A 461,373-nucleotide genomic window follows, 5' to 3' on the forward strand; every position below is an offset into this window, starting at 1 on the left:
TGCGGGGCGGCTTTGTGCTTGTCGCCGTACGCTTTAATCTGCTCCAGTGTAACGGCCGGCAGGGTGACGGCTTTTTCTGCTCCGCCAAACCGGTAAACGATTTCATGAACTGCCGGAGCCCCGATAAACGTTGCATAATACCCCGAGAAAAAATGGTTCAGGTCTTCATATTTGCCATTAACGGTATTTCCATCCGCAAAGGTCATCTGAGGCAACAACTCCTGAATAATAGCGCCAGCGGTCCGCCCATTGATCCGGATGAGTTCGGCTCCCTCCGGTACGGTTTCGCGGGCGTAATTCCCCGTCACCCAGGCCCGATTTTCGCGGGCGTAAATCTTCAGCGGAAACAACTGGTCTGTGTGAAACGGATAGTGTTCGTCGCGCCCGGAAGGGATCCATTTAATGTGCCCGTCTTTCAGCGCCACCAGCAGCGGAACCATTGTGACGTAAAATTCCTGCTGCGTCATGGGACGGTCCAGCCGGGCTTCGGTAATGGCAAAGAGCGAATCAAACGTCGCCTTCGGTGTATAGCGATACATGGCCGGATGCACCTCGTTCAAGGCCGTCCGGAAACGGGCGAAGTCGGTTCGCAACTGCTCCGGCGACAGTGTTTGTGCGGTGGCCGCGGCCCCAAACCAGAGGAAGAAAGCAAACAATACTAGCGTAGTTCTCATGGCATTTGTTGTTCGGTTCGACAACGCAAAACTGCCTGAAAACGAACACTCTCTCAACAAAGCAGCCACTGAATTGTCCGGTTTTGCATCCGAAGCGTCGGTTTTTACTCCCCTAACCAGATCTTGAACTCGCCCGCTTTTTCGCGGCTGACGACGGTTTCTTCGTCGGAAACGGGTCGTAGCCCCACTTTCAATTTGCCGTTGAAGTACAGATTGACCTTATCAATGGACCGCAGTTCGGCAATCACCTGGCGATTGAGCCGGAAAAACCGCTGCGGATCAAGCATCGCCGACAACTCGTCCATCGAATAATCCACCATCCAATCGTGTCCATCCCGGGTTTTAAGGAACGAGAGCTTATTGCGCGTGAAAAAGTAGGCCACATCGTCTATACCGAGCGAAAACAACCGCTGGCCCTGCTTCACCAAAAACCGGTCGCGGTACAACGGAAGGGCGGGTACATCCGGACGCACCGGTGCCGGAGACGACACCGCCATTCTTTGCAACAGACTCGCCAGCGACGTTTTGAGACTCTCCGGTGATTCCAGCAGCGACTCTTTCAGGCGCTGTAGTTTGGCCAGCGCATTCCGCAGATCATCCTCCTTGACGGGTTTTAGCAAATAGTCAATGCTATTGACCCGGAACGCTTTGATGGCAAATTCGTCGTAAGCAGTCGTGAAAATAACCGGACTCGTCACCGCAATCCGGTTAAAAATTTCGAAACTCTGCCCATCGGCCAGCTCAATATCCAGCAGAATCAAATCCGGTTTGGCATGGGTCTGCAACCACTCCACGGTTTCGTCTACACTCACCGTCAGCCCCGCAATCTGGGCGGCTGGTTCTACATCCTGCACCATTCGCCGGAGTCGGCGGGCCGTGGCTTCTTCGTCTTCAACGATTAGAATAGTCATATTGGGTAACCTGAATCAAGGGAATCATTACTTGAAAGCAATCGTCGGTTTGCCGGATTTCAACCGCTGGCTGCTTCAGCAATTTATATTTAGCGATTATATTGGCCAGCCCCGTCTGGTTTGACGGAATCGTGTTTGGCTTCTTTCGCAACGAGTTGATAACAAACAGGTTGTTCGCGTTATCGGAATAAATTTGAATAAGCAAGGGGCGGTTGGGCAACGCAACATTGTGCTTGACGGCGTTCTCAACCAGCAGCTGCAGCGTTAGCGGAGGCAATAAAAAACCGTACAGTCGTTCGTCAACCGTTACGTCCAGCTCCACACTCCGCCCAAACCGCATTTGCAGCAAGTTGAAATACGCCCGAATAAAGTGCAATTCGTTGTCTAGCGTCGTTAGTGGCTGTTCGTTGGTTTGCAGGACGTATCGATACACCGACGCCAGCTCCTCGATAAACCGTTCGGCCAACTGCGTGTCTTCCGAAACCAGCGACGATAGCGTGCTCAGGCTGTTGAACAGGAAATGCGGATTAATCTGCGCTTTGAGCGAATCGAGCTGGCTCTGTAGATTCTCTTTTTTGAGTTGTTCAGCTTCGTAATAGGTAGTCCACCACTGGCGGTACAGATGCTGCCCTTCATAAATCGCGGCAATGGGCAGGGTAAACAGAAACGACACCAGCGTAGTCACCCAGTACGTACTTCCCGGCAATGGGTAGCCCCAGAATTGGGTAACGTCGTAGATATACGTTACTGTGACCCGCTGGATGATGGTGGCCAGCACAAACCAGCTCAATTCCATAAAAATCCGCTTTCGGGTCTGATTCAATCGTGGATAGTACCGACGAGCCAGCAGAATTCCCTGCCGGTTGACTTCCAGCAGCACCGTCCACTCGATCAGGCTGATCAGCAGGGCGCGAAACCAGCTAATATCTTCAGGACCATTGTCGGGCTGGTAGAAAACAAACGTGGCCACCACTGCCACGACTAGAATTCCAATAAGCCGTAACCAGTTGTCGTTCAGTTTTTCCATTGTTCAGTAAAGATGGGAGAAAACCGTTTGAACCAAAAGATGGGGGCTGCTGAAGTGTCGGGAAATAGCGCCTGAATGCCCAGAAAAAGGACTGGAGCGCGATGGCGTGAGAAAACTGAAAAAGAAGCAAACAAAAGCCCCCTCGTACGGAGGGGGCTTTTGAAAGACGGGTAGGTTCTTACTTCTTATAACTTGATGCCCATCTTTTTGGCGATATCCGCAAACATTTCCGGATCAATTTCATCGTCGCCGGGGGCGTTGAGCTGCGGTTCTTCTTCCAGGTCGGGCACCGGAAATCCTTCGGGGCTTCCGAAAACAACTTCCACTTCCTGCCCGTCATCCGGATGCGTTCCATTCCAGATCAATCCGGCTTTCTGGTAATCATCCTTGCTAAAGGTATATAATTTCAGGTGCAGCTTATTTTCCATAAACTTCTTCGCTTCCGGAAAGGCGTTGTTGCTCAGGTTCGGAATGGGGAGTAGTTTGGTCAATTCCACCCCCGTCAGCCGCTCGAGCGCCTTGGCGTAGGCCACCACGTGCAAACCGCCCCGCACCAGCAGGTATCCAATCATGGTTCGGGCCGTTGGATCGCTCACCATTTCGTAAACCCGCATTTTATTAGCCCGTGCTCCGCATTCCAGGAAGAAGTTGTGCAGCAGGTCCAGTTTCAGATTCCCGCTGTTAAATACATTTTGTCCCGTCCAAAAATGTCCCATCGAATCCATCGGCAACGCAGTCTGTCCACTGGCGATAAAATGGTGGGTGTTGCGGGCATTTGTGGCATCGGCCAGGGGAGTCGTCGTTGGGTCGATTCCGCGCTTGCTCGCCCCTGTCAACAACAGGTTGATGGTGTAAGTAACTACTTCAATATGGCCATACTCTTCGCCCGCAATGCTACTGATGACGTCGTAGAACGGACGGATTTTCTTCCGGCCTCTGAAGTTGAACGACTGGTAGGTGTAGTTCATCAGGGTCGACATTTCCCCGAATTTACCACCGAGTAACTCTTGTACAGCAGCCGCATCGTTCGGCGACGGATTGTTGGGAATAGGCAGCTCTATCGGCAGCCGGTCCATCTTTAAAATCATAAAGTGCGCTGATAAAAGTGAAACAGAAATCTTCTTTTATCATCAACACCCCAGGTAATATATGGTTGATACGGCAAAAAAACCACCAAAGGCCAAACTAGTAACGACCTGATTCAAAGCACTTTTGCCCGATCCCTTTAAAAAGTAGTTAGCCAACGGCCCGCTCCTGAAGCACCTCAACCACCCATCGTTTTTTCGGTTGCGTTTTCCCGGTATACACCACATAGCCCAGCAGCGCCCAGGCAATAGCCGAGTAAAAACCGCCCAACTGCATCGTCACGGAAGTCCGACCCAATACGGCCATTGTGGCCACACAAAACGGAAACCAGCCCCCCACCAACAACGGCATGAACCGTTGCCAGCCGGTTACCTGCCGCGCCAGCAACACCATTACGCCCACCGGAATCATCAGCAGATTGCTGATCGGCCAGAAGGAATCCAGTATAAAAAAGAAACTGGATTTTTCACCCGGACTCACAATCTGGTAGACATTCGAAACATTGGCGATTGTCAGCGTTCCCAAAACCGTCCACAGAATTGCTTTGCCAAACCGGCGTGACCCGGCGGCTTCCATCCGTTGCAGGCCAACCACCGACACCATCCAACCCAGCATATAAATCAGGCCCCAGAGCCCCGTGAACCAGGAGTTTTCCAGATGCTTGATCTGACTTTCCAGGTAAAAACCAATGTAGAGAAAGGGCGCGCCAAGCAGAGCACTGACCCCTAAAAAACGATTGTTCATGGTAGCGGTTCGTATTTGTTGTGATCCAGCAAAGATACGATCACGACCTGCGTCCAGTCAATCCATCACACTACAGTTCAGCTAGTTAAAAGCGCAATTCAACCATAAACCAACCACCACTCTGCCTTTTTCCCAGTGCTTCAAAGCGGGTATTCACCCCTTCTCAGGGCATTGACGAGATTATGCGCCCGGCGGGTTGGCTCCGGAATCCGATAACCGCCATTGCATCGCAGCGTGAGGTCGATAGCGGCTTGGAAATCAATCAAATGGCCGGGCGAAACGTAGACGGGGTTGACGCGATTTTTGGTCCGCAGGGCCGCGCCAATCGTTTCGCCATAGTGCTTCATCGGCGACCACGCTCCGCGCTCCGAAGCGGGTTCGTCGTACTTGCCGACCAAAACCGATTTGGCACAGCCGAACGTCGGACGGTTCAGAAACAGCCCGCCATGCGACGCAATACCAATCCGGCGGGGGTGCGCAATACCCTGCCCGTCGAACATCACCACGTCGGGCTCAGTTTTCAGCTTGGCCCAGGCTTCGAGCAGCGACGGGATTTCCCGGAACGACAGCAAACCGGGGATGTACGGAAACGTGGCCGAACTGACCACACCCGCTTCTTCAATGACCTGCATCGTCGCAAGCTCCAATACCACAATGCCGGCATAAACCGTCTCCTCAAATTTGTTAAACGATATATCACAGCCCGCAATCGTCTCGACCGGTTTGGTCAGCGGCTCGATTCGGACCTGGTGACGCAGTTGCTGTTGCAGCGCCACGGCTTCGGTGGGTGTGACGGTCCAGTCGTGGAGGGGTTGATAGGTTGCCATAACGGTTTTTTGTTGCAACTCCCTAACTCCAATTGCCCGACCGAAGTTTAAAACCGCCCAATTCTGCCGTCAAATCCGTTTTGCGACGTAATCGCCGTTCTGGTGCACTACCACTTGCGAGACCTTCCCAGTGGCGTCTTTGTCGAATGTGATTTGCGCATCGATTTCTTTCAGGAAAAACCGGGTTTCGCTCTCGGCAAATACCTCAAACCTGGGCTGGCCGGTAACCTGCAAAAAAAGCCTCCAGGATTCGAGCGTAATCGCCAGTTTGCGTTTAGGATACAGTTGATACAGACCAACGTACTGCGGTTTTGCACCACCCGTGACCAACGGTACAAATCCCCGACCGAACTGTACATTCCACCGGCTGCGTAGGCCACCGTCGAATCCACCGTCGGTACGGTCACCAGCACGGAGTCTTTCCAGTAGGTATAGCCCGTCGTTTTGCCATTATTTTTCAGATTGATAAAATCGAAGCCGGTTTTTGTTAACCTCAGTGGATGCAGAAACCGCTCCCGAACTACGGTTTGGAAGGGTTTCCCGGTTACTTTCTCCACAATCAATCCCAGCAGGTAATAACCAGAATTGGTGTAGTAGACGGCGGTGCCCGGACTGGCCGCCAGCGTTGGTTTTCGGCTGCGCCAGAATCAAAGAAAAAGGGGTGCAGGCCAACAGAAAAATGAATCCCGGCAATCGGTTCATTGTAATGTTATTTTTGGGGAACAAAACAGGCCTGAAAACACGCCAGCGTCTATTCAAATCCGGATTTGAGCGGTTTTATTTCCGGGTAAGCTCGGGTTCTTCCACTTCCACCCGGACGTAAAACCGCGTTTCATCTACCTCGAAATCATCAGTCGTCATGTTGGGCAACGTCATCGTCTGCCAGCTGTTCGTAGGCTCGATTCGTTCAAACTGATCGGGTTTTTGGGTGACCGAAACCGGCATCCGGAAATTCGGCACATCGGTTTTCCAGCGGTATTTCACCACCAGCGAAGTTTCCTTTTCGAACAGTTGAACTTCCAGCGTCGGAATGGTGGTGTAGTTCAGGTACTGATCGAAAAACGGGGTATAATCCGTGCCGGTTTTTTCGTTGATGTACCCAACCATGTCCTTCGTGGTGACGATTTGCAACCGAAACCGCTGCTGCATTTCCTTCAGCATATCCGCCCAAAGCCGGTCGTTGTTGAGCGCGTGCCGGAACGTGTACAGCACCAGCGCACCTTTGGCGTACATATCCCCAATTTCGTAGTGAATGTGGTTGACATCCGGAACGCCGACGATGGGTTCCTTGCCGATCACCTGCGACGCCAGCGAAGCGATATAGCCCAACTCACCGTCTTCCACCACCGAATCCAGGTAAAAGCCTTCGGAATACGTCGCAAAAGCTTCGTGAATCCACATATCGGCCATATCCCGGCAACTGACGTTGTTGCCCCACCATTCATGAGACACCTCGTGCCAGACCAGTTGCATGAGTGCCAGCGAATCCGTTACCGTCAGCGAATCGGCCGATTTGGTCGGAAACTTTCCGAACGATACGGCGCTCTGGTGTTCCATTGGGTAGAGTGATTCCATCAGCGTAAAGCCGTCGTGCGGAAACGGGTACGGGCCGTAGTGCTTCTCCAGAGTCGCCAGCATCGGCTTGACGCCGTCGAACACCCAGCGAAATTTTTCCTGGTTGTAGGGCATGCAGTAGTAATCCAGCGTCAGCGAATCCGGCCCGTAGGTTTCACGCCGGTGGGCGTATTTCCCGATGTTCAGCGTCACGTTGTAGTTGTTGATCGGGTAGCTCACGGCCCAGTCATAGCGCGTCCAGTTGTCGGGCAGGGCGGTTTTTTGCAGCAGTCGTCCGTTCGAAATGCACATCAGATTGCCGGGAACGGTGACGCTGATCCGCAGGCTGTCGGGTTCATCGGAAAGGTGATCTTTATTGGGCCACCACAGGCTGGCACCCGATCCCTGACAGACCACCTGCACCCACGGATGTCCGCTCTTATCCTTATCCCACAAAAAACCGCCCATCATCGGCACCTTCAGATTCGGCACCTGCGGTTTTCCGGCATACTCGATCTCCAGCTCGTGTTCACTGCCCGCCCTGAGTACCTCCGGAAATTCGACAAAAACCGCATTGAACTCCCGCGTGTACCGCAACGGTTTCCCGGCGTACGAGATCCGGTGAATGGTTAGGTTGGCGTACAGATCGATTTGCAGTTTATTCAACGGAGCCAGCACCCGGAACCGCATCCGGTTTTGGCCGCTAATGGCCTTGTTATCAATGTCTACTTTCAGGGCCAGATCGTAAAACGTCACATCGTAATTACTGCGTAAAGGAGTCAGTTTCCCCCGCAGGGTATCGGCGCGGGTAAAACCGTTCTGCCGATTACCAACGGATTTCAGGAGCCGGTTTGTTACCGAATCCGTTTGTACCGTAGCAATGAAATTCCCCGAAACGCCTTGCTGAAGGTTGTCATTCTCTCCAAAATCCGGATCGTTCCGGTTGCCAACGAGGTTGCTCATCGGGCTCGGATTTTCGGCGATGTTCCCTTCCGTAAACGGGGCTATTCCTTTAGGACCAACTTCCGTCACGCTCAAACTGCTGGTCACGATCCAGGGCCTGCTGATCAGCTTCCGCGACTTGCTATCAATCTGAAAATGATACTTCCGTTCGACATGGCTTACATGCCATCGGCCCGCTGCTCCGGCCTGACCGGGTAAGCTATACTTCACCACTTCTTTGAGGCCGGTAAACTTCAAATTTAGTTTATGGATTGCCGACGCCATTTTCTTTAGCAACCAGCCCCGGTTGTTTTCGGCATCAATGGTGGCCTGTGTTGCCTGGTATTCGATCTGAACAAACGCCATCGTCTGGGCGTCGATGTAGAGTTTGCCCACCCCAAATGCTTTCCGTTTCCGTTTACCCGGCTTAAAATCGATCACATACGTCAGGCGGTCGCCCTTGAGCGTACTCAGCGTAAAATCGTAATACTTGAAATTCCGTTCGTTGATGATATTCCGTTTGAAAGCCGGAAACCGGACAAAGTCGGTGTACAGAAGCAGGTTTCGGGCACCGTTGTTTATGTTGATTATGGGCGGTAGCTGGTGGGTGGCCCGGTCGTATTCCTTTTTTCGCCCTTTGATCAACTTCATGCCGTCTTTTAGCTCGGTCTGGTTATAAGCGGCTTTGTAAAGGGACAGGAGGGCTTCGCTGGACACAACGGGTTTATCACCAAACTCCTGATCTTCCCGGTAAAAGGCTGTTAGCTGCAAAGAAGTGGTGTCGTAATTGCGCGGGATAGCGGCCACGGCTTCCCGCAAGATATCTTCGGCGGTTTTTCGGCGAGCCTGAACCTGCACCTCATCGAGCATCACCGTGGCAGCCTTCAACCGAATCACCCAATTTGAACGGCTGGCGGGCGGTACGGGCTGCGTGGCCGACTGGTACCCTACGCTGGAAATGGTCAAACGATCGTTCGCGAAACTGGTCGGGATTTTGAGCAGAAAACCGCCCTCGACACTGGAGACGGCTCCGAGGCTCTGGCCCGCGACGGTAAGGGTAGCAAACGGCACCGGTTCGCCGGTATCCTGATTAATGACTTTTCCGGAAAGGGTCAGATAAGAAGTCTGGGCGCTGGCAAAACCGGCGAAAAAGGTGAGCAAAAGCCAAAAAAAGAGTTGCGCAAAGCGATTTGTTGTATACTGCATGGAGCGTGTTATTTGCTCCAAAACACACCCAAAACCGGCTTATAATCTGCTCAAATCCGGATTTGAGAGGAAATTTTGACAAAAAATCAGTTTCAGCGGGATGGCAGAATCAGGCAACCTGGCGGTTCAGGTATTCTTTCGGAGAAAAACCGGTCATTTGTTTGAACGTCCGCTGAAAGGTAGCCTGGGAGTTGAAACCACATTCGAACGCAATGCCGGTCAGGGTCAGATTCGAAAACGCCGGATCGTTCAGCCGTCGTTTGACTTCTTCGAGCCGGTATTCGTTCACGAAGGTATTGAAACTTTTTCCGAGGTGCTGGTTCAAAACCGCCGAAACCGTTTTGGCCGGTAGCTGCAAATGCCGCCCGACTTTCTCGACGCTCAACTCGGGATCCAGGTAAAGTTTATCCATTTCCATCGACCGGCGCAAACCGGCCGACATTTCCTGCACCAGTTCGTCCGGTAAAACCGAAGCGACGACCTTACGGACGGGCTCAGGTTCCGGCACAACCGCACTGCGCGAATGGAAATAACCGCCCAAACCAATCCAGTAAATCATGATCGCAATCGGAATGTAAAGCGGATACCAGCCAAATGCATCCAGCAACGCATTGCTCGTCGCCGGAATGATATACGGCACCAAATGCAGCAGCCAGATGATCTGAAAACTCACAAAAATCACCTGAATTTGCCGCAGCCAGCGCATAGTCCCGGGCCGTTTTGCCGCCAGCCCGGCGTTGTGGCTTCGAAACCGGCGCAACCAGTGGATGGTCACAATCACATAAGCCGTCACCGATAGCCAGCGTGGAATATCGGCGTACATATCGTAGACGTTCATTAGTTCGGCCACATTCCGGCCCTCCGACCGGTTGAAAACGCCCAGCAACAGGCCGAACAGGAAAGTCCAGGCCATGAGCCGACTGCCGAGGTCAATGATAACCGGCCAGAAATGTCTTTTCTCGCGTTTGCCCAGCCGAAAATCCGGTTCCAGCAATGAGCGCGTGTAGAAATAAACCAGCGGGCCGAACGGCATGACGATAATCAGCGGCACAAAATCCACCAACAGATTGATCCACCGATTCGCGATTGGAATCCCGACGGCCAGACTCGCCGATGCCAGCAAGCCCACCAAGGTGGCCAGCAGCCGGTTCGACAGGCGACTGCCTTTTCGGTTGAACCACAGCAGGAACGCCAGGATAAACCCCTGCGCCGTGCCGAGCAAAAGAATCAAATCCAGTGGTGGAATCGTCATACGGCAAATTACTGAAAAGATCGGCACCACTCAACGGGTGCGAAATCACTTTTCACAAAAACAAAACCCCGCCCTCTCTACGGAGAAGACGGGGTTGCCAGTGCGCAATCCGTTTCCGTTAGCGACGGCCATACACCGGACCGCGGTTGTAGCGGTTGGATTGTTGAAAAGCAATCCATTTTTGCAGTTGTTTTTTATTCAGTACATCCAGCATCTCCTGCTGTTTCTGAGCCTGCAAACGCTGGTACATCTGTGGGTTCCGACGTTGCATCGTTACCAGTTCCATGTTGTCGTAGCGGTCTTCGATGCGCTTCAACTCTCTCTCCTGTTTCCGCGACAGATCGACAATCGCGTTCAGTCGGTCGATTTTGATATCTTCTTTTCGGTCATCCAGGCGCGAACCGGGCTTCGAGTTGTTGAACGGTGCGTTCGGGCGGTTGGCATTCGGATTATAGGTACGTTGAGCCATTGAAACACCGGTGCTCAACAGGGTAGCAATTGCGAGGGCGAAGATTGACTTTTTCATGATTGTACGTTGTTTAGTTGTTCGTAACTGATGGTTAGAGGGCGATTTGGCCGCTGCGTTTAACCCTTCTTTTTTCCATTCGACCAGCGGACGGTTTTTACCGATCAGCCCGACGGTTTTACCGATCAATCCCCGAAAACCCGCAATCGCCCGTTCATTTCGTTCGGAAAAACGGCCATTCAGACCATCGGATAGCGTTTTTGTCCGGTACCGTTCCTTAAAAAGGTTTGGCGGCTGTGGCTGCGTCGCGTATATTGGTCCTGATTTTCAGCCCGTAACCACCCACACTACTTCTCTCCCACCTGCTATGGAAGCGTTTTTATTGCTCATCGTCATTATTCTGATCCTGATCGGATACCGTCGATTCAGCGATGTTAAGCAATTGGTTCAGCGGCAAAATGAGGAAATCAGCCAGCTGCGTACCGATTTAAAGGAGTTTCGGGAGCTTCTCAAGCCGGATTCCCCACCAACCACTACCCCTGGCCCCATTCTGCTGGACGAACGGGGAGCCGTTAGCGAAGAACCGGCTCCATCGGTGATTCCGCAACCCGAACCCAGGCCGATTCGTCCCGAAGCCATTCCAGCAAAACCACCCGTTTTCAATCCGGAAAGCACTCCTCCGCCCATTCCGCAACCCGTCGAAGAACCGTCTGAACCAGCGTTACCCCTGCCCCCGCCGGTGGTTAAAGAACCTCAGCCCTCTTTCTTTCAACGGTTTTTGCGCGACAACCCCGACCTGGAAAAATTCATCGGTGAAAACCTCATCAACAAAATTGGCATCGGTATTCTGGTGTTGGGCATCGGCTACTTCGTCAAGTATGCCATCGACCAGGATTGGATCAACGAGATAGGCCGTGTGCTGATCGGCATTCTGGCAGGTGGCGCCCTGATCGGAATTGCGCACCGGTTGCGGAATACGTTCAGCGCTTTTAGCTCCGTGCTGGTTGGGGGCGGTCTGGCCGTGTTGTATTTCACGATTGCCATTGCATTTCATGACTACGGCATCTTTACTCAGACCACCGCTTTTGCGCTGATGGTCGTCATTACCGGTTTTTCCGTTTTGCTGGCGATTTCCTACAACCGGGTCGAGCTGGCCGTTATCTCCCTGGTGGGTGGTTTTGCGACGCCTTTTATGGTTAGTACCGGCCCGGGCGACTACCGGATTCTGCTAACCTACATCCTACTGCTGGATGTGGGCATGCTGGTGCTGTCGTACTTTAAGAAATGGAACCTCGTTCACCTCGTCGCTTACGGTTTTACGGTTTTGTTGTTTACAGCCTGGCTGTCGGACGCCATTGCCACTCAAAAACTGCCCGCCCGGGGAGCATTGATTTTTGCCACGCTGTTTTACACCGTGTTCATGGCCATGAACCTGATCAACAACCTAAAGGAGAAGGCCCGTTTTTCGGCACTCGAAATTGGTTTACTACTGAGCAGCACGGCTTTTTTCTACGCAGCCGGTATGGTTATTCTGGGCCATAGCAACCAGCAGGCTTACCAGGGCCTTTTCACCATTGGGCTCGCCGTCATCAATTTTGGACTGGCTTCCTTCCTCTACCGCCGGAAAGCCGTCGACCGCACCCTCATCTACCTGCTGATCGGGCTGGTGATTACCTTCGTCAGTCTGGCCGTTCCGGTGCAACTGGACGGCAATTTTATCACCATGTTCTGGGCGCTTGAAGCGGTGCTGCTCCTGTGGCTGGCGCAGAAATCCGGACTACGGTTTGTGGCCGGAGCATCCGTTATCGTTCTGGCGCTGATGCTGATCAGTCTGGTGATGGACTGGACGGCTTTGTACGGCCCAACTACAACCGAGCCACTGCCCATTGTGTTCAACAAAGCGTTCATTACCGGTTTGCTGGCCATAGCGGGTTTGGCGGGCACGCGCTGGTTGTTGGCTTTCCAGCAGGAAGCCATTCCTTTTTGGGCGGGCCAGTTGCCGGTTTCCCTCTACCGTCCGCTGATCGGTTATGTTGCGCTGATCGTTACGTACCTGACGGGATTTATGGAACTGGACTATCAGCTCGCCCGACACCTGGGGTTTGGTCCCAATTACACCATTCTGACCGGGTGCTATAACCTGTTTTTTGTGGTCTGTCTTCTCTTCATCGGTCAACGCATCAACACCCGAAGTAGTCGCTGGCAAACCGTCGGCCTGGGCTTGATCGGACTAGTAGCGTACCTGTCGGCGTACAGCCCGGCCACGATGCAGTTACTGGATGATTACTTTCTGAGCAGCGAACCGAGTCTGCTGGGCTTTCCTTTTCACTACCTCAGCCTGCTGGCAGCCCTGCTGATTGTCGGGTTTATCGACCGCATCAAAAGCCAGCTCGAACCAATGCCTCCTTTTCTGCTGCGGCTCTGGCCCTGGTTTCTGGCCTATGTCATTGTGTATGTAGCCTCTTCGGAATTGTTCGCCCACGTCATTTACCTGCGTTTTTCGGGATCGCCAACCAGGCCGGTGGCCATCAATCACTACGATGAGGTCTTGATTCAGATCAATAAAGTTGGTTTGCCGATTCTCTGGGGCCTTTGCGCCTTTTTGTTCATGTGGGTGGGCCTGAACCGCAAAAACCGTCAGCTCCGGATTGTTTCCCTCAGCTTGTTTGCCCTGACTATTCTTAAGTTATTTCTGTACGATATTCAGGGCATCTCCGAAGGTGGCAAAATAGCGGCTTTTCTGTCGCTGGGTGTACTTTTGCTGGTGATATCGTTCATGTATCAGAAAATCCGGAAGCTCATTCTCACCGACGATGCCCATGCCACGCACGATCCGCTTTCTTAGCCTGATGTTGCTTCTGTTTAGAAACAACCTCCCCGGCCTGGCGCAGTCGTTCGCGTTTCGAGCCGAGCTTCCGGCAGTGCAGCAAGCGGGTTATTACCGGATCTTGCTACCACCTGCCGTTATTGGAAAGCTAAAGCAGGATCGGTCCGATATTCGGCTCTATAATGAAAAGCAGCAGGAGGTTCCGTATTTACTAACGCAGGAGCAGCCCGTGCAGACAGCTTCGTTTACCGAATACGAACTGATCAGTCGGCAAACCACCCCGGGCCGCACCACACTCGTGCTTCGAAACCCGGCGAAACAGCCGATCAATTCCCTCGGGCTGACTATCAAAAACACCAACCTTCGAAAAAAAGCCCGGCTAAGCGGGAGCAACAATCGCCGACAATGGTACGGGATTGAAGACGATTACGTGCTGCAACCCGTCACGAGTAATGCCTCGACCTCCGAAGTGCGAATTCTTGGCTTTCCGCTCAGCGATTATGAGTACTACAAACTGGATATCAACGATTCACTCAGTGCCCCCCTGAATATTCTCAAGGTCGGTTTTTACACCATCGCCACCGGAGCGGGCAGCTACTCGGAAATTCCCGGCAGCACGTTTTCGCAAAGCGACAGCTCAAACCATAAAAGTTACCTTCACCTCCGCTTTCCATCACGAGTTCGGCCCGACAGGCTCACGGTAACAGTCGCTGCGCCCACCCACTACCGGCGTCGGGTGGAGGTGGTTCAGCGCCGAACGGTGCCGTCCCAACGGCACCGCCCCAAACGCCCCTTCGAGAGCCTCAAATCCTTCGAACTCAACTCGAACGATAGTCTGCACACCGTTGAGCTCCCCCCGCTGCACACCGACGAACTGGTGTTAATTGTCCATAACCAGAATAACCTCCCACTTGTCATTAACACCCTGTCGGCCCAGCAATTGACAACGTATATGGTGGCCGAACTAAACCCGAAAGAATCTTATCACCTGGCGTTTTCCAATCCGGACACCCAGGCTCCGGGGTATGATCTCGTTTATTTCAAAGATAAGATCCCGGCTTCGCTACCCATTCTCTCCCTCAAAGAATCAATCCATACCGCCCAAGGCAATTCTTCATCCGCTTTTTTCCAAACCTCCTGGCTGATCTGGGCCGCTATAGGGTTGGTTATTGGTTTTTTAAGCTATTACTCGTACCGTATGGTCAAAGAAATGAAGAACTCGTAGTTTCACCGAACCTTCCTTTTTTAGCCCTCTCCTGCTGTTTTCTACGGTTTCCTTTCCGCAATCATTCCTTCACGCTGTTTCCCCATGTTCAGCTGCCCCCTTCTTTCTGCAAAGATAGGCCCTATTGCCTTAATTCAATATTAATGAATATTACTTGAAATGATGCTAGTGTTGGCGCTAAACCAGCCATCACCCAATGCAACGCATTATCTCAATTTAAAAGAAAATAAAACCCATAATTGTAAAATTACAAAAATAATTTTGAAAAAACCGTTAAACGTTGTAGCCTTGCATTAAATTACTCCTAAATCATAATTCAATATAATTGAATATTATGAAACCCTTAACGATTTACTACAAAAGGCTAAGTCTTCTGATGCTGATGAGTGTCTGGCCCGCTTTCCTATGGGCGCAGATCACTATTACGGGTAAAGTCGCTGAAGAAGATGGCCAGCCCATGCCCGGCGTGACGATTATTGAAAAAGGCAGCACGTCCGGAACAACCACGCAGCCGGACGGCAGCTACAGCCTTAGAGTCGCTTCGAACCAATCCGTTCTGGTGTTCTCATTTGTTGGCTACATCACGCAGGAAACTCCCGTTGGCACTAAATCGACGATCAACATGGTGCTTTTGCCCGACACCAAACAACTGGGCGAAATCGTCGTCGTCGGCTACGGAACGCAGCAAAAAAAGGACCTGACGGGTTCAGTAGCCTCCGTATCGGCCAAAGACGTCCAGCGGTTGCCGGTTCCTCGGCTAGACCAGGCCTTGCAGGGACAGGTCGCCGGTTTGCAGATTTCGACTACCTCGGGAGCACCCGGCGGTAATGCCAGTATTCTGGTGCGTGGAATTGGCTCGGTCTCTGGTGGCGTCGAACCCTTGATCGTGGTGGACGGTTTTCCCGGCGTTACAAGCCTGAACGCCATTAATTCCGGCGACATTGAATCCATTGAAGTGTTAAAAGATGCATCGGCAACGGCCATCTACGGGTCGCGCGGCTCGAACGGGGTAATCATCGTGACGACCAAGAAAGGAAAGGCGGGTATCAGTAGCCTCACATTCGACAGCTACGTCGGTTTTCAGGAACCTGCGAAGCTACTAAAGCTAATGAATGCCAAACAGTTTGCGCAGTACGCCATCGACGGCCGCAACAACGGCTGGCTCGATAACGGTGGTGCGAACGCCAAAATCACCGACCCCAACAGCGTGCGCCAGAACTCGTACCGGATTCCGGTTTCGTGGCAGGACCCCAACAACCTGGCGTATGATACCGACTGGCAGGACGTTATTTTCCGCACCGCACCCATCCAGAACTACCAGCTTTCGGCCACCGGCGGCTCGGAAAAAATGCGTTACGCAGTTTCGGGCGGCTACTTTGATCAGGAAGGCATTCTGATTTCATCGTCGTTCAAACGCTACACGGCCCGGCTGAACGTGGAAGGAAACATTTCGAAGCGGTTTACCATCGGAATGAACCTGGCTCCCACGTATTCCATGTCGAACGACATTCCTTCGACGGGGCATTACGGCGACCTCAACCTAATCAATTCAGCCTGGTCGATGCCGCCCACGATTCCAGTCTACAATCCCGATGGTACTTACGGCAATACCTTCGATCTGGTCAATGAAGGAGCGGTTACGGTTCAGAATCCGGTAAAAATTGCCAATGAACTGAAACGCAACAGCTCACAATTCTTTTTGCAGGGAAACGCCTTCGGAGAATACGAATTTCTGACAGGATTGAAACTGCGCGTCAGCGTCGGAACGATTTTAACCTACGGCAAATCCAGCTATTTCAAACCTTCTACCCTGGCTGCCAGCACACCCACCGCGCCCGCCGTTGCCAACAGCAGCCTCAGCGAAGGCATTAACTGGCTGAACGAGAACACCTTGAATTACCGCCGGAATTTCGGCAAACACTCCATTGATGCCCTGGTCGGTTTCACCTCCCAGAAAACTACGTCTACTTCCAATGGAAATAATGCCACCAATTTCCCGGACGATCTACTCGAAAACGTCAGCGGTGGCCAGATTACCGGTGGCAGCTACACCATCGGCGAATGGAGCCTGCTCTCGTACCTGGGCCGGGTCAATTATTCCTACAACGACCGCTATTTGCTGACCGCTACAATTCGTTCCGACGGTTCTTCGCGCTTCGGAGCGGCCAACCGTTGGGGAACGTTCCCTTCCTTTTCGCTGGGTTATCGGCTGTCAGAAGAAAATTTTATCAAGAATATTAAAGCCATTGACGACATAAAATTGCGGGTCAGCTACGGTTTTTCCGGCAACAACGACATTGGCAACTACCGCGCCATCGGCTTGCTCTCCGACATTTATTACGTGCTGGGCAACACCCAGGTTCCGGGCTTGTCGCAGGCCAGTTTTACTAACAACAACCTGGGCTGGGAAACCAGCAAGCAGTTTGATGTAGGCCTAGATTTTGCGCTGTTCAACAACCGGATTCAGTTCACGGGGGATTATTACAACCGCCGGAATACGGACATGCTGCTCAGCAAGGCCATTCCGTCAACAACCGGCTACACCTCGGCCTGGGTCAACGTGGGCGAACTCGAAAATCAGGGAATCGAACTGGCGCTGACGGGCCGCCCCATCACCGGCGCTGGTTTTCAGTGGACGACCAACTTCAACATCACCTTCAACAAGAACAAGGTCCTGAAACTAGGCTCGAACGACGAGCAGATTTTCTCCGACGGCGGACGCGGTAACACGAATCTCACGGTAGTTGGCCGCCCCATCGGCAGTTTCTACGGCCACGTTTTCGACGGCATTTTCCAGACTACCGAAGAAATTGCCAACCACGCGACCCAACCGGGCGCCAAACCGGGCGACATTCGCTACAGGGACGTAGACGGCAACGGAATCATCAACGATGCCGACCGGGACTTCATCGGCAACCCGCAGCCCAAGTTTTTCTACGGTTTTAACAACACGTTCTCCTACAAAAACTGGTCGCTGAACGTCTTGATGAACGGTACGCACGGCAATGACGTGTTCTGGGCGGGTGGCGTATTTGTCTACGGTTTTCACGGCGTTCAGAACAGTCTGGCCAGCATCGAAGAAAACCGTTGGCGGTCGGTCGATCAGCCCGGCGACGGTAAATCGCCCCGGGCAGTGCGGGGAGCCATTAACAACAACCTCCGCTACAGTTCCTTCTTTGTTTTCAAGGGCAACTACCTGCGCGTTCGGAACGTCACCCTGAACTATAATCTGCCACAAAATCTGATGGGAAAATTGCGGATGCAGGCCGCCCGCGTCTACCTCACCGGCACCAACCTGTTCACGTTCACGAAGTATCCGGGCTACGATCCGGAGATCAGTAACGCCGGCGACAACGTGCTGGCGGCCGGAATTGACTACGCGGGCTACCCCCCGGCCCGTACCATTACCGCTGGTGTAAGTATCACGTTCTGAAACGGATTTAGCCATGACTATCAAGAAATCACTATTCCTTTTAGGCCTGAGTCTGTTTTCGCTGAGCAGCTGTCAGGACGACTTTCTGGCCCTATCGCCCCAGACCGACCGCAACTCCCTCGACTTCTTTAAAACGGCGGCCGATTTTAACAACGCCATCGTTGGTGGTTACACAACCCTTCGGGCCTCGGGCCTGTACGGTTCGGCGCTGATTTGGATGGGCGAAGTTTCGGCGGACAATACCGATTACGGTGTCACCCGGCAGTCGGGAAATGTGGACAATTACCAGTTCATTGATCACACGTACACCTCGCTCAATAACATCGTTTACAGTGCCTGGCGGGATCATTACCTGGGCATCCGGCGCGTCAACGCCATCCTGACACGGATTGAGAGCGCATCTATTCCCGACAATGCGAAGGCGCAGTATACCGGCGAAGCCCAGTTTCTGCGGGCGCTGTTCTACTTTAATCTGGTGCGGCTTTTTGGCGATGTGCCGTTGCTGAAAGAAGAAATCACGGACCCCGAAGGAGCCAGCAACCTGACCCGCACACCCGCCGAGGAAGTTTACCAATTCATTATCAGCGACCTGCAAAGCGCCGAACAGAAACTCCCGGCCCAATACGCAACGGCGGACGTAGGTCGTGCCACGCAGGGAGCCGCCAAAGCGCTGCTGGGCAAGGTCTACCTGACTCGCAAGGAATGGGACAAAGCTGCCACGAAGCTAAAGGAAGTGATGGCTACGGGACGCTACCAGATCCTGCCCAAATACGGCGACGTATTCAGTTTTGCCACTCCAACCAATGCCGAAATTCTATTCAATGTCCAATACAAATCGGGCAATACCGGACAAGGAAGTAACTTCTGGGCCAGCTTCACGCCCTGGAGCATCGGAACCGCCGTTCTGGGGCCTAACGGTGGCAACGGTGGCGGTGTCAACCGGCCCCTGCCCGAGTTCATCAGCGCCTACGAGGCTGGCGATGAGCGCAAAACGTTTTCCATTCAAACGTCATATCTGGATACAAAAGGCCAGACGGTTAACGAGCCGTTTGTGATTAAATACAAGCAATATGGTGCTTTACCCAGTGACTCGGATGTAGATTTTCCGGTGCTGCGCTACGCGGATGTGCTGCTGATGTATGCCGAAGCGACCAACGAAGTCGGGTTTAATGCCGAAGCAGTGAGCTTACTGAACCAGATTCGGAAACGGGCCGGTTTAGGGGCCACCAAAGCCACCGACCAGAGCAGCTTACGACTGTCTATTGAGAACGAGCGCCGGTTTGAGTTTGCCTTCGAAAACCAGCGGTGGTTTGATCTGGTGCGGACCGGGCGCTACCTCCCCATCATGCGGGCCAAAGGATTCAGGATCAATGATTTCAATGTACTGTACATTATTCCGCAACGGGAAATCGACTTAAATTCGGCACTGACGCAGAATCCCGGCTACTGATCCCCAACGCCTGGATGCGGAGCATCGGTTTCCATACCCAGGCACAGCAGACGTAACCAGCGCGTTTTCGCGGCAACGATAATTAGAAATGGCATGAAAAAAATCACCGGAATACTTGGCTTTTTGACGGTCTGGCTGCTGACTAGCGCGGTTCAGCCCCTACCCAAACTGTACGTCATCGGCGACAGCATCTCCATGCATTACGGCCCGTTTCTGGAAAAATACGTGCAGGGTTTCTGGCAATACGACCGCAAAAGTGACGATGGCCAGGCGGCTAAAAACCTGGATGTTCCGGTGGGTGCCAACGGGGGTGATTCGCGCATGGTACTTGAATTTCTAAAGCTAAAAACCGCCGACAAAGCCTTTCAGCCGGATGTGTTACTGCTGAATTGTGGCTTGCACGACATTAAGCGGGTGCCCGAAACCAACGCCATTCAGGTCGATTCGGTCAGTTACCGAAAAAACCTGGAAGCCATTTATCAACTGCTGGTCAAACGAAACATTCGCCTGGTCTGGATGCGGACGACGGACGTGGACGACGAACGGCACAACACCCGCTCAAAAGCCTTCAAACGCTACGCCCGCGACCTGAATGCCTATAACGCCATTGCCGACGACATCATGCAAAAACACCGCGTTCCGGTGATCGACCTGTACACCTTCACCCGCAACCTGGGCAGTGACCATTTTATCGATCACGTTCATTACGACTCGTCAGCGCGGTCATTACAGGCGGCTTTCATCGCCGGTTTTTTACAATCAAACCGTTCTTCTATTCTTCCTAAACCATGAGATCGTTTTCAAAAACCGTACTGATTTTGGGACTTTCTGGCCTCAGTCTAAGTTCGTTCGGGCAAACCATGCTGGCCAGTCAGGGCATACTGACGCCCAAAGATTTCAAAGAGGTTGGTCAGATTCAACCCCGCATGACCAAAGAAATCAAATCCTCGACCTGGTCGATTGGGGGCGAAACCCTCGACCGCGATTATACGGATTATCAATCGTACAAAACCTACCTGGATGCGCTCGGCGCCCGGCGAATCCGGTTGCAGGGCGGCTGGGCCAAGTGCGAAAAAGTGAAAGGGCAATATGATTTTGCCTGGCTGGATGCCGTCATTCCCGATGCCTATTCGCGGGGTGTTGCGCCCTGGGTCGAACTCTCGTACGGCAATCCGATTTACCCCGGTGGTGGCGAACCCAAGCTGGCGGGCCGAATTCCCACCTCGGAAGAAGGCTTGGCTGGTTGGGATAACTGGGTCAAGGCGATGGTGAATCGCTACAAAAATCAGGTGACCGAGTGGGAAATCTGGAACGAACCGGACATCAACAAACAGAACACGGGCGAAGAAGTGGCGGTTTTCTACATCCGTACGGCCAAACTTGTGAAAGCCATCCAGCCCAACGCCCGACTGATTGCCCTTGGCATGGCGGGTGTCCCGGCCACCAATTTCATGAAGCCGTTTCTGGAACACCTGAAAAAGGAAAATGCCCTCGACCTGATCGACATTCTCACCTACCACGGCTACGCGCCCAACCCCGACACGTCCTATCCAAAAATCGAGGAGATGCGCCAGATGGTCTGGAGCTACAACCCCAAAATCACGTTCATGCAGGGTGAAAATGGGGCGCCATCCACCGCTAGTGCCGTGACGATTGGTGCTTTGCGGCAATACGACTGGACCGAACTTAGTCAGGCGAAATGGGATTTGCGCCGGATGCTCGGCGACCATGGACGCGGAATTGCCACCAACCTGTTCACGATCAGCGACATTCATTACGCGGCTGGCGATCACATGACGGGCGTCAACACCAAAGGTATCCTGAAAACCAACGCTGACAAAACCATTGAGCGTCCCAAAATGGCGTACAAAGCCGCCCAGCACGTTTTCACCACCTTCGACGATCAGCTCGAACTGCTGGATAAAGTAAAACCCCAAGTCGATCAGGAAACGGTTTCAGCCTTTCAGTATCGCCAGCGAAAAAACAGTGGCAGCCTCGTGACACTCTGGAGTGGCGAAGCTCGCCCGGCGGAAACGTACGACCCCAAACCAACGACGGTGACCGTCGAAGGAAAATTCAGCAAGCCGGTTTTGGTTGATCTGATTTCGGGAAAGGTGTTTGAGATTCCAAAAAGCCAGTGGAAAAAATCGGGTAACAGCCACACGTTCACGGCGGTGCCGGTGCCCGACTACCCGGTTTTGCTGGCCGACCAATCGGTTTTATCGCTCGTAAAATAAGAACAAGCCATGACAGAAACTAAAGGATATCAACGCATTAAACAAGCGGCATTACAGTTTGTGGATGCCATGAAAATTGGCGATAAACCCGGCGTGTACCGGAAAGAGCGGGGCGAAGGGGAAAGTTTTTACGGCTCCTATCATGCCGCTCACGTACTCGATTTATTTGGCGAATTACACAACCGCCCGGCGGCTGACCTCGACATCTGGGCCGAACAGTTCCAGCGTCGGCAAACCGAACAGGGGTATTTTTCGGGAAAACCAGCGGAATTTAGCCGCATCCGGGCGCTGGACGAAATGGAACCGGCCTGGCATTACACGCGGGGCAACATCTGGGCGTTGCGCGTCCTAAACCGCAAACCCGAACGCGAACTGCGGTTTCTGGAACCGCTCCTCGACGCCAACCGACTCTACCGCTGGGTGAAGCATTACGACTGGCGCAACTCCTGGGCGGCTGGTAATCAGGTACTGGCAGCGGCCACGGCCTTGTTTGCCCTCCGCGACTGGTTCGGCGCGTCGGAAGTGGATGCACTGATGGAAAAAGCGGTGTTCCCGGCGCTGGAAGAGTTGCAGGATGCCAAAACCGGCTACTGGGGCACGCAGCTCGGTGCCGATCCGGCCAACGGTTTATTCGGAACCATCCATGTTGTCCCGATCTATTTTGCGCTGGGCTGGCCGCTGCGGTTTCTGGAACAGTCCATTGATTCGACTTTAGCCTGTCAATTGCCCGACGGTTCGTTCTGGCCCGGTGGCTCCGATTGCCCGGATTTCGACGGAGCGTATCAACTCGCCAACCTCGCGGCCCTGACCGATTACCGCCGGGACGATGTCGAAGCGGCTTGTCGGCGGTACTTGGCCCACGCGCTTCAGCACGAAAGCGCGGACGGCGTCGGCTGGCTGCTGCACCGCCGGGATAGCCAACCCTCTGACTGGGTGCCGCGTCCGCACTGGATTTGGAACGAAAATGAAACGACAGCCTCCGCCGAACTCCGCGACGAGGACCCGACCCGCACGCACATCATGCTCGGATCGTGGTTTTATCCGCTCTCGATTGCCCTCGTTAGTCACCTCCTGGGCGATACCGGTTACGAAGGACCTTACCATTTCAACAGCCATTCGCTGCACGTCTGCAATGTGTTCAACGAACCGCTGACCAGCTATTAACTTATGGAAAACAACCGTCGAAATTTCCTCAAAACGTTGACCATTCTTCCGTTGACGGCTTCGATTTCTGTACCTGATTCGGAGACTAAAGCGGCTTTAATACCTCAAACTGAACCACTGAAAAAGATTGGTTCGGTAAAACTGAAAAAACCGTCGGAGATCAAAAGCTCACCTTTCGGCATCGGCTGCGAAACGCTCGACCGCGATTTGTGGAAACCTAAAGAAGTGTATCCGTGGGTCGATAATTTGCCCGTAAAATGGGGGCGTCTGCAAACGGGCTGGGCGCGGGTGGAACGCGAAAAAGGCAAATACGATTGGGCGTGGCTCGACGAAAGCGTTGACGGACTGGTCAGCCGGGGCGTGAAACCGTTTTTCAACGTCGGCTACGGCAACACCAATTATCAGGCTGGCGAAGTCGGCTATTACCCATCAGCGGCTGATCCTGTAGCGAATGCGGCCTGGCAAAAATTTGTCGTTGCCGTTGCCAAGCGGTATAAAGGTAAGGTGCAGCATTACGAAATCTGGAACGAACCCAACCTGTCCGGTTTCTGGAAACCGGATAAACCAGATCCTAAAAAATACGTGCAACTGGTGCGGGAAACGGCTCCGCTCATTCGGAAAAACGACCCCAAAGCCCTCATCGTCGGGGGCGTCGTGTCGCGGATGCCCGTCAACTACATTCGGGAGTTGTTCGAAGCGGGGCTGGCCGATCTGATCGACATTTTTTCCTTTCACCCCTACACCACGATTCCCGAAGCTTACACCGAACGCATGAAGGGACTTCGGCAACTGATCGACCGCTACAACCCTAAAATTCCGATCTGGCAGGGTGAAAACGGTTTTCCGTCGACCCCGAACAGCACCGGTTTCGTCGGCGAAGGCCCCTGGACCGAAACGATTCAGGCCAAAATCATGCTGCGCCGGTTACTGACCGATTGTTCACTCAACATCCCGATGACGCTCTGGTTCCTGATCGTCGATCTGCACGATTACCCGAAAGGAACCGGTAACACCAACTACAAAGGGATTTTGCGCCAGAAGCCCGAAATCAAACCAAAAATAGCGTACAAGGCGCTACAAAATCTGGGGAGTCTGGTTCATGGCGACGTTCGTTCGCGCGCGGTGGTTGTCCAGTCGATGCCAGGAAATGAACCCGCCACCGAAAAGGAATACCGGGCCTTTGGCGAAGGGGCTAAAAAGAGCCTGCAAAATGTCTGTACCGCCACGCTAAACACCGAAAACGGTCCCGTGTTGGCCTATTGGTCAGACCAGAAAGCCGCCGATAACCCGCCCGCCGATAGCGTTCATCTGTTTCTCTGGGACTGGGAAGGCAAGGGTTTTCAGCAACCCGTTCTGGTCGATCCGCTTTCGGGCGACATTCTTGAATTGGCCGATCAACAAAAGCTATTTGACAACGATAAATGGCGAATCAACGCCGAGGCCCAGATTTTCAAGGAGTTACCCTTGTCGGATTACCCGCTGCTGATCATGGAAAAAAGTAAGGTCATGGCCTAACCTGCCAACCTGATTATTCCTAAACCGCCTTTAAATCATGACTTATTTTTTCAAAACCGTCCTGCTTTGGCTGGTAATCACTACAACCGGTCTGGCCCAAAAACCGCCCGGGACGTGGGATGTTTTCCAAACGGGGGCCAAAGGCGACGGCAAAACGATGGATACCAAAGCCATCCAAACGGCCATCGACCGCTGCCATGCAGCCGGGGGCGGCAAGGTGTATTTGCACAACGGCACGTTTTTGTCCGGGACGATTTACCTCAAAAGCCACGTTACGCTCTACGTCGAAGCCGGGGCGGTTTTGCTCGGCAGCGCCAACGTCAACGATTTTCCCAGTACGGCCTCGAAATACCCCGCTTATCTGGGTGAACTGGTGACCGAAAAAATGTTCATCTACGCCGAAGATGCCCGGAATATTTCCATTGCCGGACGCGGCACCATCGACGGTCGGGGCGATGATTTTAACGGGCCGTACCTCTCCCCTTCCTTCAGTGGTCGGCCCCGGATTCTGCATTTTCGGAATTGCGAAGACGTGCAGATTCGGGGGGTAACGCTGCGCAATTCGGGGTCATGGGTGCAGTTTTACCAGTCCTGTAAAAACCTGGTGATCGACGGTATTACGGTGGACAGTCGCGAGAACAAAGACATCGAAAAGCCCCGGCACGCCGATGCCAAAGGCCGCAACACCGACGGCATGGACCTGGTCGATTGCCAGCTCGTGCGGGTTTCCAACTGCTTCATCAACAGTGGCGACGACGCCATTTGTCTGAAAAGTCTATCGCCAGACGAAGGCTGCCGTGACATTACCATCACCAACTGCATCGTTAGCTCCAACGCTTCGGGCATCAAGATCGGCACCGAAACGAGCGGTTTTTTCGAAGACATTACGGTTCAGAACTGCACGGTTTTCGACACGCGGGTCGATGCCATCAGCGTCATGACCGTTGACGGCGCGCGCATTGAGCGCATTAATATCTCTAATATTTCCGTCCGCAATATCAAGGGAGCCGCCATTTTTGTCCGACTCGGCGCGCGAAACCGGCCTTATCGCAAAAGCGCAAAAGTGGCCACCGGCATCCTGAAAGACGTCCTGATCGAAAATGTACAGGGAACGCGCATTGGCGGCTACGGCTGTTCGATTACCGGCATTCCCGGTTTTCCAGTCGAAAACATCACGCTCCGGCAAATCCGGCTCACGTTTGAAGGCAGTAACAAACCGTTGTTGAGCGACGATGCTAAAGCCATTCCCGGTGCAATCAAGCCCCCGGCGGTCAACGCAGAGGTTCTCGAAAAAGTCGAAGCCTACCCGCGCGGGGAGATGTTTGGTCGACTACCGGCCTACGGTTTTTACATCCGGCACGGCAAGAACATCACGCTGGACAATCTGTCGCTCGATTACGCGGACGAAGAAAACCGGGCAGCCATCGTCGCCGATGATGTCGATACGCTGGAAATCTTCGGTTTAAAAGCCAAAGCCAGCCCGGCTGTTCCCGAACGGGTGCAGCTGAAAAACGTGCGCAACTCTCCTAATCTTCCTAAACCCAACTAACCGTGCAAACCCTTCAATCACTTGACTACTGGGCCATTGCCATTTACATGCTGCTAATGGCGGGCATCGGGCTGTTCTTGGGCAAGTTTGTCAAAAACATCAGCGATTATTTTAAAGGTGGTAATGCCATTCCTTGGGTGTCGGGCGCGATCAGCAACTTCATGACCAAGTTCAGCACGTTCATTTTTGTAGCCTACGCTGGCATCGCCTACCAACACGGTTTTGTGGCCCTGACGCTGATCTGGAGTACGGTTTTACCCGCCCTGATCGGGGTGGCCATTTTCGCCAAACGCTGGCGTCGGGCCGGGGTCATGACCCCGCTCGAATACCTCGAAACCCGCTTCAACGCACCGGTTCGGCAGGTCTTTTCCTGGATGGGTGTTTTCTTCAAAATCCTGGACAACATGGTGCGGCTCTACGCACTCGGCCTGTTTGTCAAAGCCGCCACGTCGCTTTCGCTCGAAATGTCCATTCTGGTTTGCGGCATTATTGTGGCCTTGTACACCGTCGTTGGCGGATTGTGGGCCGTGGTGGTGACGGATGTGGTGCAGTTCATTATCCTGATTGTTGCCACCCTAATTCTGGTACCGCTGACCATTCAGGCCGCCGGAGGCATTCCCAAGATGATGGCAACCATTCCCGAGCATTTCACCTGGTTCAACGGCCCGAAAGGCATGCCGCTTTACCTGATGGTGTATTACCTCATGATTCTGGTCAAATACAGCGGCAACTGGACGTTCATCCAACGGTTTTATAGCGTCCGCGATGAACAGGCCAGCCAGAAACAGGGCATGCTGACGGCGGTTTTCTTTTTTCTGTTTCCAGTTATCTTCCTGTTTCCTTCTATTGCCGCCAAGGCGCTGATTCCTAACCTCGACAACCCGGAAATGGCCTACGTCAGTGTGTGTCTAAAACTCCTGCCGGAAGGCATCATGGGCCTCATGGTTGCGGCCATGTTTGCGGCCACCATGTCGGTGCTGAGTGGCGAATACAACGTCACGGCGGGCGTGCTCACCCGCGACATTTACCAGCGGCTGTTCAACCCCAAAGCGGGCGGTAAAGAAATGCTCTGGGTCGGTCGGCTGATGACGCTGGTGCTGGGCGGATTGATCACGGTCGGCGCGCTGTATGTCGGCGGTTTTGGGGGCGCGTTCGAAGCTAATAAACTCTTCACGGGTCTGTTTGCCATTCCGATGACGTTGCCGCTGGTGCTGGGCATTGTGCTCAAAAAACCGCAACCCTGGGGCGCGTTTGCGACGCTGATTGTCGGGATGGTTTTAGGACTGGTGCTGAATTCGATGCCGCAGGTTTCGTGGGAATGGGCCACGTTCATCGAGATCATTGCCTGCGTGCTGGTTTTCCTGCTTTCGGGCGTTACGTCCACCCAGACCGAAGCCTACCGCAACCGGGTCGAGGCCTTCTTCCGTCGCCTGAATACGCCACTGACCGAAGCCGAAAAGCCACTAGAAAATCCGGCGTTCATGCAAATTATGAACCGACTGTATGCCGTAGCGATGGTGGTTACTGGCGTCCTTTTCATCGCCATGAGCATTCCGTCGCTGGCCGAAACCAGCGGTAAAGTGGCTTTCGGGGCCGGTCTGCTCTGCCTGTTGCTTTCCGTCTGGATGTGGTACCGAACCCGGTCAGCAGGTACCCTCTCGATCCCGGAGCAACCCGTTTCACCCCAACCCGACAAGCTGGAAAACCGCAGTTATACGCAGACTTAAATAATATCGTCTAAGCAAACACAATTGATTATGAATTACTTAAAAGATAAAACCATCTTCATCACGGGCGCATCGGGCGGCATTGGCAAAGCCACGGCGCTGGTGTTGCTTGAGCAGGGCGCGAAGGTCTTTGACTTTAGCCGTACTAACCAACTAGCGGAAGAAATCCGTCACGAAAACCTGCGCTCGTTCCGGGGCGATGTGAGCCAGGAAGCCGATGTGCAGGCGGGTTTTGCGGCCTGTCTGGAGGCCTTCGGAACCGTCGACGTACTGATCAATAATGCCGGGATTGGTCTGCTCACCACCGATCTCTCCAGCACTGACCTCGATACGTACGAACAAATGATAACCATCAACATGCGGGGTGTTTTTCTGTGTAACCGCGAAGCCCTCAAAGTGATGAAATCCAACCAGCAAGGGCATATCGTGAGCGTCATTTCAATGGCTGGCTACCGCACCAACCCCAACGCCCCCGTGTATTGTGCTTCCAAATTCGGTGCCCGGGGATTGAGCAGCGGGCTGGCCGATCAGGTGTTGAAAGACGGCATCAAAGTAACCGACGTGAATCCCGGCCCGACCGACAGCAATTACTGGGGCGACCGAAAAGTAGCGCGGGAGAAGTTCCTGAAGGTAGAAGACGTGGCCAACGTGATTGCGTTCGTCCTCAACCAACCCGAGTACGTCGTCATTCGGGAAATCAATTTTGACAACATGAAATTCTTAGCAGGATGAATCAGATACACACCAACGGACACAGCCGGGCCAAACCGACTTCGCCCTTTCCCATTTCCGTCCACGAAATGCGGGAACGTTACCTAAAACTTTATACCGGCGCGGTCAATGACGTTTTGCGCTTCCGTTACGCGATGCAGGCCACGAGTTTACCGGCAAAGTTTGCCCCGCTCCGCGAAGAAATGAAGCTTGCCGGACTGGCCTTTACCATCAAAGGTGGCCCCGATATTACGACCGAAGGCGAGATGGAAACCCGGGCCGAAATGCTCGAAGCACTGCACGAAAACTCGGTGGTTGTCTGGGATTGCACCGGCGATACGGTTACCTCCCAGTGGGGCGAAGTCATGACGATGGCGGCCATGCGCATCGGCTGCCGGGGAGCCATTGTCAACGGCATCCGCGATACGCAAGCCATTCTGGAACAGCAGTTTCCGGTTTTTCACCAGTATAAATCCAACACCGGTATGCTGGGTCGTTTTCGGATGTACCATTACCAGAAGCAGATTCTGATGGGCGAAGTAGTGGTGAAACCGGGCGACTGGATTTTCGGGGATATCGACGGAGTTATTTCGGTTCCGCAGGCCATTGCCTACGATGTTTTGGTGGCCGCCGAAGAAATTGTGCACAAAGAGCTAGGAATCAAAGAAATGGTTGAAAGCGGCATGAGCCCGACCGAGGTAGTCCGCAACGGAGGGTATTTCTGATGGAAGCAGTTGGAACCGCGAAAATCTTTCTGACCGAAACCGAGCGGTTGACCATCCGCTCGAGCCAGGACCCCATCATCGGGCGTTTCCGAAAAGCGCTGACTTTGCGGGTTACGGAGCGTTTGTCGACACCGGGTTTACGCCCCGAAAACGCCACGCTGGGTCGGGCCACGATGGGCCGGGCCACGCTTGGCTGGTGGTATCCGGCGGCCGAATACCTGTCCGACGCGGCCATGCAATACGCCCTCTTGCCTACGGACGAACTCGGAAGCTGGCTGCGCAGTACGGTTTTGCACATCGCCCGTCTTCCCGTTAGCGACTGGGTTGGCCCCTGGTTTCGGGATCATTCCCAGCCTTTTACAGGGCATCTGGAAACCGCGCATGTCTGTTGGGGAGTCTCGGCGGTACTCGATCTGGCCGGAGCGGTTTTTACCGAAGCTGAATGGGACGAAGTGAGCGAGGCCTTGCACGACAAAGGCGTGGTGCTGTGTCGTCGCTGGTTGCGGAAAAACAATCACCTGGCCAACTGGCGCGGCATTGTCGCTTCGGGTGCCCTGGTGGCTTCTGCGGCACTAAATCGCGACGATTTATTGGATGAATTTACGCCCGAGGTTTCCCGAATGGCGCAGGCTTTCCAACCCGACGGTTCCTACGGCGAGTCGTTGCAGTACGGCAATTACCTCGCCAACGCCTTGATGCTGGCCTACGAATCCTTGATTCGGAACTACCCGGATTACGCTCACCAGTTGGACATCAGCGCCTACAGTCGGGGTATGAATTGGATGGCGCAAAGCATGTTATACCGGAAACCAATGGCCAGCTGGGGCGATGAACCCCGGGCACGGGCGATTAATTTTAATGATTCGGCGGCTTTATTTCGTCCGTCGGGCGATCTGCTGCTGCACGTAGCGGCCCGTTACGAAGATTCGGTTCAGGCGGGGTTGGCGCGCTGGATTTTCCAGGAATATTACGAACCATGCCCCACGCAGGGGCCGCACGATCTGGCCACGTTCGGGATGCGCAACGACTGGGGTTTCCTGACCTTGCCGCTGCTGACCCAAACGGTTTCGGCAGTAGCGCCACAACAGGCCCAACAACCACTTACGACAACATTCTCCAACGGAAATACCTTTGTACGGGACGCCTGGAACGGAAAATCGGTGCTGGCGATTCAGGGCGGCAACAACGATGGCTGCTACGCGCCGGGCCACTTGCAGGGCGATCTGAACAGCTTTATGCTGGTTCATAACCGCGAACGGTTGCTGGTGGATCCGGGACACAGTTGCTACCGGAATCTCATTCACGGGCTGGAATCATCGACCCAGACGCACAATACCTGCACTTTTCTGGTGGAACAGGATGCCCTGGGGTTGCAGGAGGATCTGTCGAAAATCAAACTGCTCGAACAGCGGAACGTCCTCGCCCGCCGGCTGATTCAAGCCGACGAAACCGTTGGTCCGCCGGTCGAGCGCGGGGGCCGAATACAAACCGTTCAGCGACTAAACAACGTCTCGCTGGTGGTGTCCGAAGTAGCCGCTTCGTACGGTCTTCCAATTCAGGAATTTACCCGCTGCTGGATTCAGGTGGGTGCGCACGTTACGTTCGTATTTGACCGCATTCGCGCGAGTGAACCGGTTCGGACGGTCTGGAACTGGCTGCTGAACCACCGGGATGGGCAATCTATCGTCCAAACCGACGGCAACAGCCTAACACTATACCGGCACCAAACCGGCCTGAAACTTTGGCAGGCTGGTTCGGCATCGCTGGGCGGTCCGGTTTACGCGTACGTCCACGATGCCTACCATCCCGAACCGGCGCAGTTGGGCGAAGGACAGCCCGGCAGCGGTTTGCTTTTCCGTCATACCGATCAGCAAAAATCCCTAGAAATCAACCGGCTACACGTCCTTGTGGCCGACGATCTGGACCGGATTGATACCTGGAATTTTCTGGCCGATGGTTCAACCTGGACTATTGGGACCGGAACCGAAGCGATCCAGCTTTCTGCCTCAGAAGGGAACGCCTTGGCTTTCACGCTGCAAGTCGCCGAAAATACATACAGTATAACCAACAATGACGCGGGTTTTGTCTTAAAACAAAACTCATGAAAACAGCCATCAAAATTTCGTTTTACGCCCTGATCATCGCCATTGGCCTAGCTTTCAAACAGGATGTTCCACCTCGTCTGCAACTGTTTTTGCTCATCGGGCAATCCAACATGGCCGGACGCGGTATTCCCGAAGCCGAAGACCAGCAGCCGAATTCACGCATCTGGATGCTGACCAAAGAACAGACCTGGGTTCCGGCCCGCGATCCGCTGCATTTTGATAAACCTAAGGTAGTCGGCGTAGGTCCCGGTTTCGGATTTGCCAAAAACCTGGCGGCTGCGTACCCGGAAATGAACATTGGTCTGGTTCCCTGCGCAGTAGGCGGTTCGGGCATTGATGTCTGGAAACCGGGCGCTTACTACGAACCAACCAAATCGTATCCGTACGACGATGCGTTGCGCCGGGCGAAAAAGGCGCTTGAAAATGGGCAGCTGGCGGGTTTTCTCTGGCATCAGGGCGAAGCTGATTCCAATCCGAGTAAGGCAGCCGTGTATGGTCAGAAGCTGGCCGAACTGGTACAGCGGCTTCGCACCGACCTGAATGCGCCGGATGCACCGTTTGTTGTTGGGACGCTGGGTGATTTTGTCGTCAAACGAAATCCGAATGCGAAACTCATTAACGAAGCGCTTCAGCAGGCAACGAAAACCATTCCGAATTCCTATTTCGTTCTTTCGGCTGGGCTGACGCACATCGGCGATTCCACCCACTTCGACGCGCCTTCGGCCCGGACGTTGGGGCAACGGTATGCCGATGTTTTTATCCAACAAAAACTTCTGAAACCCAAACCATGAATGAACTGCTTTTTCGGGGTATCGATCATCCCGCCGTAGCCGCCGACGATGTGGAAGGCCTCTCCGACTGGTATTGTCGGGTGCTGGGCTACCAGCGCTGGTTTCAACACCGGAACGCCGGACCGCGGAAGCCCGTCTGGATGCTCAAAGCGCCCGATGGAACCTTGCTCGAAGTGATGCCCAAAGACGAAACGCTCCGTCCCGAACGAACGACCTGGACGCCGGGCTGGTCGCACCTGGCCTTGCGGGTTACGGACATCGAACAGGCCATTGACTGGCTCGATAGCCAGAACGTTGTCTGGGGCGGCCCTCTCACGAACGCCATCGGTGGGGGCCGCGTCCGCAACTTTTTCGACCCCGAAGGCAACCTGCTTCAGATACTCGAACGCCCGTTGCCCGTCGCCTGACAAGCGCCCAGTCGATGTTCACTCACTCGCTCTTTCACCCTTTGCCTATTTAACTTATGAAAGCCGCTTATTATTCTGGAAATCAACATTTCGAAGTCAAAGAAACCGTTCCCGAACCGCTGCAATCGGGCATGGTACGATTGAAAGTAGCGTATTGTGGCGTCTGCGGAACCGACGTCCATATTTACCACGGAAAGATGGACCAACGCGTTCGGATACCGCAGGTGATCGGGCACGAAGTCTCCGGCGAAATCACCGAAATTGGACCAGCGGTAATAGGCTGGCAGATTGGTGACCGGGTAGCCGTTCGACCGCTGCAACCGGGCATCGACGATCCGTCTGACAACGGCCAGCGTCATATCGGTAAGAATCTGAAATTCATTGGCATTGATACGTCGGGCGGCATGCAAACCTACTGGAACGTTCCGGCCTACACCCTCCATCTACTACCGGAAGCCATGCCTATGCATCTAGGCGCGTTGATTGAACCGCTGGCGGTTGCTTGCCACGATGTTCGGCTAAGTCAGCTAAAAACCGGCGAGAATGCCGTCGTTATTGGCGGAGGTCCTATTGGCGTGCTGATTGCGTTGGTGGCCCGGCAAAAAGGGGCCAACGTACTGATCTCCGAACCCAACGCCAGTCGCCGGGAGTTATGCACCGCGTTAGGCATCCAATCTGTCAATCCGTTGGAAGCGGACGTAGTACTGGAAGTGGAACGGTTTACAAACGGGGCGATGGCCGACGTGGTCTTTGAAGTGTCGGGCGTAGCGGCTGGCGTTCAGATAATGACTCAACTGGCCCGGGCGCGGGGCCGGATCGTGATGGTGGCTATTCACAGCGAACCCAAATCCGTCGATCTGTTCCGCTTTTTTTGGCGCGAATTGCAACTCATCGGTACACGCGTGTACGAATCGGAAGATTTTGACGAAGCCATTCGACTGGCCGCTTCCGGCGTTCTCCCCCTCGATCAGCTCATCACGCAAATTGCCCCCCTAGACAACATTCAACAGGTTTTTGAAACTATCGACAACAATCCGGCGGGCATGAAATACCTGCTTCAGTGCGCGGAAATCTAACGACCGTTTTACCCTTTCCGACGATGAGAAAGTATGTTTTTGGGATCCTGACCCTGATCATCCCCAGTGCGGTTTTCAGCCAATCGTTCACGCTGGTGTCGCCGACGGCCCAGGCCAGCCTTGTCGTATCGGAGAAAGAGCCGGAATGCGTTCAACTGGCGGTGCAAGATCTGGTAACGGATGTGCAGAAAATAACGGGTAAAACGCTGACGGTTTCCCACAAATTAACGGACTGCTCCAACTGTGTTCTGATCGGTAGCCAGTCGGTGGCCGAATCGCAAAAATGGCTCCACCGCCTGCTCCCCGGCGCTGATACGTTACGCGGGAAATGGGAAAATTACCGCGTGCTGTCGTCCGGCAACTGGCTCTTTCTAACGGGCAGTGATGAACGCGGCACGATGTTCGCCATTTATGACTTTCTGGAGAAACAACTGGGCGTTGATCCATTTTATTTCTGGACCGACCGTGAGCCAGCCAAACAGCCGACGTTGCGTTGGGAAGCGGTTTCTATCCAGCAGCACACGCCTACCTTTCGGTACCGGGGCTGGTTCATTAATGATGAAGATTTGCTGACCGAGTGGGTGAATAGCGGGGCCGCCCGCAACATCGATTATCCGTACTATAAACAGGTCGTCGATCCATCAGTGATGCGCCATGTCGTCGAAGCGCTGGTGCGTTCGCGCTGCAACCTGATCATTCCGGCCAGCTTTCTGGACATCCGGCAACCCGCCGAAGCGGCTTTGGTCAAAGAGGCCGCGCGACGGGGCGTTTTTGTGTCCATGCACCACATCGAACCGATGGGCGTAAGCGCGTTTACGTTTTTCAATTACTGGAACGAACGGGGGAAAAAACCGTTGTTTTCGTTTTACAGCAGCCGGAAAGAACTGGAAGAAGTCTGGCGGGTGTACGCGCAGGAATGGGCCAAATACCCGAATGTGATCTGGCAAATCGGTCTGCGGGGCATCGGCGACCGCCCTATGTGGATGGCTGACCCCGGGATTCCGCAAACCGACGCGGATCGCGGTCGGCTGATTTCCGAAGCCATGCAAACCCAGATGAACATGATCCGGGCGGTGGATAAACGCAAAAGCATCCCGATCACCACTACGCTCTGGGCCGAAGGCTCGGTGCTGAACGCCAAGGGGTTTCTAAAAATTCCGGATGGCGTGGTTCAGGTTTTTGCCGACAACAGTCCGGGCTGGAAATGGCAGGCCGATTTTCGGGATACCCAGCGACAGCCCAATACCACCTACGGCATTTACTACCACCACCAGCTTTGGAGCGCCGGGCCGCACCTGGCCCAGGGCGTGCCACCCGCCCAAACCCACACCGTGATTCGGGAGGCCGTTCAGAAGGGGTTTACGGAATATGGCATTATGAACGTATCCAACATCCGGGAGTTTGTCCTGGGCACTGCCGCTACCGCCAACATGTGGTACAACTTCCCTTCTTTTGACCCCGATCATTTCCTGACGGACTGGTGCCAGCACCATTTTGGGAGCGCGGCTCCGGCGGCAGAGCGGGCCTACCGCTCTTATTTCGACTCATTTGCGATGCACGACGGACGTAAAGTTCCGTTTTTGCTCGATGGTCAAAGCCGTAGTTTTGGGAATGCGCTGTTGAATCAGCTCAAAAAACAGATTACCCAACCCGCCGATTATGCGGCTGATCTCCGCAAAACCGCCAAACCCACCGCCGAATCTGAGTGGGGGCAGACTTCATTGGGCGACGCGCACCCGAAGGAACCCGATACGACCCGCTTCCTCGAAAAAATCCGGTTACAACACTACAGTTTTCTGAAAGCCGGAGAACAGATTCAGCAAACCGCTGCAACTATGTCTGCCGATCAGCAAGCTTTCTTGCAAACCAACCTGCTGGTTTCGCAGCAATTCATGGCGGCCCTGACCGGCTGGCTCGAAGCGCTGGTGCTGGCAAAACAAGCTGAAAATAAAGGCAACCGGGCAGAGACAATTTATTACCTGAAGCAGGCCAGCCAGCAACTTTCGGGCGTTGATGCGGCTAAAAAACTCCTGCCCGCGAACGAAAAATGGCAGCATTGGTACCGGGGCGATCGAAAGATGAATCTGGATACGGTGAAAAAGCTGACCGCCGAGGTGTTGGCGTTGGCGGAAACAACTACGAAACCGTAGCCCGTCTTTAGGGTAAATCCACCATCCAGGTGCCGCTGTAGTCGATGGGCATGAATTTGTCGTAAAACTCCCTGAGGTTATCGGCGGGATTCATTTCCCTGAACTCATCCGGATAACAGGCTTTGGCTAGGGCCTGGATCGACGCAAAGCTGGTAATCACGGCAGTATTGTGGAACACGCCGTGCACCCGTTTGTTCTGAACGGCTTTTAGTTCGTTCCAGCCAGGACGTCTGGTGAAGTTTTCCAACCGCTTCTGCGCTTCTTTCGGACGGACGTAATGCCCCAGCCGCATGGATTCGGGCGTTCTCACCCAGTGCTGACCCGTAATGACAATTACATCAGGATCGGCTTTGAGCACATACGCTGGAGGAAGCGGTTCCTGCTGACCCGCCACACTATCGGCAATATTATTGACCCGGAGCTGGTGCATCACCCTTCCCCAGGACGTGTATTCTTTGGGACCACCGGCGCAGCCGTACGTAATCCCAAAAGTTTGCGGCCCCGCAGCTCCCTGTTCAAGGTAAACAGACGGTTCAGGCTTCGTCAGGGGTTGAATCGTAGCAAGAACTTCGTCAAGCTGCTCGTTCACGTACAGCACAATTTCTTCCGCTTTTTCCTCCTTTTCGAAGATTTGCCCCAGTAGTTTTATTCCTTGCTGCGAACCCGTCAGCGGATCGTTGGACCCGTCCAGGTAGATGATGGGCAACCCAGCCGCTTCCAGTTTGGCCACGTACGCATAGCCCCGATCCTTCATCAGTTTATCGGCAATAATCAGATCCGGGGCTAGTTTGACCACCTGTTCGACATTCAATGCATCGTTATAGGCGTTACCAGTTTCGGGCAACGTTTTGAGGGTTGGGTACCGGGCCGTAAATTTTTTGTACGCTTCCTGATCGTCGACTTTCAAATCCGGTCCCCAGGCGACGAGCTTTTCGGGCAGTTCGTCGCCCAGCAGCGGGGCCAGCTGGTAAATATCTCTGCCCCGCAAAAGTACAATCCGCTGGATGTCCTTTTTGATCGGAACCGTCCGGCCGGCCAGGTCCGTTACGGCAATCAATTCAGTGGTATCGGCCTCAGAATAATTGGTTTCGGACCGGGTACTGTAAAAATAAAATACGACGAACGAAAGAATACTGAATAGTAGTAAGGTTATAACCTGTTTTTTGGACATCTTCGAAATATGTTCTGACGAATCAGGCGAATTGGGTTATTGAGTGTCACTTTTAGTAACAATAATAACGACAGCTTGGTGAAAACAAAGACGAAAAGAACACAAAAAACGTTGCGCGCTCTTATTACTACTCCATCCTTTATCATGTTTCGACACCTCCTCTTATTCTTCCTGATTTCTCTGACCACCGCAGCCCATAGCCAGCTCATCAGCGACTCCGTTTTGATTGAAGGGCATTACCGGACCTTCCATTTTCTGAAACCGGGCCGGGCCAATGCATCGGTGGTGTTTAACTTACACGGGTCGGGCGGCAACGGCTTAGGATTTCGGAGAAACACCCAAAAACTGGAAGCCATTGCGCCCACCGAAAACATTCTGATGGTGTATCCGGATGGTTATAAAAAATTCTGGAACGAATGCCGAAAAACCGCGCAGTCGGCCTCTAACCTGGAAAATATCAATGACAACGCCTTTTTTGAGGCCATGATTACCTACTTCCATAAAAACTACCAAATCAACAGGCGGCAGGTTTTCGCCATTGGGATGTCGGGCGGAGGGCACATGGCTTACAAACTGGCGCTGACCATGCCGGAACAGATCCGCGCCATCACTGCGCTGGTTGCCAACCTGCCCGATACCAACAACCTCGATTGCCCCGAAAAGCGCGTTGCTGTTCCGGTTATGATTGTCAATGGCACCGACGACCGCACCAACCCGTACGAAGGTGGCGAGGTCCGGACCGGAACTGTCAGCCTGGGTTTGGTGCGGTCGACCGACCGAACGTTTCGGTACTGGGCCGATCTGGCAGGTTACAGACAAAAACCGGTGAAAACGTTGCTCCCCGACACGGACCCGGCAGATGGAAAAATCATTGAGCGCTACACGTACAAAGAAAAAGGGAAGCCAGAGGTAACTCTTCTCAAAGTGGTGGGTGGCAAACATGATTACCCCAACGACATTGATGTCAACGTGGAAGCATGGACCTTTTTTAAACGGCAGATTACTAACTAATGATCAACTCGTTAGCTGTTGACTGATCCGATCAGCCGCTTCCCGAACGGCTTTGACGATGACCACCGAGCGGCCGGGCGTGTAACGGCTTTCGGGCAGGAATACGCTCAGGCTGGCCACCACCCGGCCACCTTTCCAGAGCGGCACCGCAATACCGACAATGTGCTTGCGAGATAATGTAATGACCATTTCCTGCTGGCGAATGACTTCCAGTGCCGCCAAGAGCTGCTCTTTCGTTTCCACATCGGCCCAGACCTGCGGGCTTGGCAATCCTATCTGATTGAGCAGTTCCTCCAGTTCATTAGCGGGTAAAAATGCCATCAAAATGCGTCCGGTAGCAGTCGGGTAAATATCCGATTCGGTATGGCTCCTGACCTGCAAGTCCTGATCGCTGTTTACGATGTGGAGCAAAAACCGCTTATTATTCCGCAGGATACCGAGCAGCGACGTTTCGTTCAACTGCGCCGTGAGTTCTTCCATGCTTTCCCGGGCTGCCAGCACCAGGTGCTCGCTATAGGCCACATTGTTGGTCAACTGATAGGACATGGCGCCCAGCCGGTACCCTTTTCGGCGGCCCACATGATCTAAATATTTTTTATCGACCAAAGTCTTTACAATATTTGCGCACGTAGGCTGATTTAAACTAACAGCCGCTGCCAGCTCCGTTAAGGTGGTGGGTTCGTTTTCTTTCTTAGCCACATATTCTAATATTTCCAACGCGCGGACAACGACCTGAATCATGATTTTATGAGCGAATTAGGAGTTGGCAAGTTACTAATTATTCAACTATATTGAAGTTTCGTGAAAAACCAACCGCCCCATACGTCTTCCTCTTTTTCGCTTTCCTCCGTGCAGAAGCTAGCGGCCCGCGCCGGACTCGACTGGTTTTTGCTGGCCTTGCTGGGCATGATCGGTCTGGCGTATGTTTGGCCGGAACCCGGCACACTGGAAGGCCCTTTTTCGTTGTCGAATCTGGCCAACATTGGTGTTTCCATCATCTTTTTCTTCTACGGTTTACGGCTCAGCGGTGATAAACTGCGGGCCGGACTCAGCAACTGGAAACTCCACCTGACGGTACACTTTACCACGTTTGTGCTTTTTCCGCTGGTGATTCTGGCCGGGCTGCACCTGTTCGGGACCGACGAAAACCGCTTGCTGTGGCTGGGCGCTTTCTACGTAGCCGCTTTACCCTCCACGGTCTCGTCTTCGGTAGTGATGGTTTCCATCGCGGGCGGCAACATCCCGGCGGCTATTTTCAACGCCAGCATTTCAAGCCTGATCGGCGTGTTCATCACCCCGCTGTGGATGGGAATGTTCCTATCGACCGATTCAGCAAATTATGACCTGGGCAGCGTAATCGGAAAACTGGCGTTGCAGGTGATTGTGCCGGTTTTTCTGGGCATTCTGCTCAATCGCTGGCTCGGAGCCTGGGCCGACCGTTACAAGACGGCGTTGAGTACATTCGATAAACTTATCATTCTGGTTATTGTCTACACCTCGTTCTGCGAATCCTTCGAGCGCCGGATGTTTGAAAGCCTGACGGTGTCGGATTTACTGATTCTGGGGGCCTGCATGCTGGGTTTGTTCTTCCTGATCTACGGCTTAATCAATCTGGCAAGTCGGCTGCTGGGCTTCAACCGGGCCGACCGGATTACCGCGCTGTTTTGCGGTTCCAAAAAATCGCTGGTACAGGGTAGTGTCATGGTAACGGTTTTGTTTCCAGAGAATGTGGTCGGTATCGTACTGCTGCCCATTATGATGTACCACGCCCTCCAACTGATTGCCGCCAGCATTCTGGCCCAGAGTCTGGCGCGACAGAGCCTCACCGAAAGAACTGACCGTTAGCTTTTTGCGTTTGTTTGCGGCTATTCATGATCCCAACAACCCGCGCTCATTTTGCCAACCCGACGAGTTCTGATCCGAATCACCGGTCCGTTTCCGTTCAGTCTTTGATCGGCGAAACCAATGAGCCGGTTGATGGAGCTCCGGGTAAGCCTGCTGACGTTACTGACCAGCCCGGATACCCACGAGCGGACGTTGGCGGTGCAGCTATCAGGCAAGCTGGCCAAGAGCAATCCCGAACGTACGTTCTCGCCCTGACCGAAACCAAAGACGATCCGAAACACCAGGAAAAATAAGACGGGTACGCATCGGTTAAAGGGTATAATAACTGTAACCGGGCAGCTTTTCCGGGATGGTGTCAAACTGGGTCATCGTCTTGAGGTTGATTTCAATGTTTCGGGCCAGTGTAGTCATGGGTGTATCCGTCGGGCAATTTTCAAAAGGGTCCTGCAATTGAATAGCACTTTTTTCGATTAACAGGAAAGCGCTCGAAATCAGCACGACCAGCGGCACGTCCAGGTAATACAGATCCGCTTCGAAGCAAAATGGCATGATAGCCGCAAACATATAAATCAGGATCTGCGTGTTGAAGGTATACGTCCGGGGAAACGGCGTATTTTTGATGCGTTCGCAGCGTCCCATTGAATCCGTCAGGTTATTCAGAGTTGAACTAAGCTGCACCAATTGAAAATCCGTCAAATAGCCCTCCCGGTAAAGCTTCCCGATGGCCTGCCCATGTTCCAGCAGCAGCGCATTGGGTTTGTTGTCGAAAGAAAGAATGCGCAAAACCGCATCCGCTGGCAAAAACTCCTCCAGCCGCCGGGCCACTTCCTGCCCCCGCAGCGAATCACCTAACACAAAACACCAGGCACACTGCCGTCGAACAAACGAATGAAGCAAATCCTGTTGACTTGTCGTATCGGGTAAAAATGTTTGCAGTTGCCGGATTAAACTACGACTGTCATTCACAATAGCCCCCCAAATCGTCCGGGCTTCCCACCAGCGGTCGTAAGCCTGGCTGGTTCGGAAGGCCAAAAGCAGCGAAATACAAGTGCCCACCAAGGTCGGAATGGCGATGGGAATGGTCAGGTAACGCAAGTGGAAAAAAAATTTTGCCAGCACAACTATATTGGCAAACAGAAAGATTAAAAACGCTTCCCGGCGGATTCTACGGATCAGAAAAGTAAACGGAATGGGCTTATCAAGCAGCATACGGTTTGTGGTCAGTGAACTAGCGATGGCTATAATTCCAATGTCTATTAACTGAGGACCGCTTAACTTGTTATAGTTTTTTGCGATTGAAAGTCCATTCGGGTAGCCATAAGCAGCGAAAATGTTTCTACTTCACGGCGTTCAAAAACCGTTCATCCGCCTGAGCAACCATCTTCTTTTCCGCCCCCTTCCTTGCTTTGCAGACCAATATTCATGCTTCTAGCGTAATCCAACCCCCACTTTACCATCAACTCCAAAACGGGTAAGGTGGCCTGTCCCCAAGTGGTAAGGCTGTATTCAACACCGACAACGCTGGACGAATTTGCCCAGCACGAATTCGCTCCGGCCTATCAGGCGCAGTAACCTGCCTCAATCAAAAAAGGAGCGGGAAGCCAATTCCCGCTCCTTTTCCAGCATTTGTTTTGAACACAGCTGCTTTTGTTTTCAACGCGTCACGGTTACCCGTAAGAAGGTGGCCGGAATGGAAGTCATACTTTCGTCGGGACTTTGATTCTGGCTGGCAAACAACGCTTCCAGCTCCCGATGTAAATCAGCCGCCTTCCCGTTTTTTTCTGCGGCTTCAAACGCATTCATGGTAGGCCCGTAATAGTCTCTGAACCGGGCCAAAAAATCGACTGGTGAAAACGGTGCCCGAAATGTGAACGTATCCCGTTCAAAATCCATATTTTCGTCTGGTATGCCCGCCTGTCCAAAACGTTCCCGCACCTGGCTCTCCACACCCCACAACATGGGACTCACGAAGCCCTCCGGCGGTGGCGGTGTGTAAGCCGAACTGATCTTCAGAATCTGGGCCACCAGGGTGGGGTCACCCGGAATCCAGTTACCCATCACAATACGCCCACCCGGCTTGGTCACGCGCACCATCTCCCGGGCAACATCGAACGGTTTTGGCGCAAACATCGCCCCGAAGATACTGACCACCAGGTCGAATGAATGATCGTTCAGCTCGTTCAGATCGGTGGCATCGCCTTCCTGGAAAGTGCAGTTGGTCAGCCCTTCGCGCTGGGCACGTTTGTTACCGGCTTCAACCAGGTTACGAGCAATGTCCACGCCCAACACATGGGCTCCCATTTTGGCCGCCGGTATGGCGGTAGTGCCGTCGCCACACCCCAGGTCAAGGATGCTCATTCCTTTGGTAATGGCCAGTTTGTCGATTAACGCGGCCCCGCTTTCCCGCATCGTTTCGGCCAGGCGGGTGAAATCACCTTTTTCCCATAATGCTTTGTTTGGATTCATCATTTTGTTGTTTAAAAAGTTGGTAACTTCTCCGAAAAATCCCGTTAAAACAGCACAACTAACTTGGTGTCTCCATCCAAAACAACACCAAGACCATAGCTCGCCCAAGACCAAACTCACTGATTATTAACCAATCATCTATACCAAGATAATGGTGTTTGACAGTTAGCAATCGTTTTTTTGATTCAACGGAAAGGCAGGAAATAGGCCGACGATACCGCAGCCAGCCTTGGCGGCAAACCAACAAAGATGGGGTTTGCTGATGACCAAAAATGAAGCGCCTGGGTTTTGTAAACCCAGGCGCTTCATCAGGTGAGTGGCGCGAAAACCGCCTTAATGATCCGTGTCCATCAGATCCTCCCAGCGATACAGGTGAAAGACTTTTCCTTCCGACATGGCTACAAAGAGTCCTTTGGGAAACTTCGGTCCCAGCGGCAGGCTGGTTACCTCCGACCCATCGCTCGACTGGGCTGCCACCCGGACAGTTTTCAGCCGGGGATGGTGGTGCGGATCGTCGGCAGTTCCTTCCCGGGGAAAGAAATGAAACTGATTTGCCCCCTGGTCAGACACCAGAATGTAACCGGTTTTGGCACCGGTTTTGTAAATCGAAATGCCTTCATTGTCTTCTTTAAAACCGTCTTGGGCAAACAGAGCGAGTTCCCGGCCGCTGCTGTCCGGGTCGGCGTAATATTTCCGAACGCCGACCTGCTCATCGGAGTAATAGACGTAGCCGAGTTCGTTATCGACCGCAATGGACTCGATTTCTTTCTTTTTGCTGTACATCCCGAACTTCCGAACGACGGTTGCTTTCACTTGCCCGGAACCGTTATCTTCCAGTCGGTATTGCCACAAATAGCCATCCTTTGGCCCGTCTTTTCGGCCAACCACCGCAAAAATAGCGTGGTCAGACGGGCGGGTATACAGCGAAATTCCCATCGGAGCCCGCTGGGTTTCACCGGTAAAAACCGCGATGCCACCCCCATCGACCGGTTTCAAATCCGGCAAACGAAAAATTCGAATCTGGTTGGCTTCGCGCTCGGTGACTACGGCAATGTCCACCGGTTTTCCGCCCAACAACAGCCCGTAAGCGACATCGACGTTATTGGGTCGTTTGAGGTTGCGCACCACCTTGTCCGACTGAATTTTACCGTTTAAGTCGAACACGTACAACGCACCGTCGCGGTCTTTGTCGGTGCCGATAATCAGGCTTTGGCCCGGATCGGCGGGATTGATCCAGATCGCCGGATCATCCGTATCGTGCCGAACCGTATCGGTAATAACGACCGGCTGGATCACCGCAGAATCCTGAGCGGTTGCGGCTGTCTGGCCCGTTTCGCTCGATGAATGGCTCGAACAGGCCACCGACAGCAAACTCACGAATGCGTAAAGTGGGAGTTGTTTTCTCCGCATGGACTAGTGATTGATGAATGAATTGAAAACCGGCCCAAACCTTACAGGTTTAAGCTGGCCGATTCCTAGTTACGAGTAAGGTCAAATTTAATACCCAGGTTGTAACGCGGCCGGTAATACTCGGCCTGGGTGGTTCGGGAAGCCATGCCCTGATAATACCGCAACGGCTGGTTAGTCAGGTTGTTGGCTTCCGCAAAGATGCGCAGGTTTTTGCCAATCTTGTAGGCCGCATTGGCATCAAGGAAGAATTGTTTATCGTAGTAAATATCCTCGAAATCGTTGCCACCCAGCGCGTCCAGGTAAGCGGCTGCGTAGTTCCCCGAAAGGCGGGCCGAAAACCGTTTATCTTCCCACGACAGCGACGCATTGAACATGTGCGGGGCCGTTCCGGGCAACATTACGTTTTCGCGCTTTTCACCGTCGGCATTGTAAATTCCGTCGGCGAAGGATTTAGTGAACGTATAGTTGGTGTAAATTCCCAGCCCCCGCAAAAAACCGGGCAAAAAGTCTAACTGGCGCTGAAAAGCCACTTCCAGTCCAAACATGTTTACTTTCTCACCGTTACGCGACTGCATAAAATCCCAGTTTTCGCCCGGTGCAATTGGATTGGTAGCACCCGGAAAATCAGCCGCGAAATCGGCCGTCCGGTATTGCTGGTTGCGGTAGGTATAAATAAAGTTCGATAGGTTTTTGTAGAACACCCCACCTGAAATCAAACCGATCGACTCGAAGTAATTTTCGACCATCAAATCAAAGTTCCAGGAATAGGTTGCTTTCAATTCAGGATTCCCGGCCTGAATTTCGCGGTCGCCCGGCAGTGTGCTGATGTAGGGTGCCAGGGCATAATAGTTGGGCCGGGCCAGCGCCGTTGTAATGGCTGCCCGCAGAATCAGGTTATCGGTCGCGTTGTATTTGAACGACAGGTTGGGCAGCACGTTCAGGTAGCTATTCTGAACCGACCGCTGACCGGTCAGGTCTTCTTCGTCCTCCACCACGTTTCCGGTGTAGTTGATGTTCGTATTTTCCAGCCGAACGCCCGCAATCATCGACAGTTTGGCGCTCAAATCCTGGTCCCACCGCACGTATCCGGCCACGATGTTTTCTTTTGCGCGATAATTGACCGCCAGAAATTCGCTGGATACCGAACTGGCTTCAAACAAGGACGGATTGCTTAGGTTCAGACCACCCAGAAACTGCGGACTCGCAAACGGCCCCGGAACCAACCCTCCAGCCTGAAACTGCTGGCCGGACCAGTTCACCGACGGTATACTGCCCAGATTACCAACCGCATCGTTCACTGATTCGTATTCGTAAAAGATATTGTTCCGGTCCTTGGTTTTCAACCGCAGCCGTCCGCCAAAACGAAGCCGCCCTTTCCGATCCGGCAAAATAGACAACGGAACCCGGAAGTTGAGCTTGATACCCAGCTCGTCCTCGCTGGTGTAATCGTGGTTCTCCGTGATTTCATTCAGGCCAATGGCTCCCGCGTTCAGGCTGGTGGGCATAAACGACGGGAAACGCGTATCGCCGTTGTAACTCACCGGGTTATTATTCCGCCGGAACAGCATATACCGCTCGTTCGGACGGTCTTCACTGGCGGTCGAATAGCTGACGGCCCAGTCGACATCCAGTGAGGAGCCAAAGAGGTGATCGCCCCGCAACGAGTAGTTCTGCACGCGCTGGTCTTCCAGCCGGGTCGACTGGTTGCGGTTATTGTCGATACCGCCTTTGGTCTGACGGCCAATCCGACCGGTATACCCAACAATCTCATTGTTATCATTATAAGTGGGCGTAATGTTGTCGGTCCGTAGCCGGTACCGGTTTTCCCGATCATCGCGCCAGTTGTACATTACATTGGCCGTCAGAGTATGGCCCGGGGCGAGTTTGAAATCAAACGCGCCCGAAATGCTCCGGCGGATGCGCTGCACATCGTATTTCCTGACATCGTGTTCGTTGATGTACACATTGCCAAAATCATCACGGGTCCAGACCGCTTCCACGTCATCCGAACCATACCGATTGTTGTTATACGAACCGCTCAGCACCACGCCAATGGCATCGTTGGCAAACCGGTTGCCGTACACAAAACCGCCGGTATACAGCGCTTTCCCACGAATGGGGTTATAACCACCCGAAAGCGTTCCCGAAATGCGCTGCCCGTTGGGAGCTGCCCGCGTTACCAGGTTTACCGATCCGCCAATAGCGTCAGCATCCTGATCCGGTGTCAGAGTTTTGTTCACTTCGATGGTCTGAATCATGTCCGACGGAATCAGGTCCATCTGCACGCGTCGGTTGTCGCCCTCAGCCGACGGAATGCGGTCGCCGTTCAGCGTAACGGAGTTCAGTTCCGGGGCCAGTCCACGCACAATGATGTTGCGGGCCTCGCCCTGGTCGTTCTGCATCGTGATGCCAGGCACCCGTTTCAGCGCATCACCGATGTTGGCATCCGGAAACCGGCCGACCTGATCCGACGATATAATATTGGTAATATTCTGATTGTTGCGCTGCTGACTCAACGCCTTGGCCTGTCCGCGCATCCGGTCACCCAGCACCACCACTTCGTTCATCAGAATACCGCCTTCTTCCATCACGATCCGCAACGGGGTCGAAACCGCAGCCTCTACCCTGACCTCCTGGCGAAACGCCTGATAACCGATATAAGTTGCTTCCAGTTGATAGGTTCCGGCGGGAACGTTCAAAAATGCAAACTTGCCGTGAACGTCCGAAATGGTGTAGCGATTGCCGGGCATGAGTTTGAGCGTAGCACCGGGTAGAGACAGATTTTGAGTATCAATAATCGATCCGGTGACTACACCGCTCTGGGCGTAAACCTGCACCATCCAAAAAACCGCCAGAAAGGTCAATAGAATTTTTCTCATCACATCATCGTTAATCTGGATGCAAAATTCTACCGTAGGCCGGGCGGCTACAAAGATTGGGGATTATGAAATTATTACGTTAAAGACCGCGCACCTTACAATTTGTTGATGTTAAAAAACGGACACATTGCCGAAACACGATTCGTTTAGAACGGCATAAGGTATTCAAAAACCTGGCTGCTCTACATCTTTATGGCGCTAACCCAAACACCGCTTTTGGCATGTGGGTGATTCGGCACGCCAGATCGTCTTCGCCGGAAGCGACAATAAAGTGATCGCCAGCATCCACGATTCCGGTCGTAAACACCACGTCCGACAGGTATAAATAGTCGTTGAGCGGTTCGGTTAAGGCCGGGTTCGCTTCCAAAACCGGTATTTCATCCTCCAGTTTCAGAAGGATGGTAGGATCATGACGATCCAGCAAGGCCCAGAACGTACGGTACACGCCGACCAGTCCTTTCAGTTCAACCCCGTGATAAAGCAGAAGCCAGCCCTGATCCGTTAAAATAGGTTGCGTACCTCCCCCGATTTTCATGGTGGAAGCCGATCCTTTTCGGGCACGGATAGACGGTTTGTCGGACGGTTTCCAGTGTAATCCATCAGGCGATGAGGCCAGGTTAATGGACGGACCGGGAAAATGCTCCCCACCGGGTCGGGCGGCAAAATACAAATCCCCCAGCGGTCGGGTCAATGCGTAGAATTTCCCGTCAATTTTGCCTTCGAAGAACACCATATCCTTATTCTGGTGGTCCAGAATGATGCCCTGCAACGCATAATTCAGCCCATCGCTGGACGTATACAACGTGGTCGAATGGCGCTCCGAACTGACCGAACAGGTGGTCATGTAGTAGGTTTCCTCAATTCGGGTAATGCGGGCATCTTCGACCCCGTATTCCTGGTAGGTTTGCTGCGGGGCAATGCTTTTGTCGTAATGAATCGCCACCACTTGCGTCCCTTCAGGAGTTAATTCGACGGGCAACAACCAGGACAAAGAGGTCAACGCCATGACTTTGTACGGATAGCCCAGAAGCTGGAACTTGCGCGGATCGGCGGCATTAACGCTTGCCAGAGGATAAGCATCCAGCACATATCCCCGCCCGGCATCCCAGCGAATGGCGTGAATCTGTTCTCCCACGATAGGGCGCTGTAAGGCTTCGGCTACCCGGATCATCAGCAGCAAATTACCGTTTGGCAAGCGAGTCAGCCCGGGGTTGAAAGCACCCAATACATAGGTACTAGCCGACAGCGTTTGCCGCAAGGGAGACTTTGTCAGGTCAATGTCATTCGGGGTAAACACAAGCAGATCGGTTGGAAAAGCCATTGTGCTGCGCAGTTAAATTAATTGAAACACGGTTGAATCGGTCCGGAAACGGCATCCCTTCGCCACCGGTGCGTCAGATGCACCAAGCGCAACCGGCCCGGTTTACGACGGGTACGGTTTTTCCCTTCTTTGGTCTTTTCAACTCGTTGCGGGGCGGGGTTTGGCGTTTGGCTCTCCCGAAAGGCTATATTTTTGGCACAACGCCGGTAAATCCAGCTTATCCGACGGCGTCGTATCGGCACCCAGTACCCTTTCCATATACGTCAAGGCTGTTTTCGTATGAGCGGCTGAACCAGCGGCCACACAATCGGCCGGAATGCTCAAACCAAACTCCCGCATGTAAGCATCTTTTGCCGAAAACTGCACACACACATCGGTGCTTAAACCGGTCAGGATAAGGTATTCGGCTTTCAGATGATTCAGTAAGGTGTCCAGCGTGGTAGCGTAGAAAGCCGAATGTTTGGGTTTGAGGACAAAGTAATCCTCGGGGTCCGGTTTGAGCAACTCCACCAACGGTTTTCCCCGGACGCCATCGTGCAGACAGTGTTCAACAACATCGTGAAAATCCGATTGCCAGCGGCCAAAATTATCATTGATGTAAATGACCGGCACGCCCAACTGAACCACCTTTTTTTTGAGGGCCGCAATCTGTTGGGCGGCCTTCAAAGCCGGTTTAAAAAACTGTTGCCCCTGGGGAAACTCCAGGTCATTGATCATGTCGATAATGAGTAAAACGACCGGAAAAGTATCCGGAACGTTACCGTGCAAATCCTCACTTTTATTTTTCATAGATACCACAAAGAAGGACTATTCTCCGGTTTGTGCATGAGGGGCATCGACCGGCTTCGATTCGGGCGAGCCTTTCTGACGGAGAAAAATGGACAAAACAACGATAGACAGAACCGACAGAAACTCGCTCTGCCAATTTTGCAAGGACTGAAACCAGAACGCACTCGTACCCATAAACTCCCACAGCGTCAGCAGCTCGTGTTTACCTTTGAGGATTTGTTCGGTATTGTACTGCTTTACCCTACCAGCCGCGTGCAGAAAAAACGCGCCAAAAAACATTAGAAAGAAAGCGAGGCTCAAGGAGTTTTGGTAAACCTTAAGAACCCACCCTCCCCGGCGGACCGGCCAGGGCACCTTGGGACGGCTTGGCGACGGTTGGCGATCGACCTCCTGGGGTTGGTCGGGGTCTTTGGATTCGGAAGAACCTTTCTGGTAGAGAAAAACCGTAAAAAGCACGTACAAGCCCATTTGCAGGAATTCACTTTCCCAGTTTTCAAAAACCGCTTCCACGCAGTGCCCACTGCTCAAGTAAGCACGCAGCGATACGGGTTGTCGCCCGAAATCCTGGAGTTCATTGTTGAAGTCGTACCACCCCACCAGAATCTGACCGCTTAATGTCAGCAGTGTAATGAGGAGTAAAACCAGCGACAGCCCATTATTCCTCAGAACTTGCTTCATTGGAAACATACATTATCCATATCGAAGACAAAGTGGTTTATCAGGAAGCAGGTTGAGCCAGATAGCCGCACCCTGCTTCCTGATACTAGGGTTTATTCATTTTTTGCCGACTCGTTCACCGAGTTTTCGGCAATCTCCGTCAGGAGCACATCGGTTTTCTTTTCTTCGGCCAGCGTTTCTTCCAGCATTTTGGCCGCTTCTTTGTAGCCCAGCACCTGCGCCAGCGTCTTCAAGGTACCATACGAAGCAATCTCGTAGTGCTCCACTTTTTGGGCGGCTGAAATCAACCCCACATCCCGCGTCAGGCTCCCGTCTTCCGTGTCTTCAATGATTCCCTTCGCTTCCTCAATCAACCCTTCCATAGCATCGCATTTTTTGGCCGCGGCTTTTTCCCCTACGGCCTCGAAAACCTGCTCCAGCCGGGCCACGTGGTTTTCTGTTTCTGCGCGGTGCTGCTCAAAAGCCGTCTGAAGCTGATCGGACGTAGCCGACTTTTGCATTTTCGTCAATGCTTTGGCCAGGTGCTTTTCAGCCCAATAAATATCTTTTAACTCATCGACAAACAGTTCTTTCAATGCGCCTTCATCATTTCCTTTTTTCGACGTTGCCATGTTGCTAGAAGTTAAGTTTAAAATTGCCTGAACTACCGATGCCATTTAGCATAGCTCAACGGTAATTTGGCCTAAGAACACGTAAATGCACCGGTTGTTTACAAAAATTAGCAATATGGCACCCACCAATTGAACCCAGTTGGCCGAACGCGTTGCCTTCCGGTATTTTGTAGAAAAAGGCCACTTCTTGCCGGGCCTGGAAAACCGCTGGCTTGCGCAAAAGCTCCGTTTGACACACCACACTCCGCGACCACAACCAGCACGTCAACGTGGAACTAACTGGCTATGAAGACGCTGCAAAAGTTCTTCTACCGCAGCAGCCCGGCGGTTTGCTTTTGCTGTGGCCAGCTTGATTTGATTCATCTCCGGCTCAATTCATTTGTGTACGTGCTCTACTTCCGGGTGGCCAAGATGACGCGGAAACGAGCGATTCTTGGCCGATGGTCCATTCCCTTATTTTTCGAGTCCGTACGCCAACATCTGATTTTCGGGCGGGTAGTTAAGATAAAAACATAGCCGATGAATGTTACCTTAAAAGTCTGGCGACAGGCAAATAGCCATGCTCCCGGTAAGCTTGTGGAATACCACCTGACCGATTTGTCACCGGATATGTCCTTTCTGGAAATGTTTGATGTTCTGAACCAGAATCTACTCCTTCAGGGCCAGGATCCGGTTGTGTTCGACCACGATTGCCGGGAAGGGATCTGTGGCTCCTGCGCGATGTTTATCAACGGCCGGGCTCATGGCCCCCAAACGGGTGGAGCAACCTGTTTGCTGCATATGCGAAGTTTTGAAGACGGCAGTACCATTGTTGTCGAACCCTGGCGGGCTCGCGCCTTCCCCGTTATCAAGGATTTGGTGGTCGATCGCTCGGCTTTCGACCGAATCGTTCAGGCGGGCGGGTATATCTCGGTTAATACGGGCGCTGCTCCGGATGCCAATGAAATTCTGATTGCGCGCGAACGGCAGGAAGAATCCATGGATGCGGCAGCCTGCATTGCCTGCGGAGCGTGTGTAGCCGCCTGCAAAAATGCCTCGGCAATGCTCTTCACGGCGGCTCAGGTTTCCCGATTCGCGGTATTGCCCCAGGGTGATCCCGAGCGCCAAATGCGGGTCGAACGGATGGTCGCTCAGATGGACGCGGAAGGGTTTGGGGCCTGTTCCTTTATGGGGGCTTGCTCGGTAGAATGTCCGGCTTCGATTTCACTGGATCACATTACCCGGCTCAATCGGGAATACATAGGCGCTAAACTCACTTCCAAAAATGTATAAGCCGATTCGATGGGGTTGTGTAGCGCTGGCCAGTGTAGCCACGGTTTTATGGGCGGGTTGTGGGGGCCGCAACACCGACTCGCAGGTTGAGTCACCGGGTGGTGAGAAAACCGCTAAAACGGAAGTACTCGAAACGGGAGCGGATGTCCTGCAAAACAAGGCTCCGCTGAAAGCCATGAGCATGTATTTAGACGGTTTTCATTTTTACAATGGCGACCTGAAAGGGCAAATGGAAGCCCATCACTATTGCACTCAGCTAAACGAAGACCTTGTTCAGTGCCTGATATTCGACGGTAACGGTCCGGATGCCAAAGTAATGGGAATCGAGTACATCGTTTCGGAGCGCTTGTTTACGACCTTGCCCGCCGAGGAAAGAAAGCTCTGGCACAGCCACCATCATGAGGTAAAGTCGGGCACGCTGATTGCGCCCGGTTTGCCGTTAATCGCCGAGCATGAATTGATGGAGAAACTGGTTTCAACCTACGGAAAGACCTTTCATACCTGGCATACGGATCGTGACCTGAAACTGCCGCTGGGGCATCCGATGATCATGATGGGGTTTACCAAAGATGGCCAGTTAGCCGACAGCCTGCTGACACGCCGTGATGAACGGTTTAAGATTTCCACGCAGGAAAAGCGCCAGAACCGGGCCGATATTCCAACACCCAACGTTCAGCCCGGTGCCAATGCCTGGGAACAGGGCGAGATCCGACAACTGAAAGTTTCTTCCGAAAAGGAACCTTTGCCGGGCCATCATCACACCACCGACGGGTCACCATCCGGCCACTAGCAACACCCGTCGCAAACCGATAACGGCTATCGTTCGTAAGTACTTGGAAAGGTATCGTGCTAGCCAACGAATTCTTTACGCTTTAGAAAGAAACCCTTCTCTAAACATTAGCGCTCACAATGAGGTTATCAGACGGATTGGCTGCGCAAGAACGCGCAATGTGTTCCTTGACTAGGAAACCAGCATTTTTGGGGAGGTAGAAACGAGCGAATGGATAAATGATGACTGGTGGCGGAGCGATCACCTGCCAAGACCGCTTGTGCTTGGCTAAAAAAGGCAGACAAATTATGGATCTTTTTTTTCATCACTTTTAACGATACGCTGCTTCTCTACCTACGCTATGAACCATTCATTCCTGGTCTCGGCCAAGACCTACCTGGTGATTTATCAGTTTCGGAAACAATATCGGATGCTCTCCTGTAACTCCTACCAGGACGGGCTTGAAATGATCACCGACTTAGCGCTCCACGAAGCCGTTCGTCCAATCGGAATTTTCAGTAGTGCCAGCAGCCAACTCTTCTGGCACCCTTTTATTAATCAGGCTACGGAGCGGGCAAGGCACCAAGCTTCTCTGCTCCCGGTTCTGTTGTTGCCTCGTCAAGTGGCTGCTTAGCGTTGGAGAAGGCCTACGCGAAAAGGCATAGGCCAAACAAGGGACATGCAATCCAGCCTTCGCAGCGTTAGAGAAGCCACAGAAGCTTTTCAACTTTCTTGTTAGCCAATTAGCCAACAACCACTTCATTAGCCGTTGATAAAATGGCGCTCTAAAAAACCGATTAACCATGAATATGTCCTCTGAAGCACCTTTAACGTTATTAGCTGGGTATCTGGTTGCTCGTCGTGAATCCCTGTTGAATAACTGGCGAACAGTTTGCCAAAAAGATCCGGGTGCTAACACCGTTGCTAATTTGAGCCGCGAGGAGTTCAACAATAAAGCTCCCTTCATGCTCAATGTTTTACATGAGTGCTTTCAACAAAAACCGTTGTCGGGAGATATCAGGCTACTCGCTGCGGAGCATGGATTGCACCGTTGGCAAAAGGGGTACAGCCTATCGGAATTGCTGATCGAAATTCATCACATGAACACGATTTTACTGGATGAGCTCCGGCAATTCTGGCACCTTTATCCTACATCTGAAGTTGAACCCATTACGCTCTCGTATGAATACGTCTCCTGGTTTAGTGCGCAGAGCTATCAGGGCAGTGTAGAGCAATACACGGAACTACAGCGCCGGGAAGCGAGTAATCGCGTTGTTTACCTGGAACAGGCATTCGACGACCTCAATGAATTGACCCGTCAGCGGAGTGATTTACTGCGCACCACCTCGCACGATCTGCGCGGCAGCTTCGGCATTATTCAGGGTGCAGCTTCGTATCTGAATTTAATGGAAATCTCAGAGCCGGAACGCAAACAAACCCTCGAAATGCTGAACCGCAACCTGAAAACCGTACGGGATATGGTTATTCAGCTCATGGACCTATCCCGCCTGGAAGCCGGTCAGGAACCCGTGAATATTCAGTCATTCGATGCGGGGCAACTTTTGCATAAATTGGTCGAAAGCTATCAGCCACTGGCCGAAAAAGTAGGGCTTGTTTTGAAAGCCGATGGACCATCCGAATTGATCGTGGAAAGTGATCCCCTTCATCTCCAGCGAATTGTACAAAACCTGGTTCTGAATGCCTTGAAACACACTGATTCCGGCTGGGTTTCCATCTCCTGGACGGCCGAAAGCAATTACCGTTGGATTATCAGCGTTCAGGATTCGGGGCCCGGTTTGCCCCATCAGCAAGCGGGTGCATTCTCGCAGGTATTGTCACCAACACCCGAATCCAATGCCGCCTTTGGCATTCCAAATCCGGAAGCGGACGCCCAGGAAGAAGCCAACATCCAGGCCGACCTCTCATCCACTGGAGAAGGCATCGGTTTGTCAATTGTTAAGCGGTTATGCGAGCTTTTACGGGCCAGCCTCGAAATTGAGACCCAAACAGGAACAGGAACATTGTTTCGTATTCGTCTGGCGCTGCACTGGAAATCCTGACTCCTAATAAACTAGAAATAGCCGGACGTAGGGTGTAGTCCGGCTATTCAAGGAAACCTCTCATCTACCTCAGCCGGTTCATGAATGAAAAAGGGTTACCAACGTATGGTAACCCTCTTCATTGACGCCAATCACCTCAAAAATGGGACTGCACATCCACTAGTACCAGTGTAGTGGCTAGATGCGAAGCAGCAAGTTCACCTGCCTACTTCGCATCCAATGAAACCGGATCAGGGCATCATTTCTTTAATGAAAGGCCCGGCTATTGCGAGTACTTCTTCCTTCGTCAATGGTTCGTCGAAAGACTCTCGTACAATCAACTCAAGCGCCCCCGCATTACCGGGCGACAGGTAATCATCGACAAGCGGCATTAAATCAATACCAACCCGCTGATTGGTTTCGTTCTCGCCTTTGTAGATAGCCCCCGGCACGCCCCCCGTTTCCTGCTCCGAAGCCCAGACCCGCAACCCGCGGATCAGGCGTACCTCTCCGGCATGACGGGCTTCTACCGAGTGAATCTTTAAGGCGGCCAACAAAACCGCTTTATCATCTTTCAATTTGGGAGCCTGCCCTTTGTAGGCCCGAACGCCCAGGTCCTCAAAAGCTTGCGATAAGGTCAGGAATACGGCATAATTTGAGAATGGATTCGCAAACATGCCCTTCGCAGTAAAATCGAACTGCGGCATCGGTTTGGCTTTGTCGCCTAATTGAGCCTTCAGAAAGTCAACGTGCTGTTTTTCGTGTTCGCCAATTTTCATGAACACCTGTTTGTCGCTTTCCGGAATCAAACCCGAAGTCATCAGACCCATTCTATAAAATTCGGCTTCCAGATACTCAAGCGTCAACGCGAAATTCAGCACTTCAACCACATCGGCATCAGCGGCAAACGCCTTATTGACGGTAGTGGCGAAGAGGGCAGGCGTTGCCAATGCCGCAACGGAGGTGGTTTTTAGCAGTTTCCGGCGTGTAAATTTGAAGCGTTCGCTGGCATCAGCATCAACCTTTTCGATGTCAGAAAAAATATTAAATAAGTTCATACCGATCGGAATTACATTTTTGGGAGATTTGCCACACTTATTTTCTGTTTGATGAACCCCTGTGCTTTCATCACCACTTGCTCCGGCGTCAGATGCCAGTCGAGTCCGTTACCGTCGATCATTTCGTGGCCGAGGGCAAAATAGGTTTTTGGCCCTAGCATATGGCGAGCCAGGGTAGCGTGACGAGCCTCCACCGAGACCATTTTTCCCGCAATTTTCAGTACTTCTACATCATGAATCAGCGGCCCGGTCCCGTTAAAGGCAGCTACCCCAACACTTTCGAACTGCTGAGCGGCATCGAATACGGCATTGCGATCGTTGAAGTTAATTCTGCTAAAATCAAATTCCAGCATAGGGATGGCCTGCTCACCCAGCATCGCTTTGAAAAACTCCCGATGAACCACTTCGTGATCGTGCAGTTCTTCCAGTACTTTGCGGTCCAGTCCGCTCAACCCCGACGCTTTTTCAACCGCCGTCATGTAGAAAGCCACTTCAAGCTGGTCGAGTGTATAGGCCAGATTGGCAATTCCGATATCGCCCGACCCGAGATCAATCGAACCGTCGGGCAATACAGTGGCTCCTATCCGGGCACCGGAACGCCCCAACGCCTGCTCAGGAGCCAGGAGTTTATCTTGAGAACAGGATGCCAGTAAGGCCAGTGTGGAAGCTGAAGTCAATCCCAGGCTGCGCAAAAACATTCGCCGTTCGACGGAGGGAATTGCCGGAATAGTAGGCCCCGGCTTCTTGCTGGATGAAATGTTGAGTTCTTCCATTGAGTTTTACGTTTGAATGAAATGAAGGTACCTTCTACCGAAGGTCGATCAATTAACAGAGCCTCTTTCGTTTGGTTGAAGGCAATCAATGAAAGTCATCAAGAAGTGAGATAATGGCCCCTGCTGAAATCCCGGCGCGTGTAAAACGTCAACTAACAAGGGGAGCAAACCGGAATCATGTGACTCGCTAAACGCCGAAGGGAAGATGAGAGAAGAGAGCCCATCCAAAATGGGGACATCGCAAGGCGACGGTATCGAAAAAGAAAAAGACTAATCAGTTTTTTCTGAGCTTTCCGCCCTGAAACTGATTAGCCTTTGATGCATGAGCCTCCTACGGGATTCGAACGGCAGCGGCCGACCGTCTGCGACCTACGCATTACGAATGCGTCGCTTAGCAATAAGAGCCTCCTACGGGATTCGAACCTGCGACCTACGCATTACGAATGCGTCGCTCTACCAGCTGAGCTAAGGAGGCAAAATGATTTGTCATCATTTTTGTGGGTGCAAATTAACGGGTTCTTTACAAATCATGCAAGTAAACGCAGCAAAATTGCGTAAATTTGCGGCTATGATTTCTCTTACAAACCTGTCTTATTACCTCGGCAGCCGGGCTCTCTACGAAAATGCATCGATGCACATCAAGCCCGGTCAGAAAATTGGTCTTATTGGTCTCAACGGAACCGGAAAATCAACGCTGCTTCGCTTAATTATTGGCGAATACCAACTCGACGGTGGAGTCATCTCCAAAGCGGGCGACGTTACCATCGGTTTTCTGAATCAGGATTTGCTCTCGTACCAAACCGATGACTCCATTTTGTCGGTGGCCATGCAGGCTTTCGAGCGGCAGAACCACCTGCAAAAACGCATCGATACGCTTTTGCACGAAATGGAGGTCAACTACACCGATGCCCTGATCGATAAACTGGCCCGGGCACAGGATGAGTTTGCGGCCCTGGACGGTTATACCATCCAATCCAAAGCGGAAGAAATTCTGGAAGGGCTGGGCTTTACGACCGAGGATCTGCACAAACCGCTGCGGCAATTTTCCGGGGGCTGGCGGATGCGCGTTATGCTGGCCAAGTTGCTGCTGCAAAAACCGTCGCTGCTGATGCTTGATGAGCCGACCAACCACTTGGACTTACCGTCTATTCAGTGGGTGGAGAAATACATACAGAATTACGAAGGAGCCGTCATCGTGGTCTCGCACGACCGCGAATTCCTGGATAATGTGGTGGATAGCATCGTGGAGGTTTCCGGAGCCAAGCTGAACTACTACGGCGGTAATTACTCGTTTTACGTGGAAGAAAAAGCCCTGCGGAACGAGATACAGCAGGGAGCTTACGAAAATCAGCAGGCCAAAATCCGGCAGACCGAACGGTTTATCGAACGGTTTAAAGCCAAAGCCACCAAGGCCAAACAAGCGCAGAGCCGGGTCAAAATGCTGGAAAAAATGGAACTGGTTGACGCCGTCATTGACGAAAACGCCCGGGTCAACTTCCGGTTCAACTTCTCGACGCAACCAGGTCGGCACATCCTCCACCTCGATGACGTCAGCAAGTCGTACGCCGATAAAAAAATCCTGACCCATACGACCGCCCGGCTGGAGCGCGGTGATCACGTGGCCCTGATTGGCGCCAACGGAAAAGGGAAATCGACCCTGCTCCGGATCATTGCCGGTACAGAACCCACCACCCAAGGCGAACGGCGACTGGGCCATAATGTCTCGTTCAGTTTTTACGCCCAGCACCAGCTGGAATCGCTGAACGTGGAAGACAACATGCTGGAAGAACTCAAAACCGCCAACCCCACCAAAAGCGAAGCCGAACTCCGAACGGTTCTGGGTTGCTTCCTGTTCTCGGGCGACGATGTGTTCAAGAAAATCAAGGTGTTGTCCGGGGGTGAAAAATCGCGGGTTGCCCTGGCAAAAGTGTTGCTTTCGCAAGCCAACTTCCTGCTGCTCGATGAGCCGACCAACCACTTGGATATGCAGTCGGTCAACATCCTGATTCAGGCGCTGGAGCAGTACGAAGGCACCTACGTCATTGTATCTCATGATCGGTATTTCGTCTCGCAAATAGCCAACAAAATCTGGTACATCGAAGACGAACAGGTGAAAGAATACCCCGGCACGTACGACGAATACGAGTGGTGGATGGAAGAACGCAAATCGCAGGGCATCGATACCAAAGCAACGGCCACCCCAGCCGCTGTGAAAGCAAAACCGGCAGCCCCAAGCGCCAAGCCTTCAAACAACGACGACGAGCGCCGGGAACTGCAACGGGCCCTGAAAAAAGCCGCCCAGCAAGCCGACGAGTTTGAGCAGAAAATTGCGGGGCTGGAAAAACAGAAAAAGCAGCTGGAAACCGAACTGGCCACGCCCGAAGTTGTATCAGACAACAAAAAGCTCCAGGCCAAAACCGCCGATTACCAACGCCTGAAAACGCAACTCGATACCGTTCAGGAGCAGTGGGAAGAAGCCATGCTCGAAGCCGAGGAACTGGAGAAAAAACTGGCGTAACTTGTATTCTGCACCAGTCGAACGTTTTTCGCTTCTGCCTGACAGTACACACGTTCTGCACGGAAGGCCGCATAAAATGAAAACAGTCCTGAATAACGGTTTTTCAAAACCGCTGTTCAGGACGGTCTGGTACTTGTAACAACCGGAACCGCTGCCGGAAAAAGTTGCTGCACCGACTGCCGGATGTTTTTGCAGATCGTTTCCGCGGGCAGGTCGTTGGCATCGGTCCCAAACGGATCTTCAATTTCTTCGGCAATGACCTCAAGGCTGGCCAGCACGTAGAAAATAAATACAACAAAGGGCACGACGAGGTAATGCAGGTTAAAAACGTAGCCCAGCGGCAGCGTTATGCAGTAAATAATGATAAATTTTTTTAGAAAAGCGCTGTATGAAAACGGAATGGGCGTTTTATGAATCCGTTCGCAGGCTCCGCAAATATCCATAAAACTCAGTAGCTCGGGATTCAGAAACAGCAGATGCTCGGGCAGCAAAATGCCCCGACGCTGCAATTCGTACACTTTTCGGGTGATGGCCGCCGAAATCTGGGCGGGAATGTGTTCGTCGCGTCGCAGATCCGTTAGCCGAAACAACGCAGACTCCGTAAACTCTTTTTCGACGAAATGAGAACGCAGGTGATTCTTCATCGAAAAGGCAAAATTAGGAATCATCGCCCGAAAAAAATCCCGCTCTTCGGCATTGTTTTCTCCCAACAACGGGTCCAGCTTCAGCGCCAGATTGCGGCTGTTGTTCACGAGCGATCCCCACTGTCGACGGCCTTCCCACCAACGATCATAGGCTGTGTTGGTCCGGAAAACCAGCAACATCGAGATCACAAATCCCAGCAAGGAGTGCATCAGGGAAATGTTTTTCAGGTCCGAATTATCCCTCAGTTCGAGTACTTCAAGAATAACAAACGCAATGAGTGTTGAGTACGCGGCCATCAAAAGCATGAATGGCAATAATTTACGGACGGTATCGGCTTTGGGGAAGTTGATCAGAAATCGCAGCCATTCCTTGGGATTATAAACAACCATTAATTCGGGGTTTGTATCTTGCTTTTTCAAAGTGAATTGCTAATTTTTTGTATAACTCTGTCTGCAAAATTTCGTTCATACTCCAGATCATTTGCCTGTATGAAACTATACATTCCCTTTTTTCTACTAGTCAACAGCCTGGTGTTTTGCTCGGTAATGGCCCAAAGCCTGCCAACGGAAGATCGCGTTTTCGACAATACCATTCAAACCGTTTTGCTGTATCCGGTTCTTGGCAGCGATGCAGCCGACCCCGCCCAAACCCTCAATCCACCCATCATTGACCAGACCGTTGAAACCCCACTCCTGCTGGAATTCGACGACCTAACGGCCGATTACCGGCCCTTTCGGGCCAAATTTGTGCATTGCAACGCCGACTGGAAACAGTCCATTCTGAGCGACATTGAGTTTACGTACGAGTACAATGATTACCCGATTCAGGACTACCAGATTTCGCTCAATACCAAAATACCGTACTACCATTACCGATTCCCGGTGCCCAAGATGAAACTACCCGGCAATTACGTTTTGGTGGTTTACAACGAGCGCAATCCGCGGCAGATTTATTTCAGCCGACGGTTTGTTGCCTACGTCAACCGCGTGAACATCGCCCCAACGGTCCAGTTTGCCAATGACCCGCAGTTCCGGTTTACCGACCAACAGATTAACTTCGACATCAACTACCGGGGTTATCCGCTCATTTCGCCCCAGGACGAACTGAAAATTGTGATCCGGCAAAACTACCGCGACGACCGCGTTATAACGGGGCTGCGCCCGACCAACGTGCGCGTCTTTGATAATCTGCTGGAATACCGCCTATTTGATCTGAAAAACACCTTTCCGGGCGGCAACGAATACCGTTATTTTGATACCCGAACGGTTTTATCACGCGGCAACTACATCGAACGCGTGGTCCGGCGGGAGGATAAAAACACGGTTTTTGTGAATGCCGATGGGCCACGCAGCGTGGGCGCTTACGTGCAAACCGACGATTTCAACGGGCAATTCGTGATCGATCACCTGGAAACCCGCATCGGTTCCACCCAGGCCGATTACATCACAACGGTTTTTACACTGCGCATGGACGAGCTCCCCAATGCCGAACTGTACGTCAATAGCGCCTTCAATTTCTGGCGTCTGGACGATCGTAACCGCATGAGCTATGTCCCGGAACTGCGGGCCTACCAGGCCGAAATCCCGTTAAAACAGGGCGTCTACAATTACAACTACTCGGTGAAGGGCATACCGGCCCCGGTACCGCGCTCCGGCATGAACCTGACTGGCAACGAAACGCTGATCGAAGGCAATTATTCGGATACCGAGAACGATTACGAACTCTTTGTCTACCACCGTCCGCCGGCGTCGCGCGCCGATCAGTTGATTGGATACCGGCGGATTGGGTACAACAAACGGAAGTAATCAGGTCGGGAGGAAAGATAGGAGTCCGTTCGCCATTCTTGTCCCTGACCCAGATTGTATGGCGAACGTCACAGCGGCTGCGGGAAGCTATACCCCAACCCATCCAGGCTTCATGAAAGCGGTATTTTGTATGTTTGGGGATCAGCCAAAATTTTCCACTATGCCAGAGCCACTCCTGAACCACATCACCCAATTCGTAGCCCTGAAGGATGGTGAACAAGGGGCAATTTTAGCCCATTTCAAACCGGTGCACGTCAAAAAAAAAGAGAATCTTGTGGAAGCCGGTCAGCTTTGCCGCTCCCATTATTTTGTTGTCAAAGGATGCCTGCGGATGTTTTTTATCAATGAAAAAGGCGTTGAGCAAACCATCCAGTTTGCGATTGAAAACTGGTGGCTCACTGACTACATGGCCTTTCAAAAGCAGCAACGGACCGATTTTTTTATTCAGGCGGTTGAAAATACCGATGTTGTAGCCATTGATTTCCACGCGCAGGAACAGCTTATTGACCAATTTCCCCAATTGGACCGCTATTACCGGCTGGTTTACCAGAAAGCATACGCAGCGGCTCAATTACGAATCAAATACCTGTACGATTTCACGCGGGAGGAACTGTACCACCATTTCAACGACAAATACCCTGACTTTATTCAGCGTATCCCGCAATACCTGCTGGCGTCCTTTTTAGGTTTCACCCCAGAATACCTCAGCGAAATTCGCCGAAAAAATCGATCTTAAACCAGTTTAAGTTTTTTTGCTTTTCCGTTTTCGACCTTTGTTTCATCAACTTCTGCCAACAAAGTGTGAGAACTGCCCCCTTCTGTTGGTACAGAACAGTTTTTCAACTTAAAAATCAAACCCATGGAAAAGCGATTAAACATGCAAACCACCCAACCGCAAGCCTTTAAAGCAATGTATGCACTGGAGGGTTACCTACAGACTACGCAACTGAACAAAGTCCATAAAAACCTCATCAAAATCCGGGCTTCGCAATTGAACGGTTGCGCGTATTGCATCGATATGCACACCAAAGAAGCCCTGAAATTGGGTGAAACCGCCCAACGGATTTTTCTGCTGAATGCCTGGCGGGAAACCGAGCTGTTTACCGAAGAAGAAAAAGTGATTCTTGCGCTGGCGGAAGAAGTTACGCTGATTCACCAGCATGGCGTATCGGATTCGGTCTACGAGAAGGCCGAAAAATTAGTTGGCCGCGATTATCTCGCCCAACTGATTATGGCAACGGTCACGATCAATGCCTGGAATCGCATTGCCATCAGTAGCCAATTGCAGCCGGGTCAGTAAACGCGCTGTTTTCGCCTTCTGTTGGGCTACGGCGGTTTTCGGTTCGTTGCGCCGTAGCCCAATCGAATGGCGCTGAAGTGCGCGAATAGCTGGCCTGCTTTTTATTTCAACATTACCTTTGTGGCGATGAACACGGTTCGTCAACCAACCAGCGGCAGTTTTTATGGAAATTCTAGTAACGGTTGCGATTATTAGTTACATCATTTATCTGCGCTACTACGCGGATTTGCGGACTCCTTCCGAAAAAGAGCGAGATCAGTTGCAGGAAGGCATTCGGCTTTTCGATACGCACCAAATCGCGGAAGCGCTCACTTACTTTGACCTGCGAATCCAGGCCAAACCACAATCCAGTGTGGCTCGCCTGTACCGTGCCCGCTGCCTACGGGCGCAGAGAAAGATACCGGACGCACTGGAAGATGTAAAGACCGGGCTGGGCTACGACGATACCGTGGTAGATTTGCACCTTGAAATGGGCCAGATTCTATTCGAACAGCAAGCCTACGAAGGCGCTTTCACCGCATTTGACAAAGCGGTTTTTCACGCCCAGGGAAAGCAATCTGAACCGTTTCGCTGGCGGGGGTTAACGCTTCAGCAACTCAATCAACCCCAACAGGCTCAGCAGGATCAGGAACGCGCCCAAATCATCGCCCAGCAGCCAGCAACAACCGATGCTTCGCCCGAAACCGGTGCTTTTTTTGATCGGCGTCTGCTGGTCAATGCCATTTTCATCCTGATTAATAGCGCCGTACTCCTGTTTTCAATCAAAGCCACCAATGCCATCCACTGGCCCTATTTACTGGCCGCTATTTCGGCCGCAGCCATCGGTTTTGCCCAACCCCGGAAAGGCTGGCTGCTGGCCCTGCTCCAGACGTTTGCCCTGCTGATTGGCTACTACTTTTTGACAGAACGACCCGCAGCCGGTGGCGACCGGGAACTGGAACTCTTCTGCCTGTACGGATCAATTGGCCTGACGTTTCTGGGAAGTTTTGTGGGGGGAATCCTGAAACGAACGCTCGAAAAGTAAAAGCCAGCGCTGCCGGAGAGCCAACCGCGTGGCCATGTTCGCTACTCGCTTAGGGAAGTCCGTCTTTTTGACTTTCCTTGTGTTTTTCCAGAACATCTCCCATCAACCGGATCTCCTGCGCTAAATCCAGGTTATATTTCTTTGAAAGTGCCTTGCCCAAAGAACGGCGCAACAGCCCTATAGGACGGCTGTATTTTTCGTTTTCTTCGTTCATTTTAAGGGTCGTCGACAACATTTCGTCGTAATTCAGAAAGGTAAAGTGGGTTTCTTTTTCGGGAGACGGTTCCTGAAAGCGGTCGTGTATCATTTGCTCGTCAGCTTGCATCAGTTTGGCAAGGCTGTCAAATTCACTCCGATAACCAGGATCATTGTAGACCTCTTCCACCAATTGCTCATGCGCCCTCAGAATGGTCTGGACAACCTCACTTTGGGATAAATCCCAGAACCACCAATGCGCCAAATTGCCCTGCTCCAACGCATAGCGCCGTTTGTAAGCGGTTTTGAACAAATGCAATTGCAGGGTGTAGGCTTTGTCGAGTATTTCTTCGGGCAGGATAAAGACCCGGTTTATCCGCAACCGATCGGATCTCAAAAATACGACAGGCGCATCCGTTGATTCGAGTCCACTCGCGGCAATTGCCTGCTCAATATCAGCGTCCACAGCTTTAGCAAGATGAACCAGCGAAGTCAAGTCAAATAGGTCGCTCTTTTTTTGCTCATCATCGAGCCGACTGAATGAAGCCTGTAGATCCGACAACGGACGGACACCCTGCCCAAACTGGACAATTTTTATCTCGCCTTCCAGTGTCATTTTTAAAGGCATCTTCTGCGCGGCTTGTATTTTACGAATCAAATATAGACTTTTTCCCACAAAAACTATCGTATATCGGTAGAGATATCAACCGTCTACTGAAGCAACGGCCCGTTAAATTAAAAAGCCAGCTTGGAGAAAGCTGGCTTTTTAGCACGTTCCGTATATGAGACAATCCTGCGGGTTTGCTGCCTATTTTTTCTTTTTCTTCTTCCGGTTCTTTTCAAACTCTTCGGCCTCTTTCATCAGCGCTTTCAGATCGAACGAGGCATCCTGGCTATTGTCGACGGTTTCTTCGTAGGTTTCGGCATCAATCTGAACAACCTTGACCGGCTTCGTTAAATACTGCTCGATTTCGGCTAGAATCGGTTTTTCTTCCGGGCTGCAAAACGAAAATGCCTGTCCTTTCTGCGTGCCTCGCCCCGTCCGGCCCACACGGTGAACGTAGTTTTCGGGCTGCTCTGGCAGGTCGTAATTGATCACGTAATCCACGTTGGCAATGTCAATTCCCCGGGCGCTTACATCCGTTGCAATCAGCACCTTCAGCTCACCACTCCGGAACTGATTCAGCACTTGCAGCCGGTCGCGCTGTTCTTTGTCACCGTGGATGGTCTGGCTCGCAATCTGAACGCGCTCCAAAGCTTTCATGACTCGCTCAGCCCGCACCTTCGTTCGGACAAAAACGAGGATTTTGCTGTCGGCGTGTTCGCGAATCATTCGTTCCAGAAAAAACCGTTTGTCGTCCATGCCGACGAAAGCCACCGAATGATCGATGTTCTTGGCCACCGGATCTTTGGGCGAAACCTGGATTCGGATGGCATTATGCACCAGCGAGTACGCCAGCTTCTTGATTTTCTCGTTGATGGTAGCCGAAAAAAACAGCGTTTGCCGCTTGCGGGGCAAGAATTTCATCAGATCCTGAATGTCCTTGATGAATCCCAGGTCAAGCATGTGATCGGCTTCGTCCAGAATCAGCACCTCCACGCGTTGCAGCCGAATGTAGCCCTGACTCACCAGATCGAACATCCGGCCCGGCGTGGCAACCAGAATATCAATTCCGTTTTCCAGCCGCGCAATCTGCGGCCCCTGTTCAACGCCCCCGAAAACCGAAAACGCTTTCAGATTCGTGTATTTTGCAATTTTATCAAACACGCCCGTAATCTGAATTGCCAGCTCACGCGTTGGCACCATCACCAGACATTTGATTCCTTCTGCCCGGCGCGCCCGGTTCCGTTCATACAACATACTGACGACCGGGATGGCAAAAGCGGCCGTTTTTCCGGTGCCGGTTTGGGCAATCGCCAGTACATCTTCTCCCTTCAAAATGGGCGGAATCGACTTAAACTGGATGTCGGTAGGCTTTTTGAAGCCCAGCCCCTCCAGATTTCGCTTGATTTCGGGAGCAATCGGATAATCCTCAAATTTCATGATGGTAAGCGTTGGAGTCGCGGCTGACCGCGCTCAATGGTAGTGCGAATTAGGAAAATATTCCCGAAAAACCGTTCCTAAAAACAAAAAACCACCGCCGGTCGGCCCGGAAGTGGTTTCCACTTGATTCTTTTACGGCTTATTCGGTCGGCGTGTTCAGCACCACCATCCGGACCGGGTCAGCCACCGGTTTGGTCGCCAGATTCACCTGTTTCCGAATCGCGCCCTGGGCCGACTTAAATTCGAGTTCATACGCACCGTCAGCCAGGTTTTTCACGTCCAGTTTAGCCGCATATTTTAGCTCTTTTTTCGAAATCATATCCTGAAAAATGACCTCATTTTTGTTGTTGCGCAGCAAGACCACCACCGCTTCCGGGGCTGATTTTTCGACGGCCAGCCGAATGGTATTTTGCGTAGTCACGTACGCACTCACTTCAAACGGCAACGCTTTCGGTGCATTGGCATCGTTGGCAACGGGGACGCTCAACAGCGCGGTACAGATCAGGTTACTCAAAAGATTTAACATGGCTTTTTCGTTTAGTATTTGTTGTTGTTTGGTAATAATGCTGTTCAAAAGTGTTGTTTACGTATTCGTTTACGCTGAATCCAAATGCCGTGCCAACAAAATAACTTACTGATATTCAATACATGGCAAAATTTACTTCCGGTTTCACCTGTACGCTGTCGGACAGTTCTTGTTCGATGGCGGACAAAAAGGCATCCTCGGCCCTGAACGGTAGTTTCAACTTTACGCCAGAACCCGGGCAAGCGTTTAAAGACTACCTATCCGGAACTCGTTCGCTTTGGACATTACAAAGATGGGGGTCAAACCGGCTGGGAATCAATTTCGTACCGCCTGAAATCGCAGAAATCAAGGATGAAGTGAGGAGTCTGCTGTTTAAACCCGCTCGATCGTTTTTGGAATCAAAGACTTAGGACCACGCTTGTCGGAGAGAATACCGGACGTTTGGCATTCGCGCCACGATTCAGTAGTTTTGATTACTTCAACAAACGACTTCCTCGATGAAAATATCACTTACCCTGTTGGTATCAGCCATGTTGTTAACGGCTTTTGAATCGGCGAATGGACAATCCACCGCCCCCAATCCTTTTTTTAGCGCCTATAATACCCCGTTTGATGTACCGGCTTTTGAAAAAATCAAACCGGAGCATTTTGAACCCGCTTTTGAAGAAGGCATCAAACAGCAAGCCGCTGATATTGCGAAGATTACCGGCCAGACGCAGACTCCGACTTTTGCCAACACCATTGAGGCTCTCGAAGCCAGTGGTGAGCTGCTCAGCCGGGTCAGCACGGTATTTTTTAACCTGAACAGTGCCAATACCAGCGATGCGCTTCAGAAAATCGCCCAGAACATAGCCCCAAAGCTGGCCAAAAACGGCGACGACATTGCGCTGAACCCGGCCCTGTTCAAGCGCGTTAAAACCGTTTACGATCAGCGCGCCAAACTTAAATTGACCGGTGAACAACAACGTTTACTCGAAAAAACTTACAAAGGATTTGTGCGGGGCGGGGCCGCTCTGACCGCCGAGAAGCAGGAACGGCTGCGGAAAATCAACGAAGAACTTTCGGTGCTGACCCTGAAATTCGGGCAGAACCTGCTGGCTGAAAACAACGCCTACACCCTGGTCATTGATAAAAAAGAGGATCTGAGCGGTTTGCCCGCTTCACTGGTAAGCGCGGCTGCCGACGAAGCAAAGAAGCGGAATCAGCCGGGCAAGTGGCTTTTTACGTTGCAGAACCCGAGCATCATGCCGTTTTTGCACTACGCCGACAACCGGGCGCTCCGCGAACAGATTTTTAAAGCGTACCTCGAACGCGGTAACCACAACGATGCCCGCGACAACAAGAATCTGATGGCCAGCATGGTTCGGCTTCGTGCCGAAAAAGCGCAATTGCTCGGTTATGCCAACCACGCGGCTTTTGTACTGGAAGAAAGCATGGCCTCGACCCCGGCTAAAGTGACGGATTTACTCAATCAGCTCTGGTCGGCAGCCCTGCCCGTCACCAAGCAGGAAGCCGCCGAATTGCAGAGCCTGATGGATAAGGAAGGGAAAAACGAAAAACTGGAGAGCTGGGACTGGCGCTACTACGCCGAAAAGCTCCGCAAGGAAAAGTACGCGTTGAATGCCGAAGAACTGAAACCGTATTTCTCCCTCGACAACGTACGTGAGGGCATTTTCATGCTGACCAACCGGCTGTACGGGCTGCGGTTTGAACCCCGGAAAGACCTGCCGGCTTACCACGATGAAGTGGTTGGGTACGAAGTAAAAGAAGCCGATGGCCGACACGTGGGCATTTTGTACATGGATTTCCACCCGCGGGCCAGCAAACGGGGCGGAGCCTGGATGACGAGTTTCCGGCGGCAGGAAGTCAAGAAAGGCCAAAAAATCAGCCCGGTAGTGTCCATTGTCTGCAACTTCTCACGGCCTTCGGGCGATGCTCCTGCCCTGCTTAGCCTGGACGAAACCCGCACGTTCTTCCACGAATTCGGGCACGCGCTGCACGGTTTGTTGTCCAACGTCACCTACGGAAGTTTGTCGGGAACGGCGGTGCCGCGCGATTTTGTTGAACTGCCCTCCCAAATCATGGAAAACTGGTCGGAAGAAGCGCAGATGCTGAAGCTCTACGCGAAACATTACAAAACCGGCGAGGTAATCCCGGACGCGCTGATTGAAAAAATCAACAAAAGTAGCCTCTTCAACCAGGGCTTCGAAACCACTGAATACCTGGCTGCTTCGCTGCTCGACATGGATTACCACACGCTGAAACCCGACCAGACACCCTCCGATGTGCTGACCTTCGAGAAGCAATCGATGGATAAAATCGGGCTGATCGACCAGATTCCACCGCGCTACCGCAGCCCCTATTTCCAGCATATTTTTGCGGGTGGTTACTCGGCGGGCTACTACAGCTACATCTGGTCGGCGGTGCTCGATGCCGACGCCTTTGAAGTGTTCAAGCAGAAGGGGTTGTTCGATCCGAAATCGGCGCAATCGTTCCGCAAAAACGTACTGGAACGGGGCGGTACCGACGAACCAATGACCCTTTACAAAAAATTCCGCGGTGCCGAACCAGACATCAAACCGTTGCTCCGTCGCCGGGGCTTGCTGAAGGCGTTGTAAAAACCAACGGCTTTCTAATCGGAACCGCTTGGTCCCGATTAGAAAGCGCCAGCAACCGAAAACTGTAAACTAAACACCAAGAAATGACCAAACATCTCCTCTCCCTGCTTCTGACATCTTTCCTGATTGCCTGGACGATGGAGGAGGCACCCCAGGCCGTGATTGCGAACGGTTCTGTAAAGGCTACCTTGTATTTGCCCGATACGGCAACGGGGTATTACCGAGGAACCCGCTTCGACTGGTCGGGCGTCATTGCCAGCCTGGAATACAAGGGACATAGTTATTTCGGACAGTGGTTCCGGCAGTACGACCCGTATCTGCACGACGCCATTACGGGGCCGGTTGAAGCGTTTGATCCGCTGGGCTACGAACCGGCCAAACCCGGCGAGCTGTTTGTCAAAATTGGAGTAGGCAGTCTGCGCAAGATCGACGACGGACCGTACAAGTTTGTGGCCCCCTACCAACACGTTGACAAGGGCAAATGGACGGTGCAGAAAAAGGACGATCAGGTACGGTTTATGCACGTTCTGAAAGATGCCGCCGGTTATTCGTACAACTACGAAAAAACCGTTAAACTTACCAAAGGCAAACCTGAGCTGGTGTTGGAGCACCGGCTGAAAAATACCGGCCAAAAGACCATCGAAACGGCGGTTTACAACCACAATTTTCTAGTGATCGACCAACAGCCTTCCGGCCCGGATTTCCGGATGCAGTTTCCGTTTGCCATCAAACCAACCGACGATTTAAAAGACATTCTGGCGAGCACGAGTAAAGAACTGCGTTTTTTACGCCCACTCAACGACCGGGAGAGCATTTATACGCTGATCGAAGGGTACGGAAACAGCGCCAGTGATTACGATTTCAAGGTGGAGAACACCAAAACCGGCGCGGGCGTCCGGATTCGTGCGGATCGGCCGCTATCAAAACTGGCCTTCTGGTCAAACCCCAAAAACCTGTCGCCCGAACCGTTCATTGCCGTTAAGGTTGAACCGGGCAAAGAATTTACCTGGAAAATCATGTACGAGTTTTACACGTTGAACCGGTAAATCGTTTCGATTCCCCTCCTTTCAAAGGTCAGATCCGGAAACTACCGGATCTGACCTTTTTTACGACACCATTTTATTGCCGCAACAAAGCGATTTTTCCGTCCATTGTCGTAACCAATACCTGCCGGTTTTTCAGGGGCCAGACCCGGTTAAGCATCGCGTTCGAGAGTTTATGCGACCAAAGCAACTGGTGCTTTTGACGATCAATGGTGTACAAGACGCCCTCGTCGGTTGGCACGTAAATCAGGCCGTCGCGCTCGGTCAGCGGCCCCGGACTAATTTCGTACCCGTACCGGCAATTGGCAAACCAGGTTCCCCGACCGTCGGGCGAGTTCGTCGGGATGGCCCAGACCGAGTCCCGCATGCATTTGATGTAAATCAGCGACCGATCTTCCGATACGCCCATCGACTCAAACCCTTTGTGCTGACTGGTTTTCCATAAATTTTTACCCGTGCGCGGATCAATAGCCGTGACCGTGCGGTCGGGCGTCTGGATAAACAACCGGTTATGGACCAGCACCGGTACACAGGCTGCGGGCGAAAAGTTGCGGCTCTTTCCGTTGGTCCACCGCCAGATCGAATCACCCGTTTTTTTGTTCAGCGCGTAGAGCGACGAGCCCCACGAACCGAAATACACGTTCCGCTTATCCACCACTGGTACGGACTCCACAAAACCGTTCACTCCACCAAACGTCCACCGCAGGGAGCCGTCTTTCAGCGACAACGCCCGGAATTTCCCTTCCGAACTGCCAATAAAAACCGTATTCCGATCAATCAGCGGGGAAGCCACAATGGGTTTACCGGTTTCCTGTTTCCAGCGCAACCGACCGGCTTGTTTATCGAGGCAATAGATGGTGCCATCGGTAGACGCCACAACAACCCGGTTCTTTCGAATCATGGGCGTTGAATACACTTTTCCGCCCGTCGAAAACCGCCAGCGCACCCGGCCATCCTGCGTCGCCAGCGCCACGATTTCGCCCCGGGTGTTGGGGTAAATGCAAAAACCGTCGCTTTCGACGATACCCGCCCCCACGTCGCTGCTGTCCTGCTTCATCCAAACTGGCTGGACGTTTGCAAACTGCTCGTTCATCTGGTACGAAGGCCGGGGAAATGACTGACCCTTTTGCTGATCGAAATGATGGTTTTGCAACGCAACCGTTCGCCACACGGATTTCGTAACGGCTCCGGGCGTTCGTTCCGCAAATGTCATGGTGTCGTTCTCGATGGTCACGATGTTGTAGCCGCCAACGGTATCTTTAGCCCGCAGGTTGGAGCGGCCCATCGTCCCCGGAATGCCTTCAAAGTCTAGGGCGCGGTTGGCATGGCCGTGGCCGCAAAAAGCCGCCTGGACGTTTGTTTTCTTCAGTGTCTCAATCAGCAGGTACCAGTTTTCCAGCGATTCATCCAGCGGATAATGGTTCATAAAAATCACCGGCTGATCGGAGCCTTTCAGCTTCTCGACTTCGGCTTGCAGCCACAATACATCTTCCCGGGCGGCCAATCCCGGCGCCATTCGCATGTTGGGGCCGCTGCCACATCCGATAAACCGGTACTTTCCAACATTGAACGCAAACCGCTCCGCCCCGAACACCTTCCGGAAACTGTTGCAGCCGTTTTCCGACCATTTGGTGTCGTGGTTACCCGGAAAAACGTACCATTTCTTGTTCAAACCGTCCAGAATGCGTTTCGCCGTTGCAAACTCCTCGTCGGACCCAAAATCGGTAACGTCACCCGTAAAAACCGCAAAATCCAGATCAGATTGGGCATTGATGTCGTTTACGGTACGTTGCAGGTCTTCGATGGCCGTTGCGGGCGCCCCAACGTGGGTATCCGTTACAAAAGCAAATCGAATGATTTGGGCTTTGGCGGGCCGAAACATAACCAGGCTCAGGAGCAGAATGGGCAGATACTTCATACCGCAAAGTACAAACCACCGACCCAATTCGCCAGCCAAAACCGCAAATCAGTAAGTTAGTTATGGGAAGTAGCCCCCGATTTCCTATCTTTTGGTTTCAAAACAACTTTTCATGGATTGCCTGACTGCACTGAAAAACAATCCGATGTTTCAGTCCGTCCCGGAAGAGCAGTTGCGCTGGCTGGTTGAACGGTCTGACTGCTGCGATTACCCGGCGGAAACCATCCTGTATAAAATCGGCGACCGAACCGACCATTTTATGGTTCTGCTGGCGGGCCAGATTCGGTTTTACATTTACCAGCAGGGCCAGCAGCAGGAGGTCTGGTTTGCGGATGAGGGATCGCTGGAAGGGGTATTGCCATTCTCGCGCATGGTCGAATCGATTGCGTACTGGGAAACCGTAGGACCAACTACCGTGCTGCGGTTGCACCGCGATCATTTCCGCGAGATGATTCAGACGCAGTACGAACTGACCCAAACGCTAGTGCAGGTCATGACCACGCGGGTGCGGGAAACGACGCGACAACACCAGCAAAACGATAAAATGATGGCACTGGGCCGCATGTCGGCGGGGCTCGCGCACGAGCTGAACAACCCGGTGTCGGCGGTGGTCCGGAGTTCCGACACGCTGAAGGCCCACCTGCGCAATACGCCCGAACGGTTTAAAAACGTGATGGCCCTGCGCGTAACCAACGAGATGGTGGATCGGGTGAGTACGATGCTGTTTGCCAAAGTGAATGCCCCGTCGGATGGCAAACGGTTGTCGCTGCTGGAACGCAGCCGGCTGGAAGACGAACTGCTCGATTGGTTCGATGACAATCAGGTCTCCGACAGTGACGACCTGACCAGCTCGCTGATCGATTTTGGCTTTACCATCGACGACCTGGATACGTTGCTGGAAGGCGTTGCCCCGGACAACCGGGCCACGATTTTGAACTGGCTGGTCAACAACCTGGTAACCGAACGACTAGTGACCGACATTGAAGAAGCGTCCAAACGCATCGCGTCGCTGGTCAACGCCATCAAGTCGTATACGCACATGGACCGCGGAACGGGGCCGGAATGCATCGCCATTCGTGAAGGCATCAACAGCACGCTGGTGTTGCTGACGCATAAACTGAAAGAAAAAAACATTCAGGTTGAGATCACGATCCCGGACGATTTCCCAACGATCGAGGCATTTGCCAGCGAACTGAATCAGGTCTGGACAAATCTGATCGACAACGCCATCGACGCCATGAACAACGGCGGCCATTTGCAGATTACCGGCGAAGTGGACCATCCGTTTGTCTTGATGCGCATCATCGACGACGGATCAGGCATTCCGGCCAGCAACCTGGATCATATTTTCGATCCGTTTTTTACTACCAAAGCCATCGGCAAAGGTACTGGACTCGGGCTGGACATTGTGCAGGGAATCATTCGTCACCACAACGGACGGATTTACGTCAAATCGGAACCGGGCCGAACGGAATTTAAAGTGTGTTTACCTATTCAGGAAGGAGGAAAAGACGAAAAGACAAACCATACCGAGGATTGACGATGCTGCGGTTGACTCCTTTTCTTTCGATTTCTTTCTTAATCCAATACGATGAAACTACCCATCATTTTAGCCATTGACGACGACCGGGCGGTGTTGCAGGCCATCCAGCGGGATTTGCGCCCTCAATACCGCAAAAATTATAAGATTCTGGCCACGAACTCGGCCAACGAAGCGCTGGAAACGCTCGTTGAGCTGAAGAAACAGAACGAAGAAGTTGCCTTGTTTTTATCGGACCAGCGGATGCCCGAGATGCTGGGAGTTGATTTTCTGCTCCAGGCCCGAAAGCTATATCCAAATGCCAAAACCGTACTGCTGACCGCGTATTCGGACATCGAAGCCGCCATCCGGGCCATCAACGATGTGCAGCTGGATTATTACCTGAACAAACCGTGGGACCCGCCTACGGAAAAGTTGTATCCGGTGCTGGACGAACTACTGAATGACTGGCAATCGAGCTTCCGCCCCCATTTTGAAGGACTTACGCTGATTGGCTACCAGTTTTCGCCCCAGACTCACGACCTGAAAGACTTTCTGGCGGGCAACCTGTTTCCGTACCGCTGGCTGGATTTCGAAGCCAATCCGGAGGCTCGTGAACTCGCCGGGCTGCACCAGATTGACACCAAAGAACTGCCGGTTATCCTGCTGGAAGACGGAACGGTTTTGAAACAACCGTCGATGCAGGACGTGGGCACAAAGCTGGGCTTAAGCCCCAAAGCCGCCGAATCGCTGTACGATCTGGCCATCATTGGTGCCGGACCAGCCGGGCTGGCCGCAGCCGTTTATGCTGGTTCTGAAGGCCTGCGAACGATTCTGATAGACAAACGCGCCCCGGGTGGTCAGGCGGGGACGAGTTCACGCATTGAGAATTACCTCGGTTTTCCGAGCGGTTTGAGCGGTGCCGAACTAACCCGGCGCGCCATTACGCAGGCAACCCGCTTCGGGGTAGAATTTCTGGCTCCGCAGGAGGTAGTGGCCATCAAGCCGAAAGGACAGTACAAACACGTTGAGCTCAGCAACGGCAACGAGGTAGTAGCCCGGAGCATTCTGCTCAGTACGGGCGTTTCGTATCATCAGTTGGATTGTCCGGGGTTGGATCGGCTGGCGGGCGCGGGCGTGTACTATGGCGCGGCAACTACCGAAGCGTACGCGTTTAAAGATAAGCCGGTGTACATTGTGGGCGGAGGCAATTCAGCCGGTCAGGGTGCTATGTACCTTTCCCGGACGGCCGCTGAAGTTTACATCGTCATCCGGCGACCCGATTTGACGGCTACCATGTCGCAATACCTGATCGATCAGATTGAAAACACCCCGAATATTCACATCCTGCCGTGCACCAGCGTGGTGGAAGGACTGGGAGAAGCGCAACTGGAATGCCTGCTTCTGGAGGACCTTACCACCCAGGAGCGCCGGAAAGTACCCGCCAGTGCCCTGTTCATTTTCATCGGCACCAAACCGTACACCGACTGGATTGAGGTAAATATCATTAAAGACGGCAAAGGATTTATTGAAACGGGTCGCGATCTGGCAAAATACAAGGACTACAAAGAGTTCTGGAAATTGGAGCGCGACCCGTACCTACTCGAAACGTGCAGTGCCGGGATTTTTGCCGCGGGCGACGTACGCGCTGGTGCCATGAACCGCGTGGCTTCCGCCGTGGGCGAAGGGGCTATGGCGGTGAGCTTTGTTCATAAATATTTAGCCGAAACCTAGAAAACTCATGCTGAAGCGCAAAAGCTGTTCACACCTCAATGAGATCGAAACCGTCACACTCCCCAATCAACCGGCGGTGTGTGAAGAGTGCATCAAAACCGGAGACTCGTGGGTACACCTGCGTACCTGCCAGCTTTGCGGCAAGACGCACTGCTGCGACTCGTCGCCCAACCAACACGCTACCAAACACTTTCAACAAACCAATCATCCGGTCATTGCCTCCGCTGAGCCCGGCGAAGCCTGGCTGTGGTGTTACGTCGATGAGATGGTGACGCCGTATTCTGACTGACAACCAGCGGTTTTTATTTGGGAACCGGTATGGTTACATTCGTCGGGAGCGGCTGGCCAAACTGCGGCATGCCGTCGGCGGTCCAGGTAAATTTCTGCGCTCTGGGCGTACGGTGCCCTCCGCACCCCTGCCCGGGTTCAGAATTGGCGTGGTACAGAATCCAGTCTTCGGTGCCGTCGGGTGATTTGAAAAACGAATTATGACCGGCAGCGTGCGTGCCGTCCACATTTACGGCCTTAAAAACCGGCTGGTCATGCTTGGTCCAGTTTCGAGCGTCCATGATGTCTTTATCGCCATCGATGTACAACATTCCCAAGGCGTAACTATCTGTCCAGCAGCCGCTGGCGGAAAAGATCATAAACAGCCGATTGCCGTGTTGAAGCGGTTGCGGCCCCTCGTTGACCAACACAACCGGTTTGTCGTCCGGGCCGGGTCTCGGGATCTTTCCATCCACTTCCCAGGTGTAGGTGGGCGACGAAATCTTGACACGCGGGCCGGTTGCCGTCCACGGGTTTTCCATCCGGCAGAGGAAAATATCCTGCTGCCCGTTTTCGTCGCCTTCCCATCCCGACCAGACCAGGTACAGCTGCCCCCTGTGTTCAAAAACTGACCCATCAATAGTCCACTTATCACCGGGGGTTTTGATTTGTCCTTTCATTGTCCAGGATCCCTGAAGCGGATCTTTGGAGTCGTTTTCCAGCACCCATAACCGGTGATTACGGTTATGACCATCGTCGGCGGCAAAAATCAGGTACCATTTGTCCCGGATAAAATGCAGTTCGGGGGCCCAGATTTCTTTGGAATACATGCCCGTTGCGGGCGGAGTCCAAACCACTTTCTTCTCTGCGGTTTTAAGGTCGGCCAGCGACCGGGTTTTCCAGAGCGTCAGGTTCCGGCCGGTGGTATGCGTGTAATAGTAAAAACCGTCTTTATGAATACTCCACGGATCGGCCCCAGCGGGCAGCAGCGGATTGGATAATGTCTGTCCAAAGCTCGCTGTAGCCAGAAAAAAACAGACCGCAATTAGTAAATGTTTCATGGCCGGGCTCAGTATCCTTTCGATAATTCGATTTGATTCTCCAGCGGCTGACCGTTCCGAAACCGTTCCAGATTTTGCAGAAAAAGATCCATTTTACCCTGATCTTCAGTAGCTTGCCCTCCACCCGTATGCTGGGTCAGAATGACGTTAGACATGGTCCACAGGGGATTATCAGTGGGTAGCGGTTCTACTTCGGTAACATCCAGAACCGCGCCCGCCAGATGCCCCCGCTCCAGAGCCGCAATCAACGCTTTTTCATCCGTTGTAGTGCCCCGTCCAATATTGGCGTAAACGCTGCCCGGTTTCATGGCCTCAATCAGTTCCGCCGAAAAAAAGCCTTTGGCGCTCCCCGGCAGGCAATTGACCACCAGATCGGTTTGGGGCAGTTCAGCTTTCAACTCCTCCGGCGTGTGCAGCTCCGCATCCGGGTTGGTCCGGGCCAAAAACTTCACCTCGCATTGAAACCCGGTCAGCATTTGCCGAACCGCCTGGCCAATCGTGCCCGACCCCAGAATGACAACTTTCTTCTTCTTGAGCAAGCCCAATTTAAACCGCAATGGCACGCCCACCCACTTTTTCTGGGTCTGCAAAACCCCCAGCTCATGAATGTCCCGGTAAAAGGCCAAGATACCCGCCACGATGGTTTCGGCGCAGGGCCAGGCGAAGTAGTCGCCCATATTTGTTACCGGCGCGTTCAGCTGGATATGCTTAAAACCGTCAAACCCTGCCGAATCCAACTGCCACCATTTCAAATTATTACCTTCCGAAAACCAGGCTACGGGCGGATTGCCCAACACCAGATCGGCCCGGCGAAAAGCCGCCGGTTGCTCGTCTTCAGGGAGGTCTTTCTTGAAAATCACTTCGTAGTCGGCAGGCAAATGCTGGCGAAAATAGGCTTTATCGGACTCAGTCAATGGAGTGTTTACAAAAACAAGCATACCAGAGGATTTAGTAGAGATGGGCAAAAGTAACGATTCGGCCCTTTTTATTTCGACAAAATGACCTTCTGGTACCGAACCGGCTGGCCATCGCGCACTAGCTGAACCAGGTATACGCCTACCGGCAACGTTCCGAGATCAACCGTTGCTTCGGTATTAGCCCGCACCGCCAGCGAAGCGGTAACGGGTTGGCCCAGCAGGTTCAGCACCTGAACCGTACCGCTCGCGGACGTGCTGATCCGCAAAAACCGATCCGTTGGGCTCGGATAAACCCACGGCTTGCCCGTTTCGCCGTCTTCCGGCCCCGTCACGATTACTTTCTCTGATGTGTTCCGCAGGTAACGTACCCCGCCCGTACTGGTTCCAGCCAGGATTTCGGCCAACCCATCGCCGTCGAGGTCAGCAGCCGTCAGCGTCAGGTTGCCGCCGGGCGTTGCCTTGTCGGCAACCTGCGTTAATGCATTTATAACCAGCGTCGAATCCAACAAGACCATTTTATCGCCGGGTTGGTTCGGCAGCTGGTATAATTTCAGTATCCCATCGCGGGTGCCGGTTAGCAATTCCGGCAATTGATCCCCGTTAAAGTCGGCCACCACAATGGACGGACTGTTTGCCCCCACCACGGCACTGATCTGACCGTAATTTTGCTGCTGCAACGCGTAGCGGGGCGCTGTCGAAGTACCCGTATTGCGGTGATACTCGATCGACCCGGCCTGTTTGCCAACTAACAAATCGGATTTTCCATCGCGGTCCACATCAAACCAGGCCAGCATATCGTTGATTCCCAACCGATCCGGCGTCGGAATTTGCTGGACCTTTGTGGCATCGAGTTGAAAAGCCGCTCCCCGGGCCGCCTGGTTCAGGATGTACCGGATTTCCGGTGCCCGGTTGATCGAATTGCCGGTAAAAATCAAATCGAGGCTATTGTTGCCGTCCACATCGGCAACGGCCAGTTTCAGGTCCGTTACCTGAAATTGTTCGGAAAGTTTCAGGTAATCCGTAGTCCGCAGCTCAAAAACCGCTTGGGTTTTGGTACCGGTGTTTTCAAAATGTGCAATGCTCGCCCGATAACCGTTGGTGCCCCGCACACCCGCATTCCCGACCAGTAAATCCATATCGCCGTCGCCATCCAGGTCAACCAAAACCGGCGTTGCGTTCTCGCCGAAATCGATCATATCGTCCTGTAAAAAGCTTTTACTGACATATTGAAAATCGGGTTTTTGATTCGTTCCGGCATTGTGGTAAAGCCAGCTGGACGCCCGGTAGTCGATCAGATTGCCCTCATTACCGTACGTATTCGGCGAAGCAAGCAAATCCTTGACCCCATCAAAATCAACATCTTCGCTGTAAAGCGCCGGAAATATATCGAAGGATATCGGATTGGAAGCCGGAAAGCGACTAACAAAGCGGGTAAACCGCGTAGCCGCTCCGTTTCCGCCGGCATTGGGCAGCAGCGACACATTCGGGCAGGTGACGTGAGCCGTCAGCAGGTCTTTTTTACCATCACCGTCCACGTCGACCAGCAGCAGGGAGTTTCCGTTGTGTTTGACCCGGGCACCCGATTTATCCGGCTCGGTTTCAACAGTATTGCCGACATAATCGCAATCCAGTCCGAACAGGAACTCGTCACAGTTGTCGGCGCTCCGAAAGTACCCCCAGCAAAATCCAATGCGCTTAAAATCCAGCCCATTCGGATCATTTTTCCGCTCAACGCTCATATTCTGGTACAAATTGGCCGTTGTGCCATTGATGTCGTACGTCAGAATATCAATATCGCCATCGCCGTCGGCATCCAGAATGGCTGGCATATCCACCGAATTGATGTACAGATTCAGCGTCCCCGAAAGTCCTTCGTGATAGACCGGATCAGCAATGGTTTTCCACGACAGACGACCGTTGGAAGACGTGTTTTGCATAATTTTAAGGCCGCCATTGGCATGGGTAAAAAGGTCTTTTTTTCCGTCGTGATCGTAGTCGACCAGCAACATCCAGGTGCCGTGGGTAATGGCCGGAAATTGCTCTTCGTACTGCGGAGCGTACCGCCAATGGTATTGCCCATCCGGCTGTTTTTCAGCCAGAAAGGTTATAACCCGGCTCGTCTGGCGGTCGTAGACCACCAGATCCGGAATGGTATCGGTATCGAGGTGAATGGTTGAGTATTGTGCTCCGTTGATTCCGCCCGCCCACGGGTTCGCCAGCTCCTTGTTCGCCACTTTGACGGGGGGACCGGTGTCGTAGCGAAACGAGAAGCTTCCGGTTTGAGCCTGCCCCCGGTGAAGAATCAAGAAACAAAGTATGGTAAACAGCTTTTTCATGTAACTTTGGCGCATTAACCGTATGGCAGCAAGTGCCCAAAATGAGGAGGACGTACGGTTAATGCATAACGAATAGATTCACAACGTTGGTTTACTTCCTGCCGGAAAATGGTTATTTCCCTTCCTGAATTATACGACCGCTACCGCGAATGCGCGGGCGTCTCGACTGATACCCGCAAAATTACAGAAGGCTGTCTGTATGTCGCGCTCAAGGGCGATAAGTTCGATGGTAATTTATTTGCCAACGATGCGCTGGAAAAAGGAGCCCGCTACGCCATTGTAGACAATCCGGACCTGGCAACGGACAGCCGTTATCTGGTGGTCGACGACGGTTTGACGGCCTTGCAGGAATTGGCCCGCTACCACCGCAATCGGCTGAAAATCCCCATTATTGGCCTGACGGGTTCTAATGGAAAAACCACCACCAAAGAACTAATTCTCAACGTCTTATCAAAAAAACACCGCACCTACGCGACCCTCGGAAACCTCAACAACCACATTGGCGTTCCGCTGACACTGCTGGCCATTGACGAAAGCTACGAGATGGCAGTGGTAGAAATGGGCGCGAACCACCAGGGCGAAATCCGGCAGCTGTGCTCCATTGCCCAACCCACGCACGGTTTGATTACGAATGTGGGCAAGGCTCACCTTGAAGGGTTCGGCGGCATTGAAGGCGTCCGGAAGGGCAAGGGAGAACTGTTCGATTTCCTGGCCGAAACTGGCGGAACGGTTTTTGTCAATGCCCAGAGTGAGGTGTTGATGGCGATGCAACAAGAACACTTATTCCGCGAAGCGATTTTTTACCAACTGACCGATCAATACGAGATCATTGCCGACAACCCAGTCATCGTTTTTAAAGACGAAGCCGGGCAGGTTGTGACAACGCATCTGGCGGGTCAATACAATTTTGACAACATTGCAGCGGCCCTCAGCGTCGGTAAGTTTTTTGGGGTTCCGGCCGCAGATGCCAACGAAGCCGTGGCCGCTTACAACCCGACCAACAACCGCTCGCAGGTCGTTCGGAAAGGCACTAATATCCTGCTCATGGACGCCTATAATGCCAACCCCAGTTCAATGGCCGCGGCCCTCCGCAACTTCATGAAGCTGGAAGCGTCCCAAAAAGTGGTGATTCTGGGTGATATGTACGAACTCGGTGCCGAAAGCCCCGCCGAACATGCCGCCCTTGGCGAGTTGATTGCGGAGGGGAAGTTCGACACCGTTATTCTGGCCGGGCAGGATATGCGCTACGCCCTGGCGGCACTACCGAAAGCGTATTATTTCCCGGACAAATTTTCGCTGCACAACTGGATTATGGATCACCCGTTTGAAAACACGGCAATTCTCATCAAGGGCTCCCGCGGCATGGGTCTGGAGTCGGTTGTTCAGTTCCTATAGCCCTGCTCTATTCTATGCAGTTTATTCAGCCCTACACGACCCTATTCCGTATGAAATCGCTTTCCGTTGCGTTCTTCCTGGTGTTTGCCGTTCAGTTGGTCACTTTCGCCCAGCAACCCGTTCCATTTGAAAAAGAGATCGTCGCTTTTGAGCAGGAGGACCAAACGACGCCCCCGCCCAAAAATTCCATTCTGTTCACCGGCAGCTCCTCCATTAAGTTATGGGCAAGCCTCAAATCGGATTTTCCGAACAAAGTGGTGCTCAACCGTGGGTTTGGCGGTTCGAAACTTCCCGATGTCATTCATTTTGCCGACCGGGCCATCATTCCTTACAAACCAAAGCAGATCATTATTTACGTCGGCGAAAATGACGTAGCCAGTGGCAATGTAACGGCACAGGAAGTTCACGACCGCTTTGTGACGCTGTTCACGAAAATTCGCAAATCGTTGCCTAAAACCCCGATTGTGTTCATTTCGCTGAAACCCAGCCCGTCACGCCGGAAGTTCCTGCCGATTACCATCGAAGCCAATCGGCTGATTAAGGAATACCTGGCGAAACAATCCCGGGCCGAATACCTCGATATTTATACGCCGATGCTTGATGCCAATGGGCAGATCAAAGGCGAATTGTTCCGGGCCGACAGCCTGCATATGAACCCCAAGGGGTATGCAATCTGGACCGAAAAACTCAAACCGTTGTTAAAGTAACGGTTTTATAAAACACACGTTAATGATGACCCAACCGGTCAATAATTCATCGATCGAAGAAGTTTTTGAAGCGTTTCAATCGCTCCGCGTACTCATTATTGGCGACGTTATGCTCGACTCCTACGTCTGGGGGCGCGTCGACCGGATTTCGCCCGAAGCGCCCGTGCCAGTCGTTACCGTTCAACGGCGGGAGCTGCGATTGGGTGGAGCGGGCAATGTGATTCTGAACGTCCAGGCGATGGGTGCCGAAGCCATCATCTGCTCGGTGATCGGAACCGACGAGCCGGGCGACCGGCTGATTGGCCAGCTAACCGAACGCGGACTGAATTGCGACGGATTGATTCGCAGCAACACCCGGATTACGACCATCAAGGAGCGCATCATGGCGGGTTCTCAGCAAGTGGTGCGGGTGGATACCGAAACTGATAAATACATTACCGAAACCGAACGGAACCTCCTGATTGATAAAGCGAAACTGCTCATTCCGACCTGCCAGGTGGTTATTTTTCAGGACTACGATAAGGGCGTACTGAGTTCGGAAGCGATTACCGAGATTACGGCTTTTGCGAATGAACGGGGTGTTCCGACGGTGGTTGACCCTAAAAAACGGAATTTTCTGGCCTACCGTCACACCACACTTTTCAAACCCAACCTCAAAGAGTTGAAGGAAGGTTTAAAAATTGACTTCGATGTTTCGCGGGCTGACGAACTTCAGAATGCCATCGACCAATTAAAAACCCAGCTGAGCATTCAGGGTGCGCTAATCACGCTGTCCGAACGGGGAGTTTTCATCGATTTTCGGGGCGAAAAACACCGTTGCCCAGCCCACGTCCGGCAGATCTCGGATGTGTCAGGTGCGGGCGATACCGTCATCAGCGTAGCCGCCTGCTGCGTAGCGCTCGGTTTGCCGCCCCAGTTCATTGCCGGTTTATCGAATCTGGCGGGCGGTTTGGTGTGTGAATCCCTCGGGGTGGTTCCGATCGATAAAGTGCGACTGAAAGCGGAAGCCGTTGAGAAAAATTTACTATAAAAATGGAAGTTCAACAAGACAACTTTAGCATCTCCACCGATCCGGCACGGTTGCAACTCGATGTTATTCACGATTTTCTGACCAACCGGTCTTATTGGGCAACGGGCATCAGCCGGGAAACGCTGCAAAAACAGATCGAGAATTCCACCCTGAACTTTGGCCTGTACGACGACGAGAAGCAAATTGGATACGCCCAGGTACTGACCAATTTCACCTCCTTTGCTTACCTCGGCAATGTGTTCGTGCTGGAAGAATACCGCGGGCAGGGCCTGTCGAAGTGGCTCATGGCCACCGTCATGAACCACCCCGAACTGCAGGTAATCCGGCGCTGGCTACTGGCCACACGCGATGCCCACGGTCTCTACAAGCAATACGGTTTTACGGAGTTGGAGCAACCGGAAACCATGATGGAGAAATTCAACGACAACGCCATTCGCCAGTAAGCGAGCCGTTGATTATTCCGCCCGTTTCCGGATTTCCTTGATAAAATCGTCGGTGTAGGCTTTTCCCCGGTTGTTGTGGTGCCGCCAGACCACTTTGTAGTTGGCGATGACCGCAACCGGCTGTATTTCCTTGCTTTTGAGCCCTTCTTCCATAAACTGAATGGCTTCTTCCGGCGCATCAAAATACGCGATTTCTGCTTCCGTATGCCGGTTGAAAATAGCTTCTACTTTTTTGTCCGAACGGCTCATGCGGAGTATTCTTTAACGGTTTCGATAAAATACCGTACTTTTTGCGGGTCCGTGTCGGGGTAAACGCCGTGGCCCAGGTTAGCAATATACCGCTGCGTTCCGAAGGCTTGCAGCATCTTCTTCACCTCACTTTTGATCTGCTCATAATTAGCGTATAATACACAGGGGTCCAGGTTACCCTGCAACGTTTTATTCGGAATCAACTGCCGTGATTCAGCAGCGTCCATGTTCCAATCCAGCCCTACAACCGAGCAGTTCAGCTGACCAATCTCCTGCCGGGCAAAAAACGCACCCTTCGCAAAAACCGTCACCGGCACCCCCGTCTCTGCCGCAACCGCATCGCAAATCTGTTGGATGTACGGCAAGGAAAACGTTCGGTATTGATCGGGCGACAGGATACCGGCCCAGGAATCGAAAATCTGCACCAGATCGGCCCCAGCCCGCACCTGCGCTTTCAGGTATTGAATCGTGCTGTCCGTTATTCTCTGAAGCAATGTATGCGAAAATGCCGGATCGGCGTAGAGTAGCTTCTTGGCCACGGAAAAGGTTTTGGAACCTTTGCCTTCGGTCATGTAGCAGAAAATCGTGAACGGTGCCCCGGCAAAACCAATCAGTGGGACCCGGTTATTTAATTCTTTTTTTACGATCCGGATGGCTTCCAGTACGTACGCCAGATCACTTTCGGCATCGGCAACTTTGATGCGCTTCAGTTCCTGCGCATTCCGAACGGTTTGCGGAAAAACCGGTCCGCGCTGCTCAACCATTTCGTACGGCAACCCCATCGCTTCGGGCACCACCAGAATATCCGAAAAAATAATAGCGGCATCAACACCCAGAATATCAACAGGTTGAATAGTCACTTCGGCCGCCAGCTCCGGTGTAGTAGCCAACTTGATAAAACTACCGGCCTTTTCACGGACCGCCCGGTATTCAGCCAGAATCCGGCCCGCTTGCCGCATCAACCAAATCGGAACCCGTTCCACGTTTTCGCCACGGGCTGCCCGCAGCAACAGATCATTTTGTAAAGTCATGCTGCAAAGATAATAGGTCAGAACTCGGATTACACAGATTTAAGGATTAACTAAGATGGCTACCACAGTCATTATTTTTTGATTGATTTCTTCGAATGATGTGGTGCATACGCATTACCTCCTGTTAGTCTTTTAATCCGTATAATGTCAGCTCAGCAATTTTACCAAACAAACGTTTGGTAAAACCATGTTGGGTTGTTAGATTTGTGCCATGCCAATTCAGAAAGTTACACGGGATGAAATTCTGCAAAAAGCCATGCTGCTTTTCAAACGGCAGGGATACCACCGGACCACGATGGATGATCTGGCGCGGGCGTGTGGGTTGCTAAAAGGCAGTTTTTACCATTATTTCAGCAGCAAGGAAGTTCTGATGAAAGAAGTGCTCTGGTACGCCAATGATGTCAACCAGCAGCATGTTTTTTCGGTTGCCTTCAACGAAACCATGCCCCCAAAACAGCGACTGGAACAATTGCTGGATAGCCTGTTCAACGGAATCAGGCGGTCGGAAGGCGGCTGCCTGATGGGTAATACCGTGCTGGAAACGGCTTTGATAACGGAGGAATTCAAGGAACCGCTGCGTGTTCATTTCAACAACGCGACGGCTGCGCTGGCGCATATTTACCAGACTCACCATTCCAAACAAAAGGCGGAACAACTCGCCCAGCAGGCCGCGGCCGAAATCCAGGGGTCGCTGCTGCTGGTTAAGTTATTCGGCAATGAGCAATTGCTGACCGATTGCCGTAACCGGGCCGTCGAGCGATTGTAAGACTTATTTTATCTATACATAACGACGGCTCAAAACCGTCTTACCCCATGAAAAGAGTTGTCGTAACGGGATTGGGCGCTCTGACGCCAATTGGAAATACCGTAGAAGAATACTGGAACGGTCTTGTGCAGGGCCGCAGCGGTGCCGCGCTGATCACCAAATTCGAAACCACCCACTTTAAAACCAAGTTTGCCTGCGAAGTAAAAGGGTTCGATCCGCTCCAGTTTTTTGACAAAAAAGAAGCCCGCAAAATGGACGAATACAGCCAGTATGCGCTCGTGGTGGCCGACGAAGCCGTGAAGGATGCAGGCTTGGTGAGTGACCACGTTGATCCCAATCGCGTGGGCGTCATCTGGGCGTCAGGCATCGGCGGGATGTACAGTTTTCAGGAAGAAGTGATTGCCTACGGTGCCGGTGGCCGCAATCCGCGCTTCAATCCGTTCTTCATCACGAAGATGATTGCCAACATGGCTTCTGGCCTGATTTCGATCCGGTACGGTTTTCGGGGCGTCAATTTTGCACCCGTTTCGGCCTGTGCTTCGGCCACGCACGCGCTGATCGATGCGTTCAATTACATCCGGCTGGGCAAAGCCGAAGCCATTATCGCCGGCGGTTCCGAAGCCGTGGTGACGGAAGTAGCCGTGGGCGGTTTCAACGCCATGAAAGCCTTGTCGGAACGCAACGATGACCCGGCGAGCGCTTCCCGTCCGTTTGACGCCGACCGCGACGGTTTTGTGCTGGGTGAAGGTGCTGCCGCTATCGTACTGGAAGAATACGAACACGCCAAAGCCCGGGGGGCTAAAATTTACGCCGAATTGGTTGGTACAGGCGCAACGGCAGACGCCTACCACATGACGGCCACTCACCCCGAAGGCCTGGGCGCTACGCTAGCCATGACCGAAGCCCTGCGCGAAGCCAATTTGAAACCGGAGGAAGTAGACTACCTGAATGTTCACGCAACGTCTACCCCCATCGGCGACCTCAGTGAATCACAGGCCATTCAGAAGATTTTTGGCGAAAGCCCCGAACGACTGAACCTGAGTGCTACCAAGTCGATGACGGGCCATTTGCTCGGAGCTGCCGGAGCCATCGAAGCAGTGGCCGGGATTCTGGCGATCCAGCACAATACCATTCCGCCGACGATTAACCTGCAAAACCGCGACGAACGCATCAGCCCCAACCTGAATCTGACGCCGAATGTAGCCGTACACAAACCGGTCAATGTGGTCATGAGCAACACCTTCGGTTTTGGCGGACACAACGCGATTGTGGCGTTTCAGCGGGTGTAATCAATGAAATGATATGACCTGCCAGGTTTTGAAAACCTGGCAGGTCTATTTCCACATATCCTACTATTTCCTAATTTCGGTAAAATTTGGAAATACATAGGAAATGCCCGCACTCGACAAAGACCTCAAGAAGGAGATTTTAAAGTTACCGTCAAACGAAAAAGACAAGCTGCTTCTCCGGCTTGTGGCCAAAGATAAGAACCTGGTGGAGCGGCTGCATTTCGTGCTCATCGAGGGAGAAACCACAACCGAAGAACGGCGGCATGAACTGAAAGAGAAGATTGCCGCAACCGCTAATGGGCAATACAACCATCCCGACGGCTGGTTACTGAAAGCATTGCGTTCGCTGAGCTCAGCGATTACCCACCACGTCAAGATTACGAAAGATAAGTATGGGGAGGTGGAGCTGAATCTGTATGTCCTGACGGCCTTTTTCACTATGCAGCCGAGCCATTTTGCGTACCTGAATCACCATAACCAACACGTGTGCGCCTTTGTCGCCAAAAAAGCGGACTCGATTTTGAAGAAACTTCAGAAGATTGATCCTGACTACTACATCGAATTTGAAACCGATGTCAACCAGGCACTGGACTTTATTCACACCCACGGGCCGGGGCTTTACGCCCGGCAGCTCAGTTTAGCAAGGCAATGGAAACCGTAAGGCGCGCCCTTTTCGGCTGCTCACCCAAATCAACAGACCAACCAGCACAACGGGAAGGCTCAAGATTTGACCCATATTCAACAACATGGCTGCTTCGAAACCTTCCTGATTGGTTTTCAGAAATTCTACCAGAAACCGAAAACTGAAGAGCAAAACCAGAAACGGTCCGGTATTAAAACCGTCGGCCCGGTGGTGTCGTTTGTATTTCCACCCATAAAATGTAAGGCCGAACAGAAAGAGGTAAAAAAGCGCTTCGTACAGCTGGGTCGGATGCCGGGGAACAAGCGGCAGCAGGGCCGGATCGGTTTCGCGCACAAACACAAAACCCCAGGGCAGGGATGTCGGCTGACCGTAAATCTCGGAATTGAGCAGGTTGCCCAGCCGAATAAGCGCCCCGCTCAAAGCCCCCACCACGGCGATCCGATCCGTAATCCACAAGAAAGGCTGATCGCTCCGCTTGCGACTGTAGACATACAAAGCCACCAAAATCCCAATCGTTGCCCCGTGGCTGGCCAGTCCCCGGAAAGGCAGGCTGAACATCGAAACAGCCCAAGCACTGGGTGATGCCAACAGCAACTCCCACTCATAGAAGAGGTAATGCCCCAGCCGGGCTCCCAAAACCGTGGCCAGCACAACATACAACGTCAGGGTTTCCACCTCAGAAATCGGTTTCTGATCCTGACGATACAAGTAGATCATCAATTGCTGACCGATCAGAAAGCCCGCAGCAAAGAGTAAACCATACCATGTAATCGGCAACGTAAATCCGAAAATATCCAGCGTTGTAATTTGGGACGCTACATCCCAACGAATAAAAGCCAATCCGTGTGTATGCAAAAAAACCATTGATTAACAGCCGGATGTAATGCCAAGCAGTAGAAATCCCACACAAAAATTAAGAACCATATGCTGGTACGGTTTATACCAGGGCGTCCGCAGGGCAGTATTTTCAAGCAAACCAAACAGCTCGCCTTCGCTCCACTGCGCCTGCTCCCCTATCTTGTCTTTGTATGCGTTCCACAGCGGTTTCAGTTCGTCGTTCATAGCAGTTCTTTCTTGATTAGCTTTCCGAGCCGGACTTTAATCCGACCAATTTTGGTACTTACGTTGGTCCGGCTGAGACCCGTCAGAAGAGCCATTTCCTCGTAACTTCGCTCTTCCAGATACAGCACAATTAGCGCTTTATCGATATCAGAGAGCTGGTTGATGGCCCGGTACAATTCCTGCGTAGCCGCTTCCTGATCGTCTGTCGGCTCCTGAATTTGCAACAGTTGTTCCGAGAACGACTCATTTGGAGGGCGTGATTTTTCGGTGCGAATGCGGGCAAAAACCGTATTGAGGGCGACGCGATATAGCCAGGTACTGGCCTTCGACTGGTGTTTAAAGGAAGGGTACGATTTCCAGAGTTGCAGCACGATCTCCTGAAAAAGATCTTTCCGGTCTTCGGGTAGTGGATAATACAGACTGCAAAGGCTGTGCAGCAGCTTCTGGTGAAGCATGATCAGCTGGACAAATTCCTTTTGTAACGGTTCCCTGTTCACGGACGAAGACAACGAATGAATTCAAGGACATTAGTTGCGAACAGCCAAGAAAAGTCACAGTAACCAGACGTTTTTTTGTCGTTTTGCGGAAAATCTTATTTGAATCCTTCCAAACCTGACAAAATTCGTGCGACGGCTTCTTCGTCCGCGTTGATCTTCAGCTTTTTGTGCGGATTCGTAAAACCAGAAACAAGCTCAATCGACGATTTAGGAATGCCGAACTGCCGTGCCAGGTAATCGACCAGGTAGAGGTTGGCTTTTCCGTCCTGGGCCGGGGCTTTTATCTTGGCATTCAACTGACCCGCAGCATCGTACAGCAGCTTGTCAACCTTACTGCCAGGTTTGACTTTGATATGCAACACCATCGCTTACACCTTAATTGGGTACGTCAGCCCTACCTCGTCGCCGGGTTTGCCCCGAAAGCCCCAGTTATGGGCGGGGCTTTCCAGAATGCAGATTTCAATGTCATTGACCGACAAGCCAATCTGCTGACTAATACGCTCGAACAGCAGGTTGATCAGCTTTTTCTTCGTCTCAACGGTCCGTCCTTCAATCATCATCAATTCAATGATTACATAGTCTTCCGAACGACCTTCGGGCATGAAGAAATCGTCCGGCTCGAGGTAAAAAAACCGGTGGGCACGTTTGTTTGGTGGAAATTGCAGCGCTTCAACCACGCACGCTTGAATCACATCCGACAACTGGTTCCGAATCACCCGCAACGGCTCCTGAAGGCCGTAAATCTTGACCTGACTCATTTTGTGGACAAGAAAAGCTAGAAATTAGAGAAAGACGGGCTGTTTTTCGGACTTAGTATACAAAGGTGCCTACGTCGCTTTGGACAGTCACCCGCTTGCCTTCGAACGCTTCGACGTGCCCAATCACGCGGCCTTCGATCCCAAACTGGGCCGCAATATCGATAACTCGGTGAGCGTGCTCTTCGGCCAGGTATATCTCCAGCCGGTGCCCCATGTTAAACACTTTGTACATCTCCTGCCAGGTCGTCCCGCTTTCCTTCTGAATCAGCTCGAACAGGGGTGGAACCGGAAACATATTATCCTTGACAACATGCAGATTATCAATAAAATGCAACACCTTCGTCTGGGCACCTCCGCTGCAATGCACCATGCCATGCACCTGCGAACGCAACTCATCCAGCAGCACTTTGGCCACAGGCGCGTAGGTTCGGGTGGGCGAGAGAATCAACTGCCCAACGTTTAAACCCGTTCCTGCCACCGGCTCCGTCAACTGTCGGGAGCCGCTGTAAACCAGGCTACTATCCACGGCAGGATCGAAGCTTTCGGCGTATTTATCCGCCAGATAATGGGCCAGAACGTCATGCCGGGCGGAGGTCAACCCGTTGCTACCCATCCCGCCGTTGTATGTTTTCTCGTAGGTGGCCTGCCCAAACGATGCCAGCCCAACCACCACATCCCCGGCCTGAATCCGGTCGTTGCTCACCACGTCGGACCGGCGCATCCGGGCGATCACCGTGCTGTCGACAATGATCGTCCGGACCAGATCACCCACGTCGGCGGTTTCGCCCCCGGTGCTGGCAATGTCGACACCGTGCTGCCGCAGCATGTCCAGCACTTCCTCCGTTCCGTCGATGATTTCGGCAATCACCTCGCCCGGAATCAGGTTTTTGTTGCGTCCAATAGTCGACGACAGCAGCATTGGTCCCACTGAGCCCACACAAATCAGGTCATCGGTATTCATCACCACGGCATCCTGCGCTATACCCCGCCAAACCGACAGATCACCGGTTTCTTTCCAGTACAGGTACGCCAGCGACGACTTGGTTCCGGCGCCGTCAGCGTGCATGATGGTGCAATAATCCGGATCACCGGCCAGCGCGTCCGGCACTATTTTACAGAAAGCCTTGGGAAACAGCCCCTTGTCCAGCTTCGCAATGGCTTTGTGGACATCTTCTTTAGACGCCGAAACTCCCCGCTGCGCGTATCGATCAGTTGGTTGACTCATAGTTGTACTCCCAGCCACTTTTGTTGCCAGGTTATTTTATTTCAAAACTTCAACACTATTCAATTCGGGGCCTCCACCGTGGTTAGCCGATCCGGCCAGAATGTAAATGCTATTTTTGTAAACGACGGCCTGCGTACCGTGGCGGCCTTCTCGCAATTTAGGGCCCGAGGTCCAGCGGTTGGTTTTGGGGTCCAGTACTTCAGCTTCGCTATGCGATTTCAGCTGTTCGCTTTCTCCGCCAATGATCCACACTTTATTATCTTTCGTCACCGCCGTATTGCCAGCCCGCAGGGTTGGCAGGTTGCCCGACGAAGGGAGCGTTTCCCACGTACCGGTTTTGAAATCATACACGTCCACTTCCGGCAGGGTGGTATCAATCACATGACCGGTTTTGGCCGACGACCGGCGACCGCCCGCCAGGTACAGTTTATTGCCAACAACGGCCGCATTGATGTGATCGCGGGAACGGGGTGCATCGGCCAGTTGCTTCCAGGTATTGGTTTTCGGATCGTATTCGTCCAGACGCGAAACGTGCCCGTCGTAATGTCCATCAATGATTCCGCAAACCATGTAAATTTTGTCGTTATACACCACAACCCCCGCCGACCCGCGCAGTTGGGGCTTCGGAATCTCCGGCCCTTTGCGCCAGTTACCGGTTTTTGGGCTGTAAATATAAATATTCGGGATCGGGGTTTCGTGCGGAAAAGCTCCTTGAAAAGCCCCCATCACGTAGATTTCGCCCTTGTAGGTAACCGCCTGAAAATGATTCATCTCCACCGGTGGCGCTGGCAGTCGTTTCCACATCAGGGTTTTCAGATTCAGCGCATCCAGCGGTCGCGTGCCCCGGCCACCGATGGCGTAGAGGCTATCCCCAACCAGTGCGGCCGCGTTTTCGTGGCGTTTTTCACATTCGCCCTGGGTCGCAACCGTTTCCCACGCCTGAGCCATTCCCCACGAATGGCAGCAGAAAGTCAGAACCGAACAGATCAGTAGTTTCTTATTCATCATACGGTATACGGTTAAAAACTTCTGAAGGCAACTGAATCATTTTGGTAACAATTGTAGGTCAAATGTACGGCATCGGGCGTTATTGACAAGAAACCATTTTATTTTTGCCTATGATCTACGCAAAAATCAGTTTTATTTTTTGTCTTTTTTTATCACTCAACGGTATTTGTCAAACGGTTCCAACCGCCCCAGCGGATACGTCAAAAACCGTAACGCCCGCAGATTCAGCGGCTGCAACCGATTCGACCGCCCGCATTAAAAAAGAAGAAGAAGCCAAAGCCGCGCCCGTACCAGCCAGTGACCCATCGGGTTTACATTATAAGTTAACCGCCGACGGCACGATTACGGCCGGAAACGTAGACCGTGCGTTGATTCAGGTGGGGGGCGCGTTCGACTGGGCGGTGAGTAAACTTTTTCGGTTCGCCAGTAACCCCACGTTTGCGTACGGACGCCAAAATCAGCAACTCAATGAGCGGGAATTTACGGCGGACTTCCGAGCCAGTTACCTCCAGGAACGCCGGTTTTATTACCTCGCTTTCGGTGCTACCGAAATCAGCAACCTGCGCAAAATCCGAAACCGGCTCACTGGTGGAGCGGGAGTTGGTTACAAAATCCTCAGTCGAAAAAACGCTTTCCTGTCCGTCACCAACGTGCTGCTTTATGAGTATACGGATTTCATTACCAATACCGCCGAGGTGCCGGACATCAACGTGCTGCGGAATTCGACCCGCCTGTTCGGCGAATACCAGTGGGACGATGGGCGGTATTCGGTATCCCATACCACTTTTTTTCAACCGGCGCTCAACCAGCCCAACCTCCGCTGGAACGGCAATTTCTCCTTTCAGATGCGGCTGACGGCCCTGATCAGTGTGCGGACAATGATCCAGAACTCGTATGAAAGTGTGGTGGCTGTGGGACGAAAAAACAACGATCTTCGGTGGACAACCGGTGTCGTTCTGGAAGTGAAGTAATGTATTTTGCTGTTTTGAAAACAATTTACCTTTTTTAAGGTCTGTTAAAAAACACCATTGACCTGCCCCATGCTGACCGATCAATCGTACGCCGAATACATCAAACATAGCCAGGTTACGAATCGCCCGTTGCCGGCGGCTTCGCTTGAGTTCTTTTTACTCGACCGGGCCCAACAGCGACAGCATCGGCGTGAAGTGCAACAATTATCACAGCTGGCTACAGAATTTGGTTGGCGGCTCGTGCGCGATTACGAGAAGTCGCTGAATGACGGTTATACGCTCGTGGTGGCGAACCTGTCCCGGTCGATTTTGTGGGTAAGTCACCGTTTTTTTTCCATGACGGGCTATAAAGCGCAGGAGGTTATTGGGCAAACGCCCCTTTTTCTGCAAGGGCCCGCTACGGACCCGGCGCGTCTGCGGCAGCTCTCCGAAGAACTGAGTCAGGTCCGCAGCCAACACCGAACCAGCCCAATTCACCAACAGTTGATTAATTACCGGAAAGATGGCGCTACTTACCTTTGCGACATTGAAATTGATCCCATCTGGAATACACAGGATGAACTGACGCATTTTATTGCGCTGGAACGGGAAATCTGAAGCTCTAATTTTGGCCGGTGGCATTGTTTCGCAGCGTTAAGCAGAGACACTTAACGCTGCGAAGGAATTTTTACTTCTTCCACTCCCCATCGATCAGCCGGTAAATTCCCAGGGGGTTATCGGCTTTCAAGGCGTCGGGTAAGAGTTCATTCGGGAAGTTCTGGTAACAAACCGGACGCGCAAACCGCCGAATGGCATTCGTCCCTACAGACGTAGAACGGACGTCGGTCGTTGCCGGGAAAGGCCCACCGTGGGTCATGGCGTGGCTTACTTCCACCCCCGTCGGAAAACCGTTGATGAGCACGCGACCCACTTTTTGCTCCAGAATTTCGAGCAAATCAGCATATTCCAGCAGTTCTTCGGGGGTGCCGTAAACTGTGGCTGTCAAATGCCCTTCCAAGCCATTCGCCACTGCCAGCATTTCTTCTTTGGTATCAGCCGTCACCATCAGGCTACTTGGCCCAAACACCTCTTCGGTCAGCTCCGGATGTTCCAGCAATACATCGGCCGTTGTCGATAAGAGCGTCGGGTGGCCACACGCGTAGCTTTCAACCGACGAATCGGATTTGCTGGCAATCAAAACCCTCGAAACCGAGTTTAGTTTTTCAATACCGCTCGTATAGGCCTGGTAAATGCCTTTGGTCAGCATTGGCGTCGGTTTGGTCTGCGACATGGCCAGACGAGCCTGGCTGATGAACGCATCGCCCCCATCCGACTGTTTGACGATGGCCAGACCCGGATTGGTGCAAAATTGCCCAACCCCCAGCGTCACCGAATCGACATACGCTTTAGCCAGATCCAGCCCTTTCTGTTTCATAATGGCGGGCAGAAAAAACACGGGGTTGGTGCTGCCCATCTCGGCATAAACCGGAATCGGTTCCGGGCGACGAACGGCAGCATCGTAAATGGCTTTTCCGCCCCGGAATGAGCCCGTAAAACCAATGGCTTTGATCGCCGGATGTTCTACAATGGCCATGCCAACGGCTACGCCGGTACCCTGAACCATTTGAAAAACGCCTTCCGGCAGGTCGCTGGCTTCCACGGCCTTCCGAATGGCTTTGCCAACCAGATCCGAGGTGCCGGGGTGCGCCGGATGCGCCTTGACGACCACCGAACAACCAGCGGCCAGGGCCGAGGCCGTATCACCACCCGCAACCGAAAACGCCAGCGGGAAGTTGCTCGCCCCGAAAATACCGACGGGTCCCAGCGGAATTAGCATTTGTCGCAAATCAGGACGCGGCAACGGTTGCCGATCCGGCAGCGCTGGATCAATACGGGCATCAACCCAGGAGCCTTCGCGGAGGTATTGCGCAAAGAGCCGCAACTGGTTCGTTGTCCGCCCCCGTTCACCGGTCAGACGGGCCAGCGGCAGGGCGGTTTCCAGGTTGGCCCGTTCAAGCAATTCGTCGCCTAACGCCATGATTTCGTCGGCAATACGCTCCAGAAACAACGCTTTGGCTTCGCCGGAGAGCTTCCGATAAACGGGAAAGGCTTCGGCGGCCTTTCGGCAGGCCTGATCAACTTCTTCGGTGGTCGATTCTTCAAATACACCGGCCAGTTCTTCGCCGGAGGCTGGATTGATGGCTTTAAAACTCATGGTTCTAGTTTTGTACGGTATTTACTAACGTACCGATTCCTTCAATTGAAATATGTACTTCGTCACCGACAGTCAGCGTAAAATCATCGCCGGGTACAATACCAGTGCCGGTCATTAAATAACAGCCGTGCGGGAAAGTAGTTTCGCGAAACAGGAAAGAAACCAGTTCATCGTGCTTCCGTTTCATGCGATTGATGGAAATTCTTTCGTTGAACACCGCCTGCCCGTCGCGCCGGATTTCAAGCCGAATTTCGGTATCGGGCGAGATCGGTTCACCTGGTATATACAGGCACGGGCCGATGCCAGCCGCACCATCGTACGTTTTCGCCTGAGGAAGATACAGCGGGTTTTCGCCTTCGATACTCCGCGAACTCATGTCGTTACCGACGGTATAGCCCACTATTTTCCCGTTGGAGGTGATGAACAGCGTCAATTCCGGCTCCGGCACGTTCCAGGTCGAATCCTTCCGAATCCGGACAGCTCCGCCTGATCCCACGGCGCGGGCCGCCGTCGATTTAAAGAACAATTCGGGCCGTTCTGCATCGTAAACGCGTTCGTAGAAATCTCCGCCCCCGGCATCTTTTGATTCTTCCATGCGAGCATTGCGGCTCCGCAGGTATGTCACCCCCGACGCCCAGATTTCCTGCTGGCTAATGGGCGGCAACAACTGATTTTCCGTCCAGGTACGGTATTCATCGGAGGCCGCCGTTGATGGAACCTCTTGCTGGAGAAATGTAAATAGATCGTCCTGATTGACCAAATAATCCCAGTCATCGCTCGGAGCGCGGTGAAAACGGTTTTCGTGTTCAACAACGATGCCCTGGCGGGTACGGTATAGTTTCATAGGTATTGAGTTGAGGATGCTATAAAGACCGCAAAAATGGACATTTTTACGCAGGATTTTACCACTCTTTGCCTTGAAAATCGCGTAAAATCCGTTAAATTAGGAAGCTGTTGATCGCTGTCGAAATCCATACTGCCTTTTTATAGTACAGTTTCCGATCGCTTTCATACTAGCCGATTCAGATTTTTTACTGAAAAAATGCTTCATAAAACCCGGGGAATCGTTCTGAGTTATTTTCGTTACCGCGAAACGTCGATCATCGTTCGCGTTTACACCGAAGAGTTTGGACTGCAAAGTTATCTGGTCAACGGCGTGCGGTCGGCCAAAAGCAAAACCAACCGGATTGCTTTTTTCCAACCCTTAACCTTGCTGGACATGGTTGTTTATTATAAACCGGAAAAAGACCTGCACCGGCTTTCAGAAGTCAAAATCAATTACCCGTTTCAGCACATTCCGTTCGATATTGCCAAGTCCAGCATGGCGCTTTTTGTCAGCGAAATGTTGACCAAAACGTTGAAAGAAGAAGCCAGCAACCCCACTCTTTATCATTTTCTGGAGGAGAGTGTTCGGTACCTGGAGGAAGCGGGAACCGATTACGAAAACTTCCACATTGCGTTTTTACTGAAATTCGCTTCTTTTCTGGGCTTCGGTCCGGCCAACGCCCGTGAGTTTGAAGGACAGCTACAGGAGCAGAAATACCCTTTTCTGCCCGACGAACATACGGAAAAAGCCCTGAACAGCTTCCTGCGCCACCGGCTGGGTGCGCCCGTTAAAATTACTAGGCAGACGCGCGCCGAGCTCCTTGACGCGCTGGTAGCGTTTTACCAGATCCACATTGATAGCCTGGGAGAAATCAAGTCGCTGGCGGTGTTGCGGGAGGTGTTGAGCTAAGATGGCGATTCGCGAACCCGACTGCGAAATGCCAGGCTTAAATTTTCCGTTTCAGCTCAAAATGTTGTCCTAAATATACGCGCCGAACCTGCTCGTCATTCGCCAGATCTTCGGCGGTTCCCTGCTTCAGGATTTTTCCTTCGAACAGCAGATACGCCCGGTCGGTGATCGAGAGTGTTTCGTTTACATTGTGGTCCGTGATCAGAATACCGATGTTTTTGTGTTTGAGTTGGGCCACGATCCCCTGAATGTCTTCCACGGCAATCGGGTCAACCCCGGCAAACGGTTCGTCCAGCAAAATAAACTTCGGGTCAACGGCCAGACTGCGGGCGATCTCGGTCCGCCGACGTTCTCCCCCCGATAACACTTTACCCTTGTTTTTGCGAACGTGCGTCAGGCTAAATTCTTCAAGCAACTGCTCGACTTTCTCCTTCTGCTCCTGCCGCGACATGTCGGTCATTTCCAACACCGCCAGTACGTTTTCTTCCACCGTCAAATCCCGAAATACCGATGCTTCCTGAGCCAGATACCCGACGCCCAACCGAGCGCGCTTGTACATTGGCAAATCAGTAACATCCTGGTTATCAATATAAACCTTACCACTATTGGGCTTAATCAATCCCACCGCCATGTAAAAGGAAGTGGTTTTACCGGCTCCGTTGGGGCCCAGCAATCCGACAATCTCACCTTGTTCGACCTGGTAGGAAACGTGGTCGTTGACCAGCCGGGAACCGTATTTTTTAACTAAATTTTCCGTGCGAAGAATCATGTTGTTTTTGCCGTCGGCTTTCGGCCCGTGGAGCCCATCACACCCTCACCGACCGCTGCCTTTATGTCTTTCAAATGTAACTGCAACGATTTATTCCCGTTATAATTATTTTCTTCGATCTGGTAACAAATTGCAAATGGTTGATCACGCCGGAGAAAAAGAGCGTGGTGCGCCATATTGAAACCAATTGCCGTAAATCGTTGATACGATCCGGACTGTTGTACGGTTATTTTCAGGTGTTTTTCCTTCATGATGTACGGTTCGCCAACCAGGAATACCTCATTGGTCGAGAAAACCGGTGCCATGTTCTGCGGCCCGAACGGAGACATTTGCCGCAGCACGTTATAGAATTTCTGATCGATGGCATCCAGATCAAGCTCCATGTCGATTTCAATCATCGGAATGAGCTGTTCCTCCTGAATACGCCGGGCCACCACTTCTTCAAACTTTTGCTGAAAGGCCTTGATATTTTCCAGCCTCAGCGTCAAACCGGCGGCAAAGGTGTGTCCACCAAATTGCTCGAGCAAATCAGCGCATTCCTCAATGGCCTCGTACACATCGAAACCCGGTACTGACCGCGCCGATCCAGCCGCCCGGTTATGCGATTCGGTTAGGATGATGGTGGGGCGGTGGTATTTTTCAATGCACCGCGACGCCACAATTCCGATGACACCTTTGTGCCATGTATTGTTGAAAAGAACCGTACTCTTCGCGTTCAGCAACCATTCGTCACCCTGAATCATGGCCAGCGCCTGTTCAGTAATGCTGGTGTCATATTGCCGACGGCTGTTGTTGTGTTCGTTAATTTCAAACGCAAAGTCGGTGGCCTCTTCCTCCGTTTGAGCCAGTAGCAACTGCACAGCTGCTTTGGCGTGTTTGATCCGGCCCGCAGCATTGATGCGCGGCCCCAGCCCAAACACCACATTGGTAATGTCCAGAGCCGAACTGAAGCCCGCTATTTTGATGAGAGCCTGCACCCCAAAACCCGGTGACGAATTTATTTTTTTCAGGCCGTAATAGGCCAGCACCCGGTTTTCGCCCGTAATCGGGACAATATCCGAAGCAATACTGATTGCGAGTAAATCCAGGTAATTATACAATCGCTCCAGTGGAATGTCACGGAACAAACACAGCGCCTGTAACAGCTTGAAGCCAACTCCGCAGCCTGTCAAATCCTTGCAGGGATACCCACAATCCTGCCGCTTCGGGTCAAGAACGGCCACAGCGGGTGGGATTTCAGCGCCGGGCCGATGGTGATCACAGATGATAAATTCAATGCCTTTTTCCCAGGCTTCCTCAACGCGATCAATGGATTTGATTCCGCAGTCGAGACTAACGATGAGTGAAAAACCGTTCGCTGCCGCCCATTCAATGCCTTGGGCAGAAATACCGTACCCTTCTTTATACCGATCCGGAATGTAATAATCCAGGTTGGCATAAATCGTCTTCATAAAACCGTAAAACAAGGCTACCGAAGTAGTTCCGTCCACGTCATAATCACCATAAATCAGAATTTTTTCTCCTCTGACCATGGCCATTTGCAGCCGTTGCACGGCCTTTTCCATGTCTTTCATCAGAAAAGGATCGTGCAGGTGCTGAAGTTCAGGGCGAAAATAGGTTCGGGCCTGGTCAAAACTATATACCCCCCGTTGCACGAGCAGCATGGCCATGAACGGGTTTACTTTCAGATCACGGGTCAGGTTTTCAACAGCCAGTAACTCCTCAGGTGACTCCGGAATCGGCCGGTATATCCAGCGTTTCTCACTCATACTGCAAAATAAAAAAGAAAAAGATAGTACGAAAAAGAAAACCTGTAAGACCGGGCCAGTTGATCGTCCCAATCTTGCAGGTTTAGCTACAAATCGCCGAAAAAGCTTTATCGAACCACCACTTGAATGACATGTCGCAACGTGTGCTGGCCCACGCTGATCAGATAACATCCCGGCTGTAAAGGAATGGCCGGTCGGATCAGCCAGTCGTTATTGGTTTGCTCCGTCACTTGAAACGAAATGTTCTGCCCCGTCAGGGTCATCAACCGCAAACTGGCCGGAATTAGACCAGCCGCCTTCAGCCGAATCTCGCGGCCAGAACCCGGGTTTTCGTACACAATAACCTTCGATTCAGAGCGATTGACGGCAATTGTTTTGAAAAGCTGCGATGTCCCGTCCTGATCCACCTGCCGAAGCCGGTAATAACTGATCCCCGGATATGGCTCACCATCGACAAAGGTATATGCCTGTTTATCAGCAGTCTTGCCTACCGCATCAATGCGTCCAATGCGGGTAAATACCTCGGCATCCGGGCTGCGTTCAACCACAAAATAACTAGCTCCCAACTCCCAAACAGTTTCCCAATTGAGTCGGTTTCCACTGGACTCCGCCGTTCCGCGAAAATAAGCAAACTCAACTGGCAACGCACTGTTGTAGCTCACCGTAAAATCGTCGATGCGAAAGGAAGTGGAACAGGCCGAACCCGCCGGGGGCGTATACCGAAAGCGGAACAGCAAGCTGGTCTGGTTTTCGGCGGCTGCCGGTAAGGCAAATACAGAAAGCGCCCAATTGGTCGTGGCCACACTGGAAACATCGGACGAAATGTTTGTCCAGGTGGTTCCTCCGTCGGTACTAAACTCAAATCGAACGACCTGAGGACCAAACCCGTTGGTTTTTCGACGGCCAAATCCAACCATCAGATTGGTCCGTCCTGCGGTGCTGATAGCGGGCGAGGTTACGGTATGTTCCGTATTGCCTCCGCATTCGCCAAAAGACAGATTGTTACCACCCGATGCAGCAATGGGCGTTGCATACCCCGTGCTGGCCGATGTCGCATTGACGGCAAACGCCGTTGTATTGCTAACCGTCCAGCCATCCAATCCGGATGTGAAATTTTGTGAATAAATAGTCTGCGCCAGCGCCGACTGAAGCACTAGAAATAGCAGCGGAGTGAAACGAAGCACGCGTAAAAAATGGCCCATCCTGGAAGAGTTTTTAGGATAAATGATTGTACAAACACTTTATTTAACTACTAATCGAACGGTTTTCCGATCAAGCGTGTGGAGCAGGTAGATACCCGGCGATAACGGAACAACGGGCACCAGTATTACCTGACCTGCATCGGTTTCCCGGATTCGAAAATCAAGGGCACGCCCGTTTAAATCCGTTAACCGCAAAGACGCCGGTTTTCCGTCATTAAACTGTATATGGATAGTTCTACCATCGGAAGGATTCGGATAAACCAGCAGATCTGGAAGTTGCAGATCACGCCGAACGGCAATGACTTTTGAATGATTTTTGGAACCATCCTTATCCACCTGCTGCAATCGGTAGTAATTCGTCATGCGGTGCGCCCGGTCATCCACGAACGCATACGAGTGAGGGCGGGTTGCGTCGCCGACAGCCTTGATCCGCCCAATCGGGGTAAAGTTTTCAACATCCAGACTATGCTCAACCGTAAAGTAATCGGCATTACGTTCAAACGTTGTTTCCCAGGCCAACTGAATAACACTGCCAACGGGTTTAGCCCGGAAATAAGAAATTCCTACCGGCAAGACCACACCCGACCATTCCATATGCCCAATCGTAAAACCCTGCCCGTTTGGAATGGGGCCCGCTAAATGCCCATTACCAAATACAATAACGACGGTTTTCACCTGGGTTGGAAAGCGAACTTTATCAACATTTGATGCATCCGTTGATGTAGCCAAAATTTCGTTGCCATTGACACTGTACCCAACTCCCGGCGGGATGACCGGCATCACCGTATTGCCGAATTCATCCGTGGCCAGGATCGTTATCTTGTCCTGATAATTATGATCAGTATTAGGGAATATATTGTACTGAAGGGCATTCAATGAAAATTCTAGCCCCGTGACAGGATCACTAAAGGTGAAGCTATAGTGCTGCGTTTCGCTTGAGGTAGCAAATTTGATATTGGGTGTATACAAACCCGTTCCGGCCCGGCGGGGTGCCAGATTAGAGAATTTTCCAGGACCACTGACGCTAACATCTACATTCACGGCAGGCGTGCCTATTCCGGTATATGAATGGGACGTAGCCCCGTCTGGATACAAAGGAGCCGTTGTATTGAAATTCAGATCCTGGGCAACAGAAATCGTTACATTCAGCCCGAATAGCGCCCCGAAAAAAAGTAAAAAGCGGTTTTTCATGGTACAGGGGGATACAATATCTATTTACCTCCCCTGTAGACGTAAGATGTCGCTGAAAGTCATCCCTGGTTAAAAAAATAACCAGCTTATCAACATTGAGCACCAATAATTTACGTAAACTGTTTGGCCTCCTGCCAGTATACTTCCATTTCGTCCAGTGTCATATCTTTCAACTGGCGTCCCTGATTACGGGCTTGCTCTTCCAGGTACTGAAAACGCCTAATGAACTTTTTATTCGTGCGTTCCAGGGCCGTTTCGGGGTTGATATCGATAAAACGAGCGTAATTGACCAACGAGAACAACACATCCCCAAATTCCTTTTCGGCCCGTTCCGAGTCAATGACTGCATCGGTTTCCGCATTGAACTCGGCTTTAAATTCCTGCATTTCCTCCTCCACTTTCTCCCAAACCTGCTGTTTTTCTTCCCAGTCGAAACCGGCGCCCCGCGCTTTTTCCTGAATCCGCATAGCCTTTACCAATGCCGGCAACGACCCCGGAACCCCACCCAGTACCGACTTGTTGCCTTCTTTCAGTTTCAGCTGCTCCCAGTTCTGTTTCACTTTTTCTTCCGTATCCGCCACCACAGTTTGCCCGTCGGCATCGCCGTAAATATGCGGATGACGCGCAATCAGCTTGTCACAAACGCCATTGAGCACGTCGGCAATGTCGAAAGCGGACCCCAATTGGGGCTCCGAAGCAATTCGGGCGTAAAAAACCAGGTGCAGCATCACATCGCCCAATTCTTTGCGAATTTCGGCTAAGTCCTTTTCCAGAATGGCATCAGACAGCTCGTAGGTCTCTTCGATGGTCAGATGGCGCAGGCTGTCCATCGTCTGCCTGCGGTCCCAGGGGCATTGCTCGCGTAGTTCATCCATGATCGTCAGCAAACGGTCAAACGCCATTAATTGATCCTGCCGCCGGGCGGGCATTGTTTCCAGTCGTTGATTCAGGTTGGTATTCATCTGCTTTTTTTACAAAGGTACACCTTTCAGCATTGGCAAAAAGCATTGCACTGCGGTGACATTTACGCTATCTGCCCCAACTTACCAGCCAACGTAAATATTTTTGTTCGTTCGCTTGATCGGGACCGTTCTAGTACACTACTTTGTAAACCAAAGTTCTTTTATACCATGCTCAACAAGTTACGCGCCGTTTATCGCTCCGGAGAAGGTTTACGAATGTTGATTCTGTTGTCGATCATGAGCATAGCAATGGTTGTGGTTCGTCTGAATCCCTGGTTTTTCAAGATGCTGACCTGGAATTTATTCCTGGCCTGGATTCCCCTTATCGTTACTCTTTTCCTGCGTGAAGGGCTGGAAAACCGCCAGCTACCTCGCTGGGTATTATGGCCGGGTCTTGCCCTCTGGTTGTTGTTTCTGCCCAATTCGCCGTACATTATTACCGATTTATTTCATGTTCGGCACGTTGAGGAAGAAACCGTCTGGTTTGACACCATGATGATTTTTATGTGTGCCCTGACGGGGCTGCTGGCGGGGCTGTATTCACAATTGCTGGTTCACCGCATGCTGAATCACCGACTGGGTACCCTGAAGACCTGGGCCGTCATGATCGGTTGCCTTCTGCTGACCAGTTTTGGAATTTACCTGGGGCGGTTTATCCGGCTGAATAGCTGGGACTTGTTCACGAATCCATTGGATTTAGCCCAGATCATTCGTCAAAACCTCTTCAACCCGTTTGCATTGAAACTCACACTTTCGTATACTTTTGCGCTGGTGACGCTTTATGTGGGTTTTACGCAGTACGTTCAACGCCAGACGCATGAGTCGTTGGATTGATATTCAAAAAAATTTACGGAGTTTTCGGTATGCGATAGAGGGGATTTTTGCCCTGTTTCGATTCGAAAACAACGCAAAAATTCATTTACTGGCGGCCATTGCCGTTGTCATTGCCGGCTTTTGCTTTCGGCTGGACCGGATTGAATGGGCGCTGATCCTGACGCAGGTCGCCCTGGTGTGGGCCGCCGAAGCCTTCAACACCGCCATCGAGAAGCTGGCCGATGTTGTTTCGCCGGAACGACACCCGCAGATTAAGGCCGTAAAAGACCTGGCGGCTGGTGCCGTGCTGCTGGTGGTACTCCTGGCCGTCGTTGTTGGTAGCATTATTTTTGGTACTAAATTGATCGAAATGATATAAAGGGGAATGGATAAATGGAGAAAGGGCTGCCCACGGTCCCTCCTCCTTTTCTCCGCTCATCCATTCTATTTACATAAACGTATGTCCGAATCGCGCGAACATTTACAAACCCTGACAGAAATACGGAGCCTGATGGAACGCTCATCGAAGTTTTTGTCGTTGAGTGGACTATCGGGGATATCAGCGGGTGTTATAGCGCTTCTGGGCGCTGGGGCAGCTTACATTCGGCTGCAAAATAACAACCTGACGTTCATGAGCTACGAGCGCATGAGCCGACTCAACGGGCCAGACCGCCGGGATATGGTTGATTTTCTGATTCTCGACGGTGTGGTTGTGCTGGCAGCCGCTTTGTTGCTGGGAATCTTTTTCACCATACGCAAAGCGCGTCGACAGGGCTTGAGCGTCTGGAATACCATCTCAAAACGATTGTTGTGGGCCTTAACCGTTCCCCTGGTAACGGGCGGGATTTTTTGTCTGGCGCTGATTCGGTTTAACCTCATCTGGCTGACCTTCCCAACCACTCTCATTTTTTACGGTATGGCGCTCTACAGCGGTAGTAAATACACCGTTCGCGATGTGGAATACCTGGGATTATCCGAAATTCTGCTGGGCCTGCTGGCGCTGTTCTGGACGGGTTATTCGCTGCTGACGTGGGCTGTCGGCTTTGGGGTGCTACATATTGTGTACGGCACCGTCATGTATTTGAAGTATGAACGAGACGAATCGAAGCGCTGATGCGAGAATTCCTGATAGGATTTAATAAAGCGTTTGAAAGTAAGGCCCGGCTTGGCATCATGTCAGTTTTGATTGTGAACGAAACATTGAGTTTCAACTCCCTCAAAGAACTGTTAGAAATGACCGACGGGAACCTGGCGACGCACTTGCGGGCGCTGGAAGAGCAGAGCTATGTCTCTGTAAAGAAGCAATTTGTTGGCCGCAAACCCAATACGACCTATTCGGCCACCCCCCTCGGCCGACAGGCTTTTACCGACCACCTGAACGCTCTGGAAGACTTTATTCGCAATTCGGCCTAAGTAAAACCTGTAAGGTGATGAAGCCTTACAGGTTTTTTTATCGTCAAAACAGATTCTGAATTTCTACCCGGCGTTGAAAATGCTGTCCATCTTTGAACGGCAGGTTCACTACCACCTGGCCGTGATCCTGAACGGCTTCGATGTGTTCCGCATCCACAAAATCCGGAATATCAATAACCCGCAAAAACATCGGTACGGCCAGACTTTGTCCTTCCGCCGGATTTTTCTGCTGAAGTAATGTATATAAAACTAGCTTTTTGCCATCAATTAACACATTGAATGACTCAGGGCCAACGCCGGGAGCCGACAATTTGATAATCAGACGGTCAGATTCCTGTTCTGTCTCCATTCGAGTCATACTCGAACCGCCATATAAGGTGTTCAACAGATCGAATTGTCCACCCATTCCTTGCAGCGTATTTTCAATCGGTTTCATAATCGTACTTGTTGATTGTCTATTCTTCTAAACACAAATTGCGTACCTAAATAGTCTCAGCCGCTTTTGATGCCAGAATGGCCGATGAAAATCAGCGCACTACTAAAAAGCTGTCAATTGGGCAGCACTTTACTATATAACGCAAATAATCCGCATTTTTGGCCCCAATAACCGTAAATAATAATTTATGATATGGCTGGTTGCAGTTTTGCTGCTCTGTTTATTGGTGTGGTATTTTTTCCGCACTTCGAACGCCTTACCTGTGCTGATGTTCCACAAAGTTGATCCTGAACAGCACGATGCGCTGACCGTTTCGGTTGACCAATTAACGCAACAACTGACGTGGCTCAAAACCAACCACTACCAGACTATTACGCTGGAGCAGCTCACCGCAGCGGTTGCGTTCAAGCAGCCCCTGCCCGCCCGCTCGGTGCTGATTACGTTCGATGATGCGTACCTAAACAACCTGCTTTATGCCCACCCCGTTCTGGAACAGTTTGGTATGCGTGCGGTTCTTTTTGTCCCAACCGCTTTTGTGGGGCAGTGCAATGAATGGGACGGTTGCACGGACCCGCTGCTCACCACCGAACAGCTCCGGCAAATGCAACCTACGTTTGAGCTGGCTTTGCACTCACACCGCCATCTGAATTATAAAAAACTGTCGGCCACCGAAATCCAGACCGATCTAGAACAGAATATAGCCGCATTTGAAGCGCTGGATCTTCCTCATCACTTGGCGTTTGCGTATCCCTACGGAGGTCGTCCTAAAGATCCGGCAACCCGACAGGTCATGCAACAAGTAATGCAGCAACTCAAGATTCCGCTCGCTTTCCGGATCGGCAATCGGCTGAACCGCTTCCCGGTTTCAAACCGGTATGAACTGCAACGGCTGGATATTCGCGGAACCGATTCCATAAACGCCTTTATCCGTAAGGTGCGGTGGGGAAAACTACTGTAAACAAATGACTATTTTCATCGATACCGAACGGCTACGGGATTTAAACAGCGGTTTGGGACAATTCTGTCGGCAGCTGGGCCACGAACTAGTGCGACAAAAACCGTCTTCCGCTCAGCTCACCTTTCTGGTGCCCGAACACCAGCAGGGCATTTTTGGACCGGATGTGCAGTATAAAACCGCAACCTGGTGGCGTCAATGGTATCACCCAGGCTCCTACGACATCTGGCATTGCACCCATCAGGATTCCAAATTCTGGCCCATATCGAAACTGACCCGTACGGTTTTAACCATCCACGACCTCAATTTCCTGGAACGCCCCGACTACCCGGATGCCCGGAAACAGCGCAAGCTGGCGAGCCTGCAACGGAAGCTCAACCGATCGTCGGCCCTCGCTACGATCTCGGATTATACAGCTTCGGTGGTTCGCCAGCACCTGACGGTTCCGGCCATTCCGATGACGGTTATTTACAACGGCAATTCCCTCAATCAGGCCATCTCCGAACCGTTTCCCGTAGCCTCCCCCTTCTTTCTCTTTGTCGGTGTCATTCATCCCAAAAAGAATCTGCACACCCTGCTACCGCTGCTGGAAGCGTTTCCGGAATGGCACCTGGTGCTGGCCGGGCCCGACAGCCATCCATACGCTGCGCACTTGCGGCAACAGGCGGAGCAACTGGGCATTGCCGAACGTCTGGTCATGCCGGGCGTCATCTCCGAAGCGGCCAAAAGCTGGCTTTATCAGCATTGCGAAGCATTTTTGTTCCCGTCACTTTCCGAAGGATTTGGTTTACCCGTAGTAGAAGCAATGAGTTGTGGCAAGCCGGTTTTTCTGTCGCAATCGACGAGCCTGCCCGAGATCGGTGGTCGCGATACTTATTACTTCGAATCCGAAGACCCAGCCTCGATGGCCGAAACGGTTTTTGCGGGTTTGAACGATTTCCGGAGCAATCCCTTCCGGGCCAGCCGACTTCGACAGCAGGCCGCCCGCTTTAGCTGGGAACAGGCCGCCCGGCAATACTGGGCGCTGTACACGGATTTGCTAGCGCACCCAACGCCAGCAAACCGGTGACTTTGCAGCAAATACATGCCGAAAATCAACTTATACCACTAAAACCGCTGGACGCAGGAATGCAACTAAACGGTTATTTAGAATAAAAATTGTTATCCTCCAACATGATTTTTCCATTGGCTTGATAGCCGGATTTACTTTGGCTACCTTTGCGGCTTATTGAACCATTTGGAAGAGTATGCTTCGAACTCATACCTGCGGAGAGATTCGCATTGAACACGTCAATACCCAAGTTATTCTCTGCGGCTGGGTGCAGCGCATTCGCGACAAAGGCGGTCTGATCTGGATCGATTTACGCGACCGCTACGGCCTGACCCAGTTGCTGCTCGAAGAAGGCCAAACCGATCCGGCCGTCATTGAAATGGCTCGTTCGCTCGGTCGTGAGTTCGTCCTGAAAGCCACTGGCAATGTCATCGAGCGCAAATCCAAAAACCCCAACCTGCCCACGGGCGATATCGAAGTTCGGCTGGAACAGCTGGAAATACTGAATCCGGCCAAACTCCCCCCCTTCCTGATTGAAGACGAAACCGACGGGGGCGACGATCTGCGGATGAAATACCGTTACCTCGATCTGCGCCGGAACTCCGTCCGTAAAAACCTTGAGCTGCGGCACAAAATGGCCCAGCAGACGCGGATTTACATGGACGGGCAGGATTTTATCGAAGTTGAAACGCCGGTTCTGATCAAATCGACACCGGAAGGCGCCCGCGATTTTGTGGTGCCCAGCCGTATGAATCCCGGCGAATTTTACGCCCTGCCGCAATCGCCCCAAACCTTCAAGCAGTTGCTGATGGTTTCGGGTTTCGACCGGTACTACCAGATTGTAAAATGTTTCCGGGACGAAGACCTGCGCGCTGACCGCCAGCCGGAATTCACCCAGATCGACTGCGAGATGTCGTTCATCACCCAGGAAGACATTCTGCAAATGTTCGAGGGACTGGTTCGGCATTTATTCAAAACCGTTAAAGGCATTCATCTGGACGAAGTGCCCCGCATGGCTTATGCCGATGCGATGCGCCGGTACGGTTCCGACAAGCCGGACACGCGCTTTGGCATGGAATTCGTCGAGCTGAAAGGCGCTTTTGATACCATCGACCTGACATCAGGCAAAAATTTCGGGGTTTTTGACTCTGCGGAAATCGTTGTTGGCATCAACGCCAAAGGCTGCGCCGATTACACCCGCAAGCAGATTGATGAACTAACCGACTACGTCAAACGTCCGCAAATCGGTGCCAAAGGGCTGATTTACGTGCGGTACAATACCGACGGTACAATCAAATCGTCGGTTGATAAATTTTACCCGGAAGCAGATCTGAAGCAATGGGTAGCCCGGTTCCAGGCCGAACCCGGTGATTTGCTGCTCATTCTGTCTGGTGACACGGCCAAAGCCCGGAAGCAGCTGAATGAGTTGCGGCTGGAAATGGGTACCCGGCTGGGCCTGCGCGACCCGAACCAGTTTAGTGCGTTGTGGGTGCTGGACTTCCCGCTGCTCGAATGGGGCGAAGAAGAAAACCGCTGGTTTGCGATGCACCACCCGTTCACCTCGCCCAAACCGGAAGATATAGCCCTGCTGGAAACCAATCCTGGCGATGTGCGGGCCAATGCCTACGACATGGTGATCAACGGCACGGAAGTTGGCGGTGGTTCCATCCGGATTTTCCAACGGGAATTGCAGTCGAAAATGTTTGACCTTTTGGGCTTTACACCCGAAGAAGCCAAAGCACAGTTCGGCTTCCTGCTGGAGGCATTTGAGTTCGGTGCTCCTCCCCACGGGGGCATTGCCTTCGGTTTCGACCGCCTGTGTTCGATTTTCGGCGGAGCCGATTCCATCCGAGATTTCATTGCGTTCCCGAAAAACAATTCTGGCCGGGATGTCATGATTGACTCGCCATCAATCATCGCTCAGGCGCAACTGGAAGAATTGCAGATTGCAGTTGCGAAGAAATAAAGGATGCATTATAAATGATGAACGATGAATAGACTGCCGTAAAGCAATCAATCATCGTTCATCATTCTACTCAAAACAGCTTCTCATTCGGCGGTTTGACGCCTTTCATCCGAATATAAATTGTGGTCTGGCCGCGGTGGTGAGTCTGGTGTTCAAACGCTTTCGCCAAGAGCGTTTCGCGGGACATTTCCCGGGGGCCCATCTTCACGTTTTCCGCCAGCTGGGTATCATTCAAGCCCTTGATGGCATCCAACACAAAATCGTAGCTATCCATGACGGCTTTGGTGAGTCCGGCTTTGGTCTTGAACTCCTCCATCGTTTCCATCTTTTTCCCCTGCATCGGGTTGGTTTTTCCGGTTGCCCCCGCAGCAAAGTTGTAGTTGGCATTGGCCAGGTGCAGCATTTGTTCGGCAAAGCTCCGGATTTCGGACGTCGGTTTGTAGTTAACCCCATCGTCCGGCATAGCGTCCAGATACTCTTTTGTGTACTCTTTGGCGCGTTGCCAGTCCGCCGTCAGTTGATTGACAGTAGTCAATGTGGGAGCAAACCCGCTGAAAGTCACCCAAAGCAGCAGGGTCAGGATTGAACATCCAAGTTTCTGTTTCATGACGAAAAGCTAATTATTTGAGAACCAAAGTTAAACCAGCTAAGCAGGTTTGCAAGTCTTCGCACCGGATTTCTACTTACAGCTGTCATAAAATAAAAATTGCCTTCATCATGTAATTCGAATTGCTTTTTCGTTTAAAATGTAATGCAGTAACTCAACAACAAATCGATTATGCTTCGACCTGCCGAATACGCTCGTTACGAAAAACACCTAAATCTTCCAGAAATTGGCGTGGAAGGGCAACTGAAATTAAAACAGGCCCGTGTCCTTGTTGTGGGTGCAGGCGGATTAGGATGCCCGGTGTTGCTTTACCTGACAGCCGCCGGCGTGGGTACCATCGGGGTGATCGACCCGGACACCGTCGACATCAGCAACCTGCAACGCCAGGTTCTTTACACCACCGAACAAGTAGGTAAACCGAAAGCGACGGTGGCCGTAAATTCACTCAAAAAAATCAATCCGGAAATCAGCTTCAACGCGTATGCCTACGCGCTTGATCGGGCAAACGCCCGCACGCTGGTTGATGAATACGACCTGGTGATCGACTGCACTGACAACTTCACCGTTCGATACCTGGTCAACGACGTTTGTGTGATGCTGGAGAAACCGTTCATTTACGGGGCTATTCACCGTTTCGAAGGCCAGGTGGCCGTGTTGAACGCCCGGCTAAAAGCGTCAGAGCTACAACCTGAGGAGGTGCGTCGCGGCCCTACGTATCGCTGCCTGTTCCCAGAATTCCCGAACCAGATGGAGATTCCCAACTGCGCCGAAACGGGCGTTATTGGCGTCTTGCCGGGTGTTATCGGTACGTATCAGGCTACCGAAGCCATCAAACTCATTACCGGCACTGGTCACCTGTTGAACGAAGAATTATTGATGATTGACCTGCTGGCCATGTCGTTCCAGAAGATTCGGGTCCGTCGGCGACTCGACGCTGAAGCGGCTGCCCAAACCGGCTGGGAAGAAGGCCAGCGAACAGCGGCTAAAACCGAAGTCCGCCAGAGCATAACTGCCCTGGAACTCGCCGAACGGCTGGCCAGCGACGAAGATATTTTTCTGCTCGATGTTCGCGAGCGGCCCGAATACAACATCTGCCACCTCGACAATGCGGTACTGATTCCGGTTAATATCATTGCCAACAACATCAAGCGCATTCCAACCGACCGGCCAGTGGTGGTGTATTGTCACCACGGTATTCGCAGCCAGTATGTTGTTGATTACATTCAGAAAGAATTCGGGCTGACCAACCTCGTCAACCTTCAGGGCGGTATCAACAGTTGGGCGCGCGATGTAGAGCCGGAAATGGAAGTGTATTAATCGCCAATAACCTGAACCTGTGAGGTCTTCAAGGTCTTACAGGTTCAGGCTAGAGATTTCTTAATCACTTCGTCATAAACCGCCACGTTACTTTGCCAACCGTATCCGGTTTGCCTTTTTCAGCCGCCGATATCCGACCTTTCCACGTTCCGTTTTTTTGCCGCTCGACCTGGATCAATCGCCAGCTGAATTGCCCTTTTTCATAAGCAAAGGTTTCGCCATCATCGTCGTAAAGGCGGTACGCTGACGGTTTTTCGCCGTAATGACGAATTTCCAGGTCGACTTTCTGACCAGCCTTGGGTGCGTGGAGCATCGGCGGCATCATCGGAATAAGGCCCCCCTCTTTCACAAAAACCGGTATTTTGTCCAGCCCCGGCGTAATGGTGATCACCTCGCCCTCACCCACCAGCTGACCCGTGTAGAAATCGTACCATTTCCCTTTCGGCAGAATCACTTTCCGCGACGTCTGACCCGTAAACATGGGTGCTACCAGCAGGTAGTCGCCCGCCATGTACTGATCTTTAATTTCTTTCGTAATGGCCTGCTGATAAGGATTTTCGCCCAGATTCGTTACGGCAGTCTGTTTTTCAACCTTCTCCACAAAACCGTCTTCCAGATTTAGCGCGCGGAACGGTGGTGTACCTTCAAAATGGTATTTGGCAAATTCCGTGTACCAGTACGGCATCATCTGCATCCGCAATTGAGCTACGGCTTTCACCTGTTCGGCTACGTCGGGAAATGACCACGGTTTGGTGCCGTCGGCCCAGGCGTTGATCATTGCCATTGGGGAGAAACAAACTGACTGAAACCGGCGCAACCATTCTTCACTCGTTTTCGAAGCCCGGACTTCCGGCGTCCACAATACCCCCGCAAAACCGCTATTGATCAGCCCGGTAATAAAATCCTGGTGGCTGTAATTGTCGTTGTAAATGACGTACGGAAACGACGAGCCACCCGCGTTCGAGGCCCGTACCAGGCCGTAGGTTCGCGTGTTGCGGTTGTGAAAAAGATCCGTGCTTTGCTTCTGCACCAGCAATCCGTAGGTTTGGCGCATCTGCTCGGCGCTGATTCCGGACGGAAACGTGGCAACATCGGGCCATAACCACGAATCGTAACCATCCACTTCGTCGATCTTGTACCCGCTGACGCCGATGCCAACGTGCGCCTGGTCGAATTGTCGCCAGTACACCGCCTGCGCTTTCGGAATGGTCAGATCCGGCACCGCTCCCACCCAAACCGTGTGCGAGCCGCTGAACGGTTTTATCTGTGGAAAAATCGACGCGTCGGGCGAAACATAGGGATTCGTCCAGAGATTGATCCGAATATTTTTGGCCAGCATGTCTTTTACAAAACCAGCTGGATCAGGAAATCGGGTTTTGTCCCACTCAAACGTGCACGGATACGATTTGCTCTGCCAGCCAGGTTCCAGTCCGATGAAGTCGAGCGGATATTGCCGGGATTCAAACTGAGCGGCTTCTTTCCGAACGCTGTCGGCGGTATACAGCCGGTGCACTCGCTGCGTAAAACCGAGCCCCCAGCGGGGCGGCAGACAGCCCCCGCCGTTGAACAGGTTAAACCGCCGGACGGCTTCCATCGGTTTTGGACCGCCAAAGACATAAACCTCAACGCCTTCCGCCGGAACCAAAATCTCTACCGCATCGGAATAGGGACTTGCCGACCAGTTTTTATCGGTATTCCGATCCTGCGCTTTGGGGGCATTTTTGCTATCCAGCCGGGCTGCCGAACCAGCATAAACCGTTAGGTAGCGGGCCGAATTAACGAAAACGCCGTATCCGTTCGACGAAACATAAAACGGTGTTGGTGCATGGGTCCGGCCATTATCGCGGTTACCGTAATGATCCATATGCAGGTTCAGAATCCGGCCCCGCTGGTGAACCGTCTGAAAGTTCAGGCCAAAACCGTACAACTGCTCCCCACGTTCCAGCGGAAACCGTAGGTAGGTTTTGCCATCCACGACCTTCACGGAAATTTCTTCTTTTGGCAGTGGGAACGCCGTTTTGGGCAACTTACTCAGCGCGTCGGTATTGGGTTGCACACCAGCCGCTGTCAGTAGGTTGTAGGCTTCCGGTTTGCCAATAGCAAGTTTCCAGACACCGGGTACGGTTTCGATCCAGGCGGTTTGGGCGTTACTCCAAACAACGCCGAACCCGAAAAAAAGGCCGATAACCAGAACGGTTTTACAACAGATCATAAACGCAGCGGGAAAAGATTGCACCTGACAATTAAAAAGGCAATGGGTTGCTTTCTACTCACTTGTCCACGAAAAGCGGTTGTTTCCGGCCACCACCAAAAAGAACAGGCCACTTGACATCAATGTCAAATGACCTGTCTCCATCTACCAACTATTACTATTATTTACCAGGGTTTGGAGGTTCCCTGCACCAGCCACATTTTGGCATAGTGGTGATCCTTGCTTTGGCCAGTAGGAATAAAATTGGTGTTGCCCAACCGACTGACGGCCTCATTGTAATTTGCAATGTATTTGGGATCCAGGTTGGGCGTCGGGTACATGTACCGGATCGGTAGTGCTGCGCCGAACTGGGCCACCGAGCCGGTTTTGAGCGCGGGATAGCCCGTCCGTCGCCAGTCGAACCAGGACTGGACGCTGAACCAGGACGAGATCCATTTTTGCTCTAAAATCCGTTCCTGCTTGTTTCCAGCGCTGGCGTAGCTGACTCCCGGTTGCGCATAATACGTTTCGAAGTTGAAGGAGGAAGCTGCCAGCGCGCCTTCTTTGTCCATCGACGCCTGAACCGCTTTTTTGTAATGAGCTTCCGCATCGGTAGCACCGAATCCGCCCAGTAAGGCAGCTTCCGCCAGAATAAACTCAACCTCCGGGTAATTCATGAAATTCATGGCTACGTAGGGATCCGTATTTTTCCGGTACCGGTCGTGAATGAACGAAATGTAGGGATTCTGCTCATTGGGATAGACCGCCACATCATTTCCTTTATTGTAGACGATACCCTGCGTAATGGGCAGCCCCACCGGCAAACCAACGTAAAGGTTGGTATCGGCACTGGTGGACACGTTCGGTACATAAACCACGGAGTACGTTTCTCCGAACAAGTTTGTGTACGACTTGGTGGTGACCTGAGTCACGTTGGCATCCCATTTTCTCCGTACCGGATTGGCCCAGCGCTGCAATCGCGGATCTTTCAGCTGAATCAACTTGTCAACCAGCGGTTTGGCCGGTTTGGTCAGCCAGTTGAAGGTGGCCGATGCCAATGGCCCACCGGGCTGGGCGTTGTCCGAGTTGGTACCCAGAAACGCAATGGTTGCATCATCCGCCTTGCTGGTAAATGCTCCGGTGGCCGCTTCCTTGAACTCGGTTTCGAGATTGATGCCCAATGCCGCCATTTCCGCCTTTTTATCCGCCAGGCGAAGGGCATAACGCAGCCGCAGCGAATTGGCAAACTTTCTCCATTTGGTAGCGTCTCCCTTGTACATCACGTCAGATGTTGCATTTACCGCGTCTTTGGCCGTGAGGTTCTGGAGCAGCTCGTTCGCTTTTTTCAGGTCGGTGAGAATGCCTTTGTAGACCTCAGCCTGGCTATCGTATTTTGGAAAAAACGATCCATCGCTGGCTTTCAGCGCTTCGCTGTAAGGAATGTCGCCATACATATCGGTCAGCAAACCGAAGAGCATGGATTTCATAGTCAGCCCAATGCCCTGGAATAGTTTGTTGTCATCCCGTACGCCGTTGTCATGAATGATCTGCACGTTCCGCAGGATATCGTAGTAACCGGCCCAGCTCTCCTGCCCCCAGGCATACTGGTTCGTCTCGGCGGCTCCTTCGTTCGTTCCTGCCTGCATGTACTGCATGGCCGCTGCGATCTTGGAGCTGTTTTTACCCAGCCCAAAGACTAGCTTGCCGCTGTTGACCAGTGAATAAGTAAGGACGTAGTTGGAAGAGACATTTTCAGGACTGTTGGGATTCTTGTTGATCTCGGTCAGGTCCTCCTTACAAGCGGATAGCCATAGACACATCATCGCCAGGAAGGGAATTCGCAATACTTTTATCGTTTTCATATTCACTCCCAATTAAAAGTCCACATTCAATTTAGCCCCGAACGAACCCGTGAAAGGCAGGACGTTGTAATATTCCACTCCCTGCGACCAGCCTATGCCGTTTGGTCGGAAAGCCCGTTCAGGATCCAGTCCCTTGATGCCCGCTGCCGTCCACATGAAGAGGTTGTTGGCGACGAATCCAACCGATGCGTTCTGCAAATGCAGCCGGTTGACAAAGGCCTTGGGAAGGCGGTAGGTAATCGAAACCTCCCGCACTTTCACGTACGTGGCACTATACATATTCTTTTCGGCAAAGGGGCGATGGGAGTACCGGTAAGCACTGAAGGGATCCAGCCATTTACTGCCGGGACCGCCCAGGTTTTCGGTATAAACCGTATTGCCGTTGGCATCTTTGGTGGCCAAAACACCCGGGTTCAGGCTGGCGTCCTGCACCCGTCGGCCCGCTTCCACACTTCCTTCCGGCCAGGCAAATCCGTGGTATTCGGCATTGCGACCGCCTACCCAGCTACCCAGGTATTTTTCCGGATTTTCCTTGATCTGTTCGGACAGGCTCCGGTTTGGATCGTACGTTTCGCCGGTCAGGGTTTCTTCCAGTTGGCCATTGTTACCCAGGAACATCATCGTATTGGAGTAGAAAGATCCGCCAAGACGCCAGTCAACGTTGGCAAACAGCGTTATATTCTTGTACGTGATCGATGGCTGAACGCCCATCAGAAACTTGTGATTAAAGTTTCCGATCTTTTTCAGGTTGTTTACATCATTGTCGGTCTGGTAAAGTCCTCCGCTGGTTACAATCGGATAGCCGTAGTAGGGCGAATTGGTATCTTTGACTCGGAGAATCGGTGCTGCGTAAATATCACCTACCTGGCCTCCTTCGTAGGTCCGAACCTCAGCTCCGGAGTAGGAAGCAAAGGAGAAATACTTGATCCCGTCCGCCAGTCGGGTGATGTAGGTACGGTTTCGGGTCAGGGTGAAATTCATGTCCCAGGTAAAGTCCTCCGTTTTGATGGGCGTCGTGTAAAGTGCCAGTTCGAATCCTTTGCTTTCCACGAGTCCGGCGTTGATCTGCTTGGTATTCGCACCGGATTCAATGGGCGTTGCGATGGACAGTACCTGGTTTTTATTTCCTCGCTGATAGAAAGTTGCATCCAATCCCAGCCGGTTGTTCAGGAATTTCAGGTCAACACCGATCTCGCTCGAAGTGGCAATTTCAGGCTTCAGGTTCGGGTTGGTGAGCGTTCCACCCATATACATGCTTTTGGCGGCCCCCCAGTCGAGGGCAGTCTGGTAGATGCGACTGTACGCGTAAGGGGCTACGTCATTGCCCACCTGCGCATAGCCCGCCCGTATTTTGGCGAAGCTGACCCAACGCGGCATTTTGAACATTTCCGAAGCGATGGCGCTGAGCGAAGCAGAGGGATAGAAATAGGAATTGTTTCCTTTCGGCAGGGTGCTGGTCCAGTCGTTACGGGCGGTCAAATCGAGGTAAACCATGTCCTTAAACCCAATAGAAGCTGATCCATACACGCCGTACAGTTGCTTGCGGTTCAGCAGGCTGTTGTAGGCAACGGCTCCGGGTGCGCCATTGGAAATGTTGTAAACACCGGGCACCACCAAGGCGGTTGCCGACGTCGCCAGGCTCCGTCCGTATTGCTCCAGCCGGTTGAGACCGGCCAGGGCGTTCAGGCTCCAGGCTTCGCCCAGGTTTTTCTTATAATTCAGGATCAGGTCAAGGTTTGTTTCCTTGTTGTAATTATTGGAAATCTGATAGGCCCCATTCACAGCCTCGAAGTTGTTGTAGGCCTTTTTAGCTTCCAGAATCTCTTCGTACGAGTCGCGCGAGTACCGGCCAGTGAGCAGGAAGTCCTTCGTGATGTCGTAGTCGAGTTGGATCTTGCTCACAATCCGGTCGCGCTTGAAACCGGTGGGATTCTCGTATACCAGGTAGAAAGGGTTATTCTGTTTGTCCTTGTATTTCCGCTGGGCGATGCCTTCCTGGCCGGGAAGCCAGTAGTCGCGCAGGTCGTTGATATTTACCTGAGCACCGGTTTCGTAGACGCTCCGGACTACGTCATTGCGACTCTGGTCAATAATCGGCCGATTATTGGATCCCGATTCGGTGATATTCATATTCACCGAAGCCCGCAACTTGTCAGTCAAATTATAGGTAGTATTCAGAGCGAGTGTCAGGCGGGACAAATCCGTGTTCGGAATGATGCCGGTATTTTTCATATTCCCGAGCGACAGCCTGAAACTTCCTTTATCGTAGTTACCATTCACCGAAACGTTGTTCGTATTTGTGATGCCGGTCTGGAAAAAATCCTTGAAACGGTTGGGATAGGAAACCAGTGGCACTTTTTGTCCATTGCTGTTCCACAATACCCATTGTTCGCCTTTGTCGAGTGCGGCTCCCCAGCTTTCATTTTCCGGTTCCTCCAGGATGTGTGCCCCCGTCTTTCCCGACCCAAATTTGTTTTGAACCGCCACATAATCCAGTGGAACGTCAGCCACTACGGCGGTGTTCACCGACACCCCAATCCCCCTTTTACCACCCGCGCCGGACTTTGTTGTGATCAGCACAACCCCGTTACCGGCTCGCGAACCATACAGGGCTGCGGCACTGGGTCCTTTCAGGATGGATACGTTGGCAATGTCGTTGGGGTTAATGTCGGAAATGGGGTTACCCATGTCAGCGCCCCCAAACCCGTTGGAGAGTTTATTGGCAACGGGTACGCCGTCAATGACAAACAGCGGCTGGTTGTCGCCATTGAGTGAGTTGGCACCGCGGATAATCATGCTCACCGAAGACCCAACGCCCCCGCCCATCTGCGAAATCTGCACCCCGGCCACCTTGCCCGACAAGGCATTGAGTACGTTATTCTGGGGTGTTTCCGTCAGCGCCTTGCTATCAACCTGCCCCACCGAATAACCCAGCGACCGCTTTTCGCGTTTGATCCCCAGGGCCGTTACTACGGCTTCTTTCAGCGTGGCTACGCTCTCAATGAGGCTAATGTCTATCTTCCTTTTTGTACCGACGGGAGTTTCCTGGGTATTGAAGCCGATGTACGAAAAAACCAGCGTGGGGTCGCTGCCGTTGATATCGACGGAATAGTTCCCCTCGCCGTCGGTAGTCGTCCCAACCTGGGTTCCTTTCAGGACGACGTTCACACCGGGCAGGGGCGTGCCATCGGTGGCCGACGTAACCCGACCGGTGACGACGGGTCGGGCTGATCGTTGCGCCCAGACCGGCCCGTTCCAGATACCGAGTAGTCCGACCCAGACCAGCGCACATCGCACAAGCAACCTACTGGTAAAGTTTGTTTTCATAAAAGTTAAGGGTTAGAATTTAGGCAATCTCAATCCAGGCTAACACATTGTTTAGCAGGATGATACTAGCACTTCGAGCCAATTAAAAGCTACGGTATTAGAAAAACCGTAAGATTGACCGAGTCAGAAATTTCTCTTTGATTGATTTGGGCCACTCCACGAACTCATTCGCCGGATGTTCGGCGGGTGTGCCGACGCAGACTTGCCGGAGCAGTTGCTTTTTAGTAGCGGTTTTCAGATAAGCCAGGCATTGGTTCCGCAACTGCTTGAACAGGTGGGCTTCAAATTTTTGTCGGGTACGCAAATCGAGACTGCTTTCCCGCATTTCGCCAAGAATAGCATCAACCATCTTTTCGGCTGCCACTTCGTTTTTAATCAAAGAGTTACAAAACGTAAACGCCACAGCTCGGTAATCAACCGGACTAGCGGCAATCACTTGATCATTTGGAGTCGCTCGACAGAGGATTTGCTCATTCGTCGAAATCATTGGTACGGAAAGCTACTGGTTATATGAAAGAATTTGCTTACTCTATACACTGTAGCATCTGGGAAACCCGCAGATTGCATAATAAGATAGTATAATACCTCCCTTCAACAAATACAAACCCATTCTATACGACCAGGAAGTATATACTACTGATTAATAGGCAAATACTGAGTATTACCTAAGCACTTTATAATTATTAGATGATTAATTGTAAAGAATAACATTTACTCTATGCAATTATATCACAATATTATAACAATAAACGCCTACTTCTTTGTACGTTTATAGCAATTCACTATACGAATTTACCACAATCAACCAGGCGGTTTTTGCCCACGACTTTTTTAGAACAGTTCCCAAGCTGTCTACTTGCCAAATACAGAATACACCGGCTAATTATTCTTATGCGCAGTTGATCAGCCTTTTGCCGAATTACGCGGTAGAGAGCCTGCGGGCTTGTAGCCACATACCTTGACTAGTCGATTTGAATTTCGTAAGTTTGCTGTATGCAAAAAGCCGAAACGCTCGAAGAGTTTTACCAGAAGAAATTCAACTGGATGCCCGACAACCTGCAACGGGACATGGGCCACTTCAACGTGTTTCGGCTGGAAGATTGCATCGATCCCAGGAAAGAACCCATCACCTACAGCCGTCGGGATTATTACAAAATCACCCTGATTCGCGGTCGAAACGTTTACCATTACGCGGATAAAAGCCTGGAAGTCAACGGCACAGCCCTGATCTTCTTCAATCCCCAGGTTCCGTACAACTGGGAGTCACTTTCCGGCGCTCCTAACGGTTTCTTCTGCATTTTTAAGGAAGCGTTTTTTACGGAAAAAATGCGGGGGAGCCTGAACGAACTGCCCATGTTTGCGCCCGGCGGTAAACCGGCTTACATCCTCGACCCGGCACAGGATGAACGAGTGAGCCAGTTGTTTCAGAAAATGATCGACGAAATCAGCTCCGACTATCCGTATAAATATGATTTACTCCGCAATTATGTGACGGAGACGGTTCACTTTGCGCTGAAAACCCAACCCACCGAAACACTCTACCAGCATACCGACGCCAAAACCCGCATCACGGCCATTTTCGCCGAACTACTCGAGCGGCAATTTCCCATCGAATCACCAACGCAACGGTTTAAACTTCGGTCTGCCCGCGACTTTGCCGAGCAACTTTCGGTGCACGTCAACCACCTAAACCGTTCGATTCGCGAAACCACCGGCAAAACGACCACCGATCACATCGCCGAGCGGTTAGCCAGCGAAGCCCGGGCGTTGCTGAAACATACCGACTGGAACATTGCCGAAATCAGCTACGCGCTCGGCTTCGAAGAACCGGCTCATTTCAACAATTTTTTCAAGAAGCATACGCACCTGACTCCTTCCGCTTTTCGAATGGTTTGAATTTTGCAAGTATCGGTTTGAAAGCCGCAATAGTGTTCAGGCCCGGTCTATCTAATTTTGTTTCATCAAAACAAGCAAAATTATGGACACTCAAAAAGTATGGTTTGTTACCGGAGCCTCCAAGGGCCTGGGCCTTTCACTAGTCAAACAGTTGTTGAATGGTGGTTATAAAGTAGCAGCAACCTCACGCAATGCGGAGGAGCTAAGCCGAGCAGTTGGCTCAGCAGATGGTTTTCTGCCACTGGCGGTTGATTTGAAAACCGAAGCCAGCGTGGCCGACGCAATTGCCAAAACCGTCGCTTATTTCGGGCAGCTTGATGTGGTTGTGAACAATGCTGGTTACGGCTTACTCGGCAGTCTGGAAGAGTTAACCGACGAGGAAGCCCGCGAAAATTTTGATGTCAATGTGTTTGGCTCGCTGAACGTTATTCGTCAGGCCCTGCCCCACCTGCGGCAACAACACTCCGGACACATTTTCAACCTCTCGTCAATCGGTGGCTTTAACGGTTCTTTTCCCGGCTTTGGCATCTACTGCGCCACCAAGTTCGCGGTTGAAGGATTCTCCGAATCGTTGGCCACCGAATTGAAGTCTTTCGGCATACACGTAACAATTGTTGAACCGGGTTATTTCCGCACGGAGTTTCTCACCGCCGATTCGCTGGGCGTTTCAAAGAACCAGCTCGACGCCTACCAATCCGTTCGGGATTCGCAACAGGCGCATCAGAACCAGATCAACGGAAATCAGCCCGGTGATCCCGAAAAAGCCGTTGCGGCCCTGATCCGTGTTGCATCCGAGGCCAATCCGCCCCTGCATTTGTTTCTCGGGCAGGATGCCTATGATCTTGCGTATCAAAAAATTGAAGCCGTTCGGAATGATCTGGAGAGCTGGAAGGAACTGACGGTTTCCACCGGCTTTTAAAAACCACTGTTTTATACTCAATGTCCCAGCTACGGTTTTATAAAGCCGTAGCTTCTTTTTTCATTCAATCGACCCTTCAGCTGAATAATCACAATCGTGATTTTAAATTAACCAAAATCCACAGAACAAATTCCTGATTTTCAACCAACTACGCAGGAAGACAGACTCAGCATAAGCCGATTTATTCGTGGGATCGGAAAACGTAACACGTACAGAAAAGATCTCGACCGTGAAGCCAACAAAGTGAAGAGGTATTTAAAAGAAAAAACCAGCTAGAATAAGCTGGTTTTTTGAGACATACTCAACGTTATGAAAAATTTAAATCTGTACTTCTTAGTGGTGACGCCAATATCGGGATAATAAGTATTTTCCAGGTTAAAACTACCTTTCGTTTCAGCGAAAATATATTAAAAAAAGATGAAATTGTTTTCTTCCCTGAAAAAACTACAGGATTTCATCAAAAATACGTATCATTCCGTTTGTTTCTGGTTTTATATAGGCTGCTTTTCTGGCCAGAAAAGCTTTTGCTTCTCGGTTAAAAAGTATATAGCTTCGTATCAAATGCCCCGGATAGCCCAGCTTGTGTTCTACCCAAACCCCGCACGATTATGCGCAGTCTCTTCACACTTATTTTTTTCATACTCATTCACGCCAGTTTCGCCCAGGACCTTGTCAGCAACCGCCAGCAGGAAATCGTTTTCAGATCGGTGAATGTCATTCCGATGGATCAGGAACGAGTTCTTGAAAACCAAACCGTTGTGGTTAAAAATGGTAAAATTACCGCACTCGGACCCGACGGAAAAGTGAAATACGCCAAGAATGCCCGGGTGGTCGACGCAAAAGGAAAATACCTGACTCCCGGCTGGGCCGAAATTCACGCTCACGTTCCGCCCATTGATGATCTCGAACCCATGAAAGAAGTGCTGATGCTTTATCTGGCAAACGGCATTACCACGATCCGCGGAATGTTGGGACACCCCAAACACCTGGAGCTGCGTAGCAAAATCAACAGCGGTGAAATTCTCGGGCCGCATTTCTACGCGTCAGGGCCTTCTTTCAGCGGACAAACCGTTAAATCGGCCGACCAGGGCGCCAACATGGTGCGTGAACAAAAAGCCGCGGGTTACGACTTCCTGAAACTCCACCCCGGTTTGACAAAGGAGACTTTTCCGGCCATTGCCAAAACGGCCAAAGAGGTCGGCATACCGTTCGTTGGGCACGTCTCTTTCAACGTCGGTGCCTGGATGGCCATTGACGCCGGTTATTCCTCGATCGACCACCTGGACAGCTTCATGGAAGCCATCACACCGGGCTCCGATACGCTGGTGGAGCAGGAAACGGGCCTGTTTGGCGCCTGGATTGGCTACCGGGCGGACCCGGCGCGGATTCCAAAACTGGTGAACGGTTTGCGTGAAAAGAACATCCGGGTCGTTCCTACGGAAGCGCTGGCCGAACGCTGGCTGTCTCCGCTCCCGGCAGACGAGTTTGTGAAAGCGCCCGAAATGAAATACATGAGAGCGGAGGATGTTCGCAACTGGACCAACACCAAGAATAATTACAACAACAATCCCAATTTTTCGAAGGAGAAAGCCGAAAAATACATCCAGATGCGCCGGAAAATCCTGTACGAATGCCAGAAAAACGGAGTAGATATCCTGTTGGGTTCGGATGCACCCCAGGTTTTCAACGTTCCCGGCTTCTCGATCCACCACGAAATGCGCTACCTCGTCGGGGCCGGGTTGACGCCCTACGAAACCCTGCGGACCGGAACCGTCAATGTGGCTTCGTATTTCAAAAAACCGGATTCCGGCACCATCAAAACCGGCAATGTTTCGGATTTGGTTCTGCTGAATGGCAATCCATTGAAAGATATCAACCAAACCCAGAACATCGAGGGCGTCATGATCGGCACAAACTGGCTATCAAAAGCTTATATTCAGAAAGAGCTAAAAAAACTCGAAAAACAATAAACCATTCCGTTTCTCCAGACCGGCGTTGGTCCACTACAGTTTAGAGGAACAGACGAAGCCCGCTCGGGCTTCGTCTGTTCCTGTCTTTTCGGGAAATCCCCTTTTTTCTTCGCAGCGAAGCAACCGCTAACTCCTATTTTGCAAGAATGTTACCAATATTGCTATTTTTTAAACTTATCTTCGCATTACGAATGTAAAGCTTCGAATCCACCTGACGGGGTGTTTGCAACGGACGGCCTCCACCAACCGATTCGCACCGATTACTTCCCGACTATGCAATCGCCAGCTTACCACGCCAATTTGTAGAGAAGTTATAGTACGCTTTTATCGAATCTCTGTAAACTACCTACGATTTTAACATGCTAAAAAAAGGCCTGGTGGTAATCTGGCTTCTGGTATTGCTTTCGGCTATTGGAGCGTTGTTCTGGTATACAGACTGGATTTATCAATTGCCGACGCCCATCCCGGACAAGTACAAACCTGTGAGCAACGGCACGGTCATTCCGGTGCACCAATTTGTTAAATCAGGGCCGCAAAAACCCGTTTTTCTCCATTTTTACAATCCCGATTGTCCCTGTTCCCGTTTTAACAAACCACATTTTAAGTCTCTGGTCCGGCAGTATGGCCACCGCGTCAACTTTGTGGTGGTGGTGATGAGCTACAAGACCTATTCGGTGCAGGCAATTCGGGAAAAGCTCGATCTGGACCTACCGATTGTGTTCGACCAATCCATTGCCCGGCACTGCGGGGTATATTCCACCCCACAGGCTGCGATTTTAGATACGCAACAGCGGCTGTTTTACCGCGGCAATTACAACCGGAGCCGCTATTGTACGGACGAGAAGACGAATTACGCCCAACTTGCCCTCGCCGGATTGCTACAAAACAATACCCAAATAACCTTCGATCAGCTAGCCGTACAAGCCTACGGCTGCACGCTACCCTACTGCAAGACCGATTTATAACCATCTCCTGTCAAACCCCATCATGGATCATCCGTCCTCCGTGTCCAGTAATCTTACCCGTACCCTTCTTTTCAGCGTCCAGGAACGCTCAGACCGTTTAATGAATTATTTTCTGGGCGGCTATTTCTTGATCGGTCTCATCTTTGCTACTTTTTATGACACCTGGCTGATCGCCTTAGGCGTAGGCGGACTTTCGCTGCTGGCGTATTACTCCGTCAAGCTGCTCCTGCCCTCCTCCAACCTGTACCAGTACGTCCTGAGCACCGTGCTCGGTATTTTCATGGCCCAGTACATCTACCAAATGCACGGGTTGTTCGAAATGCACTTTTTTGCCTTTATCGGCAGCGCGTTGTTGATTACGTACCAGCGGTGGACCTTACAAATCCCGATGCTGGCCGTGGTGCTGATTCACCACGCGGTTTTTGGGTACCTGCAAAACAGCGGTTTTCGGGAGATTTACTTTACCCGGCTCGACTACTTTGATCTGCAAACATTTGTGATCCATATTCTGCTGGCGGCCGTCATTTTTTTTATCTGTGGACTGTGGGCGTACATGCTACAGAAATACAACGAGTTGCAGCTCAATCAGGCTATGGAAATGGCCGAATTACAGAAAGAAGCGCAGCTTTCGCTGGAGCGCAAACGGAATGAAGAAGTTCAGAAAAAAACCAATGAGCAATTGCGGGCTTCCAACCAGGAACTGGAAAAAGCCCGGTCTGAGGCCGAGCAAGCCAATCAGGCCAAGAGTATTTTTCTGGCCACCATGAGCCACGAAATCCGTACGCCCATGAACGGCGTCATCGGGATGACGGCGCTATTGCAGGAAACCGCTTTGACCGAAGAACAGCGGATGTTTACCGAAACCATTGCCAGTTGCGGTGATACTCTGATCAACGTCATCAATGATATTCTCGACTTTTCAAAAATTGAATCGGGCAACCTTGAACTCGAACACGAAGATTTTAATCTGCGCCAGTGTATCGAAGATGTACTGGATATTTTTGGCACCAGAGCCACCAAAATCGGAATTGATCTGATCTATGATATTGACGAAAACGTACCGGTACAAATTGTGGGCGACCACCTGCGTTTACGGCAGATTCTGACCAACCTGATTGGCAATGCCATGAAGTTTACGGAGCGTGGTGAAGTTTGTGTTTTTGTCCATGCCGACCCAATGGACAGCGGAAACAAATGGCAGCTCCGGTTCGATGTGAAGGATACGGGCATTGGCATTCCCGCCGAAAAACAAAGCCGCCTGTTCAAAGCCTTTTCGCAAGTCGACTCCTCCACCACCCGCAAATACGGCGGAACCGGACTGGGGCTGGCCATTTCGCAGAAACTCGTTCGGCTCATGGGCGGAGAAATCAGCGTACAGAGTAAACTCGGCCACGGTTCTACGTTTTCGTTTACCATCAGCACCTACCGGGGGCAAAAAGTTCTTCCGCCCTATACGCATCACAGCATGACCGAACTGGAAGGGAAGCGTATTCTGGTGGTAGACGACAACGCGACCAACCTGGCCATTCTGGAACGCCAATTTGAATCCTGGAAGTTGAAGCCCGTGCTGGCCACCAGTGGCGAAAAAGCGCTGGAAATTCTCTCGGGCTCCTTGCCTTTCGATCTGGTCATTACGGATATGCAAATGCCGGGCATGGACGGTATTATGCTGGCCGAACAGATGCGAGAACGCGCGCCCAAAATTCCAATCCTTTTGCTCAGTTCCATTGGTGAGGAGCTGAAAAGCGATCAACGCCAGCTTTTCGTCTCGGTGCTGACGAAGCCGATCCGGCAACATGTGTTGAGCAAGCACGTACAGGAAGCGCTGCAGCGGCAACAACCGGTACAGCAGGCCCCGGTGGCCCAGAAAAAAATGTCGACAGAATTTTCGGCCAGTTACCCATTTGTGCTCCTGGTCGCCGAAGATAACACGATCAACCAGCACGTTATCATGCACATTCTGCAAAAACTGGGGTACCAGCCCGACCTGGTCAGCAACGGTCAGGAAGCGCTGGAAGCCGCGATGCAAAAAGAATATGAACTGATTCTGATGGATATGCAGATGCCGGTAATGGATGGTCTGGAAGCCACCCAGCTGATCCGACAATCCGTGGTCAAACAACCTGTCATTGTGGCACTGACCGCCAACACACTGGAAGGCAACGAACAGGCTTGCCTGGATGCGGGTATGGATGATTTTCTGGGCAAACCGATCAAACTGGAGGAACTAATGATCAAGTTTGAGAAATGGCACCGGCAACCCGTAGCGGTGAAGTCGTAACGTTTCCGGGTCCACCATCCGCCGATCCGCCCCTATGCCCCAAAACATCCCCGGGCTTTTGGGGTTAAAACACTATGAACGATTGGCAGGAAAACATCATCACGGATCGGGCCCGGATCGCGGACTTACTCGACCAGACTCAAACAATTGCCGTATTGGGCATCAAAACGGAAGCGCAGGCGTATCAGCCTGCTTTTTACGTCCCCAGCTACCTGGCTTCGGCGGGGTTCACGGTTATTCCGGTACCGGTTTACTACCCGGATGTGACCCAAATTCTGAACCAACCCGTGTACCGAAAACTAGCGGACATTCCCGAAGATGTGGACCTCGTCAACGTTTTTCGGCGTTCGGAGGATATTCCGGCGCATGTAGACGACATCCTGGCGAAAAAACCGAAAGCCGTCTGGTTTCAGTCCGGTATCCGGAACGATGAAGTAGCCCGGCAACTGGCGCAAGCGGGCATCCTGGTGGTGCAAAGCCGTTGTCTGATGGTTGATCACCGATCTCTAGCGTACGACTGACCGCTCTTCAGAGCTGTCTTTCAGGAAGTTTCGTCCAGTCCGGTCTCCGGTTTTTGGGAGATTGGAACGGTTTTTCCGCGCGAAAACGAAATCAGGGCACCCGTAAGTACCAGGCCCGTCATGACCAGATACGTATAATGCATGCCCAACAATTGGGCCGGTGTGGATTCCGGGGATAGGCCGTGTGCCAGCGCGTACCGGTTTCGGGTGCTGTACCAGACCGCAGCCGCCAGGGCAATTCCCACCACAAATCCCAGGTTGCGCATGAACGCAATGACACTGCTGGCAATGCCGCGTTGTGCCCAGGGAGCCGCGTTCAGGGCACTGCTGCTGTTGGGTGATTGAAACAGCCCAAATCCCATACTTACCAGAGCGCTTCGCCAGATAACCGACCGCCAGTCCCAGTCGGCGTCCAGAAAAGAGAACGCAAAATAACCGCTGGCCGTAATAAGCAATCCGATGCTGGACAACCACCGCGTACTGATCCGGCTGGCCAGATAACCGCCCAACGGAGCAACCAGGCTGAGTGTCAACGGTCCCGCCAACAGCACCAATCCGGCGCGTTCGGGGCTTAGCTGAAGCAATTGTTGCAGGAAAAAGGGAATGATGAACAAATTGCCACCCGAAGCCACAAAACCGCAAAAAGCCGCCAGAATAGCCGAACTATAGGGCCAGATTCGGAACAGACTGAGTTGCAGCATCGGTTCGCTGACCCGCGTTTCCCAGAGCAGAAAAAGCAGCACCAGAATACCGCCTACAACCAGCAACGCAATAACCAGCGAATTATCCCAGCCATACTGCGGCTCCGACCCAAAATCCAGCCCCGTCAACAAGGCAATGACACCCAGCAGAAACAGCGTGGCACCCAATAGGTCAAACCGTTGATTGGTCATTTTCGGGCTTTCGGGCAAAATAGCCCAGGCCCGCCAGATAGCCAGCGCCCCAATGGGCACATTAACAAAGAAAATGCTCGCCCACCCGAACTGTCCTAGCAAAAAACCGCCCAAAACGGGGCCGGCGCTGGAACCGGCGGCAACCACCGACCCCATCAGGCCAAGCGCCTGTCCGCGTTCCTGCGGAGCAAAGGTATCGCCGATAATGGCCGGACCCACGGCGTAAATCATGGAAGCTCCCAGCCCCTGCACCACCCGAAAAGCCACCAGTGACCATAGGCTCCAGGCCAACCCGCAAAGCAGGGACCCCAGCACAAAGACACAAAATCCGGTAATGTAAAGCTGCCGACGCCCCACCCAATCCGATAACTTACCCATAATGAGCAGTGTGCTGGTGGTTGTCAGCAGGTAACACAACACAATCCACTCTACCCCATCGCCAGCATTGAGTTCGCGCCGGATGGTGGGCAGGGCAATATTGACGATGCTGCTATCGAGGGTCGACATGAATGTTCCGAACATGAGCGTTCCCAGAATCATCCATTTGTTGGGGGCAGACGACGTTGTAGCGGCAGTGGGTGAAGACACAATTGAGCAGTTTATCCAAAAAGATAACCGACTCGGCAGCCCGTTGTTCAAGGATTTTGTAAGAGGCCCAACTGGTCTTTTCCGTCGACCCTCCAGCCACTTTGGTACTGGGATCGTTAAGCAGATCAACCCCCGGGCACGCACTGTACTATACCCTGTTAGTCAACGAAATACAACCCTGTTGATGCAGTCAGCCGTAACTTGGTGTCAAGTTACGGCTGACTGCAAAGGTATACTCATTTTAAATTTATCATTAGGGAAGATTGGTTGTAGCCTGCGAAGCAGCCCAACCCTCCGTTGATGTTACTTGGCATTAAAACCGGCTCGGCAAATGGATTGCTTTCTGATTTTTTCTGCAACTCCAGGGCCTGATGATACTTGTAATAGGCTTCATCCACATTCAGCAATGTGGCTCTTACCGATGCTTTTTCGTACAGGCTAAAAAAAGTAGCTTTTTCGGCTACAACCTGATTAACCTTGCTTTGGCTCAGGTAACCACGGCACGATTCCAGCACGCTTCCGTCTTTCGACTGATCGGAAAGCAAGGTACTGATCTGTCCCAGGGCTTCAAACAACACCGGCTGGTTTTCAGAGGTCAGCTTTGGATTTGCATCGGTTTTGCACGTTGGGCATGATTTCGCGTACACAAACAAACCGTTAGTCTGGTAATAATTGGCGGTTTTGGGGGAATCCTGCCAGAAATAGCGAACGAAATATTGTTTTTGATGGCTGGCATCTTCGGCAGAATCCAGCCGCACTTTTTGCAGACGGGCCGACTGAGGAACCGTGCAAACACTCGAAGCTTGTAAGCCCTCCGGGGTTTTGACACTTAATTGATACGTTTCTCCGGCCCGGATCACAAACTTCTTCGCATCAATCTGGTAATAATCATTTTTGCCGTTGTACGTGAGCTGAACCGATTGTCCGCCGGTCGACAACGTTACGCTTGCATTCTTAACGACTCCGTAGTTGGACGTGTAATTCGCATCGGCAATAGGGCGCGTCATACCAACCCGTACTGCAACAATGGTGTCCTGGGGAGAGATGAAACCAAGAAGAACGAGTTTCTTATCAACCCGGGTGAGGCTTTCCGGCTCAATTTCCTGACGCATGTCCTGGCAGGCGGTGGCTAATAAACAAATCAGTACAAATAAGGCATAAATCGGTTTCATGATAGTTTTAAGAGAGAAGGTGACAGAGATGCACTTTATGGTATTAAACTTGTATCAAACTACTTTTGAAATCATTCCCAAAAACGGCTAGCGTATAAGAACTAACCTGGTTAACTCGCTATTTTCCGGCACTGAAATTTCATAAGTAATTTTACTTATACAAAATAAGCAATTAAGACACATTTTCTCTGCAAAGCGGCTGCACTTTTAATCCGGAAATAATAGTTCTCCTATAGAAAATGGGTTGGCATTTTTTACACAAACTCCTTTCTATCAACATATTACATCAAAATAAACTGAATGGCGATATATGTAACCGTAAGAATACTTTTAATTTCATTTTAATTAAAACAGTAAATCATGTATAATTAATTACCTATTTTCATACACGCAAAAACTCATATTATTATAAGTAATTAACGAACATTAAAACGGCTTAAAAAGCTGTAAATCATCAGGAAGAAACTTAAATTCAAATTGGATTTAAAACAGACTCAATTTTATATGGAATTACCATAGTAGTTGACATTTCGGTTAGCAGGAATAAAACCGGAGGTGAGTCCAGAACTCAAAAGACGGTTGAGGTCAAAATGCAGAAGCCCCGTTTACACCTTCGGGTAATTGTGCGGAGGAAGGCGTTACGTCTGGAGCGTAGAAGTTATCGGAAAGCGTTTTGTACTTTTTCGGCAACGCAGCAAAGGAAAAGTAGCCGATAATAGAAAAACCGTAACTTAGGAAGTGAATTAATGCACACTGAAAACAAAAAAGCCGTGTCACCACGGCTTTTACACTTCACAACATTACCTTAAACAAAGAAACTCCTTATAGTAACCCGCTGGTAATCAAAACTTGAAGGTGTAACTGATCGAAGGAACCACGGGAAACAGCGAATACCGGTACAAGACGGTTTTTGACGGCTTGTTTTCGACAGCTACCTTGCTTTCCAGCGAGTAATAGAACGGATTCCGGCGACTGTAAGCATTGTACACGCTTAACTCCCAAATACTTTCGCGTGATTTCTTTCGGGTGTGAAATTGCAGGCTAAGATCCATCCGATGGTACGGTTCGGCCCGGAAGCTATTCTTGTCCCCATAATCTTTCACATTCTGCGTACCCGTAAAGGGGCTACCCGTATGCTCGGGATTGTTGACGCTGACCGCATAGCGGGACGAGGGCACCGTTAATGCCTGCCCCGTGCCGTATACCCACGTGCCGGAAAGGGTTAAACGTTTGCTCAATTCGTAAACCCCCACCACAGAGAAGTCGTGCCGACGGTCGTAGCGGGGGAAGAACGGACGGCCCCCGTTCAGATCGGCAAACTGCCACTGTGTCCACGACAGCGTATACCCCAGCCAACCCGTCAACCGTCCCGCTTTTTTCTGGAGCATCACCTCTCCGCCGTACGACCATCCTTTCCCAGCCGTTACATTATCTTCCCAGCGCGCCTTTTCGTCGGTCAGCAGGAAGCTCGCTCCTTCGCGGTAGCTGATGTTGTTTTTCATGGTTTTGTGATAGCCTTCTACCGTCAGCGTGAGATCCGAAGCAAAATCTTTCACCAATCCCAGGGCAAATTGCTCCGATTGTTGCGGTTTCACCCGGTCAGTTGTCGGAACCCACAGATCGGTCGGCAAGCCCACGCCCGTGCTCGATAGCATGTGTACGTACTGGTTCATCTGGGCATAAGCACCTTTAATCGTCCAGTCGGCGGGCAGCTTGTACCCTACCGACAACCGGGGTTCGGGCCGAACATACTGCGCATCTTTGTGCCAGAAATGGCTCACCCTCAGCCCGGCGTTGACCCGCCAGCGATCCGTTGGCTGCCAGACATCCTCGGCATAAACACCCGATTCGATGACATTGATGGGCTGGTTGGTTTTTCCGGAAATGTTCGTCTCCACGGAGGACGTCACAACGGCGCTGGGCGTAAACCGGTGCGGAGTTACCTGGAAGCCGAAACGCAGTTGATGCCTGCTACCAGCCGCTACATCGAGGTCATGTTTTAACGAAATATCGCGGATATTCGATTGGTAGTTCAATTGAAAAACGTTAGGCTGAGCTGACGCATTCTGAGCAACGCTAGCCTCTTCATTCGAAACCCGCATCCGGTACTGGCTAACGATCAGAGCAGTATGAGCCGACACGGTGTTCGAGAACTGGTGACTCCAGCGCAAGGTCCCGGTGGTGTTGCCCCAACCCATGCTGGCATTCAGCGCCCGGTTTCCGGACACACGCTGCGCTTCAAACTGGTCGGAACCCGTATAGCCACTCAGGTACAACTGATCATTGGCTCCCAGATCGAAGGAAAGTTTGGCGTTGTAATCCCCAAAGCCCGAACGGGAAGGAAGACCAGACTCCGGGCTGGCGGGAATCAATCTCGTCAATGCACCCAGGTAACACTGGCGGGCCGACACCAGAAACGACGCTTTCCCTTTTTTCAGGGGCCCTTCCAGCGTGAAACGGGAGGCAATAAGACCCACGCTGCCCGTTCCATGGATTCCTTCTTTATCTCCTTCTTTCATGCCCATTTCGATAACCGACGACAAGCGCCCGCCGTAACGAGCCGGAAACCCGCCTTTGGTCAGCTCCACATGCTGAAGGGCATCGCCGTTAAAGACCGAGAAAAAACCGAGCAGGTGACTGGGGTTATACACAACGGCTTCGTCGACGGTAATCAGGTTCTGATCCGGCCCACCGCCCCGAACATACACACCGGCATTTCCTTCCGATCCTTTCTGTACACCCGGCATTAGCTGAATTACTTTCAGCACGTCTTTCTCACCCATCAGAGCGGGAATTTTATTGAGCTGGCTCATCGATACCGCAATCCGGCTCAGCTGGGCAACGTCACTTTCTTTGGGTTGTCCCGTGTGGCTTTTCACCGACACTTCCGTCAGGGTTTGCCCCGGCATCAGCTCAATGTTTACGGCCTGTTGGGTATGTGGAAAAATAGTCCGGGACACGGTTTCGTACCCCACAAATGAAAACGTGACGACGAGGCTGTCTTTTACTGGTAGTGCTATTTTATACGATCCATCGGCGTTGGTCGAGGTGCCTTTCTGTAGAGCAGGTGCAAAAACGTTAACGCCTGGCAGGGCGGTACGGCTCCCCATTTCCCGTACCGAACCCGCCAAATTAACAATGGACTGGGCTGATACCGGAAGGGTCAATAATGCTAAAAAAAGACTACTTAAAGTAATGATTGCTTTCATGGGACAGAGCGGATAAGATGCCATTTTTCTTACTTATCACAAAGTAAATAACACCTTTATCCGACTACCGAAAACACACCATCTTTTAATTTAAAATTAATTACCGTTTAATAAAAAAACACCATAAAATACTATAAATCAGATCATTAAAACACGATAATTTGATTGTACACAACCTAAAAATACATCTATTTAATCTATTTTTAATTCGAATTACAGCCCTGAAAATAGACAACAATCCACCCATCTTTATCCTTCTTTTTTTCAACCTTACTAACTGCTCACATCACTTTTCTGCTTTTTAAATAATCAGCCGGTACACTAACATAATAACCATCTCACGACCATCGACCGGAGGCTATTTTTGTAAAAACGACATGACGAATAGCATCCATGAAAACTAGATTTCTTTGTTTGGCAATCTTGCTCCTGGCAGGCTGCTCCAAAGATCCTGCTTCGCCCGACGGGGGCGCAAACACCACCTGGGGCCAACAACCTGCCCTGCCAGTGATTAACGGTTCCGAAACCTTTACGCTGGGTGCCAACGACGGCTATGTGAACGTCATGGGAAATACCGTTCCCCGTATGCCCAACTTTCCGGCCCTGAAAGCCAAGCCGGGGGTGGTGCGGGGCTACGTGGCTGATTTAAACGGAAAACCGTTGTCGGGAGCCGCCCTTGGCATCCGATCTACAGCCACGGGCGGTTTCTATTCCGGCGCATCCGATGAAACCGACGCCAATGGCTATTACGAGATTACCATTCCCTGGGGGGCCGCCGAATTCTATGCCGCTGGCTATACCATCGACTACGGCGAAGGGCGCGCCGTGATGAGTCTGGCCTCCGCCGATGGCAAACTAGGTAACTTTCCGTCGGCCGACGGTCTGGTGAAGAACTTCGTCCTGCTGTCGTACGGCGTTTTCAGCAAAGATATCTTGAGCCAGAAACCCCACGACCAATCCAATTATGCGGGCGGAGTGGTATCTATTTCGTACCACGTAAGTGATCCCGAAGACTATTACATTCCCCCGCATTATATTCCCAAAGATGCCGAAATCGAGGTGACGCTCACGCCCGACGGTCCGGGCTTATACGGTGAAAACAAGACGTTTATCATCCGCAAAAAAGTGCAGCTTTACGAATACGGTTTTCAGATTCTGAATATTCCTGTTGGCCGTTACACCATTCGCGCGAAAATTTCGGGCGGAAAAGAACTCCGAATGGAAGCCATTGGCAGGTATGCAACCATTTATCCGTATTTTGGACTCAAACCCGCAACCGCTACCGGCACGGCAAAAATACTCTTCACGCCAGATATTGATTCCGAAAACCGAACGACCCTTCCCAACCGCAGCAACTGGGGCTCGCTTCAGGTGCAGGTGGAAGTGCCCGAATAAAAGCAAGGTGTTAGCAAGCTCCTGGATCATCTTTCTTCGATCTGGGAGCTTTTTCGGGCGTTCACGGCCTTTCCAGCGGTTTTATTTTTTGAATCGGTCGGGACGCCAGTAGGGTTCCGGTGCTGCAAGGAACTCGACGGGAACCTCCCGGACAAATTCCTTGAGCCATTCACTGCAATATTTCATCCCCGCCTGTTCAGACATCAGGTGCCCCACAATGATCAGGGCTTTTTTCTGGCCCGACGTAATGGCGTCCTGCACGTATTCCACCAGCTCCCATTCGTGCGTTTCGCCCACAACCAGCACATCCGCCTGGGCCAGAAACGGAACACCCGGCATCAGACTCACATTGCCCCAACTCGTCATTACCTTCCGAACCGGCAGCTGCGGATCACCAATGACCCGCATCGTTTCTACTTTCAGTTTGGATGCCATCCCCTGCGCAAACTGGGCCAGCGTCATTTCCGGAAACATAAACAGCCGCGGATTTTGCGGATCATTGTACTTCGCCCAACCCAGCTCCCGAATCATCCCCGTCGCTATACCGTCTGGCCGACGCCCGTGCCAGTGATCGTGGAAGTGAAAAACCGCCATGTTCTTCTGCTGAAGAAAATCGCGTTTGAGCTGATAAAGCGGGTCCTGCGCCACCGGGTCCGTGCGGTCCTGGTGAGAGTAATACGTGGGTTCGTGCGTGATAACCATGTTCAGGCCCTTAGCAGCCGCCCGCTGAAGTACCTCAAGGGTAGCCATCATGGTCACGGCGATACCCTTCACCGGCGTTTCCAACGTTCCCGCAATCAGGTTATCGACAGTCTGCTCGCGCCAGGGAATTCCCACCTGCGTCTTAATCCGGTCTATCACCTGACCCGCCGTAATGGTTGGAGCATTGGGCGACCGAATTGCGCTGACTGCCGTCAGGCCCAGCGAGGCCATCAAAAACGAACGGCGTGATGATTGGTATACACTCATGGATTCCCCGCTGGTTAAACATTGGTACAATATAGGAAGAAGGAGTCGCTTGACTCCTTCTGTCCATCAATGCAAAACAAATACACCACGCTGCTTCAGCTAAACCGACCAGCGTCGCGCCTTGTGTCCGTAAAATGCGTAATACATCAGGTATACATAACACGGAAAGAGCACCCAATAAGCGGGTTTTACACCGTAAGAATCCGCAAAATAACCGTAAAATAGCGGCAAGATGGCATTTCCGCACAGCCCCATGATCAGGATGGCCGCGCCCAGTTTAGTGAACCGCCCCAAACCGTCCAGCGCCAGCGGCCAGATACCCGCCCAGACCAGCGAATTAGCCAACCCCAGCAGCACCACAAACCAGATCGACCGATCGGCATAGTGGCCCAGCAAGGTGACCGGGCCGCTGGTGAAAAGAATGAGTAACGTCAAAACCGTACCCAAAACCGTACAGAAGCGGAAAGCCGTTACCTGACTGATGGTTCTGGGAATTAACACAATTCCCAGAATATACCCGCAGATTGTGGCCGTCAGGGTGTAGGCCGGAAACGTTTTGGCTTCCAGCAAATCAATACCCATCGAGTTGGCGTACCCGATCACCGTATCAACAGCAATAACCTGACTGCCAACGTGCAGAAAAATAGCCACCGCGCCCAGAATCAGGTGAGGGAACTGGAAAATGGAAGTTTTTCCGGAGTTGGCGGCCGCCACTGCCGCCGATTCCTGCTCCGTGTCGATTTCTGGTAACGGCGAAAACCGTACCATCAACCCCAGCCCGATGAGCACCACGCCCATCACCGAATAAGGCATGATCACCCGCCGGATCAGCGCATCCAGTGCCGCACTTTTCTCGGCGGGCGACATAGTGGGCAGTTGCGCAAACAGATCGGTATCCGTGGCCCGCAAAATCACGGCTGCAAACAGAATAGGCGCCAGCACCCCCGCCCCTTTGTTGCAGATTCCCATGATGCTGATTCGCTGGGCGGCCCGTTCCTGCGGCCCCAGAATGGTAATAAACGGGTTGGCTGCCGTTTGCAACACCGCCAGCCCGACACCGATCATGAACAGCCCCAACAGAAAAATTTCGTACGTCCGGGTCATGGCGGCTGGCACGAAAATGAACGCCCCCAGCGCCATCGCCCAAAAGCCTACCATCATTCCCTTTTTAAAACCGGTCGTTTTCAGCAGATACGACGACGGTACGGACATGACGAAATAGGAAATGTAGAAGGCAAAGGTGACCAGATACGACTGAAAATTGGTGAGTTCGCAGGCAATTTTGAAATATGGAATCAAAATGGCGTTGACCCAGGTAACAAATCCGAAAATAAAAAATAACAGCCCGATAATCAGGATCGAAATTAGCGTATCCCGTTTGCTTAACGTGCTTACTTCAACTGCCGCCACAGATGCTTTCATCAGAAAAAAGGATAAAGGAGTAAAGGAATAGTGAATCAGAGCGGTTTTTAAACCTTGGGTTCCCAACCAGATTGGTAATCCCGCGACCAGTACTTCTTCATCACTCCCTTGTTTTTGATGTGTCCGTTGCTCGGGTCGATGTTCAGTGTCTCGCCCGACCGGAGGGCAATATTTCCTAACTGACACAGTAGGGTGCTCTGGTGACCGCCCTTGATGTCGGCCGTCAACGCCGTGCCTTTCCGGATGCCATCGAAAAAGTTCTGGATATGAATCGCATCCAGCGCCTGCGACGGATTCATGCGGTCGCGCGGATCGATCACAAAGTCATTTTTGGCTTCTTTGACCAGCTTGTTCTGCAAATCGTAAACTTTGTACGTGTTGCCGCTTTCGATGGTAACCGAACCGGTATCGCCGTAAAAAACCACGCCCACGCTGTTGTCTTCGATGGTACGACCGTTGCAGCTACGACCTTCCCAGACCATGCTGGTATTATTATCAAACTCCAGCGTAATCACCTGGGTATCCGGCGTTTCCCAATCATCTTTATAGCGATAGCGCCCACCGGCCGACGAAACCCGCGTCGGATATTCAACCCCCAGTCCCCAGCGCATCAGGTCGACCATGTGCGTGCCGTTGTTGAGGGCCTCGCCCGTTCCCCAATGCCAGAACCAGTGCCAGTTGTAATGCAGGAGGTTATCTTTGAACGGTCGGCGCGGGGCTGGTCCCTGCCACAGATCGTAATTCAGCCACGATGGCACGGAGGCTTCTTTGCCAGTTCCGATGGAGGCCCGGTTGTTGGTATACCAGCCTTTGGCAAAATACGGGCGACCGATAATGCCGCCCTGAACCTCTTTGATGGCTTTGGCCACGTTGGGCCACGACCGGCGCTGGTTGCCCATCTGCACCACACGTTTGTACTTTTCCGTTGCCGCAATCAGCAACTCACCTTCGCGGGGGTTGTGGCTACACGGTTTTTCCACGTAAACGTGCTTCCCGGCCTGACAGGCCAGAATAGCCGCCGGAGCGTGCCAGTGGTCCGGAGCGGCCACCACCAGAGCCTCCAGGTCTTTGTCTTCGAGTGCTTTGCGGAAATCGGGAGCGGCTTTCGGACGGCTTTTCTGCAAATCCGCTACGGTAGCAATGCACTTATCGGAAGCCCGGGAGTCGACATCGGAGATATAGATGACCTCGCAATTTTTCTGAAGGGCAAAATTGCTCGCCAAGGCCAGCCCCCGTGAATTTACACCCATCACGCCCACCTTGATGCGCTCGTTCGCGCCCCGAATACTGGCGTAGCTTTTGGGACTAAAACCCGGCAAAATACCCCCCAACGATAAAGTCGCGGTACCGGCCACCGTTTTCTTGATAAACTCCCGACGGGATTTACTCGAACTATTCATAATACGTAGGGTTAATTGATTCGTTATTTCACTTGTTTACGCTACTATTTTTCGGAGCCACCGCCCGTTCGCTCGCTGGTCTGGAACCTGTCGCCAGCCTGTTCAGTTGTTTACAGAAAGCCGTACCGTATTCCCCGCCCGTCAGTATCTTTCAATGCGTTTTTTTCAGTTCCAGTCCGGCGCTGACAACTAGCTGAAACAGAAGAAAAAGGAGCGTTGAAAGGAATCTGTAAGGTCATCCTAATCCCAAGAAATTTTCTACGATTATATGTTAAATCCGTCAGATTAGGGCTAAAAAGGTCGTATTATTGTAAGAATACCCAATTTTTGCTTATCTGTACTTCTGTTTAGGCAGAAAGTCGATAAAAATACATTTTTTCCAATTATGGCTCATCTACCACACCTGATCATCGATCTTGCCATTATTTTGGGAGCCGCAGCCATTACGACGCTTCTTTTCAAATGGCTCAAGCAACCGCTCGTGCTGGGGTACATCCTGGCGGGCGTTCTGGTTGGCCCCAAGTTTTCGCTATTTCCTACCATCTCCGACCCGGCCACCATCCGGATCTGGGCCGACATTGGTGTTATTGTGTTGCTGTTCAGCCTGGGGCTGGAATTTAATATCAAAAAACTGGTCAAGATCGGCGGCACCGCTTCGATGACGGGCGTGTTCGAGATTTCGGCCATGATTCTGCTCGGCTATCTAACGGGTATGTGTCTGGGCTGGTCAACGATGGACAGCATTTTTCTGGGCGGTATTGTGGCCATTTCATCCACAACCATCATCATTCGGGCGTTTGAAGAACTGGGCGTCAAAACCCAGCAATTTGCCGGTATCGTATTTGGCATTCTGGTCATCGAAGACATTGTTGCGGTGTTGCTGCTTGTTCTGCTCTCTACCCTGGCCGTCAGTAAGCAGTTTTTCAGTCCCGATATGCTGGTGGCCATCATGCGGCTCGCGTTCTTTCTGGTGATCTGGTTTATCGCCGGGATTTTTCTGGTACCTTCTTTTTTGCGCAGCAGCCGGAAGTTCATCACCGACGAAACCCTGCTGATTATCTCGCTGGCGATGTGCCTGCTCATGGTCGTTATTGCCACCAACGTTGGATTCTCCCCAGCGCTCGGCGCTTTCATCATGGGTTCCATTCTGGCCGGAACCACTTATGCCGAACGCATTGAGCACCTGCTGACGTCCATCAAAGACCTGTTTGGGGCCGTCTTTTTCGTTTCGGTCGGGATGCTGATTGATCCCACGCTGCTGGTTCAATACGCGGGTCCGATTGCGCTGATTACGGTAGTGGTCATTGTTGGTAAGTCCGTTAATGTCACGCTCGGAGCCCTGGTGGTAGGCCAGCCGCTGAAACAATCGCTCCAAACCGGCATGAGTTTAGCCCAGATTGGTGAATTCTCATTCATCATTGCCACCCTGGGCCTGAACCTGAAGGTAACCAGCGGTTTTCTGTATCCAATCGCCGTTGCGGTATCCGCCCTGACGGCTTTTACGACGCCCTACATGATCCGGGCATCCGGTCCGCTCTACAACTGGATCGAAAAGCGGCTTAGCCCCCGCACCAAGCTGTTTCTGAGCAGTTACAGCTCCGGCGCGCAAACCATCGGCAGCGTGAGCGACTGGTACTTATTGCTGCGCGAACACCTGCAAATTATCATTGTCAATACCGTTGTGATTCTCGGTATCATCCTGTTTAGCTCGCGCTGGCTTCTGCCTATGGTTTCGGCTGAACTGATCGATATTCCCTGGGCCGAACCCCTGGCCGGTTTCCTATCGTTCGTTCTGATAACGCCCTTTTTGTGGGCACTTATGCTGAAACGTATCAACCAACCCGTTTACACCCGGCTCTGGACCGAACGGCGTTCGTACCGGGGGCCGCTCGTAACGCTGGCCGTAACCCGCGCCATCATTGGTATTGGGCTGGTTTTGCTGCTGCTGGATCAGTTCTTCCCCGTGAGTATTATCCTGTTTTTTCTGGTCGTAGCAGCCGGGATCTGGCTGGTGTTTGGCAAACGGCTTCCCCTGATTTATGACCTGATCGAAAACCGGTTTTTGCTCAACCTGAACGCCCGACAGATTCAGCAGGAGACCCGAATGGGCCGCAACCTGTTGCCCTGGGATGCCCACCTTTCTTATTTCGAAGTAACCGCCGAATCGCCGGGCGTGGGTGCCACGCTCTCGGAGCTGGCCCTGCGGGAAAAATACGGCGTCAACGTAATTTCCATCGCCCGGGGCAGCATGACCATGCTGGTGCCGGGCCGCAACGAGCGGTTATTTCCCGGCGACAAAATTGCCGTGATCGGCACTGATCAGCAGTTGGAACAGTTTAACACGGTCATTGAACCGGCTCCGGCCAGCAAGGCACCGGTAACCCCCGCCCAGGAAATTTCGCTCCAGAAAATTGCCGTCGATGATTATTTCCCGTTCATCGGCCAGAGCATCCGCAACTCCGGCATCCGCGAAAAAACCCAGGGACTCATCGTGGGAATTGAACGAAAAGGCACCCGCATTTTAAATCCGGATTCAACGACCTTTTTCCAGGCTGGCGATGTTATCTGGCTGGCCGGGAATACCAAGCTGATCAAAGAATTTCAGCGCGAAAACCGCTTGCGGGGCGTTCAGTAGAAAAGCCCCTTTTCGCCCCGGCTAAAAACCGTACCCCAACGGACCGATCTTTTTTAGCCTATGAAATTACTTTACAGCTATTTGCGCCATTTCTGGCCTCTGCTCATTCTGGCCCTGCTGTTGGCAGCTATTAACCAGATTTTCTCGATGCTCGACCCGTATATCTTCCGGAAGATTATCGACCAATATGTCGTTAAACCGGGTTCGGCCATTCAGAAGCTGGATTTTATGAGCTTCCTGAGCGACGGTGCCGGGCTGCTGATTTTACAGGCGCTGGGCGTTGCGATGGTGAGCCGCATTGCCAAAAACTTCCAGGATTATTACGTCAACGTCATCACCCAACGACTGGGTGCCCGGCTTTATTCCGACGGTTTGCGCCATTCACTGGATCTACCGTATCAGGTCTTTGAAGACCAACGGTCGGGCGAAACCCTGGGCAAGCTCCAGAAAGTACGGACGGATGTAGAGAAGCTTATCCAATCGTTTGTCAATGTGTTGTTTACCTCCGTCGTCGGTATTGTGTTTGTCATGTGGTATGCCAGCACGGTTTACTGGCCCATCGCGCCCGTTTATTTCCTCACAATTCCGCTGCTCGGTTTCGTCAGCTCGCTGCTGAGTAAAAAAATCAAAGTTGTCCAGAAGAAAATCGTAACCGAAACCACCGCCCTGGCCGGTTCGACCACCGAAAGCCTGCGCAACATCGAACTGGTCAAAAGCCTCGGCCTGGCCCAGCAGGAAACCCAACGGCTCAATACCACCACCGACAAAATCCTGCAACTGGAACTCAAGAAAGTTCGCTACGTGCGCTCGCTTTCGTTCGTCCAGGGCACGTTTGTCAACCTGCTACGAAACGCAATCATGCTGCTGATGCTCTTTCTGGTGGTTCAGGAACGCATCACGGTGGGTGAATTTTTCTCCTTGTTTATTTATTCCTTTGCCATTTTTGGCCCGCTGCAAGAACTGGGCAACATCATCAACATTTACCGGGAAACGGAAGCGTCGCTGACGAATTTTCAGCAGATTCTCGATACACCCCGCGATGTTAGACCAACGCACCCGCAAGCCGTTCACAAAATTCAGACGCTGGCTTTTGACGAGGTGCGCTTCAAACACCTGTCGGCCGACAAACCGGCTCTCGACGGTATTTCGTTCGATGTAAAACTAGGCGAAACCGTCGCCTTTGTGGGGCCATCCGGCTCCGGAAAAACCACGCTGGTCAAGCTGCTCGTCGGTTTGTATAACCCGATGGCCGGACGCATTTTGTACAACGGAATTGCCGGAACAGACATTGACCTCGACGAACTGCGCGAACAAATCGGTTTTGTAACCCAGGACACCCAGCTTTTTGCCGGAACCATCCGCGAAAACCTCCGTTTTGTGGCCCCCAATGCGACCGACGAAGAATGCCTCATGGCGCTCCGTCAGGCAGCCGCCGATACGTTACTGAGCCGCGCCCCGCAGGGGCTCGACACCGTAATCGGCGAGGGTGGCGTAAAAGTGTCCGGTGGTGAAAAGCAGCGCCTTAGCATTGCCCGTGCCCTGTTGCGCCGTCCCACCCTCCTGATTTTTGACGAAGCCACCTCCGCTCTCGACTCGCTGACGGAAGAAGAAATTGGAAAAACCGTCCGCCAGCTCTCGGGGTCACGGCAACACATTACCATCCTGATCGCTCACCGGTTGAGCACGATCTTACACGCCGACCGCATTTTTGTGCTGGAAAAAGGTCATATCGCCGAGCAGGGGGGCCACGCCGAGTTACTGGAGCAGAAAGGCCTATATTACGCCATGTGGCGGCAACAGATTGGCGAGCGAAAGGAAATGGCGACGGTTTAGCCAACGGTTTCCCGCACCGCTTGTTTTTTGCTAATCATTTTCAAAAACGTATACCCCAGTCCCCCCGCGCATACTGAACCGGTCAGGATCACAAATTTGGCCTGGGAGGTAATTGCTGGCTGGTCGGGAAAGGAAAGGATGGCGATAAAAATTGCCATCGTAAAACCGATCCCGCCCAGCATACCCAACCCAAAGACGTGAGCCCAGCGGGCCCCCGTCGGCAGGCTACTCAATCCGAGCCTTACAGACAACCAAGAAAACAAACTGATACCCAGCGGCTTGCCAACCAACAACCCCAATACAACGCCCAGCCCCAGCGACGTAGCCATTCCTCCAAGCATTCCTAGTTCGAACCGGATGTTGGTGTTGGCCAGCGCAAATAAAGGCATAATCACAAAATTGACCGGCTTCATCAAACTATGTTCGAGCTTCTCAAGGGGAGAATCCGTTTTGTTGTCGGGCGTTGTTGGAATGGCAAAAGCCGTGAGCACGCCAGCAATGGTGGCATGAATTCCGGAGTGGTGAATAAAATACCAGATGAACAGGCCCGGAATCAGGTAAAATGCCAGTTTCTTCACACCCAGCCAGTTCAACGTAAGTAATCCCAGAAAGAGCGCTACCGCGTAAGCCAGGTAGATACCGTGTAAATCGGTCGAGTAAAAAACCGCAATAACGATGATAGCCATCAGATCATCCACAATCGCCAAAGCCGCCAGAAATACCTTCAGTGAATTCGGCACGTGCTTCCCCAACAGCGTGATGATGGCCAGCGCAAAAGCGATATCGGTTGCCATCGGAATGCCCCAGCCCCCCGCCGTTGGGGTGTTGTAATTAAACAGCGTGTAGATCAGCGCCGGTGCGATGACCCCGCCCAACGCTGCAAAGGCTGGTAAAGCGGCTTTTTTGACCGATGACAATTCCCCTTCGAGCAGCTCTCGTTTGATTTCCAGCCCCACCAGTAAAAAAAAGATCGCCATCAAACCGTCGTTGATCCAGGTGAGAAGGGGGTAGTTCAGGTGTACCGTTGAGCTCGCAAACCCAACCGGTACCGACAGCAGCTTTTCAAAGGATGCGCCCAGCGGTGAATTGGCAATGAGCAGCGAAATCAGCACGCAGAGAATCAGAATGACGCCCCCCACCGAACCCGACTTCAAAAACTCCCGAAAGTGTCTGTAAATACGATTTTGCATGATGTACCTTATAAGTGAAAGGAAACGAGCACGCCCTTTCGTTTTTATCAGTAGCGTCCCCCCGGACAGAACCGGTTTTTTCAGAACGGTTTTATGGGCTGGAATGATCCCGTAACTGAAGCAATTCGTTAACGGTTTTGAATCCATAACCGCGCTGCCTTAACCCTTCGACGATCCCCTTGATGGCCCTCACCGATTCATTCCGATCGCCGTGCATGACGTGCAACAGGATAATCGATCCTGGCTGGGTATGTTCCAAAACATGCTCCGTAATTTTGACAGCATCGTTCAGGTTTGCTGCGTAGGATTCCGGCTCCACATCCCACATGATGCTTTTCCGGTTGGTCTGCTGGAGGTAATACGGCAGCACCAGCAGCTTTTTCCCGTACGGGGGCCGGAACACGATTTCATCCCGAAACCCCGCCCGGCGAATCAGCGAATCCGTCTTTTCAAGCTCATCCCGCGTATAGGCGTAGGTTTTGAGTACCATGCGGTTATGCGAGTACGTATGATTGCCTACCTGGTGCCCCGCCCGCACGATTTTTTCGCCTTCAAGCGGATGAGTAACCAGATCCTGCCCGATCAGGAAAAAGGTGGCTTTGATATTCAGATCACGCAGAATAGCCAGAATGCTGTCGGTGCGTTCGGTTGGCCCATCGTCGAAAGTCAGCGCAACCACTTTCTGGGTGGTCTTGACCCGGGGATACACTTCACCGAAAAACTGGAACGTGCGGGACCGGGAGATAGTCCACGCAACCAGAACCCCCATACCCCCCAAAACAGCCAGCAGAAGCAGGTATTTTTTTTTCATACGTGCCGGGTAACCGATTTTTAGTTCGTGCAAACGTGCTGCCAACCCGTCAAGGAGTTTTGATCTTGTTGAGTAAATAGTGAATTGAAAATAGAAAAAATCGGAATCCTCTGCAAAGCTATTCGCTTGTGGTCGTGTTTTGGTGCAAAGAAACGGTTTTCTTACCTAATCCGGCCTCTTCAGCAGCGAAACTGGCCATCGCTACCCGCTACTATCTCCTTTGAACCTCCAAATCAGAACCGTAATACCGTCTTTTTTGAAGATATTAGGCCTTGTTTTTTGATAACATCGATCACCCTCAACTCATTGACCATGCGTACTGCTCTGCTTATTTGCTTTTCACTCCTAACTACCTTTTCCATTCAGGCCCAAAACACCCCGGCAAACAGCTCCCCGTATGTAAAGCTGATTCCGGGTTCGGAGCAATCTGCGTTGAAAAGGCTGGAACTTGCGTCCGACGTCGACACCACCTGGAACCGCTGGAAAGAACGGGGCTATAATTTTGGATTTAACCCGCAGATCACGCCAATGTATACCACCGTCAACGGTATTCTGAGCACCCCGTACATGATCCAGGTCCGGGGCAACGAAAACGAGCGGAACCGCAAACGCTGGGGCTACCACGTCTTTGAAGGCTACGCCAAAGACGATAAATCCCGCATTACGATGCTGGTCAATAAACACATTGAAGAAGAAAAACCGGTGGCCGAACTGTATTACTACAGCACGGTTTACACCCACGCCGAACCCGCTTACAACTGGTTTCGGATCGGCTCGGACGTCCGGCAACACTCTTTCCTATTCAGCCGCGACAAAGCCATTTTTTACGGCTCTTTGAAAATGACCAACGCACTGACGCTGGGGAACATCGGCCGGGACTCCGTTTTGCCGGAGAAGCCAACGGCAGATGCAGAACCCAACTACGCCGAAGACGCGAAACACGTTAATTATCAGGAGTTAAAAAACAGCGGAAACGGAACTATCTTCTACGATAAAGATAATAACATCGTTGTCATCAAGATCAACGGGCAATGGATGAAACTGGCCGTAGAAGCCCTGCCGAAAAATGTCAGCTATCCGTTTTGATCAATACGACGGGCAGCATCGAAAACGTATTCTCGGTTTTCCGGAAACTCAATCAGCCCGGCATTGCCGGGCTGATTGAGTTTTCATTAACTGCTATGTCCACCTTTGGTGCCGCCACTGGAGCCACCTCCGCTTTTGCTCCCTTTGCTACCACTCGGTTTTGAGGTTCCCCGGCGTCCGCCGGTTGATCCGTGCTGGGGGCCATTGTTCTGCTTATCACCCGTCTGGCCACCGCCCAACATCTCCTCGTACTCTTTCAGATCCTTGTCAGCCATACCATTTGCATGATTAAAGAAAACCGTTGTTGGTTTCTTTTGGCGTAACCCGGTGAACGGCGCAACGGTTCTGAAAAGATCCTGGTGAGTTCGCTTTCGGTCCCGGCGTTGGATCAATAGCCCGGATTCTGCGTCAGATTCGGATTCAGATCGCGTTCGCGTTGCGGAATCGGAAACAGCTTGTGGGTCTCGGTAATGTTGGTTTTGCCTTTCGCTTTCAGAACAGGTACCAGCCGATCGGTCCGGACCAGATCAAACCAGCGATGGCCTTCAGCGTAGAACTCCCAGCGCCGTTCGTCCCAAAGGGCCTGCCGAAACGCTTCTTTGGTTAGCGTGGCCGAAAAATCAACCGTCGATGCGGTGGTTAATGGCAACCCGAACGCCCGGCGACGGATGGGGTTGGCGGCATCGCGTGCAGCCGCCGTGGGGCCACTGATTTCGTTCTCGGCTTCGGCAAACATCAGCAGCACATCAGCGTACCGAATGATCGGGAAGTTGTTATTGGCATCGCCAAAAGTCCGGGCCGACGGATCGACATATTTGTTGAAATGCTGGAATGTATTAACGGTTTTTCCGGCCCCATCGACGTACGAATTGATGTACAGTTCCTGCCGTTTATCGCCGGTTTTGAAGCTGTTATACAGATCCATTGTCGGGAAGAACGACCCAAAACCGCGGCCCGTAACCGGTGAGTTTTCCGGCGCGAAATACGTCACCATCCCGCTTCCTTGGCCGGTTCCTCCGCCCACAAACTGAATTTCAAATACCGACTCCTTGCCGTTTTTGTTCGAAATCGCGAACACGTCAATGTATCGATCAAACAACCCGTAGCCGTACTTGGCAGCGTTGTCGATGACTTCTTTGGCTTTGGTTCGGGCGTTCGGAAAATCCTTGCGCGTCAGGTAAACCCGCGCCAGCATGGCCTTGGCCGCACCCGCCGTCACCCGGCCCAGATCGGCCCCGGAAAACTTATCGGGCAGCGAGGCTTCGGCATCCGTCAAATCTTTGATAATCTGCGCATAGACCTCATCGGCGCTGGCCCGGGCCACGTTTTTTCCGGCGCTCAACGACTGCGTTTCGGTCAGCATCAGGGGCACGCCACCGTACCAACGTACGAGGTAGAAATAATAGTAGGCCCGCAGAAATTTGGCTTCACCAACGAGCCGTTTTTTCAGGTTTTCGTCCATCGAAATACCCGGAATCCGATCAATGGCAGCATTGGACCGGTTAATGCCCTGATAGATGATCTGCCAGGTCTGCGTCACCACACTATTGGTCGGGATGGTTTGAAAACTCCAGATCTGCACCCGGTCGGCGTTGTTGGACAGCGGGTCCATGTCATCACCGGGCAAATCGCCCATGATGATAAAATTACGGCTTTGGTCGCCCACCTGGTTGGCAATGTCGTAAACGGCATTGACGGCGGCCGCAGCATCGGCGGCATTGGTATAAAAGTTGACCGGCGCCAGCGAAGACGGGGGCGTTTCATCCAGCGAACAGGCTCCCAGCCCGAGCGCCAATGCGGCCAGTAGAAAAAATCGATTCGTTTTCATAGTGGTAAATAGGGCGGGTTATAGTCCAATATTCAGTCCAACCAGGATCATTTTGTTGCCCGGATAGCTGCCGTAGTCCGTGCCCTGGCTCAGCGTATTTTGCCCAAAGCGGTTTACCTCGGGATCAAAACCGGTGTATTTGGTAAACGTAATCCAGTTTTGGGCACTCACGTACACCTTTACGTTGTACAGTTTCGCTTTTTTAACCAGTTCGGAAGGCAGTGTATACGAAAGGTTGACGTTTTTCACCCGCAGGTACGAACCGTCCTCAATCTGGCGGCTTGAAATCACGTAAGCATTCCCAACGGCGTTGGCGCGCGGAACCTCGTTGCTCGGATTGGTCGGTGTCCAGCGGTCGAGCGTGGTGGTCGACTGGTTGCTCACGCCCGTCAGCGATTCCTGCTCGAAGCGGTTGATATTAAAGATGCTGTTGCCGTACGTTCCCTGCATGAAAATGCTCAACTCCACCCCTTTGTACGAGAACGTGTTGGTCAGACCACCGAATAGTTTCGGCTGAGCGTATCCCAGAATGGCGCGGTCACTGGCATTGATCACGCCGTCTCCGTTCTGATCGACGTAACGCCGATCGCCGGGTTTGGCGGTTTTCTGCGCCGAACCATCAATTTCGGCCTGATTCTGGAAAATACCGTCCGTCTGATAACCGTAGAACAGACCGATCTGCTCACCCACCCGCACCAGACCGGAGTTGGGTAATTGCAGGTGACCGCTGGCTTCACCCGCGGCAAACTCCGTCTGATCGCCCAGATTCAGGACCTTGTTGCGGTTGGCGGCAATGTTAAACGCCGTGGTCCATTTGAACCCGCCCGTCAGGTTAGTCGAGTTGATACCCAGTTCAAAACCCTGGTTACGAATACTTCCCAGATTTTGCAGCGCCGACGCATAACCCGACACGAACGGCAGCGGAACGGACAGCAGCAAATCGGTCGTTTTTTTGTTGTAATAATCCGCCGTCAGCGTGATGCGGTTGTTCAGAACGCCCACATCGATCCCGATGTCCATCTGGGCGGTTGTTTCCCAGCGTAAATCCGGGTTGGCCACGCGCGACGGTCCGACGCCGATCACCACCGTGTTGTTGAAATTAGCATTCTGCGTTCCGAGGGTTGCCAGCGACTGGTACTGGGGAATTTCCTGGTTCCCGCTCAGTCCGTAGCTTGCACGCAGCTTCAAATCATTGATCACGGCATTGCCCTTCAGGAAATCCTCTTCCGACAACCGCCAGGCCACCGAAGCCGACGGGAAAACCGCCCATTTGTTGCTGGCTCCGAACCGCGACGAACCATCGGCCCGTACCGTAGCCGTGACCAGGTATTTTCCGGCGTAATCATAATTGGCCCGACCGATGTACGAATTCAGTTGCCAGTTGCTGGCCGATGAAGCCGGCACCAGCGCGATCGATGCCGATCCCAGGTTTTCGTACGTCAAAATATCGTTGGCAAACCCCTGCGAACGGGCTTCGGCGCTTTCCCAGCGGTTGCCCTGCATGGTGTAGCCCGCCAGAAACGTCAGGTTGTGTACGTCGCCAAACGTCTTGACGTAGGTCAGCGTATTTTCGTTCAGCCAGGTCGATGACTGGGTATTCAGAATGGACGCCTGACCGCTCAGCTGCGTTCCGGCTGCGGTATTCCGCGACAGATAAAGGCTGCGTTTGGAATAGTTCACATCCGCCCCGAAACTCGTCCGGAACGTTAGTCCGGGCAGAATTTTGTAATCGGCAAACACGCTCCCCATCATCCGCGTGCCGACGGTTTTGTTAAACGTTCCGAGCGCCTGGGCCACCGGGCTACCAATTTGAATCCGGCCGGGCGTGTTGAAAACCACCAGCGTACCATCCGGGTTGTAAACCGGCTGCGTGGGCGAGAAATTCAGGGCGCTGTAAACGACGGTTCCGTTGGTTCCCCCATCAGCATCCGTCGGAACGGCGTTGTTACGGCTCCGGATTACGTTCAGGCTGGTACCAATGTTAAACCGATCGTTGATCTTATGGTCGAAATTGAACCGAAACGAGGCCCGGTCGTATTTCGAATTAATGATAATACCCTGCTGCTCAAGGAAGTTACCCGAAACCGCATACCGCGTTTTTTCATTTCCGCCCGAAGCCGTCAGCTGGTAGTTCTGGATCGGGGCTTCACGGAATATTTCATCCTGCCAGTTGGTCCCGACGCCAAAACCGGCAATCTGCTCCTGCGTAAAAACCGGTGCCCGGCCCGCGTTCACGTTGGCTTCATTGACCAGTTCGGCATACTGCGTGGCATTCAGCAACGGTAGCTTTTTCCGCACCTGCTGAACGCCATAGTACGACTCAAACTCGATGCGGTTCTGACCCGACTTCCCCCGTTTGGTTGTAATGATCACTACCCCATTGGCACCCCGCGACCCGTAAATGGCCGTTGCCGAAGCATCTTTCAGGATTTCCATCGATTCGATGTCGTTGGGGTTCAGGTTGGCTCCGCTTTCGTTGTAAACCGGAAAACCGTCGATCACGTACAACGGCTCGTTTCCGGCGTTGATGGAGTTGCCCCCCCGGATGCGGATGGTGACTCCGCCCCCCGGCGCGTTGGATGCCTGCGTTACCTGCACCCCGGCGGCCCGGCCCTGCAACGCCTGCCCAACCCCCGTTACCGGTACGGATTTAATTTCTTTTGACGTTACCGACGACAATGAACCCGTTACATCGCTTTTCCGCTGCGTCCCATACCCCACCACCACGACTTCCTCCAGCGCTTTCTGATCTTCTTCCAGCGTCACGGTGATCTGACTCCGCCCACCCAGGTTGATTTCTTTCGAGGCAAAGCCCAATGACGAAACCACCAGCACGCCGTTCGACGGAGCGTTTAAACTAAAATTACCCAAGGCATCCGTGGCGGTTCCGGTAGTAGTTCCTTTCACCACCACATTGGCACCGGGAATGGGATCTCCCCCAGCGCCGGTTACTTTTCCCGTTACCGGAGCGGTTTGCTGCGCCAGCAACAGGGATGGAATTTGCAGGCATACCAGCAGTGCGAACCAGAGCCACCGGCTGGCATGATTACCATTTTTTTTCATAGGATTTAGTCTTGAAAGGATAAATGCACCGTCGATACCCACGCCCATTTAGTGGAAACCGCCGGGCTGGCGGTGCACGTTTGCAAAGCAATATTAATTGCCATGTGACTAAAAAATACCGGAATAATCTAAATTGAACGGTTTATCCACCTCATTGAACGGTTTTTCACACATCCGAACGATTTGTCCACCCTTTTGATCATTAGATAGTAGCAAGAAAAAATTGTACGTTAGTAAACTTGCACCGTCAACCCGTTGAAGCAATTGATGTGAAAAAAGACCGACTCCTTGTCGCTGCTGCCGAAGGCGGAGCAATCATGTTGCTCGTCTCGCTGCTGGTGTATTTACTATCGATTCTGCTCTAGGTTTACCCCTTGATCCATTTGTCCCTGTAGCCTTCCGATGCGCGCACTATTCAGCTTCGTTGCAGTTTTCGTGAGCATTCTCCTGATGGGTATTGCTCCTGCCCGGGCCTTGGCCGACGGCCCCGCCAAAACCGTTGTCATCGCCACCCTGAAACCCCACATTCTGGCAGAAGCCCGATGGGCCCTGCAACAGCCGCCCGTTACGGTTACAGCCCAAACGTCGCCCCGAAGCGCGGGCGGCAAGCATGATTTCTTTTCGGAAGGAGACTACTGGTGGCCGGATTCCACCCAGCCGCAGGGGCCATACGTCCAGCGCGACGGCATGACCAATCCCGATAATTTTGTAGCCCACCGGCAGGCCATGATCCGTTTCAGCCGGATTGTGGGGGCACTAACGTCGGCCTACGTAATCACCCGCGATGAGCAATATGTCCGGCACGCTTTCCGGCATCTCAACGCCTGGTTTGTCGATCCGGCCACACGCATGAACCCTTCCCTGGTATACGCGCAGGCCATCAAGGGCCGGGCAACGGGACGCGGTATCGGCATCATCGATACGATTCACCTCATGGAAGTGGCCCAGAGTATCCCGATTCTGGAAAAGGCGAAGAGAAGTAACGCCAGATCCGTCGCCCAGATCCGCCAATGGTTTGCCGATTACCTGACCTGGCTGACGACCCATCCCTACGGCAAAGACGAAATGAACGCCAAAAATAACCACGGCACCTGCTGGGTTATGCAGGTTGCGGCTTTTGCCCGACTGACGCGCAATGACTCGCTGCTGACCTTCTGCCAAAATCGGTACAAAACCGTGCTACTTCCCGACCAGATGGCCGCTGATGGCAGTTTTCCGCAGGAATTGCGCCGGACCAAACCCTATGGGTACTCCCTTTTTAACCTGGATGCCATGACCATGATCTGCCAGATTTTATCAACCCCAACCGCCAACCTCTGGACCTACCAGACTGGCGACGGGCGCGGCATTCAGAAAGGCATTGCGTATTTATATCGTTTTGTTCAGGACAAGACAAGCTGGCCGCTCAAACCCGATGTCATGTACTGGAACGACTGGCCCGTTGCTCATCCTTTTCTGGTATTCGGTGCAGTGGCTTTCGGGCAGGCAGACTGGCTCCAAACCTGGAAACAACTGGAACACAATCCGCAGGTCGAAGAAGTGCTGCGTAACCTTCCCATCCGTAACCCCCTCATCTGGCTTTGAAAAAATGAAAAAGACCTCCATCACCGCCCTCCTGCTGGGCTTCGGTCTGCTGACCGGTTTTCTGCCCAATTCCCACATCAAAATGCTTTTTAACCGGGCCGAACAACAAACGCGCGTCATGCTGCACGAAGTCGAAGCCGCCGACAAAACCCCGAAAGCCAACAAACCGGCGCCGGTTTCGCCCCGAACGCTGACCGAAACCGGCGGTTTGCAGCTGGTGCCCGCCCGCGACTGGACCAGCGGTTTTTTCCCCGGTGAACTCTGGTATCTATACGAATACACCGGCAAGAACGAGTGGAAAAACCAGGCGCAACGGTTTACGGCCAACCTGGAAGCCGAAAAAATGAACGCGGGAACGCACGATATGGGCTTCAAAATCTATTGCAGCTACGGCAACGGTTTTCGACTGACGCAGAACCCAGCCTACCGCGACGTGCTGGTTCAGGCGGCCCGCACCTTAACGAAACGATTTAAGCCGAAAGCAGGCATCATCCGTTCGTGGGACCACCACGGCGAAGTCTGGCAGTGTCCGGTGATTATCGACAACATGATGAACCTCGAACTGCTGTTTGCGGCTACTCGCCTGACGGGCGATTCGACCTTCGCGAAGATCGCGATCTCCCATGCTCGAACCACCATAAAAAACCACTTCCGGCCCGATTTTAGCTCCTACCATGTGGTGGATTACGATACCCTGACGGGGCAGGTTCGGAAGAAAAACACCCATCAGGGCTTTAACGACGAGTCGGCCTGGGCGCGCGGACAAGCCTGGGGGTTGTACGGATACACGCTTTGTTACCGCGAAACCAACGATCCGCAATTTCTCAAACAGGCCGAAGCCATCGCCCGGTTTATGCTCGACCACCCGCGGATGCCCGCCGATGGGATTCCGTATTACGATTACGACGCACCAGCCATTCCCAACGAACTCCGCGATGTATCGGCGGCAACTGTGATGGCATCCGCCCTGTACGAACTAAGCACTTACGGTTCCGCCAACGCCCACTACCGCGCCAAAGCGGACCGGGTTATGGCGAGTCTGGCCAAAACATACGCATCGCCGGTGGGCAAAAACCGGGGCTTTTTACTCTTACACAGCACAGGAGCCAAAACGTTTGAACGGGATGTGCCGCTGATTTATGCCGATTATTATTACCTGGAAGCCCTGCTGCGCGCCAAAAAGCTGAACGAGAAGAAACCGTTATTTTGACAACCTAAATTCACGAAAAAAGGCGGCCAATGGCCGCCTTTTTTCGTCTCCAGAAATTGTCCTGGTTTATTTATCCCACCAAAGCACCGTCGACAGGGGTACTTCTGCCGGAACGTTGGCGCCGTTTTTGGACGTCTCCCCGTTGGGATAAGCCACCCGGCGGATGTAGGTCGGCAGGGCCGCATTCAGCGGTAGCCGGAATCCTTTGTATTTGTAATCATACCGGCGGGCGTCGTTCCAGGCCTCCGGATTCAGGTAAGTCGCCACGTACTTTTCCTTGAAAATCAGGTCAAGGGTGAGCGCGGCCGCACCCACGGCCACCGCCGGATCCGCCAGATACGCATCCCGGGCAGCCGTAGCAACGCCGTATTTATCCATGTTTGCCCGGATTCCGGCCAGGTAAGCCGTATATGCCCGCGCTCTGTCGCCGGTCCGGAAAGCGGCTTCGGCTTCCATAAACCGTACTTCGGCGTTGGTGACAATCAGCAGCGGAGACGCGTCGCCGGTCAGCGGGGAATTCAGCGAAATGTAGATTTCGTCCTTCACGGTGTTGTTACCGCCCACGTTGCCCTGGCCGTTCCGGGTGCCCTTGTAATCGTTGTTGACGGTTTTGTCCGTTATTTTTTCGATGCGCGGGTCCACAATACCGTACGTTGTTCCGTTCAAGTGGTTAGCAAACTGATCCGAAATCCAGCCATCAAGCACCAGGGCCGCATTGTTCCGCGCCACCGTTGCCCACGGACTCCGTAATAAGTATGACGACATCTGCGCATCATCGGTGTTTGCCGTATACGATTTCGAAACGGCCTCCAGTACATCCGCCGGTTTGTAGGTGGCCTGTTTCGATACTTTGTTCAGCATCCGGGCCTTTAGCGCGTACGCTGTTTTGGACCAGGCAGCTACATTTCCTTTATGAATCAGATCATTGGCAGCCGCTAATTTAACCTTCGAATCGGTTTTGGCCAATTCGGCAATCCCTTCATTAAGCAGGGTGAGCGCCGTGTTGTAGAGCATTTCTTCCGAATCATACTTAGGGGCCAGTGTTTTGCCGGTGAACGCATCGGAAAATGGTGCGCTGCCAAACGTATCGGCAATCAGGTTGAGGTGATACGCCAGCATAACGTTAGCCACCCCCACATATTCAGAAGCTCCCTGCTCCTGCGCCTTGTTCTTGAGGTCATACAAATCGGCCATTCCAAAATAGACGGCATCCCAGGTCGAGGTGTAATCCGTGATCTGGTACGTATCCGTCGAACCGGCGGTGCCGGGGTTGGCCAGGTACTGCACAAAATACGAGGTGATATTCGCCACCCGCTGCGAATTCAGGGCGGTTTTCTGGGTCGTGGTCGACAGCAGCGACCCCAGGGGCGGGCTGGCAATCAGGTTCGGGTTCTCGTTCAGTTCAAAATAATCCTTACACCCGCTTACGCTGATCAGCAGCAGGGTCAGAACCGGCATTATAAATTTAGACTTGAATTTCATGATCATCTGCGAATAAAAGTGACTTAAAAACCAACGTTCAGCGAGAACAGGAAGCTGCGTACTGCCGGATACGTAAAACCGGTAAAACCGTCGACGTTGCTGCCGCTGCTGCTGGAGCTGGTTTCGGGATCATAACCGCTGTACTTCGTCCACAGGGCCAGGTTGTTACCCGTTGCGCTCAACCGCACGCTTTTGATGAAGGTATTTTTCAGAATCGATGTCGGCAAATCGTACGAAATGTTCACCGACCGCAGCCGTACCCACGACGCGTCTTCGATGAAGTTTTCGGATACACCCCGGTGTACATTGCGGTAAAAACCGTTGGTATAATCAACGCCGTCGGGTCCTTTGCCCTGACCCAGCCACACGGGTTTGGTATTTGGCGTACCGTCAGCCAGGACGCCTTCGAATACTTTTGTATCGTTGCGATCTTCAGTGTATTTGGCAATCCCGAATGCCGAGAAGAAGTTATCCATCTGGTTGTAGCGATCCTGACCCACGCGGGCATCGAACAAGGCCGACAGCGAGAAGTTTCCGTAACGCACCGTATTGTTCAAACCACCGATCCAGTCGGGCTGCGAGTTGCCAAGCAGTTTTTGAGCTGTGTTGATCACCGGGAAACCGTTGGCTCCGATTACGATGGGGCGGCTGCGATCCAGCAACATGGGATCTTCTTCGGCCGAGTTGGCGTAATACCGCTTGTAGCTCCGGCCGTAGAGATTGCCGTAGGCATAGCCCGGCAGCAGCCGCATGGTCACGTTTGAACTGGCGTACCCAAACTGCGAAGCGTAGTTAATCTCCGTTAAGCCATCACGCAGACTCAGGATTTTGTTGCGGTTGGCCGAGAAGTTGAAATTAACATCCCAGCTCAGTTTTCCCCGCCGGATCGGCGTACCCCGCAGTACCAGCTCAATCCCTTTGTTACGCATCGAACCGGAGTTGATCGCGGCCCGCACGTAGCCCGTCGACGAAGTTACGTCAACCCGGATAATCTGGTCTTTGCTGATCGAGTGGTAGTACGTAAAATCCAGCCCCAGCCGGTTGTTCAAAAAGCTCATTTCCACACCCCCTTCGTAGGTATCCGTAAATTCCGGACGCAGGTTTGGATCGCCCAGCAGCGCCCCCCGCGTGAAGCCCGTTGTACCGGATGGCAGGTTCGTGTACGCCGAATAACCCGTTACCGTCGAATACGGGGCGGCATCCTTTCCGATGCGGGCGTAGGAAGCCCGGACTTTACCCAGTGTGATGTAATTGGGCAGCTTGAGCTGTTGCGAGAAAACGTACCCCAAACTAACCGATGGATAGAAGAACGAATTGTTGGGTCTCTGAAGCGAAGACGTTACGTCGTTCCGGCCCGTCAGCGTTAAAAACAAGTAGTCTTTATAATCCAGCGTCAACTCGCCGAAAACACCCATCAGCCGGTAATCTTCCGACGACTGCGTCGGCGTGATCGTCTTGGCATTCCGCAGATCAAAGTAGTTATAAACCGCCAGTTCATTGCCTTCTGCCCCAAAATCCCGAATCTGGCGATCGTACAAATCATGTCCCAGACGCAGCGTAGCGTTCAGGTTCTCGCCGAATTTGGTATTGGCGCTGGCGGTAAACGTCGACGTGATGGCCCGGAAGTTGGTGTGATACTGGTAAATAAAACCCAGCGCGTTGTCGCCAAAAAGCCGTTCGTTCGCAATTCCCGAGGGACCCGGTGCCGTCCGTTTCCGGTCTTCCGAGTACGTATCCAAGCCCACACGGTAGTTAAATGTCAGCCATTTCAACGGAGCATAGACAAAATTCAAACCGCCAACCAGCCGGTTGACGTTATCGCGCAGTTTGTTCGTCATGGCTCCGTAAAGCGGGTTGTCGTTGCCGTAGGTTTTGTAAGACCCGTCCGCATTCAGGTAATCCCGAACGTCGTAGCGGGGCGACCAGTAACTCAGGCTCTCGTTGTAGCGGTCGGCATTGTAGCGATCCCCGCCCGAATTGATAAAGTTCAGGTTAGCGTTGGTGGAGAACTTATCGCTGAATTTCACATTCGTATTCAACCGCACCGACAGTTTGTTGAAGTTGGTAAACGGAATCACCCCTTCGTGTCGCAAATGACCGATGGACGACAGGAAATTGATTTTTTCATTACCGCCCGAAAACGACAGGTTGTTCTGGTACTGTTTTCCGGTCTGGTAGGCCTCTTTGAAGTGATTATAGAGTTTCTGTGGGTGCGTGGGATCAATCTTGATCGCTTCTTCCACGGTGGGTCCCCAGGAAGGGAAAAAGTCCTGCGGATTGTAAACACCCGAATAACCAATGGTATACTTGTCCTGCACTTCCGGGAATTTATTTACATTTTCCACCCCAAACGTGCTGCTAAAGTTACCGCGCAAGGCACCGGTTTTACCCGATTTGGTGGTGATAACCACCACCCCGTTGGCACCCCGCAAACCGTACAGAGCCGTCGCGGCTCCTCCTTTCAGAATGTTGATGGTTTCAATGTCATCCGGATTGATATCGGCGGCCCGGTTCGACATTCCCCGGAGCTCGGCACCGGAATTGGAGGATCCCGTGGAGGTGCTGTTGTCAAACAGAACGCCATCCACCACAAAGAGTGGCTGGTTGTCGCGCGTTACGTCGATGGAGTTGATCCCGCGAATCAGGATACGGGCTCCCTGGCCCGGTGCCCCCCCCGTGCTGGAGATGGTCACCCCGGCCACTTTACCCTGCAGGGCATTGACCATGTTGGGCTGCCGGTTCTGCATCAATTCTTCCGAATTGACGTTTTGGGTAGCATACCCCAGTGCTTTCTTATCGCGGCTGATTCCCAACGCCGTCACCACCACTTCATTCAGCATCTTGTTATCCTGCTTCATGACCACGTTGATGTCCCGACGGTTTTCGGCCCGAATCTCCTGGGTTTCAAACCCAATGTAACTGAAGATCATTACGGCGGTGCCCGCGTTGACCCGTAAGCTGTAACGTCCATCGGCATCGGTCAGCGTGCCGGTGGTGGTGCCTTTTACCGAGACATTGACGCCGGGCAGCGCGGCTTCGTCCCCTTCAGAAGTTACCCGGCCACTTACCTCAACCTGTTGCGCCATCACAAGCGACGAACAGAACAGCAAAGCCACTCCCATGTAAATTCGTACTAGTTCCTTCATACTCCCTCAACTCATAAGGTTAAAAATGGATGAAAACAATTTCATGGCAAGTTTAGCATTTATCTAAAATTTTGCAATTTTTGCCAATCAACAAATATTATTCTGCAAATTTCGGTACTCTACATGGATTTTCCTGAACAAAAAAAAGGAACCACTGCCGTTTGGGCTGGCGAGGATGCTTCCTTTACGAAAGGGGCCACCACTTCTCCCATCGTCAACAGCGTAGCTTTTGCCTATCACGACCTGGACGAATGGTATGATGTAGCCACCGGAAAAACCGCCGGACATATCTACAGCCGCAATACCAATCCGACGGTACACGTGCTGGAAGAAAAAATCCGGATTCTGGAAGGCGCCGAAGCGGCCACCTCCTTCGCAACGGGCATGGGCGCGATTAGCAATACGCTCTTTGCCCTCCTGGGCCCTGGCAAACGCGTGGTGTCAATCAAGGACACGTACGGCGGCACCAGTCGGCTTTTTCTCGACTTTCTGCCCTCCTACCAGATTGCCGTCACCCTCTGCGAAACCGGTAACCACGAAGCCATGGAAGCCGAAATTGCCAAGGGCTGCGACCTGGTGTACCTGGAAACACCCACCAACCCAACCCTGAAAGTAGTGGACCTGAAGCGGTTGTCGGCAGCCGCTAAAAAAGCCGGTGCCGTGGTGGTGGTCGACAATACGTTTGCCACGCCCATCAACCAGAATCCGTTGAAACTGGGGGCTGACCTTGTCATTCACAGCGCTACGAAATTCTTGTGCGGCCATTCCGACGCGATGGGTGGCGTATTGTGCGGTAAAAAAGAACTGGTCGAAAACGTATTCCGATTCCGCGAAATCAACGGCGCCAGTCTACAAGCTGAACCGGCGTACCTGATTGCCCGCGGTATGAAAACACTCGAACTCCGGATCGAACGGCAAAATGCGTCGGCACTGAAAATTGCGCATCACCTGAAAGCTCATCCGCTGGTCAGCGACGTTTTCTATCCCGGCCTCGAAACGCATGCCGGCCACACCATTGCCGCTGCACAAATGAGTGGCTTTGGGGGCGTGTTAAGCTTCTCGTTAAAAGGCGGTTATGCGGCTGTCAAAACATTTCTGACCAGCCTGCGGTTTGTGCACCTGGCCGCCAGCCTCGGTTCTGTCAGCACGCTGGCGGGGCCGCCCCGCACCACCAGCCACGTTGAACTCACGGAAGCCCAGCGCGCTCAACTCGGTATTCCAGAAGGCCTGATTCGGTATTCGGTCGGTATTGAAAACGTCGAAGACCTGATTGCAGACCTGGATCAGGCGCTGGCGGCCATCGAAACATCGTATTCTGTTGAAAAAACGGTCTGATTTCTTCTAACCCACTGTTGATTATGAAAAAACCTGTACACCTGGTCGTCCACCTGCTTTGGGCGCTGCTGCTGCTGAGTTCTCCCGGCTTCAGTCAATCGAAAAAAAGCAAAAACACTCCGGCGCCCGCTCCCGTGCAACCAACTTCGGCCATTGCGGAGCAACGGCTCCAGCAGGAATTGGAGCGCATCGCTCTTCTGGCCAAAGGGAAAGTCGGCGTCAGTGCCATTCACCTCGAGTCAGGCAAAAAGATCAGCCTGAACCCGAACGAAAAATTTCCGATGGCCAGCACCGTGAAGGTGGCCATTGCCGTCGAATTGTTCAACAAAATCGAAAAAGGCGAACTCTCCCTGCGGACAATGGTCGAGCTGAAACCGTCGGACCTGCACCCGGGTAGCGGGACCCTGGAAACGCTTTTTGCGAAACCCGGCGTGCATCTTTCGGTGGAAAACCTGCTGGAACTGATGATGGTCATCAGTGATAACTCGGCCACCGACATTCTGCTGCGCCTGGTTGGCGGGGCCGAACCCGTCCGGGCCCGGCTGAAAGCCCTGGGCATTGAAGGCATGTCGGTCGACCGCACGATTGTCCAGCTGATCGCCGACCTTCAGGGCGTTACCCTGCCTCCCGAGGATCAATGGACGGTGGGCTTCTACGACAAATTAGAAAAAGCTACAACGCCGGAATCGCGCCGGGCGGCCGCGCTGAAACTTGAGCAGGACCCCCGCGACACGTCGACGCCGGATGCGATGGTAAATCTGCTCACCCAGATTTATCAGGCCAAAGCCCTTAAACCCGAAAGCCGGGATATTCTCCTGGCCGTTATGGAACGCTGCCGGGGTGGTCTGGCACGCATCAAGGGGTACCTGCCACCCGAAACCGTGGTCGCTCATAAAACCGGCTCGCTCAACTCCAGTGCCACCGACGACGTAGGCATCATCACCCTGCCGGGCGACGCCGGGCACATCGCCATTGCGGTTTTAATCACCGCATCGTCCCAACCTACGGCCGAACGAGAGCAAACCATTGCGCATCTGAGCCGCGCGATTTATGACTACTTCCTGTTCCAACCGCCGGTGATGACCACGGCGGGCCGATGAGGTTTTGGTATTCCGGATTGCAATCCGGGGTTAGCCATAGTCAAGCCCTTCGGACTTGTTCAAGCCGTTTTTATCATTCTAACCCATTCATTCCAACTCACGAGAAGTTATTTATGAAGTATTCACTGGTCGTTCTTTTCACATTAGTTGCTCTGATTTCGGTGGGGCAGAAGAAACCGACCGCCAAACAGTTGCAGGAATTTGACGCGTACGTCGATAAGGTTCGCAAGGACTGGGACGTGCCGGGCCTGGCCATTACCGTCGTTAAAGACAATCAGGTAATTTTCAAAAAAGGCTACGGTGTTCGGGAAATTGGAACCACGAACGCTGTTGACACCCAGACCCAGTTTGCCTGCGCTTCCACGACCAAAGCGATGACCGTAGCGCTGATAGGCATGCTGGTTGATGAGGGCAAGCTGTCGTGGAATGACCCGGTTTACAAGTACCTGCCCGAACTGCAACTCTATGACCCGGCAGCGACCCGCGAAATTCAGGTTCGGGACCTGCTTACGCACAACACCGGCGTCGGCGGTACGGATTTTTTTACCGGTGCCATGACCATTCCGGCCAATGAAATGTTTCGGCGGATGGTGTACGTCAAACCGAGTTACTCCATCCGGGCGGGCTTCATTTACCAGAATATCATGTACTCGGCGGCTGGCCGAATCATCGAACGGCTGTATGGCAAACCGTGGTCGACCGTCATGCAGGAGCGCATTTTCGACCCGCTGGGCATGACGCAGACCGCCCCCAAACGCGGCCTCAGCAAAAGCACCAACATGACCAGACCGCACATTGCCATCAACGATACAATCCGGGCGGTTGACTACGGCGCCGACAGCGAAATCGGTTCGGCGGGCGCAGTCTGGTCGTGCGTCGACGACATGAGCAAATGGGTCATGTGTATGCTCGACAGCGGTAAATACAACGGCGGCCGTTTGCTCAAACCCGCCACCTGGGCGGAGATTTTTAAACCGCAGGTAATCGTACCGCACGACGAATACGCGACCATGCAACTTCTGAAACCCAACTGGCTGACTTACGGGCTGGGCTGGTACCAGCACGACTACCGGGGTCATAAAGTCAACTTCCACACGGGCAGCCTGGCGGGACTCACGGCCATTACGGGCCAATTGCCCGACGAAAAGCTGGGGGTGTACGTTTTCGGCAATTACAATTACGCAGAAGTGCGGCATGTACTGCTGTACAAAACACTTGATTTCTTCGCGCTGGGCGGCAACCGCGACTGGAACACCGAGGTTAAAACGTTGTATACCGGAATCCGGGAAGCCGGGAAAAAGGCGGTCAGTGATTTTCAGGCAAAACGGGTTCTCAACACCAAGCCTTCGCTGGCGTTGCAGGCTTATGCCGGAAAATACACCAGCCCATTGTACGGAAAAGCGGAGGTAACCGTGGTCAACGATCAGCTGATTTTCAACATCAACGACAATGCCATGAACGCAACCCTGGCACACTGGCAGTACGATACGTTTTACGGACCGTTCAAAAAAGCGTGGTATGGCAATGCCCTGGCCCGGTTTACCCTGAGTACTTCGGGAAAAGTTGATACGCTGGTTTTCAGCGGTATGGATTTCAAAAAAGAATAACGGTTTTCGCGGTTTATTTTCCCCGGTCGGATACCAGACGGTTTTCGGCGGTTTCCCGTTGGCTCGGTTCCGATAACCTTCCTGCTGCTTTATCGTTGTTAATACCATAATTAAACTCAACGAAACCATGGAAAATCAGCAAAGACTGAAGGGAAAGAAAGTGGCGATTCTGCTGACCGACGGATTTGAACAGGTCGAAATGACGGAACCGCGGAAAGCCTTGCAGGAAGCAGGTGCCGAGACGCATCTGATTGCACCCAACGACAAAGTACGGGGCTGGGACATGAAAGACTGGGGACAAACCTTCCCGGTGGATGTGATTCTGGACGATGCCGACGCTTATAGCTACGACGCCCTGCTGCTGCCAGGCGGTGTTATGAATCCCGATAAACTGCGGATGGAGAAAAAGGCCGTTGATTTTATCAAGCGCTTTTTCGAAGAACATAAGCCCGTTGCGGCCATCTGTCACGCGCCAATGCTGCTGATCGAAGCCGACGTGGTGAAAGGCCGCAAGCTAACTTCGTATCCGTCCATTCAAACGGATCTCCGCAACGCCGGAGCCAATTGGGTTGACCAGGAAGTGGTGACGGATCAGGGTCTGGTGACCAGCCGGAATCCGGACGACATCCCGGCGTTCAACCGGAAAATGATTGAAGAAATTCGCGAAGGTGTTCACCAGGGACAACACGCGTAACGCCAGCAGCCCATTGTACAGAAGAGCCCGGTCAGGTTACCCCGACCGGGCTTTTTTTTACGGTTTTGATTCGGTTTCTTTCGGATATGAACAGTCAGTTAATTGATGCCGACGAACGGCTGGCGACGGTTTTCAGCCATTATTACTGCGTCCAGCTCGCGCCGGACGAGCAACCGGTTACTCTGCACCTGATGCCCAACTACGAAATGCTACTGGCGTTTAATTTCGGACCGGACATACCGATTTCGCTGGGCGATGCGGAGTTTGTTGTCCGGCAGACCGCCGTGCTGGGTCCGCTCCAAAAACGGCTGATCTACGAGCTTCCGGCGGGTGCAGATTTGATTGTTGTCAACTTCACGCTCGACGGTTTTTACCGGCTACTGGGCATTTCGATGCAACAACTCAAAACCGGTGACCTGTACGATCCGGATGTCCTGCTGAACAACACCTGCTTTCGGGAGCTTTGGCAGCAATTGGCCGCCCTCCCGGCTGTAGGCGACCGAATTCTCTTGCTCAACGAATACGCTTTAACGTTTGTAGCCCCTTCCAATACGGTTTCCGAATCGCTCCTGGAGAGCCTCCCCTATTTCCGGGATTCGGCCGTCGATCCCATTAAGGTGCTGGCACAAACGCAGCGGGTGTCACCCCGCAGCATTCAGCTCCGATTTCAATCGCATCTGGGTTATTCGGCCAAGGAGCTAACCCGGTTTCTCCGCTTCCGGAACGTGCTCGGTTTTCTGACGCAGCATGTTCCGCAGGCCCCGGACTGACTCGATCTGGTGCTGCGGTTTGGTTATCACGATCACAGCCACCTGATTAAAGATTTCAAGTATTACCTCGGACTGACGCCCCGGCAGTTTCTCCGGCAACTCACCGCAGGAAGTATCTGTCTCAGCAAAACCGGAAAGTTTTACTGACGCATCCACTAACGGTATTGGGCAGGGCACGAAGTTGACGGTTTGGGCGTTCCATACTTACAGCATGGAGTTTCTAACCGATTCTCCAGGTCTAAATTTCCGTTTTGAAATCCTTATCACAAAAGCTAAAAACCGTCAGGCAATTCAACCCGATCAACCATCGATTATGAAAAACTTTTTGACCATCCTAGCCCTTTTCGTATCCACGCTGTCGGTTGCACAATCCAACTTCGCTATTCAGGGAAAAGTCGATCGATTGAAAAACGGCGACAAGGTTTTCCTCGTCTATCAGGTCGAAGACCGGCAGATCAGTGATTCCGTAACGGTTCAGGACGGCCGCTTCGCCTTTAGCGGGTCGCTGCAATACCCCGTCTTTTCGGCCCTGTTTCTAAACAAAAACCCGTACGTCAACCGCCCCCGGAATGGTGAGAACCTGGATTTTCTTCGGTTTTATCTGGCCCCGGAACAGCTCACCATGTCAGCCCCCGACTCGCTCAAAAACATTGTAATTACGGGTTCGCCAACCAACCAGCTCCACGCCGAACTCAAGGCGATGCTCAAAGCGAACGATGACAAATTCACGGCATTAGGGAAAGAATTTGAAGCGTTACCAGCCGAAAAGAAAAATGATAAAGCAGTCTACGACAGTTTTGTCGCGCGCGAAAAGCAATTGATGAACGAGGGTTTTCAGGTTCACCTGGACTTCGCGAACAAGCACCCGGATTCGTACCTGAGCGTGATCAGTCTGGCGCACGTTGCGGCCCAGCCAACAACGGCCGAAGATGCGGAGAAAGCCTATCAAAAGCTTTCGGAAAAACTCAAAAACACCCCCGTCGGAAAAGATATTCCAACGCTGCTGGCCTCTCATACCAGCGTGCAGATTGGAAAAGTCGCGCCGGATTTCACCCAAAAAACCGCCGATGGCAAAGACGTGAAATTGTCGGATTTCCGGGGCAAATACGTTCTGCTTGACTTCTGGGCGAGCTGGTGCGGCCCCTGTCGGGCCGAAAATCCCAATGTAGTGGCCGCCTACCAGGCCTACAAGGATAAAGGGTTTGAAATAGTGGGGGTTTCGTTGGATAACCCGGCGCAAAAAGGGGCGTGGCTTAAGGCCATTGAGAAAGACCAGCTCACCTGGCCGCAGGTGTCCGACCTGAAAGGCTGGAATAATGCCGCAGCCAAAATTTACGGCATCCGATCCATTCCCGCCAATTTTCTGCTCGATCCTTCCGGCAAAATCATTGCCCGTGACCTGAGAGGAAAAGCCCTGTCCGAACAACTAGGGCTCGTTTTACAAGGAAAATAGCGCGTGGGCAGCCACTCCCCGACCTGCTTCGGAAATCAAACGAGGACCGACAAAAACCAGCTTCCGGCTTTTGTCGGTCCTCGTTTGATTTATTCGCCCCGCAGGCTGTTGACCGGATTCACCAGGGCGGCTTTGATGGACTGAAAACTGATGGTCAGCAGGGCGACAGCAATGGCCAAAACGCCGGTCAGCGCAAACATCCACCATTCCACGGCAATTTTGTATTCAAAAGCCTGCAACCACTTGCTCATGGCATACCAGGCAACGGGCGACGCCAGCACAATGGCCATCAGTATCAGCTTGACAAACTCCCGGGAAAGAAGGCCCACGATACTCCCCACCGAAGCGCCCAGCACCTTGCGAACCCCAATCTCCTTGGTGCGCTGTTCGGCCGTGAACGTAGCCAGACCGAGTAAACCGAGACAGGCCACAAAGATGGTCAGGCCGGAGAAAATACCGAGAATCTGGCCAATCCGCTGCTCCGATTCGTACGTTTTCATAAACCGTTCGTCCAGGAACGAATAGGAAAAGGGCTGATCGGCTTTAAAATCGGTCCATTGCTTTTTAATAGAAGACAGCAGGCCGGAGATATCGCGGGTTTTCACTTTAGCGATCATGGTGCCGTTGTTTTTCCCCAAGACCATAACCAGGGGCGTAATTTTTTCGTGTAAAGACCGAAAGTGAAAATCTTTCACAACGCCAACCACCTGATAAGTCGCTTCAATTCCTTCCTTGTTGGGCCGCGTAATTGTTCGACCGATGGCATTGGTTTTCCAGCCAAACGCCTTAGCCGCCGTTTCATTAATAATCACCGCCGTTGAATCGGTCCCAAAGGCTTGGGAGAAATTTCGCCCGGTTATCATTTCCATGCCCAGCGTCGGAATGTAGTTGTAATCAATATCATAGCGAAGCGTCTTGATTAGCTGGGTCGCCTGCCTATCGGGGTAAACAAAAAAGTTGTTGTTGTAACTCGGTCCGGCGGGCAGATAACCAGAATGGCTGACGTTGACTACGCGCGGGTCCTGCAGCAGCACATCCCGAAAAACCTCCTCTTTCGGCCCCAATGCCCAGGTGTTTGACAACACCAGCACCTGATCTTTGTCGTACCCCAGTTTCTTACTCTGAATATAATCAAGTTGCCGGTATACTACGGTTGTACCCACCATCAGCAGGATGGCAATAAAAAACTGAAAAACCACCAGTCCACTGCGCAGGCTAATGCCGCTTTTGCCCTGATGAAACCGGCCTTTCAGAACTGCCACGGGTTTGAACGACGCCAGGAACAGAGCCGGATAACTGCCCGCCAAAACACCAACGAGCAGGCCAAACAGCAGCAAACCCGGCAATAGCCAGGGCGCATCGACAAGGTTAAACGCCAGGGCTTTGCCGGATAAGCGATTAAAGAGCGGTAAGGCTGCGTAAACCAGCCCCAATGCAACAACCAGCGCAAAGGCCGTCAACAGCAGCGACTCAATCAGGAACTGAAAGGCCAGCTCCAGCCGCAGTGACCCCATCACTTTCCGAATACCCACCTCCTTGGCCCGTTTGGAAGCTCCGGCAGTTGAGAGGTTCATAAAGTTGATGCTGGCAATCAGCAGTACAAACAGGGCCACGGCACTGAACAGGTAAATGTACTGGATGTTACCAGCCGGTTCGAGGTCGTACGGCGAATCCGAATGCAGGTGAATCTCCGTCAACGGTTGCAGAAACAGTCCAAGGTCATTGCCCTTCTGGCGGAATTGGGCGTATTTCATTCCAAAAGCCGTTTCGATCTGCGGCCCCATGTACTTCTCGACGACCTGCGGCAGTTTAGCCTCCAGCTGCTTGTGATCGTAGCCTTTGGGCAGCACCAGATAGGTAAAAAATTCGGACGTCATCCAGGAGGTCGATTTGGATTCTTCCAGACTCGCCATCGAGGTAAACATATCGAAATGGAAGTGCGAATTCACCGGAATTTCGTCCATCACGCCGGTCACCGTCAACGGTACGTTATTGCCTTTGACCTGGATCGTTTTTCCCAGAACATTGTCGTGCCCGAACATCTTCAAAGCCGTCGGTCTGGTCAGAACAACGGTATTGGGTTGACTTAGGGCCGTTTTCGGATTGCCCTGCACCAGCGGAAAGCTAAACACCTGAAAGAAATTGGAATCGGCAAATGCCATGCTTTCCTCGTTGAACAATTTGTTGCCAATCAGAAACTGGGGCATTCCGCCATGACGCAGCCGCGTTGCTTCCTGCACCTCGGCGTAATCGGCCTGGAGCGTGCGGGCCACGGGTGGCATCACGTGCGCTTCATTCATTTTGCCGCCCTGCACCGTGCCCCGGAACACCACGCGGACAATGCGGTCGGCTTTCTCGTGAAACCGGTCGAAGCTCAGTTCAGCCAGCACAAACAAGCTGATCAGCAGACAAGTTGCCAAACCAATGGCCAAGCCAACAATGTTGATGGCCGAAAAGGCGCGGTTACGCAGCAGATTCCGCCAGGCGATTTTGAAGTAATTCCGTAGCATAGTAAGATCGAAGAGTAGAGCTCAACCAGGAGATTGTTCCTGAGTAGCCCCGTACAGTAAACGAGCAATCAAAAATTATGCAATAAAAGGTACTATGTAATGCATGATACACCAAAGGCAGCCTGAGTCAATGAACGGTTTTTGAAGTGTGATCGCTTAGACAAGATCGGCAACGGCTGTCCGCACAGGGACAGTAGCTGTCCATCAATGGACAGAAGCAGAGCCTTTTTCTAACTAAAGAGAAGTAAGGGAGCCCTCAGTCTAGCCGCCAATGGTCGACATGGACTCTGTCACCGGGCCGCGTTCGCGTTCGGCTTCAAAACCGTTTTTGGGCCGGTGGGCAAACGCTTTCAGAAAAGCAGCGGTTAGCTCGGCGTCCGTTGCTCCCGCGCGCATGAGTTGGCGAACGTCCAGCACACCGTTGTCGTACAGGCAGGTTTTGAGCGTTCCCTGCGCCGTCAGGCGGATGCGGTTACAGCTTCCACAGAAGGTGCGCGTGAAGGCCGCAATGATGCCGATGGTTCCCTGATAACCGGGGACCTGATAAGTTGTTGAGGTCGAGAATGGCGAGTCGATCTGGCGTTTCAGGCCAGGATACAGCGTTTGTACTTCCTGCAAAATCCGGCGGTGAGTCCAGTTCAAAACCGGGTAGTGGCTGCCTTCGCCGTTGAACGGCATTTCTTCGATAAACCGCACGTCGACAGGATGATCGCGGGTGAGTTCGGCCAGCAGTGGAATGTCTTCAATGTTCTTTCCTTCCATCACAACGGCGTTCAGCTTGACCGGCACACCGTGCGCCAGCAATGCATCCAGCGTACCCCGAACGGCGGGCAGCTCGTCGCGCCGGGTAATCTGCCGAAACCGCTCCCGGTCGAGCGTATCGATGCTCAGATTGACGGAGCCAATGCCCATGCGCACGAGTTCCGGCACGAGCGGTTGAGTCAATACGCCGTTGGTCGTGATATTCAGCTCGTCAACGCCCTCGATGGCTTTCAGGCGCCAGAGAAAATCCATCAAACCGTTGCGCACGAACGGTTCTCCGCCCGTAATCCGGATTTTCGACACGCCCAGCCGCGCCAGTACCCGCACCAGCCGCTCCATCTCTTCGTAGGTCAGCAACTGGTGTTTGGGCAGGTATTTGATTCCCTCTTCTGGCATGCAGTAAAAACACCGCAAATTGCAACGGTCGGTTACGGCTAGCCGCAGATAGGTGATAGGACGATTGTGGTTGTCGAAAATCATTGTAAGCAAATTACAAAAAAGAAGGAAAAAAAATTTCTTCTCCTGCTGTAACCTTCCCAACTTCCGAAAGTTTCCACCACCAGATTCGACAAACCGCAACACACATTCCGTTGAAATCGCTGACCGACAACACGCTCATGCTTCAGGTGAAGGAAGGCAATCTGGAAAAGATGGGCCTGCTCTTCGAGCGCTACCACCGCGCCCTCTTTGGCTTTCTGTACCACATGACCGGGCAGACCGACGCGAGCGAAGACCTGGTGCAGAACGTATTTTACCGGATGCTGAAATACCGGCATACATTCACCGGCGAAGGCGAGTTTCGGACGTGGATGTATCACCTGGCGCGTAACGTGCTGGCGGATCATGTCCGGAAAAACCGGCACTCACTCCATCATTACGACGTAGCCGATTTTGTCGAAAAAATTAGCGGGGGTGCGTCGGCAGAAGAACAAATGCAGAAAGAACAGGAAATCGCATCACTGCACGACGCCCTGCGAACATTGAATCCGGAATACCGCGAAGTGCTGATTTTAAGCCGTTTTCAGGAACTGAAATACGACGAAATTGCCCGGATTCTGGACACCACCGAGGGGGCCGTCAAAGTGCGGGTTCACCGGGCCATGAACGAACTAAAACGTGTGTATTCGCAGCGGGCGTAGGGCTTCAGCCCAGAAACCGTACGCCTGTTGCTCAACGCCATATAACCATGAACTGTGAAAGCGCAAAGGAACAATTAATTGACTTGCTGACCCATCAGCTACCGGATACGGAGCGAATGACCATCGAAACGCATCTGGCGCAGTGTCCCGACTGCCAGGCCGAACTGGAAGCCACCCGGCACCTCTGGCGCGCAATGGGCAGCGTACCCGAACCCGAACCCGGCGAAAAAGTACGGACGCAGTTTTACGCCATGCTCGAAACCTACCAGCACGCGGAAGCCCGCAAACGGCAACGGTCCTGGAAAAGCATCCTCCGCCGGGCTAGACGGTTTTTAACGCCCCAGTTGGCCGTTCGGGTAGCCTACAGTCTGGCGCTGGTGCTGGCTGGTGTTGCGGGCGGTTACTGGCTCAACGTGCGAAACAAACCGGCTTACGAATTACAGATCAGCGCGCTGGATGCGCAGGTGAAAGAAATGCGGCAGACGGTTTTATTATCGCTGCTCGAAAATCAGTCGGCCACGGAGCGGCTGCGGGCGGTGGAATACACAAAAGACATCGACCACGCCGACGAAAAAGTGGTGGAAGCCCTGCTGAGCACGCTCAACAACGATGCAAACGAGAACGTGCGGCTGGTGACGCTGGAAGCCCTGGTTCCGCTGGCGTCGGACCCAAAAGTTCGGGAAGGCCTGGTGCAGTCCATCGTCAAACAGGAGTCGCCCCTGGTGCAGGCAGCCCTGGCCGATGTCATGGTCAAATTGCAGGAGAAACGCTCGCTCAAACCGCTAAAGCAATTGCTCCGGCAGGAAGGCCTCAACGATTTCGTCAAAGTTAAAATACAGCAGTCTATCAAGGATTTAACCTAGAAATGATCGGTACGGCAAGCGAAAAAATTTTCCTTTTGCCCCACTTCTTTTTCACTCTAACAAACAACTACTTATGAAACCGTATATCTCCCTCCTTCTGGCCGGGCTGGTGCTTTTCTGTGCCTCCGCGTCCGCCCAAACCCAGGAATTCAAGAATCACATCAGCAAAGAATTTACCCTCTCGAAAGACGCCGGAAGCACCACACTTGCCATCTACAATGTCAACGGTTTTATTAAAGTGGAAGGCTATTCGGGCAGTAAGGTGGTGGTGGAAGTGGACCGTACGTTGTCGGCCAAAACGCCGGAATTACTGGAACAGGGCAAAAGAGAGTTTTTGCTTCAGTTTGATCAGGACGCCGACAGCATCATTGCGTACATTGCCCAGCCGTTCGACTCCCGCCCAAACCGCAACAACTGGAAAGACGGTACCAACCACCGGCGAATCGATTATCAATACGACCTCGATTTTACCATCAAGGTTCCGTACGCCATGAACTTGCACGTGTCGACCATCAACGGCGGGGATGTGACGGTGAAAGACGTAATCGGTTCGTTAGTTGCGCACAACATCAACGGTAAAATTACGCTGACCAACATCAAAGGTGCGACCAATGCCCGGACCATCAATGGCAATGTTGAGGCCAACTACCTGAGTGTACCACCCGATGCCTCGAACTATTACACGCTAAACGGCGACATTAAGATCAGCTACCCGGCCAGCTTGTCCGCTGACCTGAGTTTCAAAACGTTTCAGGGCGACTTTTACACCGATTTTCCCAACGCTGAATTGATGCCCGCGCAGGTGACCAAAACGCAGGAAAAGAAAGGCGACGGAACGGTCTACAAACTCAACAAAAATTCGGCCATCCGCATCGGTAAAGGTGGCCAAAAGCTTCATTTTGAAACCTTTAACGGCAGTGTATACATCAAAAAGCAATCCTGATCTGCCCGACTATTTGACAAGACTGGATCATAAAACCGTAGAACAAACTAGCAGAGATACCGTCTGTTATCTCTTGCCCATCACCGATCATCTTTAGTAAACAATCTGAATACCATGAAAACGAACCGTGTTAATACCGTCCTTTTGCTTTTGATATCACTCGCTGGCTATCAGCCGCTCTATGCCCAGAACGACCTGAAAGAACAGCTGGTGGTTCCGTTGAGCGAACCCAACAAACCGGGTTCGCTTCAGGTCAACCTGATCAACGGGTCTATCCGCGTCACGGGATACAACGGCAAAGATGTCGTGATTGATGCATCAACGGGAGCCGACTCGGGGGGCCAAAACGCCCGACTAAATGAGCGCAAAACAACCAGTGATGACAAACCCGACGAGCTGGCCAACGGCATGAAAAAGCTTTCCTCGCGCGGAGGGCTGGATCTGACCGCCCGGGAGAAAAACAATGCTGTGACCCTCAACTCGGCGTCCATCAACCGGACAGTCAACCTGAACATCAAGGTTCCCCAGCAATTTTCGCTCAAAATCAGCACCATCAACAACGGCGATATTGTGGTTGAGAATGTAACCGGCGAGCTGGAAGTCAAAAACGTCAATGGCCCGGTCCAGCTTACTAACGTGGGCGGGTCTGCGGTAGCCAATAGCATTAACGGTCCGGTAAAGGCGACGTTCCGTACCGTCAACGCCGACGCTCCAATGGCCTTCTCAACCCTCAATGGCAACCTGGATGTGACATTTCCGGCCAATGCCAAATTCAACGTTAAACTCAAATCCGATCAGGGTGACATCTTCACCGACTTCGACGTGGACGTAGACAAATCCCAGCCCAAAGGCACCCGGTCCAGCCAGGATGGCATGTACAAGGTCAGTATCGACGACTGGGTGCAGGGAAAAGTAAACGGTGGAGGGCGCGAGGTGATGATGAAAAACATGCACGGCAACATCTACATTCGAAAAGTGAAATAGCCGTTGTTCGCAACCATTCCATGCTACTAACGGTTTTCAGGAAAACCGTTGGCAACAGCCCGGCTCGGGCTGTTGCTGTTTTTTCAACATGGAGAAATTGTATACGGCGAAAGCCACCGCAACCGGAGGCCGCAACGGCCACGTAAAATCACACGATGGCGCACTTGATGTCGATGTGCGCGTACCGAAAGAAATGGGCGGCCCCAGCGGCACCTATCTCAACCCGGAAACTTTATTTGCAGCGGGTTATGCCGCTTGTTTCGACAGTGCCCTGAGCCTGATCATTCGCACGCAAAAAATTGAAGCAGGTACCACCAGTACCACCGCTCAGGTCAGCATTGGCAAAAACGACGCGGGCGGGTTCGGCCTGTCGGTGATCCTGGAAGTCCAGATTCCGGGGGTAGAACGCTCCAAAGCCGAAGAACTGGTAAAAAAAGCCCACGAGGTTTGTCCTTACTCCAACGCCACCCGCGGCAATGTAGAGGTTGACTTAAGAGTGTTGAATTAAGCCAGGCCGTCCTAAAAAAACCGCTGGAGACCTGTCTCCAGCGGTTTTTTTAGGATCGTACCAATTGTGATCGGGTCGGATTACAAAGTCAACTCAGCGCCCAACCAATCAAATACGCCAATCAGCTACGACAGCCGGTGTCAGCAGCATCGCTTCCTGCTCACGCAGTTCAATGACTTCGGGAGAAGGTGCCAGGGCTCCATCAACCAAACCGCCAACAACAGCCACCGTGACGGCAATAACCAGGGCAGGCCAGAAACCAACAATGGTGAAACTCCCCATCATTTTGTCGATAACCTTTAAAAGAATCGCGGTTACCACAATTCGGACAATACCCGTTAGTAAGAAGAACGTTACCAAATTGAGCGGAAAACGAAGCAGCCAGCCCACCAGGAAGTTAAGAACGGCCAGAATGACCGCGATCAGCAAGGCCGTGCCGAAGCTTTTTACGTCGACCTGGGGCATCAGATACGCCAAACCGAAGATGACGGCGGCATCCAGTAATAAGTGCAAAATGAGATTCATACCTAAGAGCGAATGGTGGAAAATAATCTCTAAACACTTTCTTTAGCCGCTTGTTCAACCCTAAACGGTTTTCCTGACCACAATGAAAAAAATACCCGGCCTGATTGGTCTTGTCTTTTTACTGGCTTACACCCTCTGCGGCTTTTCGTTTGGCCAGTCCACTGGTGCCGCAGGCAGTAGGCCGAAAGGTCCTTATCACTACCGAACAGCGGCTTACGACGGCATTGGCAAAGTGTATATGGGACGGGAAATCTCGCAGGTCATGGGCCATTTGGGGGCCGCCTGGCTCGACCGTCCGGAGCGCGAACAGGAAGAGCGCACCGACCTGTTGCTGGAAGCGCTGAGTCTGAAACCAACGGATGTGGTGGCCGACGTGGGTGCCGGAACCGGTTACTTTACCTTTCTGATGGCTCCCAAAGTACCCAAAGGCAAGGTGCTGGCCGTCGATATCGAACCGGACATGATCAACGATCTGAACCAAACGAAGCGAAAGAGCGGCTTACAAAACGTCGAACCGGTTCTGGGTACGATCACCGACCCTAAACTGCCCGCCAACGGGATAAACCTGGCCATTATGATCGACGCTTATCACGAGTTTTCGCACCCGCGCGAAATGATGACGAACATCGTTCGGGCGCTTAAACCGGGCGGACGTGTGGTGCTGGTCGAATACCGGGCTGAAGACCCGAACGTACTCATTAAACCGCACCACAAAATGAGTATTGCCCAAGCCACCCGCGAAATGAAGGCCGTTGGTTTATCCCTGAAAACCGTTTATAAAAAATTGCCGCAGCAACACGTTCTGATTTTTCAGAAATAACCGTCCGTTAGCGACGGTTTTCCATTTACTGAACCAGATAACTGTTTTTTACCTGTTCCAGGTCCAGCTGCGCTTCTATTTTCCGAACCACCTCTTCATCAAATTCCTCCTGTCGCCGAAGCCGATCCAGTTCCAAGCGTTTGGTCTGATGAAGCCGATCCAGGGCTTCATGATACTGCGCCAGTAGCGGTCCATCCCGATCCGATGCCATAATTTGATTGAGCCGCAACCCACTATTCAGCCGATTCCTTAAATTAACCAGCAACTCATTATCAGCCAGTTGCCCACGATACCCATTTTCCAGTTCCCGCAAAGCGGCTTCCTGCAATTTTCGATTGATGGTAGCCGCCTGTTGTTCTTCGGGGATACGAGGAAAGAGTTCTTTTGGATGCAGCCAGCGAATAACCCACGGCAACGTTAGCCCCTGAAACACCAGTGTTACCAGAATTACCACAAACGTGATGAAAAGAATCAGCGAACGATGCGGAAACGGCTGTCCGCCCAGCGTGAGGGGTATCGACAAAGCCGCTGCCAACGAAACCACCCCCCGCATTCCGGCCCAGCCCAGTACCAGGGGGCCCCGCCAGCCCGTATTTTTCACCGCCACCGTAATAAATCGACCGGCAATGCGGGTCCACCAGGCCGCAATCAGGGCAAACACCAACCGCACCACAATGAGTACCGCCGAGATCAATAACCCATACCAAATGGCATCTGTCAGCGAATAGTCGGAATAATCTTTCAGCCCCTGTACCACCACCGGCAATTCCAGCCCGATCAACACAAAAACAACCCCATTGATGATAAAAATAACCGTGTCCCACATCGACAACCCCTCGACCCGTTCGGTGTAGTTAAGAATGCGATGGCTGTGGTTGGACAAAAACAACCCACCTGCCACCACCGCAATGACGCCCGAATAATGAAAATGTTCGGCGGATATGTACATGATATACGGTGCCAGAAACGTCAGCAGAATGCTGATGCGCGACTCCATCGGAATCCAGCGGTGGATGACGTAGAAAACACCGGCTATCGCCAGACCGATCACTCCGCCAATCAACGTGACCAGCACAAAATCAACCGCTACCTCCTGCAAAACGAACGTGCCTGACGTAATGGCTCCCATCGCAAACCGAAACACAATCAGGCTGGATGCGTCATTGATCAGGCTTTCGCCCTGCAAGATATTGAGTGTACTCTTGGGAGCTTCAATATCTTTCAGAACCGAACTGGCAGCCACCGCATCCGGGGGCGACACGATTCCGCCCAGTAAAAAACCGAACGCCAGCGTGAAACCGGGAATAAATTCCACCGATGTGTAGGCAACGGCGGTGGCGGTCAGAATCACGAGGCCAAACGCCAGCACCAGCACGATGCGTCGCCAGCGCCAGAGTTCCCGCCAAGACATATACCAGGCGGCCTCGTAGAGCAGGGGGGGCAGAAAAACCAGAAAAATGAGATCGGGTTCAATGGTTAGCAGCGGTACGCCCGGAATCAGACTTACCAACAATCCACCAATCACCAGAAAAATAGGCGTTGGAATGCGCAGCCGCCGGGCCAGAGTAGCCAGCAACGCCATTCCCATCAGCAGGGTCAATCCCAGCAAAACCACTTCACGCATGGTTGGGTACGGTTTGAAAATAAAAGTACGGTATCGAAAACAATTCTCCCCCGGGCGAGTTTATATAATCAGTACATCGCTGATAGCCGGGGATACTGTGAAAGGTATCTGATTTGTAAAAATAACCGTTTATTAAGCGATAAAAAAAGCCAGGTGACTTACGTCGTCTGGCTTTCTTTTTTTGGTCAGGCTTTTAGTTATTTCCTGGGCCCGGCGGACGGCCTCCACCCGGGGCCCGTCCCCCTCCGGCCCCATCCCGCCAATTCGGGCGGTCGGGCCGTTCATTGGACCCGCCGTTGCCGCGTGAAGGAGCGGCTTTGAACTGGCGCAGGTTGTAGGTAAACGTGAGCATAAAATACCGCTGCAACACCTGCGCACGGCTGTTTTCAACGTACGTATCGGTTTGGGTCACGTTCAGGCTGTTGTTTTGCTTCAGAATATCGAAAACCGACACCCGCAGCTCACCCCGCTGATCTTTCAGGAACTTCTTGCCCACGGCGGCATTCCAGAGTGTATACTGCTGATTGACACTGCCGTTGAAACCCGCATAACGCTGATTGGAAAGATCGGACTGCAACACCAGCCCCGGCCCAAAGATCCAGTTGATCCGCCCACTCAGTACCTGATAATAATACTTGTTGTTGTTTTGGGCCTGCAACGAGTATTTCACATCATTGAAGTTTCCCGAATACGAGAGCGAGAAGTCCAGATTCTGGCTGATGTTACTGCTCAGGTTGACTCCCTGCGACCAGGTTGTGGTATTGGCGTTGTTGATCTGGCCGTTGATCAGGCTGGGCGAACTACTGTAGCCATTTCCGCCATTGAGGCTGATGTTGCTCTTGATAAATTTCAGCGGAGTGCTGTACGTCACGAACGAACGCAGGCTCCACAAACCGCTCAGGTTGACTGGGCGCGTCAGCTGAACGCCCTGGCCCAGCGTGGTGCCATCGGGCAAAGTAGCGGTTCCGTTGCTGATCAGCGTCGAATTTGCAATGTAGTTATTGGTCGAACTGAGGTTGACAAACACAAACAAGCTACGGCCTTTCACGGGCTTGGTCAGCTGGTAGCGTGCCGATACGTTGTGGCTGTACGATTGTTTCAACTCCGGATTCCCCGCAGTAAGGAACAACGGATTCGAGTTGTCGATTACATTCTGAAGTTGTGTAACGCCCGGTGCCTGGGTGTTGGTCCGGTAAAACATCCGGATGCGGCTGTCGGTCGAGAGCCGGATATCGAGCATGGCCGACGGCAGCAGGTTATTGAACTGCGCCCGAACGTCGTTGTTCAGCGGAAAAATCTGGTCGCTGATCAGGTCGGCCCGCTGGAAATTCATGTTTACGTTCAAGCCCATTTTGGGCGAACGGTAATTGTAGCCCACCCCGGCCTGATTGGTCAGGTAATCGTTCTGGAAGGTGTTCGACAGCAAGGAGTCCAGTTGATCGTAACGCTGCGTTGCCGGATTGTATCGATTGGTGCGCCGAGTAGCATCGCTGTAGCGATAAGTCGTGGTGTAGTTAAATTGCAGTTGACTCAATTTACTCAACGGTTCCGTGAAAGCAGCATTGAGCGAATACTGGTAACTGGGCGTATTGTTGGTTGTGATCTGATCGATGCGCTGATCCGGCGTTGTCCCTGTGAAGTACTCGTTCAGCGACAATTGCGTATTTTCCCGATCCTGGGTGCTGATCTGCGTTCCGAAATTTACGGAAAGTGAACGCCCTCGCTTGGCAAACCGGTGCCGGAACAAAATATTGTTGGTAAAATTGAAAGCGCGCGTGTGGGCGGTATAATCGGTATTGGTCCGGTTGAGCAGCAAACTATCGGGCGGCAGGATTGGATTAAAGTTGTTGCCCAGCGATGGATTCCCGGACAGGCTGTCGGCTGCCAGGTACGTAATCCCTTCCACCCGGCTCATTGAATTATTATTCTGCCAGCGCAAGCGGGGTGTAATCAGCAGCGAATTGTTGGAATTAATCGTGTATTCCAGCCGGAAGTCCAGCCGATGATTGTAGTTTTCGGTCCGGCTGATGGTATTTTCGAAGTAGTTCTGGCTCGCATTTTCGGCCAGTGTATAGCGCCGAAAAACCGTCTGGGCGTTGTTATTGTTGCTGTTGTTGAAAAAGTAGCTTCCCCGAAACGTCAGATGCTTGCCCCAGTCGTCGGAGAAGTTGAGGCCAATCGAGTTGGTTTTGTTGATCCCGCTCTGCTGGCCGACCAAAAAGTTGTCGCTTCCACCACCCCCACCAAAATTGCCACCGCCCCCTCCGCGGCCACCTCCTCCTCCACCACCACGACCTCCGCGGCCACCGCCCCCACCCCGGCCAAAGCTACCTCCTCCGCCGTCGCCACTGGCCACGCCGGTCAGGTCCTGTGCCGAGAAGTTTTGCTGGTTGATGTTGTTGCTTAAACCGACAATCGACAAACGCCGGGCCCCGTTGAAGAGGTTAACATTGCCCCCCGCCGAGTACGTGCCGCTAGTTCCGTAACCGCCGTATACCCGGCCAAAAACACCATTCTGCCGGTCGCCCCGCGTCACGATGTTGATGGTTTTGGTCGTGTTGCCATCGTTAAAACCGGTAAACTGCGACTGATCGCTCATGCGGTCGAACACCTCGATTTTATCAACGACCTCCGCCGGTAAGTTGCGAAGCGCAATACTGGGGTCATCGCCAAAGAAGATTTTTCCATCCACCAGCACCTGCTGCACATCTTCCCCCTGCGCCTTGACAGTTCCGTTTTCGACGGTAATACCCGGCATTTTCTTAATCAGATCTTCCGTTGAGGCATCGCGCGTCACCTTGAACGCATCGGCATTCAACTGAAGTGTATCGCCTTTCTGCTGGGCGGGCGGTATTTGCCCCTTGATCACCACCTCTTTCAGTGTTTTCGAATCTTCTACCAGCGTAATAGTTCCCAACTCCTGAACCGGCTCCGTAATCGTAATGATTTTGTCATAATCCTGAAACCCCAGATACGTTGCCTTGACCCGGTACGCCTGTGGGCTCAGGTTCGCAAACGAAAAAACCCCACTCGTATCCGTCACGGTATACTGTTTCTGGGTCGTATCCTGCTGCATCGTCAGAATGACGGGCACCCCGATCAAAGCCCCATTCTGCGGATCGACGACCTTTCCGGTCAACTGGTTGGTCTGGGCAAGCAACGGTGAAACCGAACACAGGAATAACAGCAACCATCCGCAAACACGGAAAATTAACCGTTTGGTCCAAACGGTATCGGGACGAAACAAGGGGAGTGAATTTGCAATCATTAGTCCAACGGATGAAAATGGCCCGATTCAAAAGACACATTTCCGTCAGGTACCAACGGCTATCCTGACGGAAATGTGAATGGGTGAGATGGCTAAAAAACGCTCAACAACGAATCCAGAACCTATACGGTTTATTGGGCTTATTTGTTTGGATTATTACCGCCCGGTCCGCCCCGGCGACCCCGCATAGCCCGCTCTTCTTTGAACGTACCTTTGGAATCAAAAATCACAATTTTGCGGGTCGTATCGGCGGCCACCACCAGCATGTAGTTGTCTTCCTTGTCTTTCATGATCCGGCGAACCGCCAGCCCCGGGTACTTATCCTTCACGTAGGTCATCACCGGTGCGGGCAGGGCACTTTCTTCCACCTGCGTCATGTCCTGCATCCGTCCCCGTCCACCACCCGGTCTGTTCTGGGCGTTGCTTTCAAAAACCGTCAATCCCGCCAGCAACAAGGCCACACACATCACTTTTTTCATAGTATTCATTTGTTTAGTTGTCCTGTTTAGATGTGAAGCCGCCGGAAACCCTGCGGCTGATCCCGAAAAAAAATCATTCTTTTTCTGAACGGTCTTTCCGACCCGAATCCGGGCGGTGTCTTCCCGGCCAGCCCGACCCACCCATCGGGCCGAATCCGGGCCGTTCGGCCAGCACCTGCTTGAGTTTTTGCCGCTGCTCGGGCGTACACAACGCGCTCACCTGCCGAAAATGCAGGAGGTTCAGCACATCCAGCCGGGCGTTTTTTTCTTCCAGTTGCTGCGCCCGCTGCAACAACTGCCCGTCGGTCAGGGTTGAATCCGTCACCAGTTCAAAAAACCGTCGGCGTTCCCGGCGCAGCGAGTCGAGCAAAGGCCGTATGGTCTGGAAGTGCTTCTGGCGCATAACCCGGTACGTTGTCCGCTGTTCATCCGAAAAACCGAGGGTTTTGGATAAATACGAACGGCCGTCTCCGCGGGCCGACCGGTGGTGGCGCGGGCCGAGCCAGATCCAGGCCATCAGCCCCGCGTTTAACAGCATAAGGGCGACAATAATCCCGACCAGCAGCCGATAGCGTTTTCGATCATTCATCGACAAAAGCGGTTTGGTGGTTCAACTGATAATCCTGCACAAAAGCTTCGTAGGTGCCGGGGTCTGTTTCCGGAACAGCGGGGCGGTTTTGCCAGACCGCCACGGCAATGTTCATGGCAACCAGCAGGCCAAGCGTTCCGAAGGCATAGGCCGGTTTTTTCAACCACCACGGCAACACAGCCGCTGCTTCTGACGACTCACGACGGAATCCTAATTGGGTTTCCAACCGGGTCTCCAACCGGGTCTCCAACCGGGTATAAAAAAAGGGGCGGGGTTGGGCGCGGTTGAGTTTTCCCAACTTCCGAAACCGGTCCTCCCACTGTTGATTTTCTTCGTTTTGGTTCATGGCGTCACGGGTTCTTTCTCTCCTGGTAAAACGGTGTCAATTGTTTGCGTAAATGCTGTTTGGCACGGTGCAGCAGCGATTCTACCGCAGAGACTGTCACCTGCATCACCTCCGCAATTTCGCGGTGGCTCTGTTCTTCGATATAATGCAAAACAAACGCTACTTTCTGCTTATCAGCCAATTGATTAATGGTTTTAAAAAGGGTACTCATCTCTTCCCGCTGCTCCAGCGAAACGCCCGGGTGATGAAAATCAGGCGGATCGTGCAGCACTTCATTGTTCGCGCCAAACAAGCTCGTCAGCAGCGAAAACCGCTTTTGCGCTTTCCGTTTGCGGAGCAGTTCCAGGGCTTTCGTGGTTGTGATGCGGTAGAGCCAGGTGGTCAGCCGGGCCTCTTCCCGAAACTGGCTGACGGTTTGGTAAACTTCCACGAAAACTTCCTGCGCAATATCCTCGGCCTCTTCGGATTGCTGCACAATCGCCAGAGCGGTGTTATAGACCTTGCCCTGATGCCTCTCAACCAGCATCCGGAAGGCCGATTCCTGACCGGCTTTCAGCGCAGCGATTAGTTCGGACTCCTGCAAACGGGCGGTATCGTTAAAGGTGAACACACGGGATTAGGTGCGAAAGTTGAAGAAATCCTGCGGGTTGGATGCAGTTTTTTTGATAAAAACAAAAAAGCACCACGCCGGTTTGACGTGGTGTTTTCCAACCAGTGGCGGCTCATTCATCCACCAACCGCTGTTCTGTCATTCTTCGTTGTCGGCTGCGAGATAACCAGAAACTCAAGCCGATCGTCGGTTTCGTTGGCAATGTAGTGCTGCGTTTGGGGATTGATCAAAATGCCCCGATGAGTCGCAACAACCATTTTCTCCGTGTCCACGTAAAAGGTGGCCGTTCCACTCAAAATATAGAAAAACTGCTGAGCATGGCTGTGGAAATGCAACTGCTCTCTTGTTCCGGCTGGCATACGTTCTTCTTTCACGGATAGCCCTTCGGTATCGGCCAAAACCCAGCTATCGCAGTGGCTCCCCCACGAATAATGGTCGGCGGATTGTTTATCAATCGGTTTGTTCATCAGCGTATTAACAATAAACTCAGCCAGACGTTACTTCACCACCGGAAACGCCACCACGCGCACTTTCGTACAGCCGTAAGGTACCAGTGTAATCGTCTCCAGTTTCTCATTCACCTTGCCCACAAAATGGCCGTTGCGATCCGTAACGGGCTGGGGCGCTACGTCGTTGACGATTTGCCACCCGGGAATTTTTCTGGCCGACGCCCGGATTTCAATCGGTGCATTTTGCAGGTTCCAGACGAACGAGTCGGTAACGGGTTGAACGGTTTTCACCTCCAGATGGGCCGCCGGGTCTTTCACAATTTTGTCCACCAGTCCGTAGTTCCAGTCGCCTTTCGGAAACACATTGAAGTAGTCACCCTCGTCTTTTTCGGTTTCTTTTTCCCAGCTCTCTTCCAGCTTCAGGGCATACACCAGCGGCCCGCGCTCCACCGCCCGCGAATTCCGGCCCCAGTTGGAGGTACTGACGGCCATCGGAAAGGTTAGTGTCACTTTATCACCGTTCTTCCAGGTTCGGTTCAGCACAATTACCTGACCACCTTCGGGTGTCTGCACGGTTTCGCCGTTGACGGCCACCGTCGCTTTCCGGCACCACGACGGGATGCGCAAATGCAACGGAAACTGTACGCTGGAAGCCGTCGTCAATTCCAGTTGAATACCTTCCTCAAACGGATAGCGGGTTGTTTCCCGGATCGTTACATCGGTGTTCTTCGCGCCCACCTTCGCCGTGACGTTGTTGGGGCTGTAGGCCAGAGCCGCCAGGCCATTGTCGGGGGTCGCGTACCAGAGGTGGGCGGCAAATTTCGTCCAGCCCTGGTGCATGTTAGCGAGGCAGCAGGTGTAGCCGCTCCGCATTCCGAAGACGTTGTTCATTTCCCGACCAAACGGCAGTGAAAAATTGAAAACACCCCGCTTGACATGGACTTGATTGGCAATCTGAAAATACTGCTTGGCGTTGTAATCGTCGGTTGTCTGCGTCGGCAACGCGTTGAAGGTCATGCGTTCCAGGGCATCCATGTAATACGGATCGCCGGTGATGCCGATGATCTTTTCCAGCGAATACATCGACTCCACGATGGCGCAAAGCTCCACGCCCTGGGTCGGGTCGTTGCCGTGCAGGTCTTCGTCACCGGAGAAAATGCCCATCGGCAGTCCGTGCAGCGTCATCAGGTCGTTGAAGCCGGTTTTGAGCGATTTGAGGTACTTCGGGTCACCGGTCCGCTGGTAGTTGATGGCCGGAGCTTTCAGCGCCATGCCCACGTTGACGGCATGACGGCGCATCCAATGTTCTTCATTTTGCTGGGCGGCTGCGCCAATCACCCAATCGCGGTTGCCCAGCCAGTCACTCCACTGGAAGCTCTGCGACTCGATCAGGGCTGCCAGTTCGAGCAGCGATTTGTCGCCCGTTAGGCCGTACAGCCACTGCGCCATCATCACATTGTCGGTTCCGCGCGAAGTGGCCCACTCAGTCCACTTTCCAACCGGGCAGCTTTTCAGCGCCTGTAACTGGTATTTGAAATATTTCGTCATGAACGGAATCACGCGCGGGTCGTTCGTGGCCGAATAATACTGCTGAATCACTTTCAGCATCACCATTTTGGGCCACCAGTCGTCGCCCGACGCACAGTTAGCCACATCCACTTTCACGTTTTTCTCCCGCTCATCCTTGGTAATCGCGCCGAAATAACCGGAGGGCCGCTGGTTGTCAATCACCCAGTCGATGTATTTTTTGACTTTCTGCTGCAACGGTTTATCGTCCAGCAGGTACGCCAGCGGCACCGCGCCGTCGAGCCAGTACGGGGTTTCTTCCCAGGCATCGCCTTTGCCACCCAGCCAGCCGTTGTCGTTGCTGATCTTGGCGTGCACCTCGTCGAGATGGCCGGTGGTGCCGTTGCGCATGATCTGCAACTGGTTTCGCAGCCAGCCGGTTGGTTTGATGGCCGAGAGCGGCAACGCCCGGTATTTTTCGGGCACAGGTTTGGGCGATTGGGCCCAAACCGCAACCGAAAAAAGTGCGCTAAACAGCGTTAACGAAAAGGTATTTTTCATAAAGCGGTTCGTCATCCACGGACAGTGAACGTTGGAAAATAAAACGGTGTGGATATCCTTCTTACTTTTTTCGGACAACCGGAAACTGGGAAATCCGCAGGTTGGTACAGCCGTACGGAATCAGCGTAATTTCTTCTTCCGGACCGGTTTCCAGGTTGTACGTGATGCTGTACGGAATCGGGCCGGTCATTTCGTTGTATAAGCCCCAGGACGGAATGCGCTTTGCCTGTGTTTTGATCTGAATCGGTGCGCTTTCCGGATTCCAGGGATACAGGGAAACCGGGCCTTTCTTTTCCACTTTGTAGCTTTCTTCCAGCTTGTTATCCGGCACCTGAATCAGCCCGTAGTTCCAGGGCGTCGTTGGGCGAACTTCCACGTAGGAAGCGCCGTATTCAATTGGATCTTTGTCGTTTTTAACCAGCTTGCTTTCCTCCCCGATTTTCAGCCCGTAGACGATGGGGCCGCGTTCCACCGACATGGAATTTTCAAACCAGAGGTCCTTTTTGATATGCATCGGCAACTCCAGTTCTACCACGTCGCCCGACTTCCACTCCCGGTCGATCTTGAACACCTGATTGCCCTCGACTTCCCGCCAGACTTTTCCGTTGATTTTGATCGACGCCTTTTTGCACCATTCCGGCACGCGCAGATGGAACGGGAACGATACGGTTTTCGGCGTGTTCAGGGTGAATTTGACGGTCTCTTCAAAAGGGTAATTCGTTTCCTCCCTGAAAGAAACCTCCGTGCCGCTGCCGATGGTCGCCTTTACTTCACTGGGTGCGTAAAGCAGGGCCGCCATTCCCTTGTCGGGGGTTACGTACCAGAGGTTCTGCGTGAATTTGGGCCAGCCCTGGTGCATGTTCGAGGTGCAGCACGGATACCCCGAAAGCAATCCAAAGCACAAGTCCGTACCGCTGTGGTTGACGTCGAAATTGCGCGTCAGACGGGTAGCCATCACCTGGTTGGCCTGCTGGAAATACTGGCGGGTCATGTAATCGTCGGACACCTGGGCCGGCAGCGCGTTGAACGCAATTTTTTCGATGTGATCGGCAAAGCCCACTTTTCCGGTGATTTCGAGCATACTTTCCAGCGAAAATAGCATTTCCACCGCCGAACACAGCTCCGAACCCTGCGTCGGATTGTTACCATGCAGCGCTTCGTCACCGCCGTACAAGCCGTGCGCCATGCCGTTAAATTTCCGGATGTCGGCAAAACCTTTGTCCACGGCGTCCAGGTACTTCTGCTCCGGGTGGTGCTGGTAATAAATGATCGGTGCCTTGATGCCCTGCGCCAGGTTGACGCAGTGGATGCTTCCGGCGCGGGAAAGCATGTCCGTATTCAGAAAACCGTTCGTGTAATCGAAAGTCTGTTTGTGAATCAGATCCCCCAGATCGAGCAGAAACTTGTCGCCGGTGATATTGTAGAGCCAGTAAACCACCATTAGGTTATCACCGCCCCGGTAGCGCGCCCAGAACGTCCAGTGGTCGAGCGGTTTTTGCGGCAATTCTTTCAACTGGTACTTGAAGTAATTGGTCATCAGGCGGATCACCCGCTGGTCGCCAGTGGCGGAATAATACTGCTTCAGAATTTTCAGCATCACCATTTTGGGCCACCAGTCACGGCTGTTGTTCCGTTGCACCCCGGGTTCGGGTCCGTAGTCTTTCGAGGGGCCAAAATACCCGTCGGGCTGCTGACTTTTGAGTGCCCATTCAATCCACGGTTTAGCCTTGGCAATCAACGCTTTGTCGTCCAGAATGTAAGCTAGCGGCAGCAGCCCGTCGATCCAGTACGGCCCCCGCTCCCACTGATCACCGTCGCCCCCGAGCCAGCCGTTGCGCTCATTCATCACCAGCGGATACAACTGATCCAGTTGTCCGGTCGAGCCGGTTTTCTGCCGCACCAGCATCTCGCGGAGCCAGCCCTGTGGTTTGATGGCCCCCAGCGGCAGTTCCTGGTAAGCGTTCGGGCGCAGCGGAGCCCGGGCTGCCTGATAACTGGCGGTCGGCGCTTTTTTCGTTTGCCCCACCGCCGTAACGGCCAGGCCCAGAAAGAGAATGGAAACGTTTAGTTTCATGTGTAGTGGATTCATCCAGTTTCAACTCAAATTGACACCGTCAGGCGTTGCAATGTGGCTGCCGATGCTTTTTCTATTCCGTTTACAAACACGCGAAAACCGCGCCCTTTGCCGTAATGCTGGCCGGTTTTGTCGTACAAAACCGTGAGCGTTTTGCCGTGGTACGGCACCCGGTCCAGGCAAAAATAATCCCAGGTATCTTCTGGCAGAAGCGGATTAATGACGAGTTCGTTGCCGTGGCTGGGCCGGATACCCACCAGACCGGAAATGATGTGATCACAAAACGCCGAATGGTTGTAGTCTTTGCCGCGCTCCCGTCCCCCTTTTTTCGTCGACCAGCTTCCGTTTTCCATCGTCGATAAACGCGTCCGGGAAATCCAGTCGCCGGTGTAGGGGTTCAGGTTTTCATCGATCCACGGGACACGCTGGCCGTTTTCCAGAATCCGTTGCTGCGAACGACTGTAGGCCGTCAGCAGGTTCCAGAAATCGCGTTTGTTCACGACCTTTTGGTTGTAATCATTCAGCAGATTGGCCAGTGCCGTCAGCGTAATGGTGGTGGAAAAAGGCCAGCTCGGGCCATTCCACTGGCATTCGTGCCCTTCGTACGCGATCCGAAAACCGGGATGCCGCTGCTCGGTAGTTGTTGGGCCGTAGGGTGCCCAGAAACCTTGTTCGTTGGTCAGCTGCGCCCAGGCGATGGCGTGTTTCTCTTCCGGAATCGAAAAATACCAAGGCGTAAAACCGTGTAATTCACGAACATCGGCGCGGGTCAGCGAGCCGGTTCCACGCGGAATGACCTTGAAAAATTTCGCTTTATCATCCCACAACCGGGTCAGAATCTGCCGTCGGATGGTAGCGGCTTTTTTCGTGTACTCGTCCGCAACGGTTTTGTTGCCCGCCATTTCGGCAATGGTCACCAGCGCTTTGGCGTTTCCAAACATGTAGCTGTTAATGGTCGCGCGGTAGCCCTGATTCTTTTGCCCCAGCAATCCTGCCACGGAAATTTCCATCCCGTCGCGGTTGTCGGTTTGCCAGAACAGGCCGGTCGAATCGAGTCGTATTTTCTCCCATTCCCCAAAATCCGTCACCAGATCGGGCAGCAAGTCGGTCAGAAACGCCTTGTCGGGATGGACTTTTCCAAAGGCGCTGATGGCATCGGCGGCCCAGGAACTGTAAGAACGCGGACTTGCCCCACCCCGAAACCAGAACCGGGCGTAGTCCTTCAGGTAGTTGTCGTCGCGCAGCCAGCGCCCTTCGTAAAAATGGTGGCCCGCCGGGCAGTTGATGGAATTGTATTTCCCGGCCCAGCCCACGTCCGGCAGAAATTCGGTGATGATGTAACCCGCGGGCGTCTGTTTGAGGTGTTTCCGAAACGTCCACCAGCGAAAATAATACGTTTGCTCCAGCTGCTTGTCCGGACATTCGAACAGCGGAATATTCGCAGCCAGAAACTCCCAGGCTTTGTCGTTCGGAATCAGTTGTTTGTAAAGTTCTTCATCGTTTGCGTTGAAGGCCGTCACGTACGGTTTGAAAGCGTCGGTTTTGAGTACGAAGTCCTGCGAACGAACCGGATTCGTCAACAACCAGAAAATAAGAACAATACAAGAGCAGGAAAATGCTTTTTTCATTTTCAAATCAGATTCAATCCGTTTTTAAAACGCTTACTGCCCCAGCGAACTCTTGCCCAGATCTTTGGAGGTGGCCACGGCAATCACCCGACCCTGATCACCCACCGCATTGTAGAAATGATACACCACACCCCGCCACTTGACCACCCACGGCTTGTGGGCGTACGTTTTGTCGTACGATTCCGAAGGGGCCACCAGGTCGTCGCCCTGCCAGTCCGTCCAGTTGACGAGGTCATACGAACAGGCAAACCGCTCAAACGCACCCGGTTTCCAGAACGCACCGAAGTAGAACATCACATACACATCGCCGATCTTCGTAATCTGCGCATCGCCACAAATCCCGGTTTTTCGCGTAATCAGCGGCTCCTGTCCGTAGCGTTTCCAGGTTGTCATGTCGTTGGAAACGGCCATTGCGATGTTTTCGAACCCTTTGCCTTCGGTATCCGGTTTTTCGCCTTTGGCATTGTAGTACATCACAAACGGATACCCGGTTTTTTTCTCCTTATCCCGAATCACCAGGCTTTTGTAGATTGTCTGGTTGTCGTACCAGCGGGCGTCTTTGTCGATGGCCGACAACACCGGTTTGGACAGCCGCGTCACTTCTTTGGGCTGGGTCAAGTCCGTGGTTGAAGCCAGTCCGATGCCCAGCCGACCCGCTTCGTAGCCTTTTTCCGAACCGCCCAGGTACGAGAGCCAGTATTTATTCTGAAACTTTTCCACTTCGTAAGAACCACCCCAGTCGGTATTCACCAGCGCAACGTAGCCCGCTTTCTGGGTGGCGTCCCAGGTGTTTTCGGTAAACGACATGAGTTTGCCCTGCGTGGTCCAATGCAACAGATCGTTGCTGGTGGCCAGCCAGGTTTCGTAGCCCTTGCCGTCGAAAATGATGTAGCTCATGTACCAGCGGTTGCCCTGCCGAAAAACCGTTGGACTATCGACCATGCGGCCCTTGTCGGGCTGGGGAAGCACGATGCCGTATTTGTAGGGCGTTTTGATCTGCTCGTAAATCGCCTGCATTTTCTCCGGCGAAACCGCCTTCGCCGGGGCCGCCTGCCCAAAAACCGTCGCAGTCGTTAGTAGAAATAGGTAGTTGATAATAAGAGCCTTCATCGTTGCCAAGTAACGTCGCCAATCCATTGAATATTCTCCGGTTTTGACGGGGAATATTCAATCAAGACCGTGGCATTTTAAAACTACTGATATGCTGGATTCTGCACCAGTTTAGGATTGGAATTAATCGCGATCTGCGGCAGTGGGAACACTGTGCGGTGGGCGCCATTGGGTTTGTGCGACAACCAGCTTTTGGTTGTGTACACCCCAAACCGGATCATATCCCGCCGACGGAAGCCCTCCCAGGCAAATTCCCAACCCAGTTCATCGAGCATCCGTCCGTATTTAACTGGGGTCGTGTTGCCTGGATCAACTACCTTGTAGTTTTCGACGTAGCCGTATTGGTAACTGCTATTTTTCTCCAGATCAGCGCCGGTAACCGAGGCTTTGGCCGGAGTAGCCGTAAACGCCCGCGCCCGAACCTGCGAAACCAGTGGAGCCGCTTCATTGCCTTTTCCGGTTCGGAGCAGGCATTCCGCTTTCATCAGCAGCACCTGGGCGTACCGGAAAAAGGGGAAATCATTGCTCAAACTGGCCATTGCGCCCACTTTCACCTCAAACTTGTTCATCCGATAGCCTTCTGCTTCGCCCGTGTACAAACCGTCGGGCAATTCTTTCGTCAACACTACGTTTTTACCGGCCTGGTCGTACGAGCCTTTCAGCGGAGTAACGCCATCGGCGGCAAACTGCGGTCCCATCATCCAGCTGGCCTTCAGCCGTTCATCGGCGGGGTCGTAGGTGTCAATAAACTGCGGCACTGCCTTGGCCGACCCGGCTCCCCAGGGCGTATCCAGCATGTTTACCTTGGCTTTCATGGAACCGTGCCAGGAAAACATTTCTACGGAAAAACCGCCCGCCAGGTTTTCGTCGAACGGGATGGCGAAGACAATTTCCGGCGAGTTCTGGTTCTCGGTTTTGAAAGGTGCCTGTAAGGTGGTTTCCAGCTGGTATTTGCCCGACGCAATTACGTCGTTGCACTGGGTCAGGCACTCCTGCCATTTCGCTTCGCCGGTGTAGACTTCGGCATTGAGGTACACATTAGCCAGCAGGGTTTTAGCGGCCCACTTGTTGAAGCGCCCGTACAGCAGCGTGTTCCGTTCTTCGCTCAGAGCCGGAATGGCTTCTGTCAACTCCTTGACAATAAACTGGTAAATCTCTTTCCGGGGTGTTTTCGCTTTCAGCTCATCAGACCGGTCGGTAATCAGCGGCACATCGCCGAAGTTGTCGCAGAGCAGCCAGTAAAAAAACGCCCGAATGGTTCGCGTTTCGGCAATCAAGGCTTCTTTCGTAACCCCGGTTGGCGGAGGAACCTTGCCCGTTGTGAGTTGGTCAATAACCCGGTTGGAATTAATCACGCCAGTAAAGTACGTATTCCACATGCTGTTCATCTGCGGATTTTCGGAGTTCCAGGCATGTTGGTGCATCCGTTTGTAAATCCCGCCATCGTCCCAGCCCGAGGCATTGGCGGGCATCACAATCCCGTCGGCATTCGACTCCTGGGCCATGTAATAGTGGGTGTGTGACATCAGCGACCGCATGTTGGCATACGCAACACCAATGGCTTTATAGGCTTCGGTATAGGTGTAGGATTCTTCCGTTACTTCAGAAAAAATAGTTTCGGTCAGATCGTTGTTGCAGGACGACAGTGTCAAACCAACCAGCCCGAACACGGAGATATAGCTTTTGAAAGATTTCATACGAATAAAAGTTAAAGGATCGAAACGGTCGGTCAGAAGGTAAACGTGGCACCAGCGGTGTAGCTGGTAGCCGCCGGATAGCGGTTTTTGTCATCAACACCCGGCGCCAGTCCGCCAATGCTCACTTCGGGATCGATGCCTTTGTAGCCCGTAAACGTGTACAAATTCGCCGTCGACAGATACACCCGGCCCCGCTTCACGTACTTGCTTTTCAGTTTCAGATTATAGCCCAGCGTCACATTGTCGATCTTCCAGTAATTGCCGTTTTCGATGTAATAGCTGACATAATTCAGCGACTGGTCGTCGGCCAGCGGGCGTTTGCCAAAAATCGGGTCGTAGGCGTTGGAACGCAGGTTTCCGCGCGTCAGCATCACCGGGGCGCTCCAGAACATCTCGGTCATGTTCAGGATCTGGAACCCGAAGGCCCCCCGCATTGTCACATTGAGGTCGAAGTTTTTGTAGGAAACCGTGTTGTTCCAGTTCAGATACCGTTTCGGCAAACCATTGCCAATGATTTGTTTGTCGTCGGCCTGCTGCTGCGCAATGGGCTTGGGCTTGCCGTCTTTTCCTTCAATAATCCAGCGACCGGTTTCGTCGATATCGACGGTTTTGAATCCCCAGAAGTTACCCAGCGGCTGGCCGACCTGCACCCGGTGTGTCGTTTGCTGAATGGGTTCGCCGGTTGCGCCGGTATCGAAATACCCGCTGGCCAGCGCAAACTTATCATTCGACAGCGACAGAATTTTGTTGGCATTGGTCGAGAAGTTGGCCGAAGTCGACCATTCAAAATCCGCCGTCCGAACCGGCACCACGTTCAGCTGAATTTCAAGCCCTTTGTTTTCCATCGAAGCCGCGTTGGCCGTAATGGTGTTGTAGAGATACGGGGGCGTCGGCACCGGAAAGTTGGCAATCAGGTCGCGGGTGGTGCGCCGGTAGTAGTCAATCGAACCCGAAATCCGGTCGTTCAGAAAACCGTAATCCAACCCGATGTTAATTTCTTCTTTCCGCTCCCAGCGCAGGTCGGGGTTAGGGTTGTTCGACGGATTGATGGCCTGCACCCATTGCCCGTTGACCAGCGTATACGTACCAAAGTTGATTTTGTTTAGCGAGAGGTACGAGCTGCCCGGTTCGGTTCCGGTGACGCCAAAGCCCGCCCGGAGTTTCAGCGCTGAGAGTGCCCGGAAGCGCTGCAAAAATGCTTCTTTCTGAATATTCCAGCCCGCCGAAATCGCCGGAAAACTACCGTATTTGTGGTTGGTTCCGAAGCGCGACGAGCCTTCGTGCCGGATACTGGCCATCAGCAGGTATTTGTTCTGGAAGCTGTAATTGACCCGGAAGAAATACCCCAACAGCTTGTTTTCGGACTGCGCGGAATTGATCGGTGCCTGACCACGTCGCAGGGCCAGCCCAGCGCCCATGTTATTATATGAAAAATCGTCGGTCGGAAAATCCCAGTTCTGCATCCAGTAATCTTCCGTATTGTATTTCCGCCAGGTATACCCCCCCAACAAATTCAAACCGTGCTCTTTGATGTCTTTGGTGTAATTGGCCGTCAATTCAAACAGGTCGTCCTGCGTCCGCGTGGTGCCGCGCGAAGCAAAACCGTTGCGGGCATTTCGGGCGGTGGACCAATGCCGCCGGGTTTCGTAGTAGCCCCGTGTGCTGTTGTACATATCCCGCGCCAGCAAGGCCTTGATTTCCAAGCCTTCGATGGGCATCAACGAAACCGTTCCATAGGTCCGCAGGTTGTTGTTCCGGTTTTCGCCCCGCGTTTCTTCCAGCAAGGCCACGGGGTTCATGTAATCGGTTTTCTCCGGGCGCTCGATCCATTTTCCGTTGGCGTCCTGCAAGGGATCCGTTGGGTTGAACGTCAGGGCATTCCGGTATACGAGTCCCGAATATTCCCCGCCATCCACCGCAAAATGCTTTTGTTGATACCCGCTCAGGTTGGCATTGAATTTCAGAAGTCCGTTGAACATGGTGTGGTTGACCTCAATGCGGGGAAAAAACGTCAGGTTGTCCGATTTTTTCATCACGCCGTTCAGATCCCGGTATTCCAGGCTGACGATGTAGTTGGTGGTTCGCGAACCACCCCGCAGACTGACGTTGTGCACCTGCGACAACGGGGTCTGCGTCACGGCTTTCAGCCAGTCGGTGGTATGGCCAAAATCAATGGCACCCGGTTTGCCCTGTGCCACCAGCTGGCGGTATTGATCCGCATTCATGAAGTCCAGTTCACGGGTCATACGTTGCGTGGTAAAATACGAATTGATCTCCAGCGTGGCCGGGGTTTCGCCTTTTACTTTTCGGGTAGTGATCAGAATCACCCCGTTGGTGCCGCGCGTTCCGTAAATGGCGGCTGCCGAACCGTCTTTCAGCACGTCAATCGATTCGATGTCTTCGGGTGCCACCGTGTTCAGGGCACCCGGTACGCCATCGATCAGAATCAGCGGAGAAGAGCTGGCGTTGATCGTGGCGTTTCCCCGCAACGAAATCTGGGCCGTTCGGGTCGGGCTGGCATCCGGCGTAATGACGCTCAATCCGGCTACTTTTCCCCGAATCAGCTGGGCGGCATCCTGCACCGGTCCTTTCACGAAATCCTCCGCCTTGACGCTGGCAACCGCCGTGGTGATCTGTTCCCGTTTCTGGGTGCCGTACCCTACCACGACCACTTCGGCCAGGGCCTTATTTTCCGGTACCAGACTGACAACAATAGTCGACTGGTTACCCACCGGAATTTCCTGCGCCTGGTAGCCAACGAAGGAAAAAATCAGCGTTGTCGAAGCATCCGGCACGCTCAGGCTGTAACGGCCACTGGCGTCGGTGGTGGTGCCCCGCGTGGTGCCTTTAATCAGCACCGTAACCCCCGGCATTCCCTCCCCTTTCTCGTCTTTCACGGTTCCCGTTACGGTTTGATCGACTTTTTCCAGCGTGGTCAGGGCAATGGTATTGATCATCGGCAGGGCCGACGATTCGGGCGCTTTTTTCCGGAGCAAAATGCGGGAACCCACTACTTCGTACGAAACATCGAGCGGAGACAACAACTCGTCGAGCACTTTCGACAGCTTCCCGTTCAGCACATTAACCGACGTTTTCTGCTCCGCCTGAATGCTTTTGGTGCTGTACACAAATTTCACATTTGCCTGGCTTTCAATCCGTTTCAGCACCTTCCACACTTCCACAGATTCCATTTTCAGGGAGATCTCCTTGTTAAGTAGTTCCTGCGCGTGGGTGGTGCGGGCAAAGGATAAACCGTAAAAAACCGAGAGCAGCAGGAGCTGAATCGCCGTCGTCTGCGTTACTCTGCAAAGCATCTTTTTGAAGTAGATACGTCTGGTCATAAGAAAAGGGTCAGGAATAAATTCAGAAATTAGCACAGCCTTCGCCGTGAATAAAAAGCGTCGTACCCCGTCGTTCGTAGGTTGCGTCTACCGACTTGCAGATCAGGTCGAGTTGGGCATAAAGTGGTAAATCGTTCAAGTCACCGTTGAACACGCAGTGGTTCATGGTCTGATTTTCCACGATGAAGTCGATTCCGTATGCCTTGCCTAGGGTCGAAAACACATCGGCAATCGGCGTGTTGGAGAAGACAAAGCTGGTACGGTTTTCGGGCGGATTGACGATGCGGGGCATCTCAATCAAACCCGGCGTCAGCGTCTGGGCAACTTTATCGAACGTAATTTTGTGATTCGGCACCAGAATTACTCCGTTGCGGCTGCCCGGCGACGGACCGGCAGCTTCATAGACTGATACACGGCCCCGCAACACCATCACCTCAATATTTTTGGATTCATCGTAGGACTTAATCGTAAAGCTTGTTCCCAGTACCTGCGTAACCAGATCACCGGTTTTGACGATGAAGGGCCGGGCCGGATCTCTTTTAACATCGAATAACGCAGCCCCTCGCAAGCTCAGCTGGCGGGTTTTCTCGCCAAACTGTTCGGAATAACTAATGCTGCTGTTGGGCTGTAATACCACCAGGCTTCCGTCTTTCAGCGTAATTTTTTGCGGTTTTTCGGAGGTATTACGTACGTCGATGGCTTCCGGGCGGTGGCTGGTTTCCGGTGCCTGCTTTTTCGAAAAAAGGACCGAACGTTCCCGAAACAGCAGTCCGGCTACTACCAGCAGCACTGCTGCCGCAGCGCCCAGACTCAGCCAGCCGTAGCGGACCCGCCACGGTCTTCGGCCCAGCGTATGGCTATAAACCCGTTTCCAGATTTGCCGTCCAATCGTTTTCTTTTCGTTTTCGCTGAAGCTCAGCGTGCTTTGCTCCAATTGCTTTTCCGACCACTCCCGAATCCATTCTTCTTCCTCCGGACTGCATTCGCCAGCCAGGTATTTTTCCATCAATTTATCGAAATCGTACTGGTTCATCTGGCCACGCATCAATTATCCGAATAGTATCCCTTCAATTGTTCCTGCAACACTTTGAGGGATTTAGTAATATGGTATTCAACGGCTTTCTCCGACAGGTTGAGTCGCCGGGCAATGTCTTTAACAGGCTGGTTTTCAAAGCGGCTCAGCGTAAATACCTGGCAGGTTTTTTCGGGAAGTTTTTTCATAACTTCCTCAATGGCTTTCGATAAATCGGAGTAGTTGACGGCATCGTCGGTAATTTCCGACTGCCGGAGCTCGTGCAGAATGAGATACTCCTGGTAACGTCGGCGGGTGATTTTCGATTTGATGTAGTTGGTGGACAGGTGTTTGATCGACACGACCAGGTAGGAGCTCAGATGACGGATCAGGGCTTGGTGCCGCTTATTCCACAGGCTTTCAAATAAATCGTGCACCAGTTCTTCGGCATCTTCCCGGCTTCCGGTTTCGTGGTAGGCCACGCAGAATAGCTTGTACCAATACCGGTTATAGATTTCTCCGAAAGCCTGGGTATTGCCTTCACTGAGCGCATCAACTAACTTTTCGTCGGTTATACCTGCATTCATCGAGATGGGTTGTCGGATCTATCTGTATAGTCAAACAAGTCCGGAAAACCCCTAAATAATTTTCAAAATTATTAGAAAAATACCAAAATAAACCATAAAATAAAACGATTCCCGGCTGGGATAGCATAAAAAACCGGATGCGGGTAGCAACCTTTTCAGTCTGCCACGTCGTATCCGGTTGGACGGTGTATGAATTGATGAAGTGTATTTCCGTGAAATTTACTTCAGGTACCCGGCCATTGCAGCCGCTACTTGTACTCCAGTATCATACAATTGTTGCAGGCCCACGGGCCGGTCTCGCCGTAAAAATCCAGCGTTGCGGAGCCGTCCGCAGCATACGTCCCATTCTTGACTTTCACCATGACCTTTGCCCCCGTTGGCTGATGAACCGCCGTGATTTTGTAACGACCAATCGGCACGTCTGGAATCCGGCCATAAAATTCGCTGTAGGGCTCGCCCGACTTCAGATGCAGGGTTTTCCCCGCCGAACCATCGATCAGCGGACCGACCGGCGTGAACGTAAATTGAATGTTTTCAACGTCGTAAAGCTCGCTATTGATATCTTTGTCGAGCGTCACATCGCCCCCGTAGAATAGCCCCGCCTGGTCGGGATGTTCACCACTCAGGTTCCATTGAAAGTTCCGGACGGCGCCATCGTCCCCGGCAAAAGCTTCCGTTTTGTCCGGGGTCAGGTAGAGGGTATATTTTTTGCCATTATAGGTTCGTTTGATTTGGGCCAGTGCGCGGTAACTTCCCGTCGGCATTTTAACCCGGTAGGTCCCATCGGCATCGCTGCTGGCTTCCACGTGGCTGTTGTACAGCAGAAGGTTATCCGCCAGAATCGTGGCACCCGGCAGCGGCTTTCCCTGTGCGTCGGTCACCCGGCCCGACAGATAGCCCGCAGTCTGTTTACCGGGTTCCGGTTCGTCGCTCGATTTTGAGCAGCTGCTATAGGTGAGCAAGCCCGTAAGGGCAAAGCCCAGCATGGTGTTGTGGACGGTTTTACGAAAAATGGTGTTCATTAGCATTTGTACGTATTCTTTTTGAACTGGCCGGTTTTTTAGTCCACCCGGGACGGCTTGCCTGCCTTTTTTGTTGTTGGTACTCAATTAAAAAACTACATCAGACCTTAGTCCAGGTATTTAGGATACCTGGATTTGTAACCCAGTAGGCAGGCTACCGGAGTAAGCAGCGAAAAAACAATCTTTCGGATGAATGGGCTGGGTTGAGTGAGTTGAAAAACGCGGGCATACCGGTTCATCAGCAAAGACGTCTGCAAAAGCGAGGGAACTCCGTTGGCGTTTGTTTTCCCATCATTGGCCAGGCCGGTGGTGGTTTCCAGAAAGTATTCCGTGTCCATGGCGGGTGTGACCTGCCAGTTGACCACGGTGGGCTCGCCGGTCTGATTCCACATGGAATGGACGGTATTTTTCGCGATGTGAAAGCGATCACCCGCCCGGAAGTTCTTCACCTGCCCATCGATCCGGACGGTTAATTTCCCGGATACCACCCGAAAATCTTCGACCTGGCGCGGATGGTAGTGGGCAACCGGTTCGGAGGAATAAGCGCTGAAGGTAGCCTCCATTTCCAGTAACTGCCCTCCGGTATCTTTGGCGGTTTTTACAAACCGGATGATTTGGCCCGTTCGCGAATTGGTGATGGTTTTGTTTGCATAAGCCATGATTGTTGGGAATCATTAGCGTTGTGTTTACTGACCAACAAAACTACCGCCCCCGGTACGAACCGAAATTACGGTTATGTAAAACGACGTCAGGATTATCTAACCCGACGGTTGACGCATTTGAAAAATTGAACGGCTGCGCAGTGGTCTCTTCGGCCCGATACTTCCCCAATCAGGGTTAAACGCCCGATATAGCCGCTTCACCTCCCTTTTAAACCGGTTCAAAGGAAAGCGCCGGGGAACCTGACGACCAGTGCCGTATTTTTAAGAAATGCCACGGAAGTGAGAAGCGCGCTATGACGAGATTTACAACCATCCTGCTTGAACGGGCGTTGGGCACCCCCTGTTCCCCCAAACGAATCTGGAAGTTCATCATTCTTTTCTGGACTGTTCAGGCCAACATTACGCTCATTGAGTTTAATCTGAGCAATTGGATCAGTCCGTACAAAATGCTGTATTCGGGCTGGGTGCACTGGGGCCTGCATTGGCTGCTCTGGATTTTGGCTACTCCCCTCCTGCTGTACGTGGCACAGCAATTTCCGCTGGATGTTCGGGGTTCCAAAAGACGGTTTGCCGGTATTTTCTTCGTTCACCTGCTCGCGTTTTCCTTCCTCACACTCACAGTGCGGACCCTCGAATTTCTGGTTGTCAAACCGCTGTATTTCTGGGAGGTTGGTCAATCGCTACCCTGGAGTAGCATCCTGAAGTGGTTTGTAGAAGAATACAGCTGGGGCACAACGCTGTACTTGCTGGTCCTGGTTCTGTACAACATTTTTCTGTACGACAACCGCTACCAACAGCTTGAAAAACAGCACCTGGCTGCCGAGCTCGCCAATTCGCAATTGAAAGCTCAACTCACCGACGCCCAGCTCCAGACCCTCAAAATGCAGCTCAACCCACATTTTCTGTTCAATACCCACCACGCCATCGTGAGCCTGATGCTGCAGCACGAAAACCGTAAAGCCATCGACATGGTAACGGCCCTGAGCGATTTGTTGCGCGGGGTTCTGGTGCATCAGGACGACAATTTTCTGAGCCTGCGGGATGAGTTGAAGCTGATCCAGCAATACCTGACTATCCAGCAAATCCGGTTTCAGGATCGGCTGCACATCGAATACGATATTGATCCGGAAACCGAAAGCTGTCCGGTGCCACAACTGATCTTGCAGCCGCTGGTCGAAAACGCCATTACGCACGGCATTGCCGACCTGACGGGTTACGCCCGCATTCGGATCACGGCTCGCCGGAAAGCCAACAGCCTGCTCCTCGAGGTCTTCGATAACGGACTGGGGAGCCTATCGAAAAAACGAAAAACCCGGGGTAGCGGACTCGGACTGAGCAATACCCGCTCCCGGCTTCAGCAGGCATACGGCCACCAGGCGTACCTGATTTTTGTGCAGCCCCCCGGCAACGGCACTACCGTTACCCTGACACTGCCTTATACCGCATTCCAACCAACAACACAATACGATGACACCCTATCGCTCGCTCATCATTGACGATGAGCTACTGGCCCGGCAGGCCATTCGTACCCTGCTCCAGAGTGTTCCAGCTTTCCAGGTGGTCGATGAAGCCGCTAACGGCACCGAGGCCATTCTGAAAATCCTACAACACCGCCCTGATCTGATTTTTCTGGATATTCAAATGCCCGAACGAGACGGTTTTGGCGTATTGAAAGAAATCTGGGCTTACCACCAGCCAATGGTGGTTTTCACAACCGCGTACGATCAGTACGCCCTGCGTGCGTTTGAGATCAATGCCATTGATTACCTGCTGAAACCGTTCAATGAAATCCGGTTTTATCAGGCCCTGAACCGGGCGCAGGAACGGCTGGCCCAACGCGCCCAACCCCAGGTCGAAGCGTTAATGGGCCAGCTGCTGCGGGACGAATCCAACCAATCGGACGGCGCCTACCTGCGCCGGATTCTGGTGAAGGAAACGGGAAAAATGAGTCTGGTCGATACCGACGGAATTTTGTATTTCGATGCCGACGGCAATTATATCACGCTGCATACGGAAGACCGTAACCACCTGATTTACGAGAGCCTGACGAACCTGGAAACCCGGCTCGACCCCGCTACGTTTGTGCGAATTCACCGCTCCCATATTGTCAACCTCGATTACGTAACCGAAATTGAAACCCATTTCAACGGCGAATACATGGTCAAACTCCGCACGGGGCAGCAATTGAAATGGAGCCGCAGCTACCGGGATAACCTAAAGGCGTTCTACACCCGCGTCTCTTGACCGTTCATCAATAAAAACGGTTTCGTTTCAAGGAGGGAAACGAAACCGTTGATCTGGCAAAACCGTACAACTACGGCAAAGTCGGCTGGTTTCCTTTCCAGCTCACTTTTTCGTTGGAGAGCAGCCAGGTCTTTCCTTTGTCGTTGTTGCCCTGGTAAAACAAATACGTTTGTTTGTTGCTGTCTTCAAAAATGTGGGGGTGCCCCGACTCGCTTGCATTCCAGCTACCGGGCGCGCCATTTTTCAGGAATGGTTCGGTCTGCATCCGTTCCCAGTGAACGCCGTCTTTGCTGTGGGCAATGCCAATCTGCTGCGGCCAGTTGTTGTAGGCTCCGGCGTAAAACATCACCAGTTCACCTTTCCGCTCAATCACCGAAGCGCCTTCAATGCATTCACCTTCCCAGGGCAACTCCGGTTTCAGAATCGGGCCATCGGTTGAAAGCTGTTTCCATTCATTCCGGTTGAAAGACGTTTGCAACGGCGTTGCCGCCACGCCCAGAATCTGGTTTTTATAAGCCGGATCGCGGGTAGCAAAGTAAAGAAAATACTGATTTTTAAACCGGTAAACTTCGGCGTCGATGGCCCGTCCGCAATTCCAGGCACCCGTCGGACGGAAAATCGGGTTGGTTTCGTTGCGCGTAAAATGAATGCCGTCCTCCGACCACGCGTGGCAGATCGCATCTTTGGGTCCACCGCCGTAGGTCTGGTAAAACAGGTGCACTTTTCCATCCTTCAGCAAGGCTCCGGGCGCGCAGATACCGGACTTCTCGTAATCGGCCGCCGGTGGAATTTCCGCAATTTTCTGCCAGTCGATCAGGTTCCGGCTTTCGGCTACGCCAATGCCCCAACCGTGTTTAACGCCACTGGAATCGGTATAAGCTGGTACGGAAAAGTACATAAGGTAGCGTCCCTTGAATTTGACCACGTGCGGATCTTTGGCATACGGTCGGCCCAGCCTTTGGCGGTCGCCGTACATCATTTTCCCGGGTTCTTTCTCGTCGGCAACAGGCGGGCGCAGCCAGCCACTGCTCAACGTCAGCAGAAGCGCCAGGCAAACGGGCATTACAAAGCGGTATTTGATCATAACTCATTAGTTCCCGTAACCGGGGTTTTGGGTAAAGTCCTGCGGGTTGGTCATCCGGGTTAATTGCTCACGCGGAATGGGCCGCAGCACGTGGTGTTCTTTAAACCGTCCGGCCGCAGTCGGATTAATTTTCGGATTGCTCATTCGCACCAGCAGTTTACCCGTGCGTTGCAGGTCATACCAGCGGTGCATTTCGCCACCCAGTTCGCGGGCACGCTCATCGAGGACAAAATCAAGTGTCAAGTCATTGGCTTTCACCGTCATATCCGCTGTCATGCCGGTTTTAGCCGCCCGCTTCCGCACCACATTGAGGTAATCAGTCGCCTGCTGCGTCTGGCCCAGTAAAAAACTCGCTTCGGCAGCCAACAGATACGTGTCGGCCAGACGAAACACGAACACATCCCGCGAGCCCGCCGTCCAGTTGGCATCCGGACGAGTTGGGTCCAGATGTTTGATCAAGGTAGCGTACATTTTCGAATTTTGAAACTTGGTATTTCGCGGCCACGGTCCGTTCGGCTGAATGTCTTTGTTCGGATCAATGGTCGCCCGCAGTGAATCCGGCAGAAAAACGTAAGCAGGCCAGGCCGCTTTAACCTGAGCCATCGTCCACGGACGTTTCGGGATAATCATGGCCCGGTCGCCTTTTTTCCAGCTTACATCCACAGCCGCGCCGGTGTTTGGATCATACGACTTTTCCGTCAGTGTGTTTACCGTAATGTTCCAGCTCGTGCGGAAACAATCTTCCCAACGCTGGTCAACCGCTTCATTGAATAGGTTCTGGTAATACCAGGAAGGCCGCAACCGGCTCCAGGGCCGCCCGTATTCGGTGACCCGCAGCACGCCCGGGTGTTCTTCCGAATACGCACTGGTGAAATACAGGTGAGCGGTATTGCCGTTGCCGTTCAGCTCGGCGTTACGGGTATAAATAATCGAGAACAACACTTCAGAATTGATCTGATTGCTCATATCCCACAGAGCCGCGTGCGAAGCCACCAGACTGTGCCTACCCGAATTGATGACGCGCTCGGCTAGTTCTTTTGCTTTCTGGAGGTCGGTGTTATCACGCTTGACGGTCAGGTATACGCGGGACAGGTGGTGCAGGGCCGCCATTTTCGTTACGTGTCCGTAGTCGGCATTCGGATAGGAATCCGGCAGGTTTTCGGTACAGAACGTCAGCTCATCGATGATAAACTTCCAGACCTCGTCTTTCGGATTTCGGAAAGCTTCGGTCTTCACAGTAGTCGTCGGCTCCGTTGTCAGGTAAACATCGCCAAACTGCTGCACCAGGTGGTAATAGCAATGCGCCCGAATAAACCGGGCTTCGGCCAGATAGCGGTTTTTCAGATCGTCCGTCAGCTGAGGAATCGACGAATTCGACAGAACCTGAATCACCGAATTGGCCTGATTGATCAGGGAGTAGCAGTTTCCCCAGAGCGAATTGACGTTGCCCGACGACGCATCCAGGCTCCAGTTGGCAAACTCGACCGGCGTGCCGGCCCCGTCCATCCAGATGTCGGTCGGTCCTTCGCAGAGGTAAATCAGGTATTCGCTGATGTAGACATCGCGCAGCCGGGCGTACAAACCGTTCACGCCATTGGCAATTCCTTCCCGCGTGGTGTACAGGTTGCCCACCGTCACTTTGTTGTACGGTTCTTCTTTCAGGTAATCGGAACAGGACTGCGTCAGCAAACCCGCTCCCACCAAGGCCATCAATATGAGTTTCGATTTCATCGTAGTGTAAGGTTAGGGAAGTCAGAAACGGGTATTAAGGCCCAGCATAAACGTCGTCATCGGAACGTGGTTGGTATACGAACTGCCATTTTCCGGGTCCAGCCCTTCGTAGCGGTGCATCGTCCAGACGGCCGGGTTATCCACGGACGCGTAGACCCGCAGCCGCTCCGCTCCCACGCGTTTCGCCCATTGCTGCGGGAAATTATAACCCAGATTCAGCGTCTTCAACCGCACGAACGACAGATCGCGGAATGCGTAGGAACTGTTGACCAGCAGCGGCTGCGGGTCCGTAATCCGCGGTTTCGGGAAGGTGTTCGACGGATTGGTGGGTGTCCAGAAATCCACGTTCAGGTGGTTGTCGCGCGTTGAGCCGGAGCCGGGTTCGTCGGTTAGCATGGCCAGCCGCTGGCCATAATCCTGGCGGGTGTAGAAGTAAAAGTTAAAGTCGAAATTCCGGTACCGAAAAGTCGACGAAAGTCCCCCGGTCCATTTCGGAATGCGGTTAAAAATCACCTGGTCGCCCTGGCCGTAGCGTCCGTCGCCGTCGATATCCTTCACGCGCGGTTCGCCCGGTCCGTAGTTGAATTGCCGGGCCTGTTCCTCCTGTCCGTACTGCCACACCCCGTCGTACAGATAAATCCACTCCACATTGATCGGATGGCCGATAAACCACCGGTTGCCGGGGTCGTCATTTTTACCGCCGTACAATTCCGTAATCTGGTTTTTGTTGTGAGCAAACGTCACGTTCAGGTTCCATTCGAAGTTTTTCCGGCGAACGGGAACGGTATTCAGCGTCAGCTCGACGCCCGAGTTACGGGTTTTTCCGATGTTCTGCACCGTGCTGTTGTAGCCCGAGGTGATGGGCAACTGGCGCGCCATCAGCAGGTCGTGGGTGTTGCGCTGGTAGACGTCAATAAAACCGGTGATGCGGTTTTGCAGAAACCCGAAATCCAGTCCGACGTTGAATTCTTCGGTTCGCTCCCAGCCCAGCTCCGTATTGGGCAGTTCGGTGGGCACGTAGCCGATGGCCGCCCCCTCGCCCGTTCCGAACGAATACGGATATTTGCCCAGTCCGCCCAGCGTCTGGTACGGATTGATGGCCGTGTTGCCGGTATTTCCCCAGCTTACCCGCAGTTTCAGATCACTCACAAACGTCAGCGGTCGCAGAAAGGCCTCGTCGCTCAGCCGCCAGGCCACCGCAGCCGACGGAAACAATGCCCACTGATGCCCCGGCGCCAGCCGCGACGAACCGTCATTACGGGCGGTCAGCGTGACCAGGTATTTGCCGTTAAAGGTGTAGTTGACCCGCCCCATGAACGACAGCAGCCGCCACTGCCGAAACGTCGATCCGCGCGAAAACGTGGAAGGCGCTTCGTTAACGTTGAACCATTTGCCGTAATACGGCATGCCCTGGCCGCCCAGCACCACCTCGTCGAAACGAAGCTGCTGCATGTCGTGCACAAACGAGGCATCGACGTAGTGCTTGCCGATTTCCTTTTTGTAATTGAGGATGTTGGTAAACGTCAGGGATTTCTCGGACGCTTTGCTAAAGCTGGCTTCGCTGACGGACTGGTGCCGACGCTGGGTAGTAGGCCCCCAGTATTGCCCGGTTTCGATAAACTGCCAGTCGGGCGTCAGGCTCGACCGGAACGATAAGCCCCTGGCAATGTCCCAGTTAAAGAAAAAATTAAAGAAAAGGCGGTCGCGGGTGGTTTTGCGCTCGATATTCGCCTTGTCGGTATCAAAAAGCGGGTTGGAGTGCAGAACGGACTCATACCAGCCGTTGGGGTAAAACCGCAGCGTCCCGTCGTCGTTATAAACCTTCGTCAGCGGGTCCAGGATATTGCCGTAACGAAACACATTATCGGGATCGCCCATGTCGTTGACCGAATGCGACAGCATGGTGGAATAGCCCAGCGCCAGTTTCGGCGAGATTTTCAGATCACCGTTGATGCGGGCGTTCAGGCGGTCGTAGGCAATGTTTTTGATGATGCTCTGCTGCTTGCTGTAGCCCAACACAATCATGTTCGACGAATTCTGGCCGTTGATGTTCAGGCCAATGTTGTGATCGGTCTGGTAACCCGTTCCGCCAAACATCAGGTCCTGCCAGTTGACATACTCCTTATTCTGAATGGCGTTCAGGGCCACGGCATCAAAAATTTCAGCGTCGGTTTTTCCGTAATTGGCCATGCGCTTGAAATCCGCGTACCGATCCCCGTCCATCATATCAAACCGTTTGAAAGCTTTGTTGATCCCGCCGAATGCATCGTAGGTAACCGAGATTTTATGCTGGTTTTTGAAGCCCCGCTTGGTCGTGATGATAATCACCCCGTTTGAACCGCGTGACCCGTAAATGGCCGTTGAAGAAGCATCTTTCAGCACGTCCATCTTATCGATTTCTGCCGGATTGATGTCGGTCAGCGAGCCCGCAAACGGTGCGCCGTCCAACACGATCAGGGGCGTATTCGGGCCGGTAATGGAATTGTACCCCCGAATGGCAATGGTGGAATTGGAACCCGGGTTGTTGTTGCGCACCACGTCCAGACCGGCCACTTTTCCCTGTAAGGCCTGAGCCGCATCGACCTGCCCGGGCTGATTCGCAATCACCTCCGAAGAGATCTGCGAAACCGCGCCGGTTACATCCGATTTCTTCACCGATCCGTACCCAATCACCACTACTTCGTTCAGGGTTTTGTTATCCACCGCCAGGGACAGATTCACCACCGTACGGTTTCCGACCGGCTCTTCTTTGGTCAGATACCCAATGAAGGAAAACACGAGCGTTCCGCCTTCATCTGGCACATTCAGGCTATAGTTCCCGTCGGCATCTGTCGTGGTGCCCCGTGTAGTTCCCTTGATGGACACGTTGACACCCGGTAAGGCTTCGCCTTTTTCCTCTGTTGTAACCCGCCCGGTGATGCGGTGCTCGGCCAGCGACGATGGGGCCGCTTTCGTTGTCATTTGCTCCGGCACGGCGGGGGCGGCATGGCTGGCCGAATTGCCAAACAGGTCCAGTCCGTGCGCTCCCGGCGAACTCAGTTCACCAATGCGATCGTCTTTGCGGTTTGAATTCTTAGGTCCCAACACCAGGTAGGTCGTTGCGTTCACCCGCTTGTAACGCAGCCCGAGCGGTTTGAGCAAACTCTCCAGCTGACGCCCCACATCGGATGCATTGCCAGGAACGGTTTGCCCCACCGATAACCCTTCGATGGTGCGGTCTTCAAACAGAATATCGACCCGGTACCGGGTTTTCAGTTCAGTGAGAGCCGCTTTCAACGACCGCGTTCCGGTTGCTGCGGCTGCCGGAGCCGGTTGTTGGGCCCGGGCTGCCAGCCACTGAGCCGGTGCGGGTAAACCACCGAGCAATCCTACGGCCAGGACGAGGGCCGGCAACGGCTTCGCCAGGACAATTCGATTCATAAAGGAAGGATTTAGGATCGTTAGTTATTCGAAAAAAGTGACGATATTTTCTTGTTGACGGTAATTGACTTCCAGCAATTCTGCCAACACCTGGAGCATATCCTGGGCGGTTTTGGCCTGAAACGTCCCCGAAACCGTGCGTTGGGCCAGCGTTGAGTCGGCCATGCTCAGTTGAAGGCCGTAATTGTCCTGTAGCAGCTGCGCGATTTCCGGCATGGTCGTATGATCAAAAACGAAGCGGTTATCCCGCCAGTCGTCCGCCCGGCTGGGATGCGGAACACGGCGCATCGACAATTTTCCGTCGGCTTCCAGCCTGACCTGATCCCCCGGCTGCATCAGCACGGGATTCGCCTGCGGACGGTTGGTTTGCTGGACCCGAACGCGGCCTTCGTTGAGCACCACCCGGGTTCCACCCGGACGACTGTACACCGAAAAGTCCGTTCCCAATACCACCACCTCGACATTATTGGCCATTTTGACCACAAACCGCTGGTGATCCGGCATATGCCGCACCCGAAAATTGGCCTCTCCGGTTAATTCCACCCGGCGGCCCTGGGTCCCGAACCCGAACCGCGTATACCGGAGCGACGAATGAGCGTTCAGCACCACAACGCTGCTATCCGGCAGCATGTATTCCCGCACTTCGCCATAAGCCGTTTCCAGCGTTTGGTAAAACAGGAAATTCCGACCCAGCCATAGACCCGCCCCCAACACCAGTACTACCGCAGCGGCCACCGAAAGCCACCGAAACGGGAAACGATTTCGACCCGGGTGTGTCAGCGGCAGGGCGGGCTGCTGCCAGGCATCCAGTTCCTGCAGCGACACCTTCAACGCCTGCTCTTCTTCGGCAGCATACTGCGGAAAGACGCGCTCCCATTCCTCCAGCCATTCGTAATACAACTCCTGGTGATCGGGCGTACGAAGCCACTCTTCGATCATCCGGCGTTGCAGCGGAGTAGCCCGCCCGGCAAAATGCTCGAACAAAATATGTTTGGTAACCAAATGATTCATAAAATGGGAGGTTTACTGAGCCAGACACAAAAACCGGCATTTGCCCTTAGCTGACAAAGAACCATAGACTCATCAGCAGCCCTTGCTGCAGGACTTTTTTCAGCACACTCAGGGCTTTGGTCAGGTGCGTTTCTACGGTTTTGACTGAAATATTCATTTCGTCGGCAATCTCGGCGGCCTTCTTCCCTTCAAACCGGCTCAACACAAAAACCCGTTGGCACTGCGTGGGCAAGCCGCCGACCGTTTCCTGAATTCGGTGAAGCAGTTCGGTAACCTGTAGAAGCTGGTGCGGATCTTCCACCGTCGGAACGTCGTCGAACGGCTGGTTCTGGGCATCCATCGAAAACTCGCCCTTCACCTGATCGCGGAGGTAGTTGCTGGCCCGGTTGCGAACCGCCCGAAAGAGATAAGCCCGGTACGAAATTGTAATTTGCTGATACGCCCCGGTTTTCCAAAAATTCAGAAACACTTCACTTACCAGGTCCTCGGCGGCTTCGCGGGCATAAATCAGCCGAACGGCATGGCTGCACAGCGGTCGGTAATACCGCCGAAACAGCAGTTCGTACCCTTTTCGCGGGTTTTCGGCAAAAGCCTGCCGAATCAACAGTTCCGAATCCGTGGTCGGGTTGAAGCTGTCGGTATGCAGGGTCCGACGGCGTAACGCATCATCGGGTAACAAGGGTAGTGTTTGCCCCATAACATCAGAATATATCAGGGAAGACACAAAGGACCCAAACCACCCTGAGTTATTTTAAGAAACTTTTTCACTTTTTTAACTAAAAAGCTCAGGAAGGCAGAAAACGGAGAAAAATAGAATTGCAGAAAAAAGCTACGCCATCCTCTTCCCTGAGAGGATGGCGGTCGAGGATTAAGAATAATCCCGTAAAGAGGCTGAAGACCGAACGGACGCGGCTAATCCGCGTGAAATACCCGCTCGAGTCTGGTGGCAACTGGCGAGTTATCGGGGTTGACGTCCATGAGATCGGCCATGTAATCCCACCACTTTTTCATGATCGGTAACTCCGGCAGCTGATCGGCGGTATGCCCCTCCACCCGCTTCTGCACCGCAAAGAGCTTGCCGCTGGTCCGGTCCAGAAAAATGGAATAATCCCGGATGCCGGCTTCGGTCAGTGCCTGCGACAACTCCGGCCAGACTTCATCGTGACGGCGTTTGTACTCGGTCTCCACGCCGGGTTTCAATTGCATCGTAAAAGCAATTTCCTGCATTTGAATTAGGGTTAGAAAAGCCGTTTCAACGGCGGATTAATAGAGTTTACCACATGGCACTGGCGGACTCCTAACGGTTTTATCTGGACCCGCCAACGGCTAAACCTGTTTTATTTCCCGGCACTAACCGGGGTCAGTGTTACCGGCCCGATCAGCCCCGATTCGCGCGGTTTCCATTTTTCGGCGGTAAAGTTGCCATCCGCGCCCCGGTTTTCGCGCAGCCGGGCCGACATATTGATGTTGTAAAACTTCTTCCAGTTGATGCCTTCCCGGTCCAGATCCGTAATGCGGTTCGCCATGCTGTTGGAGACAAAAACCGTCAGCTCGTTGGTTGCTTTCAGTTGGTCTTTGGGAATAAACAGCTGATACGTTGGTCCAATCAACGTTCCGATCTCTTTGCCATTCAGCCGTACCCGGGCACTTTCGGCCACCTTACCCAGGCTGAGCAGCCAGCCTTCCCCGTTGCCTTCGGGTTTCGGAAAAGAGATGGAGTACGAAGCCGTTCCCGAAAACTTTTTCACATAATCACCGTCCAGATCAGTCCACGAACCCAGGTTATCGGTTTCTTTTTTGGCGGGCAGTTGGGGGCCGCCGGAAACGAAATTGATGGTCCATTTGCCCCGGATAGCCTGCACCGACCCTGCCGGTTTCCAGTACGCATACGCCGGGCCACTGACGACGGTATTGGCCGTTTCCAGAATGCAGGATTCGCCGGGGGCCAGTTGCAGGTAAACTTCGTTTTCGCCACCAGCCGCCGTGCGGAAATTAGCCATGCCCAGTTTCTCGGTCATCGGATTGTAGAGCGCCACGGATTTGGCCGCCGTACTGAGCGGAAACCACCCTTCAACGGTTTTATCGCCCCAGTTGGCAATGAAATAATACTTCCCGCTGGCGTGGCTCCGGCGCACCAGCTGCAACCCGTTATCCACCATCCGCTCCCGTTTCACACCGGCAGCCGTTAGCAGCGCATCGGCATTTTTTGCCACCAGAAAAGCGCCTTTGCCCACCGTGGCCTTCCGGATGCCTTTGCTCTCCGTAAACTTAAGCTGGGCCACCAATTTTTTAAACGCATCCCGGCGATTTTCCAGATTCCCAAAACCGGGCACATCTTCGGGCAACTTGTTCACAAACACTACCGTTGCGCCATTTTGCGCCAGCCGGATCAGTTGCTGAAACGTACCTCCCGGCATGTACTGGGCTTCAGGCACCAGAACCGTCTGGTAGTTCACCCCACCGGTTTGTAGTTTCCCGCCGGTCGTCGTAACGTTCAGCAATTGTTTATCCGAAATAAAGTCAAAACCGTAGCCTTTTTTCCAGAGTGTTTCGGCGTGTTCTTCCACCGGTAACCCTTTGAAACCGTGCTCAATGCCGTCGTAATGCTGCAACAACACCTTACCGGGCCGCGTGAACGAATCGTATATCGGCAGGTACACCAGCACGTCGTTGTTGGGCTTTCCGGCCTGCAAAAACGACTGACAGCGGGCCACGTACTGATTCAGTTTTCCGAAATCAGTCCAGAATGTATTGTTCGGATTGAAATGCACGGCGGCATAAAACAACCAGCCGGGCCAGGCTGCATTCTGGGGCGAGTAATTGGTGCCGTGGTAAAACGTGTGATTGACCCCGCCAAGCAGAAACCGGTCCATGTCTTTTTTGATATCACTCAGCTTCGACAAAAAATGCTCGTTGTCCCAGGTCGCCGACTCGGAGGAAGTGAGCTTCTTACCGGTTACATTGGCCGCCGATGACGCAAATTTGATCCGCATCATCTCCGTGCCCTCGATTTCCGGAATGTCCGTGATGGCGTACAAATCCAGGATATTGGCGGGTGAACCGTGCGCCTGATTCCGAATGATCTTTCCCTTGGTTTTAGCCCATTCGCTCCAGGTTTTGGTGTAATTTTCCAGGAGGAGCTCCGAGATGGTGGAACGGTAATCCGTCAACACCCGCCCGTTTTTATCCTCCGAATCTTTCCCAAACAAAGCCGCCAGGTGATTCCGCAAATCGTACCCGTGGCGCTTCTTAAATTCATCAAACAAAGCGGGCGTCCAGTTGCTTTCGCCCTGCGCATCGTCCACTTCGTACGAATCGTTGAAAAAAGCCCGCAACGTTTTCAGATCATGGCCCTTAAACGCTTCATCAAATTTGCGGAGGTAATTCTGCATAGCGGTTTTGGAAAAATGGTCGATCACGTCGCCTTCGCCCCCCGGCCCCGCCCGCTCGACCATCTTGCCGTGCCAGCCCTGAAAAACCGCGTACAGCGTCCATTTGCCCTCTGGTGCCGTCCAGTTCAGCGCCCCTTTGCCATCGACTTTGGTCGTCAGATCAAGGGTCTGCCCTTTGTCGGAATAAGCCATCAGGGTTTGCAGCGGCAACGGTTTTTCAAACCGCACCTGATCAAACGCGTGCCGTTGCAGGTTCGGATTTTTGGTAATTGGCTCGACCAGCTTCTTGATATCGATTTTTTCGCCCACCGTCCGGACCAGCGGCGGCTGGATATACACAATCGGTTCAACCAGCTTCTCCCCACTTTTCAGGCTGTAGGTTTTGTAGGCAACGTACTTGCAGGCATCCGCCGGGCTCACCCACGGTCCGCCGAAAGGCCAGCCCGATGCCTGCGCCAGATCAACGCCCATGCCGAGCCGATTGGCTTCTTTCAGCGTGTGGTCCAGCATCGTCATCCAGGTCGGCGACAGAAAGTTAATAAACTGTCTTTCCGCGCCTTTCACTCCATAGATGGGCGTCACTTCGACCCCGCCCAGACCCGCTTTTTTGTATTGATCCAGGAGAATCGTCAGGTCTTTCGGATTGACCGCGCTGCCCATCCACCACCAGCGCGTCCAGGGTTTTGTCTGCTGTGTGATCGTCGGCCAGCGGGGCTGGGCAAACGAAGCCGTGCTAAGAAAAAGAGCCGCTATGAGTATAATCCGTTTCATCGCTTTCAAAGAAGAAGGTATGCCAACGATCCGATCAAAAATCTTACTGATCGATTCGGTGGCCAATTCATTCTGTGTAAGTTAGAACCGGGTATTTTTTACTCTTTACGCTTGCCGTTGGCCATGAACTGAAATCAAAATCAGCAAAAGAATCACCGCTTAGAATGGGTTCGCCTGTTGATCAGCCAGCCCGTTAGGAGCACCCTTTCCGGTTGTTATCATCGGTATCAAACTATGCTGCAAATACTGTCGCCAGCCCCTCGTACACGCCCCAAAACACTCAATTTCAGCAACCAGCCCCTCGTGCGTGAAGCGGATTTGCGTCTGTTCATTCTGGGTGGATAGCTCAAACCGGACCTGAGTTCCGGTCCATTCGCTTTTGTCGTTGAGGAAACTCAGGTGACTATCGGTCACCAGCCAAACGACTTTCTGACCCGGGATTACCTCGACCAACTTTTGCCGGGAATAATGTACCTGGCCAAACCGGACTTCAAACTCGTCGTTGAGCTGTTCCGACCGACCCTTAAACTCTTCGGACCACCAGCCACGAACGTGATTGATGGCATTGAAAACTTCGTCCGGCGTTTGATCGACCCGAAAAGTAAGCGTGAAACTGCTGGAGTTCATCGTGTTGCGGCTTTGGTTTACACCGCAAAGGTAGAGTCTAAACTCCACACGGGCAGGGTGTAAAATGGACTTTCTGATGGGTTGATCTGGACACCACCAACGTCTATCTTCGTACCAAAAAGGTATGAAACACCTCACCATTATTGTCCCCGACGGCCAGAGTGATTTGAGCAGCATCGCCAGCATCATAGGTGCGTACGAAATCTTTGCCAGCGCCAATTCGTATTGGCAGGAATCCGGCAGAAAAGCGTTGTTTCAAATTGAATTAGCCGGCATTTCGGCAAAAGCGGAGTTTTATAACGGCCTATTTTCCATAAAACCACAAACCCACATTTCCGCCATCCGCCAAACCAACCTGATCATTATTCCGTCGCTGGCTCGAAATTTCCAAAAAGCCGTGAATGGCAACAAACTGCTCATCGACTGGATTGAAAAACACTATAAAAACGGTGCTGAAGTGGCTAGCATCTGCACCGGCGCGTTTATGCTTGCGTCTGCCGGTTTGCTCGACGGCCGAAAATGTTCAACACACTGGTCTGCTGCGGATACGTTCCGCCGGTTGTTTCCCAACGTGCATCTGCAATCCGATCAATTGATTACGGACGAAAACGGCCTGTATACCAACGGGGGTGCGTATTCGTTTCTGAACCTGCTCATTTACCTGATTGAAAAATACTACGACCGCCCAACCGCTATTTACTGCGCCAAAGTTTTTCAGATTGAAATTGACCGGCAAAGCCAGTCGGCGTTTACCATCTTTACCGGTCAGAAACAACACAGCGACGAACTGGTAAAAAAAGCCCAGGCTTACATTGAGACCAGGTTGGATGAGAAGCTGTCGATGGCACAGTTATCGGCCCAGTTTGCGGTGGGTCGCCGAAACTTTGACCGCCGATTCATCAAGGCAACGGGCAATACACCGGTTGAGTACGCGCAGCGCGTCAAAATGGAAGCAGCCAAAAAGGCGCTGGAAACCAGCCGCAAAACCATCAACGAGGTTATGTACGAAGTCGGCTATTCCGACGTAAAAGCGTTTCGGGAGTATTTCGAAAAATTACCGGCCTATCGCCCCTCGAATACCGGAGCAAATACAACAAGGAAGCCGCCGTGTAACTAAAAACTCACCACGTCAGTTTGAAGAGTGCTACCGCCTGCCGGGGCAAAACCGTGTTTAGTTTCACTTCCCCGTTGGCCACGTCGGTCTTCACCGGAAAACCGTATTGCGCCAGCTGCCCGGCTTTTTCCAGCGCTGCAATCTGCTCCGCCGTCGGTTGCTGGGGTGAGCCCATTTTCTGCCATACTGCGTAGGAGTTGCTGTGTTCCTCATCGATTCGGTACTGCGTGACCAGCACCTGCTTTGTAGGTAAGCCTTTAATGGCCAGATCGACCGGCGAAACCGGAGCCGACACATTATCATCGTGGTAATTCCAGACCATCACGGTTGCGGTGTTCGACGCAGTATCCCGGGCCGCCAGCGCGTTCACATCCGGAGCCGCCCGGCGTACGCTGGAATCACGAACGGCGGTTGTGCGGTACGCCATGTTGCCCGTCACCTCCACCCGCTTCCCGCGCATCATGCCGTACATGCGAAACACATTCAGCACCGGTTTATCAACGCCATTCGTCGCCAGATCGCGGAAACCATAAAACCAGGGCTGATTTTCAAATTCGAACGACCATGAAACCGCCCCTTTGAGATTTACCTGATGAAGGTCGGCCAGTTCGTACTTGCGGGCAAAAGCAGCCGCTGTGTAGCTCGAGTACAACGTGCCATTGCGGTAGGCATTTTCGGGATTGGTTTGCATCCCACAGGCCGCGCAGCCTTCGGGGTCCGACTCGCCAATGATGATCGGCAATTTGCTGAACTCGGGGTACGAAGCTACAATCTGAAAACCGTGCGAAATATCCCGCAGTTGCGTGCCCAGGTTCATCCGAACATGGCCATCGACCAGCCGGGGAGACCCTTTGGCGTGGAAGGCCACAAAATCGAGCGGAGATCCGGTTTTGCCCGTGACGTAATTTTTACCTTTCTGACAATGATCCAGAAACGCTTTCAGGAAAGTTGCCCCCCGCTTGCCCTGCGGCCCCGTGACGTGCGGCCCACCGACTTTGGCCGTTGGCAGCGCCCGCCGGACGGCATCCACCGAATAGTCGTAGAGCTTGTTGTATTCGTCGACCGTGCCGCCCCAGTACGGACTGTCCGGTTCGTTCCAGAGTTCCCAGTACCAGCTCTCAACTTCCTTTTTGCCGTAGCGTTTTACGGAATGCTTAACCCATTGGTAGATCAGTTCGGCCCACTTTTCGTAGTCTTTGGGCGGATACCGCCAGCCCGTATAAATCTTGTCGTAGGGCTGACCGGGTTGCCAGTCGTGCCGGTACGGTTGCGGTTTGGACGAGAGGGCTTCGGGCATAAAACCGATCTGCGCCATCGGCTTCATTCTCCGCTCAATGTAGGTGTCAAAAATTTTGTCAACAATCGTCCAGTCGTACACCGGTTTGCCTTTGGCGTCTTCCGTGTACACGTTGGTGGAGCCCCATTTGAGGGCCGGTTTGCCGTCTCCGGTCACCAGCAGGCTATGCGCCCGCACGTACACCGGCACCGGACTCAGGGCCGCCAGTTCGGACAGCAGTTTTTTGCCGTCTTTCAGGTAGGTGTAATTTGGCTCGTCGTAGCCAAACCACGCCCAGATCGGGTCCATGCGCCCTTTCTGCTTATCCAGATCCACACGAATCGAAACCGGCGGCAGCGGAGCCGGAACGGTTTGCAGAGCTTCTTTGTAATCGACGTATTGCCCCAGATCCCGCATCGCAATCACCTTGTAATCATTGTCGTGCAGGTACTTCATATAATCCTCAAAAATAGCCGGGGGCGTGGTTACCCAGTCGTGCGCGTAATCGGGTACGCCGTGCAGCGTAATCACCACGATCTTACCATTTTTGGCTTGCTGAAAAGCGTTGAAAATTCGCTCTCTGTCGTGATTGTTCGGTTCGGTGGTGCTGTAACTCGGAATCAGGTACGGATGATCGGCTTTCGGATCGTAGGGCCGCGCCCCGCCCACGCGGGCAAACTGGTAGTTTTTTTCTTTCAGAACATCAAACGCGTTGGGATGCGTACCGTAGCCGGGATAGGCAAAAGTGGTCATTGGCCGGTTGATGCCGTAGGCTTTACAACGCGCTTCGAGCGAATCGAGCTGAGCCGTAAACTGCATTTTCGAGAGTTTGGCCACGTTGCTGTGCGTCAGCGTGTGATTGCCCACTTCAAAGCCCAGGCGGTCCAGCTCCCGAATTTGCTCCCAGCTCATGTATTTTTTCTTGTCGGCAAAATCGGGCGGAAATTCGCAGACGTAAAATGTGGCACCAAACCCGTATTTCTTCAGCAGCGGAGCCACCACCGTCGCCTGAGTCACGCTGGCATCGTCGAACGTCAGCACAACGAGTTTGTCGGGAATCGGTTTCCGAACAATTTGCGCCCTAACACCACCCAGCGTAGTGAGCAGCCACATTCCCAGCGCAACGAATCGTTTCATCTGAAATCGTAAATGATTGAGTGCCAACGAACGAACGATACGGTTTACAGCATTCGGTGTTCGATACCCCCGAATGCTGTAAACCGTATCCTGTAAACTTTAAAAAATCAGACTACTTTCACCGGCTCATCCTGGTTCGAAAGCACCACCATTTTGTGTTTCGGAACGAGCAGGTGCATAATGACCCAGGCCAGCAGGTAGCCAAATCCGCAGATCATGAACATAATGTAGTACCCCGTTTCGATGTGCCCCAGCGCCTTGTAATGATCAAACAGTTTTCCGGCCAGCGACGAAATGGCCATACCGCCCAAACCGCCCGCCATACCACCGATACCAGTTACCGAGCCTACGGCTTTTTTGGGAAACATGTCCGAAACCGTCGTGAAGATGTTGGCGCTCCAGGCCTGGTGGGCCGATGTCGCCAGCCCAATGCTCAGCACCGCCAGCCAGATGCCCATGCTACCCAGGAATTGAGCGAAAATGACCGGAACCGCCCCGACGGCGTAGATCAGCATGGACGTTTTCCGCGCACGAAAAACCGGCATTCCTCCTTTGATGAAATTCAATGGTAACCAACCGCCGAAAATACTGCCCACACTCGCAATGGTGTATACAACCGCTACCGGCAACGAAGCCGCCATGCCCGTCAAACCGTATTCCGCTTTCAGGAAGGCGGGCAACCAGAACAGGTAAAACCACCAGATGGGGTCGGTCAGCATTTTACCGAGCACAAACGCCCAGGTCTGCCGGAAGGTCAGCAGTTTGAACCACGACACTTTCTCATCGGAAGCGGCTTCGACTACCCGTTCATCCTGATCGCTGTTGATGTAGGCCAGTTCTGCCGGTGTCACTTTTTTATGCCGGGCGGGCGTGTCGTACATCGTGATCCACAGGACCAACCAGATAAAACCCGTTGCCCCCGTCAGGATAAAGGCCCACTGCCACCCCCAGAATTCGGCAATAAATGGAACGGTCAGCGGAGCCAGGATGGCACCCACGTTGGTTCCGGAGTTGAAAATACCGGTCGCCAGTGCGCGTTCTTTTTTCGGAAACCATTCCGCAATGGTTTTGATGGCCGACGGAAAGTTACCGGCTTCGCTCAAGCCCAAAGCCGCCCGGGCAATGCCAAAGCCGAAGGTTGTTTTGGCAAATGCCGTCAGAACGCCAACGATACTCCAGGCCGTCAGCGAAAGGGTATACCCGATTTTTGTACCAAATTTATCGACCAGCCGCCCAACGCCCAGCATCCCCAGTGCGTAAGCCAATTGGAAAACCGAAACCAGATTTGCATAATCCGTCTCCGTCCAGTTAAAGTCTTTTTCCAGATCACCTTTTAACAAACTAATCACCACCCGATCCAGGTAATTAATCGTTGTGGCAAAAAACACCAGACCACAAATCGTCCAGCGGTACCTTCCAATTGCGTTATTCATGAGTACGGAGAATGTAGAATTCAGCTATACAAAGCAGGGGCCACCGGTTATCTACCTTTGTCTTATCAGTTGTTTCACGGAGTTCAATCGAGTTAAGCAGAGAAAACTCCACTCAGCTCAACTCTCCTTTGCCAGCCTCCGCGAAACAACTGTTAAACTCACACCGTCTTTCGGTACCGCCACGACGCCAGCGCCAGCAGCCCAATCGCCATGCCCGCCAGCGCCACAAACTGACGGCTGACATCGGCAAAGGTGCTGCCCTTCAGCATAACATTCCGGCCCACTTCAATAATGTACTTCAGCGGGTTAATAACATTCAGCCACTGCGCCCATTCCGGCATGTTTTCGGTAGCGGCAAACAACCCGCTGAGCAGGATAAACAACACCATCAGAAAAAAGGAAACGAAGAGGGTTTGCTGCTGATTTTCAGCCATCGTCGAAATAAGCAGGCCCAGCCCTACACTGAGAATAAGAAACAAGAAGGCAAAAACATACATCAGCAAAACACTGCCCTCAATCCGGATTTGGAATAAAAACCGGCCCAGCAGCAAGCCAACCGTAAACAAAACCAGTCCAATCAGCACAAACGGAATGGACTTGCCCAGAATAAATTCGTGTTTCCGGATGGGCGTTACGTTTAGTTGCTCCATCGTTCCGATCTCTTTTTCCCGCACCATGTTCAGGGCCGACACCAGTCCACCAACCAACAGCAGCAGTTCAAACAAAACCCCCGGAACCATGAAAGTTTTGTAGTCCAGCCGGGGGTTGTACCAGTACTGATTCTCGACCTCCATCGTCGGCACTGCTCCCGGCGTCACGGCGCGGGTTTCGGCCAGAATATCAGCGCTGAAGTCCCGGATGATAGCCGTCGCGTAGCCGTTGGCAATGCCCGCTTTGGAGCCGTCGATGGCGTTTAGCAGCAACTGAACGGCGGCACCGCCCTCCTTTTCCATATCCCGCTCAAACCGGGGCGGAATGACCAGAACCAGATCCGCGTTCCCCGCCAGCAGTGTTTGCCGGGCCTGCTTCTCCCCCGGTAAATACCCGGTCAGATTGAAATTGGTCAGGTGGCTAAATTTGCTCACCAGCCGCTGTGAGTAGGTCGTGTGATCGCCATCAACCACGGCAATGTTCAGATTTTTCACTTCGTAATTGGCCGCGTACGACAGCAGAATCAGCTGCATGACTGGGGCTGCGAGCATAATCCGCAACAGTACGGGGTTTCGGCGGAGCTGTCGGATTTCTTTCTCCACCATATAACGAATCCGGTTCATGACAAACGGGGTTTTAGATTTCGCAAACTCAAGCCCATGAAAAACAGGGCCATCCCGATCAGCACCAGCGTGGGTTGCCAGAGATACCGCAGGCCCGCCCCTTTGATCATGATGCCTTTCACAATGGCAATGAAATACTTGGCCGGAATGAGGTTGGAAACGATCTGGAGCGGCTTCGGCATGCTTTCGATCGGAAAAATGAAGCCCGACAGGAAAATCGTCGGCAACAGCATGGCCATCAGCGAGGCAAACATGGCCACCAGTTGCGTTTCGACCATCGACGAAATGAAAATCCCGATCGACAGCGCCAGAAAAATAAACAGCAGCGTTTCGGCCAGCAACAACACCAGGCTGCCGTTCAGCGGTACGTTTAGCGCAAAAACACCGAGGGCAATGATGAGGCAGCCGTTTAGAAACGACAGCACCAGATACGGCACCACTTTCCCGAGCAGAATCTGCCCCTGACTCAACGGCGACACCATCAGCACCTCCAACGTACCGGTCTCGCGCTCACGGGCAATCGTGACGGAGGTCATCAGGGCCGATACCAACAGCAACACCATGGCCATCACGCCCGGCACGAAGACAAACGCGCCCCGAAGTTCGGGGTTGAACACCATGCGGCTGCGTACGTCAATGACCAACGGCGGCTGAACGCCGGGATTGAGATCAAGGGCATAATCGCGGATGATGGCCGACGCGTAGCTGGTCAGGCTAATGGCGGTATTCTGCTCGGTGGCATCGGCCAGCAGTTGAATCTGCGTCTGGCGACCGTGTTCGTAGTTTGCCGTGAAATTGGCCGGAAACACCACCGCCAATTTGATTTGACCCCGCCTGAACGCCCGCTCAATGTCTCTGTTCGAGCGCAGATTTTCCCGCAGTTGAAAATAGCCGGATGCCAGCAGCTTGGTCGTAATTTGCCGCGAATGCGCACTTTTATCGTTATCGAGGATAGCAATTCGTGCGTTCTTGATCTCGTTCGTTAGCGCAAACCCGAAGAGCAGCACCTGCACCAACGGCAGGCCAAACAGGATCAGCAACGTCCGCCGGTCGCGCAGGATGTGGAAGAATTCTTTTTTGACAAAGGCGATGAAGCGGTTCATAATTTAGTTCGTTGAAGTGCCCCGGGCCAGAATCTGAAATACGGCGTCCATGGACTCCACGCCGTAGGTGGTTTTGAGGCCCGTTGGGGTGTCGAGGGCTTTCATTCTGCCGTCGACCATGATTGAAACTCGGTTGCAGTATTCGGCTTCGTCCATGTAGTGCGTGGTCACAAAAACCGTCGTACCGTGGTGGGCAGCCTCATAAATCAGGTCCCAGAATTGCCGGCGCGTGATCGGATCAACCCCACCCGTCGGCTCATCCAAAAACACAATTTTGGGTTGATGCAGCAGAGCCACCGAAAAGGCCAGCTTCTGCTTCCAGCCTAGCGGTAACGAAGCTACCAGCGAATCGGCCACGGATTCAATGCCCAGTTTCGCCAGAATCTGATCGGTTTTTGCCGGAATATCGGCCCGGTGCAGGCCGTAAATACCGCCGTAAAACCGGATGTTTTCGCGCACGGTCAGGTCTTCGTACAGCGAAAACCGCTGGCTCATGTAGCCAATATTTTGCTTAATCTTCTCAGACTGCCGGTAGACATCGAAACCGGCCACCCTGGCTTCGCCCGACGACGGCTTCAGCAGCCCGCAAAGCATCCGCATGGCCGTGGTTTTTCCGGCTCCATTGGCCCCCAGAAAACCAAAAATCTCGCCCTGCGCCACGTCGAACGTGATGGCATTGGTGGCCACGAAATCGCCAAACTTCTTGGTCAATTGGTGGGTAACGACGGCGTTTTCCATGATTGTCAGGTGGTTGGTTGCGGCTGGGTCATCAACGCCATAAAGGTGTCTTCGATGCCGGGTTGAATGGGTTGAATTTCAATGCTTCGGTGATCCTTGTCGAGCAAATACTGCCCAATCTGGCGGTCGGTTGTTTCGTTGGACCGGATGGTCAGGTGCAGGAATTCACCAAAAGCGTAGCAGGCTTCGGTAAATGGGGCCTGCCGCAAATCCTGAATAAGACGATACGTATCAGCGGCCCGAACGGCGTACAACGGTTTTCGGAATCGGCTGGTGATGGCCGACGGCCGATCGACCGCCAGCAAGGCCCCATTCTGCATGAACGCAATCCGATCGCAGCGGCCCGCTTCATCCATGTACGGGGTCGAAACCAGCGTTGTCAGTCCGCGTTCGTTCAGGTTGCGGAGCATATCCCAGAACTCCTTGCGCGAAACCGCATCGACGCCGGTGGTTGGTTCGTCCAGAAACAGTACTTCGGGCTTGTGAATCAGCGCACAACACAGGGCCAACTTCTGTTTCATACCACCGGAAAGCTGCCCCGCCCGTCGGTTTTTGAACGGTTCCAACTGCGAATAAATCTCCTGAATCAGGTGGTAATTCTGCTTGATTGTGGTGCCAAAAACCGTAGCAAAAAACGCCAGATTTTCCTGCACACTGAGGTCCGGGTACAGCGAAAACCGGCCGGGCATATAGCCTACCAACTGCCGCAATGCCTTGTATTCCCTGACCACATCGCGCCCAGCTACCAGCGCCCGGCCCCGATCAGGGAGTAGCAGCGTCACCAGGATTTTGAAAAGCGTGGTTTTTCCGGCACCGTCCGGCCCAATCAGCCCAAACAATTCGCCCGACCGAACCGACAACGACACATCCGTTACCGCCGGCACCTTCTCATACGATTTCGAGGCATTTTCAATGATGATCGCATCCATGTTTTTAGGATTTACGGTTTTCAGTATACGGTTTTGGGTGGCAGACGCACGCTCCAGGCTAACGCGAGTCTGGCGCTCTCATCGTTTAGCAAGCGTCCGTAAACCCACCTCACAACCTCACCTCCCCCGGCATTCCGATTTTTAAACCGCCATCATTTTTCACTTTGATTTTCAGTGCGTAGACCAGGTTGACGCGCTCGTCTTTCGTTTGAATCACTTTGGGCGTAAACTCGGCTTTACTCGAAATCCAGGTGATCGTCCCGGCGTATTCTTTAAATTGATCGTTGGGAGCATCCACCAATACCTTTACCCGCTGACCGCCTTTCACCCGCACCAACTGGTCTCCGCTGATGTAGGCCCGAAGCGTAATCTGATCGAGATCAGCCACTTTATACAACGGCTTTCCGTAACTAACTACTTCGCCGGGTTCGGCAAACTTGACGGTAACGGTTCCGGTAGCCGGGTTAACAATCGTTGCCTTGCTGATCTGATCGTCGAGCTGCCGAATTTGTTCTTGCAGCGGGGCTTCTTCCGAAAGCGTTCCGCTCCGCTGCGTTGTCAGCGCCGATTGCTGGGCGGCCCGTTGCTGACGAATCAGCGCCATCTGCCGTTCAACAACTTCCATTTGGGCTACAATATCATCCAACTGCTTGGCGGGAGCAGCTCCGGCAGCAATCAGGTTTTCGGTCCTTGTTTTTTCGCGTTGCAGTGTCTGGAGTTGTTGTTGCTGAACGGCTAGCTGCTGTTCATAGGGCGACAGCTGGACCGGAATATTCGGTGAGCGATTGGAAACCGCCCGCTGACTGGCCAGCAACTGCGATTTCCGTAACTGGAGTTGCAGCGGATCAATCTGCCCAACGGTTTGCCCGGCTTTTAATGTCTGCCCTTCTTCAATGGCCAGTTTTTGCAAGGCCCCGGTAGCCTCAGCCGACACAATGGTTTCGACGGCTTCGAAATTGCCGTATGCATCCGATTGCGGTTCGGATTGGCAGGCTATCAAACTAATGGATAGCAAACTGATAATCAGGCTATTTTTCATGGTAATGAATCATTTGGGAGGATTAATTGCTGGTGAGTGTGCGGTAGTGTACTATCGCCAATAGCAGTTGTAATTCGTGCGTTTTCTGGTTCAGCAGCGCCTGACTTTCGGCGTTGAGTTCGGTCGTATAATCACGGGCAGCCAGGGTCCCGTTGTCAAGTTGAACGCTGGCGGTTTGCCGGATTTTAGAGCGTAGGCTACTGATTGCCCGGTCTTTTTCGAGCAAAGCACCGATTCGGTCAATTTCGGTTTGCTGCTGCCGGAGTTGCAAAGACAAATTCCGGTCGAATACTTTCTGCTGCACAGCCACCTGCTCCCGGCTGAGTGCCAGCACGGTACGGTCATTGCTGAGTGTATACACCGATGAAAGGTTCCAGCTTAGCCGAAGCCCGCCAATGAAAAAGCCCCGAAAATCGTTATTCAGGAAATTAAGCGCCGGGCGACCCGCCCCCCCTTGGGCAAAGGTACTTAAGCGGGGTTGTAGCCGATTGTTCATCAGCCGAAGCTGCTCATCCAGCAAATGCCGCTGGGCGTCGAACAGCTTTTGCTCCGGGCGACTGAGCGTCAGGTTGGCCACATCGGTTTGACGCTCTTCAATCACAAGCCGTGTACTATCGGTCATCGGGAGTCCCGTCAGGATAGCGAGCTGATCGCGCAGGCCCCGGCGGGTGGCCGCCAGTTGGCCCAACTGCTGCTCAGTATGCAGGATTTCGGCGCGTAACACGTCCACCCCCACCGTTGCAACGGTTCCAAACGTTACCCCAGCTTCGGCCTTGGCAAGGCGGTTTTGCAGTTCTTCGAGCCGGATGCGGGTCAGTCGGGTGTTTTCGTCCGTTAGCAGTATGTTCAGAAAATAAGCGTTTACCTGCTCCTTCAGGCGGTTTTGCTCGACGGCAATCTGTTGCACCCCCACCGCCGTACTGGCCCGCTGGATTTGCTTCTGAAGCGTAGTTTGCTGGCCCTCATACAGCGTATAGCTCACATCTGCCGTCAGTTTGTACTGGTCCTTACTCAGTTGCGGAATTGGTACACCGGGCAACTCAATGGGCAGTTTCGTCACTTCCGACTGCCAGGTCGCCTGCCCGTTGACGCTCAGTTGGGGCAGCCAACGGTTTTTCTCCAGATTGGCTAAGGTCAGCTCACCGGTTTGCTGAATCAGCTCCCGCTGGCGGGTTTGCGGATCATTGGTCAAAACGGCCGCATAACACTGATCCAGCGTCCTGACAGTCTGCGCGCTCACCAACGGGCTCAGGAGCAGGCCCGCTAAAAAGAGGGATAACGGTTTCATAGTTTCATTTAAAAATTTATTCTAAATGCGTTTTTTAAAAAATATTTTAACTGGAAACCAAAAAAAATCACGTAGGTTTTAGATACGCCATCACGGTTTCAAAAACAATCACTTTGCGCTCTTCCAAAAAAGCCTGGTAGGCTATTTCGTCCATTCCGCCGATGTACGAGACAATGGGTTTGGCCATGAACGGAAAGATCAAACTCCCCAGCAACGTCACAATCAACTGCAATGGTTTTACCTTCCGAATCGTGCCTTTTTCGCCCTCAATCTGAAGCTGCCGGGTAAAATAAGCGGATTCCAGCATACTTTTCACATTCAGTTTTTCAAACACCTCGCTACTGTCTTTTTGGAGTTCAGACAGCACAAAAACGGGCACATGCGGGTTTAACCGCAGAAAATCCGTATAGTTATCAACCACTTTCCAGACTTTAATTTCCAATGGAACCTCTTCATTCAGCACCGAAATGATGCGTCCCAGAAAGGAACGCATGGTTTCCAGAAAGATGCTCTGAAAAAGCTGCTCTTTACTCCGGAAGTAGTAATTTACCATCGCCATCGTTGTGCCAGCCTCCTCGGCAATGTGCCGCAGTTTCGCGCCGTCGAATCCCCGTTCCAAAAATACTTTCTGGGCCGCTTCTTTAATCTTCTGTTCCGTATTCTGCTCGGTTAGCTTCGATTTCATAGGGACAAAGGTAATTGGGAAGAAGGATTTATTAAAAGACTTTTTAATAAAATCTTTTAAACCAGTTTTTTCGCGAAGTAAAGCGGAGATAATGGAGGATGAACCAGCGAAATTTATAACTCCGCGAAACAGCTTTTATCGGACCTGCCCCAGCAACCAGGTCGCAAGCTCTTTGCCCGCTTTGTAATTCTCGTAAACCAGCGGAACGATCCGGCCATCGGTGTATTCATTGTAGAGCCAGGGGTCGCCAACGGCAAAAACCGTCCCTTTTCCCACAGTGGCAACCGCCATAATGACATCGTTCCCTTCCGCAACCAACGGACGCGCCGGCGCTTCCAGATCGAGTGTAGCCAGCTCTTTGATGTAAACGGCTTTGGTTTCTTTGAAAACCGGGTTTCTGGCCCGAATCGTCACCTTACCCTGCTCCCAGTTTTTCCCTTTTACCATGTTACGGTTTTTGTCGGTAAACCGCATCCCGAACTGTTGCGCCAGTTCGTTGAAATGGTTGGTTTCGCAATTCGCGGTATCATTCGCCATCATCACCAGCACCCCGCCCGCTTTAACCCACTCCAGAATAGCCTCGGCATCGGCCTGCTGGATATAATTTGGTTTTTGGGTTTCTTTGGGCGAGTCAGGGTCAACAATAATGTAAACGTCGATGCCTTTCAGCGACTCGGCAGTTGGCGCGGTCCGGAGGGCAACGGTTTTGGCCCCCAGCTCGCGGAAGGTATTCCCCCAATGCCAGAATCCCGAGTGCATCCGGTCTTCCCAGGTATAATGAAACTGCTCCGTTTGTCCGAGTACTCCTTTCCGGAATTCGCGGTTGAAATGGTAATCTACAGCCACGGTTTTTCCGGTACCGACGGCCAGTTCCGGCACCATCTCCATTTCTACACTCGCCATAATAAACGGTCCGATTCCCTTCAGATCGTCCTTCCGGAGGGGCTCACTGAGGTAATAGTCATAGCTGCCGTCGCGGTACGGATTACCGCCCAGACCGCCCACGCTGACGGTGCCGGTGAGGTGAATGATCCCGTTGGCTTCCGTTTCGATGAAGTTTTTCAGAATACCCTGATAGCCTTTCTGGGCAGCTGTCAGCCACGATTTGTCGAGATACCCCATTCGCACGCCTTTCGCCAGCGCATACACAAACATGCACGACGCCGATGCTTCAATGTAATTTCCTTTGCGGGCACCCTGGTCGATGATCTGAAACCAGCAGCCCGTTTTCGGATCCTGGTATTTCACGACGGGCGGCACCAGGCGCTGGAGGTACTTCACCAGATTGGCCCGCTGCGGGTGGTTTGGCGGAAAGTAATCCAGCACATCGACCAGCGCCATCGCGTACCAGCCCATCGATCGGCCCCAGAAGTTGGGCGACTGACCGGTTTTTGGGTTGGCCCATTTCTGCTGACGGCTTTCGTCGTAGCCGTGGTACAGCAAGCCGGTTTTCGGATCGAGCAGATGCGTTTCAATCAGGGCAAACTGCTTGGCGATGTCATCGAAGTTCTCCGGCTGCATAAACACCTGACTGTATTCGGCGTAAAAGGGTTCGGCCATGTACAGACCGTCGAGCCACATTTGATTCGGGTAGCGGTTTTTGTGCCAGAAACCGTCCTCTTTCGTACGCGGCTGCTGCGCCAGTTGGTAACGAAGCGTCGAAGCCGCTTTCTGAAACTTCTCTTTTCCCGGCAAGGATTGCTGCACCATTGTCAGCAACAACCGACCCGTCGTGATGTTATCGATGTTAAATTCCTCCGGTTTGTAGGTCCGAATACTCCCATCCGAACGAACAAACTGGTTCAGGTCATTGAGAATATAGTTGAAATATTTCGCGTCGGCAGTTCGGTACCAAACCCGTTCCAGGGCTTTCAGCACCAGCCCCTGTTCATAATCCCAGCGGGCGGTCTTGTGGTTACCGATCAGGATGGAATCCGGATGCCAGGTCATGAACGAATCGGCCATGCGCTGGGAATACGGTTTTTGCTGGGCAATGAGACTGGTGCTCACGATGAGCAAACCAATCAGTAAGAACGATTTCATGGCGGTATACAGGCGGATTGAGATGGGTATGCAGCAGCCTCCGGCCCGGCCTGCCACTACACAATCATTCTATAGAAGGCTTTTACGGCAAAATCTACTTCTTTCCCGAAATTGGCAGCGCCCGGACTTGGCTTATTCGCCAGAAAGTTCGTATTTCCCGATTCCAGCGAACAGCTTGATTTTGTTCGAAGTTACACCAGCATATTCCTATCTACCTATCACAATGTCAACTGTATCCTTTCCCGAAAAACCGCATCAGATCCCGATCGACCAATTGCTGGCCGACCTTCAGGTTGATCCAAAATCCGGCCTGACTGCCAGCGAAGCCCAAAGTCGTTACGAAGAATTCGGGCCGAATGCGTTGCAGGAAACCAAACGTGAGAGTGCGCTCACCATTCTGCTGCGTCAGTTCACCGGCGTCATCGTATACATTCTGGCGGCAGCCGCCGGAATTTCGTTTTTCCTGGGCGAAACCGTCGAAGGTTTTGCCATCATTGCCGTTCTGCTCATCAACGCCATCACCGGTTTTATCCTTGAATGGAACGCCCGCCAGTCGATGGACGCGCTACGCAAAATGGACACCACGCCCGCGCGGGTGCTGCGTGATGGCCGGGTCCGGGAAATCTCGTCGGAGGAAGTCACCGTTGGGGATATTCTGGTGGTTGAAGCGGGCGACCTGGTAGCCGCCGACGGTAATCTATTCGAAGTCAGTCAACTCCAGGCCGACGAATCAGCCCTGACCGGCGAGTCGCTGCCAGTTGATAAAAACACCGAACTGCCCCCGGACGAATCGCCACTGGGCGATCAGCACAACCGTCTGTTTAAAGGCACCCCCATTACGGCGGGCACCGGTCGGGCCGTTGTCACCGGCATCGGGCAGCAAACCGAATTGGGTAAAATTGCCACGATGGTTGAGGAAGCTAAACGCTCGGCCACTCCCCTGGAAGCCAAACTGGACTCGCTGGCCAAAGTACTAATCTGGGTGACGGTCGGGCTAGCGGCTTTGTTTCTGGCGGTTGGTTTGCTCCGGAACGAAGAACCGCTGCGGCTGATCGAAACCGCACTGGCCCTGGCCATTGCCGCTATTCCGGAAGGCATGTCGGTCGTTGCCACCATTGCGCTGGCCTACGGCATGCTGCGACTGGCCGAGAACAAGGTGATTGTCAAGCGGCTATCGGCAGTCGAGACGCTGGGTGGTACCAATGTTATTTTTACGGACAAAACCGGTACGCTTACCCAAAACCGCATCGAAGTCAATACGCTACAACTACCTGATCAGCAGGCCGAAATCCGGGCCGACGCCGAAGCCCAGAAGCTCGAAGTGGTTCACGGCGATGCATCCATTACGGAATCAGACATTTATCAGCAGCTCATTCGGGTTGGGGTGCTCTGCAACAATGCGGATTACGACATCGTCGACGGTAAACCGAAGGAAGTGGGTGACCCGGTAGAAGTGTCGTTGCTGAAGTTTGCCATTGCCGCCGGACAAAATCCGGATGCGATTCACAAGGAATTTCCGCGCAAGGCCGAAAAAGCGTTTAGTTCCGACACCCGGATTATGGGCACGCTCCACGAACACGATGGCGGTTTTTTCGTGGCCGTGAAAGGAGCCGCCGAAGAAGTGCTGGACCGCTGCCAGTCGCTGGACGAAACAGCCCGGAAAGCGTACTACGACCTTTCCGAAAAAATGGCAACCGACGGTTTACGAACGCTGGCCTTTGCCTACCGCGAAACCGATACCAAACCGGGCGACGATTTTGCGGACCAGGACCTCACCTACGTCGGTCTGATTGGTTTTCTCGATCCACCCCGCACCGAAGTCACGCCCGCCCTGCAAGCCTGCCGCGAAGCCGGGATCAAGGTCATTATGGTGACGGGCGACCACCCGGCCACGGCACTGACCATTGCCTCCAAAGTCAAACTGATTGAACCCGGCGAAGAAATCGTGCTGACGGGCAAAGACCTCAAACCGCTGAACGAACTCCAGGCCGAAGACAAAAAGAAACTGCTCGAATCCCGGGTTTTTGCGCGGGTTAGCCCGGCCCAGAAACTGGACATGATTGAGTTGTACCAGCAGGAAGGTGATATTGTTGGCATGACCGGCGATGGGGTCAACGATGCCCCGGCGCTGAAAAAGTCGGATATCGGCATCGCAATGGGGTTACGGGGTACGCAGGTGGCCGCCGAAACCGCCGATATGGTACTGAAAGATGATTCGTTCACGTCCATCGTCACCGCCATTGCGCAGGGTCGGGTGATTTTCGAGAACATCCGAAAATTTGTGCTGTTTCTGCTATCGTGTAACCTGAGCGAAATTTTTGTGGTCACGTTCGCCGGTTTTCTGAATGTTGGCAATCCGCTGCTGCCCTTGCAGATTTTGTTCATTAACATTGTCACCGACGTTTTTCCGGCGCTGGCCCTGGGCGTGGGTCGTGAAAATGAAAGCCTGATGCACAAGCCTCCCCGCGACCCCAAAACGCCGATCATGGACGGTCGCGACTGGCGGATGGTGGTTTTCTACGCGCTGGCTCTCACGGCCTCGGTACTTGGGGCCTATTTGCTCGGTACGCAGAAACTGGGCCTCACGGAAAAAGAAGGCAACAACCTGACTTTTTACGCCTTATCGTTCGCGCAAATCCTGCACGTTTTTAACCTGCGCTCCGGCCACTCGTTTTTTGTCAACGAGATCACGCGCAACCGATACATCTGGTACGCTATTATCCTCTGCCTGGCCATCCTGTTGCTAACCTATTTTGTACCCTTTTTGGCGCAGGTACTCAGCATTGGAACGATTCCCAGCACGGAGCTCTGGCTCATTGTAGCCGCTGGTGTTGCACCCGTTGTGCTGGTACAGATCGTGAAAGGAATCATGCGGCTGAGCAATAAATAATCCTTTTGCAGGGGCGGCCAGAACGGTTTTGCAGCCCCTGCAAAAGCGATGACAGCAAGGCAATAACCATTAACTATTAGAGCTTTCAGACAACCAGGCCCGCCGATTTCCGAAACCAGTCGAGTTCGGCGTGGTAGTCCAGAACGGCTTTCTGGCGTTCTTCGTCAGACCAGCCGAGTTCAGCCGCCATCAGGTCGGCCACGGTTTCCGTAATCTGGTCGGTGGATTGCCAGTCGGTCAGCTCCAGCCCGAACCGGCGGGCCAGCACGTCCTTGAGCGTCTGGGCCATTTCGGCCCGAACCACAAAAACGACTTCCGCTTTGGTGTGCGGCAACTGGTCAGAAAGCCGTTCGCTCCAGTCGGGCTGTTCGCGCATGAGCTGCGCAATTTCCAGGCTTTCTGTACCGTATTGGTGGTTCAGGTGCTGCGCTACGGTTTCTGAAAGCCCGTATTTTCGGACCAGCACTTTCCAGAAATCGTCCGCGTACCCTTCGGCGCCAACAAGCTTAATATGATCGGTAATACACGTTTTTTCGGTCAGCTCCTGCAGTTCGTAGAACTTGTCGATGGTATCCTGCGCCATCAGGCGGTAGGTGGTCCATTTGCCGCCCAGAATGCTGATCAGCCCCGACGTTTTATCGACTTCCACTTCGTGATCGCGCACGAGTTGTTTGGTATCGGCGTTGGGGTCGGCCTGCAGGAGCGGTCGCAGACCCGCAAAACCGGCAATTACCTGATCGGCACGGATCGGTTTTTCAAAATAGCGATTGACATAACTGATCAGGTAATCAACTTCCGACCGTTCTACTACCGGCTCCGTTTCGCCCAGTTCCGACTCCGTTTCGGTGGTGCCAATCATCAGTTTGCCGTTGTACGGAATAATAAAGATGACTCGGCCATCATCGGTTTTGGGTACCAGAATGGCCGTATCGGTCGGCATCAGTTCGCCCGGCACAATGATATGAACGCCTTTGCTCACCCGCATCCGACGGCCCATGTCCGGATTGGCCAGTAGTCGGATTCGGTCGGCAAAAGGCCCCGTGGCATTGATAAACCGCCGGGCCCGCACCCGCAATAATTTTCCCGTCAGCGAATCCCGAACATGCAGTGCTGTCAGTTGGCCGGTGGCATCTTTCTCAAACGCCCGGGCTTCAGCGTGGTTGAGGGCCACAGCCCCGTACCGCATCGCCGTTTTGACCAGCGACATGTTGTAGCGGGCGTCGTTCAACTGTCCGTCGTAGTACAAAACCGCACTGTGAATCTTGTGCGTCAAGGCCGGATTGCGTTTCAGGGCTTCTTCCTTGTTGAGCCACTCACTTTTGCCGATGCTCAAGGTACCCGATAAGGTATCGTACATTTTCAGCCCGGCGGTATAATACACCCCTTCCATCCAGCTCATGCAGGGCGTCAGCAGTGCCAGGGGGTGCGCCAGGTGGGGTGCGTTGCGAATGAGCGTCAGCCGTTCACGCAGGGCTTTTTTCACCATATGATACTGGTTCAGGTCGGCCTGTTTGACGGCCTGTTCCAGATACCGTACCCCGCCGTGAATCAGTTTGGTGGATTTACTGGATGTTTCAGAAGCGAAATCGTGTTTCTCAATCAGAATGGCTTTTAAGCCCCGGCTCTGGGCATCCAGCAAACAACCGGCACCGGTGGCTCCTCCACCAATGATGCACAGATCGAATTCCTGTTTTTCGGCTTGTTCGAGATGGTGTGTACGCTGCATAATCAGAAGGGTTATATTTCAGGGTTAGCGGAGACGAACAAAGGTACGCAGAGTCACTGCTTAAGTCCGCAACTCGCTGCGTATCTCTGCGAAATAACTTTTCGGAACCCACGGATTGTTGCGTGAATCGATCCAGTTTCTTTTTACAGAAGCGCCCTGATCTGACTCAGACGCATGGACAGTTTCAACGTTTTATTGGCACACTAGGTAAATGAGGAAAACAAGCGTCATCCGAAGAACAATCAATCCCGTTCTACGGCTCTGTCATTTAGTTAACCTGTACGAGATAAAAAATACAACCAATATGCTGGCAAAGCCACCCAGAAACAGAAGGATAAATTTCAAAATGTTTTTCTTGATTTGTGCCGGAGTCTGATCTGCCTCCATTGAATGACCTAATATTTCTTTATGTATCTTTTTGAAAATCAGATTATACATAAAAAACATACCAATACCCAGTAAAAATTTACTGATCAAGGGAACCTCTACCAATTGCAAATTATCAGCGGTATATAAGACAACCAGTAAAGAAAGCACAGCAATAAAATAGGGAAAATATACATAGCGCAAGCCTTCATCAACTTCGCCAATCGATGGTGGACTTCTTCGTGTTTTTTTCAAAAAATAATAATACCCAATTCGAACATCGCTTAAGAAATCTCTCATTGCCTCCTTGTTTTCAATCTATTCAACCCTTAAAAGTAAAAACAAAAACGGATGATCAGTATTGATCCGATCACGGTAAAAAGCCAGTCTTTGTAGCCCCCGGCTTGCTCTGAAGAATTAGAGCATGTTTGATTCATACGATACGACTTGTATCCATATTCACCGCATTCCGGTTACCTTTGGTTATCAAATAGCGTAACTACTGTACTTATGGATGATTTCCGGTTGAGAGTTTTTTACAGCGTCGCCCGCCATCGGAGTTTCACGAAAGCATCGGCCGAACTGTTCATCACCCAGCCTGCCGTAACCAAGCACATCAAGGCACTCGAAGACCTGCTTGATCTGCGGCTGTTCGACCGGAAAGGCAATACCATCGTGCTGACCCCCCCCGGCGAGGTTCTGTTTCGCTACGCGGGTCAGATATTCGATCTTTATCAGGAAGCGCTCTTTGAGCTAAATACATTCAAAAACCAGCAAAAGGGCAGCTTACGGCTCGGGGCCAGCACCACCATTGCCCAATACCTGATTTCTCCGCTATTGGCATCGTATTACGAACGGTTTCCGACTATTCAGCTCAGTCTGCTAACCGGTAACACGGAAATGATTGAACATGCCGTCTCGGCCAAAGAAATTGATCTGGGCATTGTGGAAGGGAAAAAACACCATGCCGGGTTAAAGTACCACGATTTTCTGAAAGACGAGCTGGTGGCCGTCGTGCATACCCAAAGCCGTTACAGCCGCCTGAAAGAAATCACCGTGGAAGAACTCAGCAACCTCCCCCTGGTGCTGCGTGAACGCGGTTCGGGAACCCTTGAGGTACTGGAAGCGGCCTTGCAGGCACGGGGCATCCGGCCTGCAAACTTAAATGTGGTGATGCACCTGGGCAGCTCAGAAAGTATCAAATCGTTTCTGGAGCACGCCAATTGCCTCTCAATTCTATCGTCGCGGGCCATCGAGAAAGAAGTTCGAAATGGCCAGCTCAAAGTTGTCGCTATCAAGGACTTCCGGCTTCCCCGCACGTTTAGTTTCGTTCATTTACAAGGCTCGCCCGAAGGAATGGCAACCGGATTCATGACCTTTGCCCGCCGGTATTACCAGCAATAACCCTCCCTGTGAGCACACAACAACTTTCTACTAATCAACCATTTACAATTTAACCATTTATTCTATGTTACTATTTTGAGCTTACATCATCTTAATAGTGACTATTTATAAGTAATTTCACTTAGTTTTTCGACCCTCGTTACCAGCCTCCCACGTGGTACGAAAAGCCGTGGTCGTTCACTAAAAACGTGTTGTAAATTGGTATGATTCATGCTCGTTCGTTCCACTTCTTTTCCTAAAACCCTCGCTTCCATTCAGGCTTTACGGGCCAGTGCGGCCCTACTCGTTACCTTGTTTCATCTATACATCAAAATGGGACAGGTCAATATTTCGCCTTCTTTTTTCCGGTATTTCAACGCTGGTTTTGGTGGTGTTGACCTTTTTTTTGTGATCAGCGGTTTTGTTATTACCCACACCAACGTATCTAAAATAGCCACACCCCGGCAATGGCTACCATATTTCAAAAAACGGCTGATTCGGATTTATGCCATTTACTGGCTGGTTTTTCTGCTGGCCAGTGCCGGGCTGCTCGGGTTGTACGCCTTTGCACCTTCACTGCCATGGATCACGTATTCTTTCGAACCGGTCACCGTCCTGAAAGCTCTTTTTCTGGTTCCGGCGCACGAAAGTATCTTGCCGGTCACCTGGACACTGAGCTACGAACTCTACTTTTACATTCTATTCGGCCTGATGATCCTGTCGCGATTCCTGCTGATTATTCCCGCGCTGGTAGTAGCGGCAACGATCCTGAGCGGAGTAGCTCGCTGGACCGGGCTGGTTGTTTTTCCCGAATTTCCATTCCACGATTTCCTGTTCAGCCCGTTCAATCTAGAGTTTTGCTTCGGTGTAGTGGGGTATCTGGCCCTGCGACGATATCAGTTTAGCATACCGTCCTTCCTGACAGGTATCGCCTTGCTCGTATTCTTCCTGGCGGGCAATTTCATTGACCCGGCAGCCACTTGGGCGCGTATCGGAGGGCTGGGTTTACCCGCCACCGTTCTTTTGCTAAGCCTGGTTAATCGGGAGCTATCCGGTCGTTTTCAGTGCCCTGATTGGATCGTTAAACTGGGCGATGCATCGTATCTGTTGTACCTGATTCACATTCCCGTCATCATGGTCGTTACCCACATTCTGTTGATGCAAAACCGTCCCGAACTCGTTGTTTTGATCAATGGGTTTGTGCTGGTCGGGATGGGTTGGTTTAGCTGGCAGCTGCACCGCTGGGTCGAAAAACCGTTGCTCAACTGGATTTATGGGCACCGGGGCCGGATTTTCGGTTTTAGTTACCGGGCTACGGGTCTTGATCGATCTCGGGTCAGCGTGGCGAAGCAAGCCGCCGACCGCGAGATGATTCCGCACTGACGGTTTTGCACATCACAGGCTACATTTTTACCTAAAAGCCTCTTTTGAGGCTTTTTTTATTGACAAAATCTTGCGAAGATTGGTTGTATCTTTTCAACTACTTTTTGTTTTCGAATGCGTAACAACCTGTTTTATTATCTCGTCTTGCTGATCCTGACCGTAGTGGATGCGTGGCTTCTCGCCCACCCGAACCTGATCGGCCAGCTCGGCATCTTCTGGTACGACTACGACTATCTGGAAACGCTTCCCCGGGCGATGGCCACGGTTGGCGCTACGGTTTTGGTGGCTTTGCTGATCAGTTTGTTTATCCGCCTGGTCCTGAAGGGGCCTTTAGCGGTTTTTCTATCCATCGCTTTGCTGGTAGCCTGCCTTTTCGTTGTGTTTCAGACCTATATGCGGTTCAACAGCGGCACCTACCAATTTACTGGTTCGGGCTTTAAAACCGGGGCTATTTTGCTACCGGTAATTCTGGCTCTCGTTTTTGGAAAAACGTCCTACGATGTACTCACAACCCGACGTAGCTGATTGGGATTGTCGTGACCCGCTGCCGTATCCGTAGAACTACAGCCGCCCAGCTTATGAATTTATACGGATGATCCGAATGCGTTTCGGGGAAGTCGTCTGATTTATCGGGCTGGTTGGCTTTAAAGGGGTTGTATGGTTAAATTATGTCCGCAACTAATGCATTTCATTTTGGGTTAAACAAGTAGATTTTGGATTATCTATGCGTTTTTACCAAAGTAATCATGTGTCATTACTAGTTTTTGGCTAATTTCGCCGACACATCCGCCGTTGCGGGGAGTTGTCTGGCGTGGTCTGTCGCTGCTTAAGAATCGCTCGACCCTTGTGTTGCAGTAGACACGCCAACCCATATTATTCCAATTTACCATAACCGATTTACTCTACCCCAAATACGTATGTCAAACACTGCCGAATTATCTGTCGATGGTAAATCCTACCAATTTCCAATTGTTGTTGGTAGCGAACAAGAAAAAGCCATTGACATTTCCAATCTCCGCGACCAGACAGGTTACGTTACATTAGACAGAGGATACAAAAATACCGGTGCTACCCAAAGTGCTATCACGTTTCTTGATGGCGAGGAAGGCATTCTGCATTACCGGGGTTATTCGATTGAAGATCTGGCCGAAAAAGCCAGCTTTCTGGAAGTAGCTTATCTGCTGATTTACGGCGAACTGCCTACGCAAGAAGAATATACGGCATTTGAAGACAGAATCCGGCGTCATACCATGGTCAATGAGGATATGCGCAAGATTTTTGAAGGCTTCCCGAACAATGCGCATCCGATGGGCGTACTGTCGTCGCTGGTAAGTGCCTTGAGCGCTTTCTACCCGGATTCGTATGACGAAAAAGCACCGGATCAGACGGACCTGCACATCATTCGTTTGCTGGCCAAATTGCCAACCATTGCCACTTGGTCGTACAAGAAATCACAGGGGCATCCGGTCAACTATCCTAAAAACCAGCTCGACTATTGCTCAAATTTCCTGCAAATGATGTTTGCCCTGCCGGTGGAAGACTATCAGGTTGATCCGGTCGTTTCCAGTGCACTGAACAAACTGCTGATCCTGCACGCTGACCATGAGCAAAACTGCTCAACCTCAACGGTTCGATTGGTCGGCTCATCGCGGGCCAATATCTATTCGTCGATTTCGGCAGGTATCAATGCACTCTGGGGGCCGCTGCACGGTGGTGCCAACCAGGAGGTCATTGAAATGCTGGAAGAAATCAAAGCCAACGGGGGCGATGTGGCCAAGTATGTCGATATGGCGAAGAATGCTAAAAAAACCGGTTTCCGGCTCTTCGGCTTCGGACACCGGGTTTACAAAAACTTCGACCCGCGCGCAAAAATTATTAAGAAAGCCGCTGACGACGTTCTGAGCAAACTTGGCGTTAAAGACCCGGTTCTGGAAATTGCGAAGGGGCTGGAAGAGGCCGCCCTAAACGACGAGTATTTCGTATCACGCAAACTGTATCCGAACGTCGATTTTTATTCGGGCATCATCTACCGCGCGCTCGGTATCCCGACCAACATGTTTACGGTTATGTTTGCCATTGGCCGTCTGCCGGGCTGGATTGCCCAGTGGAAAGAAATGCGCGAGCAGAAAGAACCCATTGGGCGGCCCCGCCAGATTTACACGGGTGCCACGCTACGGGAGTTCAAAGCCATCGCAGATCGCTAAGCAATCACAATTTTACACAGTACAAAAGCCCCGGTTTCATATCGGGGCTTTTTCATTTTATACTACTATAAAAAGAGGTGGCCAGCAACAGCCAACCACCTCTTCATTTGTCAAACAATAATTAAAACACTCCGCTTCAATTTCTCCAAAGCAACGCACTGCGGAAACGCTTAATCGAGTGTATCGTCACCGTCTTCAGAACCGCCCACCGGATCAATCAGTGCATCTTCATTACTGTTGACTTGTGCCCGGATTTTCGCTTCTAACTCGGCCATTAATTCGGGGTTATCGAGCAACAGGTTTTTAACCGCATCGCGGCCCTGCGACAGCCGATTCCCATCGTACGAAAACCAGGAACCCGATTTTTTAACGATTTCCAACTCAACGGCCAGATCAAGTATTTCGCCTACTTTCGAAACGCCCTGACCGTACATAATATCAAACTCAATTACTTTGAAGGGAGCGGCTAATTTGTTCTTAACCACTTTTACTTTCGTCCGGTTCCCCAGAATCTCATCCCCTTCCTTGATTTGCCCGATCCGGCGAATGTCCAGACGAACCGAAGAGTAAAATTTCAGTGCGTTACCACCCGTGGTTGTTTCGGGGTTCCCAAACATAACGCCAATTTTTTCGCGGAGCTGGTTGATAAAGATACAGCAGCAACCGGTTTTGTTGATAACGCCGGTCAGTTTCCGCAAGGCCTGCGACATCAACCGTGCCTGCAGCCCCATTTTGCTCTCGCCCATGTCGCCTTCCAGTTCAGCTTTTGGAACTAGGGCGGCTACGGAGTCAATGACGATGATGTCGATCGCTCCGGAGCTGATCAGATGCTCGGCAATTTCAAGCGCCTGTTCACCATTATCAGGCTGAGAGATTAATAAATTTTTAGTATCGATTCCTAGCTTCTCGGCATAGACGCGGTCGAAGGCGTGTTCGGCGTCAATAAAAGCCGCCAGACCGCCGTTTTTCTGTGCTTCGGCGATGCAATGCATCGTCAGCGTAGTTTTCCCTGACGATTCCGGCCCGTAAATTTCAACGACCCGCCCACGCGGAACACCACCGATTCCCAGCGCCAGGTCCAACCCCAGCGAACCCGTCGAAATAACCGGAACATCCACAACTTTGCTTTCGCTCAGCCGCATAACGGTTCCTTTTCCGTAGGCTTTATCCAATTTCTCGATGGTCGTTTGCAGGGCTTTCAGTTTGCTGTCATTAGCCGTACTAGCAGGTGCTTGTGCCATGTGATGTGTTTACGCAAAAAATGATTTTTTCAGTATGTTTAACCTTATAAAGTTAGCATATTTCAGCCAAATCTGCAAGGATACGTTGTAAAATAATCAATAATACATGAATCGTATCCCCCCGATCAGAAGCCCCCTAAAGATGCCACACTTTAAACAGTACAATAAATCAGCCGGGCCGATTCGGCCAAAAACTGTAATAGTTATATTCTATTTATATTTTATTTCTCACACAAATTACGCCCAACTTAATAACCGGCCATTCGAGCAGCGGTTTCAATTTGATAGCCTCCAGACGCTTCGATTGCGATTGAGCAGTTTGGGTTTTGCCAAGAACAACGAATACTTTGGCCCTATCGCCGACGGCTATACGCTCTTCGGTTATCAGCTCAATCCGCGCCTGGTTTACCGTCCTTCTTCGCAGGTGGGGCTGGAAGCGGGCGTCTTTTTTCAGATGAATTTTGGGCAGGAACGCGTGGCCCGCATCGCTCCGACATTTACCCTGACCTTTCGGCAAAAAAGCTGGAACTACCTGTTTGGGACGCTGGAAGGGGCCGTAAGTCACCGCCTGATCGAGCCGCTGTATAATTTCGAGCGGTTATTGCGGCAACGACTTGAAAATGGGCTACAGATCAGCCACCTAACCGACCGAACGTTCTTTGATTCCTGGGTAAGTTATCTGCAAAATACACTGCCTGGATACACGCGCCAGGAACATTTCTGGGGTGGCATCTCCTTTGAGCATCAATTCGGTCGTCGAACGGGAAGCTCCTGGGCGCTTTCGATCCCGCTGCAACTCACGGTTTTTCACGCGGGCGGGCAAAACATCCTTAGTCCGCTTCCGGTCCGGACGGCTCTGAATGCTACCGGTAGCCTGAGCCTGACCTGGCAGAATCCGGTTTCCGGCGTTTTTCGCTCCGTCCGGCTGGACACTTACGTGGTTGGCTATACCGAGAACGCGGACAAACGGTATTCGGGCGGGGCTTTGTATCCCAACCTGAGTGTTACGTTAAAGCCCTTGACGGTTTTGTTTAGCTATTGGAACGGCAACAACTACCGGGCAGAACTGGGCGGAGATCTGTACCAGAGCTACACGCGACGGTTGAACAGCACTCACCACGAACGCCATCGGCAGGTATTCATTGCCCGGTTTTTAAAAGACATTCCGATTACGAACAAGCTATCGGTTCTGCTCCGGTTTGAACCGCATTTTGACCTCAGAAACAGGCTATTTGAACACGCTGAAGGCATCTATATCAACTTCTTACACTAAAGTCTGTTACCTTTGTGTATGCTTCGAAAAATTCTGTTGGCGCTTCTGGGAGTCTGTCTTTTACTGGGTATCTGGTACCACGAACTGCTCAGCTACGGCTGGATGCAGGCGAAGGGACAATTCCGAATTTTATGGAACACCCGACCCGTCGCCGAGGTGCTGGCAGATGGCTCTTTCCCAGACTCGCTGAAGCGCAAAATTGAACTTATACAGGAAATCAAACGTTATTCCGTTGATTCACTGGGCATTAATCCTTCCGAGAATTACACGACCTTTTACGATCAGCACGGAAAACCGATTCTGTGGGTGGTAGTGGCCTCGGAAAAATATCAGCTCATGGCCAAAGAATGGAAGTTTCCGGTCATCGGCACGTTTGCCTACAAAGGTTTTTTTGAAAACGACCGGGCAACGCAGGAGCAGACAAACCTGAAACAACAGGGTTACGATACGCGTTTAAATGAAGTATCGGCCTGGTCGACCTTAGGATTTTTCCGCGATCCGATTCTATCGTCGATGTTGAAACGGTCAGAAGGCCAACTGGCTGAATTGATCATTCACGAGTTGACGCACGGCACGTTGTTTGTAAAGGATAACCTGGAATACAATGAAAACCTGGCCGATTTCGTCGGTGAATACGGGGCGCTGAAGTTTCTGACCCAGAAGTATGGCGCCGACTCACCGGCCGCGCAGGAATACCTGAGTTCAAAGCAATACGGCGAAAAATACGACGAGCACGTTTTGCGCGGGACTCGTAAATTGGATAGCTTGTACGCTACTTACAACCCTCAAACGCCCGAACGGGTCAAAGAGGAGAAGAAGTGGCAACTCATCGACGAGATCGTTGAAACCGTTGATACGCTGGAAACCAAACCGGCTGCGGGAACACCGGTTACGAAAAAGCGTCGATTTAACAAGCAGAATTTACCCAATAACGCGTATTTCGTGGGGTACAAAACGTACCGGCAGCAACAAAATAGTTTCCGGCGCGAGTTTGAAGAAAAATTCAATAGTGATTTTAACGCGTATCTGACCTATCTGAAAGAGACGTATCCGTCGCTTTAAAATTCCATGACGGTTAAATCATCTTTTTTGCCGGTTCATACGTTTATAGTACGAAATACCTATCTCTAAACTTGAAATTTGCGAGGCCAAGGGTCAAGCGCTTATGAAAAAAGTCATTGCCATCCTATCCATCCTAACCACCGCTGCCCTGTCGCAGGTAGCGTTGAAACCGGACAATGCGTACCGCCGGGTCAATAACACCAGCTTCGGGGTAGGCGAACATCTGGAATACAAGGTCCACTACGGTATTTTCAACGCTGCGGAAGCCACAGTCGACGTTGCACCAACGGTGTATAAGGTCAACGAACGACCCTGCTACCGGGTGAATATTTACGGCCGGACGGTGGGTGCATTTGATCTGATTACCCGCATTCGGAATACCTGGCGGTCGTACATTGATACGACGGCGATTTTACCCCAGAAGTTTTTTCTTCACATTGAAGAGGGCAACCACCGCAAGGAAGAAAACGTCACCTTCAACCACTTTGCCAATACCGTTCAGGCGGAAGAACGTACCGAAAAAGACGTGTTCAAAGTGCCCGATAACGTCCACGACGTGATCAGTGGTTATTACTACTTGCGCACCATTGATTTCAACCGCGTGGGCGTTGGTCAGACCATCGAAGTTCCGGCCTTTTTCGACGATAAAGTTTATAACATGAAGGTCCGATACCGGGGCCGGGAGGTGGTCAAAACCAAATTCGGTCACATCAATGCTCTTAAACTCAACCCGGTGTTGCCCGAAAACAAACTTTTCAAAGGGGAAGACGCCATCAAAATCTGGGTATCGGACGACGCCAATAAAATCCCGGTCAAGGTGGAGGTAGAATTGTGGGTAGGTGCGATGGAAATGGACCTGAAAAGCCACGCTGGCCTTCGCAATGAACTACGTTTTTTTAAGCGCTGAAACGATTTTCTGGGCGTATCCAATGAACCACGGTAAGCGGTTGTAGGAAATCTCCGAGTACGGTTTTTCATCGGCTCCAAAGCTCCGGTAATACGCCTTGACCGATTCGGCCCCGATTGCCGGACTTTCGAAATCGAACGCCATCGGTTTGCCGGCAAACTCCTCAATCAACCGATTGATCATCCACAGGCGGGCCTGCTGCTTGCGTCCGGCCACAGATGCTCCGTTGAACAGGTAAATGATACGGTTCTGATCAATCACAAACAAGCCACCGGCCTCTGCCGTTGTTCCGCCGGGTTTATAAGCCAGCCAGATCCGCGCCAATCTGCGTTGCACCAACTGATCCACCGCCTGAGCAAACCGGTCGTAAATGGTTAAATCCAGTTCAATGCCACCCACGGCCTTTTCTTCATTATGCTGTCGATGCAGGTGAATCAACGGCCGAACATCCGGATTTTCTTCCACGACCCAGCCCGTATTCCGCGCCCGATTCAGGTTACTTTTCCGATCCGTCGCATACTGATTGAACAGCGCTTCATACGGTTTATCCAAAGGCAAAACATGGTTTATGCGCTTTATAACCGAAAAATCCGTCGGAAACCGAAGCTCGCTCTCGTTTTTCTCGTTGAACCGGTACGAAATCACCCAGCTGAACGTACGCATCAACTGCCCGAAAAAAGCTGCCGAAACGGTACTCAGGTCCAGGCCTGGACGGCTGAAAATCCCTGACTGCTGGCAGAAGTCAGGTTGATAAACGTACCGAATGCCCCACTTTTTCTTGTAAACGACGGGCATAACGGCCACGTATTTCCCTTGCTCCTCGGCAACAATACCACCCCAGTGCGGAGCCCGCTCACCCGTAGTCAGCGCATCCAGGTACCAGGAAAAAGCGTAGAGTACTGATTGGGAGGAAGCGGCAACACACTCGTCCCAACGATCCGCATCAAGCCTGGAACGGTCGAGAAAACGAATCATCATCGGGCCAGAAGCGTTTGGTGCAACCACGTTTTCAAGCGGTGCAAAAACCGCACCGATCCCGGCAATTGATTGCTCACCAGTCGGGCATACAGTTCGGGTTTGGCCCCAAAGCTCCGGTTAAACGAAGCCAGATTCTCCACTTCTGGGCTTTCAAAATCAAACCACAGAGGCTGCCCGGCATAGTCCCGAATAAACTGATCCAGGATAACGGTCCGGGCGTTTCCTTTTCGCCCTTCCGGACTGGCAGAGCAGAACAGGTGAATGACCCGGTTTACATCCGTTAGCAACACACAACCGGCTTCGATACGCCCGTTTTTCAGCGCCACTCGAATTCGAATCTGCTGCCGATTCTGCAAAACCGCAACCAGTTGCCGAAGCTGATCGTAAGCCTGAGGAGCCACCCGCCCAATTCCGGCAATGTTGTGCTGCTGAAACTGGTGAATCAAAGGTCCAACATCCTCCGTTTCGGCAAACGCCCAGTTTTGCTGCAACCCCCGTTTCAGGTTCGTTTTTCGGTCTTTGGAATATCCTGCATACAGCAGTTCGTACGGTTTTTCCAGCGCCAGCACGTGATTGGTCATTGGCACCAACCGTCCCAGAGCCGGATTCAGCTCCGCCGAATTGGCAGCATTAAACTGGTACGAAGGGAGATAGCGAACGTGTTGGTGGATTGCCGTCAAAAACCGGGTTAACACCGTGGCATCGGGTGTCTGGTCGGCAGAAAACACGCCTAATTGATGGCAAAAAAGGGGTTGAATAACGGTTTTGACGCCATATCGCCGTCGAATAGGCAACGGCATGACGCAGGCATAATCGCCTTCTACCAGCAACGCCCAATCCGGCGACACCACATCCAGGTACCAGGAAAAAGCGTAAATCAACCGCTGCGGAGAACGCGCAATGCAGCGGTCGTAGGCCATATCATCAATCTGGTGTCGGGCAAGGTAGCGAACCAAGGTGGTGACGGTTTTTGGTATTGGGTTGATGGTGAGCTGCCGCAGGAAATAAAAATGAAGTGTCAGTCTACCGAATACCGTAAACTAGAAACGCTATTTCAACGTGCTATTCAGTTTATCAACGGTTTCGCGGATTTGCGGGTTGGTGCTGACCAGATCACTGATGGTCTGGATGGCGTGAATAACCGTGCTATGATCACGGCCCCCGAAATGATACCCAATGGATTTCAACGACAACTCCGTCTGTTCTTTTGCGAGAAACATGGCAATCTGCCGCGGAAAAACCGCTTCTTTTTTCCGGCTTTTGCTTTTCAGATCGGCGACGGTAATCTTGAAATGATCAGCCACCACATCCTGAACGGTATCGATGGTAACTTCTTTTTCCGAATCGATTACGATGTTGCGGAGCGTGTTCCGCGCCAGATCGAGGTCAATTTCGCGCCGGTTGAGGGAAGCCTGTGCCATCAGGGACACAATGACACCTTCCAGTTCCCGAACGTTTGTATTAATGCTATGAGCCAGGTACTCAATCACATTGTGTTCAATAAAAATACCTTCCGACTGGAGTTTTTTCTGAATAATCGCCGTCCGCGTTTCCAGATCCGGCTGTTGCAGATCCGCCGTCAGCCCCTGCTTGAAGCGCGATTGAAGCCGGTCCTGCATCCCCTGCAAATCCCGGGGGGCCCGGTCGGACGTCATAATAATCTGCTTCTTGGCGCCGTGCAGGTGATTAAAAATGTGGAAAAATGTTTCCTGCGTTTTCTCTTTTCCCGCCCAGAACTGGACATCATCAATGATCAGGACGTCCACCTGCATGTAAAAGCTCATGAAGTCCCGCAGCGAATCCGTCCGGATGGCGTTGATAAACTGGTTCGTAAACTTCTCCGATGAGACGTACAGAACAAACTTATCCTGGTTGGTATTTTTGATGTAGTTGCCCACTGCCTGCACCAGGTGCGTTTTGCCCAGCCCGACTCCCCCGTAAATCATCAGTGGATTAAACGCCGTGGTGCCCGGGTTCTGCGCAATGGCAAAGCCCGCCGAGCGGCCGAGCCGGTTGCAATCGCCTTCGATAAAATTGTCGAATGTATACGCCGGATTCAGGTACGAATCAAGTTGCAGCGAATCGAGATCTTTCATCTCGAACGGACTCTTCAGAATATCGGCATCCACATTATCGGGCTTGGCCGTCAGGGGCGACTTCGTCGTTGGCACATTAACCGTCAACGGTTTGCTTCCCTCATCGCCTTTGTCCACGATAATTGAATATTGCAACTGACCGTGGTGACCAATGGCAAAGTTGAGCGCTTTCCGAAGCAGGTGCACGTAGTTTTCTTCTAACCATTCGTAAAAGAACTGGCTAGGTACCTGAATGGTCAGTTCGCTACCGTTCAGGCGCAGTGGAACAATCGGCTCGAACCAGGTCCGAAAACTCTGGTCGGGAATGTTCTCCTGAATAACCTGAAGGCAACGGTTCCAAACCGTTACTGCTTCTCGCTGTATGCCGGACACGGGTACGCTCACTGTTACATTTTGCCAATTCAAAAGCTGATTATCCATCAACAATCAGCCCGGTGGGTGAAAAAGGGAGACAAAAGTAGGAAAAAAATCAGAGCCGACAAGCCTCCCCGCCAAACTCTGAAAGGATAAAAATAAGGGCATTTTTTTTGACGGTCAATACAGTAACATAGATTATCAAAATAATGCAACCCAACCACCAACAACCGGGCTTCCAGCTGTGGCTTTACCCCGAAAAGACCTAACTTTGAAAAAAACGTTCTGTAATTCGTAGCGGCATACGGACCAGCAAGTCGGCAAAGTTCCAGTCTTTTTCCGGCTCGTTGGTTAGCGTACCGCTACCGCCAGCCAACGTCAATTGTATGGACGACCTTGATCTATTATCCTCATTTGCAGCGGCTTCAAAAGCACAGTGGATGCAACAGGTACGTAATGACCTGAAAGGCAAACCCGTTGAATCGTTGAATCGACGGATGCCGGACGGTTTTGAAACCGGGCCTTTTTACACCGCCGAAGACCTCGATCAACACGTTTTAGCCAGGGACCAACTGCCGCCCGGCCGGTTGCCAGGTTGGCTGACTGTGCCGGAAGTCGTGTTTCATTCGGAAACCGTCACCAATACCGTTCTCCGCGCGGAACTGGCGAAAGGGGCCGATGGCCTGCTGCTGACAATTCATCCGGCGAACCGGCACGAAATCGATTGGAAACGCTTGCTGAACGGTTTGAAACTGAGTGATACGCCGGTCTGGTTTCGGCTCGACAACCAATCGGCGGAACTCACAAAAGCACTGACAGAATTTCTCCCTTATCAACTAAAAGGCGGCCTGATTGACGATTCCATCAACCGCTTTTTCCAGACCAGAACGGTTTCGGGCGATGCGCTGAACCAACTTGCCCAGGCTACGCAACAGACCCTCGACTCGCCCCAATTCCGGACATTGACGGTGGAAAGCCACAGTTTTCATAACGCAGGTGCTACCGCTACCCAGGAATTGGCCTTTGTCCTGGGCGCTCTGGTGGATGTATACGATTTTCTGACCGAAACCGGTTTGTCGCTGGAGCAACTGATCCCCAAAACCGCTTTATCGATTTCCGTCGGCACGGACTATTTCACCGAAATCGCCAAACTCCGCGCCTTCCGTATGCTTTGGCAGCGACTGCTCACCTTCTACCAGACGCCGGCAATTGGTCACCAGCCCCCCTTTATTCACGCGCAAACGTCGACGTTTTACGACAGCACGGCGACGCCTTATACCAATTTACTCCGGGCCACCACCGAAGCCATGGCGGCCGTCATTGGCGGTTGTGATGCGCTGACCGTGCACCCCTACGATGCGGTTTTTGCCGATCCCGATGAATTTTCGCGCCGGATCGCCCGCAACGTTTCCATTCTGCTCAAGGAAGAGGCCTATCTGGACAAGACGATTGATCCGGCAGCGGGTTCTTATTACCTCGAAACCCTGACGGCGCAACTGACCGAATCGGCCTGGAAGCTGTTTCTGGAGGTCGAACAAATGGGCGGTTTGCGCAACGCGTTCTCGCACGGTTTTGTACAGAACGAAATTGAAAAAGCCTACGGGGCCAAAGTCGAAGCGATCCAAAACGGACGGGTTCTGGTGGGGGTGACAAAATTTCGGACGGAGGCAGAGGCAACACCCGTCAGCCGGGACCTTCCGAAAACCGCTACGGTTTTACCGAGCCGACGATTAGCCCAGGCGTTTGAATAATCTTTGACTTTCGAAACGGTATGCGCCCTGATTTCACCCATTTCCCTCCATCCATCCACCCCGCCGAAGCGACCGGCCCCGCGTTCCCTACCCCGCGCGCCCTCCCCTTTTCCACCGCCGAAGGCATCAAACTGAAACCACAGTACGATTCCACCGATATTGCCCGGGCCCAGCACCTCGGATCGGTTGCTGGCATTCCGCCGTTTCTGCGCGGACCTTACAGCAGCATGTACGCAACGCAACCGTGGACCATCCGCCAGTACGCCGGTTTTTCGACCGCCGAAGAATCCAACGCCTTTTACCGCCGGAACCTGGCCGCCGGACAGAAGGGGCTTTCCGTCGCCTTTGATCTGGCCACGCACCGGGGTTACGACTCCGATCACCCGCGCGTGGTGGGCGATGTTGGGAAAGCGGGCGTAGCGATCGATACCGTCGAGGATATGAAGATTCTATTCGACCAGATTCCGCTCGATCAGATGTCGGTGTCGATGACCATGAACGGGGCCGTCATTCCGATTATGGCGTTTTACATCGTGGCCGCCGAAGAGCAGGGCGTCGCCCCTGAGAAACTGGCCGGGACGATCCAGAACGACATTCTAAAAGAGTTCATGGTGCGGAATACCTACATTTACCCCCCCGAGCCGTCGATGCGGATTGTTGGCGATATTTTTGCGTACACGAGCCGCTATATGCCCAAGTTCAATTCGATCAGCATCAGCGGCTATCACATGCACGAAGCAGGAGCCCCCGCCCACCTGGAGCTGGCCTATACCCTGGCCGACGGACTGGAATACATTCGAACAGGTCTGAAAGCTGGTATTAATATCGATGCGTTTGCCCCTCGCCTGTCGTTTTTCTGGGGTATTGGCATGAACCATTTCATGGAGATTGCCAAAATGCGGGCCGCCCGGGTTTTGTGGGCGGCCCTGGTCCAGCAGTTTGCCCCCCAAAATCCGAAATCGCTGGCGCTCCGAACCCACTGCCAGACCAGCGGTTATAGCCTGACCGAGCAGGACCCGTTCAACAACGTCGCCCGGACGTGTGTGGAAGCGCTGGCGGCCGTGTTGGGACATACCCAATCGCTGCATACCAATTCGCTGGACGAAGCCATCGCGTTGCCTACCGACTTTTCGGCCCGAATCGCCCGGAATACCCAGCTGTATCTTCAACACGAAACCGACATCACTGCCGTGGTCGATCCCTGGGGCGGTTCCTACTACGTTGAATACCTGACGGATCAGTTGATTCAAAAAGCCTGGGCATTGATCCAGGAAGTCGAAAAGCTGGGCGGAATGACCAAAGCCATCGAAACCGGTTTGCCCAAACTCCGGATTGAGGAAGCAGCCGCCCGCAAGCAAGCCCGCATTGATGCAGGCAAGGATGTGATTGTGGGCGTTAACAAATACCAACCCGAATCAGAGAAAGAGCTGGACTTGCGGGAAGTAGACAACCAGGCCGTGCGGGAAGCACAGCTGAACCGACTCAATGAAGTAAAGACTAAAAGAGATTCCGGGAAAGTGGAAGCCGCCCTGACCGCCCTTTTTGAAGCAGCCCATTCGAACCGCCGGGCCAGTACCAACCTGCTCGCACTGGCCATTGAAGCCGCCCGACACCGGGCCACTTTAGGAGAAATCTCGTACGCTATGGAAAAAGCATTTGGCCGCCATAAAGCCACTATTCGGGCCATATCCGGTGTCTACTCGGCGGAGGTATCCGATGACGAAAACTTCCGGCTGGCCCGCCAGCTGGCCGACCGGTTTGCCGAACTGGAAGGAAGACGCCCCCGCATGCTGGTGGCAAAAATGGGACAGGATGGCCACGACCGGGGAGCCAAGGTCATTGCTACCAGTTTTGCCGACCTGGGTTTCGACGTCGATATGGGACCTTTATTTCAGACCCCGGAAGAAGTAGCCCGACAAGCCGCCGAAAACGACGTGCACATCGTCGGTGTGTCGAGCCTGGCAGCGGGCCACAAGACATTGGTTCCTCAACTCATTGAAGAGCTGAAAAAAATTGATCGCGATGACATTCTGGTGATTACTGGTGGTGTGATTCCCGCGCAGGACTATCAGTTTCTGTATGATGCTGGCGTTAAAGGGATTTTCGGACCGGGGACGGTTATTTCGGTGGCTGCACAGAAAATTTTAAAGGAACTGATGCCGGAACTGGACAACCACTGATTCATCGCTTCCGGCGGGTAGTTCGCAGCTCAAAAACCGGTGATGATCCGGTTTTTGAGCTGTAATTAAGTACGTTTTAGCTGGAGTTCCGGAACGCAGGACTTACCGATCCCGTACGGGAAACCGGCACAATTGGCCCTCCAGATCCGTAATTGCCCGCTCCAGTTCATCGTTGCTGGGGCTTACCGACAACCAGAACGGTTTTGTGCTGTCCTGGTACCAATCCGGTGCAGCCTCCTGATCAAGCTTGATCCCAAACGAATACTTGCTTGTATCCGTTGGCGAATTGCTAAACCCCAGGCACGGTTCTACAAACGACAAACGCGGAGATAGCTGTCGTTGAGCCACCACCGAACGCATCCATTTAATCAGGAGATCGATTTCCCAAGTCGATAGCATGGGGGCCGTTGTGGTATGCTCCTTATTTTTATAGCGGGTTTTCAGACTGATCAGCAACCAGTTACGGTCCATGAAATACTGCGAATCGCTGTATTCATAGTCCAATATATCTAATTCGAACGAAGACTCAGGGCCAGTTAATTTCATGGGTTAGAGGATTAATCAGCCTGCGTCTAACAGACTGTCGTAAGCATCGGAAATCGTGAAGAGTAGTTTAGCGCGCGGCAGCTATGGCAAATGAAAGCGGAGTTTATCAGAAGAATCTGGTCTTCAGCGCCTTATTCGATAACCTTTGAAAGTCTACCAATTTGTCAACTTCGTTGAGCATAGTAAAAGTACAAAATTGACTGGATTTTATATTAATTTCTGCTTAAAAAATTTGACAGACACCAGAATAACTGGCAGTGGGCCTTTTAACTCAGAAAATAAATTAAACCGGGGCTGTATACGAACATTTTTTTTGTGTTAATGGAATAGTCGTTAATTTCACCTGTCCAAATACTTGTGAAGATACCGTTCACCACAATCCATTGACTTTATGTCTACCAAACGAGTACTGATTGCCGAAGATAGCTCCGTTATCCAAAACCTTGCCCGGAAGATTCTTGAGTTTCAGAATTACGACATCACCTCCGTTAAAAATGGCGAACAGGTTTTGCAGATTCTGGAAAAAGAAGATTTTAGCATCATTTTGCTGGACATCAACATGCCGGTGATGGACGGCATGGAGTGCGTACGCCGGGTGCGGGCCCTCTCCGACAAAGAGAAAGCTAACATTCCCGTCGTTGCCATTACCGGCAATGCCAAAAACTACACGGAAGAAGAGTTTAAAACCGCTGGCTTCAACGATGTTCTGGTAAAACCGCTGAACTTCGACCGGCTGGTTGAGGTTGTGAACCAGCTCACGGACAAATAAAATAAGGAGAAAAGGAGGAAGGAGGAAAGCAAGAACGTTTCGTCTTTCCTCCTTTTCTCCTTTCTGCTTTCCTCCTTATGATCGTTACGTTACTCGGAACAGGAACGTCCTCCGGTGTGCCGTTGATTGGTTGTACGTGCGCGGTTTGTCGTTCCATCGACTTCCGCGATAAACGCTTACGCACGTCCGTTCATCTCGACATCGACGGAAGAAGTTTTGTGATCGACACCGGCCCCGACTTCCGGCAGCAGATGTTGCGCACAGGCATCCGGCGGCTGGATGCAGTCCTGTTTACGCACGAACATAAAGACCATACGGCCGGACTTGATGAAGTGCGGGCCTATAATTTTCTTCAGGGAGCTGATATTCCCATTTACGGGCATCCGCGGGTTTTACACCAGCTCCAGACCGAATTCGCGTATATTTTCGCCGAAAAAAAGTACCCTGGCATTCCGCGCATCCAGCTTCACGAAATTGGCAACGAATCGTTTGAGATAGAAGGTATTCCGTTCACGCCCATTGATGTACTGCACCACCGCCTGCCGGTTTTTGGTTACCGTATTCATAACTTCACCTACCTGACCGACCTCAACTATATTTCGGACGAAGAGCTGGAAAAGGTATACGGTACCGAAGTGCTGATTCTAGATGCCCTGCAAATTGAACCGCATCTCTCCCATTTCACGCTCGACCAGGCACTGGCGCTGGTGGAACGCATTCGGCCCCAGCAGACTTTTTTTACGCACATGAGCCACAAAATTGGGCTGCACCGGGAAGTGGAGAAACGGTTTCCCGCATCCATTCGGTTGGGCTACGACGGTCTGAAAATTGAAGTTTGAAGAAGGTTCGATACTTAATCGACCGTTGTTGGAGGATGCGTAGCTTGCTCCTGTTCATACCAGGCAAGCGCCCGGGCCTCCCATTTCATTATCCAGTCGCCCTTTTCTTCGTTATAGGCCATTGAGTCCTGCGGAAACAAGGTAGCTGCCCGCTTTTTTTCCCACTCATACGCCCTGGCAACGGCCGGGTAGGCCCGCAAAAAATCCCGAAAAGCCAGATGGCGCTTGATCTGCGGAGAATCGATTTGGTAACAATGCAGATGAGCCAACCGCTTTCCGTAGCCATCCGTCTTCGTACAAAACCGTCGCCCGGCAATACCAAATTCCCCGTGCCACACATAACCTAATTTCACGATCCGATTTTGAACGTTGTCCAACAAGGCAAGGTCAACGACCAGCGGCATCAGGTCAATAACGGGTTTGGCCATCAGCCCTTCTACGGAAGTCGAACCAAAATGCTCAACGGTTTTCAGATTATTGCCTAGCGCATCCTGTAGCTTTTGAGTTTCCCGAGCGGCCCACTCCGCCCAGCGCAGATCGTACGGTTTTAACTCAACCGGGTGATAACGAGGATTCGGTTGCTGTGATTCAGGCATTTGAGCAGACTGTTGTCCGTTTTTATCCCAATCGATCCACCATTTCAATACATGCCCGACCGTTGTGATACGGGCATTTCCACATGCTAATTTTGGTATTACCGAGAATTTTATGGTTTTCGTCGACTCCGCTGTACCACTCGCCGTTTTTCTTATCCAGCAGATACACTTTTGTGAACGCCCACGTTTTCAACGATTTGTCCAGAAATTGTTTTTCCTTCGTGAGCTGGTAGGCATTCATGAAACCGACCATCGCTTCGGCCATGACCCACCACGAGCGCTCCCGGTTAACGTGGTTTTCTTTGGGGTCGTATTCATAATTCATGCCGCCGTCGGATTCCAGGCCCGTAGCAGCAGCCCGCGCCATTTTGACGGAAAGCGTCTTGATTGTTTTCACCAGTGCTTCGTCGTGCAGCGCTTCCGCCGATTCGACCAGCAGCCAGGAAGCTTCAATATCATGGCCGTAGGAAATAGCGGTTTTCCGAACCTTCCAGTCGTTGTCCATAAACAGATTCATCCGGTAGGTCTTCGGATCAACGATATGCTTCACAAACACATCAATCAGCCCGCGAATCTGCCCATTTAACCCCTTGTCCGGCCAGGCTCGGTACAAATTGGTAAATGCCTCCAGAATGTGGAGGTGGGTATTCATGGTTTTCGTTTCCTGATTGTCTTTTTTGCTGATCACAAAATCGTCGGCCAGGCCCGACCAGTCGCGGGTCATGCATTCGTAAAAACCGCCCCGTTTTGGATCGTAAGCGTGCTGAATCATCTTCCCGTAAATCTCCTTCGCAAAATCCAGCGCGGGCTGGTGTTTGGTGGCGCGGTAATATTCGCTCAGCCCGTAGATGGCAAAAGCCTGTCCGTATTGCTGTTTGAAGGTTTGCAGCGGTTCGCCCTTGTAATCAACCGCCCAGTATACCCCGCCCTGTTCTTTATCGCGGAAATGCTTATCGATGTATTTGTAAGCCCGTTCGGCGTAGGGCAGGTATTCGTCGTGCTGCATGTGCCGGGCTGCGGCTGCAAACGTCCAGACAATGCGGCTGTTGAGTACAATCCCCTTGGCAGCATCGGTTTTGGGGACGTTCTGATAATCCACCTGGCCATAGTACCCTTCAATAGGGTCCGGACCGTATTTTTGCCAGTAAGCCAGAATATCTTTCAGCTCCTGGTTAAGCTCTTGTCGGATTGTTCGCAGATCGAACATAGCGGGTGAAGAAAAGAAAAAGGAATATTGATTAGTAAATATCGAATAATGAAGTGAAACTTTCTACTTCGTTCCCGATATTACGCCCCAATATTCCTTTTGGTCAGGCGGTTGGTCAAGCTCAATTACCCGAATCACTGCCGCTGCGCGAGCTGCTGTGCCCGCTTCGGCCGTGTCCTCCGCGCTCTTCCTGTAGCTCCGCTTTCGACTTTTGGGTGTGATCTTCGTGATCGCCCTGTTTTGTTTTATCCTGATTGGATCGCATGGTTTCCATGTGCGTTGTCATTTTGGAAGTATCACGCGCATCGTAGTTGCGGGTCCGTTTTGAATTGCCTTGTTTGTCATTTGAACCCGGCTGGTCGGTTGTTTTATTATTTGCCATGGCCTTGGTTTATTTAGTGATAAAGGTTAACCGACCGGTCGCTGCAATTGTTCGGATGAGTAAGTTTGCGTACCAATAACCCGTTTGCCCGTGCACACCAACTATTATTTCCTCCGCCAGCTTGCTCCAGCCCTACAGCCCCACCTTACCGGCCTGAAATTCATGGAGTGTTTCAGCCAGGATCGCGACGAGCTGGTACTGGTCTTTGCGCAAGCGCGGGGAAAAATCAACTTTTACCGCCCATTTTTCATCAAAGCGACCCTCCGACCGGATTTTTCGGGCCTGCTTTTTCCCGAAACCGTTCAGCGCGCCCGCTTCAACAGCGTCAATCTGTTCGAAGCGTGGTACGACCGGGAAGTGATTGCGGTGCGTGCTTTTCTCAACGAAAGGTGCCTCGCCATTATTCTGGAAGGCGGGGTCACGCTCCTGTTCAAATTCTTCGGAAACCGCCCGAATCTGCTGATTTTTGCGGAAGATACCGTGATTGATTTATTCAACAATAAGCTCGTTGGTGATACTCAACTCCAGCTTTCTGCCCTTGACCGACCGCTCGATCAGTCGTGGGAAGTCTTTGAACAGAACGGTTTTGATCACCGGAAGCTATTTCCAACGTTTGGGAAACTGGTCAATGCCTATCTGGAGGAGGAGGAAATCAGGGAGGTAGATGGAACAATGAAATGGCAACTGATTCAGGAAACCGTTCGACAACTGGAAAACCCGCGCTACTACCTCACTACTTTTCAGCATAAACCAACGCTCGCCCTCCTGCCTTATGGCGAGCCTATTCGCCAGGAATTTGACGACCCACTGGCCGCCAGCAACCGGTTTTATTCCGCGTTCATGGGCCAGAATACGATGGATCGTGAAAAAGGCGATGCGCTACGGCTGCTGGAAAAACGGCTGAAACGTACTCAGGCTTACATTGAAACCAACCTGGAACGGTTGATTGGTCTGGATGATGCCGTAAAAAACGAAGAAATTGCAAACATTCTGATGGCAAACTTGCACCAAATTCCCGAAAAACCGGGTGCGCGTTCGCCGGAAGTGGTGGAGCTGGAGGATTTCTACCGGAATACGCCCATCAAAATCAAACTCAAAACCGATCTTAGTCCGCAAAAAAACGCGGAAAACTATTACCGGAAGGCCAAAAACGAGAAAATTGAAACCGATCTTCTTCAGCAGCAAGTCGAAAACCGGGAGCGGGAAATCGAGCAGATTCAGCAACAGATTACTACCATTCGCCCCATTGAATCGCTGCGGGAACTGCGAAAATACCTGAAAGCCAACCCGGTCAGTGAGGAGAAAGCCGCCGACGGAACCGCTCCCCTCTTCAAGCAGCTTGTCCACGAAGGTTTCGTCATTCTGATTGGCCGCAACGCCAAAAACAACGATTTGCTCACCCAGCAGTATGCCTACAAAGACGATCTTTGGCTGCACGCCCGCGACGTGTCGGGTTCGCACGTTATCGTCAAGTATAAGGCTGGCAAACCGTTTCCTAAAACCGTTATCGAACGGGCTGCCGAGTTGGCGGCCTGGTATTCCAAACGCCGGACGGATTCACTCTGCCCGGTTATTTATACCCCAAAGAAATTTGTGCGAAAGCCTAAAGGGCTCGCTGCCGGTCAGGTCAAAGTTGACAAAGAAGAAGTGATTCTGGTGGAGCCACGCGGTGAAGACGCGAAAACCGCCTGATACCGTACGCTTCTGCTTTATTTTTTCTTCTGATTCAGCTCAAACAAATAACCGTCCGGGTCGGGGAAATAGATCTGAACTACGCCGTCGAAGCGAACCTGCTTGTGAAATTTGATATTGTGTTGGGTTAGAAACTGTTCGGATTTGGCGATATCATCAACGAACAAAGCAAAATGACTGCCGTCTTTGTCGTGCACAAACGAAGCCGTCCGGCCCGCCAGCAAGTGAATCTGCTGTCCGTTGCCAATGTCGAACCAGGAGCGGATGGCTTTTAAATTATCCGGAACAGGAATGGGTTTTAGCCCTAGAATATCGCGGTAAAACTGGGCGCTCGTTTGAATATCTTTCACCTGCAAGGCCAGGTGATTATGGCCGACGATCCCCAATGAAGTGGGCTGTGACTGGGCAAAAACGGCACTACCTGTTAACAGCAAGGCAGCTAATAAAACGAATGGTTTCAGCATGATTCGTGTGACGGATTATACCCCTGAACGGCTCAAACGAGAGAACAACAGCGTCTGCTGCCCGGGTCCGGTTTGCAAACCTCGATTAACTTTTGATCAATTCAAAACGAGAACTCATTTGGCAATTAAAACGGGTTTGAACAACCGACGATTTTCCGTCACTAGCGTCAGATGATACGAACCGGGTGCCAGATGCAGCACCGGCCAACTGAGGGTATGGCGCCCGGACGTAAAAAGCCGGTCAGGAAGGGCAATTACTTCCTGTCCCGCCGAATTAATCAGCGCCAGCCGTCCGGTAAACGAGGTGCTCACATCAATCTGCGCTGTGAGTTGGGTGGCAACCGGATTAGGCAAAACCGTCAATTGGTTGGCGGAAACGGGATCGTTCAGTGCCGTGATAACTTCGGTAACCTCAACCTGCTTCAAAATCCAGTTATCAGGATCAAGCGTTACCTCCTCAGGTGCGCCTTTGATGGTCAGCTCAAACGTCTGGTCGGCCCGATTATTCAAAACCGTCAATAAAGTATCCCCGCGCGAAGTCCGAATTCTTACCGGTACCGGCATGGTGAAAAACGCCGGGTTATTGGTATTGGTCGTTTGCTCCAGCCGCAGTTGCACTTTATACATATCGTTCAACCCGGCCACGGCACCACCGCTCCATCTCACCCGGTACGTCGGGTAACTTTCACCGTAAATCCATTGTTTGAAGAAGTAATCCAGCGACTGTCCGTAGACTTTCGAAGCGATGGCGGCAAAGTCTTCCGTTGTGGCCGTTCCGTACGCCAGCTCCGAAGCCGCATAGGTTCGCATAATTTCCTTGAACTTTTGGTCACCCACAATGCCCCGCAGCATGTGCAGCACCACGGCCCCTTTGTAATAGGTCCGGTTGGAATCAAAAATGTTGCTCACATTCGTGATATCCTCAACATATAATGTCCCGCGTGCCCGGCGAGCGAGTAGCATATACGCATTCACGTACGAACGAAAAGAGGTTGCCCCGCCCGTCGCTTCCCGGTACAGGAGCTCCGCGTAGGACGCAAATCCTTCATTAAGCCAGATGTGCTCCCAGGTCCGGCAGGTGATTTTGTCACCAAACCACTGGTGGGCCAACTCGTGCGCAATAATATCGGTGTTGAAGGCGCCCATCGAGCTGATGGTCTGGTGTTCCATGCCTCCCCCCCAACCAAACTGGGCGTGGCCGTATTTCTCCTTCAAGAATGGATAAGGACCAAAGTAGTCGGTAAAAACCGCCAGCATGGGCAGGGTTTCGTCCAACATCCGGCGCATGTTGGCCGTCAAGGCTTCCGGATAAATGTAGTGCGTCACCGGCATCGAATCGCCCGCTGCCGAACGGTAGGTATCTTCGTAAAGCACATAATTGCTCATCGCCAGCGAAATCAGGTAATTAGCAATCGGGTAACGGTTTCGCCAGCGGTACGTGCGGGTGCTGTCGGCGTGATCGATGACCTGTTCCAGCTTTCCGTTTGAGACCGACACAAACTGCTTCGAAGCCGTAATCCAGACGTCCGATGAATCGGCTTTGTCGGCGGGGGTATCCTTGCACGGAAACCAGTCGCGCGCGCCGTACGGCTCGCTGAGGCTCCAGATGACCGGCTGATTTTGCGCCCCGTGGGTGTCGAACACAAAACTGCCCATACCCGTCGCCCCCGGTGTTCCCTGGTAAAAAACTGTCACGGAGAAAAGCTGCCCCTGATTCATCGGCTGTACCGGCGTAAGGGTCAGTTGGTTGTTTTGCTGCGAAAAGGCCAGTTTCTGCGCCCCGGTTTTCACCGAATCCACCTTCATGTTGTCGGACAAATCCAGGTAAAACCGACTCAGGTTATTAGTGATCGCGGTCAACCCAATCGTTACCGCTCCCCGCAAATAATTGGGCGTGTGCGTAATCGCAAGGTCCAGTTTGTAGTATTTAATATCGATGCTGGCGTCACCGGGATACTGCATGCGGGCCGACCGATTGCTTTTCGCTAATGAACCGAAGTAATTCAGCCGCGTGTGCTGACAAGCCGCCACACCCTCATCCGGCTCCTGCGCGTGTGCGGCAATACTACCCAGCAAAAGCAGCCCACCCGCCACTGTCTTTCCCAGTTTTTTCGCAAAATGTGTTTTCATTCCTGGTTTACATCCTCCAGCGCATCCCCCGGCAAGGCTTTGGGTTCGGCTTTCAGCTGGTCATACTGTTGAGTCAATTCGGTCAATTTACGTTGCTCGGCTTCCGGCAATTCAAGCTGCCAGCCCATCGAATCGGCCAATTGATAGATCATAAACTGAATCTGATTATTAGCAATCCGGGGCAAATCACTTTCCATAGCCCGCTCCAACATGGTTTGCTTTGATTCGTCGAGCAGCCGGGTATAATCTTCGCTCCGAAAATGATTCAGGTAGCCCGGATCGATGTCGTAAAATTTGTAATCGGTATCAATCGACAGCACCTGCGGTTTAGGAAACGATTCGATGATCAACTTTTTTTCGCCAAATGCGGGCTGACGAAACCGAACTTTGGCAAAATCAAACCCAACCAGCACTTTCGCTTTGGCAATAATTAGCGCTTTTTTCGGATCATTGATGAAATACAGAAATTTCTTGTCATCCTGGTAACTCAGTATTTCCGTAAAATACCCCTCCGCCATCACCACCTTAAAGACTTTCTCAATTCGATCGAGCAATACCGTCGACTCCTTGCGGACATCGGTTACCGGCGCGGTCTTTTTCCGACGCCACCAGTTCGACACCGTAATTCCCCCAATTCCGCCCAACAACAGCGTAACCAGCACTAATAACGTATTCGACTCCATAGATGAGTTGGATAGTTGACGAAAGGTACAGACTTTTGTGTTCTACCAAAAATGATCGGTCACACTTAAGACGCAGTAACGCCGATTTGGTTTCTAATCCATGACGAATAAATTACTCATTGTTGTTGCCGGGCCTACCGCCGTCGGAAAAACCAGCCTGTGCGTCCGGCTGGCCCACGATCTACAAACCGATGTGGTTTCGGCGGATTCCCGGCAGCTGTACCAGGAACTGAACATTGGCACGGCCAAACCTACGCCGGAAGAGATGCAGGGCGTCCGGCATTATTTCATTGATTCCCACAGCGTTCTGTCTCCGCTTAGTGCCGGGCAATACGAGCGCGAAGCGTTGACGGTTCTCGAACATTTATTTCAGCAAAAGGACCACGTGATTCTGTCGGGTGGTACGGGGCTGTACATTAACGCCGTTTGTTTTGGCCTTGACGACGTACCCCAGGCTGACCCGGCCTTGCGCACCGAACTTATGAATCGGCTCGCGACCGAAGGGCTGGAACCGTTGCAACAGCAACTCCGCCAGCTTGACCCGGTTTACGCCAAGACTGCCGATCTGCAAAATACCCAGCGCGTTATCCGGGCACTGGAAGTGATTCTAAGCTCCGGAAAACCGTATTCCTCTTTCCGACGGCAAGATTCCGCCAGCCCGGTTGCCCGCCCGTTTCAAACGCTTTTTATCGCGTTGGATCGCCCCCGTGACGAACTGTATGATCGCATTGATCAACGGATGGACGCGATGCTGGCCCACGGTTTGGTCGACGAAGCGCGGGCGCTCCTTCCCCACCGGGCGCTGACCGCTTTGCAAACCGTTGGGTATAAGGAGGTTTTTGGATACTTGGACGGCGAATACGATTACGAAGAAATGATCCGGCTGCTCAAACGCAACTCCCGGCGCTACGCCAAACGACAACTGACCTGGTTCCGGCACCAGGGCGACTACCGCTGGTTTGATGCCGACGATTATGAAGGAATCAGGGAAGCCATCGAAAAGCAAACGGTTTTCGATGCACCTGCTTAATCCCGAGTAGCAACAACAATCAGAATTGGCCGCTCAACCTTGTGCCCCAAATTACTGACTGTCACGTCCGTTTCTTTCAATATCGTCTCAATCGAAAACGATTGGTGGGTCAGTAAATCACTGGCAGCCGTCCGGTCGTACAGTTGAAAACCGTATTTCGTGAAGGGTAATTTCTCCATAAAACCTTTATCGGCCAGCGCCAGCACAAACCGTCCGCCGGGCTTCAGAACCCGGTGTATTTCGGCTGCGTAATCCGCCGGATTTTCCCAGAAATAAACCGTATTCACGGTAAAAATTTTGTCAAAAGTAGAAGCAGGAAACGGTAGCGTTTGTCCATCCGACAATTTGAAATGAGCCTGCCCGGCAGCTAAGAGGTCCGCATTCCGCTTTTCGGCCTCCTGCACCATGGTTTCCGAAATATCAACTCCGTGGTATTCGATCAGGGCTGTTTCGTCGACAATCTGTCTAACATGGTCAGCGTTGCCCGGACCGATTTCCAGCACATTGTCGCCTTCCGTCAGAATCAGTGATTCAACGGCTCGCTTTGTCATGTTCGTGTTGCTCAGGTTCATCATCTCGCCTACTTTGAGACCTGATTCGCCATCGGGACGCCCCAGTTGACGGGCCATTTCCCTGAAATCGTCTTCACTCCATTCGGTTTTCATGCGGGTTTTGGTCGCGGAGGTTTTCGTTTCCGCCGACACGCAAACATACCGAAAAACGTTTTCCGCTCGGATTTAACGTGATATATGGCGCCAGAACCGGATAAAAGAAGCGCTGCCAGTCGGGATCGACCCCTGACAGCAGCACGAAGGCCCAAAATTAACGCACAAAACCCGGTAAAACCCGGGTTTTGTGCGCCAACAAATTGTATCCAGAATTACGCTGGAAGGTTTTTCTTCACTACACTCATCGTTTCCTTCATACGCTGTTCCGCAAATTTGCGGGCTTTGGCCGCTTTGGCTTTGGCCCCTTTGGGATCTTTGGCCATCGCCAGCACCGCCGGAACAATGCCCGCAACGTCTTGGGGTTTGTCCATATCGAACAGCCAATCGCCCAGCCCCACATCGCGCCACATGGCCCCTTTGCTGGTTTGTTCTTCAAACCGACACACAATCGCCGGAATGCCGTGGGCGATGCACATGATGGGCGAATGCATCTCAATGCCGAACAACCCCGCCGAGCGAATGTAGGTACTCACGGCCTCGTCGGTTAGCCAGTAATGATCCCGCCAGACCACCTTTGCTTTCACATCGTCCGGCAGTGGGTCGTACAGCATTTCTTTCCCAATCCGAACCTGGGTTTCGTTTTCGGGAACGAGCAGCACTTTCAGGGGAGTTTGCCGCACCACTGCAATGATGGCGTCGCGAATCGGCTTGTTGTCCTGCTCCTTCATCTGCTCGTTGCGGGCGTGTTTTTGGGGATGAACCGACTGCTTTTTCTGGGGTAGCTCCCACCAGGGCGAAAACCGGTATTGCGGAATGGCGCACAGAAATTTACCGGTTTCCAAACCGTGCTGTTTCAGGAAAGCGTCCGCCGATTGATCGTCCCGAATATCCACCGCAAAGGCCCCGTCGGGCGTAAATTCCATGATGGGGCAGTTCACACCCTTTGATTTGGCAAATTCCAGCGAAGCCGAATCCCGGAAATACGTAAACCGGGCTTTGCTCATCAGCGCGACATCCGCCGGATTGAATTTCCAGCGATCTTCCTCAAAACCGTAGACGCCGGGCCAGGTGATGCCGTAGATCCCGTACGGTTTACCGGTCTGGCTCCATTGTTCCACTTCTTTCCGCCCCACCAGCGACGGCCCCGAACCGTGCAGTAAAAACACGCACTCGCTCATAGCGGCCAATTTTTGTTCTGGTGTTTTCAGGATAATCAGCTTTGGAAACCGCTTCATCAATATCTCTTCGACGCCGTTGCCGACGTTGGAAGGCCACAACCGCACTTCCACATCGGGGAGGTATTTTTCCAGCAACGTGAGTACGCCCGGAGTATGGGCAATGTCGCCAATATTTTCGGTTTGCCAGGAGGAGCGCAGCAGCATGGAACGGGTTGCGGGTTGACGTACCCGCGCCAGCGTCGGCACACTCATCAATAGCGCCAGCAACGACGGCGTTTGCTTTAAAAAATCCCGACGGTTTTGCATGAAATCTCGTTTTGAAGATGGATAGGATCAGTTACGCAGACAGGTTCTTTTTCAGAAGCGCCATCGTATCGCGCTGACGTTCGTTGACAAATTGCTGCGCTTTTTTGACTTTGGCTTTGGTTGCTTTGGTGTCTTTGGCCATCGCCAGCACCGCCGGAACGATTTTCGCAACGTCCTGTTCATTGTCCATGTCAAACAGCCAGTCATTCAGGCCAATATCGCGCCACATAAAGCCTTTGCTGGTCTGTTCGGCAAACCGGCAGACAATCGCCGGAATACCGTTGCCAATGCACATGATGGGCGAGTGCATTTCCAGTCCAAACAGCCCCGCCGACCGCACGTAGGTGCTCACGGCTTCATCGGTCAGCCAGTAGCGGTCGCGCCAGACTACTTTCGCCTTTACGTCGTCCGGCAACTTGTCGTACAACACTTCTTTCCCGGTTTTTACCTGCGTTTCGTCTTCCGGCACAATCAGCACTTTGAAGGGCGTCTGGCGCACCACCGCAATGATGGCATCCCGAATGGGCTTGTTATCGTGCTCCCGCATGGCTTCATTCCGGGCGTTCTTTTTCTCGTCGAACGGTGTTTTCTTACTGGGCACCTCCCAGTAAGGCGTAAACCGTTGCCGGGGAATGACGCACATGAATTTCCCTTTTTCCAGGCCGTTGGTTTTCAGAAATTCCTCAGCCGCCTGGTCATTCCGAAGGTCAACCGCGAAGGCACCATCGGGACAAAATTCCATCACGGGACTGGTTACACCGTTTTTCCGGGCAAGCTCCAGCGAAACCGAGTCCCGAAAAAGGGCGAATTTGGCATTGGTCAGCAATTCAACGTCCAGCGGATTCGGCTTCACCACGGCTTTCGGATCGTCGCTGTAGACCCCCGGAAAGGTAATGCCATAAACCCCGTACGGTTTTCCGGTTTCCTTGCGCCAGCGGGCCACGTCGTTACGAGCCACCAATGACGGCCCCGAACCGTGCAGCAGAAAGTCGCTTTCCTTCAACGCTGCCGCAATCTCGTCCGGCGTTTTCACCATCACGAGCTTGGGAAACCGCCGTTTCAGCAGTTCTTCGACCCCGTTCCCCACGCTTGATGGCCACAAGCGTAGTTCGGCACCCGGCAAATACTTTTCCAGGAGAGTCAATACGCCGGGCGTATGACCGATGTCGCCGATGTTAACGGTTTGCCAGGAGGAACGCAGCAGAATAACGGGCGCTTTAGCCCCCGCTAGACTTTTCAGGGATGCCAACAAGGAAACGGTCGCTAGAGCCGACGACTTCAGGAAGGTTCTTCGGGTTGGATGTTGGGAATTTTCAGTCTTCATATCTTTTGTTTTTCAAGAGGTCAAAAAGCTGGTTTCCGTTGATTAGCTTACTGATAGCCTGGATTCTGGGTTAGTTTAGGGTTGACATCCAGATCGTTTTGCGGAATCGGCAGCAAAACGTGGTAAGGCTGGATGTTGGCGTTGCGGTTGAAACTATTCTCGGCCTTCACCGCTTCGATCAGGCGGCCTGTGCGAACCAGATCAAACCGGCGGCTGTTTTCAAACGTCAGTTCCAGACGGCGTTCCAGCCAAACGGCTTCTTTGAAACTCTGGTAAGTCAGGCCAGAAAGCGCGTCTAGTCCGGCGCGGGTGCGCACGCGGTTGAGCGCGGCATAGGCTTCAGGGGTTGGGCCGTTACCCGCTTCGTTCAGGGCTTCGGCGTACATCAGCAACACATCCGAGTACCGCAGTACGGGGCGGCTCGTGCCTTCTCCTCCGTTGGTCTTCGCGCTTTTATCCCACAATTTCTGGAACGAAATGGCTTTAGTAAAATCCGGATCGCTGATCGACAATTGAGTCGTCACGTTATTGTAGGTATACGACGTAATGAAAGTGACGGCTTTCCGCTGGTCTTTGGCGGTATAGGCATTGTACAAACTCGCCGTTGGCCGGGCAATTCCGGCTCCTCCACCGGGATAAATCGGTGCCGACCGAACGCCGAAGCCCCGGCCCAATCCGTGACCCCGCACATCCGTCAGGTATTGAACTTCAAAAATATTCTCTTTGCCACCGCGCGCCGAAAGCGCAAAAGCCTCGGCAAACGTGGCATACAGATCATAAACGCCCAGATCAATCACTTCTTTGGCTTTGGCGGCTGCCTGCGCCCAAAACGGCGACCCTTTCGTAACTCCGGCCCGGGTCAGGTAGACTTTGGCCAGAATACCCTTGGCGGCTCCCTGCGTGGCCCGGCCCGATTCGTTGGCCGGATAGGTTTTCGGCAATACGGTTTCCGCTTCTTTCAGGTCAGCCTCGATTTGCACGTATACCTCATCGACCGGCGACCGGCTTACTTCCAATCCTTCCAGCGAAGTGGTTTCTTTAACCACTAGTGGCACATCGCCATACAGCCGCACGAGGTTGAAATAGTGCAGCGCCCGCAAAAACTTGGCCTCGGCGATGTAACGCTTTTTCAAATTTTCGTCCATTTGAATACCGGGCAGCCGATCGATGACAATATTGGAGCGGTTGATACCCGAGTAAGCCCCGGCATACAACGTAACCAGGGAATTGGCGGACGTGATGTCGTACCGCCACAACAACGGACGGTCGGCGGCTCCGGTCAGAAATGGCACGGCATCGTCGCTCGTGGTTACATCCAGATTCGGGTCTGGATTGCTGATGACCGCGTAGCAGGCACCCAGTGCGGCTTTGGCATCTTCGGCGGTTTTATAGTAAGTCGCGTTGGTCAAATTGGTAACGGGCGACAAATCGAGCTGGCTTTCGCAAGCCGTCGCCAATAGGGCCAATACCGGAAGAATATATCGTATTTTCATCTTTTGAAAGCCGTTTAAAATTTCAGATTAGCGCCAATCAACACTGTTTTGGCCGCCGGATAAGCGCCGTAGTCCAGCCCCTGACTGAGCGATGAACTGCCGTAGCGGTTTACTTCCGGGTCGAGGCCGCTGTATTTCGTCAGGGTCAGGTAATTCTGGAGCGTCACGTATACTTTCAGAGAATTGACCGAAATGCGGCTCAGCCAGTTTTTCGGCAGGTTATAGCCCAGTGAAATGTTTCTGAACCGCAGGTACGAACCGTCTTCCACGTGCAGGCTCGACAACAGCCGCGAACCACCCGCTGCGTTGGCCCTTGGGATTTCGTTGCTGGGGTTGGTGGGCGTCCAGCGATCCAGTGCCCGCGCCGACTGGTTGTTTCCGCCGGTCAGGTTCAGTAAATCGAACGTGCCGTAGTTCAGGATTTCATTGCCAAAGCTGCCCTGAACAAACACGTTAAAATCGAAGCCTTTGTAGGAGAACGTGTTATTAAATCCACCGAAAAAATCCGGGTTCGAATTGCCAATAACGTCCCGGTCGTTGTCGTTGATGATGCCGTCGCCGTTTCGATCCACATAGCGCAGATCACCCGGTTTGGCCGTTTTCTGAGCCGATCCGTCCACTTCGGCCTGCGTCTGGAAAATGCCGTCGGTGACGAGTCCGAAGAAATTGCCGAGTGGGCTACCTACGCGCAGCAAAATGGGGTTTTGGGTGGTGTTATGAATGGTGGCATCGGTTCCTGTCCGAAACTCCTGGCGACCGTCGAGCCGCAAAACCTTGTTGCGGTTAAACGTAATGTTGAATTCGGAGGCCCAGCGAAACCCGTTATGATCAACATTGACGGAATTAAAGGAAAGCTCTAACCCGTTGTTCCGAACGCTACCGATGTTTTTAAGGGTGGTTGAAAAGCCCGACGACGTTGGAACCCCTACATTAAACAGCAGGTCGGAGGTGGTTTTGATGTAATAATCGGCCGAAATCTGTAAGCGGTTATTGAACAATCCTACGTCCAGTCCCGCATCAAACTGCGCGTTTTTCTCCCAACGCAAATCGGGGTTGGCGATGCCCGTCGTGGCGGAACCCGTTTGAAGAACGCCCCCGAGAATGTAGGGCGTTGCGCCAATATTAGCCAGATAACGGTAATTGCCAATCTCCTGGTTACCCGACAAACCGTAGCTGACCCGCAGTTTAGCGTCCGAAACAGCAGTGATGTTTTTCAGCCACTCTTCGTTGGCCAGCTTCCAGGCCAGCGCCCCGGAAGGGAAAAAGCCGAATTTGTTGTTCAGACCAAACCGCGACGAACCATCCCGGCGGGCCGTGAAGGTCAGCAAAAACCGGTCGTCGAAACCGTAATTTAGTCGGGCAATGTACGAAATCAGCCGCCAATCGTCGGAGTCGGAAGCCGGAGCAACCAGCGTGGAGCCCGCGCCCAGGTTGTTGTACTCGGCAAAGTCATCGGAAAAAGTATTAGCCCGCGCCGTGGCGGTTTCGATGGTTTGCCCCTGAATGGTGTATCCGACTAGCGCACTGATGTTGTGGCGGGGTGTAATCTGGCGCGTAAAATTTAACGTATTTTCGTTTAGCCAGTTGATATCCTGCCTGTTGGCAACGGATGCACTGCCGCCCAAGCTAGCCCCGGCAATGGCTAAACGGGTAACGTAGGCGTTGGTTTTAGAAGTGAGTAAATCCGTTCCGAAACTCGTCCGAAAGGTTAAGCCTTCGATGATTTTATAGTCGGCGTAAGCGTTGGCGAGTAGCCGGATAACGGATGATTTATTGCGAAATTCGTCCGTCAGCGCGCGTGGGTTGTCAACGGCCAACCCATTCAACGTACCCTGATTTTTGAAGTAGCTGCCATCGGCGTTGTACATTGGAAAAGTCGGTGAATAGCTGAGTGCCGCACTGACTACCCCGCCCCCGGCGTTACCGTCTACTTCCGTGCGGGCGTTGTTTCCGGTGGTATAAGCGCCTTGCATGGTCAGGCCAACTTTCAGACGCGAGGTTACATCGTTGTCAAGGTTTGCCCGGAGCGTATACCGGTTAAAATCCGAGTTTCGGATGATGCCTTCCTGGCCGAAATAACCAAACGAAATGGCGTAACGGGATTTTTCGCTACCGCCCAATACCCCTAATTGGTGGTTTCGAATGGGTGCGTTTTGTGTCACGGCGTCTTGCCAGTTGGTACCTTGACCCAGCGTATTGGGCAACGGGCGGTCGGCGGTGCTTCCGTCGAAATACGGTTTGGCACCCGCATTGACCTGTGCTTCATTTACCAATTCGGCAAACTGTTGCGCGTTCAGCAACGGAATGGATCGACGAACGGACTGAATGCCGTAGTAGCCATCGTAACTGATTACGGCCTTCCCGGCTTTTCCCCGCTTGGTAGTCACCATCACCACACCGTTGGAGCCACGGGAACCGTAAATCGCCGTTGCCGAGGCATCTTTGAGCACTTCAATGGATTCAATATCGTCGGTATTGATGGAATTCAGGTTGCCCGTCGGGAAGCCGTCGATGACGTACAGCGGATCGTTCCCGGCATTGACGGAGCCGGAGCCCCGGATGCGAATGGTAGAGCCGCCACCCGGTCGGGCTGAGTTGGACACGACCTGGACCCCAGCCGCACGGCCCTGCATGGCGCGATCAAGCGAAGCAATGGGCGTGGCTTTGATGTTGGTTTCACCCACTTTGGCTACCGAGCCGGTCAGGTCTGATTTTTTGACGGTTCCGTAGCCTACCACCACCACTTCGTCCAGACTCTTGTTGTCGGTTTTCAGCGAAATATCCAGCGTTGTGCGCTTATTAACTGCCATTTCCTGCGAAACAAACCCCACAAAACTGAATACCAGAATTGTCGATTCGTCGGGAACCGTGAGCTGGTATTTTCCGTCGGGGTTCGTCGTGGTTCCGCGGGTGGAACCTTTGATCAGGACACTCACGCCCGGCAAGCCTTCGCCTTTTTCGTCCGTGACGGTGCCCGAAACCGTCAAATCAGCCGTGATTGCATGCTCCGTTGGGAGGGCAATCTGGCCCGTGTTTTCATTTCGGAATAAAGCGATTTGTTTACCAGAAACTTCATACCGAATATTTAGAGGAACCAGTAGTTCGTTTAACACTTCCTTGAGCGTGACAAAACGGGTTTCCAGTTTTACTTTTCGATTCGCCTGAATTTCCCTCGGATTATACACAAACAAAACGTGAGTTGTGCGTTCCAGGATCGACAGGGCTGCTTTTAGCGTGGTTGTTTCCGATTTTAGGGCAATACGCTGGTCCAGAATTTCCTGCCCGTGGGCGTGGTGACCGTACGTAGCACCCACAAACAGAAGGGTCATCAGCAACTGAATAACCGAAAGTTTCATGAAGGTTTTTAACCAGAAGTACTTTTGATATAATTGATCCATGAGCAAAATAGGGTTTGCTCATGGATAGCGGCCATGATACTGAGATACTGCCTCTTCTGTAATTTTTTCCAGAATTTTTTTTCAGACAGCACCACTGAGTTTAATTACACCTACTTATTTTCACACCCCTTGCTATGAATAACGATTTGTCCATCAACCATTTCGTAGGATGAACGGGTAATTTTACAGATCAGGTCCAGCTTTTCAAACAACGACTCCCCCCCCAGGTTGGCGGTCAGGAAACAGTCTTTCATCGTTGCGGCATCGTAAAGTACGGTTAACCCGTAGGTATCTTCCAGCAAGGAAAAGACCTGCGCAATGGGAGCCTCATCAAAGACATAATCGCTCTTCTGCGGTGCCCGCAAAGCGATGGGTTGTTCGACGACGGATTTCAGCAGGCGCTGTTCGGTGTTCGAGAAAACCGCCTGCTGATTTGGTTGCAACACAACTCCATCAAATTCGTTTTTTAACGCACCCTGTGCGGCTTTCTTCACATCCTTACGCATGTACACCGACACCCGCCCGGTACGGACCTCCACTTTGGCGTTTCCGGCATGGGCCGTCACCAGAAAACTGGTGCCCAATACTTGCGTTGAAATCTGATCGGTATAGACCCAGAACGGCATTTTCGCGTTTTTCGTGACGGAGAAAAACGCCTGCCCGCTCAGGTATACTTCGCGCCGGGTCGCATCGAATTGTTTGGGGTACCGCAGTGTCGCCTTAGGATACAGCACCACTGTGCTGCTATCCTGCAACACCACCGTCCGGAAAACCGTACTCTCATTGTGTTCTTCGGTATAATTCTCGACCAAACCGGCGCTGATTTCCCGCAACGATTCATCCACCCGGGCGGTTTGCCGGGCGCTTTCCAGCATACCGAAGTTCCGAAACAGCAAATACCCAACGCTCAGCAGCAACAGCAGCGAAGCCGCCACACGGAAGACCGTGCGCTGCCAGAACGGAATAACGGACGGACGACTGGCCTCCAGAATCCCGTCGAAAATCGCATCCAGCTCGTCAACGGGCAGCCGGGTATCTTTTTCTTCGAGCGCTTGTAAAAAAGCCCGCGCCAACTGGACTTTGTCCGTACAGTCGGGGTTTTCGGTCAGCCAATCCGACCAAAACCGTTCGCTCTGGTAATTCCGATTCAGCACCCAGCGTCGGAACAGATCATCCCGCGTCAAATCTTCGACACTGTAGTTTCGATAATCAGGCTGTTTCATCAGTTCGGGAATACATCATCAATCAACAGATAGCCAATTCGACGCTGATATACCTGTTGATGTTTATCTATTTAAAAAGAAAGCTCGCTCAGAAGGTCCAGGAAAACGACAAAGCTCACCCAGTTTTCGCGGAATGTCTTGAAAGCCGCCTGCAACAGGTTGGAAACCGACTGCGGGTTGACGCCCATGATAACGGCAATTTCGTCGCGTTCCAGATTCTGGTAATAGCGCAGGTAGATAACTTCGCGCTGTCGGCGGGGTAACTGGTTCAGGGATTCAGCAATGCGCTGCGTGGTTTCGGCCAGACTTTCCCGTTCGATCACCGACCATTCGGGGGAAAATTCGGCAAAATTCAGGTCGTTTTCCAGATCGGTCGGCTCGTTCTCCCGGTTGATGCGTTGTCGGTGGCCTTCGCGCAGCACCCGGTTTCGCACCGAGCTTAGCAAGTAGGCCCGCACACTCGTGGGCGTGCTGATCCGGTCGCGACGGCTCCAGATTTCGATAAATACCTCCTGAACACAGTCTTTCACGAAATCTTCATCCCGAATGAATTTGTAACCGTAGTTCTGCAACGCATTGAAATACCGTTCGAGGAGTTTGCGGAGAGCCGACTCACTCCCCTGCTTCAATTGCTGCCAAAGCAACAAATCCGGCAAAACCGGTTCGTGGTTTTTCATAGACAAAGAGCTTCGGATTAGGAACGTTCTGTGTACTTAAACCCGGAAAACCTAAATTCTACTGGCTAACCACCTCAACCGGACCAAAATAAAAGGGCCAATCGACTCATCGATTGGCCCTGAATCAAGTATTTTATTTACGGTTTTCGGTGGCTGACGCATTCAATGAACAGCTTGCATCAGCACAGAAAACCGTCGTTTATCCCTGCTTCCGCTCCAGTTCCCGGTAAGCCAGAATACCTCCGGTGAGGTTGCGGACGTTGGTGAATCCGTTTTCTTCCAGATACTGCTGGGCGCGGGCGCTCCGGGCTCCCGACCGACACTGGACAATGACTTCTTCATTCTGCCGGTCTTCCAGTTCATCGATTCGGTGCGGCAACTCGCCCAGTGGAATCAGTTCGCCACCCAGATTATCTTCTTCGTATTCACTCGGCTCGCGAACGTCGATCAGATTGACGGTTTCGCCTTTGTCCAGACGTTCTTTCAGTTCCTGTACGGTAATATCCATTGCTCTTTTGATTTTGGTCTCTGACAAAAGTAGGGTTACTTTCGAATAATCAGTTTTTGGACAACGGTCTTTTTGTCATCCGATAACCGGACCAGGTAGAACCCATTGGCCAACTGCGCAATATCCAGCTGCTTTTGCCCATTTTCTGGTCTAACACGAAGAAGCGCCCGCCCGTTCACATCCAGAATTTCAATTTGCCGAATGGCCGAATTTTGCCAGATCAACACCCCAGGGTTAGGATTTGGAAAAACCAGCAGCTGCGTATCCAGCGACGGTTCTTCGCCAACGCCGGTGATCGGAGCATCAGCTCCTCCACCCATCACTGGCCGGATCATCGGCACCCCACCCGGATCATACGCATCCCAGGACGTGCCCCGTCCTTCAAAAACCTGATCGCCAAAGGGACTGTTTTTATCGAAACCCACGGCCGTAACATTCTCCTCACTCACCTGCGTCCAGCCAACGTAAAAAACATCCGTAACGGCCACCCCGTAATCCAGCGGAACGTTCACAAAACCGTTGCGTGAACTGGCGTAGCTGACCACAGCGGTTTTCTGATACAGCATCCGACCGGGTTTTCCATTATCATCAGCATAGATGTTGAATACAGCCGTTTGACCAGCCAGGCTGGTTCTGACCGGCGCAAAGCAAACCTGAAGGGCCGACACCACATCTTCCTTATTCAGGCGAAAGCGCATGGCCACCCGCCCCTGCCGCTGCGTATTCTGAATAGCCGCTTCGGCGGTTCCGTCATCATAGGCAAAGTAATTGTCCAGCACCGTCAAAGTAGCGATAGTGTCGTTTCGGCGCAGATTCACGCCGGGAATGGTATCGGTGGTTTGGACCGCAAACTGAGTTTGCAGCACGGCCCGTTCGCCCGGAAAACCGGCCGGCAACGGCTGTGGTTTCATGGTTTTGAGCTGCGAACTGAGCGCGGCTATCCCTTCCGACGGCGACTGATATTGTTGTAATACTTGGCCCGTCAGTTGGTTACGAATCAAGGCGCGGTAGGCCGTGAAGTTGAAGTTGTTGAACAGATTGACAATATCGGTCCGGATGGTATCGGCGGTTTCGGCAGCAGGATTCAGCAGGTATTGTTTCAGCGGCATGGCGGTATACCGTTTCAGGAAAGAGGAAACCGGCTGCCGGGTTGCAATATCCCTGATGTACAGATTGGTGGCCGAACGCCCCCGGTCCATGTAAATGTAGTCGAGGTGCCAGCTGTCAAACGCGCCCGACAACCGGCCAAAAGCCTGAAAGCGAAACTGAAAGGCCGAATGGAAAAACCGGGCCTGATTCACAGCGACGAACGATTGCGTAAAATTATTGTTGGCCGTGTCGCCCGTCTGTTGCCAAACCGTCTCCCAAGAACCTGCATTGTTCAAAAACTGGAGTCGCAGCGAGTCTTCGGTATCCGGCAGTTCGCCTAATCCTTTGCGTTGCCAGTAAAAGCTTAGAAAAATACCGTCATTAACCGTCGACCCCGACAGATTGATGGGTTGCGTTGTCAGCGTATCCGTCGGCCCCTTGGCGAGTGGATTGGTAAAGTCGTACGGCGTTCCATCGGCTTTTAACCCGTCGAACGTGGCCACATTCCGGGAAGGATGATTGATGGGCAGCGTATTATTAACGTAAACGTTGCTGGGCAACCACAACGCCGAACTCGGGCGCTCCGTTGCGGTAGCAAAATCATCAAAGAAGGGTAAACTGAGCGCCTGAATCCGCGCCCCGGCCAGCGGGGCTCTCGGTGAAGACGCGGTTTGCGGGGATGCCTCAATCGGCACAATCCGAATCTGGGCCGAAACCGTCGAAACCCACGAAAAAAAGCTAATTAGTAAACAACAAAGCGGTTTGAACCACCCACCCGCAACCCCAGGTTGCGGTCTTTCTCCGACCAATCTGCTGTTGTTTACTAAACAGTGTTTCATTGTTACTGCGTATCATCATTTTCGACCGGGCCAACCACCCAGAGGTCGATCACATCCCCCACGCGGATGGTTGCGCCGGGTTTGGCAGCCGGGTTTTGCCGAACTACCGTGCCAATCTCTTTCTCAGGATCATCTACAGGAAGAATCGTGCCAACCTGTAAGTTAGACCCGCGAATTAACATTTCGGCTTCGTCGCGCGGTTTACCTACAACGTCGGGAACGGCAAACATAGTATTGCCCAGCCCGTCGCCCACCACAATGTCGATTTTCGATCCTTTCGCAATGCGGGTCCCCGGCAAAATCTCCTTGCCTTCGTAGAGTTGCTGCAAAACCGTTCCCTGCGCCAAATCAGGCACGTAGCGCAGTTTTCCCATCAACAGGCCGTTGCTCGACAGGGCGTATTGCGCACTAACGTACGTCTGATCCACCAGTTTGGGCATCGGAATCATGGGCGGTTTGTCGCTCGTAATCGTGATATAAACTTTTCGGCCTTCCTTCACCTTAAAACCGGGTTTGGGATACTGCGAAACTACCGTCAGCGGTTCAGCTCCGGCCACGTACGTACAATCCTGTACCTCATAACGCAGCTCGTGGTCGTTCAGAAAATCCTCCAGCTCGGACGTATTCATCCGGGTCAGATCCGGAACGGTAATGGTCTTGCCGTGGTGGGTCGTAAAGGGCAGGTACAAAAAGAAAAAACCTAAAAACAGGACGGCTACCAATCCCAGAATGATCCCAGTATGAATGATCAGGTCGGATGCCGAACGGGTGCTGATTTTCGCCATGCAATGGAAGTGTTCACGCTTCGTTTAACCACAATAATAGCGGTTTGCCGGGCGGTTATTGATACAAACCCAGCATTTTTTTTATGTATTTCCCCACCACATCGAACTCCAGATTGACCAGATCGCCCACCTTCAGGTCACGAAACGTCGTGTGCTCGTAGGTATAAGGAATGATGGCTACCCGAAACGAATCCGGTGCCGAATTGAAAACGGTTAAACTAACGCCATTGATACAAATGGAGCCTTTCTCAACGGTAATATTAGTGGCCCTCGGATCGTCGGGGGTAGTTCGGTACTGAAAGTCGAACAGCCAGCTGCCGTTCTGGTCGCTGATAGCCGTTACTACGCCTGTCTGATCAACGTGCCCCTGCACAATGTGACCATCAAACCGGCCGTTTGCGGGCATACAGCGTTCCAGGTTGACCCGATCGCCGGGTTTCAACTGGCCCAAGTTCGTTTTCTGCAATGTTTCTGCTACCGCCGTTACGGTGTACGTGTCGCCATTCACCGAGGTTACGGTCAGGCATACGCCATTATGACTCAGGCTCTGGTCCACTTTCAATTCGGGAGCGATGCGGGAAGAAAGGCGGAACGTCAGGTTGGTGCCTTCGGTGGTGAGGTCGGTTACTTCGCCGGTTGCTTCAATAATTCCGGTAAACATACGATTCTAAAAATGGGATTACACTACTGACTACATGAACAGGTTTAGGCCAACAAGAATTCCTTTTACCAAACCGTTGGCGACCAGACCCAACGGTTTATACGTCCTCATCAATTGGCCGGATATGGGGAATAGATGACATCGGCCGGGTCGTAGGGTTCATTGGAAAGCACCAGCAGGAGCGCTCCAGCCGAAAGCTCATCCAAACAATGCCAGTCCTGCGGTTCCAAAATCAGGCATTGCTGGGGCGTATCGAGGGTAAACCATGTTTCGCTCCGGCCATTGTGGGTGTAAATCCGGGTGTTTCCTTTCAGACAGATGATGACATGCCAAGCCTTGTGATGCCGATGACCCAGCCGCAACCGATCCTCCGCTTCCTGGTTGTAAAAAAACCGTCGAATCCGCCCGGGCATGACTTTTTCAATCACTGTGAGATACCCCGAATCCGACGCAAATGTATTCAGTGAGAACAATTGGGCCATAAACTGACTTTATAGGAGAGTCATTTGGTGGCAATTTTCAGAAAAAGTAGCACTCCGTCAGCGGAGTTCATCATCGGTTCAGAAGGCTGATCCACTAAAATGCTTCGGCAAATTACGAATCATTTATGGAAAAAAGTCGCTTCTGTTGCTGGGTGCGCCACGCAGGAGGACGCTTTTTTGCTACGAACTCATTGAATGAATCCGTAATTTCACGGCCTAAAACCATCCTGTTATGCCTCGGAACCGTTTCTTGCTGGTGGGTCTTTTTCTGATTATACTGGCCATTATTTATTATTCTTTTTTTGATTCGGGCAATACCGATTCACCATCGGTCGCCAATCCGGAAACCTACCGCGCAGAAATTGCCCAAAAACGCAAGGACAAAGACGAGCATTTCCGAACCAGTAGTGAATCACCTTTCACGGACAAATCCAAAATAAAATCCCTGATCTACTTTAATCCCGACCCCGACTACCGCGTCATGGCCCGGCTGGAACCGTTCGCGGATAAAAAGAAGCTGGTTGTGCGCCTGACGGACGGCAGCGAGGAAGTGTACGAGAAATACGCCCACGCGGTTTTTACGTTGAAAGACGAAGTTTGCCGGCTACTGGTGCTAAAACACGAGAATACACTGTCGGTGCTGTTCAAAGACAAAACGAGCGGCAAAGAAACGTACGGCGGTGGCCGCTACCTGGATTTCAGCCCCGATGATGCCAAGGAAAACCGGCTGCTGATGGATTTCAACGAAGCTTATAACCCCTACTGTGCCTATAATTACGAATACGCCTGCCCCCTCCCTCCTGCCGAGAACACCCTTCCCATTGAGGTTCGGGCGGGTGAGAAGTACGTTGAGCAGAAATGATGAACGATGAATGACTCAGTATGCGATGACCTAGCCTTCCTCCTAATTTGTCATTCAGCATTAAAATCATTCACATCCGGTTCATCAAGGTTCAGGACTTGCTATCTTTGCAATTCATTTCCAATTGCTGTATGAAGATTTCCTATAAATGGCTCAATCAGCTGATTAGCCTGAGTGAAACCCCGGAACATGTTGGTAAAATCCTGACATCAACGGGCTTAGAAGTTGAAAGTATCGAGAAAATAGAGTCAATTCCGGGTGGTTTGGAAGGTGTGGTCATCGGTGAAGTACTGACCTGCGAAAAGCATCCCGAAGCCGATAAACTGAGTTTAACCACGGTCGATGCAGGGCAGGCCGCTCCGTTGAATATTGTTTGCGGAGCGCCTAATGTGCGGGCTGGTCAGAAAGTAATCGTCGCGCTGGTTGGAGCGACGCTGTACCCCGTCAGTGGCGAGCCGTTTACGATCAAAAAAGCTAAAATCCGGGGCGCGGCTTCCGAAGGAATGATCTGCGCCGAAGACGAAATCGGTCTGGGCACCTCCCACGCGGGCATTCTGGTGCTGGATACTGACTTGCCCAACGGCACCCCCGCCGTCCGCTATTTTGGTCTGGAAGCTGATTACCAGATTGAGATCGGTCTGACACCCAACCGGGCCGATGCGGCTTCGCACCTCGGCGTGGCCCGCGACCTGAAAGCCGTGTTGCAACGGCCCGTAGAATGGCCCTCAGTCGACGGTTTTAAAACTGATAACCAGAATCTATCCATTGAAGTGCGGGTGGAAAGCCCCGAAGGCGCGCCCCGCTACACCGGTTTGACCATGGACGGTTTGCGCGTTGGCGAATCGCCCGACTGGCTGAAGCAACGGCTGCGGGCCATTGGCCTGACTCCAATCAACAACATCGTTGACGTAACCAATTACGTCTGCCACGAGTTAGGACAGCCACTCCATGCCTTCGACGCCGACCACATTATCGGCGCTGGCAACGGCCCAGCTCAGGTGATTGTGAAAACCGTTGCAGAAGGAACGCCCTTTGTAACCCTCGACGGTGTTGAGCGTAAACTGTCGGCCAACGACCTGATGATCTGCAACGCCAGCGAACCGATGTGCATTGCCGGGGTATTTGGTGGGCAAAAATCGGGCGTAACAGCACAGACCACCCGCATTTTTCTGGAGTCGGCGTATTTCAATCCAAGCTGGATTCGACGCACCTCACAACACCACGGTCTGAAAACCGACGCTTCGTTCCGCTTTGAGCGGGGCACCGATCCTAACCTACCCGTATTTGCCCTCAAACGGGCAGCTCTGCTCATTCAGGAAGTAGCGGGCGGTCTGATCAGTTCCAACATTACGGACCTTTACCCGACTCCGGTGGCCGATCGAAACATTGCCATTCGTTACCGCAACGTAGATCGGTTGATTGGGATTACCATCGACCGGGCCGAAATCAACCGAATTCTGGAAAGCCTGGATATTCAGGTAACGAACCCCAGCGAAGACGGTTTTACGGCCATTGTGCCCCCGTACCGGGTCGATGTGGAGCGCGAAGCCGACGTAATTGAAGAAATTCTGCGCATTTATGGCCTGGACAACGTGCCACTTTCGGAGCATTTGTCGGCCGATTTTCTTTCCGAGTTTCTCGAAACCGATCCGGATCAGTTGCAGGAGCGCATCAGTCAGTTGCTGGCTGCCAGCGGTTTTTACGAAACCATGACCAACTCGCTGACCCGTCCGGCCTACCATGAGGCTATCCGGGCCATCTTGCCCCAGGCGGATGTGCAACTGCTGAATCCACTGAGTGAAGACTTGTCCGTCATGCGGCAAACGTTGTTGTTTTCGGGTCTGGAAACGCTGGTGTATAACCTGAACCGGCGGCAGAAAGACCTGAAAATTTTTGAATTCGGGAAAGGGTACAGCCGGGATGGTGAACGGTTTTACGAACGACCGCGCCTGGGAATCTGGATGACAGGACGGACCCAGTCGGAGAGCTGGCTCAACGGCAACCAGCGGTCGGGCAATACCACTTTAAGCTACCATGACCTTGCGGGGATTGTTCAAAAAGTGTTAACTTCGTTCCGGATTAAAGCAACTGACAGCCAGCCCGCTGACCCGGCTATCTTCCAGTATGGCTTGACTTTGTCGGTGAATAAAAAGCCGCTCGTCAGCCTGGGGCTGGTGAAAGCCGGTCTGACCAAACTGGTTGATTTGAAGCAGACACCGGTCTTCTACGCGGACTTCGACTGGCATTTTCTCTTGAAGCTGTACAGCGGCAAGGTGGTGTTTGAAGAAGTAGCACGGTTTCCGGAAGTTCGGCGCGATTTATCGCTCGTGCTGGACACCCAGGTCACGTATGCGCAAATTAGTCGGCTAGCTTACCAAACCGAACGGAAGCTGTTGCGTGATCTGAACGTTTTCGATGTTTACGAGGGTGAAAATCTGGGTAAAGGGAAAAAATCGTATTCGGTCAGTTTCATTTTGCAGGACGCCGGTCAGACGCTCAACGATACCGTCATCGATAAAACGATGAACCGGCTCATGGCCGCGTTTGAACGGGAGTTGGGAGCCGAAATCAGAAAATAGCGTTTCGTTGGTTGTTGGTAGTAATCCGGCGGAGCTTTCAACGAGTTTTTTCAATCCAGTCATGAGCATTACGTCACCCGTTTTTTCGCGAATGGACGCCTTTGAGGAAAAGGCGTTCCGTTTGATCGAGAAGCTCAACCAGAGCCGGGAACGCATCCGGGAGCTGGAACAGGCTCGAAAAGTGCTGGAAAAAGAAAATGTTGATTTGGCTAATACGGTAACAAAACAGCAGAATCAACTGAAACAATTGGAAAAATTGGTGAATAATTCGCCGAAAGAGTTTTCAAAACCAACAAATATTCCTAAGATTGTAAATAACAAACACAATGACGCAGGAACTACTGCCGAATTGAAGCAACAATTGACGGCTTACATCGAAGAACTGGATCGCTGTATTGCCTATTTGAGTGCCTTGTCATAGATACACTTACCAGCCTGTCAGAGACGTTTAAGGCGTTTTTGAAACTGGTTCGACAAGCTGTACGGATGGAAGAGTTATTGTCAATAAATATCCGAATTGCAGGCCGGAATTACCCGATTAGCGTTCTTCCTGAAGAAGAAGAAAATATCCGGGAAGCCGGGCGTCTTGTCAATGAACGTTTTTTAGAAGAGAAGAATAAGAAAAAAAAACGCGATGACGTAGATATTCTGGCGATGATTGCCGTCATGAATACCGTAGGATGGCTGAACGCAAAGAATGAAAAACTGGCACTGCAGGATAAGATAACACAGAGAATAAACCGTTTAGACGAGTTAATTGACTCGACGTTAACTACTTGATGATTAAGTAGAAAAACAAACGAAACGAACCTTTCTTTCCGTACCCATCCACTGCTGACTACGAAAAGTCAGCTTGCTTCATTTCCTGGCACTGTAGTTGTCTGTGCGAATTATATTTTTCACACAAACGTCTACGGACATGAATAAAATTGATTTCTGGGTGATGCTCCTGTCGGATGTCTTTTCGATAGCAGTGGGTATCTACATCGGCAGGAAGCTATTGGGCCGCCTGTTTGCCCAGCGTGAGAAAGATGCCGAAACAAGAGCGGCAGAGATTATCAAAAACGCCGAACTGACGGCTGACAATATCAAGAAAGACCGTATCCTGGAGGCTCGCGAAAAGTACCTGAAACTGAAAGCGGAGTTTGAAGAAGACACTAATCGGAAGAAAAACATTCTGATTACCAACGAAAACAAGCTTAAACAACGCGAGCAACAACTGCACCAGCAAGCCGAGCAAAGTAAGCGGAAGGAAGCCGAACTGGATCAACAACGTCAGCAACTGGCTCACCAGCAGGAATCCCTCGGAAAACGACGGGAAGAAGCCGAGCGGATGCGGCAGCAGCAGGTGGAAGCGCTCGAGAAAATTGCAAACCTTACCGCCGATCAGGCCCGCGAACAGTTGATCGACGCTTTGAAAGCCGAAGCCGATTCACGGGCTTCGTCCTACGTCAAAAGCGTGGTAGAAGAAGCCAAATTAACCGCCACCAAGGAAGCCAAAAAGGTGGTGATCGAAACCATCCAGCGGACGGCGACGGAACACGCTATCGAAAACTGCGTATCCGTTTTCAACATTGAAAGCGACGACATCAAAGGCAAGGTAATTGGCCGCGAGGGCCGGAACATCCGGGCGCTGGAAGCAGCAACCGGCGTCGAAATTATTGTTGATGACACACCGGAAGCGATCATTATTTCGGGATTTGATCCCGTTCGGCGCGAAATCGCCCGGTTGTCATTGCACCGTCTCGTGCAGGACGGCCGGATTCACCCCGCCCGGATTGAGGAAATTGTGGCCAAAACCCGCAAGAATATCGAAGATGAAATTGTGGAAATTGGTGAGCGAACCGTCATTGACCTCGGCATTCACGGTTTACACCCCGAACTGATTAAGATGATTGGCCGGATGCGGTTCCGCTCCAGCTACGGCCAGAATCTGCTGCAACACTCCCGCGAAGTAGCCAAGCTTTGTGCTACGATGGCTGCTGAACTGGGTCTAAATGCTAAATTGGCCAAACGCGCCGGTTTACTGCACGATATTGGTAAAGTCTGGCCGGAAGAAGCCGAATTACCTCACGCAGTCTTGGGGATGGAACTGGCCAAGAAGTACAAAGAACACCCGGAAGTTTGCAACGCAATTGGCGCTCACCATGATGAAATTGAGATGACCAGTCTGATTTCCCCCATCGTTCAGGTTTGTGATGCCGTTTCGGGCTCACGTCCGGGCGCACGTCGGGAAATGATGGAGTCGTACATCAAGCGACTGAAAGAACTCGAAGAACTGGCGATGAATTTCCAGGGGGTTATCAAATGCTATGCCATTCAGGCCGGTCGCGAACTGCGCGTGATGGTAGACGCGGAGAACGTAACCGACGAAAAAGCGAATACGCTTTCGTTCGATATTTCGCAGAAAATTGAGAAAGAAATGCAGTATCCCGGCCAGATCAAAATAACGGTTATCCGGGAAATGCGCTCGGTGGCTTACGCAAAGTAAACCTGTTTCGATAACAGAAAACCCGTACTGGACACAGCCAGTACGGGTTTTCTGTTTATCCTGCTCAGGATTTGAAACCGCAACGGCGGCTCGTTCCTGGTCTAAAATTCACTGGCCTTCTTTGACGGCAGTGCGTCATCAACCGGAAAACCGTCTTTACCGTACCGGAAAACGCGGTAGTGTTGGAACAGCCGATGGCGTGGGTGCCCCCGGTAAAACCGCTTCGTGCTTCAGACTATCGGGCAAAATCTTCACATCCAACCCCAATTGGTTCTTCAAGCCCTGCCAGTTGTTCCGACCATCCTGATACGCCGGATTCACCATCATCGACATGTTATAAAAGTAGGAGGCCAGGTGATACCGCTGCTCATTCTGATAAATAACGCCCAGGTTATTGTAAGCCGGAGCATAATTTGAGGAAGCCCGAATAGCCTGTTTGTAATAATAAACCGCCGAATCCCGGTTCGGAATTAGCTTTTGGTAAGAATACGCAATGGAGAAAAAAGCTTCTCCAAAGCCCGGATAGATTTCTGTCGACTTCTGCAAATGGCCGATTGCTTTGTTAAAATACACCCGCTTGAGCTTGGGGTCTTTTTCTTCTGCACATTTGTTGATCCACTCGTTGGCAACGTGCCGGTTTACCTGACAGCTGTTGGAGGCATAATCCAGCCCACTATTGAACAGTGTAAAATTGTCCTTCCAGTCTTCATTTCGATTTATCGTTCGAAAACTGAATAAGCTCCCAACAACCAGGCAAAAACCGATCAAAATGCCATACCGTCTCAACACCGGCAAATCATCGGATAAATTCAACCGTTTAGAAATAACCAGATCAAGACCGGCAATAACGGCTATGACAAAGCCCAGAATGGGTGCGTACAAAAACCGTTCGGCCAGGATACCGCCCCGGAATAGCACAAAACCCAGGCCCGGCGTCATCGTAATAAACATCCACGACAGTCCAAAGCCCCAAAGCGAGCGTTTCCAGAAACCTTTCCAGGCCAGCCAGCCCAAGCCGCCAAAAGAAAACAGCCCCAGCAACGTTTCCCAATCGCTTAGTTTACCCGACGGAATGACGTTATAGGAATAATCGTACGACAGGTGCAGCGGAAAAACCAACAGCCGCAAATACTGGGCAAAGAATTTGAAGGTCGTCAGAAATTTAGTATTCTCCAGCGCATACGGGTAGTTCGCCCAATCAACCGGCGGATTCCCACTCAGGGTACCAATCATGGCTTTCTTCTGCCAGAAAAACAAAGCTGTGACCAGTAGATACGGCCAAATACTGAGGAGTGATTGCCAGAAGTTCCGTTTGGCGAAGGTGTACTGCATGATCACGATCAGCCCCAGCCCCACCAGCGACGATTCCTTGGAGAGGTAGGTCAAATACATCCAGAAGGCCGAAAAGACGATCCAGCCCTTTTCCTGGGTTTCCAGGTACTTCCAGTAGGTCAGCATCACCAGCGTAATGAACAGAAAGCTCAGCATTTCGTCCCGGCTTTTGATGTTGGCCACTACCTCCGTATGCAACGGATGAGCCATGAACAGCAGGGCGATCAACGTCGTCAAAACCGTGCGTCCGGGCATCCATTTCTGCAACAGTACAACCAGAAAAAAACCGGTAAAGCCGTAAATAATTCCGTTGATAATGTGACTGATGTGCGGATCGCCATTGAAATATTCTTTTTCCAGCGCAAAAGTGATAAGCGCCAGCGGGCGGTAATAGCCGAGCGAAATATTGCTAAAATGCCAGAATTCTGTTTTCAGCAGATCAGGAATGCCTTCAATGCCTTTCTGCACAAACAGGTTCTGGGTAATGGCGGCAATATCGTCGAGTGCCAGTCCATGATTGAATGTATTTGCATAGAGCGCGAAGCCAACCACAGCGGCTAGCAAGGCCCAAAGCCACTGAACGGGCCGGATTTCCAGCGGTTCGGCGGGCGTCTGGGAAAAAATCGGATTCTCAGTTGGCGTAGACGGACGGCTGGTTGCTGCGGCAGGGCGCGGTGCCGGTTTGGTTCCTCTGTTTGCGGCAGGCCGGATAAGTGGTTTTTGGCCCGATGAGGATGGGTTTTTCTTAGACATACAAAACGGTCAGGTCTATTTTGTAATCAACTTACGTTTGTTTTGTAAAACAACCTTTCACCTGAAAACACTGGTGTAAAGTTGGCAAGATTCGACAAAAAATCAATGCATGGAAAGTAAATCATCGAGCTAAACGATGATTTACCAGAACGCTACAAATACCTTGCCGAGTCGGGCCACAAAGGCCGAGCAACCTAAGTTTGATACCGCAAAGGACTGATTTCAGAGGAGATATAAACCGGAAAAGAAAATCTGTACGTGGGGTACAATGTTTTTTCTTATTTTACCATTTCATTTCCTTCCAGCTTCCGTTGGTTTGGTAAAAATGCTTTTTCTATGGCATCCGCTTTTCTGGGCCTACGAACTGTTATCTACGCGGCACCTGATTTACTTTATGCAAAAACCTGGTACTCAAAAATATTGGGTGTAAAACCGTACGTTGACGAGCCCTTTTATGTCGGATTTTCCGTGGGTGGTTACGAATTAGGGCTGGATCCGGCGGTTAAACCGATGGATGGCAGCACCATTACGTACTGGGGCGTCGCTAACATTGAAAAAGCCTGGGAGCATCTGATGAGTCACGGTGCCAGCGTGCACTCCGGTATTGAAGAAGTAGGTGAAGATGTGAAGGTGGCTAGTGTAAAAGACCCCTTCGGTAACATCCTGGGCATTACCGAAAACCCGCATTTTAAGGGGGAATAAAAAAAGCACCACCGGCTGGTGGCGCTTCTTCCGTCATTCTGTTGCTATAATTTAGGAATCCGCAAAACCTGGCCGGGATAGATCAAGTCGGGGCTCTTTAGCATCGGTTTGTTGGCTTCGAAAATAATACCGTATTTCATCGGGTCACCGTAAAACTTTTTGGAGATAGCCGACAGCGTATCGCCCGATTCAACCGTGTGAAACTGACCTTCTGGCTCAGGAGTTTCAACAACCAGTCGGTTATCGACTTGGTGAACGCCCTCCACATTACCAACCGCCAGTGCCAGTTTTTCGGCATCTTCCTGCTTGGCAACCACACCTTCCAGCACAACGGTATCACCGGCTGTTTTGACCGTTAACTTCTTGTAAGAAAGTCCGAGTTGCTTAACGTGGTTGAGTAACGCACTGGCTTTTAACGGCTCAACTTCAGCCGCTTTGGCAGGTTCGGCAGCCGGTGCTTCGTGTTCCTTACCGAAAACTTTCTCACCTACGCCTTTAAAAAAACTAAGCAGTCCCATGTGAATTTGTGTTTTGAGTATAATTATTAGGGTTGAATACAACAACTGAAAAGCCCCCGGAAGTGTTTACAAGGATAAGCCCAGCTTACTTTCAGTCTTTTCTTTAGACGTAGAAAGGGACATTTAGTAATCCGTGGCCGCTAAAATATTTAATCCGCTATTATTTTATGCCTTGCTGGAGTTTTCCGTTCTTGCGCCCAATCGGTTACCAAACCAAAATCAATAAATCATTCATTACAATGAAAATTTGCTGGGTTCTATGGGCTGCGTTTCTACTTGCCCTAAACGTGCAGGGACAAAGTCCAATCGAAATTGGAATCAGAGGAGGAGGCACTTTTTCACACGGGTATACAGTCATTCCGGCTCAAACGCTCGCTCCCCGATTGGAAATGCCCCGGATTCGGAACGCTAATAACGGCATTGGAACCGGTTATCTGGGCGGAATATGGGTTCGGAAAAACTTTGAACGTTTCTTTTTACAGGCAGAGCTCAGTTACTCGTCACTTGTCCTGAAACAGAAAGCTTTCATCGAGCGCATCGATATTCTGGCCGCATCCGAATTTGGCGTCAACCTCCCCGCACTGTTTCCTCCGGGAATGTTATACGCTCAATTGAACACGACGGCCGAACCCAGCCTGAATTCTATTTACGTTCCCCTTTTCATCGGAAAACGGGACCGGGCGAATAAATGGCGGGTTTACGGCGGGCCAACCCTTTTCTTTACGCACAAAGCGGAAGCGGTACGCACGGCTTCCGGACGAGTGGAAGCCAATCCCATGATCGGCTTTCCGGCTTACACGGTTAATAACATCACGGATCAGGTTGACCTAACCGAGCCGGAACAGGCAGGTTTGCTCCGCGTCAGAAATTTCAACTTCGGCGTTGAAGTTGGAGCAGGCATTACGCTGTTGAAACGGGTTGAAGTTGATCTCCGCTACGGTTTGCCCGTTGGAGGAGTCTTTAATGACCGTGGCATCACCGGTTTCATTGGTTATGCCACGCTGGCGGTTGGCTATACTTTATTTCATCACTGATCTGTGGGCATCCAGCCAGGCCGTCATGCTGGCTCCTGGTCATGCAACCTGGCTGGAAATGATCACATAAATGCTTGGCCGACTTCTCTGAGGAGGTCAATAACCGGCAAAACCGTACGCCCTTTTTCATTGAGTCGGTACTCTACCCGGGGAGGAACTTCGCCGTAAGACTGCTTGTCCACCATGCCCAATTCAACGAGTTGTTTTAATTCGTGAACCAGAACTTTTTCGCTGATGCCCGGCACCAATCGCTTGATTTCGCCATAGCGCAGTGTCCTTTCACGTAATAAATGGATGATGACCAATCGCCATTTTCCACAGATTACTTCTACTGCTTTTTTAATAACCAGTTCGGTCGCAATTACTTGTTCGTTTGAGTTTTCTAATTCCGGAGTCATTCGTTACGGATACTTACCATTTAGTGCGTAACGCACTGATTAGTAGGTTATTGAGATTGTTTCGAACAAAAATACATCATTAAGTAGTAAGTGATACTTCTTCGCTAAAATTGTTCCTTATTTGGAATAAAGTTACATAAATGGGCCTACGACCGCTGTAACTTCGATTTCAACCAGTAAATCAGGATCAATCAGAGCGCGAACTTCCACCATGGATGCTGCCGGTCGGATGTCTTTAAAGAACTCTCCGTGTGCCCGCCCTACGGCTTCCCACTGCGCGATATCGGTAACGTACATCCTTGTACGCACCACATCATTCATCGATCCACCAGCCTGCTCGAGAATGGTGGCAATTTTTTGTAGAATGAACCGGGTTTGCTCATAAATGTTTCCTTTTGCAACCACTTGGTCCCCGTTCATGGCCGTTGTTCCGGCAATTTCAATTAGATTTCCAACGCGCACGGCACGACTGTAGCCTACCTGCGGTTCCCAGGGAGAACCGCTCGAAATAAGTTGACGAGTTGACATAAACAAAATCTACCGAGCTTTCTCAGCCCCTATCTTTTCCAGAGTTACTTTATAATCAGCAATAAACAGTTTAAATTCCTTATCCAGAATATGCAAGTCATCCGCCAGCGAACTGGTGTCGCTCACCTTTAGCTTGGCTTCAGCTTCGCGAGAAATTTGCGCAATCCGGGCCACGCCAATGGTTCCGGCACTTCCCTTGAGTGTGTGCAAATGACTTTTAACGGTTGGAATATCGCCTACGGCAAAAGCATCCATCGACTCCTGAACGAGGGTAGTGGCTTCGATTTCAAAATCCTCGTAAATCGACGTTACCAAATCCCAACCACCGACCTGTTCCAGTTGACCAATGATCTCCGCGTCAATCATGGGCGCTTCCAGCTCCCGTAAGGTCTCCAATTGCCGGGAACGCATTTCGGCCGCTTCCCGAAACGCCGTTCGGGCATCGACCGTTTCTTTTACTTTGGCAATAAGGCTTTGCGCCCGGATGGGTTTGGCAATGTAATCATCAAGTCCCTGACTCAGAAACCGATCCCGGTCTTCACGCATCGAATAGGCCGTCATGGCAATGACCGGTGGCAGCTTTGTTCCAAACAGGTCTCGCAGCCGCCGAGTCGTTTCAACGCCGTCCATGTCGGGCATCTGAATATCCATGAAGATCAGTTCATACGGTTTAGCCTTGTCGGCCATAGCGCCCGTTACTTTATCGAGGGCTTCCTGACCACTCGATGCTGTATCGACCCGGCAACCCGATTTGCGCAGAATTTCGGTAGCAACTTTCCGGTTTACGGCATTGTCGTCCACCAGCAGCAAATACGGCTGGTAATCCTTGAACACGTCCTGCAGTGACACCTCGACCTGATCGGCTTTCTGCGCCGTTGGGCTGATCAGCGTTTCTTTCAATTCAATGGTAAACCAGAAGGTGCTTCCCTCGCCGGCAACCGATTCAACTCCGATTGATCCTTTCATTAAAGCCGCCAGCTCCTTCGAAATAGCCAGGCCAAGGCCCGTACCGCCGAATGATTTGCGCGACGACATTTCCACCTGGCTGAACGAGTTAAACAACAGGCCCAAATCATCTTTGGCAATACCGATTCCCGAATCTTTTACTTCGACTTTGATGCGATTGAATTTACCTTTTTTAGTAACCAGCGATGCTTTCACGGTTACCGCCCCGTTTTCCGTAAACTTAATTGCGTTGGAGGTCAGGTTGGACAGGATCTGTAGCAACCGCGTCTGGTCGGCAATGACGTACTTCGGCAAATCATCAGCCAGGTGATACGTCAGCCTGTTTCCTTTTACGTTGGCCTGCTGCCCAAAAAGCGACACCAGCTTTTCAAATACTTCCTGGAACCGAATGGGAGCTTCGTGCAGCACCATTTTCCCCGCTTCAATTTTTGACAGGTCAAGAATGTCGTTCAGGATATTGAGCAGCGTTTCCGACGATTTTTTGATGGTCTGGACGTAATCCTTTTGATCCTGATTCAGCGGGGTGTCATTCAGCAGGTCAATCATACCAATCACGCCATTCATGGGTGTACGGATTTCGTGGCTCATGTTGGCCAGAAACCGTTCTTTCACCTTCAGCGACCGCTCGGCTTCATCTTTAGCCTTCATCAGCTCCTGCGCATTTCGCTTCAGCTCCGTAATGTCGCGCGCCAGCGCTGCCACCTCATCAACCCGTCCGTTTTTATCGTTCAACGTCAACATGTTGAGCATAATCTGACGCACGGTTCCGTCTTTGCGGTGAAGGGTAGCCTCAAAATTACGCAAACTCTTGTTGCGGATCAGACGCATCAATGCCCGGTGAATATCCTGCTTGTCCACAAAATTGGTGATCGGCTGGCCAATCACCTCTTCAGGCGTGTACCCCGTCCGTTTCAGCACCGATGGGCTGATCATGGTGACCCGACCCTCACGATCGACCCGGCAATAAATATCCTGTAGATTGACGAAAATACCCCGGAATTTTTCTTCACTTCCGCGCAGCTCCAGTTCTGTGCGCTTCCGAACCGTGATATCGCGGGCAATCCCGGATACCTCTTCGATAATGCCCCCCGAAAGCAGAATGGGGTTCAGATGCACCTCCAGCCAAGCTTCGCCTTTTTTGGTTTGGAAATGCAGTTCTACGGTTTGCGGCAGCCCCCGAAAGGCCAGCCGGTATTTTTCTTCCAGCAACTTACGGTTTTCGGCCCCGATGATCCGCCAGCCTAACTTTTCGGTGGTGATGTTGAGTTGCGGTACTTCTCCCAACTGATTTTCGATCAGCCGGGTGTAATTTCGGTTGAACGAGGTCAACTGGAAGCTCTTATTGACCGACCAGATCAGGTGAGAGCTGCTGTCGAAAATGGCGTTCAGGCGGGCAGTTTGTTTATTAATGGCCCCTTCGTCCTGTTTTCGGGCGATGGCCAGCGCCACCTGTCCCGAAATAAATTCCAGCAATTCCAGGTCACGAATATTGTAGGCATCCGCTTTATCGTACGCTTTCACGCCAATAATGCCCGTAATCCGATCCCCGATCCGGAGCGGCACACACAGCATCGCTTTGGGAATTTTGCCGTAGAGATAAAGGTTTTGCGTATCCGCCAGTTGCTGAATATCCTGCTCATAGAGAAACAGCGGCCGATTGGCCCGAATCGCGTATTCGGTCAATCCGTTGCCCAGTTTCCGCTTCGTAAACCGCATTCCCGTGAAATACTCATCGATGTAATACGGAAAATACATGAAGCTCTTACTCTGGTCGTATAGCGCAATGAAGAAGTTGCGGGCATCGATGATATTGCTCAGTTCCTCGTGGATGTTCTGGTATAACTCGTCCAGATCCGTAGCATTCAGTGTCCAGTTGGCAATGCTGTAATAGAGCTTCTGCGCTTTTTCCGCCCGAATGCGGCTGGTGATGTTGTGCAGAATACACCGGTAAACCGTTGGTTTTCCCTGATCGTACCGGCAGTTGACACTTCCCGACACAAAAACAGTTTTGCCTCTTTTACTTTGAAAAACCGTCTCGAAATACGGAAATTTTTCGCCATCCCGGACGCGCTGCAACCGCATAAGCGTACTATCTGCGTAATCGGGGTGCAGCACATCCTTCAACGTCAGGGACGCAATTTCGTCGGAACTGTACTCCAGGACTTCGCGCCAGGCCCGGTTCACAAAAATGAATTTGCCATCGAGCGTCACCAGTTGAATCAGGTCACTGGTGTTGTCCACCAAATCCTGCAATTGGGAGTTGGAATACGATAACGCTGATGCAACCCGCTTTTTATTTGTAATATCTTCGCCAATGATGGTATACGAAGCAACGGCTGAGTTATCGGCAACAGTATTGATAATAAACGAGTTCAAATGAACATTCCGCACCGCGCCACTTTTAGCCAGCAGATTGACCTCTTTTTGTTCAATCACACCGCCCCGCGCAATTGCCTCGTTAAAATCCCGCTGCATTTGTACCCGCTCTGAAGCAGGAATAAAAACTTCAAAGAAGTTTTTCCCAATCACATCAGTGGGTTGCCAGGCCGTAATCCGCAGGGTATACTGGTTACAAAAAGTAACCGTCCCATCTTCTTCAAGCGTCAATCCGATGAGATTCAGTTGATCAACCGTTTTGCTGACATCAAAAGCCGACGCATGGGGTGGTTGTGTATTTCCATCCAGTGAGTTACGGATACCGACTTCCTTGCTCAGCCGCCGAATTTCGGCAACCAGTTCATCTTTTGTTTTTGCAGACCAGGACATTCTCTATACGTGTGGGGTTGAACGTAGCCGCATTTTCTGCTACGTTTTGGGTTCTTACAAATGTGCCAACACCTTGCCGGATGTGGCATCAATGTTGGATAAATTTACAAAAAAATAGTGGCAATGTGATAACTGTTTGGTTGCTTAACGGAATGGCATTAATTTGGAAGTACCTTTGCCGTACATTAGTAGTTTCGTGTGCTTACCGAAAATAGAAGATGAAAGTTTTTATCGCGCTGATTCTGACTGGTCTGTGCTGTGCTTCGTGCGAACCTTTTGATCTTGATCAGAAAAGTTTTCCGATCTGTGAAAAACCCGAAGGTCGCATCGGTTTTACAGCCGCTAAACTCGAAGTGACTTTTTTTCTGGAAAACCAGAAAGGCGATATTGGGGCCGTTGGCTGGGAGCTGGGCGACGGGCGAACCCGCTCCGGCACGCAGTTTACGGTATTCTACGACAAACCGGGCACCTACAACGTTAATATGGTTCTGGCCAACCAATGTGACGATAAATTCACGGCTTCACAATTAGTTACCGTCACCAATTAATTAGTTCTTTTCCGCTATGCACCAGTCGTCTGCGTTTTTTTGGTTGAAACGGTTTGCCTTTCTTTTACTCCTGCTGTACACCTTGCCCGCATCCAGCCAGGTGGCTGTCACCAATATTCGCCTTCAGGTTATTGACGAATCGGCCCTTGAAATTCTCTATGATCTGGCGGGCAATCAACCTTCCGACTCCGTTTACATCCGAATCCGCAGCCAGACCAACGGAATTTTGAGTCCGGCGGCTCAATACATTTCCGGTGAATGGGGTCAGGATGTACAGCCCGGTTCTAATCGGCGTATCGTCTGGCGAGCGCTTGAGAACGGTTTTGAACTGGATGAAAACATTCGGGCCAGCATCCTCGTCAAAATTGCCCAAAAAGCGACGCTGCCTTCCCCCTCCCAAACGGCCGTTCCCCCCACGCAGTCAACAACTCCCGCAGCGGATCTTCCCACCAAATCCAAATACCGTCCGGGCGGACCGGAATTTGCCCTGTTATCGGTGGTCGCTCCCGGGGTTGGCAACATTTTCGTGCAATCGCCCAGACCCGTTGTTGGCCACCGGCTTGGGGTTACAGCTGCGTGTTATGGCCTGATGTTTTATGGATTGGTAGAACGCAAAAAATCGCGGGACGAGTACGCTCTTTACGAACAGCAACGCAACCGAACAGCTGCGCAACCTTTTTATGATCGCGCCAATGCACACCACCACCGGTATTACCTGGCAACCCGCCTGGCCGGAGCCGTCTGGATTACGGACATTGTTGCAACGTTCATCAAGGGAGCCCGTAACCAGCGGCAACGGCAAAAAGCGAACGAACCTAAGGTAAGCCTTTTACCGGGATCGCAGTTTGGTCACCCCGTAGCGGTTTTCCAGTATACTTTTTAACGATTAACCATGATGCGTTTCCTTCTCTTTCTGGGAATACTGCTCAGCTTCGTCAGCGAATGCCGGGCGCAGGCAGGAACCTATTCGGCTTCCAGCCCGTGGGTTTATGTCAAAATCAAAGCCAATGCCAAAACCCCAACCGCCGACCGTTCATTCACGGATGATTTTACGAACAATCATAATCGGTGGCGCATCGGACAGCGTGGCGCTTATTCGTTCGATCTGTACCAAAACGCATACCGCATCCGCAAACAAACCAGCAATACCAAATCGCAGGCTTTCAGCTCCATACCACTCCCGACGGGCATCAATCTGAATAAAGTCGATACATTTACGGTTCAAGTAGATGTTGCAGGCCCTAGCGGTATTATTCCGGATGCGGGCCTGTTGCTGGGTGTGAAGGATTCCTTAAATTATTGTCACTTTCGGATCAACAATAAAAACCAGGCGTCCGTTAAATACGTGATTAACGGATTGAGTTACACCATTTATATGCGGGGAGATTATGTTCCGGCGGGCATTCCGCTTTCGGTCACCCGAAATACACTTACGGTACGAAAAAAAGGGGAACAAATTCACTTTTACCTCAATGGCCGGGAAATTCCGACGAGTCCTTATCAGTTTCGGCAGTACCAGGGCAATGGAATCGGTTTTGTTTCCACAACCGACGGCACGCTGTTTCAAAACCTTCGCGTCAGTACCAGTGCGGCCAACTAATCTTCTACCTCGCGGATGCGGGCACCATCGCGGTCGATGCTAATTTGCTGACCGTCCAGAATCACAATGGCTTTGCCACTTTGGAACGGCGTAACATCGTCATAGAGCGGTTCAATTTGCCACTGATTTTTCTGATCGATGTAACCCCACTTGTTGCCCTTCCGGGCAGCCCGTAAGCCAAAATCTCCAACGTGCTCATCTACCGTATCGTATGAATTGGTTTCAACTGCTGCTTCCGGCGACGAGTTAGCGGGGCTTTGGGGAGCACTTACCGGCACCAGAATCTGATTCGGTGCATTGATCACAGGAGCGACCGGTGCTGACCCCAACGCCGTTTTGCGGGTAGTTTGTTTAGTAGCGGCTCCATCAGTAACCTCTCCAACGGGTAATACTGGTTCTTTTGCCGGAAACTCCTGCTCCGTCGTATCAAGTCGGCTGCCTTCGTCATCAATTGCCGACAGTTTTCCTTTCCAGAGCCACAGCAAAATACTGACAAAGAGAATAACAAACGCAATGAGTACTTTATTGGATTGACTAAACGGGATCGCGATGGGGTGCGTAGCTACATCCGTTGTTACCGGCAATACCAGCGGTTCAGGTTCTGGTACCCATTTTTTGGCTTCTTTTTGCCGCCAGTCGGTCGAAATCAGTTGTTCTCGTAAAGACCCTCCCTGGGGTGTCTGGAGTGCTTCGTAGTTATGCGCCAGCAAATACCCCATTATTTCCTGCGTTAGGGTCGTTTCATCAGATGGGATAGAAACAAATAACCGCTGGATCACGTCGGCTGGGACGTGTCGATCATAATTGCCAAAGACTTCCTGTATGTTGTGACGAATGGTATCAATCATCTCTTGCATCTTTAATCTAACGCGGAACCATTCATTTAGACGCACAAAAGTTACAAAAAGTCAAAGTCTCTTCATAATTTTTTATGCAAACGGCAGGCCGCGTTCCTGTACATAACGTTGCTGCGTCCCGTGTGTTCAGGAATCGCACGCGTTGGGGCTCTCTCAAGCGTATTTGTAAACGGCAACTCCCCAACCCTATCCCTTTATCTCTCTCACAATAAACTAATTACGTTCCCGGACTCGATTCCCATACCGGTCAATAAAAATTTGAATTCCGTCTAATTCAACACTGGCCATTCCGTTGTTGAAAGGAGTCGCCAGATCAAACTGCGGTTCGATCACCCATGTATTGCTTTCGTTGATGTAGCCCCAAAGGTTTCCTTTCTGAGCCGGTCGCAAACCAAACTCTCCCACATTCTCATCTACCTGATCAAAATCAGCAACGCTTTTCTCCAATTCTTCGGGTAGTGGCTCCGAGTTTGCCACACCATTAGCTTGATCGTCAAACGTTTCCGGATCCATTCTTTGCTGTACCCGCTGGCCAGCTGCTGATGCGAGCGGCATTGATGCCTTCCGGGATGGCTGCAATGACGCACTGGCCTGGCTTCTGGTGCGTTTACGGACCGGTTCGTTATCTCCTCCACGTGTAATTCGTAACACAACCCAGATCAAAATCAGTGCCGATAAAATCGCCAGACCAATTAAAGCCGCATCAGATAGACCACTTTTTTTAGTATTTCCCGAGGGTTTTACCTGCGGAGCCTGAAAAGCACGGTTACTTTCCGTTGACGACCATGCCATGGCAGGAGGCAGATTCGGCGGAGATGCGGTACTGGACGCTGGCGGGTAACCCGCTGATGAGGCTGCGTATTCGGTTGAACGGGGTTGTTCTTTTTCCCACCAGCTCAAATGGCGCCAGTCGGTTGAGATTAACTTTTCTTTGAGTGTCGCTCCGCGAGGAGGATGAACCGACGCGTAATAATGTTCTGACAAATACCGGCGGATTTCTTCTGCTAGTGATTCCTCGTCATAATCAACGGCTTTAAAAAGAAATTTCAGACTTTGCGCCTGAATGTGTTTGTCGTAATCGTCGAGAATGCTCTTGATTTTTGTACGAACCGACTCCACTTTATCTGCAGGTGCTACCGACGCGGAGCTAACCGGTTGGACCGGCTGACCCGCAGGCTTTTCCGGCTCGGCAGCCTTCCCTCCCCCCTCAACAGCAGGCAGTGCTTCCAGAATAGCCGGAATCCATTGTTCAGTCACAAAAGGTCGGGATAATTGAACCCGGTCCGCTTCGGTTGCAATCTGATTGATATCAGCCTCCGTTAATTTCTTCTGACGCTGTAGGGCAAGGGTAACAATTTTTTTTTTCAGATCCAGAATTTTGCCGAAATCACGGTTTACCTGCCGACTGATATCATTGACCAGGCGCGTGAAGTCGTTGATGCCAAGCTCGCTGGCTTCGGCAACCAATCCTTTCTGGCGCCATTGCCAATCGGCTAATTCTCCTTCGTGTAGAACAACTTCGTTTTTGATACGATCCCGTAATTCGTCCAGTGTCATGATACCAGTAAATACTAATTCGAATGTATCGAAGACCGGTAATTATGCGATCAACTATCAATAGTTATTTTTCATTGAATTGATACGAACATTCAAGCCGGTTTGTTTTTAAGCAGCCATTCCTTTCTTATACAACGGTTCGGTGGAAAGGGCCTAGCTGCTTAAAGTACTAAATAAATCTGATTTTTGCTTTCTCCGCAATTTTCCATTTGTCGCCCTGCAACGTAAGCTGTCCAGCCTGCTCGGTTCGTATCCGGCTGTTTGCATTCGGCTGAGTCAGGTATTCACAGGCGTCGTTGAGGTACGAATACGGGTCACTCAAGGCCAACCGCTGGGCGTCGGCATTGTCAGAAACCTGGTAGGTAGCCTGCGTATCGTTTTGAAGAACAATATCAAAAACCGTATCCCGTTCGGGTTTCACCAACAAACCCCGTGCGCTAAAACCGTCGCCTAAATCGGCCGTGCGAGCGTAAAAAGCCGTCGGTCTGGGCGGTTCAATGGTCGGTGTTCGGTAGCGGTTTATCGGTCGGCCCTCCTCCGGCTCTGCCGATGCTTCCTGTTCCACGGTGGTGGGTGTCACCACTTCCAGCGGTACTTTTGCTGCGGGAGCAGCAGCCGCCGGTTTTTCAACGGGCCGGTTTTGCTCCAGCTGCCGAACGGTTCTTTCCAGGGCATCAAGTTTGGCGGTTAATTGAAAATTCTCGTTGGGCTGATTTTTACGCACCTCCAGCTTACTGATCCGATCAGCCAGCTTGGCCAGTTGTGAATCAAACTGCACATCCCGCGCCGACTGCTGCGGCTTCTGTCCTTTAACAACAACGTAGGCTAAAAAAGCGACCGCAACAAGACTCAGTACAGCTAAGAAAAGGGCAATACCATCCATAGAATTCCAATTTGATTGAGTGGGTGTAGTTGATGTAGTTGAAGAAACAGCCGACGCAGCGGGTTCCTCTGTGGGCGTCGCCATCTCCGCAGCTGTGGGTGTAACGGGGGCTGGCGCAGGTCCGGCGGCCAAACCGTTATTAACGATCTGATCCAGCGTTGCCACAAAAGCTGCATAATTTGGTAATTTCTGACGATCGGCCTTGTTTCCCGAAGCGATTTTCAGGATTAAATTGTCCTTCACGTACAGCAAAGCCCGCCGGGGCTGATTTTCCTGGGCAATATTCTGGGCGGCTCTTCTTTTGGCGTCATCCACCAGCTTATCCGCCCCCACCAGATCGTTTTGGCGGATAAACGCCTTCAGACTATCGTAGGAGTCACAATTGCATTGCGTTGTTTGAACATTCGGGAACGTTTGCTTATCCGTGGCCAGAAACTCAACCGTCGTTTTTATCATCTGAAAAGCAGATCGATTCAACTCCCGAATTTCTGTATCAGTTTGGGAAAAAACCGTCTGGTGCAGCAGCAGCAGCATGGTCAGCAACAAGACCCAGCGGGGCGTTTGACGAATCATTCGTTGAGCAATGGTTAATGAATGGTTTACGATTCTGCAATGTGTTTCGACAACTCATACAACGCGTGTTTGAGCGGCAGGAAGAAATATGTCTCGGCCAGCGCGTCATTGGGGCGCTGCTCGAAGCCCATCCGGGCCAGCATGTAACTGTCATACAACCGCCCTCCCCGCGTAATATCCGTACCGACCAGATAATCAATATATCGCTCGGGCGTCTGGATGTTATATTCGCTTAGAAAATAGGCAATATCGCGATCCTGCAAAGTCAGTTCCAGAAACCGTTGCATGTTGTGCAAAACCGAGTGGTGAAACTCGCGCTGCGGGCTCACCTCACCGATTTTGGTTCGGCGGTATTCAAAGGCATAGGTTGGCTGTGGCTCCGTTCCTTCTTCAGCGGTTTCGGGCAAATTACCCCAATAACTGGTCGTTTCGCGGTTTTCGTACTGCGCTTTTTCGGCTCCGGCGTTTTCGTACAGAACCGCTCCGTTGGCCGTCGTCTCCTTCGGATTGTCGGACAGAATCACTTCGAAATCCGGCGGTACTGTCTGTTTGGAATACGCCTTGAACAGCATTTTCGTAAACTGAATCAGCCGTGAACGCGATCCGAGCATGGTCAGGTACTGACTGCCCCGCCCCGTAAACGTCAGGTAGCGCGGCAAGGCCAGATTGTGCGATTCCAGCAATTGCACCAGGTGGTAAACAATCGCGCTGTAATGCAGGTACAACACAATCCGCAAAGCCGGTCTGCCGTCTTGAATCGACTGCGTAAACTTAAAGTGACTGTCGTACTTAAACAGCAAACTAACAATATCCTCCGCCGTCAGTTCCGGTTTGTTCAGGAAGGTATCCAGAATGGAATCTTCCCGCGCGGGGGTCTGGTTGAGTGTCCGGCGGTAGGCCAAATAGTTTTTAACAAAACCGTTGTCTTTCCGGTGCGACGGGTGCCCCTGTTCGTCCAGTCCACCGCCCCAGATGTCGTAACCGGCAAACCGGAACGAGGTATTGAGGTAACGACCCTGCTGCTTCATAAACAGCATAATATCGGCGGTTCCGCCCCCAATATCTACGTTGACGGTATCGGCAAATGATTTTACACCATTCTTGACCAGATAAAAATACGGTGCCAGCGATTCCGGAACCGGCCTGGACCGGAAGTTATTCGTTGTTCCAAACACATTCCGGAACGCCTGTTCCCATTCGTGTACCAGGTTATCTTCCGTCACGGCCCGCATGCTCGACGGAGCCAGCCAGGCCACGGCGGTTTGCTGCACGTTCCCCTGATTCAAAATCACTTTATTCCGAATCAGTAACAACAAGGTTTCAAAGAAAGCCCGTACACGAGGACGGTTCAGCGTGTCGGCTGGCTGGTTTTCAAAGAGCCATTTCAGGTTCGTCACGTAATGGTTAACACCCGTGCTACCTTCTTCCAGATCGATGTTGAAGCCCAGGTTGACTTTTGAAAACAGGTTATTCCCGCTGTCGGTAAAACCACTTTTTTCGTAAACCGTTGTCCGCAACGGAAACGAGAAGGGCGAACCAAACTCCTTGCCGATAATGGCCGGAATAAACTCGCGTCGAACCAGTTGGTCGAGCTGTACCAAACCGCCGAAGCTAACCCGTTTTTCGTATTTGTCGTATACGGTTTGTGCTTCGTAGCCTTCATACGGTTTGTTGAACAAAACCATTTGCAGCTCGTCCTTGTCCAGAAACGTATTTTGATCACTGACCGTCAGGGCCTTCGGCTCAACGTCGCCCATCGCGGCATCCGTGTAGGCGATGTGCGTATTGGAGGTTCCGAAGTCAATGGCAAACGTAAAATTTTTGTACCCCTTCTCGGCGATGGTTGTAAACAACGGCAACACCAGCCCACGGTACGGAATGCCGCTGCGCTCCAGCCGGATTTCCAGCACATCAAATGCCTGTGGCACTTTGTAGAAATAGGAAGCAGGCAACGGATCGACTTTCGGTGACCGGGGTTCCGGGGCCGTTACGTTGAGCGGCTTTCCGGCGATGATGTTCGGCAGTTCATAAAAATGAACGGATTGGTTTGCCCGAAAGCCGATGTTCGGATCACTAACGTCGGCCAGCATCACGTGATACTGGTTCAGGTTCTGCAAATCGGGCACCGTCAAACGATAGAAAGGGAAAAACGCCAGCCCGGCCCGGAAATCCACTACGGTTTCCGAACGGCCCAGGTTATACTCTTTCCGGAATTCAATCGTGCGGTTATTCCGAATCGGAATCCGCAGAGTTGCCGTGATGATTTTATCCGTTCCGCGGTGCTCGGCCGAAAAGTTGAACTGATTCTGCAAATCCTCGATCCGGAAAAAGTTGAAATACTCTTTCCGCACCGGCAACAGGAATTCGCACTCGCCGATGGTGCCCGTAAAAAACCGTTTGTTATTGATTTTGAACGGCACTTGAATCAGAAAGTCCTCCAGGAAATCGTCGGTCGTCAGAAACGGATACCGCACATTGTCGACACCCGGCAAATACCGTTCGGCCAGCAAACCACCTTCGCTGAGGTTGTTCAGCAATGACCGCATAATGACCGTCTGCGGATTCCAGTTCGTATTCTTAACGTACCGTCCGGCCACATCCATCCGCGACGCCAGCGCCAGCGGTTTCCGCACATTGGTGGGCGCTCCGTTACGGCTTTCCTGCTGGTAATACGAAACCGTCGGTTGCATCACGAAATCGCTGTTTTCTTCAATATCGTCCAGCACATCGTTTTCGCGCACCTTGTACAGCGCCAATCCGGGCAACACCTGTAAGGTTGAATTGCCCTCGCCCCCAATCTGAATGGGTTCGAAATTAGACAATGTTGTGTTGGCTTCCACCGGCAACTGAACGGTGTTGTCAAAGAAAGCCTTGTACATGAATTCGGAGAATCCGCCCTTGGCAGGCAGGTAATCCTTGTATTGATCGTACAGCCGACGCAGGTATGTAACAAAAGCCGTATCCCGATCCTGCAACGGCACGTATTCATTCTGAAACAGCGTGCGGCCCGTTGTGCTTTTGGGCGGATCAATAAACTTATTCTGGCGTTCCTGCTCCCAGTTGGGCGACGTAAAGACCAACGACAACGGCGATGTTCCGCCGAGTAGGGCACCTTTGTAATAGATCAGCGTAAACTGCTGAATGGTGCCGAGTTCATTACGAAAATCCAGCTCCAGCGCTTTGGCCAGAATCTGGTGCGCGTGGCGGGTCGTGGTTGAGTTTGTGGCTTTTTTCCGCAGGGCATCCAGCCGCTCGGCCCGGTTCCAGACGCGGTAGGTCAGGTCGGCGCTGTTACCGGCCTGAAACAACAACTCCAGCATATCGAGCGCGTGCGACACCAGCACGTGATACAACGACAGCTCACGCGGCAACTGGTTATTTTTGACCATCCGGAAAGCCGTATCGAACAGATACAACCGGGCAAACGGCGACGGAATCGACGTTCCGGCCTTGGCCGCGGCTCCGGCCGCTCCCCCCGCTGCCCCGGAAAGCGTATCGGGAATGTGTTCAATGCGGTTGCCCGTCAAACCCGTATGCGAACCCGTCCAATCCTGGTGGTTCTGCTCGCTGACGTTGGGGTCGTTATCAATTCTGAGAATATGTGGCATGAGTTCAAGGAGTCTTAACGGATTATTTCGCGGAGTCAAACGGAGTCTGTGCTTACTCTCTTAAAACTCCGCTTACCTCCGCGAAATAACTTTTTAAACCGCAGCGTCGGACAGTTGCCGGTTCAGCGGGCCGAGTTTTTCGCGGGCTTTCTCGGCTATTTCAATCAGAAGTTGCATGAAGCGCTTTTCGGGTTCAGGAAAGGAACTCTGGAACCCATTCTCGATTTTCCCGGCCTGATCGCGCAAAAATTTCTCGCTCAATCCTTTATCAAAAAAACCGGTTTCAATTCGTTTCGAGCGGACCATTGCATTGAAATCCAGTTGCATGTCGAACGGATAAAAAGCCCGGTCGTTCTGCGCCATTTCATTGAGCCAGGCTTTGAAATGGTGCGTCATGAAGTTTTCCAGCGACGTGTAAAACGTGTTTGTTCGCAGGCTCTGCGACAGCGACAGGTTTTTGGCAAAGGCTTCGCCCAGGTTGTTGGGCACGAAATCGGTAAAAAACTTGGTCGCGTAGGCAAACCGAATGAGCGGTTCGAGCAGCCCGTTGTAGGTCTGGTCGTGAAAATGCGGCAAATCCAGCGTTCGGTCGTTGCGCTTCAAACCGTATTCAAAATACCGTTTGGCGTCACCAAACTCCCCTTCGGGTTTGTTGGCAAAATCCAGAATAGCCGCAGCCGCCAGCATTTCTACCACGTGGGCATTGTTGGTTTGCTTGGCTCCCCCTTCCACGTTGGGGTAGAGTTTGCTACCGGGCCGATCGCCGATGTAATACAGCGCATCCAGATTCACCTGCGTCTGGTAGTACGACAAAGCCGCCTTGGTTTTCGACAGAAATCGGTTCTGATCGATGGCGCTCTGGGTATTTTCTTCCAGCGCAAAATACGGCATCACCGTCACGGCCCCTTTTTTCGCGTTGCGGATCTGGATTTTCTGACTAGGATGTTGCAAAAGTTTCACCAATTGCGGAAAACCCGCCGAACCCGTACCGCCAAAAATCGAGCTGATGACAAAAATCCGGTCAGTCTGATCGTTGAACGCTCCGGTGAAGTATTTATACACTGCCGAATCTTCCAGGGCGTTGAACACCACACTCCCGATGTTCGGATTGCCCTTAAAACCAACGGACAGGTTCAGTTTCAACTCCGCGCTGGTTGGTTTGGCCGAATTGTCGTAGAGCAGTTTCAGCAACTCCCGGTCAATGTCGTCCATGTTGCTGACGCTCAAAAACTCCTCGAAGGTTCCTTCGTGGTCGGTCAGTTTGGGCAGCACCGAATCGCCGATTTTCTCCTGTGCATTCTCGGCCTGAAGCGTTCCGAGCGGTTGCAAAGGTGTGGCAAAGAACGTTCGCCGTTCGGTTTGGGTGCCCTGGCTGGCGGCCGTGTCTTTGTAAGCCACCCGGCGAATAGCCCGATACAGTTCGACTTCCCGCAGCGCTCGCTCCGTATCGCCGTTCTGCATATCCATATCAAGTAGGATCGGAATGATGGTTAAATCTGTAGGCGTTTTGGCCCCGGCTGCCAGCAGCATAGTCAGGGAGCGAAGTACGCGGGCGCCCGTCCCGCCAATACCAAAAAGAAAAAGTTTCATAGACCAAATGTCTTGAACCGGGATTGAGCAGATTAACCAGGAGGATTCCTAATGGATTGTGATAGCCATCTTAGTTGATCCTTTAATCCGTGTAATCCCAGTTCAAGACTCTCTTAAGTTCAAAAAGGTGTCCGCTTGGCAAAGATGGAAAACCGTTTGAGGAGTAACGAAAAAATGCAAAAGTAAATTAGGGCGTACAATAAGTTTACGGCTCCAAACCCTTGCATATAGCTATCGGTATTCTCCGCGCCGGTAGCATCCAGCGCATACCAGACCGCGTACCCAAACCCGAAAATTCCGGCAACCACCAGGGTAATGGCCCAGTGCGAAGTTCGGTAGAAAACCGACTTCCAGCGGCCCAGGACCAGATAAAACAGGAGCGCTAAAGCGATGGAAACCAAGAGTGTAATCAGACCAACGGGCGTAAAAATTTCGTCGGCGTAGATGGGGTCATTGTTCTGGCCCAGCCAGAGTTCATAGAGCGATACAAACATGAGGGAGAAGGTTAGTATTGGTTGTCACACGGGGACTATTTTATTTCGCCAGGTTAAGATTCAGGACCAGAAAATCGTTGGTCGACGACTGATACGCTTCCTTAACCCCGTTCATCAGGTGCACCAGGGCAAAGGTTTTGTTGAAACGACTCGTGGCAGTCCGGTCGTCCATGGTGGACCAGCCGGTAGCATACCAATCATCGAAACGGACCGGCAATTTAATAGTGACACCGGCTTTTTCGTCGTATATATTTTCCACCCGGAACGTCAGCACGTGTGTATTCTGATTCAGCAGTTTCAATTCCCGCTCTTTGATGCGCTCGGTTGACACCTTTTCCTTTTTCTGAACATTCACCAGTTTGACGGTAGCATTAGAAGCCGTCACGACGGCATTCTTTTTGATATAATCTTCCACCTGAGCATAGGCTGGTAAACCGTTCAGATTGACGCCCACCGCAAACTCGGCCGGTGATGCCGGTTTAACCGATAGTTCGGAAAGTCCGGCCTTTTCGGCCCGCCAGCTGCCTTTTTTATTGAGGGAAAAGAACAGATCGAATTGTTTCAGTGCCCCACTGGCGCCAAAATCCAGTTGTTTAGCCGGTTTGGTGATCAGCAGATCGCTCAGTTTCTGGTTCAGATCGGCCACGAGTTCCTGCTTGCCAATGATCCAGATGTAAAACGGCCGCGACTCGCCCGCCAGTTTGTGTTTGTTGTTCGTGTAATCGTAATAGGTTCCGTTGAAACCGGAGCTGTAGGCCAAAACCGTGGCGCTGACACCCTGTTTTTTCAAGGCTGCAAACTGGTCGTTGATCTGGCTTTTTAGAACACTTTCCGCATTCTGGCGGTTGATTTCCGGATTCTTTTTGACCTCGGCATCCGGAAACGACAGAATACAGTCCGATACCAGCAGGGCTACGGTATTTCCCTTCGCCTTTTCACCCACCTGTTTGAAAATTTTATGCAGTTCCGAACTGCGCTCATTGGCCAGGGGGGTTGTGGCCAGATTAACAACAAACTGGTTGTACCCACCCACGAACGGCTGCGCCTTCCCGGCAATGGTCCAGACTTCAACGGGAGCAACCTGATTCATCTTGGTCACCAGTTCGGATACCGCTACTTTAAAGTTGGTTTCGCCTTTCAGATACCCACCCATGCTGGCGGAGGTCTCCATAAAAAACAGGATATTGCTAATACCGGCGGGTTTGGTTTCGGGTTGCTTCTCCGCTTTCTTTTCTTTACGGCCACACCCTTGAATGACGAGAAGAAGTACTAAAAAAAACAGGCTTTTCGCCCGGACGAGTAGATGATTCATTGATTTGTGCACGTCGTATTAAATGGTTTGAAACCCGGCTTCCAACCGGCACCCCTCCTGCCGCTACCCGATTTAATAAGATGATTTATCATTTTTCTGTTTGGGCAGCAAATACACAACCAGCAACAGAAACGCCAACACGATGGTATAAACATCGGCAATTTTATCGGCCTGATAATTATCGCAGCCCTGCATCAGCAGACTGGCAAACACTGTACAAACGACAATACCCCAGTAATTCGTACGTATACGCCAGCGGGCCGCGCCAACGCTGAAATAAATCAGCTCCACCAGCAGTAAACCACCGGCGGCCACTGCCCACAAAGACTCGATCAGTTTCGGATTCATTCCGACTCCGTCTTTGCGGGGTTCCCCTCCGATGTTGATCAGCAGCAGCAGGGCTAATCCGGACAAGGCCATGCCCGCCCAGTTAAGAAAACCAATTCGACCCGTGGATGTTCCGGTCGAGTTGGTCCGCGACGGCATCGTCAACGGGTTGGGTCTCGCCAAAGGTGGTGGCCCGGGTGGCCGTCGCTCGGCTACGGGTGGCGTCAGCGGTTTTTCCGCTACGGCGTTCGTCCAGATCTGGTTGAAAGCGGGGTCTCCCTTCCGGAAAATATGAGTCTGACCGCTCGCATCTTTAAAAAGACCGCATTCCGTCAGTTCATCATAATGAATAACCCCTCTCTGCATGATAAAATACGCTTAGCCAGAAAGCGGTAAAATTAACCAAAACTCCTGCCAAATACCATCAATTTTATACCGTTCATCACTTAGTAACTATACCTTTGTACTCCTAAAATCGATTTGATATGCCTTCGCGTTCTTACGGAAAAAATTCAAAGCGATCGTCCTCTGACCGGAAACCCCCGTTCCGGACTGATGCCGTTCGCGCCAAAAAACACCTGGGTCAGCACTTTTTAAAAGACCTGAGCATTGCCCAACGCATTGCCGATCTGCTCACGGGCCACAATGGCTACCAAACCGTGCTCGAAATTGGTCCCGGTATGGGTGTGCTGACGCAGTACCTGCTCAAAGACACCAAACCCTACACCACCTACGTGGTTGAAATTGATACGGAATCCATTGCTTACCTGAACACTCATTTTCCGATTTTGCACGGCCGGATTCTGGAAGGTGACTTTCTTCAAATGGATCTGACGAGCCACTTTTCGGAGCCGATTGCCATCATTGGTAACTTTCCGTATAACATTTCGTCACAAATTCTATTTAATGTATTAGAACACCGCCAGCAGGTTCAGGAAGTGGTGTGTATGCTGCAAAAGGAAGTAGCTCAGCGCATAGCCTCTCCGCCGGGCAACAAAGACTACGGTATTCTGAGCGTTCTGTTGCAGGCTTATTACGACATTCGCTACGAATTTACGGTGGATGCCAGCGTTTTTTCGCCCCCGCCCAATGTGCAATCGGGTGTGATCAGCCTTCGTCGAAATAACGTCACCAGCCTGGCCTGCAATGAAAAAAAATTCGTGCAGGTAGTCAAGCAGGGCTTTAACAACCGCCGGAAAACATTGCGAAATGCACTCAAGCCGTTAAACCCGCCGGAGTCGATGTTGTCTCACCCATTGCTGGACAAACGCGCCGAACAATTGGGCGTTGCTGAATTTGTTGAATTGACACTATTGATGATGAATGATAAAGAATGAACGATGGATGGGCTGACGCGCCTAGTTCATCATTCATAATTCCCACCTATGACTTTCGAGCTCACCAAAGAATACGTAGAGCACATTCAGGCTGCCATTGATGCCCGGGACGATACGACGTTGCGGACGGAGATGGAAGAACTGTATCCGGCCGATATTTCCGGAATTCTCTACGAACTGGATACCGAATCGGCGCGGTACCTGCTGGCGTTGCTCGATAAAAAAGTAGGCGCCGAAATCCTGGCGAATCTGGAAGTAATCGACCGCCGGGAATTCCTGCAAAGTTTTACGTCGGCTGAATTGGCGCAGTATGTCGATGAAATGGATTCCGATGATGCCGTCGACTTGCTGAACGAACAACCCATCCAGACCCGCGAAGAAGTAATTGCGCTCCTGACCGACCGCGAACAGGCTCGGTTCATCCTCGATTTGCTGCATTACGACGAGGACGTGGCCGGTGGCCTGATGCAGAAAGAGCTCATCAAGATCAACCTCAATCTGACCGTCAACCAGTGCATTGAAGAGATTCGGCAACAGGCCGAAAATGTGGAGAATGTGTACTCTGTTTATGTGATTGACGATGTCGAAAAATTGGTGGGGCGGGTGTCGCTGAAGAAAATTGTGCTGGCGCGCAAGAATGCCAAAATCGCCGACATTTACGAAGAAGACATCATTTTCGTGGAAACCTACCGCCCGGTGCAGGAAGTTGCCGAGGTGATGCGCCGGTATGACCTCGAGGCCATTCCGGTGGTGAATGTGCAGGGGCGGCTTTTAGGACAAATCACCATTGACGACGTGGTGGATGTAATCACCGAGCAGGCCGAACTGGATATCCAGGCCATCACCGGGATTACGGGCGACGTGGAGGAAGAAGACGATACGATCTGGAAGCTTGTTGGCGCTCGCTTGCCGTGGCTGATTGCCGGGGCCGTTGGCAGTTTGCTGGCCGCTACGGTCATCAATACGTTTAATGACCAGTTGAGCAAAATTGCGGCCCTGGCGGCATTCATCCCGATCATCGGTTCAACGGGGGGCAATGTCGGCATTCAAACAGCTTCGCTGATCGTGCAAAGCCTCGCCGAAAAATCCGGGCTGAGTGCTACCGTTGGGCAACGGCTGGCCAAAATGGTACTCGTGGCGCTCATCAACGGGCTGATTATTGGCTCACTGGCGGGCTCGTACTGCCTGCTGATTGGCGAACCGCGCCTGGTGCCGGTGGTGTCGCTGGCGCTGTTGACGGTAGTGCTGCTGGCGTCGTTCATGGGCACCATCACCCCCATCGTTCTCAACCAGTTCGGGATCAATCCCGCCATCGCGTCCGGCCCGTTCATCACTACCGTCAACGACCTGATCGGCATTGGCGTTTATTTCCTGATTGCTACTTTGCTGTTAAGTATTTAATTATGGTTTTCCGTTTACGGTTGTCGGTCGCTGACGCATTCGCCCATGACACCGCTTTTGGGCATCCCCCATCGCAACGACGGCCCGGCATATACCAAAACTTGAAAGCTGTAAACCGATTTTTAAAATGATTGCCGTTATCCAACGCGTTTCTGAAGCGTCTGTCACCATCGACGGGCAGGTAAAAGGCCGGATCGACACCGGTTTTTTGATCCTCCTGGGCATTACCCATACCGACACCCGCGAGGACCTCGAATGGTTGAGCAAAAAGATTGTTGGGATGCGGATTTTCGGCGATGCCGAAGGCAAAATGAATCTGGACCTGCAAGCCGTCGATGGGTCGATTCTGCTCATCAGTCAGTTTACCCTCCATGCCAACACCAAAAAAGGAAACCGCCCCTCCTTCATTGAGGCCGCCCGCCCCGACGTGGCCATTCCGCTTTACGAACAGATGATCCAACAACTTTCGACCGATCTGGGCAAACCGATTCAAACCGGCGAATTTGGTGCCGACATGAAAGTTGCTTTGATCAATGATGGGCCGGTCACCATCCTCGTCGATTCCAAAAACCGTCAGTAAACTATCCACCGCTCCTGCTTATCCTGTTTTAAAATTCAATACGGGCATTATTGGCCCGTAAATTTTTCTTGATTTCTGCATCGCTTAAAATTACAATTTCTTAACCTGCCTCTTCGGGTGTAAAATTGCGCAATCCGCTTTCTTCGCAGCTTCATTCCTAACGCCCGGCGGGTTCCAACCGCATAGTTGCCAACAACCAACACCCATCTCTCTGTTGGCCCTTTTACCAAAAACTATAAGATTAGTTCATTTATTACGAAATGATTTGAGTCTTATTTGGCTATCAATTAGCTCAAAGCGAGAAATTTAAAGTAACTCAACGAAAAAATCTAAAATCTTCTACAGTATAATAATCCAATAAACCTCTTGCTATTCTTTCATTACAACAGCAGGTTGCTGCTGTCATTGAATCTCTTCATTTATCACACACTTTATGAAAAAAATCGTACAAACCTCGGGCTTTCTGGCCCTGCTCCTGACGGGCTATCTGGCTTCAGGACACGGCCAGACGCTTGCCGATGCCAGGGTCAAACGACCGCACGCTGACCAGGCCGTAATGGCCGACGTCACCATTGAAGGGCGCGTCACCGACGGCGACAAGGGTGCTGGTTTACCCGGCGTCAGCGTCGTCTTGAAAGGCTCTTCCAAAGGAACAACCACCGATGCCGATGGCGCTTACCGGCTGGTGGTTCCGGAAACCAATGCCGTACTGGTATTCAGCTTTGTGGGCTATGAGCCTCAGGAAGTGGTGGTTGGAAACCGCACCAGTCTGAATGTCTCGCTGAAACCCGACACCAAAACCCTCAGCGAAATTGTTGTCGTCGGGTACGGGACCCAGAAAAAAGTTAACCTGACTGGCGCCGTCGATCAGGTGACGAGCGAAGTACTGGACAACCGTTCGCTGCCCAACCTGACGCAGGGTTTGCAGGGAACGGTTCCGAACCTGAACCTGAAAATGGGCGATGGCAAACCAACGCAATCACCGGCGTATAATATTCGGGGTACCACCTCAATTGGTCAGGGTGGCAATGCGCTGGTATTGATCGACGGGGTCGAGGGCGATCCCAGCCGTTTGAACCCCAACGATGTAGCCTCAGTATCGGTCCTGAAAGATGCGGCATCGGCGGCTATCTACGGCGCGCGGGGTGCCTTTGGCGTGGTGCTGATTACAACCAAAAGCCCAACCAAAGACCGCACCAGCGTTACGTATTCACTGAACCACTCCATCAAAAGCCCGACCACGGTGCCGGATTTTGTAACCAATGGTTATCTCTTTGCCAAGATGTTTAACGAAGGCTGGTCGGCCTGGAACGATTACTCACAAACACCCCAGAACGTCAACAAAACCGTCCGGTTTTCGCCAGCCTACCTGACCGAACTGGAACGGCGCAACAACGACCCGAGTCTGCCCAAAACCGACATCGATCCCAGTACGGGCGAATACGTGTATTACCACAATACCGACTGGTACAAGGAGTTGTACAAAAAACACACCAGCGCCACCGAGCATAATTTATCGGTATCGGGGAGCAGCGGCAAAGCTGATTTTTACGTAACCGGACGGTATTACGCGCAGCAGGGCCTGTTCCGCTACAATTCCGACGATTACAACATCCTGAGTTTGCGCGCCAAAGGCTCGGTCCAGGTGTTTCCGTGGCTGAAGGTTTCCAACAACGCCGACTTTTCGTCGATGAAATACCACAACCCGCTCAATGTGGGCGAAGGAGGTAGCATCTGGCGTAACATCTCGGACGAAGGCCACAACATGTCGCCAATGTTTAACCCGGACGGCACCCTGTCGTATTCGGCGGCTTATACCGTCGGCGATTTCTGGTACGGCAAAAACGGTATCGATATGGATCGGCGCGTATTCCGGAACACGGCGGACTTTGCGACGAACTTTTTTGATAACCAGTTTCGGGTCAACGGTAACTTTACGTTCCAGAATACCGACAACAACGAATTCCGTCGGCGGGTGCCGGTGCCGTACAGCCGTAAACCGGGCGTAATTGAGTACGTGGGTACCAATACCAACGACTTGCAGAACATTTACCGCGAAACCCTTTACACAGCCACGAACCTCTACGCCGAATACGAACCCAAAATCAACGCCAATCACTATGTAAAAGCGCTGGTGGGTTACAACTACGAAACGTCCAATTACCGGCGGCTGGAAGTTGTTCGCAACGGATTGATCTACGAAAATGCGAATGACATCAACCTGGCCCTGGGTCAGGCCATTACCACTGGCGGTGGCAGTGAAATCTGGGCGATTGTGGGCGGTTTTTACCGGTTGAACTACGGTTTTAAAGACCGCTACCTGCTCGAACTCAACGGGCGCTACGACGGTTCGTCCAAGTTTCCGTCGGGCCAGCGCTACGCCTTTTTTCCTTCGGTTTCGGCGGGCTGGCGCGTGGTTAATGAGCCGTTCTGGAATGTGTCGCCCAAGATCATTTCGGACCTGAAAATCCGCGGCTCTTATGGTTCGCTCGGCAACGGAACGATTGATTCGTACGCGTTTCAGGAGAAATTCGCCATCGCACAATCAGGCCGGATTCTGAACGGAGTTCGTCCGCAGAAAACCGGTCAGCCCAGCGTAATTCCCGACGGTTTGACCTGGGAGACCTCGACCACGGGTGACCTGGGCCTGGATTTGGGCATGTTGAATAACCGCCTGAGCCTGACTGCCGACGCCTACATTCGGAAAACGACCGACATGTTTACCGTTGGGATGACCTTACCGGCCGTTTTTGGAACGGATGTACCCAAAGGCAACTACGCCGACCTGACCACCAAAGGCTGGGAAGCCGTTTTGAGCTGGCGGGATAAAGCCAATGTTGGCGGAAAACCGTTCAACTACGATGTTCGGCTGACCATGGCCGACTACACGGCGCGCATCGACAAGTTCAACAATCCGTATAAGCGACTGAACGATTATTATGCCGGCCAAACCGTGGGCGAAATCTGGGGCTATACCACCGACGGTTTCTTTACGTCGGAGGAAGACATTAAAAACTCGGCCAAGCAAACGCTCTTCCGGGCCTCGAACACCGGCCAATGGCTGCCGGGCGACATCAAGTTTCGTGATATCAACGGCGACGGGGTGATCAACAACGGTGACAATACCGTCGACAATCCGGGCGACCGTCGGATCATCGGGAACTCGACCCCGCGTTATACCTACGGGATCATGCTCAACGCCGACTGGAGCAACTTTTTCTTCTCGGCTTTCTTTCAGGGTGTTGGCAAGCAGGACTGGTGGCCCGGTGCCGAAGCTGGTACGTTTTGGGGGCAATACAACCGGCCGTATAACCGTCTGCCAACCTGGCACCTGGACAACATCTGGTCGCCCGAGAATCCGGATGCGTACCTGCCTCGTTACCGCGGCTACGTAGCCCAGAACAGCGCGGGTGAACTCGCACAGGCCCAGACCAAGTACCTCCAAAGCCTGGCTTACCTGCGGTTGAAAAACATTCAGTTGGGCTATAACCTGCCAAAGCTGCTGATCAGCAAGGCAGGCATGACCAGCGCCCGGGTGTTTGTATCGGCTGAAAACATCTGGACCTGGGCCTCGCTGTACAAGCTGACGCGGGATCTGGACGTGGAAAGCGCCACCGAATCCGACCGTGTTCTGACCAACGGTTCGAGCGGAAATGGCCACAACTACCCGATTCTGAAAAGCTTCACGATGGGCCTGTCGGTAACCTTTTAATTCATAATCAGCAACACCATGAAATTACAACATATAGGACTCCTGCTGGCTGGGCTGGTTTTTGCCGGGTGCAGCGAACTGGAGCAGGTGCCGGAATCGACGGCTACCAAAGATGCGGTTTTCAGCAGCGAAAAAGGGTTGGAATTATACAGCAACTCGTTTTACGATAACCTGACGAGTCCCGATTTCAGCATTCTGCCAACAGCCAATACCATCATTCGGAGTGATGAAATGGCGGATTTTGCCGCCCGGACACAGGTACCGGATTTTATTCGGGATGGTGCCTATGGTCCCCGTCAAAGCTCGGGCTGGGACTGGCGGGCGCTGCGGAATATCAATTATTTCATCGAAAATGCCACCAATCCGGCGGTTCCGGCCGATGTCCGGCGGCATTATGTCGGCCTGGCGCGGTTTTTCCGGGCGTTGTTCTACTTTGACAAGGTCAAGCGGTTTGGTGATGTGCCCTGGATTAACAAAGCCATGGGCGTGTCGGATCAGGATTTGTACAAAAGCCGCGATCCGCGTGTGATGGTGATGGATTCGGTACTGGCTGACCTGAACTACGCCACGCAGAACATCCGGACCACAGCCGACAACTCGCGCACGCTGATTACCAAAGCCGTTGCCCAGGGTTTCAAATCCCGGATTTGTCTGTTTGAAGGCACGTTCCGCAAATACCAGACCTCATACAAGCTGGAAGGCACCGCCGAAAAATGGTTGACCGAAGCCGTCACCGCAGCCGAAACCGTGATGAAAGAAGGCGGTTTTTCGCTCAACGAAGCAGGCGGCACCGACAAATCGTACCGCCAATTGTTCATCAACAAGACGCCGGTGACGAATGAAATCATGCTGTCGTCGGTCGTCGATCCGGCCCTGAGTGTCTTCAACGACGCCAACTGGTGGTGGACCAGTGCCACGTACGGCGCGCGCGTGAGCCTGACTCGTACCTTTGTCAATACCTACCTGAACATCGACGGAACACCGTTCACAAGCAAGCCCGGTTACAAGACCATGACCTTTATGGAAGAAGTAAAAGGGCGCGACAAACGGTTGTCACAAACCATCCGGTCGGGCAACTACACCCGGGTTAATGGTGGTGTTTCGGAGCCTGGCCCACCGGTTTTTTCGTACACCTACACCGGTTACCAACCCATCAAATGGACGTTGGATGATACGTTTTACGACGGTGGAACCCGGAACGACAACTCCATTTCGATCATGCGCTACGCCGAAATTCTGCTGAATTACGCGGAAGCTAAAGCCGAGTTGGGTACCTTTACGGACGATGACTGGACCAAAACCGTGGGAGCGCTGCGGAAACGGGCGGGCATTACAGGCGGTTTGACGGCCCGGCCTGCGGTAGCTGACCCCTACCTGCAAGCCAATTATTTCCCGGGCATTTCGAATCCATCGCTGCTCGAAATACGGCGCGAGCGAGGCATCGAACTGGCCCTGGAAGGCTTCCGGTTCCCGGACCTGATTCGCTGGAAACGCGGTGAACTCATGGAACAAACCTGGAACGGTTTTTACGTCCCGGCGCTCGACAAACCACTGGATTTGAACGAAGATGGCAAAAACGACGTGGTGTTTTACAAAGTTAAACCACCCACGCAACTGGCGGGTGTAATGTACATCAACGTGGCCGAAACCGTCAATGGCGTTCCCAATCCGCAACGGTTGTCGAACGATACCTCGGGCGAACTGACGTGGCTGAACAATATTCCACGGAAATGGAATGATAAATTTTACCTTTACCCCATCCCCGAAAATGACCGGCTGCTGAACCCGGCCATTGGTCAAAATCCGGGCTGGTAAAATAGTTTATATCCTGTTTCGCAGGGTTGAGCGGAGTTTTGTCTCTGCTTGATTCACAAAAACCCGCCCAACTCTGCAAAATAATTCAATTCAATCTATCCAAAATCAAATGAAACTAACAATCCTACTCCTGTTGACCAGCCTTTTAATGACCCAGGAAGCCTTTTCCCAGAAAGACACGCCCATTACGATTGCCACGTATAACATTCGGTACAATACAAAGAATGACGGAATTAATGCCTGGCCCAACCGCAAGGAAGACGTTAAAGCCCTCATTCGTTTTCACGAGTTCGACCTGTTTGGAACCCAGGAGGGCCTGCGCGATCAGCTGGAAGGTATTGCCGAGTTGAACGAATTTGCCTTCTTGGGCGCGGGGCGCGACGATGGCAAACAGGCGGGCGAACATTCCGCTATTTTCTATAAAAAAGATCGTTTCAAGGTCCTGAAATCCGGTAATTTCTGGCTGAGCGAAACGCCCGACAAACCCGGCAAAGGCTGGGATGCCACCTGCTGCAACCGCATCTGTTCATGGGCGTATTTTCAGGATCTGACGACGAAAAAGAAATTCTATTTCTTCAGCGTTCATTTCGATCACCAGGGCGTGGAAGCGCGTCGGCAGTCGGGCAAATTGATGGTGCAGAAGATTCAGGAAATTGCCAAAAATGAGCCGGTGGTACTGGTGGGTGACTTCAACTCAACGCCCGAAACCGAACAGATCAACACCATCAAAACCCTGCTGAGTGATAGCCGCGATGTCACGGCGATGCCACCCTACGGCCCCGTTGGCACCTTCAACAGCTTCAAATTTGATTCGCCGATGAAAAACCGCATCGATTATATTTTTGTCAAAAAAGGCATTGACGTCCTTAAATACGGCGTTCTCACCGATTCCAAAGAGCAGCGGTACCCATCCGATCACCAGCCGGTTGTGATCAAAGCCGTTATCCGCTAACTTGGGCGTCGTACCATCCGACGCTCTTTTATGGATGCCATCAACGTCTACGGGAATCCGCTGGAATGCTGCTGTACCCACCCCAAGACCGGTTTCTTCCGCGACGGTTTTTGCCGGACTGACGAAGAAAACCGCGGTCAACACCTCGTCTGCGCGATTGTCACCCAACAATTTCTGCGGTTTTCGCGCAGCCGGGGTAACGACCTCATCACGCCCCGCCCCGAATTACAATTTCCCGGCCTAAAACCCGGCGATCGCTGGTGTCTGCATGCATTACGCTGGCGCGAAGCCTACGAAGCGGGCGTGGCTCCGCCAGTTTTGCTGGCCAGTACCCACCAGCAAGTGCTGAAGTACGTAACCATCGAGATGCTGCGGGAACTGGCGTTTGAAGAATGACGAGGAAGTATGAGTTGAGAGGGAGTCGCCCAGACGGGGTCGCCCGGCGGTTGGCTGACGCACTTTTAGCCAGCGCCGACCAAAACTCTTCATTCATAACTCTTGGCTCCTAATTCCTTGCTTGTCGGTATGCGTAGGATATGTTAAGAAATAATCAAGAATTCCGGCGAAATGTGAAAAAATTGTTACTATAACCGGAAAACTTTTTCTTTATTTGGGGCAAAAGTAGCTTTGTCTGCTCATCATCTTTAAGCCTCGTGACCGACCAGGAGATTCATCTTTGGCAAGCTTTTCGTGAAGGTGACCGCTGCGCCTTTGAGGCATTACTGCGCGTATATTATCAGCCACTCTTCGAGTACGGCACCCAATTTTTGAAAGACCGTGATCAGTTGAAAGACTGTCTGCACGATTTACTGGTCAATCTGTGGGAACGGCGGGCCTTCCTGAACGAAACCCAGAACCTGAAATTATACCTTTTTAAGGCATTCCGGCACCAGATTTTCAAGACCAAACAAAAAGCCGGTTTGCTGGCCGACCTTCCCAATGGCGACGAGCTGGAAAACGAAGCCGACGACTACGCCGAGAACCTGATTATTCAGGACGAAACCAGCCGCGAGAATCAATTGCGCGTGCAACACCTGATTGGGCAGCTGACGCACCGGCAGCGTGAAATCTTGCACCTGAGGTTCTACGAAAACCTTTCCAACGAACAGGTAGCTGACCTGTTGGGTATCTCCCGCCCGGCCGCTGCCAATTTACTCTACCGCACCCTGAAGCAATTTCGCGAAAGCTGGCAGTTGCTCTTTCTATTCTGGGTCCTTTGCTAATCCGCTTCCCAGGCTGACTCCCCGAGTATTTTCCAGAACCTACCCAAAAGAAGTTAATCTACTTTCAATCAGTACATTGCGCCCCTAGAATTAATTTTCTTCACTTTTCTTGATGATTCAGACGAGACTTTCTGACTATCCCTGTGAAAGCCGTTAAATGGTGCGATACCATGAAGGAGTATAAGGACTATAACCTCGAAGATTTTCTTTTTGACGAAAAATTCCAGCAGTGGGTCCGTTCAGGCTCGCCGGAACAGGAAACGTTTTGGCAGAACATTACGGCGGCTTATCCGGACAAAAAAGTGGAACTGGAACAGGCTCGGGAACTCATCCTGAGCTGGCAAAACCAACCTCCGTCCTTGTCCGAACGTGAACTCAACCAGGAGATTGACCGGGTTATGCAAAGCACGGAATCAACGATGGAGTTGCCCGCTATTCGCCCACGGTATCGGCTAGGTTGGTGGAAGGCCGCTGCCGCCGTGGTTTTGCTGACTGCCATGAGCTGGGGCTGGATGGTCTGGCAACCATCGTCGGCGCCACCACGGTTTTCGTACCAGCACCTGACCAAGTCGTCAAAACTCCCATTGCAGGAAATTTCAAACACTAAATCCACACCATTGCCAGTAAGCCTGCCAGATGGCAGCCGCGTGACACTTTCGGAGAATAGCCGCATCAGTTATTCGATGCACTTCGATCAGGAAACGGAACGGGAGATTTTTTTGACGGGAGAAGCTTTTTTCGAAGTCACCAAAAATCCTAAAAAGCCCTTTCTGGTCTACACCAACGGGCTGGTCACCCGCGTTGTCGGTACCAGCTTTCTGGTTCGGTCGGCACAAACGCAGGTTTCGGTTCAGGTCCGGTCCGGGCAGGTGGCCGTTTACCGGATGCCGGAATCAAGCCAGAAGACAGACCACGACGAACAGCTTTTACTGACGCCCAACCAGCAGGCCATTTTTTCGGAGAAAGAAAACCGCCTGATGCGGTCGGTAGTCGAAAACCCCGTTCCGCTGCAACGGGAAAGCAAGATTACCAGCTTTCAATTTGACAATACGCCGGTTTCGGAAGTGTTCGAGCAGCTCGAAAAAACGTACGGCTTATCGATTGCCTACGACAAAACCGCTATGCAGGATTGCGCCCTGACCGTTTCGCTAGGCAACGAGCCGTTTTTTACCAAGCTCGATATCGTTTGCCGTACCATCGGCGCCACCTACCAAGTCTATGATACGCAGATTGTGGTGGCTAGTCAGGGCTGCGACTAATTTCAGAAACTTAACCCCGATTCTATGCAGAAACCGTAGACCCTCTTCACCAAAAAACCGGTAATGGTTCCAGCATTACCGGCTTGATTAACTCCCTCATTAATAGCGTAATGATTGCCCCTCTACGGAGGAGCCCGGGAGAGTTTTGCTTTTTCCTTACGTTCAAAGCGATGGTAAATTATGAAAAAAACAACAACAAAACGCAATGTCTTTGCGCTCTTTATGAAAATTACCGGTGTACCCATGATGCTGGTTCTGCTACTGGCCGGAATGGCTTATGGCCGAAATGGGCTGGCACAGGAACTGCTGAATCGGACTGTTTCGGTCGACGCTGACCAACGGGAGTTGCGTACAGTTCTGAATCAATTGGAAAAATCGGCGAAAGTACGGTTTTCGTACATGCCGGCCCTGATTCGGGATCGGAAAGTGAGTGTTACGGCCCACAACCAGCCGCTTAGCGAAGTCCTGGGAAAGATGCTGCGTCCGCTTCGGATTCAGTATTCCGTGGCCGGGGGATATATCATATTGAATCGGGAATCTGATCCGTCCGGACCAACTAACCAGCCCGCTCAAAGCGAGGGAAACGACCACGCGGGGGCCGCTAAATCAGCGGTTTTACCCGCAGAAGAAACCATTTCGGGAAAAGTTACCGGCGAGAACAACGAAGTACTACCGGGCGTCAGTGTCGTGTTGAAAGGCACCACGCGCGGCACCACCACCGACGCCAACGGGCAATACCGTCTGGCCGTGCCCGATCGGCAGGCCGTGCTGGTATTTTCCTTTGTGGGGTTTACCAGCCAGGAAATAACCGTTGGAAATCAATCGGTTGTCAATATTAATCTGCAACCGGACACCAAATCGCTGAGTGAGATTGTGGTTGTGGGATACGGAACGCAGAAGAAAGTAAACGTAACCGGAGCCATCTCGATGGTCGATGGCAAGACCCTGAATCAAGCCCCCACCACCCACGTGACCAACACGCTGGCGGGCCGGGTAGCGGGGGTCACGGCTTTTAACCGCTCGGGTGAGCCAGGTTCCGACGGTTCTACCCTGCTCATTCGGGGCCGCAGTACACTGGGCGACAGTTCTCCGCTGATTGTGGTCGACGGTATTCCGAGTCTGCTCGGCGGACTGGACAAAATCGATCCCAACGACATTGAAAGCGTATCGGTATTGAAAGATGCCTCGGCTTCGATTTACGGTTCGCGGGCGGCCAACGGGGTAATTCTGATCAAAACCAAACGCGGCAGCAGCGGCAAACCAACCATTAGCTACAATTTCAATCAGGGTTTTGTTTCTCCGACTCGTCTGCCCGAGATGGCCGATGCACCTTTGTATGCCCAGCTGGTGAACGAAATCCAGGAATACGCCGGGGGCCAGCCCAAGTTTACCCAGGAAGACATCACCAAATTCCGCGACGGATCATCCCCCTGGACGCACCCAAACACCAATTGGGTCGATGCGGTTATCAAACCCGTTTCGCTGCAAAACCGCCAGAACCTGTCGTTGCGGGGTGGCAGTGAGAAAGTGCGGTATTTTGTGTCGCTGGGAACGCTGTTCGAAGATGCAGTTTATCGCAACAGTGCCACCAATTACAAACAGCAGAACCTGCGGATCAACCTCGATGCCGACGTCAACCAATACGTCCGGCTGATGTTCGATGTGCAGGGGCGGCACAGCAACAAAAACTATCCGCCAGTCAGTGCCGGTTCTATTTTCCGGTTTCTGCTGCGGGGCCGCCCGACAGAAACCGCCATCTGGCCCAACGGTTTGCCCGGTCCCGACATCGAGCAGGGCAACAACCCCGTGGTGACTTCGACCAACACCAGCGGCTACAACCAGCACGACATCAACCTCGGCAACATTATTTTCGGAGCTAACATCAAAATTCCAGGTGTCGAAGGCCTGTCGGTCGATGGAAACCTGGCAGCCAGCAAGGAACTGACCCACAAAAAGAACTTTATCAAACCGTGGATGCTGTACACCTTCGGTGGTTTTGACGCCCAGAATAACCCGATTCTGAATGGTGCCAGCCGGGGAGTTGCCAAACCAGAACTGTCCGAGGCCTTTGTGCACGAACAGCAGGTTACGTTTAACGCCAAAATCAATTACAACCGCGCATTTGGCCCGCACAACCTGAGCACATTTGTGGCTTACGAGCAGAATGAGCAGAAAGGCAACGAATTCTCCGGCAAGCGAAAATTCTTCGTTTCGCCGATTGTGGACCAGTTATTTGCCGGTGGACAGGACGAACGCGAAATCACGGGGCTGGCTTCTGAAGAGGCCCGCCGGAACTACTTTGGCCGGGTTTCGTACCAGTATAATGAAAAATACTTGTTCGATTTTAACTGGCGTTACGATGGTTCGCAGAACTTTCCACGCCACCAGCGCTACGGTTTTTTTCCGGGCTTCTCGGCGGGCTGGGTTGTCTCGAACGAAGGATTCTGGAAGAATAACATCAATGCTGTCAACTTCCTGAAACTGCGGGGATCGTGGGGTCAGATGGGGAACGATAAAGTAAAAAGCTACCAGTTCCTGAGCATCTACGGGTTTGACTCCGGTACCATTCCGGGCGCTATTTTCGGAAACAACCTGAGCCTGAACTCGGCCATTTATCCGGTCCGAATTCCGAACCCGAACATTACCTGGGAAGTTGCCAATACCTTCAATTTAGGCGTTGAAACGCACTTTTTCAACGGCGCATTGACCGTCGAAGCCGACTATTTCTACACCAACCGGTCGAATATTTTAATTCCCCGCTCGGCATCAACACCGGAGTATACCGGCATGGTTTTGCCCGACGAAAACCTCGGAAAAGTTCGAAACCGGGGCTTCGATGCTCAGATCAGTTACCGCAAAACGTTCGGAAAAGTAAAATTCGACGTGGCCGGAACGGCCTCGTATTCCCGCAACAAAATTATGTTCTGGGATGAATCGCCGAACGTTCCGGACTACCAGCGCCGGACGGGATCGACCATTGGGTCGGGCCTGTATTACGACGCCATCGGTGTTTTTAAAACCGTTGATGAAGTCAACAGCACTCCTCGGTTTGCGGGAGCACGACCGGGCGATGTGATTTTCCGTGATGTGAACAACGACGGTAAAATTGACGCCCTGGACCAGATTCGGATCAATAAATCGGAGTTTCCCAACCTGACCTACGGTTTAAATATCGGCCTTCAATACGCCGGCTTCGACCTGACGATGCTCTGGCAGGGCGCGGGTGACGCCAACCAATACGTTCGGACCGAATCGGGTTTGATCGGCAACTTTCCGCGCGCCTACGTGGAAAACCGCTGGACCAAAGACAATCCGAACGCCACCGTTCCGCGGGTGTTCGACAACCGGGAATACTGGATCACCCAAACCAACACGCACTGGCTGTACGACACGGATTACCTCCGTCTGAAAACGCTGCAAATTGGCTACAACATTCCGGCAGGGCTGACCCAGAAACTCAAAATGCAGAACCTGCGCGTGTATGTAAGTGGGCAAAACCTGATCACCATCGACAAGGTGAAAATATTCGACCCGGAAGTGTCTAGCGGTTCAGGGCAGTATTATCCGCAAACGAAAATTTTGAACGCCGGTGTTAGTGTGAGCTTTTAACGATTCCTCCCCATGAAAAAACTAGCCAAAACGATAACCGCTTCTTTTTTAATCCTGATGCTCTCCGGAACGATGTCGTGTCAGGACGATTTTCTGGAACGCAAACCGCTCGACGCCATCAGCGATGTGGACGTGTGGAACGACCCGGCCCTGGTTGAAGCCCTCGTGAACGATTTTTACGCCCGCATCTGGGACCCGTTCCGCGATGACTGGAAAGTGATGCACACCGCCGTGACCGACGAAGGCATGTACATCCGCGATAAAGGGACCGATGTGATTGTGAAGGGTACGCTGACGCCCGAAAACATGGGATCACTAACCCAGTTTGGCCGCTGGACGGACTATTACAAGAATATCCGGAACTGCAACACGTTCATGGCCCAGATTGCCAGCGTCCCGTTCAACGACGAAAAACTGCGCCAGCGGCTGACCGGTGAAGTTTATTTTCTACGCGCTTATTATTACTTTAACCTGGTCAGTTACTGGGGTGGGGTACCTCTCTTCAAGGAAAACTTTGACCTGAACAACAAAGACGGTATGCTCATCGAGCGGAGTTCATTTGCCGACTGCGTGGCGGCTATTCTGGCAGATAGCGAAAAAGCCATCGAGTTACTGCCCGAAACGCACACCAGCGACAATACGGGCCGCGCGACCAAATTTTCGGCTATGGCGCTGAAATCCCGCCTGTTGTTGTATGCCGCCAGCGATCTGTACAATAAACCGGGAAACACGAACCCGCTGGTTGGTTACACCGATGGGAATCAAACACAACGGTGGCAGACCGCCAAAGCCGCAGCCAAGGCGCTGATCGACAAACCCGGTCCGCACAAACTCTATACACCCACCGACTCGGCGGCCGAAAACTATTCACGTATTTTTCTGGACAATCATAACCCGGAAATCCTATTTGCCAAGCTGCACAACAAGCAGTTGAGCGGGACGTCCGTCGATCTGTGGAACGGCCCGAACGGTTATCACAACTGGGGTGGCAACGTACCGCTGGAAGAGTTTGTCAGCGGATACCAGCTCCGCAATGGCAGCGCATTCAACTGGAATAATCCGGCGCAGGCAGCACAGCCCTACGTCAACCGCGATCCTCGTTTTTACGCATCCATTCTGTACAACGGTGCCCCCTGGCGAACCCGCCCCGCCGACGCGGCTGCCTCCGATCCGGTTGGCATTATCCAGACGGCCAACGTCGAACGCTGGAACAACGCCACCGGTAAAGTGGAGGTGGTGCCGGGCGTCGATACGCGCAACAGTCCGGTTGAAAACTGGAATGCCACCACGACCGGTTATTACACCCGGAAGTTTCTGGACAAAAACGTCGACGGGCAGTTTTTCCGGGGCGACCAGCCCTGGATTATGTTCCGGTTCGCCGAAATTCTGCTGAACTACGCAGAAGCCTCTCTTCGCCTAGGCGAAGAAGGGGAAGCGCGTACGTACCTGACGATGATACGCAAACGGGCCGGAATGCCCGCTGTGGCCGCATCGGTCAGCGGGCCAGCCCTGCTGGATTTGTACCGGTATGAGCGGAAGTACGAACTAGCGTTCGAAGGGCACCGGTTTTTCGATGTCCGGCGCTGGGTGATTGCGGAACAAACGCTCAACAAACACGCTACCGGTATTGAGATTCTGGGCAAACTAAATCCCGACCGAACCACGCATACGTATCAATACAAAGTAGTGCAGGTCGCCACGCGGGCCTTCAATCCGAAGGTTTACTTTTCCCCGATCCCGGTGGCTGAAATCCGGAAGAATGCAAAGTTAGTTCAGAATCCGCTGTATTAATTGCCGGTTTCGGGCCGTGTTGTAACTTCGCCATGCGGCCCGAACTCTTTCATTCATACTTACTTTACTGCAAAACCATGCCCTTTAACCGACGAACTTTCCTTGGAAAAGCAACCCAGCTTGGTGCGCTGAGCGCCCTCACTCCTACGGCTTTTGGGGCAGTGGGCCAGCCTGCAGACGAAAAAAATGCGTTTGTGACCGGCCCCTATCTGCAAAACGTTAGCCAGACCGAGGCAACGATCATGTGGGTCACGCGTAAAAACAGCCTGAGCTGGGTAGAATACGGTGCCGGTATGCATTTGAGCCTGAAAGGGTACCGCTACCGCAATGGTCACATTGAGGCCAACAACAAGATCAACAAGATTACGCTTAAGGGCCTGAAACCCGGAACTACCTACAAGTACCGCATTGTCTCTTCGGAAATTCTGAACTTTCACCCCAGCAAAGTCGACTATGCAGAAGCCATTAAAAGCCCGACGTATACGTTCAAAACACCGGGGGTGAACGACGAGGAGGTAAAGCTGGTCATTTTCAATGACATTCACGACCGGCCCCAGACCATCCCCTACATGCTGTACCGGCACGGGTACACCGGCAACAAACCGGATTTCGACTTTGTCGTTTTCAACGGCGACTGCTTCGATAATGTCAATACCGAACAGCAGGTTTTTGATCATCTGCTCAACCCCGCTGTCGACATTTTTGCGAAAGAAATCCCGTTTATTCTGACCCAGGGCAACCACGAAACCCGGGGGGCTTTTTCGCGGAATATCCCGGACTATTTTGCGTATCCAACCGAAGAATATTACTACGCTTTCACGCAGGGACCCGTTCGGTTTGTGGTGATGGATTCGGGTGAAGACAAAACGGATGATAACTGGGAATACGGCGGATTGGCAGCTTATGATCAGTACCGCATTCAGGAACGGGCCTGGCTCGAAAAGGAAATTGAATCTGAAGCGTTCAAAAAAGCGCCGTACCGGGTAATACTGATTCACATTCCGCCGTTCCATTCCGGCGACTGGCACGGGCCGCTCCACAACCGCGAACTGTTTGCGCCCCTGTTTGCAAAAGGCAAGGTCGATTTGGTCATTTCGGGCCATACGCACCGATACGGAGTTCACAACCCGGATGCCACACATCCATACCCCATCATTATCGGCGGAGGACCACTGGAAGGCAACCGTACGCTGATGAAGCTGCACGCCAATTCCAAAGAGCTCAACCTACGCATGATCCGCGACGATGGCGAAGAAGTTGGGAAATATTCGGTAAAAAAAAACCGGACCTAAGCAGTTGAGGTGTCACTCAACAGAACGAAAAAAGCCCGGCGGTCGCCGGGCTTTTTTTATGTGAAGCAGACTTCTTCTACCGGATTAAAACCGTATCAGGTCCAATACAGGATGGGTGCAGTAGGGAAGCGTTTTTGCCACTCATCGTAAAAAAAAGATCGGAGCGCAATCATTTCTTCCGGTCGGTAAACGTATTTGATGCCCCCAAACTTATTCCGCTTCTGGCTACGGTTTGCTTCATTCAGGTCCAGGCTACTGTTGGGATACCAGTTCTGCAAAACCTCTTTGCTGCCCCCGGTAAACCGGTGCGTAATAAACTCAACCGTCAAATCACAGTTGAAATCCAGCGCAATTGCCAGCCGGTCGAGCAGATCCGTGTAGTGTCCACGCCAGTTTGGGATGGGCATGATGGGGGCCAGTACTACCCCAACCGGGTAACCGCCCCCATCCCATTCGTGCGGTAAGGCCAGCTTTCGCAGGGCCTGCAAACGAGCTTCGAGGTTGGCTGTACCGCCTTCGAGCCGCCGGGCAATGACGTCGGCGTTCAGACTCACCCGGGCGCGGGTCCGGTTGTTGTGCGGCAACTTGAGCAACGAATCAACCTGATCGTACTTGGTCACAAACCGTAGCTGCGTCTCCGAACGGTTTCCAAAATACCGGATACACTCGGCCAGACTGCCCGTCAGGTGCTCAATACCAATCACATCGGTATAGCAACTCACTTCAAACGTGGTCAGTTTGTTCGGCTGTTCGTAGGCCGCTGTGTTTGTGAGCAGTTGCGGCAGGTTCGCAAAAACGCGCGTTACCGGTGGCCCCTGCAAACTCCCCGCCAGGTAGCAATACTGGCAGTGGGCCGGGCAGCCTTCGGCCAGGTTCATTTGCCAGTCGGCCGATGGGGGAATCGGTTGCAGCCGAAACGCCCCCGGCGGAGCCTTCACAACCGCTAAGGTGGTTTTGGCATTGCGGTAGGTTTCGCGTTCGTCGGCCCCGCGCAGCCCCGTGATCCGGTTGTTTTTTAGAATCTCAACGGGCAAGTCCAGATTCATAACCCGCTCATAGATTTGCTGGCCAAACGGTTCTTCCAGCGCATCGGGGGTGAATAAAACGCGCCGGGGCATCCACAGCCGGGAGGTTAACGAATGGGCAAAATCCGCCGATTTGGGGTGAGTAGGAAGAACGTGTTGAACAACCATTGAAACATATTTGGTCTTAGTAGTAGAACACTTCCCAGCCGTTTATAATTCAAAAAACAACGAAAATAACCACCAATAACTAACTGAAAAACAGACACTTAATCCACATTCTATTTATACCTCTCAAAAAATAAACTCACGAACCACCCACAAAAAACGGGAACTATTTACCATAGTCCCCGTTTTCCACTACCTGAGTCAGTTTGTATTAATACCCCGGATTCTGGGTAATTTTCGATGAGTTAATATCGATCTGGCTCTGCGGAATGGCAAACACCAGGTTGTTTTCGGTCAGGTTAGTTTTGATACCGATGGCTGCGGCTTTAGCCTGAAGGATGGGCAGGGCACGACCCGTCCGGACCAGATCAAACCAGCGGTGCCCTTCGAAAGCCAATTCAATGCGCCGTTCCTGCTCCAGTGCCAGGCGCATGGTTGCCTGCGTTCCGGCGTCGGCAGCGGTTTTGGCGGCCAGCCCGGCCCGTGTGCGAACCCGGTTCAGGTACGGCTGCGCATCCGCCGTTCGACCGCTTTCGTTCAGGGCTTCGGCATACATCAGCAACACATCAGCGTAGCGCAATACTGGCCAGTTGTCTTCCGAATCACCGTTAACCACCGGTGCATCCCGGTATTTCCGAACGAAATTATAATCCACTCTCGCTCCGCTGGCGTTCGTATAACTGGTGGCCAGTGAAACATCTTTCCGCAAATCGCCCGGTTCGTAAGCCGCAATCATGTCCGGTGTAGGCTGGTTGTTTCCTCCTCCTCCAAACTGAATCACAGCATTGCCAGAGTTTTCGGGCGCATAAGCGTTGGCAAAACCGCTGCCCTCACCAATGCTCCCTTTTTTATACTGCACATCAAAAATCGACTCCCTGTGATTCTTGTTTGATGCCTGAAAAACACTGGCGTAGCTCGGCAGCAGATCGTACGTTCCGGCATCGATCACCTCCTTCAGCTTGGTGGCAGCTTCGGTGTATTTCTTCTGCGTCAGATGCACCTTGCCCAGCAATGATTTGGCAGCTCCGCTCGTAGCCCGGCCTACGTTAGCGCCGGTGTACGTGGCAGGAAGCGCGGTTTCGGCTTCCGTCAAATCCTTGGTAATCTGAGCGTAAACATCCGCAACCGGCGCCCGGCCATATTCATACCCTTCCTGCGGATCAATGATCTCCTTCACCACCAGCGGCACCGCGCCAAAAACCCGGACCAGGTTGAAATACATCAAGGCCCGCAAAAACTTGGCCTCCCCAACGATTCGGGCTTTCAGGGCTTCGTCCATTGTGACGCCCGCGCTGCGGTCGATGATGGCGTTGCAACGGTAAATGCCCCGATACCCGTCGCTCCAGCGGGTAGCCAGAAACGGATTGGTGGTGCGCAGGTAAAACTTATCGAATTCGTCCTGATCCGTTACCGAGCCCGACAAAACCGGCCGGGTATCATCCGACGGTATTTCCGAGACCACGTAGTATTGACCGTACTGGCCATTGAACTGAAGCGCTCCGTAGGCACCGTTCATCGCATTCAGCAAATCGGAGCTGGTTCTATAAAAGGTGGCAGTGCTGGCCTGCGAAATGGGTGACAAAGCCAGAAAATCTTCTTTACAGCTCGTCAGCGCCATACTGAGGAGTGCCACAAGCAAATATTTTCGTTTCATGGATGTTCGGAATTAAAGACCAATGTTGACACCAATCGTATACGTGCGGGCAATGGGATAGCTACCGTAATCGACACCACCGGTCAGCGGAGCTTCGTACCCACTCACTTCCGGGTTGTAGCCCAAGTACTTCGAAATCGTCAGGGCGTTCTGAATACCGCCGTAGAGACGCAACGTTTGCAGTTTAGCGCGTTGAACCAACGTCCGCGGCAGGTTGTAGCCAATCGTAATGTTCCGAACCCGGAAGTAGCTACCGCTTTCGACCCAGCGCGACGAAATCGCGTTGTTGTTCCCCGTTGTGCGCGTATTGGCGCGGGGCGTTATGCCATCTCCGGGTTGCTCCGGCGACCGCCAGCGGTTCAGAGCGGTGGTCAGCGAGTTGGCGTTGCCTTCGAGGTTTTCGTAGAACCGGCGCGACAGGTTCAGAATGCTCGACCCCTGCACACCCTGCACCACAATACCCAGGTCAAAGCCTTTGAACGAGAACGTGTTGGTCATCCCGTAGATAAAATCGGGCTGGTTGTTTCCAATCAGTGTCCGGTCGTTGGCATCCACTTTTCCGTCGCCGTTCACGTCTTCGTACTTCACGTCACCGGGTTGCGAATCCGCAAAGTGTGGGTACGAATCCAGGTCGGCCCGGTCGCGGAACACACCAATTTGACGATATCCGTAGAAGCTTCCCAGCGGGTGACCAATCATGGTGATGTTGGATTCTCCTACACCGGTTCCGCTGCGGATCGGATCGCCCGTGGGCCCGAGAGCCAGTACTTTATTGCGGTTGAACGAGAAGTTCAGATCGGTTGTCCAGCTAAACTCCCCGGTCAGGTTGCGGGTATTCAATGCCAGTTCCAGCCCTTTGTTTTCTACTTTTCCGATGTTCTTCACGGCGGTTGAGAAACCGGTCAGCGTTGGTACCTGCACGGCCAGCAACAAATCGGTGGTGATGCGTTTGTAGTAGTCGGCCGTCAGGAAAATCCGGTTGTTCAGGATGCCCAGTTCCAGACCAATATCAGTCTGACGGCTCTTTTCCCAGGTCAGGTTATCGTTTCCGATCGTGTTCACGGCCAAACCGTTCGCCAGCGCGTTGCCCAACACATAATTGTCCAGACTCAGCAAACCGATGGATGGGTAGTTGGTCGAAAAGGCATTGTTTCCCGAAATACCGTAGCTCGCTTTCAATTTCAACTCCGAAATGACGCGGCTGCTTTTCAGGAAGGATTCTTCCGACACCCGCCAGCCGACCGAAGCCGAAGGGAACGTCCCCCACCGGTTGTTGGCCCCAAACCGCGACGAACCATCGCGCCGGATGGACGCATTGAACAGATACCGGTCATTGAACGAATAGGCGACCCGGCCAAAATACGACGCCAGTGACCACTGATCCCGGATGTTGCGTGATGCCGTTTCACTATTATTAATGAGGGTTCCGGCGTTGATGGTCCGGACCAGGTCGTTCGGGAAGTTATTGGCATCGGCCCGGGTGCGTTCAAAATCGTTTTTCTGACTCTCCAGACCGACCAGCACCTCCAGCCGATGATTTGTGGCAATCTCTCTCTGGAAGGTCAGCGTGTGGTTGGTTACCCAGTTCAGTTCCTGCGCGTTTTCCGCGAAAGCCGAGTTAGGCGTCGGGGGTAGCAGCTGATTCAGGGGCAATGCCGACGTTCTGAACTGGTTTTGCCGCGTCTGCCGGACATCAGCCCCGATGGTTCCACGGTACATGACGTCAAACGGCAATTTGATTTCCGCGTACGCATTACCCAGCAACCGGGTTGTCCGAACCTGATTGTCCACTTCGTAAATATTGGCAACGGGGTTGGTAATGCCCGGCCAGTCGTACGGAGCCGCGTAATACGCCTGCGAGTTGTACACGGTTGTGCCCGGCTGGTAAATCGGGATGAACGGCGGCAGGCTCAACGCCGAGTTGATGATCCCGTTGTCGGCCCAGTGCCGATCCGTATTAACGCGTTTTTCGACCGAAACAGACGGGCTCAAGCTCATTCCCAGTTTCAGGTAGGACGTCATCTGGGCGTCAATGTTGGTACGAACCGTATACCGATCGATGCCTGAATTCTTAACAATACCGTTCTGTTTCAGGTAATTACCCGACACCATGTACTGCACTTTATCACTCCCGCCCGAAGCTGACAGCTGGTAGTTGCTGATTGGAGCGTTCTGAAAAATCATATCCTGGTAATCGTAGGTCGGCAGGCTGCCCGGATCATCGAAGTTAACGCCCGCAAACTCACCGCGCGGATACCGATACCGTTGTCCGGCCGGGCGGGCGCTGTTGGGATCGGTAATCTGCGCGCCCGTTACCCGCTGAAGGTACGCATTGTTGAAAGCTTCTTTCGAAAACTCCGCGTATTGCTGAGAATTCAGCATGTCCATTTTTTTTGTCACCTGCTGGATCCCCGTATAATAATCGAAGTTCAGCCGGGCCTGTCCAGACTTACCACGTTTTGTGGTTACCACCATTACTCCATTGGCTCCCCGCGAACCGTAGATCGCCGTTGCTGAAGCATCTTTCAGAATATCTATTTTATCGATATCATTCGGATTCAATAGGTTAAGACCTCCGCCATTGGCCAGATCGCCCGAGTTCAGCGGTTGCCCGTCGATCACAATCAGCGGCCCATTTCCGGCACTGATCGAACCCAGACCACGAATTTTGACGGATGGGCTGTTGCCCGGAGCGCCCGTATTCTGCTGAATCAACACCCCCGGCAAACGCCCCGTTAATCCTTCTACAATGTTCGGAACGGGCTGATCTTTGATGGTTTTGGTACTGATCGACGCAATGGAACCCGTCACGTCGCGCTTCTGCTGCGTACCGTAACCCACCACGACCACTTCGTTCAGCGTTTGATCCGACCCTTTCAGAACCACATTGATTGTCGACTGGCTACCAATCGGAAATTCCTGGGTCGTGTAACCGATAAAACTAAAAACCAGCGTACCGCCCTCGTTCGGAATTGCAATGGTGTAATTTCCCGTTGCATCCGTGGTGGTTCCACGCGTTGTTCCTTTCAGTGCCACGCTAACGCCCGGCAGCGCTTCCGCGTTTTCCTCGGCCGTTACGCGGCCCATGATCCGCCGTTCCTGGGTGGTCACTTCCAGCGTTTGCCGGATGGTCAACCCCGTCGGAAGCGCCGTACTCGCGCGGTCATCGGGCAGAGACACCGACCGGGATTGCAGCAACTGGTTATCGTCTAATGACGGCAGCCCCGAATTCAACTGGCTCGTTGCCTGGTCGGCTTCGATGATAACGTAATATTGCTCGTCTACTTTCCGGTAAGTCAGGTTGTTGGGTTTCAGGACCGCTTTCAAAACCGTTTCGCGATCAGACGAAACCGGCAACGGCATGCTAACGGTTTTGTCGCGCAGTGTTTTCCGCTGGAAGGCAAATTTGATCTGGTACTTTCGTTCCAGCTCCTGCAATACATCAGACAGCGTACGAACCGTCGGGTTGGCCACTCGGCTGGCCCGGGAAATCTGCTGGGATGGCTGAGCGGACTGGTGCACTGACGACGACGCCAACATCTGTGCTTGGGCCGTGGTTGCCACACACCACACGCCCAGAATCGCCCATCGAATCATAGGTAAGGGGTTAGTCATTGTTTTTGGTTGGCTAAAATGATTTGTTTTTCTTGTTTTTTCACTTGTAAGCTAAACGTCTCGGCCAGCAGCCGAAGCAATAAATCAGGCCGGTTGGCTGGCACGGTACCGGTAAATTCTTCGTTGAGCAAACGCTCATCCGGAATCAAAACCGTTAGCCCATACTGGTCTTTAAACCGCTGTACAATATCACGGAGCGTTTCGTCTTCCAGTAGGAGCAGATTGGATCGCCAGGCTACATAATGGTCGGCATCAACCCGTTTCCGCCGAATGGTGGCCTGACCGTTCGTGGCTTCTACCATATCGCCGGGCTGCATCATCAGGGCCGGTTGTTGCGGCAAGGCCACCTTTACTTTTCCTTCCTGCAACACCACCTGCGTTCGGGTTCGGCGGGTATTGACGTTAAAACGGGTCCCCAGCACTTCTACATCAGCCGCGCCGGTGTGAACCACAAAAGGCATTCGTCCGCCCGACGGTTTTTTGTTGACATCAAAAAACGCTTCCCCCGTTAGCCGTACTTCCCGGCGTCCTTTTTCCTGCCAGTTTCGGGCCATCTCCAGCGTTGAATTGGCATTCAGGGTGACAACCGTACCGTCCGGTAACGTAAGCGTCTGAATCTGTCCGTAAGTCGTCTGGTACTGAATTGAAGCCAGATTGCGTTCATAATACCACCATCCCAACCCAGCCAGCAACACAGCGGCAACCGCAGCAGCATACCGATAGAAGGCGGGGCGAAAAAACGTTTGTGTCGGTTCGGACCGAAGGCGTTGCTGCTTCTGCCGAAACCGTTGAAAAGAAGCTTCGACCGCAGCATCAGGTGCATCCTGCCAGATTGCCTCTAGCCCGATAACGAGTGCCCGGGCCTGCTCAATGGTCGTTTGCTGTTGCGGATAAAGTGCTCTGACCGAATCCCAGAATCGATTTTGCTCCGGTGTCGGAAACCGTATCCAATTCCGGAAATCAGGGTCACGGGCCAATTCAATGGCTTCAAGCGTTGCGTAGTACTCCAGCGGTTTCATGCCGTATCAAAAGGTCATCAACCGTAAGAGAAGGCTAAGGCAGATTTGTAGTATGAAAAAAGGAAATTTTTGCAAAAAATTTTTGAGCGCTCCTATTTGAACAATCCAAAGCACCAGAACAAAACCGGCCAATGGGTTTCCAGCCGTTTCCGGAGCGCCAGTAATCCCTTGTAAATCTGTGTACGCGCGGTGTTGTAGGTAATACCCATCACGGAGCAAATCTCTTCGTAGCTCAGGTCCGTAAAATAGCGGAGATACAGTATTTCCTGCTGCCGCGCCGACAAGGTCTGAAAAGCGGAATGAATGTGCGCGTGCTGTTCCTGATTCAGTACCTCCTCCACCAGCCGGTCTTCTACCGAGGGTTCGGCAGGGAGCAGATCAAACGGTTTTTCCATCTCCACATCGGTGGCTTGGCGCTGCTGATCGCGGAGGATAGTTACCAGCCGGTTGCGGAATACACGCAGGATATAGAATTGGACTGACTGGGGTTGTGCCAGGGTTCGCCGGTAGTTCCACAGCTCAATGAACACGTCGTGAATGGCGTCTTCGGTAGTTTCGGGATCAGCCCCAAACCGCCGGCCATAATTGGTCAGATGGCGGTAATACGTTGAATACAAAGCCGCAAAGGCCGACTCGCTTCCCTCCCGGAAGGCGTTCCAGTGCATCAGGTCATTGGTAGAGTCAGGTCGGCGGTTCATCGGCGGGCAGTCCACAAACAGCAACGGTTGTGAGTAAGCAAACTTACGTGTTTCCCGCAAAAATTGGTATTTTTTGCCGATTAATTTGCGTTGCTTTCGCTGTATGACAACGGATTACGCATTCATAACAAAAGCGTAGTTTTGTATTCCAACTGGCTAAAGGCCGTTCATCATTCTTACAACATGACCTTACACGAAGCCCAAAACACCGTCGACGAGTGGATAAAAACCGTCGGTGTTCGTTATTTCAACGAACTGACTAACATGGCCATGCTCACCGAGGAGGTCGGTGAAGTAGCCCGCATCATCGCCCGTCGTTACGGCGAACAATCGGAGAAAGAATCAGATAAAAACAAAGACCTCGGCGACGAGATGGCCGACGTGCTCTGGGTACTGCTCTGCCTCGCCAACCAGACCGGCGTTGATTTAACGGCGGCTTTTCAAAAGAACCTGGAGAAGAAAAATATTCGCGACGCAACCCGGCATCTGAACAACGAGAAGTTGAAGTAAAGCGGTTGGTTTGCGGAGATGAGCGGAGTAAAAGGGAGGTAATCAGAAAAGAAATGTCGATGAACTTTTCTGATTACCCCGCGAAGCTATTTTTCTCATAAACCGTACTGGTCCAACAAATAGACCAAAGCCGTCATTGAAGCCGCACCCAGTTCCAGTTCGCGCTTGTTCACGCCTTCAAAGCGGTCAATACCGGCGTGGTGAACGTCAAAATACCGTTGCGAATCGGGCTTAAAACCAAACAAAACCGTACCGAGCTGCGCCAGCGGCCCAATGTCCGCTCCGCCCGAACCGGCACCGATTTCGTGCAAACCGTACGGGGCCAGCAGCCGTTTCCACGGCATCACCTTTGCGCGTTGTTCCGGCGTTCCGACAATGCCAAATCCACGGGGTGTAAAACCACCATTGTCCGACTCAACGGCGGCAATGTGCTTTTCGTTGTTCTTTTTGGCGTAATCGGCGTACCCGATTCCTCCCCGCAAACCGTTTTCTTCGTTCATAAACATCACCGCCCGAATAGTTCGTTTCGGCTTGATGCCAAGTGCCTTCAAAGTCCGCAGCACATCGATGGATTGCATGCAGCCAGTTCCGTCGTCGTGGGCGCCCTCACCAATATCCCATGAATCGAGGTGGCCGCCCACCACAATGATTTCGTCCGGCTTTTCAGATCCTTTGATCTCGCCCACTACATTGTAGGATTTGGCATCGGGCAGGCTCTCGCAATTTTGTTTGAAGTAGAATGTCAGATTCGGGTTTTCTTTCAACGCCTTGCTGAGTCGTTCGGCGCCGTTGGTGCTGATCGCAGCCGCCGGAATCAAGGGCATGCCCGTCGCATAGCGCAGGCTACCGGTATGGGGGTTATCGTCCATCGCCGTGGTCATGGACCGAACGATGGTTCCCACGGCACCGAGCTTGGCGGCTTCGGTGGCACCATTCCCGCGTTGATCGACTGCTCCGGCGTAGGCTTCGAAAGTATTCAATTTCGTCGGGTCCATCGGCCGGTTGAAAAAGACGATCTTCCCTTTCACTTTTTCCGAACCCAACGCCCGCAGTTCCTGAAAGTTTTTTACTTCAATAACCGGCGCTTCGATTCCCTTTGGCGGAGTGGCTACCGAACCGCCCAAAGCCGCGATCGGTACGGTTATTTTTTGCTTTCCGTTCTGAATATAGGCCACTTCTTTTGCTCCCCGTACCCAGTGCGGCACCATAATCTCCTGCAAAAATACCCGATCGAATCCTTGCTTTTCCATCAGTTCCTTCGTCCAGTCAACGGCTTTCTGCGCCCCGGCCGAACCGCTCAGACGCGGCCCAATCTGCTTGGTCAGGTGTCGCAGCCACTCGTATGATGGACTGTTGGTCAGCACCTCGTTATAAATTTTGCGGATCGTTACCGAATCGGTCGATTGAGCGTACACACCTGTCGTAAACAGGCAAAGGAGTAGTAGCAGTTTTTTCATCGCATAGGGGGATATACTAAAAAACAGAAACCCCGCTTTATTTCCAAAGCGGGGTTCAAAAACATCTGATAAGTCCTATCGAATACTACCTAATTCCTATTCAGAAAACGGGTTGCGGTGTTGCGGCCAGAATCACGCGGAGACGTCCGGCGATACAAATCCGGAACAGCGAGCGAATACGGCTCCGGTAACCGAATACCGTTATTACATATGAATCGCCCGGTTTTCGGTGGCGGCCAGACAGGCTTCCTTGATGGCTTCCGTGTACGTCGGGTGGGCGTGCGAAATCCGTCCGATGTCTTCAGCCGAGGCTCGGTATTCCATGGCCACCACACATTCGGCGATCATATCAGCCGCGCGGGCACCGATGATGTGCATCCCCAGAATTTCGTCGGTTTGCTTATCCGCCAGCACTTTTACCAACCCGTCTAGATCCATCGAAGCACGGGCACGGCCCAGGGCTTTATACGGGAACGAACCGACTTTGTAAGCCCGCCCCTCCTGCTTCAGCTCCTCCTCGGTAAAGCCTACGCTAGCCACTTCCGGCCAGGTATAAACCACGCCCGGAATCAGCCGGTAGTTGACGTGCGGTTTTTGTCCGGCCAGGGTTTCGGCCACAAATACGCCTTCTTCTTCGGCCTTGTGGGCCAGCATGGCTCCGCGAATCACATCCCCGATGGCATAAATATTGGACACTTTCGTCCGCAAATGGTCATCCACTTCAATGCGTCCGCGGTTGTCGACGGTCAGGCCAGCGGCTTCCAGGTTCAGCCCGTCGGTATACGGACGGCGACCCACCGAAACCAGACAATAATCACCTTCCAGCGTAATCTGCTCCCCTTTGGCGTTGTCGGCTTTTACGGTAACGCCCTCGCCGGTGTTTTCTACACTGGTTACTTTATGACTGAAGTAGAAGTCGGCTCCCAGCTTTTTAACGGCTTTTTGCAGCTCTTTCCCCATCGTTTTGTCCATCGTCGGAATCATTGAATCGGCAAATTCAACGAACGATACTTTCGAACCGATCCGGGCGTAGACTGAACCCAGTTCTGCACCAATGACACCGGCCCCGATCACAATCAGGTGCTTCGGTACTTCCTGCAAAGTCAACGCTTCGGTAGACGTGATAACGCGTGTTTTGTCAAGCGGCATCGACGGAAACGTCGCCGGTTTGGACCCGGTAGCGATGATGAAGTTCTTGGCCGTAATCTGTTCTTCACTGCCGTCGTCCTTCTTCACCTTCAGGGTGTTGGCATCCACGAACGAACCCAATCCCTGATGAACCGTAATCTTGTTCTTCTTCATCAGAAACGAAATACCGGTTACATTGGCTTCCACCACCCCTTCTTTCCGTTTGATCATCTGGGGTAGATCAACCTGCAAATCGTTCAGCTTTATACCATGTTCGGCGAACGTGTGGGAAGCATTGTAAAAGTGTTCCGATGAATCCAGCAGTGCCTTTGAGGGAATACAGCCGACATTGAGGCACGTGCCGCCCAGGGTTTTGTATTTTTCTACAATGGCCGTTTTCATGCCCAACTGGGCACAACGAATGGCAGCTACATAGCCGCCCGGTCCGGAGCCAATGACGATGACGTCGTATTGCATAAAATGGTAGATCTTTTTGCCAGTAAATTGCTATATACAATTGTAGGACGGACTATAAATTCGTCCCTGTCTACGAGCAGTTGTTGCCTGAAGCCAGGACGATTTCACAATCCGTCCTACTCTATTTACTTAAACGCCCAGTAAAATCCGTGCCGGATCTTCCAGCAGTTGTTTCACCCGAACCAGGAAGCTCACGGAGTCTTTCCCGTCAATGATGCGGTGGTCGTACGACAAGGCCACGTACATGATCGGGCGAATGACGATTTCACCGTTGATAACCACCGGGCGCTCCACGATGTTGTGCATACCCAGAATAGCCGACTGCGGTGCGTTGATGATCGGCGTCGACAGCATCGATCCGAATACACCACCGTTGGTAATCGTAAACGTTCCACCCGACATTTGCTCAATCGTCAGTTTGTTATCCCGCGCCAGCCCCGCCAGCCGGATAATTTCTTTCTCGATACCGGCAAAGTCCATGCTTTCGGCGTTTCGCACTACCGGCACCACCAGCCCCCGCTCCGTCGAAACGGCAATGGAGATATCACAGAAATCGTTGTAGACGATCGAGTCGCCGTCGATCATCGCGTTTACGTTCGGGAAGTCCTGCAAAGCAATGCAAATTGCCTTGGCGAAGAACGACATAAAGCCCAGCCCGACCGCGTGTTTTTCCTTAAATTTGTCTTTGTATTTGGACCGCAAGTCCATAATCGGCTTCATGTCAACCTCGTTGAAGGTTGTCAGCATAGCCGTATCATTTTTCACGGCCACCAGGCGCCGGGCGATGGTTTTACGAAGCGAGGTCATCCGCTCACGGCGTTGCCCCCGATTGCCATCACCCGAAACTGGTGCTGGAGCCGGAGCTGCCGCTGCCGGTTTCGATGGAGCCGCTGGTTGCGGAGCAGGAGCGGTTTTTTCAGCCTTCACCGCATCGTCCTTGGTTATTCGTCCACCAATACCTGTGCCGTTAATATCTTTCGGGTCAATGCCTTTTTCGGCCAGAATTTTGGCCGCAACCGGTGATGGATGGTTGGCCGCATAACCATGCTCGGCGGATTGAGCCGCTTCCGACTGAGGAGCGGGTTGCTGGGCTGGAGCCGATGGTTGTTGCGCCGGTTGGGCAGCACCTGCTCCTACTTCAATCCGGCAGATAACCGCGCCAATCGCCAGCGTCGCCCCGGCTTCGGCTACAATCCGCAGGGTTCCGGCGGCTTCCGACGGCAGTTCAAACGTGGCCTTGTCGGATTCGAGCTCACACAGCACTTCATCCAACTCTACCTTGTCACCGTCTTTTTTATTCCAGGAAGCGATCGTTACTTCCGTAATCGATTCGCCCACTGGCGGTACTTTCATCTCAACTACTTTCGCTTCTGATTCTTTTCCGGATGCCGACTCAGCAGCCGGTTGGGCTGGTGCTTCCGCTTTTGGCGCTTCAGCCTGCGGAGCGGCTGGTTGTTCTGCCGGTTGAGCCGGAGCTGGAGCGGCCTCTTTAGGCGCAGCACCGTTCGACGCTTCGGCCGATTCGATGGTACACAGTACCGCCCCAATTGGCAGTACGTCGCCTTCCTGGGCCATAATGTGCAACACGCCGTCGGCTTCCGCCGGGAATTCAAACGATGCCTTATCCGATTCCAGTTCGCACAGCACTTCGTCTCTTTTTACCGAATCACCCTCTTTCTTGTGCCACGCGCCAACCGTTACTTCCGTAATCGACTCCCCAACCGGGGGTACTTTCATTTCTATTGCCATTTTATCATAGTTTTCAGTTGTCAGCTATCCGTGAGTTCATGATAACTGTAAAACCTTATTCAAACGCCCGGCGAATGATATCAGCCTGCTCCTGGCTGTGCACTTTCGAATAACCGGTTGCGGGCGATGCACTATTTTTCCGGGTGATGCCGCGTAATTTCAGATCCAAAGCTGAACGCAGCAAATACGTCCAGGCTCCCATGTTGGACGGTTCTTCCTGAACCCACACCAATTCGGCATTCTTGCTGTAGCTGGCCAGAATAGCATCAAGCTGCTTCTGCGGGAATGGATGTAACTGCTCCAAGCGAACAATAGCAACGTCTTCACGCTTATCAGCCTGTTGTTTTTCGAGCAATTCGTAGTAAATCTTACCCGTACACAACAGAACGCGTTTCACTTTCTTGCTCGGTGCGTATGTATCCGGCAACACTTCCTTGAACGTACCTTTGGTAAGGTCTTCCAGCGGAGAAACTACTTGTGGATGACGCAATAAAGATTTTGGTGACATAATCACCAGTGGCTTGCGGAATGGCCAGGTCAGCTGACGGCGCAAAATATGGAAGAAATTGGCGGGCGTGGTTACGTTGGCCACCACCATATTATACTCGGCCGACAATTGCAGGTACCGCTCCGGACGGGCATTGGAGTGTTCTGGCCCCTGGCCTTCATAACCGTGCGGCAACAGCATGACCAGGCCGTTCATCAGTCCCCACTTCGATTCGCAGGATGATACAAACTGGTCAATGATCACCTGTGCCCCGTTGGAGAAGTCTCCAAACTGCGCTTCCCAGATGACCAGCGCGTGCGGAGCCGCCATAGAATACCCAAATTCAAAGCCCAACACACCGTATTCCGACAACAGCGAGTTGTAGATCTGCATCTTCTGCTGACTGCCTTCGATGTGGTCGAGCGAGCTGTATGATTCGTTCGTTTCAGAATCGTGCAGAACGGCATGGCGGTGCGAGAACGTTCCGCGCTGCACATCCTGACCACTCAGGCGAACGACTTTATTTTCGGACAGAATGGAGCCGTAGGCCAGCAACTCGGCGGTTCCCCAGTTGACCTGTTTTGTCTCAAACAGCATCTGCCGACGATCTTTCAGCAATTTATCGATCTGCTTCAGGGGTTTGAAACCGCTCGGAATCGTCACCAGCGCATTGCCAACTTTCTCCAATGTTTCCATCGGAACGCCGGTTTCGGGCGACCGGTCAAAATCGGCTGGCTCGCTGACCCGCAACTCCGCCCACTCCCGGTCCAATCGGAGCGGTTTATACGGAATTTCGGCTTTTTGCTTCACCATGTCGAGTCGGTCCTGCAATTCCTTCTTGAACTCAGCATCCATCTTCGACGCCAGTTCGGCATCCACCTCTCCGCGTTCGATCAGACTTTTGTTGTAGATCTCGCGCGGGTTGGCATGTTTGTCAATTTTGCTGTACAGCGTCGGCTGCGTGAACTTCGGCTCATCGGATTCGTTGTGGCCGTACCGACGGTAGCAGACCATATCGATAAAGACGTCCCGATTGAATTTCTCGCGGAACTCAATGGCCAGCTTCGCGCAGAAAATAACTGCTTCCGGATCGTCACCGTTAACGTGGAAAACGGGTGCATCCACAATTTTGGCGACATCAGAACAATAGATTGACGAACGGGCGTCTTCAAAATCGGTTGTAAAACCGATCTGGTTATTGATCACAAAGTGGAGGGTTCCGCCGGTCTGGTAACCAGCCAGCTTGGCCATCTGTGTTACTTCATACACGATGCCCTGCCCGGCTACAGCCGCATCCCCGTGGATCAAGATCGGCAGGATTTTATCGTAGTTGCCGCCGTACTCCTCGTCGGCCTGAGCCCGAACAAACCCTTCGATAATCGGGTTGACGGCTTCCAGGTGCGACGGGTTCGGGGCGAGCTTCAGGCTAATCTGTTTGCCCGACGAGGTTTCGACCAGGCTGGAATAGCCCAGGTGGTATTTTACATCGCCGTCGCCGAATACCTGATCGGGCACATTTCCTTCAAAACCGCTGAAAACGGCTTCGTACGATTTGCCCAGGATGTTGACCAGTACGTTCAGACGACCCCGGTGAGCCATTCCGATCATTACTTCTTCAACGCCCAGTTCTCCAGCGTAATTGATGATGGCGTCCAGGGCCGGAATGGTTGTTTCGCCCCCTTCGAGCGAAAACCGTTTCTGGCCGAGGTATTTGGTATGCAGGAAGTTTTCGAAAACCGTTGCTTCGTTCAGCTTCTTCAAAATCCGCTTTTTCTCTTCCAGCGTCGGATCGAACACCAGTGCTTCTTTTTCAATCTTATTCCGCAGCCAGTTCTTTACGTCAATCTCCCGGATGTACATATACTCGAAACCGATGGTTCCGGCGTATATTTTCTCCAGCGATTCCATAATTTTCCGCAGCGAGCTGGGCCCAATGCCCAGCAGATTGCCAGACTCAAAAACCGTATCCAGATCGGCTTCCGACAAGGCATAATCTTCCAGACTGATCCGGGGGTTGCGGTCTTTCCGATCACGGATCGGATTGGTTTTGGCCAGAAGGTGGCCGCGCGACCGATATGCTTTGATCAAACTTGCAACCGAGACTTCCTTTTCAGCGTGCTTGGTGTCGATAACGGGTTTTGTAGTTGCCTGTTCGTCGCTTCCGTGGCCGTTGCCGTTACCACTTTCGCCGTACGATTGAGAAAATTCAAAACCTTCAAAAAATTTTTGCCAGCTTCCATCTACCGAGCCCGGGTCCTGTTTATAAGCCCGGTATAAATCGTCAATGTAGGCTGCTTCAGAGTTAGCTATATACGAGAATCTGTCCATAATTCGGGATCACCCATGTTCGATTGGCAAAGTTAAATGATTCAAATAGAAAGATTGTCTACTATTTATTCAATTCTTTACGAATCCACCCAGGTTTTATTTTGCTAACACGGCAGAAGGTAAATTAGTTGAAAAAAAGCGAATAAGACCGTGCGGACAGCGCCTAAAAACTAAAGCGGAAAAAAGGAAAAGAAGCCGCCACTGCCTCTTCTGCCTTTCTTCCGCCTGGGTTGTCTTTTCAGGGTCTGGTATTAGTTACTGACCAGGTTATTTTTGAAGGCGTAAGCCACCATGCCTGCCGTGTTTTTAGTCCCGGTTTTTTCCAGAATTCGCAACCGGTGCCCTTCTACCGTACGCGGGCTCAGAAATATTTTTTCGCTGATCTCGGCAGTCGACAGTCCTTCACAAATCAGCTTAAGCACTTCCTTTTCTCGTTCCGACAACAGCACCTTACTATTATATAACGTTGTGGTGGTGGTAGCCGACGGTTTAATAACGGTTGTTTTGTTCACCATTTTTCGGTGCATCACTTTCGACACAAAGTCATTCAGGTATAAACCATCGTCCATCACGCGGTGAACGGCTTTCTCCACTTCATCCAGATCCGCGTCTTTCAGGACATAACCGCTAACGCCTTTTTCGAGCAGGTGCAGCACAAAGCGGTCTTCATCGTGCATGGTCAGCATAATAATCCGGACATCGGGATGGTTTTCCCGGATGTACTCCGTCGTGGCGATGCCGTCCATTACCGGCATCTCCAGATCCAGCAGCACCACGTCGGGCATCCGACGAGTCAGCTTTTCGATCAGTTCCTGGCCGTTGCTGGCTTCCAGCACCAGTTCAAAATCCGGCACCTGACTCAATACCGAAGCCATTCCTTTCCGGAACAGATTATGATCGTCGGCGAGGGCAATTTTAATTTTTTTCATGGTCAGGGTTTGTTAAACGGGTTCTACTTCTACCTCCACTTCCGGTTTCAAATTGCGAACCTGGATGTGTATCCGGGACCCCCGGCCTTCCTCCACATCAAATGTAACATGCCCGTCGATGACATTCAACCGGCTTTCGATATTACGGAGCCCCAACCCGCGCTTTTTATCTTTCATGATTTCGTCCAGATCAAACCCGCGACCATCATCAATGACCGACAGCAGAATACCACCGGGCTGGCAGTGCAGATCAATGATAATGCTCTGGGCGTTGGCGTGTTTGATGGCGTTGTTGATTAGCTCCTGCGCAATGCGAAACAAGGTCAGGTCCAGTTGTGGCAGCAGGGTTGGCATTTTGTCGGAGCACGTCAGTTCAACGTGCACTTCACCGTTGCTGGCTTTCTCGGCCAGTTCTTCCAGTGCCGAGACCAGCCCAAACCGTTCGAGGGTAGTTGGCACCAAATCCCGGCTGATGCGCCGGACGTTGGCAATGGTTTCGTCTAAAAGCGAGCGGGTTTTCTGCACCAGAACCGTAGAGCCGGGGTCGTTATGTTCCACGGTTCGGCCCAGTTGGTTCAGACTCAGCTTGGTCACCGACAACATCGTGCCGATCTCATCGTGCAAATCCTGGGCAATGCGCCGACGTTCGTGTTCTTGGGCCTGAAGCGTAGCCGCGAGAAGCCCTTTGCGGTATTTCTCCTGCCACTCTTTCAGGATCAGTTGCTGGCGGATTTGTTTTTGCTGGTAATAAGCGACGAAGACGATGATGAAAATCGCCATCACCAACAAAACGGCCGTTCCGACGGCAATATATAATTTCATGTCCTCGTTCACAGCGAACCCGAAGCGAAGTACATTCCCATACACGGGGAATTATGATCAATCAATTTGGCGAAATATAAAACTCCGGCACCACTTCCGCAAGCGCCATGTATTAAACGGTTAATCCGTCTCCAAGCCGAAATTCCCGGCGACGAAGCCAGAAACCGATCGACAGAACCACGTAGAAAAAAGCCGTAAACCATCGGACGATGGTAATGTAAAGCGCGTAACTGCCGTTCGAACTCAGGTCTCCTAACGTTACTTTCACAAACAGAAACACAAATAAAGTACCGGCGGCATGAACAATGGCTCCGGCACTAATCCAAAACATGGCATGAATCAGGATATTCTGTATCTGCATTTTGGTCAGAATGTGATGAAAATACAACAGGGTATACAAAATCATGATCAACCGCTGAACACCCAGGGTCACCCCCGCAATGTGCGTCCAGCTGAAATCGTAAACAAACACCAGCAGATACAGGCCCAAACCTGTCAGCACGATGGTCTGGTTTTTCTTCGATTTCAACTCAAGCCGGTACGCTGCCGTCAGGCAGAGCATTTCAACCAGTGAATTTAAATTATAGAGATACAGATTATTTTGCCGGAAGGCCGCGTCATGCAGCTGTACCAGACCGATAATAAACGACGAAACCAGCATCCGGAGTAACCACCGGCCTGGTTTGTCCAGAAAACTATAATTGACCAGACCTGCTCCGATCGCAATCAATAAAAACAGGTCTGGTAAAAATGAATCCGGATATTCCAGTATTAACGTAATATAGGGGTGATCAATCATACAATGGATTTGGTCCTATCAGCCTCCCTTACCTTTATTACACTCGGGCGGGCATAATGGGCCATCGGCCAGCTGTCCGTCCTGCCCTGCGGCCATATCTTTCATGCCAATTTCGGCCGGAACAGCCAGCTCCAGAATCTCCTCCCCGTTTTCATCCACGCCCACCAACACGACCCGGGGCACGAGGTGTTCGGTCCCGTTTACTTTTTCCCGGCGCTTGGCGTGGTACACCCGGATACCAACGCAACCGGGCTGGCTCAAAATCCGTTGCAGGTTATCGCTGCCAAAAAACTCGGAGCGAACCGTATCCGATTCCGGAATCTGTTGTTCTTTTTTGCGTTTCTGATACGCACCTTTAAAGTCATTTGCTTCATCTTTTGAAATGAAGCGACCGGCACCGCTGGCAATTCCACTCATGATCAAAAAGAGGTTTTAATTAAATAAATGTGATTTGTAATCATTGGCCAAAAGTGCATAAGCTTGTTGAGGAAAGCAATTAACATTGAGTAAACGGAAGCCCAGTGCACCCTCAATCTCTTCAATAGCTAAAAGTTAGAAGTCGATTACGGATTAGACTAATAGAAGAAGTACGGTCTATATTATCCATTATAATTATTAAAGTCTTTTTTACTAACCCAAATACCGATTAAAGAAAATACACAAAAAACGATATACATGATTTGATTCATGTTCCAGTATAAATCAAACAAATTGGCCTGTGTATTGATTGACAAGCCGTAGTTTGCAAAAAGATAAACAAAGAAAGTTCCCGTGAACTGAATAATCAATCCGCTACTTATCCAAAACAAGGAATGCCATAATATATTTTTTACGTTTAAATCTTGCACTAATTGATTAAAATAAAACAAAACGACTACTACTGAATAAGCCCTCGAAACAGAAAGTACCCCTGCGGACAAATTATTACTACTCCAAAATAAGCAGCATACTAAAAGTGTAAGAAAGGCAACATATTTAACTATCATTCTAACAATCACTTTATTGAAGTGAGGTAGAAAGACCAGGCATATAAACACGATCTCAAAAAATGCCGAAGCATTATAAAGAAATAGATTATTTACCTTTCTAATCGCATATACATTAGAAGTAAAGTCTCTAAATATAATTATAAAGAAATATAGAACTAGCAGCTTTACTCCTCTTTTCAAATATTTTAAATTGATAAGCCCTGCTATAAATGGCAATAAGCTTATCAATTCGGCAATTAAGTCTAATGGGTGTTGAATAAAAATATCGTAAAGTCTCTGGAGCATTTCGCCACGACCAATAAATTCTTAGCAATGTTGCGGACAAGGGACTCCACCTGCCAATGCATCTCGTCCGGCGGGCATATCTTTCAGACCAGTTGGGTCGTTTACATCGGCAGCCGACTCGCTTTTATCGTCCGGATCACGGGTGAGGTTACCCAGAAAGATATCTTTTCCTCTTGAGTTAACAGCCGCCAACACCAGCTGTGGCTTGGGTTCACCGTTTTCATCCTTCTCTTTCCCCAGTCCATAATAAATCCGGATGCCAACGCAATCGTCATACCCCAATAGCTCGTTAAGCCGGTTGATGCCAAAAAACTCGGCGCGGGTGTAGGAATCTTTGCCCGAACCATGCTTCTCTTGCTTATACTGACGGAAACGGCGGGTCAGCGTTTCAGCATCCCGGTTTCGGATGAAGTTACCCACATCGCCCCGGAACGGTTCTTTTGAGTCGTCTGTCATGATTTTATTGGATGATTTCACGTTTGATTGATCCAAAATAGAAAGCGAGGAGGGCAATAGCAAGGAGAAGAAACATTCAATAGTACAACAACTATCTGAAATACAGAGAATTAACAATACCAAAACAAGTAGAACTACGCAGCTAAATACGGAGAATCCCTTATCCTTACCGGTAAAACGCCTTTTTTTATGAACAGGGAATTTCTTATTTAATTTTCTTAGTAAATTCCCTGCACATTTGAAGAGAGTTGGCAATTCCTTCCCAAAGGATGAGCCGATTTTCTCATCTCATAGGTTAGGTTTGGAAAAGGCCAGGACGTTGTCCAGGCTTTTTTTTTGCAAGAAGAGCAAGAAAAGAGAGGAAAGAACGAGGAGAAAAAAGAGGGAAGCAGACGGTTTCCGTTTCCTTCCCTCCCAGCTTTTTTATTTCAACAAATTCAGCAAATACTGTCCATAGCCACTTTTGACCAGCGGCTGGGCAATGGCCCGCAGCTGATCAGCATCGATGTAGCCCATCCGGTAGGCCACCTCCTCAATCGAGCCTATCTTCAGCCCCTGACGCTCCTCAATCACCTCCACAAACTGACCCGCCTGCATCAACGACGCAAACGTGCCCGTGTCCAGCCACGCCGTGCCCCGGTCCAGAATCCCTACTTTCAGCTTCCCCCGCTCCAGGTATACCTTGTTCACATCCGTGATCTCGTACTCGCCCCGCGCACTCGGCGCCAGCTCCCTGGCGATCTTGACCACCTCATTGTCGTAAAAATACAAGCCCGGCACCGCATAGTTCGACTTGGGATCCTGCGGTTTCTCTTCAATCGATAACGCCTTGTTCTCTCCGTCGAACTCCACCACCCCGTACCGCTCCGGATCGTTCACCTTGTAGGCAAAAACCACGCCACCATCCGGGTCGTTATTGGCCTGCAACAGCTTCGACAAACCCGAGCCGTAGAAAATGTTGTCCCCCAGAATCAGCGCCACTTTGTCATCGCCGATGAACTCCTCACCGATCACAAACGCCTGCGCCAACCCATTGGGCAGCGGCTGTTCGGCGTATGCAAACGTGCAGCCCACCTGCGAACCGTCGCCCAGCAGCTTCTTGAAATTGGGCAAATCGTGCGGAGTGGAGATAATCAGAATCTCGCGAATGCCCGCCAGCAGCAGAATCGACAACGGATAATAAATCATCGGTTTGTCGTAAACCGGCATGAGTTGTTTGCTGACGGCCAGCGTCAACGGGTGCAGACGAGTACCGGAACCTCCGGCCAGAATGATACCTTTCATCGTTTTGAATCATACGGGAAGAAGCACATGATCGACCCAAGGCCTGGCTGCGCAGAAGGCAGAAAAGGGCGCAGCCAGGCCTTGGGTCAATCATGTACTCTTCACACTATTAGCGGTTTGCGTACATGGAATCGTAATACGACTGATACGAGCCGGAGGTCACGTTGTCCAGCCACTGCTGATTGGCCAGGAACCAGTCGACGGTTTTTTCCAGGCCCTCTTCAAACTGCAGCGAGGGCTGCCAGCCCAGCTCATTCATCAGCTTGTGGGCATCGATGGCGTAACGCAGATCGTGCCCCGCCCGGTCGGTCACGTAAGTGATCAGCTGAGCCGAAGTGCCCGCGGGCCGCCCCAGCTTGCGGTCCATGATCGAACACAACAGGTGCACCAGGTCGATGTTTTTCCACTCGTTGAAGCCCCCAATATTGTAGGTCTCCCCGTTGCGGCCGTCATGGTAAATCGTATCGATGGCCCGGGCGTGGTCGATGACGTATAGCCAATCCCGTACGTTTTCCCCCTTGCCGTACACCGGCAGCGGTTTGTTGGTCTGGATGTTGTGAATCATCAACGGAATCAGCTTCTCGGGGAAGTGATTGGGGCCGTAGTTGTTCGAGCAGTTCGACAGCACGATGGGCAGTTGGTACGTATTGCCGTAGGCCCGCACAAAGTGGTCGGAAGCGGCCTTGGAGGCCGAGTAGGGCGACTGCGGATCGTAGGGGGTGGTTTCCACGAAGAACTCCTCGGGGTTGTGCAGCGAGCCGTAGACCTCATCGGTCGAGACGTGGTAGAAGCGTTTGCCGCTGAAGTCGGCTTTCCAGCTAGTTTTGGCGGCATTGAGCAGGTTGACGGTGCCCACCACGTTGGTCAGCACGAAGGCCATAGGGTCGGTGATCGAGCGGTCGACGTGGGACTCGGCGGCCAGGTGAATCACCCCATCGAAAGTGTGCTGACCGAAGAGTTGTTCCAGAAACGCGGCATCGGTGATATCGCCTTTGACGAAGGTGTAGTTGGGGGCCTGTTCAATATCGGAAAGATTGGCAAGGTTACCGGCGTAGGTCAATTTATCCAGGTTGACGATCTGATAGTCTGGATACTTGGTCACGAACAACCGAACGACGTGTGAACCAATAAAGCCGGCTCCGCCGGTAATCAGAATCTTTTTTGACATAATTTTTTACTCCGAAACGGTTGATTTTTTCTCTTGCAAATTCTGTTCCCAACGCCACGCATCCCGGAGGCTTTCGGCCAATGTTTTTTCGGCCCGCCATCCCATGACGTTGTTTACTTTATCGACCTGGGCGTATATTTTCTCGACGTCACCCGGACGACGCGGCCCAATCGTGTAATTCAGTTTGATATTGTTTACCTCCTCAAACGTCTGAATCAGCTCCAGCACGGTATTTCCCTGACCCGTACCGACGTTGAAAAAGTCATAGTAACTGGTTTCTTCGCGGGAGTCGAGCAGACGCAGGGCCTGTACGTGTGCTTTCGCCAGATCAACCACGTGGAGAAAATCCCGCACGCAGGTTCCATCGGCGGTATCGTAATCATCCCCAAAAACCGTCAGCTTTTCGCGGATACCGGCGGCTGTCTGAGTGATGTACGGTACCAGGTTACTGGGCACTCCCAGAGGAAGCTCCCCAATCAGACCCGACGGGTGAGCCCCAATCGGATTAAAATACCGTAGCGCAATGGCCTTGACAGGCGCTTTGGCGTAAACCGTATCCCGGATGATATCCTCACAGATGGCTTTGGTGTTACCGTAGGGCGACTGGGCAGGCAGCCGGGGCGTTTCCTCCGTTACTGGCAGGTGTTCGGGCTGGCCGTACACCGTGCAGGACGACGAAAATACGATATTCGGCACGCCGTACCGCTGCATGGTTTCCAGCAGCAGAATCGTTGAATCCAGGTTGTTACGGTAGTACATCAACGGTTTGGCCACTGACTCGCCAACGGCTTTGTGAGCGGCAAAATGAATTACGCCCCCAAAATTCTCTTTTTCGAAGATGGTATTCAGGGTATCCGCGTCGTTGCAATCAGCCTCGTAGAACGGCACGTCATGCCCCAGAATCTGACGCAGTCCCGCCAGCGCGGAGCGGTTCGAATTGGCAAAGTTATCGATAATAACCGGCTCATAGCCAGCCGCCAGCAGTTCAACCACCGTGTGTGAACCAATAAACCCGGCTCCGCCAGTAACTAAAATTTTCATAATAGGAGGTTGTATCTATGAAGTTATTTCAAACGTTGAATTGAGTAGTGGGCTCCGAGCATGTTGCATTTTTAGAATACCTCGGTCTGAAAATCATTTTGGGAAAAATCGTGTTAATAACTGGAAACCCGAACCTTTCCTACCGGGCAAAAGTATAAAATTCAGTAGGTTTCTAAAAATAAGTTTTTATCTTCGGGTTAGACCGTCTTAGCAACCGGCCCACAGAGTTGCCGGAATGCTGAAATTGGCAATCCAATCCCGTTGAAGTGGCATGATAAACGATAACGAAATAAAGGCGTTGATTTCTCTGCTGGATGATGATGACCGGGAAATCACCGAACACGTTGAGCAGAAGATTCGCGAATTGGGCGGCCAGTTGATCCCGTATCTGGAAAGTGAATGGGAAGACAGTTTCAACCCGATTCATCAGAAAAAGATTGAGGAGCTGATTCACGATTTACAGTACCAGGCCGTTCTGGAACGAATCAGAATCTGGAAAGAAACCGGGGGCATCGACCTGCTCGAAGGTCTGTGGATTGTGGCAACGTACCAGTATCCGGATTTGTCGCTCGAAAAAATCCGCCAGGATATCAAGCAGCTCTACCTGGACGTCTGGCTGGAAGGAAAAGCGGATATGCATCCGATCGACCAGATTAAGACGTTGAATACCGTATTTTTTAATAAACTCAAGTTTGCCGCCAACACCAAACATTTTCATTCTCCTTCCAACTCGATGATCAATGTCGTGCTGGAAAGTCGGCGCGGCAACCCGATTTCGCTCTGTGTCATCTACATGATGATTGCCCAGCAGCTTGATTTGCCGGTGTACGGAGTCAATCTGCCGAGTTTGTTTGTACTGACCTATAAAAAGGATCATACGCAGTTTTACATCAATGTGTTCAACCGCGGACTGGTCTTCTCAAAATCAGACATCGATCATTACATTGGCCAGTTGAACCTGAAACCGGCCGATACGTATTACCAGCCCTGCACCAATCTGGATATCATTCGCCGGGTTCTGCGGAACCTGATGCTGGCGTTCGAGAAAATTGGGGATACGGGCCGCGTCAAAGAGGTGGAGCAATTGCTGAATGCGGTTTATGACGAGGATGCTACTCCTCCCCTGTCGGATTATACCAACAAGTGACGAATCAACTCTTCAGATGCTTATGCCAACAACAACTCATTACCCCCACCAAGCATGAAGAAATTTGAATACCGAATGTTACAAGTTCCGGTAGGCGGTTTTTGGGGTGGCAAAATTGATAATCAGGAACTCCTGGATAAATTAAACGAATTGGGTTCCGAAGGCTGGGAGATTGCGTCTTCCCTGTCAACCAATCGATACGAAGGGCAAACTCATTCGGCTTTTATCATCCTGAAACGCGAACTAACCGAATCGGTCTAGAAAGCAATTGCCAGCATACCGGGTCCGGTTTCGAAATAATGAATCTGCAACTCCCGCACGTCGTCCGGCAAGCGAACATGGCCCGTCAACAATCCGGTTCCGTCCGCAAACGGTTCGATGTGCAGGTGTTCGCGGAACGTGAGCTGGCGTTTCCCGTACAGTTTATACAGGGCTTCTTTCGCGCACCAGTAAACCGCCAGCCGCTGCACACTCCCATCAGCATGACGGATTTCGTCATCGGATAACACGCGGGGCACCACCCGCCTGAATTGATCCCGAAACGGTTCGATATCAATGCCAACGGCTTTGGAATGATGCAGCACGGCCGCAGCCCAGCCCGTCGTGTGCGAAATAGAAATATGCGCCTTCAGGCCAATCAGATGCGGTTTTCCGAATTCATCTTTGTACAATCCCGAATAAGGCCAGTACGGTTCTACCAGCGACATAACGGCCGCCCGACACGCCAGCCATTCGACCCGCTGGGCCGGGTGCGTCACCTCCAGCAACTCCATCTGTTCCGGAACGGTCAGCGTCAGCAGCGGGCGCAAGTCGTCTTCACTTTCTTCAATTTTCCACAACACGGCTGTACAATCAGCCCCGAGCCGGTGGGTTTGATAAACGGCCATATTCCGGTTTTCTGTTTGAGGGCGTAAAGATAATGGAAACCACTCGCCGGTCTACCTCTGCGTTATGAAATGAAAAAGGAACCTTGCCGGAACACTTTCGCTTTTTACATTTATCATTGCAGAAACTATAGCTAATGCAAGTTCATAAAGTAGATACGTTTGCCGGCCACCGCGACTGCGTCTATACCCTTGATGCGGGATCGTCGCCTACCGAGTTTTTCTCCGCGGGTGCCGACGGCCTGGTAGTTCGCTGGCAACTGGACAAACCCGACCTGGGAACGCTGCTCGCCCGTATTCCGGCGTCTATTTATGCGGTTGCCTACGATGCGGACCAGCAGCAGTTGTGGGTTGGTCAGAATTACGACGGTATTCACGTTATTGATCCGGCTCAAAAAAAGGAAGTAAAGTCGGCACAGCTTACCTCGGCGGCCATTTTTGACATTAAATTCTTCGAAAATACGGCGTGGCTGGCCTTGTCCGACGGGGTTGTGGTGGTGATGGATCGAACGGAATTTGTGGTCCGAAAACACGTAAAAGGGGGCGACAAAAGTGCGCGCAGCATTGCGATCAACCCGATCAGCCGCGAGGTAGCCGTGGGCTACAGCGATAGTGGCATCCGTATTTTCGACGCCGATTCGTTGCAGCTCAAACGCATCATTCCGGCCCATACCAATTCGGTTTTTACGGTTCAATTTTCGCCCGACGGACGGTTTTTGCTGTCAGCCGGGCGTGATGCGCACCTGAAAGTCTGGAAGGTAGCGGATCAGTATACGTTACAAACCGATGTAGCGGCCCATCTTTTTGCCATTAATCACATCTGCTTTAGCCCGGATGGCGCGTTATTTGCTACATGTAGCATGGATAAATCCGTTAAAGTATGGGATGCCGAACACTTCCGCTTGCTGAAAGTCATCGACCGCGCCCGGCACGCCGGACACGGAACTTCGGTCAATAAACTGCTCTGGAGCCCCTATCGGGGGCAACTGGTCTCGGCCAGCGACGACCGTTTTATTTCAGTCTGGGAAATTATCCGCTAGCTAAATGAATCCATTACTTTTTAGCCTTTTCGCTAAATTCAGACTAAAAAATTGATATTTTCGGTCGGATAACTTTACATTTAGCGGAAAAGTGACCGTTACGGCACCATAAACCTTTCAACCATGAAGATAACGCCCATCGAGATACGGCAGCATACATTTGAAAAGAAGGGATTCGGCGGCTATCGCCCCGATGAGGTGGATGCTTTTCTGGCTTCACTTTCGCAGGAGTGGGAACGCGTAACCGGCGAAAGCAAAATGATGAAGATGCAGCTTGAGCTGGCTGAAAAAGAACTCAGTAAGTTCAAGGACATCGAAATGACCCTGTTCAAGACCTTAAAAACCGCTGACGATACCAGTTCGCAAATTACCGAACAGGCCAACAAAGCGGCTGAAAAATACCTGAACGAATCGAAGCAGAAGGCCGATGAGATTCTGGCCGACGCCCGCAAACGTTCGACCCTAATGGTACAGGACGCCGAAAATCAGGCCCGGTTCATCAAAGAAAATATTTTGAATGACCTGAAGTCAATGGAACACGACTTCAAGGCGATGGAGAAATACAAAGAGGGGTTGATCAAACAGATCCGTACGCTGGCCACCAGCGCCATCGACAATGTCGATCGGTTCGAGCAGAAATTCAACCAGGCATCCATCCAGGCAAAAATTGACGAAGTAACGGAGTTACACGCTGAACACGAGCCCATTGCCAGTAAGGGAACCGCACCGGCGGATGCCGATTCAGAGCTGGTAAACCCCGAGGCTTTGCACGCTGAAACAACCGACGATGCGGTGGACAGAACCGCCAGCGAGGTTGAACTCGCCACTTCGGAAACCGGCATCGATGATCCGGTAGCGGCCCAGGGTGCCGAAGCCGCCGAAGCAGGTCTGCCCGTTACCGAACCGGATGTCGAATCATCACCTGCCGAAGAGCAAACAGGCGATCCGAAGGCTGTTGAGCAACAACTCGAGCCCGAAGGAAAGAAAAAGGAAGCTGGCTCCTTCTTCGATCAGATTTAACAAAAAAGCGGACACGGGGTCCGCTTTTTTGTTCTACTTTTGGGCGAAACTATACCTGGTTGAAAGGCTCATTCAAATCGCCTGCTCACTGCTCATGGGAACCATTTCGCTCGAAGGACTCGAATTCTTTGCCTATCACGGCTTTTATGATGAAGAACAGAAAATCGGCAATAAATACTCCGTCGATATTGTTGTTACAGCCGATCTGACCGAAGCCGCCCAGCTCGACCGCCTGAGCACAACGGTTAATTACGGCGATTTGTACAACATTACCCACGCAGCTATGCAACAACCGGCTCGGCTGCTCGAGCACATTGCCCACAACATCATCGTCGAAATCCGAAAACGCTATCCCAACGTCGAAACCGTTGAAGTCAGCGTATCAAAATTCAACCCACCCATCGGCGGGGTTTGCCACCGGGCTAAGATTACACTGCGGGGATAAGCGCAACACGGCCTCCGGCGGCTGCCAGATCTAGTTGATGATCGTCGAAAACGGCTGCTCGTAGGCTTCGCCGTACAGGGCCTGGTAATCGCGGGCGAACTTCTCGAAAGCGTTTTTCGCCAGGGTGTGTTTCCCCAGCAGCGCGAGCGTCTTGCACTTCAGAATAATCGCATCTTCGTTGACCGGATCGTAGTAAAAGATAAAATTCGTAATCTGAATCAGAAACTCCGGATCATCGTGCAAATCCAGGGTATCGGCGTATTGCAGAAAGGTAGTGATGATCCGGTTGGAAATATCCGACTTGAAATCATCCAGCCAGTAGTATTCCGTATTCAGCAAAAAAGGGCCTCGTTGGGTAATTTCCCCCAGCTCGATGATGGTCTGCTTCGTTAAGGTCCTGTTGGCCTTGATGATGGCGATATAACGCTCGTAGTCGACATAAATCCGGCTGAAATCAAATTCGACTTTCCAGTACCCGGACTCTTTTGAAAGCGAGCACCCGCCCACTTTTTCGAGCAGATTTCGCAATTTGGTGATATTGACCGAACGGTTGTTGCTGGCATCTCGGCCGGATTTGTCGGGCCAGAGCAGTTCATTCAGTTTTTCGGACGGCAGCCCGCGTTGTTTGCCGATGCTGTTCAGGGCCAGCAGCAGAAAGAGTTCCTTGATCAGCGGTGTAAAGGCTTTGGTATGATCCGAACCCGTTGGGTCGAGTACCTGGAAATTGCCAAAAAGGAAAATACGCGCTTGCTGCACGGGCTCGGGCGTAACCACCGAATGCACCGAAACCGCAGTTGGCGGTGCATTCGGTTTTTCTACCGGTTCGGTCTCCACCAGCAGGAGAACGGGGTCAGGTTGCTTCGCCCGGCCAGCCCGGCGTTTTCGGAAATACAGAATGCCCCACAAACAGACCAGCAAACCACCCAAACCCAGCAGCCAGAACGCACTTGCCGGGGGCCCTGCAGCCGCCAGCTGGACCTCGGGTGCATTCGGCGGAAACGAAATCGTATAGAGCTTAACATCCGTTCGGCCCTCATTTTCATTCCAGTACAGTGTCACGGCAACCAGTTTCTGACTAACCGGACAATAAAACAAATCCGCGTAGGAATGCACATCGTGGAACGGATACGGAATGGTGTTGCCCAACACTTCGTAGGTGGGTTCGGACAAGGAACCCCGGATCAGTTGCAGGCTGGACTTGAACTGCTGATTCGGAAAAATCAGGCCATAAAACTGCCGGGCCTTCAGATCAATTACCAGCGAGTTGGCAAAGGCAAAGTCGGTCTTCGGAATGTCCAGCTCGTAGAGTTTTCGGAACGAATTGTTGTGGACAACGTACTGCAACAAATCGTAGGAATGCCTGGGATTCAGCATCTGTTCGCCGGTCAGACTACCGTATCCCCCGATGACATAAGCCGTGTCGGCACCGGGCGTTGTTCCCAACGCTGCCATATAACGGGGCGTATATACGCCATTTCGTAACGCAACGGTTTTCCAGCTTCGGCTTGGAAAATGATACCGCTGGATGCGGTTTTTATAGGTCAATTGCCCATATCCGCCCAGCACATACAGCGACGTATCCGCTGCGGCAATGAATTTGTTGGCGTGCCAGAACTCCGTCACCACCACATGATTGGGCGCAATAGTCTCCGCCGACCAGCGATTCGACGCCGGGTCGTAGCCGGAAATGGCTTGTTGGTCCAGGTAAAAATTGTAGAGCCGGTGGGTCAACGGATTGAAAACCGCCTGACTGCCCCGAAAAAAACCGGGAGCCTGGTTGGCAGTCAGATGCATGTCCCCTTTCCGGTTCCAAACGGAATACTGCAACAACCGATCGGGGCCGATGACGTAAACGGTTTCGGTAGCCGGGTCGAAGGCCACGTTTGCAATGCCTGTCAGCACTTGCTGCTCGGCCAGTTTCCATTCGCTGTGCAACGCCTGAATCCAGACCGGATTTTTAATGGTGGCCATGCGTCCCTGAACGGCATCCCTGGCACTTGTTCCGCTCCCTTCCTTTAGCGGCCAGTGATAGCTGGGTTTACCGTCTTCGGTAATCATAATATCCTTTACGTTCATGGGTGGCAAATCCTTCGATTTGAACTCGTGAAACTCGTTGCCCCCGAAAAAGATCTTGACCCCCCCCCCCGCCGTGAAAGGTATTTTATCTCTGACCATCATTGCATCATTGACATAAACCTGCAGGGCGTTCTGCCGGCGGTCGAGCCGGATCCGGAAGTGGTTCCACTGGTTGAACAACCGGACGGTATCGAGCCGGATCACCGAGGGCGAAAACCGCTCCCCAATAATCATCTTGAAACACAGGGCTTTCTGATCGTAGAGCAAATCCAGGTTGTACTTCTCATCCTGAATCATGCGAAAAATATAGCCGAAGTAGGTTTTGTGGCTCGGAACCAGTTGCAGGTCGAACGACATTTCCACCACATCATCGAGGCAGAGCGGCTTTTCAGGTGTCAGGTCCAGCGAGGTGCGGGCGTCCTGAATTTCTTCGTGGCCCGCAAACCGCAACCCGTAAGATTGTGCTTTCGTCCAAACCGGACTCAGCAGAATGGCGATAAAAATACTGATTCGTACTACGCTCCAATCCATAACTTTTTGGAAACCCGGAGCCATCCACACCAGGCGGCCCAGCCCGGCGGGGCGGTGTCGTCTGGCTATCTGAGCATCGGCTTTCATGTTAATGCTTGCTGTGAAAAACAACGCAGGTTGCTCATTGCTTTGAAGTTACCCCAAATGCGGCAGGAATCAAACTCACGATCTGTTTCGCACATTCCGAAAAGGCCTGACTAAATTTATAAAAAATCGATAATAAAATTAACAAAATACAGACCTAATCCCGGCTTATTAAGCATTTATTAAGATTTTTTTAAGCCCTTCCGCCGTATTTCGCCACCCTGTTTTATCCAATAAAATCAGGGTTAATGCAAAAAATCACCTCTACCTCTCCTTTACGGCGGTTATTCGTCCGGCCACTCCTTTGGGTGAGTCTGCTGACCGGAACCGCCGTCGCTCCGCCCCTGCTTGCCCAGGCATTCCGGGCGCAACCTGTCCCATCAAATCCGGTTCTGATCGCCCGTTTGCCAACCGCTACCGCCAGCCGGATTAACCAGGATCGAACCATTACCGGAACGGTTTCCGACGAAAAAGGGGCTGCCTTACCCGGCGTCAGCGTCGTGCTGAAAGGCTCAACCCGGGGAACCACAACCAACGAAAAAGGAACGTATTCGCTGAACGTTCCCAACGGGCAGGCCACGCTGGTTTTCTCTTTCGTGGGGTACACCTCGCAGGAACTGGTGGTCGGCAACCGGAGCACAATGGACATTACGCTCGTCGAAGACGCCAAAGCGCTGAGCGAGATCGTGGTCGTCGGCTACGGAACGCAGAAGAAAGTAAACGTAACGGGTGCCATTGCCACCGTCGCCAGCAAAGACCTCGTCATCAATTCCAACAACGACGTGACCAACACCCTGACCGGCCGCGCGCCGGGTGTGCGGGTTGTGCAGCTCTCGAGCCAACCCGGCAAGTACGATTCGCAGATCGACATTCGCGGGTTTAGTTACACCGACCCCAACGACATCAACGGCAACCAGACCGGCGGCCCGCTGATCATTGTGGATGGGGTGCAGCGCGACAAAGCCGGCTTCGACCGCCTGGATCCGAACGAGATCGAAAGCGTGTCGATTCTGAAAGATGCAACGGCGGCCATTTACGGCGTAAAAGCCGCCAACGGCGTGGTGCTGGTCACGACCAAAAAAGGCAGCCAGGGCAAGGTGCAGGTCAATTACACGGCGCACTTCGGGCAGCAGATCATCACCAAATACCCGGCCCTGTCGAATGCCTATCAGTACGCGACCCTGTTCAACGAGCAGCACGTCAACAACAACATCAGTAACCGGCTCGAATTCACTCCGCCCAAATACTCCGACCAGCAGCTGGCCGATTTTCAAAGCGGCAAAGCGCCGAGCACCGACTTTTTGCGGGCCGTCATGCGCGACCGGGCACCCCAGCAGCAGCACAACCTGACCATCAATGGTGGAACTGACAAGCTGCGGTATTTTGCCTCCGCCGGTTTTTTTGGAGAAGACGGTTTGTTCAACTCGAACATCATGATCGGCAAGAAATACAACCTCCGGCTGAACGTCGATGCCGAACTGACCAAGGGGCTGACGATGGGCGCCAACATTGCCCTGATCAACTCCATCAGCCGCGAACCGAGCCAGGCCATCTGGTCTTTGCTAAAAAACACCTGGCAATGGGACCCGACCGAACCACTCTATTCCAACAACGACCCGGCCTACCTGCGCCAACCGCTGAGTTCCCTGAACCACCCGATTGCTGATTTTTCGGAAGCCTACAGCGGCTATAACCGCAACAACGAGAAATTCCTGACCTCCACATTTCAGCTGACCTACCAGCTTCCTTTCGTCAAAGGCCTGAGTGCCAAAGCTCAATATGCCTACGACAACAACTACAGCCTCCGGAAGCAGTTTACCAAAAAGTACAACCAGTACGAGTATTTGTTCGACGCGGCTACGCAGACGTACTACCAGAAAGCCTACACGCACCTGGCCCCCTCAAGGCTGACGGAAGCCTTCGGACAGGGTCGGCGGAATAATATTCAGTTGTCGCTGAACTACCAGAACACGTTCGGCAAACACAACGTCGGCGCACTGGCCTTGTACGAGCAGATCGACCGCGAAAACTCGAGCAACAACGCCAACACGCAGTTCATCATCGACGCCGTGGATCAGCTCGCGGCCGGAAACCGCAAAACCGACGCCATCGGCTCCGGCTACAGTTCGAGCGCCAACATGAGCTACGTGGGCCGGATCAACTACGACTACGACGGCAGGTACCTGATCGAAGGCGGTTTTCGGTACGACGGTTCATCGAGCTTCCCCAAAGACAGCCGCTGGGGCTTTTTCCCGTACGTGTCGGCGGGGTGGCGGCTGTCGGAAGAAGCTTTCCTGCGCGACAACCTGCCCTTCGTGTCGAACCTGAAAATACGCGGTTCGTATGGAGTGCTGGGCGACGACGGCATTTCGGGCGCATCGTTCCAGTTCCTGACCGGCTACACCTACCCGAGCAGTGGCTACCAGTTTGGTAACACCTTCGTCGGCGGACTCGGTTTCAAAAACTCGGCCAATCCGGACATCACCTGGTACACCTCCACCACCACCAATTTCGGGCTGGAAGGCGCGCTGTGGAACGGTTTGCTCTCGTTCGAAGCGGACGTGTTCCGCCGGGACCGCAACGGGCTGCTTGGCAACCGGATTTCGACCATCCCGGCGACCTACGGCGTGAACCTTCCGCAAGTGAACCTGAACCAGGACCGGACCCAGGGCTTCGAGATCGTGCTGGGCCACCGCCACAAGTTCCGGGGCATCAACTATTCGATTTCGTCGAACCTGAGCTACGCCCGGACGCAATACCGGTATCGCGAAGAAACGCCTGCCAACAGCGATTATGATTTCTGGCGGAACCGCAACGCCGGTCGGTTCAACGACATCGTCTGGGGGTACAAAACCGACGGACAATTTACCAGCTTCGAAGAAATCCGAAACTGGCCGATCATGGACGGGGCCGGCAACCGTACCATCCTGCCAGGCGACATCCGGTACGTGGACCTGAACGGCGACGGCATCATCAACAACCTCGACGAAACCGTCATCGGGCGTGGGCAGAGCAAACCGGCCGTGTATTTCGGCACCAACGTCACGCTTTCGTGGAAAGGCTTCGATGTGGCGGTGTTGTTTCAGGGCGCGACGATGTATCAGGTGGCCTACCAGGATCAACTCTCCCGGCCTTTCTACTTTGCAACGGCCAACCCGATCACCGCTTTCAACGACCGCTGGCACCGCTCCGATGTCATCGATGCTGCCAGCGAGTGGATTCCGGGCAAATACCCCTCGACTGGCCAACGGCAGAACTACAAAAGCAACGAATTCTGGCGGTTCGACGCGACCTACCTGCGGCTCAAAAGCCTGGAAATCGGCTACAGCCTGCCGAAAACGCTGGTCAGCAAAGCCAAAATCAGCGGTCTGCGGGTGTTCGTCAACGGGTACAACCTCTACACCTTGTCAAAAGGGCTGGACTTTGTCGATCCAGAGTACACCGACGACCGGCTCTACAGCTATAACTATCCGCTGACGATGAACCTGAACCTGGGCTTCCAACTTTCTTTTTAATTCCCTGAAAATGAATCGATTTAAAATATACCTTTCCCTCTTGGCCCTGACCGTGCTGGCGGCTTGCAGCGACAGCCTGCTCGACAAAAAACCGGTGGATTTGCTGACCGCCGAGCAGGTTTTCAACAGTCCGGAGGCCGTGGAAGCGTATTTCGCAACGCTCTACAAAGATTTGCCCGTCGAAGATTTCAGCTACTGCAACGGCCGGTTTGGCGAGTTTCCGGGCAACGGCGACGGCTACACCGCCAACTGGACCTGGGAAACCACCTCTTCGACCAACGCCCAGAACAACGACGAAAACTGGGGCAAGCTCTACCGCGCCATTCGCAACGTCAATACCTTTATCAAAGAGATTGAAACCGTAAGCCTCCCCGAAGCGACCAAAAAAGCCTACGTGGCCGAAGCCCGGTTTGTGCGCGCCTACTACTACCAGGAACTGGTGAAATACTGGGGCGGGGTGCCGATTCTGCTCGAACCACAAACCGTGGCCGGCAGCAACACCCAGGCGCTGAACCTGCCGCGCAGCAAGGAAGTCGAAGTCTGGGACCTGGTAAAAACGGACCTGGATTATGCAGCCGCCAACCTCCCCGCGACCAGCGTTTACGGACGGGCCAACAAATACGTCGCCCTGGCGCTGCTCTCCCGGACAATGTTGCACGCCGGTTCCATCGCCAAATTCGGAACGGTGCAGCTTGACGGTTTGGTCGGTATTGAGGCTTCCAAAGCCAATACGTACCTCCAGGCGGCTTACGATGCGGCCAAAACCATCATCACCGACGGCAAATACAGCCTCTTCAATAAGTATCCGACCGATAAGGTGCAGAATTTCCAGCTGCTGTTTTACGAATTGCAGGGCAATCCCGAAGCGATTTTCTGCAAAGGCTGGGATTACGAATCGACTCGTCGGACCCACTCGCAGGATTTGATGGCCCTGCCCGAAGCCATCCGCTCGCCGATCGGGTACGCCAACCGCCTGACGCCCACCCTGGAGATGGTCGAACGGTTCGATTACGTCGATGGGTCACCCGGTACATTGAACATCGGGACACCCGGGGCGTATGTCCACTACAAAAACCCGCAGGATGTCTTCAAAAACAAAGATCCCCGGTTTTTCGGCTCGGTCATTTCTACCGGTAGCGCGTTTAAGGGCGTCGAAATCACCGGCCAGCGGGGCGTCATTGCCAATGGCGTGCGCTACAACGGCACAGCTCTCAACCAGTATTTCGACCTCGACAAGAAGCAGATTGTGGCCAACCCGACGTCCAATTCGGTGCGGGCCACGGGCAATTCCAACAACGGTGCCGTGACGTTCTGGCTGAAAAAATGGCTCGACCCCAACCGCCCCGCCAACCTCTGCGTCGACTGGAGTTCGGAAACCGACTGGCTCGACATGCGGCTAGGCGAAGTGCTGCTGAATTACGCCGAAGCGGCTTTTGAGCTCGGTAAACCCGCCAGCGAAGCCCTGGACGCCATCAACCAGCTCCGCACCCGGGCGGGCGTTGCGCTCCACAAAACCATCGACCGCGACAAAATCCGCCGGGAACGGAGCGTCGAACTGGCCTTTGAAAACCGTACGTTCTGGGATCTGCGTCGCTGGCGCACGCTGACCACCGAGTTCAGCGGCTGGATTCCGAGCGGTTTGTACATCTACTACGACGTCGACGCGAAAGATTATGTCTTCGAACGGACGCCCAACGGAGACAGCAAAACGTACCAGGAACGCGATTATTACTTCCAGATTCCGGGAGGTGAACGCAGCAAAGCGGGCTCTTTATTAGGCAACGGCAATCCCGGTTATTAACCAGCAACAACCCATGAAGTCGATCAAACTTATTTATATGCTCCCTCTCCTGCTCGGCGCGGTTTTCAGTGGCTGCCAGAGCTGGGACAATTTTGTGGCCCCGGATTCGGGCGTGTACGGCAAACTGGCTGATGCCGAAACCAACCAGGCGCTTGAACTCCGGCAACCCGGTGGCGGCACCGTCCGGTTTATTCAGTGGGACAAGGCCAAATACCCGAATCCCGGCACGACGGACATCGAAATCAAGGCCAACGGCGAATTTGCGGCCACGCAGTTTTTTGCCGGAACCTACAAAGCCTTCCCGCGCGACGGTGCGTTTCTGTACCAGCCCGCCGACTCGGCGACGGTGCAGTTGAACGCCGGGGACCGGACGGAGCTGAACTTCAAGGTGACGCCCTTCTACCGGATTTCGGCCACCGTCTCCGACAGCACCTTTACCTACACGATCACGAAACCGGCCGCCAACACGACCACCAAGATTTCGCAGATCATTTTCATGGTCAACGACTACGCGATCGTCAACGAAAGCATCAGTTCCAATGCGTCCGGGTATTTCATCAACCTTTGGCGGCAGGACATCCCCGGCAGCACCCCCGACGCCAGCCTGCTCGGCGTTCCCCGAACGTTTTCCTTTAAATGGGCCGACACGCATCTGAAGAAAGGCGAGTACTATTTCCGGGTCGGCGTCCGAACCACGGCCGTCGCCAAATACAATTACAGCCCGGTCATCAAAGCCACCGTGCGCTGACGGTTTTCAACAATCGGATCTCTTTTGGTCTGCCAGCCCCCGGTTAAAACCGGGGGTCAATCAGGGTGGGCCGTTTTCATCAAACCATTCGTACGGCTCTTATGCTTTCCCGACCCAAAAAGGAAAACGTATGCCTTCATTCTGTAATTTACGGGTAAAATTGTGATTCCTGACCCCATGAAAAACCGTATCTGGGTCGCCAGTGTGCTGGCGGCCTCCGCGCTGGTGATGACCTGCCAGGTTTCCCGCCAAACGGCACCGTCGCAAACCGCCAACTCGGAAAGCATTCCCCGCAGTTCGAACGAAACCGCTGTTCCCGCCTTTACGGCTAATCCGTCGCCCGCCCACCTGACGCCCGAACAAAGCCTCAAATCGTTCCGGCTGCCGAAAGGGTACCACCTCGAACTGGTCGCCAGCGAACCGATGATTCACGAACCGGTTGCCATTGCCTGGGACGGCAACGCCCGGATGTACGTCGCCGAGATGGATACCTACATGCAGGACGTGGACGGCACCAACGAACACGCGCCGATCAGCCGGGTGAAACTGCTGGAAGACACCGACGGCGACGGCAAGATGGACAAAAGCACGGTGTTTATCGACAAGCTGCTGCTGCCCCGGATGCTACTCTGCGTCGGCCACGAACTGCTCGTCAACGAAACCGATACGTACGACATTCACAGTTACAAGGACACGAACGGCGACGGCGTAGCCGATGAGAAAAAACCGGTATTTGTGTTGGGCAAAAAAGCGCCCGGCAACCTCGAACACCAGCGCAGCGGACTCGACTGGAACCTCGACAACTGGATTTACGTCACCGTCGATCCGATCCGGTTTCGTTACACGAACGGTGTTCTGAAAGCCGACTCAATTCCGAGCGGTTCGGGCGGGCAGTGGGGCCTGACGCATGACGATTACGGTCGGCTTTTCTTCTCCTCGGCGGGGGGCGAAGTGCCGGCCCTGGGTTTTCAGATCAACCCGATTTACGGCCGCATGGAACTGCCCGACCAGTATTCGCAGGAATTCAACGCGGTTTGGCCAATCATCAAAACCCCGGACATTCAGGGTGGCGTGCAGCGCATCCGACCCGCCGACACCACGCTCAACCACTTCACGGCCAGTTGCGGTCAAGTTGTTTTTCGCGGGAATCGACTACCGGCCGATTTGAACGGGGATTTACTGATCTCCGAACCCGTCGGCCGCTTGATTCGCCGGGCCAAAGTCATTCATAAAGCGGGCAAAACGATGCTCGAGAATGCCTACCAGAACGAAGAGTTTATTGCCTCGACAGACATGAATTTCCGGGTGGTCAACATGTACACCGGCCCTGACGGTTGCCTGTATCTGGTGGACATGAACCGGGGCATTATTCAGGAAGGCAACTGGACGAAGCCCGACAGCTACCTCCGCCCGCAGATTACGCGATTGGGGCTGGACAAAAACATCCAGCACGGCCGGATTTACCGGCTGGTCCATGACGAACTGAAACCGGGACCGATGCCCAAATTGCTCGACGAATCCGGCAGCAAACTGGTGACCTACCTGAACCATCCGAACGGCTGGTGGCGCGACAACGCTCAGAAAGAATTGATCGTGCGCAACGACCAATCCGTGGTTCCGGCTCTGAAAGCGCGGGCTGCCGATCCAACGAACACCGCCCTGGGCCGTATCCACGCGCTCTGGACGCTCGAAGGATTGAATGCGCTGGATAAAACCGTTGTGCTGAACGCCCTGACGGATTCCGACGAGCAAGTTCGGCGGACGGCGGTCCGGCTGACAGAACCGTATCTGAAACAAAACGACGCGCCACTTCTCGCCCGATTGAGTGAGCTGAAAACCGATCCGAGCGCCGAGGTCCGCACCCAGTTGATTCTGTCGCTGTCGTACAGCGCGGTCCCCCAGGCCAAAACACTGGCGCAGGAAACGATCACCTCCGCCCCCACCCTCGACATGCTGGCCCGGGCGCAGCGCAGCCTGGACCGGAACGAGGACGTGAAGAAATTCGGGCGAAAATTGGGCAGCCTGGACGAACAGGCCCGGAAGCTGGTGCTCAACGGCGCGACCATTTACAAATCGCTCTGTACAACCTGCCACGGCCCCGAAGGCAAAGGGCTGGACAGCAAAGTGGCTCCCCCGCTGGTCAATTCGCAGCGGCTCCGGGGACGGAGCCGGGACGTGCCCATCCGGATTCTGCTGCACGGTTTGTCCGGTCCGATCGACGGCCAGACCTACCCCGACATGATGCCGCCGATGGGTGCCAACGACGACGAATGGATTGCGTCCGTGCTGAGTTACATCCGGTACGAGTTTGCCCCCTCCGGCAATCCCGCCATCCGGCCCGCCGAAGTGAAAGCCGTGCGCGACCAAACCACCGGACGCGAGAAAACCTGGACGCTGGACGAATTGATCAAACCGGGTGGCCGGTAAGCGAATCGGATCATTAGAATACCAAGCCCCTGTAGTCACTCAAAAACCACACAGCCTTATTTTCTAAGCAACAATTGTCCGGGCTCTCCTTCCCTCTTCCGGGTAGGGTGCCTATTGGCCAAACGTTATCCAGACTTCCGTATGAAAAACCGTTCGTTTCTACTGTTACCCTTTTTTATCTTTTTGATCCTGAATGCAAAAAGCCGGGCACAAACCGCTCCTGAAGCCCGCTACGACGAGACGGGCTGCTTATACACCAGCTACAAAGGACTGGTCATGGCGGGCTACCAGGGCTGGTTTGCGGCCCAGGGCGATGCCTCCGACCGGGGCTGGCACCACTACCAGAAACGCGGCAAATTCGAGCCCGGTTTTGCCTCCATCGACTTCTGGCCGGATGTAAAGGAATACCCAACGACCTATAAAACTGCCTTCCAGTACGCCAACGGCGACGCGGCTCACGTCTACAGCCCGTACGACGAATCCAGTGTCGATCTGCATTTCAAATGGATGAAAGAGTACGGCATCGACGGGGTTTTCATGCAGCGGTTTCTGGCCGAGATCAAGTCGGAGAAGGGCAAACGGCATTTCAACAAGGTGCTGGAAAATGCGCTGAAAGCATCCCGAAAATACGGCCGGGCCATCAGCATCATGTACGACCTGAGCGGCTCCAACTCCGCTGACCTGGAGTTGCTGGTAAAAGACTGGGAGGAATTGCAGCAGACCTTTTCGCTTTTCGACAACAAAAAACACCCGGGCTACCTGCGGCACAACGGCAAACCGTTGCTGGCGATCTGGGGCGTGGGGTTCAACGACGGACGAAAATACACCATCGCCGACATGCAGACGCTGGTCGAAAAGGTAAAAGGACCAACGAAAAAAACGGCCATTCTGCTCGGCGTGCCCTACTACTGGCGGACGATGACGAAGGATACCGAACCCTCCGACCAGCTGCATCCGCTGATCAAAAGTGCCGACGTGATCATGCCCTGGGCCGTGGGACGCTACAACCCGACCTCCTACCCGACGGTTTCCGGCAACACGCTGGCGGGTGATATCGAATGGTGCACAGCCAATAACATCACCTACGTGCCGCTGGTGTTTCCCGGCTTCAGCTGGGGTAATCTGAAGAATGTCCCTAACCTCTACAACCAGATTCCGCGGCTAAAAGGCGACTTTCTGTGGCAGCAGGTGGCTGGGGCCAGACAGGTCGGGGCCGAAAGCCTGTACGTGGCCATGTTTGACGAAGTAGACGAAGGCACGGCCATTTTCAAAACCAAAAAAGAAGGCGAACTACCGCTCAACGGCAACGGCCGGTTCGTCGGGATCGAACCCGATCTGGGCTCGGATTACTACCTCTGGCTTACCGGTCAGGCGGCTCACTGGTTTCACGGCAGGAAAGGCTACGGCCCCCGGAAACCGACGCGCTAACGGCATCTCTGCTACATAGCCCGAAGCCAATTTTACCGTTTCAATTTTTCCGCATTGTTTTTCTTCTTTACCATTCTGGCTTGTGGCCCCACCCAACCGATTGGATTCCTGCAATTAATTTAAAAAAAAGTACTACTCCCTCTTGATTTTCTCGTGCATACTCTTCTATCTTTGCCAACACTAACTTAGTGCGTTAAGTGTTATGCAAAAAAACATTCGCTGGCTAATCGTTTTCCTGCTTTTCATCGCAACGGGCCTGAGTTTCCTGGACCGCCAGGTTCTCTCCATCGCCATTCTGAAAATTCAGGAAGAATTTAAGATTACGGATGTGGAATATGGCATGGTCAACACCAGCTTTCTGATCAGCTACGCACTGATGTTTACTCTCGGCGGCTGGCTCATCGACCGCATGGGGGGCAAAATTGGTCTGGCCTTATCGGTTGGTTTATGGTCGGTAGCTAACAGCTTACACGCGGTCATGACAAACTTTACGCAACTGCTGACCTTCCGGTTTTTACTCGGCATGGGTGAAGGCGGGTGTTTTCCGGGCGCGGCCTGGACGGTTTTTCGCTGGTTTGACAAAAAGGAAAGGGCCCTGGCCAACGGGATTTCCATTGGTGGCGCGGCCATCGGCGCGGTTGTAGCGCCCCCTCTTACCATCTGGCTTTCGACCAATTACGGCTGGCGGGGCGGTTTTCTGATCCCGGGCCTGATCGGCATTGCCTGGGTCGCCGTATGGCTGTTGATTCCCTGGAACAAGGAGGCAATGGCTGATGAAATACCCGCCAAACCGACCCCATCGGAAAGAGTATCGTTCCTGGAACTGCTCAATAAACAACCAACCTGGGTGTTTATTATCGTCCGTTTCCTGCTCGACCCGGTTTTTTATTTCATGATGTTCTGGATCCCCAAATACCTGAGTTCCGTGCGGAATGTCTCTTTTGAGCAAATTGGCAATCTCTTTTGGATCCCGTTTCTGGCCCTGGGCATTTCCAATATTCTCGGTGGCTGGTTTTCCGGCCAACTCATTGCGCGTGGTTTTTCCATTAATAAAGCGCGAAAAACGGTCATGGGCATTGCGGCTCTGCTCACCCTGACGGCGCCCGCCATCGAGTGGGTATCTTCGGTTTCCGTAGCCATTTCGCTCATGGCAGTTTTTATGTTCGCCCACGGTTTCTGGATCACTAACTACATTACCGCCATCTCGGATATGTTTGGGCACAAAGCCACGTCGACGGTGGTTGGCTTATCGGGCACGGCGGGGGCAGTATCGGGCCTCCTGCTGAATCCGCTGATGGGTTTTGTCATTGAAAACTACTCCTACCGGCCGCTCTGGATTGCTTCGGGGCTGCTGTATCCGTTCGCTTTTTTGCTGTTTATCTGGTTGATTCCCAAGGTTAAACCTCTATTCGAGAACGTTCAACCAGCTATTCGAGAGCAGGAAATCAGCCATCCTGACAATCCGCGATTTTAATGACCCGATTTGAGCATTCGATAGCCCCCTTGGCTTCCTCCAAGGGTATACTGAATCCATATCATTTTTCACTTAGTGCGTTAACAGAAAACTACGATACATAAATCTACCGATATGACCTCTAAAACTCTGAGTGAAGTAGCTTCGACCAATGGTGCAATGACCAGCAAACGAAAAAAAACACGGCCACGAATCGGTGTGTTTGGGGTAGGCTACTTTAAGTATTGGAGCCAATTTGACGGTTTGCTCGACGACATGATGCAAAAACAAGCGGTTTTGATTCAAAAAATTGAAGCCTTTGATTCAGCCGAAATTGTCGATTTTGGCCTGGTCGACGATGCCACGAAAGCCTACGAAATGGTGCCCAAGCTCCAGGCGGCCAACCTGGATCTGATTTTCTGTGACATGCTCACCTACGCCACGTCCAGTACGTTTGGGGTGATCATCAAAAGCATCGACGTTCCGATTGTGCTCGTGGCGCTTCAGCCCGACAAGGCAATGGATTACAGCCGGGCCTCGACGTACATGCAGCTGTACAATGACGACATCTGCTCGTTGCCCGAGTTTGCCGGCGTAGCCGTTCGGATGGGCAAAAAAGTACCCCAGATCATCCTGGGTACGCTCCACGACGATCCGGCTGCGGACGCCGAAATTGAAGAATACTGCCGGATTGCTGCGGTCTTGCACGATCTGAAAACATCCCGGATCGGCCATATCGGTCACCCCATCGAAGCGATGCTCGACATGCATTCGGACTCCACGATGCTGACAGCCCACTTCGGACCGCACATTGTACAATGCGAAGCGCACGAAATCGTAACGCAGTACCAGAAAGCAACCGAAGCAGAAATCGATGCCGTCAAAGAGCGCATCCTGGCGTATTTCGACACGCCCGACCCGGTTTCTGACCCAATCTCCGAGAAGCTGCGCGAATCGGATCTTTACATTGCAGCCCGGGCGGCTGTGGCGCTGGAGAAATTCATCCAGACCAAAAAACTGGACGGGTTGGCGTATTATTACGATGGCCCCGACGACAGCGATACGCGGGTTGTGATGTCGAACCTGATCGTCGGTAATTCGCTTCTCCAGGGGGCTGGCTTTCCCATGTGTGGCGAATCAGACCTGAAAACCTGTATTGCCATGCTCATCATGGAACGGCTGGGCATTGGCGGCAGTTTCGCGGAGTTTCACCCGGTTGACTTCAAAGAAGACTTTGTACTGGTTGGCCACGACGGGCCGCATAACATCGCCATTGCCGACGGACAACCTGTGCTGCGCAGCCTGAAAAAATACCACGGCAAACCCGGTTTTGGCGCGGGCGTTGAATTCAAGATCAAGCAGGGACCAATCACGATGCTGAGCATCAGCTCCACCTTCGACGGAAAAATGAAATTTGTCATTGCCGAAGGCGAATCGCTCGCCGGACCGATCCCCCCCACGGGAAATACCAACACCCGCGGTTTTTTCAAACCCGACGTCCGGACGTTCCTCAAACGCTGGATCAAGGAGGGGCCCACGCATCACTTTGCCCTGGGAGTTGGCCATCACGCCCAAACGATTCAGAAAATAGCTGATTATCTGAAGATTGAATCCGTCATTATCAACTAGATGAACCCAGGATTTTAACGTTTCTAAACCCTCTTTTTTATGAATGATTATCTATTCCATCACCTGCGGCTGCTGGTGATCGCCACCCTATTGAGCGTGCTGGCTTTTCCAGCCATCGTGACCGCGCAGTCAACAAAAGTGACCATCAGTGGTAAAGTTACGGCCGAAGAAGATGCCGAAGCACTGGTGGGTGCCACCGTTACGGAAAAAGGAACCACCAACGGTACGACTACTGATCCGGAAGGAAATTACAAACTGACGGTTTCGCCCAACGCTACACTCGTCGTTAGCTTTATCGGTTACGCTCCCCAGGAAGTTACGATTAGTAACCGTTCGGCCATCAATGTTGCCTTAAAAACCGACCAGCAGCAGTTGCAAGATGTGGTAGTGGTTGGTTACGGAACGCAGCGCAAGAAGGATTTGACTGGCTCCATCGTTAATTTGTCCAGCCAGGATTTGGTACCGGTCCCTTCCGCCACGAGCGTCGATCAAATGATGCAGGGGAAAGTAGCCGGGGTGCAGATCACCCAGACATCGGGAGCACCGGGTGGCAATGTTAACGTGGTCATTCGCGGAATTAGCTCCATTACGGGTGGGAACTCGCCGTTGTATGTAGTAGACGGCTACGCCATCGGGACCGGCGGTGGGGGCTCGGACCTGAGTTCGTTTGCGTCCAGCTCTTACTCCGCCAGCGGTATTACGAGCAGCAGCGGGACCCAGCGAATCAATCCCTTAAGTACCATCAACCCGGCAGATATTGAGTCCATCCAGGTGCTGAAAGATGCGTCGGCCACGGCTATTTACGGATCACGCGGAGCCAACGGGGTGGTCATCATTACAACCAAACGCGGCAAGCAGGGCAAACCCACCATCAGCTTTGAGCATTCGACCGGTATTCAGCAGCTGGCCAAAAAGCTGGACCTGATGACACCCCAGCAATACGCTGAGTACGTCGCTGAGGGCCGCGACAACGCCTGGGTATTTGGGGGCGGCAAAGCCACCGACCCTAACAACGTCCGCAGCACCGCCACCCAGGTAAAACCCGGTTTTCGGAACCCGGAGCAATTCGCAAACTCTGGCTACGGCACCGACTGGCAGGATGTTATTTTCCAGACGGGCTTGGTTCAGAATTACCAGCTATCGGCCAGCGGAACCAGCCGGGATGTGGGCTATTACGTTTCAGGCGGTTTCTATGATCAGAAAGGCATCATCATCGGTTCCGATTTCACCAAATTTACCCTCCGTACAAACATCGACGCTCAACTTAGCCCACGGCTGAAACTGGGCGCGTCGTTCTCGGGCGCTCACTCCTACGGCAACTTTGCCCGCGCGGAAGGCCATTTACAGCACCGGGGACTAATTTCGGCTGCACTCGCCAGCGATCCCACAATTCCGATCTACGACGCCAACGGAAATTTCTACTCCGAATTCTCCGACCCAACCGGCATTCCGGTTGAACACCCGTTGATCATTGCCGCCGAATTTTCGGATAAACGCAACAATACCAACGTGTTCACCAATAATTATCTGCAATACGAGATCGCCAACGGTTTGATTTTCAAAACCTCCATCGGCGTCAATTATTCCAACAACATCACCCGGCTGTGGAAATCGTCGAAAGTTGGGCTGGCCACCAGCCGCAACGGAGCCGCTACGGCGGGGGTAACGGAAACCAAAAGCCTGAACTGGCTGAACGAAAACACCTTAAACTACCGCCATCGGTACGGCGACAAGCACGAACTCGACGCCTTGATTGGTTACACCGTTCAGAAAAACACTGACGAAATTCTCCAGGCCGGCGCTTCCGACTTCCCGACCGACTACGTGCCGTATCTGGCCGCCGGGGCCGTAACGTCCGGTACCAACTACAAAAGTGAATGGTCGATGCTGTCGTGGCTGGCGCGGGTCAATTATACGCTGGCGGGCAAATACCTTTTCACGGCTACCATCCGGCAAGACGGCAGTTCGCGGTTTGGTCGGCAGAACCGTTGGGGAACATTTCCGTCGTTCTCGGCCGCTTATCGCCTGTCCGACGAGGAGTTCATGAAACCGGTTTCGTTTGTGAGCGATCTGAAAATCCGGGCTAGCTACGGGATTTCGGGTAACAACCTGATTCCAAACTACGCCAGTCTGGGGGTGTTGGGCATCTCGCGCCATGTTTCGGGCGGCAACGTGATTTCGGGGGTCGTTCCCAGCAGCCTGGCCAACGATGTGCTGACCTGGGAGCAATCGGTGCAAACCAACCTGGGACTTGATCTGGCCCTGTTCAACAACCGCCTTTCGTTTGTTTTCGACGCCTACCGGACCTACAAAAAGAACCTGCTTCTGAACGTGATTCTGCCAGCGGCATCGGGCTTTGGCAGTTCCCTGCAAAACATCGGTGAGGTGGAAAACAAAGGTCTTGAACTCACCATCAACTCGGAAAACATCCGCAAGGGTGGTTTCCAGTGGACCACGGATTTCAACATCAGTTGGAACCGGAACAAAGTCCTGGCGCTCAATTCCGAAACGGCCCGGATTCAAACGTCCGATTATCAGGTAGCGGAGGTGGGTTACCCAATTTCCAGCTTCCGGCTCCTCAATATTCTGGGTGTGTTCCAAACGCAGGAAGAAGTGAACGCCAGTCCGAAGCAACACCCTCGCGTCCAACCCGGCGATTACCGGTTTGAAGATGCCGACGGAAACGGAGCCATCAACCAGTCGGACCGCACCATCGTCGGAACGCCCTGGCCCGATTTCACCTGGGGTTTGGGCAACCGTTTCTCTTATAAGGGATTATCGTTGAACATCAGCCTGAATGGTTCGCAGGGCAACGAAATTTATTTTCAGGGTGGCGAGGTTTCGCTCAATGGAGCCGGGGTGCAAAATCAGTTGCGCATCATGGCCGACCGCTGGCGTTCGGAAACCAGCCCCGGATCGGGTGAGTTCTCCCGCGCCATCCGGAACGATTATGCGTTTGGCTTCACCGCCGGAACAACCAAGTACCTCTTTGACGGGTCGTTTGTCCGCATCCGGAATGTCAACCTGGCCTACGCATTTCCCCAACCGCTGGTGACCAAACTGAAAATGCAGGCCATCTCGGTATACCTGGACGCCACAAACCTGTACACGTTCACCAAATATCCAGGCTATGATCCGGAAGGCTCCACTACGGGTGACAACATTGCCCGGAGCGGAATCGACTTCTTCGCTTACCCGAACCCCCGTACGTTTACCATCGGTTTACGAGCGACCTTCTAACCTGTATTTCCGTCATGAAAAAGAAAATATGTTTCCTGCTCATCCTTGCCGCAACGGTTTCGTCCTGTAAGGATTTTCTGGCCTTAACACCCGAACACCAGATCAGCGATCAAACGTTCTACAAAACACAGAATGACTTTGAAACGGCTCTGCTGGGGGTTTACAGTACGTTTCGGGGTTTGTTCAGCACCAGTACAGTTTTGTACATGACCGAACTAACGACCGACAACACCGAAATTCAGTGGTCGTCGCCTTCCGCCAACGAGATGCAGATGGACCAGAACGCCGTCGTCTCCACCAACGGATTTATACAGGGAACCTGGAACACGTGCCTGTATACCATTTCGCGCAGCAACGCCATTATCAACCGGATTGACGCGATCGATTTTGACCAGGCAACGAAAGACCGGATCAAAGGGGAAGCCAAGTTTCTTCGGGCCTACAGCTATTTTTACCTGGTTCGCTTGTTTGGCAATGTGCCCCTGATCCAGCAGGAGTTTAGTAGCCCGGCCCAGGTTGCCGCAGCCGATCTGACGCTAAAACCGAGCGCGCAGATTTACGAAGAAATTCTGCGGGATTTATCCGAAGCTGAAACCTTACTACCGGCGGCTCTCAACAACGACCGCACCCGCGCATCGCGCTCAACGGTAAAAGCCGTGCTGGGAAAAGTCTATTTGACGCTGAAAAATTACGATCAGGCGGCCGCTAAATTAAAAGAAGTGATCGACGCCCGGCAGTATTCGCTGGTGGCCGACTATCGAACGCTGTTTACCAACGGCAATAACAACCTGACGGAATCGATTTTTGAGATTCAATTCGTGTCCGGACGCAGCATTGGCAATAATTATTCGGCCCTGTTTACGCCCGCCATCACCAGCATGGCAATTTTCCAGAACAACTTGCAGGGATCCGGCCGTATTGTTCCGACCCGGGATATTATTCGCTCGTACGAACCCGGCGATGTTCGAAAAACCGCATCAACCAGCGATTCCGTAACGCTCATCAATGGCCGGAAATCCTACAGTCCCTACGGGTTGAAATTCGTGGATTTCCGGGCTATCGACCTCTCCGATGGCAGTGTCACCTTCACGCAGCTTCGTTACGCCGACGTGTTACTGATGTACGCCGAAGTCCTGAACGAACAGGGTAAAACCACCGAGGCTCTTCCCTTTATCAATCAGATTCGTAAACGAGTAGGCCTCGCTGATCTGACGGGATTAAATCAGGCCGCTTTGCGACTGGCCATTGAGAAGGAACGTCGGTTTGAGTTTTTGTACGAGGGCCAACGCTGGTTTGATCTGGTCCGGACGGGGCGGGCGCAAACCGTGTTGAATGCGCACTTTGCCAGTCAGAATCTGTCGTTCAGACTCGATGATTTCGAGCTAATTTTCCCGATTCCGCAAAACGAAGTCGATCTAAATCCGACCACCATCAAGCAGAATCCGGGGTATTGATATTTTTGAAAAGCTATTTCGCAGAGTTTAGCGGAGATTAAATGAGTAACGCCGAGTTCTCTGCTAAACTCTATAAAACTCCGCGAAACTCGCGAAAAACTCATTTTGAAATGCGCCCAATCATCCTCCTAACCTTATTCCTGTGCGGTTTTGTATCTCTAGAAACCCCAAACCTCGACAACTCCACCCTGAAGGGAAAGCCGTTCAACAACATTACGCTGGAAGCTTCGCTCAAACCGTTCAAGAAGAACGACAAGGCTTATATTCAGCAGGTTGCCACCGAGCTTTTTACCCAGTGGCACGCCTTGCTGCGGCATACCGATACGGTTTCGGTGATGCTCTGGACGTCCGATGGCTCGGAGATTCTTGACTACAAGGGCGATCTGAAGCAGTCACTGGAATGGGCAAGGTACATCGGCAACCCGAACACGGCACACGAGGTGGGTTCGGGCCCGAAAGACTTATCGCTGCACGAACGGGCGTATCTGTACATGGAAAATCCGCCCGCCTTTACCTACGGTGATCTGAAATACATTATTCAAACGCTCAAAGAAACCGGTCGGAAAATTACCGGCAAACCTGTCCTGATCGGCGCTACCTTCGACCCCGGTCCGGAGTTTGCCAAGTCGGAGTTCAAGTACAAAAAACACCCCGAGATCCTGGGCGGCAACGCGATGGGGCATAAGTCGTTTGTGAGTTGCTATTCAACCCTGAACGCGGATTCAGACTCCTACGCTGGTTTTCCGAAAGGCATTCCGGCCAATACGCCGTTCGGTACGTTTTTCGGTCGGCAAAGCCAGCATTTTCTGAAGGATTTGGGCTACGATTACATCTGGTTCAGCAACGGTTTTGGCTTCGGGGTTGAAGGCTGGTCGTCGACGGGTGCCACCTTTACGGGCAAGGAATTTCTGCCGGAAAAACTGGCCAGCACCAAGAATTTGATCGCGGACTTCTGGAAACTGTTTCGGAAAGAATGCCCTGAGTACCAAATTCAGACGCGCGGCACCAACCTTTCCACTGGGGCGGATCTGGCGCGGGATGGCGTCGATCTCAAGCAGATTTACCACGGAAACTACAACATGCTGCCTCCGCCCAATTCGCCCTGGGCTGCCCTCGACGGTGATTTTGGGTTGGAATTAGTCGGATACATGTCGCGCATGGCCGAACTGCCCGACGAACGGTATCTGTTCCGCTATTACACCCACGATCCGTGGTGGGTCAACAGCCCGTGGATGGATCGGTACGGTCAGGAACCCCACGATATTTATTTACCGATGGCCGTGGCCCGCATCAACGCCAAAGGCGAAATCCGGCTGCCGACCCACCTGAATTTCCTGACGGCGGATAACTCGTACGGCGAACTGCCCACGCAGGTGCCCGACGAAGTAACTCCCCACATTCTGAAAGCCCGGTACGACGCCCCCACGGCGCCGGGGCCGCTGGTTTGGGTTTATCCGTTCGATGAATACCACGACTGGGCCTACAAACAACCGGAACGGCTTTCAGAAATTTATTACGGCGACTGGCTGATTCGTCAGGCCATCAACAACGGTTTTCCGCTCAATACCGTTATTTCCACCGGCTCCTTTCAGAAGGTCCTGGCTGCTCAACCGGCGTATTTCAACCAGTCAATACTGGTTAGCATTGTGCCCGAAGCGGGTTCGGCACAGGAAAAAGCACTGATCCGTTTCGTGGAAAACGGCGGCAAACTGCTGGTTTACGGGCCCGCCGATCACGCCGGGACGGCTTTTCTGAATTTACTCAACCTGCAAAACGGCAAGCCCATCGAAGGGGAATTTCAGATCAATTCATCCATTACCCTGGATCAGCTCACCAAACCATATCCTACTAAAATCGTACATCAGACGCTTTTTTCGGGTGGTGGAGTGGCGACGCAGGTGAAAAACAAAGCCGATAAGGAAACCAGGGTGCTGGCCAAAATGACGCAGGGCAGCAACGAGCGGGATGTGGTGTGGGTTCGCACAAAAACCGACTGGAAAGGCGGTCAAGTGGCCTATGTACGCGGTACCAACTCCAGCAAATTCACGGGGGGAAAACTGCTGACGCCGGATGATCCCGAACAGCTGTTCACCGGGCCGCTGCTGATGCGGTACGTGCTCAAGGAATTTGGTCTGGATTACCGGATCGACAAACGAAATCCGGGCGTAAAAAATCCGGTGCTGGCTATTTCGCGGGGTAGCAACGGTTTTTTTCTGTCGGGGTATTGCCCCAATACAACGCTCACTCACCGGTTCAGGATGCCACAGGGCGCTCCCCTGCTGACGGGCTACGAAACAGAACTGGAGAAAGGGTATTCTGTGTACAACCTGCCCAAAGCCTGGCACCGCGAAAGCCGGTTTTTCGTCGAGCAACCCGAGGGTATCGTGTCGTGCCAGGAAATGACCTCGGGGGTACAGCGGATGAAGCGCTGCGTCCGGCTGACGGGCCTCAAAAACGCGACGGTTCGGATTTACCCGGACGACGACGTGACGGATGCGGGTCTGCACGTTTACACCAACGTCAATTATCCGTGGAAAAGCGGCAAAACGGCGTTCAAAGCCGGTGATTCGAAATGGGGCAAACACTACGTCGTCGAAAACGTGACCGGGACGCTGACCGCGTTCTGGTAATTCTTTTGCCGAACCCAATCCTGACATCCGGCTCAAGGTTTGGGTTTGGTTGGTATTAGACCTACTTGTCGACTCCTAAACCTCCTGTTATGAAATTCCTATCCTCCCTGCTGGGTTTCGGATTAACGGTTCTGTTGCTTTCCTGCAATAAGCCTGAAGCCGAAACCGTGAGCTACGCGACCTTACAAGAAAACTTTCAGAATCCGCCCATCTCGGCCCGACCTAAAGTATACTGGTGGTGGCTGAATGGCTACGTAGATACCCTACGGCTGAAGGAAGAGCTGGTAGCCATCAAAAACGCGGGTCTGGGCGGAGTGGATCTGTTTGAGATCGGTTTGCCACCGGCCAGTGATCCGAACGGGATTATTCCGGCGGGCCCGGCCTTCATGAGCGATGAGTCGGTTGAGAACATTCACTTGGCGATTCGGGAGGCCGGAAAGCTGGGCCTGGAAGTGGGCTTGAATATGGCCAGCAGTTGGAACGCGGGGGGCAGCTGGGTGAAACCCCAGCACGCAGCCAAAACCATTTACTACTCCAAAACTGAGCTTAAAACCGCCGGTACCCAGCCCTTAAAACTTCCCTTCCCAACTATTACCCCGGACAAAAAAGGCAAGCCACGGCCCATCCTTTACGGTCCGAACGGGAAACCAGCTTATTATGAGGAAATCGCCGTTATTGCCCTGCCCGCCGGTCAGACCGCAGCACTGGATACGGCAACCATCATCAATGTAACGGCCTTTTTCGATCCGAAAACCGAGCAGTTGAACTGGAAAGCACCGGCGGGTGCCTGGGATATTTACCGGTACATTTGCTCGAATTCGGGGGAACAACTGATTCGCCCAACGCCCAATTCGGTCGGCCCAATCATTGACCATTTCGATTCGACGGCCACCCGGATGCACGTCATGTACTTCATCGACCGGCTGAAGCCCCGGGTGGGCGATTTCAGTAAATCGGCGCTAAAAAACCTGTATCTGGCCAGTTACGAAGCCAAGGAATTTACCTGGACGCCCACGTTACCCGCAGCCTTTCGAGACCTGCACGGCTATGATCTTTATAAATTTCTGCCCGCCATTTTCAACAAGGAGTGGTATTCAACGGCCATGGCTGAGGCTTTTCAGTTTGATTTCAACAAAACCCTGTCGGAGTTGATGATCAACAACCATTACCGGAAATCGAAGGAAATCTGCAACGCCCACGGCTTGCAAATCATCTCGGAATCGGGTGGCCCCGGCCATTTGCACCACATTCCGGTTGAAACCCTCAAGGCGCTGGGGGCGCTGGACGTGCCACGGGGCGAATTCTGGTATAACCGGGAATTCTTTATGGAAAACGACAAGGATAGTCTGGTAGATATGATCTGGCTGGTGAAGGAAATCGCGGCCGCTTCGCACCTCTACAAACGCGGCATTGTCGAAGAAGAGTCATTCACGAGTTATTGGGACTGGCAGGAAGGTCCGTCTGACCTGAAAGTCATTGCCGACCGGGCGTTTTGCGAAGGAATGAACCGACTGGTGATTCACGGTTTCCCGCACAATCCGGCCGAAATGGGGCATCCGGGCATCGCCTATTTTGCCGGGACACACTACAACGACCGGAATACATGGTGGCCGAAAATCAAACCGTTCAACGACTATCTGAGCCGGATTTCGTACATCCTGCAAAAAACCACCTTTGTGGCCGATGTGCTGCATTATTACGGTGACAACGTTCCGAACCTGATTCCACCCAAAAATACCCGGTTTGTCGTCGGGCCGGGGTACGATTACGAAGTCATCAATACCGAGGTCCTGATGCGGGATTTGACCGTCGAAAACGGCGAATGGGTGCTGCCGGGCGTCGGACGATACAAGGTCCTGAGCATCGGAGCCGAAGGCCGAACTCCGCCGGAGGTACGCCAAAAGCTGGAAAAGTTAGCCGCGCAGGGGGCTAAACTGATTGACCGCAAACCGGCTTTGCCAACTTTACGAGAACTAAAGGTATTACCGGATTTCAGCTACGCCGACCAGAAAGCGGACCAGCGCGAAACGCCATTGGACCACATTCATTACCGGGCCGGTGAAGTGGATTTTTACCTAATCCGCAACACCACCAACCAGTGGGTTTCGCGCAATGGCTGGTTCCGGCAATCGGATAAGACCCCCGAAATCTGGGACCCAGTTACCGGCCAAACCGCTCCGGTGACGATCTATAAGCAACAGGAAGGACGCACCCAGTTGCCCATTTCGCTACCGCCCTACGGCTCTTATTTCGTGGTTTTTTCCAAAGAAAAGGCTCCAAATCATTACCAGGAAGTCAAGGGCCCCGGCCCAAATCCGCCCCATCTGGCGTTTAGTCCGAATGGGCTGGTGTTTCTGGAGAAAGGGTTGTTCGAACTAAAAAAAGAAAACGGGTTTGAGCAAATTGACAACAGCTTGCCCGCGGTAAGCCTGCAAGGGCCGTGGCAACTCACGTTCCCCAAAGGCTGGGGAGCACCCGAATCCGCAACCTTTCCCAAGCTCATTTCCTGGACGGAGTCCGACCAGAAAGGGATTCGCTATTTTTCCGGGACGGCTACCTACCAAAAAACGTTTGCGTACCAACCGGCCGTCAACGCAGCGCAAAATCAGCGCGTTTACCTCGATTTGGGCGACCTCTCGGAAGTAGGCGATGTATGGTTTAACAACCAGCCGTTGGGAATCAGGTGGACACCGCCTTATCGCTACGACATTACCGATCTGGTTAAGCCGGGAGACAATACACTACGGGTAGAAATCGCCAACACCTGGTCGAACCGGCTAACGGGCGACGCCATCACCGGCGAGAAGTTTACCAAAACCAACATTACCAAGGCGAACAAAAACCTGGTCCCCTGGGCCGAGCTACCCCTGATTAAGTCTGGATTGCTGGGACCGGTCACGATTCAAACGTTAAAAACCGTTCGATGAACATGATGGCCCTGACCAATCGCGTCCTTCCCTACCTGCTTGGCTTCGTTCTGCTGTTCTTGGCGGTTTCGGCACCGGGGCAAACCGTTACCAACCAATCAATCCGAAACGGTTTTCAAAACCCGCCCACGCAGGCCCGGCCCAAAACGTATTGGTGGTGGCTAAACGGACACGTCGATACAACCCAATTGAAAGTTGAAATCCGGGCGATGAAAGAAGCCGGGATCGGAGGTGTCGATATCTTTGACATTGGCGTTCCGGCGTACAACAACCCCGGCAACCTGGTAAAGGCGGGACCCGCCTTTATGGGCCCGGAATCCCTGAAAGCCATTGAAATGGTTCTGCGGGAAGCCAAGCGGCTCGGCATGGAAGTCGGCCTGAATTTGTCGAGCAGCTGGAATGCGGGCGGTAGCTGGATTACGCCCCAACACGCGGCCAAGTCGATTTACGTTTCGAAACAGATCGTTGCGGGTTCATCCGGTCAACCCATTCGGTTGGCCTTCCCCGCTATTCCGAAAACCGACGCCAAGGGAAAACCGCTCCTCATCCAATTCGGGGCGGATGGCAAACCGGTTTTTCACCAGGAAATTGCCGTTGTAGCCTTGCCGGTTGGGGAGTCGAACGGTTCTCTGGATACAACCCGAATTCTTTCGCTTTCCCGCTATTTTGATCCGAAAACCGAGCAGTTGAACTGGAAAGTTCCGGCCGGGAAATGGGAGGTTCACCGGTACGTTTGTTCCAATTCGGGCGAACCTTTGAAGCTGCCCAGCCCTAAGTCAATGGGCCCCATTATCGATCATTTTGATTCGTCGGCCACCCGGGCGCATTTCCAGTATTTCATCGACCAGCTTCAACCCCTGGTGGGTGACTTCCGGCAATCCGCTTTAAAAACCCTGTATCTGGCGAGTTACGAAGCCACCGGATTTGTCTGGACACCATCCCTGCCTGCGGCTTTTCGTAAACTAAACGGGTATTCCATCGATAAATTCCTGCCGATTCTTTTCGATAAAACCGTTCTAAATCCCGCGCAAACCGCCCGGTTTCGGCAGGATTTCAACCGAACGTTATCGGAGCTGATGATTCAGAACCACTACCGGAAAGGTCGGGAGATTGCGAATCAATACGGTTTACTGATCGCGTCGGAAGCAGGTGGCCCCGGTCCTCCGCTGCACAACGTGCCGGTTGAAACCCTCAAGGCACTGGGGGCGCTGGACGTGCCGCGCGGGGAGTTCTGGAGCCGGTACCATTATTACGATACCGACAGCGTAGACATCATGTGGCTGGTGAAGGAGGTGGCCGCAGCCGCCCATATTTACAAGCGCCGGATGGTGGAAGAAGAGTCGTTTACGAGTTTTCACCACTGGCAGGAAGGCCCGTTTGACCTTAAATCCATTGCGGACCGGGCGTTCTGCGAGGGCATGAACCGGGTGGTCATTCACGGGTTCAGCCACAACCCGGATGCGGGTATTTTTCCCGGTATCGTCTACGGGGCCGGAACGCACGTAAACACCCAGCAAACCTGGTGGTCGAAAGTCAAACCGTTCAACGAGTACCTGGGCCGGATTTCGCATGTCTTGCAAAACACGGATTTCGTGGCCGATGTACTCTATTATTACGGGGATGACGTTCCCAATTTCGTGCCGCCCAAAAATACCCGGTTTCGGGTGGGGCCGGGTTATGATTACGAAATCATCAACACGGACATTCTGCTCAACGACCTGAGCGTCAAAAACGGCAAATTAAGCTTGTCGAACGGTGCTACTTTCAGCGTGCTGGCGCTGGGTGGTACAGCGACCCTACCGCCCGCCATTTTGAAAAAACTGAACGAACTGGCCAGGAAAGGAGCGGTGATCAGTGGTCCTCGGTTTTCGGCAGAAATGCCGTTGGCGCACCTGAAAAAGCGAAACATCGGACCCGACTTTAGTTATCCCAATTCGGTCGACTCCACGCTCGATTATGTTCATTACCGGCAGCAGGACACGGATTATTACCTGATCCGAAACAACACGAATACGTGGTTTTCAACGAATTGCTCGTTCCGGCAAACGGGCAAAGCGCCGGAATTCTGGAACCCGGTTACGGGGGGCATCACGCCCATTTCGATTTATAAGCAGGAGCAGGACGAAACCCGCCTGCCATTGACCCTCGCGCCCTACGGTTCCTGTTTTATCGTTTTCAAAAAAGCCAAAGCCGCCCCGCGTTACAGCGGTTTTGCCGCGGCCCAATCGGTGCCTCCATTTGAGTATACCCCCACCGGCATCCGGTTTTTCCAGGCCGGGTCGTTTTCACTTCTGGGCCCAAACAAAGCCACCGGAAAACCGCTCAAGAGCGCTATCACTACCCAGGAGCTGACAGGTCCGTGGCAGATTTTTTTCCCAAAGAACTGGGGAGCACCCGCAGCCACCACCTTTCCCCGGCTGACCTCCTGGACGGACTCCGAAATCCCGGGAATCCGCTATTTTTCCGGCATTGGCACCTACCAGAAAACGTTTTCGTTTTCATCGCCCGTTGACTCCTTGCGCAACGAGCGGGTTTATTTAGATTTGGGGCAAATCTCGGAAATTGCCGATGTCTGGCTGAACGGTCAACACCTGGGCATCGCCTGGGCTGAACCGTATCGATTCGATATTACGAAGTACATAAAACCGGGGGAAAACACGCTGAAAGTGGAAGTTGCCAACACCTGGTCGAACCGGCTGACGGGCGACGCCATCACCGGAGAAACGTTCACCAAAACCAACGTATCCATCGGCTACAAAGGCACGCCCTGGAAACAGGTGCCCCTGATTCCATCGGGATTGCTCGGACCCGTAACCATTCAAACCTTAAAACAAACCCCGTAAGATGCGCTTTCTTTTCCCGTGCCTTTTCCTTCTTTTGTTGGGTATTCCCAAAACCGTACAAGCCCAGAAACCGTCAAGGGCCAACCCGGACACGTATCTGGCCGAATTGAAAAAAGAGCTGGACGTTCAATGGCCTAAAAACCGGACCATCAACCTGGTTTTTCACGGGCATTCGGTGCCCGCGGGCTACTGGCACAACCACGAGGTTCACACGCTGGAATCCTACCCGAATCTGGTGCTGACCGAACTCAAAAAACAGTATCCGTACGCCGTGATCAACGTGATCGTAACGGCCATCGGGGGCGAAAACTCCGTGAAAGGGCAGGAACGGTTTGAGCGCGACGTGCTCGTTCACAAACCCGATGTCCTGTTTATTGACTACGCGCTGAACGACCGGGGAGCGGGACTGGAAAAGTCGAAGGAAGCCTGGGAGAAAATGATTCAGTCGGCGCTGGCCCAGAACATCAAACTCATTCTGCTGACGCCCTCACCCGACCAGCGGGTGGATATTCTGGCGGCTGGAAACCCGCTGGAGCAGCACACCAATCAGATCATTCAACTGGCCGAAACGCACCAGATCGGGCTGGTCGATTCGTACGCCCAGTTTAAAAAAGTAACGGCAAAAGGTGAGTTGGTCAAGTACATGTCGCACGTAAACCACCCCAATCTGGCCGGACACCAGCTGATTGCGAATGAACTTCTGAAATGGTTCAGGAAGTAATTGGATTGGCGGGACGGTGATCGTGGTCGGGGCTGGCGATCACGGCAAATTTATACTTCTCACCGTGGTAAAAGGACCGCTCGATTTCGACGACTTTTTCGCCGGTACAAATCACCGCGCTGTCCAGCACAAAAGCCGGGGTTGGCTTCGTAAGCTCAAAATTGTTGGTATTCGGCTGCATGATCGTCACCGCCAGCGTCTGCTGCACCTCCGTAATTTTCAGGTGATACTCGTTTTCGTAGACCTTGAAATACGATACTTCGGTAGGAATTCGGTTGATTTTCGGGCACAGATTCAGCGAAATGTATTTCACTTCGTCCTTGATCAGTAAATCGTCGGCGTACCGGAGTTGATGCAGTTTCATGACCGGGCCGTCGATGATAAAATGCCGTCCGTTTATTTCCGACGAAATCCCTTCTTCCAGAATCGTTTTTTCCAGAACGATGTTTTTGGGGGTAAATCCTTCCGCAATCAGACTATCGTGAAAACCGCGCCGGGTCGCGTAGATCGAGCCCAGGGTCCGAATTAAGTGATGATCGACCGTGCGGTTTAATACGTAGGTTCCTTTCCCTTTGATCCGTTTGGCCCAGCCTTTTGATTCGATTTCGAGCAGCGCTTTCCGGGCGGTGGTGTTACTGATATTGAAGTGCTTGATTAATTCATTTTCGGAAGGAATCTGGTCGCCCGGCTGCAATTCGCCGGTTTTGATCTTTTCGATAATGCTATCGCTGATCGAAATGAACTTTGATTTCATTTTGCTGGTGCCTAGTAAACCGGGTTATCGCTGACAAAATAGATCCGATAAATCCGTAACTTAAAGTACGGGAGTCTTAACCAAAGCACCAAATTGAATTATGAATTGCACGGCCGCCAGCCACTGTTCAGCGTCCCTAGTTCATCATTTGAACAAAAATGCCTGACCGGGTACGATCAGGCGTTTTTAAAAATCGACTATCAAAACCTCAGGCCGAAACGACCTGTTGTTTTACGTCGTCGAACGAGATGTCGAAATGAGAGGCATCATAAATGCATTCGCCGTTCTGAATCAACAGCACCTGCGGTGACTGATGGTCTACGCCAAAGTCGTCGGCAATTTGATTGGAGATCGACCGAAACGCAATCAGATCCAGGTAGTACGGTTTGATGCCCGCCGAATCGTTCCAGTTGCGTTCCATCCGGCTCAAAGCCGCTGAACTTATCGAGCAGCGCGTGCTGTGCTTGAAAATCAATACCGGCTGTTCGGCCGACTCTTGCTTGATTTGGTCTAATTGGGTGTTGTCTTGCAGTTTGTTCCAGTTCATGATGCTTGTTCACACGTAACTACGAGCCTATAAGCCGGATAGCGCAAAAAAAGTTTCGTTCAGAATCAGGCAATTTTCAATTTCTCTACCATCTCGCCCGACATCTCATCGGCATACGGCCCGTAGGCACTGACGAGCGTTCCCTTCTGGCCGTCCTTTGATTCGATGGCGTACAAAACCGTGTTATCGTCCGGGTTGCTCATCCCTTCAAAACGGTATACATCCACAATCTGAAACTGTTCGGGCCGGAGTTGCAGGTCCTTGTTGCGACAAACCAGACAATCATTGGCCAGATTAAAGTCGAGCGTATAACCTTTTTTGCTCAGGTCGTCGAGGGCTTCGACGAGCGTGTCGTACGTTTGCATGCGGGTATAAGTTAAGTTTGTAATTTTACGATTTCGAACCAACGCACATTCGCATTGCTTTCTGCTCTCTATCATACTTCCATCCGACTATACCAGGCCGCGCTTCAGATGGCGGCACGGTTTCACCCCAAAGCCCGGCTGGCCATTCGGGGACGAGAAGGCTGGATAAAACAAATAAACGCAAAATTGGCCGATAATGCAGCACCTATTGCCTGGTTTCACGCGGCCTCACTGGGTGAATTCGAGCAGGGTCGACCGGTTATCGAAGTTTTTCGGCAACAGTATCCTGGCTACAAAATTCTGCTCACGTTCTTTTCGCCCTCGGGTTACGAAGTCCGGAAAAACTACGCCGGTGCCGACTTCATTTTTTACCTGCCGTTCGACACGCCCGAAAACGCCCGAAAGTTTGTCCAACTCGTCAATCCGGCCATTGCGTTTTTCATCAAGTACGAATTCTGGTACAACTACCTGCGGGAATTAAAAAACCGTCAGGTTCCGATTCTGTCGTTTTCGGCAATTTTCCGGCCCGACCAGATTTTTTTCAAGCCGTACGGTGGTTTTTACCGCGCGTTTCTCCGTTTTTTCGATCATATTCTGGTGCAGAACCAGGAGTCGGTTGACTTACTGCAACGCATTGGTGTGACGAACGTGACTTTGGCGGGCGATACGCGCTTCGACCGGGTAAAGCAGGTGGCCGATGCCCGAAAGGACATTCTGGTTGCCCGGACCTTCAAGGATGCCCAACCGTTGCTGGTGGTTGGCAGTGCCTGGCAGGCTGACATGGACGTCCTGATTCCGTTTCTGAACCGCTTCGATCAACCCTTGAAGGTAATCATTGCCCCCCACGAAATCCACGACGACGAAATCGAACGCTGGCGCGGCCAGCTCGCCGGTCAGACGGTACGGTTTTCGGAAGCGGCTGACCACCCGGCGCTTTCTACCTTTAAAACGCTCATCATTGATAACGTCGGGATGCTGTCGTCGCTGTACCAGTACGGGGAGTTTGCCTATATCGGGGGCGCGTTCGGGAAGGGGCTGCATAACATTCTGGAAGCGGCCACGTTCCGGATGCCGTTGTTTTTTGGCCCCAACTACGGTAAGTTTCAGGAAGCGGTCGATCTGGTGAAAGCCGGAGCGGCTTTTCCGGTGACTGATTCCGCGCAACTCGATACGGTTTTTCGGCGGCTTTATGAGGACCCTGCCGTTGCCTCCGCTATTTCCGGCGACTACGTTACTCAGAACATTGGTGCTACGTCTAAAGTGATGTCAGTGGTAGCAAGGGTTGTTACACAGAGGTAATCAGAGAAAACCAGCGGTTATCAGGGATGCTTTTGAATCAAATTTCGCAGCGAATTTTGCAGTCTTCCATCGAGGTGCATCGAGCACTGGGACCGGGTTTGCTGGAGTCTGCCTATCGGGAGTGTCTGGCGTATGAATTGGCAAAAACAGGGTTATTTGTTGAACGGGAAAAGCCCATGCCAATTGTTTACAAAGAGGTTAAACTGGATCATGGCTACCGAATGGATTTATTGGTGGAAAGAAAAGTTGTTGTAGAGCTAAAAACCGTTGAACAACTCACGGATGTGCACCTTGCCCAAACGCTAACCTATCTCAAATTGGGTCATTTTCATTTAGGTTTACTAATCAATTTTCACGTTACTTTGTTAAAAGATGGCGTGCGTCGAGTTGTCAATCCTGCTTTTAAACCCTCTGATAACCTCTGATGCTCTCTGATTAACTCTGTGTAACAACCCATAGCCCAACCTTGCAAACTGGCTTAATCATACGCTCCACCGGCTCCTGGTACGAAGTCCGCAACGAAGACGGACACATTTACCGCGCCCGGCTAAAAGGCAAATTCAAGATCCAGGGCCTGAAAGTTACCAACCCGATTGCTGTGGGCGACCGGGTGCAGTACGAACTGGAAGATGAACTCGAAAATACCGTTGTCATCACCGACATCGAACCGCGCGAAAATTACATCATTCGTAAATCCGTGCACAAAACCGCTCACGGACACATTCTGGCCGCCAACATCGACCAGGCCGTGCTGATTGTTACGCTGGCTTTTCCGCGTACGTCACTGGGTTTTATCGACCGGTTTCTGGTTGCCGCCGAGTCGTTCCGGATTCCCACAACGCTGGTGTTCAACAAAGCCGATATCCTGAAAGACGAAGCGCTGGACTACCAGCAGGAAATCATCGGCTTATACGAAACCATCGGCTACGCCTGTCTGGAAACCTCGGCCACGGAAGGGGCGAATGTTGCAGTTTTCCGCAATCTGCTCGATCAGAAAATCAGCCTGCTATCGGGCCATTCCGGGGTCGGAAAATCGTCGCTGGTCAATGCCGTAGCACCGGATCTCCAACTCCGCACGAGCGAGGTTTCCACGTTTGCCAACAAGGGCGTTCACACCACGACCTTCGCCGAGATGTTCGAAATTGCGCCCAATACCTTTATCATTGATACACCGGGTATCAAGGAGCTGGGGCTGGCCGACATGGAGAAAGAAGAAATCAGCCATTACTTCCCCGAAATGCGCGATCGACTGAATCAGTGCCGGTTCCACAACTGCTTGCACATCAACGAACCCGGATGCGCCATCAAAGAAGCCGTTAACGAAGGAGAGATCGCTGAAAGCCGTTACTGGAGCTACCTAGGCATGGTTTCCGGCGAAGACAACAGGAAATAGAATTAAAAGTTAAGAATTGGCTCCGCCCGTTAGATAAGTACTCGGCGGAGCCAATTCTTAACTTTTAATCCTTAACTGGTTATGGCGGCTAGTAAGTCCGCTTGCGTAATGATGTGAACCTGCTGGTTTTCATCGCGAACGAGCAGGGCTTTGTTATCACGGTCAATCAGCGACGACAGCACATCCACGGTGTTGTCCAGCCCCACAAATTTGAACGGTTTATCCATTACCTCTCCCACGCTCAATTCCTTCACCGTTGGGTCCTCAATTAGTTTATTTAGAATGGTGGAGTCGGTCAGGCTGCCCACAATTTCACCTTCGGTATCCGTCACCGGAATTTGGGAAATACTGTGCTGGTTGAGCAGCCGGATGGCCTCCCCCACTTTCAATTCCTGCCCCACCGTTGTCAGCACGCCGTTGCCATTTTTACTGCGTACGATGTCGCGGGCCGTCGAAAACTCGCGGGATTCCAGAAAACCGTGGTCTTTCATCCAAGTATCGTTATAGATCTTGGCGAGGTAGCGCGTGCCGTGGTCGGGCAGCAGAATCACCATCACATCGCCGTCGGTCAGGTGCTCGCGCGCCCATTCCAGCGCCCCGTGGACCGCCGAGCCCGTCGACCAACCCACAAAGAGCCCTTCCTCCCGCGAAAGCCGCCGGGCCATGATGGCCGCGTCTTTGTCGGTTACTTTTACGAAATGGTCGATCAGGTTAAAATCGACATTCTGCGGTAGAATGTCTTCACCAATCCCTTCGGTCAGGTACGGGTAAATCTCGCGCTCATCGAAAATACCGGTTTCCTTGTATTTCTTGAACACCGAGCCGTAGGTGTCAATTCCGACCGTCACAACGCCCGGATTCTGTTCTTTCAAAAATTTGGCCGTGCCACAAATCGTACCGCCCGTACCGACGCCCGCAGCAAAGTGGGTGATTTGCCCTTCAGTATCGCGCCAGATTTCGGGACCGGTCGTGTCGTAATGAGCCGCCGTATTCGAAAGATTATCGTACTGATTGGGGTACAACGAATTTGGGATTTCGCGGTTCAGCCGCTTGGCTACGGAATAATACGATCGTGGATCATCCGGCTCCACGTTGGTCGGGCAAACCACCACATCGGCGCCCACCGCCCGCAGAATGTCGATTTTCTCCTTCGATTGCTTATCAGCCATCGTAAAAATACACTTGTACCCTTTGGCAATAGCCGCCAGTGCTAGTCCAAAACCGGTGTTGCCACTCGTTCCTTCGATGATAGTGCCACCAGGTTTAAGAATTCCGGCCTTCTCGGCATCCTCAATCATTCGGATGGCAATGCGATCTTTCACCGAATTGCCAGGATTGAAATACTCAACTTTCGCCAAAACCGTTCCCCGGATTCCTTTGGTGACTTTGGTAAGCTTCACCAGCGGTGTGTCGCCGATGGTATCAATGATGGAATTGTAATACTTCATGGTTTGTGTGGTTTAGTGGTTCGTTAGAAATGTAACGACTAACGCGCGAAAATGGTTGATGGGTTGCCCATTGGGTGCCAACAAGATCGAAAGATTTTGGGCAAAAGCATACCCTATTTATGCTTTCGGTATCTTACCGGCAAAATCAGTCCATGAGTACCCCGGTGCGGTTTCCAGAATGGGCCCATCCAATTCGATTATTTTACCGAACCATCTACCGGGGAGTAACGTTACGACAAGGAATTTTCATCGAATTCACGGATGAATCAGGTCCCTTAACAAATCGGAAGCGGCTTTTAAGTTACCATTTCTTACTTTCGAGTAGACTTTATTGTAGTATTCTAACCAAACAAAAAATGAGCAACAGAATTATCCTGGCACTCGCTTGTACTTCATTCGCCTTTACGGCTTTTGGTCAAACCGCTTCGGTAGAAACCAAGGAACCGAATTCGGCTTATAAGTCGGCTTTTACGGGCCAGACCCGGATTGCGGCTGTCAAATCAACTACCAGCTACGAAGGCAAAGTAGTAGCAGAATCCCTGAAAAATCCGTGGGGAATTACGAGCCTACCCGATGGCAGGCTGCTCATTACCGAAAAAGCGGGCACGATGCGCATCGCCACGCCAGCCGGCAAAGTAAGCGAAGCGATTACGGGTATTCCCAAGGTAAATTCGGCGGGTCAGGGTGGCCTGCTGGGCGTCCGGGTTGATCCCGATTTCGCCAAAAACCGCATGATTTACTGGGTATTTTCTGAGCAGGGTGACGAAGGCAACCTGACGGCAGTGGCCAAAGGGAAACTGTCGGCCGACGAAAAAACGATTGAAGGCGCTACGGTTATTTACCGGGCCACGCCCGCTTTCAAAGGCAATCTGCATTACGGCGGTCGGATTCTGATTGACAAATCCGGCAACCTGGTAATCAGCACCGGCGAACGGTCGGATCTGGAAACCCGGCCCCAGGCGCAGTCGGTCAATTCGGGTCTGGGAAAAGTTATTCGCATTACGAAAGAGGGCAAACCAGCCGCTGGCAACCCATTTGCCGGCAAGTCGGATGCCCGGCCTGAACTCTACTCATACGGTCACCGGAACGTGCAGGGCCTTGCTTTCCACCCGGTTACGGGCGATTTGTGGGAGGCTGAATTTGGTCCTCGCGGGGGTGATGAGATCAACCGCATTGTGCCCGGCAAAAACTACGGCTGGCCAACCATCACGTACGGCATTGAGTACAGCGGCAAAAAAGTAGGCGAAGGTATCCAGCAGAAAGAAGGTCTCGAACAACCGGTTTATTACTGGGACCCCTCCATCTCTCCGAGCGGAATCACGTTTTACAGCGGAAATCGCATTCCGGAGTGGAAAAACAACCTCTTCGTCGGTTCATTGAGCGGAATGCACATTGCCCGACTGGTGATTGAAAACAACAAAGTAGTGGGTGAAGAACGGCTGCTCGCGGGTGAGTCCCAGCGTTTTCGGGATGTAACGCAGGGCAAAGACGGTGCTCTGTACGCCGTTACCGACCAGGGACGTCTGTACCGGATTGACAAAAAATAAAGCGTGATCCGGCCATCAACCGCTGACCTTCTTCAAATCGCCCCGGCTTTCCGCCCAATTGGAAAAACCGGGGCGGTTTTCGTTGAATCCTGTCAGCGGATTTCCTGGCACAGCTCCACCAGCACGCCGTTTGTTTCTTTGGGGTGCAGAAAACAGACCAGTTTGTTGTCGGCGCCCCGCTTGGGCGTTTCGTTCAGTAGCGTAAACCCTTCGGCTTTCAGCCGTTCGATTTCGGCGTAAATATCCGCTACCTCAAACGCCAGGTGGTGAATGCCTTCCCCTTTTTTTTCCAGGAACTTTGCAATCGGACTGTCGGGCCGGGTAGCTTCCAGCAGTTCAATTTTGGTCTGGTTTATTTTGAAGAAGGAGGTTGTTACTCCTTCCGACTCAACGGTTTCGAATTTATACGGTTTTGCGCCCAACAAGGTTGTAAACAGATCGTTGGAAACCGCCAGATTCTTCACCGCAATGCCAATATGCTCTACGTTCGTCATTCTTTCTCTGCTTATCTCTGCTATTGCCCGCTCAACTCCGCGAAACAGTTACTTACTTTAAGGTCCAAGTTATAAAGTTATTTCGCAGAGTGAAGCAAAGACAAACAGGGTTCAACGGAGTTTTCGAAGAAACTTTTCTTTTCGGTGCGCGGTTTTTACCTTAGTGACTAAATACTACGTATTCCCATGGTTTCGGTAACGGACAAAGCAAAGGATAAAATTATTGAGCTACGCCAGAAAGACGGCCTGAATGATGATTACGCCATTCGGGTGGCGGTTCAGGGTGGCGGTTGCTCGGGGCTGATGTACGATCTGCAATTCGATACGTCGCAGCAACCCAACGACCACATTGTGGAAGACAAAGGCATTAAGATCTACGTCGACCGCAAAAGCCTGCTTTATCTGGCGGGCACCGAACTGGATTTTTCCGACGGCCTGAATGGCAAAGGATTCCAGTTTAAAAACCCCAACGCCAGCCGGACCTGCGGCTGCGGAGAAAGCTTTTCGGTATAAGATATTTCTTGATTAGGATTGGTTAAAGGCACCGTCGGCTTCCACGCGGTGCCTTTTTTATGGCTTTGGGGGAAACAACACAGGAATGTTGTAGTTGACCGGTACAGGCTTTCCTGAAACCGTTCCGGGTTTCCAGCGAGCCATATTTTTTATCAACCGAACCGCTTCCTCATCGCAGCCATATCCCAACCCTCTCAATATCCGAACTGTTGAATCAGGCACGTACCCCAACGAATCAATGCGAAAGTTAACCAATACCCGGCCCTGAATGCTGTTTTTCCGAGCCTCTTTCGGATATCGTTGATGTTTTCTGAAGTACGCTTCGATCCCACCCGGGTATTGAGGAGATGTCTCAACCGGCCCGAAAACCGGCTCATTTGTGTCTTTCGATTTAATTTTTACCTGAGCCTGCTGCCCGTACACCAAGCCACTGAGCCAGCACAGCCCTATTAGTAGTACCAGGGTTTTCATATTACCTTTTACAACATTTGCTACCGCCAAGTCAAGATCAACCGATCAATTTGTCAGCTTCAGCGATTGCCAGGCCACCATCTGCCACTGCGCCCCTTTTTTGACGTACACATCGGTGTAGCGGATTTTCGAATTGATCGCCTGCCCGTTATTCGATGCTTTGATTAAGCAAATTCCGGTGATAACGGCGGTTTTACCGTACAAATTAACTTTCTGCTCCTGAATCCCAATGGCTTCGTAGGTCTGCTTGCCATCTTTGAGCGACTGGATATACGATTGTTTGTTGTCCTGAAGCCCGTGAGAATGCGTGTAGATCAGGTCGTCGCCGAGCACCTTTTCCAGTACTGCATAATTGCGGGTGACCTGAGCGTCAAACCGTTGCCGTTCAACTTCAAGAACAGCTTTTTCGTCGGCAGAATTTTGAGCCAGAGCGAATGAGCTAATCAATAGCCCGCAGAAAAGTAGGAAGGGTTTCATAAAAAACTAGTCTTGAACTGAGAGCACGCGGATTAAGGGGTTAACTGGGATCAGATACCCATTACAAAATTATCACTACGATCAAATTTCGTTAGAAAAGATTAACTGGATTTAACAAGGAATCCCAGTTCAGAATACCGACTCAATATTCCGGATGGTAACAGCCCGAAAACCGTCGCCAAAAAACTCAAATCCCTGGCTATCGGGTTTCGGAAAAATCAGATTCGTCAGCGTCACCTGACCGTCGTTCACAAACACTTCGACCGACGAACGATCTACGAAAATCTGCATTTTAAGACGTCCGTTGGCAATGTCTTCACGCTTCAGCGGGGCCGAAAACCGGCCAGCAAACTCTTTTTGAAAATCCGTTTTTCCCGAACGCGTGCGATCCACGTACACTTCCTGTTTAGCCGGATCATAACCGATCACGGTTTCTTCCCCAGTCCCCTTTCGCACTTTGGCTCCGAGTTCGGTATTGCCCAGCTCCGCTTCAAACGTCAGCACGTACACTTGGCCCCTGATGCGGTTCGAATCCAGGCTGCGGTTCAGCTCTTTCGTATCCAGGCCCCGCCATTGAAAACTATCGGAAGTGAGCGGACGGATTTCCCTGACCACCTCCTGCCGGAGTTCGTAGCCATTTTTGCCCCGGACAATTTTCAGCTCACGCGGCAGCGTCATGGCCCCCCGGAACGGCTCGGTTGGAATCTCATTGGCGTATTGCCAGTTGTTCAGCCAGCCGAGGCTAATTTTGCGGGGCGTATTGTTGAAGGTGATGGCCGCGTAATAATCCTTACCGTAATCCACAAACCGTACATCGCCCTGCTTGAAATCGCTCCGGAATGCTTTCCCGTCGAAGTCACCAATGTAATACAACATTCCCGAGCCACCTGCGGGCGTTCCACTACCGATGGACATAAGCAGTAGCCACTTCGTTCGTTTAGAACCCACCACCGGAACTTCCAGAAGCGCCGGGCACTCCCAGATGTTGCCCGGCGAATCAGCCGACGCAAACTCACCGGTCTTCTCCCATTTTTTCAGATCCGCTGAACTATAAAAGAGGGCTTTTTTGTCCGTCGGTAAGACAACGCTCATCACCCAGCGTTTGGAGGGTTCGTGCCAGAACACGTTCGGATCACGGAAATCTTTCTGCTTGAGGTCAATGACGGGATTGCTTTCGTATTTTGTCCAGGTCCGGCCCCGATCGAGGCTATAGGCAATGTGCTGGCTCTGGTTGTCTTCGCGGTGGTTAGTATAGATAGCGACCATCGGTACCTGGCCATTTTTGCCAAACCCGCTCGTATTTTTTACATCAACCACGCAGCTACCCGAAAAAATCATGCCTTTTTCGTCTTCGGCAATGGCCGGTGGCAGCTCTTTCCAGTGAAACAAATCCGGGCTGACAGCATGCCCCCAAGTCATATGACCCCACCGAATTCCCTGCGGATTGTACTGGTAAAACAGATGGTACTCGCCATCGTGGTACACCAGCCCATTCGGGTCATTGGTCCAGTTGATACGGGGCGAAAAGTGGTATTGCGGACGATAGGGCTGGTCGTAAGCCTTGTTTTGTGCGAGAGTTGGCATGATAGTAACAATCAGACAAAGAACCAGTGCATTCAAAAAACGTTTCATGACTAAAGGCGATTTAGGATACGTTCTGAGCCATTTTTCGGATAAACCCACCACCACCGGACAGCGGGTTAAAAAAGCTCCCGGGCAATCTTCACAATATTATCTGATTTGCCCATCGTATAGAAATGCAAACCCGGCGCACCGGCTTTTGTTAACTCGCGGCATTGCTGGATGCACCATTCGATACCAATTTGCCGGGCCTGTGCATCATTCTCGCAGGCTTCCACCGCTTTTACCAGATCTGCTGGCATTTCGAGGTGAAACAAACGCGGAAGCACCTGCAATTGTTTGCGCGTACTCAACGGTTTCAGGCCCGGAATGATCGGCACGGTAATGCCTGCTTCCCGGCACTTTTTAACGAAATCAAAGTACTTCTGATTGTCAAAAAACATCTGCGTCACGATATAATCGGCACCGTTGTCGATTTTCAGCTTCAGGTAATTGAAATCCGTTTCGTAATCAACCGCTTCAAAGTGCTTTTCGGGATAAGCCGCCACCCCGATACAGAAGTTACTGGGCGTCATCGCATGATCGCTTTCGTGCAGGTAAACTCCCCGGTTCATGTTGGCAACCTGGGCCACCAGCTCACTGGCGTACGAATAGCCATTGGATTTGGGCTTGAACGTATCAAACGGTTTGGCCGGATCACCCCGCAAAACCAGCACATTGTCGATGCCCAGGTAATTGAGGTCAACCAAAAAATCTTCGGTTTCATCCTTTGTAAAACCGCCACAAAGAACATGAGGTACTGGATCGACGCCGAACTTATGCAGAATGGCCGAGCAAATCCCGACGGTTCCGGGCCGTTTGCGGGTGATAATTTTCGTGATCGTCCCGTCGGTTTCGGGCCGCTCGATGTATTCTTCCCGGTGGTACGTAACGTCCACGAAGGGCGGTTTGAACTCCATCAGGGGTTCAATATTATCCAGAAGATTTTTGAGGTTATCGCCTTTGATGGGGGGAATTACTTCAATTGAAAAGATCGTCTTTCCGTTTGCCCGACGGATGTGATCAGAAACTTTTGCCATGTGGTATGTTTAGTGGAACAGTAGCCCGGTACAACGCACGTAGTACCGAAATGTAAAACAGAATGTACGGCTGTAGTTACCACCCAGCCGTACACCGGTGCAAAAATACGGGAAAAATTGGAGATAATGGGTTACAGCTGGACCAAACCCCAGCGGACGGCTTCGAGGGCCATGCCTACCCGGCTTTTGACCTGCATTTTTTGAAAAATGGCCTCCCGGTAGCCATCGACCGTTCGGGCACTGACGCACATTTTGTCGGCAATCTGGGCGTACGTCAGGTCACTGCACGCCATTTTCAGGAATGCCTGCTCGCGGCTGTTGAGCTTGAAGTAAACCGGCGGTTTTTCGGCTTCGACGGTTTCCAGGCGCCGGATTAGTCGTTCGGTCATCGCCCCGGAATAATGATATCCTTTGGTACAGAGGTCGTCGAGCGCCTGACGCAATTCGGCAGCGTCACACACCTTGAAGAGATACCCCCGGGCACCGTTGCGAACCATTCGAAAAACGTCTTCCCGGCGGTCCATCATCGACAAAGCCAGCACTTTACTGGAAGGGCAATGTTTTTTGAGGTAAACCGCCGTTTCGTACCCATCCATCTCGGGCATCAGAATGCTCAGCAACACAATGTCCGGCCGGAGCCCCTGATTCAGGTGTCGGATCAATTCACGCCCGTTTCCTGCCATCAGAATTACTTCGTAGGTGTCAAATTGTTGAATGAGGTCAGCGATCGGCTGCGCTAACAGCCGATGATCGTCAACGATGGCGATAGAAGTTTTCACACATGGATAGCGATTAGTTAACGGACTGAAAGTTAGCGAAATCTAATCCTGAAACAAGTCGTATCACTCCATTGTCAGACCGTAATTTTACTTATACCCTCCAAGTATTTATTGAACGGCAAATTGAAAAAACGGACGAGCCTACGTCAAGGCCTTATTTGCCTGAATTCAAGGCTTTTTGGGCGGTATTCCGGTTGATCCCCCAAAAAAGCGGCTACAACCTAAGAAAATGTTGCCAAATAATAAATTATTACCCAGATCGTACTACTCCCCTTTTAACTTGCAGTGAATCGCTCTGATTCAAATCCTCTAACTATCTGACGCTTATATTATTAAAACACCATGTTATCATGACCTTTAAACGCTTTACATTTCGATCACTGCTGGCCTTACTGATCGTCAGCACCTCCGCCTTTGTCGTTACCAGCTGTCTGCAACAAATTCAGGACCACCGGTTTCCGAACCCGGCGGCATTTGAGGCAGCTCAGGCCCCGGTTGCGGCCGGATTACTCTCGCCGATTGGGTTAGCCGAAGATGCCAAAGGACGCTTGTGGGTTACTGAAGCGGGTAGCGGTACCGCCAGCCCGGCCAGTGGCCAGGTTTCGGTAATTACTCCCACGGGAAAAGTCCCCGTTATTACCGGTTTCCTGTCAGCCGAAAGCCCGGAAGGTTCGCCGGAAGGTCTTAACCACCTGGCCTACAAAGATGGCAAACTCTACATCCTGCACGGTGTTGAAGACGCCCTTTATATCGTAGATGTCTCTACGTTTGTTCCGGGCGTAACACCTGCCATTCAGGCCAGTACGCTGACGAAAATCGATATTGGTACGTTTGTGCGGGGTGAGCATCCCAATGCCCCAGATACCCCAGATTCGAATCCGTACGGTTTAACATTTGGCCCTAATGGTGACCTGTTCATCACGGATGCAGGCGGCAATGCCATCGTCCGGCGCAACATGACTACCGGCCAACTAAGCATTTATGCCAAGTTCCCGGACGTTCCGAACCCTATTTTTGATGCTACTGATCCATCAACCGGCCCTCCGACGATTGATGCCGTACCGACCGGAATTGTTTTTGACGGAACTGATTTTTACGTAACAACTTTGGTGGGATACCCATTCCCCAAGAATTTGTCGTCAATCTTTAAAGTGAGTGGTTCAGGTCCGGCTCCGGTAACCCCAACCGTCCATAAAAACGGTTTCTCGGCCCTGACGGACCTTACATTTACTCCCGGCGGTCAGCTCATTGCAACTGAATTTGGCTTTGGCCCTCCTCCGCCAGCCGCCCCAACCGGACGCATCGTAAGCGGTGAAAACGCAGCTACTTCTTTATTACCGGCCGTTCCAACGCCGGTGGATATCCTGCGAAGTGATATGGCAGACACGTATTATGTGCTGTATTACGGCCCTGGTATCATTGTCAAATTGAACGCTAAATAGATCGCATTTTCTGAATTGCAAACCAACAAAATGGCCAGTCCGAACGTTCGGACTGGCCATTTTGCTACATATAATCCAGATGCCTGCCCCGTGCAGACTGGTCTATATCAAAGCGTCAGCAACACCCCTACCGATGCATAGTTGATCCAGGTAAAAGTATAAATCTCATCCGTATTGGCCCCGCCCTCTACCACCCGGTATCCTAGCTTTACACCCAGTTTGGGGCTGAAATTATAGGCTGCACCCAGAAAAATATCTTCTGCCCGACCCGCCTTGGCGCCCAGCGCATCGCCCTCCAGCAAAACCATCCATCGATTAGTAGGCGAATAAGCCGCGTAGAAATTTAGCAACGGCACGAATCCCACGTTGTCGTAGTTGGTCTGGCTTACTTCGTTCTCAAACCGGGTATTGGCATCCCGGATTTTGGCGGTAAACCCCGCTCCCACCCGCCAGCGCTCGCTGGTTACAAAATCGTACCGGTACGTCAGTCGGTAGGAGTTGAATTTGTAAAAAACCGTTGTAGGCTGATTGGCCGGAAAGACGATGCCGTTGTAATTCACATCCTGACTAAACCGACCCTCATAACGAACCGTCAACGGCGCATAGAGAGCCGAAATCGTGTGGCGGTTGGCAATGGTGTAGCCCAGTCGGGCCCGATAAAATACTTTCGGATTGGCACTCAACTCTTTAGACACATCAACGAGTGTTCCGCCCTGATTCGGAATACGGACATCGGTATAAGCAGTTCCGAGTACAAGGCCCGATTCCAGATCAAGCCGAAACTGCGCCTGTAGCGGCCCGGCGGCCACCAAAAAGAAGATTAGGGCCAGCGAAAAAGAAAAACGATTCATAAGCATAGTGTGTGGACTACGGATAAACCCGGTATTATGCAAATGGTTTCGTTTTTGACAGCAACGGTATCAATCCGCCCATCTCTTCTAAAAAAAAGCGCTATTCAGAAACCGTCAGCCGGGGCTGTTTGCCGTTCGCTCATTGGGCCTCCTCGCCTACGGTTTGATCCGCTAAATGCCCTTTTTCAGCCGCTCATTCCGGGCGTTTCAGCCAAGAGCCCTATCGGTGAATAATTTTATAGGCACATCGCTATCCTGCGTGTTAAACAACACACTCATGAAAAGAACCTGTTTACTTCTGTTATTAAACCTATTGACACTGAGCGGATTCCCTAACCATTCCATCTCAAAACCCCGCATCCAAAACGAGCGGACAATCATTTCCAGTCCCCCCAAAATCGCAGCATCTGCCCAGAAAAAACCATTTCCAGCTTCGTTTACCGCCGGGCCATTTCATGGTGGAGCGCCTGCCAACGGCAACAGTCAAGCATCCGATGGTTCAACTTCCAACGCCATCCGCAAGGTATCAGGTCCGGCCATTTATTACGTCACCGAAGCAGGTGCAGGCAACAAAGACGGTAGTAGTTGGGAACATGCCTACGGTAAAGACTATTTGCAGGCAGCGATCGATCAAGGCTACCAATCTGGTTTGGCGGAAGTTTGGGTAGCCCAGGGCGTTTACAAACCAGTCTTCCAAAACAGCAGCTTTTACCTCTCCGATAACGTTGCGATATACGGCGGTTTTCCAACCAATGGCGGAACAATGGAGCAACGCAATCCCGCCCAGTATGCCACGGTTCTCAGTGCTGACCTGGGTGAAGAGGGAAATTACGACGATAACCTCAAACACGTACTCTGGTCGCTCAGGGCGTCAACTACGGCGGTTTTAGACGGTTTTGTTATTACCGGGGGCAATGCCACGGTGGGGAGTCCTTCAGGTGGCGGCATTCGGATCGACGGGGGCAGCCCAACCATTCGCAACTGTCATTTTACCGGCAATCGGGCCATTATTGGGGGAGCCGTTGCGGTATATGGCTATGAAGTTTATAGTCCCGCTCCGCTCTTTGTCAACTGTATTTTCTCCAATAATTATTCGTCCTATCAGGGAGGAGCCGTATATAGTTTTGCGTCCGGTGATGCGTATGCTACTCCGGTATTCACCAATTGCACCTTTTTTGCGAATACGAACAGCAATACCACATCGGGTGTAACGCTGGCGACGGCGGGCCTGTCAGGACACGTCAATACGGTTTTGACCAATTGCATTCTCTGGAACAGCGGAGGATTGAAGGCCATCAGCAACGATCCCGGCACAACGGTCACCATCCAGCATTCGCTCGTCGAGCAGGAAACGGTTTTTACCGACGGCGGTAGTAATCTGATCAACCAAAATCCTTTGTTCGTTGATGCAGCCAGCACCAATTTGCGGTTATCCGCCTGTTCGCCAGCCATCAACGCGGGCCTAAACGCGGCCAATACACTTGTTAGGGACCTGGCGGGGCAAAACCGTGTGCAGCAGAACACCATTGACCTGGGTGCTTTTGAAACCGTGAAGCCCCTCACCCCAGACCTGCACAACGGCCAAACCAGCGTAACCATTACGCAGGGCACGCCCAATGTGGTGCTTACCGCCCCAAACTGTTCCGGCGAACTGAGCTGGCTGCGCACCAACCCGCTGATGTCGGGCACCGGCCCAATCACCGTCCCGACAGACGCACTCGCTACGTATGTGTACACCGCCGTTTGCAAAATCGGGACCTGCGTCAGCGCTCCGGCCAGTTTAACGGTTACGATTGTTCCGCCCGGCCAGCAGCCGGAACCGCCCGTGGTTAGCGGGAAATTTGACGGGTATCTGGATAAAGTCGAATGTGGGTCGTTCCGGGGCTGGGCCTGGAATCAGGACCAACCCAATGCACCGGTTACCCTCGAATTCTTCGCCAACGGGCAGAGCATCGGCACCACGTCTGCCAGTATTTACCGGCAGGATTTGAAAGATGCCGGAAAAGGCAATGGTGCCCATGCGTATAATCTTACAACCCCGCAATCTCTGAAGAATGGACAATCCTATACCATCACCGCGAAGGTGCAGAACAGTGATTTTGTCCTGAAATGGGGTCATAAAACCCTCAACTGCGGCAACGGAAACCCGAATCCAACCCCCAATCCAGACCCAAATCCATCTCCCAACCCGCCCCTTAGCGGAGATTTTGACGGGTATCTGGACAAAGTCGAATGCGGTTCCTTCCGGGGCTGGGCCTGGGATGCTAATCAACCTAACACCCCCGTAACGATCGAGTTTTTCGCCGACGGACAGAGTCTGGGCACCATACCAGCGAATATTTTCCGCCAGGATATTCTGGATGCGGGCAAAGGCAACGGCAAACACGTGTATTTCTTCCCGACGCCCCATCAGTTGAAAGATGGACAGCCGCACGTTATCAGCGCCAAAATTGCGAATACGAATTACACCCTCAAGTGGGCTCCCAAAAGCTTAACCTGCCCCAGCGGAAGCCGACTGACGATTCCTTCGGCTGAAATACCCCAGCCGTGGAAGGTCACGATTTTAGGGAATCCCGTGACGGGCGATGAGCTGGAGGTCGAAGTAAAAGAAGCCCAGAATCGGCAGTTGCGTTTTCAGCTCACCAACCTCAACGGACAAGTAGTGGCGGATCAGTGGCTAAAAATCAGTCAACCGAAGCAGCAGGCCCACCTACCAATCGGCCAGCAACCCGCGGGGCTATACCTGTTGCGGATTACAGATCAGCAGCACGTCAAAACAATTAAAGTACTGAAACGCTAGTCGGCCCAAAACCGTCGTACTCTATTCTGCTTTTTCCATACGCCAGGTTAGTCCAACCTGGCGTACTTGTTTCCACGCAGACAAGCAAGGTTAAAATATCATGCGTTTTCGGTAATAAATTGAATGTCATCTTCGCCAAATTAGTTTTCCTTTGCAGTGGCCCGAAACGGTGGTCGTGCTGCTCAGGGTTGGCAACCGGCTTCTCCAAAACAGCAACGGTCCTGCAACAAAAATGAAAACATTAGTCTGTACAACGCCCGGTCAGTTTGAATACCGGTCCGGCACACAACCGGAAGTAATGCCGGGGCACGCGATCGTCCGAATCCGGCGAATTGGCATCTGCGGAACCGACCTGCACGCGTTTGAAGGAACGCAGCCTTTTTTTGAATATCCCCGGATTTTAGGGCACGAACTGGCTGGCGAGCTGGTCGACTTCGACGACGCTCCCGGTTTTGAAAAAGGCGAGTTCGTGACCATCATCCCCTATTTTTACTGCGGAACCTGCATTGCCTGCCGGTCGGGAAAAACCAATTGCTGCGCCCAGCTGCGGGTTTCGGGTGTTCATATGGATGGCGGTATGGTCGAATACCTGAGCGTTCCCACCTACGCACTGGTACACGGCGACGGATTGAGTCTGGACGAACTGGCACTGGCCGAACCGCTGACCATTGGTGCCCACGGAATCCGCCGAGCCGACGTGCAACCGGGTGAATACGTGCTGGTGATCGGGGCGGGCCCGATTGGACTGGGGGTTATGGAATTTGCCCGAATTGCCGGAGGTCATGTCATTGCGATGGACATCAACGAGTCCCGTCTGGCGTTTTGCCGAGAAAAATTGCGGGTTCCGCACACCATCGACGCCCGTTCAGCGGATGTGATCGAACAGCTCCGAACAATTACGAACGGCGATATGCCAACCGTGGTGATCGACGCCACCGGCAGTCTGAAAGCCATCAACAACGCCTTTCAATACCTCGCCCACAGCGGGCGTTTCGTGCTGGTTGGGCTGCAACGGGGCGATGTTTGCCTGAGTCATCCGGAGTTTCACAAACGGGAAGCTACCCTGATGAGCAGCCGGAACGGCACCCGCCAGGATTTCGAACACGTCCTGAACTGTCTCAAAAAAGGCCTGATCAATCCGCTCACGTACATTACACACCGGGTTCCGTTTGATCAGGTGAAAGACCAGTTTGCCAGCTGGCTGGATCCGGCCAATGGCGTCATCAAAGCAATGGTCTCTGTGGATTGAGTAGCCCGGTTACTCAATCCATACCTTACTGCGCTTTTTGCAGAGCCTCCAGCGCACCAGCCAAATACACCAGCGGAGCATTCCAGTTGATGGCGATTTCGTTGGAGGCATACGAACACGAAGCGTCGATAAACATTTCATCCGCCGATGTGGCCGTATAGCCTTCGCACTTATCCTGTTTGGGGGCGTTTCCGTTCGGTCCTCCCGACAGTAGGCCGGGAACAGGCGCTTCAATACCGTCAGCTACTGAAGGTCGGTGATGTGGATTCATGACTTGCTTGCCGCCAAAGCCGGTAACGAAGCAGTAGCCGGTAGCATTTCGACCCAGCAGGTAATCCAGGTTGGTGAGCGCAGCCCGCAGGTATTTTTTGTCGTTGGTCAGACGGTAGGCCTGAATCAACGCGATTCCCTGATTCGCAGCCACGGCACTGCTGCCCCAGATATAATCCTTCGCCGATGTACCCATCACGGTTTGATAGGCATTTTTATCCACATCCTGTATCAGCTCGTCGGCAAAACCCACCAGCCGCTTTTTCAACTGCGGAAAATCGTTCTTGCCGAGCGGAGAAAGGTTTTTCTCAAACCGGGCCAGGGTGTAATAACCAAGTAACCGAACCTGCGCCCACGACGGCAATGGCATTTTGTCGTCCGGAAACAAAATAACGGATTTGTAATACGCGTCATCGTTCGTTGTGACGTACAACTCCGACGCGGCCCAGATCCATTCGTCGCTTGCATCCCGGTCACCGTACTCGCCCGTCACAACGTCCGGATCAAATTTCCCGTTCATTTCATTTTGCCGGTAGTATTGATCCGGATTTTTCTTCGCCCAGTTCCACGCCCGCACAGCCGCCGTCAGACAGGAATCCGACAAGCCCGGCAAGGTACGACCAAACGGTTTGAAAATCCGGCTTGCCTGGGCTATCACGGCCGCAAAATCGAGGGCCGCCGTGATGCTCTTCTGTACGACATACCGTTCCTTCGTGGCCTTATCCGGCATAACCATGCCGTCAAAACGGGCATTGGTTAGTTTGTGGTACACCCCACCATCGGCGGGGTCCTGCATTGTCAGCATCCAGCGCAGATTCCAGAGCGATTCGTCGAGCACATCCGGAATACTGTTGCCACTTTCGGGAATGTCGCAATCGAGCTTCTGGCCGAACTTCGGAAAATCTTCGTACAACGACAGCAATGTTCCAACCGTAATACCCGAATTAACAATGTACTTGTTGTAATCACCGGCATCGTACCAGCCCCCGGGCGACGACAAAACCGTACCAGCCGGGCGCCCCGCCGAGGCCGCCGACGGATGCACCAGCACCTGGGTATCTTCCTTGACATGCCCCGCCGGGCGGCTCCACTTCCCGGCGTATTGGGCCGGCAAATCGATCGAAACCCGCTGGTAGTAAAACCCTTTCAGTGAGCCCTTGGTCACGGCACGGTGTACGTCGGTTTTGATTTCAAACGGATACGAATGCCCCAGGCCCGGTACCACAACGACAAAAGTACCACTGGTTTTCAGCGCGGAGAAGTCGGCCTGGCGAGCGGTTTTGCCCGAAATTGCGTTCGGTCGAGCTGCGCTCAGTGCTCCTTTGAAAACTGTCTTTTTCAAGTCCGGCGTCATCACCTGAAACTCCGTCGGGGCATCGCTCACCACAATGGCCATTTTGGCGGCATTCGGATAAAAACCGATCTGATTCAGCCGAATGGCTGTTGAAAGTTGCTGAGCCTGAGAAAAAACCGTACTCAGTATACTAAACAGGGCAAAAAGAGAGGGAATTCGGGCCGTTATAGAAAATCGCATGGGCATTCAATTTTTCATTAAAACTAGCATACTTCCGGTTAATCGTCCGACTTTTCGTCTTGTTGAAACAGATTTACGCAGTGAAGAATCTTCTAAACCCAATCATGGCGGGTTCATACACTGCTTAAAGGTATTGACCGACAGCCGGTTTCAAATCCAACTAAAACCAGCCAACGACACGATAGAATTTTTGAAAAGAATCCATTCCCCAGCGAGTAACCTGGAGACGGTTTTTAGTAGGTTTGTCGCTCACCGATTGAGCGTTTCCATTCATGCACCAACTCTGCTCCCCCGCCGGCGATTTTTTATTGTGCCTCGAACAATCCGACGTAACGGCTTTTTCCCAACCGGTAACCTTCCGTGAATATGCGGTGTTTTACATAGCCGAAGGCAGCGGTGTTTTTCACTCCGATTTTGGCACTTTCGCGTTTACAGGCCCCGTTCTATTGTTTGCTACTCCGCTGCAATTCATTTACATCGAGTCCGCCAACGCCTTTTCAATCCGGCTGCTGCGGTTTCACGGCGACTTTTATTGCATCGAATACCACCGGGAGGAAGTAGCCTGCAACGGCCTGCTGTTCAACAACATTTACCTCGACCCGTCCGTCAATCTGGCCGACCGGGAGGTTGACGTTATGGAACGAATCCTGAACGATATGGCGGACGAGTTCAGCCCGCCCAACCCCGCCGAGATGGTCCTCCGCGCGTATTTGCAGTTGTTTCTGGCCAAAGCCAGCCACCTCAAAACCCGAGCATTAAATAATCCGGCTCTTTCCATGCCCCGGGACGAACAAATGGAACAGTTCAAACAACTGCTGGAAGAGCACTATCTGGATTTGCACAAGCCGCAGGAGTACGCCATTCTTCTGGCGATGTCACCCAATAACCTGACCAAACGCTGTACCCGTTACTTCAAAAAACCACCTTCGGCGCTCATTCAGGAACGGTTAATTCTGGAAGCAAAAAAGCAGTTACATCTGACGCGCAAAAGCATCAAAGAAATTGCCTGGGCCCTGAAGTTCGACGATGAATTTTACTTCAGCCGGGTTTTCAAGAAATTCACCAAAATCTCTCCGCAGGCTTTTCGGGAGCAAACCGGTATCTCCATTGTGGCAGATTTGTCCATGCAATAGCCGTTAAGATCCATGTCGGGGCCGGGGCTGCTCCGTTAGTTTTGTGTCGTCAAGTTGCTTATAAACTCGAAGACCACAGTACAATGAAAACTCGTCTGATACACTTCCTGGCCGGTTTGGACCAAGCTGGCCGAACCGCCATCCGTTTCGGTATTGTAGTTGTTTTTTTCTGGATTGGCGCGCTAAAATTTGTCCCCTATGAAGCCGACGGTATTGTTCCGTTTGTGGCCAACAGCCCTTTCATGTCCTTTTTTTACCAGCATCCGGTCGATTACAAACCGCACATGAATAAAGAAGGTGAACTGATTGCCGAAAACCGTCAATGGCATACAACCAACAATACGTACAGTTTCTCGGTTGGTTTGGGCATCTTTCTAGTAACGGTAGCGGTGTTGGTGGCGCTCCACCCGGTTGCCCCCTTCGCCAGTATGGTGGGCAGTTTGCTCATCTTTATCATGACCCTCGGAACGCTTTCTTTTTTGGTAACCACGCCCGAAAGCTGGGTACCGCCGTTGGGCGACCAACACACGGGATTTCCGTATTTGTCGGCACGCGGACGGCTTGTCATCAAAGATCTGGTGATTCTGGGCGGAGCAATCATCACGTTAAGCGAATCGGCCCGGCTTTACCTCAACCGCAGCCAACAAGCATAATTCGGTGTGCCAATCCCAGATTTACCCTGTTTCCAGTATACCCGTCAAACCACTTCTACATAGTCTTTCAGATGAAAACGGAGGGTGCGCAAGGATTGCATAATGTGGTACTCAACCGTACGCTCAGGAATACGAAGTGAGGCCGAAATCTGGCGAACCGATTGGTTTTCCAGCCGATTCAACCGAAAAATCTGCCGGGTCTTATCCGGCAGATGATTAATCCCTTTTTCAAGCGCTTTATTCAAGTCTTCGTAAGCTAGCAATTCTTCCGTGCGGCAATCGAAGTCGGGCAGGTGCGCACTCTTGAAATTCTCATATTTCTGCCGAATCAGCAGGGACTTGATATGGTTTAAAATTTTGTACCGGACCGCCCCAAACAAATATTTCTTCAAATCGTCAATTTGAATCGTCTCCCGTCTCTCCCACAAATCTACATACAGGTCCTGAATCAACTCTTCGGCGTTTTCTTCCGAATACAACTTTTTCCGGGCTACCGTGAAGAGCGGCTGCCAGTATTTACGGTAAATGGCCTGAAAAGCCGCAGCATCGCCCGATTGGAGGAGTTTCACCAATACGGCGTCGCTTAAAACTGAATAATCCATAAAAAGCTAGAGTGGGTTAGGCACGTTTCTTCTTGGGTGGGGTCTCCAAAAAGAATAAATTTATATCCTAAGATTCCCATTTACGCCGTAGAGGCTATCCTGCACTTACCTGTCTGAGCCTTTCCGCTCCCCCATCGACCTCCCCTCCAAAAACAGCCGGTTACTATTTCCAGCTCCGGTTTCGCTGCCAAAGGATCCCCGTAACTTTAAAATCACATCGTATAACAAAAGAAAGAATATTCAGGATTGAAAAGCTTTTAAAATATAAACATTCCGCTATTTAATAAAATCTTTTACGGCTTTGACGCACAAGATTGACATAGATAATATAGCCTCCTGTTTTCGCCATTAAGCATGCAAACAAATCGCCAGGGATTTTTAGAGCTGCTTCAACGCTACGTTGATGGCACCAGTTCTGATGACGAAAAACAGATGATGGACTATTGGTATGATTTACTGGATTACTCACCCGACAGTCGGGCCAATGTGCTAACGGAAGAGCAGCGGGAAGCCCTGCTTTGGGCCAAAATTCAACGGCGCCTTCAACAGGGTAAAAAGCCCGAAAAAATGCCTGCTCCGATCAAGTGGGAGCAACAAAACGATCCCTAATTCTGAAGTTCACAATGCGTTATTTCTGACTGTTCCTAAACCCTGTTTCTGTATTCAAAAACCGTTCGTACCGTACGCCAGCCAAATCGACAACCGATTTCTGGCCACCCGCAACCTCGCACGCAGCGGGCAACAATCATGGCAAATTCAATTTTGTATTCGACGATTTAATCAAAAAGCAAATGAAAAAACACTTACCAACTAGGCCTCTACTGGGCATTTTAAGGAGAGTTGCGCTCATTCCGCTCTGTCTGCTACTGCTGGCTACGACCAGCCTGTATGCCCGGGCCAATGCGCTGCTCGACCGGACCGTATCCGGATTGGTTAAAGACGAAAAAGGTGATGCCCTGCCGGGCGTTAGTGTCGTACTGAAAGGTACCACCCGGGGCACCACCACCGCAGCCGACGGAACGTACCGCATGGATGTTCCGGAAAACAACGCCACCCTGGTTTTCTCTTTCGTGGGGTATCTCTCACAGGAGGTTGCCGTCGGAAACCGCAACCAAGTTGATGTTCAGCTGGCCGTAGGCGATCGCTCACTGGACGAAGTGGTCGTTGTCGGGTACGGTACACAACGTAAGCAGGACATCACCCAGGCCGTATCGGTCATCGATATGAAAGAAATCGGGGAAGTGCCAGCCTCCAACGTTACCCGCCTTCTGCAAGGACAGGCTCCGGGTGTTGTAACCAAGCAAAAAAGTGGTACACCCGGCCAACAATTTGAGGTTAGAGTCCGGGGGATCAGCTCGCTCGGAGCAGGCAGCGATCCGTTGTACGTTATCGACGGTTTTCCGGTGGGTGTTTCCGTTGGACAAAACCTCAACCCGAATGACATCGAAACGGTTTCAATCCTAAAAGATGCAGCAGCCACTTCAATTTATGGCGCCCGCGGCTCCAACGGGGTTGTTTTGATTACGACAAAAAGTGCGAAAGCAGGAAAAACCAGCCTGAACTTGTCTGTCGATTACGGTATCCAAAATCTACCCGATACCCGGAAAATCAAGGTTTTGAACGGGCCGGATTTTGCCCAGTTCAAAAAAGATGTGTTCATGGATAACATTCGGTATTTCCAGAAACGCGAACCGTCCATTGAAGAAGTGCCCATTGGATTCCGGTATCCGGAACAGACCAAGTATTCAACCAATTGGTACGATCTGATCCTGAATGACAACGCAAAATATACGGACGTTAACCTCACTCTGGCAGCCGGCAAAGGTCCGGTTCGATCCCTCGTATCAGCTGGTTACTATAAAGAAGAGGGGGTTCTGCAATATACGGATTATGACCGGCTGTCCCTGCGAAGCAACCTGGGTGGTGACATTAATAACTTCATTACGGTGGGTGTTAACCTGGCCGGTAGCTACGCTCGGTCGAGTCTGGCCAATACGGATGGCCGGAGCAATACCATTGGAGGGGCACTGCTGATGGACCCCCGGTTCCCGGCTTACGATGAAAAAGGTGAACTGATTCCGTACTACAACGGAAGCGATGGGGTTTTTGGTTTTCCAAACCCGTTGTTTGTCCTGAAAAACCTGAAAAGAAACCGTTACATTGCCGACCTGACGGCCAACGGTTTTATCGAAGTTTCACTGCTGAAAGGGTTGAAATTCCGCTCGTCTGTCAACGCGAAACTGAATTACAATACGTACAAGGAGTATGTACCCTCAACCATCGGTTTACCCGTACAAAACGGAACCAACGGAGCTCCTCCACGAATTGCCACTGCCCGGCAGGATGCGGAAGAATTGCAGAACTACGCAACCGACCAACTGCTGACTTATAATACAAAGTTCGGTGAAAACCACAGCTTCGACGCGCTGGCGGGTATTTCCGCCCAACAGGAAACCGTGAAAGGTCTGTACGGTTCTGGAAATACATTCCCGGATGATCTGGTTCCTTACCTGAGTGCCGCTTCGATCCGGTCTTCTAGTTCGATGGAACGTACCTGGACGATGCTGGCTTACATTGCCCGGGCCAATTACTCGTACCGAGACAAGTACCTGTTATCGGCTTCCTTCCGGCGGGAGGGCAGTTCCCGTTTTAGCGCCGAACACAAATACGGCAACTTCCCGGCCTTCTCCGCGGGCTGGCGGGTATCGGAGGAATCTTTCCTGCCCAAGCCAAGCTGGCTGACCGATCTCAAAATCCGGGGTAGCTGGGGGATGACCGGAAACAACAGTTACGCCATGTCGGCCAACAACAATTTCGGAATTGGTCAAAACGCCGGGAACGACGGAAACTACGCCAGCCTGGCCTTTTTGGGAATTAACAACTACATCCTGGGTGGCCAGTTGGTGCCGGGCAAAAGCGTAAGTTCATTCGCCAACGCCCAATTAGGCTGGGAAAAATCAGATCAGCTGGACTTGGGAATGGATCTGGGCCTGTTCAATAACAGCCTGGTTTTCACTTTCGAGTATTACAACAAGATCACCACCGATATGTTGCTGAACGTACCGATTCCGTCGGTTTCGGGTTTTACGAACTCGCTGGCCAATATCGGGAAAGTTCGCAACCGGGGTGTCGAGCTGGCAGCCAATTACCGGGTTAAAATTGGCCCGGTTAATTTCCGGACGAATGCCAACATCACCTTCAACCGGAGTAAGATCCTGGCTATCAAAGGCCAGAACGATTTCATTTTGCAGGGTAGCCAATACGGCGGTTACAACATCCAGCAGGTCGGTCAGCCAATCGGGATGATTTTCGGCTATCGGAAACTAGGCATCTTCAATACCCAGGAAGAAATTGACGCATCTCCACGGCAGGACGGTGCCATTCCGGGTGCCATGAAGTTTGCCGATACCGATGGCAATGGTGAAGTAACCTACGACACCCGCGACATGACCATCATCGGAAATCCAAACCCGGCCTTTACCTGGGGCTGGACCTTCGCAGCCGACTGGAAACGGTTTGATATCAACCTGCTTTTCACGGGTGCTCATGACTTCGATATTTATCGCAACATTGAGGCTTCGACCATGAACATGGACGGCGTTTTCAACGTCCTCGAAAAAGCGAAAGATCGCTGGCGGTCACCCGAAAACCCGGGATCCAATCCGGGCTCGAAAAACTCACAGGGTGGAACCAACTACTTCAAATGGTCGCGCGAAAGCAGTGAACGCTATGTTTATGACGGAAGCAACATCTGGCTGCGGAACGTGACCATCGGCTACAGCATTCCGAGATTCAAAGGGATAACGGATGCTAAAATTTTCATTAATGCCTCTAACCTGTTCCTGTGGACGAAGTACCCGGGCAACAACCCTGATGCCGGGGTACGCGGTGGAACCGAGCTGAACAACGACGACGAGTCGTACCCGATTCCCAGAACCTTCTCCGCCGGTCTTAAAGTCAACTTCTAATCCTATCAGAGAAAGATGAAAAAATTAACTGCCATAGCAATCGTCGTTCTCGGGATGGTGCAAACGTCCTGCCGGGAAGACTTTCTGGACCAAACCGACCCGACCCGCATCGGTACCGGTGTCTTTTACCAGAATGAAACACAATTAAAACAAGCTGTAAATGGCGTTTACAGCCAGTTGCAGACCATTACCAATACCGCTTACCTGTTCGGTGAATTTCAAACCGACAATACGACAGTGGACCTCAATCCGCTCGACCGCGGGGGCGCTGGTGGCTGGGAAGCGTTCGAATACTCGACCGTCAACTCCGGCAATGGCGAAATTGCCGGCTTGTGGAACCAGTACTATGCCACGCTCTACAACGTTAACCTGACGCTCGAAAAACTGCCCGCTGCCACCGTGGCCGATGGTCCGAAAAAAGAAGTGGAAGGCCAGTTGAAGTTTATCCGTGGCTACCTTTATTTTAATCTGGTGCAGTTATTCGGTGACGTAGTGCTGGTAACCAAAACGGTTGCGACACCCGATGAAGCGTTTGCTTTGGTCCGGTCTCCGCAGGCCGACGTCTGGAATCAGGTGGAAACAGATTTGAAAGAAGCCGCCGATCTCCTGCCGGCGAAATATAGCGCTGCGATTGATCTGGGCCGGGCCACCAAAGGTGCCGCGTTGAGCTTACTGGGCAAAACCTACCTGACCCGGAAAAAGTACGCCGACGCTGTCACCACGCTCAAGCAGGTCACGACGCTGGGATATGCCCTGAATGCGAGCTACGCCGAAAATTTCAATACGGCGAGAAAGAACGGTATCGAGTCCATTTTTGAGATTCAATACCAGGGCGACAATGACCTGGGCGAATGGAGCAACTTTACGTACGTGTTTGCGCCCCGGTTGTCGTCCAACGCCGTAACCGGCTTTTCAACCGTTGTGCCGAGTGGCCGGAACATCCCAACCAACGACATCATTGCGGCCTATGAACCGGGTGATTTGCGGAAAGATGCGTCCCTGAAAACCGAATACGTGCTGAACGGAAAAACCGTTGTGATTCCGTACGTGGTGAAATTTAATCACGCGCACACGATTGCGGGCCGGACCAACGACAACTGGCCGGTGCTCCGTTACGCCGATGTACTTTTGATGCTGGCAGAATCCATCAACGAAGCCTCTGGCCCAACGACAGAAGCGCTGGATTACCTGAATCAGATTCGGAAACGGGCCGGGTTGAAAGAACTGGCCGGGCTAACCAAAGACACTTTTCGGACGGCGGTTTTGAAGGAACGTCGGCTGGAGCTGGCTTTCGAAAACCACCGCTGGTTTGATCTGAAACGGACCATGACGCCCGCCCAATGGGTAGCCTTTATGAATGCCCACGGTGCCCGCGAAAAAGCCAAACCAACGGTTGACCGGGGTGGTGTTGCTTTCAATGCCCTGGATTATATTTTCACTGAAAACGAATACTTCCTGCCCATTCCGGCTCCACAAATCCTGATTAACGCAAAATTGACGCAAAATCCGGGTTACTAAGGAAAGTGCAGGATAGTTTATCCTGAAAAATGCGCCTTATTGGATGGATTAATGTAAATTTAGGATTGATCCATGCGGTAAGGTGCATTTTCTTATCGTGATCAGTTAACTAACCCCTACTCACGAAGTGACTATTTTGACAGAATCATTTTGGCTTTGGCAGTTCCTCGGCCGTCTGCATCCGCTGATGGTCCATTTTCCGGTCAGTTTGCTCTGTGTTGCCCTGCTGCTGGAAGTTGTCAGCTGGTCCCGCAAGTCCAACGACATGCGGGCCGGTATTACGGCGTTGGTATGGATCGGTGCCATCAGTTCCGTGGTGGCAGCCGTTTTTGGTTTAATCTTAATCAATCAGGAAGAATACGGGGGTGAAACTGTAACGGTTCACCAGTGGGCCGGTCTGGCCACCATGGCGCTATCTATTTTAACGGTTTTTGCCATTCGGACCCAGCGGCTGGCGCTATACCGCAGCTTGCTGTTTATGACGGTTTTTGGCGTCAGCATTGCGGGCCACTACGGAGCCCTGCTAACCCACGGTGAAGATTACCTGACCAGCGTTTTACCCTTCGGTAAAGAGCGTGAAACACCTGCCAGTACCGAACAAAATCTGGCCTTCATCAGCAATACCAACCAACCACTCGACGCCAAACAGATTGAGGATTTAAATCTGGAAGTTCGCTCCATTCTGGCCCACAATTGCTACAGTTGCCACAGCGCCACGAAAATGAAAGGCGAATTGCGGCTCGATAACAAAGAGTTACTGATGAAAGGGGGCGAAAACGGCCCCATCCTGAAAGCAGGTCATCCGGAAAACAGTGATATAATCCGCCGGGTCAAATTGCCCGCTGGTCACGAAGACGCCATGCCCACCAAGGGCAAACGGCTCACCGAAAAAGAAATTGCGGTCCTTGAGTTCTGGATTAAACAAGGCGCTCCCTGGCCCAGCGGTGCTGAAAAAAGCATTTACCGCGTAGCCGCCCTGGAACCCCGACTGCCCGCCATTCCGGCGGCTACCGGCGACCTGGCCAATCCCGTTGACCGATTTGTCAATGTGTATTTTCAGAAAAACAAGATTGCCTGGAAAACCGTCGTCGACGACCGTACCTACCTGCGCCGGGTTTATCTGGATGTAGTTGGTTTGCTGCCAACACCCGAAAAAGTACAGGCCTTTACCGCCGACCCGCGCCCCAACAAACGTGAGCTGCTGGTAACCGAACTGCTCAACCAGAACGACGCTTACGCGCAACACTGGCTCACGTTCTGGAACGACGCCCTGCGAAACGATTATTCCGGAACGGGGTATATCACCGGCGGTCGCTTCGACATCACCAAGTGGCTGTATGCTTCGCTGAAAAACAACAAACCGTACAACCAGTTTGTCCGCGAACTGATCAGCCCAACGAAAGAGTCTGAAGGCTTCATCAAGGGCATCAAATGGCGGGGAACGATCAACTCGAGCCAGAGCACCGAAATGCAGGCCGCCCAAAATGTGGCGCAGGTCTTTCTCGGCCTGAACCTGAAGTGTGCTTCCTGCCACGACAGTTTTATCAGTGATTGGAAACTGGCCGACGCTTACGCCTTTGCCAACGTTTTTTCCGACACGACGCTGGAAATTCACCGTTGCGACAAACCAACGGGTAAGATGGCCGGACGCGCCATTCTGTTTAAGGAACTGGGTACCATCAACGGACAGGCACCCACCGAACAACGGCTTCGCGAGCTCGCCGAGTTCATGACCCAGCCGAAAGACGGACGACTGTATCGCACGCTGGTCAACCGGGTCTGGGCACAGCTGATGGGCCGCGGCCTGGTCGAACCCGTCGATATGATGGACAATGAACCCTGGAGCCAGGACCTGCTGGATTGGCTGGCGGCCGATTTTGCAGCCAACGGCTACGACATCAAAAAGTTGATGACCACCATTCTAACCTCCAAAACCTACCAGTTGCCTTCCATCAGCGTGAAAGACCCCGCGTTGCTCACGGCCCCAACGTTCGTGTTTGAAGGCATGGTGCGTCGGCGGATGTCGGCAGAGCAGTTTGCGGATGCGGTTAGTCTGGCCTTCAACCCCATCTACGGCGATTCATCCCTGGCTGCGAAACGGTTGCCCGAAACCATCAAGCAGGAAATAGCGTTCCCGCGGGCTTCGCTGGTAAAAAATGACCCTTTCCTGACCGCGCTGGGCCGTCCGAACCGCGAAACCGTCAGCACCAGCCGGGCTTCGCAGGCCAATTTGCTTCAGGCACTCGAGCTGACGAATGGTGCCAAGTTTAATGCCGCCCTGAAGCGCGGAGCCGAACAATGGAAGGCCCAATACCCGACCTCCGACCAGTTAGTGAAACAACTGTACTGGAAAGCCTTAGGACGCGAACCGCAGCCAAAAGAGCTGGCCATTGCGGAGAAAATAGTGGGTAAAACGCCGAATGTGGAAGGCATTCAGGATTTAGTCTGGGCAATCAGCCTGCATCCGGAATTTCAATTGATCAATTAAATGTAAATACTCGTCAGGCTTTTCAACAAAGCCTGACGAGTAAAAACCATAGCATACGATGAGAACCAGGTGGAACAGACGGGAATTTTTACAGCGCACCAGCGCAGCAACTTTGGCAGCTATGGCAGCCAGTGCTCCGATGGCGAGCCTTCTGTCAGGCTGTAAAACCAAAACAATCGGACAAACCAATGGCACCGCCGACACGGTGATTCTGCTCTGGATGGCAGGTGGTATGGCTCATACCGAAACCTTTGATCCGAAGAAATATACGCCTTTCGAGAAGGACATGGAGGGCAATCGCGTTCTGAGCACGTTCAAACCCGTGCCAACGGTTTTAGACGGCATCAATTTTTCGGAAGGTCTTGAATCCATCGGCAAGGTGATGGACAAGGGAGCGCTTATCCGTTCGTACGTTTCGGCTGACCTCGGACACATCCTGCATTCGCGGCATCAGTACCACTGGCATACCTGCTATGAACCACCCCAAACCGTAGCGGCTCCGCACATCGGCTCCTGGATTGCCAAAGAACTTGGCCCCAAAAATCCGGTTATTCCGGCCTTTATCGACATTGGTCAACGGTTTACGGTGGGTGAAGCCGAAGAGCTCAAGGCCTTTCATACCGCCGGTTTTCTGGGCAATGAATTTGGTCCTTTTTTCATTCCGGACCCCAGCCAGGGGCTGGAAAGCGTCCGGCCGCCGGTTGGGATGGACGCCAAACGGTTTGAGCGCCGGAACCAATTGTACAACGACCTGATCAGTAACAGCCCGTTCGGCGAGTTTGGTAGCGATTACCAAAAGGAATCGCTCAAGCGCTCCATGGAACAGGCCTACATGCTCCTGAACTCACCGGAAGCCAAAGCCTTCGACCTGAGCACCGAACCCAAGGAAATTTACGACATCTACAATACCGGTCGGTTTGGATTGGGTTGTCTGCTAGCCCGCCGACTGACAGAAAAGGGCGCCCGGTTTATCAGCGTCACCACGGAATACGAACCGTTTAAAGGCTGGGATACCCACGAAAATGGCCACACGCGGCTGGTCGACATGAAGAAAATGATCGACGGCCCCGTTGCGCAGTTGATCAAAGACCTGGACCAATCCGGCCACCTCGACCGCACCATGATCATTCTGGCCAGCGAATTCAGCCGGGATATGATGGTGGAAGGCCGTCCGGGTGAGAAAGTACAGGAACAGGTCAGCCAGCCGGATATTCTTTCCGACCTGAAATTTTACGGAATGCACCGGCACTTCACCGACGGCAGTTCACTCCTGATGTTTGGCGGAGGAATTAAAAAAGGCTTCGTATACGGTAAAACGGCTGACGAACGCCCGTGCAAAACCATCGAAAATCCGGTTAAAATCGACGGCATTCACCAAACCATTTATCACGCCCTGGGCATTGCAGAAGATACCCAATACGAAATCGAAAAGCGGCCCTTTTATACCACGCCCGACGGAAAGGGGAAAGCAGTCATGGATTTGCTGGCTTAAAAATACCTCATACTAATTTATTTAATCGAATAAGCATCCTTTTTTGCAAAAACAGCAGAGTAAAGGACAGTCCATATTATTGCTTTTTATAAATTGAATTTATTCAATATTAAATTGTGACATACAAACAAGCCAGTTCGGCGATTGCTAAAAAAGATTTGTATGTTACTATTTTGATTTACTTAAAAAGCAGTGTAGTTCCCTGTATTTCTAAAAAGAGTTTAAACCGTCTTTACTATGCCGTAAACCCAGTGGCGCAAGGTATCCTCCTTGTTTTTTGCCTACCCCAGTAGTGTGTAAATACCTCGGCAACGGGGATTTTCCTACAACCTTATCAACTCTATTTTTACCATGAAACAACGCATTACGCGCTTGGGATCCTCCCAAAGTATTGCCCGGCAGATGCTGACTCAGTGTCTGGCTCTCAGTTTATTAACCAGCCCCGCCTGGGCCAATTCAGAAACGACTGAATTGGCCAGAAAAGCCACCCTGTCTACTGCTCCCGTAGCCATCGACATTACGGGTACGGTAACCGATGAAAGTGGTTTGGGGTTGCCAGGCGTTAACGTAGTGGTCAAGGGTTCAACCCAGGGCACCACTACCGATGCCGACGGGAAATTCAAAATTTCGGTTCCCGATAACCGGGCAACACTGGTATTCAGCTCCGTTGGGTATTCGCGGCAAGAAATACCCGTAGGCAATCAAACCACAGTAACGGTCAAACTCGTACCCGATGATCAGACGCTGTCGGAAGTAGTTGTCGTTGGTTACGGTAGCCAGTTGAAAAAGGAAGTAACGGGGGCCGTGCAGACCGTTTCGGCCAAGGAACTGAAAGACATTCCGGTTTCGCAGGTGACCCAGAAGCTCCAGGGCCGCCTGGCGGGCGTTCAGATTAACCAGGCCACCGGTAAACCGGGTCAGGGCATGTCTGTCCGGATTCGGGGCCAGTTATCGGTTTCGGCCGGAAGCGAACCCTTGTATGTGGTCGACGGTTTTCCGATCACGGGTAATATTGGCGCTATCAACCCCGACGAAATTGAAGACATTTCCGTCCTGAAAGATGCCTCCTCGACGTCTCTTTACGGATCGAGAGCCGCCAACGGGGTTGTTCTCATTACGACCAAGCGCGGACAGGCCGGCAAAACCAGCGTGAGCTTCAACACCTTTGTAGGGATACAGCAGGTTCCGGAAAAGGGACGTATCAAGATGCTGAACGCCCAGGAATTCGCCCAATTCAAAAAAGAGTATTACGAAGACGAAGGCAAACCCGTTCCCGCCGAATTCCAGAACCCGGCGCAATACGCCGACAAGGACAACGATTGGTTTGGTGCCTTGCTCCGCACAGCTCCGATCCAAAGCTACAACCTGACCATCTCCTCGAATACCGAAAAGGCCAGAACGTCGATTGTTGCGGGGATTTTTGATCAGGAAGGCGTTATTCTGAATACGAAATACACGCGTTACTCCCTCCGGATGAACACGGATTACGACGTTTCCGATAAAATACGGCTTGGGTTTAACATTGCCCCGCAGTACGTTTTCGATAACACCCCCCGCACCGACGGTGACCGTGGTACGGGTATTTTGTTCAACGCACTGCACACCTGGCCCGTCATGCCCATTCGTGATGCAAACGGTGACCTGACGAAGTTCAATACGTTCCCCAGCAGTACCGGCAATATCTACAATTACCCGAACTGGGTGCGGGCTGCTACGGAACTAATTAACCAGAACAAGCAAACCAAGCTGCTCAGCAATGCTTACCTGCAATACAGCCCCATCAGTGGTTTGCGGTTGAAATCAACCATCAACATTGAATTTGAGAACAACAAGTTTTTCTTCTTCAATCCCTCGACAGCCACGAGTGCCATGAACGTACCGATTCCGACGACGGCGGTGTCGATCCGGCAGGCGCTGGAAAATGTGGGCTGGCTGAACGAAAATACGGCGACGTACAGCCGCACTTTTGGGGATCATAACTTTGAGCTTCTGGGAGGCTACACGAACCAGCGGTTCCGGCAGGAGTTTTCACGCATCCAAGCCGACACGTATGCCGATGACCGTTTGCCAACTATTCAGGGAGCGCTTAACATCAGCCGGGGAGGTACGCAAAACGGGGTAAACGACTGGACGCTGACGTCCCTCCTATCGCGTCTGAATTACAACTACAAAGGGAAATACCTCTTCACGGCCGCGATCCGTCGCGATGGTTCATCCCGGTTTGGGTCCAACAACCGCTGGGGAACGTTCCCGTCTGTTTCAGCGGGCTGGGTCGTTTCGGATGAAGACTTCCTGAAAAGCACGCCCGAGGTTTCTTTCGCCAAAGTACGGGCGAGCTACGGGATTATCGGAAACAACAACATTGGTAACTACACCCAGTATGCGTTGATTAACAATACCGTCAACTCGGTGTTTGGCAGCACCGTGGCAACCGGAGCGGCCGTAACGTCGCTGGCCAACCCTAACCTGGGCTGGGAAACCACCCGGCAACTTGACTTGGGTCTGGATTTAGGTCTGTTCAATGACCGGATTCAGTTTGTTTACGATTTCTACACCAAACGCACGACCAATCTGCTCTATGCGGTACAAATTCCGCAGGAAGCCGGATTTGGTAGTTTCTGGGATAACATCGGTGAAATTAAGTTCTGGGGTCATGAATTTGCCGTTACCACGCGTAATACCGAAGGCAAACTGCAATGGACAACCAACGCCAATATCTCGTTCAACCGCAACAAAGTTTTAGCGCTGGCTCCGGGTATTGACCGGGTATACGGAACGTTCCACATTACGCAGGTTGGCCAGCCCTTCGGGATGTTTTACGGCCTGGTAAAGGAAGGTTTCTACAGAACCCAGGAAGAAGTCAATTCATCCCCCGGTGTTCCGGGTCGTTCGGCCATTGGTACCATCAAGTTTAAGGATGTGAACGGAGATGGTGTGATCACCAATGGTGGTGATATGGACGACCGGACTATCATTGGCAGTCCGTTCCCCAAATTCACCTACGGTATTACCAACAACCTGAGCTATGGCAACTGGGATTTCTCCATCGTGGGTTCAGGCTCCTACGGCAACCAGCTTTGGGTTCGCCACCTTTACAGTACGGCCAACCTCGACGGGGTGTTCAACATGGTAGAAGGTGTTAAAGATCGTTTCCGGGCCAAAAATGTCCTGGACGCCCAGGGTAAAGTAATTGGCAGAACGTTGATTACGGAAGGAAAAGGCATGTATGGCGCAACCAACCAGGGAGGAAACTATACCGGTCTCGAACGCGACTGGAACAGCAGCCACTTTCTGGCCGATGCATCGTTCTTTACCATCAAGAATATCACCCTTGGCTATACGTTTGGCAAGCTTCACAAATTCTTCCAATCGGCCCGGGTGTACGCTTCCGTTCAGCAGGCCTACGTGTTCACGAAGTACTGGGGTGGCCCCAACCCGGAAACCAGCGCTCAGGCTGATGGAGGTGGTGATGGCGGAAACCTGAGTCAGGGCGTTGACTTCTCCAACTACCCGGTTCCGCGTACCTACACGGTTGGCGTTAATCTAAACTTCTAGTTGCAGTGGTTTCCACGTTTCAAACTCCTTTTGATTTCTTATGAGAACCAACTATATAGCAGCCTGTCTCATCGCACTCTCGTTGAGCAGTTGCAGCGATTTTCTAACCGTTACCCCCGAAACTCAGTTAAGTTCTGCGACCTTCTTTAAAACAGAAGCTGATTTCGTGCAGGCCGTCAATGCCGCCTACGCACCCCTGCGCCCGATGTTCAACGACCGGGCCTGGAAACTGCAGGAATTGCATTCCGATAATGCCTACTACGCCCGAAACATTCTGTACGGGGCGGTGGATGCAACGGAAAACCTGGCTGACTTTGCCGTACCAACGGCAAATGGCGTAACCGCCAACGACAACATACTCCAGCAGTATCGCCTGAACTATCAGATCATTGCCCGGGCCAATCAGATTCTGACCACCATCGACGGCGTCGATTTTGCGGAGGCTTCCAAGAATAACCTCAAAGGGCAGGCCATGTTTCTGCGGGCGTTTGCGTATTTCGATCTGATCCGGTTGTTCGGCAAAGTACCTCTGCATTTGAAACCCGTTCCGAACCGCGAAGAAGCCGCCTTGCCGCTTTCGACGGCGGACGAAGTTTACGCCCAGATCGAGAAAGATGCCAAGGATGCCGCTGCGCTTTTGCCCAACAAGGCGAAACAGGAAGCCGGACGGGTTACATCCGGCGCGGCAAAAACCCTGCTGGCCAACCTGTACATTACGCAGAAAAAATGGGCGCAGGCCGAACCATTGATGAAAGACGTGGTCACCAACGACAGTTACCAGTTGATGCCGGACTACAACGATGCGTTTTCGAACACCACCAGCAATAAAAACAATCAGGAATCGGTTTTCGAAGTTCAGTACATGGAAGGAGCCGCCGGATTTAACGGAAACTTCATGTACCAGTTTATCCCCTCTCCGATCACCATCGATGAATTGAAACCCTTGACGGGGACGTCCAATACCCAGCCTACGTCGCAGGAAAGCAACAACATCCCAACGCCGAACCTGATCAGAGCTTACGAAACCGGTGACAAACGCAAGGATGCCACCATTGGCACCCTCACACTGAGCACAAGTTTACGGACCAACAAACAGTTTCCGTACATTAAGAAGTATTCCCGCACGCACTCGCTGCACGGCAATACGGGGCAGAACTGGCCGGTTTACCGGTTCGCGGAAGTCCTGCTTTTCCTGGCCGAATCGTTGAATGAGCAGGGAAAAACCGCCGAAGCCGCAACCCACCTCAACCGGGTTCGCACCCGGGCGGGCCTGCCTGCAACAACGGCTACTTCGCAGACAGCCATGCGCGAAGCCATTTTCAAAGAGCGCCGTGTCGAATTGGCTTTCGAAAACAAACGGTGGTTTGACCTGACCCGAACCGGCCGGGTAAAGGAAATCATCACGGCGTACGGCGCAGAAGTAAAAGCGAATCCGGCGGCTTATTATTTCCCGGACGGGGCCGTTCCGCCCCCCAACGCCTTTACGGTGCTGGACGACTACTACGGTCTGCCGGCAGTTGAAGCAGCCTTGACTCCGCATTTTTAGCAGTTTCTACCGGGCGGTTTTTCGGAACCGCCCGGATTTTGCTTTTCCAGGAGGGTTTGAAAAGCTTTCTTTTTGCCCCAATCAGTAAGAAGATTTTTCTTTTCCCTTTTATACCAAACCGTTCTAAGCCAGAGCCCTTTTGTCGACTTTAACCGTATACCTATTATCCATCCCGAATCAATCCTTCCAAATTATTTGCCCCGGTCAGTACAGCGCCGGACAATCATGTCGAAGGATATCAATTATTTTACCATTTCATTGAATTTATATCACTTAATAGTTAACGGCTTTTCCTGGCTTTTGGGCCAACAAGCATTTTTTACTGTATAAACCCAATCACTTATGTTTTCAACGTACCGATCGGTTAAGTTGCTTTTATCGGTTTCCGCACTGGCACTACTCGGGGCATCCTGGGTTACGATGCAGGTTTCGGGAACGGATAAGAACCTGGCCGACAACTCAAAAATCGACAAGCTGAAGCTGCTGCCCGGTTTTAAGGCGGAGCATCTGTACAGTCCTTCCGAGGAAAAGCAGGGTTCCTGGGTTGCCATGGCCTTCGACGACAAAGGCCGGATGATTACCTCCGATCAGTACGGTTCCCTGTACCGGCTGCAAATGCCACCGATTGGCTCCGGCGCGAAACCTAAGGTTGAGAAATTAGAGATTAAATCCGACACTGCTAAGGTGGGTATGGGGTATGCTCAAGGGCTTTTGTACGCCTTTAACAGCCTTTACGTAATGGTCAATAACCGGGCCAGTGACCGATTTCCGAAACCCAGCGGTCTGTACCGATTGCAAGACACCGACGGCGACGACCAGTTCGATAAAGTTACCCTCTTAAGAGAATTGAAAGGCGAAGGTGAACATGGACCGCACAGCGTAGTCCTGTCACCCGATAAAAAATCCCTTTATGTAGTGGCCGGAAATCACACCGACGTTCCACCAATGGACGCCTACCGGTTACCGTCCAACTGGCAGGAAGACAACCTGTTTCCGCTCATCAAAGACCCTCGTGGACATGCCAATGATCGCATGGCACCCGGCGGATGGGTAGCCAATGTCGATCCGGAAGGCAAACGCTGGGAGTTGATTGGTGCCGGTTTCCGGAACGAGTTCGATGTGGCCTTCAACGAAGCGGGTGATATGTTTACCTATGACTCGGATATGGAGTGGGATTTTGGTACGCCCTGGTACCGCCCAACCCGGATTTGCCACATCACGAGTGGTGCCGAATTTGGCTGGCGCACGGGTAACAGCAAATGGCTGCCGGGGAATCCCGACAATTTACCGCCGTTGGTAAATATTGGCCAGGGCTCACCCACCAACGTGTTTTACGGAGCGAATGCTAAATTCCCACAAAAATACCGTCAGTCCCTGTATGCATTTGACTGGAGCTTCGGGATCATTTATTCCATCCACCTCAAGCCCAAAGGCGCTACGTATGCCGGCGAACGGGAAGAATTTATTTCTGGTTCACCGCTTCCATTAACCGACGGTACCATTGGTCCTGATGGTGCTATGTACTTCCTGACCGGTGGTCGCCGGCTGGAATCTGATTTGTACCGCGTTTATTACAACGGTTCCGAATCGACTTCAACTGCGGCTATGACAGCCAGCATCACGCCGGAGCATAAACTCAGAACAAGCCTCGAAAAGTATCACGGCCAACCCGATCCGGCTGCTCTGGAAGCTGCCTGGCCCCACCTGAGCCACCCCGACCGTTTTGTACGCTATGCAGCCCGGATTGCTGTTGAACACCAACCCGTAGCCCAATGGCAGGCTAAAGCTCTTGCTGAAACCAACCCCCAACGCGCCACGCAGGCCATTGTCGCACTGGCACGGCAAGGCAAACCCGATGCAAAAAGCGGTGCAATCAACACCCTGCTCAAGACAAACTATGCGCAACTTTCCGAATCGCAGCAATTTGACGTACTCCGCGCTTTTGAATTGATTTTCCTTCGGATGGGAGCACCTGAAGCCGCTGACAAATCAAAGGTTATTGCGTATCTGAATCCACATTATCCGGCGAAAACCGCTTTGTTGAACCGGGGATTGAGCAAAGTTCTCATCTACCTGGAAGCGCCGGGGGTTGTCAGCAAAACACTGGCATTGATGGACAAAAAAGAAGAACCGGGCATGGAAGCGCTTGATTTAACGCCTTCAACAGCCTCTTCTGATCTGATTTTGCGGAACCCACAGTATGGTTTGGATATTGCCAAAATGCTGGAAAAGGTGCCGCCGTTGCAACAAACCTATTACGCCGTCATGTTGAGCCGCCAGGAAACCGGCTGGACACCCGAGCTGCGGAATAAATACTTCACCTGGTTTGGCAATGCATTCAAATTTCAAGGGGGCCGCAGTTACGTTGGCTTTATCGACCGTGCCCGCAAACTGGCACTGGCTCACGTTCCCAAAGACCAGTTTGAAAAATACAACAAAATGTCGGGCGCTGATCTCCTAACCACGTCGGGAAATGATTTGGCAATGGGCTACGCCCCTAAAGGACCGGGTCGGCGCTGGCAACTGGATGATGCCGTTGCCGCCGTTGGCAACGATCTCTCGGGCCGGAATTTCGAGCAGGGCAAGAAAATCTACGGCGCTATTTTGTGCAGCCGTTGCCATTCGATCCAGGGATCGGGCGGAGACATTGGCCCAGATCTCACGCAGCTCGGCACCCGCTTCTCCAATAAGGACATGCTGGAAGCCATCATTGACCCGAACAAAGCGGTTTCGGATCAATACGCATCCACGATCTATTACCTGAAAAATGGTCAGTCGGTGGTAGGACGCCAGCTGTCTGAAGACAAGGCAAGCTATACGATTTCTCAGAACCCGTTTGCTCCGGAGCAAACCCGCAAAATTCTGAAGAAAGATGTAACCTCAACCAAGTATTCCACTGAGTCGATTATGTTACCAGGGCTGATTAACGCCCTGAATCCCGAAGAGCTGAAGGATTTGATGGCTTATCTGAAAGCGGGAGGAAATCCAGACAACGAGGTATATAAAACCGGTGGAGGAGCCGCTAAAGGCAAATAAATAACGAAAAGAACCGTAATTCTCTGCCTTGAGCTGGAATTACGGTTCTTTCGCTTTCGCAAACTTCAAGCGCTAAAAATCAAACAGTACGATGTTGACAAAAACACGATTGAAACTCCTTCCGGTTGGGCTAACACTAGCCGCAATGCTTATTAGCGGTATAACGACAACCAGCCTGGCACAAGGAAAAAAGAGTAAAAAAGAAAAAGGATTTGTATCCATCTTCAATGGGAAGAACCTGGATGGCTGGGATGCCGACCCGACGTACTGGCGCGCCGAAAACGGTGTCCTGGTGGGTGAAATCACGCCAACTACCCTCCTGAAAACGAATAACTTCATCATCTGGAAAGGCGGACAACCTGCTGATTTTGAGCTAAAAGGCGAGTTCAACATTACCGAATCCGGCAACTCCGGCATCAACTACCGTAGCGAACAACTGACCGATATTCCCTTCGCCCTGCGCGGCTACCAGGCCGACATTGACGGCAAAAATAACTACACCGGCCAGAACTACGAAGAACGCAAGCGCACCACGCTGGCGTATCGCGGCCAGAAAACCACCATCAAACCATTTACCGGACAGGCAACCCCGGAAGGCATCCGCGCCAACGTTAGCCGCAATGCCTGGAATGGCCTCAACGTGACGGGTTCGCTGGGTAGTTCCGACTCGCTGAAGACTTTAATCAAGAGCGGTGACTGGAATTCGTTCCACCTGATTATAAAAGGCAACAAATTACAGCACTATATCAACGGTGTCCTGATGAGCGAAGTAACCGACGAAGATACCGTCAACGGAGCTGCCAAGGGTTTGCTGGGCGTTCAGGTGCACGTCGGCCCACCGATGAAAGTGCAATACCGCAATCTGATGATCAAGCAATAGTATTCGTTTACAGTTTACGGTGGGCTGACACACGCTATTTCCTGAATGCGTCAGCCCACCGTAAACCGTACACTGAAAACCGTACGTAGATTTGACACTCCCAAACTGGCAACATAAACTCTCTCATCCGTCCCAATGGGGCGGCATCGAAACGGCCGTTCTTGACAATGGCCCCGGACGCGGAACCCGAATTGCCTGGATCAACACCGGAACGGGACTGCGCTACAAAGTCGTCATCGACCGGGCCATGGACATTGCCGATGCCTTTTACAATCAGCACGGCCTGGCCTGGATCAGTCATGTCGGGGTGGTTCCTCCCCAACCGTTTTCAGATCAGGGCATTGACTGGCTCCGCACATTCACCGGCGGTTTGCTGACCACCTGCGGTCTGACACACGTGGGCGGCCCAGAGTCCGACGAGTACGGAGACCGGGGTCTGCACGGCGAAATCAGCAATCTTCCCGCCGAAATAGAATCCATCGTCCAGCCTGATCCGGCGCGGGGTAAATTCGACATGAGCATCACCGGCATTATCCGGCAAACCCGTGTCTTCGGGCCCAGTCTGGAACTCCGTCGCACGATTTCGGGCACACTCGGTCAGCCAACCATCCGGATTCACGACGAAGTGATCAACCGGGCCAACACGGCGGCTCCGCACATGCTGCTGTACCATTTCAACTTCGGTTGGCCGCTCGTCGATGAAGGCACCGACATCGTCTGGCAGGGCAACTGGCAACCCCGGCATCCGGATCAGGAAAACAAAATTTTTGTGGAAGGCCACGACTTCCGGAAATGCCCCGCTCCGCGCGAAGATCACAACGGTTTTGGCGAGGAAGTGGCCATTATCGACCCTCAGGCCGATGCTGACGGCGTTTGTTCCGCTGGTCTGTACAACGCGAACCTCGGTTTTGCCCTCGCCTTACGGTTTCGGAAAGAGCAGTTACCGTGGTTAACCAACTGGCAACACTGGGGCCACGGCGAATACGTAACGGGCATTGAACCGGGTACGCATCCGCCCATTGGTCAGGCAGCCGCCCGCCAGCAGAACACGTTGCTGTTTCTGCAACCAGGCGAAAGCCGGACTTATGACGTCGAAATTGAAATTTTGAGTAAGGAAGAGACCATTCATTCCTTTTTAAGAAAATAAGTAAAAGTTGATTTAAAGTGAACCCTTCATGGAAACAACCGAGCAAGTAAGTGTAGCTGCAAAAGCATTAGAACAAGGAAAAGGTATCGTACGGCTGGCGCCTACCTGGGTTCCCCGCTCCTTCTGCGTTCCCGGACGCCGGATCAAATTGCACCCCGACGATTATTACGTTCTGGGCGGTGAGCGCGGTGGGATCGACGAGCGCTGGTTATCATCCACCACACCTGCCAAAAACGGTCCGCTGACGGGCGAAAACGAAGGGCTGAGCCAGATCGTTTTTCAGGATGGCGACCAGGAAGTGCAAATTCTGCTGAAAGATGCCGTTGACCAGCTGAAAGGTGAACTGATCGGCGACCGGCTGTGGAACGAGTACGGCAGCTGGCCGATGTATTCCAAGTTTTTCGACAACATGGGGCCGCTCCCCCACCACCTGCACCACAACGACGAGCAGGCAGCGCAGATCGGCCAGCTGGGCAAACCGGAAGCATACTATTTCCCTCCGCAACTGAACAACCACGGCGGTGATTTCCCGTACACGTTTATCGGAATTGCACCCGGCACCAGCAAGGAAACGATCAAGGAGTGCCTGCAAAACTTCACCAAAGGCGATAACAAAATCACCAATTATTCGATGGCCTACCGGCTCGAGCCGGGAACCGGCTGGGATGTACCGCCGGGTCTGCTGCACGCGCCGGGTAGCCTGTGTACCTACGAGCCGCAGAAAGCATCCGACGTATTTGCGATGTATCAATCGCTGGTGAACGAAGCAATCATTCCGGAAGAACTGCTCTGGAACGGTACCCCCAAAGACCGCATCGGTGATTACGATCAACTCATGGAAGCCATCGACTGGGACCTGAACGTCGATCCGGAGATGATGAAAAACCGCTTCATGGCGCCAAAACCGGTGAAAGACAAAGCCGAAATGGAAGCCGAAGGCTACAGCGAGGTATGGGTTTGCTACAAGTCCGAAGCGTTCAGCGCCAAGGAACTAACGGTATTGCCGGGGCAAACCGTTACCATCAAAGACAGTGCGGCTTACGGCCTGATTGTGATGCAGGGACACGGCAAACTGGGTGTCTGGGACATCGAAACCCCCGCCCTGATCCGCTACGGCCAACTGACGAACGACGAATTTTTTGTCAGCGAAAAAGCCGCGCTGGAAGGCGTAACCATCGTTAACCCGTCGACAACGGACCCGATCGTGATCCTGAAACACTTCGGTCCCGCCAACCCCGACTTAGTATTATAGTTTACGGTTTTTGAGATACGGTTTTCGGTAGCTTCGCTTGATAAAATGCGCCTGCCTACCGAAAACCGTATCTCGAAAACTGAATACCGAAAACCTTAAACCAACATTGATCATGAGCACGAATAATTTCCCCAAACTCCACAACGCCACCTGGCCGGGCGTGGTAGGAAAAGGACCTGATTCTGAACCCCTGATTCCGATTGATACCATGCTCGAACTGACGGCGGCTGCGGAAGTCGACGGTGTGAAGTTCGACGGCGTTGATGTGGGCCTTTTCGATCCCAGCATTGACATCAATGACCCCAAAGAAGGTGCGAAGAAATTAGCCGATAAAGTAGCGGCTCATAACCTCGTGATTGGTTCGCTGGTGGCTCCGATCTGGGGCGGGCCGGTGCTTGGTAGCAAAGAAGACCGGGCGGTGTTCATCGACATGGTACGCAAAGCGTGCGAATATGGTCAGTTGCTGAAAGAAATCGGGATTCGTTCGTACGGTGTCATCCGGATCGACTCCGCGAGTTCGCCGGAAATCTGGGCGAAAGACCCCGTAGGCAACACCAAACTGATCGCCGATACGTTCCGCGAAGCCTGCGACGTAGCGGCCGGTTACGGTGAAAAACTGGCCGCTGAAGGGGAAATCTGCTGGGGCGGAATGCACAGCTGGCGCGCCATGATCGACACACTGGAAGCCGTTGACCGTCCGAATATGGGCTTTCAGGCCGATATGTCGCACACGTTCCTGTATCTTCTGGGCTACAACAGCCCGCAGGACCGGATTCTGCCCGCCGACTTCGATTGGAGCGACCGCGCGACGCTGGAAGAAGGCTTGAAAGAAATGACGGCGGCTCTTCGCCCCTGGACCATCGACTTCCACGTGGCGCAGAACGACGGCACGGTCCACGGAACCGGTTCGCACGACAAAACCGGGCGGCACTGTCTGGCCACGGATCCGAACGGCAAACTCGACATTACCAAAGACGCCGGCTACTGGCTACGCGACGAAAACGGCAACGTGACGAAAGCCTTTAAACACATCTGTTGGGACGGCTGTATGTTCCCGAATGAGGTTATGTATAAACAACAGACCTGGAACGACATCCTGGCGGCAATGATCAAAGTCCGTGACCAGCACGGGTGGTCAGAGTAGTTTATGGTTTATCGTTTTCGGTTTACAATTTTCGGTTTTCGGTAGTTGATACGCACCAAAAATAGAGTGTGTCAGCCACCGGAAACCGCGAACTGTAAACCGAAAACCAGATACCTTAAACTTTAAACCTTAAACTTTAAACCTTCAAATGGCAGCTAAAAAAGAAATACGAATTGGATTGATCGGAACGGGTTTCATGGGCCGCACGCACTCCAACGGATACAGACGCGTACCCAATTTTTTCCCGGATCTGGAATATACACCGGTCTTGAAAGCCGTTTGCTCACGCAACGCCGAGAAAGTGCAGGCGTTTGCTGATCAGTGGGGGTACGAATCCATCGAAACCGACTGGAAAGCGCTCATCGCCCGCGACGACATCGATGCCGTTGACATCTGTACACCCAACGATACCCACGCTGAAATCGCCATTGCCGCGGCTGCCGCCGGTAAAATGATTCTCTGCGAAAAACCGCTCGCCCGCAGCCTGGCCGAAGGTGAAAAGATGGTGGAAGCCGTCGAGAAAGCGGGTGTGGCCAATACGGTTTGGTACAACTACCGCCGTCTGCCAGCCGTCACGCTGGCGAAGCAAATCGTAGCTTCCGGCAAACTGGGCCGGATTTTTCACTACCGCGCCAACTTCCTGCAGGATTGGACCATCAACGCCGACGTGCCACAGGGTGGAACGGGAACCTGGCGGATGGACGTAGAGGCCGCCGGTTCGGGCGTAACGGGTGACTTGCTGGCGCACTGCATCGACACGGCCATGTGGATCAACGGCGGGATTACGGATGTATCAGCTGTGACCGAAACCTTCGTGAAAGAACGGATGCATGCCGTTACGGGTAAAGTGCAACCGGTGGGCATCGACGATGCCTGTATCTTCCATTGCCATTTCGAAAACGGTTCCCTGGGTCTGTTCGAATCGACCCGGTACGCGCGCGGACACAAAGCGCTGTACACCCTTGAAATCAACGGCGAAAACGCTTCGATTCGGTGGGACTTGCACGACCTGAACCGCCTGGAATATTTCGACCACAGCGATGAATCGGTGGTGCGCGGCTGGCGCTCGATTCACGTCACGGATGGCGATCAGCCTTATATGGACAAATGGTGGGTGCCGGGTCTGGGCATCGGTTACGAACACGGTTTTGTCCACCAGGTAGCCGACTTCCTGAAAAGCCTGGAAACCGGCGAACCCTGCAATCCGACGTTCAAAGATGCCCTGGAAACCCAGAAAGTCTGCGAAGCCGTTATCAACTCGGCCAAAGCTAGAAGCTGGCAGGACACTGGCGTGGAATGGACGGAGAACTAATTTAGTATGCTTGAATTGACAGCCCACGGTTAAAACCGTGGGCTGTTGTTTATCCCGAAATTCGTTCTTACACCAATCATGCATTCGGATTCCATTCTTACCGTTCGCGGACTCTCCAAAACCTTTTCGAGTGTGAAAGCGCTGGACGGGGTGCAATTGGACCTTCGGAAAGGCGAGGTTCACGCGCTGATGGGCGAAAACGGGGCCGGGAAATCGACCTTCATGAAAATTCTGGTTGGGCTATACCAACCGGATGCGGGCGAGATTTTTTTTGAAGGACAGGAATTAAAGAGTCAGGCCGTCAGCGAAGTGCTGAAAAAAGGCATCTCTATGATTCACCAGGAGCTGCTGGTGGTGCCGGAACTGACCGTTGCCCAAAATATCTTTCTGGGCCGCGAATCGCGCGGAGGGTTGTTTGGCTGGATCGACGAGAAAAAGCTGAATCAGGACGCGGGCGCGCTGTTGACGCAGATGGGCGTGACAATTTCGCCCAGCACCAAAATGAAATACCTGAGCGTGGCCGAAATGCAGATGGTGGAAATTGCCAAAGCCATCTCGAACAATGCCAAGGTGATCATTATGGACGAACCGACCTCCGCCCTGTCGGACAAGGAAGTAGCCACGCTTTTTGGGATCATCCGCGATCTGAAGCAACAGGGTGTTGCCATCATTTACATTTCCCACAAAATGGACGAAATATTTACTATTTCCGACACCATTACGGTTTTGCGGGATGGCAAATACATCGCCACCCAACCAGCGGCTGAGCTGGATAATAACGCGCTCATCCGGATGATGGTTGGGCGGGAGATTGCCAGTTTGTTTCCGGATTCTAGGACGCAAAAAGGGAAAGAAGTGCTCGCCGTTCGCAACCTGCGCCGGAACGGAAAATTTGCCAACATCAATTTTGAGGTTCACGCCGGCGAGGTGCTGGGGCTGGCGGGTTTGATGGGTGCCGGGCGTACCGAAATTGCCCGCGCCATCTTCGGGCTGGACCCACTCGATGAAGGGGAAATTTATTTAAGAGGAAAACAACTTATTATCAAGACTCCACAGGATGCCATTCAAAACGGAATTGGTTATGTTAGCGAAGATCGAAAAGGTTTGGGGTTCATTCCCGGCTTGTCGGTAAAGCACAACATTACGCTGGGCAGTCTGTCAAATCACACCAAAGGACCGTTCATTCAGGACCAGAGCGAAGCGACAACGGCGGCTCGAATGATTGCGGACCTGCGTATCAAAACCCCCGGGCCCGATCAGCAGGTTCAGTTTTTGAGCGGTGGAAACCAGCAGAAAGTGGTCATTGCCAAAGTGTTGCTATCATCGCCGGAGCTGGTCATTCTCGACGAGCCTACGCGGGGCATCGACATCGGGGCTAAATCAGAGATTTATAAACTGATTAACCAACTAGCCGCCGATGGCATCGCGGTCATCATGATTTCGTCGGAGTTGCCCGAAATCCTCGGCCTTAGCGACCGGATCCTGGTGCTATCGCAGGGCCAGCAAACCGCACTGCTGAGTAAGGAAGATGCCACGCAGGAAACGATTATGCACTACGCGGTGCATCACTAATTACGCTTGATTGATTCGAATGAAAACCGTTTTTAAACCTGAAGCGACTGCTCCTGCAAAACCATCCCAACTACGCCTGCGCGGTCTGGGACAATACGGTCTTTTGATTGCCTTCATCGCGATTTGTCTTGTTCTTTCTTTGCTAACCCCGCGGTTTCTGACGGTTTCCAACCTGATGATCATCGTCACGCAGGTTTCGATCAATGCGCTGCTGGCGTTTGGCGTCACGTTCGTCATCATTACGGGTGGCATCGACCTTTCCATCGGCTCCACGGTAGCCGTAACGGGAGTCGTAGCGGCCCTGTTTGCACACCCGGATACGTATCCGGTCATTGTACCGGTGCTGGCCGGACTGGCGGCCGGTTTGCTGCTGGGCGCGTTCAACGGGTTAGTCGTCACCAAAAGTAAAGTGCCTCCGTTTATTGTGACGCTGGGCACAATGACGATTGGCCGTGGTTTGGCACTCATTCTGAGCAAAGGTCGACCGGTTTCGAACCTCTCGGATTCGTTTAACTTCATTGGTGGTGGTCAACTGCTGGGGATTCCAACGCCCATCATCATCCTGATCGTTTTCTTCATCATCTGTTCGGTATTACTCAAAAAAACCGTCTTAGGCCGTTATATGTACGCCGTTGGTGGCAACGAACAGGCCGCTAAAGCGTCAGGTATTCAGTTGAATAAGGTCAAAATGGTGGTTTACACGCTCTGTGGTGGACTGGCGGCTCTGGCCGGCATTCTGCTGACCTCCCGCATCACCACCGGCCAGCCAAACGCGGGTGCCGGTTTTGAACTTGATGCCATTGCGGCCGCCATCATTGGAGGCACGAGCACGTCGGGGGGCACCGGCACCATGACCGGCACGCTAATCGGTGCGCTGCTGATCGGCGTCATCAGCAACGGACTGGATTTAATGAACGTCACCTCCTACTATCAGCAGGTCGTGATGGGCATTATCATCATCAGTGCGGTGGTTTTGGATAGTATGAATCAACACAAGAACGGATAACCGACTCTCTATAGCTAGTTTATGAAACGTATTATTATCTATTCCTTCCCTTTTCTCATTGCCAGCCTTTTAACCAGTTGTAACCAATCTTCGTCGGGCGAAAACGGCGAGAAAAAATTGACGGTGGGCGTCTCGATGCTCAGCATGCAGAACGAGTTCATTGTCAACGTCAACGACGAAATTGAGAAGAAAGCGAAGGCCTCGGATGTGGAGCTGATTACCGTCGATGCCGAACGGTCGGCCTTGAAACAGATTGAGCAAGTGGAAAGCTTTATTGCACAGGGCGTCGATGCCATCATCATGAACCCCTGCGAAGTAGAAGCCAGCTCCCCCGCCGTAACAAAGGCGTTGGCCGCCAACATCCCGATCATCAACGTCAACTCCGAAACCACGGCCCAACCCTCGGCTTTCATTGGTTCCGACGATGTGGAGTCGGCGCGGATTGCCCTGAAGTTTATTGCGGAAAAACTGAACGGTAAAGGCAATGTGCTGATGATGCACGGCTATATGGGACAAGCCGCCCAGATCAAACGCGAACAGGGTGCCCGCGAAGTGCTGAAGCAGTACCCCGGCCTGAAACTCATCGCCCACCAGACCGCCGAGTGGGACCGCGCCAAGGCCATGGCCCTGATGGAAAATTGGATTCAGTCGTACGGCAATACCATCAATGCGGTATTTGCCCAGAACGACGAAATGGGCCTGGGTGCCGTCAAAGCCCTGACCGATGCCGGTTTGAAGAATAAAGTGGTGGTGGTCAGCATCGACGCCATTCCGGATGCCCTGCAGGCCGTTCAGAAGGGTACACTCGACGCAACGGTTTTCCAGAATGCCGAACAACAGGGCGCGCAGGCCATCGAAACGGCCATCAAAATTGCCAAAGGTCAACCGTACGAGAAACAAATCTTGATTCCCTTTCAGTTGGTAACTAAAGAAAATTTGGCTAATTTTATGAAATAACATTACTATCCGACCATATTGTACTAACTTCTAATTGTCTGTTTGAGTTAAATTGCTTGTCGTTTGGCGGCAATTTCTGACGTTCTACCCCTTACCGCATTCCCTAAACCTGAATTATTTAAATCGAACATGCTGAAGCGATCCTATCATTTGATTGGTGTTCTTGCTGGCATTTTATGTGCCTTTCAGGCTTGCAACACGGATTCGACCAGCGGAGCTGATGAAGCGAAAATACCGGATGTTGTCAGTTACAACTTCGATATCCGGCCCATTCTCTCCGACAAATGCCTGGCCTGCCACGGTCCGGACGCCAACAAACGCGAAGCCGGGCTGCGTCTCGATGTGGCCGAAAGCGCCTTCAAAGCCTTGCAGGAAAACCCCTCGGCCCACGCCCTGGTGGCCGGAAAGCCCGAAGTATCGGAAGCTTTTCTCCGCATCACCACGCAGGATACGTCCCTGCTTATGCCCCCGCCCTCGTCCAACCTGAAACTCACCCAGCGTGAAATCAAGCTGATTGAGAAATGGATCAAGCAGGGTGCCAAGTACGAAAAACACTGGGCGTTTGTTGCCCCCCAGAAACCGGCACTGCCCGAGGTCGATCAGAAAGACTGGCCCAAAAATGAGATTGATTATTTCGTCCTCCACAAACAGGAACAAAAAGGACTGTCGCCCAACGAAGAAGCCGACAAGGAGCGATTGCTGAAGCGCGCCAGTCTGGATTTGATCGGTTTGCCGCCGACGCTGGAAATGATGGATCAGTTTCTGGCCGACAACAGCCCGGATGCCTACGAAAAAGCCGTTGACCGGCTGCTGAAAAACCCGGCTTACGGTGAAAAAATGGCCTTGCACTGGCTGGACCTGGCCCGCTACGCCGATTCGCACGGCTACCAGGACGACGGCTACCGGACGCAGTGGCCCTGGCGCGACTGGGTAATCCACGCGTTCAACAAAAACATGCATTACAACGACTTCGTTACCTGGCAGCTGGCGGGCGATTTGTTACCCAACTCGACCAAGGAGCAACTGCTGGCGACCGGTTTCAACCGCAACCACAAAATCACGGAAGAAGGGGGCGTTATTCCGGAAGAATACCGGATTATGTACGTTACCGACCGCACGGATTTGTTCGGTAAGGGGCTGCTTGGCGTCACGATGGAATGTGCGCACTGCCACGACCACAAATACGATCCGTTCTCCCAGAAGGAATATTACCGGCTGTTTGCGTTCTTCAACAACGTCAAGGAAGTGGGTATTGAGTCGGTGATTGGCGGCCCGGAAACCTACGCCAAAAAACCGTTGATGGAAATCAGCGACAAGGATGTAAAGGATCTTCTAACGTTTGTCAATAAGCCTGACACCAACCGGCTAATTGTCTCGGTGATGGGCGACATGGACCCGGATACGCTTCGTAAAACCTATATCCTTCAGCGGGGCAATTACGACGCGCCGGGCGATGAAGTAACGCCCGGTACCCCCGAATCGATTCTGCCGTTCAACAAAAACTATCCCCAGAACCGCTTGGGACTGGCGCAGTGGCTGTTCGACAAGAAAAATCCGCTGACTGCTCGGGTGTACGTTAACCTGCTCTGGCAGGAGTTTTTCGGGAAAGGTATCGTCAAAACCTCCGGCGACTTTGGGATGCAGGGAGATTTGCCCACCCACCCGGAACTGCTCGACTGGCTGGCCGTCGATTTCATGAGTCACAACTGGGACATCAAACGGCTGGTGAAACAGATGGTAACGTCGGCTACCTACCGGCAATCGGCGGTGATTTCGCCGGAAAAATTGAAAAACGACCCGGATAACGTGTATCTGGCGCGCGGCCCCCGTTACCGCATTCACGCCGAATTCGTTAAAGACCTTGTGCTGTCGAGCAGCGGTTTGCTAAACCGTTCCATCGGTGGCCCCAGCGTAAAACCGTACCAGCCCGCTGGTTTGTGGGAAGGTGCCACCTCGGGCCGCGGGTTGCTCTCAACCTACAACCAGGATCACGGACCGAGCCTGTACCGGCGCGGGATGTACACACTGATCAAACGGACGGTTCCTCCCCCATCGTTGGCGATTTTCGACGCCAGCAACCGGGATTTGTGCGAGGTGAAACGCCTGAAAACCAATACGCCACTGCAAGCGCTGGTGATGATGAACGATCCAACGGTTCTGGAAGCATCGCGTGTGCTGGCGGCCAAGTTATTGCAGGAAAAGAGTGCCGACAAGGACAAAATCACGAAAGCGTTCCGGCTGATTGTGGGTCGTAAACCGCGCGAACAAGAGGTAGAAACGTTGGCGGCTTACTACGAAAAAGAGGCCAAAGAGCTCAAAAAACCGGTGGTCGACAAAGCGTTGGCCGTAGGCGAATATCCCGTACCCGACAAAATTGACCGAACAAAACTAGCCGCTCTCATGCGCGTTGTTTCAACTATTTACAACCTGGAAGAAGCCATCACAAAAACTTAATCTTATGGAAAAGGAAATCTTAGAACACGGCTTTAATTTCAACCGGCGTCGCTTCCTGTCCCGGTTAAGTTTAGGGCTCGGCAGCGCAGCTTTAGGATCGCTGATGGTCCCGGATTTGTTCGGAGAAAACAGTGCCGACGAAGAAGGCTTCACGCCCGGTATTCCGCACTTTGCACCCAAGGCCAAACGCGTTATTTATTTGTTCCAGAATGGCGCGCCCTCTCAGCAGGAACTCTTTGATTACAAGCCCAAACTGCGCGAAATGCTGGGGCAGGAAATTCCGCCTTCCGTACGCGGCAATCAGCGACTAACCGGAATGACGGCCAACCAGTCGTCGTTTCCGCTGGTGGGTTCATTCGTCGATTTTAAGCAGTATGGCCAGTCGCGGGCCTGGGTGAGTGACCTCTTTCCCTACACCGCTAAAATTGTGGACGACCTCTGCATCGTGAAGTCGATGTATACCGAAGCCATCAACCACGATCCGGCGCTAACGTTCCTGCAAACTGGCTCCCAGCAGGGCAACCGTCCGAGCATGGGCGCGTGGCTGAGCTACGGATTGGGCAACGAAAATAAGAATCTCCCCAACTTCACGGTTTTGCTGTCGCGTGGCATCGGGAACGGACAGGGCGTTTATTCCAAACTGTGGTCGAACGGTTTTCTGGATTCCATTCACCAGGGCGTACAGTTTAGCAAGGGCGAAGACCCGGTTTTGTACCTGCGCGACCCCGAAGGTATGGATCGGCACGCCCGTCGGGATATGCTGGATAATCTGGCAAAACTGAACGATATGGCGTACCAGGAGTTCGGTGATCCGGAGATCTCGGCCAAAGTGAAACAGTACGAAATGGCGTACCGGATGCAGATGGCGGTTCCGGAAGTGATGGACTTGTCGCGCGAATCAGACGATATTGTCAAGCTCTACGGCCCGGACTGTCTGGTGCCCGGAACGTACGCAGCCAATTGCCTGCTGGCCCGCAAGCTATCCGAAAACGGCGTGCGGTTTGTGCAGCTCTACCACCAGGGCTGGGACCAGCACGGCAACCTGCCGTTTGAGATTGCCAAACAAGCCAAAGACGTGGATCAGGCGTCGGCGGCCCTGGTAACCGACCTCAAACAACGCGGTTTGTTGGACGAAACGCTGGTAATCTGGGGCGGTGAATTTGGCCGAACCAGCTACACCCAGGGCAAACTGACGGCCGATAACTACGGACGCGACCACCATCCGCGCTGTTTCACAATCTGGATGGCCGGGGGCGGAATCAAGCCCGGTATCGTTTACGGTGAAACCGACGAACTGGGGTATAACATAGCCCAGAATCCGGTCCATGTCCACGATTTCCAGGCCACGGTTTTGCACCAGCTGGGGCTCAATCACGAAAAACTGATTTTCAAACACCTGGGTCGTCGCTACCGGTTGACAGATGTTTCCGGAAAAGTTGTCCGCGACCTCATTGCCTAAAAATACCCGTTCCTAAACCCACTGGATTGATTTTGTGATGACTAAAAGGGTCAAAAGTCTGGCCGAGCAGGCACTGTTTGCTTCGGCGGTCTTCATATTATTTTTGTTACTTTTTGAGAGCCGAATTGTTGTTCCGGCCTGGGTGCAGTCCATCGGGCGTATGCACCCGTTGTTTCTTCACTTTCCAATTGTCATTCTGCTGCTGGCGATGGCGATGGAGCTGTTTCGCTTCAATGCCGCCAACACGACCAATGAGTTTTACCGGGGCTTTCTGACGAACCTGCTTTTGGTCGGGATTCTGTCGGCGGGTATTACGGTTATCATGGGCCTGTTTCTTTCCAAGGAAGACGGGTATACGGGCGAGGTGCTGCAATGGCACAAATGGTCGGGTGTGCTTCTTTTTTACTTGTCCTGCTTCATTTACTGGAGCCGTAACAAAAGCTGGTACAAAGCTCCGCTGGCCAAATCAGCGGCTGTTCTGACGGTTTTCTTTCTGGTGGGCGCGGGCCATTACGGTGCGGTGCTGACCCACGGCGACAATTTCATTTCGGGGCCCATTACCAATCAAGCCGCGCCTGAAATGGTTGCGCTGGATCAGGCACTCGTTTACAAGGATGTGATTAAACCCATTTTTGAGCAAAAGTGCGTCAGTTGCCACAATCCCGAAAAATTGAAGGGCCAGCTGAGCATGGCTACGGAAGAAGCGCTGCTGAAGGGCGGCAAATCCGGTAAGCTATTCAAGCCCGGCGACCCGGAAGCCAGCCTGTTGCTCCAGCGGATTCATCTGTCGGAAGAAGACAAAAAGCACATGCCACCCAAAGGCAAAACCCAGTTGACCACCGACGAAATGACGCTGCTGGCGCTGTGGGTAAAAGGTCGCCCGGACTTTAATAAAAAACTGGTTGATTTACCCGCATCCGATTCATTACGCCAACTGGCCTCAGTCCGCTTTCGATCCACCGATCAGGCCGAGGACGTCTACGAGTTTGCTGCGGCTGATGAAGAAACCATTCAAAAGCTGAACAACGACTACCGCACGATTGCCCCGTTGGCGAAGGAGTCTCCGGCGTTGGCGGTCAACCTGTACAACCGGAGTACCTATTCGGTCGAAAAATTGCAGGAGTTGGGCGACATCAAAAAACAGGTAGTTTCGCTAAGTCTAAACAAACTACCGGTGAAAGATGCCGATTTGAAGGCAATCAGCCAGTTTGAAAACCTGCAACGGCTGGACCTGAATTTCACGGATGTAACGGGCAAAGACCTGAAAGAGCTGGCCAAACTGCAACACCTGAAAAGCCTTACGCTCTCCGGCACGCAGGTCGCCTACGCCGACCTCCAGAACCAGATTCGGGATTTTAAAAACCTGCAAACCGTGTCGCTCTGGGAAACCAAGCTGACCCCGTCGGAAATCCAGCAATTGCAGAAAGCGCACAAAAACATCACGTTTATTGCTGGTTTCAAAGACGACGGCAGCAATCCGCTCACCCTGAACCCGCCGGAGGTAAAAAACAGTTCGATGGTTTTTGCGCAAACGCTGCCGCTGGCCCTGCGGCATCCGATCAAGGGTGTTCAGATCCGCTACACCACCGACGGCACCGAGCCCGACAGCATTCATTCGCCGGTTTTCAACAACAAAACCGTGCTGACCGATATGACCACCATCAAGGCCAAAGCCTACAAAGACGGCTGGTACGGCAGTAGTGTGGCTACGTTTGATTTCTTCAAATCAGCCTATAAACCCGACAGCGTAATTCTGTTGCAACCGCTGAACCGGGTTCACCAGGCCGACGGCCCCAAATCATTTTTTGACCAGAAACTAGGTACGTTTAACGCCAACAGCCCAGCCTGGGCCAACAACTGGACCGGCGTTCGGAACAACGACATGGTGGTAGTTTCGGAGTTTAAAAAACCGATTACAGCCTCGTCCGTGGCGCTGCGCATCATGATCGAAGAAGCCACCGGTATTTTCCCCCCGGCCACGGTCGAAGTGTGGGGTGGAGCCAGCCCGGACCAGATGAAGTTGCTTACGACCGTCAAACCGAAAATGCCATCCAAAGGCGATGAGCATTCACTGACCACTGTGACCTGCCCCTTCAAACCACAAACCGTTGCCTGTCTTAAGGTGGTTGCCAAACCGTGTACGCTGCCGGAGTGGCACGGCGGCAAAGGCAAACCGGGCCTGGTGTTGGTGGATGAGATGTTTATTAATTGAGAGCCGAATCAAGACAGCTTTTCGGGTCAGCAGGTGCTGCTGACCCGAAAGCAACTTCAAGGCAGTACCCGATTTTTACTCTGCCTGATTTTGGCGAGCAAACCCGCTAGTTCCCGCACTTTTTCGGGGTGCTGCTGGTACAGATTAGTCGTTTCTGAACCATCCGTAGCCAGGTTATAAAGCTGTCCGACCGGTTCGCCCGCCTGGGGTTTCCGGTTATTCGGCTCGGTAAAACCGCCCGACCCCAGCCCTTCAATCAATTTCCAGTCGCCCTGACGAATCGCAAAAAAACCGATGGACGAGCTATGAACCACGGCGGGTTGGTCCGGAACCTGCTGGACTTTCCCCAACAGCACGGGCAGAATACTGTAGCTGTCTTCGGGAATAGCTGTACGGTTTTTACCCCCCACAAGCTCCTGACAGGTCGCCATCAGGTTGGTCAAGGTCGTGGTGGCCGTACTGACCGAACCGGCTTTAACCTGCCCCGGCCAGCGAACGATAAACGGAATGCGGTGGCCACCCTCAAACGCATCTCCCTTCATTCCCCGAAAACCGCCAGCCGCTTTGTGCTGAAATCGTTCTACGTAATCTGGGCGCCAGTATGGCCCATTGTCGCTCGTAAAAACAACCAGCGTATTGTCGGCCAAACCGGTCTCGGCCAACGTTTGCAGCACGGCCCCGACGGCGGCATCTACCTGCTGGACAAAATCTCCGTATTCGCCGGCTCCCGATGTAGCCACGTAATCGCGGGTCGGCACCCAGGGGGTGTGGGGAGCCGCCAGCGGCAGGTAAAGAAAGAACGGTTTTTCTGCCGATTGCTTTTTCAGAAAGTCAGTGGCTTTTGCCACCAACGTGGGCAACACCCCGTGAAAATCGAACGATGGAGCCATCTTGCCCGCCCGCCAGAACGCACCGGCGTAGCCCGACTCCGGCTTGTTACCTTGAGTGTGGCCCGTGAGCTGTTCGGTCAATTGCTGATTTTGCAGGTAGCAATACGGCGGCATATCGAGGGAAGCGGGCAAGATGTAAGAGTAATCAAAACCCACGGTGTTGGGTCCCTGCGTCGGTTTTTGGGAAAAATCGATGTGCTCCGGATTCATTTCAGTTTTGATTCCGTACCCCTCCGCCGTCAGAAGCGGTGCTTGCTCTTTGGTCACAGCCCAGTCCAGCCCCAGGTGCCACTTTCCAACCACTGCCGTTCGGTAACCCTTACTTTTCAAAAACGATGCGACGGTGGGGCGGTTGGGGTCAATCAGGGTTCGGCTGTAGCCCCGCAATACCCCCACCGGCAGCCGACTGCGCCACGGATACCGCCCCGTGAGCAGCCCATACCGCGTTGGCGTACAGACCGACGAGGGCGAATGAGCGTCGGTAAAGCGCATACCTTCCAACGCCAACTGATCGATATGGGGTGTTTTGATCTTTCCCTCGGGATTATAAATTGATACGTCACCGTATCCCAGATCATCGGCCAGGATGTAGATAATGTTGGGCGGTTGTTTTCTGGCTGGCAGGAACGCCGGACCGATGGCGAGCAACAGACCGATTCCAATTTCTGCGAATACCGATTTGATCATTTTCATGCCACGTCAAGGGGATCGATGAACTACCTTTTCCAGAAAGCAGATCAACGGGTTAGGTTACTGCTTTATCCCGTTTTCACCCTGGTACTACCGGACAGGAAAGCAACCTAGTAACGATGGCGGATAAAAACTAAGAGGGCGTAACCCTATCACCAGAAGGGGCAATTAGTGGCAGGGTGATGGCAAACTGCCCGTTTTCTTCGCTCAGTGCGGGGGCGGTTTGCCCAAAGGTTCGGTAATACGTTGCAATGGTTGACAACCCAACCCCGTTGGACAACACACGCGTGGTTTTCCGTTGCAGATTGTTTCGAACCGTCAGCTGCCCACTCCCATCGCTGGTAATTTCAATAGTCAGGGGCCGCTGGGTGGATACCACGTTGTGTTTCACCGCATTTTCGACCAGCAATTGCAGCGACAACGGCGGCAAAAACCGTTGTAAATCTTCAGGATCAGCCCGAACGATCAGGTGAAGCCCCTGACCATAACGGGTTTTTAAGAGGTGATAATAGGACTGAATAAAGGTAAGTTCGCTGGAAAAGGTCGTCAACGGCTCGTCGCTGGCCCGCAGCAAATACCGGTACACGACGCTGAGCTGATCAACAAACTGACTGGCCCGTTGCGGCTCGTCTTCGATCAGCGCCGATAGGGAGTTTAGGCTGTTGAACAGAAAGTGCGGATTCACCTGCGCCTGCATGGCCCGGAGCTGGGCATTGGTTTTCTCTTTCTCCAGCCGCTGCACGGCCAATTCTGCCTCCAGTCGCTGCTGTACCAGACTGGATTCCACCCGGGTTTGCGCCACGGCTTGCGCCACCGCCAGCTGGCGTTGACGGAGCACCAGCGCCAGCGAAAAACTCATGAGTTCGATAATGAGTCCACCGCCCAGAATCTGTTTGGCCAGGTTAAGGCCCGATTCGGTGGTGGGCAACGGATAAAACGGTCCGATGTAATTGCTCAACGAATTGATCTCATGAAGCATTAACAGAACACTTCCGGCCACAAAATACCACCCTACCGCGTTCCGGCACCGGGCGGCAATCCAGATACCGGTCAGGCAATTACCAATCAATATCAGCCAGTAACCGGTGGCAATAGCCGTGTGCCAGGCGGTTTCCTGCCACGCTTTCTGCGTGATGATCAACAGGCCTACCTCCAACAACGGGTAAAACGCTGCCACGACCTGCGTGCTTCGCAACCACGGTTTTAAGCGGGGATAGTGCCCGGCCACATCAAACAAACGGTAAACCAGTTCCAGGTAAGCGATCTGCGCCAAACTATGCACCACCAGATGAATGGTCATGTAATCGGCCGTTGTCAGCGATTCAGTCGAAAAATACAAGCGCTGGAGCAGAGCATAAGCAAACCAGATGAAGGTCTGCAACGTGAAGACGCCATAAATCCAGTCCCGGGAAAAGCTCCACTGAAACGTATTCAGCAGGAAAATAGCCCCAACCGCGCCGACGTAAAGAAACAATACTGCTTCACCAGCCATAGAAAAGAACAGAAAGACACTTCGTATGCGCCACAAAGATACAAACTCCCAACAGGACGTGCGTGCTGCGGCAAGAAACGTTCCTCAGCGTCCCGCGTTCGCTACCGGACTAAAGCAGGACTAAGTGGCTGAGCAACGACGAATCATTAATCCGTTTTAAACATATTCGTCCGGTATCGCTCGGGCGAAAGGCCAATTTTCTTCTTGAAAAGGGATGAAAAATAAAACGGCGATTCGAAATTAAGGGTGTAGGCAATTTCCTTGATGGATTTGTTCGGATCGGCCAGCAACTGAACCGCCCGCTCCATTTTTAGCTGTAGAATGTATTGCTTGGGCGCCAGACCCGTAGCGGCTTTGAACGCTTTGCGGAACCAGGCGTAGCTTACATTCAGCTCGTCGGCCACCGACTCCGGCACCAGCGGCTGGTCGATCTGGGACAAAATGATGAGTTTGGCCTTCTGAATCACGGCCTCCTCCGCGTCGCTTTCCTGCTCTTCCCGCCCGCGCGACAGCGAATGAATACTTCCCAACAGGTAGAGAATAGCGCCACACGCCAACGCCTGATACCCGGGTTTTTCGGCCTGAACCGTTTCCATGATGCTTTGAAAAATACGCACCAGCTGATCCTGCAAGCCGACTTTCAGGAGTGGATTAGACGGCTGAAAATAATTCTTTTCGATTAGATCACTGATGATCAACCCGTTAAAACCAACCCAATATTCCTCCCAACCGGTCGATTCATCGGGTTTGTACCGGTGCCATTGCCCCGGATACAACATCATAACCGTTCCGCTCTCGACCTCCACCGGCTCAGGCTGATTCGATTGAAAATACCCTTTCCCCTGGGGAATATACACCACGTAGCAATCGTCCAGCACCCGGCCCGTTTCCCAATTGAAGTAATGATCGCTGGGATGCCCCGGCGATGGGTACGGCTTATTTGGCGGAATAGAAGCGCAGCCAGCGGTCAGAACCTGTAACCCCCAGTTTTCTTCTTCAGCATTTAGGGATAAGTATTTATAGTAATTCAGCATAAGGGTCGGTGTATTCCAGGGCAATTTAACCCGACGATCACAAAAAATATATATTAAATCACAATTTATGAATGTCCTATCCCCTCGCCAACGCCTAGTTTTGACTATTGAAAAAATTGGCTGTTCCTACCCCTGACTTCCTAAACCCACTTTTTAAAACGATATGAACTACCCCGTTCCATATCAAACACACAAAAGACGTACCCGCTGGCTGGGCCTGGTCAACCACGACCAGGCTACTCCGGTTTTACCCCCACCCGGCATAGCCCGCAGGCAACCGTCGGCCTGCTCCGGCCAGCTTCACACTCTGTACTAATTATCTTACCCCACGTGCGGGACCTACAACCTGAATACCGACCCGGACAAAATCCGGGTTCTTAACCTTTCCTTTAATAAGTATGAACTACCAACTAACCGACGAGCAGATCAGGGACTACCAAACGAACGGTTTTATCCTGATCGAAAACTTTCTGGACGCGGAAGAGCTGGAGCACTGGCGCACGGTGGTGATGCAGGCCGTGCGGGAGCGGGCGGGCCAGAAAATGCCCGGCAAAGCCGTGATGGTTGGCGACGACGACGGCATCAATGAAGATACGGAGTTTTTCGGCAAAGTGTTCGATCAGTTGCTGAATCTCTGGCAAACCAATGAGGACGTCCGGGAATTGATGCTCGATCCGCGCATCGGTGAAATGGCTGCCAACCTGGCCGGTGTCGATGGCATTCGGATCTGGCACGATCAAGCCCTCTTCAAACGCCCCTGGGCCAACCCCACGGCCTGGCACTTGGACACCCCCTTCTGGTCATTTTCAGACCGCCGGGCGCTTTCCATCTGGGTGGCCCTGGACGATGCGACGCTGGAAAACGGCTGCCTGTACTTCATTCCCGGTTCGTTTCAGACAACCACCTTCAAGAACGCGGGGATTGGCAAAAACATGGACGGTATTTTTACGCTCTACCCCGAACTGGCTTCGACCCAGTCGGTGGCAGTTCCGATGAAGGCCGGAAGCTGTTCGTTCCACAACGGCTTGACGATCCACGGCGCAGGGGCCAACATGACCAGCGGTTACCGACGCGCAATGACCTGCGCCTACATGCCCGACGGCAACACGTTTAATGGTCAGGCCAACATTCTGCCAGAACCGTACCTGAGTGCCTTACGCGTCGGCAACACCTTGAACAACGATGAGCAAAACCCACTCATTTACCGCCGAAAATAAGCATGCCACTGCGTTTCTTTTGTCCCCGCTGGGGATTCGAGCACGTTCCGTGGCCGACCTTTCTCCGGCGGGTGAAAGAAGCGGGCTACGACGGTATTGAGTGGTATCCGTATGGCGAAACGGCGGATGTCGGGCAGGTTGCGCAGTGGCTGGACGAATACGAACTCGATTTGACGATTGTCATGACAGTACGGAACGCTCCCGCTGATTTCAACGCGTACCTTACGGTTCTGTCGGAGCAACTCGCCGATTTGGCAACCGTGGGAGGAAAACGGCTGTTGCATCTATCGGCCCAAACCGGTCGGGAATATTTTTCGTCTGATCAGGTGGAAGATTGCCTGGCAATTTGCGAAATCGTCAGCACCCGAACGGGCATTCCGATCTACCAGGAAACGCACCGCAACAAATGGACCTACGCGGCCCATGTGGTGGCCCCGTTCCTGAAAAAATACGCCAGCCTGCCGCTGACGCTCGATATTTCCCACTGGTTTTGCGTTTCGGAAAGTTACCTTGAGGATCAGGCTGAAACCGTAGAACTGGCCGTTCGGCAAGCCCGGCACCTTCACGCCCGTGTGGGCCATACGCAGGGGCCGCAGGTTTGGGACCCGGCCGCCGACGAATACGCCGAGGCTTTACAGGCCCACCTCGCGGTTTGGGACCGGTACGTGGCGCTACGCCGGGAACAGCGTGCAGCGGCCATCACCATTACCCCGGAGTTTGGCCCTCCGCCCTACATGGTCAAGGGCCACAAAACCGTGCCCGACGATGAGCACCAGTTTACCCTGAACCGCTGGATGAAAGACTTTCTCACCCAACGGTATTCGCCCTAAAATGGACAATGAACAAACCGTTCGGCGCACCGACGAGTACACCCCGTCGAACAGTAAACTACAAATGAATGGATCGACGAACCTTCCTCACCCAAAGTGCCTTGTTGTCGGGCGGCCTGGCTCTAAGCCAACAAAGTCGAAGCCAGACGTGGCTAAACTCATTAGACACCGGTGACGATTTATACAACCTGTTCCGCCAGCCCACTTCCCTTTATCGTCCTTTTGTACGCTGGTGGTGGAATGGCGACAAAGTAAACCGGGAGGAATTGATTCGGGAGCTTCGCGTGATGAAGAAAGCGGGCATTGGGGGCGTTGAAATCAACCCCGTCAAATTCCCCGGAAACACCAATGACATGAATACGGCTTCGCTGCAATGGCTGAGCGACGAGTGGGTTGATTTGGTGAAGGCCACATACGAGGAAGCCAAAAAACTCGATATGACCTGCGACCTGATTGTAGGGTCGGGCTGGCCGTTCGGCGCCGAATACCTCCGGGGCGAAGAGCGTTCGCAGATTGTAACCATCACAACCCGGAAGCTGAAAGGGCCGGTGGAATACGAAGTGTCGATGTTCGACCTGTGCCGCGAAGGTGATCCCGGCATTACCTCGCCCTACACGGGTCGGCAGGTGGAAGTAATGGCACTGAAACTGGTCCCCAACCCCCTGAACCGGCTGGAGGACATGCAGGATTTGTCGGCGTACATCAGCAAAGGAGTGGCCCGGATCACGATCCCTCCGGGCGATCATGTGCTTTATGCCCTGGTCAAAACGCACGGTTTTATGGAAGTGATCAACGGCGCTCCGGGGGCCAACGGTCCGGTGTTGAATCACTACAACGAAACGGCGGTCAAGAAGTATTTCAACCACATGACCGACGCCATCGAATCCCGGATCGGATCACTGGCGGGCCATATTCGGGCTTTTTTCACCGATAGCCTGGAACTCGAAGGGGCCAACTGGTCGGCAGATATGATGGCGGAGTTTCAAAAACGGCGCGGCTATGACCTGACGCCTTACCTTCCGTTGTTGCTTTTTAAAATTGGAGCGATGGGCAACATCTGGGACCTTCAGTACGGTGTCGCGATGGGACCGGCTGTCGAGGACCGGGTGCAGCGGATGCGCTACGATTACGCCCTGACGCAGACCGAACTGCTGGAAGAACGGTTTATCAAAAACTTCGTACAATGGTGCCGCGATCACAACGTAAAGTCCCGCGTTCAGGCTTACGGACGGGGTTATTTCCCGCTTGAAGGAAGTTTCGAGGTGGATTTGCCGGAATGTGAAACCTGGATTAAATACGGTTTGGGTAAGGAAATGAGCGGAGACGATTACCGCATTGGCCGCGCTTACACCATGATCAACAAGTACGTATCGTCGGCCGCTCACCTGAAAAACAAACGGTATATCAGTGCGGAAGAGCTGACCAATACCGATATGGTATTCAACGACACCCTCGAAATTCTGAAGCTGGCGGGCGACCAAAGCACGGTTTCGGGGGTGACACACCCGATCTTTCACGGTTTCAACTACTCCCCGCCCGAGGCACCCTTTCCGGGCTGGGTACGGTATGGCACGTATTTCAACGAAAAAAATACCTGGTGGCCCTACTTCCACCACTTTACTACGTACAAAGCACGGCTTTCGGCGGTTTTTCAGCAAGCCACCATGTTTGCCGACATAGCCGTGCTGCCGCCCGTGGCCGACATGTGGAGTATATACGGCGCTCAGAATGAACCGTTTCCGGGCCTGATTCATCCGGCCTATCAGTCGCTCATCTGGGAGTCGATTCACCAGAACGGCAACGCCTGTGATTACGTTTCGGAACCGGTAATCCGGCAATCGGTGGTAAAAGATGGCAAACTGACGTACGGTTCGCGCAGCTACCACACGCTTTTTCTGATTCAGGTAGAACGGATGGAGCCGAGTACCTTGGAGAAAATGCACGAATTTGTGCAGAAAGGGGGCCGCATTTTCTGCATCGAAACCGTACCGTCGAAATCGCTTGGGTGGAACAACCACGAGCAGCGGGATGAGGCCGTCCGCGGTTGGGTGGAGAAACTGAAGGCTTTTCCCGACCGCTTTGTGCGGGTCGATAAACCCGGCAAAAACTTCACCGACTGGTTTACCGGCATTCAGCGCCAGTACCGCATTCAGCCGTACGCGCAGTTGAGCAAACCAGACCCGTTTGTGACCCAGATACGCTACCAGACAAAGGACGCCGAACTGCTGTTTTTTATCAACTCCCACATGGACCGCACCATGCCGCTGGACGTAACGCTTTCGGAAACCATCACCCGCCAGCGACAGGGCTGGATCTGGGACGCTGAAACCGGCGAACGGCATGCGCTGCCAACCACCAACAGACGGTTTCTGCTGGAATTAGGTCCCGCCGACTCGCGCCTGATTGTGTTCGATAAAAAGAAAAAAGGTCCCACCTGGAAACCCGCGCCCGTATCCGGAACAAACAGCCTGACGGTCACTACATGGACCTTGGAATTCAACCACATCAATGGCAGTCAGCAAACCGGCCAGCTGGATTCGCTCGTTGACCTGAAAGACCGCCCCGAATGGGTTTCCTTTGCGGGCACGGTAACCTACCGCGCCGAAATCGATGTGCCGGTCAATGCCAACAATTTGTACCTCAACCTGGGCAAAGTGCACGGCGTTTCGGAGCTGTTTGTCAATGGCCAGTCGTGCGGGGTCAAGTGGTTTGGCCGCCGGATTTACCCGCTCACCGGAAAGGTAAAACCGGGCCGAAATCGCCTTGAAATCACGGTTGCAACGAGTATGGGTAATTATATGAAAACACTAACCGATAACGCCGTAGCACAATATTGGACTAACTTGGGTCGCAAAAACCAGCCTATTCAGTCAATGGGCCTGCTCGGCCCCGTTACGATGTATTCCTAAAACCATCAATTAATCCAACTCCTCTTTTATGAAGAACTGTTTCAGAACGCTTTTCCTCCTCTTGTGGGCGAGTTTCAGCCTGCAGGCCAAAGATTACCCGGCCTCGTTGTTCGGCATTTACTCGGATGGCGCGACGCTCAACACCCGCTCTATTCAATACGCCATCGACCACATCCACCAGAACGGCGGAGGGCGGCTGGTTTTTTACGTCGGTCGGTACCTGACGGGCTCGATTCATCTGAAATCCAACGTAACGCTGCACCTTGAAGAAGGTGCCGTTCTGATGGGATCGCTCAACCCGTTTGATTACGACCGGCACGTCTGGACCTCCCTGATTTTTGGAGAAAATCAACAGAACATCGCCATCACAGGCAAGGGCGTCATTGACGGCCAGGGCCGGTACCTGGCCCGCAACGTGGTAACCATGATCCAGAAAGGGCTCATCAAGGACCAGTTCCGCTTCGACCGGCCCGAAGCCGAAGCCCGGGCGCTGCTGATCTACTTCAAAGGTTGTCAACGGGTTAAACTGAACGAAGTTACGCTTCGCAATGCGGCCAGTTGGGTGCAGATTTACGATCAGTGCAAGAATGTCCAACTCGATAAAATTACGGTCGACAGCAAAGCGTACTGGAACAACGACGGCATCGATGTGGTCGATTGCGACAGCGTTAGCATCACCAATTCCTTCATCGACTCGGCCGACGACGGTATTTGCCTCAAGTCACACGATCCGAATCAGGTTTGCCAGAATGTTTACGTGCGCAACTGTACAATCCGGTCGAGCGCCAACGCCATCAAATTCGGTACGGCGAGCCTGGGCGGTTTTCGCAACATCAAAATGGTGCAGAACAAGGTATTCGATACTTACCGGTCGGCCATCGCACTCGAAGCCGTTGACGGCGGTTTTGTCGAAAACGTGGAAATCGACAGCCTGCAGGCCATCAACACGGGCAATGCCATTTTCCTACGCATTGGGGAGCGGGTGAAAGGCAAAAAAGGGCGGCTCGAAAACGTCCGGCTGACCAACATTCGGGTGGAAGTACCCGCTACCAAAGCGGATGCCGGATACGAATACGAAGGCCCGATTGAAGATATGCCCCGCAACGTTTCACCGTCTTCCATTGTCGGAATGCCCGACGCCCTGGTCAACAACGTAACGCTGAAGAATGTCGAAATCATCCAGCCCGGCGGTGGTAATCCCCTGTTCGCCAACGTCCCCCTGACGGCGCTCGACAAGGTCCCGGAAAAACCGACGGCTTACCCCGACTTTTCAATGTTTGGCGAATTACCAGCCTGGGGTTTCTACGTGCGGCACGCCCAGAACATCCGGTTTGAAAACGTCCGGCTGATTTGTCTGAAAAAAGATTACCGCCCCGCCGTGGTGCTCGATGACGTAAAGCAGGCAGTGCTAACGCCCATGACCATCACGGATCCCGACAAGAAAAAGACCCCGGTTTATTCGCACCGTTCAACGGGCATCACCCTGCCAACCAAATAGTTTTTATGCGCATCTTTGCACCTCCTCCTAAACCCGGAATTGAATGAAATGGATGCGCCGAAAAACCGTTCCGCTCGCGCTGCTGGCAACGGTATTGGTTGGTACAACCGCTTTTTTAAGGCAACAATTGCCGAAACGAGCTGTTGATGACGCTTCGCTGGAAACGGCCTTTCGCACGGCAGCCGACACCATTCAGACCGGCGCCTACTGGTACTGGATGTCGGGCAATATATCTAAGGAAGGGGTCGTAAAAGACCTCCAGGCCATGAAACGGGTGGGCATCAACCGGGCGTATATCGGCATGATTGGCTACGCGGCCGTGCCGTATGGCAACGTCAAACTGTTCTCCGACGAGTGGTGGGACATTTTGCACACGGCACTAAAAACCGCTACCGAACTGGACATTGAAATTGGGTTGTTCAACAGCCCGGGCTGGAGTCAGTCGGGTGGCCCCTGGGTAAAGCCGGAAAACGCGATGCGGTATCTGGCGTCGGCGGAAATACTCGTCACCGGCGGAAAGCTCTTTGATGGAAAACTCCCCAAACCCGCCGACGATTTCCAGGATGTAAAAGTCGTTGCTTTTAAAGCGCCGGAGGGGTATTTAAAAAATATTGCCCAAACCAACCCCCGGCTGACGGCTTCGGGCGATTTGAAAAATACCGCGGCCCTGCTGGATGGCGAGCTGAAAACGGCGGTAGCCCTCCCGACCAAAGAACCGTTGACGATTGATATCGAAACTCCTTCGGCATTCACTGCGCGGAGCCTGGTGCTGCACCCCGACCACAAACCGATGCAGGCCGATGTTCAGTTGCAGGTTCGAAAAACCGATGGCAGTTACCAAACCGTCAAGACCTTCACCATCGACCGCCGGAACGACAACCTGAACGTAGGCTTCAATCCGTACGGACCGGCGGTTGTGTCGATTCCGGCCATTACGGCCACCCATTTCCGGCTGATTTTCAGCAAAGGCTCTCCCAATTTTGGCCTGACCGAAATTCAATTGCTGGCGTCTCCCCGCGTTGAAAGCTATGTGGAGAAGACACTGGCCAAAATGCACCCAACGCCTTATCCGTACTGGAAAGAATACCAGTGGCCGTCGCAACCCGCCGTAACCGATACGAAGCTGGTGATTGACCCGGCCACGGTTCGGGACATTTCAAAACACCTGTCTCCCGACGGCACCTTGCGCTGGCAGGTTCCACCGGGCAATTGGGTGGTTATCCGAACGGGAATGGTGCCCACAGGTGTCCGGAACGCCCAGGCACCACCGGAAGGGAGCGGTCTGGAAGTTGACAAAATGAGTCGTAAGCACCTGGAAATGAACTTCGATTCGTTCTTCGGGGAAATCATCCGACGCATTCCGGCTCAGGACCGAAAAACCTGGCGCATGACGGTTGCCGACAGCTACGAAACGGGTGGCCAGAACTGGACCGACAATCAGTTGCAGCAGTTTAAAAACGCTTTCGGCTACGACGCCCTACCCTACCTGCCGGTGTTGAGCGGGCAAGTGGTGGGAAGTCCGGAAATGGCGGACCGGTTTCTGTGGGATCTGCGACGGTTTATTGCCGACAGAGTGGCCTATGAATATGTAGGCGGGCTGCGCGACATCAGCCACAAGCACGGATTGCGCACCTGGCTTGAAAATTACGGGCACTGGGGATTTCCCGGCGAATTTCTGCAATACGGCGGTCAGTCCGACGAGATTGCCGGGGAGTTCTGGAGCGAAGGCGAGCTGGGCAATATTGAAAACCGGGCGGCTTCGTCGGCGGCCCACATTTACGGAAAAAAGAAGGTATCCTCCGAATCATTTACGGCCGGTGGCCGACCGTATTACCGGTATCCAGCCGTGATCAAGCAGCGCGGAGACCGCTTTTTCACCGAAGGAATCAACAGCACCCTACTCCACGTGTTCATCCACCAGCCCACTGATGCCCGGTTGCCCGGTATCAACGCCGATTTCAGCACGGAATTCAACCGGCATAATACCTGGTTCAATTACCTCGATCTGTTCATTGCCTATCTGAAACGGTGTAATCTGATGTTGCAACAGGGCCGTTACGTGGCCGATGTGGCTTATTTTATTGGCGAAGACGCCCCCAAAATGATCGGCATCACCGATCCGGCGCTGCCTCCTGGTCACTCCTACGATTACATCAACGCGGAAGTCATCAAAAACCGCCTTCAGGTGAAAGACGGTCGTCTGACCCTGCCCGACGGCCTGAGTTACCGGGTGCTGGTGTTGCCCAAACTGGAAACCATCCGGCCGGATGTGTTGGCCAAAATCCGGGAACTGGTGCAAAACGGCGCGACCATTTTAGGACCCGCGCCAAATCGGTCGCCGAGTTTACAAAATTATCCAACCGCCGACCGTCAGGTGCAGAAAATGGCCCGGGAGCTTTGGGGCAACGCCAACGGTTCTACCGTAAAATCACACCGGTTCGGAAAGGGCATGGTCCTGACAGGCATGGACATGAATGAAGCCTTGCGGACGCTGAATACCCCGCCCGATTTTCGAGCAGAAGGTGTTGATTCCGTGCTGTATATCCACCGTTCGCTGCCGCAGGGCGAACTCTATTTTGTCAGTAACCAAAGCCACCAAACCCTCCAGCTGACGCCGGAATTCAGGGTTCTTGGCAAACAACCCGAACTGTGGGACCCGGTTGCGGGCACCATACGACCACTGCCCCAGTTTACGCAAACCGCCACACATACCCGCGTACCGCTTCAGCTGGAAACCTTGCAAAGTGCCTTCATTCTGTTCCGAAAAACGGCTAACCAGGCGGCAGGAACGGGTCAGAATTTCCCGGCTCCTCAATTGGTCTCAACCATTCGTACCCCCTGGCAGGTACAGTTCGATGCCAATCTGCGCGGCCCTCAAGAGCCGGTCACATTTACTACCTTAACCGACTGGACGCAACGTCCCGAGGAAACCATCCGTTATTATTCAGGGACAGCCGTTTACCGAAACACATTTACGGTGGAAAAACCGCAGGCAGGCACACGCATGTACCTGCATCTGGGGGATCTCACGGCGATGGCGCGCGTCAGAGTGAACGGCAAGGATGTAGGAGGAGTCTGGACGGCTCCCTGGCAGGTCGACATCGCTCCGGCGGTAAAATCCGGCGAAAATACGCTGGAAATTCAGGTGGTCAATACGTGGGTAAACCGGCTCATTGGCGATAGCAAACTTCCAGCAGAACAGCGAAAAACCTGGACCAACGTAAACCCTTTTAAGCCCGACAGCAAATTACACGCTTCTGGCCTGAGAGGTCCGGTTACGATTCGGATGGTGAAGTGATGGCGCGCCCGGGCGGTGCATTGCGTTACTGCGTTACTCCACAATCCATCGCCCGAGGTTGTTATAGCGCCCTTCCAGCACAATTTTATAAAACCCGGTCGGCAGCTTCGACACATCGAGAACGGTTTTTTCTGTTTTAACGGGCAGTTCGTCCATCAGCCAGTACTGATCGCGACCGCCTTCTTCAAAATGATTGGTCGTCGAAAGCCAAACTTTAACGGTTCCTTCTGAATCGGCGGCTTTCCAGCTTAATGCGATTTTACCAGCTTCTTTTTTGGCGATCGGATCGGTGATCGACAGCTTGCCGGTCAGCGGAATGCCATCGATCTCAAACGCCTGTTCTTTCGGAATGGAAATGTTCAGGTGCCGGGCCATCGTCGGCATGATATCCACTACGCCAGGTACGGATTTCCGGAAATACGGGTTCAACTCGTTCGCGTTGGTAACCATCCACGTGCTTCGCTCCCGATCCGATTGCCCACCGTGCCCTTTGCCGCTCTCGGGACTCCGGCCGTGGTCGGTCGTGATAAAAACCTGCCAGTCTTCGCCGAATTTCTTCTGCCGCTCCTGAACCGCTTTCCATAACCGACCCATCTGATCGTCCATAATTCGGATAGCGCGGTAAAACTGCTCACTATCGCCGTATTTATGCCCCATATCATCCGTGTATTCCAGGTAGACCCACGACAGATCGGGGCCTTCCTGCCGGATGTAAGCCGCAGCTTCATTCACCACTTTTTCGTCGATTTTATGAATGTACTCCGCCTGTTTGTCGTGCGGAAAATGAAGGGTATCCAGCTCAAACCCGTCGAACGAATAGTTGAGTCGCAGGTGACCAGTTGCCGCCAGCCCCTCACCCACCAGCTTGGTCCGGTTGTCGAGCCAGGTCGAAAATACGGCGGTTCTTTTCTGCGGGTACTGCGCTTCAAAAAACCGAAAGATCGTCCAGTACTGGTAATTCGGTGCCTTGATGTTGTTGTCCCAAACGTTGTGTTTGTTGACCCACGTGCCGGTCAGCAGGCTGTTGTAGCCCACGGCGGAGATGGTTGGCGTCTGCGAATACGTTCCTTTTTGACCACCGACATAGGCGCGGGTATAACCACCTTCTTTGGCGATCGCGTCCAGATTCGGTTTGGCAATTTTCTCAATGACATCCGCCGAAATACCGTCGACAATCACGAAAAGCGCTTTTTTCTTGTCCGCTTGGCCAAAACAAAGCGGAGCGACAAACAAACTGGCAACCAATAACAATACGGTTTTGGAGAAAAACATGGGGTTGGGATTAATAGGAATGGGGATAATAAGTGTTCGTCAGGGTACCGTCTGCAAACAGCTCCAGAATGGCGTAACCGGGCGGGGTTTCCTGATAGTAACCCGGCCCGGCGGATTCCGCATCGCCTTTTTCCCACCAGAAACCGCTCATGGCCCCGTTGCAGTAATACTGAACCCCGTTGTAAACCGCCTGATCCAGCAGATGCTGGTGACCGCTCAGGCAGACTTTCACTTTGTCTTTATGCTGGTAAAAAAGAGTCTTTAACGCCTTGAAATCCGAATGCCCACCACCCGCCAGCAGAGGAGTCACGCCCAGAATGGGGTAATGCGACAGGAGCAGAACCGACGTGTTGGGGGCCAGCTGGGCCAGGTCGTTTTTCAACCAGTCGAATTGTTCGGCATCCAGCGAAACGTTGGAATTGTTGCCATCCAGAATAATAAAATGCCAGCCCTTGCGGGAAAAGCTGTAATACCGTTTCGGAATGTTCAGGCGCTTCACCACGTAATTTTTCCCATACATGGCGTCATCTTTCGACGGGGCTGCCCACCACGGATCGTGGTTCCCGATGCAACTGTAGACGTCGTAGGATGCTCGGATGGGCTTCATGCACCCATCCCAGATAGCCCATTGCGCCAGCATCTGTTCGCGGGTCACGTCCTTGTAATCGGCCGCGTGAATCGAGTCACCCCCATTCAGAAAAAAATCGATCTTCCGTTTCTGAATATCCTCGAGGCATCTGGCAAACCGTTCCGGTGCCCGGTCGCCCGCACGGATGTGTACGTCGGTAATGTGCGCAACCGTCAGCACGGGCCGGGGCGCGTTGCGGACGGTTGGGGTTTCCGGTGCAGTCAGGGCGACCGCACCGGTACTTTTCAGCCAATCTCTTCGATTCATGTTGGGTTTACTGCCAGCCAAAAACCTGCCGCAGGCTCGGGTTTAAAATCATTTGCTGCTGCGGAACAGGCCGGTAATAATATTTCGGGTCTTCGAACTTTCGGGGTGCGGTCTCCGTCACCATCGTGCCGCCGTTGGCACCGTTCCGCAAAAATACGGTTACATCGTCGGTGACGCTCCCGGCCCGGTAATAAATCAGCGTTACACCCAGTGAATTTTTCTCTTTTCGCTCCTCTGTCGGAATCGATGCAGCTTTGTCAATCAGGATAATGTCGGCCACGCCGTCGCCGGTCAGGTCATATTTTCCTAAACCGGGGAAGTACATACCGTCTGGAATGTTGGTTAATAATTGACCCGCTTTCCAGCGCATCAGATCATCGAAGCGCGAATTTTCAAAGGCAAACTCGACACGCCGTTCCCGTCGGATTTCGAGTAAAACACCCTGGTTAATGCCGGTCAGATTCGGGTATTTCTGTGCCATGAACGGGTCTGGCGTTGCATTGGCCTGGGCTAGGTTGAGATTGGGCAACCCCGCCCGTTTCCGCAGCAGATTGATAGATTGATCCAGATCGGCCTGCGTCAGCTTTCCTAGTTCGGCCTGTGCTTCAGCGTAAATAAGCAGAGCCTCGGCATACCGGTAGACCGGAAAATCGGCCCCGCCGGTTACGGTTGCCACGGTGCTGTTGATGAAACCTTTCAACTGGTGGTAACCCGTAAAATTTTTGTTCAGGCGCTGGATGTACGGCTGTGGATCCGGCTGCCGAACCCAGCCCGGATACGCTACGGTTTGCGCCAGACGCGGATCACGGTTTTGAAACTCCTTCACAAACTGAAACTGCTGGTATCCCGGCTGGCTGGAAAAATAGGTGCCGTTTTTCATCAGGTACGTCTGCACCAGATCGCGGGAAGGAGCCTGTTCGTAGTCCCCAAAAACCGTTGAGTTGATATCCTGGCTGCGCTTTTTATCGACATCATACACATTGGTAAGGATCACCTCCGGATTCGTCAGCAAATCCGGACTCCCAAAGAGGGCGGCATAGTCGGCGTCGGGCTTACCGGTGTTGTAGATCGAATATTTTCTGGAAGCCATCATTTCGGCCGCAACCGTAGCCGCCGTTTCCAGAAATGGGTTGGCGGTGGCTTTCAGATTCAGTTCGTCGTGGTACTTGCGGAACGTACCTTCGTAGAGCGCGATCCGTGCCTGAAGCATCTTGACGGCCCATTTGCCGGGCGTTCCGATCGGTACGGCTTCCCGTACGTTGGCAGCCGCAAAGGCCAGATCGGCCATGACACTATCCATCACCATTGCCCGTGAATCCTGCGGTTTGTAGAGGTCTTTATCGTCCGGGTTCAGCGCTTTCGAATACCAGGGCACATCCGAATACCGTTTTACCTTGTTGAAATAAAACTCGGCCCGGTAATAGCGTGCCAGCCCCACGTAGTGATTTTTAGCTACCGCGGTTGCGTTGGCCTTCTGGTAGTTGTCCAGAAAATAGTTGATGTTCCGTAGCCGCCCCCAGTCCCAGCCACCGGTAATGTTCTGAGAACTGGGCGAGCCGGTCATAATCGTTTTAATTTCCACCGCTGCGGTCGTGGTAGCATTGTCGGTGCTCTGGTCGTTCAGGAACGACTCCCGACTAGGTAGCGAAAGCAGGCCATTGATGTACAGGGCCAGATCTTCCTCCGTATTAAAGAAGGCTTCCGGCGCAATCGACGTTTGCGGATACCGATCCAGAAAATCGTCCTTGCAGGCACTGGCGCCAATCAGCAGGCCGGAAAGCAGTATATAGAATGTCTTTTTCATGATTAGCAGGAATGATCAAAGTTCGAAATTCAACCCAACGGCCATTTTCCGCTGAAACGGATAAGCCCAGCCGTAGCCATCGTTCACCGACTCGGGGTCCACGTATTTTTTGATTTTCGAAAACTCGAACAGGTTTTCGCCACTCGCAAACACCCGCACCCGATTGACTTTGATCCGGCGGGTCAGTACCGCCGGCAACGTGTAGCCGATGGTCACGTTCTTGACCCGCACATAAGCCGCACTCAGCAGGTATTTGGTCTGGGGAATGTCCAGCCCGGCACCGTAGTTGGCATCGGCCAGCCACGACTGCAGCACCGGATAGGTTGAGTTAAGATTGGCATCGGCCAGACCGGCCTGGATGTACGAAGCCGAATGTTTGGCGCGGTCGGCTTCCGGTTCGGACGTGGCGCGGTAAAAATCCAGGTTCCAGGGGTAGATGTTGGCGTAGGGCTGCTGGTAAGGTCCCCAGAACAAGTAATGACGCGGGTAATAATCGGCTTTGCCAACGCCCTGCAAAAAAACCGTTGCGTCAAACCCGTTCCAGCTGGCGCTCAAGTTCAGTCCCAGCCGGTAGCGGGCCGTGGTGTTGCCGATCACCTGGAGGTCTTTTGGGTCTTTCTGCGAAAGCCCTCTTTCGATTTTTCCGTCGCCGTTCAAATCCTTGTATTTCGGCCAGCCCGGCACCACCTTCAGGGCGCCCCAGGGCACAATAGCCGATTGATCCAGTTTCTTGATCTCCTCTTCGTTAGTAAACATACCGTCGTTGACCAGACCCCAGATTTCACCCAGTTGCTGGCCCACGCGATACGCCGAAAACAACTGCTGATCGTTCTTGAAGTTCGTAATCACCGAGCGCGAATCGGACAGGATAAACTTACCATCGAGCGTCAACGGTTTGGCCCCCACCACGTAGGAATCCCGGTAATTAAGCGTCAGCTCCCAGCCGTTGGTGCGCAGATCGGCGGCATTCTGTTTGGGCACCGTTGTACCTAACACTCCCGGTAATTCCTGCCCGGCCGTCAGCATTCCCCGCGTATTTCGAATGTAATAATCAAACGAAAGCAAGACCCGTTCTTTGAACAGCCCGACGTCGGCCCCAAAGTTGGTCGTTGCAACCCGCTCCCAGGTATAGCTTCGGGGGTCGATGCTCAGCGAAGGAGACCGGGTTATGATGGTCTGCTGACTGCCGTTGATGAGGTAACTCGACAAGCCCGTTGGCAACGTTTGCAGGTAGTCGTAATACCCCACATTCTGGTTGCCCAAGGCTCCGTACGACATCCGTAGTTTAAGCGTCGGGATGTAGCGGAGCAAGCCATTCATAAACGGCTCAGCGCTGGCGATCCAGGCGGCTGACACCGAAGGGAAAAAGCCCCAGCGATTGCTCGCCGGAAACCGCGATGAGCCGTCATAACGCCCGTTGGCTTCCAGAATATAGCGGTCTTTCAGGGTGTAATTGACCCGGCCAAAAGCACTGCGAATGGCGTAAGAACTGTCCGAACCCGAGACGAAGGCATCACCGGAAGTTAGTGAAATATAAGGCAGTGAAGATGAAATCAGCACGTTTCGCTCGGCCCGGACCAGCGCGTACTGGTAGCTTTCCTGATTATAGCCCGCCAGCGCCGTAATGGCGTGCTTACCGAATGTTTTGGAATAATTGGCGTAGAAGTTAAAAACCGTGTTGAACAGGGCCCCATTACGCTCGACGACCTGACCGTTGCCGCCCTCCTGCCGGATGTCGCCGGGACCGTAACCGATGCTAAACCGGCGGACATCGTCGTGGTACTTCCAGAGTTCGCGTTTGAAACTGGCATCACCCGTAATCTGCAAATCGCCGTTCAGAAACGTACCCACCATCCGGCTGATATTCTGAAAGCCGAACATATCGTTCTGATTTTTACCGCCGTCGGTTAACCGGGCCGCCAGCCGCCCAGCACCGGTATTCGCCCACGAACCGTCGGGATTCACGGCCACGTCGGTCGGTTGCAGGTAGTAGATGTCCGTGAGATTGACGGCCGGCGTGGCTCGTTGCGTCTGGTAGATGGTCAGGTTGTTATCAATTTTCAGCCACTTCAGCGGGGAGAAATTGACCCGGGCGCGGAGCGAATACCGTTTCCAGAAATCATCGGCAATTTTGTTCAGCCCGTTTTCTTTGGTATAATCGGCCGATACGTAATACCCAATCGGCATGTTATTGGCCGTAGCACTCCCGTTGAACGATACGCTGTGGTTTTGCGACAGGCTGGATCGGTTGAAAAAGTAGTCATACCAATTGTTGCTGCCCATGTAGGCCCACCGGGTCGGATCGGCGGGGTTCAGCCGAACGTCTTCCACCGCCGGGTTTTCCGAGCGCTCCTTGGCCCAACGGTAATGTTCGTCCGAATAGTTGACGTAGTCCCAGGGCGTGTTGTCGGTGGACATTTCCAGCACCCGGGAATAGATATACGGATCAGTCACCGGCTGCGGCAACACCGTAGCTTTGCCCCACGAAAAATAGTTATTGTAGGTGATCGACTGCCGACCCTGTCCACCCTGTTTGGTCGTGATCAGCACCACGCCAAAGGCCGCTCGGGCACCATAAATGGAAGCCGTAGCCGCATCACGCAGCACCGAAAATGAAGCAATATCCGAGGGGTTGAGCCGGAGCAAATCTTCGTTGTTGGACGACGGAATTCCGTCGATAACGATCAGTGGCCCCCCGCCGTTGATGGACGTAAACCCCCGGATGTTGATGTTGGGCACGGTGCCGGGTTGCCCACCCTGATAAGTGATATTCAACCCTGGGCTCACCCCCTGCAAGCCCTGCATGACGTTGGCAATGGGCCGGGCTTCGAGGTCTTTGCCCGCAATCTGATCGACGGCACCCGTGATGTTGATTTTCTTCTGGGTGCCGTAGCCTACCACCACTACTTCCTGCAAATTGGCCGCGTCCAGTGCTAAATTCATGTTGACGGTATTGCGACCATTCAGCGGTTCTTCGGTGGTTACGTACCCAATAAACGAAGCGACCAGAACGGCGTTGGCGGGCACGTTCGTGATCGAATACCGTCCGCTGCCGTCTGTGGTTGCCCCTTTCTGCGTGCCTTTAATCACGACATTGACGCCCGGCAGGGGTTCGCTGGCAGTGCCGCCGGTTATCAATCCACTTACTGTGATCCCCTGCGCAAACGAAGCGATACGAGCCATAAAGACCAATAGCCAAACAAGCCCCAGAAGCCGTACGGAGGGGCAACGACCGGAAAAAAATCCAGGTAAAGTTTTCATCATGCGAACGAGTTAGGTTTAATCAAAATCAAGGTGTTAGTATGCACAATTTGAAGCACCGAGCTGGCGGCAAAGGTAGATAGCGGTGGTTCTAGACGCCGTTACGGCAATGTTACAAAAACATTAATTTTGTTTGAATATTCATTCAATAAAAAAGAAATCCGAATCCGGTTTTTACCTTATCTTTGAACAATATTTTTATGTTTTATCCAAATAATAAGCGGAATGGGCAGAAAGAGTCTTAAAGACGCCCGACAGAAGGAAATTATCCGAATGTTTTATCGGGTGGCTAAGAAAGAGGGATTGGAAAACACGTCGATCGCCAAGATTGCTGCCGTGATGGAAATTAACCCCAGCCTGATCATGCACTATTTTCAGACCCGCGACGATCTCATCGGTGGTTTGATTGATTTCATGCTGGACAAGTACCAATTGATTTTTGGCAAAACCAGCAAAACACGGCAACCGCCGGAAGTGCTTTTGCTGAAGGTCGTTGACCGGCTGTTTTCGAAGGATTGGAATCAGCTGTTCGACGACGGTTTGTTCTACAGCTGCTATTCGCTAACGTTTCGGAATCCCCAGATTCGGGAGAAATATAAGACGCTACTGGACTCGCTACGCCAAAAGCTGGCAGCTTTAATTCAGGACTGCGCCGACGCCGGTATTTGTGGGGTCACCAATCCATACCAAACCGCCGACCTGATTTTTGTTCTGGTGGATGGTGCTTATTACTACCTCAGCCTGGTGAAGGATAAAAAAGAATACGGTCAAAAACTGGAACACTATAAACAGCAGGCGCTGCAACTTCTTCAGCTGTCAAAAGAGTTGCCGGGGCCGGTAATTGCGGTAAGAAGCCCAGAGACCGATCACCAGCCAGGCCACATTGACGGCAATGCTCTGCCGGTCGTGGGTGTGCAGTGAATTGATGATTAATCCAATCGCCCCGATGATATTCAGGGAGTGATACGACAAGTCATCGGCCCTCAAAATTCGTAGAGAAAGCAACAGATAAGCTAGCAGATAAGCCAGTACACCCAGCCATCCGGCCAGTTCAATCCAGTAATCCTTCATGGCTGCACAGATCAATCGTCCGGAAATGAATTGAAGTTACTCATTTCCGGACGATCGGCCCATCAGTTAATGATTTCTTTTTATTCGGCTGAAGCAAGTTACGCTGCAGGGAACGAGACGCTGGATAAAAAGCCTTTTTTATTCCGCCAGGTAATTTCCAATTCCCACAATAACCGTCGAGAAGATAACGGTGGCGATACCAAGCGAAATAGTACGCATCGTTGGGCGATTAGCACCCCGCCATTCGTGCAGGTACAACCCCCAGAAACTACTGAACGCGATGATGAAAGCCATGTGCAGCGTCCAGCCCGAAAACCGGTATTCGCCCATTTTGCTGTCGCCCATGCCGTAGAAGAAAAATTGCAGGTACCAGGTAATTCCGGCCATTGCGCAGAAGATGATGTTGCGCACCGCCGGTGCCGACACATTGCGGTAATCCGTATAAGTTTTATTCTTGATGTTTAAATAAATACACCAAAGCGCATTGGTGGTCAGACCGCCCAGCAGGATAAACACCAGTGGTGCATTGTTCATGTAGAGCGGATCAGCCCCGTTCTGAACCGCCAGTTCGGCAATGGGTTGCCCCGCCGTCAGCCCAAACGACATGCAGGCACTCATAACGCCCGAAAACAACGCTACCATGATGCCTTTTTTGAGGTCAAATTCCGCAATAGTTTCCTTCTTTTTCTCTTCGGACATCGACTTTTCTTTCATCATACCGGCAATGCCACAAATGGAAATTCCGAGCACACAGACGGCTAACCCCAATATAATGACCTGCCCCGACGTGGTCCGGATCAGGTCGCCAAACTGGCCCAGCCAGATGGGAGGCACTACCGTTCCAAAAACCGCACACAAACCCAGTACAACGGCCATTCCCAGCGACAGCCCCAGATACCGCATGGTCAGCCCGAAAGTTAAGCCACCAAATCCCCAGAGCACCCCCCAGAAGTAAGACCACCATTTGGTTTCGGTGGGTGCCGTACTCAATATTTCAAACAAATTGGGAACTGTGATCCAGCCGAAGACCAGTGGAGCGAACACCCAGGAAAAAATACCACCGACCAGCCAGTAGCTTTCCCAGGCCCAGCTCTGTACTTTTTTGTACGGTAAATAAAAACTACCGGAAGCAAACCCTCCGATCGCGTGCAAAACGACTCCCCAAATTACAGCCATTTGTTAAAAGTTAAGATTAGTCTCTGGAATACGTGTATAGTGCTTTTTCAACAAATCTGTGTAGTTTCCGGAGAAATACCTTCCTGCCCTCTCCTGAATCCAAAAGCTAAAAAAACGGCTCTTCTAACGATCCAAACCGTTAACTATTTTTTTCAGGAGCAGGAGAGCACGGTATAGTTAATTCTTGATGATCTTATAGGTTTGTAACTGTAGAATACTATTTCATCATAGGTTAGTAGGATAGGCCCGTTAGATTTCTAATGGGCTTATTTTGTTTTTTTCCTTTCTCCATCTATCCCGGCAGGCCTTTCGGTATTTTGTTTAACTTTTCTTAAACACCATTATGGCTTACCGGTTTCTCTTGCATGAGAACATTCGATGGAAAAAATATCCTGATCGTGGGAGCCTCCTCAGGCATTGGTCAGGCAACGGCCCAGCTTATTCAAGCGGAAGGAGCCACGCTATTCACCCTCGGCCGCCGGCAGCCCGAAGGAATCCAATCCACGCACATCACCTGGGACGCCAGCGCAGCCGCCGAGCCGGATACGAGCCAGCTGCCCGATGCCCTGCACGGTCTGGTGTATGCGCCCGGCACCATCCGCCTGGCTCCTTTTGGCCGACTGACGCGCGAGAATTTCCAGGAAGACTTCACGGTAAATGTACTGGGAGCCATCACGTTACTGAAAGCGACTCTGTCGGCCCTGACCCAGGGAAAATCGGCGAGTGTGGTGTTATTCAGTACTGTAGCAGCTCAGCTGGGCTTCGGTCTGCATTCTTCCATTAGCGTTGCCAAATCTGCCGTAGAAGGGCTGACCAAATCACTGGCCGCCGAATATGCGCCTTACAACATTCGGTTTAATGCCGTCGCGCCTTCCCTCACGCATACACCGCTGGCAGAATCGGCGGGGCTGGTTTCTGCGGAACGAATTAAATCAGCCGACAAACGTCACCCGCTGGGCCGCATCGGCTCGCCAGATGATATTGCGCGCATGGTTGCCTTTTTGCTGTCGGACGAAAGCAGTTGGATGACGGGACAGATTTTGGGGGTTGACGGCGGAATGAGTACGCTCAAATAAACGACATCTGTTAGCAGAAGTACGCTAGCGCGCAACTGGCTTACCGGCCCACTGCACATGCTTTGGGCTGGGTTATTTGTTTTTGAGCCTCTTTTAAACCTGCTTCTATTCTGGTTACTTTGTATAGTTCATCAGCTATACAATGAAAAAACTAAGCTACTGCCTCGGGCTCCTGAGCCTGCTGGCTGCCCACCTGGCTTTTTCGCAAGCCAAACTCGTTGAAACCGTAACCCGTAAAAACGGCGAACTGATCATTCCGTACCAGAAGTACGTCCTGCCGAACGGCCTGACGCTGGTGGTTCATGAAGATCATTCTGACCCGATTGTGCACGTTGACGTTACCTACCACGTTGGGTCAGCCCGGGAAGAAATTGGAAAATCCGGTTTTGCGCACTTCTTCGAACACATGATGTTTCAGGGTTCCGATCATGTGGCCGACGACGAGCACTTCAAAATTGTGACCGAATCGGGTGGTACACTGAATGGCACCACCAACACCGACCGGACTAATTATTTTGAAACCATGCCCAGCAACCAGCTGGAGCGGGCTCTCTGGCTCGAAGCCGACCGCATGGGCTTTTTGCTGGATGCTGTTACCCAGAAAAAATTTGAAATTCAGCGCGCCACGGTAAAGAACGAGCGTGGTCAGAATTACGACAACCGCCCTTACGGTCTGGTGTACGAATACACTGCCAAAAACCTGTATCCCTACGGCCACCCCTATTCCTGGCTCACCATCGGTTATATCGAAGACCTGAACCGGGTGAACGTGAATGACCTAAAAAACTTCTTCCTGCGCTGGTACGGTCCCAACAACGCGGTGTTGACCGTCGGTGGGGATGTTGATCCGAAGCAGGTGGTGCAACTGACCGAAAAATACTTTGGCAGTATTCCAAAAGGGCCGGGAGTAACCAAAACCACGGTTCCGCCCGCCTTACTGGACAAGGATCGCTACATTTCCTACGAAGACAACATTCGCTTTCCGATGCTGCGGATGGTGTACCCAACGGTGCCCCGTTTTCATGCCGACGAAGCACCGCTGGACGCGCTGGCCCAGATTCTGGGCGGTGGCAAAAGCTCGCTGTTCTACAAAAATCTGGTCAAAACCGAGAAGGCCGTGCAGGCCAATGTAGGCCATCCGGCGCAGGAACTGGCGGGCGAATTTACGTTTACGGTTTTGCCCTTCCCAACCATGCGGCTGGACAGTACCGAAGCGATCATCCGCAACACACTGGCCGAATTTGAGAAACGGGGCGTCACCGACGACGATCTGGCGCAATTCAAAGCCACCCGCGAAGCCGAGATTATCAATTACCTGTCGAGTGTTGCCGGAAAAGTATCGCAACTGGCCTCCTTCCAAACCTTCACGGGTTCACCCAATTACCTGCCAAACGAAATGAAGCGGTATCAGGCGGTGACAAAAGCGGATATCATGCGGGTTTACAACCAGTACATCAAGGCGAAGAAAGGCGTGATTCTGACGGTTTATCCGAAAGATCAGAAAGAGATCGTAGCCCATCCGGACAATTATACCATCGACACAACAGGCTATAAAGCTCCCGACTACGGCTACACCGGTTTGGCATACGTCAAGGCGAAAGACACCTTTGACCGGAGCAAAAAACCGGCTTCGGGCCCCAACCCCGCGGTGAAAGTGCCTCCTTTCTGGACCGACAAACTGCCCAACGGGTTGAAAATGATCGGAACCAAAAACGACGAGGTTCCCGAAGTTGCGCTGTTATTCTCGGTCAAGGGCGGCCACACACTGTCGGCCAACGATCCTTCCAAGGCCGGAATCGCCCAGCTCACGGCAGCCTTGATGAACGAAGCCACGCAAAATTTCAGCAACGAAGAAATTAATGCGAAACTTGAAAAATTGGGCAGCAGCATTCAGATTTACGCCAGCACGGAAGAAATTCAGGTATCGGTTTCGTCGCTGACCAAAAACCTGGATGGCACCCTGGCGCTGGTGGAAGAAAAGCTGTTCCGGCCCAAGTTTGCCCAGACCGATTTTGACCGCCTGAAAAAACAGCAGCTCGAACTGATTGCTAACCAGAGCACGCAGCCAGTGGTGATTGCCAACAAAGCCTACAACAAGCTGCTTTATGGCAACGACAACATCCGCTCGGTCCCAAGCAGCGGTACAACAAAAACCGTTGAGAATATCACCCTGGATGATGTCAAATCCTTTTATCAGAAGAACTTCTCTCCTTCCGTCACGAATCTCGTGGTGGTCGGCGATGTGGACAAAGCGACTATTGTTCCCAAACTCGGCTTTCTGAAAAAATGGGAAGCCAAACCCGTCAACCTGCCCAAAGCGCCGGTGGCCAAGAAAGTGGATAAAACCCGCATTTACCTGATTGACAAAGACAAAGCAGCTCAGTCTGAAATCCGGATTGGTTACCTGACCGACCTGCCCTTCGACGCAACGGGTGATTATTACCGGACGGGGCTGGCCAATTACATTTTGGGTGGAGCGTTCAACAGCCGCATCAACATGAACCTGCGCGAAGACAAAGGCTGGACCTACGGCGCCCGGTCGTCGTTTAGCAGCACCAAAACCCCCGGCCCGTTTACGGCGCAGGCTGGCGTGAAAGCCGCTGCTACGGATAGTTCGGTGGTTGAGTTTATGAAGGAGATTACGAACTACGGCAAAACCGGCATTACGGATGCAGAACTGGCTTTTCTGAAAAGCTCGGTGGGCCAGCGTGATGCCCTGCGCTACGAAACCTCGTTCCAAAAAGCCCTCTTCCTGAACCAGATCATCGACTATGACCTGCCGGGCAACTTTGTGGAGCAGCAGAGCCAGATTCTGAAAAACATGACGAAGAAAGAGATCGACGCGATTGCAAAAAAACGACTACCGGCTAACAACTTGATTATTACGGTTGTCGGTAATAGATCAGCGATCAAACCGGGTCTGCAAAAGCTCGGTTACGAAGTGGTAGAGCTGGACAAGGAAGGCAACCCCGCCGTAGCGGAAGGTACCGCCACTCCCGCATCTTTGGGCGGAGCCTCTTCGACTAACCCCCGAAAATAAACGCTAATGAGTTTCAACGCAAAAGGCCGCTCGTGAGCGGCCTTTTGCGTTGAAAGAGAAATAATTAGTAGCTATTTTTCTTTGCAGTGGTGAGTTGAACGAACTCTTCTAGCGGGTCGAGTAGGTGTATGTTCGGCTATTGCCATAATTATCAGCCTCAGAAAAGGGAAAGCCATTGGCATATTGTATAGTAATTACCTGATTAGTTTTGTTAATCTGATCCAATGGAAGGTTAGGATCACTCGTCACACCACCCTGGGTTCTGACGAGGTTATTGGGTGACATAAACCGATAAAAAGCCGTTTCGTTGAAGTCAAAGCCGTATTGAGGATTGGGTTTGTCATCAAACTCATTTAACCGTCTACCCCGACGAAATACTTGTTTGGTAACGGCATCCATCGTTACCAGGTCGATAACAGTTATGTTGTTTCGAGCGTCAAACTGAAGAGTTTCGACCTCAGTGTAAAAGACACTAGGGCCGTATTGATTGGTGCGGTCTTGGTCAAAATAATAATCGCGAGTAATCTTATCAATCCGGCTCTGATTGTCATACTCGAATTTTTCAATCCAGTAGGTTTTGGTCACCCCAAAAACATCCCGAATAATTCGCGAACGAGAAATGAGTCTACCAGTTGAATCATAGGTGTAATCCATGAATAAAATACCGCTACCCGGGATTTCGGGATAACTTCCCCGCACTACCTGAATTAATTTCCCCACCGAATTATAGGTATAGGTCTCTTTTAAAGAGAGTGCAGGTTGTCCCCCACCAGAATACGTTATGGTTGTAGAAGTTGGCTTTGCCTCGGCACTATAATCAATAGTATACTCACGGTTGGAACCCATGACCTCCGAAATACGGGTAAGCAAAAGCGGCCTTCCTTGCGGATCTACAAGCGCACGGTGATCAGGAAAACAGGAAGCAGCTAAAATTGGGAG

The 461,373-nt window shown here is 52.4% G+C and carries 357 protein-coding genes, 1 tRNA gene and 2 pseudogenes (2 of these 360 cut by a window edge); 174 read left to right on the plus strand and 186 right to left on the minus strand.

Annotation, left to right across the window (positions count from 1 at the left end):
• The 11 genes and pseudogenes from ACYVH9_RS13285 to ACYVH9_RS13335 form a co-directional block, all read right to left on the minus strand.
• Nucleotides 1-674: the start of a S41 family peptidase gene (locus ACYVH9_RS13285; protein WP_460636841.1), read on the minus strand. The gene continues 763 nt to the left of window position 1, outside the view; 674 of the gene's 1,437 nt are visible here — the first part of the coding sequence; its start codon is at nucleotides 672-674; its stop codon lies beyond the left edge, outside the window.
• A gap of 104 nt (nucleotides 675-778) precedes the next feature.
• A complete protein-coding gene (locus ACYVH9_RS13290) occupies nucleotides 779-1,585 on the minus strand; it encodes a LytR/AlgR family response regulator transcription factor (RefSeq protein ID WP_460636842.1) in 807 nt (268 codons plus the stop codon).
• Nucleotides 1,566-2,612: a sensor histidine kinase gene (locus tag ACYVH9_RS13295; RefSeq protein ID WP_460636843.1), complete on the minus strand. Its 1,047-nt coding sequence runs from the start codon at nucleotides 2,610-2,612 to the stop codon at nucleotides 1,566-1,568. The genes ACYVH9_RS13290 and ACYVH9_RS13295 overlap by 20 nt, the downstream gene beginning before the upstream one ends.
• Before the next feature lie 185 nt (nucleotides 2,613-2,797).
• The gene (locus tag ACYVH9_RS13300) at nucleotides 2,798-3,700 is read right to left on the minus strand and encodes a manganese catalase family protein (protein WP_460636844.1); all 903 of its coding nucleotides are present in this window, start codon (nucleotides 3,698-3,700) and stop codon (nucleotides 2,798-2,800) included.
• A 148-nt stretch (nucleotides 3,701-3,848) separates the two neighbouring features.
• On the minus strand, nucleotides 3,849-4,442 hold the full coding sequence (locus ACYVH9_RS13305; protein ID WP_460636845.1) for a hypothetical protein: 594 nt from the start codon (nucleotides 4,440-4,442) through the stop codon (nucleotides 3,849-3,851).
• A gap of 140 nt (nucleotides 4,443-4,582) precedes the next feature.
• Nucleotides 4,583-5,269 carry a deoxyribonuclease V gene (nfi, locus tag ACYVH9_RS13310; protein WP_460636846.1) on the minus strand — a complete coding sequence of 229 codons (687 nt, stop codon included), beginning with the start codon at nucleotides 5,267-5,269 and terminating at the stop codon, nucleotides 4,583-4,585.
• 69 nt (nucleotides 5,270-5,338) lie between these two features.
• Nucleotides 5,339-5,599: a DUF3471 domain-containing protein gene (locus ACYVH9_RS13315; RefSeq protein WP_460636847.1), complete on the minus strand. Its 261-nt coding sequence runs from the start codon at nucleotides 5,597-5,599 to the stop codon at nucleotides 5,339-5,341.
• Nucleotides 5,600-5,637: 38 nt separating this feature from the next.
• Nucleotides 5,638-5,892: pseudogene (locus ACYVH9_RS13320) on the minus strand (serine hydrolase); the annotation flags it as partial.
• A gap of 154 nt (nucleotides 5,893-6,046) precedes the next feature.
• Complete coding sequence (locus ACYVH9_RS13325; protein WP_460636848.1) at nucleotides 6,047-8,971, minus strand: carboxypeptidase-like regulatory domain-containing protein; 2,925 nt, start codon at nucleotides 8,969-8,971, stop codon at nucleotides 6,047-6,049.
• Between the two features lie 109 nt (nucleotides 8,972-9,080).
• Complete coding sequence (locus tag ACYVH9_RS13330; protein WP_460636849.1) at nucleotides 9,081-10,223, minus strand: helix-turn-helix domain-containing protein; 1,143 nt, start codon at nucleotides 10,221-10,223, stop codon at nucleotides 9,081-9,083.
• A gap of 118 nt (nucleotides 10,224-10,341) precedes the next feature.
• On the minus strand, nucleotides 10,342-10,749 hold the full coding sequence (locus ACYVH9_RS13335) for a hypothetical protein (RefSeq protein WP_460636850.1): 408 nt from the start codon (nucleotides 10,747-10,749) through the stop codon (nucleotides 10,342-10,344).
• Between the two features lie 307 nt (nucleotides 10,750-11,056).
• On the opposite strand from ACYVH9_RS13335, the gene ACYVH9_RS13340 reads away from it, so the two are divergent.
• The 17 genes from ACYVH9_RS13340 (at nucleotide 11,057) to ACYVH9_RS13420 (ending at nucleotide 35,781) form a co-directional block, all read left to right on the plus strand.
• A complete protein-coding gene (locus ACYVH9_RS13340) occupies nucleotides 11,057-13,534 on the plus strand; it encodes a DUF2339 domain-containing protein (RefSeq protein ID WP_460636851.1) in 2,478 nt (825 codons plus the stop codon).
• Nucleotides 13,509-14,741 (plus strand): hypothetical protein, encoded by a 1,233-nt coding sequence (locus ACYVH9_RS13345; RefSeq protein ID WP_460636852.1) that lies wholly within the window; start codon nucleotides 13,509-13,511, stop codon nucleotides 14,739-14,741. The genes ACYVH9_RS13340 and ACYVH9_RS13345 overlap by 26 nt, the downstream gene beginning before the upstream one ends.
• A gap of 334 nt (nucleotides 14,742-15,075) precedes the next feature.
• Nucleotides 15,076-18,174 carry a SusC/RagA family TonB-linked outer membrane protein gene (locus tag ACYVH9_RS13350; protein WP_460636853.1) on the plus strand — a complete coding sequence of 1,033 codons (3,099 nt, stop codon included), beginning with the start codon at nucleotides 15,076-15,078 and terminating at the stop codon, nucleotides 18,172-18,174.
• 13 nt (nucleotides 18,175-18,187) lie between these two features.
• On the plus strand, nucleotides 18,188-19,624 hold the full coding sequence (locus tag ACYVH9_RS13355) for a RagB/SusD family nutrient uptake outer membrane protein (protein WP_460636854.1): 1,437 nt from the start codon (nucleotides 18,188-18,190) through the stop codon (nucleotides 19,622-19,624).
• A gap of 93 nt (nucleotides 19,625-19,717) precedes the next feature.
• Nucleotides 19,718-20,416, plus strand: a complete 699-nt coding sequence (locus tag ACYVH9_RS13360; RefSeq protein ID WP_460636855.1) for an SGNH/GDSL hydrolase family protein — start codon at nucleotides 19,718-19,720, stop codon at nucleotides 20,414-20,416.
• Complete coding sequence (locus ACYVH9_RS13365; RefSeq protein ID WP_460636856.1) at nucleotides 20,413-21,861, plus strand: GH39 family glycosyl hydrolase; 1,449 nt, start codon at nucleotides 20,413-20,415, stop codon at nucleotides 21,859-21,861. The genes ACYVH9_RS13360 and ACYVH9_RS13365 overlap by 4 nt, the downstream gene beginning before the upstream one ends.
• A 9-nt stretch (nucleotides 21,862-21,870) precedes the next feature.
• Nucleotides 21,871-23,025 (plus strand): hypothetical protein, encoded by a 1,155-nt coding sequence (locus ACYVH9_RS13370; protein ID WP_460636857.1) that lies wholly within the window; start codon nucleotides 21,871-21,873, stop codon nucleotides 23,023-23,025.
• A 3-nt stretch (nucleotides 23,026-23,028) separates the two neighbouring features.
• A complete protein-coding gene (locus ACYVH9_RS13375; protein WP_460636858.1) occupies nucleotides 23,029-24,540 on the plus strand; it encodes a GH39 family glycosyl hydrolase in 1,512 nt (503 codons plus the stop codon).
• A gap of 37 nt (nucleotides 24,541-24,577) precedes the next feature.
• A complete protein-coding gene (locus ACYVH9_RS13380) occupies nucleotides 24,578-26,089 on the plus strand; it encodes a glycoside hydrolase family 28 protein (protein WP_460636859.1) in 1,512 nt (503 codons plus the stop codon).
• Nucleotides 26,090-26,091: 2 nt separating this feature from the next.
• Nucleotides 26,092-27,816, plus strand: coding sequence for a sodium:solute symporter family protein (locus tag ACYVH9_RS13385; protein WP_460636860.1), 1,725 nt, complete (start codon nucleotides 26,092-26,094; stop codon nucleotides 27,814-27,816).
• A gap of 30 nt (nucleotides 27,817-27,846) precedes the next feature.
• A complete protein-coding gene (locus tag ACYVH9_RS13390) occupies nucleotides 27,847-28,548 on the plus strand; it encodes an SDR family oxidoreductase (RefSeq protein ID WP_460636861.1) in 702 nt (233 codons plus the stop codon).
• A complete protein-coding gene (locus tag ACYVH9_RS13395) occupies nucleotides 28,545-29,252 on the plus strand; it encodes an RraA family protein (RefSeq protein ID WP_460636862.1) in 708 nt (235 codons plus the stop codon). The genes ACYVH9_RS13390 and ACYVH9_RS13395 overlap by 4 nt, the downstream gene beginning before the upstream one ends.
• Entirely contained in the window at nucleotides 29,252-31,357 is a 2,106-nt protein-coding gene (locus ACYVH9_RS13400; RefSeq protein ID WP_460636863.1) for a heparinase II/III domain-containing protein, read from the plus strand. The genes ACYVH9_RS13395 and ACYVH9_RS13400 overlap by 1 nt, the downstream gene beginning before the upstream one ends.
• On the plus strand, nucleotides 31,354-32,148 hold the full coding sequence (locus ACYVH9_RS13405) for a sialate O-acetylesterase (protein WP_460636864.1): 795 nt from the start codon (nucleotides 31,354-31,356) through the stop codon (nucleotides 32,146-32,148). Before ACYVH9_RS13400 ends, ACYVH9_RS13405 begins: the two co-directional genes overlap by 4 nt.
• Nucleotides 32,145-32,555 carry a VOC family protein gene (locus tag ACYVH9_RS13410; protein WP_460636865.1) on the plus strand — a complete coding sequence of 137 codons (411 nt, stop codon included), beginning with the start codon at nucleotides 32,145-32,147 and terminating at the stop codon, nucleotides 32,553-32,555. Before ACYVH9_RS13405 ends, ACYVH9_RS13410 begins: the two co-directional genes overlap by 4 nt.
• A 56-nt stretch (nucleotides 32,556-32,611) precedes the next feature.
• Nucleotides 32,612-33,631 carry a zinc-dependent alcohol dehydrogenase gene (locus ACYVH9_RS13415; RefSeq protein WP_460636866.1) on the plus strand — a complete coding sequence of 340 codons (1,020 nt, stop codon included), beginning with the start codon at nucleotides 32,612-32,614 and terminating at the stop codon, nucleotides 33,629-33,631.
• A gap of 23 nt (nucleotides 33,632-33,654) precedes the next feature.
• On the plus strand, nucleotides 33,655-35,781 hold the full coding sequence (locus ACYVH9_RS13420) for a glycosyl hydrolase 115 family protein (protein WP_460636867.1): 2,127 nt from the start codon (nucleotides 33,655-33,657) through the stop codon (nucleotides 35,779-35,781).
• Nucleotides 35,782-35,788: 7 nt separating this feature from the next.
• On the opposite strand, the gene ACYVH9_RS13425 is transcribed toward ACYVH9_RS13420, so the two are convergent.
• Complete coding sequence (locus tag ACYVH9_RS13425) at nucleotides 35,789-36,952, minus strand: ABC transporter substrate-binding protein (protein WP_460636868.1); 1,164 nt, start codon at nucleotides 36,950-36,952, stop codon at nucleotides 35,789-35,791.
• Nucleotides 36,953-37,096: 144 nt separating this feature from the next.
• On the opposite strand from ACYVH9_RS13425, the gene ACYVH9_RS13430 reads away from it, so the two are divergent.
• On the plus strand, nucleotides 37,097-37,963 hold the full coding sequence (locus ACYVH9_RS13430) for a CE1 family esterase (protein WP_460636869.1): 867 nt from the start codon (nucleotides 37,097-37,099) through the stop codon (nucleotides 37,961-37,963).
• Between the two features lie 3 nt (nucleotides 37,964-37,966).
• Here ACYVH9_RS13430 and ACYVH9_RS13435 read toward each other — a convergent pair whose 3' ends face one another.
• Nucleotides 37,967-38,704 carry an IclR family transcriptional regulator gene (locus ACYVH9_RS13435; RefSeq protein ID WP_460636870.1) on the minus strand — a complete coding sequence of 246 codons (738 nt, stop codon included), beginning with the start codon at nucleotides 38,702-38,704 and terminating at the stop codon, nucleotides 37,967-37,969.
• 60 nt (nucleotides 38,705-38,764) lie between these two features.
• Here ACYVH9_RS13435 and ACYVH9_RS13440 point away from each other — a divergent pair, with 60 nt between their 5' ends.
• The gene (locus ACYVH9_RS13440; protein ID WP_460636871.1) at nucleotides 38,765-39,808 is read left to right on the plus strand and encodes a bile acid:sodium symporter family protein; all 1,044 of its coding nucleotides are present in this window, start codon (nucleotides 38,765-38,767) and stop codon (nucleotides 39,806-39,808) included.
• A gap of 120 nt (nucleotides 39,809-39,928) precedes the next feature.
• Nucleotides 39,929-40,063 (plus strand): hypothetical protein, encoded by a 135-nt coding sequence (locus ACYVH9_RS13445; RefSeq protein WP_460636872.1) that lies wholly within the window; start codon nucleotides 39,929-39,931, stop codon nucleotides 40,061-40,063.
• Between the two features lie 54 nt (nucleotides 40,064-40,117).
• Here the strand turns inward: ACYVH9_RS13445 and ACYVH9_RS13450 are convergent, their stop codons facing one another.
• The 8 genes from ACYVH9_RS13450 to ACYVH9_RS13485 form a co-directional block, all read right to left on the minus strand.
• Nucleotides 40,118-41,017 (minus strand): bestrophin family protein, encoded by a 900-nt coding sequence (locus ACYVH9_RS13450; protein WP_460636873.1) that lies wholly within the window; start codon nucleotides 41,015-41,017, stop codon nucleotides 40,118-40,120.
• Between the two features lie 444 nt (nucleotides 41,018-41,461).
• The gene (locus ACYVH9_RS13455) at nucleotides 41,462-42,274 is read right to left on the minus strand and encodes a class I SAM-dependent methyltransferase (protein WP_460636874.1); all 813 of its coding nucleotides are present in this window, start codon (nucleotides 42,272-42,274) and stop codon (nucleotides 41,462-41,464) included.
• Between the two features lie 333 nt (nucleotides 42,275-42,607).
• Nucleotides 42,608-43,684, minus strand: a complete 1,077-nt coding sequence (locus ACYVH9_RS13460; protein WP_460636875.1) for a phytase — start codon at nucleotides 43,682-43,684, stop codon at nucleotides 42,608-42,610.
• 65 nt (nucleotides 43,685-43,749) lie between these two features.
• Nucleotides 43,750-46,563, minus strand: coding sequence for a TonB-dependent receptor (locus ACYVH9_RS13465; RefSeq protein WP_460636876.1), 2,814 nt, complete (start codon nucleotides 46,561-46,563; stop codon nucleotides 43,750-43,752).
• Nucleotides 46,564-46,753: 190 nt separating this feature from the next.
• The gene (locus tag ACYVH9_RS13470; RefSeq protein WP_460636877.1) at nucleotides 46,754-47,884 is read right to left on the minus strand and encodes a glycoside hydrolase family 130 protein; all 1,131 of its coding nucleotides are present in this window, start codon (nucleotides 47,882-47,884) and stop codon (nucleotides 46,754-46,756) included.
• A gap of 138 nt (nucleotides 47,885-48,022) precedes the next feature.
• Nucleotides 48,023-48,673 carry a cysteine hydrolase family protein gene (locus ACYVH9_RS13475; protein ID WP_460636878.1) on the minus strand — a complete coding sequence of 217 codons (651 nt, stop codon included), beginning with the start codon at nucleotides 48,671-48,673 and terminating at the stop codon, nucleotides 48,023-48,025.
• Between the two features lie 18 nt (nucleotides 48,674-48,691).
• Nucleotides 48,692-49,351, minus strand: a complete 660-nt coding sequence (locus ACYVH9_RS13480) for a DUF6766 family protein (RefSeq protein ID WP_460636879.1) — start codon at nucleotides 49,349-49,351, stop codon at nucleotides 48,692-48,694.
• A gap of 92 nt (nucleotides 49,352-49,443) precedes the next feature.
• Nucleotides 49,444-49,962 (minus strand): YciE/YciF ferroxidase family protein, encoded by a 519-nt coding sequence (locus ACYVH9_RS13485; protein ID WP_460636880.1) that lies wholly within the window; start codon nucleotides 49,960-49,962, stop codon nucleotides 49,444-49,446.
• Between the two features lie 285 nt (nucleotides 49,963-50,247).
• Here ACYVH9_RS13485 and ACYVH9_RS13490 point away from each other — a divergent pair, with 285 nt between their 5' ends.
• From ACYVH9_RS13490 to ACYVH9_RS13510, 5 genes are all read left to right on the plus strand, one after another.
• Nucleotides 50,248-50,478, plus strand: coding sequence for a hypothetical protein (locus tag ACYVH9_RS13490; protein WP_460636881.1), 231 nt, complete (start codon nucleotides 50,248-50,250; stop codon nucleotides 50,476-50,478).
• Nucleotides 50,479-50,481: 3 nt separating this feature from the next.
• Nucleotides 50,482-51,234 carry a succinate dehydrogenase/fumarate reductase iron-sulfur subunit gene (locus ACYVH9_RS13495; RefSeq protein WP_460636882.1) on the plus strand — a complete coding sequence of 251 codons (753 nt, stop codon included), beginning with the start codon at nucleotides 50,482-50,484 and terminating at the stop codon, nucleotides 51,232-51,234.
• A complete protein-coding gene (locus ACYVH9_RS13500) occupies nucleotides 51,227-52,024 on the plus strand; it encodes an OBAP family protein (RefSeq protein WP_460636883.1) in 798 nt (265 codons plus the stop codon). The genes ACYVH9_RS13495 and ACYVH9_RS13500 overlap by 8 nt, the downstream gene beginning before the upstream one ends.
• 340 nt (nucleotides 52,025-52,364) lie before the next feature.
• Nucleotides 52,365-52,637, plus strand: coding sequence for a hypothetical protein (locus ACYVH9_RS13505; RefSeq protein ID WP_460636884.1), 273 nt, complete (start codon nucleotides 52,365-52,367; stop codon nucleotides 52,635-52,637).
• A 169-nt stretch (nucleotides 52,638-52,806) separates the two neighbouring features.
• Nucleotides 52,807-54,063: a sensor histidine kinase gene (locus ACYVH9_RS13510; protein ID WP_460636885.1), complete on the plus strand. Its 1,257-nt coding sequence runs from the start codon at nucleotides 52,807-52,809 to the stop codon at nucleotides 54,061-54,063.
• A gap of 230 nt (nucleotides 54,064-54,293) precedes the next feature.
• Here the strand turns inward: ACYVH9_RS13510 and ACYVH9_RS13515 are convergent, their stop codons facing one another.
• From ACYVH9_RS13515 to ACYVH9_RS13525, 3 genes are all read right to left on the minus strand, one after another.
• Nucleotides 54,294-55,100: a ferritin-like domain-containing protein gene (locus ACYVH9_RS13515; RefSeq protein WP_460636886.1), complete on the minus strand. Its 807-nt coding sequence runs from the start codon at nucleotides 55,098-55,100 to the stop codon at nucleotides 54,294-54,296.
• Nucleotides 55,101-55,111: 11 nt separating this feature from the next.
• Complete coding sequence (locus tag ACYVH9_RS13520; protein WP_460636887.1) at nucleotides 55,112-55,873, minus strand: ferritin-like domain-containing protein; 762 nt, start codon at nucleotides 55,871-55,873, stop codon at nucleotides 55,112-55,114.
• A 402-nt stretch (nucleotides 55,874-56,275) separates the two neighbouring features.
• Nucleotides 56,276-56,348: transfer RNA gene (locus tag ACYVH9_RS13525), tRNA-Thr, on the minus strand.
• 93 nt (nucleotides 56,349-56,441) lie between these two features.
• On the opposite strand from ACYVH9_RS13525, the gene ACYVH9_RS13530 reads away from it, so the two are divergent.
• Entirely contained in the window at nucleotides 56,442-58,391 is a 1,950-nt protein-coding gene (locus ACYVH9_RS13530) for an ABC-F family ATP-binding cassette domain-containing protein (RefSeq protein ID WP_460636888.1), read from the plus strand.
• Nucleotides 58,392-58,507: 116 nt separating this feature from the next.
• On the opposite strand, the gene ACYVH9_RS13535 is transcribed toward ACYVH9_RS13530, so the two are convergent.
• Nucleotides 58,508-59,425, minus strand: coding sequence for a bestrophin family protein (locus ACYVH9_RS13535; RefSeq protein ID WP_460637591.1), 918 nt, complete (start codon nucleotides 59,423-59,425; stop codon nucleotides 58,508-58,510).
• 99 nt (nucleotides 59,426-59,524) lie between these two features.
• Here ACYVH9_RS13535 and ACYVH9_RS13540 point away from each other — a divergent pair, with 99 nt between their 5' ends.
• From ACYVH9_RS13540 to ACYVH9_RS13555, 4 genes are all read left to right on the plus strand, one after another.
• A complete protein-coding gene (locus ACYVH9_RS13540) occupies nucleotides 59,525-60,841 on the plus strand; it encodes a type IX secretion system plug protein (protein ID WP_460636889.1) in 1,317 nt (438 codons plus the stop codon).
• Between the two features lie 160 nt (nucleotides 60,842-61,001).
• Complete coding sequence (locus tag ACYVH9_RS13545) at nucleotides 61,002-61,577, plus strand: Crp/Fnr family transcriptional regulator (protein WP_460636890.1); 576 nt, start codon at nucleotides 61,002-61,004, stop codon at nucleotides 61,575-61,577.
• A 123-nt stretch (nucleotides 61,578-61,700) separates the two neighbouring features.
• A complete protein-coding gene (locus tag ACYVH9_RS13550; RefSeq protein WP_460636891.1) occupies nucleotides 61,701-62,141 on the plus strand; it encodes a carboxymuconolactone decarboxylase family protein in 441 nt (146 codons plus the stop codon).
• 163 nt (nucleotides 62,142-62,304) lie between these two features.
• Entirely contained in the window at nucleotides 62,305-63,165 is an 861-nt protein-coding gene (locus ACYVH9_RS13555) for a tetratricopeptide repeat protein (protein WP_460636892.1), read from the plus strand.
• Nucleotides 63,166-63,214: 49 nt separating this feature from the next.
• Here the strand turns inward: ACYVH9_RS13555 and ACYVH9_RS13560 are convergent, their stop codons facing one another.
• The 3 genes from ACYVH9_RS13560 to ACYVH9_RS13570 form a co-directional block, all read right to left on the minus strand.
• On the minus strand, nucleotides 63,215-63,988 hold the full coding sequence (locus tag ACYVH9_RS13560; protein WP_460636893.1) for a DUF5958 family protein: 774 nt from the start codon (nucleotides 63,986-63,988) through the stop codon (nucleotides 63,215-63,217).
• Between the two features lie 180 nt (nucleotides 63,989-64,168).
• Nucleotides 64,169-65,404 carry a DEAD/DEAH box helicase gene (locus tag ACYVH9_RS13565; RefSeq protein WP_460636894.1) on the minus strand — a complete coding sequence of 412 codons (1,236 nt, stop codon included), beginning with the start codon at nucleotides 65,402-65,404 and terminating at the stop codon, nucleotides 64,169-64,171.
• A 139-nt stretch (nucleotides 65,405-65,543) separates the two neighbouring features.
• Nucleotides 65,544-65,930 carry a DUF3244 domain-containing protein gene (locus ACYVH9_RS13570; protein ID WP_460636895.1) on the minus strand — a complete coding sequence of 129 codons (387 nt, stop codon included), beginning with the start codon at nucleotides 65,928-65,930 and terminating at the stop codon, nucleotides 65,544-65,546.
• 497 nt (nucleotides 65,931-66,427) lie between these two features.
• Between ACYVH9_RS13570 and ACYVH9_RS13575 the strand changes: the two genes are divergently transcribed.
• Together ACYVH9_RS13575 and ACYVH9_RS13580 are read left to right on the plus strand one after the other, a co-directional pair.
• Nucleotides 66,428-68,548: a M3 family metallopeptidase gene (locus ACYVH9_RS13575; protein WP_460636896.1), complete on the plus strand. Its 2,121-nt coding sequence runs from the start codon at nucleotides 66,428-66,430 to the stop codon at nucleotides 68,546-68,548.
• 83 nt (nucleotides 68,549-68,631) lie between these two features.
• Nucleotides 68,632-69,594, plus strand: a complete 963-nt coding sequence (locus tag ACYVH9_RS13580; RefSeq protein ID WP_460636897.1) for a hypothetical protein — start codon at nucleotides 68,632-68,634, stop codon at nucleotides 69,592-69,594.
• Between the two features lie 73 nt (nucleotides 69,595-69,667).
• Here the strand turns inward: ACYVH9_RS13580 and ACYVH9_RS13585 are convergent, their stop codons facing one another.
• Nucleotides 69,668-71,509, minus strand: coding sequence for an outer membrane protein assembly factor BamB family protein (locus tag ACYVH9_RS13585; RefSeq protein ID WP_460636898.1), 1,842 nt, complete (start codon nucleotides 71,507-71,509; stop codon nucleotides 69,668-69,670).
• 145 nt (nucleotides 71,510-71,654) lie between these two features.
• Between ACYVH9_RS13585 and ACYVH9_RS13590 the strand changes: the two genes are divergently transcribed.
• From ACYVH9_RS13590 to ACYVH9_RS13600, 3 genes are read left to right on the plus strand one after another with little or no spacing between them, the layout of a single operon-like run.
• Nucleotides 71,655-73,049, plus strand: coding sequence for a sensor histidine kinase (locus ACYVH9_RS13590; RefSeq protein ID WP_460636899.1), 1,395 nt, complete (start codon nucleotides 71,655-71,657; stop codon nucleotides 73,047-73,049).
• Between the two features lie 51 nt (nucleotides 73,050-73,100).
• On the plus strand, nucleotides 73,101-74,762 hold the full coding sequence (locus ACYVH9_RS13595; RefSeq protein WP_460636900.1) for an NAD(P)/FAD-dependent oxidoreductase: 1,662 nt from the start codon (nucleotides 73,101-73,103) through the stop codon (nucleotides 74,760-74,762).
• A 7-nt stretch (nucleotides 74,763-74,769) separates the two neighbouring features.
• Nucleotides 74,770-75,051, plus strand: coding sequence for a UBP-type zinc finger domain-containing protein (locus ACYVH9_RS13600; protein WP_460636901.1), 282 nt, complete (start codon nucleotides 74,770-74,772; stop codon nucleotides 75,049-75,051).
• 13 nt (nucleotides 75,052-75,064) lie between these two features.
• Here the strand turns inward: ACYVH9_RS13600 and ACYVH9_RS13605 are convergent, their stop codons facing one another.
• Genes ACYVH9_RS13605 through ACYVH9_RS13615 form a run of 3 tightly spaced genes read right to left on the minus strand, consistent with a single transcriptional unit; the run spans nucleotide 75,065 to nucleotide 79,343 of the window.
• Entirely contained in the window at nucleotides 75,065-76,090 is a 1,026-nt protein-coding gene (locus ACYVH9_RS13605) for a glycoside hydrolase family 43 protein (protein WP_460636902.1), read from the minus strand.
• Between the two features lie 8 nt (nucleotides 76,091-76,098).
• A complete protein-coding gene (locus ACYVH9_RS13610; protein WP_460636903.1) occupies nucleotides 76,099-77,028 on the minus strand; it encodes a D-2-hydroxyacid dehydrogenase in 930 nt (309 codons plus the stop codon).
• 47 nt (nucleotides 77,029-77,075) lie between these two features.
• The gene (locus tag ACYVH9_RS13615) at nucleotides 77,076-79,343 is read right to left on the minus strand and encodes a T9SS type A sorting domain-containing protein (protein ID WP_460636904.1); all 2,268 of its coding nucleotides are present in this window, start codon (nucleotides 79,341-79,343) and stop codon (nucleotides 77,076-77,078) included.
• A 108-nt stretch (nucleotides 79,344-79,451) separates the two neighbouring features.
• Between ACYVH9_RS13615 and ACYVH9_RS13620 the strand changes: the two genes are divergently transcribed.
• The 4 genes from ACYVH9_RS13620 to ACYVH9_RS13635 are packed head-to-tail and all read left to right on the plus strand — an operon-like array spanning nucleotide 79,452 to nucleotide 82,918.
• A complete protein-coding gene (locus tag ACYVH9_RS13620; RefSeq protein ID WP_460636905.1) occupies nucleotides 79,452-80,738 on the plus strand; it encodes a UDP-N-acetylmuramoyl-tripeptide--D-alanyl-D-alanine ligase in 1,287 nt (428 codons plus the stop codon).
• Between the two features lie 50 nt (nucleotides 80,739-80,788).
• Nucleotides 80,789-81,445 (plus strand): SGNH/GDSL hydrolase family protein, encoded by a 657-nt coding sequence (locus ACYVH9_RS13625; protein WP_460636906.1) that lies wholly within the window; start codon nucleotides 80,789-80,791, stop codon nucleotides 81,443-81,445.
• Nucleotides 81,446-81,470: 25 nt separating this feature from the next.
• A complete protein-coding gene (locus ACYVH9_RS13630; protein WP_460636907.1) occupies nucleotides 81,471-82,475 on the plus strand; it encodes a bifunctional heptose 7-phosphate kinase/heptose 1-phosphate adenyltransferase in 1,005 nt (334 codons plus the stop codon).
• 2 nt (nucleotides 82,476-82,477) lie between these two features.
• Nucleotides 82,478-82,918, plus strand: a complete 441-nt coding sequence (locus ACYVH9_RS13635) for a GNAT family N-acetyltransferase (RefSeq protein ID WP_460636908.1) — start codon at nucleotides 82,478-82,480, stop codon at nucleotides 82,916-82,918.
• Nucleotides 82,919-82,930: 12 nt separating this feature from the next.
• Here ACYVH9_RS13635 and ACYVH9_RS13640 read toward each other — a convergent pair whose 3' ends face one another.
• Nucleotides 82,931-83,167 carry a hypothetical protein gene (locus tag ACYVH9_RS13640; protein WP_460636909.1) on the minus strand — a complete coding sequence of 79 codons (237 nt, stop codon included), beginning with the start codon at nucleotides 83,165-83,167 and terminating at the stop codon, nucleotides 82,931-82,933.
• Entirely contained in the window at nucleotides 83,164-84,198 is a 1,035-nt protein-coding gene (gene hemE / locus ACYVH9_RS13645) for a uroporphyrinogen decarboxylase (protein ID WP_460636910.1), read from the minus strand. Before hemE ends, ACYVH9_RS13640 begins: the two co-directional genes overlap by 4 nt.
• 211 nt (nucleotides 84,199-84,409) lie before the next feature.
• On the opposite strand from hemE, the gene ACYVH9_RS13650 reads away from it, so the two are divergent.
• From ACYVH9_RS13650 to ACYVH9_RS13660, 3 genes are all read left to right on the plus strand, one after another.
• Entirely contained in the window at nucleotides 84,410-84,964 is a 555-nt protein-coding gene (locus ACYVH9_RS13650; protein WP_460636911.1) for a TetR/AcrR family transcriptional regulator, read from the plus strand.
• 47 nt (nucleotides 84,965-85,011) lie between these two features.
• The gene (fabF, locus tag ACYVH9_RS13655) at nucleotides 85,012-86,253 is read left to right on the plus strand and encodes a beta-ketoacyl-ACP synthase II (protein WP_460636912.1); all 1,242 of its coding nucleotides are present in this window, start codon (nucleotides 85,012-85,014) and stop codon (nucleotides 86,251-86,253) included.
• 103 nt (nucleotides 86,254-86,356) lie between these two features.
• Complete coding sequence (locus ACYVH9_RS13660) at nucleotides 86,357-86,914, plus strand: hypothetical protein (RefSeq protein ID WP_460636913.1); 558 nt, start codon at nucleotides 86,357-86,359, stop codon at nucleotides 86,912-86,914.
• Here the strand turns inward: ACYVH9_RS13660 and lgt are convergent.
• The 7 genes from lgt to ACYVH9_RS13695 form a co-directional block, all read right to left on the minus strand.
• Nucleotides 86,891-87,736, minus strand: coding sequence for a prolipoprotein diacylglyceryl transferase (lgt, locus tag ACYVH9_RS13665; protein WP_460636914.1), 846 nt, complete (start codon nucleotides 87,734-87,736; stop codon nucleotides 86,891-86,893). The genes ACYVH9_RS13660 and lgt overlap by 24 nt on opposite strands.
• 27 nt (nucleotides 87,737-87,763) lie before the next feature.
• Nucleotides 87,764-87,958: a hypothetical protein gene (locus ACYVH9_RS13670; protein WP_460636915.1), complete on the minus strand. Its 195-nt coding sequence runs from the start codon at nucleotides 87,956-87,958 to the stop codon at nucleotides 87,764-87,766.
• Nucleotides 87,955-88,455 (minus strand): RNA polymerase sigma factor, encoded by a 501-nt coding sequence (locus ACYVH9_RS13675; RefSeq protein WP_460636916.1) that lies wholly within the window; start codon nucleotides 88,453-88,455, stop codon nucleotides 87,955-87,957. Before ACYVH9_RS13675 ends, ACYVH9_RS13670 begins: the two co-directional genes overlap by 4 nt.
• Nucleotides 88,456-88,550: 95 nt before the next feature.
• Nucleotides 88,551-88,820: a DUF167 domain-containing protein gene (locus tag ACYVH9_RS13680; RefSeq protein WP_460636917.1), complete on the minus strand. Its 270-nt coding sequence runs from the start codon at nucleotides 88,818-88,820 to the stop codon at nucleotides 88,551-88,553.
• A 3-nt stretch (nucleotides 88,821-88,823) separates the two neighbouring features.
• Nucleotides 88,824-89,213, minus strand: coding sequence for a tautomerase family protein (locus ACYVH9_RS13685; protein ID WP_460636918.1), 390 nt, complete (start codon nucleotides 89,211-89,213; stop codon nucleotides 88,824-88,826).
• 52 nt (nucleotides 89,214-89,265) lie between these two features.
• Complete coding sequence (locus ACYVH9_RS13690) at nucleotides 89,266-90,438, minus strand: AIR synthase related protein (protein ID WP_460636919.1); 1,173 nt, start codon at nucleotides 90,436-90,438, stop codon at nucleotides 89,266-89,268.
• Between the two features lie 36 nt (nucleotides 90,439-90,474).
• Entirely contained in the window at nucleotides 90,475-91,443 is a 969-nt protein-coding gene (locus ACYVH9_RS13695) for a Kelch repeat-containing protein (RefSeq protein ID WP_460636920.1), read from the minus strand.
• 113 nt (nucleotides 91,444-91,556) lie between these two features.
• On the opposite strand from ACYVH9_RS13695, the gene ACYVH9_RS13700 reads away from it, so the two are divergent.
• Nucleotides 91,557-92,417, plus strand: a complete 861-nt coding sequence (locus ACYVH9_RS13700; RefSeq protein WP_460636921.1) for a DUF481 domain-containing protein — start codon at nucleotides 91,557-91,559, stop codon at nucleotides 92,415-92,417.
• A gap of 69 nt (nucleotides 92,418-92,486) precedes the next feature.
• Entirely contained in the window at nucleotides 92,487-93,014 is a 528-nt protein-coding gene (locus ACYVH9_RS13705; protein WP_460636922.1) for a PAS domain-containing protein, read from the plus strand.
• Nucleotides 93,015-93,084: 70 nt separating this feature from the next.
• On the opposite strand, the gene ACYVH9_RS13710 is transcribed toward ACYVH9_RS13705, so the two are convergent.
• A complete protein-coding gene (locus tag ACYVH9_RS13710) occupies nucleotides 93,085-94,611 on the minus strand; it encodes an aldehyde dehydrogenase (NADP(+)) (protein ID WP_460636923.1) in 1,527 nt (508 codons plus the stop codon).
• A 4-nt stretch (nucleotides 94,612-94,615) separates the two neighbouring features.
• A complete protein-coding gene (locus tag ACYVH9_RS13715) occupies nucleotides 94,616-95,455 on the minus strand; it encodes a fumarylacetoacetate hydrolase family protein (protein ID WP_460636924.1) in 840 nt (279 codons plus the stop codon).
• 198 nt (nucleotides 95,456-95,653) lie between these two features.
• On the opposite strand from ACYVH9_RS13715, the gene recO reads away from it, so the two are divergent.
• On the plus strand, nucleotides 95,654-96,346 hold the full coding sequence (gene recO / locus ACYVH9_RS13720; RefSeq protein WP_460636925.1) for a DNA repair protein RecO: 693 nt from the start codon (nucleotides 95,654-95,656) through the stop codon (nucleotides 96,344-96,346).
• 37 nt (nucleotides 96,347-96,383) lie between these two features.
• On the opposite strand, the gene lptB is transcribed toward recO, so the two are convergent.
• The 5 genes from lptB to mazG all read right to left on the minus strand — a co-directional run bounded on the left by lptB (nucleotide 96,384) and on the right by mazG (nucleotide 102,239).
• Nucleotides 96,384-97,115: an LPS export ABC transporter ATP-binding protein gene (gene lptB, locus ACYVH9_RS13725; protein WP_460636926.1), complete on the minus strand. Its 732-nt coding sequence runs from the start codon at nucleotides 97,113-97,115 to the stop codon at nucleotides 96,384-96,386.
• On the minus strand, nucleotides 97,112-98,884 hold the full coding sequence (gene recJ / locus ACYVH9_RS13730; RefSeq protein WP_460636927.1) for a single-stranded-DNA-specific exonuclease RecJ: 1,773 nt from the start codon (nucleotides 98,882-98,884) through the stop codon (nucleotides 97,112-97,114). Before recJ ends, lptB begins: the two co-directional genes overlap by 4 nt.
• 107 nt (nucleotides 98,885-98,991) lie before the next feature.
• Entirely contained in the window at nucleotides 98,992-100,086 is a 1,095-nt protein-coding gene (locus ACYVH9_RS13735; protein ID WP_460636928.1) for a choice-of-anchor J domain-containing protein, read from the minus strand.
• A 39-nt stretch (nucleotides 100,087-100,125) separates the two neighbouring features.
• Entirely contained in the window at nucleotides 100,126-101,277 is a 1,152-nt protein-coding gene (locus ACYVH9_RS13740) for a T9SS type A sorting domain-containing protein (RefSeq protein ID WP_460636929.1), read from the minus strand.
• A gap of 110 nt (nucleotides 101,278-101,387) precedes the next feature.
• The gene (gene mazG / locus ACYVH9_RS13745) at nucleotides 101,388-102,239 is read right to left on the minus strand and encodes a nucleoside triphosphate pyrophosphohydrolase (protein ID WP_460636930.1); all 852 of its coding nucleotides are present in this window, start codon (nucleotides 102,237-102,239) and stop codon (nucleotides 101,388-101,390) included.
• A 168-nt stretch (nucleotides 102,240-102,407) separates the two neighbouring features.
• On the opposite strand from mazG, the gene ACYVH9_RS13750 reads away from it, so the two are divergent.
• The 4 genes from ACYVH9_RS13750 to ACYVH9_RS13765 all read left to right on the plus strand — a co-directional run bounded on the left by ACYVH9_RS13750 (nucleotide 102,408) and on the right by ACYVH9_RS13765 (nucleotide 104,465).
• Nucleotides 102,408-103,073 (plus strand): DUF1361 domain-containing protein, encoded by a 666-nt coding sequence (locus tag ACYVH9_RS13750; RefSeq protein WP_460636931.1) that lies wholly within the window; start codon nucleotides 102,408-102,410, stop codon nucleotides 103,071-103,073.
• Entirely contained in the window at nucleotides 103,057-103,431 is a 375-nt protein-coding gene (locus tag ACYVH9_RS13755) for a diacylglycerol kinase family protein (protein ID WP_460636932.1), read from the plus strand. Before ACYVH9_RS13750 ends, ACYVH9_RS13755 begins: the two co-directional genes overlap by 17 nt.
• Nucleotides 103,432-103,512: 81 nt before the next feature.
• On the plus strand, nucleotides 103,513-104,166 hold the full coding sequence (locus ACYVH9_RS13760; protein WP_460636933.1) for a hypothetical protein: 654 nt from the start codon (nucleotides 103,513-103,515) through the stop codon (nucleotides 104,164-104,166).
• Nucleotides 104,166-104,465, plus strand: a complete 300-nt coding sequence (locus tag ACYVH9_RS13765) for a winged helix-turn-helix domain-containing protein (RefSeq protein ID WP_460636934.1) — start codon at nucleotides 104,166-104,168, stop codon at nucleotides 104,463-104,465. Before ACYVH9_RS13760 ends, ACYVH9_RS13765 begins: the two co-directional genes overlap by 1 nt.
• A 43-nt stretch (nucleotides 104,466-104,508) precedes the next feature.
• Here the strand turns inward: ACYVH9_RS13765 and ACYVH9_RS13770 are convergent, their stop codons facing one another.
• Nucleotides 104,509-104,901, minus strand: coding sequence for an Hsp20 family protein (locus tag ACYVH9_RS13770; protein ID WP_460636935.1), 393 nt, complete (start codon nucleotides 104,899-104,901; stop codon nucleotides 104,509-104,511).
• A gap of 268 nt (nucleotides 104,902-105,169) precedes the next feature.
• On the opposite strand from ACYVH9_RS13770, the gene ACYVH9_RS13775 reads away from it, so the two are divergent.
• The 3 genes from ACYVH9_RS13775 to aspS all read left to right on the plus strand — a co-directional run bounded on the left by ACYVH9_RS13775 (nucleotide 105,170) and on the right by aspS (nucleotide 108,873).
• Entirely contained in the window at nucleotides 105,170-105,859 is a 690-nt protein-coding gene (locus ACYVH9_RS13775; protein WP_460636936.1) for a polysaccharide deacetylase family protein, read from the plus strand.
• 4 nt (nucleotides 105,860-105,863) lie between these two features.
• Nucleotides 105,864-106,925 (plus strand): glycosyltransferase family 4 protein, encoded by a 1,062-nt coding sequence (locus tag ACYVH9_RS13780; RefSeq protein ID WP_460636937.1) that lies wholly within the window; start codon nucleotides 105,864-105,866, stop codon nucleotides 106,923-106,925.
• Nucleotides 106,926-107,103: 178 nt separating this feature from the next.
• Complete coding sequence (gene aspS / locus ACYVH9_RS13785) at nucleotides 107,104-108,873, plus strand: aspartate--tRNA ligase (RefSeq protein WP_460636938.1); 1,770 nt, start codon at nucleotides 107,104-107,106, stop codon at nucleotides 108,871-108,873.
• Nucleotides 108,874-108,943: 70 nt separating this feature from the next.
• Here the strand turns inward: aspS and ACYVH9_RS13790 are convergent, their stop codons facing one another.
• Entirely contained in the window at nucleotides 108,944-109,480 is a 537-nt protein-coding gene (locus ACYVH9_RS13790) for a DinB family protein (RefSeq protein ID WP_460636939.1), read from the minus strand.
• A 171-nt stretch (nucleotides 109,481-109,651) separates the two neighbouring features.
• Here ACYVH9_RS13790 and moeB point away from each other — a divergent pair, with 171 nt between their 5' ends.
• Nucleotides 109,652-110,797 (plus strand): molybdopterin-synthase adenylyltransferase MoeB, encoded by a 1,146-nt coding sequence (gene moeB / locus ACYVH9_RS13795; RefSeq protein ID WP_460636940.1) that lies wholly within the window; start codon nucleotides 109,652-109,654, stop codon nucleotides 110,795-110,797.
• Between the two features lie 64 nt (nucleotides 110,798-110,861).
• Here moeB and ACYVH9_RS13800 read toward each other — a convergent pair whose 3' ends face one another.
• From ACYVH9_RS13800 to ACYVH9_RS13815, 4 genes are all read right to left on the minus strand, one after another.
• The gene (locus ACYVH9_RS13800; protein WP_460636941.1) at nucleotides 110,862-113,009 is read right to left on the minus strand and encodes a glycoside hydrolase family 31 protein; all 2,148 of its coding nucleotides are present in this window, start codon (nucleotides 113,007-113,009) and stop codon (nucleotides 110,862-110,864) included.
• 164 nt (nucleotides 113,010-113,173) lie between these two features.
• Entirely contained in the window at nucleotides 113,174-114,850 is a 1,677-nt protein-coding gene (locus ACYVH9_RS13805; protein ID WP_460636942.1) for a SusD/RagB family nutrient-binding outer membrane lipoprotein, read from the minus strand.
• Between the two features lie 12 nt (nucleotides 114,851-114,862).
• A complete protein-coding gene (locus ACYVH9_RS13810) occupies nucleotides 114,863-118,177 on the minus strand; it encodes a SusC/RagA family TonB-linked outer membrane protein (RefSeq protein ID WP_460636943.1) in 3,315 nt (1,104 codons plus the stop codon).
• A 97-nt stretch (nucleotides 118,178-118,274) separates the two neighbouring features.
• Nucleotides 118,275-118,664 carry a hypothetical protein gene (locus ACYVH9_RS13815; RefSeq protein ID WP_460636944.1) on the minus strand — a complete coding sequence of 130 codons (390 nt, stop codon included), beginning with the start codon at nucleotides 118,662-118,664 and terminating at the stop codon, nucleotides 118,275-118,277.
• 506 nt (nucleotides 118,665-119,170) lie between these two features.
• Here ACYVH9_RS13815 and ACYVH9_RS13820 point away from each other — a divergent pair.
• From ACYVH9_RS13820 to ACYVH9_RS13845, 6 genes are all read left to right on the plus strand, one after another.
• Nucleotides 119,171-120,073: a helix-turn-helix domain-containing protein gene (locus ACYVH9_RS13820; protein ID WP_460636945.1), complete on the plus strand. Its 903-nt coding sequence runs from the start codon at nucleotides 119,171-119,173 to the stop codon at nucleotides 120,071-120,073.
• Nucleotides 120,074-120,155: 82 nt separating this feature from the next.
• Nucleotides 120,156-120,992 (plus strand): oxidoreductase, encoded by an 837-nt coding sequence (locus ACYVH9_RS13825; protein ID WP_460636946.1) that lies wholly within the window; start codon nucleotides 120,156-120,158, stop codon nucleotides 120,990-120,992.
• Between the two features lie 608 nt (nucleotides 120,993-121,600).
• Complete coding sequence (locus tag ACYVH9_RS13830; RefSeq protein WP_460636947.1) at nucleotides 121,601-122,962, plus strand: amidohydrolase family protein; 1,362 nt, start codon at nucleotides 121,601-121,603, stop codon at nucleotides 122,960-122,962.
• 359 nt (nucleotides 122,963-123,321) lie between these two features.
• Entirely contained in the window at nucleotides 123,322-123,927 is a 606-nt protein-coding gene (locus tag ACYVH9_RS13835; RefSeq protein WP_460636948.1) for a DUF6436 domain-containing protein, read from the plus strand.
• A gap of 100 nt (nucleotides 123,928-124,027) precedes the next feature.
• Nucleotides 124,028-126,208, plus strand: a complete 2,181-nt coding sequence (locus ACYVH9_RS13840; protein ID WP_460636949.1) for a response regulator — start codon at nucleotides 124,028-124,030, stop codon at nucleotides 126,206-126,208.
• 74 nt (nucleotides 126,209-126,282) lie between these two features.
• A complete protein-coding gene (locus ACYVH9_RS13845; RefSeq protein WP_460636950.1) occupies nucleotides 126,283-126,729 on the plus strand; it encodes a CoA-binding protein in 447 nt (148 codons plus the stop codon).
• Nucleotides 126,730-126,749: 20 nt separating this feature from the next.
• Here ACYVH9_RS13845 and ACYVH9_RS13850 read toward each other — a convergent pair whose 3' ends face one another.
• The 3 genes from ACYVH9_RS13850 to ACYVH9_RS13860 form a co-directional block, all read right to left on the minus strand.
• Nucleotides 126,750-128,210 carry an MFS transporter gene (locus ACYVH9_RS13850; protein WP_460636951.1) on the minus strand — a complete coding sequence of 487 codons (1,461 nt, stop codon included), beginning with the start codon at nucleotides 128,208-128,210 and terminating at the stop codon, nucleotides 126,750-126,752.
• A gap of 236 nt (nucleotides 128,211-128,446) precedes the next feature.
• Nucleotides 128,447-129,382, minus strand: a complete 936-nt coding sequence (locus ACYVH9_RS13855) for a DUF4249 domain-containing protein (RefSeq protein ID WP_460636952.1) — start codon at nucleotides 129,380-129,382, stop codon at nucleotides 128,447-128,449.
• An 842-nt stretch (nucleotides 129,383-130,224) separates the two neighbouring features.
• Entirely contained in the window at nucleotides 130,225-132,591 is a 2,367-nt protein-coding gene (locus tag ACYVH9_RS13860) for a TonB-dependent receptor (RefSeq protein ID WP_460636953.1), read from the minus strand.
• 393 nt (nucleotides 132,592-132,984) lie between these two features.
• Here ACYVH9_RS13860 and ACYVH9_RS13865 point away from each other — a divergent pair, with 393 nt between their 5' ends.
• Complete coding sequence (locus ACYVH9_RS13865; protein ID WP_460636954.1) at nucleotides 132,985-133,986, plus strand: hypothetical protein; 1,002 nt, start codon at nucleotides 132,985-132,987, stop codon at nucleotides 133,984-133,986.
• Nucleotides 133,987-134,067: 81 nt separating this feature from the next.
• Here ACYVH9_RS13865 and ACYVH9_RS13870 read toward each other — a convergent pair whose 3' ends face one another.
• The 3 genes from ACYVH9_RS13870 to ACYVH9_RS13880 form a co-directional block, all read right to left on the minus strand.
• Nucleotides 134,068-134,955 (minus strand): Nif3-like dinuclear metal center hexameric protein, encoded by an 888-nt coding sequence (locus ACYVH9_RS13870; RefSeq protein WP_460636955.1) that lies wholly within the window; start codon nucleotides 134,953-134,955, stop codon nucleotides 134,068-134,070.
• Between the two features lie 99 nt (nucleotides 134,956-135,054).
• Nucleotides 135,055-136,377: a sugar MFS transporter gene (locus ACYVH9_RS13875; protein WP_460636956.1), complete on the minus strand. Its 1,323-nt coding sequence runs from the start codon at nucleotides 136,375-136,377 to the stop codon at nucleotides 135,055-135,057.
• Between the two features lie 47 nt (nucleotides 136,378-136,424).
• The gene (locus ACYVH9_RS13880; RefSeq protein ID WP_460636957.1) at nucleotides 136,425-137,777 is read right to left on the minus strand and encodes a Gfo/Idh/MocA family protein; all 1,353 of its coding nucleotides are present in this window, start codon (nucleotides 137,775-137,777) and stop codon (nucleotides 136,425-136,427) included.
• A gap of 385 nt (nucleotides 137,778-138,162) precedes the next feature.
• On the opposite strand from ACYVH9_RS13880, the gene ACYVH9_RS13885 reads away from it, so the two are divergent.
• Together ACYVH9_RS13885 and ACYVH9_RS13890 are read left to right on the plus strand one after the other, a co-directional pair.
• Nucleotides 138,163-140,412, plus strand: coding sequence for a cation:proton antiporter domain-containing protein (locus ACYVH9_RS13885; protein WP_460636958.1), 2,250 nt, complete (start codon nucleotides 138,163-138,165; stop codon nucleotides 140,410-140,412).
• A gap of 60 nt (nucleotides 140,413-140,472) precedes the next feature.
• Nucleotides 140,473-142,245: an ABC transporter ATP-binding protein gene (locus tag ACYVH9_RS13890; RefSeq protein WP_460636959.1), complete on the plus strand. Its 1,773-nt coding sequence runs from the start codon at nucleotides 140,473-140,475 to the stop codon at nucleotides 142,243-142,245.
• Here the strand turns inward: ACYVH9_RS13890 and nhaA are convergent.
• Both nhaA and ACYVH9_RS13900 read right to left on the minus strand, forming a co-directional pair.
• Nucleotides 142,242-143,435, minus strand: coding sequence for a Na+/H+ antiporter NhaA (nhaA, locus tag ACYVH9_RS13895; protein ID WP_460636960.1), 1,194 nt, complete (start codon nucleotides 143,433-143,435; stop codon nucleotides 142,242-142,244). The genes ACYVH9_RS13890 and nhaA overlap by 4 nt on opposite strands.
• Nucleotides 143,436-143,526: 91 nt before the next feature.
• Nucleotides 143,527-144,246, minus strand: a complete 720-nt coding sequence (locus ACYVH9_RS13900) for a polysaccharide deacetylase family protein (RefSeq protein WP_460636961.1) — start codon at nucleotides 144,244-144,246, stop codon at nucleotides 143,527-143,529.
• Nucleotides 144,247-144,558: 312 nt separating this feature from the next.
• Between ACYVH9_RS13900 and ACYVH9_RS13905 the strand changes: the two genes are divergently transcribed.
• The gene (locus ACYVH9_RS13905) at nucleotides 144,559-145,332 is read left to right on the plus strand and encodes a hypothetical protein (RefSeq protein ID WP_460636962.1); all 774 of its coding nucleotides are present in this window, start codon (nucleotides 144,559-144,561) and stop codon (nucleotides 145,330-145,332) included.
• Between the two features lie 86 nt (nucleotides 145,333-145,418).
• On the opposite strand, the gene ACYVH9_RS13910 is transcribed toward ACYVH9_RS13905, so the two are convergent.
• From ACYVH9_RS13910 to ACYVH9_RS13920, 3 genes are all read right to left on the minus strand, one after another.
• The gene (locus ACYVH9_RS13910; protein ID WP_460636963.1) at nucleotides 145,419-145,607 is read right to left on the minus strand and encodes a hypothetical protein; all 189 of its coding nucleotides are present in this window, start codon (nucleotides 145,605-145,607) and stop codon (nucleotides 145,419-145,421) included.
• 113 nt (nucleotides 145,608-145,720) lie between these two features.
• On the minus strand, nucleotides 145,721-147,160 hold the full coding sequence (locus tag ACYVH9_RS13915) for a RagB/SusD family nutrient uptake outer membrane protein (RefSeq protein WP_460636964.1): 1,440 nt from the start codon (nucleotides 147,158-147,160) through the stop codon (nucleotides 145,721-145,723).
• 18 nt (nucleotides 147,161-147,178) lie between these two features.
• Nucleotides 147,179-150,223, minus strand: coding sequence for a SusC/RagA family TonB-linked outer membrane protein (locus tag ACYVH9_RS13920; protein WP_460636965.1), 3,045 nt, complete (start codon nucleotides 150,221-150,223; stop codon nucleotides 147,179-147,181).
• Nucleotides 150,224-150,625: 402 nt separating this feature from the next.
• Between ACYVH9_RS13920 and ACYVH9_RS13925 the strand changes: the two genes are divergently transcribed.
• Both ACYVH9_RS13925 and ACYVH9_RS13930 read left to right on the plus strand, forming a co-directional pair.
• Nucleotides 150,626-151,807, plus strand: coding sequence for an alginate lyase family protein (locus ACYVH9_RS13925; RefSeq protein ID WP_460636966.1), 1,182 nt, complete (start codon nucleotides 150,626-150,628; stop codon nucleotides 151,805-151,807).
• Nucleotides 151,808-151,811: 4 nt separating this feature from the next.
• Nucleotides 151,812-153,017, plus strand: coding sequence for a glycoside hydrolase family 88 protein (locus tag ACYVH9_RS13930; RefSeq protein ID WP_460636967.1), 1,206 nt, complete (start codon nucleotides 151,812-151,814; stop codon nucleotides 153,015-153,017).
• A gap of 66 nt (nucleotides 153,018-153,083) precedes the next feature.
• Here ACYVH9_RS13930 and ACYVH9_RS13935 read toward each other — a convergent pair whose 3' ends face one another.
• Together ACYVH9_RS13935 and ACYVH9_RS13940 are read right to left on the minus strand one after the other, a co-directional pair.
• Complete coding sequence (locus tag ACYVH9_RS13935; protein ID WP_460636968.1) at nucleotides 153,084-154,499, minus strand: SusD/RagB family nutrient-binding outer membrane lipoprotein; 1,416 nt, start codon at nucleotides 154,497-154,499, stop codon at nucleotides 153,084-153,086.
• A 23-nt stretch (nucleotides 154,500-154,522) separates the two neighbouring features.
• The gene (locus tag ACYVH9_RS13940; protein ID WP_460636969.1) at nucleotides 154,523-157,645 is read right to left on the minus strand and encodes a SusC/RagA family TonB-linked outer membrane protein; all 3,123 of its coding nucleotides are present in this window, start codon (nucleotides 157,643-157,645) and stop codon (nucleotides 154,523-154,525) included.
• 123 nt (nucleotides 157,646-157,768) lie between these two features.
• Here ACYVH9_RS13940 and ACYVH9_RS13945 point away from each other — a divergent pair, with 123 nt between their 5' ends.
• The 7 genes from ACYVH9_RS13945 (at nucleotide 157,769) to ACYVH9_RS13975 (ending at nucleotide 164,604) form a co-directional block, all read left to right on the plus strand.
• The gene (locus ACYVH9_RS13945) at nucleotides 157,769-158,980 is read left to right on the plus strand and encodes a cystathionine gamma-synthase family protein (RefSeq protein WP_460636970.1); all 1,212 of its coding nucleotides are present in this window, start codon (nucleotides 157,769-157,771) and stop codon (nucleotides 158,978-158,980) included.
• Nucleotides 158,981-159,003: 23 nt separating this feature from the next.
• Nucleotides 159,004-160,080: a class A beta-lactamase gene (gene bla / locus ACYVH9_RS13950; RefSeq protein ID WP_460636971.1), complete on the plus strand. Its 1,077-nt coding sequence runs from the start codon at nucleotides 159,004-159,006 to the stop codon at nucleotides 160,078-160,080.
• Nucleotides 160,081-160,193: 113 nt separating this feature from the next.
• Nucleotides 160,194-161,687, plus strand: coding sequence for a serine hydrolase (locus ACYVH9_RS13955; RefSeq protein WP_460636972.1), 1,494 nt, complete (start codon nucleotides 160,194-160,196; stop codon nucleotides 161,685-161,687).
• A gap of 127 nt (nucleotides 161,688-161,814) precedes the next feature.
• On the plus strand, nucleotides 161,815-162,381 hold the full coding sequence (locus ACYVH9_RS13960) for a type 1 glutamine amidotransferase domain-containing protein (protein WP_460636973.1): 567 nt from the start codon (nucleotides 161,815-161,817) through the stop codon (nucleotides 162,379-162,381).
• An 86-nt stretch (nucleotides 162,382-162,467) separates the two neighbouring features.
• Nucleotides 162,468-163,151 carry a DUF6597 domain-containing transcriptional factor gene (locus tag ACYVH9_RS13965; RefSeq protein WP_460636974.1) on the plus strand — a complete coding sequence of 228 codons (684 nt, stop codon included), beginning with the start codon at nucleotides 162,468-162,470 and terminating at the stop codon, nucleotides 163,149-163,151.
• 9 nt (nucleotides 163,152-163,160) lie between these two features.
• Nucleotides 163,161-163,298 (plus strand): AraC family transcriptional regulator, encoded by a 138-nt coding sequence (locus ACYVH9_RS13970; RefSeq protein ID WP_460636975.1) that lies wholly within the window; start codon nucleotides 163,161-163,163, stop codon nucleotides 163,296-163,298.
• Between the two features lie 166 nt (nucleotides 163,299-163,464).
• The gene (locus ACYVH9_RS13975; protein WP_460636976.1) at nucleotides 163,465-164,604 is read left to right on the plus strand and encodes a redoxin domain-containing protein; all 1,140 of its coding nucleotides are present in this window, start codon (nucleotides 163,465-163,467) and stop codon (nucleotides 164,602-164,604) included.
• A gap of 89 nt (nucleotides 164,605-164,693) precedes the next feature.
• On the opposite strand, the gene ACYVH9_RS13980 is transcribed toward ACYVH9_RS13975, so the two are convergent.
• Both ACYVH9_RS13980 and moaA read right to left on the minus strand, forming a co-directional pair.
• Nucleotides 164,694-167,114 (minus strand): ABC transporter permease, encoded by a 2,421-nt coding sequence (locus ACYVH9_RS13980; protein ID WP_460636977.1) that lies wholly within the window; start codon nucleotides 167,112-167,114, stop codon nucleotides 164,694-164,696.
• A 261-nt stretch (nucleotides 167,115-167,375) separates the two neighbouring features.
• Nucleotides 167,376-168,356, minus strand: coding sequence for a GTP 3',8-cyclase MoaA (moaA, locus tag ACYVH9_RS13985; RefSeq protein WP_460637592.1), 981 nt, complete (start codon nucleotides 168,354-168,356; stop codon nucleotides 167,376-167,378).
• Between the two features lie 137 nt (nucleotides 168,357-168,493).
• Here moaA and ACYVH9_RS13990 point away from each other — a divergent pair, with 137 nt between their 5' ends.
• The 5 genes from ACYVH9_RS13990 to ACYVH9_RS14010 all read left to right on the plus strand — a co-directional run bounded on the left by ACYVH9_RS13990 (nucleotide 168,494) and on the right by ACYVH9_RS14010 (nucleotide 172,313).
• Nucleotides 168,494-169,015, plus strand: a complete 522-nt coding sequence (locus tag ACYVH9_RS13990) for an RNA polymerase sigma factor (protein WP_460637593.1) — start codon at nucleotides 168,494-168,496, stop codon at nucleotides 169,013-169,015.
• Nucleotides 169,016-169,062: 47 nt separating this feature from the next.
• Entirely contained in the window at nucleotides 169,063-169,878 is an 816-nt protein-coding gene (locus ACYVH9_RS13995) for a HEAT repeat domain-containing protein (RefSeq protein WP_460636978.1), read from the plus strand.
• A gap of 73 nt (nucleotides 169,879-169,951) precedes the next feature.
• Nucleotides 169,952-170,821, plus strand: coding sequence for a DUF4097 family beta strand repeat-containing protein (locus ACYVH9_RS14000; RefSeq protein ID WP_460636979.1), 870 nt, complete (start codon nucleotides 169,952-169,954; stop codon nucleotides 170,819-170,821).
• 114 nt (nucleotides 170,822-170,935) lie between these two features.
• Nucleotides 170,936-171,805, plus strand: a complete 870-nt coding sequence (locus tag ACYVH9_RS14005) for a DUF4097 family beta strand repeat-containing protein (RefSeq protein ID WP_460636980.1) — start codon at nucleotides 170,936-170,938, stop codon at nucleotides 171,803-171,805.
• Nucleotides 171,806-171,893: 88 nt separating this feature from the next.
• A complete protein-coding gene (locus ACYVH9_RS14010) occupies nucleotides 171,894-172,313 on the plus strand; it encodes an organic hydroperoxide resistance protein (protein WP_460636981.1) in 420 nt (139 codons plus the stop codon).
• A 108-nt stretch (nucleotides 172,314-172,421) separates the two neighbouring features.
• Here ACYVH9_RS14010 and ACYVH9_RS14015 read toward each other — a convergent pair whose 3' ends face one another.
• Entirely contained in the window at nucleotides 172,422-172,838 is a 417-nt protein-coding gene (locus ACYVH9_RS14015; RefSeq protein WP_460636982.1) for a phage holin family protein, read from the minus strand.
• Nucleotides 172,839-172,920: 82 nt separating this feature from the next.
• Between ACYVH9_RS14015 and ACYVH9_RS14020 the strand changes: the two genes are divergently transcribed.
• On the plus strand, nucleotides 172,921-173,658 hold the full coding sequence (locus ACYVH9_RS14020; RefSeq protein WP_460636983.1) for a class I SAM-dependent methyltransferase: 738 nt from the start codon (nucleotides 172,921-172,923) through the stop codon (nucleotides 173,656-173,658).
• 25 nt (nucleotides 173,659-173,683) lie between these two features.
• Here the strand turns inward: ACYVH9_RS14020 and ACYVH9_RS14025 are convergent, their stop codons facing one another.
• From ACYVH9_RS14025 to ACYVH9_RS14105, 17 genes are all read right to left on the minus strand, one after another.
• Nucleotides 173,684-175,282: a Na+/H+ antiporter gene (locus ACYVH9_RS14025; protein ID WP_460636984.1), complete on the minus strand. Its 1,599-nt coding sequence runs from the start codon at nucleotides 175,280-175,282 to the stop codon at nucleotides 173,684-173,686.
• Nucleotides 175,283-175,475: 193 nt separating this feature from the next.
• Nucleotides 175,476-178,550: an outer membrane beta-barrel protein gene (locus ACYVH9_RS14030; protein WP_460636985.1), complete on the minus strand. Its 3,075-nt coding sequence runs from the start codon at nucleotides 178,548-178,550 to the stop codon at nucleotides 175,476-175,478.
• Between the two features lie 140 nt (nucleotides 178,551-178,690).
• The gene (locus ACYVH9_RS14035; protein WP_460636986.1) at nucleotides 178,691-179,029 is read right to left on the minus strand and encodes a hypothetical protein; all 339 of its coding nucleotides are present in this window, start codon (nucleotides 179,027-179,029) and stop codon (nucleotides 178,691-178,693) included.
• Between the two features lie 73 nt (nucleotides 179,030-179,102).
• Nucleotides 179,103-179,618, minus strand: a complete 516-nt coding sequence (locus tag ACYVH9_RS14040) for a Spy/CpxP family protein refolding chaperone (RefSeq protein WP_460636987.1) — start codon at nucleotides 179,616-179,618, stop codon at nucleotides 179,103-179,105.
• Nucleotides 179,611-179,964: a hypothetical protein gene (locus tag ACYVH9_RS14045; protein WP_460636988.1), complete on the minus strand. Its 354-nt coding sequence runs from the start codon at nucleotides 179,962-179,964 to the stop codon at nucleotides 179,611-179,613. The genes ACYVH9_RS14040 and ACYVH9_RS14045 overlap by 8 nt, the downstream gene beginning before the upstream one ends.
• Nucleotides 179,965-179,968: 4 nt before the next feature.
• Nucleotides 179,969-180,574, minus strand: coding sequence for an RNA polymerase sigma factor (locus ACYVH9_RS14050; RefSeq protein WP_460636989.1), 606 nt, complete (start codon nucleotides 180,572-180,574; stop codon nucleotides 179,969-179,971).
• A 116-nt stretch (nucleotides 180,575-180,690) separates the two neighbouring features.
• Entirely contained in the window at nucleotides 180,691-181,041 is a 351-nt protein-coding gene (locus tag ACYVH9_RS14055) for a cupin domain-containing protein (protein WP_460636990.1), read from the minus strand.
• Between the two features lie 30 nt (nucleotides 181,042-181,071).
• Nucleotides 181,072-183,090, minus strand: a complete 2,019-nt coding sequence (locus tag ACYVH9_RS14060; protein WP_460636991.1) for a beta-L-arabinofuranosidase domain-containing protein — start codon at nucleotides 183,088-183,090, stop codon at nucleotides 181,072-181,074.
• A gap of 61 nt (nucleotides 183,091-183,151) precedes the next feature.
• Nucleotides 183,152-185,164 carry a beta-L-arabinofuranosidase domain-containing protein gene (locus ACYVH9_RS14065; RefSeq protein WP_460636992.1) on the minus strand — a complete coding sequence of 671 codons (2,013 nt, stop codon included), beginning with the start codon at nucleotides 185,162-185,164 and terminating at the stop codon, nucleotides 183,152-183,154.
• A 26-nt stretch (nucleotides 185,165-185,190) separates the two neighbouring features.
• On the minus strand, nucleotides 185,191-186,792 hold the full coding sequence (locus ACYVH9_RS14070; protein WP_460636993.1) for an MGH1-like glycoside hydrolase domain-containing protein: 1,602 nt from the start codon (nucleotides 186,790-186,792) through the stop codon (nucleotides 185,191-185,193).
• Between the two features lie 33 nt (nucleotides 186,793-186,825).
• Nucleotides 186,826-187,902, minus strand: coding sequence for a glycoside hydrolase family protein (locus ACYVH9_RS14075; protein WP_460636994.1), 1,077 nt, complete (start codon nucleotides 187,900-187,902; stop codon nucleotides 186,826-186,828).
• Between the two features lie 83 nt (nucleotides 187,903-187,985).
• A complete protein-coding gene (locus ACYVH9_RS14080; RefSeq protein ID WP_460636995.1) occupies nucleotides 187,986-189,599 on the minus strand; it encodes a RagB/SusD family nutrient uptake outer membrane protein in 1,614 nt (537 codons plus the stop codon).
• A gap of 32 nt (nucleotides 189,600-189,631) precedes the next feature.
• Complete coding sequence (locus ACYVH9_RS14085; RefSeq protein WP_460636996.1) at nucleotides 189,632-192,913, minus strand: TonB-dependent receptor; 3,282 nt, start codon at nucleotides 192,911-192,913, stop codon at nucleotides 189,632-189,634.
• Nucleotides 192,914-192,962: 49 nt separating this feature from the next.
• Nucleotides 192,963-193,973 carry a FecR family protein gene (locus ACYVH9_RS14090; RefSeq protein ID WP_460636997.1) on the minus strand — a complete coding sequence of 337 codons (1,011 nt, stop codon included), beginning with the start codon at nucleotides 193,971-193,973 and terminating at the stop codon, nucleotides 192,963-192,965.
• Between the two features lie 11 nt (nucleotides 193,974-193,984).
• Nucleotides 193,985-194,539, minus strand: coding sequence for an RNA polymerase sigma factor (locus ACYVH9_RS14095; RefSeq protein ID WP_460636998.1), 555 nt, complete (start codon nucleotides 194,537-194,539; stop codon nucleotides 193,985-193,987).
• 248 nt (nucleotides 194,540-194,787) lie between these two features.
• Nucleotides 194,788-195,561 (minus strand): carboxypeptidase-like regulatory domain-containing protein, encoded by a 774-nt coding sequence (locus ACYVH9_RS14100; RefSeq protein ID WP_460636999.1) that lies wholly within the window; start codon nucleotides 195,559-195,561, stop codon nucleotides 194,788-194,790.
• Nucleotides 195,562-195,668: 107 nt separating this feature from the next.
• The gene (locus ACYVH9_RS14105; protein WP_460637000.1) at nucleotides 195,669-196,220 is read right to left on the minus strand and encodes a cupin domain-containing protein; all 552 of its coding nucleotides are present in this window, start codon (nucleotides 196,218-196,220) and stop codon (nucleotides 195,669-195,671) included.
• 296 nt (nucleotides 196,221-196,516) lie between these two features.
• On the opposite strand from ACYVH9_RS14105, the gene ACYVH9_RS14110 reads away from it, so the two are divergent.
• Together ACYVH9_RS14110 and ACYVH9_RS14115 are read left to right on the plus strand one after the other, a co-directional pair.
• Entirely contained in the window at nucleotides 196,517-197,719 is a 1,203-nt protein-coding gene (locus ACYVH9_RS14110; RefSeq protein ID WP_460637001.1) for a sensor histidine kinase, read from the plus strand.
• Nucleotides 197,691-198,467: a LytR/AlgR family response regulator transcription factor gene (locus ACYVH9_RS14115; RefSeq protein ID WP_460637002.1), complete on the plus strand. Its 777-nt coding sequence runs from the start codon at nucleotides 197,691-197,693 to the stop codon at nucleotides 198,465-198,467. Before ACYVH9_RS14110 ends, ACYVH9_RS14115 begins: the two co-directional genes overlap by 29 nt.
• Nucleotides 198,468-198,537: 70 nt before the next feature.
• Here ACYVH9_RS14115 and ACYVH9_RS14120 read toward each other — a convergent pair whose 3' ends face one another.
• The 8 genes from ACYVH9_RS14120 to ACYVH9_RS14155 all read right to left on the minus strand — a co-directional run bounded on the left by ACYVH9_RS14120 (nucleotide 198,538) and on the right by ACYVH9_RS14155 (nucleotide 210,503).
• Nucleotides 198,538-199,551: a family 43 glycosylhydrolase gene (locus ACYVH9_RS14120; RefSeq protein ID WP_460637003.1), complete on the minus strand. Its 1,014-nt coding sequence runs from the start codon at nucleotides 199,549-199,551 to the stop codon at nucleotides 198,538-198,540.
• Between the two features lie 6 nt (nucleotides 199,552-199,557).
• A complete protein-coding gene (locus ACYVH9_RS14125; RefSeq protein WP_460637004.1) occupies nucleotides 199,558-201,282 on the minus strand; it encodes a RagB/SusD family nutrient uptake outer membrane protein in 1,725 nt (574 codons plus the stop codon).
• A gap of 21 nt (nucleotides 201,283-201,303) precedes the next feature.
• Entirely contained in the window at nucleotides 201,304-204,702 is a 3,399-nt protein-coding gene (locus ACYVH9_RS14130; protein WP_460637005.1) for a SusC/RagA family TonB-linked outer membrane protein, read from the minus strand.
• 24 nt (nucleotides 204,703-204,726) lie between these two features.
• Entirely contained in the window at nucleotides 204,727-205,713 is a 987-nt protein-coding gene (locus tag ACYVH9_RS14135; RefSeq protein ID WP_460637006.1) for a FecR family protein, read from the minus strand.
• A gap of 46 nt (nucleotides 205,714-205,759) precedes the next feature.
• Nucleotides 205,760-206,410, minus strand: coding sequence for an RNA polymerase sigma-70 factor (locus ACYVH9_RS14140; protein WP_460637007.1), 651 nt, complete (start codon nucleotides 206,408-206,410; stop codon nucleotides 205,760-205,762).
• Between the two features lie 215 nt (nucleotides 206,411-206,625).
• Nucleotides 206,626-206,940, minus strand: a complete 315-nt coding sequence (rhaM, locus tag ACYVH9_RS14145; protein WP_460637008.1) for an L-rhamnose mutarotase — start codon at nucleotides 206,938-206,940, stop codon at nucleotides 206,626-206,628.
• A 110-nt stretch (nucleotides 206,941-207,050) separates the two neighbouring features.
• Nucleotides 207,051-209,876, minus strand: coding sequence for a glycosyl hydrolase (locus ACYVH9_RS14150; RefSeq protein WP_460637009.1), 2,826 nt, complete (start codon nucleotides 209,874-209,876; stop codon nucleotides 207,051-207,053).
• Between the two features lie 159 nt (nucleotides 209,877-210,035).
• Entirely contained in the window at nucleotides 210,036-210,503 is a 468-nt protein-coding gene (locus tag ACYVH9_RS14155) for an SRPBCC family protein (RefSeq protein WP_460637010.1), read from the minus strand.
• Nucleotides 210,504-210,627: 124 nt separating this feature from the next.
• On the opposite strand from ACYVH9_RS14155, the gene ACYVH9_RS14160 reads away from it, so the two are divergent.
• Nucleotides 210,628-211,620, plus strand: coding sequence for a GlxA family transcriptional regulator (locus tag ACYVH9_RS14160; RefSeq protein WP_460637011.1), 993 nt, complete (start codon nucleotides 210,628-210,630; stop codon nucleotides 211,618-211,620).
• Nucleotides 211,621-211,624: 4 nt separating this feature from the next.
• On the opposite strand, the gene ACYVH9_RS14165 is transcribed toward ACYVH9_RS14160, so the two are convergent.
• The 11 genes and pseudogenes from ACYVH9_RS14165 to ACYVH9_RS14215 all read right to left on the minus strand — a co-directional run bounded on the left by ACYVH9_RS14165 (nucleotide 211,625) and on the right by ACYVH9_RS14215 (nucleotide 224,562).
• Nucleotides 211,625-213,310 (minus strand): GH39 family glycosyl hydrolase, encoded by a 1,686-nt coding sequence (locus ACYVH9_RS14165; protein ID WP_460637594.1) that lies wholly within the window; start codon nucleotides 213,308-213,310, stop codon nucleotides 211,625-211,627.
• A gap of 270 nt (nucleotides 213,311-213,580) precedes the next feature.
• Nucleotides 213,581-214,030, minus strand: a pseudogene (locus tag ACYVH9_RS14170) (polysaccharide deacetylase family protein); the annotation flags it as partial.
• Between the two features lie 107 nt (nucleotides 214,031-214,137).
• Nucleotides 214,138-215,463: an MFS transporter gene (locus ACYVH9_RS14175; protein ID WP_460637012.1), complete on the minus strand. Its 1,326-nt coding sequence runs from the start codon at nucleotides 215,461-215,463 to the stop codon at nucleotides 214,138-214,140.
• 158 nt (nucleotides 215,464-215,621) lie between these two features.
• Nucleotides 215,622-216,737, minus strand: coding sequence for an ABC transporter permease (locus ACYVH9_RS14180; protein ID WP_460637013.1), 1,116 nt, complete (start codon nucleotides 216,735-216,737; stop codon nucleotides 215,622-215,624).
• Nucleotides 216,734-217,840: an ABC transporter permease gene (locus tag ACYVH9_RS14185; RefSeq protein ID WP_460637014.1), complete on the minus strand. Its 1,107-nt coding sequence runs from the start codon at nucleotides 217,838-217,840 to the stop codon at nucleotides 216,734-216,736. Before ACYVH9_RS14185 ends, ACYVH9_RS14180 begins: the two co-directional genes overlap by 4 nt.
• A 3-nt stretch (nucleotides 217,841-217,843) precedes the next feature.
• The gene (locus ACYVH9_RS14190) at nucleotides 217,844-218,578 is read right to left on the minus strand and encodes an ABC transporter ATP-binding protein (protein ID WP_460637015.1); all 735 of its coding nucleotides are present in this window, start codon (nucleotides 218,576-218,578) and stop codon (nucleotides 217,844-217,846) included.
• Nucleotides 218,579-218,583: 5 nt separating this feature from the next.
• Entirely contained in the window at nucleotides 218,584-219,507 is a 924-nt protein-coding gene (locus ACYVH9_RS14195; RefSeq protein ID WP_460637016.1) for an ABC transporter ATP-binding protein, read from the minus strand.
• A gap of 109 nt (nucleotides 219,508-219,616) precedes the next feature.
• Complete coding sequence (locus ACYVH9_RS14200; protein ID WP_460637017.1) at nucleotides 219,617-220,546, minus strand: HlyD family secretion protein; 930 nt, start codon at nucleotides 220,544-220,546, stop codon at nucleotides 219,617-219,619.
• A gap of 22 nt (nucleotides 220,547-220,568) precedes the next feature.
• Nucleotides 220,569-221,834 carry a TolC family protein gene (locus ACYVH9_RS14205; protein WP_460637018.1) on the minus strand — a complete coding sequence of 422 codons (1,266 nt, stop codon included), beginning with the start codon at nucleotides 221,832-221,834 and terminating at the stop codon, nucleotides 220,569-220,571.
• Between the two features lie 67 nt (nucleotides 221,835-221,901).
• Nucleotides 221,902-222,519, minus strand: coding sequence for a TetR/AcrR family transcriptional regulator (locus ACYVH9_RS14210; RefSeq protein ID WP_460637019.1), 618 nt, complete (start codon nucleotides 222,517-222,519; stop codon nucleotides 221,902-221,904).
• Between the two features lie 135 nt (nucleotides 222,520-222,654).
• Nucleotides 222,655-224,562: a glycoside hydrolase family 88 protein gene (locus tag ACYVH9_RS14215; protein WP_460637020.1), complete on the minus strand. Its 1,908-nt coding sequence runs from the start codon at nucleotides 224,560-224,562 to the stop codon at nucleotides 222,655-222,657.
• A gap of 223 nt (nucleotides 224,563-224,785) precedes the next feature.
• Here ACYVH9_RS14215 and ACYVH9_RS14220 point away from each other — a divergent pair, with 223 nt between their 5' ends.
• Nucleotides 224,786-227,452 (plus strand): cation-translocating P-type ATPase, encoded by a 2,667-nt coding sequence (locus tag ACYVH9_RS14220; RefSeq protein ID WP_460637021.1) that lies wholly within the window; start codon nucleotides 224,786-224,788, stop codon nucleotides 227,450-227,452.
• Between the two features lie 85 nt (nucleotides 227,453-227,537).
• Here the strand turns inward: ACYVH9_RS14220 and ACYVH9_RS14225 are convergent, their stop codons facing one another.
• A complete protein-coding gene (locus tag ACYVH9_RS14225; protein WP_460637022.1) occupies nucleotides 227,538-229,178 on the minus strand; it encodes a glycerol-3-phosphate dehydrogenase/oxidase in 1,641 nt (546 codons plus the stop codon).
• A gap of 264 nt (nucleotides 229,179-229,442) precedes the next feature.
• Nucleotides 229,443-229,844, minus strand: a complete 402-nt coding sequence (locus ACYVH9_RS14230; protein ID WP_460637023.1) for a hypothetical protein — start codon at nucleotides 229,842-229,844, stop codon at nucleotides 229,443-229,445.
• A gap of 210 nt (nucleotides 229,845-230,054) precedes the next feature.
• On the opposite strand from ACYVH9_RS14230, the gene ACYVH9_RS14235 reads away from it, so the two are divergent.
• From ACYVH9_RS14235 to ACYVH9_RS14250, 4 genes are all read left to right on the plus strand, one after another.
• The gene (locus tag ACYVH9_RS14235; protein ID WP_460637024.1) at nucleotides 230,055-230,948 is read left to right on the plus strand and encodes a LysR substrate-binding domain-containing protein; all 894 of its coding nucleotides are present in this window, start codon (nucleotides 230,055-230,057) and stop codon (nucleotides 230,946-230,948) included.
• A 210-nt stretch (nucleotides 230,949-231,158) separates the two neighbouring features.
• Complete coding sequence (locus ACYVH9_RS14240; RefSeq protein WP_460637025.1) at nucleotides 231,159-232,310, plus strand: acyltransferase family protein; 1,152 nt, start codon at nucleotides 231,159-231,161, stop codon at nucleotides 232,308-232,310.
• A 114-nt stretch (nucleotides 232,311-232,424) separates the two neighbouring features.
• The gene (locus ACYVH9_RS14245; protein WP_460637026.1) at nucleotides 232,425-232,835 is read left to right on the plus strand and encodes a hypothetical protein; all 411 of its coding nucleotides are present in this window, start codon (nucleotides 232,425-232,427) and stop codon (nucleotides 232,833-232,835) included.
• Between the two features lie 392 nt (nucleotides 232,836-233,227).
• Nucleotides 233,228-234,514 carry a citrate synthase gene (locus ACYVH9_RS14250; protein WP_460637027.1) on the plus strand — a complete coding sequence of 429 codons (1,287 nt, stop codon included), beginning with the start codon at nucleotides 233,228-233,230 and terminating at the stop codon, nucleotides 234,512-234,514.
• A 170-nt stretch (nucleotides 234,515-234,684) separates the two neighbouring features.
• On the opposite strand, the gene recA is transcribed toward ACYVH9_RS14250, so the two are convergent.
• Nucleotides 234,685-235,755 carry a recombinase RecA gene (gene recA / locus ACYVH9_RS14255; protein WP_460637028.1) on the minus strand — a complete coding sequence of 357 codons (1,071 nt, stop codon included), beginning with the start codon at nucleotides 235,753-235,755 and terminating at the stop codon, nucleotides 234,685-234,687.
• A 310-nt stretch (nucleotides 235,756-236,065) separates the two neighbouring features.
• On the opposite strand from recA, the gene ACYVH9_RS14260 reads away from it, so the two are divergent.
• The 3 genes from ACYVH9_RS14260 to ACYVH9_RS14270 all read left to right on the plus strand — a co-directional run bounded on the left by ACYVH9_RS14260 (nucleotide 236,066) and on the right by ACYVH9_RS14270 (nucleotide 238,997).
• Nucleotides 236,066-237,028: a hypothetical protein gene (locus ACYVH9_RS14260; protein ID WP_460637029.1), complete on the plus strand. Its 963-nt coding sequence runs from the start codon at nucleotides 236,066-236,068 to the stop codon at nucleotides 237,026-237,028.
• Nucleotides 237,029-237,046: 18 nt separating this feature from the next.
• Nucleotides 237,047-238,090 (plus strand): aminopeptidase, encoded by a 1,044-nt coding sequence (locus tag ACYVH9_RS14265; protein ID WP_460637030.1) that lies wholly within the window; start codon nucleotides 237,047-237,049, stop codon nucleotides 238,088-238,090.
• Between the two features lie 103 nt (nucleotides 238,091-238,193).
• On the plus strand, nucleotides 238,194-238,997 hold the full coding sequence (locus ACYVH9_RS14270) for a DUF3108 domain-containing protein (protein ID WP_460637031.1): 804 nt from the start codon (nucleotides 238,194-238,196) through the stop codon (nucleotides 238,995-238,997).
• Here ACYVH9_RS14270 and ACYVH9_RS14275 read toward each other — a convergent pair.
• From ACYVH9_RS14275 to dnaA, 3 genes are all read right to left on the minus strand, one after another.
• Entirely contained in the window at nucleotides 238,977-239,975 is a 999-nt protein-coding gene (locus tag ACYVH9_RS14275) for a hypothetical protein (RefSeq protein WP_460637032.1), read from the minus strand. The two genes, ACYVH9_RS14270 and ACYVH9_RS14275, sit on opposite strands and share 21 nt — an antisense overlap.
• The gene (locus ACYVH9_RS14280) at nucleotides 239,972-240,931 is read right to left on the minus strand and encodes a GNAT family N-acetyltransferase (RefSeq protein WP_460637033.1); all 960 of its coding nucleotides are present in this window, start codon (nucleotides 240,929-240,931) and stop codon (nucleotides 239,972-239,974) included. The genes ACYVH9_RS14275 and ACYVH9_RS14280 overlap by 4 nt, the downstream gene beginning before the upstream one ends.
• A gap of 93 nt (nucleotides 240,932-241,024) precedes the next feature.
• Nucleotides 241,025-242,434: a chromosomal replication initiator protein DnaA gene (gene dnaA / locus ACYVH9_RS14285; protein WP_460637595.1), complete on the minus strand. Its 1,410-nt coding sequence runs from the start codon at nucleotides 242,432-242,434 to the stop codon at nucleotides 241,025-241,027.
• A 377-nt stretch (nucleotides 242,435-242,811) separates the two neighbouring features.
• On the opposite strand from dnaA, the gene ACYVH9_RS14290 reads away from it, so the two are divergent.
• A complete protein-coding gene (locus ACYVH9_RS14290) occupies nucleotides 242,812-244,176 on the plus strand; it encodes a methylmalonyl-CoA mutase family protein (protein WP_460637034.1) in 1,365 nt (454 codons plus the stop codon).
• A gap of 20 nt (nucleotides 244,177-244,196) precedes the next feature.
• Nucleotides 244,197-246,356, plus strand: a complete 2,160-nt coding sequence (scpA, locus tag ACYVH9_RS14295; protein WP_460637035.1) for a methylmalonyl-CoA mutase — start codon at nucleotides 244,197-244,199, stop codon at nucleotides 246,354-246,356.
• A 102-nt stretch (nucleotides 246,357-246,458) separates the two neighbouring features.
• Here the strand turns inward: scpA and ACYVH9_RS14300 are convergent, their stop codons facing one another.
• Entirely contained in the window at nucleotides 246,459-246,902 is a 444-nt protein-coding gene (locus ACYVH9_RS14300) for a WapI family immunity protein (RefSeq protein ID WP_460637036.1), read from the minus strand.
• 391 nt (nucleotides 246,903-247,293) lie between these two features.
• On the opposite strand from ACYVH9_RS14300, the gene ACYVH9_RS14305 reads away from it, so the two are divergent.
• Together ACYVH9_RS14305 and ACYVH9_RS14310 are read left to right on the plus strand one after the other, a co-directional pair.
• Nucleotides 247,294-247,671 (plus strand): response regulator, encoded by a 378-nt coding sequence (locus ACYVH9_RS14305; RefSeq protein WP_460637037.1) that lies wholly within the window; start codon nucleotides 247,294-247,296, stop codon nucleotides 247,669-247,671.
• Between the two features lie 77 nt (nucleotides 247,672-247,748).
• Complete coding sequence (locus tag ACYVH9_RS14310; RefSeq protein ID WP_460637038.1) at nucleotides 247,749-248,510, plus strand: MBL fold metallo-hydrolase; 762 nt, start codon at nucleotides 247,749-247,751, stop codon at nucleotides 248,508-248,510.
• A 14-nt stretch (nucleotides 248,511-248,524) separates the two neighbouring features.
• Here the strand turns inward: ACYVH9_RS14310 and ACYVH9_RS14315 are convergent, their stop codons facing one another.
• The 3 genes from ACYVH9_RS14315 to ACYVH9_RS14325 form a co-directional block, all read right to left on the minus strand.
• Nucleotides 248,525-249,106: a GrpB family protein gene (locus ACYVH9_RS14315; RefSeq protein ID WP_460637039.1), complete on the minus strand. Its 582-nt coding sequence runs from the start codon at nucleotides 249,104-249,106 to the stop codon at nucleotides 248,525-248,527.
• 22 nt (nucleotides 249,107-249,128) lie between these two features.
• Nucleotides 249,129-250,313: an AGE family epimerase/isomerase gene (locus tag ACYVH9_RS14320; RefSeq protein WP_460637040.1), complete on the minus strand. Its 1,185-nt coding sequence runs from the start codon at nucleotides 250,311-250,313 to the stop codon at nucleotides 249,129-249,131.
• 121 nt (nucleotides 250,314-250,434) lie between these two features.
• Entirely contained in the window at nucleotides 250,435-250,695 is a 261-nt protein-coding gene (locus ACYVH9_RS14325; protein ID WP_460637041.1) for a hypothetical protein, read from the minus strand.
• A gap of 90 nt (nucleotides 250,696-250,785) precedes the next feature.
• On the opposite strand from ACYVH9_RS14325, the gene ACYVH9_RS14330 reads away from it, so the two are divergent.
• Nucleotides 250,786-252,387, plus strand: a complete 1,602-nt coding sequence (locus ACYVH9_RS14330) for an NFACT RNA binding domain-containing protein (RefSeq protein ID WP_460637042.1) — start codon at nucleotides 250,786-250,788, stop codon at nucleotides 252,385-252,387.
• 17 nt (nucleotides 252,388-252,404) lie between these two features.
• Here the strand turns inward: ACYVH9_RS14330 and ACYVH9_RS14335 are convergent, their stop codons facing one another.
• The 3 genes from ACYVH9_RS14335 to ACYVH9_RS14345 form a co-directional block, all read right to left on the minus strand.
• The gene (locus tag ACYVH9_RS14335) at nucleotides 252,405-252,851 is read right to left on the minus strand and encodes a VOC family protein (RefSeq protein WP_460637043.1); all 447 of its coding nucleotides are present in this window, start codon (nucleotides 252,849-252,851) and stop codon (nucleotides 252,405-252,407) included.
• A 114-nt stretch (nucleotides 252,852-252,965) separates the two neighbouring features.
• Nucleotides 252,966-254,981, minus strand: coding sequence for a M1 family metallopeptidase (locus tag ACYVH9_RS14340; RefSeq protein WP_460637044.1), 2,016 nt, complete (start codon nucleotides 254,979-254,981; stop codon nucleotides 252,966-252,968).
• The gene (locus ACYVH9_RS14345) at nucleotides 254,978-255,664 is read right to left on the minus strand and encodes a DUF4230 domain-containing protein (RefSeq protein WP_460637045.1); all 687 of its coding nucleotides are present in this window, start codon (nucleotides 255,662-255,664) and stop codon (nucleotides 254,978-254,980) included. The genes ACYVH9_RS14340 and ACYVH9_RS14345 overlap by 4 nt, the downstream gene beginning before the upstream one ends.
• A 100-nt stretch (nucleotides 255,665-255,764) precedes the next feature.
• Between ACYVH9_RS14345 and miaA the strand changes: the two genes are divergently transcribed.
• On the plus strand, nucleotides 255,765-256,694 hold the full coding sequence (gene miaA, locus ACYVH9_RS14350) for a tRNA (adenosine(37)-N6)-dimethylallyltransferase MiaA (protein ID WP_460637046.1): 930 nt from the start codon (nucleotides 255,765-255,767) through the stop codon (nucleotides 256,692-256,694).
• Here miaA and ACYVH9_RS14355 read toward each other — a convergent pair.
• From ACYVH9_RS14355 to ACYVH9_RS14410, 12 genes are all read right to left on the minus strand, one after another.
• Entirely contained in the window at nucleotides 256,691-257,359 is a 669-nt protein-coding gene (locus tag ACYVH9_RS14355) for a class I SAM-dependent methyltransferase (protein ID WP_460637047.1), read from the minus strand. The two genes, miaA and ACYVH9_RS14355, sit on opposite strands and share 4 nt — an antisense overlap.
• Before the next feature lie 215 nt (nucleotides 257,360-257,574).
• A complete protein-coding gene (locus tag ACYVH9_RS14360) occupies nucleotides 257,575-258,846 on the minus strand; it encodes a polysaccharide pyruvyl transferase family protein (protein ID WP_460637048.1) in 1,272 nt (423 codons plus the stop codon).
• A 31-nt stretch (nucleotides 258,847-258,877) separates the two neighbouring features.
• Entirely contained in the window at nucleotides 258,878-260,170 is a 1,293-nt protein-coding gene (locus tag ACYVH9_RS14365; RefSeq protein ID WP_460637049.1) for a polysaccharide pyruvyl transferase family protein, read from the minus strand.
• Nucleotides 260,171-260,217: 47 nt separating this feature from the next.
• Nucleotides 260,218-261,663 (minus strand): RagB/SusD family nutrient uptake outer membrane protein, encoded by a 1,446-nt coding sequence (locus ACYVH9_RS14370; protein WP_460637050.1) that lies wholly within the window; start codon nucleotides 261,661-261,663, stop codon nucleotides 260,218-260,220.
• A 14-nt stretch (nucleotides 261,664-261,677) separates the two neighbouring features.
• A complete protein-coding gene (locus ACYVH9_RS14375) occupies nucleotides 261,678-265,061 on the minus strand; it encodes a TonB-dependent receptor (RefSeq protein ID WP_460637051.1) in 3,384 nt (1,127 codons plus the stop codon).
• A 110-nt stretch (nucleotides 265,062-265,171) separates the two neighbouring features.
• The gene (locus ACYVH9_RS14380) at nucleotides 265,172-266,284 is read right to left on the minus strand and encodes a FecR family protein (protein ID WP_460637052.1); all 1,113 of its coding nucleotides are present in this window, start codon (nucleotides 266,282-266,284) and stop codon (nucleotides 265,172-265,174) included.
• A 71-nt stretch (nucleotides 266,285-266,355) separates the two neighbouring features.
• Complete coding sequence (locus ACYVH9_RS14385) at nucleotides 266,356-266,961, minus strand: RNA polymerase sigma factor (RefSeq protein ID WP_460637053.1); 606 nt, start codon at nucleotides 266,959-266,961, stop codon at nucleotides 266,356-266,358.
• Between the two features lie 199 nt (nucleotides 266,962-267,160).
• Nucleotides 267,161-267,469: a rhodanese-like domain-containing protein gene (locus ACYVH9_RS14390; RefSeq protein ID WP_460637054.1), complete on the minus strand. Its 309-nt coding sequence runs from the start codon at nucleotides 267,467-267,469 to the stop codon at nucleotides 267,161-267,163.
• Between the two features lie 35 nt (nucleotides 267,470-267,504).
• Complete coding sequence (locus ACYVH9_RS14395) at nucleotides 267,505-269,397, minus strand: T9SS type A sorting domain-containing protein (RefSeq protein WP_460637055.1); 1,893 nt, start codon at nucleotides 269,395-269,397, stop codon at nucleotides 267,505-267,507.
• 2 nt (nucleotides 269,398-269,399) lie between these two features.
• Nucleotides 269,400-270,182: a PASTA domain-containing protein gene (locus tag ACYVH9_RS14400; protein ID WP_460637056.1), complete on the minus strand. Its 783-nt coding sequence runs from the start codon at nucleotides 270,180-270,182 to the stop codon at nucleotides 269,400-269,402.
• A 55-nt stretch (nucleotides 270,183-270,237) separates the two neighbouring features.
• A complete protein-coding gene (locus tag ACYVH9_RS14405) occupies nucleotides 270,238-270,843 on the minus strand; it encodes a riboflavin synthase (protein ID WP_460637057.1) in 606 nt (201 codons plus the stop codon).
• 110 nt (nucleotides 270,844-270,953) lie between these two features.
• Nucleotides 270,954-271,325: a sugar 3,4-ketoisomerase gene (locus ACYVH9_RS14410; protein WP_460637058.1), complete on the minus strand. Its 372-nt coding sequence runs from the start codon at nucleotides 271,323-271,325 to the stop codon at nucleotides 270,954-270,956.
• Nucleotides 271,326-271,557: 232 nt separating this feature from the next.
• On the opposite strand from ACYVH9_RS14410, the gene ACYVH9_RS14415 reads away from it, so the two are divergent.
• The 5 genes from ACYVH9_RS14415 (at nucleotide 271,558) to rny (ending at nucleotide 277,257) form a co-directional block, all read left to right on the plus strand.
• On the plus strand, nucleotides 271,558-272,187 hold the full coding sequence (locus tag ACYVH9_RS14415) for a DUF1684 domain-containing protein (RefSeq protein ID WP_460637059.1): 630 nt from the start codon (nucleotides 271,558-271,560) through the stop codon (nucleotides 272,185-272,187).
• A 131-nt stretch (nucleotides 272,188-272,318) separates the two neighbouring features.
• Entirely contained in the window at nucleotides 272,319-274,766 is a 2,448-nt protein-coding gene (gene pheT, locus ACYVH9_RS14420; RefSeq protein WP_460637060.1) for a phenylalanine--tRNA ligase subunit beta, read from the plus strand.
• A gap of 61 nt (nucleotides 274,767-274,827) precedes the next feature.
• Nucleotides 274,828-275,187 (plus strand): hypothetical protein, encoded by a 360-nt coding sequence (locus ACYVH9_RS14425; protein ID WP_460637061.1) that lies wholly within the window; start codon nucleotides 274,828-274,830, stop codon nucleotides 275,185-275,187.
• 65 nt (nucleotides 275,188-275,252) lie between these two features.
• Nucleotides 275,253-275,546 carry a cell division protein ZapA gene (locus ACYVH9_RS14430; RefSeq protein ID WP_460637062.1) on the plus strand — a complete coding sequence of 98 codons (294 nt, stop codon included), beginning with the start codon at nucleotides 275,253-275,255 and terminating at the stop codon, nucleotides 275,544-275,546.
• A gap of 139 nt (nucleotides 275,547-275,685) precedes the next feature.
• On the plus strand, nucleotides 275,686-277,257 hold the full coding sequence (rny, locus tag ACYVH9_RS14435) for a ribonuclease Y (protein ID WP_460637063.1): 1,572 nt from the start codon (nucleotides 275,686-275,688) through the stop codon (nucleotides 277,255-277,257).
• A gap of 156 nt (nucleotides 277,258-277,413) precedes the next feature.
• On the opposite strand, the gene ACYVH9_RS14440 is transcribed toward rny, so the two are convergent.
• On the minus strand, nucleotides 277,414-279,342 hold the full coding sequence (locus ACYVH9_RS14440) for a tetratricopeptide repeat protein (RefSeq protein WP_460637064.1): 1,929 nt from the start codon (nucleotides 279,340-279,342) through the stop codon (nucleotides 277,414-277,416).
• Nucleotides 279,343-279,678: 336 nt separating this feature from the next.
• On the opposite strand from ACYVH9_RS14440, the gene ACYVH9_RS14445 reads away from it, so the two are divergent.
• A complete protein-coding gene (locus ACYVH9_RS14445) occupies nucleotides 279,679-280,044 on the plus strand; it encodes a VOC family protein (protein ID WP_460637065.1) in 366 nt (121 codons plus the stop codon).
• A 44-nt stretch (nucleotides 280,045-280,088) separates the two neighbouring features.
• Here ACYVH9_RS14445 and lysM read toward each other — a convergent pair whose 3' ends face one another.
• Nucleotides 280,089-280,562: a peptidoglycan-binding protein LysM gene (gene lysM, locus ACYVH9_RS14450; protein WP_460637066.1), complete on the minus strand. Its 474-nt coding sequence runs from the start codon at nucleotides 280,560-280,562 to the stop codon at nucleotides 280,089-280,091.
• A 239-nt stretch (nucleotides 280,563-280,801) separates the two neighbouring features.
• On the opposite strand from lysM, the gene ACYVH9_RS14455 reads away from it, so the two are divergent.
• Entirely contained in the window at nucleotides 280,802-281,596 is a 795-nt protein-coding gene (locus tag ACYVH9_RS14455; RefSeq protein WP_460637067.1) for an outer membrane beta-barrel protein, read from the plus strand.
• A 62-nt stretch (nucleotides 281,597-281,658) separates the two neighbouring features.
• Here ACYVH9_RS14455 and ACYVH9_RS14460 read toward each other — a convergent pair whose 3' ends face one another.
• The 3 genes from ACYVH9_RS14460 to ACYVH9_RS14470 form a co-directional block, all read right to left on the minus strand.
• The gene (locus tag ACYVH9_RS14460; protein ID WP_460637068.1) at nucleotides 281,659-281,994 is read right to left on the minus strand and encodes a winged helix-turn-helix transcriptional regulator; all 336 of its coding nucleotides are present in this window, start codon (nucleotides 281,992-281,994) and stop codon (nucleotides 281,659-281,661) included.
• 132 nt (nucleotides 281,995-282,126) lie between these two features.
• Nucleotides 282,127-282,522, minus strand: coding sequence for a RidA family protein (locus tag ACYVH9_RS14465; RefSeq protein ID WP_460637069.1), 396 nt, complete (start codon nucleotides 282,520-282,522; stop codon nucleotides 282,127-282,129).
• 9 nt (nucleotides 282,523-282,531) lie between these two features.
• On the minus strand, nucleotides 282,532-286,254 hold the full coding sequence (locus ACYVH9_RS14470; protein WP_460637070.1) for a PAS domain S-box protein: 3,723 nt from the start codon (nucleotides 286,252-286,254) through the stop codon (nucleotides 282,532-282,534).
• A 218-nt stretch (nucleotides 286,255-286,472) separates the two neighbouring features.
• Here ACYVH9_RS14470 and ACYVH9_RS14475 point away from each other — a divergent pair, with 218 nt between their 5' ends.
• The 3 genes from ACYVH9_RS14475 to ACYVH9_RS14485 are packed head-to-tail and all read left to right on the plus strand — an operon-like array spanning nucleotide 286,473 to nucleotide 288,402.
• A complete protein-coding gene (locus ACYVH9_RS14475; protein WP_460637071.1) occupies nucleotides 286,473-286,802 on the plus strand; it encodes a PKD domain-containing protein in 330 nt (109 codons plus the stop codon).
• Nucleotides 286,803-286,818: 16 nt separating this feature from the next.
• Complete coding sequence (locus tag ACYVH9_RS14480) at nucleotides 286,819-287,685, plus strand: hypothetical protein (RefSeq protein WP_460637072.1); 867 nt, start codon at nucleotides 286,819-286,821, stop codon at nucleotides 287,683-287,685.
• Nucleotides 287,686-287,697: 12 nt separating this feature from the next.
• A complete protein-coding gene (locus tag ACYVH9_RS14485) occupies nucleotides 287,698-288,402 on the plus strand; it encodes a hypothetical protein (RefSeq protein WP_460637073.1) in 705 nt (234 codons plus the stop codon).
• Here ACYVH9_RS14485 and ACYVH9_RS14490 read toward each other — a convergent pair.
• From ACYVH9_RS14490 to ACYVH9_RS14525, 8 genes are all read right to left on the minus strand, one after another.
• Nucleotides 288,399-289,259, minus strand: a complete 861-nt coding sequence (locus tag ACYVH9_RS14490) for a WG repeat-containing protein (protein ID WP_460637074.1) — start codon at nucleotides 289,257-289,259, stop codon at nucleotides 288,399-288,401. The two genes, ACYVH9_RS14485 and ACYVH9_RS14490, sit on opposite strands and share 4 nt — an antisense overlap.
• Before the next feature lie 213 nt (nucleotides 289,260-289,472).
• Nucleotides 289,473-290,816 carry a WG repeat-containing protein gene (locus tag ACYVH9_RS14495; protein WP_460637075.1) on the minus strand — a complete coding sequence of 448 codons (1,344 nt, stop codon included), beginning with the start codon at nucleotides 290,814-290,816 and terminating at the stop codon, nucleotides 289,473-289,475.
• Between the two features lie 169 nt (nucleotides 290,817-290,985).
• Nucleotides 290,986-292,272, minus strand: coding sequence for a hypothetical protein (locus tag ACYVH9_RS14500; RefSeq protein ID WP_460637076.1), 1,287 nt, complete (start codon nucleotides 292,270-292,272; stop codon nucleotides 290,986-290,988).
• 26 nt (nucleotides 292,273-292,298) lie between these two features.
• Nucleotides 292,299-295,880: a hypothetical protein gene (locus ACYVH9_RS14505; RefSeq protein ID WP_460637077.1), complete on the minus strand. Its 3,582-nt coding sequence runs from the start codon at nucleotides 295,878-295,880 to the stop codon at nucleotides 292,299-292,301.
• 93 nt (nucleotides 295,881-295,973) lie between these two features.
• The gene (locus tag ACYVH9_RS14510) at nucleotides 295,974-297,470 is read right to left on the minus strand and encodes an FtsZ/tubulin family protein (RefSeq protein ID WP_460637078.1); all 1,497 of its coding nucleotides are present in this window, start codon (nucleotides 297,468-297,470) and stop codon (nucleotides 295,974-295,976) included.
• Between the two features lie 119 nt (nucleotides 297,471-297,589).
• The gene (locus ACYVH9_RS14515; RefSeq protein ID WP_460637079.1) at nucleotides 297,590-297,964 is read right to left on the minus strand and encodes a hypothetical protein; all 375 of its coding nucleotides are present in this window, start codon (nucleotides 297,962-297,964) and stop codon (nucleotides 297,590-297,592) included.
• A gap of 40 nt (nucleotides 297,965-298,004) precedes the next feature.
• Nucleotides 298,005-299,276: a hypothetical protein gene (locus ACYVH9_RS14520; RefSeq protein ID WP_460637080.1), complete on the minus strand. Its 1,272-nt coding sequence runs from the start codon at nucleotides 299,274-299,276 to the stop codon at nucleotides 298,005-298,007.
• A 72-nt stretch (nucleotides 299,277-299,348) separates the two neighbouring features.
• Entirely contained in the window at nucleotides 299,349-299,969 is a 621-nt protein-coding gene (locus tag ACYVH9_RS14525; RefSeq protein WP_460637081.1) for a hypothetical protein, read from the minus strand.
• A gap of 119 nt (nucleotides 299,970-300,088) precedes the next feature.
• Between ACYVH9_RS14525 and rsmA the strand changes: the two genes are divergently transcribed.
• The 12 genes from rsmA (at nucleotide 300,089) to ACYVH9_RS14585 (ending at nucleotide 318,574) form a co-directional block, all read left to right on the plus strand.
• Entirely contained in the window at nucleotides 300,089-300,940 is an 852-nt protein-coding gene (gene rsmA / locus ACYVH9_RS14530; RefSeq protein ID WP_460637082.1) for a 16S rRNA (adenine(1518)-N(6)/adenine(1519)-N(6))-dimethyltransferase RsmA, read from the plus strand.
• Between the two features lie 48 nt (nucleotides 300,941-300,988).
• Nucleotides 300,989-302,341 (plus strand): magnesium transporter, encoded by a 1,353-nt coding sequence (gene mgtE / locus ACYVH9_RS14535; RefSeq protein WP_460637083.1) that lies wholly within the window; start codon nucleotides 300,989-300,991, stop codon nucleotides 302,339-302,341.
• Between the two features lie 127 nt (nucleotides 302,342-302,468).
• Nucleotides 302,469-302,921 (plus strand): D-aminoacyl-tRNA deacylase, encoded by a 453-nt coding sequence (gene dtd / locus ACYVH9_RS14540; RefSeq protein WP_460637084.1) that lies wholly within the window; start codon nucleotides 302,469-302,471, stop codon nucleotides 302,919-302,921.
• 433 nt (nucleotides 302,922-303,354) lie between these two features.
• Nucleotides 303,355-306,633: a SusC/RagA family TonB-linked outer membrane protein gene (locus tag ACYVH9_RS14545; protein WP_460637085.1), complete on the plus strand. Its 3,279-nt coding sequence runs from the start codon at nucleotides 303,355-303,357 to the stop codon at nucleotides 306,631-306,633.
• Nucleotides 306,634-306,651: 18 nt separating this feature from the next.
• Complete coding sequence (locus ACYVH9_RS14550) at nucleotides 306,652-308,448, plus strand: RagB/SusD family nutrient uptake outer membrane protein (protein WP_460637086.1); 1,797 nt, start codon at nucleotides 306,652-306,654, stop codon at nucleotides 308,446-308,448.
• A gap of 109 nt (nucleotides 308,449-308,557) precedes the next feature.
• Nucleotides 308,558-309,400 (plus strand): endonuclease/exonuclease/phosphatase family protein, encoded by an 843-nt coding sequence (locus tag ACYVH9_RS14555; protein WP_460637087.1) that lies wholly within the window; start codon nucleotides 308,558-308,560, stop codon nucleotides 309,398-309,400.
• 30 nt (nucleotides 309,401-309,430) lie between these two features.
• The gene (locus tag ACYVH9_RS14560) at nucleotides 309,431-309,796 is read left to right on the plus strand and encodes a DUF2237 family protein (protein WP_460637088.1); all 366 of its coding nucleotides are present in this window, start codon (nucleotides 309,431-309,433) and stop codon (nucleotides 309,794-309,796) included.
• 257 nt (nucleotides 309,797-310,053) lie between these two features.
• Complete coding sequence (locus tag ACYVH9_RS14565) at nucleotides 310,054-310,623, plus strand: RNA polymerase sigma factor (RefSeq protein WP_460637089.1); 570 nt, start codon at nucleotides 310,054-310,056, stop codon at nucleotides 310,621-310,623.
• 143 nt (nucleotides 310,624-310,766) lie between these two features.
• The gene (locus ACYVH9_RS14570) at nucleotides 310,767-311,882 is read left to right on the plus strand and encodes a FecR family protein (protein ID WP_460637090.1); all 1,116 of its coding nucleotides are present in this window, start codon (nucleotides 310,767-310,769) and stop codon (nucleotides 311,880-311,882) included.
• A 180-nt stretch (nucleotides 311,883-312,062) separates the two neighbouring features.
• Entirely contained in the window at nucleotides 312,063-315,491 is a 3,429-nt protein-coding gene (locus tag ACYVH9_RS14575; protein WP_460637091.1) for a TonB-dependent receptor, read from the plus strand.
• Between the two features lie 12 nt (nucleotides 315,492-315,503).
• Nucleotides 315,504-317,282 (plus strand): RagB/SusD family nutrient uptake outer membrane protein, encoded by a 1,779-nt coding sequence (locus ACYVH9_RS14580; RefSeq protein WP_460637092.1) that lies wholly within the window; start codon nucleotides 315,504-315,506, stop codon nucleotides 317,280-317,282.
• 77 nt (nucleotides 317,283-317,359) lie between these two features.
• Entirely contained in the window at nucleotides 317,360-318,574 is a 1,215-nt protein-coding gene (locus ACYVH9_RS14585; RefSeq protein WP_460637093.1) for a purple acid phosphatase family protein, read from the plus strand.
• Nucleotides 318,575-318,669: 95 nt separating this feature from the next.
• On the opposite strand, the gene ACYVH9_RS14590 is transcribed toward ACYVH9_RS14585, so the two are convergent.
• The 5 genes from ACYVH9_RS14590 to ACYVH9_RS14610 all read right to left on the minus strand — a co-directional run bounded on the left by ACYVH9_RS14590 (nucleotide 318,670) and on the right by ACYVH9_RS14610 (nucleotide 326,750).
• Complete coding sequence (locus tag ACYVH9_RS14590) at nucleotides 318,670-319,767, minus strand: spore photoproduct lyase family protein (RefSeq protein WP_460637094.1); 1,098 nt, start codon at nucleotides 319,765-319,767, stop codon at nucleotides 318,670-318,672.
• A gap of 208 nt (nucleotides 319,768-319,975) precedes the next feature.
• Nucleotides 319,976-321,418 (minus strand): RagB/SusD family nutrient uptake outer membrane protein, encoded by a 1,443-nt coding sequence (locus ACYVH9_RS14595; RefSeq protein ID WP_460637095.1) that lies wholly within the window; start codon nucleotides 321,416-321,418, stop codon nucleotides 319,976-319,978.
• A gap of 12 nt (nucleotides 321,419-321,430) precedes the next feature.
• Nucleotides 321,431-325,033 carry a SusC/RagA family TonB-linked outer membrane protein gene (locus ACYVH9_RS14600; RefSeq protein WP_460637096.1) on the minus strand — a complete coding sequence of 1,201 codons (3,603 nt, stop codon included), beginning with the start codon at nucleotides 325,031-325,033 and terminating at the stop codon, nucleotides 321,431-321,433.
• Nucleotides 325,030-326,052 carry a FecR family protein gene (locus ACYVH9_RS14605; RefSeq protein ID WP_460637097.1) on the minus strand — a complete coding sequence of 341 codons (1,023 nt, stop codon included), beginning with the start codon at nucleotides 326,050-326,052 and terminating at the stop codon, nucleotides 325,030-325,032. The genes ACYVH9_RS14600 and ACYVH9_RS14605 overlap by 4 nt, the downstream gene beginning before the upstream one ends.
• 92 nt (nucleotides 326,053-326,144) lie before the next feature.
• Nucleotides 326,145-326,750: an RNA polymerase sigma factor gene (locus ACYVH9_RS14610; RefSeq protein WP_460637098.1), complete on the minus strand. Its 606-nt coding sequence runs from the start codon at nucleotides 326,748-326,750 to the stop codon at nucleotides 326,145-326,147.
• Between the two features lie 183 nt (nucleotides 326,751-326,933).
• Here ACYVH9_RS14610 and ACYVH9_RS14615 point away from each other — a divergent pair, with 183 nt between their 5' ends.
• Nucleotides 326,934-327,260, plus strand: coding sequence for a nucleotide pyrophosphohydrolase (locus ACYVH9_RS14615; RefSeq protein ID WP_460637099.1), 327 nt, complete (start codon nucleotides 326,934-326,936; stop codon nucleotides 327,258-327,260).
• A 95-nt stretch (nucleotides 327,261-327,355) separates the two neighbouring features.
• Here the strand turns inward: ACYVH9_RS14615 and ACYVH9_RS14620 are convergent, their stop codons facing one another.
• The 12 genes from ACYVH9_RS14620 to galE form a co-directional block, all read right to left on the minus strand.
• A complete protein-coding gene (locus ACYVH9_RS14620) occupies nucleotides 327,356-328,717 on the minus strand; it encodes a M20/M25/M40 family metallo-hydrolase (RefSeq protein WP_460637100.1) in 1,362 nt (453 codons plus the stop codon).
• A gap of 204 nt (nucleotides 328,718-328,921) precedes the next feature.
• A complete protein-coding gene (gene lpdA, locus ACYVH9_RS14625; protein ID WP_460637101.1) occupies nucleotides 328,922-330,322 on the minus strand; it encodes a dihydrolipoyl dehydrogenase in 1,401 nt (466 codons plus the stop codon).
• A gap of 129 nt (nucleotides 330,323-330,451) precedes the next feature.
• On the minus strand, nucleotides 330,452-332,071 hold the full coding sequence (gene odhB, locus ACYVH9_RS14630) for a 2-oxoglutarate dehydrogenase complex dihydrolipoyllysine-residue succinyltransferase (RefSeq protein ID WP_460637102.1): 1,620 nt from the start codon (nucleotides 332,069-332,071) through the stop codon (nucleotides 330,452-330,454).
• A 55-nt stretch (nucleotides 332,072-332,126) separates the two neighbouring features.
• Nucleotides 332,127-334,886: a 2-oxoglutarate dehydrogenase E1 component gene (locus tag ACYVH9_RS14635; protein WP_460637103.1), complete on the minus strand. Its 2,760-nt coding sequence runs from the start codon at nucleotides 334,884-334,886 to the stop codon at nucleotides 332,127-332,129.
• A gap of 251 nt (nucleotides 334,887-335,137) precedes the next feature.
• The gene (locus ACYVH9_RS14640; protein WP_460637104.1) at nucleotides 335,138-335,815 is read right to left on the minus strand and encodes a response regulator transcription factor; all 678 of its coding nucleotides are present in this window, start codon (nucleotides 335,813-335,815) and stop codon (nucleotides 335,138-335,140) included.
• 12 nt (nucleotides 335,816-335,827) lie between these two features.
• Nucleotides 335,828-336,637: a sensor histidine kinase gene (locus tag ACYVH9_RS14645; protein ID WP_460637105.1), complete on the minus strand. Its 810-nt coding sequence runs from the start codon at nucleotides 336,635-336,637 to the stop codon at nucleotides 335,828-335,830.
• Nucleotides 336,638-336,749: 112 nt separating this feature from the next.
• Nucleotides 336,750-337,436: a hypothetical protein gene (locus ACYVH9_RS14650; RefSeq protein ID WP_460637106.1), complete on the minus strand. Its 687-nt coding sequence runs from the start codon at nucleotides 337,434-337,436 to the stop codon at nucleotides 336,750-336,752.
• Between the two features lie 18 nt (nucleotides 337,437-337,454).
• Nucleotides 337,455-337,853, minus strand: a complete 399-nt coding sequence (locus ACYVH9_RS14655) for a hypothetical protein (RefSeq protein WP_460637107.1) — start codon at nucleotides 337,851-337,853, stop codon at nucleotides 337,455-337,457.
• Nucleotides 337,854-338,731: 878 nt separating this feature from the next.
• The gene (locus tag ACYVH9_RS14660; protein WP_460637108.1) at nucleotides 338,732-339,166 is read right to left on the minus strand and encodes a hypothetical protein; all 435 of its coding nucleotides are present in this window, start codon (nucleotides 339,164-339,166) and stop codon (nucleotides 338,732-338,734) included.
• 423 nt (nucleotides 339,167-339,589) lie between these two features.
• Nucleotides 339,590-340,450, minus strand: coding sequence for a glucose-1-phosphate thymidylyltransferase RfbA (rfbA, locus tag ACYVH9_RS14665; RefSeq protein WP_460637109.1), 861 nt, complete (start codon nucleotides 340,448-340,450; stop codon nucleotides 339,590-339,592).
• A 109-nt stretch (nucleotides 340,451-340,559) separates the two neighbouring features.
• Complete coding sequence (gene rfbB, locus ACYVH9_RS14670; RefSeq protein ID WP_460637110.1) at nucleotides 340,560-341,618, minus strand: dTDP-glucose 4,6-dehydratase; 1,059 nt, start codon at nucleotides 341,616-341,618, stop codon at nucleotides 340,560-340,562.
• Between the two features lie 6 nt (nucleotides 341,619-341,624).
• Nucleotides 341,625-342,659, minus strand: a complete 1,035-nt coding sequence (gene galE / locus ACYVH9_RS14675; protein ID WP_460637111.1) for a UDP-glucose 4-epimerase GalE — start codon at nucleotides 342,657-342,659, stop codon at nucleotides 341,625-341,627.
• Between the two features lie 274 nt (nucleotides 342,660-342,933).
• Here galE and ACYVH9_RS14680 point away from each other — a divergent pair, with 274 nt between their 5' ends.
• Nucleotides 342,934-343,806: a transglutaminase-like domain-containing protein gene (locus tag ACYVH9_RS14680; protein WP_460637596.1), complete on the plus strand. Its 873-nt coding sequence runs from the start codon at nucleotides 342,934-342,936 to the stop codon at nucleotides 343,804-343,806.
• A 54-nt stretch (nucleotides 343,807-343,860) separates the two neighbouring features.
• Nucleotides 343,861-344,067, plus strand: coding sequence for a DUF4177 domain-containing protein (locus tag ACYVH9_RS14685; protein WP_460637112.1), 207 nt, complete (start codon nucleotides 343,861-343,863; stop codon nucleotides 344,065-344,067).
• Here the strand turns inward: ACYVH9_RS14685 and ACYVH9_RS14690 are convergent.
• Nucleotides 344,064-344,693, minus strand: a complete 630-nt coding sequence (locus ACYVH9_RS14690; RefSeq protein ID WP_460637113.1) for a 4'-phosphopantetheinyl transferase family protein — start codon at nucleotides 344,691-344,693, stop codon at nucleotides 344,064-344,066. The genes ACYVH9_RS14685 and ACYVH9_RS14690 overlap by 4 nt on opposite strands.
• A 134-nt stretch (nucleotides 344,694-344,827) precedes the next feature.
• On the opposite strand from ACYVH9_RS14690, the gene ACYVH9_RS14695 reads away from it, so the two are divergent.
• The 3 genes from ACYVH9_RS14695 to folB all read left to right on the plus strand — a co-directional run bounded on the left by ACYVH9_RS14695 (nucleotide 344,828) and on the right by folB (nucleotide 347,195).
• A complete protein-coding gene (locus ACYVH9_RS14695) occupies nucleotides 344,828-345,730 on the plus strand; it encodes a WD40 repeat domain-containing protein (RefSeq protein WP_460637114.1) in 903 nt (300 codons plus the stop codon).
• Nucleotides 345,731-345,853: 123 nt separating this feature from the next.
• Nucleotides 345,854-346,750 (plus strand): DivIVA domain-containing protein, encoded by an 897-nt coding sequence (locus ACYVH9_RS14700; protein ID WP_460637115.1) that lies wholly within the window; start codon nucleotides 345,854-345,856, stop codon nucleotides 346,748-346,750.
• A gap of 94 nt (nucleotides 346,751-346,844) precedes the next feature.
• On the plus strand, nucleotides 346,845-347,195 hold the full coding sequence (gene folB, locus ACYVH9_RS14705) for a dihydroneopterin aldolase (RefSeq protein ID WP_460637116.1): 351 nt from the start codon (nucleotides 346,845-346,847) through the stop codon (nucleotides 347,193-347,195).
• Between the two features lie 30 nt (nucleotides 347,196-347,225).
• Here folB and ACYVH9_RS14710 read toward each other — a convergent pair whose 3' ends face one another.
• Nucleotides 347,226-349,889 (minus strand): galactose oxidase, encoded by a 2,664-nt coding sequence (locus ACYVH9_RS14710; protein ID WP_460637117.1) that lies wholly within the window; start codon nucleotides 349,887-349,889, stop codon nucleotides 347,226-347,228.
• Between the two features lie 245 nt (nucleotides 349,890-350,134).
• Between ACYVH9_RS14710 and ACYVH9_RS14715 the strand changes: the two genes are divergently transcribed.
• From ACYVH9_RS14715 to ACYVH9_RS14775, 13 genes are all read left to right on the plus strand, one after another.
• A complete protein-coding gene (locus tag ACYVH9_RS14715) occupies nucleotides 350,135-353,401 on the plus strand; it encodes a SusC/RagA family TonB-linked outer membrane protein (RefSeq protein WP_460637118.1) in 3,267 nt (1,088 codons plus the stop codon).
• Nucleotides 353,402-353,411: 10 nt separating this feature from the next.
• Nucleotides 353,412-355,202, plus strand: coding sequence for a RagB/SusD family nutrient uptake outer membrane protein (locus ACYVH9_RS14720; protein ID WP_460637119.1), 1,791 nt, complete (start codon nucleotides 353,412-353,414; stop codon nucleotides 355,200-355,202).
• Nucleotides 355,203-355,215: 13 nt separating this feature from the next.
• Nucleotides 355,216-355,950, plus strand: a complete 735-nt coding sequence (locus ACYVH9_RS14725; RefSeq protein WP_460637120.1) for a DUF3823 domain-containing protein — start codon at nucleotides 355,216-355,218, stop codon at nucleotides 355,948-355,950.
• A 177-nt stretch (nucleotides 355,951-356,127) separates the two neighbouring features.
• Nucleotides 356,128-358,377 (plus strand): DUF7133 domain-containing protein, encoded by a 2,250-nt coding sequence (locus ACYVH9_RS14730; protein WP_460637121.1) that lies wholly within the window; start codon nucleotides 356,128-356,130, stop codon nucleotides 358,375-358,377.
• A gap of 141 nt (nucleotides 358,378-358,518) precedes the next feature.
• Entirely contained in the window at nucleotides 358,519-359,805 is a 1,287-nt protein-coding gene (locus tag ACYVH9_RS14735) for a glycoside hydrolase family 71/99-like protein (protein WP_460637122.1), read from the plus strand.
• 202 nt (nucleotides 359,806-360,007) lie between these two features.
• Entirely contained in the window at nucleotides 360,008-361,279 is a 1,272-nt protein-coding gene (locus ACYVH9_RS14740; protein WP_460637123.1) for an MFS transporter, read from the plus strand.
• Between the two features lie 114 nt (nucleotides 361,280-361,393).
• Nucleotides 361,394-362,887 (plus strand): L-fucose/L-arabinose isomerase family protein, encoded by a 1,494-nt coding sequence (locus ACYVH9_RS14745; protein WP_460637124.1) that lies wholly within the window; start codon nucleotides 361,394-361,396, stop codon nucleotides 362,885-362,887.
• A 39-nt stretch (nucleotides 362,888-362,926) separates the two neighbouring features.
• Entirely contained in the window at nucleotides 362,927-366,127 is a 3,201-nt protein-coding gene (locus ACYVH9_RS14750) for a SusC/RagA family TonB-linked outer membrane protein (RefSeq protein WP_460637125.1), read from the plus strand.
• Between the two features lie 14 nt (nucleotides 366,128-366,141).
• Nucleotides 366,142-367,581, plus strand: coding sequence for a RagB/SusD family nutrient uptake outer membrane protein (locus tag ACYVH9_RS14755; RefSeq protein WP_460637126.1), 1,440 nt, complete (start codon nucleotides 366,142-366,144; stop codon nucleotides 367,579-367,581).
• Nucleotides 367,582-367,691: 110 nt separating this feature from the next.
• Nucleotides 367,692-370,211 carry a hypothetical protein gene (locus ACYVH9_RS14760; protein ID WP_460637127.1) on the plus strand — a complete coding sequence of 840 codons (2,520 nt, stop codon included), beginning with the start codon at nucleotides 367,692-367,694 and terminating at the stop codon, nucleotides 370,209-370,211.
• 89 nt (nucleotides 370,212-370,300) lie between these two features.
• A complete protein-coding gene (locus ACYVH9_RS14765) occupies nucleotides 370,301-373,138 on the plus strand; it encodes a glycosyl hydrolase (RefSeq protein WP_460637128.1) in 2,838 nt (945 codons plus the stop codon).
• Nucleotides 373,135-375,981: a glycosyl hydrolase gene (locus ACYVH9_RS14770; RefSeq protein ID WP_460637129.1), complete on the plus strand. Its 2,847-nt coding sequence runs from the start codon at nucleotides 373,135-373,137 to the stop codon at nucleotides 375,979-375,981. Before ACYVH9_RS14765 ends, ACYVH9_RS14770 begins: the two co-directional genes overlap by 4 nt.
• Before the next feature lies 1 nt (nucleotide 375,982).
• A complete protein-coding gene (locus tag ACYVH9_RS14775) occupies nucleotides 375,983-376,702 on the plus strand; it encodes an SGNH/GDSL hydrolase family protein (protein WP_460637130.1) in 720 nt (239 codons plus the stop codon).
• Here ACYVH9_RS14775 and ACYVH9_RS14780 read toward each other — a convergent pair.
• The 3 genes from ACYVH9_RS14780 to ACYVH9_RS14790 all read right to left on the minus strand — a co-directional run bounded on the left by ACYVH9_RS14780 (nucleotide 376,692) and on the right by ACYVH9_RS14790 (nucleotide 378,368).
• Nucleotides 376,692-377,456: a GntR family transcriptional regulator gene (locus ACYVH9_RS14780; protein ID WP_460637131.1), complete on the minus strand. Its 765-nt coding sequence runs from the start codon at nucleotides 377,454-377,456 to the stop codon at nucleotides 376,692-376,694. The genes ACYVH9_RS14775 and ACYVH9_RS14780 overlap by 11 nt on opposite strands.
• A gap of 208 nt (nucleotides 377,457-377,664) precedes the next feature.
• Nucleotides 377,665-378,003, minus strand: a complete 339-nt coding sequence (ytxJ, locus tag ACYVH9_RS14785; RefSeq protein WP_460637132.1) for a bacillithiol system redox-active protein YtxJ — start codon at nucleotides 378,001-378,003, stop codon at nucleotides 377,665-377,667.
• 65 nt (nucleotides 378,004-378,068) lie between these two features.
• Nucleotides 378,069-378,368 carry a phosphoribosylpyrophosphate synthetase gene (locus ACYVH9_RS14790; RefSeq protein ID WP_460637133.1) on the minus strand — a complete coding sequence of 100 codons (300 nt, stop codon included), beginning with the start codon at nucleotides 378,366-378,368 and terminating at the stop codon, nucleotides 378,069-378,071.
• 54 nt (nucleotides 378,369-378,422) lie between these two features.
• On the opposite strand from ACYVH9_RS14790, the gene ACYVH9_RS14795 reads away from it, so the two are divergent.
• From ACYVH9_RS14795 to rsgA, 3 genes are read left to right on the plus strand one after another with little or no spacing between them, the layout of a single operon-like run.
• Nucleotides 378,423-379,667, plus strand: a complete 1,245-nt coding sequence (locus ACYVH9_RS14795; protein WP_460637134.1) for a 3-deoxy-D-manno-octulosonic acid transferase — start codon at nucleotides 378,423-378,425, stop codon at nucleotides 379,665-379,667.
• Nucleotides 379,668-379,693: 26 nt separating this feature from the next.
• Nucleotides 379,694-380,092, plus strand: coding sequence for a GxxExxY protein (locus tag ACYVH9_RS14800; protein WP_460637135.1), 399 nt, complete (start codon nucleotides 379,694-379,696; stop codon nucleotides 380,090-380,092).
• A gap of 41 nt (nucleotides 380,093-380,133) precedes the next feature.
• Nucleotides 380,134-381,060, plus strand: a complete 927-nt coding sequence (rsgA, locus tag ACYVH9_RS14805) for a ribosome small subunit-dependent GTPase A (RefSeq protein ID WP_460637136.1) — start codon at nucleotides 380,134-380,136, stop codon at nucleotides 381,058-381,060.
• Nucleotides 381,061-381,131: 71 nt separating this feature from the next.
• Here rsgA and ACYVH9_RS14810 read toward each other — a convergent pair whose 3' ends face one another.
• Nucleotides 381,132-382,508 carry a cystathionine beta-synthase gene (locus ACYVH9_RS14810; RefSeq protein ID WP_460637137.1) on the minus strand — a complete coding sequence of 459 codons (1,377 nt, stop codon included), beginning with the start codon at nucleotides 382,506-382,508 and terminating at the stop codon, nucleotides 381,132-381,134.
• Nucleotides 382,509-382,864: 356 nt separating this feature from the next.
• On the opposite strand from ACYVH9_RS14810, the gene ACYVH9_RS14815 reads away from it, so the two are divergent.
• Entirely contained in the window at nucleotides 382,865-384,055 is a 1,191-nt protein-coding gene (locus ACYVH9_RS14815) for a PQQ-dependent sugar dehydrogenase (protein ID WP_460637138.1), read from the plus strand.
• Between the two features lie 92 nt (nucleotides 384,056-384,147).
• Here ACYVH9_RS14815 and mce read toward each other — a convergent pair whose 3' ends face one another.
• Nucleotides 384,148-384,549, minus strand: a complete 402-nt coding sequence (gene mce, locus ACYVH9_RS14820; RefSeq protein ID WP_460637139.1) for a methylmalonyl-CoA epimerase — start codon at nucleotides 384,547-384,549, stop codon at nucleotides 384,148-384,150.
• 186 nt (nucleotides 384,550-384,735) lie between these two features.
• On the opposite strand from mce, the gene ACYVH9_RS14825 reads away from it, so the two are divergent.
• Nucleotides 384,736-385,062 carry a HesB/IscA family protein gene (locus ACYVH9_RS14825; protein WP_460637140.1) on the plus strand — a complete coding sequence of 109 codons (327 nt, stop codon included), beginning with the start codon at nucleotides 384,736-384,738 and terminating at the stop codon, nucleotides 385,060-385,062.
• 57 nt (nucleotides 385,063-385,119) lie between these two features.
• Here ACYVH9_RS14825 and ACYVH9_RS14830 read toward each other — a convergent pair whose 3' ends face one another.
• From ACYVH9_RS14830 to ACYVH9_RS14850, 5 genes are all read right to left on the minus strand, one after another.
• Complete coding sequence (locus tag ACYVH9_RS14830) at nucleotides 385,120-385,533, minus strand: energy transducer TonB (protein ID WP_460637141.1); 414 nt, start codon at nucleotides 385,531-385,533, stop codon at nucleotides 385,120-385,122.
• Nucleotides 385,534-385,578: 45 nt separating this feature from the next.
• Nucleotides 385,579-386,010, minus strand: coding sequence for a nuclear transport factor 2 family protein (locus ACYVH9_RS14835; protein ID WP_460637142.1), 432 nt, complete (start codon nucleotides 386,008-386,010; stop codon nucleotides 385,579-385,581).
• Nucleotides 386,011-386,139: 129 nt separating this feature from the next.
• On the minus strand, nucleotides 386,140-387,642 hold the full coding sequence (locus ACYVH9_RS14840; RefSeq protein WP_460637143.1) for a glycoside hydrolase family 32 protein: 1,503 nt from the start codon (nucleotides 387,640-387,642) through the stop codon (nucleotides 386,140-386,142).
• A 68-nt stretch (nucleotides 387,643-387,710) separates the two neighbouring features.
• Nucleotides 387,711-388,670 carry a methylenetetrahydrofolate reductase [NAD(P)H] gene (metF, locus tag ACYVH9_RS14845; protein ID WP_460637144.1) on the minus strand — a complete coding sequence of 320 codons (960 nt, stop codon included), beginning with the start codon at nucleotides 388,668-388,670 and terminating at the stop codon, nucleotides 387,711-387,713.
• Nucleotides 388,671-388,801: 131 nt separating this feature from the next.
• Nucleotides 388,802-389,449, minus strand: a complete 648-nt coding sequence (locus tag ACYVH9_RS14850; protein ID WP_460637145.1) for a response regulator transcription factor — start codon at nucleotides 389,447-389,449, stop codon at nucleotides 388,802-388,804.
• Between the two features lie 350 nt (nucleotides 389,450-389,799).
• On the opposite strand from ACYVH9_RS14850, the gene ACYVH9_RS14855 reads away from it, so the two are divergent.
• Nucleotides 389,800-390,891, plus strand: a complete 1,092-nt coding sequence (locus ACYVH9_RS14855; RefSeq protein WP_460637146.1) for a ScyD/ScyE family protein — start codon at nucleotides 389,800-389,802, stop codon at nucleotides 390,889-390,891.
• A 107-nt stretch (nucleotides 390,892-390,998) separates the two neighbouring features.
• Here the strand turns inward: ACYVH9_RS14855 and ACYVH9_RS14860 are convergent, their stop codons facing one another.
• Nucleotides 390,999-391,742 (minus strand): hypothetical protein, encoded by a 744-nt coding sequence (locus ACYVH9_RS14860; RefSeq protein WP_460637147.1) that lies wholly within the window; start codon nucleotides 391,740-391,742, stop codon nucleotides 390,999-391,001.
• A gap of 277 nt (nucleotides 391,743-392,019) precedes the next feature.
• Between ACYVH9_RS14860 and ACYVH9_RS14865 the strand changes: the two genes are divergently transcribed.
• Both ACYVH9_RS14865 and ACYVH9_RS14870 read left to right on the plus strand, forming a co-directional pair.
• Complete coding sequence (locus tag ACYVH9_RS14865) at nucleotides 392,020-394,542, plus strand: T9SS type A sorting domain-containing protein (RefSeq protein WP_460637148.1); 2,523 nt, start codon at nucleotides 392,020-392,022, stop codon at nucleotides 394,540-394,542.
• A gap of 232 nt (nucleotides 394,543-394,774) precedes the next feature.
• Entirely contained in the window at nucleotides 394,775-395,791 is a 1,017-nt protein-coding gene (locus ACYVH9_RS14870; RefSeq protein WP_460637149.1) for a zinc-binding alcohol dehydrogenase family protein, read from the plus strand.
• Nucleotides 395,792-395,816: 25 nt separating this feature from the next.
• Here ACYVH9_RS14870 and ACYVH9_RS14875 read toward each other — a convergent pair whose 3' ends face one another.
• Entirely contained in the window at nucleotides 395,817-397,595 is a 1,779-nt protein-coding gene (locus ACYVH9_RS14875) for a glycoside hydrolase family 9 protein (RefSeq protein ID WP_460637150.1), read from the minus strand.
• Between the two features lie 272 nt (nucleotides 397,596-397,867).
• On the opposite strand from ACYVH9_RS14875, the gene ACYVH9_RS14880 reads away from it, so the two are divergent.
• Both ACYVH9_RS14880 and ACYVH9_RS14885 read left to right on the plus strand, forming a co-directional pair.
• A complete protein-coding gene (locus ACYVH9_RS14880; protein ID WP_460637151.1) occupies nucleotides 397,868-398,728 on the plus strand; it encodes a helix-turn-helix domain-containing protein in 861 nt (286 codons plus the stop codon).
• An 83-nt stretch (nucleotides 398,729-398,811) separates the two neighbouring features.
• Nucleotides 398,812-399,381, plus strand: a complete 570-nt coding sequence (locus ACYVH9_RS14885; RefSeq protein ID WP_460637152.1) for a DUF417 family protein — start codon at nucleotides 398,812-398,814, stop codon at nucleotides 399,379-399,381.
• Between the two features lie 44 nt (nucleotides 399,382-399,425).
• On the opposite strand, the gene ACYVH9_RS14890 is transcribed toward ACYVH9_RS14885, so the two are convergent.
• The gene (locus ACYVH9_RS14890) at nucleotides 399,426-399,983 is read right to left on the minus strand and encodes an RNA polymerase sigma factor (RefSeq protein ID WP_460637153.1); all 558 of its coding nucleotides are present in this window, start codon (nucleotides 399,981-399,983) and stop codon (nucleotides 399,426-399,428) included.
• Nucleotides 399,984-400,337: 354 nt separating this feature from the next.
• On the opposite strand from ACYVH9_RS14890, the gene ACYVH9_RS14895 reads away from it, so the two are divergent.
• The 19 genes from ACYVH9_RS14895 (at nucleotide 400,338) to ACYVH9_RS14985 (ending at nucleotide 432,981) form a co-directional block, all read left to right on the plus strand.
• On the plus strand, nucleotides 400,338-400,592 hold the full coding sequence (locus ACYVH9_RS14895; RefSeq protein WP_460637154.1) for a hypothetical protein: 255 nt from the start codon (nucleotides 400,338-400,340) through the stop codon (nucleotides 400,590-400,592).
• A gap of 182 nt (nucleotides 400,593-400,774) precedes the next feature.
• A complete protein-coding gene (locus ACYVH9_RS14900; protein ID WP_460637155.1) occupies nucleotides 400,775-403,951 on the plus strand; it encodes a SusC/RagA family TonB-linked outer membrane protein in 3,177 nt (1,058 codons plus the stop codon).
• 15 nt (nucleotides 403,952-403,966) lie between these two features.
• The gene (locus tag ACYVH9_RS14905; RefSeq protein WP_460637156.1) at nucleotides 403,967-405,469 is read left to right on the plus strand and encodes a RagB/SusD family nutrient uptake outer membrane protein; all 1,503 of its coding nucleotides are present in this window, start codon (nucleotides 403,967-403,969) and stop codon (nucleotides 405,467-405,469) included.
• A 127-nt stretch (nucleotides 405,470-405,596) separates the two neighbouring features.
• Nucleotides 405,597-407,957, plus strand: a complete 2,361-nt coding sequence (locus ACYVH9_RS14910; RefSeq protein ID WP_460637157.1) for a DUF1549 domain-containing protein — start codon at nucleotides 405,597-405,599, stop codon at nucleotides 407,955-407,957.
• Nucleotides 407,958-408,015: 58 nt separating this feature from the next.
• On the plus strand, nucleotides 408,016-409,449 hold the full coding sequence (locus ACYVH9_RS14915; RefSeq protein ID WP_460637158.1) for a DUF1501 domain-containing protein: 1,434 nt from the start codon (nucleotides 408,016-408,018) through the stop codon (nucleotides 409,447-409,449).
• 351 nt (nucleotides 409,450-409,800) lie between these two features.
• Complete coding sequence (locus tag ACYVH9_RS14920; RefSeq protein WP_460637159.1) at nucleotides 409,801-413,004, plus strand: SusC/RagA family TonB-linked outer membrane protein; 3,204 nt, start codon at nucleotides 409,801-409,803, stop codon at nucleotides 413,002-413,004.
• Between the two features lie 40 nt (nucleotides 413,005-413,044).
• On the plus strand, nucleotides 413,045-414,550 hold the full coding sequence (locus tag ACYVH9_RS14925; protein ID WP_460637160.1) for a RagB/SusD family nutrient uptake outer membrane protein: 1,506 nt from the start codon (nucleotides 413,045-413,047) through the stop codon (nucleotides 414,548-414,550).
• A gap of 342 nt (nucleotides 414,551-414,892) precedes the next feature.
• Nucleotides 414,893-417,586 carry a c-type cytochrome gene (locus ACYVH9_RS14930; RefSeq protein ID WP_460637161.1) on the plus strand — a complete coding sequence of 898 codons (2,694 nt, stop codon included), beginning with the start codon at nucleotides 414,893-414,895 and terminating at the stop codon, nucleotides 417,584-417,586.
• Between the two features lie 145 nt (nucleotides 417,587-417,731).
• Nucleotides 417,732-418,466, plus strand: a complete 735-nt coding sequence (locus ACYVH9_RS14935; RefSeq protein WP_460637162.1) for a 3-keto-disaccharide hydrolase — start codon at nucleotides 417,732-417,734, stop codon at nucleotides 418,464-418,466.
• Between the two features lie 91 nt (nucleotides 418,467-418,557).
• The gene (locus ACYVH9_RS14940) at nucleotides 418,558-419,613 is read left to right on the plus strand and encodes an aldose 1-epimerase family protein (RefSeq protein ID WP_460637163.1); all 1,056 of its coding nucleotides are present in this window, start codon (nucleotides 418,558-418,560) and stop codon (nucleotides 419,611-419,613) included.
• 28 nt (nucleotides 419,614-419,641) lie between these two features.
• Nucleotides 419,642-420,865, plus strand: coding sequence for a class I mannose-6-phosphate isomerase (locus ACYVH9_RS14945; protein ID WP_460637164.1), 1,224 nt, complete (start codon nucleotides 419,642-419,644; stop codon nucleotides 420,863-420,865).
• Nucleotides 420,866-420,977: 112 nt separating this feature from the next.
• The gene (locus tag ACYVH9_RS14950; RefSeq protein ID WP_460637165.1) at nucleotides 420,978-422,009 is read left to right on the plus strand and encodes a sugar phosphate isomerase/epimerase family protein; all 1,032 of its coding nucleotides are present in this window, start codon (nucleotides 420,978-420,980) and stop codon (nucleotides 422,007-422,009) included.
• A 148-nt stretch (nucleotides 422,010-422,157) separates the two neighbouring features.
• Nucleotides 422,158-423,321 (plus strand): Gfo/Idh/MocA family protein, encoded by a 1,164-nt coding sequence (locus ACYVH9_RS14955; RefSeq protein WP_460637166.1) that lies wholly within the window; start codon nucleotides 422,158-422,160, stop codon nucleotides 423,319-423,321.
• Between the two features lie 78 nt (nucleotides 423,322-423,399).
• Nucleotides 423,400-424,893 carry a sugar ABC transporter ATP-binding protein gene (locus tag ACYVH9_RS14960; protein WP_460637167.1) on the plus strand — a complete coding sequence of 498 codons (1,494 nt, stop codon included), beginning with the start codon at nucleotides 423,400-423,402 and terminating at the stop codon, nucleotides 424,891-424,893.
• 19 nt (nucleotides 424,894-424,912) lie between these two features.
• Nucleotides 424,913-425,899: an ABC transporter permease gene (locus tag ACYVH9_RS14965; protein WP_460637168.1), complete on the plus strand. Its 987-nt coding sequence runs from the start codon at nucleotides 424,913-424,915 to the stop codon at nucleotides 425,897-425,899.
• A gap of 21 nt (nucleotides 425,900-425,920) precedes the next feature.
• Nucleotides 425,921-426,856: a sugar ABC transporter substrate-binding protein gene (locus ACYVH9_RS14970; RefSeq protein WP_460637169.1), complete on the plus strand. Its 936-nt coding sequence runs from the start codon at nucleotides 425,921-425,923 to the stop codon at nucleotides 426,854-426,856.
• Nucleotides 426,857-426,985: 129 nt separating this feature from the next.
• Complete coding sequence (locus tag ACYVH9_RS14975) at nucleotides 426,986-429,310, plus strand: PSD1 and planctomycete cytochrome C domain-containing protein (RefSeq protein ID WP_460637170.1); 2,325 nt, start codon at nucleotides 426,986-426,988, stop codon at nucleotides 429,308-429,310.
• 4 nt (nucleotides 429,311-429,314) lie between these two features.
• Nucleotides 429,315-430,769, plus strand: a complete 1,455-nt coding sequence (locus ACYVH9_RS14980) for a DUF1501 domain-containing protein (protein ID WP_460637171.1) — start codon at nucleotides 429,315-429,317, stop codon at nucleotides 430,767-430,769.
• 37 nt (nucleotides 430,770-430,806) lie between these two features.
• The gene (locus ACYVH9_RS14985) at nucleotides 430,807-432,981 is read left to right on the plus strand and encodes a c-type cytochrome domain-containing protein (RefSeq protein ID WP_460637172.1); all 2,175 of its coding nucleotides are present in this window, start codon (nucleotides 430,807-430,809) and stop codon (nucleotides 432,979-432,981) included.
• A 56-nt stretch (nucleotides 432,982-433,037) separates the two neighbouring features.
• On the opposite strand, the gene ACYVH9_RS14990 is transcribed toward ACYVH9_RS14985, so the two are convergent.
• The 3 genes from ACYVH9_RS14990 to ACYVH9_RS15000 all read right to left on the minus strand — a co-directional run bounded on the left by ACYVH9_RS14990 (nucleotide 433,038) and on the right by ACYVH9_RS15000 (nucleotide 437,087).
• Nucleotides 433,038-434,564 (minus strand): sulfatase family protein, encoded by a 1,527-nt coding sequence (locus ACYVH9_RS14990; RefSeq protein WP_460637173.1) that lies wholly within the window; start codon nucleotides 434,562-434,564, stop codon nucleotides 433,038-433,040.
• Nucleotides 434,565-434,694: 130 nt separating this feature from the next.
• On the minus strand, nucleotides 434,695-436,053 hold the full coding sequence (locus tag ACYVH9_RS14995; protein WP_460637174.1) for a sensor histidine kinase: 1,359 nt from the start codon (nucleotides 436,051-436,053) through the stop codon (nucleotides 434,695-434,697).
• 146 nt (nucleotides 436,054-436,199) lie between these two features.
• Nucleotides 436,200-437,087, minus strand: coding sequence for an AraC family transcriptional regulator (locus tag ACYVH9_RS15000; protein WP_460637175.1), 888 nt, complete (start codon nucleotides 437,085-437,087; stop codon nucleotides 436,200-436,202).
• A gap of 163 nt (nucleotides 437,088-437,250) precedes the next feature.
• Between ACYVH9_RS15000 and ACYVH9_RS15005 the strand changes: the two genes are divergently transcribed.
• The 6 genes from ACYVH9_RS15005 (at nucleotide 437,251) to ACYVH9_RS15030 (ending at nucleotide 446,839) form a co-directional block, all read left to right on the plus strand.
• Nucleotides 437,251-437,403 (plus strand): hypothetical protein, encoded by a 153-nt coding sequence (locus ACYVH9_RS15005; RefSeq protein ID WP_460637176.1) that lies wholly within the window; start codon nucleotides 437,251-437,253, stop codon nucleotides 437,401-437,403.
• Nucleotides 437,404-437,485: 82 nt separating this feature from the next.
• A complete protein-coding gene (locus ACYVH9_RS15010) occupies nucleotides 437,486-438,304 on the plus strand; it encodes a phytanoyl-CoA dioxygenase family protein (RefSeq protein WP_460637177.1) in 819 nt (272 codons plus the stop codon).
• A 2-nt stretch (nucleotides 438,305-438,306) separates the two neighbouring features.
• Nucleotides 438,307-439,134 carry a sugar phosphate isomerase/epimerase family protein gene (locus tag ACYVH9_RS15015; RefSeq protein ID WP_460637178.1) on the plus strand — a complete coding sequence of 276 codons (828 nt, stop codon included), beginning with the start codon at nucleotides 438,307-438,309 and terminating at the stop codon, nucleotides 439,132-439,134.
• 68 nt (nucleotides 439,135-439,202) lie between these two features.
• Complete coding sequence (locus ACYVH9_RS15020) at nucleotides 439,203-442,043, plus strand: glycosyl hydrolase (RefSeq protein WP_460637179.1); 2,841 nt, start codon at nucleotides 439,203-439,205, stop codon at nucleotides 442,041-442,043.
• 28 nt (nucleotides 442,044-442,071) lie between these two features.
• Nucleotides 442,072-443,541: a glycoside hydrolase family 28 protein gene (locus ACYVH9_RS15025; RefSeq protein ID WP_460637180.1), complete on the plus strand. Its 1,470-nt coding sequence runs from the start codon at nucleotides 442,072-442,074 to the stop codon at nucleotides 443,539-443,541.
• Nucleotides 443,542-443,584: 43 nt separating this feature from the next.
• Entirely contained in the window at nucleotides 443,585-446,839 is a 3,255-nt protein-coding gene (locus ACYVH9_RS15030) for a glycosyl hydrolase (protein ID WP_460637181.1), read from the plus strand.
• A 33-nt stretch (nucleotides 446,840-446,872) separates the two neighbouring features.
• Here the strand turns inward: ACYVH9_RS15030 and ACYVH9_RS15035 are convergent, their stop codons facing one another.
• From ACYVH9_RS15035 to ACYVH9_RS15050, 4 genes are read right to left on the minus strand one after another with little or no spacing between them, the layout of a single operon-like run.
• Nucleotides 446,873-448,111 carry an alkaline phosphatase family protein gene (locus ACYVH9_RS15035; protein WP_460637182.1) on the minus strand — a complete coding sequence of 413 codons (1,239 nt, stop codon included), beginning with the start codon at nucleotides 448,109-448,111 and terminating at the stop codon, nucleotides 446,873-446,875.
• Nucleotides 448,112-448,121: 10 nt separating this feature from the next.
• Complete coding sequence (locus tag ACYVH9_RS15040) at nucleotides 448,122-449,006, minus strand: metallophosphoesterase family protein (RefSeq protein ID WP_460637183.1); 885 nt, start codon at nucleotides 449,004-449,006, stop codon at nucleotides 448,122-448,124.
• Between the two features lie 7 nt (nucleotides 449,007-449,013).
• On the minus strand, nucleotides 449,014-450,810 hold the full coding sequence (locus ACYVH9_RS15045; protein WP_460637184.1) for a RagB/SusD family nutrient uptake outer membrane protein: 1,797 nt from the start codon (nucleotides 450,808-450,810) through the stop codon (nucleotides 449,014-449,016).
• A 15-nt stretch (nucleotides 450,811-450,825) separates the two neighbouring features.
• Nucleotides 450,826-454,071 (minus strand): SusC/RagA family TonB-linked outer membrane protein, encoded by a 3,246-nt coding sequence (locus ACYVH9_RS15050; RefSeq protein WP_460637185.1) that lies wholly within the window; start codon nucleotides 454,069-454,071, stop codon nucleotides 450,826-450,828.
• 225 nt (nucleotides 454,072-454,296) lie between these two features.
• Between ACYVH9_RS15050 and ACYVH9_RS15055 the strand changes: the two genes are divergently transcribed.
• A complete protein-coding gene (locus ACYVH9_RS15055; protein ID WP_460637186.1) occupies nucleotides 454,297-454,992 on the plus strand; it encodes a TetR/AcrR family transcriptional regulator in 696 nt (231 codons plus the stop codon).
• Here the strand turns inward: ACYVH9_RS15055 and ACYVH9_RS15060 are convergent.
• Nucleotides 454,888-455,142, minus strand: a complete 255-nt coding sequence (locus ACYVH9_RS15060) for a CBU_0592 family membrane protein (protein WP_460637187.1) — start codon at nucleotides 455,140-455,142, stop codon at nucleotides 454,888-454,890. The two genes, ACYVH9_RS15055 and ACYVH9_RS15060, sit on opposite strands and share 105 nt — an antisense overlap.
• 138 nt (nucleotides 455,143-455,280) lie before the next feature.
• Nucleotides 455,281-456,318 (minus strand): L-rhamnose/proton symporter RhaT, encoded by a 1,038-nt coding sequence (rhaT, locus tag ACYVH9_RS15065; protein ID WP_460637188.1) that lies wholly within the window; start codon nucleotides 456,316-456,318, stop codon nucleotides 455,281-455,283.
• Nucleotides 456,319-456,683: 365 nt separating this feature from the next.
• Here rhaT and ACYVH9_RS15070 point away from each other — a divergent pair, with 365 nt between their 5' ends.
• Nucleotides 456,684-457,394, plus strand: a complete 711-nt coding sequence (locus tag ACYVH9_RS15070; protein ID WP_460637189.1) for an SDR family NAD(P)-dependent oxidoreductase — start codon at nucleotides 456,684-456,686, stop codon at nucleotides 457,392-457,394.
• A 142-nt stretch (nucleotides 457,395-457,536) separates the two neighbouring features.
• Nucleotides 457,537-460,434, plus strand: coding sequence for a M16 family metallopeptidase (locus tag ACYVH9_RS15075; RefSeq protein WP_460637190.1), 2,898 nt, complete (start codon nucleotides 457,537-457,539; stop codon nucleotides 460,432-460,434).
• A gap of 108 nt (nucleotides 460,435-460,542) precedes the next feature.
• Here the strand turns inward: ACYVH9_RS15075 and ACYVH9_RS15080 are convergent, their stop codons facing one another.
• Nucleotides 460,543-461,373 carry the 3' portion of a hypothetical protein gene (locus ACYVH9_RS15080; RefSeq protein ID WP_460637191.1) on the minus strand. 39 nt of this gene lie beyond the right edge of the window, so only the last 831 of its 870 coding nucleotides appear in the window; its start codon lies off the right edge, out of view; its stop codon occupies nucleotides 460,543-460,545.

It is taken from the genome of Larkinella harenae (genome assembly GCF_054780515.1).

Excerpts from the sequence above, each read along its gene's own strand:
- ACYVH9_RS13290 (WP_460636842.1), bottom strand. The coding sequence starts at position 1,585 with ATGACTATTCTAATCGTTGAAGACGAAGAAGCCACGGCCCGCCGACTC.
- ACYVH9_RS13295 (WP_460636843.1), bottom strand. The coding sequence starts at position 2,612 with ATGGAAAAACTGAACGACAACTGGTTACGGCTTATTGGAATTCTAGTC.
- ACYVH9_RS13300 (WP_460636844.1), bottom strand. The coding sequence starts at position 3,700 with ATGATTTTAAAGATGGACCGGCTGCCGATAGAGCTGCCTATTCCCAAC.
- ACYVH9_RS13305 (WP_460636845.1), bottom strand. The coding sequence starts at position 4,442 with ATGAACAATCGTTTTTTAGGGGTCAGTGCTCTGCTTGGCGCGCCCTTT.
- nfi (WP_460636846.1), bottom strand. The coding sequence starts at position 5,269 with ATGGCAACCTATCAACCCCTCCACGACTGGACCGTCACACCCACCGAA.
- ACYVH9_RS13325 (WP_460636848.1), bottom strand. The coding sequence starts at position 8,971 with ATGCAGTATACAACAAATCGCTTTGCGCAACTCTTTTTTTGGCTTTTG.
- ACYVH9_RS13330 (WP_460636849.1), bottom strand. The coding sequence starts at position 10,223 with ATGACGATTCCACCACTGGATTTGATTCTTTTGCTCGGCACGGCGCAG.
- ACYVH9_RS13335 (WP_460636850.1), bottom strand. The coding sequence starts at position 10,749 with ATGAAAAAGTCAATCTTCGCCCTCGCAATTGCTACCCTGTTGAGCACC.
- ACYVH9_RS13340 (WP_460636851.1), top strand. The coding sequence starts at position 11,057 with ATGGAAGCGTTTTTATTGCTCATCGTCATTATTCTGATCCTGATCGGA.
- ACYVH9_RS13345 (WP_460636852.1), top strand. The coding sequence starts at position 13,509 with ATGCCACGCACGATCCGCTTTCTTAGCCTGATGTTGCTTCTGTTTAGA.
- ACYVH9_RS13350 (WP_460636853.1), top strand. The coding sequence starts at position 15,076 with ATGAAACCCTTAACGATTTACTACAAAAGGCTAAGTCTTCTGATGCTG.
- ACYVH9_RS13355 (WP_460636854.1), top strand. The coding sequence starts at position 18,188 with ATGACTATCAAGAAATCACTATTCCTTTTAGGCCTGAGTCTGTTTTCG.
- ACYVH9_RS13360 (WP_460636855.1), top strand. The coding sequence starts at position 19,718 with ATGAAAAAAATCACCGGAATACTTGGCTTTTTGACGGTCTGGCTGCTG.
- ACYVH9_RS13365 (WP_460636856.1), top strand. The coding sequence starts at position 20,413 with ATGAGATCGTTTTCAAAAACCGTACTGATTTTGGGACTTTCTGGCCTC.
- ACYVH9_RS13370 (WP_460636857.1), top strand. The coding sequence starts at position 21,871 with ATGACAGAAACTAAAGGATATCAACGCATTAAACAAGCGGCATTACAG.
- ACYVH9_RS13375 (WP_460636858.1), top strand. The coding sequence starts at position 23,029 with ATGGAAAACAACCGTCGAAATTTCCTCAAAACGTTGACCATTCTTCCG.
- ACYVH9_RS13380 (WP_460636859.1), top strand. The coding sequence starts at position 24,578 with ATGACTTATTTTTTCAAAACCGTCCTGCTTTGGCTGGTAATCACTACA.
- ACYVH9_RS13390 (WP_460636861.1), top strand. The coding sequence starts at position 27,847 with ATGAATTACTTAAAAGATAAAACCATCTTCATCACGGGCGCATCGGGC.
- ACYVH9_RS13395 (WP_460636862.1), top strand. The coding sequence starts at position 28,545 with ATGAATCAGATACACACCAACGGACACAGCCGGGCCAAACCGACTTCG.
- ACYVH9_RS13400 (WP_460636863.1), top strand. The coding sequence starts at position 29,252 with ATGGAAGCAGTTGGAACCGCGAAAATCTTTCTGACCGAAACCGAGCGG.
- ACYVH9_RS13405 (WP_460636864.1), top strand. The coding sequence starts at position 31,354 with ATGAAAACAGCCATCAAAATTTCGTTTTACGCCCTGATCATCGCCATT.
- ACYVH9_RS13410 (WP_460636865.1), top strand. The coding sequence starts at position 32,145 with ATGAATGAACTGCTTTTTCGGGGTATCGATCATCCCGCCGTAGCCGCC.
- ACYVH9_RS13415 (WP_460636866.1), top strand. The coding sequence starts at position 32,612 with ATGAAAGCCGCTTATTATTCTGGAAATCAACATTTCGAAGTCAAAGAA.
- ACYVH9_RS13420 (WP_460636867.1), top strand. The coding sequence starts at position 33,655 with ATGAGAAAGTATGTTTTTGGGATCCTGACCCTGATCATCCCCAGTGCG.
- ACYVH9_RS13425 (WP_460636868.1), bottom strand. The coding sequence starts at position 36,952 with ATGTCCAAAAAACAGGTTATAACCTTACTACTATTCAGTATTCTTTCG.
- ACYVH9_RS13430 (WP_460636869.1), top strand. The coding sequence starts at position 37,097 with ATGTTTCGACACCTCCTCTTATTCTTCCTGATTTCTCTGACCACCGCA.
- ACYVH9_RS13435 (WP_460636870.1), bottom strand. The coding sequence starts at position 38,704 with ATGATTCAGGTCGTTGTCCGCGCGTTGGAAATATTAGAATATGTGGCT.
- ACYVH9_RS13445 (WP_460636872.1), top strand. The coding sequence starts at position 39,929 with ATGAGCCGGTTGATGGAGCTCCGGGTAAGCCTGCTGACGTTACTGACC.
- ACYVH9_RS13450 (WP_460636873.1), bottom strand. The coding sequence starts at position 41,017 with ATGCTGCTTGATAAGCCCATTCCGTTTACTTTTCTGATCCGTAGAATC.
- ACYVH9_RS13455 (WP_460636874.1), bottom strand. The coding sequence starts at position 42,274 with ATGAATCCAAACAAAGCATTATGGGAAAAAGGTGATTTCACCCGCCTG.
- ACYVH9_RS13460 (WP_460636875.1), bottom strand. The coding sequence starts at position 43,684 with ATGCGGAGAAAACAACTCCCACTTTACGCATTCGTGAGTTTGCTGTCG.
- ACYVH9_RS13465 (WP_460636876.1), bottom strand. The coding sequence starts at position 46,563 with ATGAGAAAAATTCTATTGACCTTTCTGGCGGTTTTTTGGATGGTGCAG.
- ACYVH9_RS13470 (WP_460636877.1), bottom strand. The coding sequence starts at position 47,884 with ATGGCTTTTCCAACCGATCTGCTTGTGTTTACCCCGAATGACATTGAC.
- ACYVH9_RS13475 (WP_460636878.1), bottom strand. The coding sequence starts at position 48,673 with ATGAAAAATAAAAGTGAGGATTTGCACGGTAACGTTCCGGATACTTTT.
- ACYVH9_RS13480 (WP_460636879.1), bottom strand. The coding sequence starts at position 49,351 with ATGAAGCAAGTTCTGAGGAATAATGGGCTGTCGCTGGTTTTACTCCTC.
- ACYVH9_RS13485 (WP_460636880.1), bottom strand. The coding sequence starts at position 49,962 with ATGGCAACGTCGAAAAAAGGAAATGATGAAGGCGCATTGAAAGAACTG.
- ACYVH9_RS13490 (WP_460636881.1), top strand. The coding sequence starts at position 50,248 with ATGAAGACGCTGCAAAAGTTCTTCTACCGCAGCAGCCCGGCGGTTTGC.
- ACYVH9_RS13495 (WP_460636882.1), top strand. The coding sequence starts at position 50,482 with ATGAATGTTACCTTAAAAGTCTGGCGACAGGCAAATAGCCATGCTCCC.
- ACYVH9_RS13500 (WP_460636883.1), top strand. The coding sequence starts at position 51,227 with ATGTATAAGCCGATTCGATGGGGTTGTGTAGCGCTGGCCAGTGTAGCC.
- ACYVH9_RS13505 (WP_460636884.1), top strand. The coding sequence starts at position 52,365 with ATGAACCATTCATTCCTGGTCTCGGCCAAGACCTACCTGGTGATTTAT.
- ACYVH9_RS13510 (WP_460636885.1), top strand. The coding sequence starts at position 52,807 with ATGAATATGTCCTCTGAAGCACCTTTAACGTTATTAGCTGGGTATCTG.
- ACYVH9_RS13515 (WP_460636886.1), bottom strand. The coding sequence starts at position 55,100 with ATGAACTTATTTAATATTTTTTCTGACATCGAAAAGGTTGATGCTGAT.
- ACYVH9_RS13520 (WP_460636887.1), bottom strand. The coding sequence starts at position 55,873 with ATGGAAGAACTCAACATTTCATCCAGCAAGAAGCCGGGGCCTACTATT.
- ACYVH9_RS13530 (WP_460636888.1), top strand. The coding sequence starts at position 56,442 with ATGATTTCTCTTACAAACCTGTCTTATTACCTCGGCAGCCGGGCTCTC.
- ACYVH9_RS13535 (WP_460637591.1), bottom strand. The coding sequence starts at position 59,425 with ATGGTTGTTTATAATCCCAAGGAATGGCTGCGATTTCTGATCAACTTC.
- ACYVH9_RS13540 (WP_460636889.1), top strand. The coding sequence starts at position 59,525 with ATGAAACTATACATTCCCTTTTTTCTACTAGTCAACAGCCTGGTGTTT.
- ACYVH9_RS13545 (WP_460636890.1), top strand. The coding sequence starts at position 61,002 with ATGCCAGAGCCACTCCTGAACCACATCACCCAATTCGTAGCCCTGAAG.
- ACYVH9_RS13550 (WP_460636891.1), top strand. The coding sequence starts at position 61,701 with ATGGAAAAGCGATTAAACATGCAAACCACCCAACCGCAAGCCTTTAAA.
- ACYVH9_RS13555 (WP_460636892.1), top strand. The coding sequence starts at position 62,305 with ATGGAAATTCTAGTAACGGTTGCGATTATTAGTTACATCATTTATCTG.
- ACYVH9_RS13560 (WP_460636893.1), bottom strand. The coding sequence starts at position 63,988 with ATGCCTTTAAAAATGACACTGGAAGGCGAGATAAAAATTGTCCAGTTT.
- ACYVH9_RS13565 (WP_460636894.1), bottom strand. The coding sequence starts at position 65,404 with ATGAAATTTGAGGATTATCCGATTGCTCCCGAAATCAAGCGAAATCTG.
- ACYVH9_RS13570 (WP_460636895.1), bottom strand. The coding sequence starts at position 65,930 with ATGTTAAATCTTTTGAGTAACCTGATCTGTACCGCGCTGTTGAGCGTC.
- ACYVH9_RS13575 (WP_460636896.1), top strand. The coding sequence starts at position 66,428 with ATGAAAATATCACTTACCCTGTTGGTATCAGCCATGTTGTTAACGGCT.
- ACYVH9_RS13580 (WP_460636897.1), top strand. The coding sequence starts at position 68,632 with ATGACCAAACATCTCCTCTCCCTGCTTCTGACATCTTTCCTGATTGCC.
- ACYVH9_RS13585 (WP_460636898.1), bottom strand. The coding sequence starts at position 71,509 with ATGAAGTATCTGCCCATTCTGCTCCTGAGCCTGGTTATGTTTCGGCCC.
- ACYVH9_RS13590 (WP_460636899.1), top strand. The coding sequence starts at position 71,655 with ATGTTTCAGTCCGTCCCGGAAGAGCAGTTGCGCTGGCTGGTTGAACGG.
- ACYVH9_RS13595 (WP_460636900.1), top strand. The coding sequence starts at position 73,101 with ATGAAACTACCCATCATTTTAGCCATTGACGACGACCGGGCGGTGTTG.
- ACYVH9_RS13600 (WP_460636901.1), top strand. The coding sequence starts at position 74,770 with ATGCTGAAGCGCAAAAGCTGTTCACACCTCAATGAGATCGAAACCGTC.
- ACYVH9_RS13605 (WP_460636902.1), bottom strand. The coding sequence starts at position 76,090 with ATGAAACATTTACTAATTGCGGTCTGTTTTTTTCTGGCTACAGCGAGC.
- ACYVH9_RS13610 (WP_460636903.1), bottom strand. The coding sequence starts at position 77,028 with ATGCTTGTTTTTGTAAACACTCCATTGACTGAGTCCGATAAAGCCTAT.
- ACYVH9_RS13615 (WP_460636904.1), bottom strand. The coding sequence starts at position 79,343 with ATGAAAAAGCTGTTTACCATACTTTGTTTCTTGATTCTTCACCGGGGG.
- ACYVH9_RS13620 (WP_460636905.1), top strand. The coding sequence starts at position 79,452 with ATGGTTATTTCCCTTCCTGAATTATACGACCGCTACCGCGAATGCGCG.
- ACYVH9_RS13625 (WP_460636906.1), top strand. The coding sequence starts at position 80,789 with ATGAAATCGCTTTCCGTTGCGTTCTTCCTGGTGTTTGCCGTTCAGTTG.
- ACYVH9_RS13630 (WP_460636907.1), top strand. The coding sequence starts at position 81,471 with ATGACCCAACCGGTCAATAATTCATCGATCGAAGAAGTTTTTGAAGCG.
- ACYVH9_RS13635 (WP_460636908.1), top strand. The coding sequence starts at position 82,478 with ATGGAAGTTCAACAAGACAACTTTAGCATCTCCACCGATCCGGCACGG.
- ACYVH9_RS13640 (WP_460636909.1), bottom strand. The coding sequence starts at position 83,167 with ATGAGCCGTTCGGACAAAAAAGTAGAAGCTATTTTCAACCGGCATACG.
- hemE (WP_460636910.1), bottom strand. The coding sequence starts at position 84,198 with ATGACTTTACAAAATGATCTGTTGCTGCGGGCAGCCCGTGGCGAAAAC.
- ACYVH9_RS13650 (WP_460636911.1), top strand. The coding sequence starts at position 84,410 with ATGCCAATTCAGAAAGTTACACGGGATGAAATTCTGCAAAAAGCCATG.
- fabF (WP_460636912.1), top strand. The coding sequence starts at position 85,012 with ATGAAAAGAGTTGTCGTAACGGGATTGGGCGCTCTGACGCCAATTGGA.
- ACYVH9_RS13660 (WP_460636913.1), top strand. The coding sequence starts at position 86,357 with ATGCCCGCACTCGACAAAGACCTCAAGAAGGAGATTTTAAAGTTACCG.
- ACYVH9_RS13670 (WP_460636915.1), bottom strand. The coding sequence starts at position 87,958 with ATGAACGACGAACTGAAACCGCTGTGGAACGCATACAAAGACAAGATA.
- ACYVH9_RS13680 (WP_460636917.1), bottom strand. The coding sequence starts at position 88,820 with ATGGTGTTGCATATCAAAGTCAAACCTGGCAGTAAGGTTGACAAGCTG.
- ACYVH9_RS13685 (WP_460636918.1), bottom strand. The coding sequence starts at position 89,213 with ATGAGTCAGGTCAAGATTTACGGCCTTCAGGAGCCGTTGCGGGTGATT.
- ACYVH9_RS13690 (WP_460636919.1), bottom strand. The coding sequence starts at position 90,438 with ATGAGTCAACCAACTGATCGATACGCGCAGCGGGGAGTTTCGGCGTCT.
- ACYVH9_RS13695 (WP_460636920.1), bottom strand. The coding sequence starts at position 91,443 with ATGAATAAGAAACTACTGATCTGTTCGGTTCTGACTTTCTGCTGCCAT.
- ACYVH9_RS13700 (WP_460636921.1), top strand. The coding sequence starts at position 91,557 with ATGATCTACGCAAAAATCAGTTTTATTTTTTGTCTTTTTTTATCACTC.
- ACYVH9_RS13705 (WP_460636922.1), top strand. The coding sequence starts at position 92,487 with ATGCTGACCGATCAATCGTACGCCGAATACATCAAACATAGCCAGGTT.
- ACYVH9_RS13710 (WP_460636923.1), bottom strand. The coding sequence starts at position 94,611 with ATGAGTTTTAAAGCCATCAATCCAGCCTCCGGCGAAGAACTGGCCGGT.
- ACYVH9_RS13715 (WP_460636924.1), bottom strand. The coding sequence starts at position 95,455 with ATGAAACTATACCGTACCCGCCAGGGCATCGTTGTTGAACACGAAAAC.
- recO (WP_460636925.1), top strand. The coding sequence starts at position 95,654 with ATGCTTCATAAAACCCGGGGAATCGTTCTGAGTTATTTTCGTTACCGC.
- lptB (WP_460636926.1), bottom strand. The coding sequence starts at position 97,115 with ATGATTCTTCGCACGGAAAATTTAGTTAAAAAATACGGTTCCCGGCTG.
- recJ (WP_460636927.1), bottom strand. The coding sequence starts at position 98,884 with ATGAGTGAGAAACGCTGGATATACCGGCCGATTCCGGAGTCACCTGAG.
- ACYVH9_RS13735 (WP_460636928.1), bottom strand. The coding sequence starts at position 100,086 with ATGGGCCATTTTTTACGCGTGCTTCGTTTCACTCCGCTGCTATTTCTA.
- ACYVH9_RS13740 (WP_460636929.1), bottom strand. The coding sequence starts at position 101,277 with ATGAAAAACCGCTTTTTACTTTTTTTCGGGGCGCTATTCGGGCTGAAT.
- mazG (WP_460636930.1), bottom strand. The coding sequence starts at position 102,239 with ATGAATACCAACCTGAATCAACGACTGGAAACAATGCCCGCCCGGCGG.
- ACYVH9_RS13750 (WP_460636931.1), top strand. The coding sequence starts at position 102,408 with ATGCTCAACAAGTTACGCGCCGTTTATCGCTCCGGAGAAGGTTTACGA.
- ACYVH9_RS13755 (WP_460636932.1), top strand. The coding sequence starts at position 103,057 with ATGAGTCGTTGGATTGATATTCAAAAAAATTTACGGAGTTTTCGGTAT.
- ACYVH9_RS13760 (WP_460636933.1), top strand. The coding sequence starts at position 103,513 with ATGTCCGAATCGCGCGAACATTTACAAACCCTGACAGAAATACGGAGC.
- ACYVH9_RS13765 (WP_460636934.1), top strand. The coding sequence starts at position 104,166 with ATGCGAGAATTCCTGATAGGATTTAATAAAGCGTTTGAAAGTAAGGCC.
- ACYVH9_RS13770 (WP_460636935.1), bottom strand. The coding sequence starts at position 104,901 with ATGAAACCGATTGAAAATACGCTGCAAGGAATGGGTGGACAATTCGAT.
- ACYVH9_RS13775 (WP_460636936.1), top strand. The coding sequence starts at position 105,170 with ATGTTCCACAAAGTTGATCCTGAACAGCACGATGCGCTGACCGTTTCG.
- ACYVH9_RS13780 (WP_460636937.1), top strand. The coding sequence starts at position 105,864 with ATGACTATTTTCATCGATACCGAACGGCTACGGGATTTAAACAGCGGT.
- aspS (WP_460636938.1), top strand. The coding sequence starts at position 107,104 with ATGCTTCGAACTCATACCTGCGGAGAGATTCGCATTGAACACGTCAAT.
- ACYVH9_RS13790 (WP_460636939.1), bottom strand. The coding sequence starts at position 109,480 with ATGAAACAGAAACTTGGATGTTCAATCCTGACCCTGCTGCTTTGGGTG.
- moeB (WP_460636940.1), top strand. The coding sequence starts at position 109,652 with ATGCTTCGACCTGCCGAATACGCTCGTTACGAAAAACACCTAAATCTT.
- ACYVH9_RS13800 (WP_460636941.1), bottom strand. The coding sequence starts at position 113,009 with ATGATCTGTTGTAAAACCGTTCTGGTTATCGGCCTTTTTTTCGGGTTC.
- ACYVH9_RS13805 (WP_460636942.1), bottom strand. The coding sequence starts at position 114,850 with ATGAAAACGATAAAAGTATTGCGAATTCCCTTCCTGGCGATGATGTGT.
- ACYVH9_RS13810 (WP_460636943.1), bottom strand. The coding sequence starts at position 118,177 with ATGAAAACAAACTTTACCAGTAGGTTGCTTGTGCGATGTGCGCTGGTC.
- ACYVH9_RS13815 (WP_460636944.1), bottom strand. The coding sequence starts at position 118,664 with ATGATTTCGACGAATGAGCAAATCCTCTGTCGAGCGACTCCAAATGAT.
- ACYVH9_RS13820 (WP_460636945.1), top strand. The coding sequence starts at position 119,171 with ATGCAAAAAGCCGAAACGCTCGAAGAGTTTTACCAGAAGAAATTCAAC.
- ACYVH9_RS13825 (WP_460636946.1), top strand. The coding sequence starts at position 120,156 with ATGGACACTCAAAAAGTATGGTTTGTTACCGGAGCCTCCAAGGGCCTG.
- ACYVH9_RS13830 (WP_460636947.1), top strand. The coding sequence starts at position 121,601 with ATGCGCAGTCTCTTCACACTTATTTTTTTCATACTCATTCACGCCAGT.
- ACYVH9_RS13835 (WP_460636948.1), top strand. The coding sequence starts at position 123,322 with ATGCTAAAAAAAGGCCTGGTGGTAATCTGGCTTCTGGTATTGCTTTCG.
- ACYVH9_RS13840 (WP_460636949.1), top strand. The coding sequence starts at position 124,028 with ATGAATTATTTTCTGGGCGGCTATTTCTTGATCGGTCTCATCTTTGCT.
- ACYVH9_RS13845 (WP_460636950.1), top strand. The coding sequence starts at position 126,283 with ATGAACGATTGGCAGGAAAACATCATCACGGATCGGGCCCGGATCGCG.
- ACYVH9_RS13855 (WP_460636952.1), bottom strand. The coding sequence starts at position 129,382 with ATGAAACCGATTTATGCCTTATTTGTACTGATTTGTTTATTAGCCACC.
- ACYVH9_RS13860 (WP_460636953.1), bottom strand. The coding sequence starts at position 132,591 with ATGAAAGCAATCATTACTTTAAGTAGTCTTTTTTTAGCATTATTGACC.
- ACYVH9_RS13865 (WP_460636954.1), top strand. The coding sequence starts at position 132,985 with ATGAAAACTAGATTTCTTTGTTTGGCAATCTTGCTCCTGGCAGGCTGC.
- ACYVH9_RS13870 (WP_460636955.1), bottom strand. The coding sequence starts at position 134,955 with ATGAGTGTATACCAATCATCACGCCGTTCGTTTTTGATGGCCTCGCTG.
- ACYVH9_RS13875 (WP_460636956.1), bottom strand. The coding sequence starts at position 136,377 with ATGAAAGCATCTGTGGCGGCAGTTGAAGTAAGCACGTTAAGCAAACGG.
- ACYVH9_RS13880 (WP_460636957.1), bottom strand. The coding sequence starts at position 137,777 with ATGAATAGTTCGAGTAAATCCCGTCGGGAGTTTATCAAGAAAACGGTG.
- ACYVH9_RS13885 (WP_460636958.1), top strand. The coding sequence starts at position 138,163 with ATGGCTCATCTACCACACCTGATCATCGATCTTGCCATTATTTTGGGA.
- ACYVH9_RS13890 (WP_460636959.1), top strand. The coding sequence starts at position 140,473 with ATGAAATTACTTTACAGCTATTTGCGCCATTTCTGGCCTCTGCTCATT.
- nhaA (WP_460636960.1), bottom strand. The coding sequence starts at position 143,435 with ATGCAAAATCGTATTTACAGACACTTTCGGGAGTTTTTGAAGTCGGGT.
- ACYVH9_RS13900 (WP_460636961.1), bottom strand. The coding sequence starts at position 144,246 with ATGAAAAAAAAATACCTGCTTCTGCTGGCTGTTTTGGGGGGTATGGGG.
- ACYVH9_RS13905 (WP_460636962.1), top strand. The coding sequence starts at position 144,559 with ATGCGTACTGCTCTGCTTATTTGCTTTTCACTCCTAACTACCTTTTCC.
- ACYVH9_RS13910 (WP_460636963.1), bottom strand. The coding sequence starts at position 145,607 with ATGGCTGACAAGGATCTGAAAGAGTACGAGGAGATGTTGGGCGGTGGC.
- ACYVH9_RS13915 (WP_460636964.1), bottom strand. The coding sequence starts at position 147,160 with ATGAAAACGAATCGATTTTTTCTACTGGCCGCATTGGCGCTCGGGCTG.
- ACYVH9_RS13920 (WP_460636965.1), bottom strand. The coding sequence starts at position 150,223 with ATGAAAAAAAATGGTAATCATGCCAGCCGGTGGCTCTGGTTCGCACTG.
- ACYVH9_RS13925 (WP_460636966.1), top strand. The coding sequence starts at position 150,626 with ATGCGCGCACTATTCAGCTTCGTTGCAGTTTTCGTGAGCATTCTCCTG.
- ACYVH9_RS13930 (WP_460636967.1), top strand. The coding sequence starts at position 151,812 with ATGAAAAAGACCTCCATCACCGCCCTCCTGCTGGGCTTCGGTCTGCTG.
- ACYVH9_RS13935 (WP_460636968.1), bottom strand. The coding sequence starts at position 154,499 with ATGAAATTCAAGTCTAAATTTATAATGCCGGTTCTGACCCTGCTGCTG.
- ACYVH9_RS13940 (WP_460636969.1), bottom strand. The coding sequence starts at position 157,645 with ATGAAGGAACTAGTACGAATTTACATGGGAGTGGCTTTGCTGTTCTGT.
- ACYVH9_RS13945 (WP_460636970.1), top strand. The coding sequence starts at position 157,769 with ATGGATTTTCCTGAACAAAAAAAAGGAACCACTGCCGTTTGGGCTGGC.
- bla (WP_460636971.1), top strand. The coding sequence starts at position 159,004 with ATGAAAAAACCTGTACACCTGGTCGTCCACCTGCTTTGGGCGCTGCTG.
- ACYVH9_RS13955 (WP_460636972.1), top strand. The coding sequence starts at position 160,194 with ATGAAGTATTCACTGGTCGTTCTTTTCACATTAGTTGCTCTGATTTCG.
- ACYVH9_RS13960 (WP_460636973.1), top strand. The coding sequence starts at position 161,815 with ATGGAAAATCAGCAAAGACTGAAGGGAAAGAAAGTGGCGATTCTGCTG.
- ACYVH9_RS13965 (WP_460636974.1), top strand. The coding sequence starts at position 162,468 with ATGAACAGTCAGTTAATTGATGCCGACGAACGGCTGGCGACGGTTTTC.
- ACYVH9_RS13975 (WP_460636976.1), top strand. The coding sequence starts at position 163,465 with ATGAAAAACTTTTTGACCATCCTAGCCCTTTTCGTATCCACGCTGTCG.
- ACYVH9_RS13980 (WP_460636977.1), bottom strand. The coding sequence starts at position 167,114 with ATGCTACGGAATTACTTCAAAATCGCCTGGCGGAATCTGCTGCGTAAC.
- moaA (WP_460637592.1), bottom strand. The coding sequence starts at position 168,356 with ATGATTTTCGACAACCACAATCGTCCTATCACCTATCTGCGGCTAGCC.
- ACYVH9_RS13990 (WP_460637593.1), top strand. The coding sequence starts at position 168,494 with ATGCTTCAGGTGAAGGAAGGCAATCTGGAAAAGATGGGCCTGCTCTTC.
- ACYVH9_RS13995 (WP_460636978.1), top strand. The coding sequence starts at position 169,063 with ATGAACTGTGAAAGCGCAAAGGAACAATTAATTGACTTGCTGACCCAT.
- ACYVH9_RS14000 (WP_460636979.1), top strand. The coding sequence starts at position 169,952 with ATGAAACCGTATATCTCCCTCCTTCTGGCCGGGCTGGTGCTTTTCTGT.
- ACYVH9_RS14005 (WP_460636980.1), top strand. The coding sequence starts at position 170,936 with ATGAAAACGAACCGTGTTAATACCGTCCTTTTGCTTTTGATATCACTC.
- ACYVH9_RS14010 (WP_460636981.1), top strand. The coding sequence starts at position 171,894 with ATGGAGAAATTGTATACGGCGAAAGCCACCGCAACCGGAGGCCGCAAC.
- ACYVH9_RS14015 (WP_460636982.1), bottom strand. The coding sequence starts at position 172,838 with ATGAATCTCATTTTGCACTTATTACTGGATGCCGCCGTCATCTTCGGT.
- ACYVH9_RS14020 (WP_460636983.1), top strand. The coding sequence starts at position 172,921 with ATGAAAAAAATACCCGGCCTGATTGGTCTTGTCTTTTTACTGGCTTAC.
- ACYVH9_RS14025 (WP_460636984.1), bottom strand. The coding sequence starts at position 175,282 with ATGCGTGAAGTGGTTTTGCTGGGATTGACCCTGCTGATGGGAATGGCG.
- ACYVH9_RS14030 (WP_460636985.1), bottom strand. The coding sequence starts at position 178,550 with ATGATTGCAAATTCACTCCCCTTGTTTCGTCCCGATACCGTTTGGACC.
- ACYVH9_RS14035 (WP_460636986.1), bottom strand. The coding sequence starts at position 179,029 with ATGAAAAAAGTGATGTGTGTGGCCTTGTTGCTGGCGGGATTGACGGTT.
- ACYVH9_RS14040 (WP_460636987.1), bottom strand. The coding sequence starts at position 179,618 with ATGAATGATCGAAAACGCTATCGGCTGCTGGTCGGGATTATTGTCGCC.
- ACYVH9_RS14045 (WP_460636988.1), bottom strand. The coding sequence starts at position 179,964 with ATGAACCAAAACGAAGAAAATCAACAGTGGGAGGACCGGTTTCGGAAG.
- ACYVH9_RS14055 (WP_460636990.1), bottom strand. The coding sequence starts at position 181,041 with ATGAACAAACCGATTGATAAACAATCCGCCGACCATTATTCGTGGGGG.
- ACYVH9_RS14060 (WP_460636991.1), bottom strand. The coding sequence starts at position 183,090 with ATGAAAAATACCTTTTCGTTAACGCTGTTTAGCGCACTTTTTTCGGTT.
- ACYVH9_RS14065 (WP_460636992.1), bottom strand. The coding sequence starts at position 185,164 with ATGAAACTAAACGTTTCCATTCTCTTTCTGGGCCTGGCCGTTACGGCG.
- ACYVH9_RS14070 (WP_460636993.1), bottom strand. The coding sequence starts at position 186,792 with ATGAAAAAAGCATTTTCCTGCTCTTGTATTGTTCTTATTTTCTGGTTG.
- ACYVH9_RS14075 (WP_460636994.1), bottom strand. The coding sequence starts at position 187,902 with ATGAAGGCTCTTATTATCAACTACCTATTTCTACTAACGACTGCGACG.
- ACYVH9_RS14080 (WP_460636995.1), bottom strand. The coding sequence starts at position 189,599 with ATGAAATCTTTCAAAAGCTATATCTCCGTGTTCGGGCTGGTTGGTTTG.
- ACYVH9_RS14085 (WP_460636996.1), bottom strand. The coding sequence starts at position 192,913 with ATGCTTTGCAGAGTAACGCAGACGACGGCGATTCAGCTCCTGCTGCTC.
- ACYVH9_RS14090 (WP_460636997.1), bottom strand. The coding sequence starts at position 193,973 with ATGAACCAGTACGATTTCGATAAATTGATGGAAAAATACCTGGCTGGC.
- ACYVH9_RS14095 (WP_460636998.1), bottom strand. The coding sequence starts at position 194,539 with ATGAATGCAGGTATAACCGACGAAAAGTTAGTTGATGCGCTCAGTGAA.
- ACYVH9_RS14100 (WP_460636999.1), bottom strand. The coding sequence starts at position 195,561 with ATGAACACCATTTTTCGTAAAACCGTCCACAACACCATGCTGGGCTTT.
- ACYVH9_RS14105 (WP_460637000.1), bottom strand. The coding sequence starts at position 196,220 with ATGGCTTATGCAAACAAAACCATCACCAATTCGCGAACGGGCCAAATC.
- ACYVH9_RS14110 (WP_460637001.1), top strand. The coding sequence starts at position 196,517 with ATGACGAGATTTACAACCATCCTGCTTGAACGGGCGTTGGGCACCCCC.
- ACYVH9_RS14115 (WP_460637002.1), top strand. The coding sequence starts at position 197,691 with ATGACACCCTATCGCTCGCTCATCATTGACGATGAGCTACTGGCCCGG.
- ACYVH9_RS14120 (WP_460637003.1), bottom strand. The coding sequence starts at position 199,551 with ATGATCAAATACCGCTTTGTAATGCCCGTTTGCCTGGCGCTTCTGCTG.
- ACYVH9_RS14125 (WP_460637004.1), bottom strand. The coding sequence starts at position 201,282 with ATGAAATCGAAACTCATATTGATGGCCTTGGTGGGAGCGGGTTTGCTG.
- ACYVH9_RS14130 (WP_460637005.1), bottom strand. The coding sequence starts at position 204,702 with ATGAATCGAATTGTCCTGGCGAAGCCGTTGCCGGCCCTCGTCCTGGCC.
- ACYVH9_RS14135 (WP_460637006.1), bottom strand. The coding sequence starts at position 205,713 with ATGAATCATTTGGTTACCAAACATATTTTGTTCGAGCATTTTGCCGGG.
- ACYVH9_RS14140 (WP_460637007.1), bottom strand. The coding sequence starts at position 206,410 with ATGGGGCAAACACTACCCTTGTTACCCGATGATGCGTTACGCCGTCGG.
- rhaM (WP_460637008.1), bottom strand. The coding sequence starts at position 206,940 with ATGCAGGAAATTGCTTTTACGATGCAATTGAAACCCGGCGTGGAGACC.
- ACYVH9_RS14150 (WP_460637009.1), bottom strand. The coding sequence starts at position 209,876 with ATGAAACGGATTATACTCATAGCGGCTCTTTTTCTTAGCACGGCTTCG.
- ACYVH9_RS14155 (WP_460637010.1), bottom strand. The coding sequence starts at position 210,503 with ATGAACTCCAGCAGTTTCACGCTTACTTTTCGGGTCGATCAAACGCCG.
- ACYVH9_RS14160 (WP_460637011.1), top strand. The coding sequence starts at position 210,628 with ATGAAACACCTCACCATTATTGTCCCCGACGGCCAGAGTGATTTGAGC.
- ACYVH9_RS14165 (WP_460637594.1), bottom strand. The coding sequence starts at position 213,310 with ATGCGGGATCTGGGGCAATACGTCGATTACAAAGAAGCTCTGCAAACC.
- ACYVH9_RS14175 (WP_460637012.1), bottom strand. The coding sequence starts at position 215,463 with ATGAATAACGCAATTGGAAGGTACCGCTGGACGATTTGTGGTCTGGTG.
- ACYVH9_RS14180 (WP_460637013.1), bottom strand. The coding sequence starts at position 216,737 with ATGAACCGGATTCGTTATATGGTGGAGAAAGAAATCCGACAGCTCCGC.
- ACYVH9_RS14185 (WP_460637014.1), bottom strand. The coding sequence starts at position 217,840 with ATGAACCGCTTCATCGCCTTTGTCAAAAAAGAATTCTTCCACATCCTG.
- ACYVH9_RS14190 (WP_460637015.1), bottom strand. The coding sequence starts at position 218,578 with ATGGAAAACGCCGTCGTTACCCACCAATTGACCAAGAAGTTTGGCGAT.
- ACYVH9_RS14195 (WP_460637016.1), bottom strand. The coding sequence starts at position 219,507 with ATGGATGCGATCATCATTGAAAATGCCTCGAAATCGTATGAGAAGGTG.
- ACYVH9_RS14200 (WP_460637017.1), bottom strand. The coding sequence starts at position 220,546 with ATGAAAAATAGCCTGATTATCAGTTTGCTATCCATTAGTTTGATAGCC.
- ACYVH9_RS14205 (WP_460637018.1), bottom strand. The coding sequence starts at position 221,834 with ATGAAACCGTTATCCCTCTTTTTAGCGGGCCTGCTCCTGAGCCCGTTG.
- ACYVH9_RS14210 (WP_460637019.1), bottom strand. The coding sequence starts at position 222,519 with ATGAAATCGAAGCTAACCGAGCAGAATACGGAACAGAAGATTAAAGAA.
- ACYVH9_RS14215 (WP_460637020.1), bottom strand. The coding sequence starts at position 224,562 with ATGAAATCGTTCTTACTGATTGGTTTGCTCATCGTGAGCACCAGTCTC.
- ACYVH9_RS14220 (WP_460637021.1), top strand. The coding sequence starts at position 224,786 with ATGTCAACTGTATCCTTTCCCGAAAAACCGCATCAGATCCCGATCGAC.
- ACYVH9_RS14225 (WP_460637022.1), bottom strand. The coding sequence starts at position 229,178 with ATGCAGCGTACACACCATCTCGAACAAGCCGAAAAACAGGAATTCGAT.
- ACYVH9_RS14230 (WP_460637023.1), bottom strand. The coding sequence starts at position 229,844 with ATGAGAGATTTCTTAAGCGATGTTCGAATTGGGTATTATTATTTTTTG.
- ACYVH9_RS14235 (WP_460637024.1), top strand. The coding sequence starts at position 230,055 with ATGGATGATTTCCGGTTGAGAGTTTTTTACAGCGTCGCCCGCCATCGG.
- ACYVH9_RS14240 (WP_460637025.1), top strand. The coding sequence starts at position 231,159 with ATGCTCGTTCGTTCCACTTCTTTTCCTAAAACCCTCGCTTCCATTCAG.
- ACYVH9_RS14245 (WP_460637026.1), top strand. The coding sequence starts at position 232,425 with ATGCGTAACAACCTGTTTTATTATCTCGTCTTGCTGATCCTGACCGTA.
- ACYVH9_RS14250 (WP_460637027.1), top strand. The coding sequence starts at position 233,228 with ATGTCAAACACTGCCGAATTATCTGTCGATGGTAAATCCTACCAATTT.
- recA (WP_460637028.1), bottom strand. The coding sequence starts at position 235,755 with ATGGCACAAGCACCTGCTAGTACGGCTAATGACAGCAAACTGAAAGCC.
- ACYVH9_RS14265 (WP_460637030.1), top strand. The coding sequence starts at position 237,047 with ATGCTTCGAAAAATTCTGTTGGCGCTTCTGGGAGTCTGTCTTTTACTG.
- ACYVH9_RS14270 (WP_460637031.1), top strand. The coding sequence starts at position 238,194 with ATGAAAAAAGTCATTGCCATCCTATCCATCCTAACCACCGCTGCCCTG.
- ACYVH9_RS14275 (WP_460637032.1), bottom strand. The coding sequence starts at position 239,975 with ATGATGATTCGTTTTCTCGACCGTTCCAGGCTTGATGCGGATCGTTGG.
- ACYVH9_RS14290 (WP_460637034.1), top strand. The coding sequence starts at position 242,812 with ATGGACGACCTTGATCTATTATCCTCATTTGCAGCGGCTTCAAAAGCA.
- scpA (WP_460637035.1), top strand. The coding sequence starts at position 244,197 with ATGCGCCCTGATTTCACCCATTTCCCTCCATCCATCCACCCCGCCGAA.
- ACYVH9_RS14300 (WP_460637036.1), bottom strand. The coding sequence starts at position 246,902 with ATGAAATTAACTGGCCCTGAGTCTTCGTTCGAATTAGATATATTGGAC.
- ACYVH9_RS14305 (WP_460637037.1), top strand. The coding sequence starts at position 247,294 with ATGTCTACCAAACGAGTACTGATTGCCGAAGATAGCTCCGTTATCCAA.
- ACYVH9_RS14310 (WP_460637038.1), top strand. The coding sequence starts at position 247,749 with ATGATCGTTACGTTACTCGGAACAGGAACGTCCTCCGGTGTGCCGTTG.
- ACYVH9_RS14315 (WP_460637039.1), bottom strand. The coding sequence starts at position 249,106 with ATGCCTGAATCACAGCAACCGAATCCTCGTTATCACCCGGTTGAGTTA.
- ACYVH9_RS14320 (WP_460637040.1), bottom strand. The coding sequence starts at position 250,313 with ATGTTCGATCTGCGAACAATCCGACAAGAGCTTAACCAGGAGCTGAAA.
- ACYVH9_RS14325 (WP_460637041.1), bottom strand. The coding sequence starts at position 250,695 with ATGGCAAATAATAAAACAACCGACCAGCCGGGTTCAAATGACAAACAA.
- ACYVH9_RS14335 (WP_460637043.1), bottom strand. The coding sequence starts at position 252,851 with ATGCTGAAACCATTCGTTTTATTAGCTGCCTTGCTGTTAACAGGTAGT.
- ACYVH9_RS14340 (WP_460637044.1), bottom strand. The coding sequence starts at position 254,981 with ATGAAAACACATTTTGCGAAAAAACTGGGAAAGACAGTGGCGGGTGGG.
- ACYVH9_RS14345 (WP_460637045.1), bottom strand. The coding sequence starts at position 255,664 with ATGGAGTCGAATACGTTATTAGTGCTGGTTACGCTGTTGTTGGGCGGA.
- miaA (WP_460637046.1), top strand. The coding sequence starts at position 255,765 with ATGACGAATAAATTACTCATTGTTGTTGCCGGGCCTACCGCCGTCGGA.
- ACYVH9_RS14355 (WP_460637047.1), bottom strand. The coding sequence starts at position 257,359 with ATGAAAACCGAATGGAGTGAAGACGATTTCAGGGAAATGGCCCGTCAA.
- ACYVH9_RS14360 (WP_460637048.1), bottom strand. The coding sequence starts at position 258,846 with ATGCAAAACCGTCGGGATTTTTTAAAGCAAACGCCGTCGTTGCTGGCG.
- ACYVH9_RS14365 (WP_460637049.1), bottom strand. The coding sequence starts at position 260,170 with ATGAAGACTGAAAATTCCCAACATCCAACCCGAAGAACCTTCCTGAAG.
- ACYVH9_RS14370 (WP_460637050.1), bottom strand. The coding sequence starts at position 261,663 with ATGAAAATACGATATATTCTTCCGGTATTGGCCCTATTGGCGACGGCT.
- ACYVH9_RS14375 (WP_460637051.1), bottom strand. The coding sequence starts at position 265,061 with ATGGATCAATTATATCAAAAGTACTTCTGGTTAAAAACCTTCATGAAA.
- ACYVH9_RS14380 (WP_460637052.1), bottom strand. The coding sequence starts at position 266,284 with ATGAAACAGCCTGATTATCGAAACTACAGTGTCGAAGATTTGACGCGG.
- ACYVH9_RS14385 (WP_460637053.1), bottom strand. The coding sequence starts at position 266,961 with ATGAAAAACCACGAACCGGTTTTGCCGGATTTGTTGCTTTGGCAGCAA.
- ACYVH9_RS14390 (WP_460637054.1), bottom strand. The coding sequence starts at position 267,469 with ATGGATATTACCGTACAGGAACTGAAAGAACGTCTGGACAAAGGCGAA.
- ACYVH9_RS14395 (WP_460637055.1), bottom strand. The coding sequence starts at position 269,397 with ATGAAACACTGTTTAGTAAACAACAGCAGATTGGTCGGAGAAAGACCG.
- ACYVH9_RS14400 (WP_460637056.1), bottom strand. The coding sequence starts at position 270,182 with ATGGCGAAAATCAGCACCCGTTCGGCATCCGACCTGATCATTCATACT.
- ACYVH9_RS14405 (WP_460637057.1), bottom strand. The coding sequence starts at position 270,843 with ATGTTTACCGGAATTATTGAAGCAACCGGCGAAGTAACCGACCTCACC.
- ACYVH9_RS14410 (WP_460637058.1), bottom strand. The coding sequence starts at position 271,325 with ATGGCCCAATTGTTCTCACTGAATACATTTGCGTCGGATTCGGGGTAT.
- ACYVH9_RS14415 (WP_460637059.1), top strand. The coding sequence starts at position 271,558 with ATGCCTCGGAACCGTTTCTTGCTGGTGGGTCTTTTTCTGATTATACTG.
- pheT (WP_460637060.1), top strand. The coding sequence starts at position 272,319 with ATGAAGATTTCCTATAAATGGCTCAATCAGCTGATTAGCCTGAGTGAA.
- ACYVH9_RS14425 (WP_460637061.1), top strand. The coding sequence starts at position 274,828 with ATGAGCATTACGTCACCCGTTTTTTCGCGAATGGACGCCTTTGAGGAA.
- ACYVH9_RS14430 (WP_460637062.1), top strand. The coding sequence starts at position 275,253 with ATGGAAGAGTTATTGTCAATAAATATCCGAATTGCAGGCCGGAATTAC.
- rny (WP_460637063.1), top strand. The coding sequence starts at position 275,686 with ATGAATAAAATTGATTTCTGGGTGATGCTCCTGTCGGATGTCTTTTCG.
- ACYVH9_RS14440 (WP_460637064.1), bottom strand. The coding sequence starts at position 279,342 with ATGTCTAAGAAAAACCCATCCTCATCGGGCCAAAAACCACTTATCCGG.
- ACYVH9_RS14445 (WP_460637065.1), top strand. The coding sequence starts at position 279,679 with ATGGCATCCGCTTTTCTGGGCCTACGAACTGTTATCTACGCGGCACCT.
- lysM (WP_460637066.1), bottom strand. The coding sequence starts at position 280,562 with ATGGGACTGCTTAGTTTTTTTAAAGGCGTAGGTGAGAAAGTTTTCGGT.
- ACYVH9_RS14455 (WP_460637067.1), top strand. The coding sequence starts at position 280,802 with ATGAAAATTTGCTGGGTTCTATGGGCTGCGTTTCTACTTGCCCTAAAC.
- ACYVH9_RS14460 (WP_460637068.1), bottom strand. The coding sequence starts at position 281,994 with ATGACTCCGGAATTAGAAAACTCAAACGAACAAGTAATTGCGACCGAA.
- ACYVH9_RS14465 (WP_460637069.1), bottom strand. The coding sequence starts at position 282,522 with ATGTCAACTCGTCAACTTATTTCGAGCGGTTCTCCCTGGGAACCGCAG.
- ACYVH9_RS14470 (WP_460637070.1), bottom strand. The coding sequence starts at position 286,254 with ATGTCCTGGTCTGCAAAAACAAAAGATGAACTGGTTGCCGAAATTCGG.
- ACYVH9_RS14475 (WP_460637071.1), top strand. The coding sequence starts at position 286,473 with ATGAAAGTTTTTATCGCGCTGATTCTGACTGGTCTGTGCTGTGCTTCG.
- ACYVH9_RS14480 (WP_460637072.1), top strand. The coding sequence starts at position 286,819 with ATGCACCAGTCGTCTGCGTTTTTTTGGTTGAAACGGTTTGCCTTTCTT.
- ACYVH9_RS14485 (WP_460637073.1), top strand. The coding sequence starts at position 287,698 with ATGCGTTTCCTTCTCTTTCTGGGAATACTGCTCAGCTTCGTCAGCGAA.
- ACYVH9_RS14490 (WP_460637074.1), bottom strand. The coding sequence starts at position 289,259 with ATGCAAGAGATGATTGATACCATTCGTCACAACATACAGGAAGTCTTT.
- ACYVH9_RS14495 (WP_460637075.1), bottom strand. The coding sequence starts at position 290,816 with ATGACACTGGACGAATTACGGGATCGTATCAAAAACGAAGTTGTTCTA.
- ACYVH9_RS14500 (WP_460637076.1), bottom strand. The coding sequence starts at position 292,272 with ATGATTCGTCAAACGCCCCGCTGGGTCTTGTTGCTGACCATGCTGCTG.
- ACYVH9_RS14505 (WP_460637077.1), bottom strand. The coding sequence starts at position 295,880 with ATGCCACATATTCTCAGAATTGATAACGACCCCAACGTCAGCGAGCAG.
- ACYVH9_RS14510 (WP_460637078.1), bottom strand. The coding sequence starts at position 297,470 with ATGAAACTTTTTCTTTTTGGTATTGGCGGGACGGGCGCCCGCGTACTT.
- ACYVH9_RS14515 (WP_460637079.1), bottom strand. The coding sequence starts at position 297,964 with ATGTTTGTATCGCTCTATGAACTCTGGCTGGGCCAGAACAATGACCCC.
- ACYVH9_RS14520 (WP_460637080.1), bottom strand. The coding sequence starts at position 299,276 with ATGAATCATCTACTCGTCCGGGCGAAAAGCCTGTTTTTTTTAGTACTT.
- ACYVH9_RS14525 (WP_460637081.1), bottom strand. The coding sequence starts at position 299,969 with ATGCAGAGAGGGGTTATTCATTATGATGAACTGACGGAATGCGGTCTT.
- rsmA (WP_460637082.1), top strand. The coding sequence starts at position 300,089 with ATGCCTTCGCGTTCTTACGGAAAAAATTCAAAGCGATCGTCCTCTGAC.
- mgtE (WP_460637083.1), top strand. The coding sequence starts at position 300,989 with ATGACTTTCGAGCTCACCAAAGAATACGTAGAGCACATTCAGGCTGCC.
- dtd (WP_460637084.1), top strand. The coding sequence starts at position 302,469 with ATGATTGCCGTTATCCAACGCGTTTCTGAAGCGTCTGTCACCATCGAC.
- ACYVH9_RS14545 (WP_460637085.1), top strand. The coding sequence starts at position 303,355 with ATGAAAAAAATCGTACAAACCTCGGGCTTTCTGGCCCTGCTCCTGACG.
- ACYVH9_RS14550 (WP_460637086.1), top strand. The coding sequence starts at position 306,652 with ATGAAATTACAACATATAGGACTCCTGCTGGCTGGGCTGGTTTTTGCC.
- ACYVH9_RS14555 (WP_460637087.1), top strand. The coding sequence starts at position 308,558 with ATGAAACTAACAATCCTACTCCTGTTGACCAGCCTTTTAATGACCCAG.
- ACYVH9_RS14560 (WP_460637088.1), top strand. The coding sequence starts at position 309,431 with ATGGATGCCATCAACGTCTACGGGAATCCGCTGGAATGCTGCTGTACC.
- ACYVH9_RS14575 (WP_460637091.1), top strand. The coding sequence starts at position 312,063 with ATGAAAAAAACAACAACAAAACGCAATGTCTTTGCGCTCTTTATGAAA.
- ACYVH9_RS14580 (WP_460637092.1), top strand. The coding sequence starts at position 315,504 with ATGAAAAAACTAGCCAAAACGATAACCGCTTCTTTTTTAATCCTGATG.
- ACYVH9_RS14585 (WP_460637093.1), top strand. The coding sequence starts at position 317,360 with ATGCCCTTTAACCGACGAACTTTCCTTGGAAAAGCAACCCAGCTTGGT.
- ACYVH9_RS14590 (WP_460637094.1), bottom strand. The coding sequence starts at position 319,767 with ATGGTTGTTCAACACGTTCTTCCTACTCACCCCAAATCGGCGGATTTT.
- ACYVH9_RS14595 (WP_460637095.1), bottom strand. The coding sequence starts at position 321,418 with ATGAAACGAAAATATTTGCTTGTGGCACTCCTCAGTATGGCGCTGACG.
- ACYVH9_RS14600 (WP_460637096.1), bottom strand. The coding sequence starts at position 325,033 with ATGACTAACCCCTTACCTATGATTCGATGGGCGATTCTGGGCGTGTGG.
- ACYVH9_RS14605 (WP_460637097.1), bottom strand. The coding sequence starts at position 326,052 with ATGAAACCGCTGGAGTACTACGCAACGCTTGAAGCCATTGAATTGGCC.
- ACYVH9_RS14610 (WP_460637098.1), bottom strand. The coding sequence starts at position 326,750 with ATGAACCGCCGACCTGACTCTACCAATGACCTGATGCACTGGAACGCC.
- ACYVH9_RS14615 (WP_460637099.1), top strand. The coding sequence starts at position 326,934 with ATGACCTTACACGAAGCCCAAAACACCGTCGACGAGTGGATAAAAACC.
- ACYVH9_RS14620 (WP_460637100.1), bottom strand. The coding sequence starts at position 328,717 with ATGAAAAAACTGCTACTACTCCTTTGCCTGTTTACGACAGGTGTGTAC.
- lpdA (WP_460637101.1), bottom strand. The coding sequence starts at position 330,322 with ATGCAATACGACGTCATCGTCATTGGCTCCGGACCGGGCGGCTATGTA.
- odhB (WP_460637102.1), bottom strand. The coding sequence starts at position 332,071 with ATGGCAATAGAAATGAAAGTACCCCCGGTTGGGGAGTCGATTACGGAA.
- ACYVH9_RS14635 (WP_460637103.1), bottom strand. The coding sequence starts at position 334,886 with ATGGACAGATTCTCGTATATAGCTAACTCTGAAGCAGCCTACATTGAC.
- ACYVH9_RS14640 (WP_460637104.1), bottom strand. The coding sequence starts at position 335,815 with ATGAAAAAAATTAAAATTGCCCTCGCCGACGATCATAATCTGTTCCGG.
- ACYVH9_RS14645 (WP_460637105.1), bottom strand. The coding sequence starts at position 336,637 with ATGAAATTATATATTGCCGTCGGAACGGCCGTTTTGTTGGTGATGGCG.
- ACYVH9_RS14650 (WP_460637106.1), bottom strand. The coding sequence starts at position 337,436 with ATGATTGATCACCCCTATATTACGTTAATACTGGAATATCCGGATTCA.
- ACYVH9_RS14655 (WP_460637107.1), bottom strand. The coding sequence starts at position 337,853 with ATGAGTGGAATTGCCAGCGGTGCCGGTCGCTTCATTTCAAAAGATGAA.
- ACYVH9_RS14660 (WP_460637108.1), bottom strand. The coding sequence starts at position 339,166 with ATGACAGACGACTCAAAAGAACCGTTCCGGGGCGATGTGGGTAACTTC.
- rfbA (WP_460637109.1), bottom strand. The coding sequence starts at position 340,450 with ATGAAAGGTATCATTCTGGCCGGAGGTTCCGGTACTCGTCTGCACCCG.
- rfbB (WP_460637110.1), bottom strand. The coding sequence starts at position 341,618 with ATGTCAAAAAAGATTCTGATTACCGGCGGAGCCGGCTTTATTGGTTCA.
- galE (WP_460637111.1), bottom strand. The coding sequence starts at position 342,659 with ATGAAAATTTTAGTTACTGGCGGAGCCGGGTTTATTGGTTCACACACG.
- ACYVH9_RS14685 (WP_460637112.1), top strand. The coding sequence starts at position 343,861 with ATGAAGAAATTTGAATACCGAATGTTACAAGTTCCGGTAGGCGGTTTT.
- ACYVH9_RS14690 (WP_460637113.1), bottom strand. The coding sequence starts at position 344,693 with ATGGCCGTTTATCAAACCCACCGGCTCGGGGCTGATTGTACAGCCGTG.
- ACYVH9_RS14695 (WP_460637114.1), top strand. The coding sequence starts at position 344,828 with ATGCAAGTTCATAAAGTAGATACGTTTGCCGGCCACCGCGACTGCGTC.
- ACYVH9_RS14700 (WP_460637115.1), top strand. The coding sequence starts at position 345,854 with ATGAAGATAACGCCCATCGAGATACGGCAGCATACATTTGAAAAGAAG.
- folB (WP_460637116.1), top strand. The coding sequence starts at position 346,845 with ATGGGAACCATTTCGCTCGAAGGACTCGAATTCTTTGCCTATCACGGC.
- ACYVH9_RS14710 (WP_460637117.1), bottom strand. The coding sequence starts at position 349,889 with ATGAAAGCCGATGCTCAGATAGCCAGACGACACCGCCCCGCCGGGCTG.
- ACYVH9_RS14715 (WP_460637118.1), top strand. The coding sequence starts at position 350,135 with ATGCAAAAAATCACCTCTACCTCTCCTTTACGGCGGTTATTCGTCCGG.
- ACYVH9_RS14720 (WP_460637119.1), top strand. The coding sequence starts at position 353,412 with ATGAATCGATTTAAAATATACCTTTCCCTCTTGGCCCTGACCGTGCTG.
- ACYVH9_RS14725 (WP_460637120.1), top strand. The coding sequence starts at position 355,216 with ATGAAGTCGATCAAACTTATTTATATGCTCCCTCTCCTGCTCGGCGCG.
- ACYVH9_RS14730 (WP_460637121.1), top strand. The coding sequence starts at position 356,128 with ATGAAAAACCGTATCTGGGTCGCCAGTGTGCTGGCGGCCTCCGCGCTG.
- ACYVH9_RS14735 (WP_460637122.1), top strand. The coding sequence starts at position 358,519 with ATGAAAAACCGTTCGTTTCTACTGTTACCCTTTTTTATCTTTTTGATC.
- ACYVH9_RS14740 (WP_460637123.1), top strand. The coding sequence starts at position 360,008 with ATGCAAAAAAACATTCGCTGGCTAATCGTTTTCCTGCTTTTCATCGCA.
- ACYVH9_RS14745 (WP_460637124.1), top strand. The coding sequence starts at position 361,394 with ATGACCTCTAAAACTCTGAGTGAAGTAGCTTCGACCAATGGTGCAATG.
- ACYVH9_RS14750 (WP_460637125.1), top strand. The coding sequence starts at position 362,927 with ATGAATGATTATCTATTCCATCACCTGCGGCTGCTGGTGATCGCCACC.
- ACYVH9_RS14755 (WP_460637126.1), top strand. The coding sequence starts at position 366,142 with ATGAAAAAGAAAATATGTTTCCTGCTCATCCTTGCCGCAACGGTTTCG.
- ACYVH9_RS14760 (WP_460637127.1), top strand. The coding sequence starts at position 367,692 with ATGCGCCCAATCATCCTCCTAACCTTATTCCTGTGCGGTTTTGTATCT.
- ACYVH9_RS14765 (WP_460637128.1), top strand. The coding sequence starts at position 370,301 with ATGAAATTCCTATCCTCCCTGCTGGGTTTCGGATTAACGGTTCTGTTG.
- ACYVH9_RS14770 (WP_460637129.1), top strand. The coding sequence starts at position 373,135 with ATGAACATGATGGCCCTGACCAATCGCGTCCTTCCCTACCTGCTTGGC.
- ACYVH9_RS14775 (WP_460637130.1), top strand. The coding sequence starts at position 375,983 with ATGCGCTTTCTTTTCCCGTGCCTTTTCCTTCTTTTGTTGGGTATTCCC.
- ACYVH9_RS14780 (WP_460637131.1), bottom strand. The coding sequence starts at position 377,456 with ATGAAATCAAAGTTCATTTCGATCAGCGATAGCATTATCGAAAAGATC.
- ytxJ (WP_460637132.1), bottom strand. The coding sequence starts at position 378,003 with ATGAACTGGAACAAACTGCAAGACAACACCCAATTAGACCAAATCAAG.
- ACYVH9_RS14790 (WP_460637133.1), bottom strand. The coding sequence starts at position 378,368 with ATGCAAACGTACGACACGCTCGTCGAAGCCCTCGACGACCTGAGCAAA.
- ACYVH9_RS14800 (WP_460637135.1), top strand. The coding sequence starts at position 379,694 with ATGCTTTTGAATCAAATTTCGCAGCGAATTTTGCAGTCTTCCATCGAG.
- ACYVH9_RS14810 (WP_460637137.1), bottom strand. The coding sequence starts at position 382,508 with ATGAAGTATTACAATTCCATCATTGATACCATCGGCGACACACCGCTG.
- ACYVH9_RS14815 (WP_460637138.1), top strand. The coding sequence starts at position 382,865 with ATGAGCAACAGAATTATCCTGGCACTCGCTTGTACTTCATTCGCCTTT.
- mce (WP_460637139.1), bottom strand. The coding sequence starts at position 384,549 with ATGACGAACGTAGAGCATATTGGCATTGCGGTGAAGAATCTGGCGGTT.
- ACYVH9_RS14825 (WP_460637140.1), top strand. The coding sequence starts at position 384,736 with ATGGTTTCGGTAACGGACAAAGCAAAGGATAAAATTATTGAGCTACGC.
- ACYVH9_RS14830 (WP_460637141.1), bottom strand. The coding sequence starts at position 385,533 with ATGAAAACCCTGGTACTACTAATAGGGCTGTGCTGGCTCAGTGGCTTG.
- ACYVH9_RS14835 (WP_460637142.1), bottom strand. The coding sequence starts at position 386,010 with ATGAAACCCTTCCTACTTTTCTGCGGGCTATTGATTAGCTCATTCGCT.
- ACYVH9_RS14840 (WP_460637143.1), bottom strand. The coding sequence starts at position 387,642 with ATGAAACGTTTTTTGAATGCACTGGTTCTTTGTCTGATTGTTACTATC.
- metF (WP_460637144.1), bottom strand. The coding sequence starts at position 388,670 with ATGGCAAAAGTTTCTGATCACATCCGTCGGGCAAACGGAAAGACGATC.
- ACYVH9_RS14855 (WP_460637146.1), top strand. The coding sequence starts at position 389,800 with ATGACCTTTAAACGCTTTACATTTCGATCACTGCTGGCCTTACTGATC.
- ACYVH9_RS14860 (WP_460637147.1), bottom strand. The coding sequence starts at position 391,742 with ATGAATCGTTTTTCTTTTTCGCTGGCCCTAATCTTCTTTTTGGTGGCC.
- ACYVH9_RS14865 (WP_460637148.1), top strand. The coding sequence starts at position 392,020 with ATGAAAAGAACCTGTTTACTTCTGTTATTAAACCTATTGACACTGAGC.
- ACYVH9_RS14870 (WP_460637149.1), top strand. The coding sequence starts at position 394,775 with ATGAAAACATTAGTCTGTACAACGCCCGGTCAGTTTGAATACCGGTCC.
- ACYVH9_RS14875 (WP_460637150.1), bottom strand. The coding sequence starts at position 397,595 with ATGCGATTTTCTATAACGGCCCGAATTCCCTCTCTTTTTGCCCTGTTT.
- ACYVH9_RS14880 (WP_460637151.1), top strand. The coding sequence starts at position 397,868 with ATGCACCAACTCTGCTCCCCCGCCGGCGATTTTTTATTGTGCCTCGAA.
- ACYVH9_RS14885 (WP_460637152.1), top strand. The coding sequence starts at position 398,812 with ATGAAAACTCGTCTGATACACTTCCTGGCCGGTTTGGACCAAGCTGGC.
- ACYVH9_RS14890 (WP_460637153.1), bottom strand. The coding sequence starts at position 399,983 with ATGGATTATTCAGTTTTAAGCGACGCCGTATTGGTGAAACTCCTCCAA.
- ACYVH9_RS14895 (WP_460637154.1), top strand. The coding sequence starts at position 400,338 with ATGCAAACAAATCGCCAGGGATTTTTAGAGCTGCTTCAACGCTACGTT.
- ACYVH9_RS14900 (WP_460637155.1), top strand. The coding sequence starts at position 400,775 with ATGAAAAAACACTTACCAACTAGGCCTCTACTGGGCATTTTAAGGAGA.
- ACYVH9_RS14905 (WP_460637156.1), top strand. The coding sequence starts at position 403,967 with ATGAAAAAATTAACTGCCATAGCAATCGTCGTTCTCGGGATGGTGCAA.
- ACYVH9_RS14915 (WP_460637158.1), top strand. The coding sequence starts at position 408,016 with ATGAGAACCAGGTGGAACAGACGGGAATTTTTACAGCGCACCAGCGCA.
- ACYVH9_RS14920 (WP_460637159.1), top strand. The coding sequence starts at position 409,801 with ATGAAACAACGCATTACGCGCTTGGGATCCTCCCAAAGTATTGCCCGG.
- ACYVH9_RS14925 (WP_460637160.1), top strand. The coding sequence starts at position 413,045 with ATGAGAACCAACTATATAGCAGCCTGTCTCATCGCACTCTCGTTGAGC.
- ACYVH9_RS14930 (WP_460637161.1), top strand. The coding sequence starts at position 414,893 with ATGTTTTCAACGTACCGATCGGTTAAGTTGCTTTTATCGGTTTCCGCA.
- ACYVH9_RS14935 (WP_460637162.1), top strand. The coding sequence starts at position 417,732 with ATGCTTATTAGCGGTATAACGACAACCAGCCTGGCACAAGGAAAAAAG.
- ACYVH9_RS14945 (WP_460637164.1), top strand. The coding sequence starts at position 419,642 with ATGGAAACAACCGAGCAAGTAAGTGTAGCTGCAAAAGCATTAGAACAA.
- ACYVH9_RS14950 (WP_460637165.1), top strand. The coding sequence starts at position 420,978 with ATGAGCACGAATAATTTCCCCAAACTCCACAACGCCACCTGGCCGGGC.
- ACYVH9_RS14955 (WP_460637166.1), top strand. The coding sequence starts at position 422,158 with ATGGCAGCTAAAAAAGAAATACGAATTGGATTGATCGGAACGGGTTTC.
- ACYVH9_RS14960 (WP_460637167.1), top strand. The coding sequence starts at position 423,400 with ATGCATTCGGATTCCATTCTTACCGTTCGCGGACTCTCCAAAACCTTT.
- ACYVH9_RS14965 (WP_460637168.1), top strand. The coding sequence starts at position 424,913 with ATGAAAACCGTTTTTAAACCTGAAGCGACTGCTCCTGCAAAACCATCC.
- ACYVH9_RS14970 (WP_460637169.1), top strand. The coding sequence starts at position 425,921 with ATGAAACGTATTATTATCTATTCCTTCCCTTTTCTCATTGCCAGCCTT.
- ACYVH9_RS14975 (WP_460637170.1), top strand. The coding sequence starts at position 426,986 with ATGCTGAAGCGATCCTATCATTTGATTGGTGTTCTTGCTGGCATTTTA.
- ACYVH9_RS14980 (WP_460637171.1), top strand. The coding sequence starts at position 429,315 with ATGGAAAAGGAAATCTTAGAACACGGCTTTAATTTCAACCGGCGTCGC.
- ACYVH9_RS14985 (WP_460637172.1), top strand. The coding sequence starts at position 430,807 with ATGACTAAAAGGGTCAAAAGTCTGGCCGAGCAGGCACTGTTTGCTTCG.
- ACYVH9_RS14990 (WP_460637173.1), bottom strand. The coding sequence starts at position 434,564 with ATGAAAATGATCAAATCGGTATTCGCAGAAATTGGAATCGGTCTGTTG.
- ACYVH9_RS14995 (WP_460637174.1), bottom strand. The coding sequence starts at position 436,053 with ATGGCTGGTGAAGCAGTATTGTTTCTTTACGTCGGCGCGGTTGGGGCT.
- ACYVH9_RS15000 (WP_460637175.1), bottom strand. The coding sequence starts at position 437,087 with ATGCTGAATTACTATAAATACTTATCCCTAAATGCTGAAGAAGAAAAC.
- ACYVH9_RS15005 (WP_460637176.1), top strand. The coding sequence starts at position 437,251 with ATGAACTACCCCGTTCCATATCAAACACACAAAAGACGTACCCGCTGG.
- ACYVH9_RS15010 (WP_460637177.1), top strand. The coding sequence starts at position 437,486 with ATGAACTACCAACTAACCGACGAGCAGATCAGGGACTACCAAACGAAC.
- ACYVH9_RS15015 (WP_460637178.1), top strand. The coding sequence starts at position 438,307 with ATGCCACTGCGTTTCTTTTGTCCCCGCTGGGGATTCGAGCACGTTCCG.
- ACYVH9_RS15020 (WP_460637179.1), top strand. The coding sequence starts at position 439,203 with ATGGATCGACGAACCTTCCTCACCCAAAGTGCCTTGTTGTCGGGCGGC.
- ACYVH9_RS15025 (WP_460637180.1), top strand. The coding sequence starts at position 442,072 with ATGAAGAACTGTTTCAGAACGCTTTTCCTCCTCTTGTGGGCGAGTTTC.
- ACYVH9_RS15030 (WP_460637181.1), top strand. The coding sequence starts at position 443,585 with ATGAAATGGATGCGCCGAAAAACCGTTCCGCTCGCGCTGCTGGCAACG.
- ACYVH9_RS15035 (WP_460637182.1), bottom strand. The coding sequence starts at position 448,111 with ATGTTTTTCTCCAAAACCGTATTGTTATTGGTTGCCAGTTTGTTTGTC.
- ACYVH9_RS15040 (WP_460637183.1), bottom strand. The coding sequence starts at position 449,006 with ATGAATCGAAGAGATTGGCTGAAAAGTACCGGTGCGGTCGCCCTGACT.
- ACYVH9_RS15045 (WP_460637184.1), bottom strand. The coding sequence starts at position 450,810 with ATGAAAAAGACATTCTATATACTGCTTTCCGGCCTGCTGATTGGCGCC.
- ACYVH9_RS15050 (WP_460637185.1), bottom strand. The coding sequence starts at position 454,071 with ATGAAAACTTTACCTGGATTTTTTTCCGGTCGTTGCCCCTCCGTACGG.
- ACYVH9_RS15055 (WP_460637186.1), top strand. The coding sequence starts at position 454,297 with ATGGGCAGAAAGAGTCTTAAAGACGCCCGACAGAAGGAAATTATCCGA.
- ACYVH9_RS15060 (WP_460637187.1), bottom strand. The coding sequence starts at position 455,142 with ATGAAGGATTACTGGATTGAACTGGCCGGATGGCTGGGTGTACTGGCT.
- rhaT (WP_460637188.1), bottom strand. The coding sequence starts at position 456,318 with ATGGCTGTAATTTGGGGAGTCGTTTTGCACGCGATCGGAGGGTTTGCT.
- ACYVH9_RS15070 (WP_460637189.1), top strand. The coding sequence starts at position 456,684 with ATGAGAACATTCGATGGAAAAAATATCCTGATCGTGGGAGCCTCCTCA.
- ACYVH9_RS15075 (WP_460637190.1), top strand. The coding sequence starts at position 457,537 with ATGAAAAAACTAAGCTACTGCCTCGGGCTCCTGAGCCTGCTGGCTGCC.